Annotated in this window: 383 protein-coding genes, 4 tRNA genes, 41 pseudogenes, 1 CRISPR repeat array and 2 riboswitches (1 of these 431 only partly in view); of the genes and pseudogenes, 208 read left to right on the top strand and 220 right to left on the bottom strand. The window is 40.9% G+C overall.

Annotation, left to right across the window (positions count from 1 at the left end; genetic code table 11):
- The 14 genes and pseudogenes from ANSO36C_RS02105 to ANSO36C_RS02045 all read right to left on the bottom strand — a co-directional run.
- A protein-coding gene (locus ANSO36C_RS02105) for an ABC transporter permease subunit (protein WP_251958175.1) crosses the window boundary here: on the bottom strand, positions 1 to 362 show its start. It extends 1,129 nt beyond the left edge of the window; 362 of the gene's 1,491 nt are visible here — the first part of the coding sequence; it begins with the start codon at positions 360 to 362; the stop codon falls past the left edge of the window.
- 328 nt (positions 363 to 690) lie between these two features.
- Positions 691 to 1,671, bottom strand: coding sequence for a 2-dehydropantoate 2-reductase (locus ANSO36C_RS02100; protein ID WP_251958174.1), 981 nt, complete (start codon positions 1,669 to 1,671; stop codon positions 691 to 693).
- A gap of 23 nt (positions 1,672 to 1,694) precedes the next feature.
- Positions 1,695 to 2,570 carry an inositol monophosphatase family protein gene (locus ANSO36C_RS02095; RefSeq protein WP_251958173.1) on the bottom strand — a complete coding sequence of 292 codons (876 nt, stop codon included), beginning with the start codon at positions 2,568 to 2,570 and terminating at the stop codon, positions 1,695 to 1,697.
- 311 nt (positions 2,571 to 2,881) lie between these two features.
- Entirely contained in the window at positions 2,882 to 3,616 is a 735-nt protein-coding gene (locus tag ANSO36C_RS02090; RefSeq protein ID WP_251960230.1) for a cobalt-precorrin-6A reductase, read from the bottom strand.
- A 2-nt stretch (positions 3,617 to 3,618) separates the two neighbouring features.
- The gene (locus ANSO36C_RS02085) at positions 3,619 to 4,035 is read right to left on the bottom strand and encodes a DUF1636 family protein (RefSeq protein ID WP_251958172.1); all 417 of its coding nucleotides are present in this window, start codon (positions 4,033 to 4,035) and stop codon (positions 3,619 to 3,621) included.
- Positions 4,036 to 4,057: 22 nt separating this feature from the next.
- Positions 4,058 to 4,232, bottom strand: a riboswitch (cobalamin riboswitch).
- 358 nt (positions 4,233 to 4,590) lie between these two features.
- Positions 4,591 to 4,734, bottom strand: a complete 144-nt coding sequence (locus ANSO36C_RS02080; RefSeq protein ID WP_251960229.1) for a hypothetical protein — start codon at positions 4,732 to 4,734, stop codon at positions 4,591 to 4,593.
- A gap of 25 nt (positions 4,735 to 4,759) precedes the next feature.
- A pseudogene (locus ANSO36C_RS02075) lies at positions 4,760 to 5,860 on the bottom strand (reverse transcriptase domain-containing protein).
- A 100-nt stretch (positions 5,861 to 5,960) separates the two neighbouring features.
- Positions 5,961 to 6,314, bottom strand: a complete 354-nt coding sequence (gene avd, locus ANSO36C_RS02070; RefSeq protein WP_251958171.1) for a diversity-generating retroelement protein Avd — start codon at positions 6,312 to 6,314, stop codon at positions 5,961 to 5,963.
- Between the two features lie 103 nt (positions 6,315 to 6,417).
- Complete coding sequence (locus tag ANSO36C_RS02065; protein WP_251958170.1) at positions 6,418 to 8,349, bottom strand: caspase, EACC1-associated type; 1,932 nt, start codon at positions 8,347 to 8,349, stop codon at positions 6,418 to 6,420.
- Positions 8,342 to 8,749 carry a sugar ABC transporter permease gene (locus ANSO36C_RS02060; protein WP_251958169.1) on the bottom strand — a complete coding sequence of 136 codons (408 nt, stop codon included), beginning with the start codon at positions 8,747 to 8,749 and terminating at the stop codon, positions 8,342 to 8,344. The genes ANSO36C_RS02065 and ANSO36C_RS02060 overlap by 8 nt, the downstream gene beginning before the upstream one ends.
- A gap of 586 nt (positions 8,750 to 9,335) precedes the next feature.
- Positions 9,336 to 10,418 carry a GAF domain-containing sensor histidine kinase gene (locus ANSO36C_RS34695; RefSeq protein WP_410174702.1) on the bottom strand — a complete coding sequence of 361 codons (1,083 nt, stop codon included), beginning with the start codon at positions 10,416 to 10,418 and terminating at the stop codon, positions 9,336 to 9,338.
- Positions 10,419 to 10,435: 17 nt separating this feature from the next.
- Entirely contained in the window at positions 10,436 to 11,008 is a 573-nt protein-coding gene (locus ANSO36C_RS34690) for a response regulator (protein WP_410174668.1), read from the bottom strand.
- Positions 11,009 to 11,286: 278 nt separating this feature from the next.
- On the bottom strand, positions 11,287 to 11,760 hold the full coding sequence (locus tag ANSO36C_RS02050; RefSeq protein WP_251958168.1) for a response regulator: 474 nt from the start codon (positions 11,758 to 11,760) through the stop codon (positions 11,287 to 11,289).
- Between the two features lie 52 nt (positions 11,761 to 11,812).
- Complete coding sequence (locus ANSO36C_RS02045) at positions 11,813 to 14,092, bottom strand: ATP-binding protein (protein WP_251958167.1); 2,280 nt, start codon at positions 14,090 to 14,092, stop codon at positions 11,813 to 11,815.
- A gap of 206 nt (positions 14,093 to 14,298) precedes the next feature.
- On the opposite strand from ANSO36C_RS02045, the gene ANSO36C_RS02040 reads away from it, so the two are divergent.
- Positions 14,299 to 14,565 carry a type II toxin-antitoxin system ParD family antitoxin gene (locus tag ANSO36C_RS02040; RefSeq protein ID WP_251958166.1) on the top strand — a complete coding sequence of 89 codons (267 nt, stop codon included), beginning with the start codon at positions 14,299 to 14,301 and terminating at the stop codon, positions 14,563 to 14,565.
- Between the two features lie 173 nt (positions 14,566 to 14,738).
- The gene (locus ANSO36C_RS02035; RefSeq protein ID WP_251958165.1) at positions 14,739 to 14,978 is read left to right on the top strand and encodes a type II toxin-antitoxin system RelE/ParE family toxin; all 240 of its coding nucleotides are present in this window, start codon (positions 14,739 to 14,741) and stop codon (positions 14,976 to 14,978) included.
- A gap of 753 nt (positions 14,979 to 15,731) precedes the next feature.
- On the opposite strand, the gene ANSO36C_RS02030 is transcribed toward ANSO36C_RS02035, so the two are convergent.
- Positions 15,732 to 17,249 carry a M16 family metallopeptidase gene (locus ANSO36C_RS02030; RefSeq protein ID WP_251960228.1) on the bottom strand — a complete coding sequence of 506 codons (1,518 nt, stop codon included), beginning with the start codon at positions 17,247 to 17,249 and terminating at the stop codon, positions 15,732 to 15,734.
- Between the two features lie 111 nt (positions 17,250 to 17,360).
- A complete protein-coding gene (locus tag ANSO36C_RS02025; protein ID WP_251958164.1) occupies positions 17,361 to 19,025 on the bottom strand; it encodes a M16 family metallopeptidase in 1,665 nt (554 codons plus the stop codon).
- A 151-nt stretch (positions 19,026 to 19,176) separates the two neighbouring features.
- On the opposite strand from ANSO36C_RS02025, the gene ANSO36C_RS02020 reads away from it, so the two are divergent.
- The gene (locus ANSO36C_RS02020; protein WP_251958163.1) at positions 19,177 to 19,791 is read left to right on the top strand and encodes a TetR/AcrR family transcriptional regulator; all 615 of its coding nucleotides are present in this window, start codon (positions 19,177 to 19,179) and stop codon (positions 19,789 to 19,791) included.
- A gap of 364 nt (positions 19,792 to 20,155) precedes the next feature.
- On the opposite strand, the gene ANSO36C_RS02015 is transcribed toward ANSO36C_RS02020, so the two are convergent.
- On the bottom strand, positions 20,156 to 20,596 hold the full coding sequence (locus tag ANSO36C_RS02015; RefSeq protein ID WP_251958162.1) for a DUF4332 domain-containing protein: 441 nt from the start codon (positions 20,594 to 20,596) through the stop codon (positions 20,156 to 20,158).
- A gap of 391 nt (positions 20,597 to 20,987) precedes the next feature.
- Here ANSO36C_RS02015 and ANSO36C_RS02010 point away from each other — a divergent pair, with 391 nt between their 5' ends.
- Both ANSO36C_RS02010 and ANSO36C_RS02005 read left to right on the top strand, forming a co-directional pair.
- On the top strand, positions 20,988 to 21,812 hold the full coding sequence (locus ANSO36C_RS02010; protein WP_251958161.1) for a hypothetical protein: 825 nt from the start codon (positions 20,988 to 20,990) through the stop codon (positions 21,810 to 21,812).
- Between the two features lie 253 nt (positions 21,813 to 22,065).
- Complete coding sequence (locus ANSO36C_RS02005; protein WP_251958160.1) at positions 22,066 to 22,530, top strand: DUF29 domain-containing protein; 465 nt, start codon at positions 22,066 to 22,068, stop codon at positions 22,528 to 22,530.
- 8 nt (positions 22,531 to 22,538) lie between these two features.
- Here the strand turns inward: ANSO36C_RS02005 and ANSO36C_RS02000 are convergent, their stop codons facing one another.
- Entirely contained in the window at positions 22,539 to 23,339 is an 801-nt protein-coding gene (locus tag ANSO36C_RS02000; RefSeq protein WP_251960227.1) for a PhzF family phenazine biosynthesis protein, read from the bottom strand.
- A 506-nt stretch (positions 23,340 to 23,845) separates the two neighbouring features.
- A complete protein-coding gene (locus ANSO36C_RS01995; RefSeq protein ID WP_251958159.1) occupies positions 23,846 to 24,274 on the bottom strand; it encodes a hypothetical protein in 429 nt (142 codons plus the stop codon).
- 338 nt (positions 24,275 to 24,612) lie between these two features.
- Between ANSO36C_RS01995 and psbQ the strand changes: the two genes are divergently transcribed.
- The 4 genes from psbQ to hemJ all read left to right on the top strand — a co-directional run bounded on the left by psbQ (position 24,613) and on the right by hemJ (position 28,084).
- Positions 24,613 to 25,080 (top strand): photosystem II protein PsbQ, encoded by a 468-nt coding sequence (gene psbQ / locus ANSO36C_RS01990; RefSeq protein WP_251958158.1) that lies wholly within the window; start codon positions 24,613 to 24,615, stop codon positions 25,078 to 25,080.
- A 101-nt stretch (positions 25,081 to 25,181) separates the two neighbouring features.
- Positions 25,182 to 26,327 (top strand): NAD(P)/FAD-dependent oxidoreductase, encoded by a 1,146-nt coding sequence (locus tag ANSO36C_RS01985; protein ID WP_251958157.1) that lies wholly within the window; start codon positions 25,182 to 25,184, stop codon positions 26,325 to 26,327.
- 158 nt (positions 26,328 to 26,485) lie between these two features.
- On the top strand, positions 26,486 to 27,337 hold the full coding sequence (locus ANSO36C_RS01980; protein WP_251958156.1) for an alpha/beta fold hydrolase: 852 nt from the start codon (positions 26,486 to 26,488) through the stop codon (positions 27,335 to 27,337).
- 165 nt (positions 27,338 to 27,502) lie between these two features.
- Positions 27,503 to 28,084: a protoporphyrinogen oxidase HemJ gene (hemJ, locus tag ANSO36C_RS01975; RefSeq protein WP_251958155.1), complete on the top strand. Its 582-nt coding sequence runs from the start codon at positions 27,503 to 27,505 to the stop codon at positions 28,082 to 28,084.
- Between the two features lie 505 nt (positions 28,085 to 28,589).
- Here hemJ and ANSO36C_RS01970 read toward each other — a convergent pair.
- The 3 genes and pseudogenes from ANSO36C_RS01970 to ANSO36C_RS01960 form a co-directional block, all read right to left on the bottom strand.
- Entirely contained in the window at positions 28,590 to 29,498 is a 909-nt protein-coding gene (locus ANSO36C_RS01970) for a peptidoglycan-binding domain-containing protein (RefSeq protein WP_251958154.1), read from the bottom strand.
- Positions 29,499 to 30,045: 547 nt separating this feature from the next.
- A pseudogene (speB, locus tag ANSO36C_RS01965) lies at positions 30,046 to 31,087 on the bottom strand (agmatinase SpeB).
- A 123-nt stretch (positions 31,088 to 31,210) separates the two neighbouring features.
- Positions 31,211 to 31,513, bottom strand: a complete 303-nt coding sequence (locus ANSO36C_RS01960) for an acylphosphatase (RefSeq protein ID WP_251958153.1) — start codon at positions 31,511 to 31,513, stop codon at positions 31,211 to 31,213.
- Between the two features lie 83 nt (positions 31,514 to 31,596).
- On the opposite strand from ANSO36C_RS01960, the gene ANSO36C_RS01955 reads away from it, so the two are divergent.
- The 3 genes and pseudogenes from ANSO36C_RS01955 to ANSO36C_RS01945 all read left to right on the top strand — a co-directional run bounded on the left by ANSO36C_RS01955 (position 31,597) and on the right by ANSO36C_RS01945 (position 35,336).
- Positions 31,597 to 31,974 carry a DUF1823 family protein gene (locus ANSO36C_RS01955; protein WP_251958152.1) on the top strand — a complete coding sequence of 126 codons (378 nt, stop codon included), beginning with the start codon at positions 31,597 to 31,599 and terminating at the stop codon, positions 31,972 to 31,974.
- A gap of 447 nt (positions 31,975 to 32,421) precedes the next feature.
- Positions 32,422 to 34,079, top strand: a pseudogene (locus ANSO36C_RS01950) (alpha-amylase family glycosyl hydrolase).
- Between the two features lie 198 nt (positions 34,080 to 34,277).
- Positions 34,278 to 35,336 carry a 3-deoxy-7-phosphoheptulonate synthase gene (locus tag ANSO36C_RS01945; protein WP_251958151.1) on the top strand — a complete coding sequence of 353 codons (1,059 nt, stop codon included), beginning with the start codon at positions 34,278 to 34,280 and terminating at the stop codon, positions 35,334 to 35,336.
- A 125-nt stretch (positions 35,337 to 35,461) separates the two neighbouring features.
- On the opposite strand, the gene ANSO36C_RS01940 is transcribed toward ANSO36C_RS01945, so the two are convergent.
- Positions 35,462 to 35,965 (bottom strand): 2TM domain-containing protein, encoded by a 504-nt coding sequence (locus ANSO36C_RS01940; protein WP_251958150.1) that lies wholly within the window; start codon positions 35,963 to 35,965, stop codon positions 35,462 to 35,464.
- A gap of 152 nt (positions 35,966 to 36,117) precedes the next feature.
- The gene (locus ANSO36C_RS01935) at positions 36,118 to 36,927 is read right to left on the bottom strand and encodes a creatininase family protein (protein ID WP_251958149.1); all 810 of its coding nucleotides are present in this window, start codon (positions 36,925 to 36,927) and stop codon (positions 36,118 to 36,120) included.
- A 157-nt stretch (positions 36,928 to 37,084) separates the two neighbouring features.
- Here ANSO36C_RS01935 and ANSO36C_RS01930 point away from each other — a divergent pair, with 157 nt between their 5' ends.
- Positions 37,085 to 37,801 carry an ROK family protein gene (locus ANSO36C_RS01930; protein WP_251958148.1) on the top strand — a complete coding sequence of 239 codons (717 nt, stop codon included), beginning with the start codon at positions 37,085 to 37,087 and terminating at the stop codon, positions 37,799 to 37,801.
- 119 nt (positions 37,802 to 37,920) lie between these two features.
- Positions 37,921 to 38,478, top strand: coding sequence for a peptidoglycan-binding domain-containing protein (locus tag ANSO36C_RS01925; protein ID WP_251958147.1), 558 nt, complete (start codon positions 37,921 to 37,923; stop codon positions 38,476 to 38,478).
- Positions 38,479 to 38,544: 66 nt separating this feature from the next.
- Here ANSO36C_RS01925 and ANSO36C_RS01920 read toward each other — a convergent pair whose 3' ends face one another.
- A complete protein-coding gene (locus ANSO36C_RS01920; protein WP_251958146.1) occupies positions 38,545 to 40,965 on the bottom strand; it encodes a sucrose synthase in 2,421 nt (806 codons plus the stop codon).
- Between the two features lie 356 nt (positions 40,966 to 41,321).
- Between ANSO36C_RS01920 and ANSO36C_RS01915 the strand changes: the two genes are divergently transcribed.
- Entirely contained in the window at positions 41,322 to 41,975 is a 654-nt protein-coding gene (locus ANSO36C_RS01915; protein WP_251958145.1) for a methyltransferase family protein, read from the top strand.
- Positions 41,976 to 42,616: 641 nt separating this feature from the next.
- Here ANSO36C_RS01915 and ANSO36C_RS01910 read toward each other — a convergent pair.
- Positions 42,617 to 42,689: transfer RNA gene (locus ANSO36C_RS01910), tRNA-His, on the bottom strand.
- Between the two features lie 123 nt (positions 42,690 to 42,812).
- On the opposite strand from ANSO36C_RS01910, the gene ANSO36C_RS01905 reads away from it, so the two are divergent.
- The 5 genes from ANSO36C_RS01905 to ANSO36C_RS01885 all read left to right on the top strand — a co-directional run bounded on the left by ANSO36C_RS01905 (position 42,813) and on the right by ANSO36C_RS01885 (position 47,518).
- On the top strand, positions 42,813 to 43,196 hold the full coding sequence (locus ANSO36C_RS01905; protein WP_251960226.1) for a DUF4359 domain-containing protein: 384 nt from the start codon (positions 42,813 to 42,815) through the stop codon (positions 43,194 to 43,196).
- 187 nt (positions 43,197 to 43,383) lie between these two features.
- Complete coding sequence (locus ANSO36C_RS01900) at positions 43,384 to 44,142, top strand: sirohydrochlorin chelatase (protein WP_251958144.1); 759 nt, start codon at positions 43,384 to 43,386, stop codon at positions 44,140 to 44,142.
- Positions 44,143 to 44,344: 202 nt separating this feature from the next.
- Complete coding sequence (locus tag ANSO36C_RS01895; RefSeq protein ID WP_251958143.1) at positions 44,345 to 45,577, top strand: RNA-guided endonuclease InsQ/TnpB family protein; 1,233 nt, start codon at positions 44,345 to 44,347, stop codon at positions 45,575 to 45,577.
- A 12-nt stretch (positions 45,578 to 45,589) separates the two neighbouring features.
- A complete protein-coding gene (gene cobA, locus ANSO36C_RS01890) occupies positions 45,590 to 46,369 on the top strand; it encodes a uroporphyrinogen-III C-methyltransferase (RefSeq protein WP_251958142.1) in 780 nt (259 codons plus the stop codon).
- Between the two features lie 525 nt (positions 46,370 to 46,894).
- Entirely contained in the window at positions 46,895 to 47,518 is a 624-nt protein-coding gene (locus ANSO36C_RS01885; RefSeq protein WP_251958141.1) for a 4Fe-4S single cluster domain-containing protein, read from the top strand.
- A 157-nt stretch (positions 47,519 to 47,675) separates the two neighbouring features.
- Here the strand turns inward: ANSO36C_RS01885 and ANSO36C_RS01880 are convergent, their stop codons facing one another.
- From ANSO36C_RS01880 to ANSO36C_RS01865, 4 genes are read right to left on the bottom strand one after another with little or no spacing between them, the layout of a single operon-like run.
- Positions 47,676 to 48,794, bottom strand: coding sequence for an AAA family ATPase (locus tag ANSO36C_RS01880; RefSeq protein WP_251958140.1), 1,119 nt, complete (start codon positions 48,792 to 48,794; stop codon positions 47,676 to 47,678).
- Between the two features lie 5 nt (positions 48,795 to 48,799).
- Positions 48,800 to 50,671 (bottom strand): WD40 repeat domain-containing protein, encoded by a 1,872-nt coding sequence (locus ANSO36C_RS01875; protein WP_251958139.1) that lies wholly within the window; start codon positions 50,669 to 50,671, stop codon positions 48,800 to 48,802.
- On the bottom strand, positions 50,626 to 51,009 hold the full coding sequence (locus tag ANSO36C_RS01870; RefSeq protein WP_251958138.1) for a hypothetical protein: 384 nt from the start codon (positions 51,007 to 51,009) through the stop codon (positions 50,626 to 50,628). Before ANSO36C_RS01870 ends, ANSO36C_RS01875 begins: the two co-directional genes overlap by 46 nt.
- The gene (locus ANSO36C_RS01865; protein ID WP_251958137.1) at positions 51,002 to 52,624 is read right to left on the bottom strand and encodes an ATP-binding protein; all 1,623 of its coding nucleotides are present in this window, start codon (positions 52,622 to 52,624) and stop codon (positions 51,002 to 51,004) included. Before ANSO36C_RS01865 ends, ANSO36C_RS01870 begins: the two co-directional genes overlap by 8 nt.
- Positions 52,625 to 52,697: 73 nt before the next feature.
- On the opposite strand from ANSO36C_RS01865, the gene ANSO36C_RS01860 reads away from it, so the two are divergent.
- Complete coding sequence (locus ANSO36C_RS01860) at positions 52,698 to 53,000, top strand: hypothetical protein (protein WP_251958136.1); 303 nt, start codon at positions 52,698 to 52,700, stop codon at positions 52,998 to 53,000.
- 353 nt (positions 53,001 to 53,353) lie between these two features.
- On the opposite strand, the gene ANSO36C_RS01855 is transcribed toward ANSO36C_RS01860, so the two are convergent.
- The gene (locus tag ANSO36C_RS01855) at positions 53,354 to 55,357 is read right to left on the bottom strand and encodes a protein phosphatase 2C domain-containing protein (protein ID WP_251958135.1); all 2,004 of its coding nucleotides are present in this window, start codon (positions 55,355 to 55,357) and stop codon (positions 53,354 to 53,356) included.
- A 231-nt stretch (positions 55,358 to 55,588) separates the two neighbouring features.
- On the opposite strand from ANSO36C_RS01855, the gene ANSO36C_RS01850 reads away from it, so the two are divergent.
- The 4 genes from ANSO36C_RS01850 (at position 55,589) to ANSO36C_RS01835 (ending at position 57,950) form a co-directional block, all read left to right on the top strand.
- Entirely contained in the window at positions 55,589 to 56,023 is a 435-nt protein-coding gene (locus ANSO36C_RS01850) for an NfeD family protein (RefSeq protein ID WP_251958134.1), read from the top strand.
- 84 nt (positions 56,024 to 56,107) lie between these two features.
- Complete coding sequence (locus ANSO36C_RS01845) at positions 56,108 to 57,115, top strand: SPFH domain-containing protein (RefSeq protein ID WP_251958133.1); 1,008 nt, start codon at positions 56,108 to 56,110, stop codon at positions 57,113 to 57,115.
- A 126-nt stretch (positions 57,116 to 57,241) separates the two neighbouring features.
- Complete coding sequence (locus tag ANSO36C_RS01840; protein ID WP_251958132.1) at positions 57,242 to 57,589, top strand: DUF433 domain-containing protein; 348 nt, start codon at positions 57,242 to 57,244, stop codon at positions 57,587 to 57,589.
- A 16-nt stretch (positions 57,590 to 57,605) separates the two neighbouring features.
- Positions 57,606 to 57,950 carry a DUF5615 family PIN-like protein gene (locus ANSO36C_RS01835; protein ID WP_251958131.1) on the top strand — a complete coding sequence of 115 codons (345 nt, stop codon included), beginning with the start codon at positions 57,606 to 57,608 and terminating at the stop codon, positions 57,948 to 57,950.
- A 169-nt stretch (positions 57,951 to 58,119) separates the two neighbouring features.
- Here the strand turns inward: ANSO36C_RS01835 and ANSO36C_RS01830 are convergent, their stop codons facing one another.
- Together ANSO36C_RS01830 and ANSO36C_RS01825 are read right to left on the bottom strand one after the other, a co-directional pair.
- Complete coding sequence (locus tag ANSO36C_RS01830) at positions 58,120 to 58,353, bottom strand: type II toxin-antitoxin system Phd/YefM family antitoxin (protein ID WP_251958130.1); 234 nt, start codon at positions 58,351 to 58,353, stop codon at positions 58,120 to 58,122.
- A gap of 121 nt (positions 58,354 to 58,474) precedes the next feature.
- Positions 58,475 to 58,879 (bottom strand): Fur family transcriptional regulator, encoded by a 405-nt coding sequence (locus ANSO36C_RS01825; protein ID WP_251958129.1) that lies wholly within the window; start codon positions 58,877 to 58,879, stop codon positions 58,475 to 58,477.
- Between the two features lie 144 nt (positions 58,880 to 59,023).
- Here ANSO36C_RS01825 and purS point away from each other — a divergent pair, with 144 nt between their 5' ends.
- The 3 genes from purS (at position 59,024) to ANSO36C_RS01810 (ending at position 62,071) form a co-directional block, all read left to right on the top strand.
- Entirely contained in the window at positions 59,024 to 59,302 is a 279-nt protein-coding gene (gene purS, locus ANSO36C_RS01820; protein ID WP_251958128.1) for a phosphoribosylformylglycinamidine synthase subunit PurS, read from the top strand.
- Positions 59,303 to 59,446: 144 nt separating this feature from the next.
- The gene (gene purQ, locus ANSO36C_RS01815; RefSeq protein ID WP_251958127.1) at positions 59,447 to 60,121 is read left to right on the top strand and encodes a phosphoribosylformylglycinamidine synthase subunit PurQ; all 675 of its coding nucleotides are present in this window, start codon (positions 59,447 to 59,449) and stop codon (positions 60,119 to 60,121) included.
- A 381-nt stretch (positions 60,122 to 60,502) separates the two neighbouring features.
- Positions 60,503 to 62,071 (top strand): hypothetical protein, encoded by a 1,569-nt coding sequence (locus ANSO36C_RS01810; RefSeq protein WP_251958126.1) that lies wholly within the window; start codon positions 60,503 to 60,505, stop codon positions 62,069 to 62,071.
- Positions 62,072 to 62,073: 2 nt separating this feature from the next.
- Here ANSO36C_RS01810 and ANSO36C_RS01805 read toward each other — a convergent pair whose 3' ends face one another.
- From ANSO36C_RS01805 to ANSO36C_RS01790, 4 genes are all read right to left on the bottom strand, one after another.
- The gene (locus tag ANSO36C_RS01805) at positions 62,074 to 62,661 is read right to left on the bottom strand and encodes a Uma2 family endonuclease (protein ID WP_251958125.1); all 588 of its coding nucleotides are present in this window, start codon (positions 62,659 to 62,661) and stop codon (positions 62,074 to 62,076) included.
- A gap of 160 nt (positions 62,662 to 62,821) precedes the next feature.
- Positions 62,822 to 64,555: an AIPR family protein gene (locus ANSO36C_RS01800; protein ID WP_251958124.1), complete on the bottom strand. Its 1,734-nt coding sequence runs from the start codon at positions 64,553 to 64,555 to the stop codon at positions 62,822 to 62,824.
- A 252-nt stretch (positions 64,556 to 64,807) separates the two neighbouring features.
- On the bottom strand, positions 64,808 to 65,452 hold the full coding sequence (locus tag ANSO36C_RS01795) for a pentapeptide repeat-containing protein (RefSeq protein ID WP_251958123.1): 645 nt from the start codon (positions 65,450 to 65,452) through the stop codon (positions 64,808 to 64,810).
- Between the two features lie 233 nt (positions 65,453 to 65,685).
- Positions 65,686 to 66,648: an orange carotenoid protein N-terminal domain-containing protein gene (locus ANSO36C_RS01790; RefSeq protein ID WP_251958122.1), complete on the bottom strand. Its 963-nt coding sequence runs from the start codon at positions 66,646 to 66,648 to the stop codon at positions 65,686 to 65,688.
- An 83-nt stretch (positions 66,649 to 66,731) separates the two neighbouring features.
- Between ANSO36C_RS01790 and ANSO36C_RS01785 the strand changes: the two genes are divergently transcribed.
- Both ANSO36C_RS01785 and ANSO36C_RS01780 read left to right on the top strand, forming a co-directional pair.
- The gene (locus ANSO36C_RS01785; protein WP_251958121.1) at positions 66,732 to 66,890 is read left to right on the top strand and encodes a hypothetical protein; all 159 of its coding nucleotides are present in this window, start codon (positions 66,732 to 66,734) and stop codon (positions 66,888 to 66,890) included.
- 646 nt (positions 66,891 to 67,536) lie between these two features.
- A complete protein-coding gene (locus tag ANSO36C_RS01780) occupies positions 67,537 to 67,776 on the top strand; it encodes a hypothetical protein (protein ID WP_251958120.1) in 240 nt (79 codons plus the stop codon).
- A 580-nt stretch (positions 67,777 to 68,356) separates the two neighbouring features.
- Here the strand turns inward: ANSO36C_RS01780 and trpE are convergent.
- From trpE to ANSO36C_RS01755, 5 genes are all read right to left on the bottom strand, one after another.
- On the bottom strand, positions 68,357 to 69,886 hold the full coding sequence (trpE, locus tag ANSO36C_RS01775) for an anthranilate synthase component I (protein WP_251958119.1): 1,530 nt from the start codon (positions 69,884 to 69,886) through the stop codon (positions 68,357 to 68,359).
- 94 nt (positions 69,887 to 69,980) lie between these two features.
- A complete protein-coding gene (locus tag ANSO36C_RS01770; RefSeq protein ID WP_251958118.1) occupies positions 69,981 to 70,406 on the bottom strand; it encodes a photosystem I reaction center subunit II PsaD in 426 nt (141 codons plus the stop codon).
- 178 nt (positions 70,407 to 70,584) lie between these two features.
- Positions 70,585 to 72,594: a DICT sensory domain-containing protein gene (locus tag ANSO36C_RS01765; protein ID WP_251958117.1), complete on the bottom strand. Its 2,010-nt coding sequence runs from the start codon at positions 72,592 to 72,594 to the stop codon at positions 70,585 to 70,587.
- Positions 72,595 to 73,694: 1,100 nt separating this feature from the next.
- Positions 73,695 to 74,024 carry a DUF2973 domain-containing protein gene (locus ANSO36C_RS01760; protein ID WP_251958116.1) on the bottom strand — a complete coding sequence of 110 codons (330 nt, stop codon included), beginning with the start codon at positions 74,022 to 74,024 and terminating at the stop codon, positions 73,695 to 73,697.
- A 302-nt stretch (positions 74,025 to 74,326) separates the two neighbouring features.
- Positions 74,327 to 74,644, bottom strand: a complete 318-nt coding sequence (locus ANSO36C_RS01755) for a DUF2605 domain-containing protein (RefSeq protein ID WP_251958115.1) — start codon at positions 74,642 to 74,644, stop codon at positions 74,327 to 74,329.
- Between the two features lie 572 nt (positions 74,645 to 75,216).
- Between ANSO36C_RS01755 and thrS the strand changes: the two genes are divergently transcribed.
- The gene (gene thrS, locus ANSO36C_RS01750) at positions 75,217 to 77,067 is read left to right on the top strand and encodes a threonine--tRNA ligase (RefSeq protein WP_251958114.1); all 1,851 of its coding nucleotides are present in this window, start codon (positions 75,217 to 75,219) and stop codon (positions 77,065 to 77,067) included.
- Here thrS and ANSO36C_RS33785 read toward each other — a convergent pair.
- On the bottom strand, positions 77,048 to 77,179 hold the full coding sequence (locus tag ANSO36C_RS33785; RefSeq protein WP_267145350.1) for a hypothetical protein: 132 nt from the start codon (positions 77,177 to 77,179) through the stop codon (positions 77,048 to 77,050). The genes thrS and ANSO36C_RS33785 overlap by 20 nt on opposite strands.
- 197 nt (positions 77,180 to 77,376) lie before the next feature.
- Here ANSO36C_RS33785 and ANSO36C_RS01745 point away from each other — a divergent pair, with 197 nt between their 5' ends.
- The 9 genes and pseudogenes from ANSO36C_RS01745 to ANSO36C_RS01715 all read left to right on the top strand — a co-directional run bounded on the left by ANSO36C_RS01745 (position 77,377) and on the right by ANSO36C_RS01715 (position 86,966).
- Positions 77,377 to 77,673: a hypothetical protein gene (locus ANSO36C_RS01745; RefSeq protein WP_251958113.1), complete on the top strand. Its 297-nt coding sequence runs from the start codon at positions 77,377 to 77,379 to the stop codon at positions 77,671 to 77,673.
- Entirely contained in the window at positions 77,645 to 77,806 is a 162-nt protein-coding gene (locus ANSO36C_RS01740) for a hypothetical protein (RefSeq protein ID WP_251958112.1), read from the top strand. Before ANSO36C_RS01745 ends, ANSO36C_RS01740 begins: the two co-directional genes overlap by 29 nt.
- Positions 77,807 to 78,601: 795 nt before the next feature.
- Positions 78,602 to 79,090: a tellurite resistance TerB family protein gene (locus ANSO36C_RS01735; RefSeq protein WP_251958111.1), complete on the top strand. Its 489-nt coding sequence runs from the start codon at positions 78,602 to 78,604 to the stop codon at positions 79,088 to 79,090.
- 302 nt (positions 79,091 to 79,392) lie between these two features.
- A pseudogene (locus tag ANSO36C_RS34685) lies at positions 79,393 to 79,617 on the top strand (Rieske 2Fe-2S domain-containing protein); the annotation flags it as partial.
- Positions 79,609 to 80,728 (top strand): annotated as a pseudogene (locus ANSO36C_RS01730) (aromatic ring-hydroxylating dioxygenase subunit alpha). The pseudogenes ANSO36C_RS34685 and ANSO36C_RS01730, both read left to right, overlap by 9 nt.
- A 69-nt stretch (positions 80,729 to 80,797) precedes the next feature.
- Positions 80,798 to 82,375, top strand: a complete 1,578-nt coding sequence (locus ANSO36C_RS01725; protein WP_251958110.1) for a mechanosensitive ion channel family protein — start codon at positions 80,798 to 80,800, stop codon at positions 82,373 to 82,375.
- A 253-nt stretch (positions 82,376 to 82,628) separates the two neighbouring features.
- Entirely contained in the window at positions 82,629 to 86,108 is a 3,480-nt protein-coding gene (locus ANSO36C_RS01720) for a WD40 domain-containing protein (protein ID WP_251958109.1), read from the top strand.
- Between the two features lie 38 nt (positions 86,109 to 86,146).
- Positions 86,147 to 86,272, top strand: a complete 126-nt coding sequence (locus ANSO36C_RS33780) for a hypothetical protein (RefSeq protein WP_267145349.1) — start codon at positions 86,147 to 86,149, stop codon at positions 86,270 to 86,272.
- Between the two features lie 262 nt (positions 86,273 to 86,534).
- The gene (locus tag ANSO36C_RS01715) at positions 86,535 to 86,966 is read left to right on the top strand and encodes an EamA family transporter (protein WP_251958108.1); all 432 of its coding nucleotides are present in this window, start codon (positions 86,535 to 86,537) and stop codon (positions 86,964 to 86,966) included.
- Positions 86,967 to 87,207: 241 nt separating this feature from the next.
- Here the strand turns inward: ANSO36C_RS01715 and ANSO36C_RS01710 are convergent, their stop codons facing one another.
- A complete protein-coding gene (locus ANSO36C_RS01710) occupies positions 87,208 to 88,464 on the bottom strand; it encodes a damage-control phosphatase ARMT1 family protein (RefSeq protein ID WP_410174667.1) in 1,257 nt (418 codons plus the stop codon).
- A 271-nt stretch (positions 88,465 to 88,735) separates the two neighbouring features.
- A complete protein-coding gene (gene ilvD / locus ANSO36C_RS01705) occupies positions 88,736 to 90,445 on the bottom strand; it encodes a dihydroxy-acid dehydratase (protein WP_251958106.1) in 1,710 nt (569 codons plus the stop codon).
- A gap of 104 nt (positions 90,446 to 90,549) precedes the next feature.
- Here ilvD and ANSO36C_RS01700 point away from each other — a divergent pair, with 104 nt between their 5' ends.
- Both ANSO36C_RS01700 and ANSO36C_RS01695 read left to right on the top strand, forming a co-directional pair.
- A complete protein-coding gene (locus ANSO36C_RS01700) occupies positions 90,550 to 91,452 on the top strand; it encodes a LysR family transcriptional regulator (RefSeq protein ID WP_251958105.1) in 903 nt (300 codons plus the stop codon).
- Between the two features lie 43 nt (positions 91,453 to 91,495).
- Positions 91,496 to 91,660 carry a hypothetical protein gene (locus ANSO36C_RS01695; protein WP_251958104.1) on the top strand — a complete coding sequence of 55 codons (165 nt, stop codon included), beginning with the start codon at positions 91,496 to 91,498 and terminating at the stop codon, positions 91,658 to 91,660.
- Here ANSO36C_RS01695 and ANSO36C_RS01690 read toward each other — a convergent pair.
- The 27 genes and pseudogenes from ANSO36C_RS01690 to ANSO36C_RS01560 form a co-directional block, all read right to left on the bottom strand.
- Positions 91,633 to 93,345 carry a putative bifunctional diguanylate cyclase/phosphodiesterase gene (locus tag ANSO36C_RS01690; protein WP_251958103.1) on the bottom strand — a complete coding sequence of 571 codons (1,713 nt, stop codon included), beginning with the start codon at positions 93,343 to 93,345 and terminating at the stop codon, positions 91,633 to 91,635. The genes ANSO36C_RS01695 and ANSO36C_RS01690 overlap by 28 nt on opposite strands.
- A 670-nt stretch (positions 93,346 to 94,015) precedes the next feature.
- The gene (locus tag ANSO36C_RS01685; protein ID WP_251958102.1) at positions 94,016 to 99,775 is read right to left on the bottom strand and encodes a WD40 domain-containing protein; all 5,760 of its coding nucleotides are present in this window, start codon (positions 99,773 to 99,775) and stop codon (positions 94,016 to 94,018) included.
- 61 nt (positions 99,776 to 99,836) lie between these two features.
- Complete coding sequence (locus tag ANSO36C_RS01680) at positions 99,837 to 100,025, bottom strand: hypothetical protein (RefSeq protein ID WP_251958101.1); 189 nt, start codon at positions 100,023 to 100,025, stop codon at positions 99,837 to 99,839.
- Positions 100,022 to 100,222 (bottom strand): hypothetical protein, encoded by a 201-nt coding sequence (locus tag ANSO36C_RS01675; protein ID WP_251958100.1) that lies wholly within the window; start codon positions 100,220 to 100,222, stop codon positions 100,022 to 100,024. The genes ANSO36C_RS01680 and ANSO36C_RS01675 overlap by 4 nt, the downstream gene beginning before the upstream one ends.
- 30 nt (positions 100,223 to 100,252) lie before the next feature.
- Positions 100,253 to 101,604, bottom strand: a pseudogene (locus tag ANSO36C_RS01670) (ATP-binding protein).
- A gap of 572 nt (positions 101,605 to 102,176) precedes the next feature.
- Positions 102,177 to 103,298: a glycosyltransferase gene (locus ANSO36C_RS01665; protein ID WP_251958099.1), complete on the bottom strand. Its 1,122-nt coding sequence runs from the start codon at positions 103,296 to 103,298 to the stop codon at positions 102,177 to 102,179.
- Positions 103,299 to 103,467: 169 nt separating this feature from the next.
- Positions 103,468 to 104,937 carry an O-antigen ligase domain-containing protein gene (locus ANSO36C_RS01660; protein WP_251958098.1) on the bottom strand — a complete coding sequence of 490 codons (1,470 nt, stop codon included), beginning with the start codon at positions 104,935 to 104,937 and terminating at the stop codon, positions 103,468 to 103,470.
- 69 nt (positions 104,938 to 105,006) lie between these two features.
- Complete coding sequence (locus ANSO36C_RS01655) at positions 105,007 to 105,933, bottom strand: glycosyltransferase family 2 protein (protein WP_251958097.1); 927 nt, start codon at positions 105,931 to 105,933, stop codon at positions 105,007 to 105,009.
- A complete protein-coding gene (locus ANSO36C_RS01650) occupies positions 105,851 to 107,053 on the bottom strand; it encodes a glycosyltransferase family 4 protein (RefSeq protein WP_251958096.1) in 1,203 nt (400 codons plus the stop codon). The genes ANSO36C_RS01655 and ANSO36C_RS01650 overlap by 83 nt, the downstream gene beginning before the upstream one ends.
- Positions 107,054 to 107,341: 288 nt before the next feature.
- Positions 107,342 to 108,334 carry a glycosyltransferase family 2 protein gene (locus tag ANSO36C_RS01645; protein WP_251958095.1) on the bottom strand — a complete coding sequence of 331 codons (993 nt, stop codon included), beginning with the start codon at positions 108,332 to 108,334 and terminating at the stop codon, positions 107,342 to 107,344.
- Between the two features lie 64 nt (positions 108,335 to 108,398).
- Positions 108,399 to 109,601: a glycosyltransferase family 4 protein gene (locus tag ANSO36C_RS01640; protein ID WP_251958094.1), complete on the bottom strand. Its 1,203-nt coding sequence runs from the start codon at positions 109,599 to 109,601 to the stop codon at positions 108,399 to 108,401.
- A gap of 67 nt (positions 109,602 to 109,668) precedes the next feature.
- Entirely contained in the window at positions 109,669 to 110,508 is an 840-nt protein-coding gene (locus tag ANSO36C_RS01635) for a hypothetical protein (protein ID WP_251958093.1), read from the bottom strand.
- A 61-nt stretch (positions 110,509 to 110,569) separates the two neighbouring features.
- Positions 110,570 to 112,411 (bottom strand): heterocyst formation ABC transporter subunit HepA, encoded by a 1,842-nt coding sequence (gene hepA / locus ANSO36C_RS01630; RefSeq protein ID WP_251958092.1) that lies wholly within the window; start codon positions 112,409 to 112,411, stop codon positions 110,570 to 110,572.
- 218 nt (positions 112,412 to 112,629) lie between these two features.
- A complete protein-coding gene (hepC, locus tag ANSO36C_RS01625; protein ID WP_251958091.1) occupies positions 112,630 to 113,358 on the bottom strand; it encodes a heterocyst development glycosyltransferase HepC in 729 nt (242 codons plus the stop codon).
- A gap of 924 nt (positions 113,359 to 114,282) precedes the next feature.
- On the bottom strand, positions 114,283 to 116,508 hold the full coding sequence (locus ANSO36C_RS01620; protein WP_251958090.1) for a GumC family protein: 2,226 nt from the start codon (positions 116,506 to 116,508) through the stop codon (positions 114,283 to 114,285).
- Between the two features lie 107 nt (positions 116,509 to 116,615).
- Entirely contained in the window at positions 116,616 to 117,716 is a 1,101-nt protein-coding gene (locus ANSO36C_RS01615; RefSeq protein ID WP_251958089.1) for a glycosyltransferase, read from the bottom strand.
- Positions 117,717 to 118,004: 288 nt separating this feature from the next.
- Positions 118,005 to 119,318, bottom strand: a complete 1,314-nt coding sequence (locus tag ANSO36C_RS01610) for an NAD(P)H-dependent oxidoreductase (protein WP_251958088.1) — start codon at positions 119,316 to 119,318, stop codon at positions 118,005 to 118,007.
- A 110-nt stretch (positions 119,319 to 119,428) separates the two neighbouring features.
- Positions 119,429 to 120,685 (bottom strand): glycosyltransferase, encoded by a 1,257-nt coding sequence (locus ANSO36C_RS01605; RefSeq protein ID WP_251958087.1) that lies wholly within the window; start codon positions 120,683 to 120,685, stop codon positions 119,429 to 119,431.
- A 56-nt stretch (positions 120,686 to 120,741) separates the two neighbouring features.
- Positions 120,742 to 121,290: a dTDP-4-dehydrorhamnose 3,5-epimerase gene (gene rfbC, locus ANSO36C_RS01600; RefSeq protein WP_251958086.1), complete on the bottom strand. Its 549-nt coding sequence runs from the start codon at positions 121,288 to 121,290 to the stop codon at positions 120,742 to 120,744.
- A gap of 385 nt (positions 121,291 to 121,675) precedes the next feature.
- Positions 121,676 to 122,548 carry a phytanoyl-CoA dioxygenase family protein gene (locus ANSO36C_RS01595; protein ID WP_251958085.1) on the bottom strand — a complete coding sequence of 291 codons (873 nt, stop codon included), beginning with the start codon at positions 122,546 to 122,548 and terminating at the stop codon, positions 121,676 to 121,678.
- A gap of 43 nt (positions 122,549 to 122,591) precedes the next feature.
- Positions 122,592 to 123,599, bottom strand: coding sequence for a glycosyltransferase family 2 protein (locus ANSO36C_RS01590; RefSeq protein WP_251958084.1), 1,008 nt, complete (start codon positions 123,597 to 123,599; stop codon positions 122,592 to 122,594).
- A gap of 359 nt (positions 123,600 to 123,958) precedes the next feature.
- Positions 123,959 to 124,987, bottom strand: coding sequence for an NAD-dependent epimerase/dehydratase family protein (locus ANSO36C_RS01585; RefSeq protein WP_251958083.1), 1,029 nt, complete (start codon positions 124,985 to 124,987; stop codon positions 123,959 to 123,961).
- 436 nt (positions 124,988 to 125,423) lie between these two features.
- Positions 125,424 to 126,638 carry an L-2-hydroxyglutarate oxidase gene (gene lhgO / locus ANSO36C_RS01580; protein ID WP_251958082.1) on the bottom strand — a complete coding sequence of 405 codons (1,215 nt, stop codon included), beginning with the start codon at positions 126,636 to 126,638 and terminating at the stop codon, positions 125,424 to 125,426.
- 145 nt (positions 126,639 to 126,783) lie between these two features.
- On the bottom strand, positions 126,784 to 127,557 hold the full coding sequence (gene rfbF / locus ANSO36C_RS01575; RefSeq protein ID WP_251958081.1) for a glucose-1-phosphate cytidylyltransferase: 774 nt from the start codon (positions 127,555 to 127,557) through the stop codon (positions 126,784 to 126,786).
- A 507-nt stretch (positions 127,558 to 128,064) separates the two neighbouring features.
- Positions 128,065 to 130,234 (bottom strand): annotated as a pseudogene (locus ANSO36C_RS01570) (tetratricopeptide repeat protein).
- A gap of 57 nt (positions 130,235 to 130,291) precedes the next feature.
- Positions 130,292 to 131,074 (bottom strand): PP2C family serine/threonine-protein phosphatase, encoded by a 783-nt coding sequence (locus tag ANSO36C_RS01565; RefSeq protein ID WP_251958080.1) that lies wholly within the window; start codon positions 131,072 to 131,074, stop codon positions 130,292 to 130,294.
- A gap of 49 nt (positions 131,075 to 131,123) precedes the next feature.
- The gene (locus ANSO36C_RS01560) at positions 131,124 to 131,798 is read right to left on the bottom strand and encodes a vWA domain-containing protein (RefSeq protein WP_251958079.1); all 675 of its coding nucleotides are present in this window, start codon (positions 131,796 to 131,798) and stop codon (positions 131,124 to 131,126) included.
- A 732-nt stretch (positions 131,799 to 132,530) separates the two neighbouring features.
- Here ANSO36C_RS01560 and ANSO36C_RS01555 point away from each other — a divergent pair.
- Positions 132,531 to 133,937 carry a response regulator gene (locus ANSO36C_RS01555; protein WP_251958078.1) on the top strand — a complete coding sequence of 469 codons (1,407 nt, stop codon included), beginning with the start codon at positions 132,531 to 132,533 and terminating at the stop codon, positions 133,935 to 133,937.
- Between the two features lie 741 nt (positions 133,938 to 134,678).
- On the opposite strand, the gene ANSO36C_RS01550 is transcribed toward ANSO36C_RS01555, so the two are convergent.
- Positions 134,679 to 134,891: a hypothetical protein gene (locus ANSO36C_RS01550; protein ID WP_251958077.1), complete on the bottom strand. Its 213-nt coding sequence runs from the start codon at positions 134,889 to 134,891 to the stop codon at positions 134,679 to 134,681.
- 65 nt (positions 134,892 to 134,956) lie between these two features.
- Here ANSO36C_RS01550 and ANSO36C_RS01545 point away from each other — a divergent pair, with 65 nt between their 5' ends.
- From ANSO36C_RS01545 to ANSO36C_RS01490, 9 genes and pseudogenes are all read left to right on the top strand, one after another.
- A complete protein-coding gene (locus ANSO36C_RS01545) occupies positions 134,957 to 135,112 on the top strand; it encodes a hypothetical protein (protein ID WP_251958076.1) in 156 nt (51 codons plus the stop codon).
- Positions 135,082 to 135,291: a hypothetical protein gene (locus ANSO36C_RS01540; RefSeq protein ID WP_251958075.1), complete on the top strand. Its 210-nt coding sequence runs from the start codon at positions 135,082 to 135,084 to the stop codon at positions 135,289 to 135,291. The genes ANSO36C_RS01545 and ANSO36C_RS01540 overlap by 31 nt, the downstream gene beginning before the upstream one ends.
- Before the next feature lie 60 nt (positions 135,292 to 135,351).
- Positions 135,352 to 135,588 (top strand): hypothetical protein, encoded by a 237-nt coding sequence (locus ANSO36C_RS01535; protein ID WP_251958074.1) that lies wholly within the window; start codon positions 135,352 to 135,354, stop codon positions 135,586 to 135,588.
- 764 nt (positions 135,589 to 136,352) lie between these two features.
- Positions 136,353 to 138,806: pseudogene (gene pheT, locus ANSO36C_RS34105) on the top strand (phenylalanine--tRNA ligase subunit beta).
- A gap of 392 nt (positions 138,807 to 139,198) precedes the next feature.
- The gene (locus ANSO36C_RS01510) at positions 139,199 to 139,420 is read left to right on the top strand and encodes a hypothetical protein (RefSeq protein WP_251958071.1); all 222 of its coding nucleotides are present in this window, start codon (positions 139,199 to 139,201) and stop codon (positions 139,418 to 139,420) included.
- A 611-nt stretch (positions 139,421 to 140,031) separates the two neighbouring features.
- On the top strand, positions 140,032 to 143,622 hold the full coding sequence (locus ANSO36C_RS01505) for a DUF4912 domain-containing protein (protein WP_251958070.1): 3,591 nt from the start codon (positions 140,032 to 140,034) through the stop codon (positions 143,620 to 143,622).
- Positions 143,623 to 143,905: 283 nt separating this feature from the next.
- Positions 143,906 to 145,936 (top strand): FAD-dependent oxidoreductase, encoded by a 2,031-nt coding sequence (locus ANSO36C_RS01500; protein WP_251958069.1) that lies wholly within the window; start codon positions 143,906 to 143,908, stop codon positions 145,934 to 145,936.
- A 251-nt stretch (positions 145,937 to 146,187) separates the two neighbouring features.
- Positions 146,188 to 146,514, top strand: coding sequence for an ATP-dependent Clp protease adapter ClpS (gene clpS / locus ANSO36C_RS01495; RefSeq protein WP_251960224.1), 327 nt, complete (start codon positions 146,188 to 146,190; stop codon positions 146,512 to 146,514).
- Between the two features lie 5 nt (positions 146,515 to 146,519).
- Positions 146,520 to 146,861, top strand: coding sequence for a DUF2103 domain-containing protein (locus tag ANSO36C_RS01490; RefSeq protein ID WP_251958068.1), 342 nt, complete (start codon positions 146,520 to 146,522; stop codon positions 146,859 to 146,861).
- Between the two features lie 39 nt (positions 146,862 to 146,900).
- Here the strand turns inward: ANSO36C_RS01490 and ANSO36C_RS01485 are convergent, their stop codons facing one another.
- On the bottom strand, positions 146,901 to 147,221 hold the full coding sequence (locus ANSO36C_RS01485) for a hypothetical protein (protein WP_251958067.1): 321 nt from the start codon (positions 147,219 to 147,221) through the stop codon (positions 146,901 to 146,903).
- 1,083 nt (positions 147,222 to 148,304) lie between these two features.
- Here ANSO36C_RS01485 and psb32 point away from each other — a divergent pair.
- Positions 148,305 to 149,045 (top strand): photosystem II repair protein Psb32, encoded by a 741-nt coding sequence (gene psb32, locus ANSO36C_RS01480; protein ID WP_251960223.1) that lies wholly within the window; start codon positions 148,305 to 148,307, stop codon positions 149,043 to 149,045.
- A gap of 91 nt (positions 149,046 to 149,136) precedes the next feature.
- Here the strand turns inward: psb32 and ANSO36C_RS01475 are convergent, their stop codons facing one another.
- A complete protein-coding gene (locus tag ANSO36C_RS01475) occupies positions 149,137 to 149,520 on the bottom strand; it encodes a DUF4346 domain-containing protein (RefSeq protein ID WP_251958066.1) in 384 nt (127 codons plus the stop codon).
- Between the two features lie 184 nt (positions 149,521 to 149,704).
- On the opposite strand from ANSO36C_RS01475, the pseudogene ANSO36C_RS01470 reads away from it, so the two are divergent.
- Both ANSO36C_RS01470 and ANSO36C_RS01465 read left to right on the top strand, forming a co-directional pair.
- Positions 149,705 to 150,022 (top strand): annotated as a pseudogene (locus tag ANSO36C_RS01470) (hypothetical protein); the annotation flags it as partial.
- A 153-nt stretch (positions 150,023 to 150,175) separates the two neighbouring features.
- Complete coding sequence (locus ANSO36C_RS01465) at positions 150,176 to 151,174, top strand: DUF1350 family protein (protein ID WP_251958065.1); 999 nt, start codon at positions 150,176 to 150,178, stop codon at positions 151,172 to 151,174.
- Positions 151,175 to 151,349: 175 nt separating this feature from the next.
- Here the strand turns inward: ANSO36C_RS01465 and ANSO36C_RS01460 are convergent, their stop codons facing one another.
- Positions 151,350 to 153,431 carry a cation:proton antiporter domain-containing protein gene (locus tag ANSO36C_RS01460; RefSeq protein WP_251958064.1) on the bottom strand — a complete coding sequence of 694 codons (2,082 nt, stop codon included), beginning with the start codon at positions 153,429 to 153,431 and terminating at the stop codon, positions 151,350 to 151,352.
- 547 nt (positions 153,432 to 153,978) lie between these two features.
- Between ANSO36C_RS01460 and bchM the strand changes: the two genes are divergently transcribed.
- The 4 genes from bchM (at position 153,979) to ANSO36C_RS01440 (ending at position 157,438) form a co-directional block, all read left to right on the top strand.
- Positions 153,979 to 154,665, top strand: a complete 687-nt coding sequence (gene bchM / locus ANSO36C_RS01455; RefSeq protein ID WP_251958063.1) for a magnesium protoporphyrin IX methyltransferase — start codon at positions 153,979 to 153,981, stop codon at positions 154,663 to 154,665.
- A gap of 280 nt (positions 154,666 to 154,945) precedes the next feature.
- Positions 154,946 to 155,434, top strand: coding sequence for a hypothetical protein (locus ANSO36C_RS01450; RefSeq protein WP_251958062.1), 489 nt, complete (start codon positions 154,946 to 154,948; stop codon positions 155,432 to 155,434).
- Positions 155,435 to 155,526: 92 nt separating this feature from the next.
- Positions 155,527 to 157,014, top strand: a complete 1,488-nt coding sequence (locus ANSO36C_RS01445; protein ID WP_251958061.1) for a CIA30 family protein — start codon at positions 155,527 to 155,529, stop codon at positions 157,012 to 157,014.
- Positions 157,015 to 157,096: 82 nt separating this feature from the next.
- Complete coding sequence (locus tag ANSO36C_RS01440; RefSeq protein WP_251958060.1) at positions 157,097 to 157,438, top strand: type II secretion system protein; 342 nt, start codon at positions 157,097 to 157,099, stop codon at positions 157,436 to 157,438.
- Positions 157,439 to 157,702: 264 nt separating this feature from the next.
- Here the strand turns inward: ANSO36C_RS01440 and ANSO36C_RS01435 are convergent, their stop codons facing one another.
- Positions 157,703 to 157,918, bottom strand: a complete 216-nt coding sequence (locus tag ANSO36C_RS01435; RefSeq protein WP_251958059.1) for a hypothetical protein — start codon at positions 157,916 to 157,918, stop codon at positions 157,703 to 157,705.
- A gap of 216 nt (positions 157,919 to 158,134) precedes the next feature.
- Between ANSO36C_RS01435 and ANSO36C_RS01430 the strand changes: the two genes are divergently transcribed.
- The 3 genes from ANSO36C_RS01430 to ANSO36C_RS01420 all read left to right on the top strand — a co-directional run bounded on the left by ANSO36C_RS01430 (position 158,135) and on the right by ANSO36C_RS01420 (position 160,146).
- Positions 158,135 to 159,064 carry an aminotransferase-like domain-containing protein gene (locus tag ANSO36C_RS01430; RefSeq protein ID WP_251958058.1) on the top strand — a complete coding sequence of 310 codons (930 nt, stop codon included), beginning with the start codon at positions 158,135 to 158,137 and terminating at the stop codon, positions 159,062 to 159,064.
- A gap of 14 nt (positions 159,065 to 159,078) precedes the next feature.
- Positions 159,079 to 159,654, top strand: coding sequence for an aminotransferase class I/II-fold pyridoxal phosphate-dependent enzyme (locus tag ANSO36C_RS01425; protein WP_251958057.1), 576 nt, complete (start codon positions 159,079 to 159,081; stop codon positions 159,652 to 159,654).
- A 135-nt stretch (positions 159,655 to 159,789) separates the two neighbouring features.
- Entirely contained in the window at positions 159,790 to 160,146 is a 357-nt protein-coding gene (locus ANSO36C_RS01420) for a hypothetical protein (RefSeq protein WP_251958056.1), read from the top strand.
- Between the two features lie 95 nt (positions 160,147 to 160,241).
- Here the strand turns inward: ANSO36C_RS01420 and ANSO36C_RS01415 are convergent, their stop codons facing one another.
- The 3 genes from ANSO36C_RS01415 to ANSO36C_RS01405 all read right to left on the bottom strand — a co-directional run bounded on the left by ANSO36C_RS01415 (position 160,242) and on the right by ANSO36C_RS01405 (position 164,018).
- Positions 160,242 to 160,577, bottom strand: a complete 336-nt coding sequence (locus ANSO36C_RS01415; protein WP_251958055.1) for a cupin domain-containing protein — start codon at positions 160,575 to 160,577, stop codon at positions 160,242 to 160,244.
- Complete coding sequence (locus ANSO36C_RS01410; RefSeq protein ID WP_251958054.1) at positions 160,574 to 163,474, bottom strand: glycerol-3-phosphate acyltransferase; 2,901 nt, start codon at positions 163,472 to 163,474, stop codon at positions 160,574 to 160,576. Before ANSO36C_RS01410 ends, ANSO36C_RS01415 begins: the two co-directional genes overlap by 4 nt.
- 367 nt (positions 163,475 to 163,841) lie before the next feature.
- Positions 163,842 to 164,018: a hypothetical protein gene (locus ANSO36C_RS01405; protein ID WP_176727114.1), complete on the bottom strand. Its 177-nt coding sequence runs from the start codon at positions 164,016 to 164,018 to the stop codon at positions 163,842 to 163,844.
- A gap of 303 nt (positions 164,019 to 164,321) precedes the next feature.
- Between ANSO36C_RS01405 and ANSO36C_RS33775 the strand changes: the two genes are divergently transcribed.
- The 3 genes from ANSO36C_RS33775 to ANSO36C_RS01395 are packed head-to-tail and all read left to right on the top strand — an operon-like array spanning position 164,322 to position 165,517.
- The gene (locus ANSO36C_RS33775) at positions 164,322 to 164,444 is read left to right on the top strand and encodes a hypothetical protein (RefSeq protein WP_267145348.1); all 123 of its coding nucleotides are present in this window, start codon (positions 164,322 to 164,324) and stop codon (positions 164,442 to 164,444) included.
- 39 nt (positions 164,445 to 164,483) lie between these two features.
- Positions 164,484 to 164,978 (top strand): DUF4365 domain-containing protein, encoded by a 495-nt coding sequence (locus tag ANSO36C_RS01400; protein WP_251958053.1) that lies wholly within the window; start codon positions 164,484 to 164,486, stop codon positions 164,976 to 164,978.
- Positions 164,975 to 165,517, top strand: a complete 543-nt coding sequence (locus ANSO36C_RS01395; protein ID WP_251958052.1) for a hypothetical protein — start codon at positions 164,975 to 164,977, stop codon at positions 165,515 to 165,517. The genes ANSO36C_RS01400 and ANSO36C_RS01395 overlap by 4 nt, the downstream gene beginning before the upstream one ends.
- Positions 165,518 to 165,631: 114 nt before the next feature.
- On the opposite strand, the gene ANSO36C_RS01390 is transcribed toward ANSO36C_RS01395, so the two are convergent.
- On the bottom strand, positions 165,632 to 165,793 hold the full coding sequence (locus tag ANSO36C_RS01390; protein WP_251958051.1) for a hypothetical protein: 162 nt from the start codon (positions 165,791 to 165,793) through the stop codon (positions 165,632 to 165,634).
- A 170-nt stretch (positions 165,794 to 165,963) separates the two neighbouring features.
- On the opposite strand from ANSO36C_RS01390, the gene ANSO36C_RS01385 reads away from it, so the two are divergent.
- Both ANSO36C_RS01385 and ANSO36C_RS01380 read left to right on the top strand, forming a co-directional pair.
- On the top strand, positions 165,964 to 166,062 hold the full coding sequence (locus ANSO36C_RS01385) for an HNH endonuclease (protein ID WP_251958050.1): 99 nt from the start codon (positions 165,964 to 165,966) through the stop codon (positions 166,060 to 166,062).
- The gene (locus ANSO36C_RS01380) at positions 166,022 to 166,270 is read left to right on the top strand and encodes a hypothetical protein (RefSeq protein WP_251958049.1); all 249 of its coding nucleotides are present in this window, start codon (positions 166,022 to 166,024) and stop codon (positions 166,268 to 166,270) included. Before ANSO36C_RS01385 ends, ANSO36C_RS01380 begins: the two co-directional genes overlap by 41 nt.
- Positions 166,271 to 166,444: 174 nt before the next feature.
- On the opposite strand, the gene ANSO36C_RS01375 is transcribed toward ANSO36C_RS01380, so the two are convergent.
- Positions 166,445 to 167,270, bottom strand: a protein-coding gene (locus ANSO36C_RS01375) for an IS5 family transposase (protein WP_251958048.1) whose coding sequence is annotated in 2 segments (ribosomal slippage) — positions 166,445 to 167,176 and positions 167,178 to 167,270 — 825 coding nt in all. Because the reading frame shifts where the segments join, the coding sequence is not laid out codon by codon here.
- A gap of 390 nt (positions 167,271 to 167,660) precedes the next feature.
- On the opposite strand from ANSO36C_RS01375, the gene ANSO36C_RS01370 reads away from it, so the two are divergent.
- Complete coding sequence (locus ANSO36C_RS01370; RefSeq protein ID WP_251958047.1) at positions 167,661 to 168,272, top strand: exopolysaccharide biosynthesis protein; 612 nt, start codon at positions 167,661 to 167,663, stop codon at positions 168,270 to 168,272.
- A 367-nt stretch (positions 168,273 to 168,639) separates the two neighbouring features.
- Here the strand turns inward: ANSO36C_RS01370 and ANSO36C_RS01365 are convergent, their stop codons facing one another.
- On the bottom strand, positions 168,640 to 169,038 hold the full coding sequence (locus ANSO36C_RS01365) for a hypothetical protein (protein ID WP_251958046.1): 399 nt from the start codon (positions 169,036 to 169,038) through the stop codon (positions 168,640 to 168,642).
- Positions 169,039 to 169,109: 71 nt separating this feature from the next.
- On the opposite strand from ANSO36C_RS01365, the pseudogene ANSO36C_RS34680 reads away from it, so the two are divergent.
- Positions 169,110 to 170,323 (top strand): annotated as a pseudogene (locus tag ANSO36C_RS34680) (ISAzo13 family transposase).
- A gap of 26 nt (positions 170,324 to 170,349) precedes the next feature.
- On the opposite strand, the gene ANSO36C_RS01350 reads toward ANSO36C_RS34680, so the two are convergent.
- Entirely contained in the window at positions 170,350 to 170,907 is a 558-nt protein-coding gene (locus ANSO36C_RS01350) for a class I SAM-dependent methyltransferase (protein ID WP_251958045.1), read from the bottom strand.
- A gap of 26 nt (positions 170,908 to 170,933) precedes the next feature.
- On the opposite strand from ANSO36C_RS01350, the gene ANSO36C_RS01345 reads away from it, so the two are divergent.
- The 5 genes from ANSO36C_RS01345 (at position 170,934) to ANSO36C_RS01325 (ending at position 176,142) form a co-directional block, all read left to right on the top strand.
- Positions 170,934 to 171,089, top strand: coding sequence for a hypothetical protein (locus ANSO36C_RS01345; RefSeq protein WP_251958044.1), 156 nt, complete (start codon positions 170,934 to 170,936; stop codon positions 171,087 to 171,089).
- 438 nt (positions 171,090 to 171,527) lie between these two features.
- Complete coding sequence (gene prfC, locus ANSO36C_RS01340; protein ID WP_251960222.1) at positions 171,528 to 173,144, top strand: peptide chain release factor 3; 1,617 nt, start codon at positions 171,528 to 171,530, stop codon at positions 173,142 to 173,144.
- 219 nt (positions 173,145 to 173,363) lie between these two features.
- Positions 173,364 to 174,251, top strand: coding sequence for an aromatic ring-hydroxylating dioxygenase subunit alpha (locus ANSO36C_RS01335; protein ID WP_251958043.1), 888 nt, complete (start codon positions 173,364 to 173,366; stop codon positions 174,249 to 174,251).
- A 163-nt stretch (positions 174,252 to 174,414) separates the two neighbouring features.
- Positions 174,415 to 174,744 (top strand): hypothetical protein, encoded by a 330-nt coding sequence (locus tag ANSO36C_RS01330; protein WP_251958042.1) that lies wholly within the window; start codon positions 174,415 to 174,417, stop codon positions 174,742 to 174,744.
- Between the two features lie 105 nt (positions 174,745 to 174,849).
- The gene (locus tag ANSO36C_RS01325; protein WP_251958041.1) at positions 174,850 to 176,142 is read left to right on the top strand and encodes a ribulose bisphosphate carboxylase small subunit; all 1,293 of its coding nucleotides are present in this window, start codon (positions 174,850 to 174,852) and stop codon (positions 176,140 to 176,142) included.
- Positions 176,143 to 176,961: 819 nt separating this feature from the next.
- Here the strand turns inward: ANSO36C_RS01325 and ANSO36C_RS01320 are convergent.
- The 3 genes and pseudogenes from ANSO36C_RS01320 to ANSO36C_RS35275 form a co-directional block, all read right to left on the bottom strand.
- Positions 176,962 to 177,903, bottom strand: coding sequence for a YegS/Rv2252/BmrU family lipid kinase (locus tag ANSO36C_RS01320; protein ID WP_251958040.1), 942 nt, complete (start codon positions 177,901 to 177,903; stop codon positions 176,962 to 176,964).
- 273 nt (positions 177,904 to 178,176) lie between these two features.
- Positions 178,177 to 178,581, bottom strand: a complete 405-nt coding sequence (locus tag ANSO36C_RS01315; protein WP_251958039.1) for a methyltransferase domain-containing protein — start codon at positions 178,579 to 178,581, stop codon at positions 178,177 to 178,179.
- Positions 178,582 to 179,192: 611 nt separating this feature from the next.
- Positions 179,193 to 179,342 (bottom strand): annotated as a pseudogene (locus ANSO36C_RS35275) (STAS domain-containing protein); the annotation flags it as partial.
- Between the two features lie 716 nt (positions 179,343 to 180,058).
- On the opposite strand from ANSO36C_RS35275, the gene ANSO36C_RS01305 reads away from it, so the two are divergent.
- The 4 genes from ANSO36C_RS01305 (at position 180,059) to ANSO36C_RS01290 (ending at position 184,020) form a co-directional block, all read left to right on the top strand.
- Positions 180,059 to 181,540, top strand: a complete 1,482-nt coding sequence (locus ANSO36C_RS01305; RefSeq protein ID WP_251958037.1) for a SulP family inorganic anion transporter — start codon at positions 180,059 to 180,061, stop codon at positions 181,538 to 181,540.
- Between the two features lie 7 nt (positions 181,541 to 181,547).
- Positions 181,548 to 182,255 carry a universal stress protein gene (locus tag ANSO36C_RS01300; RefSeq protein WP_323374592.1) on the top strand — a complete coding sequence of 236 codons (708 nt, stop codon included), beginning with the start codon at positions 181,548 to 181,550 and terminating at the stop codon, positions 182,253 to 182,255.
- A 432-nt stretch (positions 182,256 to 182,687) separates the two neighbouring features.
- A complete protein-coding gene (locus tag ANSO36C_RS01295; protein ID WP_251958036.1) occupies positions 182,688 to 183,050 on the top strand; it encodes a hypothetical protein in 363 nt (120 codons plus the stop codon).
- Positions 183,031 to 184,020 carry a proton extrusion protein PcxA gene (locus ANSO36C_RS01290; protein ID WP_251958035.1) on the top strand — a complete coding sequence of 330 codons (990 nt, stop codon included), beginning with the start codon at positions 183,031 to 183,033 and terminating at the stop codon, positions 184,018 to 184,020. The genes ANSO36C_RS01295 and ANSO36C_RS01290 overlap by 20 nt, the downstream gene beginning before the upstream one ends.
- 473 nt (positions 184,021 to 184,493) lie before the next feature.
- Here ANSO36C_RS01290 and ANSO36C_RS34100 read toward each other — a convergent pair whose 3' ends face one another.
- The 5 genes from ANSO36C_RS34100 to ANSO36C_RS01270 all read right to left on the bottom strand — a co-directional run bounded on the left by ANSO36C_RS34100 (position 184,494) and on the right by ANSO36C_RS01270 (position 189,710).
- Positions 184,494 to 185,189 (bottom strand): hypothetical protein, encoded by a 696-nt coding sequence (locus ANSO36C_RS34100; protein ID WP_323374549.1) that lies wholly within the window; start codon positions 185,187 to 185,189, stop codon positions 184,494 to 184,496.
- Entirely contained in the window at positions 185,143 to 185,817 is a 675-nt protein-coding gene (locus ANSO36C_RS34095) for a VanZ family protein (protein ID WP_323374548.1), read from the bottom strand. The genes ANSO36C_RS34100 and ANSO36C_RS34095 overlap by 47 nt, the downstream gene beginning before the upstream one ends.
- Positions 185,818 to 186,423: 606 nt before the next feature.
- The gene (locus tag ANSO36C_RS01280; protein ID WP_251958034.1) at positions 186,424 to 186,768 is read right to left on the bottom strand and encodes a hypothetical protein; all 345 of its coding nucleotides are present in this window, start codon (positions 186,766 to 186,768) and stop codon (positions 186,424 to 186,426) included.
- A gap of 664 nt (positions 186,769 to 187,432) precedes the next feature.
- Positions 187,433 to 188,380, bottom strand: coding sequence for an arsenic resistance protein (locus tag ANSO36C_RS01275; protein ID WP_251958033.1), 948 nt, complete (start codon positions 188,378 to 188,380; stop codon positions 187,433 to 187,435).
- Between the two features lie 49 nt (positions 188,381 to 188,429).
- Positions 188,430 to 189,710, bottom strand: a complete 1,281-nt coding sequence (locus tag ANSO36C_RS01270) for an MFS transporter (RefSeq protein WP_251958032.1) — start codon at positions 189,708 to 189,710, stop codon at positions 188,430 to 188,432.
- 438 nt (positions 189,711 to 190,148) lie between these two features.
- Between ANSO36C_RS01270 and ANSO36C_RS34675 the strand changes: the two are divergent.
- Positions 190,149 to 190,306 (top strand): annotated as a pseudogene (locus ANSO36C_RS34675) (IS4 family transposase); the annotation flags it as partial.
- Here the strand turns inward: ANSO36C_RS34675 and ANSO36C_RS01265 are convergent.
- Positions 190,276 to 190,668 carry a DUF1622 domain-containing protein gene (locus tag ANSO36C_RS01265; RefSeq protein ID WP_251958031.1) on the bottom strand — a complete coding sequence of 131 codons (393 nt, stop codon included), beginning with the start codon at positions 190,666 to 190,668 and terminating at the stop codon, positions 190,276 to 190,278. The pseudogene ANSO36C_RS34675 and the gene ANSO36C_RS01265 overlap by 31 nt on opposite strands.
- A 733-nt stretch (positions 190,669 to 191,401) precedes the next feature.
- Here ANSO36C_RS01265 and ANSO36C_RS01260 point away from each other — a divergent pair.
- On the top strand, positions 191,402 to 191,848 hold the full coding sequence (locus ANSO36C_RS01260) for a DUF4332 domain-containing protein (protein WP_251958030.1): 447 nt from the start codon (positions 191,402 to 191,404) through the stop codon (positions 191,846 to 191,848).
- Between the two features lie 194 nt (positions 191,849 to 192,042).
- Positions 192,043 to 193,530 carry a cation:proton antiporter gene (locus tag ANSO36C_RS01255; RefSeq protein WP_251958029.1) on the top strand — a complete coding sequence of 496 codons (1,488 nt, stop codon included), beginning with the start codon at positions 192,043 to 192,045 and terminating at the stop codon, positions 193,528 to 193,530.
- A 330-nt stretch (positions 193,531 to 193,860) separates the two neighbouring features.
- Here the strand turns inward: ANSO36C_RS01255 and ANSO36C_RS01250 are convergent, their stop codons facing one another.
- The gene (locus ANSO36C_RS01250) at positions 193,861 to 194,403 is read right to left on the bottom strand and encodes a class I SAM-dependent methyltransferase (protein ID WP_251958028.1); all 543 of its coding nucleotides are present in this window, start codon (positions 194,401 to 194,403) and stop codon (positions 193,861 to 193,863) included.
- Positions 194,404 to 194,489: 86 nt separating this feature from the next.
- Here ANSO36C_RS01250 and ANSO36C_RS01245 point away from each other — a divergent pair.
- Positions 194,490 to 195,559, top strand: a protein-coding gene (locus ANSO36C_RS01245; protein ID WP_251958027.1) for an ISKra4 family transposase whose coding sequence is annotated in 2 segments (ribosomal slippage) — positions 194,490 to 194,646 and positions 194,646 to 195,559 — 1,071 coding nt in all. Because the reading frame shifts where the segments join, the coding sequence is not laid out codon by codon here.
- On the opposite strand, the gene ANSO36C_RS01240 is transcribed toward ANSO36C_RS01245, so the two are convergent.
- The 6 genes and pseudogenes from ANSO36C_RS01240 to ANSO36C_RS01215 form a co-directional block, all read right to left on the bottom strand.
- On the bottom strand, positions 195,545 to 195,823 hold the full coding sequence (locus ANSO36C_RS01240) for a hypothetical protein (protein WP_251958026.1): 279 nt from the start codon (positions 195,821 to 195,823) through the stop codon (positions 195,545 to 195,547). The genes ANSO36C_RS01245 and ANSO36C_RS01240 overlap by 15 nt on opposite strands.
- Positions 195,824 to 195,881: 58 nt before the next feature.
- Complete coding sequence (locus ANSO36C_RS01235; RefSeq protein WP_251958025.1) at positions 195,882 to 197,129, bottom strand: cation:proton antiporter; 1,248 nt, start codon at positions 197,127 to 197,129, stop codon at positions 195,882 to 195,884.
- A gap of 240 nt (positions 197,130 to 197,369) precedes the next feature.
- Positions 197,370 to 197,540, bottom strand: a pseudogene (locus ANSO36C_RS01230) (histidine kinase dimerization/phospho-acceptor domain-containing protein); the annotation flags it as partial.
- 38 nt (positions 197,541 to 197,578) lie between these two features.
- Positions 197,579 to 197,755, bottom strand: a complete 177-nt coding sequence (locus ANSO36C_RS01225) for a hypothetical protein (protein WP_251958024.1) — start codon at positions 197,753 to 197,755, stop codon at positions 197,579 to 197,581.
- Between the two features lie 54 nt (positions 197,756 to 197,809).
- Positions 197,810 to 199,381 carry a PP2C family protein-serine/threonine phosphatase gene (locus tag ANSO36C_RS01220; RefSeq protein ID WP_251958023.1) on the bottom strand — a complete coding sequence of 524 codons (1,572 nt, stop codon included), beginning with the start codon at positions 199,379 to 199,381 and terminating at the stop codon, positions 197,810 to 197,812.
- An 846-nt stretch (positions 199,382 to 200,227) separates the two neighbouring features.
- Entirely contained in the window at positions 200,228 to 201,235 is a 1,008-nt protein-coding gene (locus tag ANSO36C_RS01215; protein ID WP_251958022.1) for a hypothetical protein, read from the bottom strand.
- A 99-nt stretch (positions 201,236 to 201,334) separates the two neighbouring features.
- Between ANSO36C_RS01215 and ANSO36C_RS01210 the strand changes: the two genes are divergently transcribed.
- Positions 201,335 to 201,904: a hypothetical protein gene (locus tag ANSO36C_RS01210; protein WP_251958021.1), complete on the top strand. Its 570-nt coding sequence runs from the start codon at positions 201,335 to 201,337 to the stop codon at positions 201,902 to 201,904.
- Here the strand turns inward: ANSO36C_RS01210 and ANSO36C_RS01205 are convergent.
- From ANSO36C_RS01205 to ANSO36C_RS01185, 5 genes are all read right to left on the bottom strand, one after another.
- Positions 201,901 to 203,079, bottom strand: a complete 1,179-nt coding sequence (locus tag ANSO36C_RS01205) for an acyltransferase family protein (RefSeq protein WP_251958020.1) — start codon at positions 203,077 to 203,079, stop codon at positions 201,901 to 201,903. The two genes, ANSO36C_RS01210 and ANSO36C_RS01205, sit on opposite strands and share 4 nt — an antisense overlap.
- Positions 203,080 to 203,176: 97 nt before the next feature.
- Positions 203,177 to 203,887 (bottom strand): acyltransferase, encoded by a 711-nt coding sequence (locus tag ANSO36C_RS01200; RefSeq protein ID WP_251958019.1) that lies wholly within the window; start codon positions 203,885 to 203,887, stop codon positions 203,177 to 203,179.
- Between the two features lie 1,350 nt (positions 203,888 to 205,237).
- Positions 205,238 to 207,235 carry a potassium channel family protein gene (locus tag ANSO36C_RS01195; RefSeq protein ID WP_251958018.1) on the bottom strand — a complete coding sequence of 666 codons (1,998 nt, stop codon included), beginning with the start codon at positions 207,233 to 207,235 and terminating at the stop codon, positions 205,238 to 205,240.
- Between the two features lie 390 nt (positions 207,236 to 207,625).
- Complete coding sequence (locus ANSO36C_RS01190; protein WP_251958017.1) at positions 207,626 to 208,750, bottom strand: hypothetical protein; 1,125 nt, start codon at positions 208,748 to 208,750, stop codon at positions 207,626 to 207,628.
- A gap of 194 nt (positions 208,751 to 208,944) precedes the next feature.
- Positions 208,945 to 209,532, bottom strand: a complete 588-nt coding sequence (locus ANSO36C_RS01185) for a Uma2 family endonuclease (protein ID WP_251958016.1) — start codon at positions 209,530 to 209,532, stop codon at positions 208,945 to 208,947.
- A 151-nt stretch (positions 209,533 to 209,683) separates the two neighbouring features.
- Between ANSO36C_RS01185 and fni the strand changes: the two genes are divergently transcribed.
- The 3 genes from fni (at position 209,684) to ANSO36C_RS01170 (ending at position 213,348) form a co-directional block, all read left to right on the top strand.
- Positions 209,684 to 210,733 carry a type 2 isopentenyl-diphosphate Delta-isomerase gene (gene fni / locus ANSO36C_RS01180; RefSeq protein WP_251958015.1) on the top strand — a complete coding sequence of 350 codons (1,050 nt, stop codon included), beginning with the start codon at positions 209,684 to 209,686 and terminating at the stop codon, positions 210,731 to 210,733.
- A gap of 151 nt (positions 210,734 to 210,884) precedes the next feature.
- Entirely contained in the window at positions 210,885 to 212,720 is a 1,836-nt protein-coding gene (gene sppA / locus ANSO36C_RS01175) for a signal peptide peptidase SppA (protein ID WP_251958014.1), read from the top strand.
- A gap of 388 nt (positions 212,721 to 213,108) precedes the next feature.
- Positions 213,109 to 213,348 (top strand): hypothetical protein, encoded by a 240-nt coding sequence (locus tag ANSO36C_RS01170; RefSeq protein ID WP_251958013.1) that lies wholly within the window; start codon positions 213,109 to 213,111, stop codon positions 213,346 to 213,348.
- A gap of 619 nt (positions 213,349 to 213,967) precedes the next feature.
- On the opposite strand, the gene ANSO36C_RS01165 is transcribed toward ANSO36C_RS01170, so the two are convergent.
- Positions 213,968 to 214,123, bottom strand: a complete 156-nt coding sequence (locus ANSO36C_RS01165) for a hypothetical protein (protein ID WP_251958012.1) — start codon at positions 214,121 to 214,123, stop codon at positions 213,968 to 213,970.
- A gap of 172 nt (positions 214,124 to 214,295) precedes the next feature.
- Between ANSO36C_RS01165 and ANSO36C_RS01160 the strand changes: the two genes are divergently transcribed.
- The 5 genes and pseudogenes from ANSO36C_RS01160 to ANSO36C_RS01135 all read left to right on the top strand — a co-directional run bounded on the left by ANSO36C_RS01160 (position 214,296) and on the right by ANSO36C_RS01135 (position 219,704).
- A complete protein-coding gene (locus ANSO36C_RS01160) occupies positions 214,296 to 215,525 on the top strand; it encodes a zinc-dependent alcohol dehydrogenase (RefSeq protein WP_251958011.1) in 1,230 nt (409 codons plus the stop codon).
- 119 nt (positions 215,526 to 215,644) lie between these two features.
- Positions 215,645 to 216,886 (top strand): annotated as a pseudogene (locus tag ANSO36C_RS01155) (cation:proton antiporter); the annotation flags it as partial.
- A 111-nt stretch (positions 216,887 to 216,997) separates the two neighbouring features.
- Complete coding sequence (locus ANSO36C_RS01150; RefSeq protein WP_251958010.1) at positions 216,998 to 217,789, top strand: alpha/beta fold hydrolase; 792 nt, start codon at positions 216,998 to 217,000, stop codon at positions 217,787 to 217,789.
- 23 nt (positions 217,790 to 217,812) lie between these two features.
- A pseudogene (locus ANSO36C_RS01140) lies at positions 217,813 to 219,454 on the top strand (alpha/beta hydrolase).
- A gap of 91 nt (positions 219,455 to 219,545) precedes the next feature.
- On the top strand, positions 219,546 to 219,704 hold the full coding sequence (locus ANSO36C_RS01135; RefSeq protein WP_251958007.1) for a hypothetical protein: 159 nt from the start codon (positions 219,546 to 219,548) through the stop codon (positions 219,702 to 219,704).
- Between the two features lie 100 nt (positions 219,705 to 219,804).
- On the opposite strand, the gene ANSO36C_RS01130 is transcribed toward ANSO36C_RS01135, so the two are convergent.
- The 12 genes and pseudogenes from ANSO36C_RS01130 to ANSO36C_RS01075 form a co-directional block, all read right to left on the bottom strand.
- Positions 219,805 to 220,041: a DUF1206 domain-containing protein gene (locus ANSO36C_RS01130; protein ID WP_251958006.1), complete on the bottom strand. Its 237-nt coding sequence runs from the start codon at positions 220,039 to 220,041 to the stop codon at positions 219,805 to 219,807.
- 130 nt (positions 220,042 to 220,171) lie between these two features.
- Positions 220,172 to 220,759 carry a DUF1206 domain-containing protein gene (locus ANSO36C_RS01125; RefSeq protein WP_251958005.1) on the bottom strand — a complete coding sequence of 196 codons (588 nt, stop codon included), beginning with the start codon at positions 220,757 to 220,759 and terminating at the stop codon, positions 220,172 to 220,174.
- Between the two features lie 58 nt (positions 220,760 to 220,817).
- Positions 220,818 to 220,955, bottom strand: a complete 138-nt coding sequence (locus ANSO36C_RS01120; RefSeq protein WP_251958004.1) for a hypothetical protein — start codon at positions 220,953 to 220,955, stop codon at positions 220,818 to 220,820.
- 9 nt (positions 220,956 to 220,964) lie between these two features.
- On the bottom strand, positions 220,965 to 221,345 hold the full coding sequence (locus ANSO36C_RS01115) for a peptidoglycan-binding domain-containing protein (protein ID WP_251958003.1): 381 nt from the start codon (positions 221,343 to 221,345) through the stop codon (positions 220,965 to 220,967).
- A gap of 18 nt (positions 221,346 to 221,363) precedes the next feature.
- The gene (locus ANSO36C_RS01110; RefSeq protein ID WP_251958002.1) at positions 221,364 to 221,870 is read right to left on the bottom strand and encodes a PRC-barrel domain-containing protein; all 507 of its coding nucleotides are present in this window, start codon (positions 221,868 to 221,870) and stop codon (positions 221,364 to 221,366) included.
- A 40-nt stretch (positions 221,871 to 221,910) separates the two neighbouring features.
- Positions 221,911 to 222,747, bottom strand: coding sequence for a M48 family metallopeptidase (locus ANSO36C_RS01105; RefSeq protein WP_251958001.1), 837 nt, complete (start codon positions 222,745 to 222,747; stop codon positions 221,911 to 221,913).
- Positions 222,748 to 222,838: 91 nt separating this feature from the next.
- Positions 222,839 to 222,979 (bottom strand): hypothetical protein, encoded by a 141-nt coding sequence (locus ANSO36C_RS01100; RefSeq protein ID WP_251958000.1) that lies wholly within the window; start codon positions 222,977 to 222,979, stop codon positions 222,839 to 222,841.
- A 53-nt stretch (positions 222,980 to 223,032) separates the two neighbouring features.
- On the bottom strand, positions 223,033 to 223,830 hold the full coding sequence (locus tag ANSO36C_RS01095) for a hypothetical protein (protein WP_251957999.1): 798 nt from the start codon (positions 223,828 to 223,830) through the stop codon (positions 223,033 to 223,035).
- Positions 223,831 to 223,900: 70 nt separating this feature from the next.
- Positions 223,901 to 224,705, bottom strand: a pseudogene (locus ANSO36C_RS01090) (hypothetical protein).
- A 179-nt stretch (positions 224,706 to 224,884) separates the two neighbouring features.
- Positions 224,885 to 225,535 (bottom strand): hypothetical protein, encoded by a 651-nt coding sequence (locus ANSO36C_RS01085; RefSeq protein ID WP_251957998.1) that lies wholly within the window; start codon positions 225,533 to 225,535, stop codon positions 224,885 to 224,887.
- Between the two features lie 303 nt (positions 225,536 to 225,838).
- Complete coding sequence (locus tag ANSO36C_RS01080; RefSeq protein ID WP_251957997.1) at positions 225,839 to 226,402, bottom strand: DUF3611 family protein; 564 nt, start codon at positions 226,400 to 226,402, stop codon at positions 225,839 to 225,841.
- Positions 226,403 to 226,794: 392 nt separating this feature from the next.
- The gene (locus tag ANSO36C_RS01075; protein ID WP_251957996.1) at positions 226,795 to 227,166 is read right to left on the bottom strand and encodes a response regulator; all 372 of its coding nucleotides are present in this window, start codon (positions 227,164 to 227,166) and stop codon (positions 226,795 to 226,797) included.
- 192 nt (positions 227,167 to 227,358) lie between these two features.
- Here ANSO36C_RS01075 and ANSO36C_RS01070 point away from each other — a divergent pair, with 192 nt between their 5' ends.
- From ANSO36C_RS01070 to ANSO36C_RS34090, 4 genes are all read left to right on the top strand, one after another.
- Complete coding sequence (locus ANSO36C_RS01070; RefSeq protein WP_251957995.1) at positions 227,359 to 229,491, top strand: ATP-binding response regulator; 2,133 nt, start codon at positions 227,359 to 227,361, stop codon at positions 229,489 to 229,491.
- Between the two features lie 217 nt (positions 229,492 to 229,708).
- Positions 229,709 to 230,341 (top strand): hypothetical protein, encoded by a 633-nt coding sequence (locus ANSO36C_RS01065; RefSeq protein ID WP_251957994.1) that lies wholly within the window; start codon positions 229,709 to 229,711, stop codon positions 230,339 to 230,341.
- Between the two features lie 512 nt (positions 230,342 to 230,853).
- Positions 230,854 to 232,353 carry a response regulator gene (locus ANSO36C_RS01060; protein WP_323374547.1) on the top strand — a complete coding sequence of 500 codons (1,500 nt, stop codon included), beginning with the start codon at positions 230,854 to 230,856 and terminating at the stop codon, positions 232,351 to 232,353.
- Between the two features lie 6 nt (positions 232,354 to 232,359).
- Positions 232,360 to 232,686 carry a response regulator gene (locus ANSO36C_RS34090; RefSeq protein WP_323374591.1) on the top strand — a complete coding sequence of 109 codons (327 nt, stop codon included), beginning with the start codon at positions 232,360 to 232,362 and terminating at the stop codon, positions 232,684 to 232,686.
- A 71-nt stretch (positions 232,687 to 232,757) separates the two neighbouring features.
- Here the strand turns inward: ANSO36C_RS34090 and ANSO36C_RS01055 are convergent, their stop codons facing one another.
- Positions 232,758 to 233,273, bottom strand: a complete 516-nt coding sequence (locus tag ANSO36C_RS01055) for a serine hydrolase domain-containing protein (protein WP_251957993.1) — start codon at positions 233,271 to 233,273, stop codon at positions 232,758 to 232,760.
- Positions 233,274 to 233,333: 60 nt separating this feature from the next.
- Positions 233,334 to 233,495, bottom strand: a complete 162-nt coding sequence (locus ANSO36C_RS01050) for a hypothetical protein (protein ID WP_251957992.1) — start codon at positions 233,493 to 233,495, stop codon at positions 233,334 to 233,336.
- A 198-nt stretch (positions 233,496 to 233,693) separates the two neighbouring features.
- Between ANSO36C_RS01050 and ANSO36C_RS01045 the strand changes: the two genes are divergently transcribed.
- Complete coding sequence (locus tag ANSO36C_RS01045) at positions 233,694 to 234,728, top strand: AI-2E family transporter (RefSeq protein ID WP_251957991.1); 1,035 nt, start codon at positions 233,694 to 233,696, stop codon at positions 234,726 to 234,728.
- A gap of 494 nt (positions 234,729 to 235,222) precedes the next feature.
- On the opposite strand, the gene ANSO36C_RS01040 is transcribed toward ANSO36C_RS01045, so the two are convergent.
- The 6 genes from ANSO36C_RS01040 to ANSO36C_RS01015 form a co-directional block, all read right to left on the bottom strand.
- A complete protein-coding gene (locus tag ANSO36C_RS01040) occupies positions 235,223 to 235,387 on the bottom strand; it encodes a hypothetical protein (RefSeq protein WP_251957990.1) in 165 nt (54 codons plus the stop codon).
- An 8-nt stretch (positions 235,388 to 235,395) separates the two neighbouring features.
- Positions 235,396 to 235,848, bottom strand: a complete 453-nt coding sequence (locus ANSO36C_RS01035) for a hypothetical protein (protein WP_251957989.1) — start codon at positions 235,846 to 235,848, stop codon at positions 235,396 to 235,398.
- Between the two features lie 44 nt (positions 235,849 to 235,892).
- A complete protein-coding gene (locus tag ANSO36C_RS01030; RefSeq protein ID WP_251957988.1) occupies positions 235,893 to 237,242 on the bottom strand; it encodes a DUF2254 domain-containing protein in 1,350 nt (449 codons plus the stop codon).
- Positions 237,239 to 238,246 carry a mechanosensitive ion channel family protein gene (locus ANSO36C_RS01025; RefSeq protein WP_251957987.1) on the bottom strand — a complete coding sequence of 336 codons (1,008 nt, stop codon included), beginning with the start codon at positions 238,244 to 238,246 and terminating at the stop codon, positions 237,239 to 237,241. The genes ANSO36C_RS01030 and ANSO36C_RS01025 overlap by 4 nt, the downstream gene beginning before the upstream one ends.
- A gap of 32 nt (positions 238,247 to 238,278) precedes the next feature.
- Complete coding sequence (locus ANSO36C_RS01020; protein ID WP_251957986.1) at positions 238,279 to 239,094, bottom strand: ion transporter; 816 nt, start codon at positions 239,092 to 239,094, stop codon at positions 238,279 to 238,281.
- An 88-nt stretch (positions 239,095 to 239,182) separates the two neighbouring features.
- The gene (locus ANSO36C_RS01015) at positions 239,183 to 240,466 is read right to left on the bottom strand and encodes a DUF389 domain-containing protein (RefSeq protein WP_251957985.1); all 1,284 of its coding nucleotides are present in this window, start codon (positions 240,464 to 240,466) and stop codon (positions 239,183 to 239,185) included.
- Positions 240,467 to 241,046: 580 nt separating this feature from the next.
- Between ANSO36C_RS01015 and ANSO36C_RS01010 the strand changes: the two genes are divergently transcribed.
- Complete coding sequence (locus ANSO36C_RS01010) at positions 241,047 to 241,961, top strand: S-layer homology domain-containing protein (RefSeq protein ID WP_251957984.1); 915 nt, start codon at positions 241,047 to 241,049, stop codon at positions 241,959 to 241,961.
- Between the two features lie 224 nt (positions 241,962 to 242,185).
- Positions 242,186 to 243,052, top strand: coding sequence for a DUF2382 domain-containing protein (locus tag ANSO36C_RS01005; RefSeq protein WP_251957983.1), 867 nt, complete (start codon positions 242,186 to 242,188; stop codon positions 243,050 to 243,052).
- A 126-nt stretch (positions 243,053 to 243,178) separates the two neighbouring features.
- On the opposite strand, the gene ANSO36C_RS01000 is transcribed toward ANSO36C_RS01005, so the two are convergent.
- The 8 genes and pseudogenes from ANSO36C_RS01000 to ANSO36C_RS00965 form a co-directional block, all read right to left on the bottom strand.
- Positions 243,179 to 243,664 (bottom strand): HAD family hydrolase, encoded by a 486-nt coding sequence (locus ANSO36C_RS01000; RefSeq protein ID WP_251960220.1) that lies wholly within the window; start codon positions 243,662 to 243,664, stop codon positions 243,179 to 243,181.
- Positions 243,640 to 243,951, bottom strand: coding sequence for an HAD family hydrolase (locus ANSO36C_RS00995; protein ID WP_251957982.1), 312 nt, complete (start codon positions 243,949 to 243,951; stop codon positions 243,640 to 243,642). The genes ANSO36C_RS01000 and ANSO36C_RS00995 overlap by 25 nt, the downstream gene beginning before the upstream one ends.
- A 105-nt stretch (positions 243,952 to 244,056) precedes the next feature.
- Positions 244,057 to 245,424, bottom strand: coding sequence for a glycosyltransferase (locus ANSO36C_RS00990; protein WP_410174701.1), 1,368 nt, complete (start codon positions 245,422 to 245,424; stop codon positions 244,057 to 244,059).
- Between the two features lie 860 nt (positions 245,425 to 246,284).
- Complete coding sequence (locus ANSO36C_RS00985; RefSeq protein ID WP_251957980.1) at positions 246,285 to 246,986, bottom strand: response regulator transcription factor; 702 nt, start codon at positions 246,984 to 246,986, stop codon at positions 246,285 to 246,287.
- A 61-nt stretch (positions 246,987 to 247,047) separates the two neighbouring features.
- Positions 247,048 to 247,263, bottom strand: coding sequence for a hypothetical protein (locus tag ANSO36C_RS00980; RefSeq protein ID WP_251960219.1), 216 nt, complete (start codon positions 247,261 to 247,263; stop codon positions 247,048 to 247,050).
- Positions 247,264 to 247,518: 255 nt separating this feature from the next.
- Positions 247,519 to 248,997: pseudogene (locus tag ANSO36C_RS00975) on the bottom strand (alpha-amylase).
- Positions 248,998 to 249,293: 296 nt separating this feature from the next.
- Positions 249,294 to 249,824 (bottom strand): DM13 domain-containing protein, encoded by a 531-nt coding sequence (locus tag ANSO36C_RS00970; protein WP_251957979.1) that lies wholly within the window; start codon positions 249,822 to 249,824, stop codon positions 249,294 to 249,296.
- Between the two features lie 497 nt (positions 249,825 to 250,321).
- Positions 250,322 to 252,609: pseudogene (locus ANSO36C_RS00965) on the bottom strand (IMS domain-containing protein).
- Positions 252,610 to 253,373: 764 nt separating this feature from the next.
- Here ANSO36C_RS00965 and pdhA point away from each other — a divergent pair.
- The 5 genes and pseudogenes from pdhA (at position 253,374) to fba (ending at position 257,676) form a co-directional block, all read left to right on the top strand.
- Positions 253,374 to 254,409 (top strand): annotated as a pseudogene (gene pdhA, locus ANSO36C_RS00960) (pyruvate dehydrogenase (acetyl-transferring) E1 component subunit alpha).
- Positions 254,410 to 254,497: 88 nt separating this feature from the next.
- Positions 254,498 to 255,367: pseudogene (locus tag ANSO36C_RS00955) on the top strand (aldose epimerase family protein).
- 61 nt (positions 255,368 to 255,428) lie between these two features.
- Positions 255,429 to 255,500 (top strand) — tRNA-Lys (locus tag ANSO36C_RS00950).
- Between the two features lie 101 nt (positions 255,501 to 255,601).
- Complete coding sequence (locus ANSO36C_RS00945; protein WP_251957978.1) at positions 255,602 to 256,291, top strand: Uma2 family endonuclease; 690 nt, start codon at positions 255,602 to 255,604, stop codon at positions 256,289 to 256,291.
- A 305-nt stretch (positions 256,292 to 256,596) separates the two neighbouring features.
- Positions 256,597 to 257,676: a class II fructose-bisphosphate aldolase gene (fba, locus tag ANSO36C_RS00940; protein ID WP_094346179.1), complete on the top strand. Its 1,080-nt coding sequence runs from the start codon at positions 256,597 to 256,599 to the stop codon at positions 257,674 to 257,676.
- A 302-nt stretch (positions 257,677 to 257,978) separates the two neighbouring features.
- Here the strand turns inward: fba and ANSO36C_RS00935 are convergent, their stop codons facing one another.
- Entirely contained in the window at positions 257,979 to 258,791 is an 813-nt protein-coding gene (locus tag ANSO36C_RS00935) for a carbon-nitrogen hydrolase family protein (protein ID WP_251957977.1), read from the bottom strand.
- Positions 258,792 to 258,988: 197 nt separating this feature from the next.
- On the opposite strand from ANSO36C_RS00935, the pseudogene ANSO36C_RS00930 reads away from it, so the two are divergent.
- Positions 258,989 to 259,581: pseudogene (locus ANSO36C_RS00930) on the top strand (MarC family protein).
- A 149-nt stretch (positions 259,582 to 259,730) separates the two neighbouring features.
- Here ANSO36C_RS00930 and trxA read toward each other — a convergent pair.
- The 6 genes and pseudogenes from trxA to ANSO36C_RS00905 all read right to left on the bottom strand — a co-directional run bounded on the left by trxA (position 259,731) and on the right by ANSO36C_RS00905 (position 264,320).
- A complete protein-coding gene (gene trxA, locus ANSO36C_RS00925) occupies positions 259,731 to 260,054 on the bottom strand; it encodes a thioredoxin (RefSeq protein ID WP_251957976.1) in 324 nt (107 codons plus the stop codon).
- A gap of 250 nt (positions 260,055 to 260,304) precedes the next feature.
- Positions 260,305 to 260,427 (bottom strand): hypothetical protein, encoded by a 123-nt coding sequence (locus ANSO36C_RS33770; RefSeq protein ID WP_267145347.1) that lies wholly within the window; start codon positions 260,425 to 260,427, stop codon positions 260,305 to 260,307.
- Positions 260,428 to 260,443: 16 nt separating this feature from the next.
- A pseudogene (locus ANSO36C_RS00920) lies at positions 260,444 to 261,605 on the bottom strand (GuaB3 family IMP dehydrogenase-related protein).
- A gap of 608 nt (positions 261,606 to 262,213) precedes the next feature.
- Positions 262,214 to 262,744: a YdcF family protein gene (locus tag ANSO36C_RS00915; protein ID WP_251957975.1), complete on the bottom strand. Its 531-nt coding sequence runs from the start codon at positions 262,742 to 262,744 to the stop codon at positions 262,214 to 262,216.
- Between the two features lie 356 nt (positions 262,745 to 263,100).
- Positions 263,101 to 263,174: transfer RNA gene (locus ANSO36C_RS00910), tRNA-Arg, on the bottom strand.
- A 33-nt stretch (positions 263,175 to 263,207) separates the two neighbouring features.
- Positions 263,208 to 264,320, bottom strand: coding sequence for a tocopherol cyclase family protein (locus ANSO36C_RS00905; protein WP_251960217.1), 1,113 nt, complete (start codon positions 264,318 to 264,320; stop codon positions 263,208 to 263,210).
- A 31-nt stretch (positions 264,321 to 264,351) separates the two neighbouring features.
- Here ANSO36C_RS00905 and ANSO36C_RS00900 point away from each other — a divergent pair, with 31 nt between their 5' ends.
- The 6 genes and pseudogenes from ANSO36C_RS00900 (at position 264,352) to ANSO36C_RS00880 (ending at position 267,598) form a co-directional block, all read left to right on the top strand.
- On the top strand, positions 264,352 to 264,885 hold the full coding sequence (locus ANSO36C_RS00900; protein ID WP_251957974.1) for a J domain-containing protein: 534 nt from the start codon (positions 264,352 to 264,354) through the stop codon (positions 264,883 to 264,885).
- 210 nt (positions 264,886 to 265,095) lie between these two features.
- Positions 265,096 to 265,224 (top strand): J domain-containing protein, encoded by a 129-nt coding sequence (locus ANSO36C_RS00895; protein ID WP_251957973.1) that lies wholly within the window; start codon positions 265,096 to 265,098, stop codon positions 265,222 to 265,224.
- Positions 265,163 to 265,666 carry a tetratricopeptide repeat protein gene (locus ANSO36C_RS34670; RefSeq protein ID WP_410174700.1) on the top strand — a complete coding sequence of 168 codons (504 nt, stop codon included), beginning with the start codon at positions 265,163 to 265,165 and terminating at the stop codon, positions 265,664 to 265,666. Before ANSO36C_RS00895 ends, ANSO36C_RS34670 begins: the two co-directional genes overlap by 62 nt.
- A gap of 12 nt (positions 265,667 to 265,678) precedes the next feature.
- A pseudogene (locus ANSO36C_RS34085) lies at positions 265,679 to 265,741 on the top strand (hypothetical protein); the annotation flags it as partial.
- Between the two features lie 12 nt (positions 265,742 to 265,753).
- Complete coding sequence (locus tag ANSO36C_RS00885; protein ID WP_251957972.1) at positions 265,754 to 266,563, top strand: WD40 repeat domain-containing protein; 810 nt, start codon at positions 265,754 to 265,756, stop codon at positions 266,561 to 266,563.
- A 294-nt stretch (positions 266,564 to 266,857) separates the two neighbouring features.
- Positions 266,858 to 267,598 carry a hypothetical protein gene (locus tag ANSO36C_RS00880; RefSeq protein ID WP_251957971.1) on the top strand — a complete coding sequence of 247 codons (741 nt, stop codon included), beginning with the start codon at positions 266,858 to 266,860 and terminating at the stop codon, positions 267,596 to 267,598.
- Positions 267,599 to 268,116: 518 nt separating this feature from the next.
- Here the strand turns inward: ANSO36C_RS00880 and ANSO36C_RS00875 are convergent.
- Both ANSO36C_RS00875 and ANSO36C_RS00870 read right to left on the bottom strand, forming a co-directional pair.
- Positions 268,117 to 268,951: pseudogene (locus tag ANSO36C_RS00875) on the bottom strand (metallophosphoesterase).
- A gap of 117 nt (positions 268,952 to 269,068) precedes the next feature.
- Entirely contained in the window at positions 269,069 to 269,899 is an 831-nt protein-coding gene (locus tag ANSO36C_RS00870; RefSeq protein WP_251957970.1) for a metallophosphoesterase, read from the bottom strand.
- A gap of 329 nt (positions 269,900 to 270,228) precedes the next feature.
- Here ANSO36C_RS00870 and ANSO36C_RS00865 point away from each other — a divergent pair, with 329 nt between their 5' ends.
- On the top strand, positions 270,229 to 271,398 hold the full coding sequence (locus ANSO36C_RS00865; protein WP_251957969.1) for a DUF262 domain-containing protein: 1,170 nt from the start codon (positions 270,229 to 270,231) through the stop codon (positions 271,396 to 271,398).
- A gap of 6 nt (positions 271,399 to 271,404) precedes the next feature.
- Positions 271,405 to 272,457: an MAE_28990/MAE_18760 family HEPN-like nuclease gene (locus tag ANSO36C_RS00860; protein ID WP_251957968.1), complete on the top strand. Its 1,053-nt coding sequence runs from the start codon at positions 271,405 to 271,407 to the stop codon at positions 272,455 to 272,457.
- A 182-nt stretch (positions 272,458 to 272,639) separates the two neighbouring features.
- Here ANSO36C_RS00860 and ANSO36C_RS00855 read toward each other — a convergent pair.
- Both ANSO36C_RS00855 and ANSO36C_RS00850 read right to left on the bottom strand, forming a co-directional pair.
- Positions 272,640 to 272,738, bottom strand: a pseudogene (locus tag ANSO36C_RS00855) (GlsB/YeaQ/YmgE family stress response membrane protein); the annotation flags it as partial.
- 244 nt (positions 272,739 to 272,982) lie between these two features.
- The gene (locus ANSO36C_RS00850) at positions 272,983 to 273,228 is read right to left on the bottom strand and encodes a hypothetical protein (RefSeq protein ID WP_251957967.1); all 246 of its coding nucleotides are present in this window, start codon (positions 273,226 to 273,228) and stop codon (positions 272,983 to 272,985) included.
- Positions 273,229 to 273,458: 230 nt separating this feature from the next.
- Between ANSO36C_RS00850 and ANSO36C_RS00845 the strand changes: the two genes are divergently transcribed.
- The 6 genes and pseudogenes from ANSO36C_RS00845 to ANSO36C_RS00820 form a co-directional block, all read left to right on the top strand.
- Positions 273,459 to 274,091, top strand: a complete 633-nt coding sequence (locus ANSO36C_RS00845) for a bifunctional 4-hydroxy-2-oxoglutarate aldolase/2-dehydro-3-deoxy-phosphogluconate aldolase (protein WP_251957966.1) — start codon at positions 273,459 to 273,461, stop codon at positions 274,089 to 274,091.
- A 113-nt stretch (positions 274,092 to 274,204) separates the two neighbouring features.
- Entirely contained in the window at positions 274,205 to 274,720 is a 516-nt protein-coding gene (locus ANSO36C_RS00840; RefSeq protein ID WP_251957965.1) for a L,D-transpeptidase, read from the top strand.
- Between the two features lie 496 nt (positions 274,721 to 275,216).
- Positions 275,217 to 275,747 carry a L,D-transpeptidase gene (locus ANSO36C_RS00835; RefSeq protein ID WP_251957964.1) on the top strand — a complete coding sequence of 177 codons (531 nt, stop codon included), beginning with the start codon at positions 275,217 to 275,219 and terminating at the stop codon, positions 275,745 to 275,747.
- A 124-nt stretch (positions 275,748 to 275,871) separates the two neighbouring features.
- Positions 275,872 to 276,437, top strand: a pseudogene (locus ANSO36C_RS00830) (Uma2 family endonuclease).
- A 96-nt stretch (positions 276,438 to 276,533) separates the two neighbouring features.
- Positions 276,534 to 276,824 carry a type II toxin-antitoxin system prevent-host-death family antitoxin gene (locus ANSO36C_RS00825; RefSeq protein ID WP_251957963.1) on the top strand — a complete coding sequence of 97 codons (291 nt, stop codon included), beginning with the start codon at positions 276,534 to 276,536 and terminating at the stop codon, positions 276,822 to 276,824.
- A pseudogene (locus tag ANSO36C_RS00820) lies at positions 276,799 to 277,086 on the top strand (PIN domain-containing protein); the annotation flags it as partial. The gene ANSO36C_RS00825 and the pseudogene ANSO36C_RS00820, both read left to right, overlap by 26 nt.
- Before the next feature lie 93 nt (positions 277,087 to 277,179).
- Here ANSO36C_RS00820 and ANSO36C_RS00815 read toward each other — a convergent pair.
- Positions 277,180 to 278,419: pseudogene (locus tag ANSO36C_RS00815) on the bottom strand (RNA-guided endonuclease InsQ/TnpB family protein).
- 246 nt (positions 278,420 to 278,665) lie between these two features.
- Positions 278,666 to 280,264, bottom strand: coding sequence for an Hsp70 family protein (locus ANSO36C_RS00810; protein ID WP_251957962.1), 1,599 nt, complete (start codon positions 280,262 to 280,264; stop codon positions 278,666 to 278,668).
- Positions 280,265 to 280,338: 74 nt separating this feature from the next.
- Here ANSO36C_RS00810 and ANSO36C_RS00805 point away from each other — a divergent pair, with 74 nt between their 5' ends.
- The 3 genes from ANSO36C_RS00805 to ANSO36C_RS00795 all read left to right on the top strand — a co-directional run bounded on the left by ANSO36C_RS00805 (position 280,339) and on the right by ANSO36C_RS00795 (position 282,240).
- Positions 280,339 to 280,464, top strand: coding sequence for a CBS domain-containing protein (locus ANSO36C_RS00805; protein WP_251957961.1), 126 nt, complete (start codon positions 280,339 to 280,341; stop codon positions 280,462 to 280,464).
- A 15-nt stretch (positions 280,465 to 280,479) separates the two neighbouring features.
- Positions 280,480 to 280,761, top strand: a complete 282-nt coding sequence (locus ANSO36C_RS00800) for a CBS domain-containing protein (RefSeq protein ID WP_251957960.1) — start codon at positions 280,480 to 280,482, stop codon at positions 280,759 to 280,761.
- Between the two features lie 69 nt (positions 280,762 to 280,830).
- Positions 280,831 to 282,240: a serine/threonine-protein kinase gene (locus tag ANSO36C_RS00795; RefSeq protein ID WP_251957959.1), complete on the top strand. Its 1,410-nt coding sequence runs from the start codon at positions 280,831 to 280,833 to the stop codon at positions 282,238 to 282,240.
- 119 nt (positions 282,241 to 282,359) lie between these two features.
- Here the strand turns inward: ANSO36C_RS00795 and ANSO36C_RS00790 are convergent, their stop codons facing one another.
- From ANSO36C_RS00790 to ANSO36C_RS00775, 4 genes are all read right to left on the bottom strand, one after another.
- Positions 282,360 to 282,578, bottom strand: a complete 219-nt coding sequence (locus ANSO36C_RS00790) for a type II toxin-antitoxin system HicA family toxin (protein WP_251957958.1) — start codon at positions 282,576 to 282,578, stop codon at positions 282,360 to 282,362.
- Positions 282,578 to 282,820, bottom strand: a complete 243-nt coding sequence (locus ANSO36C_RS00785) for a type II toxin-antitoxin system HicB family antitoxin (RefSeq protein WP_251957957.1) — start codon at positions 282,818 to 282,820, stop codon at positions 282,578 to 282,580. Before ANSO36C_RS00785 ends, ANSO36C_RS00790 begins: the two co-directional genes overlap by 1 nt.
- A gap of 145 nt (positions 282,821 to 282,965) precedes the next feature.
- A complete protein-coding gene (locus ANSO36C_RS00780; protein WP_251957956.1) occupies positions 282,966 to 283,919 on the bottom strand; it encodes a heme o synthase in 954 nt (317 codons plus the stop codon).
- A 175-nt stretch (positions 283,920 to 284,094) separates the two neighbouring features.
- Positions 284,095 to 285,087 carry a COX15/CtaA family protein gene (locus ANSO36C_RS00775; RefSeq protein WP_251957955.1) on the bottom strand — a complete coding sequence of 331 codons (993 nt, stop codon included), beginning with the start codon at positions 285,085 to 285,087 and terminating at the stop codon, positions 284,095 to 284,097.
- Between the two features lie 511 nt (positions 285,088 to 285,598).
- Here ANSO36C_RS00775 and ANSO36C_RS00770 point away from each other — a divergent pair.
- The 6 genes and pseudogenes from ANSO36C_RS00770 to ANSO36C_RS00745 all read left to right on the top strand — a co-directional run bounded on the left by ANSO36C_RS00770 (position 285,599) and on the right by ANSO36C_RS00745 (position 292,326).
- Positions 285,599 to 286,684: pseudogene (locus ANSO36C_RS00770) on the top strand (cytochrome c oxidase subunit II).
- A gap of 68 nt (positions 286,685 to 286,752) precedes the next feature.
- Positions 286,753 to 288,489: a cytochrome c oxidase subunit I gene (gene ctaD / locus ANSO36C_RS00765; RefSeq protein ID WP_251957954.1), complete on the top strand. Its 1,737-nt coding sequence runs from the start codon at positions 286,753 to 286,755 to the stop codon at positions 288,487 to 288,489.
- A gap of 121 nt (positions 288,490 to 288,610) precedes the next feature.
- Positions 288,611 to 289,236: pseudogene (locus ANSO36C_RS00760) on the top strand (cytochrome c oxidase subunit 3).
- Between the two features lie 615 nt (positions 289,237 to 289,851).
- Positions 289,852 to 290,682, top strand: coding sequence for a serine/threonine-protein kinase (locus ANSO36C_RS00755; protein ID WP_251957953.1), 831 nt, complete (start codon positions 289,852 to 289,854; stop codon positions 290,680 to 290,682).
- A 29-nt stretch (positions 290,683 to 290,711) separates the two neighbouring features.
- On the top strand, positions 290,712 to 291,134 hold the full coding sequence (locus ANSO36C_RS00750; RefSeq protein WP_251957952.1) for a hypothetical protein: 423 nt from the start codon (positions 290,712 to 290,714) through the stop codon (positions 291,132 to 291,134).
- A gap of 115 nt (positions 291,135 to 291,249) precedes the next feature.
- On the top strand, positions 291,250 to 292,326 hold the full coding sequence (locus ANSO36C_RS00745) for a PstS family phosphate ABC transporter substrate-binding protein (protein WP_251957951.1): 1,077 nt from the start codon (positions 291,250 to 291,252) through the stop codon (positions 292,324 to 292,326).
- Positions 292,327 to 292,513: 187 nt separating this feature from the next.
- Here ANSO36C_RS00745 and ANSO36C_RS00740 read toward each other — a convergent pair whose 3' ends face one another.
- Genes ANSO36C_RS00740 through ANSO36C_RS00725 form a run of 4 tightly spaced genes read right to left on the bottom strand, consistent with a single transcriptional unit; the run spans position 292,514 to position 296,415 of the window.
- Entirely contained in the window at positions 292,514 to 292,849 is a 336-nt protein-coding gene (locus ANSO36C_RS00740) for a XisI protein (RefSeq protein ID WP_251957950.1), read from the bottom strand.
- Positions 292,837 to 293,253 carry a XisH family protein gene (locus ANSO36C_RS00735; protein ID WP_251957949.1) on the bottom strand — a complete coding sequence of 139 codons (417 nt, stop codon included), beginning with the start codon at positions 293,251 to 293,253 and terminating at the stop codon, positions 292,837 to 292,839. The genes ANSO36C_RS00740 and ANSO36C_RS00735 overlap by 13 nt, the downstream gene beginning before the upstream one ends.
- Before the next feature lie 50 nt (positions 293,254 to 293,303).
- Positions 293,304 to 295,133 carry a tetratricopeptide repeat protein gene (locus tag ANSO36C_RS00730; protein ID WP_251957948.1) on the bottom strand — a complete coding sequence of 610 codons (1,830 nt, stop codon included), beginning with the start codon at positions 295,131 to 295,133 and terminating at the stop codon, positions 293,304 to 293,306.
- Positions 295,123 to 296,415: an ATP-binding protein gene (locus tag ANSO36C_RS00725; RefSeq protein WP_251957947.1), complete on the bottom strand. Its 1,293-nt coding sequence runs from the start codon at positions 296,413 to 296,415 to the stop codon at positions 295,123 to 295,125. Before ANSO36C_RS00725 ends, ANSO36C_RS00730 begins: the two co-directional genes overlap by 11 nt.
- Positions 296,416 to 297,081: 666 nt before the next feature.
- On the opposite strand from ANSO36C_RS00725, the gene ANSO36C_RS00720 reads away from it, so the two are divergent.
- The 3 genes from ANSO36C_RS00720 to ANSO36C_RS00710 all read left to right on the top strand — a co-directional run bounded on the left by ANSO36C_RS00720 (position 297,082) and on the right by ANSO36C_RS00710 (position 302,555).
- Positions 297,082 to 300,420 (top strand): PAS domain S-box protein, encoded by a 3,339-nt coding sequence (locus ANSO36C_RS00720; protein WP_251957946.1) that lies wholly within the window; start codon positions 297,082 to 297,084, stop codon positions 300,418 to 300,420.
- A gap of 152 nt (positions 300,421 to 300,572) precedes the next feature.
- Positions 300,573 to 301,298, top strand: a complete 726-nt coding sequence (locus ANSO36C_RS00715) for a response regulator transcription factor (protein WP_251957945.1) — start codon at positions 300,573 to 300,575, stop codon at positions 301,296 to 301,298.
- Between the two features lie 165 nt (positions 301,299 to 301,463).
- A complete protein-coding gene (locus ANSO36C_RS00710; protein WP_251957944.1) occupies positions 301,464 to 302,555 on the top strand; it encodes a hybrid sensor histidine kinase/response regulator in 1,092 nt (363 codons plus the stop codon).
- A gap of 367 nt (positions 302,556 to 302,922) precedes the next feature.
- On the opposite strand, the gene ANSO36C_RS00705 is transcribed toward ANSO36C_RS00710, so the two are convergent.
- Entirely contained in the window at positions 302,923 to 303,261 is a 339-nt protein-coding gene (locus tag ANSO36C_RS00705; RefSeq protein ID WP_251957943.1) for a hypothetical protein, read from the bottom strand.
- 200 nt (positions 303,262 to 303,461) lie between these two features.
- The gene (locus ANSO36C_RS00700; protein ID WP_251957942.1) at positions 303,462 to 306,122 is read right to left on the bottom strand and encodes an AAA-type ATPase lid domain-containing protein; all 2,661 of its coding nucleotides are present in this window, start codon (positions 306,120 to 306,122) and stop codon (positions 303,462 to 303,464) included.
- An 86-nt stretch (positions 306,123 to 306,208) separates the two neighbouring features.
- Between ANSO36C_RS00700 and ANSO36C_RS34665 the strand changes: the two are divergent.
- Positions 306,209 to 306,337: pseudogene (locus ANSO36C_RS34665) on the top strand (RNA-guided endonuclease TnpB family protein); the annotation flags it as partial.
- A gap of 645 nt (positions 306,338 to 306,982) precedes the next feature.
- Here the strand turns inward: ANSO36C_RS34665 and ANSO36C_RS00695 are convergent.
- From ANSO36C_RS00695 to ANSO36C_RS00685, 3 genes are all read right to left on the bottom strand, one after another.
- Positions 306,983 to 307,561, bottom strand: coding sequence for a hypothetical protein (locus ANSO36C_RS00695; protein WP_251957941.1), 579 nt, complete (start codon positions 307,559 to 307,561; stop codon positions 306,983 to 306,985).
- 470 nt (positions 307,562 to 308,031) lie between these two features.
- On the bottom strand, positions 308,032 to 309,312 hold the full coding sequence (locus tag ANSO36C_RS00690; RefSeq protein ID WP_251957940.1) for an LbetaH domain-containing protein: 1,281 nt from the start codon (positions 309,310 to 309,312) through the stop codon (positions 308,032 to 308,034).
- 188 nt (positions 309,313 to 309,500) lie between these two features.
- Positions 309,501 to 309,728: a hypothetical protein gene (locus tag ANSO36C_RS00685; RefSeq protein ID WP_251957939.1), complete on the bottom strand. Its 228-nt coding sequence runs from the start codon at positions 309,726 to 309,728 to the stop codon at positions 309,501 to 309,503.
- Positions 309,729 to 310,427: 699 nt separating this feature from the next.
- On the opposite strand from ANSO36C_RS00685, the gene ANSO36C_RS00680 reads away from it, so the two are divergent.
- On the top strand, positions 310,428 to 311,072 hold the full coding sequence (locus tag ANSO36C_RS00680) for a transaldolase family protein (protein ID WP_251957938.1): 645 nt from the start codon (positions 310,428 to 310,430) through the stop codon (positions 311,070 to 311,072).
- Between the two features lie 133 nt (positions 311,073 to 311,205).
- On the opposite strand, the gene ANSO36C_RS00675 is transcribed toward ANSO36C_RS00680, so the two are convergent.
- The 3 genes and pseudogenes from ANSO36C_RS00675 to ANSO36C_RS00665 all read right to left on the bottom strand — a co-directional run bounded on the left by ANSO36C_RS00675 (position 311,206) and on the right by ANSO36C_RS00665 (position 313,561).
- Positions 311,206 to 311,769 carry a Uma2 family endonuclease gene (locus tag ANSO36C_RS00675; RefSeq protein WP_251957937.1) on the bottom strand — a complete coding sequence of 188 codons (564 nt, stop codon included), beginning with the start codon at positions 311,767 to 311,769 and terminating at the stop codon, positions 311,206 to 311,208.
- 264 nt (positions 311,770 to 312,033) lie between these two features.
- A complete protein-coding gene (locus ANSO36C_RS00670; RefSeq protein ID WP_251957936.1) occupies positions 312,034 to 312,888 on the bottom strand; it encodes a cyanophycinase in 855 nt (284 codons plus the stop codon).
- 470 nt (positions 312,889 to 313,358) lie between these two features.
- Positions 313,359 to 313,561, bottom strand: a pseudogene (locus tag ANSO36C_RS00665) (hypothetical protein).
- 313 nt (positions 313,562 to 313,874) lie between these two features.
- On the opposite strand from ANSO36C_RS00665, the pseudogene ANSO36C_RS00660 reads away from it, so the two are divergent.
- The 4 genes and pseudogenes from ANSO36C_RS00660 to ANSO36C_RS00645 all read left to right on the top strand — a co-directional run bounded on the left by ANSO36C_RS00660 (position 313,875) and on the right by ANSO36C_RS00645 (position 318,089).
- A pseudogene (locus ANSO36C_RS00660) lies at positions 313,875 to 315,784 on the top strand (ATP-binding protein).
- 340 nt (positions 315,785 to 316,124) lie between these two features.
- Positions 316,125 to 316,712: a thioredoxin family protein gene (locus ANSO36C_RS00655; RefSeq protein ID WP_251957935.1), complete on the top strand. Its 588-nt coding sequence runs from the start codon at positions 316,125 to 316,127 to the stop codon at positions 316,710 to 316,712.
- A gap of 389 nt (positions 316,713 to 317,101) precedes the next feature.
- Positions 317,102 to 317,278, top strand: a complete 177-nt coding sequence (locus tag ANSO36C_RS00650; RefSeq protein WP_251957934.1) for a hypothetical protein — start codon at positions 317,102 to 317,104, stop codon at positions 317,276 to 317,278.
- A gap of 445 nt (positions 317,279 to 317,723) precedes the next feature.
- On the top strand, positions 317,724 to 318,089 hold the full coding sequence (locus tag ANSO36C_RS00645; RefSeq protein WP_251957933.1) for a hypothetical protein: 366 nt from the start codon (positions 317,724 to 317,726) through the stop codon (positions 318,087 to 318,089).
- 435 nt (positions 318,090 to 318,524) lie between these two features.
- Here the strand turns inward: ANSO36C_RS00645 and ANSO36C_RS00640 are convergent, their stop codons facing one another.
- Entirely contained in the window at positions 318,525 to 318,755 is a 231-nt protein-coding gene (locus ANSO36C_RS00640; RefSeq protein WP_190942320.1) for a DUF6737 family protein, read from the bottom strand.
- A 189-nt stretch (positions 318,756 to 318,944) separates the two neighbouring features.
- Here ANSO36C_RS00640 and ANSO36C_RS00635 point away from each other — a divergent pair, with 189 nt between their 5' ends.
- The 4 genes from ANSO36C_RS00635 to ANSO36C_RS00620 all read left to right on the top strand — a co-directional run bounded on the left by ANSO36C_RS00635 (position 318,945) and on the right by ANSO36C_RS00620 (position 322,068).
- Entirely contained in the window at positions 318,945 to 319,226 is a 282-nt protein-coding gene (locus tag ANSO36C_RS00635; RefSeq protein ID WP_251957932.1) for a peptidoglycan-binding domain-containing protein, read from the top strand.
- Positions 319,227 to 319,287: 61 nt separating this feature from the next.
- Positions 319,288 to 319,725, top strand: a complete 438-nt coding sequence (locus tag ANSO36C_RS00630) for a D-Ala-D-Ala carboxypeptidase family metallohydrolase (protein ID WP_251957931.1) — start codon at positions 319,288 to 319,290, stop codon at positions 319,723 to 319,725.
- A 400-nt stretch (positions 319,726 to 320,125) separates the two neighbouring features.
- Entirely contained in the window at positions 320,126 to 321,442 is a 1,317-nt protein-coding gene (locus tag ANSO36C_RS00625; protein ID WP_251957930.1) for an amino acid permease, read from the top strand.
- Between the two features lie 68 nt (positions 321,443 to 321,510).
- Positions 321,511 to 322,068: an RNA 2'-phosphotransferase gene (locus tag ANSO36C_RS00620; RefSeq protein WP_251957929.1), complete on the top strand. Its 558-nt coding sequence runs from the start codon at positions 321,511 to 321,513 to the stop codon at positions 322,066 to 322,068.
- Positions 322,069 to 322,108: 40 nt separating this feature from the next.
- Here the strand turns inward: ANSO36C_RS00620 and ANSO36C_RS00615 are convergent, their stop codons facing one another.
- The 4 genes and pseudogenes from ANSO36C_RS00615 to ANSO36C_RS00600 all read right to left on the bottom strand — a co-directional run bounded on the left by ANSO36C_RS00615 (position 322,109) and on the right by ANSO36C_RS00600 (position 326,551).
- Positions 322,109 to 323,317 carry a NupC/NupG family nucleoside CNT transporter gene (locus tag ANSO36C_RS00615; protein ID WP_251957928.1) on the bottom strand — a complete coding sequence of 403 codons (1,209 nt, stop codon included), beginning with the start codon at positions 323,315 to 323,317 and terminating at the stop codon, positions 322,109 to 322,111.
- Positions 323,318 to 323,448: 131 nt separating this feature from the next.
- The gene (locus ANSO36C_RS00610; protein ID WP_251957927.1) at positions 323,449 to 323,727 is read right to left on the bottom strand and encodes a hypothetical protein; all 279 of its coding nucleotides are present in this window, start codon (positions 323,725 to 323,727) and stop codon (positions 323,449 to 323,451) included.
- A gap of 205 nt (positions 323,728 to 323,932) precedes the next feature.
- Complete coding sequence (locus ANSO36C_RS00605) at positions 323,933 to 325,066, bottom strand: AlbA family DNA-binding domain-containing protein (protein ID WP_251957926.1); 1,134 nt, start codon at positions 325,064 to 325,066, stop codon at positions 323,933 to 323,935.
- 88 nt (positions 325,067 to 325,154) lie between these two features.
- Positions 325,155 to 326,551, bottom strand: a pseudogene (locus ANSO36C_RS00600) (amidohydrolase).
- A gap of 84 nt (positions 326,552 to 326,635) precedes the next feature.
- Here ANSO36C_RS00600 and ANSO36C_RS00595 point away from each other — a divergent pair.
- The 4 genes from ANSO36C_RS00595 to ANSO36C_RS00580 all read left to right on the top strand — a co-directional run bounded on the left by ANSO36C_RS00595 (position 326,636) and on the right by ANSO36C_RS00580 (position 331,093).
- Positions 326,636 to 327,415, top strand: coding sequence for a cysteine hydrolase family protein (locus ANSO36C_RS00595; protein WP_251957925.1), 780 nt, complete (start codon positions 326,636 to 326,638; stop codon positions 327,413 to 327,415).
- A 226-nt stretch (positions 327,416 to 327,641) separates the two neighbouring features.
- Positions 327,642 to 328,097 carry a cupin domain-containing protein gene (locus tag ANSO36C_RS00590; protein ID WP_251957924.1) on the top strand — a complete coding sequence of 152 codons (456 nt, stop codon included), beginning with the start codon at positions 327,642 to 327,644 and terminating at the stop codon, positions 328,095 to 328,097.
- A 694-nt stretch (positions 328,098 to 328,791) separates the two neighbouring features.
- A complete protein-coding gene (locus tag ANSO36C_RS00585; protein ID WP_251957923.1) occupies positions 328,792 to 330,864 on the top strand; it encodes a PLL family lectin in 2,073 nt (690 codons plus the stop codon).
- 88 nt (positions 330,865 to 330,952) lie between these two features.
- Positions 330,953 to 331,093, top strand: a complete 141-nt coding sequence (locus ANSO36C_RS00580; RefSeq protein WP_251957922.1) for a hypothetical protein — start codon at positions 330,953 to 330,955, stop codon at positions 331,091 to 331,093.
- Between the two features lie 42 nt (positions 331,094 to 331,135).
- Here ANSO36C_RS00580 and ANSO36C_RS00575 read toward each other — a convergent pair whose 3' ends face one another.
- The 6 genes from ANSO36C_RS00575 to ANSO36C_RS00550 form a co-directional block, all read right to left on the bottom strand.
- Positions 331,136 to 332,230, bottom strand: a complete 1,095-nt coding sequence (locus ANSO36C_RS00575; RefSeq protein ID WP_251957921.1) for a 2-aminoethylphosphonate aminotransferase — start codon at positions 332,228 to 332,230, stop codon at positions 331,136 to 331,138.
- A gap of 70 nt (positions 332,231 to 332,300) precedes the next feature.
- Positions 332,301 to 333,767, bottom strand: coding sequence for a phosphonopyruvate decarboxylase (aepY, locus tag ANSO36C_RS00570; RefSeq protein ID WP_251957920.1), 1,467 nt, complete (start codon positions 333,765 to 333,767; stop codon positions 332,301 to 332,303).
- Positions 333,768 to 333,869: 102 nt separating this feature from the next.
- Positions 333,870 to 335,525 carry a phosphoenolpyruvate mutase gene (aepX, locus tag ANSO36C_RS00565; protein ID WP_251957919.1) on the bottom strand — a complete coding sequence of 552 codons (1,656 nt, stop codon included), beginning with the start codon at positions 335,523 to 335,525 and terminating at the stop codon, positions 333,870 to 333,872.
- A 378-nt stretch (positions 335,526 to 335,903) separates the two neighbouring features.
- Entirely contained in the window at positions 335,904 to 336,659 is a 756-nt protein-coding gene (locus tag ANSO36C_RS00560) for a phosphocholine cytidylyltransferase family protein (protein WP_251957918.1), read from the bottom strand.
- A 183-nt stretch (positions 336,660 to 336,842) separates the two neighbouring features.
- On the bottom strand, positions 336,843 to 337,457 hold the full coding sequence (locus ANSO36C_RS00555) for a CDP-alcohol phosphatidyltransferase family protein (RefSeq protein ID WP_251957917.1): 615 nt from the start codon (positions 337,455 to 337,457) through the stop codon (positions 336,843 to 336,845).
- 78 nt (positions 337,458 to 337,535) lie between these two features.
- On the bottom strand, positions 337,536 to 338,360 hold the full coding sequence (locus ANSO36C_RS00550; RefSeq protein ID WP_251960215.1) for an MBL fold metallo-hydrolase: 825 nt from the start codon (positions 338,358 to 338,360) through the stop codon (positions 337,536 to 337,538).
- A 59-nt stretch (positions 338,361 to 338,419) separates the two neighbouring features.
- On the opposite strand from ANSO36C_RS00550, the gene ANSO36C_RS00545 reads away from it, so the two are divergent.
- Positions 338,420 to 338,578: a hypothetical protein gene (locus tag ANSO36C_RS00545; protein WP_251960500.1), complete on the top strand. Its 159-nt coding sequence runs from the start codon at positions 338,420 to 338,422 to the stop codon at positions 338,576 to 338,578.
- Between the two features lie 128 nt (positions 338,579 to 338,706).
- On the opposite strand, the gene ANSO36C_RS00540 is transcribed toward ANSO36C_RS00545, so the two are convergent.
- A complete protein-coding gene (locus ANSO36C_RS00540; RefSeq protein WP_251957916.1) occupies positions 338,707 to 340,362 on the bottom strand; it encodes a B12-binding domain-containing radical SAM protein in 1,656 nt (551 codons plus the stop codon).
- 319 nt (positions 340,363 to 340,681) lie between these two features.
- Between ANSO36C_RS00540 and ANSO36C_RS00535 the strand changes: the two are divergent.
- Positions 340,682 to 342,302, top strand: a pseudogene (locus ANSO36C_RS00535) (cyclic peptide export ABC transporter).
- Positions 342,303 to 342,372: 70 nt separating this feature from the next.
- Here ANSO36C_RS00535 and ANSO36C_RS00530 read toward each other — a convergent pair.
- Positions 342,373 to 343,350 carry a threo-3-hydroxy-L-aspartate ammonia-lyase gene (locus tag ANSO36C_RS00530; protein WP_251957915.1) on the bottom strand — a complete coding sequence of 326 codons (978 nt, stop codon included), beginning with the start codon at positions 343,348 to 343,350 and terminating at the stop codon, positions 342,373 to 342,375.
- Between the two features lie 203 nt (positions 343,351 to 343,553).
- On the opposite strand from ANSO36C_RS00530, the gene ANSO36C_RS00525 reads away from it, so the two are divergent.
- The 6 genes and pseudogenes from ANSO36C_RS00525 to ANSO36C_RS00500 all read left to right on the top strand — a co-directional run bounded on the left by ANSO36C_RS00525 (position 343,554) and on the right by ANSO36C_RS00500 (position 352,146).
- Positions 343,554 to 344,366, top strand: a complete 813-nt coding sequence (locus ANSO36C_RS00525) for an SDR family NAD(P)-dependent oxidoreductase (RefSeq protein ID WP_251957914.1) — start codon at positions 343,554 to 343,556, stop codon at positions 344,364 to 344,366.
- 301 nt (positions 344,367 to 344,667) lie between these two features.
- Positions 344,668 to 344,775, top strand: a riboswitch (guanidine-I (ykkC/yxkD leader).
- Positions 344,776 to 344,876: 101 nt separating this feature from the next.
- Entirely contained in the window at positions 344,877 to 345,632 is a 756-nt protein-coding gene (locus tag ANSO36C_RS00520) for an urea amidolyase associated protein UAAP1 (protein WP_251957913.1), read from the top strand.
- A 67-nt stretch (positions 345,633 to 345,699) separates the two neighbouring features.
- Positions 345,700 to 346,341, top strand: a complete 642-nt coding sequence (locus ANSO36C_RS00515; RefSeq protein ID WP_251957912.1) for an urea amidolyase associated protein UAAP2 — start codon at positions 345,700 to 345,702, stop codon at positions 346,339 to 346,341.
- A gap of 99 nt (positions 346,342 to 346,440) precedes the next feature.
- The gene (locus tag ANSO36C_RS00510; protein ID WP_251957911.1) at positions 346,441 to 346,671 is read left to right on the top strand and encodes a hypothetical protein; all 231 of its coding nucleotides are present in this window, start codon (positions 346,441 to 346,443) and stop codon (positions 346,669 to 346,671) included.
- A 307-nt stretch (positions 346,672 to 346,978) separates the two neighbouring features.
- A pseudogene (uca, locus tag ANSO36C_RS00505) lies at positions 346,979 to 350,577 on the top strand (urea carboxylase).
- Positions 350,578 to 351,093: 516 nt separating this feature from the next.
- A complete protein-coding gene (locus ANSO36C_RS00500) occupies positions 351,094 to 352,146 on the top strand; it encodes a hemerythrin domain-containing protein (RefSeq protein ID WP_251957909.1) in 1,053 nt (350 codons plus the stop codon).
- A gap of 85 nt (positions 352,147 to 352,231) precedes the next feature.
- Here ANSO36C_RS00500 and ANSO36C_RS00495 read toward each other — a convergent pair whose 3' ends face one another.
- From ANSO36C_RS00495 to ANSO36C_RS00415, 17 genes and pseudogenes are all read right to left on the bottom strand, one after another.
- Positions 352,232 to 353,416: a M20 family metallopeptidase gene (locus ANSO36C_RS00495; RefSeq protein WP_251957908.1), complete on the bottom strand. Its 1,185-nt coding sequence runs from the start codon at positions 353,414 to 353,416 to the stop codon at positions 352,232 to 352,234.
- Between the two features lie 227 nt (positions 353,417 to 353,643).
- Positions 353,644 to 354,207 carry a pentapeptide repeat-containing protein gene (locus ANSO36C_RS00490; protein WP_251957907.1) on the bottom strand — a complete coding sequence of 188 codons (564 nt, stop codon included), beginning with the start codon at positions 354,205 to 354,207 and terminating at the stop codon, positions 353,644 to 353,646.
- A 390-nt stretch (positions 354,208 to 354,597) separates the two neighbouring features.
- Positions 354,598 to 354,756 (bottom strand): hypothetical protein, encoded by a 159-nt coding sequence (locus tag ANSO36C_RS00485; RefSeq protein ID WP_251960214.1) that lies wholly within the window; start codon positions 354,754 to 354,756, stop codon positions 354,598 to 354,600.
- Positions 354,757 to 354,911: 155 nt separating this feature from the next.
- Entirely contained in the window at positions 354,912 to 355,160 is a 249-nt protein-coding gene (locus tag ANSO36C_RS00480) for a prevent-host-death family protein (RefSeq protein ID WP_193947779.1), read from the bottom strand.
- Positions 355,161 to 355,254: 94 nt separating this feature from the next.
- On the bottom strand, positions 355,255 to 355,635 hold the full coding sequence (locus tag ANSO36C_RS00475; protein WP_251957906.1) for a type II toxin-antitoxin system VapC family toxin: 381 nt from the start codon (positions 355,633 to 355,635) through the stop codon (positions 355,255 to 355,257).
- Positions 355,636 to 355,689: 54 nt separating this feature from the next.
- Positions 355,690 to 355,947 carry a hypothetical protein gene (locus ANSO36C_RS00470; protein WP_251957905.1) on the bottom strand — a complete coding sequence of 86 codons (258 nt, stop codon included), beginning with the start codon at positions 355,945 to 355,947 and terminating at the stop codon, positions 355,690 to 355,692.
- Between the two features lie 35 nt (positions 355,948 to 355,982).
- Positions 355,983 to 356,165 (bottom strand): hypothetical protein, encoded by a 183-nt coding sequence (locus tag ANSO36C_RS00465; RefSeq protein WP_251957904.1) that lies wholly within the window; start codon positions 356,163 to 356,165, stop codon positions 355,983 to 355,985.
- Between the two features lie 121 nt (positions 356,166 to 356,286).
- A complete protein-coding gene (locus ANSO36C_RS00460; protein WP_251957903.1) occupies positions 356,287 to 358,191 on the bottom strand; it encodes an nSTAND1 domain-containing NTPase in 1,905 nt (634 codons plus the stop codon).
- 13 nt (positions 358,192 to 358,204) lie between these two features.
- On the bottom strand, positions 358,205 to 358,345 hold the full coding sequence (locus tag ANSO36C_RS00455; RefSeq protein ID WP_251957902.1) for a hypothetical protein: 141 nt from the start codon (positions 358,343 to 358,345) through the stop codon (positions 358,205 to 358,207).
- Between the two features lie 351 nt (positions 358,346 to 358,696).
- Positions 358,697 to 359,116, bottom strand: a pseudogene (locus tag ANSO36C_RS00450) (IS1634 family transposase); the annotation flags it as partial.
- Positions 359,110 to 359,364, bottom strand: a pseudogene (locus tag ANSO36C_RS00445) (DUF4277 domain-containing protein); the annotation flags it as partial. The pseudogenes ANSO36C_RS00450 and ANSO36C_RS00445, both read right to left, overlap by 7 nt.
- Positions 359,365 to 359,577: 213 nt before the next feature.
- Positions 359,578 to 359,826, bottom strand: a complete 249-nt coding sequence (locus ANSO36C_RS00440) for a hypothetical protein (protein WP_251957900.1) — start codon at positions 359,824 to 359,826, stop codon at positions 359,578 to 359,580.
- A 173-nt stretch (positions 359,827 to 359,999) separates the two neighbouring features.
- On the bottom strand, positions 360,000 to 361,760 hold the full coding sequence (locus ANSO36C_RS00435; RefSeq protein WP_251957899.1) for a serine/threonine protein kinase: 1,761 nt from the start codon (positions 361,758 to 361,760) through the stop codon (positions 360,000 to 360,002).
- Positions 361,761 to 362,044: 284 nt separating this feature from the next.
- Positions 362,045 to 362,233 (bottom strand): 30S ribosomal protein S21, encoded by a 189-nt coding sequence (rpsU, locus tag ANSO36C_RS00430; protein ID WP_012407716.1) that lies wholly within the window; start codon positions 362,231 to 362,233, stop codon positions 362,045 to 362,047.
- 221 nt (positions 362,234 to 362,454) lie between these two features.
- Positions 362,455 to 362,781: an RNA recognition motif domain-containing protein gene (locus ANSO36C_RS00425; RefSeq protein WP_190943399.1), complete on the bottom strand. Its 327-nt coding sequence runs from the start codon at positions 362,779 to 362,781 to the stop codon at positions 362,455 to 362,457.
- A gap of 658 nt (positions 362,782 to 363,439) precedes the next feature.
- On the bottom strand, positions 363,440 to 365,068 hold the full coding sequence (locus ANSO36C_RS00420; protein ID WP_251957898.1) for a tetratricopeptide repeat protein: 1,629 nt from the start codon (positions 365,066 to 365,068) through the stop codon (positions 363,440 to 363,442).
- A 122-nt stretch (positions 365,069 to 365,190) separates the two neighbouring features.
- Positions 365,191 to 365,814 carry an SMI1/KNR4 family protein gene (locus ANSO36C_RS00415; protein ID WP_251957897.1) on the bottom strand — a complete coding sequence of 208 codons (624 nt, stop codon included), beginning with the start codon at positions 365,812 to 365,814 and terminating at the stop codon, positions 365,191 to 365,193.
- Between the two features lie 564 nt (positions 365,815 to 366,378).
- Between ANSO36C_RS00415 and ANSO36C_RS00410 the strand changes: the two genes are divergently transcribed.
- On the top strand, positions 366,379 to 366,561 hold the full coding sequence (locus ANSO36C_RS00410; RefSeq protein ID WP_251957896.1) for a CsbD family protein: 183 nt from the start codon (positions 366,379 to 366,381) through the stop codon (positions 366,559 to 366,561).
- Positions 366,562 to 366,889: 328 nt separating this feature from the next.
- Here the strand turns inward: ANSO36C_RS00410 and ANSO36C_RS00405 are convergent, their stop codons facing one another.
- A complete protein-coding gene (locus ANSO36C_RS00405; protein ID WP_251957895.1) occupies positions 366,890 to 367,984 on the bottom strand; it encodes a sensor histidine kinase in 1,095 nt (364 codons plus the stop codon).
- Between the two features lie 418 nt (positions 367,985 to 368,402).
- Between ANSO36C_RS00405 and ANSO36C_RS00400 the strand changes: the two genes are divergently transcribed.
- Positions 368,403 to 369,122 carry a response regulator gene (locus ANSO36C_RS00400; protein ID WP_251957894.1) on the top strand — a complete coding sequence of 240 codons (720 nt, stop codon included), beginning with the start codon at positions 368,403 to 368,405 and terminating at the stop codon, positions 369,120 to 369,122.
- 184 nt (positions 369,123 to 369,306) lie between these two features.
- Positions 369,307 to 370,995, top strand: coding sequence for an NAD(P)H-quinone oxidoreductase subunit 4 (locus tag ANSO36C_RS00395; protein WP_251957893.1), 1,689 nt, complete (start codon positions 369,307 to 369,309; stop codon positions 370,993 to 370,995).
- A gap of 115 nt (positions 370,996 to 371,110) precedes the next feature.
- On the opposite strand, the gene ANSO36C_RS00390 is transcribed toward ANSO36C_RS00395, so the two are convergent.
- On the bottom strand, positions 371,111 to 371,350 hold the full coding sequence (locus ANSO36C_RS00390; RefSeq protein ID WP_094342344.1) for a hypothetical protein: 240 nt from the start codon (positions 371,348 to 371,350) through the stop codon (positions 371,111 to 371,113).
- A 54-nt stretch (positions 371,351 to 371,404) separates the two neighbouring features.
- Positions 371,405 to 371,782, bottom strand: coding sequence for a hypothetical protein (locus ANSO36C_RS00385; protein WP_251957892.1), 378 nt, complete (start codon positions 371,780 to 371,782; stop codon positions 371,405 to 371,407).
- A 199-nt stretch (positions 371,783 to 371,981) separates the two neighbouring features.
- Between ANSO36C_RS00385 and thrB the strand changes: the two genes are divergently transcribed.
- The 3 genes from thrB (at position 371,982) to ANSO36C_RS00370 (ending at position 375,392) form a co-directional block, all read left to right on the top strand.
- Positions 371,982 to 372,896 (top strand): homoserine kinase, encoded by a 915-nt coding sequence (thrB, locus tag ANSO36C_RS00380; RefSeq protein ID WP_251957891.1) that lies wholly within the window; start codon positions 371,982 to 371,984, stop codon positions 372,894 to 372,896.
- A gap of 11 nt (positions 372,897 to 372,907) precedes the next feature.
- Positions 372,908 to 373,417, top strand: a complete 510-nt coding sequence (locus ANSO36C_RS00375) for a hypothetical protein (RefSeq protein ID WP_251957890.1) — start codon at positions 372,908 to 372,910, stop codon at positions 373,415 to 373,417.
- A gap of 361 nt (positions 373,418 to 373,778) precedes the next feature.
- Positions 373,779 to 375,392: an NAD(P)H-quinone oxidoreductase subunit 4 gene (locus ANSO36C_RS00370; protein WP_251957889.1), complete on the top strand. Its 1,614-nt coding sequence runs from the start codon at positions 373,779 to 373,781 to the stop codon at positions 375,390 to 375,392.
- 119 nt (positions 375,393 to 375,511) lie between these two features.
- Here the strand turns inward: ANSO36C_RS00370 and ANSO36C_RS00365 are convergent, their stop codons facing one another.
- Positions 375,512 to 375,814: an NAD(P)-binding domain-containing protein gene (locus ANSO36C_RS00365; protein WP_251957888.1), complete on the bottom strand. Its 303-nt coding sequence runs from the start codon at positions 375,812 to 375,814 to the stop codon at positions 375,512 to 375,514.
- Positions 375,815 to 375,960: 146 nt separating this feature from the next.
- Here ANSO36C_RS00365 and ANSO36C_RS00360 point away from each other — a divergent pair, with 146 nt between their 5' ends.
- Positions 375,961 to 376,197: a XisI protein gene (locus tag ANSO36C_RS00360; protein WP_410174665.1), complete on the top strand. Its 237-nt coding sequence runs from the start codon at positions 375,961 to 375,963 to the stop codon at positions 376,195 to 376,197.
- Between the two features lie 14 nt (positions 376,198 to 376,211).
- On the opposite strand, the gene ANSO36C_RS00355 is transcribed toward ANSO36C_RS00360, so the two are convergent.
- From ANSO36C_RS00355 to ANSO36C_RS00345, 3 genes and pseudogenes are all read right to left on the bottom strand, one after another.
- Positions 376,212 to 376,769 (bottom strand): antibiotic biosynthesis monooxygenase, encoded by a 558-nt coding sequence (locus ANSO36C_RS00355; protein ID WP_251957887.1) that lies wholly within the window; start codon positions 376,767 to 376,769, stop codon positions 376,212 to 376,214.
- Positions 376,770 to 376,839: 70 nt separating this feature from the next.
- A pseudogene (locus ANSO36C_RS00350) lies at positions 376,840 to 377,753 on the bottom strand (SMP-30/gluconolactonase/LRE family protein).
- A gap of 6 nt (positions 377,754 to 377,759) precedes the next feature.
- Positions 377,760 to 378,506, bottom strand: a complete 747-nt coding sequence (locus ANSO36C_RS00345; RefSeq protein WP_251957886.1) for an SDR family oxidoreductase — start codon at positions 378,504 to 378,506, stop codon at positions 377,760 to 377,762.
- 198 nt (positions 378,507 to 378,704) lie between these two features.
- Positions 378,705 to 379,904: a CRISPR direct-repeat array (repeat unit 37 nt; unit sequence GTTTCAATCCCTAATAGGGATTTTGATGAATTGCAAT).
- Positions 379,905 to 380,126: 222 nt separating this feature from the next.
- Here ANSO36C_RS00345 and ANSO36C_RS00340 point away from each other — a divergent pair.
- Positions 380,127 to 380,288: a hypothetical protein gene (locus tag ANSO36C_RS00340; RefSeq protein ID WP_251957885.1), complete on the top strand. Its 162-nt coding sequence runs from the start codon at positions 380,127 to 380,129 to the stop codon at positions 380,286 to 380,288.
- A gap of 5 nt (positions 380,289 to 380,293) precedes the next feature.
- Here ANSO36C_RS00340 and ANSO36C_RS00335 read toward each other — a convergent pair whose 3' ends face one another.
- Together ANSO36C_RS00335 and ANSO36C_RS00330 are read right to left on the bottom strand one after the other, a co-directional pair.
- Positions 380,294 to 380,599: a hypothetical protein gene (locus ANSO36C_RS00335; RefSeq protein ID WP_251957884.1), complete on the bottom strand. Its 306-nt coding sequence runs from the start codon at positions 380,597 to 380,599 to the stop codon at positions 380,294 to 380,296.
- A 430-nt stretch (positions 380,600 to 381,029) separates the two neighbouring features.
- Positions 381,030 to 381,869 carry a prephenate/arogenate dehydrogenase gene (locus ANSO36C_RS00330; RefSeq protein ID WP_251960489.1) on the bottom strand — a complete coding sequence of 280 codons (840 nt, stop codon included), beginning with the start codon at positions 381,867 to 381,869 and terminating at the stop codon, positions 381,030 to 381,032.
- Between the two features lie 69 nt (positions 381,870 to 381,938).
- Between ANSO36C_RS00330 and ANSO36C_RS00325 the strand changes: the two genes are divergently transcribed.
- The 4 genes from ANSO36C_RS00325 to ANSO36C_RS00310 all read left to right on the top strand — a co-directional run bounded on the left by ANSO36C_RS00325 (position 381,939) and on the right by ANSO36C_RS00310 (position 386,521).
- Positions 381,939 to 383,525: a pentapeptide repeat-containing protein gene (locus ANSO36C_RS00325; RefSeq protein WP_251960488.1), complete on the top strand. Its 1,587-nt coding sequence runs from the start codon at positions 381,939 to 381,941 to the stop codon at positions 383,523 to 383,525.
- Positions 383,526 to 383,702: 177 nt separating this feature from the next.
- A complete protein-coding gene (locus ANSO36C_RS00320; protein ID WP_251957883.1) occupies positions 383,703 to 384,896 on the top strand; it encodes an RNA-guided endonuclease InsQ/TnpB family protein in 1,194 nt (397 codons plus the stop codon).
- Between the two features lie 67 nt (positions 384,897 to 384,963).
- On the top strand, positions 384,964 to 385,557 hold the full coding sequence (locus tag ANSO36C_RS00315) for a DUF1517 domain-containing protein (RefSeq protein WP_251957882.1): 594 nt from the start codon (positions 384,964 to 384,966) through the stop codon (positions 385,555 to 385,557).
- Between the two features lie 79 nt (positions 385,558 to 385,636).
- Positions 385,637 to 386,521, top strand: a complete 885-nt coding sequence (locus ANSO36C_RS00310) for a hypothetical protein (RefSeq protein ID WP_251957881.1) — start codon at positions 385,637 to 385,639, stop codon at positions 386,519 to 386,521.
- 414 nt (positions 386,522 to 386,935) lie between these two features.
- On the opposite strand, the gene ANSO36C_RS00305 is transcribed toward ANSO36C_RS00310, so the two are convergent.
- Positions 386,936 to 388,333: a cobyrinate a,c-diamide synthase gene (locus ANSO36C_RS00305; RefSeq protein WP_251957880.1), complete on the bottom strand. Its 1,398-nt coding sequence runs from the start codon at positions 388,331 to 388,333 to the stop codon at positions 386,936 to 386,938.
- Positions 388,334 to 388,580: 247 nt separating this feature from the next.
- Here ANSO36C_RS00305 and ANSO36C_RS00300 point away from each other — a divergent pair, with 247 nt between their 5' ends.
- Positions 388,581 to 389,216, top strand: coding sequence for a glutathione S-transferase family protein (locus ANSO36C_RS00300; protein WP_251957879.1), 636 nt, complete (start codon positions 388,581 to 388,583; stop codon positions 389,214 to 389,216).
- A 172-nt stretch (positions 389,217 to 389,388) separates the two neighbouring features.
- Here the strand turns inward: ANSO36C_RS00300 and opcA are convergent, their stop codons facing one another.
- The 4 genes from opcA to fbp all read right to left on the bottom strand — a co-directional run bounded on the left by opcA (position 389,389) and on the right by fbp (position 395,200).
- A complete protein-coding gene (gene opcA / locus ANSO36C_RS00295) occupies positions 389,389 to 390,750 on the bottom strand; it encodes a glucose-6-phosphate dehydrogenase assembly protein OpcA (protein WP_251957878.1) in 1,362 nt (453 codons plus the stop codon).
- Positions 390,751 to 390,933: 183 nt separating this feature from the next.
- The gene (zwf, locus tag ANSO36C_RS00290; protein WP_251960487.1) at positions 390,934 to 392,463 is read right to left on the bottom strand and encodes a glucose-6-phosphate dehydrogenase; all 1,530 of its coding nucleotides are present in this window, start codon (positions 392,461 to 392,463) and stop codon (positions 390,934 to 390,936) included.
- Between the two features lie 165 nt (positions 392,464 to 392,628).
- Complete coding sequence (gene tal / locus ANSO36C_RS00285) at positions 392,629 to 393,774, bottom strand: transaldolase (protein WP_251957877.1); 1,146 nt, start codon at positions 393,772 to 393,774, stop codon at positions 392,629 to 392,631.
- 376 nt (positions 393,775 to 394,150) lie between these two features.
- On the bottom strand, positions 394,151 to 395,200 hold the full coding sequence (fbp, locus tag ANSO36C_RS00280; protein ID WP_251957876.1) for a class 1 fructose-bisphosphatase: 1,050 nt from the start codon (positions 395,198 to 395,200) through the stop codon (positions 394,151 to 394,153).
- A 287-nt stretch (positions 395,201 to 395,487) separates the two neighbouring features.
- Here fbp and ANSO36C_RS00275 point away from each other — a divergent pair.
- Positions 395,488 to 395,559: transfer RNA gene (locus tag ANSO36C_RS00275), tRNA-Val, on the top strand.
- Between the two features lie 77 nt (positions 395,560 to 395,636).
- Here the strand turns inward: ANSO36C_RS00275 and ANSO36C_RS00270 are convergent.
- Positions 395,637 to 397,238 (bottom strand): IS1182 family transposase, encoded by a 1,602-nt coding sequence (locus ANSO36C_RS00270; protein WP_251957875.1) that lies wholly within the window; start codon positions 397,236 to 397,238, stop codon positions 395,637 to 395,639.
- Positions 397,239 to 397,809: 571 nt separating this feature from the next.
- On the opposite strand from ANSO36C_RS00270, the gene ANSO36C_RS00265 reads away from it, so the two are divergent.
- The 3 genes from ANSO36C_RS00265 (at position 397,810) to ANSO36C_RS00255 (ending at position 402,827) form a co-directional block, all read left to right on the top strand.
- Entirely contained in the window at positions 397,810 to 399,786 is a 1,977-nt protein-coding gene (locus ANSO36C_RS00265) for a PAS domain S-box protein (RefSeq protein WP_251957874.1), read from the top strand.
- 18 nt (positions 399,787 to 399,804) lie between these two features.
- Positions 399,805 to 401,316, top strand: a complete 1,512-nt coding sequence (locus ANSO36C_RS00260; RefSeq protein ID WP_251957873.1) for a hybrid sensor histidine kinase/response regulator — start codon at positions 399,805 to 399,807, stop codon at positions 401,314 to 401,316.
- Positions 401,317 to 401,624: 308 nt separating this feature from the next.
- Positions 401,625 to 402,827, top strand: coding sequence for an AAA family ATPase (locus tag ANSO36C_RS00255; RefSeq protein WP_251957872.1), 1,203 nt, complete (start codon positions 401,625 to 401,627; stop codon positions 402,825 to 402,827).
- Positions 402,828 to 402,896: 69 nt separating this feature from the next.
- Here ANSO36C_RS00255 and ANSO36C_RS00250 read toward each other — a convergent pair whose 3' ends face one another.
- From ANSO36C_RS00250 to ANSO36C_RS00235, 4 genes are all read right to left on the bottom strand, one after another.
- Positions 402,897 to 403,829: a response regulator transcription factor gene (locus ANSO36C_RS00250; RefSeq protein WP_251957871.1), complete on the bottom strand. Its 933-nt coding sequence runs from the start codon at positions 403,827 to 403,829 to the stop codon at positions 402,897 to 402,899.
- A 152-nt stretch (positions 403,830 to 403,981) separates the two neighbouring features.
- The gene (locus ANSO36C_RS00245; protein ID WP_410174741.1) at positions 403,982 to 405,694 is read right to left on the bottom strand and encodes a scytonemin biosynthesis sensor histidine kinase; all 1,713 of its coding nucleotides are present in this window, start codon (positions 405,692 to 405,694) and stop codon (positions 403,982 to 403,984) included.
- Between the two features lie 10 nt (positions 405,695 to 405,704).
- Positions 405,705 to 405,950, bottom strand: coding sequence for a PAS domain S-box protein (locus ANSO36C_RS00240; RefSeq protein ID WP_251957869.1), 246 nt, complete (start codon positions 405,948 to 405,950; stop codon positions 405,705 to 405,707).
- A gap of 1,577 nt (positions 405,951 to 407,527) precedes the next feature.
- Positions 407,528 to 407,695: a hypothetical protein gene (locus ANSO36C_RS00235; protein ID WP_251957868.1), complete on the bottom strand. Its 168-nt coding sequence runs from the start codon at positions 407,693 to 407,695 to the stop codon at positions 407,528 to 407,530.
- 172 nt (positions 407,696 to 407,867) lie between these two features.
- Between ANSO36C_RS00235 and scyA the strand changes: the two genes are divergently transcribed.
- The 21 genes and pseudogenes from scyA to aroF all read left to right on the top strand — a co-directional run bounded on the left by scyA (position 407,868) and on the right by aroF (position 430,643).
- Complete coding sequence (scyA, locus tag ANSO36C_RS00230) at positions 407,868 to 409,556, top strand: scytonemin biosynthesis protein ScyA (protein ID WP_410174663.1); 1,689 nt, start codon at positions 407,868 to 407,870, stop codon at positions 409,554 to 409,556.
- A 413-nt stretch (positions 409,557 to 409,969) separates the two neighbouring features.
- Positions 409,970 to 411,032, top strand: a pseudogene (gene scyB / locus ANSO36C_RS00225) (tryptophan dehydrogenase ScyB).
- Between the two features lie 25 nt (positions 411,033 to 411,057).
- A pseudogene (gene scyC, locus ANSO36C_RS00220) lies at positions 411,058 to 412,024 on the top strand (scytonemin biosynthesis cyclase/decarboxylase ScyC).
- A gap of 83 nt (positions 412,025 to 412,107) precedes the next feature.
- Positions 412,108 to 413,037, top strand: coding sequence for a ScyD/ScyE family protein (locus ANSO36C_RS00215; RefSeq protein WP_323374546.1), 930 nt, complete (start codon positions 412,108 to 412,110; stop codon positions 413,035 to 413,037).
- Positions 413,003 to 413,356 carry a ScyD/ScyE family protein gene (locus ANSO36C_RS34080; protein WP_323374545.1) on the top strand — a complete coding sequence of 118 codons (354 nt, stop codon included), beginning with the start codon at positions 413,003 to 413,005 and terminating at the stop codon, positions 413,354 to 413,356. The genes ANSO36C_RS00215 and ANSO36C_RS34080 overlap by 35 nt, the downstream gene beginning before the upstream one ends.
- Before the next feature lie 133 nt (positions 413,357 to 413,489).
- Positions 413,490 to 413,630 (top strand): hypothetical protein, encoded by a 141-nt coding sequence (locus tag ANSO36C_RS00210; RefSeq protein ID WP_251957867.1) that lies wholly within the window; start codon positions 413,490 to 413,492, stop codon positions 413,628 to 413,630.
- A 66-nt stretch (positions 413,631 to 413,696) separates the two neighbouring features.
- On the top strand, positions 413,697 to 414,872 hold the full coding sequence (locus tag ANSO36C_RS00205; protein WP_251957866.1) for a ScyD/ScyE family protein: 1,176 nt from the start codon (positions 413,697 to 413,699) through the stop codon (positions 414,870 to 414,872).
- Between the two features lie 173 nt (positions 414,873 to 415,045).
- Positions 415,046 to 415,858: a scytonemin biosynthesis PEP-CTERM protein ScyF gene (gene scyF, locus ANSO36C_RS00200; protein WP_251957865.1), complete on the top strand. Its 813-nt coding sequence runs from the start codon at positions 415,046 to 415,048 to the stop codon at positions 415,856 to 415,858.
- Positions 415,827 to 416,123: a hypothetical protein gene (locus ANSO36C_RS00195; RefSeq protein WP_251957864.1), complete on the top strand. Its 297-nt coding sequence runs from the start codon at positions 415,827 to 415,829 to the stop codon at positions 416,121 to 416,123. The genes scyF and ANSO36C_RS00195 overlap by 32 nt, the downstream gene beginning before the upstream one ends.
- 324 nt (positions 416,124 to 416,447) lie before the next feature.
- A complete protein-coding gene (locus tag ANSO36C_RS00190) occupies positions 416,448 to 417,737 on the top strand; it encodes a glycosyltransferase family 4 protein (RefSeq protein WP_251957863.1) in 1,290 nt (429 codons plus the stop codon).
- Positions 417,738 to 417,888: 151 nt separating this feature from the next.
- Positions 417,889 to 418,974 carry a bifunctional chorismate mutase/prephenate dehydrogenase gene (tyrA, locus tag ANSO36C_RS00185; protein WP_251957862.1) on the top strand — a complete coding sequence of 362 codons (1,086 nt, stop codon included), beginning with the start codon at positions 417,889 to 417,891 and terminating at the stop codon, positions 418,972 to 418,974.
- 12 nt (positions 418,975 to 418,986) lie between these two features.
- Positions 418,987 to 419,631, top strand: a complete 645-nt coding sequence (locus ANSO36C_RS00180; RefSeq protein ID WP_251957861.1) for a DsbA family oxidoreductase — start codon at positions 418,987 to 418,989, stop codon at positions 419,629 to 419,631.
- Positions 419,628 to 420,836, top strand: a complete 1,209-nt coding sequence (locus tag ANSO36C_RS00175) for a 3-dehydroquinate synthase (RefSeq protein WP_251957860.1) — start codon at positions 419,628 to 419,630, stop codon at positions 420,834 to 420,836. Before ANSO36C_RS00180 ends, ANSO36C_RS00175 begins: the two co-directional genes overlap by 4 nt.
- A 368-nt stretch (positions 420,837 to 421,204) precedes the next feature.
- Positions 421,205 to 423,406, top strand: coding sequence for an anthranilate synthase (locus ANSO36C_RS00170; RefSeq protein WP_251957859.1), 2,202 nt, complete (start codon positions 421,205 to 421,207; stop codon positions 423,404 to 423,406).
- 118 nt (positions 423,407 to 423,524) lie between these two features.
- The gene (gene trpC, locus ANSO36C_RS00165; RefSeq protein WP_251957858.1) at positions 423,525 to 424,352 is read left to right on the top strand and encodes an indole-3-glycerol phosphate synthase TrpC; all 828 of its coding nucleotides are present in this window, start codon (positions 423,525 to 423,527) and stop codon (positions 424,350 to 424,352) included.
- A gap of 373 nt (positions 424,353 to 424,725) precedes the next feature.
- Complete coding sequence (gene trpA / locus ANSO36C_RS00160; protein ID WP_251957857.1) at positions 424,726 to 425,553, top strand: tryptophan synthase subunit alpha; 828 nt, start codon at positions 424,726 to 424,728, stop codon at positions 425,551 to 425,553.
- Between the two features lie 106 nt (positions 425,554 to 425,659).
- A complete protein-coding gene (locus ANSO36C_RS00155; RefSeq protein ID WP_251957856.1) occupies positions 425,660 to 426,658 on the top strand; it encodes a tyrosinase family protein in 999 nt (332 codons plus the stop codon).
- Between the two features lie 74 nt (positions 426,659 to 426,732).
- The gene (locus tag ANSO36C_RS00150; protein WP_251957855.1) at positions 426,733 to 426,906 is read left to right on the top strand and encodes a hypothetical protein; all 174 of its coding nucleotides are present in this window, start codon (positions 426,733 to 426,735) and stop codon (positions 426,904 to 426,906) included.
- A 151-nt stretch (positions 426,907 to 427,057) separates the two neighbouring features.
- On the top strand, positions 427,058 to 428,287 hold the full coding sequence (trpB, locus tag ANSO36C_RS00145) for a tryptophan synthase subunit beta (RefSeq protein ID WP_251957854.1): 1,230 nt from the start codon (positions 427,058 to 427,060) through the stop codon (positions 428,285 to 428,287).
- Positions 428,288 to 428,368: 81 nt separating this feature from the next.
- Entirely contained in the window at positions 428,369 to 429,460 is a 1,092-nt protein-coding gene (trpD, locus tag ANSO36C_RS00140) for an anthranilate phosphoribosyltransferase (RefSeq protein WP_251957853.1), read from the top strand.
- Positions 429,461 to 429,542: 82 nt separating this feature from the next.
- Positions 429,543 to 430,643, top strand: coding sequence for a 3-deoxy-7-phosphoheptulonate synthase (aroF, locus tag ANSO36C_RS00135; RefSeq protein ID WP_251957852.1), 1,101 nt, complete (start codon positions 429,543 to 429,545; stop codon positions 430,641 to 430,643).
- A 286-nt stretch (positions 430,644 to 430,929) separates the two neighbouring features.
- On the opposite strand, the gene ANSO36C_RS00130 is transcribed toward aroF, so the two are convergent.
- Entirely contained in the window at positions 430,930 to 431,349 is a 420-nt protein-coding gene (locus tag ANSO36C_RS00130; protein ID WP_251957851.1) for an allophanate hydrolase-related protein, read from the bottom strand.
- On the bottom strand, positions 431,346 to 432,731 hold the full coding sequence (gene atzF, locus ANSO36C_RS00125) for an allophanate hydrolase (RefSeq protein WP_251957850.1): 1,386 nt from the start codon (positions 432,729 to 432,731) through the stop codon (positions 431,346 to 431,348). Before atzF ends, ANSO36C_RS00130 begins: the two co-directional genes overlap by 4 nt.
- Before the next feature lie 564 nt (positions 432,732 to 433,295).
- On the opposite strand from atzF, the gene ANSO36C_RS34655 reads away from it, so the two are divergent.
- The 9 genes from ANSO36C_RS34655 (at position 433,296) to ANSO36C_RS00085 (ending at position 443,656) form a co-directional block, all read left to right on the top strand.
- The gene (locus ANSO36C_RS34655; protein WP_410174740.1) at positions 433,296 to 433,508 is read left to right on the top strand and encodes a GTP-binding protein; all 213 of its coding nucleotides are present in this window, start codon (positions 433,296 to 433,298) and stop codon (positions 433,506 to 433,508) included.
- A gap of 5 nt (positions 433,509 to 433,513) precedes the next feature.
- On the top strand, positions 433,514 to 435,061 hold the full coding sequence (gene typA, locus ANSO36C_RS00120; protein WP_410174662.1) for a translational GTPase TypA: 1,548 nt from the start codon (positions 433,514 to 433,516) through the stop codon (positions 435,059 to 435,061).
- A gap of 673 nt (positions 435,062 to 435,734) precedes the next feature.
- Positions 435,735 to 436,532: a helix-turn-helix transcriptional regulator gene (locus ANSO36C_RS00115; RefSeq protein ID WP_251957849.1), complete on the top strand. Its 798-nt coding sequence runs from the start codon at positions 435,735 to 435,737 to the stop codon at positions 436,530 to 436,532.
- A 126-nt stretch (positions 436,533 to 436,658) separates the two neighbouring features.
- The gene (locus ANSO36C_RS00110; RefSeq protein WP_251957848.1) at positions 436,659 to 438,278 is read left to right on the top strand and encodes a TonB-dependent receptor plug domain-containing protein; all 1,620 of its coding nucleotides are present in this window, start codon (positions 436,659 to 436,661) and stop codon (positions 438,276 to 438,278) included.
- A gap of 141 nt (positions 438,279 to 438,419) precedes the next feature.
- Complete coding sequence (locus ANSO36C_RS00105) at positions 438,420 to 439,205, top strand: TonB-dependent siderophore receptor (RefSeq protein ID WP_251957847.1); 786 nt, start codon at positions 438,420 to 438,422, stop codon at positions 439,203 to 439,205.
- Positions 439,206 to 439,299: 94 nt separating this feature from the next.
- Entirely contained in the window at positions 439,300 to 439,560 is a 261-nt protein-coding gene (locus ANSO36C_RS00100; protein ID WP_251957846.1) for a hypothetical protein, read from the top strand.
- Between the two features lie 144 nt (positions 439,561 to 439,704).
- Positions 439,705 to 440,418 carry an iron-siderophore ABC transporter substrate-binding protein gene (locus tag ANSO36C_RS00095; protein WP_251957845.1) on the top strand — a complete coding sequence of 238 codons (714 nt, stop codon included), beginning with the start codon at positions 439,705 to 439,707 and terminating at the stop codon, positions 440,416 to 440,418.
- Positions 440,419 to 440,605: 187 nt separating this feature from the next.
- On the top strand, positions 440,606 to 442,411 hold the full coding sequence (locus tag ANSO36C_RS00090) for an ABC transporter ATP-binding protein (RefSeq protein WP_251957844.1): 1,806 nt from the start codon (positions 440,606 to 440,608) through the stop codon (positions 442,409 to 442,411).
- Positions 442,412 to 442,768: 357 nt separating this feature from the next.
- Complete coding sequence (locus tag ANSO36C_RS00085) at positions 442,769 to 443,656, top strand: pirin family protein (RefSeq protein WP_251957843.1); 888 nt, start codon at positions 442,769 to 442,771, stop codon at positions 443,654 to 443,656.
- Positions 443,657 to 443,739: 83 nt separating this feature from the next.
- Here the strand turns inward: ANSO36C_RS00085 and ANSO36C_RS00080 are convergent, their stop codons facing one another.
- Both ANSO36C_RS00080 and ANSO36C_RS00075 read right to left on the bottom strand, forming a co-directional pair.
- Complete coding sequence (locus tag ANSO36C_RS00080) at positions 443,740 to 445,089, bottom strand: MATE family efflux transporter (RefSeq protein WP_251957842.1); 1,350 nt, start codon at positions 445,087 to 445,089, stop codon at positions 443,740 to 443,742.
- Between the two features lie 344 nt (positions 445,090 to 445,433).
- Positions 445,434 to 446,183 carry a TspO/MBR family protein gene (locus tag ANSO36C_RS00075; protein WP_251957841.1) on the bottom strand — a complete coding sequence of 250 codons (750 nt, stop codon included), beginning with the start codon at positions 446,181 to 446,183 and terminating at the stop codon, positions 445,434 to 445,436.
- A gap of 155 nt (positions 446,184 to 446,338) precedes the next feature.
- On the opposite strand from ANSO36C_RS00075, the gene ANSO36C_RS00070 reads away from it, so the two are divergent.
- The 4 genes from ANSO36C_RS00070 to ANSO36C_RS00055 all read left to right on the top strand — a co-directional run bounded on the left by ANSO36C_RS00070 (position 446,339) and on the right by ANSO36C_RS00055 (position 450,370).
- On the top strand, positions 446,339 to 446,956 hold the full coding sequence (locus ANSO36C_RS00070) for a hypothetical protein (protein WP_251957840.1): 618 nt from the start codon (positions 446,339 to 446,341) through the stop codon (positions 446,954 to 446,956).
- A 530-nt stretch (positions 446,957 to 447,486) separates the two neighbouring features.
- Positions 447,487 to 447,783: a hypothetical protein gene (locus tag ANSO36C_RS00065; RefSeq protein WP_251957839.1), complete on the top strand. Its 297-nt coding sequence runs from the start codon at positions 447,487 to 447,489 to the stop codon at positions 447,781 to 447,783.
- 93 nt (positions 447,784 to 447,876) lie between these two features.
- Complete coding sequence (locus ANSO36C_RS00060; RefSeq protein WP_251957838.1) at positions 447,877 to 448,266, top strand: sugar ABC transporter permease; 390 nt, start codon at positions 447,877 to 447,879, stop codon at positions 448,264 to 448,266.
- Between the two features lie 10 nt (positions 448,267 to 448,276).
- Entirely contained in the window at positions 448,277 to 450,370 is a 2,094-nt protein-coding gene (locus ANSO36C_RS00055) for a caspase, EACC1-associated type (RefSeq protein ID WP_251957837.1), read from the top strand.
- A gap of 62 nt (positions 450,371 to 450,432) precedes the next feature.
- Here the strand turns inward: ANSO36C_RS00055 and ANSO36C_RS00050 are convergent, their stop codons facing one another.
- Positions 450,433 to 450,900: a hypothetical protein gene (locus ANSO36C_RS00050; RefSeq protein WP_251957836.1), complete on the bottom strand. Its 468-nt coding sequence runs from the start codon at positions 450,898 to 450,900 to the stop codon at positions 450,433 to 450,435.
- Between the two features lie 92 nt (positions 450,901 to 450,992).
- Positions 450,993 to 451,154: a hypothetical protein gene (locus ANSO36C_RS00045; RefSeq protein ID WP_251957835.1), complete on the bottom strand. Its 162-nt coding sequence runs from the start codon at positions 451,152 to 451,154 to the stop codon at positions 450,993 to 450,995.
- Between the two features lie 255 nt (positions 451,155 to 451,409).
- Between ANSO36C_RS00045 and ANSO36C_RS00040 the strand changes: the two genes are divergently transcribed.
- From ANSO36C_RS00040 to rppA, 4 genes are all read left to right on the top strand, one after another.
- Positions 451,410 to 453,002, top strand: coding sequence for an efflux RND transporter periplasmic adaptor subunit (locus ANSO36C_RS00040; RefSeq protein WP_251960486.1), 1,593 nt, complete (start codon positions 451,410 to 451,412; stop codon positions 453,000 to 453,002).
- Positions 453,003 to 453,106: 104 nt separating this feature from the next.
- A complete protein-coding gene (locus tag ANSO36C_RS00035; protein WP_251957834.1) occupies positions 453,107 to 456,232 on the top strand; it encodes an efflux RND transporter permease subunit in 3,126 nt (1,041 codons plus the stop codon).
- Positions 456,233 to 456,291: 59 nt separating this feature from the next.
- The gene (locus ANSO36C_RS00030; protein ID WP_251957833.1) at positions 456,292 to 456,777 is read left to right on the top strand and encodes a hypothetical protein; all 486 of its coding nucleotides are present in this window, start codon (positions 456,292 to 456,294) and stop codon (positions 456,775 to 456,777) included.
- Positions 456,778 to 456,929: 152 nt separating this feature from the next.
- Complete coding sequence (gene rppA / locus ANSO36C_RS00025) at positions 456,930 to 457,640, top strand: two-component system response regulator RppA (protein WP_251960485.1); 711 nt, start codon at positions 456,930 to 456,932, stop codon at positions 457,638 to 457,640.
- A 56-nt stretch (positions 457,641 to 457,696) separates the two neighbouring features.
- Here the strand turns inward: rppA and ANSO36C_RS00020 are convergent, their stop codons facing one another.
- Positions 457,697 to 458,125: a sunset domain-containing protein gene (locus ANSO36C_RS00020; RefSeq protein WP_251957832.1), complete on the bottom strand. Its 429-nt coding sequence runs from the start codon at positions 458,123 to 458,125 to the stop codon at positions 457,697 to 457,699.
- Positions 458,126 to 458,288: 163 nt separating this feature from the next.
- Between ANSO36C_RS00020 and rppB the strand changes: the two genes are divergently transcribed.
- Entirely contained in the window at positions 458,289 to 459,698 is a 1,410-nt protein-coding gene (gene rppB / locus ANSO36C_RS00010; protein WP_251957830.1) for a two-component system sensor histidine kinase RppB, read from the top strand.
- Between the two features lie 292 nt (positions 459,699 to 459,990).
- On the opposite strand, the gene dnaA is transcribed toward rppB, so the two are convergent.
- Positions 459,991 to 461,373: a chromosomal replication initiator protein DnaA gene (dnaA, locus tag ANSO36C_RS00005; RefSeq protein WP_251957829.1), complete on the bottom strand. Its 1,383-nt coding sequence runs from the start codon at positions 461,371 to 461,373 to the stop codon at positions 459,991 to 459,993.

Below are 461,373 nucleotides of genomic sequence, written 5' to 3'. Positions count from 1 at the left end.
GAAAAATCAATATTTTTCTGACGTTCTGGAGTCGGAGTCATCCCAGCCATTACAAAGTCAGCCCGATTTGCTTGGAGTGCAGGAATTAACCCATTAAAATCAGATTCCATTATTTGAAGTTTAAACCCTAGTTTTTCAGCAAGGGTTTTGGCAATATCTATATCAAAGCCAACAATTTGGCGATCGCCTCCTTTAGTATCATAAAACTCATAAGGAGGATAATCTGGGGAAGTAATCAACGTCAGCGTGTCTTTACCTAAAGATGAGGCAGCTTTGAGAGAATTGCTATGTCCTGTGATGATGCTGATTCCTACTGCTGCTACAACCAGTATCGTTAATAGCCATCCTTTTTTTTTCTTCATAAAATATTCCGCACCTTAAACTGTTACATCAATCGAGCAAATAATACCTGTGATATCATGTCCGCTAAATGGCTATGGTGTACACACAAATCTTCTAAATATTTCTCCACATCTTGTCCTGCAATGCCATTGCATCGACTTGTTATGCCATTGCATCGACTTGTTATGCCATTGCATCGACTTGTTATGCCATTGCATCGACTTGTTATGCCATTGCATTGACTTGTTATGCTATTGCATCGACTTATTATGCTATTGCATCGACTTGACAAGTGGTAATTAATGCATGGTAAAGTCTCCGCTTAATCCCATGAAAACTTCAGAAGTGTCAAATTCTGACTTTAGTCGCTTCCAGCAGCTTAACGCTGGCATAAATAGTATCAATATAAGGTGTGGGAATTTGAGTGAGTTTTCCCAATTCTGCCACCGCGCCAACAATAGCGTCTATCTCGGTAGGGCGTCCGGCTTCAATATCTTGTAGCATTGAGGTTTTATGGGAACCAACGTTTTCTGCGCCATTAATTCGCTGTTCTAAAGTAATGCCAAACTTTATACCTAAAATTTCCGCGATCGCTTGAGTTTCTGTCATCATTTGCCGCGCTAGTTCACGGGTGAGGGGATAGCGGCAAATATCCTCTAGAGTAGCACCAGTTAAAGCACTGATGGGATTAAATGCCACATTTCCCCACAACTTGATCCAAATTTCCGTGCGAATTTGATTGCGGATTGGTGCTTTGAATCCTGCTTGTTTTAAAGTCTGTGCCAATAATTGGATGCGTTCTGTTTTACTGCCATCGATTTCACCAAGAGTAAAGCGATCGCCTTCAATATGCTTAATCACACCTGGTTCAATTATCTCAGTTGCTGGGTAAACAACGCAACCGATGGCACGGTCAGCACCGATACTAGCTTCAATAATGCCATTTGGGTCAACAGATTGAATCCGCGTACCTTCATACTCACTGCTATACTTGCGAAAGTACCACCAAGGAACGCCATTTTGGGCTGTCACCACCATCGTATCCGGGTTGTAGAGTGCAGGAGAAGAGGTGCGAATCGCTGGAACACTGTGAGCCTTTACAGTTAAAATTACTACATCTTGTGGCCCTGCTTCTTGAATATCGCTAGTTGCCAGAAATGGAGTAGCAATTTGACCAGAACCGTCTGCCATAAGCAACTTCAGCCCATTTTTTTGAATTGCCTCCAAATGAGAACCACGAGCAATTAGCGTCACTGTTTCACCTGCTAATGCCAGTTTTGCCCCTAAATATCCACCAATCGCACCCGCGCCAACAATACAAACTTTCATTTTGTCAAATTACTTATTATTTCTTACTCAGCACTTTTGAAGCTTTGCGTCGCTTTCAGCAGGTCTTGATGAACAGATTTTGAGGCAGCTACGAGCAATCCAGGCATACTATAGTTTTCACAAGTATGCAGTGGTGGTAAAGTCGAACCGTCTAGAGTAGTTACAATCCAGCCAGCCTCTTTTGCAATAAAAGCCAGTGCAGCACTATCAAGAAATTTACCCGATTTGATGACTGCTCCACTTAAATCGCCACTGAGAATACCATTGAGACTGGGAATTTCTATATCACTAGAGTAATCAGTCGCTATATCGATGACTTTATATCGATCTTTTAGTGAATCTGCGATCGCATTCATTCCCCATCCCAACAAAATTGCAGGTTTGGCGGATGTTATCTGTAATGGGGCACAAGCTTCTAAGGTCATTTCCAGTGTCCCTTTAAAAGCACCTCCACCTCGAAGGGCATAAAAATAAACGTTTTGGGCAGGAGAAATGGCAATTACTGCTTCAAACTCATCTGAATTTAGAATACTGAGAATAATTTGGTAATTAGAATGTCCATCCATGTAAAATTTCGTGCCATCAATTGGGTCGAGTGTGACTAAATAATCACCTTCTGAACCGAGGTTGGTAGCGCGAAAATACTTGGTGTTGTTAGAACTTTCATATTCTTCACCATAAAAGCGAATATCTGGGAAAGTCCCCAGTAGTACTACTTCTACTAGATTTTGAATAGCCACATCTGCATCAGTCAGTGCAGCACTAAAAAAGTTGCTTTCTTGTCCTTTAGCGGGAAGTGCAGCAATTTTTGGTTGAAGAAAATTAGCGTAGGCTGCTGCTACTTTCAGATGAGGAAGTAAAGTCTCTAAAATGAATCGAGTAGTTGGTGTTGTGGACATGACAGCAAACTCCTTTTAAAAATTAATCTATCGTTGGCAGAGACAATAGAATTCTATCTCTAGACAAAATTACGGTATCAATTTGAATGCAAAAATACCACTGTTGCTATATTACTTTCATCTGTATTGTCTCAAAGAGCCTATAGAAACATCACAATTTTTATCGTCAATTTAGGAGTTTAAAAAGATTTTTCATGGATAATCGTTAGCGCGATCGCCAATCTTCTAGAAGGTTCCCGTGTATTATACGGAAATTGGTACAAGTAGTGATTATTTATTCCACAAGGATAATTCCAGAACGATATAACCTACTAGCACCGCTCAAATAGCCATGCCAAAGCAGCATCAACATTACTAACCTGCTCCCCTGGCGGTATGGCTGGACGATTTACCATCACAACCTTCACGCTTAGTTCTCGCGCGGCAATAATCTTGGGCTTTGTGGCATCGCCACCGCTATTTTTACTCACAATCGTATCAATGTTGTTGTGAATCAAGATTTGCCTTTCATTATTCAAAGTAAATGGCCCGCGATCGCACAATACCATCCCCGGCGGCAGCAAAGCATCATTGCCAGGAGGGTCAATCATCCGCATTAGAAACCAAATTTTATCTAGGTGAGCAAAAGCGGCAAGTTCTTGCCTACCAACTGTCAAAAATACTCGCTGTGCTTGGTTTTGCAGAGATGCTGCTGCGGCTTCAACGCTATCAACTTCAATCCAGCGATCGCCACTGACTTTTTCCCAAGGCGGACGAATTAACATCAGACGGGGTACTCCAACTTCTGCTGCCGCATCTGCCGCATTGAAGGAAATCTGATTAGCAAAAGGATGGGTTGCATCAATTAATAAGTCGATTTGCATAACTCGCAGATAGCTAGCCAATCCAGCCACACCGCCAAAGCCTCCAACCCGTAAATCACCCAACGGTATTGAAGGTTCACGAGTGCGCCCAGCTAGAGACGTAATTACTTCTAACCCTTGGCTAGTCGCAATGGCAGCTAATTCTGCGGCATCTCCCGTCCCACCCAAAATCAAAACGCGCATCATTAAGATAAAGATGGAATCTTTGCCAAAATGCCTTTTTTTAACGCTTCTGGACGCTCTGACCAAGGTAGTAAACCATCTGCTTTAGCATAGTATTGGCTAGCACATTCCAGTACCGCAGATGCACTATCATCAACGGCTAAATCACCAAATAAATATGTTAATTTGCCTTTAGCAGAAAAGGCGACTACACAAGAACGATTACAGGCACTCATGCATTCAACTTCTTGAATTGGGAATTGATCTCGTAAATCCCAATCTTGTGCAAGCTGCTGAAGTTGGTGTAGAAGTTTTTGACCACCACTTTCACCTAAGCGTTTTCCATCTTGCCAAGTACTGGCACAAGTTTTGCAAACAAATAAAGTATGTTCAGCAACACCCAAGGGGCTAGTTGGGGAAATATTTACAGTAGTAGTCATCTGTACCTCGCAGAGATGTGGAATTGATAAATTTATTTCGGCGGGCATCCTGACTTACTCAATTTGGGATTTTCGATTACTTAGTTACTTAACCTCAAATTGGTTCACAGTTGCGGGACAGCGCCGGATTTGCACCGAACTTTCCCCGTTACCTCTGGTAGCTGACTCCCACCAGAACCGATTAACCTTATTAATCATACACTAGGCTCATCTGAGAATACGAAACGTCGTGCGATCGCAATAACTAATATTGATCATTTATCTAGCTAGCGGTAGGTTGGGTTGAGGAAGGAAACCCAACAGTAAGAATTCTTGATTTTGTTGGGTTTTACTAAAGTTCAACCCAACCTACAAATATTTTATTTTTTCAGAGTAATAAAAGACGTAAGGCAGATATTATAAGCAGTCGAAATTACTTTAAAATTAGGTGAATCGGACAACTGTTCGACCTTTACAGCCTACCAGCTATCCGACTCGGTTTTATATTCGGAGATCGTCATCAACCTCACTGGATTAGGCCTGGACTCTTTTTTGGTACGCCCGATGAATTCCCATTCACCAGTTCTGACACAAAAGAGTACTGCCACGAACCAACACAATCCGAAAACCCACGTTGTTGTTACGATTGTCACGCGCGTTATAGTTGCGATACGCCGAGCGGCAATTCCTGGGATTGTTGTTCCACGAACCACCACGCAGCAGCCGATGTCGCCTACCCCATTGTTTACATTAACACAATAGACTCGGAAGTAGAGAATTGACTTACAACATTTTCTAATTGCCAAGTAATAAATATTTGCTGGCGCAACTGCCATGTATTACCATGCTTTAAGTGGGCAACCCAACTCTGCATTGATTCACACATTTTTTCATATTCAATTTTTCTTTGATGATAGTCGCAGAGCATTTTCCGTAATCTTTTTCTTGCCAGACGCAGATTATCACTGCGTACCCTAATCCGGTCTGGTAAAAGGCGAAATCCAACAAAATTAGCGTCCGTGTTTTGGTTCAAACAATTGGCTTTTGATTGGATGCATTTTAACTCTTAAAGCTGCAAGATATTCCTCTATTCTAACTCTGGCGTTTTGCAAAAACACTTTGTCATCTGAAAATAAGGCAAAATCGTCTACATAACGAATATATTGAGATGCTTTGATTTGTTCTTTAACAAAATGGTCAAAGCTATTTAGATATATATTTGCAAAAAATTGGCTGGTTAGATTGCCAATTGGTATACCATGTCTTCTTTCAAGAGGTGTGAGTAAATCATCTCCAATAAAATAATTAAGTACTGGCTCTTGATGATTGCTACTATCAATAATGGTATTGATTAACCAGAGTATATCAGGACATTTAATTTTACGATATATCAGTGATTTCAATATTTCATGGTCGATACTAGGAAAATATTTACGAATATCAGCTTGCAGAACATAACGGCTGGAACGAGCAAATTTAGTAAAGCGATGTAAAGCGCGGTGAGAGCCAAAACCAACACGATTTGCGTAGGAATCGCTGATAAATGTGCGTTCAAATATGGGAAAAATGACGTTACACAGAGCATGATGCACAACTCTGTCACGATAAGGAGCGGCTGAAATTATTCGCAGTTTGGGTTCAAAAATTTGAAATGTGGTGTAGTTTCCAGGACGGTATGTTTTTGAACTGTAATTCTTCTTGCAGTTGAAATAACTCTTGCTCTAGATTGTAATTAAACTCTAAAACATTCTCTCGAAAACGTTTTACCCCGTTGTGCTTGCTGGGCGGCTGATAGCAAATTCTCAAATGCTATAATTTCATTCCAAAGATTTCCATATCGTTTCATTTAAATTAACCCACGCAGGTGGGTTTTGTCTGTGTAGCCGCGATTTCTAATCGCCTGGGTTATTAATAATTTCATTCTAAAGTTGCTGGTGGAATATTTTTTAATTGGAAATACCTGGTTTAATTTTTTGCTGTTTTATCCATCCACCCAAATCAGTGCCAATCTCATTTAAAAGTTTTTGAGCATATTCATAACGTTCTGTCTGAATTAAGTTAAATTCTAAAAGTAAACGAGTTTGATAGCGCAAAATATCTAACTTACTATTCAATAATTCTAAATGGGCTAATTTCTCTTTAGCATACCGTGCTATGATCAGAACATCTAATAAATTGTATAGTTCTGTAATAATCCGATTTCCTAGCAAAAATTTATGATCTCTAGGAAGACGATTTAAAATTGGTACATACCACTTGATTAAATCGTAAGTTTTTTGTATTATTGGTAAATCACTCATCCATACAAAATTAAATAAAAAATTGATCGCGCAGAGCGCGAGACATTAAGAAGGGTGAAGAAATAAAGAGCAGAGTGCTAAAGGGCAATAGTGTAAAGGGCTACTAAGTCCTGCCACGAACCAACACAACCCGAAAACCCACGCTGCCGTTACGATTGACACGCGCGTAATAGCCGCGATACGCCGAGCGGCAAGACCTGGTATCGCTGAGCCAAGAACCACCACGCAGCAGCCGATCTTGATTATTATCAGCTAACCAAGCGCTTCCGTTTTTTGGCGCTCCGTTATAATTTTTGTGCCACTCATCCTGACACCATTCCCATATATTACCATGCATATCAAATAAACCAAAGGGGTTGGCAGGAAATTTCCCTACATCTGTTGTTTCCCCATACTGGACTTGGTAATTCGCTAAATCAGTTGTAATCGTTTCGCCAAAATAAAACGGCGTAGTCGTTCCCGCACGACATGCATATTCCCATTCTGCCTCACTGGGTAAGCGATAGGTTTCTTGAGTCTTTTTAGATAGCCGAGCGCAAAACTCAATTGCATCATCCCAAGAAACCTGTTCAACAGGTCGATTAGCACCTTGAAAATTGGATGGTTCGGGATTTAAATCAATATTAACCTTGGGTAAAGCAGCAACGGCTTTCCATTGGCTCTGAGTTACGGGAAATTTACCCATAAAAAAGGGTTGAATGGTGACGGAGTGCTGTGGACTTTCATCGCTAGTTCTTTCTGGCTCACTCTCTGGTGAACCCATGAGAAATTCACCACCAGGAATTGACACCATTTCCAGAACTACGTCATTACCCAAGCTTTCTCTAAAAAACTTGGCGCGTCCTTTACTGCTGTTGATGGTTTGTCCTTGAGCATCCACCTTCACGATGTCAAACTCAAATTGATTAGGTTCATTTTCTAGAACAGGTTCAGATGGTTTTTGTTGATTAATAAACCTTGCTTCTATTGGTGCTACATCTTCTTCTCTCAAACTTAAAATATCTTGCAAGCGTTTTAAAGCATTGCGCTGTTTCTGACTAGGTGGATACTGTTTGAGTCGAGAAAATGTTTGCTCATAACGTTGCAATTTTTCCTGGCGTTTGCGATAAGGTTCGAGAACCTCAAATTCAATTGCATTAGCGTCATCAACAGATAATTCAAATTTAGGTGATTTTAACTTCTTCCGAAACTCATCCAGATAATCGCGGTTAATATCAGAAATCTCTCCTTCATCGTCAAGAGCAATTATCTCAACTTCCTTACGATACTTTAGTTTAGGATCATCCTTGGGTGACTTCGCCAGAAAAATCGGTTCACCCTTTTTTATGTAATATAACTCTGGCGTCATGTCGGGAGATTCTTCTTGCACTTTGCTTTTGGCAAAGTCATGCAACTCATCCACCGCAATCAAACCATCCCCGTCCTTATCGGCTGTACCTTTCTCAAGCCCTTCTATCAAATATTTAGTGTAAATCGACAAGTTTGAGTCATCAGATTCATAAGCTTTTTGTGTTGAGGTGCAAGCTGTGAGAATTGCTCTTCCCTCACCGCCTAATTGCTTTTGCAAGTCAATATTATCAACACCAATATCTTTGGCTGTAACACCTCTGGCAAAAGCAGCACTAAAGCAGCAATCTAAAATTACTACCTGTCGCTTAGATTTGCTGCTGTTAATTGAGTCGTGTACATATTTGGCGACTATGGCTGTGTATGGGAGCAATTGATTCTGATTTTTTTGAGTTCCGCGAGTCGAAAAGTAAAAGTCGCCATTTTGTAATGTCACGCCATGACCAGAAAAGTAAAGCAACAGCAAGTCATCTTTATCAGAATTAGCATAAAAGTTATAAATTTCTCTTTCCATATCTGGCTTTTGGGGATTTTTTAGCACCGTGACATCCCCTGGAGCAAAACCACCGATTTCGGTGTTTACTAAAACTCGCTCCATCGCTTCAACATCATTTACAGCCTTGGGTAGCGCTGCTAGTCCTGGTTCGTATTCGCTAATCCCGATTAGCAGTGCTATCTTCTTAACCATCGTTGCTGTTTGATTGATTTTTGATAAATTCTTGTGCTTTTTGGAGAGCAAATTCAAACTCTTCGCGGCTGCTGGCTTCTAGGTTGAGTTCTCTACTGCCATCAGCACTGGCTTTAACCAATAGCTTAATTGGTTTGTTGCCGAAGCGATCGCCTAGAAAATTAAACAAAGTTTTAATATTAGCGGCGTTAACTTGTGCATTTAACAACCCCCACACAAAGCCACTGATGCTCTTTGTACCCTTGGGTGCGTTTTCCACTGCAACTAAATCTGCATCTTCTACGCCATCTACTTCTCTTAACTGAGGTAATAAATTTTCTACTTCTGTTTGCAATTCCTCATCGTCTAAACCTAGTTCAGCTAGAGAAATCGTCACCTGAACATTAGATATTGCTGCCATGATGAATCGCTTAAGTATTTTTTGGGTATTTTTTAATGATTGTATCGTTAATTCTGGCTAGTTTAGTAAATATCCGGGGAGCGATACCTGCGGCGGGCTACGCCAACGCATTTGTTATTTCGAGGTTCGCATTTGTTACTTCGGGGTTCGCATTTGTTACTTCAGGGTTCGCATTTGTTACTTCAGGGTTCGCATTTGTTATTTCGGGGTTCGCATTTGTTATTTCGGGGTTCGCATTTGTTATTTCGGGGTTCGCATTTGTTATTTCGGGGTTCGCATTTGTTACTCCGGGGTTCGCATTTGTTACTCCGGGGTTCGCATTTGTTACTCCGGGGTTCGCATTTGTTACTCCGGGGTTCGCATTTGTTACTCCGGGGTTCGCATTTGTTACTCCGGGGTTCGCATTTGCTACTCCGGGGTTCGCATTTGCTATTTCGGAGACTACATTAGAATTAAAATATCTGAAGCTGGGGATATGAAATTGCGATCGCTATATGCTCCTATTAATTCTGATGGTAGTGCGATCGCTGCATAAAATCGGCAGGTTACGTAAAATAATTGGGGATAACTTATTTTTTGCAAGTCGTTAAGTAGATGATGGGGATAGTTGACCAGTTGGGGATATCTTCGGTAAGCTAACTGTAACTTTAGTTCCTTGCCCCACTTCACTAGACAAGGTAATATTGCCACCATGTAACTCCACACAAGCTTTAGCGATCGCTAGCCCCAAACCTGTACCAGGAATTGTGTCAACGTTACTTCCACGACTGAAAGATTGAAATAAATTTTCTTGATCTGCGATCGGGATACCGATTCCCTGATCTTTGATATAAAAGATAACTTCTGATTCTTTGCCAACGAGGTGGAATTCCACAGTACCTCCATCTGGAGAGTACTTAATTGCATTGGACATTAAGTTAATAAAAATCTGCTGCAAAAGTCCGCGATCGCCCCAAAATCCGTGGTTATTTCCTGTAATTTTAAAAATTAATTCGTGGCGATCGCCTGCTGTTTCTCGCTCTTGTTCTATAAGGTCAGAAAAAAATTGTAGCAAATCTAATGCAATTGGTTTAAACTCAGGTTTTCCTAGTTCCAATTGGTTAACCAAAAGCATATCATCCACGAGTTTGGACATATACCTTGTTTTCTGTTCAATGATTCCCAAAAACCTCTGCTGTTTAGACTCGTCTAGTTGCTGGCTATGTTTTACCAAAGTTGATGCAGCAGCAAGAATTGAAGTTAGCGGCGTTCGATATTCATGGGAAACCGTTGCAATAATTTGAGATTTAAATATATTTAGTTGCTTTTCTTTGGCAAGGGCTGCTTGAGTTTGGGCTAGCAATTCTGCCTGTTGGATAGCGATCGCTAATTGCACTGAAACTTCGTTGAGCATCTCTACATCATCAGTTTGCCACTGTCGCTCCCCAGAATTATGGTGAGCAATCAATAAACCCCAAAGTTTGGGGGTTGGGTTCCCATTGTTACTCAGATTAATGGGAACCACCAGACTTGCCTTAGTATTAAATTGCTCTTTTAGGCTGACACAATTACACAAACCTAGCTCATAGATATAAGGAATTGGGGATTGGGAAAACTCTTCCCTAGTTATCAATACTCTGTCTCCTTGTATCCTTGTGCCATTGTCCCCAGCCTCAATGCGATCGCACACTGCTACTGATGAGGCAACTATTTTACCATCTGTATCTGGGCGAACTGATATACCATCACGCGATCGCACTTCAGAAGTTGCTGTACTTCGGCTACAGCTGTATTCAAAATTTGCTCTAAGTTTAGAGACTGGCGAATTCGTAAAGCAGTCGTGGCAATTAGGCGTTGACGCTCTTGAGTTTTGATCAGTTGGGCTTGCAAGGACGATTGTCTAATGGCATTACGGACTGCTAGTTGCAGTACATCTTGTGTCAGATGTTGCTTGACTAAATAATCTAAAGCACCCCGTTTCATTACTTGCACAGCGATCTCTTCATCACCCCGCCCTGTCAACATAATCACTGGCACAGAAGTTTTAAATATCTCCTGCTGCATCTGATCGAAGAGTTCTAACCCACTCATATCAGGTAGGCAAAAATCCAGCAGAATCACATCGCAGGGTACTTTTTGGCACAAAGCAAGTCCTTCTTCTGCACAGTCTGCCTCCAAAATCTGGTAGGACTGGTGCGGATCTTTCAAAAGATATCGACGATAAATTTTCCGATCTGCGGCACTATCATCGATGATAAGTAGCGTCCGTATGTCCAACATAAGGTTGTGAGGATCGGGGAGCCATATAGATCCCTTTTATCCAGATTGGGTTTTTATTGCATAATTCTAAAAATAATATAAAATAAGTATAAATAAAATCTAAATTATTTAGTAAATCTAAAGCAATAGAACTAGTAAAAACAGGAAGATGGGGAAAAAACATCTACCAGAGACAAGCAAACACAGTGACTCAAAGAGGAAAGTGTCGCTGTGCCCTCTGAGCGATCTCTTTTATTATCCTGATATCCCTACTGCCTGATTAACAAAATACAAACAAATTAATCCAAGACGGGCGGCGTATTGGCTTCAAGCCAGTAATCCACAAATGCCTGAATCGTCTTTTTTAATTCCTGAGCATCCATCGGCTTTACCAGATATCCATTTGCACCCTTTTGGTAGCACAATTCAATATCCTTGGGGTTAGATGATGTAGTAAAAACAACGATGGGGATTCCTTTGAAACTATTGTCTTGCTTGAGCCGATCTAAAATATCACGGCCATCAATACCTGGCAAATTCAGATCGAGCAAGATTACAGAAGGTCGTAATGCTACTTTAGAGTTGGGTGGGTCTTCGTCTTTACTGTAGACATCATTTCCCTGTTGAGAGAGAAACTCTAAAACCTCATCTCCATTAGTGCAGCGATGTATAGGGTTCTGGACGGACATACGCTGCATCAGACGTTGCAGAATCCGAAAATCTTCATTGCTGTCCTCAACAACGAGCAGAGGTTCATGAAGTTTTTTTATCATTCGTGGTATTAAAAGAACTTAACAAAAATATATATTTAGCTACTATCTTAAACTATTCCAGCGTAAAATAGAATATCGAGCCAACGCCGACGGTAGATTCAACCCAAACTTTACCGTTATGAAGCTCAACAATCTTCTTAACAATAGCTAGTCCTGCACCGGCTCCACCACCATACTTTTGCTGAGAGTGGAGCCGCTTAAATAATCTAAAGATGGTTGCTAGATGATGCTGTGGAATTCCAATACCGTTATCGCGGATGTAAAAAGTGATTGGGGATTGGGTATGGGCTAATAGTTCTTCTCCCCCTGCCTCTTCTTGAGAAAGGTAGCCAATTTCCATCCATTGCTCTGCCTTATCGTTGTATTTAAAGGCATTGCCAAGCAGATTACTGAAGACTTCATTAACGAGAATTCGGTCACACAAAATTGTTGGTAAAGGCCGAGGAATGCGAATATCTACAAACTGAGAGTCTTGGCGACTAGCACGAAAAACGTCAATTACTTCGTTGAGTAATTTGTTGATGTCAGTTGCTTGCAAGCGCAGTTGCGCTTGTCCTAACTGCGAGAGTCGCAGTAGGGCATCAATCAGAGTTTCCATCCGTACAGATAAGGATACTACTGTTTGCAAACACTCAATTCCGTCATCATCTAATACTTGGGCATAGTCTTCTAACAGCACTGTCGAAAAATTATAAATGCCTCGTAAAGGTTCCTTGAGGTCATGAGAAGCGGCGTAGGCAAAGGATGCTAGTTCTTGGTTGCTGCGCTCTAACTCCAGGTTGATTTTAGCTAATTCATCCGCCTTCGATAGTACAATACCAACGATCGCATTTCTCAGAGCGATCGCACTGTCAAGTTCACAAGCTTTCCAAGGTAGAGAAGTTAATCTAACTGTTTCTTGCCATTGTTCAAAAGATTTTCGCGGAGATAGGGTAATGCTACCATCTGCCTGGGTTTGCATGGATTCGTTGGGATTACCTGCCCAGTGTACTGTTTGGATAACTTCGGGGCGAAACCAAAGAATGTAATAGCGCCGGACTTTAGAAATCCGCAGTAGTAACAAGCCACTAGCTGTATCTTTAAATATGAGCGCTTCTGGGTAAAGCTTGGGCAGAGAATCAGTAGAAAACAAGTTATCACTAACTTGGATATCCGCCCATTCAATTAATGCCTGAACTTGATGAATATTCGGTGCTGTCCCTACAAGGGTAATTTCATTATCCAGACAAACCGCCGCTCCTGAAGCACTAACAAGATCGAGCAACCGGATTTCAGGTTTGATTAAGGCATCGATAAAATTATCTGCTTGGGAAATGGACTCTAGAAACTCAGACTGTAGCGATTTGAGTTTTACTTTATAGTCCCATTCCGAGTGACTAATTTTGTGTGCTAATTCTGAAGACACAATTTGTCCTAAAAATTCGCACATCTTGCGGACTTCGTAAGAAACATACTTTGGTGTTTGATGATGACAGGATATTAATCCCCAAAGCTTCTGCTCTTGCACGAGGGAAATCACCAAAAGAGCATTCACGCCCATATTTTGATGATATTGAGTACAACACTGATCAAAACTTCGTAGCACACAGTAGCTTAAATCAAGCGGCTGATGTGTTGTCGTATTTTCGGTTGGAACTAGTTTAATCGGTTCAACGGTCAAATCGGGGAGAAATCGGAGAAAGCAGCGTGTGTATAACTCCCTAGCCTGGGCTGGAATGTCTGTAGCAGGATAGTGGAGTCCTAAATAAGGTGATAAATCTTCTCGTTTAACTTCTGCAACAACAGAACCCGCTTCCGACTGGTCAAATTGATAGACCATTACCCGATCAAAACCGATGATTTTTTGGACTTCTTTAGCTACCGAATGCAAAAATTCTATCAGGTTTGATGTGCTTTGCATTTTAGCGATCGCTTCACCCGCCAAACTATGAAAGCTTAAGAAACTCAACTCCGATTCAGAGTCCGTCGGTTCTAGCTCCAGAATCACAGCCTCTTCTGTACGATGAGCAATGGCATCAAAGTATTGTTCACCATTTAAAGTGTTTCTTAATACTTTAAACGTATTAGAACTGCCAATTTTTTTCACCAAACACTGCTTGACAATTTCCACTTGCCCAGGGTCAAGTAAATAGCTCAAAGGTTGACCGAGCAAATCTTTTGGCTCTTTGCCCAAATATACTTGAGTATTATTGCTAACTTGTAGGATCTCTAGCTGAGTACTGAGTGCCAGGAGAACGCCATGAGGTTGAATAGAGCCAGTTAGATGAATAGGTTTGCGATCGTGGTTAATCAGGGCAGTAGTTTGGGCTGTAGTATATTCAGACTGGCTCATAACTGAACTTATGTAAAGCTGACTTTTGCAATAGCGCAATTAAATGTCACATTTCTTTAAAAGTATATGCCGAGAAGTATGAGTGCGATCGCATATCATCTGTGCTTGGTTACATTTTTTAGCTCTTTGCAAAAGTTTTCACTAGGAAGCAGCAATAACAAAAACTGTTATTATAATATCTATTCTTGTTATAAAGAAGTAAGTATATGAATATTTCTCTTACTCCTGAGTTGGAAGCCTTCGTGCAAATGCAAGTTGAGTCAGGCTTATACCATTCTCAAAGTGAGGTGATTCGGGAGGGGTTGCGTCTTTTGAAACGCTTTAACGACCATTCCGAGGAATATAAATTGTGGCTCAATGAGCAAATTGCTATTGGTCTTTCTGAGCTTGATAATGCACAAGGTCTTCCCGGAGAAGGTGCGCGGGAGCGCATCCGCAACAAGGCGCAACAATTGCTCAAAAAACCGTTGTGACCCAATACAGTTCAGTTAAGCAATTTTTTCCTTCTCATTCTTCTCTCTGCGTCCTCTGCGCCTTGGCGGTAGCCTGCGGCAAGCCGTTCGCGTAGCGTCTCGTAGAGAAGCGTCTACGTTAAAAAGTTGAATTTGATAACAGAGTTTTAGCCTTAACTGAACCGTATTGCGTTGTGACCAACCCAAAACTGTATATTCTCTCGCCGCAAGCAGAAAACGACCTTGCGGGAATTTATGCTTATATCGCGCGAGATAATCTGGATGCCGCCGAACAGATGCTAGACAAGCTTCTTTGTGCCTGTGAATTACTCACAGACAACCCCAGAATAGGAAAGTATCAGTTACGACCTGACTCCGCTTCCCGTCCGTTTCTGGTTGGTGCAGCCCCGATATTTTCTGATATACCAAGGTGAGAACCCCGTTGAAATCGTGCGTGTACTGGCAGCAAACATGGATATTGCGCGGCAACTCGCCGGAGAATAAACAAACTAATTGTTTTCCAAAAAATTGGGCAGATATGTCAGCACAATTCGCAATTCGCAATTCGCAATTCGCAATTAATGCCCACGGATAAATCCGGGGGCTTGAACCCTGCATTGTTTAAAACTTATCTATCCATAAATGAATTTAGGGGCTTGTACCATCAAGGAAGAATTGGTCAATACAGTTCAGTTAAGCAATTTTTTTCTTCTCTTTCTTCTCTCTGCGTCCTCTGCGCCTCGGCGGTAGCCTGCGGCAAGCCGAAGCGTCTACGTTAAAAAATTGACTTGGATAACAGAGTTTTAACCTTAACTGAACCGTATTGGCAGATATGTTGGGTTTCGTTCCTCAACACAACCTACACTGTTAAAAAAAAACCCCTGGAGTTCCCAGAGGTTTTGGTTCCTGATTTAGTTTCTATTTATTACTCCAATTCGTCCTCAGTCATTTCCCGATAGCAAAGGAAATTATTTGAAAAACCAGATACCTGACTTCTCGAAGAAGTCGAGAATCTAAGCCTTGCGATTTGACTTGTATAAACGTATTCCGAATGGGCTGCTCCCTCTAGTCAAGCCACTGGAGGCGGAGCCTCCGAGAATCGGTTCCCAGCCTGGAGGCTAGGAACCAGTTAGGGCAGGGGCTGTGTCTTAACTTAGTGCTATTCTATTCAGTGTCTACCTATGCAATTAATTCTTAGCCTGTGGCCGTGAACCAGGAATCGTTACATCTATTGGTGTCACCTGTGCCGCTAGCTGCGTCAATGGTGGTTGAATAGCGGCTTGATTCCCCACTACTAGAGTCACAATTTTTTCTGGTTTGAGGTATTCTCGTGCTACCCGTTGGACATCAGCTGCTGTGGTGGCGGCGACGGCTTTTTGATAGCTAAAGAGAAAATCAGCAGGATAGCCGTAATATTCGTATCGCATCAACCGTGATAAGGTTTGGCTGGGGTCTTGAAAGTTGAATACAAAAGAATTGAGTGTAGATTCTTTGGCAAAAGCAAGTTCTTTGGCAGTCACTTTTTGAGTTTGAATGCGCTTGATTTCACTTTGTAAAGCTTTGACAAACTGGACGGTAGCATCCGATCGCGTTTCTCCACCAGCAATAAACATACCAGGATAATCGTAGCGGGGACTCCACTGGCCATAAACAGAGTAAGCTAAACCTTGACGCGATCGCACTTCATTAAATAAGCGTCCGCCAAATCCATTTAACACCCCATTCAATACATCCAGCGCCGCATAATCAGGACTATCGAAGCGTCCGCCTAAATGCCCGATAAGTACACTACTTTGGGTTAGTTGTGGCTGATTTACAAAAAATACTCCACCTGTATTAGCTGGCAAAACCTTTGGTAATGCAGGTTTGGCAATACCTGGGTTACGGTTCCAATCGCCAAATTTAGCTTGAATGAGCGATCGCATTTTCTTAGCATCAAAATCCCCCACAATCCCCAAAATCATATTATTAGGGTGGAAATATTGCTGATAAAACTTGAGCAAATCCTCACGCTTAACCTGATCCACCGTCGCATACTCTACTGTGCGAGCGTAAGGGCTATCTTTCCCATAGATCAATTTCTTAAATTCTCGACTAGCAATACTATCTGGATTGTCATTACGACGGGCAATGCCACCTTTAGCTTGTGTCTTAGCCAAGTCTAGCTTTTCTTGAGCAAATACTGGCGATCGCAGCACCTCAGCAAACAGCCCAAACACTGTTTCTAAATCTTCACTGAGGGCATCAAAGCTAGCACTACCAGAAGCTTCAGCAATACTAACTTCCACAGATGCCGCGCGTTGTTCCAACATCTCGTTGAGTTCATCAGGGGAATGCTGCTTAGTTCCTCCAGTTCGCATCACCGCGCCTGTAAAACCAGCCAACCCAACTTTCTCCAATGGTTCCAAGCGATTTCCTGTCCGCACAAAGGCCGTACCATTCACCAACGGTAACTCGTGATCCTCCATCAAATAGACAACCAAGCCGTTTTGCAGCACAAACCGCTCATACTTGGGTAACTTGATTTCAGGTAGCGGTGGTAGCTGTAACTCCGTGTAATACTTTGCCTCAGCCGTCGCTGCCAGAGAAAAATTACAAGTTAAAAGTAAACACGCAAAAACAGCAACCAAAGCATAAATCAGACCCTTCCTCTTTTGAATTTTCAACCCTATCTGCGTTTTGCCTTTCACCTGATACCTCTGCATATCTTTCTTCCTTTGCGCCCTTTGCGGTTCGTTTTTCATCCTTTGCGGTAGCCTACGGCAAGCCGCTGACGCTCCTTCGTCGCTACCGCTTCGCTAATGCGTCTACGTTTTTCATCCTTCTTTCGACAACAACTTACCAATTGTGCGATTCTCAGCCGTAAACGTCTGCTTTGCCACCCGTTGAATATCAGCCGTTGTCACCGCCGAAATATCATCCAACTGCTTAAACAAATTTCGCCAAGAGCCAGTTTTCACCTCATATTCCAACAATTGTTGAGCCATTCCCATATTTGAATCGAGAGTACGTAACAAACCCGCCCGTGCTTGAGTTTTCACCCGTTCCAAATCAGCCGCCGCGACAGGCTCAGTTTTTAATTTGTCAATTTCTTGGCGCAAAGCCACCCCCACCTCATCAACTGTATGACCAGGAGCCGTGAGAGCATAGAATAACATCAGGTTTGGGTACTTATCTCCAGGAAAACCACTGTAACCTTGAGCATTTAGCGCCAAACGCTGCTTTTCTACCAAAGACTTATACAGCCGAGATGTGCGCCCATCACTTAATAAACTACCGATGATTTCATAGGTTGCATTATCTGGATGAGTAACTGCCGGACGATGATAACCTTCTAAATACCAGGGCTGAGAAGGTAGCTGTAAAGTGACTTCCCGCGTTTGTTTTTGTGGCGGTTCGACTGGGATTTGTTCAACAGCTTTGGTTTTTGCTTTATAGCGGCCAAAATAAGTTTGCGCTAGTTTTTTCACTTCAGCCGGGTTAACATCTCCGACAATAGCGATCGCTAAATTACTTGGTACGTAGTAAGTATCAAAAAACTTTTGCACATCTTCTGGTGTCAGATTGCGGATATCTTGGTCATAACCAATTATTGGACGCCTGTAGGGATGGACTTTGTAAGCAGTATCGATAAATTTTTCCACCATCAATCCAATGGGTGAATTCTCCACCCGCAGCCGTCGTTCTTCTAAAATTACATCTTTCTCTTTATAAAACTCACGACGAATTACAGGATCAAGAAATCGCTCCGATTCCAATGACATCCACAGTTCCAGCTTATTAGCAGGAAAACTGTAAAAATAACGCGTGGCTTCAATTGAAGTATTGGCATTTAAACCCACACCTCCCGCTTGTTCGACAATTTGCCCCAATTCGTTCTGCTTGACTAGCTTGCCTGCTTGCGCTTCTACTTGCTTAAACTCAGTTTCTAACCGAGCAACCTCATCTTTTTTGCCATTAGCTTTCGCTGTTCTAATTTGAGCATCCAACTGCTCTAAAGCTTCTAATAGTGGTTTTTCTTTTTTGTAGTCTTCTGTACCTATACGCGTTGTGCCTTTGAACGCCAAATGTTCGAGAAAGTGAGCTACACCAGTTTTGCCATCTGGCTCATCCACTCCACCGACATTTGCATAAGTAAGAAAAGAAACTACAGGTGCTTGATGTCGTTCCAAGACAATGAATTTTAGACCATTGTCGAGGCGAAACTCCGTTAACTGCTTGATTACTCGATCCAGGTAAGGTTGAATCGAACTTTGAACTGGCGGGGTTTGAGTTTTGGCTTCTTGAGGAGGTGCTGTCTGAGTTTGAGCCAGAGCGACTTCTGGCAGCAATCCCCACGAGAGAATAATCGAAGTCAACAAAGTGATAAATAACCGCCGTAATCTGACAGATGCTTGATCTGACCAATCCAAAATCGTGCGAGTGAGCAAAGTCGAAATCCTCAATCTAAAATTCCCAATTGACCGACTGATATGGTTCATAAGCGAAAATTAAGATAAAGTTACATTAACTAAAAAACAGGATACTTAGCAAAAGAACGTTAATCTGGTATTAAGTTCTCAGTGACTTTTTGTACTTAACGTTAGACAATAATGCTACAAGTGCTGTTCTGGATATTTAACCATAACTATTATGCGAGTTTTTAATTCTTCCCCGCCCTCAGAGGCTCAGACACGCACCCGAATTTTAGAAGCAGCACAACGGTTGTTTGCCTCTAAGGGATTTGACGGCACTACCACCCGCGATTTGGCACAAGCCGCAGGTGTAGCTGAAGGCACTCTTTTTCGTCATTTTCCGAATAAAAAAGCGATTTTGGTGGAAGTAGCTACGAATGGCTGGGTAGAGATTCTCACAGATTTGCTGACAGAATTAAGTGAAATGGGCAGCTATAAAGCCGTAGCTCAGGTGATGCGCCGCCGGATGTGGAATTTCCAAAAAAATGCCGATTTAATGCGCGTTTGTTTTATGGAGGTGCAGTTTCACCCCGATTTACGCGATCGCATCCAGTTAGAAGTCATTACCAAAATGACAGATGTGGGCGAAGCATTTTTTCAAACAGCAATGGATAAAGGCATTTATCGCCAAACTGATGCCAAGCTAGTTGCTAAAGTTTTTTTAGGGATGTTTGCGATCGCAGGTTTTTCTAACAACACCATTATTGAGCCTGATGCTTCTCCCCAACAAATGCAAGAAATGGCAGAAGGACTTGCTGATATCTTCCTTAATGGTGTCTTGGTTAAAGAGTGAGGAGTGATGAGTTTTGAAGAAGAAGTCAGAATTCAGGAGTCAGAATCAAGACGCGACGCTCGAATACTCGCTAACGCTCCGCTATCGCGGACTCGCTAACGCAACTCTTAGAGACGCTACGCGAACGCTATCAGTCGGAGATTCAGACCGCGCAGGAATTGAAGACCACCAAATTTTCAATTTGGTGGGGGTCTTAAACCCGATTATTCAGACGCGACGCTCGAGTACTCGCTAACGCTACGCTATCGCGGACTCGGTAACGCTGCGCTATCCACCAGTCGTACAGAATTCATTCTGAATTCTGACTCCTGACTCCTGAATTCTGTTCGATAAATTTTAACTCCAAACTCTTAACTCCTAACTTTTAAATAATAATTGTTTTCGCTTGCTGACTCCACTGCTGTACTAGCTCAATTGCTGGACACAAATCACGCCGTTGCATTGTTGCTACCTGTAATCGCATAATTTGTCGGTGTAATCTGTGAGTAGGAGTTTCAGCTAACTGTGCTACAGAACCAATACCCGCATGGAGCAATAAACCACAATATTGTATCCCGACGCTAGGAATACGCGCCAAGTCAGCTAAGGCCATCCATTTATTTACATACTGAAGATGAATCTGTAGTTTATTTGCTAACGCTAGTCTTTGCTCTAAAGTCTTTCCTTGTTTGACTAGTGTTACTGTACTAGTAATGCCACAATTGTGCAGTTGCGATTGTTCTTCGTGGCTAAGTCCAGGTAATTGTTCGATTGGCCAATCACGAGATTGCATGAGGATTCTACTATCTTTGTGTTTAGCAGACATTTTTTAAATTAAAATATTAGGCTTCTTTAAATATTGTGACACTCGCTTCTGTAGAAGAGTACGTGCAATACGATTCGGATAAAATTCTCTCGTCTGTAGCTAGCCCTTTTATCCCATTTCACTTAACGCAACCTTCTGCAACTCAATTGCATCAGCTTACAAAAATTAACCCACCGTTTGTTTAACCTTGCCTTATTTAAAACCTCACCCCTAGTCCTAAAGAGGTGAGTGTCGCATCTCACAGGTTTTTTGAGGCAAGTCCAAGCGATTATTCAGGCTGGTTAAGAGTTTCTTTATTGTTTTTATATAAATATTATAAAGTTTGCATAAAGTTTTTGTATATTTATTTTATTTATGCAATAATTTTAAGCTAATTTCATATAACAGCGCTATGAACGATACTTATTTATTAGGACTTGATGATTGTAAAAATATAAGTATTGCAATCCCATTATTTTGTAACTGTGTTTTTTTGGTTGTGTTATTTATAATGTTCTTCTTTGATAATGATGACAGTTATAATTTCGGTGATAAGATAGAAGTGTTTGTATTTTCATTATTATTTTCAATGGGAATAAGTTTTAGTGTATCTATTTCGTTATTTCTATTATCTTATCCTTTATGGAATCTATATTTACAAGAAGGAGGATTATTTAATTTACAGGTTTATTCCAAAGAAATAACACAAGGAACTTTAGGTTTAAGAATAACAAGTTTGTTATTAAGCTTTAGTTATTTACAAAGTTTGTATAATGCTGTAGCAGATAGGATTCCCAAAATTACTACTGAGCTAGTATCTGATTATCCTGATTTAAAAGATATAAAGCCCTTTTCTTCAAATAGTACTATCAAAATTATTATAATAACTCAAAATATTTTTTATGGAGCTATTACTTTATTACTATGGATTTTTATTTTTTCATCAAAGTCTTTAATAGAACTTAGAATAGTTTCATGGGGATTGTTTTTTATAGTAGATGATTGGGCAATTATACATGATAATTTAATAGCCTTAAAAGGTAGGATATTAAGATGGCATAGATTTAGAATTTTGTTTTTTAATGGGTTAATGACTTTTTCTATACTTTCAGCTTGTTTTAGAAAATTAGAGCATGGGTTATTTACAGGTTTAATTTCTTTATTGTTAATTACATTAATATCTATGAACGCGTTAGCATTTTTTAATCTATTTGAATCAACAAATGAATCCAATTAAAAAGAAAATTCCTAAAATTTACATATTATTATTAATAATAAACTCTAGTAAAACCCAGTACCACTTAATTATTAATTGAGAAGTATTAAGGTTGGGGTAAAGTATTTTGTATTTCATGTAAATCAGAACTACCTATATTAATTCTCCTCGCAGAACAGTTACCGCTTGTGCAGCAAGAAAGACGCGATCCCCTCGCGTAGTCCCTGACGTTAAAATGGGTGTAACATCGTCTCCGGTAGATTGCAGGAAGTTTATGACCCCAATTCCCAAAAGCGCAGCCCAGTTATATGAAACAGATTTTGTTGCATGGACAGAAAAAACTGTGCAACTCATTCGTGCTGGACAATTTGGACAAGTAGACTGGGATGCTGTAATTGAGGAGATTGAAAGCTTGGGACGCTCAGATCGGCGGGAGTTGAAAAGCCGTTTGGAAGTATTATTACACCATTTACTCAAGTGGCAATATCAGTCTGGTTTGCGGAGTGGCTCTTGGCAAAATACCATTGATGAGCAACGCAACAAAATTCTAGATTTGCTGCAAGAGAGTCCCAGCCTCAATTCCTATCCAGAAGAAGTTTTAGCCCAGTCCTATCATCGGGGATTAAAAGCTGCTAGTAATGAAACTCAACTACCAATAGATACGTTTCCTGTGGAGTGTCCTTATTCCATTGCTCAAGTTCTTGATGTTGAGTTTTTGCCGGATGCGGTTGATTTTTAATCTTAGCTTTATGGAGTAATTAACTCACCTCGCATCACAGTTACTGCTTGTCCAGAAAGAAAGACGCGATCGCCCCCATCATAATCTACCTTCACCACCCCACCGCGACTTGATGCTTGATAAGCCAAAAACTCATCTTTGTGCAAGCGATCGCGCCAGAACGGAGCAAGGCAACAATGAGCCGCCCCAGTCACTGGGTCTTCATTAATACCTAATCCTGGTGCAAAAAAACGTGAGACGAAATCATATTCGGAATCAGAATTGGCGGTGCTGGTGACGATTAAACCACTAATAGACAACGTTTTTAGGAGTTGGAAATTAGGCTGTACTTGCCGCACTAATTCTTCAGATTCTAATTCCACTAAATAGCCTAACGAATTCTGCAATACAGATTTGTATGGTACACCCAAAACTTGGCTAAGTTCTGGAGGAGCGATCGCGGCTTGGGAGTGATTCACAGGAAAATCTAATTCAATCCACTCACCTTGCAATTTAGCAATCAGCACACCACTTTTGGTATAAAAACGCGCCATTTCATTCGCTGACAGATATCCCTCTGACCACAGTACATGAGCGCTAGCTAAAGTTGCATGACCACAAAGCGGCACTTCTACCATCGGCGTAAACCAACGCAGATTGAAGCCATCATCCTGTTTAACAAGAAAAGCCGTCTCAGATAAATTCATCTCTTGAGCTACATTCTGCATCCAGCCCTCGTCTTGGGGAGCAGGCAAAACACAAACAGCAGCAGAATTACCTGCAAAAGGTGTATTGGTAAAAGCATCAACCTGAGTAATGGTTTGTCCCAGTGAACTACCCCGCCGTAAGACGGACGGGGCTTCCCAATTCATCGGGAATAGCTTCCATAACTTCGTAGTAAAAGACAAGTCTTACATTCCCTCCAAGGGCAGGAGTCTTGGTTCCCAAGACCCAAATTTTTCTCTTGCAACATATACCTATTAGCTTGGTTTTCGCTTGCGGCATTGATGGTCAAGACATTGATTATCTTACCAGAAAATTTTGGGGATTCGTCATACATCCAGAATTTGTTTTTACTGATGTTTTAAATCAATTCCAGATGTAATCCTTATCCCCCGCTCACAATCCCCACCTTATAGGTACATTGTTCGCGTAGCGTCTCGCAGAGAAGGTGGGGACTTCCGCTATACGTTAAAGTCACCTTGAAAGTTAGACAGCAATATTATATTTATCAAGAATGTGTAAAAGATTTATGCCGACTGTTGCCATTATTGGGAAGCGGCGTATTGTTCGTAGAGTAGGACAGATAGATGTTTGCCTCTACCCTTGTGTTATTTTAATCATTTGACTTATTAAAAACTTCTAAAATCTGTCGGCAAATCTGTTTTAACTTCTCCTCAATTTCATTAGAAGGTGAAGATGCGCCGACAATACTCCAATTTTCCACCGTAGAAAGTCGCCATGCTTCGCCGCGATGATCAAATCCAGCTATCTCTACGCCGATCGCACGGCGTGAATTACTGATGGGATCTTGATAAAATCGGATTTGAATTAAGATACTACGACTTCTCCAAGATTTGCTGATACCAGGAAAGTGAAAGCCAATATCTATAGAGTCTGGATCGATTAACTCCCTGGTTTCTGGGTCATTCTTCCAGGGCTTAAGATCAGATTTGGCATCAGGAAACTCGAATTTGAACAAATTAACCACCGTAGCAATGTTGCTGGCGAGTTCAAGGTTCGTTGCCTGTTCAGCTGCATTCACTAAAAAACACTCCTATATTGCGTCGGCATCTTCGGGGATGTGAAGACAGAACAACCGCCAGAAGGCTTATCTTATTGGTGTTTCAGCTTATCAAGACCTTTGAAATTTAGCAACACTAGATTATACTTCGGGAGCAATCATTGTTACTAAACAAATGCCAAAAATCGCTTCGTGTTGAGGCTGGTTAACACCTATTAAGTAATTGTACTTAAAAATCTCTCATTGGAAAAAATATCAAGATTTTCTGCAAAATCCTTGGCTGACAAGGATGATAAATTGCGCTAGCGATCTAAAATGACACTGTGAATCGGTAAACCAAAAGCAATTAAGTTCAATATATGGTGCGTCAACGCTCGATTTTTTCATTTTTCCTAGTACTATTGGCCACATTCCTCATTAGTTGTGGTGGCCCTGGTGTTGCGATCGCACCCCCGACTTACACAGCAGTACAACTTGAAAAAATTCAGGCATACCTTCCTGAAATTCAAGCTGTACGCGATCGCTCAGAGGAATTGACTACTCTGATTAAAAAAGGTGATTGGATCAATGTGCGTAACTTTATACATGGGCCGATAACAGAAGCAAAGCTGAATCTGACTTATATCACTCCCAACCTTCTACCCAAAGACCAACCCACAGCACGTCAAATAACGCGAGATTTTTTTAAAGACCTAGTTAAACTCGATAAAGCTACTAGTGCTAGCAATCCTCTAGTTGCCTTGAATCAATCCCAAGCTGCTTTCGCAGAGATTGACAAATTCCTCCAACTGCTTCCTAAAACCAGTAGCGAAGCAGAGGCAAGTTAAGCGCGAGGTAAGATAGGCAGAGGGAGATAAAGAGGAGTTAACTTGCTCCCCCTGCCTCCCCTGCTTATCCGAACCGTCCCCATCTTCGCTTCAAAATAGCAATGAGTCATGTAGTTATTATTGGTTGTGGTGTAGTTGGGGCTGCGATCGCATACCAACTTAGTCTAGTAAAAGGGTTGAAAATTACAGTTTGCGATCGGCAAGCACCAGCACAAGATTCCACAGGCGCTGCACTTGGCGTTTTGATGGGCGCAATCAGCCAAAAAATCAAAGGCAAGGCTTGGCAGATGCGACAAACTAGCATCCAACGCTATGAAACCTTGATTCCTGAATTAGAAGCTTTAACAGGTCGCAAAATTCCTTTTAATCGTCAGGGAATTCTCATGCTTTTGTCTGATTCCTCCCCTTCTCTAGAGGGGATTTCAGCATGGGAAAAACTCATAGAAATTCGCCACTCTCAAGGCTGGCATTTAGAAATATGGGATACGGCTAAACTTGAGAATATCTGTCCTCAAATTAATCACGAAAAAATTACTGGCGCTGTCTATTCTCCGCAAGACCGCCAAATCGATCCAACAGCCCTGACGTTAGCTTTAGTTGAGGCTGCCCAGCAAAATGGGGTAACTTTCAAATTTGGCGTGACTGTTTTGGATGCCCCAACCTCAACACCTGAATTTTCTTCCCAATTTTGCCATCAACTTGAGACTTCAGAAGGAAAAATAGCGGGTGATTGGTTTGTAATTGCGGCAGGGCTAGGTTCAACACCACTGACGGCAAAATTAAATCAGATGGTTGATATCCGCCCTGTGCTTGGGCAAGCGTTGCAAATGCGTCTGGGGCATGCGTTAGGTAATCCTGACTTCCAGCCAGCGATAACGGGTAACGATGTCCATATTGTTCCTGTGGGTGGTGGAGATTATTGGGTAGGTGCAACAGTGGAATTTCCGAGTAATGGCAATGAGATTCCGCCAAATCAAGAACTGCTGGAATCTGTTAGAGAACAAGCGATCGCATTTTGCCCAGAATTAGCCACAGCAACTATTCTCCGCACTTGGTCGGGGTTACGTCCCCGCCCAGAAGGACGGCCAGCACCAGTTATTGGCAAGTTACCAGGGTTTAATAATGTCCTCCTAGCTACCGGACACTATCGCAACGGCGTTTTACTAGCACCCGCCACAGCTTATGCGATTTGTGAGATGATTACTTTTCAGGGAATGGGGAGTGGGGAGTCGGGAGTAGGGGGATGAGGGAGCAGAGGAAGCAGAGGAAGCAGGGGAGGCAGGGGGAGCAGGGGAAGAAGAACTATTGATTCTTCAGCCATGCCCAATGCCCCATGCCCAATGCCCCATGCCCAATGCCCAATTCCCAATGCCCAATGCCCAATGCCCAATCATAGGAATATAGCGTGTCAATAACAGAACATAAAATCAATGTAGATTCACTGGAATGGTTTTATCGGGAATCTTTACCAATCGGCAGAAGTGACTTAGCGCCTGTGTTGTTGCTACACGGCTTAGTTTCACAAAGTTACAGTTGGCGTCATATTATACCTGCTTTGGCGAATCAAGGTACAAGAGCGATCGCTCCAGATTGGATTGGTTACGGCTTTTCTGCAAAACCAGAAAAACGAGATTTTGCTTACACTCCCGATGCTTTTATTACAGCTTTAGAAGGATTTATTAAAGCGCTAGAACTTGAACATTTTTCTTTAGTTGTACAAGGCTTTTTAGGTTCTGTAGGGCTACAATATGCCTTGCGTCATCCAGAACAAATTGCCAATTTAGTTATTTTAAACACACCAATTTCAACTGCTGCCAAATTACCCTGGAAAATTAAACAAATGGGTTTACCTTTGGCAGGTGAAGTCATGACCCAAGACCCCCTATTAGTTGATCGAACGCTAGAAAGTGGAAGCCGTTATCGCATCGAGGATAAAGATTTAGATATTTATCGAAAACCATTTTTGAAAAGTTCTTCATCTGGTCGGAGTCTCTTGTCAAGTATTCGCAATTTACAACTTGATTCAGCCATGACAGAAATACAATCTGGCTTTAAAGAATGGCAACAACCAATTCTGATTCAATGGGGTATGATTGACCCTTGGCTACCTGTAGACATTGCCGAAACCTTTGCTAATTACGCACCAAATAGCGAATTAATAAAACTTAATAACGTCGGGCATTATCCTCAAGAACACTACCACGAGGCGATTTTAGAAGACCTTCTACCCTTTGTGCGTCGTAAAGATGCTCAATAAAAATGAACCCACAAATAACATAGATAAATTATAAATATTTATCTATGTTAGAAAATAAATTCTGAATTTTTGCTAGATTGATAAATGTTATCCCCGCGTGCATTTGTGAACTTTTTATTACCACTAAAAATGCATCACAACCACAAGTAAAGGAGATTAGAATTCATGGCTTATTCATGGTTTAAAGCTTTTCATATTGTCGGATTTGTCGTTTGGTTTGCTGGTTTGTTCTACCTAGTCCGTCTTTTTATCTATCACGTTGAAGCTGAACAAGAACCTGAACCAGCGCGAACGATCCTGAAAAATCAGTATCAAATTATGGAAAAGCGGCTTTACTATATCATCACTAACCCAGGAATGTTTGTGACGATCGCAATGGCGATCGGTTTAGTAACCACTGAACCGGATATTTTAAAAGAAGGCTGGTTACATATCAAACTGCTGTTTGTGGCTATTTTAATTGGCTATCATCATTACTGCGCTCGGCTGATGAAGAAATTAGCAGTAGATGAATGTGGCTGGAATAGTCAGCAATTACGTGCTTTAAATGAAGCACCCACAGTTATGTTAGTAGCGATCGTATTGCTGGCTGTGTTTAAAAATAATCTACCTACAGATATCGCTGCTTGGGCTATTTTCGCCATGATTATTTTGATGGCAGTCACTATTCAACTTTACGCCAAAAAACGCAGACAAGATAAAGAGAAATTGACGGCACAGATAGGGCAACCACAAGAACAAAGTTAGACAAATTGACACTCCTCGACCTAAAGGTACGAAGATTCTTGGTTCAGCGAGTCCACTTAAATTAGACCCCTTGCGGTATCTAACCCAGAGGTGGTTCTCTCCTCAAGCGTTAACTTTCCGAGTGCCCCTCGGTAGTTGGATGATTCCAAAATTTGTTTGATTGAAATTCTGATCGCCTAGTCCCCATGAAGATTTTACCTATTCCTGGGCAGGAACTAGAACTATGGAATAGAACCCCATATCTTCAATTGTCAAGGTACAGATTGCCGTTAGGCATTTAGGTTTTTATACAGGTTGATTACCGTTCCTGTTAAACGTAATTTTACCAGAACGTGACTAAGGCGTAAACAACCTCAAACCGTTTTCATCCCTTGCCTCAAGTACGTAATACGGCGCGTAGCGCCTGTTACTCAAGGGCTTTCAACGAGTATTTTAGTAAGGTAGCACATCTGTGCTACCTTACTAAACGTTGCATCACAACAACCGCTACCAAGTAACCATTACCTCATTTTGGAAACGTTTTCAGTAAATCATCCCCAGGAATTACGGTAGTGTAAAAAGTATATTTGCGATTAGCGACATAACGGCGGTCTTGTTTAATAATCGCCATAAACTCTCTATGTCCCTCACGAGTACGTCCTACCAAACAACCTGCACTAGCAAGGCGAATATCATTTCGGGGAAAATCAAAGCCGTAGTGTTGATTTACATAAAAATTATCACCTGTATCGAGTTTGTCGCCAGTCCGTTTAAAATCTTTGTTGAAATCTCTGCAAACAGTTATATCTCCAACTTGCACTAATGCTTCATGAGGCTCTGCTGTACCGTGGGTACCGACAGCCCAAGCTTTGTATTGTCCAAACTGAATCCTGGCTGCTCCTTTGGGATTCATCGGATTATACGTGTAGTATTTCCCTGGTTCTGTAGTAGCTTCCCAGTGATCTACGATTTTGGGAACACCATTTACTACTTCAATAACAATCCGCCGATCATTAAATTCATTGGGTGTATCACTGTTGAGATTCCAGTCTGCATTTATACCCTCTATATAAACAATATTATATTCTTTTGGATTGGTGAATACCTGATAATCTTTAGATAGCATGTATTTCACAATCTTACTGGCAATGTCATTACCAAGTTTTAAGGGAGGTTTAGGAAGATCGTCTATTTTGGTTTCAATTAGTTTCTTGGCTGTGACTGCTCCTAAAAAACCATTCTCTTCAGTCTTTGTTAATTCTTGAAATTTTTTCAGAGCTATGACAGTAACAGGCCCAAACTTACCATCGGCTGGAGGTTCTAGCAAACCTAAGCCGATTAACAGTATCTGAATCTGACGAGCTAAGTCTATATCCTCAGCGATCGCATCGAATGCCCATTTTTCCTCTTTTCCCAAAAAATCTTGTAGTTTCATATTGCACCTGTTTTGTTTACCTATAGGTAAGTATAAACATCATGAAAACGATTGATGATGTTTGAAACTATACGCTCATCCAACAAGTTCTGCCAAAACTTTTATATTACTTTATGATTTAACATTGCATAATTACTTTATGACAGTAATTTTACTGAAAGCAAGCTTGATTATAATACTTAACTTTTAACAAATCCTAGTAAGTAAATGGGTGTAAATAAATATAATATGTTCTGTCATTGCGAGTGTTCGCGAAGCGTCTCGTAGAGAAGCGAAGCAATCCCAGAGACTTTGCGATTGCTTCATTTCACTCGCAATGACATCTTATATTTAATCATGCCTACCTACTTAACACAGCATAAGTAGCCCTTGCCCAAGGTACTCTTGGATAATCCATAGATAATTAGCCGCAAGCTGGTTTGCTAGCGCAATGTGTAAACTTGGTTTTTGGCAGTTTGAGGAATTATTCGGGAGTTAGAGATAGACGAGTTGCTGTTGTCATTATCCTGAGTTTAGTATGATTGCTACCCTGCCAAAATTTTATCGTTTATATTTTCTGTTGAGATAAATCCATCAAATTTGCCAGCTTGTAAACTATTCGCGCTCCAACATTACCATCCCACTCAGCATCACCAACTTCGCAGATATCAAAGCCAATAATTTTTCTTCCACTATTGACCAATTCCCGGAACAGACAAAAAGTTTGCTCTAATTCCAACCCACCTGGAACAGGAGTACCTGTACTCGGACAGAGTTTTGGATCTAGACCATCTACATCAAAGCTAATGTAAACATACTCAGGCAAAGAACTAATAATTTCTCGGCATAAATCAATCCAAGTTGTTCCAGAGTAAAGCTTTTGCTTAATAGCTGGGTCGTAATAAGCAATAATACGACTATCAGATTGGTCAATTATTTGCACTTCATCATGACTAATATCACGCAAACCCACTTGCACTAGCTTAGAAATTTGCGGTATTTTCATCGCATTAAACATAATAGACGCATGAGAAAACTCAAATCCCTCATAAGCATCGCGTAAATCTGCGTGGGCATCAATGTGTAAAATGCCATAGTTTGCGTAGTTAGCTGCTAATGCTTGGAAATAACCTAAAGGCGAACTGTGATCTCCACCAAGAACGGCGACTCGCTTACCATCATTAATTGCTTGCTGACAATTTTCAAACAGCCATTTATTAACCTCTTGACCAGCCTGATTAATTTCCGTCAAGACAGGTGTTAAATCTGGTGTATCTGAGATTTGTTTCCCTTGGCCTAATCGCTCGATAATCTGTGCTGCCAAAGTGCGGTAGTATGTGTTTTTCTCTAAAATATCTTGGGAATTTCCACCATGAAAATTCCCTGCTTCCAACCATTAGGGTTATCAAAATCAAACAAATCCAGTTGAGTCGAAGCATCAGAATTCGCTGTGGGCCATTAGCAGTCCCCGCACCATAAGAAACAGTGACTTCCCACGGCACACCAAAGACAATCAGGTTTGCAGACTCGTAATCGCAAGGTAAACCTAAGAGGTTGCCATTTATTTCACCTACGCCGCTGGGATTGTAGTCTTGTAGTTGATTACTCATGAAGTATCTTCTTGATTTACGTGTATAGACAGCACACCGCCTAGTGGACATCTGCATTGTAATCAAAATTTTTTACAGGCGTTATGCTTCAAGAGATGAACAGGAAAAACCGTTGTTAACTTCTTAGTCAACCCGTTTAACTTCAAATCCCCGTAAGCCTTCTGGTACTTCATATTCAACCACAACATCTTTAACCACAGCATCAGGTGGCCCAGAGTAACACCAGCGAACCATGTCATCTACAACCTCTCGCGCCCCTTCAAAAACTGCCTCTACTCGACTTTCGGGGAGATTCCGCACCCAACCAGTTAATCCTAACTGTCTAGCTGTATCCACAGTGGCGTAGCGGTAGCCCACACCTTGGACTCGACCAGAAATTAATACACGGGCGCGGATGATGTTTGATAATGGTGTGGAATTCTGCATAGACTAGTCTAATCTTTACGATTTCCAGTCTACCTAGTTTGTGTATACACAAGCTGTTTTTAATTTTGAATTTTGACTTGCTTATGTCTAACCTACCACCACTTAATACAGAAACAATTTGGGCAATTCTTGAAGAAAAAGTTGATGATGCCACAGTTAACCAGTTGCTATGGCATTATTTAGGCTATCGCTATGATTCCTCAACTGCACTATGGGACACAAGTCAAGTTGCACCAGAATGGCAAAATGAGTACCCACAACCACCAGATTTTATTGAATCTCGCGCCGCAACAGTTAAGTTGACTCGTTCCATTCCCGTTGAAAATAAACAAATGCTAAAACAAAAACTGGGCTTCAAAGGTTACAAAATTGGTGAATTTGGGCCTCGCCAAACTCGTAGGGCAACGGCAGCGAATTGGCTATTAAGTTATTTGCAACAAACTAATACAAATTTTGTGTAAAACTGCACAAAATCAAGCTTGAGACAAGGGACTTCAGCTCCTTGTATTAGAGCTTGTTTGAAAAGTGTTTTGCTGTGACTTTAGGCATTTTTTTTTTTCCCACCTAACCCCTTTTTAAGAGGGCAACCTGAATCAAAGTCCCCCTTTTTAAGGGGGATTTAGGGGGATCTAAAACTTTTGATACCGACAATAGGACTTTTCAAACATTATACAAATTCTTGCAAAAAATAACAGTGACACCCATATAGCAAAGCTGTATTTTAGTCAATCAATAAATGGTATAAAAAGTTAAGAACCAAAAAAATACATATAAGTTTTATAAAATATTTATTAATTCTTCCTGAAGATAGAAGCACTCTTGAGTTAATTATTTCTCTAGAGCGATTTGTAAATTCAATTGAGTATCCGAGAATACTTTTATCAACCCTTGATATTACAAACACTTCTATGGCAAAGCCAATTGAATTTAATTTATTTGCACCTTACAACAAAGGAGCCGCATTAATTGGTTCTTTTTCTGATTGGCAAGAAATTCCAATGGAAAAAGGTGATGATGGTTATTTCCGTACAAGTGTTGAACTAGAAGACGGCGTTTATAAATATAAATTCCGCATCCAGTCAAATTCATGGTTTTTTGAACCAGAACAATGGGTTGATGTTACAGACCCTTATGCAACTGATGTAGATGAACTGAGTGGAAAAGATGATGGTGTTATCCGCATCAAAGATGGCGAAAGGATTACCGATAGATACCTTTGGCAACATGATGATAAGCCTTTACCTGCTGACCACGAATTAGTAATTTATGAATTACATGTCGGTGATTTTTCTGGTGGCGAGGATGATCCTTATGCACGAGGCAAGTACAAACACGTCATTGAAAAGTTAGATTATCTATGCGAACTAGGAATTAACGCTATTGAGTTGATGCCACTTAAAGAATATCCTGGTGATTATAGTTGGGGTTATAATCCCCGCCACTTCTTTGCAGCAGAATCTAGTTATGGTTCGACTGCTGATTTGAAAAAACTGATTGATGAGTGTCATGGCAAAGGTATTCGTGTAATTCTTGACGGTATTTATAACCACTCAGAAGCATCTGCTCCTCTAACACAAATTGACCACGATTATTGGTATCACCACGAGCCTCGTGACCCTGATAATAACTGGGGGCCTGAGTTTAATTATGAACATTATGATGAAAAATTAGATATTCATCCAGCGTGGAAGTTTACTGGTGAGGCAATTCGTTTTTGGATATCAGAATATCATCTTGATGGTATTCGCTTTGATGCAGCACGGCAAATTGCTAACTACGATTTCATGCATTGGATTGTTCAGGAAGCCAAAAAACTGCTGGCGCGAAGCCTTTTTATAACGTTGCTGAACACATTCCTGAAACTACCAGCATTACCAATGTAGATGGGCCAATGGATGGTTGCTGGCATGATAGTTTTTATCACTGCATACTAGAACACATTTGCGGTGATACATTTGATTTAGAGCGTCTCAAAGATGTCATTGACTGCAAGCGCCAAGGCTTCTTGGGTGTTACCAATGTAGTAAATTACCTCACCAACCATGACCATAACCATCTAATGATTGAATTAGGAAACCGTGAGATTTTTAACGAAGAAGCTTTTAGACGGGCTAAATTAGGAATAGCCATTCTAATGACTGCTGTTGGTGTACCTTTGATTTGGATGGGAGAGGAATTTGGTGAGTATAAACCTAAGCAACCTGAATCATCCAAAATCGATTGGACGCTGTTAGGTAATGATTTAAATCGGAGTTTATTTGAATCCTACAAAGGCTTAACTAACCTACGTAAAAGCAATCATGCTCTTTACACAGAAAATATTGATTTTATCCACGAAAATGCAGAGTCAAAAGTATTAGCTTATACTCGTTGGAATAATGAAGGTTCTCGTGTAGTCGTAATAACAAATTTTTCAGAAAATTTCCTAGCTGGCTATCATGTTCCTAACTTTCCTAGCCCTGGTACATGGCATGAATGGACAGGTAATTATGATGTCGAAGCTGGTGATGATGGTATCATAACTGACCTGGGGCCATACGAAGCTAAAGTGTTTGTATGGCAGTAATCATATACACAACCACTGAATCAGTGTTGCAATAGCAAAGAAAAGGGGAAAATATTTTCCCCTTTTTCAGTTATTATATTATTCACACATCGTCTATTCAAAAATTTGTCAAGTAAAAAACAAGATATTTTAAAAGCTCATGGGTTTGTGTTACACTTTTGATTTGAAGTGCGTATATAAAATTGCCAGAGCATCCCCATGCCTAACCAATTATTTAATAGTAATATCGACAACGCTAACATTGAGAACGATCGCATTTTATTAACTCCCAATGAAGTCAAATCAAAATTACCTTTAACAAAATTAGCCGAGCAAAGAGTTTTAGCATATAGGCAGGAAATAGAAAATATCCTGAATTTTCAGGATCGCAGAAAATTTATAGTAGTTGGGCCATGCTCAATCCACGACCCAAAAGCAGCACTCGAATATTCTGAACGGTTGAAAATATTGGCTGAACGAGTCCAGGATAACCTGCTGCTAATTATGCGAGTGTACTTTGAAAAACCAAGAACAACCGTAGGCTGGAAAGGGCTAATTAATGATCCAGATATGGATGATTCTTTCCATGTAGAGAATGGTTTATTAATTGCACGGGATTTATTATTAAAAATTACAGAGTTGGGATTACCTGCTGGTACAGAGGCACTAGATCCAATCATACCTCAATACATTAGTGAACTAATTACGTGGTCTGCTATTGGGGCACGCACGACCGAATCACAAACTCACCGCGAAATGGCAAGTGGGCTTTCGATGCCTGTAGGTTTTAAAAATGGTACTGATGGCAATATTCAAGTAGCTTTGAATGCCCTACAATCAGCTAGAAACCCGCATAATTTCCTGGGAATTAATCAAAACGGACAGGTCAGCGTCTTTCAAACTAAAGGTAATGCTTACGGTCACGTAATTTTAAGGGGCGGTAGTCAGCCTAACTTTGATCCAGCAAATGTGAAACTGGTAGAAGAAAAATTAAAACAGGCAGATTTACCACCAAGAATTGTTATTGACTGTAGCCACGGCAATACTAATAAAGATTATAAATTACAAGGTGCTGTCTTAGAAAACATTATTCAGCAAATAGTAGATGGTAATACATCAATAGTTGGCATGATGCTGGAATCGCATTTGTTTGAAGGTGGTCAACCAATTACTGGTAAACAAGAAGATTTAAAATATGGTATTTCTGTAACTGATAAATGTATTAGCTGGGAAGAAACTGAAAAAATTATTTTGGCTGCTCACGAAAAACTTAAATAACGATCAAAAAGGGTAGCACAACTAGCTGTGCTACCCAGATGCCTCTAAGACTTTAGGTTAAGTGATTTCGTTGAATCAAAGATTTCCATCCATTTATGCCGGATAGTGCCAAACCAGCAAGTATCCTAAGCCTGTAACGCTTTAAACCACTTATTCAAAACTGTACTGATGGTTTTCTTAATTTGATGGTTACGGCTCCATTTCTGGAATGCCATTTCATACTCTTCGCCTTTCATTTGAAAGGTATTCCAGCCATCAAACCCTAGTGGCAATCCGCAGAATAGTAAAATATAGAGCGACCAAGAAATTCCGCCACCAGTGATTAAATCAAGCAGTATAAAAAAGCCATTAAAAATTGTATAATTCCCTAGACGCTTCTGAAATTTTCTAATGCGGTAGGAATCAAAAGCTTTTCGCTGTTGGACTTGACCTTGTTGTACTAACCAATCGCGTTCTGCTAATTTTAAAGACTCAGGTGCAATTTCTAACTCAGCAGCAATTTCTAATATTTGCTCATAAGAAAATTCTTTGTCTTTGTCATCAGCTTGGCGTGCGATCGCTAAGTGGAGAATTTGTTGGACATCTTCTTGGCTATACGAGCGGATGCTTTGAGGTTCAAACGCCGTCATAATTATTTCTCTTATATTACTTTTAATAGAAATTTGCTGCTCGATAGATTTTAAGCAGCTACGCTAGTACTGTTTCCATTATTCCTACATTAGCAAATCTAGATGGTGTCCTGCATACAATGTATTGGATTTTTAACTTTGAATCAAACCTGTTAATCCTTCTCCACTTTTGCTTGTCGATAGGTATAAATATCTTGAATAACTTGTACCCAACCGTTAGCGACAGATTCGAGGATGCGATCGCCTTTTTCTTTCGTTGCGGTTGTGGGGTCGCCAATCACCCCAGTTTTACTGATATCTCGTGTCACCCAAGCTACAGGTAATTTACCCTCCCAACTTAGTAAACTACTTTCTGACTGTTCTGGGGGATACTCTGCAACAGCCTTTTCTAACTTCACTTGTTCTGGTAAAATTGATAACATAATGCTAGTTTCAGCATCTCCAGCGTGCATTCCTAACGCTGCTTCTTTCGGAGTCAATAAATCTTTAGTAATATTAGGCACGCGCCAAGTAAACAACGGGAATACCAAAAAGTCATCATATTTAACATGCAAATCCCGCGCCGCCATTTGCATAACTTGGGGTTGTCCGCCGTGGGAGTTCATTAATACCAGTTTTCTAAACCCAGCACGGTAAATACTTTCTCCCACTTCCATAATGATTGTCGTCAGAGTTGCCGTGCTTAGAGTAATCGTGCCGGGAAAGTGCCAGTGTTCGTTAGATTTGCCATAATAAAGGTTTGGTAAAGCATAAGCGGGAATACTGGCATCCAGCTTTTCCATTGCTTTTCCCAGCACCCCCACACCGATCGCAGCATCTACAATCAACGGTAGATGAGGCCCATGTTGTTCAATTGCCCCTACTGGCTGGATGATTACCACATTTTCCTTATCTGGCATTGATTGGATATCTGTCCAGGTGAGATAGGGAAAAAAGCGTTCTGGTGGAATGAAACTGTGCATATTACTTAAATTTATATTTTAGGGCATGGGGCATTGGTTTTTTCTCCCTCATCTCCCCCGCTACCCTCAATATAAAAACTCTCCAAGCATCCCGATATTATTTAGATGCAGCAGAGCATAATAACGGAAGAATAAGCATTAACAAGGATGTAACTCAATGGTTGAAGAAAATGGATCGATTCGCACCCTATCAGTTGATATTGGCGGTAGTGGCGTTAAGGCTATGGTTTTAGATATTACGGGTAATCCTGTAACTGAAAGAGCGCGTTTAGATACACCTCAACCGGCTACACCAGAGGTTGTAATAAATGCAATTGTTGTGTTAGCTGCGGCTCAAGGTGAATTTCATCGCGTTTCGGTAGGCTTTCCCGGCGTAGTGCGGTGTGGGGTCACAGAAACAGCAGTAAACTTACATCCAGATTGGATCGGATTTGATTTGGAAACAGCATTATTAAAACAATTAAATAAGCCTGTACGGGTGATTAATGATGCAGATATGCAGGGGTTTGGAGCGATCGCAGGTAAAGGTGTAGAATTGGTGATTACTCTGGGTACGGGGTTTGGTTCGGCTTTGTTTGTGGATGGTAAGCTAGTGCCAAATATGGAAATGGGGCATCATCCGTTTCGCAAAGGAGAAACTTTTGAGCAGCAGTTACGGCGTGCAGAGTTAGAAAAAATTGGTGACAAAAGATGGAATAAGCGTTTAGAAAAAGCGATCGCATCTTTGCAACATCTTTTCAATTATGATTACCTTTACATTGGCGGTGGCGAAGCGGTGAAAGTGAATTTACAGTTACCGTTAAATGTAAAACTCATTCCCAATATCACTGGTTTATTAGGCGGTATTGCTTTATGGCGAGAGGAAAAAAGGTAAAAAGTTTTACCGTATCCACAACTAGGCGTACTAAATAATGTCTCTGAAGAGCTACGCCTACGCGCTTTTTATTAAGGTGCATCCCTTTTGAAAATTTCCAAATGAGATAAAAATTAACAATGAATGAAATTGGCCTGATGATGACGGGCGTGTTAACAATCAGACAAGGCTCTGGGGTCAATTTGCCACAGCAGCAATTATTTCAGATGGAAAATGACGAAAACCAGTCAAAACAGAGTCAGTTAGAGATAACTGCTCAAGTTACACCACCTGAATTTATGCAGACAGATGGAATTTATCAAGCTTATCCCTCAGCGATCGCAATAGAGAAAGAACATATACTCAAAAAAATCAGTAAAAAAAATCAGTCCCTAGTTTCTTCTAACTTAGATCAGCCTAAAAAGTATTCTCCATCTAAAGGCAAAGTCCGTGTAAAGGCTACAGGAAAGTTGCAGAAGTTTAGTAACCAAACACCTTTGCCGACTCTTTATTTCGGCGGCTCTGGTGTTGCTGTCAGGATCTTACAACGGTTGTTAGTGTCTAATGGTTATGCCGTTAGAGTAGATGGCGTTTTTGGCGCTTTGACAGAGACTGCTGTCAAAGCCTTTCAAAATCAGCAGAATTTAGGTGCAGATGGAATAGTTGGTCAACTAACCTGGCGGGCGTTGACAATTTAGTCATTTGTCATTGTCCTTAGTCTTTAGCTAATGACAAATGACTAATGACAAATGACAAATGACAAACTAACGGTGCTTATGCTGCTCTAATAGCTGTTGCGCTCTTGGCTTGTAAATTAAATAGAACAAAGCCTCAAGATAACGCAATAAATCTTCTCGATTCTCCTTCGAGGTAAAGTTCCAGAAGCCATAAATCCGTGCTAAAGATAACAGCTTGCTAGTGTGAATTTTCCAAGTATAGGTGCTGTAAACTCGGTCAATTCCTCGCTCGGAAATTTCATTCCAATAGTTAGGATTCTGTTCGCATTTGGTGATAAACTCCACAATTTTCGTGGCTGTCTCGTCTAAATTTGTTGGGTTAATCAAAAAGCCATTAACCTTATCTTGAATAATCTCCAGTGGCCCACCAAACTGTGTGGCAAAAGTCGGTAATCCTGAAACCATCGACTCTAAAATTGTCAAACCAAAAGCTTCAAATAAAGCTGGTTGTACAAAAATTCCTTGATGATCGGCAATGACTCGGTAAATTTCACCAGAATCGGTTTTAGTCAGGCGCACACCTAGCCAACGAATCTTGCCGTGAAGATTGTACTGCTCAATTATTTGGTAGAGTTTGATAATTTCATCACGTTCTTCATTGTCGCCTGATTCTTCGACACGCAATTTCCCCGCCACCAAAATTAAATTGCAATGCTCTTGTAACTCTTTACTTTGACCATAACATTCAGCTAAACCTGTGAGGTTTTTGATGTGGTCAAGACGTGCCATTGAGAAGAGAGGGCGCTTGTTAGGATCGTCGAGTTTGCCAAAGATTTGCGCGGGGTCTTCCAAAGTAAAGAGTGTTTCTGCAAGGCGTTGGCGATCGCTCTCTACTCTGTCTTTAGTTCGGGTGTAGGGGAAGTAATTATTTTCGTTTACTCCAGGCGGTACGACGTTAAATTTGGGACTAAATAATTCAATGCCATTGGTAACATGGTACAACTCCGGCATGGTGAAGCATTTATAAGACTCGTACTGTCCCACACTATCCGGTGTTCCGACAATTTCTTGGTAGGTGCTGCTGACAACAAAATTGGCAGCATTCATTGCAATCAAGTCAGCAGTGAATTGCAATGAAAAATGATATTTCTCCTCTAATTCTTGCCAGTAAAGGTTACTGAACAAGTATTTAGATTTTTCCAAAGCATGGGCAACATTGCATTGGGTAACTTTTAAGCGTCGCGCCAGCAAGAATGCGATTAAATTCCCATCAGTATAGTTGCCAACTATTAAGTCTGGTGTGCCGTGAAATTCTGCCCGTAGTTCTCTTTCAGAATCAATGGCGAAACTTTCGAGATAAGGCCAAAACTCAAACCGGGAAATCCAGTTTTGAGTCATGTTAGGATTAAATTCCCGTAAAGGTACTCGCAAAATCCAGGCATTTTCGGTACCGTGGACTTTTTCTAGCCGTTGATTACAAAGAGTGCCATCACTATTAGGAATCAAGCGGGTGAGAATAATTACCTTTGGCTCGACATTCAATTTCTCTAAACCCGCAAGCAAGACATCTTCTTGTAGCTGCTTCTCTAGGCTCTTTGCTTGGTCAAGGACGTAAACTACCTGACCACCGGTATCGGGACGCCCTAACACTCCCTCTTGCCCAAACCAACCGTGAGCTGACACCAAGACGATTCTAAAAATCATCGGGACACGAGAAATGAAGGCTTCTAAGGTCTGAGGATCGGCAGAATCAATCAATTCATCGAGAATATTTAAAGTTTCTCGCACTCGCCCTGCGGTGTTACCCCAACCCGGTTCAAAACCCATTGACTGCAATTGGAATCGGAATTGTTCGTAGGGTTCATCTTCGGGACGAGTATTAACAAAACTAATAGCTTTCTTAACTTGCTCGGAAAGTTGCTGCTGTGATTGAATGCGATCGTTAAGCAGCAGTTGTACACCGTTGTAGTGGTGCAGGCGCAGAAAATTCAATAAGCTGTCCAGCAATTGTTTGGAATCTTGAAATATTTTGCTGGATAGATAGCGGTTGAGAAATTGTACTCCCTTACCAATATTTTTGGGGTCGCGGATGATTGGAGTGTAGTCATAAAACGGGCCGAAGTCCAATTCTAGCAGGTCGCCCTCGTTGGGATGATATTTGTTCACCAAGCGATCGCGCAAATCCAACAGATCCTGCACCGTCATCGGTTCAATGCTCAAGTCTGATGTCAACCAATAAACTTCTTGGCTGGCAATCTTAGAACGGATGATGAAACAGAAGTTTGAGTCCTCCTGAATAATTTCTTGAGTACAGTAAATCAGTTTACCTAGCTCAGAGGAAGTGTAAAATTCCTCTGGTCTCTGGGACTTTGAGCAATACTCACTATATACATTCAGTATGTCATTCCGTAGCAAATACTTCTTTTCTTGTTGGCGTAATTCACTCAGAAAGGAACGCAAATCACTTTTTTCTTCACTATCTAAGACTGCTTGAAGCAATTCAGACATGGGAACTCCAGTAGATAACGATGTTTGCATTATTGACTTTCAAGGCGAGACAAATAAGCCTCCACCTTTTGTTAGACCGTATATAGACACGAAATAACACAGATAAATTATATTTATCTGTGTATCTACAAGTATCAACTTTTCAGATGGCACTTACAATCATGTTCTACTTTACTTAAAGTATCTATGACTCAGTATTTTTGGATCTAACTAAAGGAATACAATTTTTATTTCTTTTGATATGTGTTAGGAAATCACTGCATAATAATATTGGTTGCGGGCACAATCAATCATGCCCTGAAATGCTTTATTTAATCATAAAGGCACAAAAAAATCTAGAAAACAATATCCAGATTATGAAAGCTAAACATACCATCAATCTCCATAAAGGACTAACATTCTTTTTTGTACTCGGACTTATGTTTGTTTACCAGAATTTCACTCTTGGCGCTTGGGTGTATTTAGCACTTCATGGTACTTATGGCTTTCTGTGGCTACTCAAAGACCAGCTATTTCCAGATAAACAATGGGAGCAATTTGCTTCTATTCCACAGAGCATTTTCGGCTTTATTCTAGTGAGCTTATATTGGATAGCACCCTTTATTCTAATTAGTAGTGGCACAGTACCACCACTACCACTAGTAGCAGTAGCCATTTCCTTGAATATCTTGGGTGTTTTTCTACACTTTGCTAGCGATGCCCAAAAGTACTATACCCTTAAGTATCAGAAGGGATTAATAACAGAAGGATTCTTTGCTCGTTGCCGGAACACAAATTATCTGGGAGAAATATTTATTTATACTGCCTTCGCTATGCTGACTCAACACTGGTTGCCATTCTTGATTCTTGGAGGTTTTATCAGCACGGTATTTATTCCAAATATGCTTAAGAAAGACTCTTCTTTATCTCGTTACTCTGAGTTTGATGACTACAAAAATCGTTCTGGGCTTTTATTCCCGAAACTGTTTTTAATGTCAGATTCTAAGCAACAAGAAAAGACTGTCATTTAAAAAAATTAGCTAGTTAGACAGCATCTGGATTCATAGCAGGAGTAGTCCAAACTCTTACTTATTAAATTTTTTATACTATAGAGGTTCTCGTTTACGTGAGGTACACCCGTAGGGGCACGGCACTGCCCATAGGTGTCAACTTAACGTAAAAGCTATGTCTCGCAAGGAACTGAAGTTCCTTGCGAGACATAGCGAAAGTCATCTGAAGATGACTAAATAATCCGAAAAATCTTTAGTCTACTTTAGTAGACTTTAACTATTAGCCTTGGAATTGATTCCAAGGCGGGTGTGGAGGCAAAGCGAGAAGCTATTTTTAGCTTAAGTTGACACCAATGGGCACTGCTGTGCCCCTACACCTGGCGATATAATGTTGTACCGCATCTGAGTGGGAACCGCTATATCAGGTTCGTAAAAAAGTGGCTTGTCCTCAGACATTGCACATCTACTATTTTCATTTACAAAGTAGATTTGCTTATATACATCAGCTTCCTGATAAGATAATCTAATCAATTATTGTGTATTTGCAACCCTTGCAAATCCATAAACTTGTAGACGATAGATTCTTGCTAAAGTAGAGGTTATGAATATTCACAACCACGACCTATATTTGTATGGGAATATATCACTATTAAATTATGTAGGGCGAACGATGGGAATTGAACCCACGAATGGTGGTACCACAAACCACTGCCTTAACCACTTGGCTACGCTCGCCATTCAACAATTTGAATTATAGCAATAATTTGGCAAGGGATCAAGAGTTTTTTTTAAGGAACGGATTAAGTTGATTTAGAGTCTCTGAAATCTAACAATTACAAGGAATTTTACTTGGCAAACATGAAACCATTGACCATCATCGTATATAGTGGAGCAGCAGCAGGACTCGCCGTCTTGGGTGTGGCAATGGCGAAGACCAATCCCAGTCAAGTTGAGTATGAAGAATATGCAGTGCAACGGCTGACAGAATACTTAAAAACCGATGTGTGCAAAAAAACCACCAATCTTATAGAAAATTTAATCCGTTTTAATTGTGATAAGTTGGTTGACTCGGCTAACCCGCAAATCCAAGAAATTATTGCCAGGACTACAGAAAGGCAAAATTACATTATTTTTAGCATTTACCGTACAGATTTAAAAATAAACTCTTGGATACCTTCTTACAAATTTGAAACGGTGGGAGCTTTTGATCAATTTTATACTTACACTGCGGAGAAAGAGTAAGGAGTAGGGGGAGCAGGGGAAGCAGGGGCTGATAGTCAATTTAATTTTTGGAGTTCCCTATAAAAGTGATTAAAAATACTTCTATTTAGTAATTGATAATAGTTTCAATAATTACCAGAGTACCTATTACACCAGCTTGATATTAAGTAAGATAGATAATTAGTCACTGAGAGTTTAAGCTTTGCCGATGTCATCTGCGTATCTGCTAGTATCTCACGGAAGTCGCGATCGCCGCCCAGAAATTGCTATGCAGCAACTAGCAAAGCTGGTACATAACAAATTGTCAGAAAACCATAACCTATCAAATAGCGAACATTTGGTTGGTATAGCTGCTTTGGAAATGAGTCCTCAGCCTTTACACGAGCAGATTCAACAATTTGCTAACAGCGTTTTTGGCGATGGCGGTCTACGCACACTCTCTCAAAATGAGAATCGCCTAAAAATTGTACCGCTATTTCTGCTGCCGGGAGTCCATGTGATGACAGATATTCCTGCCGAGGTAGCACTAGCACAACAGGCTGTTGGTCAACATATCATCATTGAGGTGCAACCATATTTAGGCTCTCATCCCAATTTAGAGAAATTGCTGGCAAAGCAAACAGCCGCTATAAAAACAGAAGCATGGATTCTCTTAGCTCATGGTAGCCGTCGTCCAGGTTCCCAAGAAACTATCGAAGCAATGGCGGCGAGTTTGGGAGCAGTGACTGCTTATTGGGCTAGCCCTCCAAGTTTAGAATCACGGGTGAAAGAGTTGGTAGATGCTGGTTATAGAGAAATTGCAATCTTGCCATACTTTTTATTTGCTGGTGGAATAACCGATGCGATCGCAGCCTCAATAGAGGAGCTAAAATTACAATTTTCTGCGGTGAATTTCCAATTGGCAGAGCCACTGGGAGCAAGTGCAGAATTAGCCGAGCTAATTTGGGATTTAACTATTACGCCGTAAGTCCCCCACTGAATTTGGTACTTCCGTTTCCAGTGGCGGGATATAAAGCGGTTGATAAGGATTGCATCTAATATTAATTTTTTGCATAGCAAAAAAAATATTAGATGTATGACGAATCAACAATTGTTTTGTTTTAATACTTTACCAGAATATATGAATATATATTTATGGTAAAACAAGTACATCAAGGAGGTGATGTTGAGTGTTACACAAGGTAGTACAAGTCCGTTTATATCCGTCACTGGAACAGCAAATTCAACTAGCTCAAGCTTTTGGCTGCGCTCGTTGGTGGTGGAACTATGCCCTAAATAAGTCAATTGAAACTTATAAGGAGACAGGGAAAGGACTTAGCCGTGCAGCGCTCAACGCATTTCTTCCTACACTCAAAAAGGCAGAAGAGACTGTGTGGTTAGCTGATTGTTATAGCCAAGTTTTACAGGCTACGACACTGAATCTAACTACAGCCTACAAAAACTTTTTTGAAAAACGTGCTGGATTCCCTAAATTCAAATCCAAGCATGGAAAACAGTCTATTCAGTATCCTCAAAACGTCAAGATTGGAGATGGCAGTGTAAAGCTTCCAGGTAATATTGGGATAATCAAAGCAAAAATACATAGACAGATTGAGGGGGAAATCAAGACTGTTACTGTAAGTAAAACACCTTCTGGTAAATACCTTGCATCTATCCTTACTGAGTTAGAAGGTGAAAACCCTACTGTTTCAGAGGGCAAGATTTACGGCATTGATTTAGGGCTGAAACATTTCGCTGTTGTTAATGACGGCGAGAAAATCTCTAAATACGAGAATCCTAAACACCTTGCCAAACACGAAAAAAACCTCAAACGTAAGCAGAAAAAATTAGCACGTAAACAAAAAGGAAGTAAGTCAAGAAATAGATATAGAAAAGTTGTTGCCAAGGTGTACGAGCAAGTTAGTAATTCGCGGCAGGATTTTCTACATAAACTTAGTTATAAGTTGGTCAGCGATAGCCAAGCTGTCATAGTGGAGAATTTTCATGTATTAGGCATGGTACGCAACCATAAATTGGCAAAATCAATATCTGATGTTGGGTGGGGAACATTCACTAACTTCTTAGCCTACAAGCTAGAACGCAGAGGTGGAAAATTAGTTGAAATTGATAGATGGTTCCCCAGTTCAAAACTTTGCTCTAGTTGTTTCTATCAAATAGGTGAGATGCCGTTGGATGTCCGTGAGTGGACTTGTCCTCATTGCAATACTCATCATGACAGGGACGCGAACGCCGCGCAGAATATTAGAGCAGAGGGTATCAGAATGATAAAGGCGGAAGGTTCAGCCGTCTCTGCTGTAGGAGGGAAGGTAAGTCCTGCTCTTGGACGAAAGTCTAAGTTTAGGCACTCCCCCGTGATTACAGAAGCCGACACTGTACTTGGTACTCCAAGTCAGTGTGGGTAGTTCACCAGATAGATGAACCGCACAGAAAAACAGGAGAACAAGTATTTGGGAAAGGTTTATTTAGTTGGTGCGGGGCCAGGAGATCCAGGACTAATTACCCTGAAGGCAAAAAGTTTATTGGAATGTGCAGATGTAGTTATCTATGATGCCTTAGTGAGTCCGCCAATTTTGGCAATGATTAATCCCCAAGCGGAGCAAATTAACGCTGGTAAGCGCAGGGGAAAACATTCGCTGTTCCAGGAAGAAACAACTCAATTGCTGATTGAGAAAGCGCAAGATCATGCAATTGTGGTGCGGTTAAAGGGTGGTGATCCTTTTATTTTTGGTCGCGGTGGCGAAGAGATGGAAGAATTAATCAACGCAGGAATATCAACGGAGGTTGTGCCCGGTATCACTTCGGGAATTGCAGCCGCAGCATACTCAGGTATTCCATTGACTCATCGGCTGTATAGTTCATCAGTTACATTTGTGACTGGTCATGAGGCGGCAGGTAAGTATAGACCGAAAGTGGATTGGAGTGCGATCGCTCACGGTTCTGAAACCATTGTGATTTATATGGGAATTCACAATCTACCTTATATTGTGGAGCAATTAAGTATAGCTGGGTTAAATTTAGAAACACCTATTGCTTTGGTGCGCTGGGGTACACGACCAGAACAAGAAGAATTGATTGGTACTTTAGAGACAATTGTCAAACAGGTAGAAGAAACTGGATTTGGTGCGCCTGCGATCGCAGTTATTGGACAAGTAGTGAATATGCACAGTATTTTGTCTGGTTGTCGTCCAGTTTGATGGTTAGTGCAAAGCTTGTTGTTTTAGATTTATCTAAACAGAATTCAGGAGTCAGGAGTCAGAATTCAGAATAAATTCTGTACGAGTGGCGCATGAATAAACGGGTTTAAAACCCCCACAAAACAAGAAAAGTTGGTGGTCTTAAAGACGCTCGATGACTCGCTAACGCTACGCTATCAGTGGTGGGTCTGAATCCCCCACTGATTTATTCTGACTCCTGAATTCTGACTTCTGAATTCTTCTTCAAAAATAGAGATTCTCTTTTGAATGAGTTACATGGGTAGGGTAGCACAGCTGTGCTACCCTACTTTGTTCATCTGTGGTTAATTGTTTTTTGTACCTTACCTGTGCGGCAACCGCTATAAACAATCCTGAATTCTGTTCGAGAAACAAGATCGCCTACTTCTTATCAGAATACAGCTAGCGAATAGGGCTTTATTAAAAGAGCATATATAACTATTTTCACAGTTATGTAATTACAGATTCGCTATAGTTAACAGACAACGGCTAAATGGAGTTAAAGAGATGGAAATTAAGCCAACTGACCCATCACTAGCACTCATGGAAATTCCCCCTGGTTATCTCAACATTATGGGTTACGTTGATCAGTCAGAAGTTAATGGCCCAGGTTGTCGTGCAGTCATTTGGGTACAAGGTTGTCTTCGTGAGTGTCCTGGTTGCTTTAATACTAACTCTTGGTCATTTGAGGCTAACCAATTAATTGCTGTTGATACCCTTGCCGAGAATATTCTCAGCAATCCCCGCAACACAGGTGTAACGTTCTCCGGTGGAGAACCGTTTTGGCAAGCAACTGCACTTGCATCTTTAGCCCGTCGGCTAAAAGCTGCTGGGTTAAATATTATGTCTTTTACTGGATTCACTCTCAAGCAGCTACAGTCTCAATCGGCGCCGCCAGGTTCCCAAGAATTATTAGAACAACTCGATATTTTGGTTGACGGGCCTTTTGTAGAATCTCTAGCAATTAACTCTCCCGACTCTCCAGTTTCTTCTAGCAATCAACGGGTTCGGGTATTAAACCCGGCTTTTCAAGACCAAATTACTTGGGCTAGCGACCAAATTGAGGTTCATATTCTTAAAGATGGTAGCCGCATTGTTACTGGTTATCAAGGTGGACTAGAACTAACGTAGGTGCTAGGGCGCAGGGCGAGAGGAAGGCGCAAGACCTTGCGCCCCTACAAATCTAGAAATAATTTGGGATAATTTATTTTTTACAAGTCCCTAAGCCTTTGGCGATCGCAAAGTTTGAAGAAATAGGGCTGCCGTAGTAGAGTTATAATGTTTGCGTTTAGATAGTTTGGTTAGACTCACTAGCCAAAGTTTGCTTGCTTAAGAAATCTCGAAAGCTTGAATGGTAAACACTGTAGCTAATTTCTCGATCTATTTGCTGGAGTGTTAAAAACTCACGCCAATTTTCTAGAATTTCTTCAACATCATATTCATCAGCATCAATTGTACTAGCGATCGCTGCGGCTGTCACTGAGTCAATCTGTTGGCGCAGCCTCTCGTAGAGAAGTGCAGTCTGCACTAACACACGCAGCACAGATAATTTCAATTCCCTCTCTTGACTTGGCGCATGAGGGGGAATCATCTTGTGCTTATGCTGCTGATAATACGCCTTTAAAGCAGGGGGGAGTTGTTCTGTTACGATCGCTTCTCTCAGATATGCTGTGCGATGGCTTTGCCCGCCGCAGGCATCGCTCTCAGAGACAACATATAATAATATCTCGCTGAGATACATGAAGTTGTTTTCGCTTTTGGCTATTAGCTGTGCTGTAAGTTCTTCGTCATTGTTGACATATTGCCGAATGTATGCTTGAATATCTTCGTGGTTTTCTTGTGGGTATGCTGCTAAGTCAAGAATTTGAAAAGGTGTTTCAATCAACAAACCGGATTGTTTTCGCAGGTATGGGCGGCGGGTAAGAAGGAAATAAACGCCACGCGGCAGATATCTGGGAAGATACAAGAGATTTGAGCCTTTTGTTTGGTCGGTGTGGTTAACAGCATCTAAGGCATCGATAGCAATAATAAACTTTTGCTGAGGTTCTAGTTTGTCGCTGACTTGCTGAAGCAGGGAATGTAGAGACGTAAAATTTTGCGTCTCTATTTGTGTGCTGATAGTAGTAATAAATTCCTCAGCGCGATTTTTGCCTGGGAGTTGGGCGTTGTAATAGAGAACTTGGGGATTTTCTGTGACGTATTTGGCGAGGATGGCACTTTTGCCGCTACCGGGTGCGCCAATTATGGTAAAGTAACCGCGATCGTAACGCTGGAGAAAGTTGGATATTGCGGTGAAGACGAAGGCGCGACCAACAAAGTTTTGACTTTTTTTGAGAATGACTTGTTGAAATTCTGTTGGGTAAGAGGGGGAATTGATTGGTGTTGGCGGTCGAGGTGAAGTGTTCATACTTTTTAAACATTCTCCAACCGCAAAAAATGCACTCTCCCTGATGACTCCCCTGCCACAACAGTCACCCCATCCGGTGCAATAACACAGCAATAAAATGGAGCCTCTCCTGTAAAAGTGGCAATTTCTTCTCCAGTTTCTAGATTCCAGAGTTTGAGTGTGTTGTCATCTGAAGCAGAAATCACCCGCTTGCCATTGGGGGTAATGGCTACTGCACTTACCCAGCCACTATGACCCTGAAAAGTCCGCTCATCTTTGCCAGTTTCTAGATTCCAGAGTTTGAGTGTCTTGTCATTTGAAGCAGAAATCACCCGCTTGCCATCGCGAGTAATGGCTACTGCTCTTACCCTGTCGCTATGACCCTGAAAAGTCCGCTCATGTTTGCCAGTTTTTAGATTCCAGAGTTTAAGTGTGTTGTCATCTGAAGCAGAAATCACCCGCTTGCCATTGGGAGTGATGGTTACTGTTCTTACCCTGTTACTATGACCCTGGAAAGTCCGCTCATCTTTGCCAGTTTCTAGATTCCGGAGTTTGAGTGTGTTGTCACTTGAAGCAGAAATCACCCGCTTGCCATCGCGAGTAATGGCTACTGCATTTACCGCGTTGCCATGACCCTGAAAAGTCCGCTCATCTTTGCCAGTTTCTAGATTCCAGAGTTTGAGTTTGTTGTCATCTGAAGCAGAAATCATACGCTTGCCATCGCGAGTAATGGCTACTGCATTTACCGCGTTGCTATGACCCTGAAAAGTCCGCTCATCTTTGCCAGTTTCTAGATTCCAGAGTTTGAGTGTGTTGTCATCTGAAGCAGAAATCACCCACTTGCCATCGGGGGTAATGGCTACTGCATTTACCGCGTTGCTATGACCCTGGAAAGTCCGCTTATCTTTGCCAGTTTCTAGATTCCAGAGTTTGAGTGTGTTGTCATCTGAAGCAGAAATCACCCGCTTGCCATCGGGGGTAATGGCTACTGCATTTACCGTGTTGCTATGACCCTGGAAAGTCCGCTCATCTTTGCCAGTTTCTAAATTCCAGAGTTTGAGTGTGTTGTCATCTGAAGCAGAAATCACCCGCTTGCCATCGGGAGTAATGGCTACTGCATTTACCGCGTTGCTATGACCCTGGAAAGTCCGCTCATCTTTGCCAGTTTCTAGATTCCAAAGTTTGAGTGTGTTGTCATCTGAAGGAGAAATCACCCGCTTGCCATCGGGGGTAATGACTACTGCTCTTACCCAGTGACTATGACCCTGGAAAGTCCGCTCATCTTTGCCAGTTTCTAGATTCCAGAGTTTGAGTTTGTTGTCATGTGAAGCAGAAATCACCCACTTGCCATCGGGGGTAATGGCTACTGCTCTTACCCAGTAACTATGACCCTGGAAAGTCCGCTCATCTTTGCCAGTTTCTAGATTCCAGAGTTTGAGTTTGTTGTCATATGAAGCAGAAATCACCCGCTTGCCATCGGGGGTAATAGCTACTGCTCTTACCCAGTAACTACTTTCCTGGAAAGTCGCCTCATCTTTGCCAGTTTCTAGATTCCAGAGTTTGAGTGTGTTGTCATATGAAGCAGAAATCACCCGCTTGCCATCGGGGGTAATGGCTATTGCATTTACTACGCTGCTATGACCCTGAAAAGTCCGCTCATCTTTGCCAGTTTCTAGATTCCAGAGCTTGAGTGTTTTGTCATCTGAAGCAGAAATCACCTGCTTGCCATCGGGGGTGAGAGCTACTGCATTTACCGGGGCGCTATGACCTGTGAGAGTGAGACGTAAACTTCCACCTGGGGAAATTAAGTTAGATGTTAACGGACGCAACCAAGGTACAACTTGCTGCTTTGCTACTTCAAGCATTGCTTGAATTTCCGGTACTTCAAAGTGCTGCATTCGCCCCCACAATTGCCCTGCCAGTTGCATTTTATCTTTTTTAAAATATGCGCTGAAAGTCGCAATGCTTCTTGAATCAATTTTAGAGTTTTTACTTGCTCTGCATTATATTCTGGCTTGTTTAACAGTTCGGAGTTATTAATTAAATCATAATCCTCAATTAGTGACTGCACACCAAAATCAGAATGCTTGACTTTCGCATCAATAAAATCAAAATCAGTCAGTCTCTTGTAAAGTGTTTCCCACTCTCCTATTTTTGCTTTAACACCAGGGTCAATGAGGAAGGTTCGCTGGTTGCTTAAAGATAACTGGGCAAATTTCTCAGCAAAACTACTCATTTTCACCCTTACCTGATTTTAGGATTTTCCCCAATTGGTCATTATAATCAGAAATCAGACGTTGAACCTCTGGCCAATCAATATTATTCTTTTTTTCTCTTTTTAATGTCGGTTGATTACGGAGAAAATCTGCAAAGCTTTGGTGATAAATTGAATAATAATCTTCTTGATTTTCTTTTTGTTTTCTCAAGAATTCCAGCCACTTATTCAAAAGCTCCAAAACATCATATTCATCTCGTTTAGTTATGCGGGCAATAGATTCACAAGAAATAGGTTTACCTACCTCAACCAGTACACAGAGGATAATCGCATTTGTCCGCTTGTCTGGAGTATCCATTTCCATCTGCTTCCAATGCTGTTCATAATAACCCTGAAGTTTCTCAGGCAATTCTTCTAAACTTAAGTCTTGATAATCTCCTTTAGCAATACTTTGCAAAACATAGTACAAGTACATAAAATTGTTTTCACTTTTTCTTGCTACCTGCTCAACAAAATCTAGCTGCTCAATCTTGCGTTGTTGAATCCATGCTTTCAAACTATGACCCTCTGCCTCATAATTGATAGATTTATTAATGTACTCTCTAACATCATTTCGATTTGAGAGTCTATATTCATTCGCTGTTAAATCCAACTGCTGCTCTGGAACTTCTTCAGTTAACAAGCGTTTTTCATTTTGGGCATAGCGTCGCCTCGTTAGCAGAAAATATATTCTTTCTGGCAGATTCTTGGGTAAACTTAAAAGATTTCCTGACCCTGATTGTTCGACTTCATCGAGTGCATCAACCACAATTACCAAACGTTCACCATCTGCAATTTTTTTATTTACTTTCGCCAATAAAGTAGGTAAATTATCATTCTCTGCATTCTCTAACTCATAACAATTAATCAGTTGTTGACGAATACTTTGCAGAAATTGGTCTAGTGTGTTGCGACCATCTGCCCGAATATTAAAGTAGCAGATAGCTTTGTATTTAGATACAGATTGGGCCGCGATCGCACTTTTCCCCATCCCCGCATCCCCAATTACGGTAAAATAACCTTTGGAATGCTTTTTGAGGAAATCATCAAACTCCTTAAATACAAATACCCGTCCGCAAAATACCTTAGTTTTCTCTTCGATTAGTGCCTTAAACTCATCTGGATAAAGCGATTGTTCTAGAGATTGTGGATATTTTTTCAGGCGTTCTTGAAGTTGTACATTAGTTATAACTTCTCCAGGATTGATAGAACGTTTTGCCACACTGACAAAAACCTGATGAAATTTCTGAACCTCAGCTAAATCTATTTTTGTTTTTTGTGCTTCATCTTTTAATGTATTCCATTCCTCATTATTAATAGCCAACGCCTTTGCTGCAAAAGCCTTGGCAAAAGATTTTTTAATCTCTTTATTTCTAAAAAAATTGAGTATATAATCAGCTTTAAATACGCCATACTCTACCAAAGCATAAACATAAACCCCTTCAAAATCTTTAGGAGACTGTATTGAGTCGAGGTTTAAGCTTTTTAAAATTTTAATAATATATTCATTACGTTGAGCCTGTTGTATACCAAAAGAAACAGTAGCAGGTGCAACAGCCTTAATAGCATTAACTACAGATACAGGGTCAATATTCATCTTTTCTATAACAAGAGCAGATTGTAATACCCTTACCTTACCGCATATTTACTTAATACATAATTTCCCAACCTTGCACAAAAAACTCCCCTCTATTAAACCTCTGCGTTCCTACCCCAATACTGCTCGGTTAAAAAAATTTGTAGGTTGGGTTGAACAAAGTGAAACCCAACAAAGCCTTGGAAATGTTGGGTTTCGTTCCTCAAACGCCACTTGCTTCAAGTCGGCAGAGCCGCCCAACGCAGTGGCTCCCCAACCTACGAAATTTAAGCTTTTTGAGCTTAACCGAGCAGTATTGGTTCCTACTCTACGTGAAGGCGTTCGCGTAGCGTCTCGTAAAGAAGCGCCTATGCGTTTAGAAATATTCCCTTTGTAAACACAAAGAGAAACAAAATTTTGTAAAATAGTCTAATATATGATATGAAGTTGCTTATACTGCGATCGCTAACCTAGATTAACCCACTAGCGATCGCTACTTTCTTATTTATAACCCTGAATATTAAAGCCATCCTGACAAACATTACAGCATTCATAAGGAACATTGTAATATTCCTCATCAACATTACAATATCTATTATCAATACTCTAATATTCATCATCAACATTGCAGCATTCATAAGAAACATTGCAATATTCCGCATCAACATCACAATATTCCTTATCAATATTGCAATATTCATCATCAACATTACAATATTTCGCCATAACATATCCCTCAATCCCCAATCTCTACTTTTCAGGCGGACAAAGTTGCTGTACTTTTTGAGGAAATTGCCGACACATTTGCCGGAACCCTTGAGGATTAATTTGCCACCAAGCAAATAATCCCAGACTTGTACCACCCACAAGCAACGCCAACACTCCCCCCAGCATTACCAAACGTTTACCACGATTAGGTTTTGTAATTAAAGTTGGAGGAATTTCAGGGTTTAAAGGTGGTTCCTCTGAAAGCTCCAAATCTAAATCCAAATCAAGCAAAGTTTGCGAACTTTCTGTGAAATAAATTAATTCCTCTTGTTCCTCTTCTTCTATTATTTCTTCTTCTAGTAGTGGTATTTCTTCCTCTTGTATTTCCGCTTCTATAATCTCTTCTGGTAACTCTGGAGTCACAGGTACTAAATATTCTGGAGAAACACGGCAATAAGTGAGAACAACCGATGTATTATCCCGCCCATTTTTTTCGTTTGCCAACTTAATCCAATTGCCGACAGCATCATCAAGTGTAAGTTTACCCGCAAACACCGGAATTGCATAATCTTGCCAAGATTGTTCCACCCAGTTATTATCACTTAAACCATCAGAACACAGTAGCAATATCCCATCTTCTTCGATAATAAATCGCTGAACTTTCAGACGCAAAAATTCTGAATCTCTTGTCCCTAATGCTTGAGTTAAAGCACTAGCATCTGCTCTCAAAAGTGCCGGACGATACAAGCTTTTAGCAAAGCGTACTTCGCGTGTTGCCACATCATCATCTACCGTGAGTAACTGGCAATAATTACGAGTAATCCAATAAGCACGGCTATCGCCAACACTAGCTAAATAAAGTTCATGAGTATTATTTGATTGCCAACCAGTACTCGTCTGTACTCGTTGGGGAACTTGCAGCGCCATAACAATTGTTGTCGCCATGCGCTCTTTGCCTTGGCGATTTTGTTCATTATTACGCGCACAAATGACATTATTTACCACCCGCAAGCTTGCCTCTAATTGTTCTTGTAACAACTCTGGCGCTACAGGTAATGTTTGTTTTGCAACCTCCGCTAGTAAAACCCGAATTTGCAATTTTACAGACTGCACAGCTAATTTACTAGCAACCTCGCCGCCTTCATGTCCACCAATGCCATCACAAACAATCGACAAATAAGGCAATAAAGGTTCATTTAAATCAGTTAAAGCATTGGGATAGCAAGCGTCTTCATTTTGCGCCATAATTGGCCCAATATCTGTAGAACCTGCCACCTTTAAAGTTAATGGCAATTCTGCCGCAGATGCTAATAATAAATTATTGAGTTGAATATTAATAGCCTCTAACTCAATCTCAGTTTCACACATCTGCTGGACAATGTTTTGTAACTCTTTAGCAACTGATGTCTTGGCAGAGGCTACCCAAAACTGCCAACACTCCCCCAGATTTTGTAAACTCAGCTTTTCATTTGTTGGTGTTTGGTAAAGTTCTAACAGTTGCACACACCAACCTTCAACTCTCAAATTATCTACTACCAATAAACTCCGGCTAACTCCCAATTCTGATAGAGGTTTCCAAAGTTGGAGAATCTGCCACAGCCAATAAACTTGTCGTACCGCCGTTGCTTGCTCCCATGCCTCAACAATAGTTGGATAGATATTTCCTGCTTTATCTATCGGCGCATTTTCCAATAAAAGGATATCGGCTGTATCTTCTTCAAGACTACTAGCAAACCCATAAGCCTGGGGCAAATGTAACCGTTCCTGATATAACCGTAGATAAGGAATTACTTCTGTTGGCAATTCTTCAGGTACATCTGGCGGTAATCCCGGTTGAGTATCCAGCCAAATCTGGCGACTAATTACTTCATACCTATCTGCTACCTTTGTGCCGGGTGCGATTTGAGCAGACAATGAGCCAGTAGCCCAAAGATAGCGGTGAACTAAAGGAGTTTGGCAATTGGCGCAAATAGTATCACCCATAGGATTGATGGGGCTATTACAGCGTGGATTTATACAATAAATTATCAGTTGAGTAGAAATCATAAAGGTATAAATTAAAAAACCAATCAACTTATGAACTTCGATTAACTTTAGCTGGCAATGATTTGAAGGCTAGAATAGACTAGATTTGTGTACTGCTAGCTACACTTGGTTACTGAAAATAATCAAAATATTGGTAAAAATACCAAGTTTTGTTTTCTGTAAATAACTTACGTCTGGCTGTATCTAATCGTAGAAATGCATTTACGTCAATGTAGAGACTAGGATGGCGCTATGCCAAGTTTTACCTTAATCTGGCTTCTGGCAGGAGCAGTTTTGTGTTTGATGGAACTGTTCTTACCATCGGCGTTTGTCGCCTTCATGATGGGAATTAGCGCTTTTGTGGTGGCGCTGCTGTCTGGAGTGGGGTTGGGAAATGTATGGTTGCAAGTTTTAATTTGGTTATTACTTTCCACATTATTAATCGTGCTTTCTCGTCGGTTTTTGCAACCACGACGACGCCAATCGAAAATTCAGGATGCAGTTATAGCTGAAACCTTAACAGAAATTCCGCCTGGGAAAACAGGGCGAGTGCTGTATGAGGGAAATTCTTGGCAAGCACGATGTGACGATGACAAATTTACGATATTACCGCATCAAAGAGTTTATGTAGTCAGGAGAGAAGGTACTACTTTGATTGTGATACCCGAAAATTTGTTGAATTCTTAGTCATTGGTCATTAGTTTTTCTTACCCTGCCCTACTTCCTTTACTTTTGAGTTAAATTTGATACTTAAAAATCAGGAGATTTACAATGGAACAGTTTTTTTTACTCGTATTTTTAGCCCTTGGTGGTTCTGCTGTAGTGGGGTCTGTAAAAGTCATTAATCAGGGCAATGAAGCTTTAGTGGAAAGATTGGGTAGCTATAACAAAAAGCTGGAACCAGGGCTGAATTTTTTAATGCCTTTCTTAGATAAAATCGTTTACAGAGAAACCATCCGGGAAAAAGTCTTAGATATTCCTCCCCAAAAATGCATTACCCGCGACAACGTTGGTATTGAGGTGGATGCAGTGTTTTACTGGCGGATTGTGGATATGGAAAAAGCTTGGTATAAGGTAGAGAATCTCCAATCGGCAATGGTGAACATGGTACTGACTCAAATTCGCTCGGAAATGGGGCAATTAGAGTTAGATCAAACCTTTACTGCTCGTTCTCAAATCAATGAACTTCTTTTAAGAGATTTGGACATTGCTACAGATCCTTGGGGTGTGAAAGTGACGCGGGTAGAACTGCGAGATATTATTCCTTCGCAAGCGGTGCGAGAATCAATGGAATTGCAAATGTCGGCAGAACGACGCAAACGGGCAGCAATTTTAAATTCTGAGGGTGAACGCGAAGCTGCGGTTAATAGTGCTAGAGGTAAAGCAGAAGCGCAAATATTGGATGCCGAAGCTCGTCAAAAATCAACAATTCTGCAAGCAGAAGCTGAACAAAAGGCGATCGTTCTCAAAGCTCAAGCCGAACGTCAGCAACAAGTTTTAAAAGCCCAAGCGATCGCAGAATCATCAGAAATTATTGCCCAAAAACTCCAGACGAATCCTAATGCTAATAAAGCAGTTGAAGTTCTGTTTGCCTTGGGTTATCTAGACATGGGCGCGACAATTGGTAAAAGCGATAGCAGCAAGGTGATTTTTATAGATCCGCGCTCAATTCCTGCCGCCTTAGAAGGTATACGTTCTGTTGTTTCAGATAGTCAGGCTAACCCTAACGAATTGTTTTCTAAGCAAATCCCAGGATTAGAAAATAACCGTCCTAGTTAAGAATGGGGAGTGGCATTGGTGTCAACTTAAGTTTAAAACCCTTTTCAAACCTCGTTTCCAGCCTCTGGCTGGAAATGCTGCTCTTTCAAACCCCGTTAAAATATAGTTAATCTTAGAGAGTTTCCAATGACAGCCCAAGAGTTAGAAACACAGTTACTATCCCTAACACCAGCCCAAAAGGTTGAAGCAATTCGCATCTTAACCCAAGGTATTAGTAGCAACAATGATGGAATTACCAAAACCCCTGGTGTAATGGGTGCTGATGCTTGTATTGCCGGAACACGCATTCCTGTTTGGTTATTGGTAAGTTATCGGCGACAAGGTGCTAAAGATGCTGATATTCTAGATCAATATCCTCAACTTAGCGCAGCTAACTTGGTAACAGCATGGCTTTATGCTGAAGCATTCCCTGACGAAATTGATACTACTATTCACGAACAAGAACAAGCTGATGCAATTTTAGATGCTTCTTAAAATATCCTGTTGATGTATGGCAAGGTTGTTAGCAGATGAGCAGTTTCCGCGTAAATCGGTAGAATTATTACGTACTTTTGGACATGATATTATTACCATACAAGAAACAGGTAAAGCCGGAATTTCTGATGATATGGTGTTAGAGTTTGCGATATTAGAAAATCGGGCTGTATTAACTATTAATCGTCGTGATTTTTTCAAATTACATAAGATTAAACCCGACCATACGGGAATAATTGCGTGCAAAAATGATTTAGACTGGAATCGATTAGCAATAAATATTGATGCGGTGATTTCTACAGAATCAACATTAATAGGAAAAGTTATTCGCGTAAATAGATTTCCTTCTACAAGACTATAAACCTTCTGCGATACGTGACGGTAAGCTCGACGCGATAACGCAGAAACGAGTTCAACCTCAACCAACTGACTCAAACCTACTTCAGTTTCATTGAGTAGTAATTGTTCAACTGTATCGCTTAAAGCTTCTGCCTAATACAAAGGAGCTATAACGCTTGTATCTAAATAAATCAACAACGTTGTTCTGTACGTGCATTTAGCACAGTTGTACTCAATGGCTCACCCTTAATCGCAAGAGAATCACGAAATTGTTTCATACTTGCTAATCGTTCTTTTTGTAGCGGAGGAACTAAACGAGCTACAGCTTTATGTTGCTCTAGCAAAATTACTTCTTCTCCCCTAGCTACTCGTTCCAAGAGAGATTTTAAATTCATAGCTGCTTCTTCAACGCTAATTCTCAACACTGCATTACTCCTGTAGTTAAGCTTGAAGATCAAATAAAATGTCCTGTTTACCGAAGAAAGGCAAAAGGCAGGAGGTAGAAGGCAGAAGAAATAAAGTACAACACAATATAAATTGATATGACTATTGACCAATACTAGTAGTTTGATTTACTTGGCATTGACTGCACAATCCAAAAAACTCTAGGGTGTGGTAAAAGACTTTAAACTTATGGTTGGATTCTAACTGGTCTTCTAAATCATGAACTGGGCATTGATTAATCGGAATTGAGACACCACATTGCAAGCAAGTAAGGTGATGTTTATCTTGTTGCGCTAAACTATAGAGGGCTTCACCGTTAGCTAAATTCCGCACTTGTACTATACCTTCGAGCTTTAAAGCATCTAGGGAACGGTAAACTGTTGCTAAACCCATGCTCTGATTGGTGTTGCGTAGTTCTACGTAAATATCCTGGGCGGAAATGCCTTTTTTGATGGTTTTCAGTAGGTTCAAAATACGCTCTTGACTGCGGGTGCGTATGGCTCTCATAGATGATTCTTTAAATATGCCACTGTAGTTGAAGCTGTTAGATAAGCTAATTTATCAATTAACTTTAACCGCTTCGTAATCTTATTTTCACTCAGTTGGAACAGAAAGTTATAGTATAGCGATCGCAGCATTCAGCAAAAGCCCGTGCAAACCAAGTATCTAGCCAAAATTTTCGTAACGCTTCGTCCTTCAGTCCTAGACCCTGCTGGTGTGGCTGTACAATCCGGTCTTGAGCAATTGGGATACGATAACGTTGACCATGTGCGGATTGGCAAGTACATTGAACTCACCATCACCACGACTGACCAGAAAAAAGCGCGTCAAGACCTTGATAACATTTGCGACCAAATGCTATCAAATCCCGTAATTGAAAATTACCGCTTTGAATTAATTGAGGTCGAAACACAAACTGGGGTTTTTTAGGAACTGGGCATTGAGAATTGGGCATAGGGCATGGGGCATAGGGCATTAGTTATTCTTTCTTCCCCCTGCCTCCCCTGCCTCCCCTGCCTCCCCTGCCTCCCCAAGACGCAATTAATCGTGTCTCTACCCACTCATTGACTAATCATGAAATTTGGTGTTGTTGTTTTTCCAGGTTCTAATTGCGATCGCGATGTTGCTTATGTAACTAGAGATTTGCTTTTACAACCAACTCGCATGGTTTGGCATCAAGAAACAGATATTGCTGATTTGGATGTCATTATCATCCCTGGTGGCTTTAGTTACGGGGATTATTTACGCTGTGGTGCGATCGCGCGTTTTTCACCCGTGATGCAACAGGTTGTTGAACACGCCCAAAAGGGTAAGTTTGTCCTCGGTATTTGCAACGGATTTCAGGTATTAACTGAAGCTGGATTATTGCCAGGGGTGTTAACCAGAAATCGAGATTTGCATTTTATCTGCGATCGCGTTCCCGTAAAAGTTGAGCGTACTAATCTTTTATGGACGCAAAATTATACCAGTAGCGAAGTTATCACTTTGCCCATTGCCCACGGAGAGGGAAGATTTTACGCGGATGCAGCCACTCTTGCAAAAATTGAGGATAACGGACAAGTTGTGTTTCGCTATGAAGGAGATAACCCCAACGGTTCACTGAACAATATTGCCGGGATTTGCGATCGTCGGGGCAATGTGTTGGGGATGATGCCGCACCCAGAAAGAGCATCAGACGCGATGCTAGGGGGTAGTGATGGTTTGAGGTTGTTTCAAGGCTTGCTAGAGAAGGTAGCAGCGTTAGTTTAAAGTTGATGCTTGCACCTCTGCTAGCAAACAAAAAGCGTTGCATATTTGCACAATAATTTTGATGATTTTGGGGGATGGGTATTTACCTGTCCCTTAAATTTATATTTAGGTTTTTATGCTAATACCTTTCTATATCTCAATACGGTTCAGTTAAGCATTTCTTTGTTCTCTTTGCGTTCTTTGCGTCCTTTGCGGTTCGTTAAAAAAATTGACTTTGGCAAAGAGTTTTAGCCTTAACTGAACTGTATTGTTCTATATCTGGTATTTCTAAACTTAGTAAAGTATCTACAACTACTATACTATCCAAACCGACTTGATAAATTGCTAATTACACAAACAAAATAAGGCATAGCAAATTTATACAAGCAGGTCGGTTATTTAATGACTATTCCAGACCAAATTAAACAATTTATCACATGGATACAAGGTTTTGACCATCGTATTTTACAAAATGAAGATGATATAAAAGAAAAGTTTATTTTGCCAATGTTTCACTATCTCTATTATCCAGAGAAATGTCATCATGAATACTCTTTGACAACAAATCAATCAGAAAAGTATGGCATAAATTACGAAACCGCTCAGATTTATTTTGCAACAGATGATTTAGGAAAATTTGATTTTGAACCTTCCATAATCCGAGAAGGCTACCGCTTAGTTGTTGTGAAACCGAAAGTAGCGATCGCGTGTAATTTACCCAAAGCTTTAGATGAAGGTAATTGTGAAATAGAATTCAGCAGTATTCTTTTCAGAGGTCTAAAAATCAACTTAAATCATCAAGATATTTTAGGTCAATTAATGACAGGATTACACACCCAACCAGATTGGGGATGTCGTCAGTTTTTGAAACAGTTAGATAAAAATACTTTTACAGTAAAGTTAGGTCAAACAACAGTTATTTTATCGAAGTTAGAAGTAGCAGACTTGTGTTTGTGTGTTGATAAAGTTTGCCAAGAATATAAAAGTTTAATAACTGAATTTGAAAATGCTTTAGAAACATGGGATTTTGAATTAGTAAAATTTTCCGAGATTCGCGGTTTTATTCTTTTTTCTGTAAGAGAAGAATTATGGAAGCTAATGCAGCAGTTTTTTAAAGAATTTGATTATACTAAAGGCAAGTCAGAATGGCATCTATTCGATAGAGAAAATATATCAATTCGAGTAAGTCGAGGAATTCGTGACCATACATTTATATTCCCAAAATTACATAAAGACTTTTCTTTATTCCCCGACTATCAAGTTGACATCATTTACGAGCTAAATAATATAAACTTACAATCTTTTGAAAAAGGTAAATCAACCTTATGGCAGCAAGATATAGGGGTACGGGGAACCTGGACAGCTAGATATACCAAACAGTGGTTATTAGAGAAATACATTCCAAAAATTATTAATTATTACTCAAAAGAGTGCCAATTATCTGAAGCTCAATTGCTAGCCCAAATAACAAATTACACAAGTAATCGTGTGCTGATAAAAGAAATTGATACTATCATAGATTTAGCACCTTATCTTCACGATATTCAATCTTGGCTACATATTTATATAGAAAATATAGCTGCTTCGCTATTGCAATCATATTATCAAGCTTATACCGATTTGGTGCGTAATACTGATTCTTCCATAATAGGCATAGACTATATTATCGGCAATTTATGTAGAATTGAGTGGAAAAGTACACCCGAAGAAATTTCTAACAATTCCACAGACTGGAAAAACTTGACATTCAAATATGCTACGCATTGCTTAGATGAGCAAGTAGCAAGAATAAATAATTGTGAATACGAGACTAGTTTAAATGCAGATATAATAACTCGAACATTTATTTGGATTATAGAAAATGGTAAAATTTCTTTTTCGCAAGCTCAGTTAAATGCTGCTAAACAGGCTTTGCTACCACTTTGGGAACAGAGTCGCTTTGAAATGCGCCATGTGTATCCTAATCGATAAAGCTAGATAATCTGCTGTAAATTTAACACAAATCCAGGTAGTACATTTTCTCCTGATAAACTAACAGGATTGTCTAATATCTCTACATTTTTACCTGGACGATAAATTTCCACTCGCTTGTTTTTCCGGTCAATTAACCAGCCTAATTGAGCGCCATTTTCGATATACTCCTGCATTTTCTCTTGCAATTCTTTCAAAGAATCAGTACGAGAACGCAACTCTACTACAAAATCAGGGCAAATTGGGGCAAATTTTTCTTGTTGTTCCGGGGTTAAAGCATTCCACCGCTCAATTTTTACCCAAGAAACATCAGGAGAACGTTCTGCACCATTAGGTAGAGTAAAGCCACTTGAAGAGTCAAAACCTTTGCCTAATTTAGTCTGTTTATTCCAAATTCCTAACTCAACAACCATATCAAAATTACGGTTGCCAGTATCACTACCTGTAGGTGGCATAATTAATAATTCCCCTGATGCTGTACGCTCAAATCGATAATCGCGGTTTTTCTGACACATTTGGAAAAATTGCTCATCAGTTAAGTCAATTTTCAATTTGAGTGTAGAAGGGAAAGTGGTTGTCGTGGCGTTCATAGGCTATTTTGAGCATCTTACTTTCTAGTGTAGTGCTGTGTGGGGTGCGATCGCATGATGAAATAATGGAGAGCGATCGCTCAAAATCTCATTACTTATCTTGTTTATAATTTTGTATTTTTTGCGGGTTTACGACTTAGTTCTTTCAAAGTATTAAAGTTTAACCTTTGGGAGATATAAAGCTTTTGAAAGATGTAAATGCAGGATTAGGGTTAGTAGCCTGACTTACATAAATAAACGTACTTACTTTACTAGAAACACTTTCAAGTGAATCATTTTCCGACAATATCTCTGATAAATCTTTATCTATAATATTTGCTACATAGGCTAATACAGTAGTTACAATTGGTAGCCATAATGCAATTAAGTCATTAATCGATTTATTGTCAATCCTAGATGCTTCAGGCGTAAAGGCAACTTGTAATGAATCAACCTTTTCACCAATAATTGATTCTAGACACTTTCCTATAATAGCTATCAAAAAACTTTTAAATGTTAAATTTCTAAATAAAGCTATCTGTTTTTCTTCAATGGAAACTAACTGATTATTAATCCTTTTCTTACTTAGTTCTATCTTGTATGCATTTATTGCTTTGGAAAGAGTATGTACTAATAGAATATGCCTTGACTTTTGATCTTTAAATGCTTTTTCATAAGAACTACGACGTTCAAATAGAGAATTCTTACCTCTACTAGCACTTATATAATCACCAGCAAATGCAAGCATTGGTTGGATTACTTGCTCAATACCTAGTTGTATAGAAGACGAGCTGAAGCCCCTTTTCAATGAGTATTCATGACCAAAGTTACTAAATTCCTCAGAGATACGCTTTTGTTCAGCACTATTACTATACTGATCCCAGGTTGTGATTTCATTTTGGGTATTATTATACTTAACTATCTGACTAATTGTAGCTGCGTTTGAGCATTGAATAACGCGGCACAAAACTTTTACTTCTTTTAGATCGTACTTGGTAATATCTACTGAACCAATGGAACCTGTTGTCTGAGCGCCATTAATAATTGAAATACCTTGAAGGGTTGTTGTACTACTACGTTTATTTTCTTCAAATCCGAGTGTAAGAATTGTAATTCCATTGTTATATACCCAGAAATTACTGGAATCATTTTCTGCTGATTGACGAATACCAGTGTTTATCTTTCTACGCTTATTTATACCTAAAAAACCTCGATAATTGGCAGAAAAGAGATCATCTCCATACTTATTGAAAATGTCTCTTAACCAGATTCCAGGAATAGATAATATAGCAGATTTCCAGGATGGGCCTTCTTCAGTAAACTGAACTTTAGTAGGACATTCAATACTATCTTTAACGGCGATAGACGACTCTTGTGCAGAATATAATCGTTCAAGAGCTTCAGTACCTAGCTCACGCGCAACAACATTAATATTAGCATCTTTTGGTAAACTTCTTGAAAGATGAGTTGCAGCAGTATTCAGTTCCTTAGATACATTTATTGATTCTGGAAGATTATGAACATAGAGCAAATCAATCTGCTCGATATCTCCATTATCTAGCGCACTACGGCAGTCATTAATAATGGCTTTTAACTTACTAGGAACTTCATTAACATCTCCTGATATTAGCCAAGCAGATGCTGTGTTTAAATCAGATGCTTTATTTGCAGGCGCACTGTCAACTTTTCTTGAAGAATAATATCCTTGAGCAAAAACAATTCTCTTAGAGTCCCAGTCTAAACGTATAAAATCAATCTTTTTATCATTGCCATCATCTGTAAGACATTCAGTCGCTAATTGTTCAGCGTCTGGGCAGTCTAAATAAAGAGCCATTGACCAAGCCAAATAAGCCTTATCTTCATCGAATTGTTGAATTAATTCTGTATTCGCTTGAAAAGCTTTGATATAATTCATGCTACTAAGTACCCTAGTATTTCAAATCTTACATTTAAATAGTATAGTTTGGAACACTTAACTTAAGTAAAATTAGACCTCATCTGCACCGCCCAAATGCTAAGATTTCAACCACATAGGGCATTTGCAGGACAGACAAAAACAGTATTTTTAGGCAAGAGTGATCGCCCTTTCCAAAATCTTATCTATGCGATCGCTATTCTCCGGTCAACAAAATGAAAGACTAAATTTTTAATTAGACCGCAGCAACGCTCAACCCGCTTCAATTAAGCTTCGTTCAGGTAGGGTGACTCCGTGAAGTAAGCAGTGCTGCAAATCGACTCTAGTCAGGTCTACTTCCGTGAAATCAACGTAACTTAGATCAGTTTTGTACAAAATAGCTTTGGCAAGACTAGCATGACTTAGGTCTGTATTGCTCAACTTTGCGCCAGTCAGGTTTGCACCATTGAGATTTGCCCCAGCCAAAAAAGCACCTGTTAAGTTAGCATAACGCAAATCTGCCCCAGCTAAGTTTGCATTACTGAGGTCGGCATCATGCAAGTCTGCTAAACGTAGGTCTGCTTTCGCTAGGGAAGCCTTATGCAAGTCCACCTTCCTAAGAGTTGCCCGTATCAGATTAGCAGCCTTGAGGTTTGCTAAAATCATATTTGCTCCACTGAAATTGGTTCTCCAGAGAACCGCCGCAGTCAAATTTGCTTCGATCAGGTTTGCTCCCCGCAGGTTGGACTGTGATAAAGTCGCATTAGCTAAGTTAGCTAGATTTAAATTGATTCCAGCTAAACACACCTCGCTGAGGTTAACTAAATGCAGGCTTACTTGAGGAAAATTTCTCTCTCCTGCACAATAGCGTTTGAGAAGTTCATCAGCATCCATACAGCCCGCCTTCCAACTCTCCATTTATCACCTGAAAATACAGTATCTAATCGATAATTGCTGAAAATAGCTCTCATTCGGAGACTTTTAACAACTCAGCACTAACTTTAAAAGTATTTAACAATCTTTTACAATATTGCTAATCGAATTAGTATCGGCATCGCTGCTTTGCTCATCCACGTCTACAGTTATTTTTAGTTAATTAAATCACAGTTTTTCGTAAGGGCACGGCACTGCCGTAACCCTAAAAAAGTGATTTATTTACGTACTAGGTTAAGCAGTTCTTTAGGAGAAGCAAGCAAGTCAATCCCTACAAAGAAGATTTTGCCTTGGGGGTCTAGCAAAAATCGCCATGCAATATTCATCCCCACGCTGGCACCGAACCAAGGGGTTTGAACTTTGCCAGTAACTTTAACTTGAGTATAGCCATCTTCCACTGGCTCAGATATACCGCGCTCTGGGATCATCTTCAGTCCCTGGCATTCTTCACGCATATAAGCACGGATTGCATCTTGACCAATAATCGGTCTTTCAAAAGGAGGTTGTAAAGCGCCTTCAGAGGTAAACAGAGAAACCGCAGCATCAAAGTCATTGGCATTCATGTTGTTGATATAGCCCAGCACCGTAGGATTGTTAACACCCTCGATGGTGACTTTAGTCCGAAACGCTGGTGCAGTGGGAGGAGACACTGGTTCTGAGACTTTTTTGTAACTACCTGGAGCATTCGGGTCAAATCCCATGCTAATTACTGTATTGCGTAGGATGGTGATTTGTTGACCTGAATCAGCATTTCGGATTGCTTGCAATACATCCGCCGCCTTAGAAGAAAGCTTGTAGCCTTCTGGAATAGGAGCAACGATTCCCTGAGCCATCCATTCTCCTAACTGATACCAGAAGCCTAACTTGATGTTCACGGTGAAGGATGCATAAGAACGGCAGATGGGAGTGTCAGCACGGTTAGCCAAATCGTACATGACTTGCGTTTGAGCCTCAAAAGGCATCTGCTTAATTTGTTCGAGTAAGCCTTGTGCGAGGATCATGTTAGCTGCTCCTGGAGCAGCAACCGTAATACTTCTACCCATCTCGGTATAGGCAAACCAAAGTAATGCTAGTTGATCTTCAGCATTGAGCTGAGAGAATGATTCAACAACGGTTGGAACAACGTCAGCAATTAGAGTGCCGGGAAAAATACCTTGAGCTGATTGGATGGTAAAAGACATAACAGAAATTCCAAAAAGAAAATTACAGTTCTATACAAATGTCAAAAATCAACTGTGAAAAAACGCAGGAAAAATGCGTTTAGTTGTTAACAAAGGCACTCAGCAGTGTTTGCATCATCGAACAACCAGATCCTGGACACCGCTTTACCAAAGGCATGGTAATTTCGCTGCCGTTGATTTTGGACATTCGGCAAGGCACATTGCAGGCTCAACTGCATAGTTGTTTAGAAAGCCTTGATTAAGAGTGGTTTAACGCGTTGATGTTGTTTTTGTATCTAGATGTAAAGAAACATAACAATTTCGTTACAAATAAGCAATAGTTCCTCAGTTATAAATTAACAATTTTTGTTTATATAGTTCATAAGATTTACTGAAGTCAGATTAAATGCAATTGGTGCTTTGATCTGTATGCACTTCCAAGAGCATAGGCATAGTCCGCACTTCTCTACGAGACGCTACGCATAGCTTGGCTTGCTTCCCCGGAAGGGTACTGCTGCGCTCAGTGACCGTCGTAGACATCGCACGTTTTTACAGGCATCAAACCTCTATCTATAAACAATCCTTACCAAGCGTTAGTTATACACATGGTCTACTTCTTGCATAAATCCGAAATAGAGCCGCTTACTATAAACGAACCAACCTGGAAAATAAATGACGATTAGCTCACCCTACTTACTTGGTACGGTTCTCACTACTTTTATTCTCATGTCAACTAGTTGCAAAAAATATTTACAATAGTTAATATTAATTTACAAACGGTAAAACAAGAGTAAAAGATCACATCACTAGACACAGTTTGGTTCAACGGCTAACCAGACTTTAGAGAAGACACTTTGATATTTACGAATTTTCTTTACTTGACAAATAAAACAATCTAGAGGCAAACTTATGAAAACTGATTTTGATTATCCCCAAAAAGATTTGATTGGGGCTGTTGTTTTTAGACCTAATTTCAACAAATTTGAGGCTATCAATGCAAATCAAGCCTGGTCATTGTTTTTCAGTATCGGTCAAGACGATAAAGGGTTAGGACAAGAGGTTGAATTCGGCAGATTTTTCACTAACCTTTTAATTGCCATTGGGGTAACTGGAATGCTTTGGGCAATTTACTTCAGCCAATTGGGATAAACAAGTTTGTTCCTTTGTAGTATGTAGTAAATTCAGTGAAGGTCTTGGATTTGAATGCCAAGACTTTTTTCACTTTTCAATATATCTAAAAAAGTCTGTTTAGCTTTGGAAAAAGTTCGATGTTGATTGGATTTATCAAGCTTCCTAATTTATCACGGTATTGTGGATACGTGGGCTTAGAAGTAGCACAAATTGTTTCCCAATATCTTGCAGTTCAAAGTAAAATCTATGTAATTCAAAATAGAAAAATATTGGTATCTCAACTTTTAAAGTCTGGTCTGGATTCTCATACAGCAAATAGAACTGTTACTGTACTTATATCAAGCCCGGTTTTGCAATTAACTAACAAAAATCAGTGATGCAATTAATTGTATGCCAGAGTAACTACTATATAGGTAGAAAAAGAGGCTGGGGATTAGGGAGATGAGGATACACCTACAAAAATTAATTGTTCGTTGCCTGAAAACCTTGTAGAGACGTAGCACCGCTACGTCTCTACATTCATTTTCACTCCTATGTGTAGGGAGATGATGAGAATAATTACTGGCTACTAACTATTGACTAATACCTAATCCCCAATTCAACGCAAACAACGAATCGCTTCTAACATACCTCTAGCTTTATTTAGCGTCTCTTCGTATTCTTTTTCTGGCTCAGAATCAGCCACTAAACCTGCGCCTGCTTGCACGCTTACCGTATTATCATGGACTACCATTGTGCGAATTGCGATCGCAGTATTTAATTGTCCTTCAAAATCATAATATCCATATACACCAGAATAAACACCCCGACGACTAGACTCTAACTCGTAGATAATTTCCATAGCCTTAATCTTGGGTGCGCCGCTTACCGTACCTGCTGGAAAGGAAGCTTTCAGTAAATCCCATGCTGTTTTACCAAGCGCTAATTTACCCACAACATTGCTAACAATGTGCATCACATGGGAGTAGCGTTCAACCACCATTAATTCATCAACTTTGACGCTACCACTTTGACAAACACGCCCCGAATCATTCCGCCCTAAATCTACCAGCATGACGTGTTCGGCAATCTCTTTGGGATCTTGCAGTAAATCTTCAGCGAAGGCTGCATCTTCTTTGGTGGTTTTACCTCTTGGACGTGTCCCGGCAATTGGCCGTACCGTTGCTATCACTCCACCATCTGCATCAGTTTCGGCTTTCACCATTACTTCAGGACTGGAACCGATGATTTGCCAATCTTGAAAGTTAAAGTAAGCCATGTAAGGCGAAGGATTTATCTGACGTAGGGAGCGGTAAAGGGCAAAGGGGTCGCCTGTGTATGTTGTTGATAGTCGCTGAGAAATTACTACTTGAAAAATATCGCCTGCTTTAATATGGTCTTTGGCCTTTTGGACGCTGGCACAAAAATCAGGGCGGGTAAAGTTACTCTGATACTCCTCTGCTGCTTTGCTCCCTTGCTCTTCTACTCCTCTGCTCCCCGGGGGTTTCCATTCCAATCGAGTTTTTTCTGGCGATAGGGGTAAAGATAGCTTTTCGAGCATTTGGGTAACGCGATCGCACGCTTGTTGATATGCTGCTTTCAAATCTACTTTTGGGTCACGTAAATCAGCATAAGCGATCGCCCAAATTTTCCGCTTCACTTGGTCAAAAATTAACAGGTGGTCTACCTGCATCCATAATCCATCAGGGATATTTCGCTCATCTGGTGGATAAATAGGCACACGCGGTTCTATCCAGTGAATTAATTCATAGCCCCAAAACCCAAACAAACCGCCAATTCCTGGTGGTAGCTCTGGTAACTTCACTGGGTGATAAGGTGCTAAACATTCGGCTAAAGCTGTAAAAGGGTCGCCTGGAAAAACGACCTGCGAACCATCACGGTTTTTCTGGGTTGTGCGATCGCCCCTTGCTTCTAAAACCCACACCGGATCGCAACCCACTAAACTATAGCGTCCCAGTTTTTCCCCACCTTCGATCGATTCCAACAAAAAGCTATAGGGCTGACCTGCACAGACTTTATACCAAGCAGATACGGGCGTATCTAGGTCTGCCACCCATTCTTGATATACTGGGATGAAGTTGCCTTGTTGCGCTAGGGTGCAAAACTGGGAGAAATCCGGAAACATCATTATTTTTTAAAATTAATTGGTAATTGGTAATGGGTAATGGGTTTTTAGTTACCAATTACCCATTACTAATTACCCATTAGCTACTAACAGCTAGTTACGGAGCGTCGTAGGTAGTAACACCGCTAAATTTAACTTTAGAGGGACTGGGGTTTTGTCCGATACGACGGTCTACATAACGCACTTTGTCACGACCTGGGTTCACCTTTTCGGGGAAGACACCATCAGCTGGGTGAAGTAAAGTAGTTTCTCCGTTGGGTAAAATCCGGTAAACTTTATAATCTGTGATTTTGAGTTTCCGGAGTTGTTGACCGCCCAAAAAGATGCCATATTCTTTACGAGCTATATACAGCAGGTTTTCACCTTGCCGCATAGTAGCAGCACCACCTGTAGGCAATTCAAAAACTTGCTCTTTCGGGCTAGTCCAAGTAATAGCGTACTTTTCTTCAACTGCTGCTTTTGTCAGCAAGCCACCAGTGCTGCCAGCAAATAGCGGGGTTTGTCCAGAGAGTGTTTCTGCCATAAGTCATTCTCTCAATGTTTTTAGGGAATCCTAACACCGCAACCAGGATCATATTGCGATCGCGTCATAGACTGTAACAGTTTTTAGTCATTTGTCATTAGTCATTAGTCATTGGTCATTGGTCATTGGTCATTTTCCCATGCCCCATGCCCCATGCCCCATGCCCCATGCCTAATCCCTATCTACTCTTAACTTTTGTCCGCTTTTCTTCCTGGGTGTTCTGAACAATCGGGATGGTGAAGTGAAATTGACTACCCTGGTCTTTGCCAGTTGACTTTGCCCAAATTTCCCCACCCCAGCCATTAACAATTTGACGGCAAATTGCTAAACCAAGTCCAGTCCCGCCAGTGGTGCGGCGCAGCGCTCCTTCTTCTTGATAAAAGCGGTCAAAAACTATTTCTAAACGATTTGGTTCAATGCCTCGTCCAGTATCAGCCACAGTCACCTCAACCATTTGACGGCTGTTGTAAATCGCTTTAATGGTGATTTCTCCTTGGGGTGGCGTAAATTTAAAAGCATTGTCCATGAGTTTTGCCAGTACCTCGACTAGCCAATCACCATCAGCTCTAATCAGGGGTAGTCCTTCGGCAATTTGAGTCTTGATTTGCGGCGGCTTTTCCGTTGAGGAACGCGTGCGATTTCGGCTGAGTGCTAAATCCACACACTCTTGTAAGCTGAGGGATTCTGGATGCCATTCCACTCGACCACTTTCTAAGTTGGAAAGTGTGAGGAAATCTTGTACCAGTTTCCGCATCCGCTCTGAGTCGGAAAGAGCAGTGTTGAGCATGATTTGCTGCAACTCTAAGGGCATATCCGGTTCAGTAGCGAGACTTTCTAAGCAGACTTGAATGGTGGATAGGGGGGTACGCAGTTCATGTCCGGTGATGGCTATCAGGTTGCTGCGGGTGCGGTCTAGGGCTTCTAGCTGCTGGTTCAGTTCTTCTAGGTTAGCGTAAGCCTCGGCTTGGATGAGAGCGGCTCCCACTTGGGTAGCGATCGCTTCTACTAAATCCAATTCCCCAGGTTGGCACTCGTGCGGTGGCATCTGGCAATAGTGTAACTCCACAATGCCCAATAATCGCCCCTGATAAAAGACTGGTTCCATCAGCCAAGAACGAATGGCAAACTTTTTGGCGATCATCGAAAGTCCTGGCGATTTGGTAACACGAGGGTCACTCAGGGTATCGCTCACACAAACACCTTCAGCTTGTTCCACTATGTGCCGAAATAGGGAATTTTTTTCTAACTCCCAGGTTTGTCCACTAACAGATAGAACACCGGGAGTCAAAAACTCGTGTTCAATTATGGCTTGGTTATCTGTAGCTTGAGCGCGGTAAATTAAACAGCGACAAGCTTTTAGGTGTTGTCCTAATTCTTGTGCCGCCACTTGGAGAACTTCGTGAGGATCGAGCGATCGCCGAATGGCAGTGCTAATAGAGTTGACTAATCGTTCTTTCCGCGCCTGAACAGCAATGGAACGGTAGGCTTTGTGCAATTTGTATTGACTAGCTTGCAAATAAGTTACTAAGCGCTGCACAAAGGGATCTGTATCAATGTCACAAGCATATTCGTTTACCTGTTCTACTCCAGAATTGTTTCGTGGCTCTCCTATGCCAAACCTTTGACGCGCTTGTTGAATTTTACTTGCTAGTTCTGGTCTGTAAACCAAAATTCTGTCTAACAGCAATTCGGCTGCTTTGAGGCTAACTCCCCTTTCCGATGTCCAAACTCCCTCAAATCTTCGCGCTGTGTCTATATCCAGATTAGGGTTTAGTTCCGGGACTTCCTTGTTTTTGGCAATAGAACCAAGGTTTTCCCGACAAACCAGACAAGTAGCATAATTGTCAGCAATCACGACCAAATGCCACTCTTGACTTAAACCATCATCTGGCTCAAAAGCTACCTTTTCGTAGTGTTCCGAACTGTTGGTGAAATCGGTTTCTGGAGCAGATAATACATATATCTGATTACTCCGCAAAGCAAGTCGCAGGTAGCGATGAGCTTCTTGGCGGTAGAATCGCTCTCGCTGGAAACTAGCAATTACAAGGGGTTGGGCTAAAGTCGCAGCCAAAACTTGATCTTCCATCGCATGGGAGAGCGCCGTTAGTGAAGCTTTAAAATATAGCTGGGGCCGCAAGTACGGTAGGGACTTTAGCAGATCACTCAGCACAGAAGTCGAAATGCTCATGAATTATTGTTAAACGCTCAACCTCGACAAAATCAAAAGTCACAGCTGCATTGTACAAATTCCAAGGGACTCTCAAGTTAAAGAGACAGTTGCAATATGTAAAGAACGCTAAAAAGCGCTTTTCGCCAAAGTAGGCGTAACACTTTGTTACTAACTAGGAGGAGTGTATACAACTTGATTTGTTGATTGACAACCTAACTATGCCCAATATACATTCTCGACCAACTTTGCTATGTGCTTGCACAAGTAAAATATTTCAGAAGTAAGTATTAAAAAGAAATTATTGTATATTTTTAACTGTCGTGTTCACTGATAAACAGGGTTCACTGATTATATTATATAGTCGAGGTGTTGGCGTAGTCGGTTGTAGACATCGCCTACTTTGCCTAAGTTGATTTATACTCTTTAAATAAATTTTCTTACCCAAAAATTATTACTATTATATTTACATAATTTAATCCATGATTAGTGATTAAATTCAATCAATTAATTAATTGTCATAAATTTATCTAATCAGGTATCAAAGATGTTTAAGACAAAATTGTATAATAAAAAAGAACAAATGCATCTCTATACGCAAAAAATCTCTGAATTTCGTATTTTTGCTGAGTATACTATAGCGGTTTTCAATTGCATGGAATACAGACCTAATTCCCAGCCCCTTTCCTACTAGGTTTTGGGAGTAACACTTCCATTGTAAGGAAGAGAATAATGCAAGTGAGTTCAAAACTGTACTGCACCCAAGGGAGAAACGCTAGATATGTCTTGTGTTTTTGAAAGTTTAATAACTAATGAATTATCTCAAAATTCTCAGTTTTCAGCTTTAATTTGCAACTTAACTAAAATATAAAGTTATCAAAATTTACTTACTATAGTATAAAATTGTGGCTTGCATCGCATTAACCGCCACTATAATGGCTCGAAGAAAATCTTCAAGTGTTTTTGGTGAGAGAATTATTTGCTAGTTCCTTACTTGCGCGATCGCTTCTAATTGAAGTATGGTAATAAACTTCTGCTAAAAGTAAAGAATGTTAAGGATGTAAAAACAACAATACTTTACACCCAAACTGCTTACAGACGCGATTAATCGCGTCGCTACATTATGCTTCCTCAGAATTATCTCTCTTATTTCCTGGGGATGCTTCGTAAAGTGCATCGAGATGTTGACGCGCATCTTCAACGTTGATTGAACGCATTACCAAAAGCGGCTCTTTAATTAAATTGCCTGCGCTATCTAATAACTCAGGATGGGGTACAAACTGTTTTTTTGATGAATAATAACCATAGTTACCCTGATTATTTATAGGCGAGGAATTCGTCGGATAAGTTCGATCGCGATCAAAACTGAACATGATCAAGTTACGAATTAAGTTGCCAACAGCTATAAATGCAAGGATTGTAAAAGCAAGAATGTAAAGAAGATGTAACATTAGATTTTCCTCCAGAGTAGCAATTTTTAAAACTTTATTTTGTAACGCTTTGTTTCGCCGATACTATGACTCACAATTAAGACGAATATTTGAAGCACTTTTGGTGCTGTTACATCTATATGAAACTATTTGTCAACCGTTATTTCACTTACGGTAGCATAGGATACATTATCTTGTTAATCTAACAAATGTTAAGAAATTGTTAAGCTTTTTTCACTATCTCTTTAACGACTCGTTGATCATCTTAGGTAGACGCTTCCTCGGCTTGTCGTAAGACATCGATAAGTACTCCCAGGTGCTATTTATATCTCACGCCCTTGACGAAAGCGCATTGCGACATTCCAGCATTCTGTTACTAATTGATGCCAAGGCATTAACGTTGCCATATCAATCCCAACTTGTTTATCAGTAGCAGCAAAGAGCATTTTTGCCGTATTTAGTTCCTTCTGAGCTTGCTTAACCCGCAAGAGTAAGTCAGATTGCTCTTGATGACTCATAAACGATAGTTGCTCAGTTTCGAGTAAATGGCGCGATCGCGTAAACCAATGCTGAAAATCCTCTAGCAGAGGTTCTAAAACTGTTTTCAGCAACTCAGTCCCTGGTAAATTTGAGTCTGGCATAAATGAGAAGCATATTTCAAGCTTGCTTACTAATATTAACGTTATTTACGTTTCTTAATACTTTTATTATTTTTCTCATAATTTGGAGATGTAAAATTTTGTAACAAAAGACACAAATTTATTATATAGTCTTGATATCTGGTTTGTACAGTTCCTTTGGAGAGAAGGCTATAAGTATATATGAAAGGGAGTTGCAATTCATCAGATAATTTAGCGATGTCTACGACGGGCTACGCCTACGCATTGAATCCTGAATTTCACGCTCAGATAAAAAATCAAAAATTTATCTTTATGCCTGATTGAAGAAGGAGTCAGGAGTCAGGAGTCAGAATTCAGCATCTATATAATGGGGGATTCAAACCCGCCACCTAGAAGCGCCGCTAACGAAAGTATATTCACTGGGAGTCTTAAACCTCTTAATTCAGATGCGACGCTATCGCGGACTCGCTATCCTAGGTTGACTCTAAATCATTCTGAATTATTTCTAAAGCTGAAAAAAGCAAAAATCAAAGTCGTTATAGTTGAATAAGCCTACAGATTCAGATAAATCACCTTTTGTAATCACTTCGCCAATGGTTCAGCAGCCAATGTCGCCAAATTCATCAAATCAGTCACAACAGCCAGAACAAGTTGAAAAAATTTATTTACCGCGTACCAGCGAATCGGAGAACTTAAAAAAGATTCGCCACACTGCTTCCCATATAATGGCAATGGCAGTACAAAAGCTGTTTCCCAAGGCACAAGTTACAATCGGCCCTTGGATTGAAAACGGTTTTTACTATGACTTTGACAGTCCAGAACCATTTAGCGAAAATGATCTCAAAGCCATCAAGAAAGAGATGGTAAAGATTATCAATCGCAAGTTGGCGGTTATTCGAGAAGAAGTCAGCCGCGAAGAAGCCGAAAGCCGGATTCAGGCAATTAACGAACCTTACAAGCTAGAAATCCTGTCAGATATTAAAGAGGAACCAATCACGATTTACCACCTGGGGGATGAATGGTGGGATTTGTGTGCCGGGCCTCATCTGGAAAATACCAGTGAATTAAACCCTAAAGCAATTGAACTAGAAAGCGTTGCTGGGGCTTATTGGCGTGGAGATGAAACTAAAGCTCAATTACAACGCATCTACGCCACCGCTTGGGAAAGCCCAGAACAACTCGCTGAATATAAGCGACGCAAAGAAGAAGCACTGCGGCGAGATCACCGGAAACTGGGTAAGGAACTGGGATTATTTATATTTTCTGATCTTGTAGGGCCAGGTTTACCTTTGTGGACACCCAAAGGCACTCTGTTACGGAGTACTTTAGAAGACTTCCTCAAGCAAGAACAATTAAAACGGGGTTATTTATCTGTAGTAACGCCTCACATTGCCAGAGTAGATTTATTTAAAACCTCTGGACATTGGCAGAAATATAAAGAAGATATGTTCCCTTTAATGGCAGACGATCAGGAAGCTGCTGCACAGGAACAGGGCTTTGTCATGAAGCCGATGAACTGCCCTTTTCACATCCAAATATATAAGAGTGAGTTACGCTCTTATCGAGAACTACCGATGCGCTTGGCGGAATTCGGTACTGTTTACCGTTATGAACAATCAGGGGAATTGGGCGGTTTAACGCGGGTACGCGGTTTTACTGTAGATGATTCTCACCTATTCGTCACCCCAGAACAGCTAGATAGTGAATTCCTCAGTGTGGTGGATTTGATTTTGTCGGTGTTTAATAGTCTGCAACTGAAGAACTTTAAAGCTAGGTTGAGTTTCCGCGATCCAGCTAGTGATAAGTACATTGGTTCAGATGAAGTTTGGGACAAAGCCGAAGGTGCAATTCGCCGTGCGGTTGAAACCTTGGGGATGGAACACTTTGAAGGTATTGGAGAAGCGGCTTTTTATGGGCCAAAACTTGACTTTATCTTTAGTGATGCCTTAGAACGGGAATGGCAATTAGGAACTGTGCAGGTAGATTACAACTTGCCAGAACGCTTTGATTTAGAGTACGTTGCCGAAGATGGTGTTCGCAAACGTCCAGTAATGATTCACCGTGCGCCTTTTGGTTCACTGGAACGATTAATTGGGATCTTAATTGAAGAATATGCAGGCGATTTCCCTTTGTGGTTAGCGCCAGTGCAAGCTAGATTACTGCCAGTGGGTGACACACAGCTAGACTTTGCTAAAGATGTGGTGGCGAAGATGCGTGCATTGGGCATCCGTGCAGAAGTTGATACTAGTGGCGATCGCTTGGGTAAACAGATTCGCAATGCAGAGAAAGAAAAAATACCCGTGATGGCTGTGATAGGAGCAAAGGAAGTGGAAACCAACACCTTGAGTATCCGTACCCGCGCCTCTGGGGAATTGGGAGTTATCCCTGTAGATGAGGTGGTGGATAAAATGAAGGATGCGATCGCTAAGTTCGAGAATTTCTAAAATCTAACCGCAGACGCACACTAATTATAATTGGTGTGCGTTTTGTCTGGTAAATCAGATCATCGGCTAGCTGATAGGTTTTGGTAAAGGTGCGATCGTCATGTATTTCCACTTCAAAGATTTATTTTAATTTTAACTTTTCACGGGATTTGGAAGGTCAGAAAGTATCATAGACAACAAAAGTTTTCTCTATCACCGCACCCAAGAAAACTTTTTGAGTTCTTCAATACTGTTAGGATTGATTTAAAGACTTGTGGAATCTGCTCTTCCTAAACAGACTGGACTTGCATAAATTAATGTCAATAATTTTTGACTAACATTATGAACCGCTTTACCTCTATTTTGCTGGCTGGCTTGATAGCATCTGCATCAGCTTTGGCTATTTCTCCAAAAGCTGAGGCTAATACACCAGTGTCTTATCTTGCTGAGTTTGATAGCCACAGCTATCAACGCAACGATGATGGTAATTACGAACGTCATAGTCGTCACTACAGAAATGGTGATTATGACCGCCAGAACGACGTTCGCAACATTCGTGACAATTATCGCCGTTATGACATTGAAAATTATCGCCGTCATGACCGCGATAACAATCGGTCGCTATGAGCGTGATAACAATCGTCGCTATGAACGTGATAACAACCGTCGCTATGAACGTAATAACAACCGTCGCTATGAACGTGATAACAACCGTCGCTATGAACGTGATAACAATCGTCGCTATGAACGCGATATATAACCTTCGCAACATTCGCGACAATAACCATCGCTATGAGCGCGATCGCAACTGGGATCGTGGTTAATCCCTCCGCCTTTATTTATTAAGCTTGGTTCCGGGTGAACTGAGCATTAATTCTACTTGGTGATAGGACAGACAGAATCTCTTTTTCCATATCTGACTTTTCACTCTTATCTAGAAAATCTCGCTTCCATTCCCTAGTAGGAAAGCTTGCTTAGGGTTTATGTGTAGTCTTGGCTTTTCTATATGAAGTGAAAGGTCAGATTTTAATTAAATCAAAAACTTCCCTCAGCCTAGTACTTTGTCTAAGCTAGTTTTGAAGGTTTAGAGTAAGGACTAAAGCCCTGACTACGAACTGGCTTACCCATCAATTTAAACTTGACAGATAGGTAAAACAGTAGAGTCAAGCACACTTGTTAAATAAGAATGCCAAGTCTTACCTAAAGGAATTTAACTAGACGTAAAGTAATAAACGGAGTATTTTTTGTTCCAGAACTAAGACGTAGTTTTCAACAAGAGTGGTTAATAGCTAGCTGTTTGATATCAAGTATTTAGCTATAGTATTTTTTCAGTTTAAAATAATTTTTTGCTAACTTTCTTAACTGTCTTAAGTTTCCTTGCATTTTCGCTTTGATGCTGAGAATATCTAAATGCGTAGATACCAATAGCAGTACATCAGCAGTTATCGAAAGAATTTAACGGTTAAACAGTAAGTAGAAACCTAGACAATAATTCTTTGATTTATAAATTGCATCTGCTAAATGGTAAATTCTCAAAAAAACAAAGAGGTAATATATGAGCAATGTTCAAGAAGTACTACCAGCTTCAGAGTTTCTGAAACAGAACTTAGGTATTTCTGCAATTCCTACTGAAGCATATCTAAACTATGGATATGCATTGCTTGCTATTGCTGGAGCAGACGGAGAGGTTTCAGAAGCCGAATTTAACTGGTTAGTAAATCATCAACGCTTGGCTGGCGCTCCTGAAGAAGTAATAGCGAAATACAAAGCATTTGACTATAAAAATTCTGACTTAGAAACTCTGCTGAGTAAGATTACAGTTGATGTTCCTACTTGGTCGAAATCAAGGTCATTACTGTATCATGCAATTCAAATGGCTCGTGTTGACCATTATGCAACTGAAGAGCGAGAAGCTGTAAAAAAAGCAGCTAAACTGTTAAAGGTTGAAGATGATATTGCACTTGCTCTTGAGAGGTTGATAGAGACAGAAGAAGCAGTAACAGCATTACGCAAGGCGCTACTACAGACTGAGGTTTTAGCATAACCTTCGCAGAAGCCAAAAATTTCTATCTGATAATTTAGGACTTTAGGCAAGTAATCATAGAAAAAGCCATAAAATGAACTGTACCATTGTTCATTTTATGGTTTATTTATCAACTATTAACACTACTATTTTTGGATAAATATTGAGTTTATTAAAAAATAGGTATTGAAGAGGGCTGATATATTTGAGCATTGTCCATATTTTAAATTCTTTAGCATCTGAAAGTATATCTTTTTATTTTGGTGTGTCACTTAATCAACTCAGCCACAGATTTTTCTGTCCCGACATATTAGTTTTTTTATATGAAACCAGAATTCAATTTTTTTCAACATTGGTATCCTCTTTCACCAATCGAAGACTTAGATCCCAAAAAACCAACACCAGTAACACTTTTGGGGCTGCATTTAGTCATCTGGAAACCCAAATCATCTGAAACTTTTCAGGTGTTTTTAGATCAATGTCCCCACCGTCTTGCACCCTTAAGTGAGGGGCGCATTGATGAGAAAACGGGGAATTTAATGTGTAGTTATCATGGTTGGCAATTTGACAAGCAAGGAATTTGTACTCATATTCCCCAAGCGGAAAATCCAGAACTTGTAAGCAAGAATAAAGAAAATCTGTGTGCTGTAGCACTACCAGTCCGTCAGCAACAGGATTTACTCTGGGTTTGGCCAGATGCAAAATCAACTCAACAAGCTAATAATACACCCTTACCTTTGTCACCCAAAATTGATGCAAGCAAAGGCTTTGTTTGGACTTCTTTTGTACGGGATTTAGAGTATGACTGGCAAACTCTTATAGAAAATGTGGCAGATCCGAGCCATGTTCCTTTTTCTCATCATGGCGTGCAGGGCGATCGCGCAAAAGCCAGACCAATTGAGTTTAAAATTGAGCAATCAACACCCGATTTGATTGAAGTGACAACAGTTGGACGTGTTCAAAGAAAAATTACTTTTGAACCACCGTGTCGCTTGGAGTATACTTTCAGTCTTGGCGATGACAGCAAACAGTTTGGATTTGTCAGCTATTGTATACCTGTATCTCCAGGTAAGTCTAGAATTATTATTTTATTTGCCCGTAACTTTGGCCACAACACTCTTTCGTCTGCAACCCCGTTGGTGGGAACACATCAACGATCGCAATCTGGTTATTGATGGAGATATGGTTCTTCTTATGCAGCAAGAGCGTTTTCTGCAACAAAAAAAATATACCCAAAGCTGGAAAACTGCCTATCAGTTACCAACAAGCGCAGACCGTTTAGTAATTGAGTTTAGGAATTGGTTTGATCGCTATTGTCACGGACAACTACCCTGGAAGGAAGTTGGAATCGACGTTTCACAAGTACGAAATATCAATCATCATCGCCAACAAATTCTTGATCGCTACAATCAACACACTAAACATTGTCATAGCTGTAAAGAAGCACTGTTAGTTGTGGAACGCTTGCAAGCAGTACTTTTAATTTACTTTGTTATTACTGTTTGTGCTGTTGCTCTATTTCCTGATGGATTGCGGCTGACTCTGGGTTTACCCTTAATTGCGATCGCACTACTAGGTTTAGGGGCTTACGCTTGGCTGAGATTCTGGCTTCGTCCCAAATTTTACTTTGTGGACTACATCCATGCACACAGACAGTAGCAAATTTCAAGCACTTTGGCAGTAGTTTCCTGCTTAAATTAAATAAATGAAGCAACTGATATTTATAAAATGAATAATATACTAATTATCCTGGGCGAAGTCCTACTTTTAATAATCATTTTTTTGCTGTTGAACTGGCTAATTGGCATAATCTTCAAGCAAGTCGCTAAAGTTTCTTGGTTTCAAGATAGAACTGCAAATATCACTTTTCTACGCCGCAGCATCAGCAAAATTTTAATTTTAATTTGTGTGATTATGTGTGTGGCGGTGGTTGGTGTGAATGGGATGGTGATTTATCGAGGTGGAAACATTCAGGAATTTCAACTTAATCTAATTCGTAGTCTTCCTACCCAATTTTGGATCAATATTTTTACGGCAAGCTTGAAAAGCGTGAGTTTGCTATTGCTAGTTAAATTTAGCATTCCACCGTTAAAGCGGGGTATAGATTGGGTCTGCGATTACGCGAAGCAAGTCGATCAAATAAAAGCTAATGATGATAGTATTGAGGCTTTCTTTAAAGTATTAAAAAGAATTATTGTTCATACCCTTTGGATATCTTCTTTTATCATCTGTGCTAAGTTTCTCTACATCCCAGAAGTCGTTCCCAAATATCTTTACATAGCTTTAAAAATATACATTACAATCACAATCGGTTTACTCATTGTTAAAGCTGTTGCTACCATTGTTGATACTCTCGATGCACTGAGTCTTAAATACTCCAATTCTGACAATCTCCTGCGTTTATACGAGCGTTTACGCCACTTAATTCCCCTCTTCAAAAAATCTTTGGAATACATCCTCTATGTTGGCATAGTAAATCTTGTTGTTCCAGAAATAGAACCTATCGCTTGGATAAGTGCTTATACCCCCAGAATTGTGCAGATTATTGGGGTTTATCTTATTAGCAATGTTTTTATTGAAGTCGTTTATTTTACTCTGGATGAGTTCTACTTAAAAACTACAGATTTAAATGATTCACAGCAACAGAAACGGCTGACACTGATTCCCTTAATGCGGAGTTTCGCCAAATATTTCGTTTACTTTACTGCTGGAGTAACTATACTCAAACTGATTGGTATTGATCCTGCACCGATCTTAGCAGGTGCAGGAATTGTGGGTATAGCAGTTGGTCTTGGGGCGCAAAACCTGATTAATGATGTTGTTTGTGGATTTTTGATTTTGTTTGAAAACTATTACTTGGTTGGTGATTATGTCGAAGCCGGGAAAGTTGAAGAGAGAAATATTGAGGGAATTGTAGAGGCGATTGAACTGCGAACCACTCACGTCCGCCATCCTGATGGTCAATTGCAGATAGTTCGTAATGGTGATATCGGATCAATTATTAACTACTCTAAGCAGTATATATATGCCAGGGTAGAAGTTAGCGTTTCATATAACTCAAATTTAGATCATGTGTATAGAGTAGTTGAGAAGGTAGGACAGCAGTTAAAAGCAGATGAACAGGATGTTCTAGAACCTACCCGCGTAGCTGGACTAGAACACTTTGGTGAGAATAATCTATTGCTGCTGACGCTGACAAAAGTCAAGCCTGGAAAACACCTTCATATTCAGCGTGTTCTCCGCAAGATATTAAAGGATACTTTTAGTCAAGAAGAAATTGAAATTTGTGGTTTTTCTAAGAATTAATACTAGCTATTTTTAGGTATTTTTCATACAACGCAGTTATTATCCCCAAAGGATTTGAAACCCACGGACGTAGGTTTTGTCTGTATAGCCGTGAATTCCATTCGCTAGGGCAAACGTGTTTTTACAAAAGTGAGATGCTCCCGAATTATTACATAAAACTATGCTATGAGATTTACAATATTTACTTTCAATAATTTATCTACAAATTACTAGTTATTATGTTAATGTTTTTATTTGATAATCACACTTAGATATGAGATATCAAGTAGGAGGTAGTCTCCGCAGTGACGACCCCACATACGTTACCCGTCAGGCAGATGAACAAATCTATGTCAGCTTGAAAGCTGGCAATTTCTGTTATGTCTTCAACTCTCGTCAGATGGGCAAGTCATCGTTACTACAACGCACAAGTTATCGTCTTAAGGAAGAAGGGCATAGCTGTGTTTACTTAGATATGACTCGCTTGGGTATTGAAGATACTACACCAGATCAATGGTATAAAGGCATTATTATCAGCTTATTATATAGCTTAAAATTAGCGTCAAAAATTGACTTTCAGCGTTGGTGGGAAATGCAAGCAGGTATTTCCTCGGTGCAAAAGCTACAGCTATTTGTTGAAGATATCTTACTACCAAATATCAAAAATGATTTTCTACGAGACGGCAAAGCCAAACGTATTTTCATATTTATTGATGAAATTGATAGCCTGCTGAGTTTAAGTTTCCCAATTAACGACTTTTTTGCCTGGATTCGTCAGTGTTATAATCTACGGCCACATAACTCAAACTTTGAACGCTTGGGATTTGCACTATTTGGCGTAGCTAGTCCCTCTGACTTGATTGCTGATAAACGCCGCACACCCTTTAACCTTGGTAAAGCAATTGAGTTACAGGGTTTTGAACTGCATGAACCCACGCCCTTGCTTCTAGGATTAGAAGAAGTAGTCAGTCAACCACAAACAATACTGCAAGAAGTTATTTATTGGACAGGCGGACAACCCTTTCTGACACAAAAACTCTGTGATTTAATTACTCAAGTAGCTTTTGAAACTACTAGAGGGAAGATAACTTTACCTCCAGGTATAGAAGCATTATGGGTAGAGCAATTAGTGCGATCGCAGATTATTCAAAATTGGCAGTCACAAGACGAACCCGAACATTTGCGTACTATTCGCGATCGCCTCTTATTCGACGAACAACAGGCAGGGCGGTTGTTGAGTATTTATCAACAGGTGTTGCAAGCAGAAGAGGCTCTTGAGCAGGGGAGCGGGGGAGAAGAGTTTTCCTCTACGCCTCTTAATTCTGTTCCAAGTGATGATAGTCGAGAACAGACACAACTGTTGTTGTCCGGTTTAGTAGAAAGACACAACGGCTATCTCAAAATTAAAAATCCTATCTATCGAAATGTTTTTAATGCCCAATGGGTATTAAGACAACTAGATAATCTCCGTCCCTACTCGCAAACATTCAACGCTTGGGTAGCATCGCGTTACAAAGATGAATCGCGTCTGTTGCGAGGACAAGCTTTAAAAGATACTCAAAATTGGGCACAGGGCAAGAGTCTGAGTGATTTAGATTATCAATTTTTAGCCGCAAGTGTTGAATGCGATCGCAAAGAAGTGCAAATGGCATTGGAGGCAGCACGGGCTAAAGAAGTAGAAGCACGACTCGTACAAGAGAAAAAAACGGCTAAAGAGGTAGAAGCACGACTAGCACAAGAGAAAAAAACGGCTTTATTGCAGAGATATCTCCTAGTTGCAGTAACTATTGGGTTGCTCGTTTCTAGTAGTTTGGGAATAGGAACTTTCATTTTGTATCACCAGACTCGCAACAGTGAAACTCAAGCTAAAAACAGTGAAATTCAAGCGCTTGTATCTTCTTCCGAGGGGCTTTTTGCCTCAAATCGCAGATTAGATGCACTTGTAGAAGCAATCAAAGCAAAAAAAAGACTGCAAAAATTAGGTAAATCAAATACAAATCTTGCTCCTCAAGTGGAAAATGCACTGCAACAAGCAGTTTATGGAGCAGATGAGTACAACCGTTTTTGGGGGCATACAGCAGCTGTTATAGCTGTAGGTGTCAGTCCTGACAGTTCTCTAATTGCCTCAGCAAGTGTAGATCAAACAATCAAACTTTGGCGACCTGATGGTACACTAGTTGCAACTCTCAAAGGTCATGCAGGAACAGTTAGGGCAGTCGATTTTAGCCCTGATGGTCAAATACTTGCCTCAGCCAGTGAAGATGGCACTATTAAACTTTGGCAACTAGATGGCAAGCTGTTAAGAACTCTCAAAGGTCACACAGCTTCGCTCTGGGGAGTTGCATTTAGTCCTGATGGTCAGTTCCTTGCCTCTAGTAGTTTCGACAGAACGGTGAAAATTTGGCAGCGAGACGGTAAGTTGCTAAGGACGTTTCAAGGTTACAAACAGGGGTTTTGGAGAGTAGCTTTTAGTCCTGATGGTAATATCGTTGCTGCCGCAAGTATAGACAAAACAGTAAAACTTTGGCAACGAGACGGTACAGGTTGGCAAAACGCCAAATCTTTACAAACTCTCATTGGTCACGCTAGTTGGGTTGTAGGAGTCGCTTTCAGCCCTGACGGTCAGACCATTGCTTCAGCGAGTGAAGACAAAACTGTGAAACTTTGGCGGCGAGACAACAGTGATGGCAGCTACCGCCAGTATAAAACTCTCAAAGGTCACAGTGCCGGCATTTGGGGAGTAGCATGGAGTCCTGATGGGCAAACTATTGCTTCCGCTAGTCTCGACAAAACGGTTAAACTGTGGAACATTGATGGGACAGAACTGAGAACGCTTAAAGGGCATAGTGCATCCGTTTGGGGAGTCGCTTTTAGTGCAGATAGCAGCTTTATTGCTTCGGCGGGGGCAGAAAACGTTGTCAGACTTTGGCAGAGTGAGAACCCATTCCAAAAGTCTATCGTTGCCCATCAGTCGGGGATTTGGTCAATAGCTATTACCCCCGACAGTTCAACAATCGCTACAGCTAGCCACGAAAACACCGCTAAACTTTGGAGTCGCCAAGGCAAATTACTCAAAACTTTTACTGAATCTAAGAGCGTAGTCTTCGATGTTTCATTTAGTAAAGATAGTAAGTTAATTGCTCTTGCCGCTTACGATGATACAGTAAAACTCAAGACGCGAGACGGAAGTAGTGTTGCTACTTATAAAGTTCCTTTCGGTAAACTCTTAGCAGGAGTATTGAGTCCTAACGGACAAGCGATCGCAATGGCAAATGTTGAGAAAATTATTCATGTATGGGTTAGAGATCGCCCTGTGCCACAGATCCTTAAAGGACATCAGGCGGAAGTTTGGCAAGTCGTATTTAGTCCGGATAGTCGCTTCATTGCTTCAGCCAGTGGTGATAATACCGCTAAACTATGGACACTTGATGGTAAATTGTTGAGAACTTTTGTAGGACACTCAGCAGCAGTATGGAGAGTTGCCTTTAGCCCAGACGGTAAAATGCTAGCGACTGGAAGTGGCGACAATACTGTTAAGCTGTGGACACTGGATGGAAAGTTGCTGAAAACTTTCATTGGTCATAGTGCAGCGATTTGGGGAGTTGCGTTTAGTCCTGATGGGAAAATACTTGCTTCTGGTAGCGTAGATGGTACTGTCAAACTTTGGAAACTTGATGGTACGGAAATAACGACCCTTAGAGGACATACCGCAGCGATTAGGCAAATTGCAATCAGCCCCGACGGAGTTTTCTAGCTTCAGGGGGTGATGACAACACGCTCATTTTTTGGAATTTGCAACGAATTCTCCACCTAGATGCACTGAGTTATGGCTGCAAGTTAGTGCAGGATTATCTAAAAACTAACACAGTAGTTGAGAAAGGCGATCGCTCACTCTGCGATCGCTCTCAGAACTATTAGAAATATTTCTTAATAGAAATAGAGATTGCTTCCTCATCTCCATGAATCGGGATTGCCTACAGCAAATTGCAATCAAACGTGCCACGGATAAAAGTACTGAAAGCAATACTGGGCTTTGTTTTAGGATTCATTTTGTGGTGGGTTTGATCAAAAACTGCTGTAAGTTTTATATTAGACATCTCCGAAAAAGAATGTAGAGAATCCATACAAAGCAATAGTGATACTATTTCTCAATAAATACTGATGTGATCGGGGATATTAAATGTCAGAGAATGAAACGAATGCAATATTTTTTGCTCTATTATCGGCATTTTTTGCAGCCTTGACGACTATATTTGCCAAGATTGGAGTCGAAGCAATTAACTCCAACTTAGCAACCGCAATCCGCACAGTAGTAATTCTAGTCATGGTTTGGGGTTGGGTTTTTGCAAAAGGACAACTAGATACACTATTGACAATTAGCCCCAAAACCTTGCTATTTCTCGTTTTCTCTGGATTATCAACTGGTTTATCTTGGTTATTTTATTTTCGCGCCTTACAAGTTGGGAAAGCTTCTTTAGTAGCACCTTTGGATAAATCGAGTTTGCTTTTGGTGCTAATTTTTTCGCTACTATTTCTTAAGGAACCGCTAACGCTACAAGTGATATTGGGGACTGGCTTAATTTTAACCGGTACACTTGTTTTGATTCGTTGAGAGTCGAATCAAAACAGTGCATCAACTTTTTACTTAATTGGAATGTTTGTAGTTTCTGTGTAGCCCGTCGTAGGGAGTTTAGGAGACTGCTGCAATATGCAATATGCCAGTAATTGATTAGCGATCGCTGAATCAGGTTGGCGTAGGCATCGCTACTCATTCCACTTCATCAGCACCCCTGCGGAAACTTCGCCAACAATTTCTTGATCACAAGCAAACATTTATAAGGCTTTTGGGATTGCTAAGACGCGAACTGAATCACACCCCATTGTCCATTGGTTAACCAAGAATGGTCAGATTTTGCTACTTTCTCAACAACCTCAGATTTTAAACCTACTGCTACTTCTGATTTCAGGGTGCGTAACGCTACTATGGGTACAGGTAAGTAGCAGACTATATCTGCAAAGCTAATAGTAATATCCCAATGGCGATCGCCTAATAACCGACGATAATTCGCATCCCCTTTGACTATAACTAAACTGGCATTAGCTAACTCATTCTTGAGAGAGTTGGGTATTTCCCAAAATGGTAAAGGTGATGTCCAAAAGTAATCTTCAGATAAGACTAAACGCCCTGATGCAATATGCTCCTCCAGTCTTTGAGCCAAAGATATCACTTGTTGATCGCTAGTAGCAGCTAAAAAACTTGTTGTGTCATGTACATCCTTAATCATGGCATCAGAAACGAAAGTAGGATGGGGTTTCAGGTGCAGGTAAACTTGATTAACTAAGTTACTACTTAATAAGAAATCTACTAAGCATAAATCACAGACAAGTTCAAAACCAGCATTGTCTAAGACAAAATCAACGCGACTTCCTTCAGAAATAGTTAACAATTCACTAATTTGGGAGGCATCATTTACTAAAATGTGAGCTAGTTGATTTTGAATATCAAAACGGCTCCGGTCATCCTCGAATGCTGACCACAAACTCAAGTCAACTCGATTTCCCCATAAAGCGAAATATAAGAGTGCAACTAAAGCTTTTTGGTTTGGTTGGGCATCAATTTCAGAATCTTCCAGCCATTTATTCACCTGATTACATAGAAGAGTAGTTGAGTCAAGAGACGCTTCTAAACCCTGATATTTTTGCAATTGGAATGGATCTACACCTTGCCATATACCAGGGCGAAAGTAATCAGTAATTTCTAGAATTAATCGATAAAAATAAGTTTCTGCAAAAAACCAGGGAACGTCTATCCAACGCTGACCCCTGTAAGATTCTAGATATGTATCCCAAGCTGGAAAATCTGCACCAGTATCATTTACCAGAGGTTCTAAATATCCTGCCGACAGTTCTATAGCAAGCCTTTCTAATCTTGTATTAATCTCTGGTGAAAAATTATTTTCAACGATAACTCGACGGGCAATTGCAGGCATTCTTTGAGTGACTGTCAACTCAGTAAAAGAACTGACTTCTGAACCAAACAGTGACGGTGGTAGTGGTAACTTCGGGATTTTGTATGATGAATTGACCACAAATTTCTTTTGCGCTCTCATAATTTATTGTGTACTTTGGCATTCGCTCATCCTATAGTCACCCTTTAAGAGAAAATTGTGTGATGTAATATAGCCAAAACTCAAACTATTTTCTACTAAGTGGTTTTGTTCTTCCTTACTTACAGCGTATTTTAGGTAAATGAAGTACACGGGTAGGGGCATAATAAATAGTTGTGCCCCTACGATTATCTGTACCTCACGCCTGTTGCTATCTGCTGTAATGGTTAAAGGGAGAAGGAGTGTAAAGCTCGGTATAATATGGTCTTACTCCCTACTCGTTAAATAAATCCAAATCTGTGACAGCACCAACACTGCTAGAGGAAACTAACTTCGCATATTTTGCTAAGATGCCTTTTGTATAACGGGGTGGACGGGGTTGCCATTTGGCGCGGCGACTGGCTAACTCTGCATCAGAAATGTTGATTTGTAACAAGCGAGAATTAGCGTCAATAGTGATGCTATCACCTTCTTCAACCAGAGCGATCGCACCACCAACGGCGGCTTCGGGAGCAACGTGTCCGACTACCATCCCGTAAGTACCGCCTGAAAAGCGTCCATCAGTAATCAATCCGACTGCATCACCTAAACCCGCACCAATAAGTGCTGAGGTGGGAGCCAACATTTCCCGCATACCAGGGCCGCCAATCGGGCCTTCGTAGCGGACGATAATTACATCACCGGCTTTAATCTTACTTGCAAGGATGGCATCTAAACATTCTTCCTCGGAGTCAAATACCCGTGCAGTACCAGTAATACTGGGATTTTTCACCCCGGCAATTTTTGCGACTGCTCCCTCTGTAGCGAGATTCCCTTTCAGAATGGCTAAGTGACCTTGGGCATACATCGGGTTATTCCAAGGACGAATCACATCTTGATTGGTGGCTGGTTCATCGGGGACATCTGCTAAAATTTCGGCGATGGTTTTACCTGTGATGGTGATACAGTCACCGTGAAGTAATCCATGTACCAATAGCATTTTCATCACTTGGGGAATACCACCAGCTTGATGTAAGTCTGTAGCGACATATCTACCACTGGGTTTTAAATCACATAAAACAGGGACACGATCGCGGATAGTTTCAAAATCATCTAGATTAAGTTCTACACCAGCTGCACGAGCGATCGCTAGAAAATGTAATACAGCGTTAGTTGAACCACCCACAGCCATAATTACAGAAATAGCATTTTCTATAGATTTGCGCGTGATAATGTGCCGGGGTAACAATTGATTGCGAATTGCTTCTACTAATACCTTGGCTGATTCTTCAGTGCTATCAGCTTTTTCTTCATCTTCCGCGGTCATTGTGGAAGAATAGGGTAAACTCATACCCATCGCTTCAAAAGCCGAGGACATAGTATTGGCTGTGAACATCCCACCGCAAGAACCAGCACCAGGACAAGCGCGGCGTTCTACTTCCATCAGTTCGGTGTCGTCAATTTTACCAGCACTGTATTCACCCACAGCCTCAAAGGAACTCACAACAGTCAAGTCACGACCCTGGTAGTGTCCGGGTTTAATTGTCCCACCGTAAACAAAGATAGCCGGGATATTCATCCGCGCCATTGCAATCATTGCCCCTGGCATATTTTTATCACAGCCACCAATGGCAAGCACACCATCCATACTTTGACCATTACAGACGGTTTCAATGGAGTCAGCAATCACTTCTCGTGAGACTAGGGAATATTTCATCCCCTCAGTTCCCATCGAAATCCCATCGCTAATAGTAATTGTGCCGAACATTTGCGGCATTGCCCCAGCTAGTTTAATGCCAGTTTCAGCTATGAGTGCTAGTTGATTAATCCCCATGTTACAGGGAGTGATGGTGCTGTAAGCATTAGCCACACCCACAATTGCTTTGTTAAAGTCTTCATCCTGAAAACCTACTGCACGCAGCATAGCCCGATTTGGCGATCGCTGCACTCCTTGTGTAACAACTTTACTTCTAAAATTCTCTGACGAAATTGTTTTTTCACCCATTGCTCTAACCTCGCTCAAATCCTTGTACGAGTATGATACGTAGACTTTTTTAAGATGTCCAATATATATTTATTTAAAATTGAGACTTATAAACTATCAAAAATATGGAACTACGACACCTGCGCTACTTTATTGCTGTAGCTGAAGAACTACATTTCACTAAAGCCGCAGAAAGGCTGCATATAGCTCAACCGCCTTTGAGCCAACAAATTCAGCAACTAGAAGCAGAACTAGGAGTAAAACTTTTTGAACGCAAAACTAAGCGACAAGTACAATTAACAGAAGCTGGTAAGGTTTTTTTACAAGAGGCTTATCAACTACTGGTGCAACTAGAAACAGCAGTGGCGTTGACTCAAAAGACTGGAAGAGGTGAAACAGGTCAACTCCGAATCGGATTTACTAGTTTGGTAATTTACGACCTATTACCCTTGATTTTGCGGCAATTTCGTGAGCAATTTCTGGAAGTAGAACTAGTCTTACTAGAGTTAACTACAAGTAAACAGGAGCAAGCACTGAGAGATTCACTAATCCATGTGGGTTTTGCTCATCCACCTTTAGAAGATGACACACTATCTTATAAGTGCATTCACAGCGAAACTTTAGTTGTGGCTTTGTCCTCAACTCATTCATTGGCTCAAAAAGAACACATCTGTGTGCAATCACTCTTAAGTGAACCTTTGATCATGTTTCCCCGCTATCTAGCCCCAGGACTTTATGATCGCATCATGAGTCTTTTTCAGCAGAGAAACTTCAAACCTAACATTACTCAGGAGGCGATTCAAATGCAAACAATTATTGGATTAGTCTCGGCTGGAATGGGTGTGGCGATTACACCATCTTCTCTACAGAATCTTCAAAGGTCTGGTGTAGTTTATCGTCCTATTCTTGAAGAAGTACCTGTAATAGAAACTGCCGTAATCTGGCAGCAAAACAGTTTAACGCCTATTGCAGAGAATTTTTTACAATTTACTCAAAAAGTTATTAGTAAGTTTCAAGAAAGACAATAAGCTCATCTAGTAATTTACATCACTTTCTGAAAAAATTAATTGGATGGAAATCAAAGTTCAAATTCGCAGAAACACCTGGATAGAGAGAATGAACCAACCCACGCTCGCTTATGTGGCAATGTCTCTACCAGATGGAACTCAGGCGGAGCAATTTGCAGCCGCCCGGCTTTGGGGCATCGCTTATGCTGTAATTATTTCCATCTGCTGAGAAATTTTCTGCAACATCGGGGCAATTATATCAGCAGGAACAGGACAACTGAAGTAAAAACCCTGACCTTCATCACATCCCTGCATTCGCAGGTAGTCAAGCTGTTCTTGGGTTTCCACACCTTCTGCCGTGATACTTAACCGTAGGCTCTTTGCTAGGGCAATAATCGCATTAGTGACGGCAGCGCTATCAGGATTAGACATGACATCTTGCACAAATGAGCGATCAATCTTGAGCATATTTACAGGAAAGCGCTTCAAGTAATTCAGGGAGGAATAACCAGTGCCGAAGTCGTCTAAAGCCAACCATATACCCAGTTCTCGTAATTGTTTTAAGGTTTTAACCGATCGCTCAATATCACTCATCAAGAAGCTTTCCGTTACTTCCAGTTCCAGATCAGATGCTTTAAGTCCAGTCTCCTCAAGAATTTGGTTGATCACCTCAACCAGATAAGGTTGTTCAAACTGTCGAGCTGACAGATTCACAGATATCCGAATTGGGGTAAATCCAGCAAGCTGCCAAGCACGGTTTTGAGCGCAAGCAGTTCGCAAAACCCATTCACCAATTGGTACGATCGCACCATTAGCTTCGGCAATGGGAATAAACTTTGCTGGAGCAACCAAGCCTAATGTAGGATGCTGCCAGCGAATCAACGCTTCCATAGCTGTAATGTGTCCACTGTGTAAGTCAATTAAAGGTTGATAATAAACCACCATTTCGTTGCGCTCAAGCGCCCCATGTAATTCATTTTCTAATGTCAGTCGCTCCTGCAACTGAGTATTAATTTCTGGCGAATAGAATTGGTATTGGCTACGTCCTTGCTGCTTCGCCTGGTACAGTGCTATATGAGCCTGTTGCAAGAGTTGATCTACGCTATTGTGATCATTTAGTCCATTAATTGTGATGCCGATGCTGGCGGTGATATGAATCAAGTTGCCTTCTAGAGAAAAGGGTTTGCTTAGGGTATTCAAAAGCACTTGAGATAGCTTAATCAGATTTTCAAAAGAATGAATTTCTATTTGGACAAGAGCAAATTCATCTCCACTCAAATGGGCAAGAATATGTGTTTGTGTTATGCAGGTTGATAACCTCTGGGCAACTGCTCTTAACAACAAATTTATTGCCTCATGCTCCAACCCATGACTTATAGCAGTGAAATCATCAATACTTAGCAAAAAGACAGCTACAAGGCGCTGGTTGTTTTCAGGTTTGGATAGAATTTCATGGAGGCGATCGCAGAATAAATCACGATTGGGTAATCCAGTTAGATCATCATAATTAGTGATGTAGTGAATTAACTCATCTAATTTGTGAAGAGTTTGTGAGGTATCTGCCATTAATGTACCGGCTTCATCAGCAAATTCCGTAGGCAATTCAGGTAGAGTTTTGGTACTTAGATAATTTTGTAATGCAGTTGATGTCAAAATAACTGGTTTGAGGAGGTGGTGTAGCGCGTAGAGAGTCACAGCCGTACCCGCTAATGTAGCTAACAAAGCAATGATCATAACTCGGATCGCCATATCTAAAGAATAGGAGTTTGAGATGACGAAACTCAAAAGTAAGGTCAAAAGCGGTACGTGAGTGCCCAAAAATGCCACCAACATGATTTTAGCGGTGTAACTTTTCTTGAGCCATCGGAAACGAGCTAGGAATGAGTAGAAAAAGAGGTTCTGATTGAGTTTCATAAATTCTGTTCAATAGTTGGCAAATTAGTTCCGAGCTATCCTGACAAAAGAATGTTTTGATTTACAATTCTGTTGAATTAGCTCCTCATGGAACCCAACCCTGATAAGGTTATATATTTATGTTTCCCAATATAGTTTTCTACTTAATATTTATAACGATAAAGTTTTTATAAAACTTATTGCACAAAAAAATCATCATTCAAACGGGAGCATCCCAAATGTGCAAAAACTTTGATCGCCCTCATCCCCTAACCCCTTCTCCCATCTTTGGGAGAAGGGGAACTAGAATTATGTCTCCCCTCTCCCAAAGATGGGAGAGGGACTGGGGGTGAGGGAAAAGATTTAAGCAAAATTGGGATGCTCCCATTCAAACAAGCTTGTATTGATGATTATACTGTCAGTATTTATTAGTTTTCCTTCAGTTTATATCCAGGGTAAGCTCATCTAATTTAGTCTAGGGTGAACTTGACAAATTAATTAAGATAGGCATAAAAAAAGGTGTAAAAAATGCACTTGAATTAAGAGCAAGAATAATGAGAAGACTTCAATGCTGTTGTGCCAAAATTCTCAGGAGTCAAGTTGATGTCACAGGGCTTTGAATGTTTATCTATTTCGTCTATTCCATATTGATACAGAATAAAGAGATAAGAGAATTAAAATGCTCAATTCCCTAATTCTGTAACTTTTTAATCTCTGCATCTGTAAACGGATTCTTCCCCGCCCGTAAATCTTTTACCCAGCGTTGCCGTTGTGCTTTACTATCTTTATCGTCAGTCTGGGCGATGTATGCTTCAAAGTCTTCAATTGCTCCTTGATAGTTGCCTGTAAGCGCCCTCGCCAAGCCACGGCTATCACGATTATTGCCATCTTCAGGTGCAAGTGTAACGGCTTTTTCACAGGCTGGTAATACATCAGCCGCTTGTTTTTGCAGACTACCATCCCAACACAGAGAGTTCCAAGAATCAGCAGTAATTTCAACTTTCGGATCAAGCTTGAGAGCTTCGGTATAAGCCGCTAGCGCTTCCTTAAACTTTTTCTCTTGTAAGCGGCTATTTCCTTCATCAACTAGGTGTTCAACCTTATCTTGATTCGCCAACTCTTTCGCTCTCGCCTGCGAATCAAACTTTAAATTATTATCCCACTGCTGTGCCTTGCGAAACTTTTCAACAGCGCCATTGATATCATCATTTCGCGCTAGCTTCTCACCTTGGATAACTAACACTGTTGCCCCCAACACCAAGCGAGATGGAGTTTGGCATGATTGCAACTCTTCTAACACTTCTGGATGGGCAACCAGGTAATTATTGAGCAAATTGCAAGCACTAAGTAATAAATCATTGAAATCCAAATCCCATAAAATCACGGCCTTGTCACCACTGCCAGAAGCCAGTGTCTTGCCATCGGGGCTGAAGACTACGCTAGTGACCAAACTGCTATGCCCAGCCAGGGTTTTCATGGCTTTGCCTGTGCTGACATCCCAGAGTTTGATCGTCTTGTCTTCACTGCCAGAAGCCAGTGTCTTGCCATTGGGGCTGAATCCGACGCTAATGACAATACTGCTATGCCCAGTCAAGGTTTTCATGACTTTGCCTATGCTGACATCCCAGAGTTTGATCGTCTTGTCTTCACTGCCAGAAGCCAGTGTCTTGCCATCGGGGCTGAATCCGACGCTAATGACTATACTGCTATGCCCAGTCAGGGTTTTCATGACTTTGCCTGTGCTGACATCCCAGAGTTTGATCGTGTTGTCTTCACTGCCAGAAGCCAGTGTCTTGCCATCAGGGCTGAATCCGACGCTATAGACCAAACTGCTATGCCCAGCCAGGGTTTTAATGGCTTTGCCTGTGCTGATATCCCAGAGTTTGATCGTCTTGTCATTACTGCCAGAAGCCAGTGTCTTGCCATCGGGGTTGAAGACTACGCTAGTGACCAAACTGCGCCCAGTCAGGGTTTTCATGGCTTTGCCTGTGCTGATATCCCAGAGTTTGATCGTCTTGTCATTACTGCCAGAAGCCAGTGTCTTGCCATCGGGGCTGAAGACTACGCTAAAGACCAAACTGCTATGCCCAGTCAGGGTTTTCATGCCTTTGCCTGTGCTGACATCCCAGAGTTTGATGGTGTTGTCATCACTGCCAGAAGCCAGTGTCTTGCCATCGGGGCTGAAGACTACGCTAGTGACCAAACTGCGCCCAGTCAGGGTTTTCATGGCTTTGCCTGTGCTGACATCCCAGAGTTTGATCGTCTTGTCATTACTGCTAGAAGCCAGTGTCTTGCCATCGGGGCTGAAGACTACGCTAGTGACCCTACTGCTATGCCCAGTCAGGGTTTTCATGGCTTTGCCTGTGCTGACATCCCAGAGTTTGATCGTCTTGTCATTACTGCCAGAAGCCAGTGTCTTGCCATCGGGGTTGAAGACTACGCTAGTGACCAAGCTGCGCCCAGTCAGGGTTTTCATGGCTTTGCCTGTGCTGACATCCCAGAGTTTGATCGTCTTGTCATTACTGCCAGAAGCCAGTGTCTTGCCATCGGGGCTGAAGACTACGCTAAAGACCCAACTGCTATGCCCAGTCAGGGTTTTCATGACTTTTCCTGTGCTGACATCCCAGAGTTTGATGGTGTTGTCATCACTGCCAGAAGCCAGTGTCTTGCCATCGGGGCTGAAGACTACGCTAGTGACCAAACTGCGCCCAGTCAGGGTTTTCATGGCTTTGCCTGTGCTGACATCCCAGAGTTTGATCGTCTTGTCATTACTGCTAGAAGCCAGTGTCTTGCCATCGGGGCTGAAGACTACGCTAGTGACCCTACTGCTATGCCCAGTCAGGGTTTTCATGGCTTTACCTGTGCTGACATCCCAGAGTTTGATCGTCTTGTCTTCACTGCCAGAAGCCAGTGTCTTGCCATCGGGGCTGAAGACTACGCTAAAGACCCAACTACTATGCCCAGTCAGGGCTTTCATGGCTTTGCCTGTGCTGACATCCCAGAGTTTGATGGTGTTGTCATCACTGCCAGAAGCCAGTGTCTTGCCATCGGGGCTGAAGACTACGCTACTGACCACACTGCTATGCCCTTCTAAGGTATTCGCCTCTACGGCACGATTTTCTTTCCTTTCATTTGGCTTTAAATAAACCGCTTGCTGTAAAGTTGCCACAGTCTGCATTAGGGTATCGCTTCTGTGCTGTGCCCAAAGTGTATGCTTGAGTTTGTTACTTGCCCTTAAAGCTGTTATTAAAGCATCTGGGTATTGTCCAGAGACAGCAAAGGCTTCAGAAGAATTATTGATGGCGTTAATTTGACTAACATTTGCTTCTACTGCCCACTGGAATGTTGCTGCTGCTAAAACAGCAAATCCTAAACCTGCGCTTATGGAACCAAGAAGGGCGCGTTTGAAAACACGATTAAGTTTTACTTCACTCAGCTTTCTTTGTTCTCGTTCTTTTTCCAGTTCCGCCATCACCTGCTTTAACTTCGGTTCCTGTTGCTGGCGGATAAAGGCGGCGATGTAGTCATGTACCAGTTGATAACGGTCTGCCGGGTTTTCTGGTAGCAAAACTACTAAGCCGGATTGGACAAAAATCTCTAACACTAAATCTAATTTGCTGATTTCAGAAGCTTGTTCCGCCCTAGTTTTTGATCCCCCCGCCTGCGGCGACCCCCTTAAAAAGGGGGTTGAAAGAATGAAGCCCCCCTTTTTAAGGGGGGTTGGGGGGATCTCCGAGAAATACGGCACTAAATCGCGTTCCAACTCAGCGCGAGTCTTCAAAGGGCGAGTTCCTTTTTCATCGGTCAGCAAATACAGTAATATGTCTGCTGCTTGCTGATTTTCTTCACCGCAATCATTAACAACTTCATCCAAATAACGCTTAACTAATTCTCCCTTAGTGCCGCGTTGCCGATATTCTGCCAGAGTTGTAATATTCTCCGTTTGCAGTTGCGCCCCCACAACCTGCAACTCAATGGGACGAACTTCACCCAATTCTCCGGCTAAATCTTGCACGAGTTGTTCAATTAAAGCAGGTTCTAAACGAAAACTAGTATTTTCAGTTAAACGCTGAATAATTGACTTTGTATCAGTAGGTGAGAAGTTCCCCAACTTGTAAAGCACATTATTACTGAGAATGTCATTGCCAATAATCTTGAGGCTGGACAAATCATTGCACTCTAGCAAGTAATGAATGTAATCTACCCGCAGCGATAAGATAACTTTCACCGATAGAACATTCAGACACTCTCCCAGAAACTCAAAGAATTGCTTTCTTTGTGCAGGTTCGGTGTAAACAAAGAAAAATTCCTCAAATTGATCGAAAATCAGTACTGTGCGGAGGTTGCGCTGTTCGTTTTTGCGAAGTTGGGAGAGGAGGGAGTGGGGAGTGGGGAGTGGGGAGTGGGGAGTTAGGAGTGAGGAGTGAGGAGTTTGAGTGTTTGAGGTCGGAGTTCCGAGTTCCGAGGTCGGAGTTCCGAGTTCTGAGGTTGAAGTTCCGAGTTCTGAGGTCGGAGTTCCGAGTTCTGAGGTTGAGGTTCCGAGTTCTGAGGTTGAGGTTCCGAGTTCTGAGGTCGGAGTTCCGAGTTCTGAGGTTGAAGTTCCGAGTTCTGAGGTTGAAGTTCCGAGTTCTGAGGTCGAACTTCCGAGTTCTGAGGCTGAACGTTGAGATTCAAACTCTCCCCACTCCCCATTCCCCACTCCCCATTCCCCACTTTTTCCCAAAAGCCTCCCCAATTCTTCCACCCAGTTGGTGTAAACTCGCATTACCACTGGTAAATAATCTTGAGTACCGATCGCTTTATTCTTTAAAGCTGGCACTAGTCCCGCATTCACCAGTGAACTTTTGCCGACACCCGATTGCCCATGAATTACTATCAACTTATAATCAGGGCGACCCATGCGTTCAATTAAACGTTCTACATCCAATAGGCGACCAGATGCAGCAATTTCTGGGGCAATGTTTCCCTGGGGAGAGTTTGAGCGCAATGTCTCGACAAATGCCTGTTTTGTAGCTTCTAACTTACCCGCACCAATAAAAGCCCGCAAACCAAATTGCTGTTCAATGGAACGCCTTTGCTGTTTAATTTTGTATGCTTTGAGATATTCTTTCTGCTCAAAGTAAAGCTGCTGCAAAAACCTGAGAATATCCAAGAAAAGCCTGATATCTTCTAGAGGATTACCCACATCTCTCGCAGTTTCTAGGCTGAGAGTTGCCTGTTTAGTTTGACCTAAATGGTATTGAGAACGACCTAAAATAAACTGATATAAACTCAAATCTTTTGACTTTAAATCTCTTGCGGGAATATCAGATAAAATCCCTGATGTATTTGCTGATTCCAGATTGGGAATCGTAGAAAAAAGCTTTAAGGCTTGCTGAACTAGCTGATTTGCTTTGACCCAGTTTTTTTGAGCTAAAGCTACCTCAGCTAAAAAACCGTAATCTTTGGCTAGTTCTCTTAGTTGGTTATTATTTTGATGGATTACTAAAGCTTGTTCGGAAAGACTCTGCAAGGTTTCCCACTTTTGCAAGTCTCGCAAGATATCACCGAATTTAACTACTGCATTAGCAATTAAATCTGGATTTATGAACTGGTTAATAAAATTTATATACTCTTGAATATAATGCCAAGTTGCTTGCCAATCTGGATGATTAATATCTTGATGTTTAAAAGCTTTTAAATAATAACAAAAGCCGATTTCGCCGAGGATTTTTATCTGGCGTTCTAAATTATTACTTTGCTGCCAAAGCTTATAAGCGTTGTGATAATGCTCTAACGCCGAATCTTTTTGATTATTTATCTGTTTGATAAAACCTAACAAAGATTCTAAATTAGCTTGAATTTCTAAATTATAAGCATCTGGTTCTTTGAGTAAATATTTTTGCGCTGCTTCTAACTCATTTTCCAGTTTGATATATTCATCTACGCTAAATTTTAAGTTATTACTAAACCATTGATTAGCGGTTTCGATGATAAAATCTACTAATTCTTGTGTTGAAATGGCAAAATTTCTCGTAGTTGCCCAACTTTCCAAATCTGGTGCAAGGTGTATTAGTTGCTTGTAGATTTCATCGTCAATCCACAACACTAAGGGAAAAGCAAAATTCTTGCGAAACTCTTCCCGCACCTGATTCGCAGAAGTTAACATTACAGATAAATTCTGCACTGATTCCAAACCCACAACCATCACACAGGCTGGTATCTCTTCGCTGAATTCTTCCTGAATGGTAGTATAAAGAGTTCTATTAGATTGCTGCACTGCCAAGACACGAATTTCGACTTGACAGATTTCTTGCAATCTGGAGATTAAGCGATCGCGCAAGCTAGCATAATTACACCGTGCCAATATCAGCTTAAACTGTCCCACGGAGGATTCGATCGCCCAAGCTAATTGTTTCAGAGAGCGCTCGCTGTTTACATGGTTATCTTTTGGTGGTTGCGAGTCTGTCATAAGTCATAAGCTGACGTAAATCTAGAGTTTAGGAGGCAGAAGAAAGATTAAAGACTACAAATTAAACTTCCTGGCGTTTTAACTCCTGTATCAATACTTGAGTGCGTTTGCTAGCTTCTCTTGCTTGTTGTCTAAAATACTTGGCTTGCTGACGGTCAGTTAAGCATACTTCAGATGCTTTTCTACTAAATTCAACAGCTTGTTTACTGAGTTCTTGAATACGAGTCTTTAACTCTTGGATTGTTTTCATATTTCCTCCTGTTCTGAAATTACAATCTCTAAATTTTCTATCTCTTCATAAAGTCTATCTGCTCTACTAGCTAGTAAGCTAGCGTCCTCAAAATCATTGTTTTCTATGGCTTTATCCGAAGCTGAGTACAATTCTTCTGTGATTTGGTGCAATTGTGCATAAGCTTTTAACAAAACATTTTTGGTTTCTGGTTTCATAATCTAATTATTCATCAGTTCCCTGGTTCCTCACTGCAACTCTCTAGCCTCTGCCAAAACGGGATTAACATCAAACCAAGACTCGCCACCATCCCGATATTCAAACACAAACCGACTGCGGATCAGTTTTTGATATCCGTGGTCATCACTCACCTTTTTCTTTTCTTTGACATGACGTAACAATTGCCACTCATCCTCAGAAATCGGTAACATTATCTCATTCCGCCGAGAACGAATAACTTGCTCTAAGGTTTCACGGGTTAAAGGAAGGCTCATTTCTTCCATAATCCAGGTATTCAGCAGCCTCAGCACATCGCGCACATGACCACCGCTCATTTGAACACAAGCGTTCTAGGCTAGCAGCACTATCAAAAATCTCGGTAACTTTATTTAAAACGCTCCTCTGGTGTCATGTCAGGAAAAGCTCTAGCAAGTACCATCTGCTGCATGAGTGACATTCCCTGTGTATGAACACTGCCATCACACCATTGTACAGGAACCATTGGTAATACTTTGGGGTCTTCTGGAAATCGCTGAGTCAGCATTCCGTAATCGTTGGAAAACTTCAAAGATAAGGGCATGGTGTAGATGAGATGACAATTCAGCTTCGTCAAAAACTCACCTTGGTCAACAAATAAATATTCTTGCTGCGGACGCCCCCAAGGTTTGACACGATTATCTATGCGGTCAAGATTATCGACAATTACCACTAGACCATTTTTACCCTGCTGTTTGAGTTTTGCGATCGCAGGTTCTAATAATTCTTGATTAATCGCTTCTAACAGCTTAGTTTTTTGCGGTGCTAAATACTGATTGAGTTTTTCTCGCAGGGTTGGGTCATTTTTCATCTTGCTAGTGATTTCCCCAATGCCCATAGATAGAGAAAGTTTTTCTTTATCTGCGGATAAACCAACATCACCAAGCACCGGAACCTTAACTTTTGCCCCCGTCACCTCGGAGTTTAAGACTTTCCAAGCACCTTGGAGCAACTCATTAAACTTGTTGGGTGACTCTAGAGTAATTTTATCAAGACTTTGACTTACACGCCGAGCGATCGCTAGCAGCACATCAGCAATATCGACATCGGTCATTTCCAAATCGTCACTGGACTCAAAATAGACGACATGGAAGCCTAATTTTTCCAGTTCTGCCTGTAACCGTAATAGTTCTGTCGATTTCCCACAACCAATATGCCCAGTAAATAGCGTGCAAGTGGGTTCATTGGGTTTAAAAAAGGTAATCTTCTGCTTCAGCTTGCCAAGAATATCCCCGCCTCGGACTGAGGAAAAATCTATGTAATACTTACCATCAGAGCTATTGTTGACAAACAGAGTTCTGCTGGGATCGCTAGCTTGATAAAATTCCCGTAAATCTATGGGCATAACCTGGTAATGCAACTATCTCGTATTGTCTTAACATATCCTTGTTCAAAAGGATAAAGTTATTTACATCTTTGCATCTAGATATTTCGGAAAATTTTTGCTTTTGCTCAAAGGATGGCGAATGGTTCATTAACTCACTTAGTGGCATTCGATATATTTTCAGCATTATGGCGAAAATGCAAGGACACACACATAAGTAGAGACGTTGCAATGCAACGTCTCTACATTAATCCCAATTATTTATGAAGTTGCACAAAATCAACTTTGGTGAGATAACTAGTTCTAAGCAACCTCACAGATAATCTGATACCATTTCTTTGTGAGGCTGCGCCAAATTTTCTTTCTTCCTTTGTGTCCTTTGCGCCCTTTGCGGTTCGTTCCTTATACAATTTGGCGCATCTCTATACAGAATTGGTATGACTTTTCACGGCATCTGAAAAACCTCTCTCTAAATCTCTCTCCTAAAAGGAGAGAGACTTTGAATTTCCGCCTTCCCGCATCGGGAAGGGGGTTAGGTTTTTCGTGGACTTTTCCACATAACGTGAAAAGTCAGCACAGATAATTGCCATAACTTAAGAAACACTTGGTATTGCAGAACGAATTGCATTAATTAAGTTTTGAGCATAGTTCTGCGTTGAAAAATCGAGGGCACGTTGCCTAGCAGCCATTCCTGCACTCTGAGCAAATTCTTGCTCGTCAAGATAGCGGAGAATTGCGATCGCTAATTTATCTGCATCGCCGTAAGGTGTTAATAGTCCATTCATGCCATCGGTAATAATCTCTGTTGGGCCGCCTGCATCGCCAGCAATCACAGGTTTACCCAGGGCCATCGCCTCAATAATCACAATCCCAAAGGGTTCTTTATCTGATGCATGAACAAATACATCCATCGCCTGCACCCACTCTGGAATATTACGCTGTAGTCCAGCCATAATTACCTGCTCTTTCAAGCCTAAAGTGGCAATTTCTGCTTTTAAGAAGTCCTCGTATTCCGGTTCTAAATCGTGCTTACCGCCAACTACCAGACAATGGGCATCGGGATACTTCTGTAAAATTTTGGGCATTGCTTGCACCAGTACGTGCATACCTTTCCATCGTTGCAATCGTCCAACAATTCCAATCAACGGCCTATGTAAAGGTAAGCCCAGTTTCCGCCGTGCTTCTTCACAAGAAGGTAAAGCGTTAGGCTCAAATCGATCTAGTGCGACACCAGGATAAACTAAAGGTGTTGGTCTATGAGGCCAAATTTCTGCCTGTGCTTGCTTACCATCTAGCGAGAGAGTGATAATTGCCTGTGCTGGAATTAAAGTAGCGAGTCGCACCAACCAAGTTTTGTCACTAGGCACTTCTAGTTGATACCACACAGCAGGCAAGCCAGCCAGCATCGCCGCCAAACCTCCAGAGATATGTGTAATCCACATCCAATTGACAATTATATCTGCACGTTCGCGGCGAGCGATCGCAGCTATCTGAAAAACAGCGCCAATAAAACGGTGGATTTGGCGTAAACGTCCACTTTCCACAACTCGCGCATCAATACCAAGAGACTTTACTTCTTCGACCATCGGGCCGTGTTTTAAAAATATCACCAACCACTCAACACCAGCATTACGTCCTTGCTGTAACAAATCCCAAAGCATCATTTCACCACCGCCTCGTTGCTCGGCTAATGGCATTACAATAATTACTTTCATAATTTATATCAGTCCTATTTAAGTTGTAAAATTTATCGAACAGAATTCAGGAGTCAGGAGTCAGAATTCAGAATGAATTCTGTACGACTGGTGGATAGCGCAGCGTTAGCGAGTATTCGAGCGTCGCGTCTTGATTCTGACTCCTGAATTCTGACTTCTGAATTCTTCTTCAACAGATTCTCGACTTCTCTAAGAAGTCGTGGGTGTTGGAGGGCAGCCGAGGATTGGTATAGTACTTATGCCCTGCCATAGCCATAGCTAAAAATCCCCAAAGAATCATACCTGCTACGCTCAACATACCGCTACCGATAATTAATTGTGCAGCAGAACTGATGCCAATGGCACGGGCAGCACTGATAAAGCTATCGAAACGACCTTCACCATAGCCGCTAACACTGATAATTAACAAGATTAATCCACCCATATAAAAGATGGCTCCAAACCAACCAAGGGTGAAAAACATATCTAAAATGCCACTATCAATTACCACGACTTCAATCTGACCAGTTTTTTCGTTGACTTTCCAAATATTTCCTAAGCCGTTACCTAGACCATTAGAGAGAGCTAAACCCAGGTTTCTGTCGTAACTTCCCGATCTATCTTTAAAGCTATTATCGTCTTCAAGATTAGAAAAAGTTTCTAAACGGGCTGCGACAACGCCAGAAATTGGCTCGATAGTTGTCAATGGCACAACACAAATTGCCATAACTACAATTATGGTAATTAAGCGCATTTGAATTCTGGTTTTGACTGAACCTATAATCAAAATTATTCCAAATAACCAGCCCCCCCAATTAGTACGTGCTTGCGTCAACAGGAAGGACAAGTAACCAACAGCCGAAGCTGGAAGAATTAAACTTGCTGAACTAGTAAATAACAATAGCAATCCAGCCTGCATGACAGAACCAAAGGGGCCAACTGAGTGCAATGTACTCCAGACGCGCATCTCAAAAGGTGCAGGGTTTCCAGAACTCGTGAATAATTTTGATTGTATAAGCCAGTATCTATCCCACTCAGGAGCTACTACAAATTGATATATGCCATAAGTTCCTAAAATCAACACACACCAAAGGAATGTTCGCTGAATATTCTGGCGATAACTGGGATAATCTCGCCAGTTACTAAATAAGTGAAAAGCGAAGATAATCGGACTGAGCCAATCTAGTAGACCGCGTGCTACAGGGACAGGTGGGTTGTAAATCAGACCGACTAGAAAGCCATAGAACACTCCAATAAAAGCCAAAACAAACGGCAAACCCCCTTGGCGAGAGGCGCGGGGAAAGTGTCGTAAGAATGTTGCTATGGTTATAAACACCACTAAGTAGGGTGCTATAAGCATTTGACGGGTAGCGTCCCAGCCGACTCGATAGTCAACTAAGCGAGTAGCTAAAGGTGTGAGAAACCAGATCCACCAAGTAAAGCTGATGTAGAGAATGGGATGCCGCAAGTATAAAAATATGGCTACTATTAAAGCTGTAACCGGGTAAATTAGGCGCAAAGCGGCAGTAGCACCAGCAAAATAGCAAACTACAGTTAATAATATAAAACCTGCGATCGCCATCCAACCCTGTAGCGATCGCTCTTCGGGAGAATAGTTTTCTTGTAAAAAACTATTGAAAAGTATCTGTCTAGAATTCATTCAATTTTCGATTTTGGATTTACACATAAAAAATCCCAGATGAAATAATCGATCTGCAATGACAAATGACTAATGACCAATGACAAATTGTTTATATCCTTGCCAACGCCCACGCCACGATGCCAGCAACTTTTTCCCTGCCAACTGCCCTTGGCTAGGTAAAAATCTCAGCCATTGTACTAAACCCAAACTATCGGATGTACCCACGAATACTGCCCAAAATAAAAATACAATCCGGCGAATAAATGGCAAATGTTCTAATAAAGCTAAGGTTTCATTATGGACTAAATTAATAAAGGCAATTTCATTAAAGTTATTTCGCTGATCTTCGTCAAAACGTTGTGCTGGATAATGATCTACAGCAACGTTAGGATCATAAATTATCTTCCAACCAGCCCGCTTTAATGCCAGAGTGAATGCCATTTCAAAATGTACCTGCGCTCCAGTACCACGCATCCGCTCATCAAAGCGCATTTGTCCGATTGCTTGGGTACGAAAACTCATGTTCACGCCCTTGAGAATATCAACTTCGCGGGGTTCTCCCACTCCCAGGTGATGGTTGCCAATCACTCGCCCAAACCACTGTAAGCGCCCGACTAATAGACGAGATTCGTCTTCTAATTTGCTGCCGTGGTGTACCCAATCACGCCCACCAAGACCACCAATGCAACTATCACAGATGAAATGAGCGGCAATGCGCTCTAACCAATCCGGGTGAGGTGCGGCATCATCATCAGTAATAGAAACAATATCACCTTCCACTACTGCTAGTCCGGCGTTGAGGGCTGCTACTACCCCAGGTTCTGCCACTTTCACGGTATGCAATGGCAAATTGTGCGCTGTGTATTGCGCCAGAAATTGCCAAGTTGCTGTATCTGTATCGCGGACAACCACTATCACCTGATCAACGGGTTTAGTTTGTTCCTGTAGCGCCAAAAGGCAGCGTGAGAGGTCTTGTGGACGGCGATAAGTTGGTATGAGAACGGTGTTCCGCATTCTTGCTTAACTCCTCGAATAAATCCACATAAGTTTTTGCCATAGTAGTCCAGCTATATTGTTCTGCTACAGAGCGAGCTGCTTTACCCATCTGTTGCATCAGGGCGGAATCGCTCACCAAAGACATCAACGCCACAGCTAAAGCATCGACATCATCTGAGTCAGGTAAGACAATGCCACATTCTGGTGTCACCAACTCTGCACCTCCGGTAGCTGTGGCAGTAATTACTGGCAGTCCTGAAGAAAGTGCTTCTAACAATACGAGGGTGCAAGCTTCGTATCGGGAAGGAAAAACAAATAAATCTACTGATCGCATAATTTCGGAGATATCAAGTCGATATCCGATAAAATGCACACGTTCAGTTAACCCCAAAGAAGCCGCTAATTGCGGGAAGGGACTACCTTCTACACGACCCACCACCGCCAGATGCAAATCGGGAACTTTCGCCAAGGCGTGCAAGACTGTATCTAAATTCTTTCTGCGTGTGCGGATGTCTCCAGCAAACAGTGCTAGGGTGACGTTCTGCGGTAAACCTAATTTTTGGCGATTGCTTTCACCAGGCGTAAACTCTTCTAAGTCTACGCCATTGACAATTACCCGAATCCGAGAACGCGGTACACCAATGCTGACTAATTCTTGGGCTACCTTTTCCGATACAGCCACAACAACCTTAGCTCTTTGGAAAGCCTGTTTTTCCCAACGCGCATTAAAAGCTGTAAATAGCCACTGGTAAAAGCCATATAAATCACGGCGGTTGCGGGAAATATGAACAGGCGATCGCAACCATGAACTGTGGACAAAATGTACAGCATTTACATCAGCCGCAGTCATGTTAATTGCTCCATTGACTTTAACTAAATCAATGCTAGAGCGATTTTTAAGCAACCAATCTGCACTTTTTTGAGCAAATATTAAATTACGTACAAATTCTGTGGGATAGCTTTTAACTGGAATTGAAATCCAATTAACTTGACTATTTTTTTCCAGTTCTGGTGCGATTTCACTAGCCAATAATGTCAGTTCATAGCCATGACGAATTGCTTCTTGGACAACTTCATAGTTTACCCGTCCCTGACCATCACCTTTTTTAATTTTATGAGTGACAATACAAAGTTTCATATCCTATTTTTCTTAATTTAGATAAACTTATACAAAGGCACTAAATAAGACTCAAAAATCATCTTATTTTTATCAAGTAATACCAATTAACGAAAATCCTGATACACATAGATTTATCGTAGGGGCATGGCATTGCCATGCCCTTCCAGCGTATTTGTATCATTATTAAAGTTAAATGGTATAGGGGAGAAGGTATTGGGCAGTTTAAGAAAGAGGAAAACTGCCCGATGTTCTCTACGATAGCTTGCTTACCCAAAGGAGTACGCGGATTCGCTAGCTATTGCTCTATTATTTAGATGTTTTGATTAACTTACTTGCTAAAAAACGCGGAGTAAAACTAAGACCAAGTGCTGCCACAGTTCGGGGATTAAATTTTTGTTTATTTAACGCCTGCCAAAAATAAGGACGTGCTTCTGCTATTTGTTCACTTCGTAGTAAACCAATTCCTAAAGTGGTATTAGCTTCTAACCATTTCTGTTGAAAATAATTTTTAAACTCCTTTAAATGAGTATCTTCCATAAAGACTTGATAACAAAACATTTCGCTTTTTGCTTTGCGAATTTTTGCCTGTAAATCTCTACCACCACTGAGCATAGTATCAGTTTGGGCATGGGCACGATATTGCGTCAGTCTTTCGGGATGGTAGTAAGCACCATGACCAGATATACAGCAAAGGTAGGTTAAATATAAATCCCACATCCCGTCAACTTCTGAAGGAATACTATCCCAATCTACAAAATCGTTGCGAATCACACAAGCTGCCGCAGTCGGTATGCTTTTATCTATTAACCCAATTTTATAAAAAGGTTGATGAATTCCTTTTGCTAATTTATGCCGCTTGAAAGCGCGTGTATTTTGTTCAGTTCCAATATTATTAATTTTCCCCTGAGCATCTATAATATATTGGTCGCAAAAAGCGATAATTAAATCAGGGTTTGCTTCTAGCGGTGGTATTAACTTTGATAAAAAGTCTTCATTCCAAATATCATCGTCATGGAGACTAGCGCAATATTTACCTCGCGCTATCTTGAAGCCATACTGCTGATTAGCTAACATACCCACATTCTGCTGATGCCGCCAAAATTTGATGCGTGAATCGCCAAAAGATGCGACAAGGGCTTGAATATTTTCTGAACTACAATTATCAGAAATAATAATTTCAATATTCTGATAAGTTTGTTTGATAGCGCTAGTGATCGCTAGCTTGAGATACTCTGGTCTATTATAAGTAGGGATAATAACGCTGACTAAAGGTTGTTGGGATTCTGGAAGTAAAGACATATTTTTCTCTCTTAATTTTTTCTCATTAAAAGATGCACCATTTGATATTTTTCTCAAAGTTACTTTATGTAACTTGAGGAATGCTATATAGCTTTTTAGCTCTAGAAGGAAATTCAGCTATTGCTTTTGCATAAATTGCTTGCAGATTATTTACATGAGCAGCCATTGTAAATTCCTTCATCAATAAAGTATGACCTTGTTCGCCCATGTATCGGCTTTTTTGATAATCTCCATACAACTCATTAATAGCATTAGCCAGCTTTTGGATATTATTACCTGGAACAAGAATACCCGTTTTTCCATCTTGTAAATGTTCGGGAATTCCTCCAACGATGCTACCAATTACAGGTCGATAACGAGCATAAGCTTCTAGAGTTACAAGACCGGCGGGTTCAGGCCAAACGCTAGGGAAAATGACAGCAAAACACTGTTGATAAAGTTTATTTATTTTGTCAGGATCGCACCAACCATGCCAAGTTATTCGGTTCGTCAATCCAAGGGTGTTTGCTAACTTTTCTAAGCGTGGTCGTTCCCAGCCTTCGCCTGCGATATCAAGCTGAATCTGCGGGTCTGTATGTATTAAGGTTTTGAGTAACCATTCTAGACCTTTATCAGAAACAATTCGTCCAGCAAACAAAATTCTATGGTTTTGGTGGACTTCCAAACTTAGAGGTGCAGTTTCTGTTTCTGGTACAGAGATTCCACAGTGTAGTGTTACAGTTTGCTCAGAAGGTACACCATTTTGAATCAATTGTTGCCGGACATATTCGCTATTAGCAACAAAAGTAATTTTTATTTTTTTTAATACATCTAATAATTGATGAGTATTTTGAAGCTCTCTAAGAGTTCTTAATGGTTTACGGCTACCGCATTTATCTACTAACTTACCCCAAGTACATCCTAAGTAAGAAAAGTTGCGATCGCAGATTGTCCGCGACCCTGCTAAATATTTTGTGCCACTAGGACAATATAATGAGTGATTATGAACGCTGAAGACGGTAGGACATTCGCCTGTAAGCTCTAATAGCAAGTCTGGGCTGTGGATGTGTAGCAGTCGAAACTGGCTTTGGTCAACATTCTTAAGCGATTTTATCACGCGATCGCTAACATCAGGCGGTCGATGTTCAAACAGAGAAGCTAAATAAGTTTCCACACCTCCGCTCCCGCCTACCTCAAAATTTGAGCATTGATAAATTAGGTCTTTTTCGAAAGTATTCCTATGCAATAGTTCATCATTTCGCTTGGCATCATTGATTGAGTTAAGCATTAATCACCCTTTTTTACGTTATTACTAATTATATTCCTCATCTAAATAGAGGCTTAATCTCACCAACTTATATGCCAACGTTAAACCATAATTTGTGTCTCACATCACTCACATAATGCCTGAGAGCAATGTTTTTACTTGCAGATTTATCTGAATAGATGAACTGATCTTCTACATTTAGAACATATTTTTTTGTGCATAAAGGCTCACCATGATTGTAGTGCATTGTCAAATGAACCATTGTTTGCTCAGTAAAATAAGTAGGAGCTTCTTGAAGATTTGCTAAACGTTCAATAGCAAAACTCCAGTCAAGTTCATGCCTAAATAATATAAATCCACCATTTACTGGATTTAATTTTTCCGAATCATCATAAATAATTCGTTCATCTAGCGACATAGAACAATCAGGTAGATAAAGAGAATATTTTTCGTCCGACTTACTCAAATTAATTAAGTCAATTCCGCCAGGGAAAAATAAAATATCGGAATCAGTGTAAATCGTAGTCCCATTAATAGGAATTGACATTAATGCCGACAATTTTCTGCCCATTGGATGCAATTGGGCATAATCATGAACACATTGAGGTAAATCCGTTCTTAGGAAGTTTGATAAAAGTATTACCTTAACGCAGGGATGAACGCGGCGGAGTAAATTACAACTAGACTCAGTGTAACTACCATCAGAAACTACAGTGAATGTATCTGGAATGCCGACATGACGAATGAATGAGCGAATACTTGCCACTTGTTCTGGCAGATCGCGTTCACATGATAAAGCATAGACACTTATGGGAACTTGCCGAGTTTGTTTAATCGGGATGTTTACAATTTGAGAAACGGCTGCTTTATATAGAGAGCGATTAAACTTACCCTGAAATTTAGCAGCGTGATAGCCTATATTTACCATTTATTTTTCCTTGTTGAAACTATAAGCAATTGACCAAGATAATGAATTCATAATTTACAAATTATGAATTGTTATATTGCATATTGTGATATTCCCAAAGCTTGCCTTTGAGTTCTAGAAGCTCTTGATATTTCCCTTGTTCTACTATCCGTCCATGTTCTAAAACTACAACTTTATCTGCTTTAGCAATGGTAGAAAGACGGTGAGCGATCGCAATTACTGTTTTTCCCACAGATAGCCTTTCTAATGAATCTTGAATTAATCGCTCAGATACAGAATCTAAGGCGCTAGTTGCTTCATCCAAAATCAAAATTTCTGGGTTCCTTAGCAAAGCACGCGCAATAGCAATTCGCTGTCTTTGTCCTCCAGATAACCTAACACCTCTATCTCCCAATTGGGTGTTAAAGCCTTCAGGCATTTCCAAAATAAATTCCAGTGCATTGGCTAGTTTAGCTGCTTCTTGAATTTCCTCATTAGTGGCTTCTGGAGTACCATAAGCAATATTTTGCCAAACATCAGTATTGAAGATGAAAGTATCCTGACTGACGACAGCTATTTTACGCCGTAGGGAGTTAATTTCAAACTGCCGCACATCTATTTCATCAATGTAAAGATATCCATCTGTAGTATTATAAAATCGGGGAATTAAATCAGCAAGGGTTGTTTTACCAGCACCAGATGCTCCGACTAATGCTGTCATTTTTCCTTTTTCAATAGTTAAGGTAATATTATGCAGCACTAAGTTTTGATTGTCGTAGCCAAAATCTACAGATACTAAGTTTATTGATCTTTTTAAAGAATTAAACTTGATTGTGCCATTTTGAAAATAATCTTTTTCGTCACTCTTTAAGAGTTTTTTGACGTTATCTGCTGAACCATGTAAGGTACTAAGGAATGCTCTTGTGCCATTAATGTCTTGAACAAATGGAATAAAACGAAATAGCACAAAGAAAAATGTTAGTAAAGAAGCAACTTGTAGCGTTCCATTAGTAACTAGGCTAGTGAATGCCAAAATAATCATCCCAACCAATACCGTAGTAGCTACCCCTTCAGCAATTGGCTTGACAATTGTCCAAGTGAAGACAACTTTTGTTGTAGTACTTACTATTTTGTCGCTAGCTTTGTAGAAACGCTGGCGTTCAAATTCTTGAGTACCACAGGTGTGAACAGTGCGAATGCCATTAATGAATTCTACGGCTGTTGATGTAAAATTAGCATTCGCAGTTGTCATGCCAAAACTCGATTCTCTGACTCTGGCATTTAGGTTGGATAATCCTACACCTAAAAGGGTAAATAATAATGCTGAAATTAGTGTCAGTTGCCATGATATCAAAAACATTGATATTAAGTAGACAAGGGTTGTTAATCCCCTAGTCATTAAAAAGGCTCCGCTACTAAAACCTTGTCTAATTCTTTCAATCTCTGTAGTGATTGTGTTAATTAGTTCACCGGAACGGGTTGTAGAAAAATAACTTAGCGATAAAGATTGTAACTGTTCAAAAATTTGTTTGCGTAAGCGATCGCCAAGATTTAGTTGAGATAGCTCAGTATAGACTTGAGAAAAATAATTGAAGGTAGCACGTAACCAAGTACTCAATAAAATCAGTAAAGATACGCGGTAAAGACGATTAATGGCTGATGTCTTAGCTCCCAAAATCCAAATATCAAACCATTCTATTCCTGTTTGGACAGGTTGAGCGTTGGGGCTAGTTAAGCTTTGCAAGAATGAAAGTAAAAAACCAATGCTTATACCCTCAAATGTTGCCGCCAAAATCGAAAATACCACAGCTAAAATTGCAATTTTGCGGAAGTGTTTGAATTCTCGCAATATCAAATAGTTCTCCTGCCATAAGCTAGTAGCTTTGAGCAGATTACTGAGTGGTTGAGGAAGCTGGAAATGCATGGATTTTATCATAATAGTTTGGCAAGGTAGATAAGCTGCTATAGAGCAATACGGTTTAGCTAAGGCTTAACTCTTATTTTTTAATGAATCGCATCGTTAGAGAAGAATGCAAAGGAAGAAAGACTTAACTGAACTATATTGCGCTATAGATGCTACGTAAGCAATTTTGTTTTCGCTCAAGTGTGGTAGATGAAATCATCAATTACCGCACAGATAAATTACAGTGTTTGGCTATCTAGATGTAACAGGTGAGACTGTGCCTCTACTTCCCATGAAGTTGTAATTTCTGGTCGTTGATTTAGCTGTATTGCATCTTCCAAAGTCCAACAAGAAGATCCGGTCAAATTAATGTCACCCTGCAATACATTAAATAACTGGGGCAAATTATCAAGACCGTATTTATGCATCCAACGTCCTAATGGTGTAATGTTGTCCTTTGTCGTTGTGCAAAACTTAATTGCCCGAAAGAGTTTACCCCGTTCTCCAACACGCCAATCACGACAAAAAAGTGATCCTGGTGAGTAAACCTTTACTAACATAATCAATCCCAACATCACTGGACTTACTAACAACAGCAATAGGAAAGCAGCAATCCAATCAATTAATCGCTGCAAGTGTCTCCAGGGTTGGTTAGCGAGTTTATTGCTAGCGGGCATGCTGATGAACATTGGTTTTTGGGCTTCTTCACACGCATCTGCCCAAAATCTCAACAAAGGCTCACCCAATTTCGGATCTATGCTCACCAAAGTTACAGGAGAATGTTGTAAGCATTCTACTAGCGATCGCTTACTATCTAATGAAGGTAGATATGGCTGTTTAACTCGTCCAAGTGGCTTCACCAAAAGCTTACCCCGCCGCCACTGGAGTGTGCAGTACCCACGATTATCTTGGCGTTCCTGGGTTACATCATATAAACTTTGTAGAGTTGGAATTATTGAACTTGTCATAAGTATTTGGGATTATACAGGAGTGAATTATTGAGGAGTTATCAAAGGCTATCAATGCCAAAGACCCAAATCCAAATCTTGTTGTAACTCCAAAAAAGTGGAGAGATTCGTAATTCGTAATTCTTAAGGAGGCAGGAGGACGAAGGCAGGAGGCAGGAGGTAATCCCCATAAATAAATTTAGCGAAAAGTTCTGTAGGCGGGTTTCCCGCCGTAGGAAACTTTTCAAGAGAGGGGCTTTAAACCCGTTTGGCAGAGGGCAAAAAAATATATTTTCTTCCTCCTGCCTGCTGCCTCCTGCCCTCTGCCTTTCTTCGGTAATTCGTAATTATGTTTGATATCATGTATGCCTAATACATTATTATTTAAGCTCTCTGCGTTAGCTTAAATAATAAGTATTTAAACGAACATAATATTAAATGTAGTCTAAACCCCAGCCGGAAACAAAGCTAACTGTGGAGTTAGGGGTTTTAAACCATATACTTAATAATTACGAACAACTTTACTATTAATATTCATGGGTAAATTATGATTTTCCGGGAACTACTGACAGTAGAGAAATGTAGAGGAAAATTACTCATTAATCTATATCTACGTTGAATTACGCTGAGGTGTTCATTGTGTCGATAGATTTGATAAACCAGTCTACTCTTGTCTGCTAACCTTTTTGAAAGTGCTTTAATCTCTAGAATATAAGACTATGTAGAAATAGCGATCGCTCAAATAAATTCTTTATTTATTCTTTAAAGAGCCAGTGATTTCTCTGATAACCCATAAAGATAGCATAAATATACTGAATTTTTCCTGATCACAACAAAATTAAATTTTGATTACAAACGCAAAATCCCCGACTTCCCTAAGAAGTCGGGGATTTACGCCCATTTGAAATGTCTAAAACCTTTACGAATTACGCAAAGCGTTACTAGCTACTTTTCTACAGCTTGACGTAGAGCTAACTGCTCTTGTTTGATATAAGGTACGTAATTACTGCTATTTGATACCCCATTAGCTACAACCCCAATCAGGTTTAACTTACTTAACATAGCTGTCGCTTGAGTAAGTTGACTCCGCGTCACAATACCAATGCTTGCCACCATAACCACACTACGACAAGATGATGCAGTAAGCATGGCATCCACCAAGCCAAGAACTGGGGGAGCATCTATGAGTACCAAATCATAGCTTTGCTCAAATGCTGCCATCAATTCCATCATCCGAGGAGAACTCAATAGATTCGCTGGGTCAGCAGGCTTGGGCCCAGCCGTCAAAATATCGATGTAGGCGGAACCTGAATATTGAAGGCTAATCTGGTTGGGTAAAGTTGCATCACTCGCCAATAGAGTTGAAAGCCCTTGCTCATTGGGAAGATTAAGTTGTTCGTGCAGACTTGGATCGCGTAAGTTGGCATCAATCAGCAGTACCCTTTTGTGTAAACGGGCAGCACTCATTGCCAAACCCAACGCTAAAGCTGATTTACCCTCATCGGCTAAAGCCGAGGTAATCATCAAAGATTTTAAGTTAGTAACAGTATTTAAAAGTTCAATGTTTTTGTAAATCAGATCCAGCGATTCCCAACGCGGTGGAGATTGCAATACCTGAATTGTCCAGGGGGCAAGAACTTCTGGCTTACCAAAAGGCAACTTAATCATTGATTCTTTGGGTTTGGCTGGCGGTAACTTGGGGGTTGTTCCCAATAACGGCATGGCCATTTGCTTCTCTAATTCCGCAGTGGTGTGAACTGCATCATCAGTCGATTCCCGAATAAAGGCAGCAATGCCTCCTAACATTAACCCAACTACAGCACCTAACAGCAAGTTCTGCTGGAGATTGGGGCCTAATTGTGTGCCTTTTTGGGGATCTTCCACAACTTCCCAATTAAATCCACCCTTGGAAAGTTCTTGCCGCAATTGCTGTTCTGCTCTTAAAAGCTGCTCTAATCTTTCACGGCTAAATTGTAACTGCGGTAGCATCCGATTGTAATAAGCCAACAGAGGCGGGAAGCGTTTGATTTCAAAACGCAGTTCGTTTTCTTTCTGAGCCAAAGTTTGATCGCGAGCAGTTAAAGCAACTATATTGGTCTGTGTTTCCACTAACTGACCAGCTAGGCTGAGATCAATTTGGCCAAGCTGTCCTCGTTCGAGGAGAGCATCTCCCGAAGTAATTGCACCAGCAGATTTTTCGCCTAAAGTTCTTCCTACCTCTTGTTGCAATAACTCCTTCTGGCTTTGAAGCTGTTCTTTGAGCTTTTGCACATTCGGAGTTTCATCTGTAAAGCGTAAGCGTTCTTGTGCTAGCGCCAGTTCGCTTTTTTGGATTTCGTTCAGTAAGCCTTGATAGCGAGTAGATTGACTCAGACGAGAAGCAACTAGAGCATTTTGGGGAGAACGGTTAAGTTGTTCTTCTAAAGATTTTTGGCGTGCTAAAGCTTCCCCATACTGGGCACGAGTTGTCTGCCGTTCTTGAGCAATATTGTTCAAAGCTGTCTCAATCGCTCTGGCCTGTGACTCTGGATCAATTAAGTTCTGATTTCTGCGAAATCTTTGTAAATTTGTCTCAGCCGCGTTTACTTCTTCGCTGGCTTTACTTAACTGTTCCCTGATAATTTGCAGACCTTTTTGTAAACGCGAATTCTGTTGTTGTTTATTATATTCCACATAAACTTGTCGAATCGCGCCGAGAACTTTTTGAGTCTTTTCTGGATCTCCAGCAGTGTATTCAACCTGAAATATTTTAGTAGCGACATTATCTTCTTTGCTTCTTAATTGAGTTAAGACCAAAGAAGTTTTAATTTCACTGGAACTTATATCTGGATAATCAGACTGAAGTTTATCAACTGCTTTTTGAATAAGTCCTGAACTTTGCATCAAGTTAAGCTGGGTAGCAGTATCTATGACCACATTAGAGTCAGTAAATTGGTTATCTAACCCAGCACCTTCAGTCTTACCTTGATAGTTAGGCTCTACTAGCAGTTGCATGGAACTTTTATAAGTAGGTTTTGTCTTTAAAGTTACCATACTGGCAATAGCAATAGAACTAATTAATACTGCTAAAAACCAAGGAAATCTCCGCACAAATACGGCAAACATTTGTCCGTAACTTGGTTCACTTTCAGAAACGGGAGTTATTTGAGGATTTAGACTACTTTGAACCACTTTTATTATCCTTGTCTTCAAGACTTACGCTAAGAGATTCTCCGAAGAATACCTATTTTTTGACAAGCCATTAATAGGTATTCTTATAGTGGAAAGAGATTCAGGAATTAAATGAATAATTGATGCACACCACAAGCTTGGTTAATTATTTGCTCAACCTTAGTAAAGAAGGCATTCTCTGAAAAGTTTGCTACTGCGTGATTACGGATGCGATCGTAATCCCAAGAAATGCCGTTGGCTTCTAGTAATGCAATTTGTAGAGATTCGGGTGTTTGCCTTTTGAAAAAGACTCCTGTTTGACCTGGGATTTGCGTATCTAATACTCCACCTGCTCCATAAGCAATGACTGGTGTGCCACTAGCATTAGCCTCTACTGGAACTAAGCCGTAGTCTTCTAGGGCTGCGACAATAATAGACTTGGCTTTGGAAAACAAGTCTTTGCGGGTTCTATCACTTACGTGTCCTAAGAACTCAATATTTTTTAATGCTTTGGATTTTAACCGTGCTTGTTCTGGCCCATCACCAGATATTAATAACCGCCACCCTAACCAATTAAAAGCTTCGACTATTATATCAAGTCGCTTATAACTGATCATCCGGGCGGAGGCCAGATAATATTCATCTTTTATATCTGAGAAAACAAATTTACTCGTATCAATTGGATAGTTCACCATCATTGCCTTTTTGCCATAAATACTTTCAATACGGCGGGCAACAACACTAGAGTTAGCAATGTAAAGGTCAGGTTCCTGTGCATATTTCAGGTCTACCTTTCTCATTACTTGAAATACTTGTTCAATTATAGGAGCAAAATATCTATAGTCTCCGTACTCTCTTAAATAAGTTGCTGTATCCCACAAGAAACGGGTGACGTTATGGCAAAAACAAATGTGGTAAGCATTGGGGTTTTTTCGCACTGCTTTGGCGAAACTGGTGCTACTGCTAATAATTAAATCGTAGTCTTGCAGATCCAAGGCACGAAAGGCGGGAAAATATAGAGGAGCCATCGACCTAAAATATTTTGCTGCCCCTGGAATCTTTTGCAAGAAGGTTGTATTAACTATGCGATCGCCTAGATCAATAGTTTTTTGGGGATCGTACAAAGATGTGAAAATATCTGCTTCGGGATAGCGCTTACAAAGCAGTTCAAACACACGCTCTGCCCCACCTCGCTGGGTTAAATAATCATGGACTAGAGCAATTTTCATGAATTTGACCTAAAGTTTTGATCGGGTTTGTTTAAACGCTCCCCAGCAAGTTACTATCAACAACTTTAGTGTCCCGCAATATAACTTTCTATCCTCTTCACGAAATTCTGGCGACAAATACGTTAGTAAGGGACTTGGAGATCCCCCCAACCCCCCTTAAAAAGGGGGGCTTTTTCTGATTCTTTCACCCCCTTTTTAAGGGGGTCGCCGTAGGCGGGGGGATCTTATCCAAACCGTATTAGGGGCGTACAGCTAATTTATTTGTTGCGAATATTTTTGCAACCGATATTATCCAACTGCGACTAAGATTTTTTCTGGAGCGAAATAAGTGTTTTGCTCGGCTCGTAGTTGGTCGCAAAGTCTGCCTTCAGGTAATTCTATATCCTCATAAGTGAGGACTTGATCCTTAGAAATATCTCGTTTGAGGCGACACCCTTCGGCTAAACCCATTGGTAGAAGATTTTGCTGTTGGACGATATCGGAATTTTCACATTGTCCGTAGGTCATGTAGTAGCCGATGCCATCTAAGGTTTCTCCCGCTTTTAGGTCGATTTTGGCAGTGGTGACAACATCTACTAGCGGGCCTGCTAGGGGAGACATAACGGCATCACCGAAGAGGACAGCACGCGCTACGGACAAGGGAACTTCAAAATGACAGAGGTGATAAGGAGTATAGAAGCTGTAAAGTGGGCCTTCGCCTAATTTATATAAGTTGAGATAGTGCTGTTGCTTGGGGTCGTCGTGAGTGGCAAATACATATACGCCTGGGCCTGGTTTTGCTCCAACTACATAATCGACAATGCCGCCTAGTTCTTTGAGTTGTTCAACATCATATAACTGGGTCATTTCATCGACATGACCGTTGAAGTCATATCCCAACATTCCCCGTTTGGCGACTTTCATGCCTGTGGCATTGGCAACGATCGCTTGCTCAAAGGAAATTTTGGTTCCGTCTGCGAAGCTAGCCACCATGTGGGGCTTTTGACCCCAACGTTTAGCAAATCCTTCCTGGGTGGTGGGATTGCGATAAGGGTCTTGGAGTCCTTTAATGTTACCGCACAATAAGGGAGTTAAACCAATGCTTTTTACAAAGCGATAAAGGTTCATTTGTACCCCTGGCTGGTCGCCATCACAAGCGCTGAGAATGACGCCTGCTTTGTCAGCATAGACTTTCAGGATGGGGCCAATAGTGCCGTCGAGTTCGGCATTCATCATGATCACATGTTTGCAATGAGCGATCGCTTCCATGACGATCTGAGCGCCAAATTCCACTGCACCTGTGACTTCGATTAATGCATCGATGCCCTCGGCTCGACACAGTAACTTAGCGTCTTCTGTGACTGCATACTTACCGTTAGCGATCGCATCTTCTAATTCGCTGACAGTTGCAACAACTTGAATATCTTCAATTCCGGCTTCCGAATAAGCTTGTTTGGCTGCACTAATCTGGCGATTAGAGATAGCAACTAACTCCATTCCTGGCACTGAATTGACAATTTGGTTGGCAATTCCTCGACCCATAAAACCAGCACCAATCATTCCCACTTTGATAGGATTTCCTGCTGCTGCACGGGTTTGTAAGGCGCGATCGATAATAATCATGAACTAAACTCCTTTTTGGAACTGTTGGTTGTGATACAAATTCTCTATAAACTTGCACTTAATAATTTGTTACAACTAAATATTAAGTACATTTTCATAGTTAATTGGTGTTAGCGTAGGCGTAGCCCGCCGGAGGCATCGCTACTAACTAGTTGTTTGCTAGATGTCTGTTTTTTCTGGCTGTGGTTTTCGAGAATTTGCTCTATAGTATTTCGGTAAACTTTAGCAAAGTTCTCTTTAGTATGATTTGCTCTTACATATTTCCACGCCTTCCGAGACATATTTTTCAGGTCTTCTACAGGCAAATTAGAAATTCTTCTAACTGCTGCTTGAATTTCTGCGATCGAAGAATTCTTTAATAGCACACCGTAATCTTCATGCACATCAACACTAGCTTCGTAATTGACTATTGGGATTAATCCTGTATGCATACAAGTGATAACGCTGCCGGCTCCACCTTCTGCTGCTGAAACTAACACAGTACCAATACAATTATTGGTAACTTCCATAAACTCAGGGCTAATAACATCAATCCAACCATAAGTATGGATGTTTGGTGTTTCATAAAGCTCTTGATGAAAAGCTTTTTCAAATTCTGGTTCCTTATTAATTGGCCCACAAACTGTTAAATGGAAATCTGGCATTTGTGCAAATGCTTCTAAAACTAAATCCAGACCTTTGTGAACAAACCCGTGACTAGCAAACCATAAAAAATTCTTTCTTACAGCTTCAAAATCTTTTTGTTCTGGCCAAGGATAGACAGTAGGATTAGAAAGCGGTACACGATAAATCGGTTTATTCGCGTATTTGAAAGTATTGATGGTAAATTCATTACCTAAAGCTATGCCATAATCTGCATATTCAATTCCTAAATTAGGCACTTCATATCGCTGTGGACAGAGAGTAATCCCTCGCCGTTGTTGTAAGTCTAAGTGTCTATGACATTCAGCCGCATTACGAAACACCATATTAGCAATGTCAACGTGGAAAATTTTCACACAATCTCTATTGAGTTTTGGTGCTAGTTCTTGCATCCGATGACGGACATCAATGAAAAATGAATAATGTTTTTCAGGAACAAATTCATCATTGTAGAACTGAATAACATCAACGTTATAACCAATATCCAAAAATGTTTGCACCATCCGCCAAACCTCCCAGTAGCAAGTGTGGTCATGGGGTATGGGCTGACCAACTTTTAACAAGAATGGCTCAATCCGGTAAGAAAAAAGTACATTACCCCTAGAAGGCTGGTTTGGTTTGAGTGAAACAACCTTTAAGCTTTTGATGTAATGAATCCGATTTACTACTTTTTTTAACAACGAATTGATAGAAGTAGTCAGATGGGATAGAGTATTATTTGGCATTTGATACCTCTTGTAATTGTTAAGTTAAACAAAGAGTGGTTGCAACTTTTAAACAGCTATTTTGCTCCAACAGTCATCATTCTCAACAGAGGCCAATTTAAATCTTTTTCGGAAATTTCAGTTGCATCTAGAGGCCAATTAATCTCAAAGAATGGGTCATCATAACGTAAACCTTTTTCATACCCTGGCGTATAAAATTCACCCACTTGATATACAACCTCGGTTTCATCCGTGAGGGCTTGATAGCCATGAGCAAACATTTCTGGAACATACAAAGCGCGGCGATTTTCTGGAGTTAGCTCTACACCAATGTGTGATAAAAAGGTAGGAGATTCTGGACGCATATCAATAATTACGTCATAGATAGCACCTTTAGTACAGCGAATTAATTTCGTTTCTGCTGCTGGCAGAATTTGATAGTGCATTCCCCGGATAGTGCCTTTTTTATAGTTAAAAGACAGGTTACATTGAGCAACTGTTGGCTTTAATCCGTGTGCTGCAAATTCTTGAGCGCAGAAAGACCGAGCGAAAAAACCACGATGGTCAGGCTTTTCTTCTAAGTCAATAATGAATGCGTCTTTTAGTGCGGTTTCGGTGAAAATCATTATGGTTCCTTTGAAATGAATGTTTAGTAAAGAAAATACTTTAGTGTTTGCGCCACATAAGAAACAATTCACAGAGGCGCAGAGAGCGCGGAGAGAGTTTGAAAGATAAGTACTTGGACAGAATTAATTACACAATGTCATTGCGAATGAAGCGAAGCGTAATGAAGCAATCGCAAGGGTTGGGATTGCTTCTCTTCGAGACGCTCCGCGAACGCTCCGCTCGCAATGACTGTAAATATTTTTGTCCAACTACTTATTGTGCAGTTCTAAACCTATAAATTTTGGCGTTGTTGAATTGACGCATGAAATGTTCTTTCTCTGTGTTCTCTGCGCCTCTGCGGTTAATTAAATTAGACACTCGACAAAAGGAGAGTAATCTACGCTTTTAACTTGAAACTTTAACTGCATCAGATGCAGAACGTAACTCTACTCTGGGATAAGTATCATCCCAGTATTGGGTGCAGAGGTCTGGTCTTTCAGGGGGGCTGGCGGTGTAACACAAGAATAGTGCTGAACGGTCTTCTGTGCGGACTGTGCCGTGATGCAAAGTATTTTTTGTATCTACAATAATCACAGTACCTGCTGGGCCTGAGCAGGATTTCCAAGCTGATTTGGGGATGACTGGTTTTACTTGTTCATCATCGATACCCATATAGCCTGATTTATAAAGTTTGTAGTAAAGTTGAAAGTATTTCCAACTAAATAAGGGAGTTAAAGAGCGAGGAATGTATTCAAAAGGTCCAGTTTTTTCCTCGACATTATTTAAGTAAATAAAGATTTTGATAATGCGGCGGTCTTCTGCATCACTATGCCATAGCAGCGTGCCAAACTGATGTTTACTCTTGAAATCTTTGCGTAAATGTACACCATGAAAAGCAACAGGAAGACCAATATAATTTTCGATGATATTGAGAAGTCTTTTCTCTATTCCCCAGGCATAAAATTCTGGTAAACCTGTAACTGTGTAAATTTGTGGCAACCTTTCATCTAGATGATCATTGTTGAGATTTTCCATCTGAGACAATTGATGGTAAGCAGCTTTGAGCAGTTCTGAGCTAGAGTTTAACCCTAAATCTTCTAGTGTTGTGACGTAAACACCATCTTTTTTGAGAGCATTAAGAATATTGCGATCGCGTAGCCCGTCGTAGACGTCGCGTCCTTCCAATGCTGGCAGATTTTTGCTATGCTTCCAACGGGCTAGGTAATATTCAAAGTCAGAAGATAGTGTAAATATTTTGCGTTTGATTGCATTCAACATGGCGTATTTTCCTCTTTTTGATGTATAGTTATCGGGAATTTAGTTATGGCTTATAGCCTTGCACTTCTTGAGTAGATAATTCACTTGATTCTGCTAACTCAAACTCTTTAGAAACCATCACATCAAAAGCACACAAGCTGACTAAAGCCAAAAATGGAACTACTATTTTGATAGCGGACATTGGCCATCTTCTTAAAGCACCTAAGAAAACTTTCAAGCTGACTTTTTTACCGTTCTGCAAAAGCATCCGCCGGCAAAAGTGCTTAGAATATCCATTCTGTTCCAATTTCAAAATCACTTCGGGTATGTGTTTGTATTGCATTAACAGCGCAGATTTTGGTTCTTTCTGCCAATAACTCACACCAACAACACATTCTAAATAAGTCTCTTTAGTGACAATTACACGACCATTAGCAGCACAATACCCGGCTAAATATGCTAAAGATATCCAATTATTCTCAGCATCTTGCCAATTTTGGAGAGCGCGTTTCACTAAATCAGTGCGGTAGATTGTAGCAGTCAGAAAAATAACTGCACCGACACTTTTTGAGAAACAATGTTCAAATATAGCTTTACCATCACCATCACCATTTTCAGCATCTATATCAAACCAGCGATTACCAACAATTGTCGGTGGGTGAACTGATTCACCAGTAATTTGGTTTCGACCAGAAAAGTTGAGGAACAATAATGATAAATCCTCATGTTGCTTGAGCTTACTAATTACATAAGCAATAGTTCTATCTTGAATGGGGTCATCATCACCAATTGTCCAAACGTATTTTGTTTTTGTAGAATTTAGGCAATACATAATGTTTTTGACAATGCCTAAATTTTGATAATTTTTGTTGGATTTGAATGTAATATTGCTAAGTATTAATTGCCATTTTTGAATCACCTTCTGAGTATTGTCTGTTGAACAATTATCAGAAACTAAAATTTCACAATCATGTTCAAAACCTTTAATTGCTTGAACTAGCCATGCTAACTGTTTATCAAGTAACTCAGCACGATTAAATGTAGGAATGGCAATGGTAAGCAATTTATTCATATTAAGTTCAATTCTGTAGTTAAAAAGAATTGGTAGTAGTAGCAGCTTATTAGTTAATAAGTTGCTTTTTTGTCTAATCTTTTTGATTTGATAGCAAATTATTTAGCTGTTCTGTTCTCAGGTAAGGATTGGATAAACGTTTGGTGCAGAGGTTGGCTACCGAAACGACATTTTGCGATCGCCATAAATTACAACTCCCTAATTTGATAGATTAAATAAGTCCAAATAAAGGTTGTTTTCTCGAAAATATTGATGCTATTAGTGTGCAATTGTGGATTTAATCTGTTCGTACTTCGCACTATAATTACAAACATTCGCTCTAATTAAATTATTGGTTTACACACTAATAGCCAATCTAGCTACTTTTTATTCCAGAAGAAATCTTTGTCAATTTGCTCGGTACGAATCAGATACTCTAGCTGTTTTAAACGGGTAAATCCTCTAAACAAGAATGTATCTTCAGCCATGTGTATTTGACTGAATAAATCAAATAGCTGTTGGGCACCAAGTTGGGCATTCCAATCACATTTAAATCCGGGTAAGATTGTGTTGATTTTCTCGAAGGATACCCGATAGCTGCGGTTATCTGCGCCGTTGTCACCAAAAGACAATTTACAATCTGGGAAAACATCAGCAATAATTTCTGCGATTTCTCTAACGCGATAGTTGTTTGCTGTATCTCCAACATTAAAGATTTGGTTATGTACAATGTCCCGTGGTGCTTCCAAGGTGCAGACTATTGCTTTGCAAATATCTAATGCGTGGACTAATGGCCGCCAAGGTGTACCATCACTAATCATTTTGATTTCCTTGCTAGTCCATGCCAACCCTGCTAAGTTGTTTAAAACAATATCAAACCGCATTCTAGGGGAAGCACCAAAGGCTGTAGCATTCCGCATAAAGGTGGGAGAGAAGTCATCGTCAGCGAGTGGTCTAACATCTCTTTCTACGAGAGTTTTGCATTCTGCGTAGGCTGTTTGAGGGTTAATCGCAGATTCTTCTGTGACATCACCTGCGGTAGCAACACCATAGACGCTGCATGAAGACATATATACGAAGCGACGCACACCCATAGTCTTAGCTAGATTAGCTAGACGAACTGAACCTACATGATTAATTTCGTATGTAATATTAGGTGCTAATTGTCCGGCTGGGTCGTTGGAGAGTTCTGCCATGTGAACTATGGCTTCAATACCTTCCAAATCATCCGGGGTGATGTTGCGGATATCTTTGTTGAGGGTTTTGGGTGTCACTCCACTAGGGTTGTATAGCCAACCAACTTTATAGAAGCCGGTATCTAGACCAATAACTTCATGTCCCCGTTCGATTAACAGAGGCGGTAATAATGAACCAAGATAGCCTTCTGTTCCAGTTACTAATATTTTCATTGTGGTTAATTCCTTTGTATTGATGAGTTAAATTAGGGGCGCACAAATATTTGCCCTAAAGGGTGTTGCATTCAAGAGAGAACCGCTATATTTTTCGTTTGTATGCAATAACTCGACCTCACTTCCATTCCTCTCTCCTAAGAGGATAGAGGCTTTGAATCTTAGTTCCATTCCCTTGTAGGGAAGGGGTTGGGGGTTAGGTCATTGGATTAAAACCCAGAAGCGCTATGTATAATTCGGCTAACAGTCATTACATAGTTTGCCGACTAACCCATTGGGTAGCAGCGCTCTAGAGCGGTTCTTGAATTGATGCACTACACTCTTTTCTTGTGGGATATGTGTCTTACCCGTCCCTTGTATTTCCAGGCTGGAAAAGATGCCCACTATACAAGATTCATCCTTTTATTCCGCAGCCCGGAAGTAATAACTATGTTATCTATGCAGTTACTGCACTATCTAGATGCGAGAGTTGGGGAATTTGAGTAACTAAGGCTTTGCCGATTTCTAGAGAAGATGTGGCAGCCGGTGAAGGAGCATTGCAAACATGAATGGAGTTTTGACCAGAAACAATCAAAAAGTCGTCTACAAGCTTGCCATCGTTCATTAAGGCTTGAGCGCGCACTCCTGCATGGGTGGGAACTAAATCTTCTGCTTGGACTTCGGGAATTAGTTTTTGCAAACTTCTGGTGAAGGCTGCTTTGCTAAAGGAACGAATGATTTCTTGGATGCCTTCATCAGCGTGTTTGGCTGCCAATTTCCAAAAACCAGGATAGGTGATGACTTCCAGAAAATCGCGTAAGTCAAAGTCGGTTTTTTTGTAACCTTCGCGTTTGAGTGATAGAACCGCGTTTGGCCCTGCATGGACGCTACCATCAATCATCCGGGTAAAGTGGACACCCAGAAAGGGGAAATCTGGATTGGGTACTGGATAAATTAGTGTTTTGACCAGATAGCGTTTTTCTGGGGTGAGTTCGTAATATTCTCCCCGGAATGGGACAATTTTGGCTTGGGGTTCAACTTGACCTAGTTTGGCGGTGCGATCGCTATGCAATCCAGTACAATTAATTACAAAGCGGGTTTCAAAGCTACCCTTGTTTGTTTGCAGTACCTGATTTTTACCGCTTGGAGAGATTTTCAGAACTTTTGTATTTAGGTGTAAATCCCCACCCTGCTGTTGAATTAGCTGGGCATATTTCAAACAAACTTGCTTGTAATTAACAATACCAGTTGAGAATACCCGAATTCCACCTACGCACCTTACATGAGGTTCAATTTCTTTGACTTCTTCCGGGCTGATTCTCTGGACTTCTATGCCGTTGTCTAAGCCGCGTTGGTAAAGATTTTCTAAGCGTGGTAGTTCTTGTGCTTCAGTTGCGACAATTACCTTACCACAAACTTCATGTTCAATATCATGCTCTTGACAGAACTCTACCATCGAGCGAGAACCATCACGACAAAATTTAGCTTTGAAACTTCCTGGCTTGTAGTAAATACCAGAATGAATTACCCCGCTATTATTCCCCGTTTGGTGAAATGCCCATTGGCTCTCTTTTTCTAGTACTAAAATACGGGCATTGGGATAGCGTTTTCCTAAAGCTAACGCTGTCGAGAGTCCAACTATTCCCCCACCTATAATCGCAAAATCATACATTAGTATTATCGCACTTCAAATTACAGTAAATTTATTTGTCATTTGTCATCGGTCATTAGTCATTTGTTATTTAACTTCTGAATTTTGACTCCTGAATTCTGACTCCTGAATTCTGACTCCTGAATTCTGACTCCTAACTCTCTTCCTACCATACCTTCCAAGGAGCTTGATTAGTTTTCCACAGCCCCTCCAGATAGTTTTTATCACGTAAAGTATCCATTGGTTGCCAAAAACCATCGTGTTTGAAAGCAGATAGCTGTTCCATATCAGCGAGTTTTTCTAATGGCTCTTGCTCCCATACGGTAGAGTCATCAGCGATTAAGTTGATTACTTCTGGTTCTAACACAAAATAACCGCCATTAATCCAAGCTCCATCACCTTCAGGTTTTTCCCGAAAGCTGGTGATTTTAGTTTGCTCATATCCTAAAGAAATAGCACCAAAACGTCCGGCTGGTTGAACGGCTGTCAGTGTTCCTAAGCTATTTTGTTGTTTATGAAACTTAACTAGTTCGGTGATATTAATATTACTTACACCATCACCATAAGTAAAGCAAAAAGTTTCATTACCAAGATGTTCACTGATTCGCTTTAAGCGCCCGCCTGTCATGGTATTATCACCCGTATTTACTAAGGTGACACGCCAGGGTTCAGCATACCCAGAATGCACATTCATCTGGTTAAATCTCATGTCAAAGGTGACATCTGACATGTGTAAAAAGTAGTTAGCAAAATACTCTTTAATTATGTAACCTTTGTAACCACAACAAATGATGAAGTCATTAATGCCGTGGGCAGAGTAAGTTTTCATAATGTGCCAGAGAATTGGCTTACCACCAATTTCAACCATCGGCTTAGGTCTAACACTGGTTTCTTCACTGAGGCGTGTACCAAGACCTCCAGCCAAAATCACCGCTTTCATGCAATTACCTCGGAGATTTGTAGGGATATGATTATTCGACTTTTTCGAGATGAAGAGGATGCACTTGGAAGGAGAGAAATGTATTTCTGATTTCTTTTTCTCCGTCAATAATCTAACTGTAATTTTCGGCATAATTATAAAGGAAAGATAAATTAAAATCTTTTCTATATAAAAGCTCTATGAATATCTATAAACATGAAAATAAATTACTTAATTAAACCTCATCTAAGTTGAGAACCATAGTTTTCGCCCTCACCCTAAATCCCTCTCCCATATATGGGAGAGGGACTTTGAAATTCTAGCTCCCCTTCTCCCATATCTGGGAGAAGGGGTTGGGGGATGAGGGCAAATCCTTTTCATCAGAGAAGAACTACAGGTTTCAAGATAGGTGTGGTTTAAATACAAATATCACCAATAAAATAACTAGGGCTAGCTGTCACTAACCCTAGTTAGGCTTGATTTTGCAATCAAAACCAAGAATATTTCAGTAACAAAAGTTACTGTTTTCTAGTTAGTTTTTTCGACATTACTTGAGCCTTGGAATAAAGGGTCACATTTGTTTTCTATGACTACACACATATTACTGAGTGCTTGCTGATAATTATCCATATCACCTTGCTCAAGAAATATTTTGGCCGATGCCTGTATATCTTCGATAGCTTTCGTCTGATATTTGTTAGATTCACTACCGCCATATTGTGCCAGTTCATAGCGAACCATACCTCGTTTGAGATACACTTTTGCTAGTTTGGGGCTTATGGTTAATGCTTGGTTAAAGTCAGCGATCGCTTGATTATATTCTTGCTCATAATTGCTGCTATATTGAGCAATTTGATAATAGACGACACCTCGCTGAAAGTAAGCTTCTGCTTTGGATATATTAAGTTTTATTGTGTGGGTAAAATCTGCGATCGCTTTTTTGTAATCTTGTCGAGATTCACCGCTATATTTAGCCATTTGGGTGCGAACAATCCCTCGTCTGAGATAAGCTTCAACTTCATTGTTATCCAGAGCGATAGCCCGATTATAGTCTGCGATCGCTAGGTTATACTCTGTATCAGGATCGTTACTATATTCGGCTAGCATATAGCGGGCATTACCGCGATTTACAAGAGCTTTGATTTGATTGGGCTTGATTTTGAGAGCTTGGCTATAATCTGTAACTGCTCCTTCGTAGTCTTTCAGGTTATAGCGGGCATTGACACGATTTACAATTGATCTAGCGTGTGTAGGTTCTTGTTCAATTGCTTCACTAAAAGCTAATAATTGCTTTGTCATAGTCTCGCTCTTTGTAAGCAATGTAACCTTGCTGATAAGAATCAGCGAAGCTGAGTTTGTTATTTGTCTGGGGAGAGTTCAATGCTTGTTGGGTGTAAGCATTTTGGGAAACCAACGGCTGAGTGAATTTAATCATTATGTCCGCATATCCCAACAAACCAAAACCCAGCAAACAACAAATAACCGGGTACAATCTTGACTTTTTGGCAGGTTTATATGATGAACCACTAGGAGTAATTACTGGCTGCCAATAATTACTTAACTGCGGTGATGTGGCTCGCTGTGGAAAACGTGGTGTCTGGGTATACTGTTTTCTTCGTTTGACTCGCGGTTGTAGATGTTCTTTAGCTTCTATAGCCCGATGTGATGGAAAGGGGTCGCGTCCGCCTAATCGCACGGTACGTTCACACCACGGACAGCTACGCATGTGGTTGTTGTAGCGATGCTGGGGATTTGTCGTGCAGGTAATCAGGGAATCTTCGGCTTCAGCTATTGCTGAGAGCCAAGTTTGGGCACTGGGGCGCAGCAGTGGGTTGGTGTGACCATCTTCAAAACAACGAATAAATAGTTCCTGCAAGCTGGGATGGAGAATTTCCCAAGGAGGCGCGATGGGTGTGGGCAGGTATGGTACGTACCGCTTTTCGCTGTAAGTGAAATGACCCGATGCAATGCGTGCTTCGTAGGGTGGTGGCTCAATAGCGCCTTGAAATATCCCCGAAAATGGATGCGTGCCTTCCATCAAGAGTTGAAATACTAGCACCGCTAACCCAAATAAATCGTGAGAGATTTCGCGATCGTGTTGGGCAAAAGTTTTATTCTGTAGTTCTGGTGGGGTAAACTCTGGTTTACCTACTGGGCAACGGTAAACAACATTGCTGTTGGGGTCAAGTACTTGGAAAGAGTCTGTATCTATCAAAGTCACCAGGGCGGTGTCACTGACGAGAATATTTGACTCGTTTACATCACCAATACAATATCCACTAGCGTGCAAAGCAGCAAAAGCTGCCGCTAGGTTACGAGCCGTGCGGAGCAGGTACTGATAGTTGAATAGGGGGCAGTGTTGACGACGGGTTCGGGGGTTATAAAAATCGATGATTGGTCGCATCCCCTGAATGCGTGGCATTAAAAAGCCCAGGATGCTATTTTTGCCATCTGCTGCCCGTAATAAATCCTCTGGCCAAGCGATAGAAATATGCCCCAAACTAGCCGTAGGGTTTTCTGGCGGGTTGGCAAGCATCGCCTGGAGTTTATCAGCATGGGCAGTGGTTGGCTTGTGGTAAATCTTTGCCACCAAGTTGTTATCGGATGGCACTGCATAAACACAAGCTTCACCACCACGCCCCAAACTGACATTGAGGCTGAGAATTTCTTTTTTAGGAGAACAACGTAGTACCTGCATAATGAAATTACCGCTAACGGAAGTTATTGTAAGATGTGAAACCTGTAAATTTATTGCTCACGAGTCGTTGAATGCGGCTATAATGAGTGTCAAATCATCATCAGTGCGTTGCGTAATTCGCTCTGAGCGTAAGAATTTTACTAACTGCTCCTTGGCTACTGTCTTATCCTCGGTATTGGCTACAAATTCAAACAGGGGAAAAAAGAATGGTTTGTGTGGTTCGCCAACAACCATATTCAAAGCCAGCATTTGTAATCCGTCGGTGATGATGCCAACATTTACTATGTCTGTGCGCCATAATCTTATCTGCGCTGTATCTAAGGCAGTAGGCGAAGTTAAAAAAGTAGTTTCGTTGATGTATTCGCCACTGTCAGGTATGGTAAGTGCCAGCAGGTTGCCCATACGATCTTTTGCCACTGCCAAACCATCACCTATTTGCATCACAGCCACAACTTCTGGTGTGGCGACCATCATAATTAAGGTAGTTGCTAAATCTTGAGGCTGTTTGTCACAAGTAGCCGCCTCATCCTCCACAGCTTTTTTGGCTGCTAGTATGGCATCATTTAAGAGCGATCGCACATAATCATCATCATTCAAACTTTTTTGGGTTAGTCCAATAGTTGAAATGTTTTCTATTGCTGTCTCCACAGCAATCATCGCTCCCACTTTCCCAAGGCTCGCAGAACCAGCACCATCTGCTGCTGCTGCCACTAAAACATTATCTGACAATATTTGCCAGTGATGAGCATCCTGACATAATTGATTGTTTTTTAAGTGACCTGTACCACATACAGACGCAGCCACAATCCGCCATTGAGCAATCTGTTTTGATATGTTCATAGATTTTTTTCTAGCAGCCAGGTGTTTAACATCAAGCTGCGATTTTTAATTAAACAGTCCCCCAGCCAATCGGCGGTAGTGCTACCTGTTCATCCACTTGGGAATGAGAAACAGCTGACATACTAGTTGACAACCAGACAAACATCTCGATAAAATTTAGTCCTTTGAGCTTTAAGGGAGTACGCACGGTTATTTGATTTAAACGCGTCATATTCGCATTTTCTACGCCAACCGTAAAAAATGCCACACGTTTACTAGCTTCATCTCCTTGTAGACGTTGGGCTGCTTGATCTACTACTTGCTCTAACTCGCCTTGGGGTTCTCCATCGGTAATCATAAATACCCAAGGACGATAATAAGCAATCCCATTGGCACGATACTGAGATTTCCGCTCTTGAATTATGTCCAAAGCTTTATGAATCCCTGCACCCATCGTAGTCAAGCCCTGTGCTGTCAAAATCGGCGGATTGAATTGATCAGCAGTCACAAAGTCTTGTACTACATTGATATTACTATCAAAAGTGACGATCGCCACTTCCACCCGTCTTGCGGCTAAGGAATTTTTGACTAATTCATCCTTTAAGCTTAATAAACCTTGATTTAAAGCCTCAATCGGATCTCCTTGCATCGACCCAGATGTGTCTAGTAAAAGTACACAAGGACAACGTGGTTCTGGGTTCTCAGCAAATTCTACTACTTCATCAAGTCTTAATGTATCATGCATAACTTTTTGTGTTATGTTAAAGTCCAAAGCTTTATTTCCCTTTGCTCAGAGTATATAATTTCAGTCGTTTAGGCGACTATAGAATATAGTATCTAGTGGTAGATGCTCTAATCTTTATTAAACAAATGATTTTCATGAAGTTCTCTACATATTTAAGAAGAACTTGAGTACAGCTTAGTTTAGCAAAAAAGAGTTTATCAAGACCCAGCATTACCTGTTGTAATGTATCTACCAAAAATTTATATCCATTAAACCTACAGTACAATAAATACGTAAACTTTCCTAGATAAGTTTTTAAAGATTTTATGTAGAAAAACCGTTTCTTTATAGAAAAGTAATTAAGCATAATTAAGCTCATCAACTTTAGAAGTATACCAGCGTAACTGCGCGAATTCGGGATCAAATTTACCTTTTTGAGTGAGTGGGCATAAATAAACGTCATTATTAAGGTCTTCAGCTAAGAGTTGTCGGTAGTTGAGTAGACCTTAAGAAGTAAGCAGCATCTACTGTTAGTCCAGCCATAATCATTGTTTCTTTATTCCATACCCACCTACTTGTTTTTTGAGATAGATTAAGTAGAAAGCACTAAATGTAACAATTCAGTTACAAAAACAATATTTTAAAAAAATAAGTTGTGCGTAGAAAAATATTACAAAAAAGAAAATACTTCATAGCTGATATTTTCAATCTACAAATGTTCGGTTGTTGATTCCGCAAGAAAACTTGAAGAATATGAATCACTCAGGTACATTCACCAAACTACGTCCTCTAAGTTTGCTAAGACAGTTATCCAATTGCTCCGATAGTACTTGTTTACAAGCATCGAGTAACTCAGTTTCTTGGACGATTTACTTAGAACAGGGCAAAATAACTTACGCTACCCATTCAGTAGAACCTTTTGATCGACTAGAACGACATTTGCGTCGTCTTAGCCACCAAATTCCCCTCCTTAGCAGTGAGGTTCGTGTTCAAGTCAGGCTGATGTTTGAACCTGATTCACACAGTCAGTTAATCGAAGATGACAGCAATTCGAGAAATTGCCCTCTAGAGTATCAGGCGATATCTTGGCTTGTGAGTCAACAACATCTACATTCTACACAAGCAGCAGTGCTGGTTCAAGAATTAGTTAAAGAGGTGATTGAATCATTTTTACTCATCAAAGAAGGTACTTATGAATTAGTAGAAATACTTGATAGAATGACAAAAATTTGCAGGCTAGATGTAGAAAAACTTTTAGAACATTGCCAACTAAGATTACAGAATTGGCAAACTTTTATTCCCCAGATTTCTTCTCCATATCAACGTCCCTATCTGTTGATTAAAAACAAACTTGAGAACCAAGATTTACCAGATATCCAGCCAGATTTGGCTAATTGGATGAAGGGTTTTAGCCTGTGTCATCTGGCTGTAATTTTGAATCAAGATGAAATCCAACTGGCTCGCAATTTATATCCTTACATCCTTCAGGGTGCGATTATTTTGCATGAACCCGATCCACCTTATGATAAGTTACCAAGGATTTTTGAAGAGCAATATCTACGATGGGCTACGCCTACGCGTTTATCGAAATTAATTCCCGAATTAGTTGACACTAAAGAAAAACTAAGTACCAGCGTCAACTCTTACCCAGATACTTCTAAAGAGAATATAGCTCCTGTTCAGCAATTACCACAGATTTCTACTCCTTCTAAAGAAAACTTTCAGGAACCAACAATATCAAATAACATAAATCCTGCTTCCCAAAAAGTAATGGCGGCTACTGTAACGGCACAAAAAGTCCATAAAATCGTTTCTGTAGATGATAGCCCGACAATTCTTAAAGAAATTAGCTATTTCTTAGAAAACGAAAATTTTTTTGTAGTGACTATTAACGATCCAGTAAAAGCCGTTTTGTCCATTATAAGGCACAAACCAGACTTAATTTTGCTGGATTTAAATATGCTAGGAATCGATGGTTATGAGTTGTGTCGGATTATACGAAATAATTCTATGTTTCAAAAGACTCCTATTATCTTTGTCACTGGAAATAAAGGGGTTTTAGACAAAGTAAAAGCCAAATTAGTTGGGGCATCTGGATATCTAACTAAACCGTTTACCCGCACCGAATTACTAAAAATAATTTTTATGCATTTGACTTAAATTAGCCACAAAACCTAAAAATTTTGAGCTAGTGAGGAAATGAATACTAATCTGAAAGTTGACGAAAACTTAATTAAGGAAAGCTACTCAAACTTGCTGGTCATCCAACTAGGATTGAAGACACGGCATTGCCGTGTCCCTACGAGTATCTATGTTCATCTGTGGCTAATTAGTTTTTCTGTACCTTACGCACTATATTTCAAAGAGTAATAATTATGGGTTAATTACAGATTGAAATTTTTGAAGTGCTAGAAGGTTGATTCTTACGCCGCTCAATGAGAGCAATGTCAACTGCAAAGTTTAACCAAGAAGTATTGGATTCAAAATGTAATCAACTCAAGTTGGCAAAAAAGCCAATGCCACAATAGACAAGTTTACCAATGCAAAAACTGGCTTCTGTCTGCTACAAAGCTTGCGGGGCTATGGTAGAGAAATCATAATTTGGGTTGTTGTAGCCTGGATTTGACATGGCGGATGTTATAAGGTCAGAACTGCTGAGTAAACTGCTGACATCAGTTCCTATACCTTGGCTAGGCTTACTACTACCTAGCGATATCAGTTCTCCACTAACAGAAAAATTCCAGCCTTCATTACCAATGAGTGTTTTGTTATCACCACTAGCTTCAATCCGGTTTCCAAGGAGATTGCTGTTATTTACGCTGCCAGTGTTGCCAGTACCAAGGATGTCGTTGTTACTACCAGGGAGTCTATTGGCATTACCAAGGATGTCGTTGTTATTGCCTAAGTTCCAGTTACCGTTACCGTTGGTTGTGTTCTCGTTACCAAAGCCCCAGTTGCCATTACCTTCGGTTTTGCCGCCGTCACCGTAGTTCCAGTTACCGTTACCGTTGGTTGTGTTATCACTACCAAAATTCCAGTTACCATTACCGTCGGTTGTGTTGTTACTACCATATAACCAGTTAGCGTTACCTTGGCCACTGTTACCGGTAGCATTTGCACCATCTAATTTTTGAATATCAGATATCCAGTTGTCACTCTTATAAGGTACAGGTTGACCGTTGCCAGTTTCAGGTAGGTTGCTACCACTTTCCTGGGAGGGGGGAGTGTTGCCAAATGGTAAGTTACCAGGGAGATTGCTGCTACCACCAGATGTGTTACGCCAGATGCGCCACCAGCAAAGGGGTTGCCGCTACCACCAGATGCGTTACCGCTAGATGCGCCACCAGCAAAGGGGTTGCCGCTACCACCAGATGTGTTACCGCCAGATGCGCCACCAGCAAAGGGGTTGCCGCTACCACCAGATGCGTTACCGCTAGATGCGCCACCACTAGCAAAGGGGTTGCTACCACCACCTAATGCACTGGTGTCACCGCCAAGGACTCCGATGAGTTGATTGAACGGATTATTAGTATCAGTTAAAGCCCGCTCGTCGAGTGGTCGCTCGTAATTATATTTGTACTTTCCATCTTCACTGGTTGTGGATGAGTTGCCACCACCGATGAAGGAAGCGAAGCCACCAGCACCGCCACCAGCGCCACCACCAGCGCCACCACCAGCGCCACCACCAGCGCCACCGCTACCGCTATCAGCAACACCGGAGCCACCGCTACCACCTAAACTGCTGCCATCGGTGGACTGCCATTTGCCATCACTGAAGAAAAATTTCCGTTACCAGATAAATTGTTGCTAGTACCTTGTGATCCAGCAGTTTGATTGCTATTGTCAGAAGTTGCCATTAGAATGAAGTTCCTATTACTTAAACTGAAATTCCTCTATCAAAAGGAAGATCAAGGACGTGAATGAAAGCATTTTTTGACTTTCATCTTCAATAAAGAAATACTAATAAAAACAGCAATTACTACCTTTAGCAAAACTATACAAAATTAGATTTATCTTTCAAATGAACAAACTTTAGATTAGATTGCTGATTCTTTAGATTCGGTTGTCTATTCTTTTGATATTGTTCAGGTAGATTTCAGGAAATTGCCCGGAAATCCTTATGGTGAATGCTTTAGAAGCAGTATTTGCAGTTATTTTTCGGATTAAACAGGGCAAATTTACCTCTTTGAAGTTCTACAATAAAATGCAATTACACTAAAAAAAAGAATAAAGGTTGCTTTTTTTAGTCTATTAAGTGAAAAAATATTGCTTGGGAGGTCTTATCGAGTTTGAAAGATTCAAGTTCTGCGATCGCTGATGCTATTAACTTCTTTCTTGGCAGAATTTAAAAACTCATGGTGAATAAACGGGCTAGTGTATCTAATTGGGTCAAACATATCTCCCTTGATAGAAGCTAAGACACCAAGAAAAGATTAAAGAGAGAGGTTGTTTTGGCAGTCTAACGTAGTAGGATTGTTCAAGTGAAAGGGTAAGCCTTGCGGGACGAGTAGCCATCGATCGCTTCTTGCACCCTAAAATTAGAACAAAAGACGATTCCTAAAACAAGCACACTCCATGCGTATTTCTCTAAATTGGCTGCGCGAACTAGTAGAGATAAAACTTAGTCCAGAAGAATTAGCCGAAACCCTGACAATGGCGGGGTTTGAGGTTGAAGAGATTGAAGATCGCCGCACTTGGGCCAATGGCGTGGTTATCGGGAAAGTGCTTGAGCGTCAACCCCATCCCAACGCCGATAAATTGAGTGTTTGCCAAGTCGATAATCGGTGCAGGTGAAACTTTAAATATTGTCTGTGGCGCTGCCAATGTGAAGGCAGATATTTACGTGCCAGTAGCAACTACGGGTACTTACTTACCCCAACATCCGATTTAAAAATTAAACCTGCAAAACTGCGTGGTGTCCCATCTCAGGGCATGATTTGTTCTTTAAAGGAACTCGGTTTGCCCACCGATGTCGATGGAATTCATATTTTTACTCAAGAAAATTGACCATTGGGTAGTGATGTGCGGCCGTTGTTGGGTTTAGATGATGTAATTTTAGACCTCACCGCAACTGCCAATCGCGCTGATGCACTGAGTATGGTAGGCGTAGCCAGGGAAGTGGCGGCTTTAACTGGTGGAAAGTTGAGCATTTCTGAACCTGGTGAAGTCTCCATTACCAAAAGTGCCGGAAGTTTAACTTTAAAAATTGCCGATACTCAAGCTTGTCCTGCATACATCGGTACAGTAATTGAACAGGTTAAAATTGCCCCATCTCCCGAATGGTTGCAACAGCGTTTAAGGGCTGCTGGTGTACGTCCTATAAGTAATGTTGTGGATATTACTAATTACGTTTTGTTGGAATGGGGACAACCACTGCAAGCCTTTGATGGCGATCGCATAAAATCTGTTGCAAGTAGTCAAAATTTAACCATCGGCGTTCGCTTCGACCAATAATGGAGAATCCCTCAAAACCCTGGATGGACAAACTCGCACCCTATCAATCCAAAATTTGTTAATTACCGCTAATGAAAGACCCGTTGCACTGGCGGGAGTCATGGGGGGAGAAGAAACGGAAGTCCATGAAGGGACTCAAAGCCTAGTTTTAGAAGCAGCTTTATTTGATTCCGTAGCAATTCGCCGTTCTTCGCGCAGTGTAGGGTTAAGAAGTGAGGCTTCTGGGAGATATGAACGGGGAGTTAACCGGGCTGAGTTGGAAATAGCTAATCGCCGCGCTTTATCTTTAATTAGCGAATTAGCTAGTGGAATTATAGTCCAGCAAGAAATTGCCGACACCCGCCCCGATCCTTCTACCTGGAGTCGTTCGATCGCCCTGCGTTTAGACCGAGTTAATCAGATACTAGGGCCAATCGATTTAGGAGAAGACGCAGGTGAACTCCAAAAACAAGATGTTGAGCGTATCCTGACTGCATTGGGATGTCAATTGGCTCCTTCAGGTGAAGATAGCAACCATCAAACTACATGGTCAGTTTCTGTCCCACCCTATCGTTACCGCGACTTAGAGCGAGAAATTGATTTAATTGAAGAAATTGCCCGTCTCTATGGTTACAACAGATTCTGTGATACTTACCAGAAAAATCGGAAGGTGGTTATCTGCCTTTAGACGAGGAACTGATTCGCAAGTTACGCGCTTTCCTCCGGGCTGAAGGGTTGACAGAATTAATTCACTATTCTTTAGTCAAACCAGGAGAAGACAGAGAGATAGTACTGTCAAATCCTTTGTTTGCGGAATATTCAGCGCTGCGAAACGATTTGCTATCTGGGTTGATTGATGCCTTTCAATACAATTTAGAGCAGGGTAATGGTTCCCTGAACGGCTTTGAAATCGGGCAAATTTTCTGGCGAGAAGAAGACGGTTTGCAAGAAACAGAAGCCTTAGCTGGGATTATAGGAGGCGATCGCACCATTGGCAAATGGTCAAAAAGTGGGCGCGAAGAACCCATCACCTGGTTTGAAGCCAAAGGCATTTTAGAAAGTGTGTTTCGGCAACTTGCCTTGGAGGTAGAATTTCAACCCGATCGCCGCGACGATCGCTTACATCCAGGGCGTACCGCTTCCTTGTGGATTCGGGGTAACAGACTGGGTATTTTTGGCCAACTCCATCCCCAACTGCGACGAGAAAAAGGTTTACCAGATTCCGTTTATGTTTTCCAGTTGGATCTAGATGTGCTTTTAGATTCTCTCGGAGAAGATGAAGTTCTCGTTCCGACATTCCAGCCTTATTCTACCTATCCAGCTAGCGATCGCGACATCGCCTTTTTCGCACCCGTGAAAATCTCAGTTTCCGAAATTCAAAAAGTAATTACCAAAGCGGGTAAAGATTTGCTCGAATCTGTGGAATTATTTGATGAATATCGCGGCGAAAATGTCCCCGAAGGACAGAGGAGTTTAGCATTCCGCTTAATTTATCGGGCTAGCGATCGCACTTTGACTGAGGCAGAAGTCGAACCAGTACACAATAAAGTCCGCGAAGCCTTGGTGGAAAAATTCGGCGTGAACTTGAGAAGTTAGAAGTTATATCATGTCCGGCTGATTACTTACTAAACCCCAAGAACCGCGCCCCGCATTTAATGACGCAAACGATTCCCTCCCCTTGGTAAGGCTACCCTAGTCAAATTACTCCCCTTAATCCCCCCGATGGATTGCTACCGTGTATACACAACTCGAATTACCCCCCTTAATCCCCCCTTGGAAAGGGGGGAAACCGGAAAATCTAGTTCCCTCCCCTTTCCAAGGGGAGGGTTAGGGTGGGGTAAAACCCTGGTTAATCATCTATTTCAGACTTGTGTATACACCGTAGGATGCATTGGGGGGAAAAAGAAATCTAGTTCCCTCCCCAATCCATCCTACGGTGTACGCACAAGTCTTCTAGAGTTGTTGCGTAACGTAGGGAAGGTTAATTCTTGCAGGTCGATGCATTAAAGGTGCAGGTCGATGCATTAAAGCTACAAGTCGATGCATTAAAAGTGCAGGTCGATGCATTAAAGGTGCAGGTCGATGCATTAAAAGTGCAGGTCGATGCATCAAAGGTGCAGGTCGATGCATTAAAGGTACAAGTCGATGCATTAAAGGTGCAAGTCAATGCATTAAAGGTGCAGGTCAAAAAACTTGTGTATACACCGTAGCTTAAAAAGGGGGGCAAAAAGCTTTCAAAGTACGCCTTCTTAAGGGAGCTAGTGCGGTCTTGGGGGTTTCCCCATGAGCAACTGGCGTGGATTTAGGGGGATCTACAACGATTTTGGTTTTCTAGTAAAGATGTGTGTACACCGTAGCCAATCCATTGGGGAGGGTTAGGGTAGGGTAAAAACCCGGTTAATCAGCTATTTCAGACTTGTGTGTAACCGTAGCCTTGGTCAGGGAAGGGGTGTTAAGGACTATTGCAAGAGGTCTATTAGGTGTAGCTACCAACTTGGTATAAGTTGCAATATAAATTAGAACATTTTATAGTAAACAGACTCTGGCAGTTAAAGTATAAATTATCATGCTATAAAAACTATGCCAAAGTATAAAAAAACATAAGTGTGTGAAAGGAATTTAGAACTAAAGATAACTCAGATGTATAATTAGCGCGTCTCCTCCATAATTCCTAAAAAGATCGCGATTAGGATTTGTAGGCTTTCTATTTTTTACTTTAATTAAGGGGCCTATGTGGCAACAAGAAAAAAAAGATACTTCGATAGTTAGACTAGTATTATGGCTTGCCTTAGCTACAACCCCTATGGCAGCAAGTTTACTAGTGTCAGAACCCATCCTGGCACAATCTCAACCTGAAACTCCCTCTTTTTCACTGCCGAAAACAGTGGAGAATGGATCAACACTGCGAATTGACGGTTCCAGTAGCTTGGGTGCTATCAACCAAAGCCTGAAAGCAAGTTTTGAAAAACAGTTTGTCGGTACAAAGGTTGAAGTTGCTGCTAACGGTACTAATACCGCACTGAAAGATTTGCTAGATGGCAAAATCGACATAGTAGCAATGGGGCGTGGGTTGACACCAGCCGAAAAAGCTCAAGGACTAGAGCAAGTTCGCTTGCACCGTGAGAAGATTGCGATCGTGGTTGGTGCAGACAATCCTTTTAAAGGAAGTTTGACCAGTAAGCAATTCGCCCGTATTTTCCGGGGACAAATTACCAATTGGTCGCAACTGGGAGCGCCTTCAGGGAAAATTCGGTTAATCGATCACCCGAACACGAGTGAAACTCGAGACACTTTTCGTGCTTATCCAGCCTTCAAGACTGCTGAATTTGCAACAGGGGCTAATGCTACCCAACTAACTGAGGATAATACCGCAGAAATCATCAAACAATTGGGCAAAGACGGCATCAGCTATGTGTTAGCTAATCAAGTGTCGCAATTGAAAGGTGTGCGAGTTTTACAATTACATCAAGCCTTGCCAGATGATGCTAAATATCCTTTTTCGCAACCTTTAGTTTACGTTTACAAAAAAAATCCCAGCTTAACAACAACCGATTTTCTTGGCTTTACCCTGGCACCCCAAGGGCAGCAAGCTATAGAACAAGCTAGAACTGCTGAAGCAGAGGCGATCGCAGTTAGCGTATCACAATCTACTGTCACACCTTCCCCCAGTGGTCAGACAACAGCAGCTGCGCCTTCTCCTAATGCCACTAATTCTGTATTTGGCGAACAGCCCTTTGTCGCTGCTCCTACTGTACAAAATAGCCCAATTGTCAACAAAGAAACACCATTGTGGTTGCTGCTACCTGTCTTTTTTATGACTATAGCTGGAGCTTTACTATGGTGGGTTTTAGGAAAAAGCCGATCTTCCACTGAAAAAACAGACAACTTACCAGAATCAAATCCTCATCTACCTAATACAGAGGATGCAAACCTGGCACTGTTGAATGGCAGCGCTGATCCCTCCATTAATGGAGTAATGCTTGAGGAGCAGTCAGTGCCGCATTTCCAAGAGCAAGAAACCCCCGATCGCACTCCTTTCAACATCTATGCTCAAACACAATCTGATCTAACCGCGAATGCTACTCATGAGACATCTAATTTAGTACAAGAGACAACTAATGGTACCTCTAACCTTTATCAAGGCTCAACATCGGGCGTAGCTAATGGCTCAGAAAATAATAACGGAGCCGCAGCTTTAACCAATGGTGCGGCTTTAGCAACGGGCATTGGGGCAGCTACCTGGTCTACTTTTACCAACAAAGAAACAGACACAATTGATGAGACAGTCGAGCTAAATAATTATACGCAGACAAACACTCCTGAGTCTGATGAAGTTGCATGGGATATAGAAGCCCCAGCGGCCGTAGTAAATACTTCATATCCTCACCTGACTAATATTTCCGAAGAGTTGTCTGATTATGATGTAGAGCTACCTTCATCTGATGTGACAGCCCCAATCCCAGACTTGCCAGATGTGCCAGAAGTAACATCAAACTTTGGATATTGGGACACAGAAGTTAATGAAGATGAGGTAGATGAGGAACTTCAGGCAGAATTGAACTGGCTAGAAAGTATCACTTCAACTGAAGATACAGCTTCAATAGATGAATTGCCTTTAGATGAGTCTGGCGAAGTAGCAGCCGATGTCGAACCGTCAGTGACACAAATACCCTCACTGTTTGATTTGCCAGAATTACCAGAAGATGAATTGAATGTGGTAGCGGATGCAGCCGAACCCACTCTCGATTTGCCAGAGGCAGAATCTCCAGCAGAGCCGACTGTTGAGGAAAATGTTGCTGAATCCACAGATTTTACTGGTGTTGCGGTAGCAGCAGGCGCAGGGATGGCAGCCTGGGCTACATTGGCATCACAAACTGATACTCCGGTTGACAATGAGCCAATTGCAGCCGAGACAGCTATTGGTTTGGTAGATGCAGATGACGAGAGCAATATTGTTCTCATCCCCCAGACTTATACATCAGCTCATGTTTCTTGGGAGATTTCTGAAGCCAAGAAAGCAGCGCTACGGAAACAAGGCGGCTCTCAATTGGTAGTGTGGATCTATGATGTAACTGGAATTGACTTGAGTTATCAAAGTCCTCACCTGGTTCAGCACTATGAATGTGAGGAGACAGCACACGATCGCTTTGTAGAAATTCCCGTTACCGATCACGATTACGTTGCTGAAATCGGCTATGTCGCTGATGGCGATGGCTGGTTATTCATCGCTCGTTCCCCAATTGTTCGTGTTTTCAGTCCTGTGAATCCAGATCCCGTAGTTGATGATGTGGCAATCGCGGATAAAACAGATATTGACTTGGTAGATGTCCAAGAAGAGATCGCCCAAGAAGAGATCGCCCAAGAACAGAACAGTATTGTCCTCACACCCCGCACTTACCAATGGGCTGAAGCCTCTTGGGAGATTTCTGAAACCAAGAAAGCAGAACTGCAACAACAGGGCGGCTCTCAATTGGTAGTGCGGCTTTATGATGTAACTGAGATAGACCTGAGTTATCAAAGTCCTCAGTTTGTCCAGCAGTATGAATGTGATGAGACAGCACACGATCGCTTTGTCGAAATTCCCATCAGCGATCGCGATTACATAGCTGAGATTGGCTATGTCGCTGATGGCGATTGGTTATTCATCGCCCGTTCTGCGATCGCTCGTGTCTTCAGTCCAGTGCCTCCAGATTCGACAACAGATGCCACAGTTGAAAATGTAGCGTTAATCAGCCAAACAGCTATTGGCTTGGTAGATACCCAAGAAGAGATCGTCCAAGAAGAGATCGCTCAAGAAGAGATCGCTCAAGAAGAGATTGCTCAAGAAGAGATTGCTCAAGAAGAGATCGTCCAAGAAGAGAGCAGTATTGTACTCACACCCCGTACTCCCAAGTGGGCTTATGTCTCTTGGCATATCTCCAACGCTCAGACCGAAGCGCTGCGCCAACAAGGTGGCTCCCAATTGGTAGTGCGGCTGTATGATGTGACTGGGATTGACTTGAGTTACCAAAGTCCGCAACTTGTACAGCAGTATGAATCTGAAGAAGTAGCACGCGATCGCTTTGTGGCTATTCCCGTCAGCGATCGCGATTACATAGTTGAAATTGGCTATCTTGCTGATGGCAATCGTTGGTTACTCATTGCCCGTTCTGCGATCGTTCGCATCTTCAGCCGTCCCCAAGGAGATTTTTGGTTTGTGGCCGATGCTGAGTTGATTATTCACGGAGCAACCCAACCAAATACAACCGTAAATATTAGTGGTCATAACATCAAAACCAAACCCGATGGTACTTTCCACCTACGTCTACCTTTTTCAGATGGTTTAATGGACTATCTCATAACAGTAGCTGCTGATGGAGAATCCACAAGAACTATTCATAAAAAGTTCTCTCAAGAAACTTCCGAAAGCTAACATTACCCTAAGTTATCCCCCATAACCTGAAAAATAAGGTTATGGGGGATTTTGTCTAAGTTGAAAAAGAATATACTATTTTTCTCTGTGTCTCTATGGTTAAAAAGTAGTTTATCTAACCGCAGAGGCACAGAGAACACAGAGACAAAATATTTGAACTGATTAAGTATTGTGTATCGGGAATAATTCAATCCTCAATGCCCAATTTAATAAGCTTGTAATGAGCATTTACTGGATGTTAACGTCTACAAGGTGACACAGGATTTGGAGCGGTTTTTTAACCATGAAGCGTAGAAACAAAGTAGCTTTTAGTTTGACATCGCTGATCAGTCTCAATTTAATATCTAGTTTGGTTGCATTTGATTCTGCGATGGCTACACCACCAAGAACCCCAGATAAAAGCGTTAACTGTGAGATTTTAATTGCAGGAGGTGGACTCTCTGGCGTAGCCGCAGCTTACGAGGGGTTGCTAGCAGGACGAACGGTTTGTCTCACAGAAATTACTGACTGGCTAGGAGGACAAATTTCTTCTCAAGGGACATCTGCGTTAGACGAGCGCCCAACTCAGCGATCTCTCAAATTCTATTCTCGCGGCTATCTGGAATTGCGAAACCGCATTGGGCGCAAATACGGTGAACTTAATCCGGGTGACTGTTGGGTAAGTGACTCCTGCTTTCTTCCGCGTGATGCTCATACAATTTTGGCCCAGATGCTTAAAGATGCCGAAAAGCAGGGCAAAGGAAAGCTGCAATGGTTTCCTAACACTGTAATTAAGGATTTGGAAATTGCTGCTGATGGCAAAATAATTAATAGTGCGATCGCAATTCAGCATCAACCAGCAAAAGGCGCACCACCTCTCAATACTTTGACTTTATCTCAAAGTATTGAAGATTCTTATAGCTACGAAAACTCATCTCGGTTTACTAAAACTATTCTCAGTTTCACCCCCAAAGCAACGAAAGGGGATGCTCCTAAATGGTACGTTGTAGATGCTAGCGAAACCGGGGAAATTATCGCCCTTGCTGATGTTCCTTACCGATTAGGTATTGATGCCCGTTCTTACCTAGAACCATCTTCTTCCAGCACTAACAACGATCCATATTGCCCTCAAGGTTTTACCTACACCTTTGCAATGGAGGCAACCAAGGAACCGCAACCGCAGACGATGCCTCCATTTTATTTACAATACGCGCCATATTTTAGCTATGAATTAACCCGGCTGGCTAACTTTGATTTAGTTTTCACTTATCGGCGCATTTGGAGTCCAAATAAAGGAAAACCAACAAAATTTGGCGGTGTAAGTTTTACTGCCGCGACACCAGGGGATATTTCCATGCAAAACTGGACTTGGGGTAACGACTACCGCCCCGGAACAGCAAGAGATAACCTGATTTACACTCGTCAACAATTACAAGCTACTGGGCAATTAAACCCAGGGGGTTGGAGCGGAGGATTACGAACAGAAACCCTCCGTAAGGCTGAAGAAAATGCCTTATCTTTCTATTACTGGTTGGTAGCTGGGACTACCGATTCTCAACTAGGGGACGGTGTTAAGCAGCAGCAAACAAATAACCGCTTTGTTTCCGGTTTAAATTCGCCAATGGGGACAGCGCATGGTTTATCAAAATATCCCTATATGCGAGAAGGAAGGCGCATCATTGGCCGCCCTAGTTGGGGGCAATCCGCAGGTTTTGGTATCTGGGAAATTGATATTTCTCGGCGAAATTATAATGATGAGTATTACCGCAATACTCTGCCAGCAGATATGTATCGTAGGCTACGAGCAGCAGTTGCAGGTTTGGAAGCAGTATCAGTAATTGAGGGTAAAGTTCCACCAGACAAAGCAATGCGACGGACTCGTTCTACCACCTTCCCCGATGCTGTGGGTATTGGTCACTACGCGATAGATTTCCATCCTTGCATGGTGAATAGTCCTCCAGAAGCCCCTGGTAACACAGAACGTCCAGGCGAAAGACGTGGCGCTGGTCTTGCTTATCCCTTCCAAATTGCTTTAAGGGCGATGATTCCCCAGAAAATTGACAACTTGCTGGTAGGCGGCAAAAGTATTGCTACTAGTCATATTGCTGCTGCCGCTTATCGGGTACACTCCTTTGAATGGTCATCTGGCGCAGCTGCGGGAACAGTTGCTAGTTTTGCGATTAAAAATGCGATCGCACCCTACCAACTAGTCGATGACTTACCCAAACAAGAGCCTCAATTGGAAGCACTCAAACGGCTTTTGCAACAAAATGGCAACCCTACCGCCTTCCCAGATACATCTATTTTTAACGAAAACTGGGATAATTGGAAATAGATTGTCATTGGTCATTTGTCATTTGTCATTGGTCATATCAAGTCCGGTTAATCACTTACGATTACCGAATCTGTGCAAAAATCTCAAAAGCCTTTTCCCCCAGCAAGAACTGCGGTATAAATGATAAGTCTTTACCCGGACACGATATCATTGGTCATTGGTTAAGGACAACCGACAAATGACTACTAAACAATGAACTAAACTAATTATTTGTAGTGTAGTTTTGTAAAATTATCTTGACCAATTGGTTTATGGTTATGACACTTTCAGCAGATGTTTACGGGATGGCCACAGCACCAACTATAGCTCCTGAACGGTCTGATCAAGTTATCCGTAAGACTTATCCGAATTACAAGGTGATTGTATTAAACGATGATTTTAATACATTCCAACACGTGTCTGAATGTTTGATGAAATATATTCCAGGGATGAGTGGCGATCGCGCTTGGGATCTGACTAATCAGGTACACTATGAAGGTCAAGCGATCGTCTGGGTCGGGCCCCAAGAACCTGCGGAACTCTATCACCAGCAGCTGCGCCGAGCAGGTTTGACAATGGCACCTCTAGAAGCAGCTTAATCATCATGGGCAAACCTCCCGCAGATTCCCGCAGCACGGCTTCTCTACGAGACGCTACGCGAACACAAAAAGCTGCCAGATTGGTTTGGAATCACTCAACTCACCTTTCTGGTCTTATCCCCATTTTAGAACGTCTTTGTCAGCACGATGGTATTCAAACCGTTACACCGGGAGTCATTGGGCGGGCAAAAGGTCACTGTCCAAAAATGCAACTGCGCGTCTCAGTACCGATTCGTGGCGGCTATAAAGTCATCGCTCGGCAAGGAAAGACGGTACAAGAAGTGTTTATTTTGACGACTTTACTCCAGGATCAGCTAGAAACAGCATTAGCGATCGCTATGAGATAGTTAACCATGCCCACTTGCCCAATACTCAATTCCCAATAACTATTCTTCAACCCGATGTACTGCAAATTTGTGTAGTGGCAGACTAAGGATGCAAGAAAAAGTTAAGAAATATGACAAAGCTGTAGTTATTCTCAAAGTCATGAGTATGGATTCCCAGTCGGGTAAAACCATTTTCTCGATGCCAAAAGCTACACAGTAAACTAGCCAGTAACTAAAGCTCATTCTAAACAGAACCCGCTCTGTTTCTTCCATATCATTTCTTTGCTGCTTAGTGTCCCACACTAACACCAGTCCAATAATACAAGCGACAAAAGAAACAGCAACTACAAATTCGTGACAAAATATATTTAACGAATGCATTTGTGTTTATTCCCACATTTTTCTGTTGCAATTCAGTCTAAAGGAATATTCCTTATGGAAATACAAATTATTTACAAACCTCAATAGATTGAGGAAAAAAGCATCCACTTCTGAAAGAAATACCAACCAATTGGAAATCGCGGCTAAGTATCCCCTTAATTAGTCCAATCATATCAAGTTCGGCAAATCACTTACGATATGTCATTGCGAATGCAACGAAGTGGAATGAAGCAATCGCAAGGCTTTGGCATTGCTGCGCTTCGTACCCTGCGGGAACGCCAAGGGCGAACGCAATGACATAAGTATTAAGTATTAAGTCGGACATGATATCAAAACTGTGCGTTCGCTCATTTTTGAACAGAAAATTTAATTAATCCTTACAGGGCTTACAATCTAGGCTCCACAGGCAATTCAGGCATTTTTAGCTAAAACAAGGTTTTATCCATTTTTATGGTTTATACCCCTCTGCGCCTTAAATAGATGCTTCTAGAAGCCGAATATAAAGGTAACAAATCTTACTTTGTATTGGCTGCTTACTTAAAAATAGCTCTTTCCCCTTTAAATTAAAGCTTTAATTCAATTTCGAGTTTAAAAATAAGCGAACGCACAGTCAAAAGACATCTTCCTGTTTTTACGATGTAAAACCGTCCCTCTCCAAGTCGGCTAAGGTGTACACACAATTCGTAAACCACTAATACCAATTCACAAAAATCCTGATACACATAGATTTATCGTAGGGGCATGGCAATGCCATGCCCTTACCAGCGTATTTGTATTAAATGGTATAACTTGTGTGAAATGGATCTCTGCTTCACTTACATCCCCTGGTTTAGCAATCGCCTTTAGCAGATGCTCTTAACGTGGTTCAATATAAATCTGCTTACGAATTTTGCTTGACACAATTTAAATTCTAAATACATTACTTGTTTGTATTGGGTCTGCGATCGTTCCAACAGCGATCGCATCATTTATACTTGGATTCAGCAACGCCAGAAAATTTATACTAGAGAAAACCAGGAACGAGGTGATTTTTGCAGCGATTCTGTAGTATTTTTGGTGCAAGTCTGTCTTAAGGTTTACACGATGAAACAGCTCCTCAAACAAGTATTTAGCAGTCAAAAACGTCTCATCCGGCTAATTATACCTTTGGTAACGGTTATTCTAGTAGTAGCCTCGCTGTTTGCTGCACCTGCTTTAGCCACAGGTGTGTATCAAATACCTAGCCTCACAGCAGGGAATGACACCTGGGTTTTAGATCAAGGTGAAGTCATTAGCCGTCTAAATGAAGGTAAAATTAGCAGCGCTTTCGACGATTTGGCAAAGCAAACAAATAAAGAAGTCAGAATTGTGACTGTTCGCCGCCTTGATTATGGTGAAACACCCCAAAGCTTCACCAAACAACTATTTGAAAAATGGTTTCCGACCAAAGAAGCCCAAGCTAATCAAACTTTATTAGTTATTGATACAGTTACCAATGGTACTGCCATTGTTACTGGGGATGAAGTCAAGCCTTTGCTCACAGACTCTATTGCTGAGAGTATAGCTACTGAAACAGTCAGTGTGCCATTACGCAATGGTAACAAATACAATCAGGCATTTATAGATGCAAGCGATCGCCTTGTCACCGTCCTCTCTGGCAAAGCCGATCCAGGGCCACCCCAAATAATTGACACTGTGCAGGTGGAAGGCACTTACAAGAAAGCAGAAGAAACCGACCAAGGTAACGCTACTGCTTGGGTAGTAGGATTGTTAATTGCCGCCACCGTTATCCCAATGGCGACCTACTACATCTATCAGATAAATCAGCCATCATCTGATGGGTAATGGGAGAATCAAGGGTGAAGTTAGGAGTTAGGAGTTGAAATTCATAACTCCTAACTCCTAACTCTTAACTCCTAAATTTTCACTTTTAACTTTAATCCTGAACATACTCTTGTCCTGTGACTAAAGCCAACTCAGCCCGAACAAATTCTCGACCCAAATAAGCTGCATGATTTAATTGGGTTACAGGAGAGGGCTGAGTTTCTTCAAAAATCTTCACGCAAAGTTCTTTCGCCGTCCTCGCGCTAAAAACTGTAGTGTAAGTTCGTTCTACCCTTTCTCGCGCCGGAATTACCTTCCCTGTTTCTGGATCGACAGCTAAACCACGTTCATCAATCACATTTGTAAAATGCTTGGCATAAATTAACCCTGCTTCTCGATCCAAGTAAATAATGAAATATCCACCGGGATCAAGGTCAATATGACGCTGGGAAAGTTTATCATCAATTGCGGCTAAATCTTCAACTATTAAATCCATAAGCATTATAAAAAGAAAATTTCTTTTCTCACCGTTTTACACTCCATATCAAGTGTAATTCGTCCTTAACCTTCTGCTTTGGCATTCTTTAACGGTATTGCGAAACTCCTCACCTCAATTCCTACGGTGTACACGCATCTCTGTGCAAAATCAAAATCTCTCCATCCCAAAATCTTTTAAACCCATTGACAGCGTATATCTGCGTTTTGAGCGCTCAACTGGTATCCCCGGATGTGATCTTGATTATGCCATCTGGGGCGACTACAACACAGAAGAATTTGCGCGGCGAAGGAATTTTAAATGGTTGCTCTATTTACGCCGTGGCGTACTAGTGGTTATTACTTCATCTCTCGCACCCCTCCTACAACCAGGTAGTGAAAATGTCTTTATCGAGTTAGAAGAACTCAATCGTCCTGGTACTGTATGAGAACGCAAACAGCTTAACCGAAGCCCAGACTACAAAATTGACTACGATCGCGAACCCATCCTTCGCGTAGAAATGTAGCAGTGCTACGTCTCTAAAAGGGTTGTGAATAACGTATATTTAATTTCTATAGTTTTGCAAAAATATCTTTTAAAGAATCCGAAAACCAGGAACTTCATTTTGGATATTAATTATACACCTACCAAAATGAGATGCACTCATTGCTAAGTCATGGTAAATGCAAATTTAAAATTGAGATTTAAACCAGTTTCTCATAGTTGGGTTGCTCTACATCCACAGCCTAAAGGGGTAATTCAATTTATTGCAGGGGCTTTCTTTGGTACATTTGGCCCCATGCTTTTTTATCGCTATCTGCTTCAATCTCTATTCGAGCAGGGATATACGATTATTCTTTTGCCGTTTAATTTTACTTTTAACCATTATGTAGAAGCTGGTTTTCTCATGAGAGAGCAGTATGAAATTTTGCCAGAGCTTGTGAAAATGGCAAGTGTTGCAGGATATGATTATGAAGCTTATCTAGATGATAAAAACTTTTCTTGGATTGGACATAGCCTTGGCTGTAAATATATCTCGCTGTTAGAAGGATTTACTGCTCTACCTCCAGAGGCTCAAGATAGAGAGCAGTTTATTCGGAATCTGCTATCTTATACTTCAGATGAATCACAGATCGAAAGTGTTATTGCAGACATTAACATTCTCTTTGATGAACTAACGCGAAAAAGGGCTGAAGTTAAAAAATTAATTTACACTTATGTGCATAAGGATGTCAACATTGATAGTGTCTTCATTAAAGGACAGGTTTCTATCCTATTAGCACCTGCTATTGCTGACACAGGGAGCGCAATTCGTCCGCAGTTCTTGGCGGATATCATCGATAATCTTGGTTGGGGTGTAAAACCAACCGTTGATGAAACCCGAAACTTAATCAAGGATAGTGAGCTATTTAATATCATGGGCTTAGTCTGTTTTAACTCAGACAATATTGCTGAATCAACCTGTGAATGGTTTACCAATATTCTGCAAAAGCCACCTCAAGATTTTCGTAAAAGTTTAGCAGGTGGACATTTAAGACCTCTAGGTATTCAGGTAGGTAAGTATGTTATTAATATTTTTGATAAACCCTTAATTAAATTAGTTCAAGAGCGAAACAAAGCATTTGAGCAGAATGTAATTAAATTGCTTGAGAAACTGAAAGAAAAATCAAATTGAAGAATTCAGAAGTCAGAATTCAGGAGTCAGAATCAAGACGCGACTCGAAAATACTCGCTAACGCTCCGCTATCGCGGACTCGCTCTAAGCGAAGCATCCCGAAGGGTATACGCTGTGCTATCCGCTTTTTCGGTCAGAATTCATTCTGAATTCTGACTTCTTTGTAACTCGCACATTACGAATGCGGCTCTCCCAACAACACAATTGAACACTTCAATTGTTGAATTATCTGCGTTGTCACTTCGCTGACGGCTAATCCTCCGGCTGTGCGATAACGGACGGAACGTAATACTGCTAAATCAAACGCCTCAGCTTCCCTAATTACTACTCTGGCAACGTCATCACCCTTGATTGTTTGGATATTAGTATTCACCTGTAACTGGCTTTTAGCAGCGATATCAGACAATTGGGATACAAATTTTTCTACTCGATTTGGGGGTGATTTGCGATCGTATACGTGTAATAGTACAACTTCCGCCTGATTGACATCGGCCAAAATCTGGGCAAACCTTAAAGCACCGATAGTTTGGCGGGTTAAGTCTCCAACTGGTACAAGAATTCTTTGGATTGTCTTAGGACTGCTTAACAGCCGTGTTACTGCTACCGGACAATGAGAAGACCAGAACACGCTATCAATGACATTACCAAATAAGCGGGCACGCAAACCTTTTGTCTGTGACCAACCCATTACTATTAAACTAGCGTTTTGTTCTCGGCTAGTGCGGCTAATTCCCAAAGCTGCATCATCATCAATCCGAATTGCTGGTGATACTTCCACTTCAAATTCTTGACTGATTTCTTTAGCTAAATTCAATCTTTCCCGGCTTTTGTCGAGTGCTGTTACTAATTGCGGATCATCCATCTGCACATGCGCTCTAGTAATAGCTAATGGTACAATTCTTCCAGATTCATGACTAGCCAGTAGTGCTGCCATTTCTATTAGATAACGCTGCGTTTGAGGGTTATATATTGGTACTAATACAGTAAATGGATATTGTTTTTGCTCTACTTGCTCTCCTTCATTACCTTGCCACCAAGTTATCAAACTATCTGTTTCAAAATCTGCCTGAGAAAGCTGTAGTGAAGAAGCAAATCTTGATGTTATCACTGGGCCCAAAATAGCTGTCACCAGCATGAGGACAATCACACTATTTAAAACACCTTCACTTATTAAGCGTTCACCAGCAGGATTTACTGTTTGATATGCAACTAAGGCTGCTGCGAGTGTGGCTGCTACCTGTGGTAGTGACAATGACCACATCGTCATCAATTCCGCCGTATTATAGCGGTATAACAATTTTGCTAAGAATGCTGCAATAAATTTGCTGCCAATCAAAGCTACTACAATTACCACAGTCAGCCAAACGGAACTAAGAGTTTTTATAAATGCAGGAATATCAATTAATAATCCCATGTCTACAAAGAAACAAGGGATAAATAAAACACTACCAATAAACTCAATTTTTTCTTTGACTGGGCTACGTCCTAAAACGTCGTTGACTGCTAAACCTGCTAAAAAAGCACCAACAATTTTTTCAATTCCAATTACCTGCGCTCCGACAGATGCCAAAAATAACGCTAGTAATATAAACAGAAACTGATTGCTTTGTTCATCCCCAGAGCGGCGAAAAAACTCTTTACCTGCCCAGTCAAAACCAAACAGAACAACAGCAGAGTAAATTGCTAATCCACCTAACAAAGTTGCTAAACTTAAGGCGGAAAATTCTCCTCCATGAATCCCGACACAAATTGCTAATACTAGCAAAGCGCCTGTGTCAGTAAAAATTGTTGCACCAATCGTTACCGTTACAGCTTCATTTGTTACTACTCCCAAACGACTCACAATTGGATATGCCAAAAGGGTGTGAGAGGCCAGTAAAGAACCAATTAATACAGAGGCATTCCAGCTAAAATTGAATAAACGTCCGACAGCAATGCCAGCAAGCAACGGTACTAAAAATGTCAGTATACCAAATCCCATCGAGCGATTTCTAGTTTTACGAAACTGTTCTAAGTCAATTTCTAAACCGGCCACGAACATCAAATAAATCTTGCCGATGTCGGAGAGCAAAGTGATAGTTTCAGACTCATGATTTAACAACTTTAATCCATTTTGTCCTAGTACTACACCTGCCACTAATAAACCTACTAATCCCGGTAGTCGCAGCCGCTCAAATATAGGAGGTACAGTAAAGATTACTGTCAGGAGAATTGTAAATGCAACAATAGGACTATCTGTGAGTGCGTTCAGTGCCATGCGTAATAATAAGCCTAAATAAATAGTAAATGCACAAGAGACATACGAAATATTACTTAGAAACTTGTATATTTTAGTTTTATTGATTACAGACAATTAAATCATTAACAGCATAAATGTTGCGATCGCAATCACGACTCTACCTGAAGATGAGATTATATATCTTTACAGGGTGAAATAGTCATGTAGTTTATATTAAGCAAAAGAATAGATGTTTAAATAAGATAAAATCACTTCAAAAAGTCATGAAATGACAATAATCGATTGAATATAGCGTTTCTAGTTTGAATAATTAGAGGCTTACATTTGTCCTAAGAACCTCCAGAAATTAAATTATTCAATTTTGGGAGCGAAGATGATCGTTCGTTAGATTCTTCCTCCCCTGCAACGCCAGCGCCCCTGCTCACCAAAGCGATAGGTATTTTTTTAGTTGGAAGTCCCCTAACCTCCTTCTCTACACTATATCTAGAAAAATCTGGAAGAGCGCTCCTGTGGGTTCCTATCAATGATAATTTTAAGCATTGGGAACCCCTAAAAATCAAAGTTTATGAACGCAGCCGACGACAAAACTATTGTTCGCGAGTATTTCAATTCCACAGGGTTTGACCGTTGGAAGCGAATCTACGGTGATGGCGAAGTCAACAAAGTCCAACTAGACATCCGCAATGGACACCAGCAAACCGTGGATACGGTTCTTGGCTGGCTGAAGGCTGATAACAATTTACCACAGCTATCCATCTGTGATGCTGGATGTGGTGTTGGTAGTCTCAGCATCCCCCTAGCTGTAGATGGTGCTAAAGTCTATGCCACCGATATTTCGGAAAAAATGGTGGAAGAAGGCAAAGATAGAGCGAAGCAAACTTTGGGAAATGAGGAAAATCCCACTTTTGCTGTGCAGGATTTGGAATCGTTAAGTGGTAATTACCATACTGTTATTTGCTTAGATGTTCTTATCCACTACCCCCAAGAAAAAGCTGATGAGATGATTTCTCATCTCTGTTCTTTGGCACAGTCGCGGATAATTCTCAGTTTTGCGCCGAAAACCTGCGCCCTGAGTATACTCAAGAAAATTGGCAGCTTCTTTCCTGGCCCAAGTAAAGCGACTCGTGCATATTTGCACCGTGAGGCTGATGTGGTGAGAATCTTGGAAAGTAATGGTTTTTCTTTGCAACGACAGGCGATGACAAAGACTCGCTTTTATTTTTCCCGTCTACTGGAAGCAACACGTAATTAAGGTAAAAATCGCAGCAAAATATTATACCTTTGCTGCGATTTGACATTCTCAAGGGTTATGAAAGATGTCGCATTTGGAGCTAAGTTTTGCTTTTGATTGTGGCGTAGCCCGTCGGAGACATCGCCCCGATTTGGAACATGAAGAATTATTATAGCGATCGCAGCGACTCTCAAAAAATAGTGAAAACAACTAATCAGCATTCACCTTTAGGTTGATATACTGGAACCTTTGCGAAAGTAAGGTTAGAATCTCTAACAAAGTTCAAATCTGAAGTGGAACTATGAAAACTGCTGAAAAATTGGCCGCAGGTTGGCTACTGACAATGGGATTCATGTTTGTAATGCTATCAGCAGCAGAGGTATTTAATAAAACGACTACGGAAAAATCAATTACCTTACCCTTAGCTTGGGATGGCTCGGTTGAGTTCTCAACACCATCAACTACCCCTGTAATTGATAATACTGCCGTAGAACGTCTAATTTTTGGCATTCCTACCCTAACATTGGGCGCATGGTTAGCATTAGGATTATACCGTCAAAGTCAGCAGGAGAAAAAGGCGATTAATCAACAAGTTAGCGATCGCCTGCAATCAATTTTTTATCAGATGCTACAAGAAAATCATGGACGCGTAACTGTTTTGGGCTTTGCAATGAAGTCACAAATACCCGCACCGCACGCCAGACAATATTTGGATGAAAAAGCTAAGGACTTCAATGCAAACTTTAAGGTAAACGAAGAAGGGGCTGTATCATATCATTTTGATGTCTAATTCTCAATTGTCCTTTACCGTCTGGGGGCTGGCTTCAAGAAAACATAACTGACTCATTGGGCTAAACTGAAGAAAGTTATGAGGACGCAAATATGACTGATAAAAATCGTTCTCAATGGGACTTAGGCAGGTTTATTGAAACCCTGACTTACTTTGAGGTAATTCCTTTCCTTAACTGGGTACAGCAGTTAATCCAAGGCCGTCCTAAGGATAATGAAGATAGACCCAATGGAGGAGGAAACGTGGGTGTAATTTTAGTAGCTGGTGCAACAGGCGGTGTAGGTAAACGAGTAGTACAGCGATCGCTCGAACGAGGTTATAATGTCCGCGCCCTAGTTCGAGATATTGACAAAGCGCGGTCAATTCTTGGTAATGATATAGATTTAGTAGTTGCGGATATTACGCAACCAGAAACTTTAACTCCTTTAGTTATGGCTGATATCCAAGCTGTAGTTTGTTGTACAGCAGTGCGTGTACAACCAGTTGAGGGAGACACAGCAGATAGAGCCAAATATTATCAAGGTGTTAAATTTTACCAACCAGAAATTGTTGGCGACACCCCCGAAAATGTAGAATATCAAGGTGTCAAAAACTTAGTCCAAGCGGCTGCAAAATACTTACCCCAAGCAAACGAAAAACTAATATTTGATTTCACCAAGCCATCAGCAGAATTAAGAGATAACTGGGGGGCGTTGGATGATGTCGTTATGGGTGGCGTAAGTGCTAGTAATATCCAATTAGTAGAAAATACAGCTTTATTTGCTGGTAATGTCTCCACTGCTAACTCTGGCGGATTTGCTTCTGTCAGAACTAAAAATTTTGATCCACCCTTCGACTTATCTGGTTACAAAGGTGTGAAATTGCGCGTCAAAGGTGACGGTCAGCGTTATAAAATATTTCTGCGGACAGATACAAAATGGGATGGTATTGGCTATAGCTATTCTTTTGACACCGTAGCTAATAGCTGGATAGATATTTATATTCCCTTTGCAGATTTGATTCCGGTATTTCGGGCAAAAGTTGTTAAAGATGCGCCGCCAATTGAGCAGAGTAGAATTTGTTCATTCCAACTGATGTTGAGCAAATTTGAATACGATGGCGCTTTAAATCCCAAATTTTCTCCTGGTGGTTTTGCTTTGCAGTTGGAATCAATTAAAGCTTATGACGGAACAACTTTACCACAATTTATCCTTGTCAGTTCTGCGGGCGTGACTCGTCCCGGTCGTCCTGGCATTAATTTAGATGAAGAACCGCCAGCAGTCAAATTAAACGATCAATTGGGAGGAATTTTGACTTGGAAGTTGAAGGGAGAAGATAGTTTAAGAGAAAGCGGAATTCCATATACGATTATTAGACCTTGCGCTTTAACTGAAGATGTCGGTGGTAAGGAATTAATATTTGAGCAAGGCGATAATATTAGAGGCAAAATCAGCCGTGAGGATGTGGCAGAACTTTGCGTGCAAGCGCTAAAAATAGAAAAAGCGTCTAATGTCACCTTTGAGGTTAAACAGGGAGAAAATACTGTCAACTCTATCGATTGGCAGAGTTTATTTTCTAACTTACAACCAGATAAAAAGTGAAATATCCCCAACAGGTTTTTAGTCTGTAAGCATACCCGCAAAGTCTGGTTAAATCGACTTTTGTCAGAAGTCAGCTATTGATATGAAAAAAATCAAGGTGCTAGTAATCGCCGGGATTTTAGGAACAATTATCTGGGGCAGTTTTTTTGCCAAAATTGCCTCATCACAGCAAGTTGATTCCCGCATCAACAACCTAGAAGCGGACTTAAATCGTGTCGAGTCGCGGTTAAATCAAATAGAGTCTCAACTAGGTAGAACCGGCCAGTCTCCATCCCCAAGGACAACACTTACCCCACGAACGGGTTCTAGAGGCAATTCATCACAGCAAAATCCGATGTTTGATCGGCTGGCAACTTTAGTGATTGAATTGAAGCAACAAGTTAATAAATTAGAGGAGCGAGTTTCTAAGATGGAATCACGCTAAATATTTCACTTGTGTAGAATAAAGTTTTCGTAGGGGCGCACAAATCTGCGTCCCTATGTTGTTGTAGAGAAGTTAAAAGGCAATACGGTTTAAGGCTAAAACTCTGTTATCCAAGTTAATTTTTTAACGTAGACGCTTCGGCTTGCCGCAGGCTACCGCCTTCGCGTAGCGTCTCGTAGAGAAGGCGCAGAGGACGCAGAGAGAAGAAAGAAATGCTTAACTGAACCGTATTGAGTTAAAAGGCAGAATTTAGCAATACCGATTTTATCTGTAGTAACATTTATCAATCCAAATTCGCATTTCTTCTTCAGAACCAAAACAGGCAGAGCGTCCTGTAATTGGATCGTAAGCATGCCAAGAAGAAGTGTTACCACGACGATCTGATTGGTGCCAAACTTGCAAATCAGAACCACTACTCATCCACATAACAAAATATTGCCAATATTTTCGTAAATTTAATAAAACATTAGATTTATTCATAGTGAAAGCACCTGATTAATAGTGAACTATTACTTTTACTTTCACGTAATAATTTTCAACTGAGAAGGTACAATTTTGACAGATTTTATCTAGTACAGTTACGCGCAATCTCAACTGGTATAGTAAAAAAACTCTCAACTGTACTAGGTAAAGTTAGCAAAAATAGTTTATATTGCCAGTATTGATGATTATTTAGTCATTAACGAGTGCGCCAAAATGAAAATTTTGTTAGAACGACAGTCCCACAAGCCGATTTATTTACAAATCCGCGATCGCATCAGTAGTCTAATTAAATCTGGCGCACTCAAAAGTGGCGATCGCTTACCTTCTATCCGCTCTCTGGCAGAGAGTTTACAAGTTAATAAACTCACGATTATTGAAGCATATAACGTTTTAGAAGCAGATGGAATTGTTTCTGCTCGTCAGGGTTCAGGATATTTTGTTAACAGCGTTTCTCTGAAGAGTGCCAACTTAGAATCTACATTTGCCCCAGCCCAAAATGTCATAATTACAAAACCAGGGAAGTGTTCTTTTTATGAGATGTATACTCCCCTAGTGCAAGCACAAACACAGCCAGGAATGATTAATTTTGGGTACGGTTATCCTCGTCCACCAAAAGATATCAACCTCATTGCTAGACGAGCATTAAAACAAGAAGATGCTGATATTTTTTTTCCTCACGAAATGCCTCAAGGACAACTAACTCTGTGCAGACAAATTGCCCAGATGCTAGTACATCAAGGATTAGAGGTTTTTCCAGAAAATTTAATTATTACTAATGGCTCTCAGCAAGGGTTGTCATTAGCGATGAATTATTATGTCCAATCTGGTGATTGGGTGATTGTAGAAGCCCCTACTTATTATGGTGCAATTTCTATTTTAGAAAACTTAGGAGCTAAGATTATTGGCATTCCTATGACTGCGGAGGGAATGAATTTAGATTTATTAGAGAAATATTTACACAGCCACCGCCCAAAATTAATTTATACAATTAGTACTTTTCACAATCCTACGGGATTGACAACAACACAAACTCATCGTCAGCAATTATTAGCCTTAGCTGAAAAATATGAGTGCCCAATTTTGGAAGATAATGCTTACGAAGGAATAAATTTCGATGCTGTACCAGCGCCAATTAAGCTTTAGATAAAAATAATTTGGTGACTTACTTAAGCACTTTTTCTAAAACTTTAATGCCTGGTTTGCGTGTGGGCTATATGGTAGTTACAGGTAAGCATTATCAAGGAATTATTGAGCGAAAGTTGCTTCATGACTTGCACACATCAAGTATTTCGCAAACAATAGTTAGCGAATATCTCGCTTCAGGACATTATCGCCGTCACCTCAGCCGACTTCGCGCAGATAATCTACAAAGTCGCAATACCATGCTGCAAGCTTTGGAGCGTTATTTTCCTGAAGAAATCCGGTGGACAGTTCCCACAGGAGGATTATTTTTATGGGTACAGTTACCAGATGATATTCCGATTGGGACAATTCGTAAGGAAGCCTTTGCACAAAATATTTACCTAGCGTGCGGTTCGGCGTTTTTCCCCGATAAGCAGGGTTATCCAGCAATGCGTTTAACTTTTTGTCTCCCACCAGAGGAGATTGAGCAAGGTATCTCAATTGTGGGTAAGTTGCTGAAAAAGTATATTTCCAGAGGATGCGTAGATACTGCACGACTTGTTACTAGACATCGCATATCTAATTATCAACCGCTTGTTCACAGTTCATAGGGAAATATGAATTTCGCTTGGTGGTTGGTAGTCAAAATTCATAAGTAAAATTATTGTATTCCTGATAGACATTTACTTGCGCGTAAGATTTAATCGGATAATCTGAGCGATCGCAATCCTTTTCTAAGTAACCAAATGAACAAAATTATACTAACCTTCCTTTCTTCTCCTGTACTGATTAGCTCTATTCTCTCTATGGGAGTAATGCTCAATCAAGCACAAGCTATGGAGCCACAACCAGAAGCTAAGACTACAGATAATCTATCTTGTATACGCAATAAACATAAAGTGGGTTTAGTGTGTGCAAGGGCTTCTGTATTGGCTCAAATTCCTAATTATCAGCCGGAAATAGAGTTTTCTCAAGAAGATGCTCCCATGCTGGAGTTCAACGATCAAGAAAGCGATGTGGCAATCAACTTATTTGGCTGCGACTGTGCTGCCTGTATAAATTCTTTACGTCAAATGCGCGGCGCAACACCTTTGGTATATTAAAATGCCAAGAATGTACCTTTGTTTATATCAAATAGCACTCAGTTAAGACATAGCCTTTGCCCTAACTGCTTCCCAGCCTGGAGGCTGGGAACTTTTTATACTCGCAAACCAAAATATGTCAAAATAAGCTCAGTTGAGCCACTATTGACAATTTCATGTACTTCTCCTACTTCTATTGCTACGCAATTTCCCGGTAGTAGTGGGTACTTTTTACCATCAATGTGAATTACGCCCGAACCAGCTTCTACAAAGAATACTTCACACATATCTTGATGCGCGTGTGCTGGTGCGGTTTGTCCGGGCGCAAAACGGGCTTGAGAAAAGTTAGTTAGATGAGGTAAGTCGCCAAAGCGTAGCATTACCTTTTTCTTGATTTCGGGATTGTGAGAAACAGACTCTTCTACTAAGTTTTTCAGAGAAGTGGTAATCATTCTGGTCTTAAATCGTTAGATAGTTCCACAATACCCCTAGACCCATCAATTCGTACCCGTTGACCATCTTGCAAAAGCCATGTAGCACCGTGAACATCCATGACTGCGGGTATTCCATATTCACGAGCAATGATCGCACCGTGAGAAAGCCTTCCACCAGCTTCGGCAATTAATCCCCCAGCCCTCAATAACAATGGCGCCCAACCGGAATCTGTGTAAGGCACTACCAGAATCGTATCTCGGTCAATCTCTGGCACATCTTGTAAATTTCGCAACACTTTTACTCTACCTTCGGCTTGCCCCTGGCTAGCTCCGATACCTTGTAAAATTTGGTCAGAGTAGAGAGGAGAGGGAGCTAAGGGGTGAGGAGGTGTATTGCCGTAAACTAAAAGAGGTACTTGAATAATCTCACTATATTGGAAAAATTGCGATCGCCTCAATTCCACTAACTCAATTAAGCTGAAATCTTCACCCCCAACTAAACGCCGCACTTCATCAAAGTTGAGAAAAAAGATATCTCCTGTTTTGTTGAGTAAACCAGAGTTTAACCAAATCTTCTCTAAAGCCACAAAACTCCAACGCAATTCAGCTAACAGCCGCGAATAAACTTCGGTGACTCGCCCTTTGATATCTACACGCTGTTGCACAAACGAGCGTTTGCGTTTACCAGCAAAGATGCTATTAATTGCGTCTTTAGCGCCTGCTTGTGGTTCGTTACCCTGCATTAACTGCACAAACATCTGCTTGATCATCTGGGGATTTTCCCGCCAGGTGGGGACGGAGATATCGGTTCCCACTTCACTTAAATAGCCGTAATCCTGAAGCAATTCATCAAATGCTTGCAGGATCTTTTCTCCTTCTGGGGTTTGCTTTAATTGCTCAAATACCTGCTGTGGCTCAAACTCAACTAATATTTGCTTGGCATCTGTCGCTATGGCACTGAGCGATCGCAATGCTGCTACTTCTGGGGTTACACTATTATCAATTTGGCCATCTTTTACCCGAAAAATCGCTTGTCTTAAGGCAGCACTCAAGGGAGCTAAAATGCTGTAATACGTTCCTCGATGCAGCAACTCCAGAATAAAATCAATTCTTGCCAGCAGCTTTGATGGTTCCAAGTTATCTGTATCTTCCTGTGCCAATTGCGACAACCCAGGAATGAAGCGTTTCTGATAATCCCGCTTAAAGTCTTTTTCTAAACTTAATTCCCGCTTCAGCAACCTCCCTAATCCCGGCAAATTTTCCCAGGTTGACTGCAAGGACGGTTTACTTAATTTAGCTCCTCTGGTTAAAAATTCCAGACTTTCCGGCGGCAATCCCATGCGGATAAAAATATCTCCTAAGAGGGATGCATTAAAGTAGGCTCTGGAATAATGCAGAGTTGCTGTCTCGGTGAAATCTAGCCCCAAAGCGCGATCGCCTAAAACTAAAGTAAAAAATTCTCCCCAAACTCCACAAGTTAAGGGACGATTAATCGACCATGTTAAAGGGTGAATGACTCCGGGGATCACTTCGGCGGCGATTTTACGTGTCCAGATGGGTAGCAGTGTGGTAATCGGTCGAGATTGCAATACCCAAAGCGTTTGACCGTCATAACTCCACTCGATATCTTGAGGAGTGCCATGATAACGTTTTTCGAGTCGGGAAGCTAAGTATGCAACTTGCTTGATTAATGCTTGTGGTACTCGTCCTTCACCTTCTAATTGTACAGAGTAAGAATTTTCTGTTTCTAGGACAAAAGCGCGATATTGTTCTGGTGTAACTTTTCCCGAAACGACTTGCGTCGGGCTGCCGGGAAGGGCTTCAATGATGATTGCATCACCTTGTTGGGTAATGGGATCGCGACTGAAAGCGACACCAGAATATACACTCTGGACTTGTTGTTGAATCAACACAGCCATTGCTGTATCATTCAAGCCGCGATCGCGCCGATATTGCACAGCATAAGGATGATTGTAGGAAGCTTGAACTTGAGCGATCGCTTGCTGCAATGCCTCTGAGTTAGTAACATTTAAAACTGTTTCATACTGTCCAGCAGCAGAAGCGTGTTCTGAGTCTTCTCCAATAGCGGAGGAACGCACCACCAAGGGGGATAATTCTGATGGCTGAAGAAATGTCAACAGTTCAGGATTCTCGATTGGTGCTAATACCCATCCCTTCGGCACTGAATAACCCCAGCGCTTAATTTGAGATAATGTAGCTGCCTTTTCGCCGACAATGGCAGCATCCAACTCTTCATCTAAAGAAACCACTGTGCGTTGGCGTAGCCCGTCGTAGACATCGCCTCGTAAAAATTCCAACATCGCTTGCGATTCTGTTTGTGCATCTTGGGCTGGTAGGTTCATGTCATCAGGAATTTTGGTGTAAATCCAAAACATTAAACCAGCTAAGGTGACAGAAGCAAGCATCCGGGGAATATCGCTTAGGTGCAAAAGTGCCACAAATAGAGGAAAAAGAAGCAAAACCCCAAATTTGACTACCCGTTTTGATTGGAGAATTGTAAAACTAATACCTGCAAAGAAAGATACAAAGATTGCAACCAATGGATCATGTACGACAAATCCCCAAACAACATTTGTCGTACCTGCCCCTCTGCCTATCCAATATCTACCGATTACCAGAGCGATCAGCGCAACCAATTCCCAAGACGATCCTTCTGGGAAGAAAACGCGGCTGAGTAAAACTGCCGCAACTCCTTTAAAGGCTTCTGACAAGACTGCCAGAATTCCGACAAATTTGCCGCCATGATAAAAGGCAGCCGATACGCTGATGTTTCTTGTGCCAACTTGTGATAACTGTTTCCGCGTCAGCGCGTAAGTTATCCATGCAATCAGGGGTAATCCGCCCAAGAGGGGGCAGACAATTAAAAGAACTAAGACACCCCAAGGTTCAAACATTCTGGATTTTGGATTTTAGATTTAAATTTTCCATCTAAAACCTCAAATCTCAAATCTAAAGTTTTTCTGAAATTTTTGATGGTTATAGAACGTTTTTTTCTCAAAAAGAATTCAGAAGTAGGAGTCAGGATTCAGAATTCAGAATGAATTGGGCATGAACACAGGGGTTTCAAACGATCCAAATCTTAGATTTAGAGGTCTAAAATTAGGTGGTGGTTTAAATCACCAAAAGAAAAGCATTCTGGATTCTGGATTCTGGATTCTGGATTCTGGATTCTGGATTCTTCTTCATTTACTAGTTGCTAAATGGACACTTGGCTACGACGGAAACCGTTTTTACCAGTGCCCTTTTAGGCAACTAATGTTTTTAGTTTAGCGCGTATGCAGCTTGCAGCGCCCAGATTATGAGAGCAGCGATTGATCCCAGAAGCAACACGGTAGAGATAGTGACTACTTTTGGGGAATCTGCACCCTCAAATTTCATAATTCCTCGATTTAAGTCGGACATAGCTTTGTAATCCTCTGTTGTTGGAGCATGAAACATTTGTCCGTTTTGATTGTAGTCCTTCTCTTTGCGGATAATGTTAAATTCCTAATACTATTTTGTTTAAGCTTGGCAATTATTAAATCCCCACAATTACTTACTTCTATAGAGGTATTGGTCTTATTTATACAAAATGAAATGGGCATTGGGCATTGGGCATGGGGCATTGGAAGTTAAACGGTTCACCCTCAGAGGCTCAACTTTGAGCCTAAACTTTCAAGTTATAAAGGACTGTTTAAGCAAGGTGCATCGGTTTCGCTGATAGCGCCTCCTGATGCGAGAGGAGATTTAAAGTCAGCGATTTTGAGTTTAGCAGTCGAACCGATGGAACTTGGGTTTTTGCAGGTTTATCCATTGGTGGAGGCGGTGCAGAGGTATCCGCGAGGGTTTGGCGTGAGGCTACGGGTGCGAGAAACGGTGCAGTGATAATCTGCTGGAAGATAAAGTCTGACCATCCAACATAATATGGATATTAACCAAAAAAAAGAACAATTTGGCATCAGCTATATTAGAGCGATCGCCGCCGTTGCAGGTTATTCTTTATATAGACCAGAAGTTGATAACGACAGTGTAGATTTAGGCATAGTCAGTAGAGGTGGTACAGGTAAAATCCTTTCCCCTAGACTGGAACTACAACTAAAATGTACATCTAGAGGTATTCTGGATGAGAGCTATATTAAATATCCCCTCAATCTCAAAAATTATAACGATTTAAAAATCAATGCCCTTGTCCCTCGGATTTTAGTAGTCGTTTTAGTTTCTGAAAAAATAACAGACTGGATAAAACAAACAGAATCCGAACTGTGTCTAAGAAATTGTGCTTACTGGGTATCCTTGCGCGGAATGCCAGACACCGAAAATACAACCAATGTTACTATTGAAGTACCCCGTAGTAATCAGTTTACGCCAGATGCACTCCAAGCCATCATTCAACGCATTAGTTTTGGAGATTTGCCATGAAAGTTACTATCAAAGATAGTCAAATACTCAAAACTGTTAACCCTGATGTGCTAAAGGCACACTTGCTAGCTAATGGTTGGCATGAAACAGGGCGTATATATAATAATGCCGGGGCAATTTGGCGACTGAAAAAAGATGCCGCCGATGAATATGAAATATTGCTACCTCTCCAACATAATTTAGGAGATTATGCTGAAAGAATAAGCGATATATTAAAAACATTAGAGATAGTAGAAAATCGTGACCAAGTTGATATATTAAGTGAATTTATTACCAACTATCCCAATTTCACCGTACAAGGTGTGGTTATGCAAATTGCCACTCCTCAAATTGATAAACTGAGTGGAGAAATTACTTTAGTATGTACAGTTTTTGATAAGTTGCAAGAAATTAAAACTGAACTAGTAGACTATGATTATATCTTAGCGATTAAAGCCTATCAGGAGCGTTTACCAATTCGCTGCACAGGTGATTTAGTAATAGTTGATAATCGTTTTATACTTAAAAATCCTGAAAATTTGCAGATTGACAAAATTTAACTCCAGCTTATCAATATTTTTAGGTTTTTTCTAACTGAGTTTTGATTCTGAGAGTTGTTAGTAAGGAAAAATGTGCGGTGGAATTAAAGTTAATAGTCGATAGACAAGCATTGATTAGGACAAATCAATAGTTTTGTTTTTATCTTTTTTACTAGTATTAATATCTCCTTGCAAATCAGCTTCCCCAATATGATATCCTCTTTTATCAAAAACTTCTAAGTGAGCGGCTGTACCATAATGTAAATTATCTACATACCAATACATTCCTGTAAGCAATTCACAATAAATACATCTGCCGTCATACTTCCGCGAATTCTTTTGAAATCTTGTAGTATCTCGTAAAATTGTTTGTTCATCTCTTGGAGGTTCAGTAACATCTAAAGAATATTCTAGTAAGCTTAGATTTAGCTGAATATCTCTGCGAATACTGTCACTCTCCAGAATACTTGAGTTCAGACCGTTTTACCATTGACCATATCATGCCGCAGTCTTTGGGTGGCTCTGATGAATTGGATAATTTGGCTGTCTTCTTGTCATCGCTGTAATGAGCGTCACTATAATTTTACAGTAGGTACTGATCCCAACACTCAAAAACAAGTCCCTCTATTTCATCCCCGTCAGCAACAATGGTCTGAGCATTTTATCTGGACAAAAGACGGGACAAAAATTGTAGGTACAACTTCTACAGGGAGAGCTACTAGCTATCGCTTTGACTTCAATGATGAACAGAACTCTTGCATAAATATTTTGTAGTATAATTATGGGTTATTTTAATTTCAGTTTTTGGCAATTAAGATAGTAAGATTCATCAATTTTTTAAATTAAGTATTATCAGGCGACCGTTCACTAAATTTTTTGACATAAAACACTGTTCCAGTTATTAGCTAATAACTGAAGGATTTAATAAATTTTATTTTTTAATCCCATTTATAACGCTAATTCGTGATTATAAATCCCGGCAATTAAATTCGACCTTAAGCCAAAACGTCGGTGACGGTTTCGATATCTATCAGACAAAATTTTAAATATCTTTAGACGACGATTTACGTGTTCAACACTAATTTTTAATCGATTGAGTTCTCGATTATATTTCTTTTGTTCTTTCGTCAACCTTCCACCTTTTGGTTTTTTAATCGGTGTTTCACTCAATTGATGAATTTTATTAATCCCTTGATAGCCTTTATCCGCTATGACTTTAAGTAATTCTCCAAATTTTATTCCACTACTTTTAAATAGTCTAAAATCATGGATTTTCCCCAAACCATGCGTTAAACAGATGATTTGACTAGTTTTTTGGTGGATAACTACCTGCGTTTTTAAAGTATGTTCTCCTTGTTTACCGCTAAAAAATCTTTTTTGCCCAATTTTTGGTCTTTCAATTGGGCTTTCCATCACATCCATCACTACCAAATCTTCTTCAGATGACATTTTCCATAATTGTTTCTTCCCAGGTAGACTAAACTTTCTTGAACTAATTAAAATATTTTCAATTTTGTAAACTGTTCGGCAGACGGCTGATTCTGACAACCCCCAGTCTAATCCAATATGATAATAAGTGCGGTATTCTCTCCAATATTGAATAACCATCAAAACTTGGTCTTCAATAATTAATTTAGGACGACGACCAGATTTCTTTTTCTTTTTTTCATCAGCTTTTACATTCCCCTTCCATTTCCTGAAAGGTTCGACGACTGACTCCGGTAAGTCGTTTAAATTTCCTTAAAGTAAGCTGCTTGGCTCTCCAAAATTTCACTGCTTATTATTGTCCTAATCATAAATTGTCAAACCCCTAATTGTATCACAAAATACTTTTGCAAGAGTTCTAATGGACATATTCAGCTTATTGTTGCATGACCCATTTCTGGATCTTATTTAATCCTCGTTCCTTAGCGGATAGCTAAGGTTTAGCACATTCTGAGTTCTGAATTCTTCTTCAATTTTCTGTGTTATTTAATTCACTTAAAATTAGTGTATTAGTTTTAACCACCGTAAATATAGTATTCCTAAATCATAAATGCGGCTAATACTACTACCAGAAAATCACTAAAATACTGATGCCAAAATATGCAGACACAAAAATATGGATCTGGATTACAGTAAAGTTTGATGAATTATTTGATCAATACCCATTACCTAAAGCGTTATGACCCTAAGATTTTCTCAAGACATAAAGTCATTATTGCAACATTTAGCTGAAAAACCTCTGACTCTGGGTGACGTGATTTCAGAAACCTCAGAACGAGGTTTTAGCTTAGTGATTGCATTGTTGGTGTTACCATTTTTGATACCCACGCCACCAGGGTTAAGCACCCCTCTCGGTACCGCTTGCTTGTTGATGTCAGGACAGATGGCTTTGGGGAGGCGTACACCGTGGCTGCCAAAAAAAATTGCCAGCCTTAAATTCCCTAATTGGTTTGCTCAAACACTGTTAAAAAATTTACAACGTGTGACCAAAGTCTTAGAAAAAATCTCCCGTCCGCGTTTTCAGAAGGTTGCTGAAAATCCATTAACTTGGCGGTTTAATGGGATATGTCTCACCTGGTTGGCAATATTACTAATGTCGCCATATCCTCCTGCTACCAATCCTATTCCTGCTGTGGGAATGTTACTCTTAGCCGTTGCAACTATCGAATCTGACGGCATATTGATGTGCTTAGGCTATGTAGCCACAGTTTTGAATACCTTGTTTTTCGGTTTTGCCTTTTACATTTTATATACTGGGGCTACCTATTTGCTACCTAATCTTTTTCGGTAAACTCATCCCTCTTAGGCATTATTTGATGAAACCATAGTCGAAAATTGGAACTCGCCAAACAGATGTACCTGATTTATAAAAGTTGTAGTACAAAGTATTTAGCTTTACTAGGATAATTCTGAGTATTGACAAAATCTGGCTATGCAAACGAGCAAACAAATACTTAGAACTGAAATTTACTTTTAATTTTTGGTAGTATATCCAGAATTTCTCCAAAAAGTCATAGAAAAGCCTCGGTAAGTTGGAAACGAGCGTGTCTTTAGACCTGAGACTTATCCACCAGCCATCCAACAACTACTATCCAAGTGCTAAGACAGGGGAAAGAACGTGAAGTGCGATCGCATGGAGTGATCTTACTAAAAAGATATTATCGGCGACATATCAAAACTACAGTATGTCCATGTTGCATGGATGGTGATAATGCCTCAGACTGCCTAGCACAAAACTTTGTAAGGAGAGGGAGTTTTAGCAATATCCATGCCGCTTTAATGAATAAATTTTTATCCATTATCCCTGGCTTACGAAATATCAAACGATTTATGTAATGCTTTGCAAGAACCTTTTTATACCATGAACGGTGGTCATTACGAACTGGTTCGTGCCACAATTCTTCAACCGAAAGACCAACATTCATTGCCAAGTTACGAAGTGAGGAATCCGACCAACGTGTAAGGTGATGCGGTGGCATATTTAGACAGTGATTTGTAACTACTGAGAGAAAACTATCTTCTGCTGGCACAGCAATTAATATATAAGGGACTTGCAAGAAAATAAAATACCAGCCATTCTAGAAGAGAAGAAGCGGTGAACTGTCCGCGCCTAGTTTAAATATCTAGAATGGGAATCCCTCAATTCATGCTCACCGACACCATCAAATCGACCTTTAAAGATGCAGCACAGAAACTGACTAGCAATCGCAAACGAGATTTCATGGCAAAAGTTACCGAAGATTACTTCGATAGTTCAGCACGCATTGCAGAAACCGTTATGGGATGGAATCGCCAGAGTGTGCAACTCGGCTTGCATGAAAGGCGGACGGGGATAGTCTGTGTAGAGAATTATCAGGCAAGGGGACGACACAATAGTATTGAGGTATTGCCCAACTTAGAAGCAGATATTCGTTCATTGGTGGATGCTCAAGCTCAAGCCGACCCTAAATTTCAATCGACCTTTCTGTATGCCCGCATTAGTGCCAGAGCAGTAAGAGAAGCATTAGTAAGTGTTCATGGCTATAACGAGAGCGAATTGCCATCTCGTCAAACTTGTGGAGAAATTCTCAATCGCTTAGGGTATCGCCTAAAAAAACACAAAAAACGAAACCCTTGAAAAAGATTCCGCAAACTGATGCCATTTTCGAGAATGTGTTCCGGGAGAATCAGGCATCAGATGAAAACCCCAAATCGTTGCGAGTGTCTATAGATACTAAAGCTAAGGTGAAGATTGGCAACCTTTCTAGAGGCGGTAAAGCTCGGACAATGGAGGCGAAAGCTGCTGATGACCACGATACACAGTGGTCATCAGTCTTAGTTCCCTTTGGCATTCTCAATACACATAATGACCAGCTATCGATTTACTTGGGTCAGTCGGCGGAAACCAGTGATTTTATCGTCGATTGTTTAACCGCTTGGTGGCATGAGAATCAACACAATTACCTGGAACTTGATGAGTGGGTGATTGATCTTGATGGCGGTGCCGCTACTCGCAGTAACCGCACACAATTTATCAAACGCATGGTTGAGTTGTCTTGTGCAATTAATTTAAAAATTCGACTGATTTATTATCCCCCTTACCATAGCAAGTACAATCCAATAGAGCGGTGTTGGGCTGCCTTGGAGAACTATTGGAATGGTGCGATTTTAGATTCTGTTGCCGCCGCAGCACAATGGGCCGCCAATATGACTTGGAAAGGAATTGCTCCCATTGTACATCTGGTTCAAACCACATATCACAAAGGAATCAAGGTTCTCTCGCAAGAGTTAGAACAATACCAACCCCAATGGCAGCGTTCTGAAACATTACCCAAATGGGATATTACTATTGTCCCTGTTTAGCTGGTACTTTATTTTCTTGCAAGTCCCTAACCACCATGCTTAGTTGCCTTGGCGCACGACGCAAAGAATTTTCTAGGTTCAGAGACATGCTCTATTACCTGAAATGAACAAACAACGTCATGCAGTAAATCGGCAGTCTCAGCATACTTTTCGACAGGGCATTTTTTTACGTCCAAGCCAAGTGCCTGTGCCTTGCGGATTGCCTTGTCGTTGAACTCTAACCCAGTGTAAGCTACCGAAGTTGGCAAAAAACTTCTAAAAGCACCATTTCCACAACCTACTTCTAGAACCGATGCCCCCTCTGCAATGAATTGGCTCGCAAATAGGTATTCTGGTTTTTCAGTTTCATCATAATACCAGTCAAATTCCTGCAACTCCTCGTAAAAAACTTCGTCTCCACTTACCCACGGAAAAAAGAAGCGTAGGTCACATGCAAGGCAATGCGTATACTCAATTAACGGAGTGCCAGAAAAAAGTTTACTTACATCAATACCAAGCACACGTTTGTAAAGCTTGATAATATCGCCTGTATTGATAGTTTCAACAGTTTCACATTTGTCTGAATAACATGCTGGACAGTGCATTAGACATCTCCATAAGAATAAATGTTATGGTAAAAGAGCGCCATGATGAGCTTTTTTATACAACAAAGATGAATAAGAGAGTAAATTACATTGAAGAGGCTCTTACTGAAACACAGAAATTAATGTACCAAACTTCCCCATTAATCGGATCACGCGAAGCAGCAACAGATACCAACCCATAAGGAACCTTCAAGCACAAAATTTTACTCCTCCAGACAGATGCCAGTTAGAGCCTATACAAGCTTGCTCCCTCTTAAGTGTAGAAACAGTAACGGAACCTTTTACAAATAGCAACTTCGGTTATATAATTATAAAGATACCTTGTTTGTAATAACTTTTTATCTTTGAGCCGTGAGCTACTGTAGCCTGAGAAAAATTCGCTCCTATGACCTGAGAATTGGCAATCAGTGCCCACCTTAGCATTGCTCTATTAACATGGGTGTCTAGCATGGTAATGCAGTTTCGTCCTTGCTAGCTAGGCATACTCCCGCTACATCTAAGAGTTCACAACTTTAATCGTCAAAGTTGACCAGTAGAGCAATTCTCAAGATTTTAGACTTATGCAAATAGAATTACAGGATGCGATAGGCGTTCGCGGTAGCGTGCCGGAGGCTATAGCCATGCCCTCCGGGCTTATCGCCCCGCAAGAAATAGATCGTCGGCGTAACTTTGCCATCATCTCTCACCCAGATGCAGGTAAAACTACACTTACCGAAAAGCTGCTACTCTACGGAGGAGCAATTCAGCAAGCTGGTTCTGTAAAAGCTCGTCGTTCCCAACGCCACGCAACTTCAGATTGGATGGCAATGGAGCAACAACGGGGTATCTCTATCACCTCAACAGTATTGCAATTCGAGTACCAAGGGTTTCTCCTAAATCTTTTAGATACACCAGGACACCAAGACTTCAGTGAAGATACTTATCGAACTCTAGCAGCTGCGGATAATGCAGTGATGCTTATTGATGCTGCTAAGGGGTTGGAAACCCAAACGCGCAAGCTATTTGAAGTTTGCCGATTGCGTTCTCTGCCTATCTTCACCTTTATTAACAAACTGGATCGTCCCAGTCTGTCGCCTTTAGAACTAATTGATGAAATTGAGCAAGAATTAGGACTTGCGACTTATGCCATCAATTGGCCCATTGGTACAGGCGACCAATTTCGAGGCGTTTTTGACCGTCGCCAGCAGCAAATCCACTTGTTTCAAAAGACAGCTGCTCATGGTAGCAAAAAAGCCGCAGATACTACTATCTCCTTGGGAGATCCGAGAATTGAGTCACTTCTAGAGCCAGAGTTATACTACCAACTCAAAGAGGATATAGAAATTCTTGATGGGGTAGGTTCAACCTTTGACTTAGAAGCAGTGCATCAAGGTAAAATGACCCCGGTGTTTTTTGGCAGTGCCATGAACAACTTTGGTGTGGAGTTGTTTTTAGAGTCGTTTTTGGAATATGGACTCAAACCAACTCCCCACGAAAGTAATAGGGGTGAAATTGCGCCAACCTATCCAGAGTTTTCTGGGTTCGTGTTCAAGTTGCAAGCCAACATGGATCCGAAACACCGCGATCGCATTGCTTTTTTGCGGGTATGCTCTGGTAAGTTTGAGAAAGATATGGTGGTGAATCATGCCCGTACAGGTAAAACTATTCGCCTATCCCATCCCCAGAAATTGTTTGCTCAAGAACGCGATACCGTAGAAGTTGCTTATGCAGGGGATGTAGTGGGGTTAAATAATCCGGGGACATTTGCGATCGGTGATACTGTATATATAGGTGAAAAGCTGGTATACCCCAGTATTCCTTCTTTCTCCCCAGAGTTATTTGCTTACCTAAAGAATGCAGATCCCACCAAGTATAAGAATTTCAACAAAGGGGTGACAGAACTGCAAGAAGAGGGAGCAGTGCAGATATTACACTCCACAGATGAGAGCAAACGTAACCCAATTTTAGCTGCCGTCGGTCAACTTCAGTTTGAAGTGGTACAATTTCGTCTTGTAAATGAGTATGGAGTGGAGACTTACCTTGAGACTCTACCTTATTCAGTAGCGCGATGGGTAACTGGAGGCTGGGATGTTCTCGAAAAAGTAGGTCGTTTGTTCAACACCTTTGTGGTCAAAGACCGTTGGGAGCGTCCGGTATTGTTGTTTAAAAATCAGTGGAATTTAGATCAAATTGTGGGAGAACATCCAGAGTTGGAGTTAAGTCCAATTGCGTTACCACCTACAAGTGAGAAAGGTTAGAAAGAGGGTTTAGTAAGTAAGTTGGTGGGGGAATAAACAAAATTATGTTACGGAACGTAAATAGGCTTAAAACCCTTACCAATGAAAAAGGACAAAGGACAAATGACAGCCCACGCCAGTTCACTTTAATTGCGCCGACCTACTTACAGCTTTGCGTAAGCTCGGAAAATTTTTCAACGCAGCAACTCAAATTACAATTGTTTTCACCCAAATTATCAGATGGCCAAAATACCTTTGTTTTTAAGAAATACTTGGTACTATGCATTACCGAGTAAGCAGCTAAAACCTGGACAAACACTTTCAAAAACCCTCTTAAACGAGTTAATTGTTTTTAGTCGGGATCGCTCAGGCACAGTCTTTGCCAAGGTAAGTGAAACGAAAAGTTATCCCATAAAAGAGGCACAAGGCAATATATGGATTTATATGTCAAATGATGAGACTTCATTAATACTAGAAGACATTCCACGAATCCCTGAATTTGCCGACCAAACTCACCAAGCCATTGAATCTATCCGCTTTCCCTGTGATGTCGATCATGCTGTATTCGGATTGATCGATCCTGCTCATATTGCTTTCGTTCATGAGGCGTGGTGGTGGCGTTCTCCACAAACACTTAAGGAGGTAGTCAAAACTTTTGAACCATCTTTGTACGGCTTTACCATGCGAAAGCATCCACTAGAACAACAAACCTTTTTCTATCGGTTGCTTGGAGGTAATCCACAAATCGAAATCTCATTTAGTTTGCCAGGAATTCGGATTGAAAAGGTGTCTACCGAGAAACATCTAGTCTGTAACTTGACAGCAGTTACTCCCATTTCCGAAACTGAAACCGAGGAAACAACTATGTTCTACACAACTTTACCTTGGTTCCCTATTCTTAAACCATTGTTGCTGTGGTTTGCGCGCAGTTTTCTCAATCAAGATAGAGAAATTTTGCTTAAACAACAAATAGGCTTGAAATATAATTCACCCTTAACTTTAGTTGGAGATGCTGATGCTCAAGCCCGTTGGTACTATAGATTGAAAGCAGAATTTGCTTCTTCTCAAATCGAGCGGCGTTCTTTCGTTAATCCAATTAAAGAAAAGACACTTCGATGGCGTAGTTAGCTCGTTAAATCTAACTTTTAAATTAGCACTGTTAAAAGTCCGTATCTATTAAGAGGATAAGGATTTTCTCAGCAATTCAGTAGTAGAGCCTTTCCGAAGAAAATTGCTCGGATATATCCAAAAAACTGATTGAGATAAACATTAAATAGCCAGTGAGGGAAATATGCAACTCAAATTAGCTGAACTCGCAGACTTTTGTCTTGCAGATATATATGACTTTGCACAAGTGCAGGGTCAAGAAGAAACCAAGCGTATTCACGAAGTTATTTACAAGTTTGGCATTACCGATCCCATAATTACTGAAAAAATTACTCAGCATTTGCAGTCAAAAGGGTGTATTGCGATTGTCGATACCTATACAGGAGGGATTGATGTTCGGATTACTCCCTTTGGGGTTACTACTGTTGAATCAGGTGGCTTGACAGGATTAATTCCTCAATATCGTCAGGAACCGTGGGTATTTCTAGCACCGCAACCATATCTATCCAGATAATCGTTGCTGCGAACTGACAAGATTGTACTCTCAAAAAAACGTCGTTCTGCTAAATCCAAGGAGCGCCCTTTTGTACCCTGTTAAAACCTAGTATCTAATAAATTCATGACCTACTACATTGCTCCTCGCTTTCTCCATAAACTGTCAGTTCACATCACTAAAAATTTTTTGGATCTACCCGGAGTCCGTGTACCTTTAATTCTTGGTATTCACGGGCATAAAGGTGAAGGTAAGTCATTTCAATGCGAACTAGTATTCGACTTGATGGGTGTAGAACCCATTCATGTATCTGCTGGTGAATTAGAAAGTCCAGATGCAGGAGATCCAGCACGGATGATTCGCCTACGATATCGAGAGGCGGCAGATTATATTCGCACCCACGGTAAGATGGCTGTACTAATGATTAACGACTTGGATGCGGGAGCCGGTCGAGTAGATGGGGCTACTCAATATACAGTCAATACTCAATTGATTAACGCCACGTTGATGAACATTGCTGATAACCCGACTAATGTACAGCTACCGGGTAGTTATGACAGCGAACCCTTACCACGTATACCTGTTATTGTTACGGGTAATGATTTTGGCACTCTGTATGCGCCACTCGTAAGGGACGGGCGGATGGATAAATTCTATTGGCAGCCCAATCGGGAAGATAAAATCGGTATTGTCAGTGGTATTTTTGAACCAGATGGAATATCGAAAGCTGAGATTGAGGAATTAGTAGATCGGTTTGCAAAACAGTCAGTTGACTTTTTTGGCGCATTGCGATCGCAAATTTACGATGAACAAATCCTGTCCTTTATCCAAAAAGTTGGGTTTAATCGTGTAGGTTCTCAGGTAGTCAACAGCAAAGAAAAGCCTACCTTCCACAAACCAGATTTCGACCTGTCACATTTGATTGCACAAGGAGAATTGATGGTTAAGGAACAGCGACAACTAGAAGAAATGCGATTAGCTTCTAGGTATAATCGCGCCCTTCATGAATCACAAGCACCAAGAGTGGAAGCATCGATTCCTGCACCTACTGTTACCCCTACACCCGCCCCTAAATCTAGCAACGTTTATACCCATCAGCCAGTTCATAAAACCGAAAACCACCAACACAGTAACGGTAATGGCACAGCAACCAATATAAGTGAAGACCTGCTAGGGCAGTTAAGAAGTATACTCTCTCAAGGCTACAGTATCGGGTTAGAACACGTAGATGCGCGTCGTTTCCGTACAGGTTCTTGGGCTAGTTGTGCAACAGTTCAAACTCAAGATGAAAAAGAGGTGATCGCAGCTTTGGAAGCTTGTTTGTCAGAACATAATAATGAATACGTCCGTCTGTTTGGAATTGATCCAGGTGCAAAACGACGAGTTTTAGAAACCATCATTCAACGACCTGAGCATTGATAATAAACTCCTAGTCATTTACAGCGCTTTTCAAGTAATTTAACTTTTTTAGTAGAAGTCCCACATCTCACTTTTAGGAGTGTGGGGATGCCAGTCGCCTGCGACGGGAAACCCGTCTACAGCGCTGGCTCATGAATACGCGGGAGTGGAGAGATATAGTAATTAATGTATTTTGGCTACGCCAAAATACATTAATTACTATGTCGAACCATGACCTATATTTATTATATTTCTTGAGAGAAATATGGTATTGTACGTAAGTACTGGCATTGCCAGAAAATGCTGGCTGTACACTGAACCTAGACAATCTAGAATATAGGGTTCCATTCAAGAATAGATATTTTTGTATCGCTTCCGTGAATGGGTAAAATTCTAGCGGTACTAAGGTAAGAACATACTTTTTAGTACTTGTTCAAAGTCTGCGGAGGGGCATCTCGTGGACTCAAAACAAAGCTCAGTTAACGTCCGACGGGATACCGGGAGTCTCTGAGAAGCCTACACTGTATTGCTTGCAATCAGTGTAGGAGTATGTCACCTACACCACTCCCTACTCACCATTGCCCGTCTCAGCCGTGGTCTAAATACCTGAAAACTGCTGTAAGAAAAACTTCTCTTGTGGTTGTTCAGAGTCCACAGTCAGCACTAAACAATAACTCGACTGTGGACTTTTTTTTAATCTTTACTGCCTTGACGAAAACCTCTGCAATTGAAATGTGCATTAGCTTTTAATAGAACAAGTTGCAGTAACTTTAGCAGAACAAGGTAATAAGAGTGTAGCTGAATCTTTGCGAATTCGTGCGGCTCAAATTGCGCTTGATATTAGTTGGAAATCATAGAGTTATGTTCCAAATTTGGCTGATTTATAGTAGGCATCAAGATAGTTAAAGCTCTGGGAATACACTCAATCTCTACTGGAGTTGTTCCAATCAAATTGCCATCTAAAACGACTCTTTGTGGTGGTTGTGTTTCAACCCTAATATTTCTTGCCCGTAGATAATTAATATCTTCTCGATTAGTAGAAGTACCAATAAAGCCTGTTCTCAGGAGATGGTAAGCTGCAAACAGAGCATTTGTTCGATTTAAAGAAGTAACAATTGTTATATCTAAAAGACCATCATCTACAATCACTCCCGCAGTCCCATGAGCTAAGAATGATGTTACAGGTGCTGCATTTGCAATTGTCACGGCTGTAGCCTGTAAATTAATTGTTTGGTCTTCAGTTTTAATATAAGTTTGAAAAGGTTTAAAATTATACCAAGATTGTTTCACTCCGGCTAAGATATAAGCCAATTTTCCCAAACGATTTTTAGCTTCTCGATTGGCTTGTTTGATAGTTTCGGCTTCAAATCCAATACCGGCTAACAAGATCATGGGTTTTCCATTGCAGAATGCTGCATCTACCAGATGAGTTGAACCTTGTAAAATTGTCTCACAGGCAGCTTTAATCTCCAAAGGAATACCTAGAGATGTAGCAAAGGCATTGGCAGTTCCCCTGGGAATTATGCCAAGAGGAATTCCTGTTCCAATCAATGCTTCAGCAACAGCCGAGACTGTGCCATCACCTCCCGATGCGATCGCCATTTCTGCACCACGTTTAATAGCTGCATGGGTTAACTGAACCGGATCAACTTCTTTGCTATTAATGGGACAGATATCTAAATTTATTTCCGGTTCCAAAATTGCCCGGATTGCTATCAGTTCTGTTACTGGGTTGCCTTGTCCTGAGAATGCATTGAAAATTAGACAGGCTGAACGAGCCATAAAAGATTTCTTCCTAATTCAAAATCGAAATACTAATAAATTGCAAAGGAAGGGACGTAGGAAACCCACTTAGTAGTGGTTCCTACACAAGAATTTTGTTTTATTTGAGTATGCAAATTAGAGAACTTTCAGCTTGAACAGAATATGCCTACAGGGATCAACGAGATTATATCGAAATTTGCGAGACTCCAAAACCTTTAGTCCAACTTGATCAATCATGTTATTCCAATTTTCCTCAGTTAAAAAGGAATAAGGTAGATTAATACCGTAGGGTTAATTACCGATGTAGTCTGCAAATTTTAAACTGGTGAAATCTTTAGAGCTTTTCCAGTAGTGATCCTTGATTAAAATGTGTTGTCTAGAAACCCGTTTTGCTTCCTCTAACAACCTTCGAGCATTGTCCGCATGATGAAACACATCAATAATCATTACATTATCGAAGTAGTTGTCTTCAGAAGGAAGAGTATAGCCATCGTAATGGACTATTGGAATAAAAGTTTCTGGCTGAACATGGGTATCACAACCAATAATTTGTGGAGCAAGAGAGTTTTTAGATAATTCTTTTTTGATGCTGGCTGCTAAGGAGCCGTTAGAAGTACCCAAATCTAGAATCATCTGGCTTTCTGCAAAATAGGGAGCAAGCATTTGAGTGAGATAGTGGATTCTGATGGGAAACAAAATCTTCTCATTTAAAGACTTAAAATTAGAGTCTGAGAATAGTTTAATTATCCTGACTAGTGAACGATTCAAAAGTAGAATCAGAGATAAACATAATATAATACTCCTTTTTGTCTATCGTGTTGACTCTAGTATTGATCACAAAAGTGAACAGAAAGTGAGAGATATTAAATTTTGCTAGCAGTTTTCTTGAAATAGTTTTATTGAAAGCGACGGGAAACTCCATGCCCAGGTGTCTGTAGAGGGATACCCGCATTTCTCACAAGCTCAAGGCGTTTGATGGAGCAGAAGAGAAGTAATGAGTAATGAGTAATGAGTAAAAACTTCTTACTTCTTATAGTGTCCGGGAATTAAACCTGCAATCCCCAGCTTTTCTAAGCGATTTTTCACCTTTCCTGTTGCCCCAACAACTATCATGCCGCCCTGCATCAATGGCCTCTAAAATCGCATTTTCAAGCGCCAAAGAAGAAGTTATGCCTAGAACACCGATTCATTAACAAAACATAAGGCATATAAACCCTGTTTTAACGTCTTCTACAAGCAAAAATTCCTTGTTTCAGCCGCAATAAACCTAGTTTTTGGTCATGATTTTGAATACTGAATCGGTATTCTAGTACAGTAACTTCACCTAAATCGACAATCAAAACATCATAATTAGCGCTCGCCCGATGTTCTCTCTCAATAGCTTTAGCAACACCGAAAATCATCGGCCCACTGAGATGGAATAGTAAAACTCGCCCATTGGCTAAATCTAAAAGCTTGTAGATATCATAAATATTAAATTTTGTCAGTATTTAAATATGCAATATAGGAGCTTTTTACTTTTTTGGATTGTTTTTTATATTTTTATTGCCAATGTTAAGATTTATGTGATATAGTAGAGGGTGATCGTAAAACTCCCTTCCAACAATTATTGTTAGCCTTTTACTAATTGGTAAAATCAAGTCAGATGTTAAGACCAGAGAAGGTTATAGTCACTATTACACAACGAAACTGTCCACCCTGAAGGTTTAGCTAAATCTTTCAGGATGGAATTGAACGCATCAAGTTTCTAGTGTGGTTTGAAGTGATTAGGTCGGTCTAAATCTGCTTCCAAAATATTCTTAAGCGGTTTTTGTAAAGCAGGAATCGTTTAGAAAGACTTACTTAATTAACTGATTATTGGTGATGAAAGATAGTTTAATTGTGAGAATTTAAACTATTTTTCTTTGAAACCCATACAAACCAGTTAAAAGAACTAGAAGCTTTTAATGACCTAAAATGAAAACTATCCTGGGGTATTTTGACCTTTATTTATTAGCAGAAATCAAGATATAAATCTCACTTGTGAGTTAGAAGTTTTACGTATGGTCATTGAGATTCAAACCATGCAAAGCTTGCTCTGCCTGTGAAACTCTCACCAGACAAAACAATGGGATAGGAACGTGTTCTCTGTGTATTTTCCTGTGTCCTAAATTGAACCAAAGCGGAGGATGATTTGAATACAACAGTTTTGCAGCGAGAGTGGTTATCTAATGTCAAAACAGACATATTATCAGGAGTCTTAGTTGCCTTAGCACTAATTCCCGAAGCGATCGCATTTTCTATTATCGCAGGTGTAGATCCAAAAGTTGGACTATACGCCTCATTCATTATTGCCGTAGTTACAGCCTTTGTCGGTGGAAGACCAGCTTTAATCTCAGCCGCTACAGGTGCAATGGCACTACTGGTAATTAGTTTAGTGAAAAAACACGGGGTTGATTATCTTTTCGCCGCCACAATTTTGACTGGCATCTTCCAGATCATTTTTGCCTGGTTGAAGTTAGGTAGTAAGCTGAAATACGTTCCCCGCGCTGTAATGATTGGCTTTGTCAATGCCCTAGCCGTTCTCATCTTCATGGCACAGTTACCGCAGTTAACAAATGTACCGTGGCAAGTATATCCTATGGTAGCTGGCGGTTTAGCCATCATTTATGTATTACCTCGATTTACCAAAGCCGTACCGTCGCCATTAGTTGCCATTATTGTTCTGACAGCCATTTCTATCATTGGTAAAATTGATGTTCCCACCGTAGGTGATATGGGTGAATTACCTACAACTTTACCCTTTTTCAAACTTCCCCAAATACCACTCAACCTAGAAACACTCCAGATTATCTTTCCCTATGCAGTCACTTTATCAATTGTGGGTTTGCTGGAGTCATTATTAACAGCATCATTAGTTGACGAACTTACAGACACTCCCAGTAATAAAAACACAGAAGCTCAAGGTCAAGGAATTGCCAATATCATTACTGGTTTCTTTGGGGGAATGGCAGGTTGTGCCATGATTGGGCAGTCAGTCATTAACATCAACTCTGGTGGACGCACCCGGCTTTCTACCTTAGTTTCAGGTGTGTTTTTACTGTTTTTAATTCTGGCCTTAGGATTTTGGGTGAAGCAAATCCCCATGGCCTCCCTAGTTGCAGTCATGATTATGGTTGCTATCGGCACTTTTAGCTGGACTTCACTAAAAACTTTACTCCTAGTCCCTAGAAGTGAAACTGCTGTGATGGTGACAACAGTTTTAATCACCGTACTTAGCCATAACTTGGCACTGGGAGTTATTGTGGGCGTGGTGATGAGTACAGTCTTCTTTTCCCGCAAAATTGCCAAAGTAGTCTTTGTTGACAAAGTTCCCAATTCCGACCAAAACCACCGCATATATAACGTTGCAGGACCATTATTCTTTTTATCAATAGAAGAATTCATCGCCGCGTTTGATTTTCAGGAAACCTTGGATTGGGTAAAAATTGATTTAACTAATGCCCATATTTGGGATCAAGCCGCAGTTACAGCCATTGATAAAGTCGTGATTAAATTTCGTCGCAATGGTGTAGAAGTAGAGCTAGTGGGACTCAATGAAGCTAGTGCTACCTTACTCAAAAAATTAGCTCTTCACGACAAATCAACAGGCTTGGACAACTTAGCTAGCCACTAAATTTTCAATTAAGGGCATCACCAATGAAAAAAATCCTTCTCTGCACGATGGTTCCTCCTTTTCTCACAGTAGCTATCAATATGCGGCTTGGTTAGCACCGCGTTTAGGAGCCTCCATCGAAGTCCTTTATGTCAGTGATATTCGCGCCCAAAAATCCGTTTCTACTGGAGATTTTAGCGGTAGTTTAGGTATAGATGCTTCCCGCGAACTTCTAAACCAGTTAGTAGATTTAGAACACGAAAAAGCCAAAATCAACCTTCACAAAGCCCAACTTATCTTGCAAGCAGCAGAACAGTTTTTTGCACAGCAAGGAATAAGCGAAGTGAAACTCACTAATCACACTGGCTTTTTGGTAGATAGTTTCCATGAATTTGAAGCCCAGGCTGATTTAGTGATATTGGGTAAACGCGGTGAAAATGCCGAGTTTGCTTCAGGACATTTGGGTGCAAACGTAGAACGGGTATTGCGTTCTAGCAATAAGCCAAGCTTTGTGACATCACACAATTATCAGCCGATTAACCGCATTCTTTTAGCTAACGATGGCGGTAAGAGTTGCCAAAAAGCGTTGGAGTTTTTAGTTACCTCGCCCGTTTTTAAAGGGTTGGAGTTACATTTGCTGACTGTGGCTAAAAAACCTGGGGATGAAGCAGCACAAGTCTTACTTGCAAACTGCTCAACACCAATTAGCAGCAGGTGGTTTTACGCCAATCTGTAAACTTACACAAGTGTAATCCAGAACAGGAAATAGCCAGCTACGTAGAAGCCCAAAACATCAATTTACTGATTATGGGAGGCCTACGGGCACAACCGTTATCCGTCATTTAGTTATTGGTAGCACCGACAGCACAAATACTGCGAAGTAGTCATATTCCTGTCTTGCTATTCCGGTAATTTTTATGGCGTAGCTTTTCTTGCTGATATAAGAATTTATCGCTAACTTCAAATTTTAGTTGTCAGAGGAAATTAGCGATAAGTTTTAAGGTAAAAAACGCTAAAAAAGCGAATAAATAAAGTCGCAATAATCCATCTGCTGAAAAGATATGCTGTTGGGAAGAATTGTGCATGATTTTTCCGTCCTATTTCACTAAGTCCCAATAATCTTAATTTGATGTAGCTCCTTAATCTCTCAACTTTTGGAGAATTCCTCATGAAAATATCATTACCTCTCAAAATAAAATCTTATTACCGTCTTGCTACCCAATGGTTATTTAGTACTCATAGTAGAGCTTTGGAGCAGGCTTATAGTGCTGCTTTAGGAATTAGAGATATAGAAAATGAATATTTTCATGGAGAAAAAATATCTCCTAACTCTAGTATTAGTAATAATGTATTTGCTTATTTCCAAACTAGTTTAAATAAGCATTTGCAAATTATCCAATTACGATTACTGGAATTTAAGGTTACGAGTTCTATTCTTCCTGAATCCATTACTCATGTTAAAGAAATTACATCACATCAAAGCTTTCATGATTCAAATAAAGTATATCCAGATGAAGAAAACAAATCATGAATCACTGAATGTTCTTGAACAATTAGCCTTCATTGACAAAGTTGTGTCACGATATAAAGATCAATCATCTAGAACATTAGCTGAAACTGACATCCTGAAGGCTGATTCTAATTTAAAAACAGATATGCAAAAATTACCTGCGACCAATTCAGTTGTTCGTCGCAAGTTTTTGCTTAACGAATCTAGTGTGTTACCGAGGTCTATTTTTAGAACAGCTAGAAGAATAGGAAGAGATTTAGATCCGAATTCCGAAGCACAAATTATTCAAGAATTTCAAAAATCTAAAACTCGGACACGAATAGCATTAAGATTTGTTATATTACTCGCTATTGTTCCTTTGCTGACTCAACAATTATCTAAAACATTTGTATTTAGTCCAATTGTGAATCATTTACAGAGTGCAAATAAAATAGAAATATTTTTGAATTATCAGCAAGAAGAAGAATTATTTAAAGAAATTGATTTTTTTGAGAAGAGAATTAGTTTCGAGAAGTTAATTAATGAAGGTTCTACTCCTTCCCAAGAAGAAATAAATAATTCAATTAAAGAAAAATCTTTGGAATTAGCTAAAGAATACAAGGCTAAAAGTGTTGATGCGATCGCAAACATTTTTGCTGATATTGGATCGTTGATTAGTTTTGCATTTGTGGTTGCCAATAGTCAAAAAGAAATTAAAGTTCTTAAATCCTTTTTAGATGAAATTATTTACGGTTTGAGTGATAGTGCTAAAGCTTTTATAATTATTCTATCTACAGACATTTTTGTTGGCTTCCACTCTACTCATGGTTGGGAAGTCTTGCTAGAAGGTATTTTACAGCACTTTGGTTTGCCAGAAAATCGAGATTTGATATATTTATTTATTGCTACATTCCCAGTCATTCTAGATGCAATTTTTAAATATTGGATATTTCGATATCTCAGTCGGATTTCACCTTCAGCAGTAGCTACATATAGAAGTATGAATGAATAGTTTCAATTATTAAAAGCTCAACTATCTTTTGAAGCAATCTGCTAACTATTCAATCAATACAAAGGCATTTATTTCGTAACATCAGCATATCACAGCGTCGTTACAATTTGCAATAAAGGTATCAGATTTTTTAAACCACTGCTTTCAGGCGATGGCGTTCCACCCAGCGTAGCTGATCGCTCTTGCTATTGTATAAATACCTAAACTTACCACAGAGTGCTATGTGTGGCTTACACACTAGGGTACAGCGATCGTGTAACTTTTCGACACATTTAAAATTTCAAAAAGAATCGGATATAGCAAACGATTCATTTTAAAATTGCTTTTTAAGCAACTCTAAAGCCCTTATTCTTAATATCAACATAGTACCACTTGTAAAAAGTATCCCCAGTAAGATATTTGTCAAACTTATACTTTTATGAGTATCAATTACCAAAATGCTTTCTACTATTAGAGAAGGTAATAATATCCCACTAGGAAACAACAGCCTGTAAAAAGTTATTTTTTTTCTGGCGATAATAGTTAGAAATGTTAAGCAAATTCCTAAAGGAATAAAGGTTAGTGCATAGTACAATAGCTTCTGCTCTTTCGGTATTAATTTCAAGTAAATTCAAAGAGTAATAATTTTGTACATTGTCTACATATACCTGGATATTAGCTTTAGAATAAGTGAGAACTATATTATGAGTATTAGTATTTGCAAAAATTCCAGGAATACTTAATTTAATATCTGTAGCATTTTCTCCAGTGAGCGGTGTTCGTATGCGTAAATCCAGATCGTTTTGTTGCTGTCCTAACGTAAAATTGCGGCGCAGAATACCAGATGAAATTGAGATTATACGTGCAGGGCCTATTTGATTTATATCAGCAGTAGCAACAGTAGTAATTATTGTAAATTGAGAGTTTTTACGTATCCTTTTGTTCAATAAGGTTGCAGGAGTTCCCGTTTTTAACCAATAACTAGAACTCAAAGCAACACCTTGACTATCTACAATATGTGATGACTGTCCTTGTGGCAAAAGTTCAGGAAGTTGTCTAGTATTATCCTGAAAGTCTCTTTTATTAGTAAATTGATAAGAAGTTATTAAAGAATCTCCGAAAATCTTCAAATAATCTTGACTATCAAATAATTCGGAAAGCTGATTTTTTGCTAACTGCTCGATCGGCAATGTGTAAATCTGAAATATATCCACGCCAAGGTTTATCACCTGTTGTTTCATTACCAAGCAATAATGGATAGGTTGGAGTCCAATTACTAAGATATATAGTCGCTTTCCAAGGTAAGGTCATTAAAAATGACATTACTATATATGTTAAAAATAATACTGCTATTTTCTTATTCGAGTTACTTAATTTCCAATTATTTACAGAAGATAAGATATATATAAAGCTTTGTGAATGCCATATATAAAAACAAATCATGCCGAAAATTCCACCTAGAGTATTATTGGCAATATCAGCAGGAGTAGGTGAGCGTGATGGCAAAAATATTTGTAAAATTTCAACTGTAAGTGATAAGCCAGCACTGATAATTATCAGTTTAAGAAATTTGTTTATCGGCTTTATCTTTCTGTTCTGCAAGAAAGCAGTATAACTAAACCCTAAAGGTATAAATAGTAAAATATTGTTTACCAAGTCTTCAAAAGAACTTGCATTATCAAAACTCGCAGTAATTGTTTGTATAGAAAAATTATTTACAAGTAAAAAATTGAAGGGATGAAGCGTAGCTATTACTACAGCTAAAATGCTGGCTGTTACTAAATACAAGCTTCTACTGAGGATTAATTTACTCAACATACAAGAAGTTTGTGTAATAATATTGTATAAAAACATAAGTATATATATTATTTGCCATACAGATGAAAGATGATTAAATAACCAATCACATTACCTATAGACAGTTTGCTAGTGATGAACAGTATTTAAAGCTGTTCTTATCCTATTTACTTATCCAGAATAATAGTGAGATACTTTTAAAGTTTTTATAAAGATATCATGAAAATTAAGTTATTTTTGACAGTAGACTTTCTATAGATTAGATAAGTTAAACTCTTAATACAGCATCCTCGGCAATTAAACTGTATTTTCTTCTACAGTTAGATAAATTAGATAAAATCGCTATTTAATAAATATTAGGGAGCAAGTATTTGAGTGAGATAGTGGATTCTAATGGGAAATAAAATCTTCTCGTTTAAAGGCTTATAAGTAGAGTCTGGTAAGAATTTAATTATCCTGCTAGTAAGTGATTCAAAAGGAGAATCAGAGAGAAACATAATACAATACTCCTTTTTGTCTATTCTGTTGACTCTAGTATTAGCCACAAACGTGAATAGAAAGTGACAGATATTAAATTTTGCTAGTAGTTTTGTTTAAATAGTTTTATTTGATGATGGCTTGAATAAATCAGAGCAATGTGCATTTTAAAAAGCGCAACTGCTCGTGACGATACTGGTCAATCACTCCAGTTACACCGCCAGATTCAACAGTCATAATGCCAAATGGGGTAATCTGAATTTGAGCTACATTTCCCATCCGACGAGTTATCACCTTTATGTAACCTTTGGACTGTAAATGTTGAGCAATCTCCTCAATTGTGGAATAGGATATTTCTCCAAATTTTTCTACAATTTTGGGAAAGTATTGAGTTGTGCCGCAATCATAAGGTTGAGTGCGATCGCCCAGGCGCGTATAGCGATCGCAAAGTTCTGTCAGACAAAGCTCGGCAAATTCATCTAATATGAGTTCCATAGTTGCTTTAAGTGCTATAGGAATCCGGTTTGATTACTGAAATTATTTGCGTAGGCTGGGAGTGGGGAGTAGGAAAAAAAACTTTTTGAGTGTACAGAGTTTTTTCAAAAATCAAATATGAGTCCTATACTTGGTATAGTTCAGCAAGTGGAGAGCTTTCTAAAGTACCTGTGAAGTAGCAAAATAGTCCGATGGAAAATGTTGATTACTATCCAATTCTTCAAGCTAGTCTTTTAAAGAATGGATATTGGACAGAATGAGAATCTTAGTTTTTGAAAAACCTAATTAACCTCATGCCTAAATAACGAATAAAGTTAAATAACTTGACTCATAAAAAAGTTTCAAATCGTTATTTTTTGTCTTATTGAACAATCCAACGACATCTGTAGCGATCGCTGAATTGATCGATTACTTCACAGGTAGCCTAGTTTCTATAAATCTTGTTTATGGGGGACTGCCAGCAGCTATAGTTGTATTTGACTGCGATATACTTTTTGCAATTCCTGGCTCAAGGTAGCTGTTAACTTTTTAGCGCCCTTCTGGGAATCATCAATGGATTTCATTGAGATGGTCTGCACGGGCAAATTTAAGTGTTTGAGTGAATGATTGATAGTTTAACACGAGATGGATATTTAATCGAAAACTGCCAATCATACTTTTTGCATCACTTTTGATAACGTAGCCACAGTAACGACTGGGAAACTAAAACCATCACAGGAAGTTCAATCAAAGGCCCGATCACTAAGGCAAGGGCAATTAAGGGACGTTCCCCAAAAGTAGAAGTAGCGATCGCTAAGGCAATGGGTGAATTACGGGCAAGGGTGGTACAGTTAAAGCAAGCAACTTCTTCGTAGCTAAATTTAGCTAAGTGTCCAATTAATTGCCCTAACCAGAAATTAACACCAAAGAAAATCAATACAGGCATCAGCATTTTCAGGAGTAAATCTGGTCGTTGCATCAAAATCTGCCCTTGGGAAGCAAACATAGCCGCGATCGCTATAGCGAGAAATACAGTTTGATTCGCTGCTATCTTCAGCACAATTCGCTGTCCCAGACGATTATTTTTTTGAATCAATTTTTTAGAAATCAACGCTAAAAACAAAGGCAGGGCTAAAACTAATACCACGTTTTCGAGCATAAATAATGTATTGATACTGACCAATTTACCAGCAAATATTAGTAAGTAAATCGGCAATAAAATCACCTGTAAAAGCAAATTCCACGGGAGTAAGGCAGTGGCAAGATTAACATCTCCTTTGGCAATCCTGGTAAAAATAAGATACCAATCCGTACAAGGCGTAACCATCAACATAATCAGTCCTACCCAGAGGTCGGGAGTATCTCTGAGGAAAATTGCTCCTAATCCCCAAGCAAAAAAAGGAGTCCAGAGAAAGTTTATCCCTAGACTCAATCCTGTTACTTTATAATTTTGCAACGCATTACCCAAGCGATTAAGTGGAGTATTCATAAATACTCCATACAGCATTACTATTAAAGCAGGGACAATCAAATAAATAGCATTTTTAGAAAACCAAGTAATTTGTCCTAATGCTAACCCAATAAAAATAGCAGCAATAACTAATAAAGATTGGAATTTTTCAGTCCACTTCAAGTTAGATACCTCCATTTAATGAATCGGCTGGCAAATTTTTTGGTCTAACTTATTTTAGGTGACTGAACTTGTTTTCTGTGCCCATTTCAACCCAAAATGCAGTTAAAGCGATCGCTAAAGGCAATATGATAGAAAATCCCAGAATTGGCGCATAACTACCAAAGTTATCAAATCCTGTAGCAAACAACACCGGGCCAAATGCCGTACCTGCAACAGTGATAGTCGTTGCTAAACCGCTAATTGATCCCAGATGCGATCGCCCAAAATAATAGGCGTAAACCCCAGCTTGAATAACTCCACTCATTCCTTGCATTAGACCAAGCAAACAGCCATAAGCAAGCATTGACTCAGCACCAGTGACTCTCACTGCCATAAGTAAGGCAGCGCATAGCAGTATGAGCATAACACCCAGGAGCAAGCGGGGTGAAATCCTATCGATGAGTATGCCTGTAACAAAATTGGTAGCTGCTGTGACAAAGCCAAAGGGGACAAATACAATAGCAGCGACGGAACGCTCGATCCCTGAAGCTGCCATAATCGAGTAATGATGGAAAATTAACCCCGTTCCTAAAGCAGCTACACAAAAATTTCCCGCAGCAAACAACCAAAAAGTAAAGGTGCGACGTGCTGTAGCTAATGTATAGTTGGCTTCCTCTGGGAGTTGGGTTTGTGTAACCATAACTTTGCTATCTGGTTGTAAACCATAGCGTTCTGGTTGTTCGCGGTAAATCAAAGCGCCGATGGGGAGAATGGTAACTGCAACGACTCCACCAAGAATCATGTACGCTAGTCGCCAACCAAATTGAGCAATGAGAAACTCAATCAATAAGGGAAAAATCGCCACTCCAAAAGCGAAACCAATTCCAGATAAGCTGATGGCTAAACCGCGTCTTCTGACAAACCAGAGATTAATGACATTGATGCTTACTAAGCCCAAAGCTCCTTGTCCCAAGCCGCGAATAGCGATAAAACCTAATCCTAATGTGATGAAACCTTGTACAAATCCCATCCCTACACAGGCGAGGGCAAATAAAAAGGCGATCGCCACTACCGCGTAACGTGGCCCTTTGCGATCAATGAAGCGTCCAATAAATGGCAGAGAAAAAGAGCCTCCCAAAGTCCCCATCATGTACAGCAAGGAAACGGTTGAACGGGTAAGGCCAAGTTCAGCAATGATTTTGTCGAGGAATACAGAAATCCCTACCGTTTGGCCGGGGGTTGTCATCAGCATCCCTAGTGTGCCAGCCATCAAAACCACCCAACCGTAGTAAATAGGAGATGCAGCAATCAAACGACTGTGCTTAACTGGTCTACCTTCATCTATGCTCATAAATCACCCTGGAATAGAACCCTTACTAGGTTATCCTTAGTCAAAGTAACAGCTTTGTTTGACTTCAGGTGGTGGTATGGCTTTTGTTTTAGGAACAAATGATGCTTTCACTACATATTTATTTTGGGCGATCGCTCAATTACCAGCTAGCACCAAAGATCCCAATCAACTGACTTATATCATGTCCGCATAATTAGTTATGATTTCCACAGTCATTGCACCCCACCCCCAGCCCCTCCCCGCCTGCGGGGAGGGGAGACAAAGCATAGCTTTGGCGGGGTGGGGTTCTTGGAGTTTAGTAAGTAATCAAGCGGACATGATATTACATATTTCAAGCGATCGTTTTGGGGTTAGTGCAAGGAATTACAGAGTTTCTACCAGAAACTAATTCTAATCATCTACCAATTCAGTTAAAACGCAAGAGCGACACATCGGTATATCTTTCATCTCAAACTCAATGACATGGGTTTTCGATATGGCAGTGAAATGTTAAAAATGCTTCCTCAAAAGCCTGAGCCTATTTTATTAACGCAAATTTTGCCAAGCTCACTTCTTTAAGGCGTATTCATTCTAGTTCTACAGGCATTGAACCCTGATTACTTAAGATTTTTTTTCGTTTTGCCAAGGCCACATGGCCAGTCAATTCCAGCTCTAGCGTAAAGCTTAGGAATGTACGAATCAGCACAATGATGGACAGCACGCCTATGGTTTCAAAAGTCAAGTTTACAGCAACGGTGTGAATGATGTCGCTGGCCACCAAAAATTCTAATCCTGCCAAAAGTCCACGTCCCAGATTTTGTCTTCCCTCTTTAATGATCGTATTGATCTGCCTTCGTTTGAGCAGACGCACGATAGACATGACTATAGAATAAACTGCAAAGGCAGCAATGATACCGATACCGAATGCTTCAATTATTGCTGAACACCATTCTGCAAAGGGTTTGATAATCTCAACCATAGCAAAGCTCCTTTCAGTTCGTTTTCTAGCTCATTTGAATTGGTGTTTGAAGAATGCTGCCCGTAGATAAGGTTTACTTTCCGTAAGGCTCCACTAAGATTTTTTCATGTTCCTAGCCCATACAATAACAAAACGACTGAGTAGGAAAGACTGAGTTCGGCGATGATTTGGTCGAGAACTTAGATTAGATGAACTATAGCCATAATCACCGCGATCGCCTATCATAGAATTGATAACTTTTGTGAGACACCCCCAAAAATGATGGCAAAACTGCCTTGTGGGGTACTCTTCACCGCCTCTAATTGGCTGTTGCGGGTATTCCCAGCTCTATACTCGAGTAGAATAAATCAGATTACTCCGCCCTGAGTGCTTTGGTGTAGGCAGCAGAAGTCTGCATCTGAAGTGTTCTATGTGGTTTCAAGAATTAATCATCTTCAAGTAGAGACTCATCTCTATTTTCTTGATACGGTATTGGTTTTGGCAATGTGAGTGATGGTAAACTTTGTACCTCTCTACTACAGAACCCTACACGTAGCAAGCTTTAAGTGTAGAGGTAAGGCGATCGCACCATATATGCAGTTAGGCAACACCAACTAAGCCGTTTTAAAGCTTTGGCTGTTCTACAGACATTGATTCAACAAACCACAAGAACATTACTCCCAAAAAAACTATGAGCTGAGATTGCACTCAAGTTTTTGGGTAATTAAACATACACATATTAACTACAACAACAATGGTAAGCACACGCAAAACACCTCAAACTAAGCTGGATCTTCAAAGAAACTGGCAAATTGAATCTTTGCCAGGAATCACCCCTGAAGATTCTCAGAAATTCAAAGACTGTGGTATCGAAACTACATTCCAACTTTTGCAAAAAACCCGTAACGAGTTAGCCAAACAAAACTTAGCTGCTCAAATGCAGATACATATTCAGCATATTCATAAATGGGTTGCATTAGCAGATTTTTCCCGGCTACCATCGGTCGGTTGTGAATATTGTGGCTTGCTGCTTCACGTTGGTATCTGCTCTGTTAATCAACTAGCTCAATTACCAATGCATGACCTCCAAAGGCGAGTTTTACGCTTTCAAGTAACAACGACACAGCAACAACCTCAGCACATATACCGCAACTCTGGGCTGATGGCACAGTGGATTCAAGAAGCACGACAACTGACGTAAGTTAAATAAACATCTGTCCCAATATCCGATTTTTACTGGCAACGGCTGATTGAGTTGATTGATAGTACAAATTCAAATTAATTTATTCCTGCTATGAGCAATGCGTATATACGTGAATATATGTTGCTTTCCATAAAGGAGTAAAAAGAAAGAGAAGGATTTTCGCAGAACACATTAGGATTTTTGCAGAACACATGCAATTTTTAGATGCAGTAAACGTATATTTTCCCCTGCTGGCTAGTACAACAGAAACAGCAGATAGTTCAATGGTACTAGCCGCAGTACTACTGAGTTTAGTTGTAATTTACCTAGCAAGTAAAGTTGGTGGGGAATTATCTAACCGAGTGGGTTTGCCAACTGTCTTAGGTGAACTCTTAGGAGGTGTGATAGTAGGCATCTCAGTTTTGCATCTGTTGGTGTTTCCAGAAGGTGGCACAGACAGTTCTAACTCTCTAGTCATGACTTTTTTGCAAACTACTGCCGGTTTAACTCCCGAAGCAACTCCAGCAGTATTTGAAGCACAGTCAGAGGTCGTTTCTGTTTTGGCAGAACTGGGTGTGATTATTCTGCTATTTGAAATTGGCTTGGAGTCGAACTTAAAAGACCTAATATCGGTTGGTATCCAAGCCTCGATTGTGGCAGTAGTAGGGGTAGTAGTACCCTTTACCGCAGGCACTGTGGGACTAATGACTTTGTTTGGTGTCGGTGCTGTGCCAGCAATTTTCGCTGGGGCAGCTTTAACCGCCACTAGTATTGGTATTACATCCAAAGTGCTGTCAGAACTAGGAAGGCTCAATTCCAAAGAAGGGCAGATTATCCTGGGCGCTGCCGTTATTGACGACGTACTGGGGATCATTGTTTTAGCAGTAGTTGCCAGCCTAGCTAAAGATGGCGTGGTGGATGTCAGTAAAGTGATTTATTTGATTATCAGCGCCACTGGTTTTATTTTGGGAGCAATCCTACTAGGTAATGTTTTCAATAAGTCCTTTGTGGCGATCGCTGATCAACTCAAGACACGCGGCGAGTTGGTGATACCAGCATTTATCTTTGCCTTTGTCATGGCATACTTTGCCTCCATTATTCAGTTAGAAGCAATTTTGGGAGCTTTTGCGGCGGGTTTAGTTCTAGAGGAAACTGATAAGCGCAAAGAACTGCAAAGGCAAGTTGTTCCCATTGCTGATATGCTAGTACCGATTTTCTTTGTGACTGTTGGGGCAAAAACTGACTTGGGAGTATTGAACCCAGCAATCCCCAGCAATCGGGAAGGTCTAATTATGGCAGCTTTCCTGATTGCAGTAGCCATTATTGGTAAAGTGATCACAGGCTTTAGCGTGTTTGGTCAACCGGAAATCAACCGTTTAGCGATCGGTGTGGGGATGATTCCAAGGGGTGAAGTCGGGTTGGTGTTCGCTGGTGTTGGTGCTGCCAGTGGTGTTCTCTCTAAATCACTAGGAGCAGCAATTATCATGATGGTTATTTTCACTACCTTTTTAGCTCCGCCACTGTTACGTTTCGTATTTCCAGATTCAGACAATGTGGTAAAAGACTCAGAAAAACTGATTTTAGACGGTGTAACTGGAACATCGCTGCTCGTAGAACAACCTCAATCAATCGTGGCTGGCGCAAATAATGCTGGCAATCGAGAAGATGCCCCAGATGGGTATAAGTCGTCAAAAATCTGAGGATATTGAGGAACTAGGGAGATGGGGAGGGACAAGCCTGGATTTCTCACCACATCTCATTAATTAAATAAGTAATGAGTAATAAGTAAGATTCTTTACTCATTACTCATTACTTATTACTTCACCCGCGAAGGGAGCAGGGGAGCTTGTGAGAAATGCGGGACAAGGAGAATGAGCAATGCCCCATACCCAATCCCTAGCCTCTGAAAACTTCAATCTCCAAATCTCCGTCCTTGGAGATTGACAATTTGAGTTTTTGTCTAATTACTACTAGCATTCGGAATGTTACCTGTTGCCAGTTTTCCTCTACTTTCCAGTGTTAATCTCTAGCTACCTAATCTTTTGCCCCACAATGATTAATGAGTATGAACCATCCACATCCTCAACTGTGGGGTAAGCAATCAGGTAGGCAAGGTGGCGAACAATTTCTGGAGTATGTAAGCAAGAATAATCTCCGATGCGTTGTCGAATTGCTCGATGGCGTAAAAGCTGAGACTCCCGCTTAAATAAAATGTTTGACCAAGCTTGACCTACTCGATAATTAATTTGAAATCCATTTTTTTCGAGTAAATTAGAGAGCGATTTATAACTAAAAAAATGCTTATGACAAGTATTGGATGGCAATCCAGCTACATCACGAGGTTCATATAAAACATTGGGAACGGAGCAGATCAGAAATCCTCCAGGTTTGAGAATTTGAGAAAATTCCTCTATAACAAAGGCAGGGTTAATTAAATGTTCCAAGGTTTCAAAACTGACAATTGCATCAACAGTTAATTTACACTTATTCGCTAATAATTCAGGTTGATTTAGGTTATGTTGAATTAATTGAGTTTTTACAGGGTTACATTGTTGTTTTGCCTGTTCTAACACTTCAGTATTTCGGGAGCATCCACTTTTGGAAGATATACAGATTTTAGGAGAAAATAACAGACAGAAAGAAGCGTGAACCAGGAATCATGAACCAGGATAAACAAGAACGGCTCAAAGCGTGCTTACAAGAAGTGGCAACATTGTTGTATGAAGAAGCAGACAAAAGTAAGCTAACAGACCTGGAAGGCATAGAAAAAACAGTTCGCAGTCAAATATTAGAACTAGTTAGCCCAGAAATAGCCCTTTTTTTATCGAACAAAAAACTGGAACAAAAGTAGGTAAAACCAGGAAAATTAAAAGCTTGGTGGGGGAACTGACTCTTAAAGCCAAACAGTTACAGAAACTGGGTTTGAAGCCCAGAAGTCGGTTAAGCCCATTACTTCAAAAGTGTTGTTTGAGGCTGTCAGCTAACGAATCATACCAAAAAGCAGAAATTGAAGTTGAGGCATTGACAGGAGTGAAAGTGGGTCACTCAACGCAACAAAAATTAGTACTGTCACAAGATTTTGAATTACCACTTGCAAAACAAGCAGTTTCAGAAGTCAGTGTAGATGGGGGAAAAGTCCGACTCCGGGGTAAACCGAAAGCCGGGTGTCACTGGCGAGACTATAAAACCTTAAGACTACAAGGAATTTACTATAGTGCGTTTTTTGATGACAACCAATCATTAGTTGATTATGTCAATAGCCAGCGTCTGGTTAACCCATTAGTATGCTTGGGGGATGGTCATGATGGCGTGTGGAATTTAGTCAAAGAGTTTGGTAAAACAGAGCATTTTCAGCGTTGGGAAATATTGGATTGGTATCACCTCAAAGAAAATCTCTACAAAATTGGCGGTTCTTTAAAGCGGCTTAAAGTTGCTGAAACTCTTTTGTGGCAAGGTCAAGTCGAAGAAACTAAAGCTTTATTTCATAATCGTCGAGGCAAACAAGTTAAGAACTTCATCGCTTATCTTGAAAAACATCGCTCTCGCATTGTCAACTACAGCTATTACCAGGCTGAACAACTTTGTTCTATTGGTTCTGGTGCAGTCGAGTCTGCTATTAAACAGATTGGAGCTAGGATGAAAATTTCTGGCGCACAATGGAATGTTGATAGTGTTAATCAAATCCTCTCAGTTCGTTGTGCTTATCTCAATGGTTTACTGGCTATTTGAGTATTTCTGCCAAAACTGGATGCTCCCAGTATTTCCATCTACACCAATTACTAAATCAGCAGATTTATCTAACTCTGCTAGTCCATAACCAACACCACAAGCAATATCCGCAATACAGTTCAGCTTAAATTGACGTAGATAGTCTGCTGCAAATAAGTAACGCCCTAAATGCTCAATTTTCACCCATAAATTATGATCCATTTCATCAAATGGATTGATGCAATCATCACCGAAGTTGAGGTCAATGCAAATTTTATTGTGCAATTTTTTCTCCACGTTTAACATAAAATGCTGCTTTTCAATTTTTTAAATTGTGGTTAATTTAAGTTGATTTTATAACAGTTTTTTCGTACCAATTCATCAAGGGAGTTGCACTAATTCCATGTAAAATCACAGACACTACAATTGTTATGTAGGTGATCCAAGTAATTTTATCTGCTAAATCTCCTTGTAAACTCTTACCTAAAGCATAGGAAAGATAGTATAAAGAACCAACTCCTCGCACACCAAACCAACCGTATAACCAACGAGTTGCTGGATGAAACTGGGAGCGAGGAGACTCAGAAAAACCTAACCGAACTGTACTAATCCAAGCACCTAAAGGTCGAATTACAAATATTAGTATCCCAGCAATAAAAAGGGCATCATCACCAAATTTGAGAATAGGTTCAATTCGCAGTAAAGAACCTAAAAGTAGAATAGTTCCTACCTCCATTAATTTTTCTATTTTTTCACTGAATTCTAGTTGAGAAAGCCGCCGTTGAGGATTGGGATAACTACGCTGTACAACTAATCCAGCAACAAATACTGCTAAAAATCCGTAACCATTAATTAGTTCTGTCAGCCCATACGTCAATAAAATAATACTTAGAGCAATAAAATCTTCCATTAACTCATCAACGGGGCGGAATTTATGAAGTCGCTGTTCAATCCACATCACTGCTTTTGCGACTACACTACCCATACCAATACCAGCTGCGATCGCCCAAATTAAATCAACAGCTACCCACTGTTTGAACCAACTTTGCCAATTATCGTTTTCTAACCAGTAAATTCCAAAATAAACAAAGGGAAAAGCTAACGCATCGTTCAAACCTCCTTCCGAAGTTAAGCCAAATCGCAACTCATCTTGATCTCCCATATCTGCTAGTTGAACTTCTGATGCTAATACCGGATCGGTTGGTGCGAGAATTGCACCCAACAGAATAGCGGCTCCCCAATTTAAGTTCAAAAACCAATGACTAATCGCCGCTATAGCAAAGATAGAAATTGGCATGAGAAAACCAATGAGTCGAATTGTGGAATTCCAAGCCCAAAACTTTAGAGGGCGATTCATTTTTAAGCCGCAACTAAATAAAGAAACAATCACCACAAATTCTGTGACGCGCTCTAACACCTGAGTTTGGGGTTGAATTTGAATTAGGTTTAATCCATACTTGCCAAGTAATATCCCTACAATTAAATAAATCAGGGCATAAGAAAGAGGTAATCGCTGAATCCACCCTGAACCTAATGTGACTAAAAGCAGAAGTAAGCCAATTACTAGCAGGTCAAGTATATAAATATTCATAGAAATAATAGATTAGTTTTAGATATTGACTAGTAATAACTCACAATCAATACATGAAAATATTTCTTCTTCAATCCCCATTGTCAAGATAAGCAAAGCGTTTCTTTAGAGATATGCTTTGGCAATACACGGGCGATCGCCTTGACTAACTCTTCTGCCTCAAAGGGTTTTGAAATATGTAGCTGAAACCCGCCACAAGTGCCTGTTTTTGGCTAGACTCACTTGCATAGGCACTTAAAGCGATCGCAATAATCTTGCCCAACCGAGGATAGGATTAAGGGGCGACCTTAACTCATGAGACAACACCGCCAAGAAATCATCTTTAATCCGGTTTGCTGTTTCAGCTGCTTCTCGTGCTGCTCGTTCCTGCTCTAACAATTGTTCGCGCTCTTGTTCTGCGCGTTTACGTTCCATAAATTGACCAATCTGACTGCCAACAGCCGACGTCATTAAGATTTGAGAATAGCAATCACAGCATCAGCTAAGGTAGTCGCCTCAGCCAAAACGCAGGTGACGGCATATTGTGCTGCTAAACGCCGTTCAGCACGTTTGTTGAAACGCAAAGCAGCTTGCCATAAGGTATTGGTAATACCTTCTAAAATGTTAGTAATTTGTCTGCTGACCATTTTGAATTCCCCTTGTTTTGCCTTGTCTCCAACACATCAGTACGGTGTATCTGATTAAGAGACTTGGCAGTAAACCAGGCTTACAGTTACATTGTCATGACCGTTAAGATGATTTGCTAAATCTATTAATCGGCGGCTAGCAACTGTCAAATCAATTTCACCTGCTAAAACTGGTAAAATTTCTGTTTCCCAATATTCTTCAACCCGATTGTTGTCACTCAAACCATCAGAGCAAAGTAAAAAGATGCAATCTTCATCAATTACAAACTGACGAATTCTAGGATGCAAAACTTTTGAAGAACTGACTCCCAGTGCTTGGATTAATTGTGCGCTATTGGAATGAGAAAATGAATCTCGATAAAAGCTCATTCCTAACCTAACCAATCTACACCCCATGTTATCGTCTGTAGTCACTTGATAGCAGCCAGAACGGTTAATCAAGTAAGCACGGCTGTCACCAATATTAGCGATATACATTTTAGGAGGACAAGCTAGTGCCATCACTATAGTCGTGCCCATGCGTTGATAATCTCGACGATGATCTTGATTATTAGATTGGTTGATTAAATCGTTTGCCTTGTAGATACCTTCGTGTAATTTGATGACGAGAGAAGTTGTATTTTCGGATGCAATATTTACCCCTTGCAAGTGTTGAGCGATCGCCTCGACTGCAACAGATGAAGCGACTTCTCCCCCTGCATGACCACCCATACCATCACAAACAATCGTTAAAGGCAGGTTAGAGAAGGTTTCTCTATCTGTAACATAGTAAGTATCTTCATTGGATTGACGAGTCAGTCCTTGATCTGTTTGGGCTGCAACTGTAAAAGTAAATTTATGAGCGATCGCAGACTGTTGCAAGAATTCATCCAATATATTGATTAATTGATCAATTTTCTGAATCTGTCCTTCAATCATTTGCAGGCAAAGCGAACTTAAAGCAGATTTAATCGCATTATTTGCTGTTGGCAACCACTGCTGCCACATCTGTCCTAATTCTGCCAGACTCGGTGTTGCTTCACGATCTTGACGGAGTTCTAGTAGACGAACCAGAGAACTTTCTACTCGGATTAAATTAGGTTGGAGTAGACTAGAACTTACTTTCTGTTCAGCTAGAGGTTGCCAAAGTTGAGCAATTTGCCACAGCCAGTTAATTTGTCGCAAAGCACTTGCACCCTTCCAAGCTAGTTCCAATGGCTGTGCATATCTATGGCTTAACTCTAAATTCTCCTCTGTAGATAAATCACACTTACCAATAGGTGCTTGATCAAGTAGCAGAACTTCTTGATGAGACTGTTTTTCCTCAAGATAGAGAACGCAATAAGGTTGAGGAATATGGGGACAGTAGGGAAATAGTTTAAGATAGGGTTGAACTGAAGCAGGATCAAATATCTGAGCTTCAATGGATTGCTCTGGTCGAGTATCCAGCAAAACTTTTGAACTTTTGACTAAAAATCGATTAAGCAGTAAATCTCCTACATGGTAATTTTCAATTCCCTGTCCTTCTACCCATAAATATTGTTTTACCAACGGAGTTCTGCATTGTTGGCAAAATCTGTGTGTTTCTGAATTGGGATACTTGCAGTTTGGGTTGGGACAGAGAAGAGTTACTGTTGTCGCTTGCATAAAGATTTCCTCTAAAAGATTACTTTTGATTACAGAAATGCAGCTTTGTATTGCACTTAGCATGTGTTTTATTGTGGGGAGGTACGGAGTGCAATACCCAAAAAGGTGATGCTCCAAATGAGTCGCTCAAAGAAAGAGCGATCGCAAACGATTGAAATTAGCAAAATAGACTGTATGAACCGAGTTTGTAATACTAATTCTGGATTCTGAAAGCTTTATCTATTTTTCAACTATGGTGTATGTCAGCAGCGACGATTAATTGAGTAATAGTTTTTACAGATACAGAAGTCATGTGTGTTTTTAATCACCAAACAACCTAGAGAAGGCTTATGTACTTTCTAAAGACTAAATTTCATTTTTGCAACTAATTTCCATTGCATCTCTCCTCAAAATTAGACTTCTGCTGCCTACTTCTGTGGACATTAAGGGGGAGTAATTAGTTTGGTTGGAGCTGGAGATACCCGCGACAGCCCCTTTGAGGCGGTAGAGAGTACCCGACGAGGTAAAATAATCATCTCAGGGGTGATACTCAACTATGTCTCTATCATAGTCCATAGTTACAATTAGTGTAGGAACTTCTCAAGCTTTCACGTTAAATGTCACTTTTCGGTAACGTTTGAGTTTCATCCTAAAGAAAGCATATCAACACGAGTGTACGATAAATCTTTGTCATTGAAACTAAGCAACAGACAATAGAAGTTTGGGGTCGTTTATTGTTATCTTCGTTCTTTGGAATTTCAGTATTTATCGTATTCATTATTTTGCATATCCCATCACTTTGAGGGTAGGGGAGAAATTTTAGACGCCGCTAAATCATCCCGCAAAATTCCAAAATAACTTAATTATTTACTTAGAAGGTGTGTTGACAGAAGACCAGATAGGGAGTTGATTTACCTGTTTAAGCATTAATTCCGCGTATGTCGTACCATCATTTTTAGCAACTTCTCTACCGAAATAGCTCTTTTCTCCCTGATGCTCGTGGGGGCCGCTACTGTAAACTGCATAGCGATCATCACGGCGAGCGCGATTGTAGGGAGAACCTACAGTCCATCGCCATCGGGACGGAAACACTATTCCGCCAATGTTTTCAACCCAGTCTCGCTCTCCCCGAAAATGATAAACGTGCTTTGCGACATCAAAGCCTTCATTACCATCAAATACACCTCCAAAGGAAACCACACTAATTTCCACTGGCAGCCATTTGTCTAAATAGGGAGCTGCACCTAAAGCCACCTGAGCGCCGCCACTTGTACCCATTAAAATTAGCTGAATTGGTTCTTCTGGAGATGTGGGAATTGGTTGCTGTTTCTCCATTTGCTCTACAATTGTCAGAGCGATCGCTTGGTTGTAGATAGGCCCGTAGCGGTTATCGGCGGAAACAGCCATTCTCCAGACATTACGGACTTCTAGTATACGTTCGGTTAATTTTAACCAACCTTCTGCATTCTCGCTCACTTTCCATAGAAATTCAAATACCTGTTGTCCACCAATGTTCTCATTGGCCGCAGAGTAAGGAAAAACACTCCGTACAGTTAAACATTGTGGTTGGTCTTGCTCTAAACGATCTAAAAATGCTTCTTCTCTAGGAGACACCTCATTTTTCTCAGCCCCTACTCCTGGCAAGAAAACAATGTAGCAGCGACTTGCGTTAGAGGTAACATGAGAATTAGTATCTTCTCCATTAATTCGGTTAGCTAACTCTCTGCTTCTTTTTTCTAACTTTTCCGACCCCCTGTCTAACCACCATACAATAGTTCCCACAGGAGCAAAAGTCCCCCAAATTAGTAATAGAAATCCAGTAAACCCAAATAGCTTAAGTCCGCCATTTCGCATCCACAAGAGAAGTTTTGCCAAAAAATTATTCATCCAATTTGTATTGGTTAAGTTGTCATCTACGGATTACTTTTAGCTGACAATATTGTAGTAAGTCACCAATCTGGAGGAAGATTTGTTGTGAGTAACCGAGCATCAACCAATAGGATGAAAAAAGCGCTATGGGATGTATTCATTTTGAAGGGAAATTTTGATGAAGGTAGTTGCAGAATCCCCAACGCAGTAAAAATTGCTCAAGTAATTGTAATTTTGGCAGCGATCGCCCATGCTTCAGGCAGTGTAATTATTCCATTACTGGCTCAGGTGACATTATCACTGCTAATTTTTATATTTGTAATCAGCGCTTTAAGTGTAGTAGCAGGTTACTATTTTTGGACATTTACCATTTGGAAAATCGGACAGCAGTTGCGATTATCTATCCCTACCTATAGAAAACTGCTGATTCCGATTGGCTTTGCTTATAGTCCCCAAATATTCAACTTTTTTACAGTGATTCCGCTTTTGGGAAGACCAATTGAAATTGGACTATCACTCTGGAGTTTGTTAGCAGTAATTGTAGCCTTAAAGGGTTGGTTAAATATCAAATTGACCAAGGCAATTTTAATTTGTTTAAGTGGCTGGATAATTGTACAAATTGCCATTGGAGTCATTCAAATTACACTCCAACGACTGATAATTGAGACTAGTTAGATAAGCTCATCTTTCACCTTGCGCTTCTTTAAGAAATTCGACATAAATGGTCGCTCAAAGAATAAGTAAAACCAATAAGCAATGATCAGTGACAGGACTGTACCTAGTAAATAGGATGCAGCAGCAAACATATCTGGTGAGATTGGCAGGTAAAACAGGAAATAACGCACGAAGACTAAGACTGGCCCATGAGTTAGATAGAGGCTATATGAAAACGTTCCAAGTGCGATCGCCCAAGGATGTTGTAATATCCTTAATGCTAATTGTGGCTCTTTTCCGTTAATGATTGACTTGGTTAAACCAATAAATAAACAAGCAAAGGCAAGTCCAGCAAAACTTTGATTAATCCATATATGCAATCCTAGTTGTCGCCATTCAGTAATAAAGGCAATACAAGTAAAGATAATAGCCAGTCGCCCCCAAGGTAGAGAATTTCTCATAGCTACTAGCTTGGGTTTTTGGGAAAATCCAATATCTGCTGCTGCCATTCCTAAACAGAATATGCCTAAAAGCCAAGGATTGGCTTGTTCAAGAAATCCATTGAACAAATATATGGGTATTAGACCAATTACAAAGGCGATGATGACAACCATCAATAATCCAAAACGCCGCCATATAGGCAACAATAATAGCGGAAACAAAAAGTACATTTGCCATTCTATTGGAATACTCCACATAGGTGAGTTGATAGTTATGTATGTACTCTCGCTAAGATTGTGAACTAATAGCAGGTGAGATAAAACATCAATCAAAGAGAATTTAGGAGAAAATGAGCCTAGTCCGGCTAATTCATTCCATTGAAAACTGGTAAATTGCTCAATAATGAAGACAACTAATCCTATTAGCAGACAGATGAATAAAGCTATGTAGTACGGAGGTAAAATTCGCCGCGATCGCCTCTTGATATAATTAATCAAACTTCCTGGCAAATGACCATTTTCAGAACGTGCTACTGGCAGCATCAAAACATAGCCAGAAAGTACAATAAAACTGACGACACTAAATGCACCATATTTCATAGCCCTCACAAAAAATAACCAGTGCATAGGTAATTGCTCTCCGATTCCTGGTTCAACGTGAACAAGTACAACATACAGAGATGCTAATCCACGTAAGCCATCCAAGTAAGGAAGATGAAGTCTCTTATCAGTAGATTTTTCTGTTATTTTAGTCATTGACTTTATTTCCTACTATGGTTTTACTGATAGATAGATTTACCTCTGGTTAAGGTGTTTAATAATACTCAAATTGTCTGTTTTGTTGCCATTAGTTTTAAGATGACATAGGCAATTCTGTAGACTGGGCAAATTCTTTACCTTCACGCTTTTTGATTACTCGTGCAGGTACACCCACAGCTACCGAAAATGGGGGAATATCTTTAGTGACAACAGCACCAGCACCAATTACACTGCCTCTACCAATGGTGACACCATCTAATACTTTCACCCCATGTCCTAGCCAACAGTCATCCTCAATCACGATTCCTTTACAAGTAATACCTTGGTATTTAATTGGTTCTGTCGGATCTGCAAAGTTGTGGTTATTGGCATACATTGCAGTGTGATCTGCAATTAAACAGTGCTTACCAATTTTGATATTTCCAGGGCCGCTAATACAAACGCTAGGGCCAATAAAAGTATCTTGTCCAATGTGAATAGAAGTGTTGTTTAGTGCCCCAATTAAAACGTTGCGCTCAATAATAACTCCATTTTCTAGATGAATTCTATTGTTTTCGTGTCCTTTTCCATCGATACGAACACCTTTTAAAATATATACTCCATTCCCAATTTCAATAGCATCAGTACTAATAAATTCAACACCGTCTTGAATATAAACTGAGCTACCTATCCGGGAAAAAATAGTGCGATATAGCAGATTACGTAACTTTACGCCGCCAAAAATTGTTGGAATATCGCCTAAAAGAGTGGTCAATAAAAGTTGTTGAAAACGCTTAAGCTTTGAAAAATGTTTCAAGTTATTCATGGCTCTATTCTTCCCAGCTAAATTGTGTTATTGGAAATTTATGGAATCTTGAAATGCCTAAGTAAAAACATCCTGTATTTGAGTCTTTTTATGTACCATCTATATTTATATATCTGCATTTTGAGATTGCATATCCATAAAAAATAAGATGGCTAAAATAAAGTTTTTCAAATGTTTGAAAAACCCAAGGCAAGCTCTAAAGTTAGAAGCTATTGAATACAGGTGTTATTTAATTGTTAGACATAGCTATACAAGAAATGCTGTATCTGTTTACAAACAAATTCTGTAATTACAGTAGTTTGCAATATTCTGAATTCTGCTGTATTCTCGAACAGAATTCAGGAGTCAGAATGGGCTAAACACCCCGCTATCGTTAACATAATGAATTTTGTACGACTGGCAGATAGCGCAGCGCAAAGCCTACGGCATAGCTTTGCTTAGAGCGAGTCCGCGTACTCCTACGGGGAAGCAAGCTACGCGTAGCGTCTTGTAGAGAGCGTCTTGATTCTGACCGGAGGCGGAGCGTCTCCAGATCGGCTCCTGAATTCAGAATAGCTGAATTCTTCTTCAATACGTGTACTAGTTGGAAATTAGACAAAATACTTTTTGATATTCGGAACTGATGAATACTGAAGCTTAATGCTTTGCCACAGCATGAAATACCTAACTCTCTATGTGTATTAGTTAGCAATTTGGCAAGCTCATGTAATTTAGATATTCAATCATCAAATATCAAAGTATTTATTTCAATTCAATTACATCTGTTTACGCTGTTCCGAAATCGGAATCGAATTTACTCACGCCATCAAGATGTAATTGTCAAATTCCTGGTACAATTTTCAAGCAAGCAAAAGCACGTTAAATTAGGGGGGAGTATCTCCAACTTCAGCCATTACATTAAAGTTAACCATTGGAGCAAATAAATAAATATTTCCTCGATTACTATAACGGCTTCCTTGCAGCCTGTTTTGTGAATCTGCTGCTATTATCATCATTACGTACACAGAAAATTTACATCTTCGCTAAAACGCCTTTATAGTGACACAGTTAATGTGCTTTCACCATCCTAAAAGAGACTTACAAAATTATCATCAAGAAACTGTAAAGTTTAAATAAAAAATATAAAGATTTAAAAGTAAACATAAATTTATAATCAGTATTTTTCTTAATAAAGGTATCAATCATACTATCTATCACCCTCTACCAATTAAATATTTGCCAAAAACGACCAAAAAAATTTTGTTTTTTGGCATTTTTATATGCTTTAAGGTTAGCCCCTGGAAAGATTTACACTCACGTTAAACTAGACATCGCTGCTGCACTTAACTAACTATCAAAGTGCTACTCTTTCTAAACATTACGGGCTATATGAGCTAGAACTTGAGATTTACTTAATTCACTTACCAAGCGATAGGCTTGGTGTTTGTACAGGGGGTATTGTAGAGTTTCGGGTAGTTGCTTCATCAAGGTTCTTGCGAGCTGCATATCACAACCACACACCCGCGAAATGACTGCTGCTCCTTCAAAAGCTGCTTGTGCAGATACTGCTTTCTCTACTCGCACTAACCATTGACCGGCTGGAATGCTTCCTCGTTCTACTCTTTGCAATCCTTCAATTGTTCCCAAAACCACTAAGCGATCGCCTACACGAAGCCTCATATCATCAGAGGGCATAAACTTTGCAGGTTGATGATTAGCTTTGGCATGTAAAATTGGCACTAATCCATAGCCGTAAGCAATATCTGCCAGTAATCGTCCGTTGAGGGTGTCGTTTGCTTCAATTTGATATTCAGTCACAAGTATAGTTTGTTTATTTAAACGAAATAGATTAAGGATATTTTCCCCAAAAGCAGCTGCTGCAAATGCTTCAGCTGCAAGTGCATAGACGCCCATAACCCGAGCATAGGGCAGCAGTTGCGCGACATTCTCACTAAAACGTGGGTCGAAAGTACGAATAGCCAAACTGGCTGTGGGGTTAGCGGCGTGAGTTCTCAAGGCAATTTCTAAGTTTACCACCTCATCATCAGTGACAACAATGACGCTTTTGGCGGTGGTTATATTGACTTTATTAAGAGCATTAGTGATATCTCCGATAATTAGCGGCATTTGGGGTAACACTCCTGGTTCCAAGTCAGTGGCGTGAACTCCCACTAATGGTTGCTTGAGTTCAAGCAATAGCTGTGCAACTCGTCGACCGACTCTTCCCAAACCAATTAGTACTATGTGATCTGCTTTTGGCACAGAGGGACGACCCTTGGAAAATTGAAATCTGGCAGCTAGGATACGTTCAGTCATAATGGCATAAAGAATACCGACAAAAACCGTACCTGCCACAGTCAAGCTGATACTGAAGAGATGCAACCACCAAGGAACGGGAAAGGGCAGTTGTATTTGTCCGAACAGGTTATCGTAGCCACCAAGGCTCAGAACTAGGGAAACATTAATGGCATCCTGTAAGGTGATTTTGGGGTATTGCAGCTTGTATAGCACCGTTCCACATAAGAATAATCCGACCATGAAAATGCTGCAAACTATAGCTACACGTTGGGTTTGGCTGTTTTGTTTCCAAAACTGAGTTAGTCTGTTTCGGAGATTTTGCCACTTTAGGATAGTAACAATTGTTTGCCAGAATTGCTTGATACTTTTGGCAGGTCGTGCTGATGGAGGGATAAGGTTTTGGTTGACTTCAATATAGGCGATGGTATCTCCTGACAAAACTTGAGCATTAGGTTCCCATTGGTAGAATATCTTTGGTAGGGGTTTCCCTGCTTTAGCATGGAAGAGAACTCGGCGGTGAGGATTATTAATGTTCTGAAGTGGGTGATAATTGCTCCAAGGATGGGAAACGTCAATTGGTACTCTCACCACACGGACTAAATGATTTTCTAAAGTGAAAAAATCCTTAGTTTCACTGCTTAGAGCAGCGAGTGCAAAACTTTTAGCAGGTAACTGAGTAGCTTCAAAGGCCACAAAATTACCGAGGTTTTCACTGAGTAATTCATTGAGATTTTCTTGGGCTGACCGGATGACTAGGCGTAGATTGGGATTAAGCGATCGCGCTGCAAATGCTGCTGCAATATTCACCCTCTCATCACTGGTAACAATCAGAATTGCCTGACACAGGCCAATCCCGGCTTCTTCCAATACCTTGGGTTGACGACAGTCACCAATCACAAGTTTATCTACTAAATCGGATATGTCAGGAATTTCCCATTTTTGAATGTTTTCGATTTCAATAGCATTTACCTTTGCACCAAATTCTTTCAAGATAGATACACAATACTGCCCCAAATTCCCCAGCCCACAAACTAAGAAAGAATTGATATTTCTTGTTGCATTTTGTCCCATGATAAAAATACTCGTATTTATCTAGTAATCCTAAATGAGTTGTAGTTCTTTAATGTCTAGCTAAATTGCGGAGAAAGTATTAGATTAGCTCGCATAAATCGATAAAAACTAGATTGACAAAGGGGAGCATCCCAATTTTGCAAATTTACCAATTAGAACTAGTCATTGCGAATGGAGCGAAGCGGAATGAAGCAATCGCAAAGTCTAGCGGCTGCGATTGCTTCGCTTCATTTCATTACGCTCGCAATGACAAAATATGTTTTTACACATTTGGGATGCTCCCTGACAAAGCGCTCAATCATTAGTGCCTGTTAAGCTATAGTTTTGCATCAAGTGATATTTATTTTCTGACTACACATACGACAATATCTTTATGAATCGTTTATATTTTTATTCATGAGATGAGAGAGATAAAATTGATTTGAGACTGTCTGGATTCCATACGTAGTTTTTCATATCGCTTGGCCATGATATTTCATCGGTTGTAGCAATTTCTAAAGTGTTGGAACTGAGTTTGTTATATAAGCCCATAAAATCACCAACTTCAATTTGATTTTTCTTAAAAGTCTGGCGAAGAAGTTCGATTGTAAACATCATATTATGGGCTTCAAAGTTGCCTTCAGTAAACAAACGCTGAAATACCAAAAATTTTATATCGTCTCGTTTTTGCTCAATAGCCCTTTGGGGTGTCATTCCAAATTTTTGTGGTAATATATCGCCTTCAATGAAAACCATAATATAATTTGGGCCTGGTATCCATTTTCGATAGCCGTTTCCGAAGGTCAAAACATTGATGAGTTGATTAGTATGCTGCTGCCACTTCTGTTCTTGAATTTGTCGTTCTTTAAAGTCAAACACCCTAGCATGTTCACTGATAAAAATTCTTTTAGCAAGCTTAATAGCTCTAGCCAAGTAAATTGTTCCAAGACTATCACCCGATAAATTAAGAGGTATCGAGTTGTTTACAGAGTAATTAATCAAAATGGCTGCATTTTTAATAACTGGACTACCAGATAAATTTAGATAGTCAATAACTGCATTTATCCAGTCGAGGTATCGGTTAATGAAAGCAATAATTGGACGTTGCTTCAGAAAAGAAGAGTTGTTCATATTGGCGATACCAGTTAAAAGAGTACTAGCATACCTACGGCTCCTTTTTGAAGACTCAGATTTATTTTGTCCCAGCCCAGAGACAAATATTGTAAAAAGTTCGTGCTTATCGTTTTCTGGATAATAGGCAATCTCAGATGCAATCATAGTGATGGGATTAACAGATGATATAACCGAGTCAAAATCAAAAACCTCTTCGCTACCTGGATTTTGGAATTGTCCATCAAACTTTTTATCTGGGAATAGAGCTTCAAGAGGCCAACGCCACCAGGGAGATATAATTTGTGTTGTCTTGTCTAATCTATTCATAAAAGGCTTTCCTAGAATATTGTCCCTGTCGCTTTCTTTCTTGAGTACCAGCTTGGGGAAAATGTTGATAATGAATACATTATCGTTGGTCGTCATCTGTACCGCAAAGTTGATGACGAAGGCAAGAATATTGAAGGTGACAAGGTAGTTTACCGATATCAGGAGGTGGGAGCGATCGCCTTTTGATTAATGGCACTTTGCGGCTTCCCGCAGGGTAGCACCTGGCGTGCGGTTTCTAACCGCCGATTTCACTTGCTTCTCGGTAAGGGTTCAAATCAACCGCAGGCATTTTATTCCTCAATCAACTCAAAATCAACTCGCTCATAAATATCACGCAGGGCAATTTGAAAATCGATAGAATCTAATACTAAAACTGCATCTTCACCTTCATATTCCTTAAAAATCCATTGACCTTCTGCTTGCTTTGCAAATTGTTCCACAGCAAAACTATACTGGTCAATCATAATATATTCTTGAAAACCAGGAATTGAACGATAATATTTAAACTTATCTGTTTTGTCATAATTTTTAGTTGAATTTGATAAAACTTCAACAATTAATAAGGGATTAGTGATAATTGTTTTACCTGTTCCCTCATAAATAGGCTTACCTTTGATGACCATAACATCAGGATAAGTATTAATGCGATAACGAAATATTGATAATTTCACATCGCCTATGTAAATCTCATAATCTTGTCCTTGCACTGTCAGGGGAAATTTTTTGTAAAAATTACCTGCAATGTTGTTGTGGTTAGTTGTTCCTCCTGTCATGGGTATAATTTCTCCGTCTCTGTATTCATTTTTATATTCAGCCTTCTCTTCTAATTCCAAATATTCTTCTGGGGTGTAGTAGCGCTTTTCTGTTTGTAAAACCATATTAATTAACTCACAAAAGGGGAATGGTTCTGTTATCAATAGCGTAACGTACCCGAAAGATAGCGAAAATAAATATTTTTGTTATACAAATACGGTTGCAGACAATGTAACAATAGCGATCGCAAGCCAATACTTTTAGCCATACCCACCAGTGAACGCCCCTACCAACATCTCTGCACAAACTCAGAATCGCAAAGCCGATCACATTCGGATCTGTTTAGAAGAAGATGTTCAGTCTCATCAAATCACCAATGGACTGGAACGTTATCGCTTTACCCATTCTTGCTTACCCGAACTCAACTACAACGATATTAATATCAGTACAACTTTCCTGGGGAAACACCTTGGCGCACCCTTGTTAATTTCTTCCATGACTGGCGGAACAGAACAAGCGGCAATGATTAACCAACGTTTGGCCCAAGTCGCGCAACACTACAAAATTGCGATGGGTGTCGGTTCTCAGCGCGTAGCAGTAGAAAAACCCCAGGTAGCTGATACTTTTGCTGTCCGCAAGTATGCCCCTGATGTTCTGCTATTTGCAAACTTGGGTGCTGTGCAACTTAACTACAAGTACGGCTTAGATGAATGTTTGCGCGTAATTGATATTTTAGAGGCTGATGCCTTGATTTTACACATTAACCCTCTACAAGAGTGCATTCAATCGAAAGGTGATACTAATTTTAAAGGTTTGCTTGACAAGATTTCTAAATTATGTTTTAAATTACCAGTGCCAGTGATTGCGAAGGAAGTTGGTAATGGCATTTCAGCCGCGATCGCCAACCAACTCATTGCCGCCGGAGTAGCAGCAATTGATGTAGCTGGTGCGGGGGGTACTTCTTGGGCAAAGGTAGAAAGTGAACGGGCAGAAAATCCTTTGCAACGTCGTTTAGGGAGAACTTTTGCCGATTGGGGTTTACCGACGGCAGAGTGTATTACAACTGTTAGAGCGATCGCTCCAGATGTGCCCTTAATTGCTTCGGGAGGTTTGCGTCACGGATTGGATATTGCAGCTGCGATCGCCTTGGGAGCAGATATCGCTGGTTTAGCAATGCCTTTTTTGCAAGCAGCAGCAACATCAGAGACAGCAGTTGCCGAACTTGCTGAAGTATTAATCGCCGAAATCACCACAGTCTTATTCTGCACTGGCAACGCCACCTTGTATCAGTTAAAGCACTCTGGTAGTTTACAGCGCATAGAATAAGTAAATAGGTCATTAGTCATTAGTCATTAGTCATTAGTCATTTGTCCTACCCTGCGGGAAGCCGCAGAAGCGTCTATGTCATTTATAAATGCCCAATGCCCAATGCCCAATGCCCCATGCCCCATGCCCCATGCCCAATGACTAATAACTAATGCGTAATTTTATCAAACAAACTTTTGCTAGTTTAGTTGGCACTTTACTAGGACTAATTATTTTCGGTGGTTTAGGAACCGCCGGACTGTTCTTACTGATATTGGCTGCTAGTTCCTCCAAAGATACTGGGCCCTATGTGAAAGATAAGTCAATGCTGGTTTTTGACTTATCGATGAAAATTACTGATAGTGAACCTAGTTCAGGCGAACTGTTTCAAAACACATTATCAGGTGTAGATGACGAAAGGATGGCACTCCGCAAAGTTGTGCAAACCTTGGAAAAGGCGCGACGCGATCGGCGAATTGTTGGGATCTATTTAGATGCAACGAAGACAAGCCAAGCTAGTAGCCTTGGCTACGCCTCCCTTAAAGAAATTCGGAAAGCCCTTGAGGAGTTTCGCGCTGCTGGAAAAAAGATTGTGGCTTATGGCAGTGATTGGAGTGAAAAGGAATATTACCTTAGTTCAGTGGCAGATTCCATTATCCTTAATCCTCTAGGAATGATGGAAGTTAACGGTTTAAGTTCACAACCGATGTTCTTAGCGGGAGCATTGCAGAAATATGGCATTGGTGTTCAAGTCGTGCGGGTAGGGAAATTTAAGGGAGCCGTTGAACCGTTTCTTCTCACTAAATTGAGTCCAGAAAACCGCGAACAAACTCAGAAATTGTTAGATGATGTTTGGGGAGAGTGGCGCACTACTGTGGGCGCAAGTCGGAAACTTGCACCTAATAAATTGCAAGCGATCGCAGATAATCAGGCGCTACTGGAAGCCACAGAAGCCAAAACTAGCGGTTTAGTTGATCAAGTACAATACCCAGATGAAGTGGTAACTGACCTGAAAAAGTTGACAGATACTGATAAAGAAGACAAAACATTCCGACAAATTACCCTGAATAGCTACGCAGAAGTTTCCGGCAAATCTTTGGGTGTAGAACGTAGTTCAAAAAATCAAATTGCCGTTGTTTATGCTGAGGGTGAAATTGTCGATGGTAAAGGAGAAGATGGGCAAGTAGGAGGCGATCGCTTTGCCAAAATCTTCAACAAACTCCGACAAGATAAGGATGTAAAGGCTGTTGTATTACGAATTAATAGTCCCGGTGGTAGCGCTACTGCATCTGAAGTCATGCAGCGAGAAGTGAAATTAACTCGCAAAGCGAAACCAGTTGTAGTCTCAATGGGTGATATCGCCGCTTCTGGTGGTTATTGGATTGCTAGCGACTCAAATCGCATTTTTGCCGAACCAAATACCATTACAGGCTCAATAGGTGTATTTGGGGTGTTGTTCAATGGTGAAAAGCTGGCTAATGATAATGGCATCACCTGGGATTCGGTAAAAACTGGAACCTATGCTGATAGTCAAACAGTTTCGCGTCCGAAATCGCCCCAAGAGTTAGCGCTTTATCAGCGCAGTGTTAACCGAATTTATAATATGTTTCTGAATAAAGTTTCTCAAGGTCGCAAACTCCCAGAACAAAAGGTAGCAGAAATTGCCCAAGGACGGGTTTGGTCGGGTGTAGCAGCGAAGGAAATTGGTTTGGTAGATGAAATTGGTGGTTTAAATAGTGCGATCGCTTATGCTGTCAAAGAGGCGAAACTAGGAGAAGACTGGGAAGTGCAAGAATATCCTCGCACAAGCAGCTTCGGAGAACGCTTTTTTGGGCGTGCAACAGAAGAGGTGCGGACTGCTTTCGGGATTGAGGGGACGCCACTCAAATCAGCCAATCCCCTCACCACTGAATTTCAGAAATTGCAACAAGAAGTAGAGATTCTGCAAAAGATGAACGATCCACAGGGAGTTTACGCCCGCTTGCCTTTCAACTTGAAGATTGAGTAAATGCTTTTCTGAGCATCAGTAGGTAGCAACTCACCGACTACGCCGAGGCTAACGGGTTTCAAACGGAATTTTATGGTGTGTAAAGACTATGTAACGCTACGTCTCTACAAAGGCTATCGACAGGCAACTTATCTTATGCGAACCCTATTAAGTTGCCCTCGTTAGCCCGAAACCAGCTGACATTTGCTGCATACATGTGTAAAGTAGTTGAGAGTGTATTAAAATCTCTAACTTTTGACATAATTTTAGATTTGAAATTTTGCTAAAGCAGACCGATTAAACAGTGGCTTAACTCTAGAAAAATCTAAAATTCTTTATCTAGACTAATTTATTCACATATTTAGCCACTGTAAATTCTAAAATACAAAATTGAGTAAAACATCCATCTATGGCTAGAAAAACACAACGTCTTTTACTGCTAATTGTTTCCTGTAGTATAACTGGTGTAATTTTAGGAGGTACTGCTGGTTGGGCAGAAAGTAGTCTCTGCCTGGGAGACAGCAAAGTTACAAGTGAGTGCCTAACCCAAGATCCGTTCCAAAAAACTATCCAAGGTATGAGTACTGGATTGTTAGCTGGGGCTGGGGCCGCTTTTGGTGCAGTCTGGCAGTTACGGAATGAGGATTGAGCATGAATTACCACTAACCCGAAACTTCGGGTTAGATTAAGTTTCTGGACTAATTAGCCAGTGCCTCCACTTTGAATTTTGCCCAGCATAAAGTCATGTGGGTCAATTATTCTCTCTCATCTCCTCTGTCATAGTTTGTTTGCAAAAAAGGTGAAAGTTCTTTATTTAACTTACCTGCGCGGACAAACTCAGCGTAGGTATCAGCTTCAATTGCCAGTAGTTCCCCTCGCAGTTCTTCGGCGTCTGTGCTTAGTATACCTAAGATAATTTAACTAATTAGCAACTTGGATTACTAGCGATCGCTTCCGACGGAGCGATCGCTATTAACCATGATCCTATTAAAAAGTTTGCTATTGCTTCCAGTTTCTTTGCCTGACATTGCATTGCTATCCACAATTTATCGAACAGAATTCAGGAGTCAGGAGTCAGAAAACAAACATGAATTTTGTACGATTGGCGGATAGCGCAGCGTTAGCGACGCAGGAGCGTCTGAATAACCGGGTTTAGACTCCCACTAAATTGAAAATTTAGTGGTCTTCAAGACGCTCGTGGACTCGCTAACGCTACGCTATCAGTCGCGGGTATGAACCCCCGACTGATAGTGAGTCCGCGTTCGCTTTTAGCGTCTCGTAGAGAGCGTCTTGATTCTGACTCCTGTTAGCGGTAGCGGGGCGTTTAGCCCATTCTGACTTCTGAATTCTTCTTCAACTCCATCTAAAGGACGATAAGAAACTATAGCAATATCGATACCATAATTTTTAAGTGCGTATGTCATGTAGCCCAAAATAAGCTCAATTGTCTGCTGAAGCTATCCATCAAAAAATAATTTGGATACAAGATTTCTTGACTCTATTGCATATATATTTTCTCGTGTTTTTTAGTAGCTAAAAACACAAGCTACTCATTTTTGTCTGAAATGTAAACCTCATGAATTAGGAGTACTCACCATGAAAGCGGTTGTTTTTCACGGAATCGGAGATATTCGATTATATAACGTACCAGAACCAAAAATTAAAGAACTAACTGATGCCATTATTCGGCTGACCTCTAGTGCAATTTGTGGCACGGATTTACACATGATTCGTGGAACATTCACGGGAATGAAACCCGGTACAATTCTGGGACATGAAGGCGTTGGTATTGTTGAAGAGATTGGCTCCAATGTACGGAATTTGAAAATAGGCGATCGCGTTGTCGTTCCCTCGACAATTGCCTGCGGCTACTGTTGTTACTGCCGCACAGGATATCACGCTCAATGTGATAACGCCAATCCCCACGGGCATAACGCCGGGACAGCTTTTTTTGGAGGCCCAGAAGCAGCAGGCCCCTTTGATGGATTGCAGGCGGAATATGCTCGAATTCCTTATGCCAATGCAGGGTTAGTAAAATTACCAAAAGAGGTTACAGACGACCAAGCAATTCTGTTGTCTGACATCTTCCCTACGGCATACTTTGGAGCCGATATTGCAGAGATCACACCAGGGGATACAGTTGCCATATTTGGCTGTGGCCCTGTTGGGCAGTTTGCGATCGTTAGCGCCAGATTATTCGGTGCAGGACGCATCATTGCAGTGGATACAATTCCCTCACGTTTAGAAATGGCGCGTGATTTGGGTGCAGAAATCATTGACTATAATGCCGAAGATCCAATTGAAGCAATCCGCGAACTAACTGGAGGAGTTGGTGTGGATAGAGCGATCGATGCAGTTGGTGTAGATGCTAATGCTCCTGACAGTGGCCCAGCAGCCAAAAAAGCACGACAAGAAGCACAACAATTTCAACAACAGTTACAACAAATTGCCCCTAAAACCAATCCTCAAAACGGCAATTGGCATCCAGGTAATGCTCCTTCTCAAGTATTAGAGTGGGCAGTTCAAGCATTAGCCAAAGCTGGTACACTCTCAATTATTGGAGTTTATCCCCCCACCCATAATTTCTTTCCCATCGGCACAGCAATGAACAAAAATCTCACAATCAACATGGGCAATTGTAATCACCGCAAATATATTCCTACGTTGGTGGATTTGGTTCGTAATGGCACAGTAGACCCCACAAAAGTCTTAACACAGGTCGAGCCGCTAATGTCAGCTATTGATGCATATAAGGCATTTGACCAACGGCAACCAGGTTGGGTGAAGGTAGAATTAGTCCCTGGAGCAGCTTTAGCTAATGTTTAGAGTCTTTGTCAAGGTTGTATTGTGAACTAAGAACTTTTTTGACATCAGCAAGTTACCCTACTTGCTGATGGTTTTTGATTTTAATTATAGGAGGTTGTACAGCACGACTTAAATTTTTTATGGAAGAATCTTTGCCTATTACTATTTTGATAAGTGTAACGGTTGTAGCTGGTATTGCTGCTCAAGTTTTAGCTGGTTATTTTCACATTCCTAGTATTGTCTTGCTACTTCTGTTCGGGATTCTTCTGGGGCGAGATGGTTTTGATTTTTTAGATCCATCATTATTGGGTGTTGGTTTAGAAGTTCTGGTTTCGCTGTTAGTAGCGGTGATTTTATTCGAGGGTGGTTTAAATCTACAGTTAGGAGAGTTAAAAGAAGTTTCTACAAGCCTTCGTAATCTTGTCACTTTGGGAGTACTAATTACCTTAACGGGGGCTGCAATAGCTGCACACTGGCTAAGTGAATTTCCTTGGCCAATTGCTTTTCTATATGCCTCTTTAGTAGTTGTGACAGGCCCAACAGTTATTAATCCCCTCCTCAAGCAAATTAGTGTAGAAAAACAAGTCTCAACACTTTTAGAAGGAGAGGGGGTTTTTATCGATCCAATTGGTGCAATTTTGGCTGTAATCGTGCTTCATTTTGTGTTGAGTGGAAATGTGGAGCCTCTCATTTTAATTAAGGGTCTAGTTTTACGTTTGGGTCTAGGCATAATTATTGGTGTAGGTGGAGGCTGGTTGCTATCCCAACTTCTCAAACAGGATCAATTCTTGTCTCAAGAGTTAAAAAATTTAGTTGTTTTAGCTAGTGTCTGGGGTTTATTTAGTTTGGCACAGGCGCTACGTGGTGAGTCTGGTCTAGTGGTTGCTGTAGTCATGGGGATAGTTTTAAGAGCTAGTAACCTGCCTTCGGAGCTTTTACTACGTGGGTTTAATGAACAGTTAAGTATTTTAGCCAATTCAGTTTTGTTCATTCTATTAGCAGCAGACTTATCAATTGCCAGTATTTTCGCTTTGGGTTGGGGTAGTGTTCTGGCAGTTCTAGCGCTGATGCTGATAATACGTCCTATTAACATTTTAATATCTACCTGGAATCAAGATTTAAACTGGCAACAGCAGTTATTTTTATCTTGGGTTGCTCCCCGTGGAATTGTAGCTGCTTCTTTAGCTTCATTATTTGCAGTTTCACTTACAAAACAGGGTATTAATGGCGGTGATTCAATTAAAGCCTTGGTATTTTTAACAATAATGATGACAGTTTTACTCCAAGGATTGACGGCTGGGTGGGTTGCCAGTTTACTCAATTTACGTTTAACTAGTCAAAGTGAACAGGAGTGTTTGCAAGCAGGTAATAATGATATTAATACGCAAGAAATTGGAAAAATAAGTAGAATTGATTCCGAGTTAATTTAGCCATATTTATATTAGTTATGAATTTAAATAGATATAGCTTCCATTATCAATATTAGTTTAATCATGCCATCTAAAATTCGTAGTCAGCCTTATTTTTTAACTACCCAGTTTTCTAACCCTAATTATCCACTTTTAGTATTTCTACCTGGAATGGATGAGACTGGAAAGGAATTGATGTATATTCAAACAGCAGGTTTAGAAGCTGCTTTTGATGTACGTTGCTTTGTAATTCCTCCTGATGAGCTAACAAGTTGGGATCAAATGACAGAACAAGTAGTATCTTTAACCAAGATAGAACTAGAAAAAGTACCGCGTTCGCCTGTTTATCTTTGCGGTGAATCATTCGGTGGTTGTTTGGCGCTCAAAATATTAGAAAAATATCCTCAACTATTTACCAAGATTATTTTAATTAATTCTGCTTCTTCATTTCATCGAGTCCCTTGGCTAAATTTAGGTTCACTTTTGTTTCCTTACACACCTCAATTCTTTTATAAAATTTCTTCGTTTTTATCTTTGCCTTTTCTAGCTAATTTAAGTCAAATTTCGCCTGCTGCTAGCATTGCTCTTTCAAAATCTACCAGTTCTGCACCAAAAGAAACTGCTAATCAACGACTATCTCTGATGAGAGAATTTAATATTGATGAAAATAAATTATCTCAAATTACTCAACCTGTCTTACTAATTGCTAGTAAAAATGACCGACTTTTGCCTTCAGAAGCAGAGGTTAAACGTTTAAATAATATTTTTTCTAATTCTCAGGTAATAACTTTACCCCATAGCGGTCATGCTTGTTTAGTTGAAAGAGATATTAATCTCTTTCAAATTTTATTATCCGCTAATTTTAGCGTTGCTTAATGTAGTGTTTCAAGTGATATATAATGACTAAACCTATAAAGAAACAAACTGTTTGGCTGAAATTGGCTTTGAGAATTTTTAGTATAGGGTTGCTACCTACATTAACTGCAAATCAGGCTTTAGGTGCAGAGCGGATAAGATTTAATTACGGTGTTTTAGAAAGGTCTATCCCAATTAGTTCACTCGAAACCTATGCTAGAACAGGCAAAGTGGACAATAATTTAGCTGCATATAGAAAGTATCTAGACAAAAACCAACTAGCTCAACTGCGGAAAGTTTTGCTAACTCGCATTCCCCTAAATCAAGTAGAAGTTTCACAGTTCCTTTATACGCCCATTGGCGAACGATTATTACAAAACTTAGGGAAAGTTATTCAGACAGAATCTAACTTATCAGGGTTTTATGCAATTCGTGCAGCACTGATTTGTCAGCCGCAGATCAAAAAGATTTTACGCTTTTAAATGTATTAAGCAAGTTTCCAGCAAGTGCAATTTCAATTAACTTGAACCAGAGTTTGGCAATTGCAGAGGCATTACAAAAATTTAGTCAATCAAACTCAAAATGCAGCTAGCACTAGTTAACCAACAATCCCAACAAGAGGTAATTACAGTTTCTACACTTAATACTGTTCCATTGATGGATTTAGGAAAAAACGGAAGTTTTCGTTTCTTCAAGCAAACTATCACACTTAATGACCTATCGCGTAATCGGACTTTTCCTGCTGATATTTATCTTCCAATTGCTCAAACTCCTCGTCCAATAATTGTCATTTCGCACGGGCTTGGTTCCGACAGAACAAGTTTTGCGTATCTAGCTGAACATCTGGCTTCTTATGGTTTTGTGGTTGCTGTTCCAGAACATCCTGGCAGTAATTCACAACAAATACAAGCATTATTAGCAGGTATAGCAGATAGAGTTACCAATCCTAGAGAACTAATTGACAGACCTTTAGATATTAAATTCTTACTAGATGAACTCACTGGTTTATCAAAGTCTAATTCAACATTTAGGGGACGTTTAAATTTAGAACAAGTTGGTGTAGTAGGACAATCATTTGGTGGATATACGGCATTAGCATTGGCGGGTGCAAAGATTAATTTTGAGCAACTGAAAGCCGACTGTCCAGCTTTGGAAAACACGTTAAATGTTTCGCTTCTACTTCAATGTTTGGCGGTCAATTTACCAAAAGCTCAATACAACTTATCTGACCCCAGGATAAAAGCAGCAATTGCTATTGATCCAGTTGTTAGCAGTATTTTTGGTCAAGCTAGCCTCAGCCAAATCAAAATTCCGGTGATGATTGTATCTGGTAGTTCTGATACTGTTGCTCCAGCTTTAACAGAGCAAATTAAGCCTTTTACTTGGCTAACAACTCCAAACAAGTATTTAGCACTCATCAATGGCGGCACACACTTTTCTACTATTGCAGAATCACCAAATGCCGCCGTACCCGTTCCTACACAGGTAATCGGTTCAAGTCCAGCCTTGGCACGTCGTTATGTTAAAGCTTTGAGTGTTCCATTTTTTGAAACGTATGTTGCCCAACAGTCAAGTTACCTTCCCTACTTGAGTCCAGATTACGTTAATACAATTAGTCAGCAACCACTACCGTTAAGTTTAATAAAATCTTTGACATCTGAACAGCTACAAGAAGCGTTCAAATAAGGATTTTGAAGCTAGGTAAACCTACAGAATGATGAAATAAACACTAAATACTATTAATCTGAAAAAAAAGGGTTAATAATTAGCAATAATTATGAATACAGCAACTCGTAATGAGCCAATTTATGTATTTCACTTAACTCCAGAAATATCACTGATTTGGACTACTTTAGGTTCATTGCTGTTAATATTAGCAGCAGCAGTAGGTTCTCAACTATGGTATTTTTGCAAAAATATTGGTAACTTTGGATAAAATACTAAACTGACCAGGATAATTAGTTATAAAGTTGAGCAATTAATGGCAAAATAACCAGCTTTACAAATGCAGCAAAAATTAGCGATTGCGTTAAAAATTATAAATTAGCAATATGCCGATAGCGAGCCTCTATTCCTGAATAGATGCCATAAGCAATCAAACCCAAACCCACTATACCCAGAAGCCAAAGACCAAAGGGGTGTTGTGTCAGAACTGCTAATGCACCACCCAACCCTCTAGCCTGAGTGCCATCAGATTGAATTGCCGCCAGCATCAAGAAAATGCCGATAATGCCAAAAACAATGCCACGGGCAGCAATGCCAAATCTACCCATACGCACTGACCCAATTTTGCTCAGTTAGACTCATTTGAGAAAGTTTTAAATGGTAACAGAATTTGCCTTTGTACGCTTTATACAGCACTTCCGGCAGCTATGAGGTACATCCTCAAAGCTAAAAGCTATGTTAGGAGAGAGGCAATAAGAAAAGCTGTATTGCATAATAGCGGGAAGCGCTGTAAAGGTAAGAAAGACCAACACTAACTACCATCATCCCTGCCAGTGCTACTAGCCATCGCCCAAGGGGTTGAGCCAAGATATATATTGTCCAATCCTCAGTTGAATCGCTATCGCCAACGACTGAACCCATAATCAGCTTTACAGATGTCAAAGCCAAACCTGTATAACCTAAAGCACTGATAGCATAACCAATGCGTTGGGCAATTCGTTTAACATTAATTGGTTTTCCACTTTTTTCAGGATCAAAAAACGTCTGAACTAAACGCCAAAGTACGTACCCAATAATTCCGAGGGTAACGATACCTAGCAAAAATTTTCCAAAAGGTTGGACAACAATTGCCTTTAACGCACCAGTTGTATTTGTGGTTTTACCACCAGAACCAATGGCTGCTTGAGTTGCTAATAAACCAATAATAAAGTAAACAACACCTTTTGCTGCGTATCCTAATCGTGCTAGTCGCTCAAACCAAGGGAGAGAAGTTATTTCTTTACCTGGTTGTTTAATTGGTTCTAAGGGTGGATTGGGTAGTGTCATACGGCATAGCAACTATTTAGAATTCAGAAAGATGAAACTGCTCTCTACACTATATTTATTAACCTGAAGCGCCGCTTGAGCCAATTATACCAAGCAGTTGCAACGGATAAATAATTGGAAATACACCAAAAAATATGCCAGCGATCGCTGTTCCACCAAAGATTATTTTTGATGGTTGCAGTTCCTTGGGTAACATTTTGATTTGTTAGAAAGCACGACGACGCACGGGTGGTATACTACTGCGTAAAGCTTGCCACGTCAGCGCTCCTACCCTACCATCACCAACCAATCTTTGCGATCGCTGAAAGGTAGCTACTGCTGTAGCAGTTCTAGGGCCATAAATACCATCAATAGCTCCGTTATAAAATCCTAAATATTTCAGGACAGCTTGCACATCTCTCACAGGCTGTCCGCGAGATCCAGGCGTAAGAAAAGGAGCTCTCACAGGAGAGTATTTTGAAAGCCTACCTGTAATTGAGGTTGTCTGCGCCTTAGCAGGTGCAAAACTAAAGGGTAACATCCCCAAAAACAATGCAGAAATTAAGCCCAATGGTAAAATTATTGAGCGCATAAATCGAGTATTCATAAATTTATCATCCTCTGATCAAATTTTTGCTCTGTTTGGATTTCTCCCATTTCTCAGGTTTTCTTCATAGGTTCTGAAGTTGGGATCGTTCAGTTCGTAAAAGTAAGGCTCTAGCGTGTAATTATAAAGAGCAGGAATACCTAACATACCCGGCATTACTGATGGCACTAAAGGTCGGTAAACCCCTCTAACTTTCTCTTCATAATCATTATCGATTGCTAAATCTTCGCTAAATTCAGGTAGATTTTTTACTTGCTCTTTGGTCAGTTTAGGAACAAAAAGATGTTTCTTCTCATAGTCAAGACTAGCTAAACCCACCGGGAGCAATACTTGTTTACCGAAAATCCAAAAGCCTGTATCAATGATGAAATAACGGAAACGTCCATCATTTTCATCAACTAATATGTTGACAACAGAGCCAACCCTGTCATCATCGGCGTAAACATCAAAATTTTTAATGTCATTACCATTAAAAATTTCATCGTTGTAGTTGGGATTGTATTCGTCAAGTTTGTACAAAGCCATGTTTTTTCCTCCTGTAAAAACTGTTTAATCTTATGATTAACTAACTTAAAGGTCGAATTTTTGCCTCATAAGCAGCATTGTTTAAACCGCCACCTCTATAAGCTTTTTGAGAATTAATATCACTTCTTAAGGCGGTAATGCGATCGCTTGTTGCGGGATGAGTACTCAAAAACGTCGGCAGCGATCGCTGTTGGAGTGACTTTTGCATAAAAGCAATCATGGCAGACTGAGCATAACCAGCACGTCCTAAAGTCCTCAGTCCTCTTTGATCGGCTTCAAATTCATCTTGGCGACTATTGGGACGCCGTAATGCCAAATCCACACCAATCTGAACTGCTGTACTACGCTCTAATCCGGCTACTGTAGCAAAACCACGAGCGATCGCTCTTTGTCGCATCTGTTCTATTGAATGCCGACTAGCAATATGACCAATTTCGTGAGCGATAACGCTGGCTAATTGAGCTTCATTATCTGCGGCTTTTAGCAATCCGGTAGTGACATAAACATAGCCTCCCATCGTGGCAAAGGCATTTACACTCTCATCCTGAACTACCTGAAATGTATAAGGAATATCAGGGCGAGTGCTATTTGCTGCCAATTGTTGACCAACTTGGTTGACATAGCGATTCACATTTTGATTGCGATAAAGCTGAATTTCACTATTAACTAACTGTTGATTAATCTGCTTGCCTAGTTGGACTTCTTCTCGATCAGAAATAGTGGATAGCTGAAATATTTGGATTCCTTGATTCAAGAGGTCAAACAATGAAATTGCTTGGCTTCTTTGAGGAGAACCCACACCAATACCAATCGCTACTAAAACTGAGAGAAATAAATACAACCAGCGGCGATAAATAAAAGAGAAAGAATTTGACATAAGCTGATTCAAGTTAACTACGATGTTCAAAATTGGTGAACATTCCCAGCCAGAGAACTTGCTCAAACTTCTCTATATCCAAGCATTGTCCCTAATTAAAAACTTCATTACCGTCCACCGAGACTTGTTGCGGTTCAAACCCGTAGAGGTGCAACTTTACACGCAGCGATCCTAAAAACCGTCGAAGTTTAATTGTTCGTAGGTTGAGAAATGCTTTGTTGAGGATATCCATAAAACCTCACAGAAATTACAGCATTTAAGACAGCTATGACAAACTGAGAATTCCTAAGAAGGATGATATATAGTTTCAGCAACTAAAACAGGTCTGTTGCTATACTCAGCCTCTAACTCTCTTTTTACATTTAGATCCCAGGTAAAATTGTATTCTTTCTCAATTTCAGCAATTACAAAAGGACGAACTTCACCTGTTATCGATACTGTCTGATCCTGATTTATTGCTACTTTGGGCGGTGCTTTTAATAAAACTAACAAATCTTGCCCACCAAACAATTGGTTTTCATCTAGCGTCAGTAAAACCGGACTGCGGATATTGTCCACTTCCCCCGTAACTGCAACTTGACGACGATAATATTGTTCGGGACGTTGTGTTATTTGGCCAGGTTCAGGCGCTAATACAAGGTATCGAGCAATGATTGCAGGTTTATTGATGTAATCTTTGTAATATTCATCCTGCATATTGAGATTAAACTCTTGCTCAATCTTGGGAATTACTAAATTACGAACCTGACCAGTAACTTGAATTTTGATATTTTGGTCAGATGGCAGATTAAAAGGCACACCTGAAGCATTAACAACTACAAGAGGTTCACCACGAAAGAAGCGTGCATCACTAACCGTAAATGAACTCGAACCAACTTTCTGAATTACTCTGCTTTTAATTGTTACAGAGTTACCCATAAATTCGTCAGTGTTCTCAGTAATTTCAGATGTGTTAGTGATAGTTGCCTTTTCGTCAAAAAAGCTACAACTTCTAACTATCAGAGCGATCGCTACCAGGAAAACTAATACCCCTGCTTGACCTAACGCCTGTAAGAAATTTCCCCTTTGAGAATTGTCACTCATTACCTTTATTCTTATTTATCTTGAGGCTATTTATGAAAAATTTTCCTGATAGACAATGCTGTAGAATATTTTATTGTGGAATTGCTGAGGGATATACCTCTGTTGCAACGAATACAGGTTTATTGCTGTATTCTACTTCTAGCTGCTTTTGTAAAGTTAAATCCCATTGCAGGTCATAGTCTCGTTCTAGTTCAGCTAAAACAAACGGACGTAACACACCTGTGACTGCAACTTTCTCACCTTCATTGACAACTCCTTTTGGAGTACCAGCACGGATCACTAACAAGTCTTGCCCACCAAATAATTTGTCTTCGTCTAAGGTGAAGGAATTGGCATTTCTGATATTTTTCCACTTCACCTGTTACGGCTATGTTTTTGCCGTAGTATAGGCTGGGGTTTGTGGTAAGTTCACCTGGTTTAGGAGCAAGTGCAAGCGATTGAGCAATAATTGCGGGTTGGGTTTCGTACTCTTTGTACAAGTTTGGATCTAAGCCCAAGTTGTAATCTCGATTAATATCTGCAATCACAAAGTTACGAACTGGGCCTGTCGCTTGAATTGGTGTATTTGAGTCAGTAGGCAGGGTGAAAGTTTTGCCCGAAGCATTTACAACTAAAATTGGTTGAGCGCTAAAAAATTGCTTATCGGCAATTGTGAAAGTTGACGGCCCCAATTTTCTGACGGGTGTACTTCTAATTGTTACAGTTTTACCAATGAGTTCGTTTGCATTGTCTGCGACTTCTTCTGTAGTCACATTAGTTTCTGGTACTCCGGCTTGTTGATCTAAGTTGTTGGTACAACTTCCAAGCAGCATTGCAGATATTGCTAGAGCAATTGTTCCTTTAGAACTCCATTTAGTTTGCATAAAGTTGATCATTTCAAAATTTCCGTTTGGGTTGACTAGATATCAAGTTCAGATCATGACTTATTATTCAAAAGCTTTTACATCAGTCTTAGTGATAATTTTTTAACTGAACCTGATATTATTGAACGACCATAAAACTTTCGATTTGTTGTAATGAGCGTTTTAAGGCGTTCAACATTTTTGCGGTGATATTAATTCAAAAAGACTTGACCATCTTTTTGAATTCTCAATACACCTTGATTGTCATCGAAATTGGTTGTTTCATCTAACGAGACTGCGAGTGTCCCTTCAGAGGTAGATGTGGGCATAACTTTAAGCAGTCCACCATCTTGACGTACTAAGGTAATACTGATGGGTGTTGGTAAGTTTCGTAAGACAAATTCTTGTCCACCTGCAAGATATCGAGGTTGGGTCTGACCAATTGCTTGATAAGAAATACCAGCGTTAGTGTTATTTTTCAATTTCACATCGACTGTACCTGCTGTTGGTGTGATATTTGCGATCGCACTTTGCCGACTTTCTGGAGCAGGTGGTTGTATAACATTAACATTTGTGCGTCTTCCATTCATAGGATATGCAGGAACCATAATACTCTGGGAACCAGTAGTTCCTTGTTGTCCTCCCAATCTTAAAGTTGCAGCATTTGGTGGACATCCTGCTGGAACCATAACTCGATTATTGTGTGGTTCTTCGTAGAAAATTCTAGGACAAGGATTAAGTTGGGAAATTCGCGGCTGTGCTACTGCTGATTGAGTAATTGCAGAGAACCCGACTAACAAAGTTCCAAACATTGTTCCTAGCAATCCAACTTCTTTTAAAGAAGAATGATTTAACTTGTACATGACTACCTCCTGACGGCTTCATTTTTGCTTGTTATTTGAAAATTCAAATAATGACATCTAGTGAAAAATTAGAGAATACTTTTAGTTAGCCTTTTACTATTTTTGCAATAATCTTTTAGGCTTAGGGAAAGTTGAGCAGCTCAACCAAAGAGGAGAATGAAAACAGACAGTCTGTATTTTTAGGTTATATCTCAATGGTGGAAAAGTAGAGCAGAATTGTAATACATTTAGCAAATAATACTTTAGATATAGGTTAGTACTTCTATAGTAATAGCTAGCAAAATCAAATCAATACTGCACCTATTACTCTTCTAACCAATAGAGTAGACCAAGAGAAGTAATCCCTCCAAAAAAGTGAGCGCCAATCACATTAATATTTGCTAAAATTACAAAAATATCTAAGGAACGAATTACATTTTCTGGTTGATACAATGCGACACCTTGAGGTTGTGCTACTGCTTTACTCAATACGATTATAACGGTCACTTCCGAAGCAATGAAAGCTATTAATAACCCTAGCAAACTCACGAGCAATCCGATTCGCAAATTTTGAATTACGTCTTCCTTCTTGGGATGGTTGTCAGAATTTGGCGTTTGTAAAAGTTTAGCCATTTTTCGATAACGGAAAGCCCAATAGACTCGAAAGCACAGCAATAAAATACCAACAATAGCCAAAAATATGCCAAAGCCTATACCTGAACTGCTTGTCGTAACGTTACGGCTAAAACACGCCAACAATACAGCAATGCCAGAAATACCACCAAGTACTAATTGCACCCAGAAACTAATTCGACTTACTAAACGCAATGTAGCAGCAAATTTTTGTTTGCTTGGTGGATGTGAAAGTGATTCTAAATTATTTATCATATATACTTTACTCCCTAAGTAGATATTTTAAGTAAATCTAGTAAATTAGAGTTTGATTTCAATCTATATGATAAAACTCACCTCACCAATTAATGTATTTACTTCTTGAAGTATTAGTTGCTTTACTGAAAAGAATTTATCTTGACTTCAGAACTAATATTTATTGATTTAGTTATAAATTTAGAGAGTAAAAGTGGAAAACTAGTGGAGGATATGTATTTTCGGAAAAAACTACGACTTAAGAAAGAGACTACCAAAACTATAGATAGACTTTTTTTTAAGCAAATCTATCCTAAAGTGGAGAGACTACAGTAATCCTATCTCTGTCACCTAAATTCCCATCAATAATTTAGGAATAGCTAAACTGGAAACACCAGATTTTGTAATATACTTTAGCTCAAGGCTGCTGCTACTTGAACAGCTAGTTTCTGAGGATTAAATGGTTTACTAATTATGCCTTTGATACCTAGATTACTGAATAGATGTTCGTTATTACTGCGTCCTCTAGCTGTAAGCAAAATTACAGGTATATGTTTAGTTGTTTGATTAGCCTGTAGTTTTTGAAAAGTTGTCAAACCATCCATGTCAGGCATCATTACGTCCAAAAGTATGGCATCGGGTTGAGATGACTGAGCTAAGGATAATCCTTGATTACCTGAAGTAGCAGTCAACACCTCCCAGCCCCCCATTATTTCTAGACAAGTCTGAATCAATTGACGGATGTCATCATCATCATCAATAACTAAGATTTGCTTAGAGGTCATCGTTATCATCTTCCTGTTTTAAATTATTATTACTTAGTGCTTTAATTCTTCCAATGTAATGAGGGGCATTGTTTAAAACTACCATCCTCTTAAGATTAATTTTTAATGGTAAAACTTGAAAGTGGAAAACTAGAGTAGAAGTTTAATAAACAGATGGCATAACCAGAAGTAATAGACCAAAAGTAATAGAAAATGTGGAGATTGACACGATGGGCTTTGCCCCGCCTTCCCTACGGAACGCTCCGGGAACGGCGATTCTCGCAACTACAACGCTACAGCATTGCATTCTTAACGGTTTTACTAGCTTTACTGTTGACACTGCTTCTATGGCAGCTACACAGGCTGAATTCTATTTACCCACTGTTTTTAGCTGCTGTCATGGTTAGTTCCTGGTATGGTGGCTTAAACCCAGGGCTGTTGGCAACTTTTTTGTCTGCTATAGTCTGCGCCTACTTCCTCTTGCCCCCTTTTTATTCTCTGGCTGTTAGTGGGTTCAGTGCGGTGGGGTTGCTTCAGTTTGTGTTAGTAGCATTGTTGATTAGCTTACTTAACTCCGCACTGCGCCAGGCGCGATCGCAAGCTCAAAAAAACGCGCGAGCCGCCCAGGATAATTACGAGTGTTTACGTCAAATTCAAGACAGTCTGCGCCAAAGCGAAGAACGTTATCGATTGCTAATAGAAGGAGTAACTAATTACGCAATTTTTATGTTAGATCCAAACGGTAACTTTACCAGTTGGAATATTGGAGCCGAACGTATTTTAGGCTATCAAGAAGCAGAAATTATTGGTCAACCTTTTGAGCGAATTTTTTCACCAGAAGCAATTGAGCGTGGACAACCACAACAAGTATTAACAAAAGCCGTAACTGAAGGTTTTTTTAAAGAAAATCGTTGGCATCTCCGTAAGGATGGTACATTTTTCTGGGCGCATTGTGTAATCACACCTTTACGAGATGAAAATGGAAATCTGCGCGGATTCTCTAAAATTATGCAAGATATTACTGAGCGCAAACAAGTTGAAGAAGAAAAAGAACAACTGTTGCTACGAGAACAAGCTGCACGTGCCGTTAGCGAAGCGGCACAAAGTGCAGCAGAAGCCGCAAACCGTTCCAAAGACGAATTTTTAGCAATAGTTTCTCATGAATTACGTACCCCCATGACTGCAATTATCGGTTGGGCGGGAATGTTGCAAACGGGTGCGCTAGATGAAGCTAAAGTAACTCTTGCATTGGAGATAATCGAACGCAATGCTAATTTGCAAATGCAACTTATTGAAGACTTACTTGATATTTCGCGGATTGTTAGAGGAGAACTTTCACTCTCTATTGATTTGGTAGATTTAGTAGGAGTAATTACAGACGCGATCGAGGTTGTACAATCACTGGCAGATGCTAAGAGTATTCAAATTGAAACTATACTTGATACTTCAATAGAAAAAATTTCGGGTGATTCAGATCGCTTGCAACAAGTTGTGTTAAATCTACTCACCAATGCAATTAAATTTACACCCAATGATGGACGAATTAAGGTGCGGTTGTCAAAGGAAATAGGGAGTAGGGAGTGGGCTTGCCGTGAGCGTAGCCGAACGGGAGTAGGGAGTGGGGAAGAGTTTTCCCAACCCTCAATTCCTAGCTATGTTCAAATTCAAGTAAGTGATACGGGTAAAGGTATCAGTGCTGACTTTCTACCTCATGTATTTGAGCGCTTTTGCCAAGCAGATAGCAGTCATACTCGGTCAGATAAAGGATTAGGTTTAGGGCTAGCGATCGCCCGTCATGTGGTAGAACTACATGGTGGCACAATCCAAGCCCAAAGCCAAGGAATAGGGCAAGGTGCAACATTTACAGTCAAGTTGCCCATTTTAGAAGAAAGCAGAGAAGAAAGTCTTTCCGCCTCATCTCCCCCATCTCCCTCATCCCCCTCATCCCCCAACCTCTTAACCAACTTGCAAGTGCTGGTTGTAGATGACGAGGCGGATGTGCGGCAGTGGATTACCGCAGTACTCGAAGAGTGTGGAGCGAAAGTTAGTACTTTTAGCTCCACAAGACAGGCACTTAAAGCACTAGAAGAATTACATCCAGATGTGTTAATCAGCGACATTGGGATGCCAGACGAGGATGGCTACGCGCTGATGCGTAAAATCAGAGAAATTGAAGCAGAACAAGGCGGGCGAATTCCTGCTCTTGCACTGACGGGATATGCCAGGGTAGAAGATTACAAGGAGGCATTAGCAGCAGGGTTTCAGCTACATGTTGCGAAACCAGTTAGAGCAGCTGAATTAATTGCCGTTGTTGCCAGCCTGGGTAAAATGTCTGGTAAACTCTGAGCAATTTTGTAAATATTGCTCAAATCCACAAGTTTTCCACTTTTCATAGATAACTTCAAAAGTGTAATTCAAGCGAGAACTGGTGTTATCCATACAGTTAATAAAGTTGGCTGACATCAGCTTGAATCAGTTAGGAAAGTAACAGCAATTTGGTTGCATATTAGATTGCTTTTCAATGCCTGATTCCTTCATGCAAAATTATTTGGAAATTTGAAAAATGAATAGTACATGGTTACAACGATTTTCTGCGTTGTTTATTTTCTCCACAATCACAATGCTTGGAAGTGGATTATCTGCTCAAGCACAAACTGTATCGACATCGACTCCCGGTAAAATTTCAACAACAGCAGCCGATTTGATTCCCCAAGCAACACAACCTGCTTCTAAAACTTCTGCTGAGGTGGCGCAAGTAGATGTTGCTCCAGGTCGAACTACCCGTGGTGGCTCCAGCTATATTGGAGTTGCTGGCAACATTGGTTTAGGCGGTGATTCAGCTATAGGTGAAGGTAGCTTTATGGTAATCAGCAAAATTGGGCTGACGCGTACCTTATCTGTACGTCCATCTGTGGCCATTGAGGACGACCCCGTTATTTTGCTTCCTCTCACCTATGACTTTAACTTTCGGACAGCAGATGCTTTTGAAGATACATTCGCTATAGCACCATACGTTGGGGCTGGCATAGCGATTGAAACTAGTGATGATGCAGACGTTGGCCTGCTTTTATCTGGTGGCGTAGATGTTCCTTTAAATACTAACCTCACGGCAACAGCAGGCGTGAATGCGGCATTTTTAGATGAAACGGATGTCGGGCTGATGATCGGAGTAGGTTACAACTTTACTGGGTTGTAAAAAAGATTGTAATAGCCATTTGGAAAATGATTGCGATAGATGTTTTTTTGAATTGCTGACTGAGACGCGATCGCACTTTAACAAAATCGATGATGTATCACTGGTGCGGCTGTTAGTCAAACGACATCCTACGTAATCATACCATAGCTATTGGTAATTAGATGAACAAAAATATTTATTGTCATTGCGAGCGATCGCAATGACATTGTGTAATTAATTCGGTTTACTTAACTCTTGAGGTAAATAACTGCTCAACTATCGCAAGTTCGTCATGTTTTCGCTCTAGACTGGATCAGTATCGCTCTGTTAATGCTACATTACTACCGGGTTTTCTACTGTCCTGACTTGTAATAGCCTCAAGTAGAAAGTTTTATCAAAATAGGTGAGACCGAGCGAATCTGTTGCTTAAACCTTGCCTTTGATAGATGCCATATAAAACTGAAAAGGGCATAACCTAAGTTATATAAATTTGATTACAGCGCTCAGGGTTGCTTCTACAAGCAAACATTTTCATGAGAATTCTGTTGGTTGAAGACGATGATTTGCTTGCTCAAGCTGTAGCAAGATATCTTACCAAACAAAATTATGTGGTTGATATTGCTGCTGATGGTGAAGCCGGTTGGGAATTGGTTAATGTCTGTAACTATGACCTGATTGTGTTAGATATTGTTCTGCCAAAACTAGATGGCATAAGTCTTTGTCGGCAATTACGGCAGTCAGGTTATCAAATGCTGATTCTGCTTTTAACGGCAAAAGACACTAAAACTGATAAAGTTATCGGTTTAGATGCCGGAGCAGATGATTATGTAGTCAAACCATTTGATTTTCAAGAGTTATCAGCTCGGATTCGTGCTTTATTACGTCGAGGAAATACTTCTTTACCTCCTGTTTTGGAATGGGGAGCCTTGCGTCTCGATCCTAGTACTTGTGAAGTGACTTATGCAGATATTACACTAAATTTAACAGCAAAAGAATTTAGCCTTTTAGACCTTTTTTTACGCAACAACCAGCGCATCTTTAGCCGGAGTGCCATTGTAGATCAACTTTGGAGTGCTGAAAAAGATCCACCTGAAGAAAATACGATTAAATCTCATATTAAAAGTTTACGGCAAAAGCTAAAAGCCGCAGGTGCTAACTATGATTTTATAGAAACTGTCTATGGAATGGGTTATCGTTTAAAAGCTCTAGATGATGAGCAAAGTTGTCAGATACATGAGCCGGAAACAGATTTAAAACAGCAGCAAATTCTACTAACAGCCATTGCTCAAGAGCGGGAAAATTTCAAAGCTAAGGTTGGTTCGCGCATTGCAGTATTGAAACTAGCAGCTGATGCTTTAAGAAAAGGTACACTTGATACTCAAGTGCGGCAAAAAGCAGAGCAAGAAGCTCACAAGCTAGCTGGTTCCTTGGGTAGCTTTGGCTTTCCAAAAGGTTCGTTATTAGCCAACGAGATAGAAGATTTATTTCAAACTCAAAAATTTATTAGCCAAGCTAAATGTTTTTATTTAGATAAGCTCTTGATGGAGTTGCAACGAGAGCTAGAAAAAACCCCGGTTGAACAAACCCAAAATCTACTATTAGTAATTAGTAATGATCAACAAGTAGTTGAGGGATTGATAAAGGAGGCTGAGAATCAGGAACTACAAGTTAAGATTGCTACTAATATCGCCGCCGCCAGAAGTATAATCCCATCTTTAAATCCCGATGTGGTGCTACTCGATCTTGATATTGAGAAAGACAGCTTGAAATTAATAAGAGAATTATCTCAGCAAACACCTACGGTAGGCGAAACGCCAACGCCACAAATACCTGTGTTAGTTTTTACAGAGCGAGATAATTTTAGTGATGCCTGCGGCGGGCTTCGCTTACGCCTAGAAGTTGCACGATCTGGCGGACGTGCTTTTTTACAAAAATCCATGCCTCCTAACGAAATTTTGGAGTCAGTAGCCCATGTTTTACAGCAAACTCGTATTACTAAAGCGAGAATCATGGTTGTAGACGATGATCCATAGACATTAATTGTTATACAACAATTTTTAGAAGCTTTAGGATTTACTCTAAAAACTCTTGAAGATCCACGCTACTTCTGGGATACTCTGACAGAATTTTCTCCAGATTTGCTAATTTTAGATGTGGAAATGCCTCATATCAATGGCATTGAACTTTGTCAGGTAGTACGTAACGATCCGTACTGGAAATTTTTACCAGTACTGTTTCTGGTTGATAATTTATCAGCAGATATTGTTGAGCAACTATTTGCGATCAGAGCCGATGATTGTGTGAGCAAAACTGCTAAGAACTCACAACTAATCACCCGTATATTGAACTGTGTCAAACGAAGATAACTAGTTAGAAACATAGCTTTAGTAAATAAAATAACCAAATATATGAATAACCCACAACAACAGCCAAATCATCAGTTAAAGGCGGCGGGGGTGGCTGGAGAAATGTACTCCGCCCCATATTCAACGGCTGTATTTATTAATATCAGCATCCAAATCAAGCTTTCCCCGTTGTACAACTGCATTGCTGCTGTAGCTGTAAATAACTTGGAAAGGGAAGCTACGCGAAACAAAGGTTTATCTATGACAACTGGTATGTTTTTTTTTACGTTCGCGTAACCATAGCCCTTAGCAAAAAATAGTTTCCCATCTTTAACCACAAAAATGGCTGCACCAGGAACATGAGACTTTGATATTTCTTCATTGATGATTTTGTCTACAAAGCCTTCAAATTCCTGGGGATTACTTAATCCCGGTGCAGTAGGAGATGTGATTACAGGCTGCTTTGGTTCGGTTGGTTGCTGCTGTTGAGGTTCTGAAAGCGGGAATTTGGGTACATTTACATCTCTAGCCAAGCTAGGCAAGCCGGACATCGAAAAAAATAGAATGCCTATCAATGCCCAACAAATGAACTTAATCGGTTTATACATGATGCAAATTTACTAACCCTACTACTTAGATAAGTCTTAGCTGCTGAGGTTCCTACTGTATTACTTCAATAATCCCTGTTCCGGCTCTTCAATACTTTCAGGGCTTTCTTGAAATTGTTTGCTCAAGTTAAAGAATATTGAGCCAATCACGAAGATAGCTAAACTGACAAAAATCAATACGAAGGCACGTATCAATATATTACTGGGGCGTGGTTTTTGCATTTTTATGAGTACAGCCTTCAAGGGTTGCTTATTTCAGATTAGTCTCTTATAAAACACCTAAATTCTGTCCCCAGATAGATATATCGTTGGTCTTGAAAAATCAGTCTTTTAGTGGCTTTTTAAATATAGCGATACAGCTATGTTGAAGTAATTAAACTCAGAAAAATAGCTGTAAATAACAAAAAGTGGGGGCTGCTTGTGCGATTCGGACAATTAATCGGGTTTCTCGCTCTTGTTATATCTCTTTACATTTTGTGGCAAATTCGGCAAATACTTTTGGTGGTATTTGCAGCAGTAGTTTTAGCTACAGTCCTAAATCAACTAGTGAGTTTTTTTCAAAGATTTCGTATCAAGCGAGGAATTGCAGTTGCTATAACAGTTGTTCTTTTATTGGTCATTTTGGTCGGTTTTTTTGTACTGATTGTGCCACGTTTTATTGACCAATTGCAACAATTTGCTAATATTATGCCTATAGGACTAGAACGGTTGCGATCGTGGAATAACTGGTTACAAAATGTAATTCCTGACCAACTATTAGAAAATATTCAGGGGCTTAGGTATCTGACTCAAGGTTTACAAGATTGGTTAAATCGGTTAATAAACAACTTTTTTAGCTTGGTCAGTAACTCGCTTTCTATTATTTTAGCTTTGCTGCTTTTTGTAGCTCTTACCATCATGTTATTAGTCAATCCCTCGCCCTATCGACAGGGATTTATAATGCTATTCCCTGCTTTTTATCGTCGACGAGTTGATGACATTCTAAATAAGTGTGCAGTCTCGTTGACTGGCTGGATAAAAGGCACGCTCCTGACTATGCTGCTCATTGCAACATTGAGCTATATTGGGCTGTTGATTTTAGGAATACCATTGCCATTAGTTAATGCTATTTTGGCAGGATTTTTAGAATTTATCCCAAATTTTGGGCCAACCTTGAGTGTGATTCCGCCTGCACTGCTAGCATTAAGTGGAGAACCTTGGAAAATCGCCGCTGTTATAGCTTTGTATTTCGTAATTCAGCAAGTTGAAAGTTTCGTTATAATGCCTTTAGTTATGAAAAGCCAAGCATCTCTTTTGCCAGCAGTGACTTTAGTAGCAGTAGTCTTTTTTGGGAGCTTTTTTGGTTTTTTAGGTGTATTTCTTGCTATACCTTTAGTAATTGTATTACAAATTTGGGTAAAAGAAGTTTTGGTAGAGGATGTACTTAATAACTGGCAGGAAAATAATCATCGATAATGAATTTTTACTACAATAACTCATTTTCTAATGTGTTATCTGGATACTTGCTTGCGCTCTATCCGATATAAATTACTAAATTTATATCCCTTGGAGGAGTATTTTCTATTTCTTAAAACAGATGCTATTTTATGAAAATTATGATTATCTATAGTTAGATGCAAATATATACAGCAGAATAGCCTACTACAAGGCCACGGCTTACAGGAGTCAGAAGTTAGAATAGCTTTTGCTACGCAACACTATCGGAATGGCAAAGATACCCTTATAAGGTTATAGCAGCATTGATCTTTGTCATTCAAATCTAATTTGTTACTTCACTGAGTTGCAAACTGCTGTAGATAGTAATTAGTAATATTGCAAGGATGTGATCAGGAAATCTAATTATAGTTATCGATGGCAGAAATTACCTATTGTTTCAACCACGCTTTTGTTGGCAGCAACGCTTTTTGCAACTCCTACTTTCGCCAATGATATAAATCAAATTCAAGGTTCTAAATCTTCTGGTTTACAAGAAAGTAGCTATCTATTGTCTCAGTTTGTCCATTAGTTGCATCTGTATGACGATTAGTCCAATTTCGTAACGCCCAAAGGCTAATTAAAGCTGCTAATCCAGCACCGAGAGTGTCCATAACTAAATCAATAATGGTGTCATCCAAGCTTTCAATTACTTGGGTATTAAGAATTTACCAGCAGACCATTCTGTGACTTCCCACAAAGCACCAATAGCAATTCCAAAACTAGTAATTGTCACTAAATACAAAACTGTATGATTCCGAAATATATTCAACATTGAACCATAGACTAAAAAACTAAGTGCTAGGGTAATTGCAGAAGTCGTATAAGCATGAACAATCTCGTCATAGGGGCCTGGCATACCAAATAAATTCCATACCCAACCAGTAGCATTGAGCAATGCAGCTAAGACAAACAAAAAATCAAATAAAGTGGGTAATTTATCATCTCGGATGACAAACACAAAGGATAAAACAAGAAACAATGCAAGACCCAAAGCATTAGACCACTTACCTTGAACTGCTGCGACTATGACAAAAATTGTTAGTACAGCCTGTCCTATCCATGCGATAATTCGATAACCTTTCCAGTTCAGACTTTTCATAATTATTACCTCAAAAATATTAATCTAAAACGCCAATATTCTGATTAATCCCAATCCTTATTATTGTCATCATTATTTAAATTTTTAATGACCTGATAATAACTCTCTTCTACATCTTTGCGGTCTTGTTCTTGTGATAGTCCTTCACGGCTATCTTGTAAAATCATGTCAGCATGATGGCGCAGGCTTGCTTGATATTTAGAATTATTGGTGTAAGTAGCAATTGCAGCTATAGCTTCTAACAAACGAATAGTTACTCCTGCATCCGACTTTCCATACTGCCGAATTTGGTTAAAAGCACGCTCAACCAATCCTTGAAAATCGACTCCTTTGGCAATGAAGCGCAATTTGTTATTTTTATCATAGCGGTAGGGCGAAGGGAAATCTCTTTGAACTAAGTGGCACAGCCCTGCGCTAATTCGGTCAATACAGCGAATTGCAGTAAATGGATCGTTTATTCCAGGGGAAATGGCACGCAGAGCAATTTCTACTAATTGATCGATTGGAAACTCTATATCCTGTTGTTCTGTACGTTCTTTGCCCAAAATAAAAGCATCATTAATTTGTTTGGTAAGTTTTTTATTTACTTTTTTCCCAGGAAAAACCAAGGCTAAATCGCTACCTTGAATTAGAAATTTCCCCGGTCTAACCTTAAGGCGTACTAGCAAATTATGTTTACAAGCAATTTCCATCAATTCTCCATTATCAATTGCTTGTAAATAACCAGTTCCATTCGATCGAATTGGTAAAGCTTCCTCCTCAAAAGACATGGGAATTTCTTCAACTCCTTGTCTATGTTCTGGTTCACCATGCCCAATTTTTTCTGGAAATAGCCGCTTAATTGCTGAATGTAAATCCTCACTAACATTTTGGATTACGTAAGATGCCTGAATTATTGTTGAAGCATGATGGATAAAATAAATTAATACACCAATGCTAATAATTGCCAGTAAAGTGCCGACTGTAACCGAAAGTTGTGGCACATACTGTTCGTATCCATCTCCCTCTCCCTGAATTGTCCGCAGTACGAACAAGCAGTAGATGAACGTACCAATAAATGTGCCTAGTACAATTTGATTACCTGTATCCTGCATAAAGTTACGCAGAAGTCGCGGCCCGAAATTGGAAGCAGCCAACTGAAGTGCCACAATTGTAATTGAAAAAGCTGTAGCAGCAACGCTAATCATCGAACCTGCAACCGATCCTAACAGCGATCGCGCTCCATCTGCTCCACCACCGTAAACCCACCAATAATCAATGTCTACTTTGCCTGTGCGGTCAAGAGAAAGCATTGTGAAAGCTAAAGCAATAGCTAACACCGCCATAACCGCCGGTATGAACCAGTAACTTGAGTGGAGTTGATCCCACAGTTTGCTTATCTTGACATTTCTCATTGTTCGTTGGTTTGAGAATCTACTTTACCGTTGTTATCTTGTGAGGAGTGTGCTTGAGCAAGTAACCTGAGTGAATCGCTGATGCGGCGAGGCTTCGGTACTTCACCTTTACCAGATGGCCAACCTTCACGCTGACGGGAACGGTTTCCATCTGTCTCTTCGGTCTGGTCGTGGAACAGAATTTGTTGAGTTGGGAAGGGCAAATCAATGCCGTTTGCAACGAGCGTTTTCTTAATTGCAGTAATCACTTTATCCCGCGAAATAAGATTATCTGCGCGTCGTGGTGGATGAACCCACCAACGCACACGGATGTTAACAGTGCTTTCGGCAAGTTCCATTACTAGTACATCAGGAACCGGATCTTTTAAAACTTCATTTACACTAAGCATTGCGTCTAGCATTAACTGCTTGGCATGGTCAATGTCATCGCCATAGCCAATGCCGACATCGTATTCTAATCGCCGATTTTCAAAGGCAGTGTTTACAGTTACCGAATTAGTAAACAATTCCGAGTTCGGAATGACAATCCGCCGACCGTCATAAGTTCTGATTGTTGTTGCGCGTGTTTCAATATTTTCGACCGTTCCTTCAAAGCCTTTAAAAACAATTTGGTCATCAATTTGAAAAGGTTCAGTCAGCAGAATTAAAATTCCAGCTAAGAAGTTTTGCAAAATATCGCGGAAAGCAAAACCAATTGCAACACCACTAATTCCCAAAAGTTGTATCAAATCACCGGCTCTAAATGTAGGAATCACAATAGAAAGGGCGATAAACAACCCAATCAAAATTGTTAGCCCTTGTGCTAACCTTCCTAGTACTAGTCCCAGATTTCGCGCAGAACGACGATTACGAGTTAACCGCTTGACCAGTATTTTAATTCTGCTAGCAATAAACAAAAATAAGATGAAGACAATTAATCCTAAGACAATGTTTGGTAGCAAAGCTATGAAACCATTTATCATGCTTTGAATCTTATCCCAAGCTGTCGAGATTTCTGCATTCATAAACTTTCCTCACTAAGTAATTTTTGCTAACGTCAACGCTCAGAATTTTGATGCAATAATTCTTGAATTTCCCCGCGCAATGCTGCGATTTCACTCTGAAGCATTTGAATCGATTTCGCTCCAGCTAACTCTGCTTCGTCATCATCGGCATCACGACCGATAAAAAACGTTGCCAGAGTTGCAGTGACATAACCAAACACGGCAAACGCATATAACGCTAAGAAAAAACAAAGCACCCGACCTTCGGGCGTTTTGGGCGAATAGTCAGAACCCATCGTTGTCATTAGCATTGCTGTCCACCATAAAGCAGTGCCGTAGTTATGCAATCCTGATTCCACAGGAACTTCGTTTTCAAACGCATACATCCCTGCTGATCCTATTAAAGTAACGATCGCAGTTAACGCCACAACATAACCAAACCCTCGACGGCTAATACTTGCTCCTAAAACCCGCATTCCTCGGTTAGCACGAGTCATAACTCGCAACAGTTGTAGCCCTCGCACAACCCGTGCTGTTCTTAATATCCGTACCACCCGTATAATCCGAAAAGTACGCAGCGCTGGTAACACCAAAGAAATAGCTGTTAGCCAGTTGCTTTTGATATAGTCAGGTTTATGAGGAGCGATCGCTAGTTTAAGTAGAAAATCTAATATAAAAATAATCCAAATAGTGATGCTAAAGGCTTCCAGTAAAGAGTTTAATCCCCAGATGATCTCGATGATGAATAGTGCTAGCCATACAAAGCCCAGCACCAGCGTTGGAATTTCTAGCCAATCTTCCAACTGTTGCAAGACTTCATTACGTTCTCTTTCTAGGGCTTGTTTTTCTGAAAGCTTTGAACTACTCATAGTATTAATTCGTAATGACGCTCGTTCCTCTCTACGAGACGCTGCGCGAACGCTACCGCTTCGCTAACGTAATTCGTAATTTTTGGTTTTATTGTTTATTAGCAGGGGTTTCTAGCACGTTGACATCAACTAAAGGTGTCACATTTAAGTCCTGTTTCAATAATTGGGTTTGAATTGATTGGGTGAGGCGATCGCGTATTTCTTCACTAGACGCTGTAACTCCCGGTTGACGCTGTACATAAACAACAGATAGCAGGGTATCCTGCCCTTCAATATTGGATCGTGTAAAGCGCACATTCGACTCGACTAATTTTGCTAAACCAACTTGCTCTACAGTTTTCTGAACTTGGGCGTTAGCACGTTGAGCAAGGCTAGAGCGTTGTAAATTGGGAGAATGAGAAAATTGCCAAGTCAGTAAACCTGCCAATGCTATGACAGTGATCACTAAGGTAGAAAAAAATACCCGTTTTTTACCACGCCCATAGCGAGTTCCTTGAGCAGACAGCCCGAATACTCGGAACAAGAGCGCTGCTGAAAAATTAATCCCGCATAGTTGCAAAAACAGTACGAATAGCTGCGAAATTACCATGTCCCATCTGCCAATTGCACTTGCCATACCCACAATTCCCGCAGGTGGAGCTAAAGAAGCGGCAACTAGCATTCCTGTCGCTGCCCCAGATACTAAACTACTCCGTTCTGATTGAACCAAGTTGAGCGCGCCTGCGGCTCCGGCTGCCAATGGCACAAGCACTGCCACTGCTGAAACCTGACTGCTATCTACCATTAAACTGGTGGGAATTTCTTGCCGTAATATTAGGCTAAGTAGCCAGGTAGTGGCAATGGTGACTGTTAAGGCAGAAAAATACCGTAGAATACTCCGTCCTAAGAGTTTGCGATCGCCCCATGCAGTAGCGATCGCTGTATTCATTGCTGGGCCTGCAAAGGGTGCAATCAGCATCGCCGCCACCAGCAAATAGGCTGTATTGGTATACAAGCCAATCCAGACTACAAAGCCTGCCAGTGCTGCATAACCAAGAAAGCCTCGCCAAGAGCCAACACTTTGCAAACCAGAAAGAAAAATCTCAATCGGACTGCGTTCTTCCACATTTATAACTTGTTGCGGCGCTTCCGATGTAGGGGGTTGCAGAGTCATCACACCAGTTGGTATGAGCGTAATTTGTACTTTGGGCAAGTCTTGCAACTTCTCCAAAACTTTGCCTACTTCTCCATTAGAAACGTGAACAATTACTACATCAATCGGTTCTTCTGCATTTCCTTCTAATCGAGCCAGATTCGTGCCGTTATGAGATTTGGCAATATCGATAACAGCTTTTCCATTTCCCCGTGGTACTTGAATAATGAGTTGACGCATTCTACCCTCCTGCCGCTAACCATCTTGCTTTTTGAGACAATAACTCTACTACCCAAAGAAAGATTTTTTAAAAAATGTATCTCATACTCAATTAACACTTGATTTTTATCCGCAAAATTGGTACATAGTAAAATAACTGATAGTTAAGGTAGCAAAAAAAGTTAGATAAAGAAAATTTCATTAATTTATCGTTTGAGACTTAGATTAAATCTAAATAGTGGAAAAGCCGTGGAGAACTCTGCTATATTTTTATTACTTAGATTTATAGCAGTCCTAAATCATTCGTGAAAATTATATATCTCTTTTTTCTTTCCTTGGCGGTTCGTTTCCTAATTTATATTTTTCACCACTAAAATAAGATTGCTATAGAATTCTTCTATTCACATAAGCCCTTATTAAAACATTAACATTTTTAATATTTTCATTGTTGCGTTATCTATACCTAAAGTAATAAGTATAGTCAGTCTTTAGTAGTATTTTAAGCTGTAAGAGGAACTTCTCCACTAAATCTCCACTATTTGTTAGTAACTATTGAAGTATTAGAAATAATAAATAATTGAGAGAACAGGGGGCACGAATCATGACACAATTAATTAAGTTAGTGTCAGCAGGTATATCTTTACTAACTTTAAATTTAACAGTACTTGCAGTTGGAGCATTAGAAACATCTGCTCAATCTTCCCCTACAACTACCTTTAGCGATGTTCAATCTAATTACTGGGCACAGCCATTTATTCAAGGTTTGGCTGCAAGAAATATTGTAACTGGATATCCTGATGGTACATTTCGACCAGAACAGCCAGTAGACCGAGATGAGTTTGCAGCAATTATTCGTAAAGCTTTTGACCAACCAGCAACTCGCCAGATACAAAGTGGTGCTGTATATAAGGATGTTCCTACAAACTATTGGGCTACTCGTCCCATTGAAGAAGCTTATCAACAAGGATTTATGACAGGTTATCCTGGTGGATACTTTCGTCCCAATCAATCGGTTTCTAAGGTTGAGGCTATAGTTGCTTTAAACAAAGGACTGAATCTAACTACTGGTACATCAGCAGTTAGTGTACCCACAGTCATGCAGAGAGTAGTTCCTCAAAAAACCGCACAAAAACCTGTAAAAAGACGTATTTTTATGCCGTTTGCATTTAGTGCTTTGATGCAGCCTTTATTAATATCACAAGCCCCAGCCGTAGCAGCTAATGCTGTAAACCTTAACCATCCTGCCTCATTTATTATTACTAACACTTACGCAGATGCCAATAATATTCCGCAATATGCAATTGGAGATGTAGCAGCTGCAACTAAAGCAAATATAGTGGTCAACTATCCAAAACCTAAAGTTCTTAATCCAAGTAAACCTGCAACTAGAGGAGAGATTACAGCTTTAGTTTATCAAACTTTAGTTTCCCAAGGAAAGATAGAACCAATTGCTATTAATTTACCTGCCAATCAGTATATTGTTCGTACTCCTGTCAACAAACAAAATGCTCAATAAGTACGAATTCCTCGAAGAGTTTTGCTGATTTCAAGTCTAAAAAATTAGTTGTAAGCCTCTATAATCTTATGCAGAGGTTTACTTTTAGTTTGATTAAGCCTAGTTTTTAAAACCCATTAATTCCAGAGTAATGATTTTTTAGACATTAATATCTTTCTTGAGAAAGAAGGAGTAAAAAATTATATCTTTACAATTGTAAATATAGATGTAGGAGGAAAAAGAATATGGCTTTATATAAACTGGAAGACTTTGCTGGTAACTATGGTGATGCAGATTTTGATAACTATGAAGTTAGAGATTTTGATGTCTATTCAGACATAGATGACGATAAAGTTGGGACTGTCAAACACATCTTGGTAGATGATTCGGGTCATTTCCGCTATTTAGTTGTTGACACAGGTTTTTGGTTCTTTGGTAGACAAGTATTGTTACCAATTGGGCGTTCTCGAATCGGCTATAGCAATCGGCGCGTATATGCTATTGGGTTGACGAAGGAGCAAGTAGAAAGTTTACCAGATTTTAATGATTTGGAACAGATTGATTACGATTATGAGGAACAGGTGCGTGGAGTTTATCGTACTCCAGTAAGACAAGCACCTTTAAGTACCTCAACACCTGTAGATGCTCCACCAGCCTCTAGCGATCGCAATACATATACGTATGAAGATGAACCAAATCTTTACGATATGAATCAGCAGGATCATCAAAATCTGAAACTATACGAAGAACGTTTAGTTGCCAATAAATCTCGTATTAAGACAGGAGAAGTATCTGTTGGCAAACACGTTGAAACTCAGACGGCGAGAGTTGCTGTGCCAGTTGAAAAAGAACGCGTAATCATTGAACGTACTACTCCAAACGAAGCTGGTAGAACTGTATCGCCTACTGAGGCTAACTTCCGTGAAGGAGAAGTTACTCGGATGGACATTTATGAAGAAACCCCTGATATTCAGAAGGAAGCGGTTTTGCGTGAGGAAGTGAAAATTAAGAAAGTAGTTGAACAGGATACAGTTGAAGCCGAAGGTACTGTTCGTCGTGAGGAATTAGACATTAATACCAATGATGAGCGGTTGCATGAGAGAAAAAGCTAAATGACTTTGAATAACTGCCAATGAAATATCCCCGCATTTATATAAGCTAAGTGCGGGGCAATTTTTTACATTCAAATTTAATTTTGAATAGGTTGCGATGACCTCCGGTCGGTCGGAGACCATCGCCTATGGTGGAGCGTAGCCCATCGCCCTCCAACTGTTAGGAAATGGTAAAATATTAAAATAAATCAATCCTTCAAGAATACCCGCAGCACCAGGGTAGTGAGCTAAAAAGTGCCAAGGGTAATGTGTCTTGTAATACCACCATAGAAGTTCCGTTTGGGCATTAGCAACGATAATCCCAGCTGATGGCTGTTGAAATAAACTGATGTCATTTCCAGAACCTCCACAGATAATGGTTGCATCTAATTGCGCTTGCAGCAATTCTTGCAGATATGCAGTTGCTTCACCTTTGTTACTGTTCTTGGGTATGATATCAACGTCTCGCTCATTGCTGAAAATCACCTCAGCCTGCAATCCAGTAAAAGTTAACAAATCCTGCAAATCATGGATAACCTCAAGTGGCGCATCCATATCTAGCCAAAAGCTTAATTTATAGGGGGTTTGTTCGCTGTCGGGTTGAGGTATTAGTGCAGGAAAGTAGCTAGCAATTGTCCAGACTGCATCTCTATCCCAATCTTTTGAGATTTGATTTGACCAATCTTTTCTAAAAGCACACCCTGTTGATAAATTTCAGTACCTAGACTAGCGATTAAATAATCGGGTTTCAAAAGCTGTGCTTTTGTTATCACCCGACGACTAGAAGTATAAGAGCGACCAGTAACATAGACTAAGTAAATCTGATTGCGTATAGCTTCTAGCCTTTGGTTTAAAGCAGTAATAGCTCGATTGTTACCAACCAAGGTATTATCTAATTCAATAACCAAAAGCAGTTTCATATTTGCTTGTTCTCACTAAAACAGTACAGTCTTGATCGGAAATTTTCAAAATATGCAGTTGAGAAAAGCGGCTAGAATGTGATTCTGTAGGGAATATGATTTCATTTAACTGGTTGCCCACTGCACAATACCGTTATCAAAGGAGTCAATCAATTTTTCTAGAGATTTAATTTCACTAGATTTTAAAGCTTTTGACTTTAACAAAGTTTGGATTTGCTTTTCCAAATCTGGAGTTAACTTTTTAGTTCGAATAATTTCTTGAACAAATGTATCAAGTGTTAAAGATTGATAGAGTTCGTGAACTTGGGCAGCAACTCCCTGAGTGCTAAAACGAGACTGAACCCAATTTTGTGCAGCATTGCCATAGCTTTGTTTTAGAGTCGGGTTTTGTAATACGCTATGAATAGCGATCGCCAATGCTGTAGAATCACGAGGAGGAACCAAAAGTCCAGTTTCACCATGCACAACCGTATGCTGCAATCCTCCCACATTACTAGCAATTACAGGCGTTCCTGCTGCCATTGCTTCAATTGCAACTAAGCCAAAAGGTTCGTAGTAACTCGGTACAACGCAGATATCCCCTGCGGCGTAATAAGCAGGTAACAGCGCTTGAGAAATGCGTCCGGTGAAAACTGTAACTGCTTCCAATCCCAGTTCTTTCACCAAAGCTTGAATGCGTAGTTGTTCTTGAAAGTCTGCTCCATCTTCACGGCTACCACCAACTAGATAAAGTTGAAATCCTGAAAGCAAATTGGCGCAAGCTCTTACTAAGATTTCAACTCCCTTGCGGGGGTCAAAACGTCCTACATACAAGATTATCTGAGAATCTGAAGCAATTCCCAACTGTTGGCGAGCAACTTCTTTACTGACAGAACCAAAGTGTTCAGTATTAATTCCGCAGGGAATAACTTTAATACGTCCATGTTGCGAAATTAACTGACGTAAATCTTCCGCTTCTTGAGGGCTGGTGGATATTACATAATCTGCTTGTTCTAAAATTGCCCTCTCCACACAATTACGAATGGCAGTAATCTGCGGCGGATTTTCCATATTACCGTATTTAACTGCCCCTATAGAATGATAGGTATGAACTTGAGGTAGTCCCAATCGAGATTTAAGTTCCAATCCTACCCAAGCAGAAAGCCAATAATTAGTGTGAATCAACGCATAGCTGCGTCCTGTTCGCTTTTGAAAATTCAGCCAAGCTTCTACAAATTCTGGTAAATATTCAAATAAATCGTTTCTAGTAATGAATTCTGCTGGCCCAGCATTTAAACGAATTGTGCGACACCCTGGTGCTAATTCCACAATTTCTTCTTGATTGGGGTGTTCGCGTCGGGTAAACATATCAACCTGACAACCACGTTTTGCTAATGCTAACCCTAATTCTCGCACGTAGACATTTTGACCACCTGCCCCTTCTCTACCAATTTCAGCTGTCGGGTCGCCATGAACTGAAATTAGGGCATAAATGGGTTGAGAATTTGGTGTTTCTGAAGCAGAATTTTCTAGAGACTTAACTAAATTTAAAGAAGCAAAGTATTCATAATCAAAATTCACTAGTACAAAAATTCACAACTAGGTAACTTGGAGGAAAAATTATTTATTAAGTTACCTATCATCGAAAGAAACGTGTAAAAACCTTCTAGGAAAGATAACCGAATGGCTTATACTTAATTCTTTGTTATTTTGAGAGCATTCTGGAAGAGAATCAATTAATAATCGTATTGCTTCATCAATTGATATTTGATGATATACTGCATAAGCTCTAAGCTTGCGATACTCTTTATTGGTAATAACAATATTGGAAATATTTATTGGAAAACGGGGCATAAAAATTTCCTTAAAACTGAAATAAACTTAACAAAATGCTTTCGTTCCAAGATGCTACATTTTAGAAGTTGAAATCTCGGTTAAATATCGGTGAGAAATCGGTTACTCTTGAAGAAGAATTCAGGAGTCAGAATCAAGACGCTCTCTACGAGACGCTGCGCGAACGCGGACTCGCTAACGCTGTGCTATCGAGCATCTTTAAGACCACCAATTGAAAATTTGGTGGGGATTTTAAACCCGTTTATTCAGACGCGACTCGAAAATACTCGCTAACGCTACGCTATCCGCCACTCGTACAGAATTCATACCTGTTTTCTGACTCCTGACTCCTGAATTCTGTTTAGATAAAAATTAAAATTCTCCAAACCAATAGTTAAATTGATTTGAAGAATAATAGTGTTCTAATGTAAAAGAAGAGGTTAATTTCAGTAATGTAATTGAAATATAACAATGAGTTGTGGAGATAAAGGGCAAATATAAGGTAGAAATCGGTTAGTTTTCTAAAGCTGCTTTAAGCGATAGCCCAATCCATGAACTGTCTCAATAAAATCATCGGCAGCACCTATGTCTTTAAGTTTATACCGTAAACTTTTAATGTGAGACTTAACAGTTTCTTCGCTCGGAGGGTCGTCAAGTGACCAAATGCGCTCAATAATTCCGGCTCGACTTAGCACCCGCCGACCGCTAGAAACCATTAGTTCTAAAAGAGCAAATTCTTTAGGTGTTAGATGTAAAGGGTGGTCAGCGTATGTGACTTCATAAGTGCTGGAATTTAAACGCAAACTACCCCAACCAAAATCTGAAGAAGATGTTGCGGCACTATTGCGGCGCAAGAGTGCGCGAACACGGGCCATTAGCTCTGGCATTTCAAAAGGTTTAACCATATAATCATCTGCCCCAGCATCCAACCCGGTAATTTTGTCACCAAGGGTATCGCGTGCTGTTAACATGAGTACAGGTATTGTAATGTTGCGTGATAAACTATGCCTTGATGTAGGCGATCGCAAGCGTTGACAAAAACTTACACCATCTAACTTGGGTAAGGTAATATCTAGCACCACCAAATCATATTCCAGCACTTTGATGCAATCCCATGCTTCCTCTCCATCTTGGGCTATATCTACCACATATTGACGGTCAGTCAGGGCTTCCATCAGCATCTCTGCTAGCTGAACATCATCTTCGACCACCAAAATCCGCATTGTGATAATATTTCTGTATTAAAAAATAGATAATACTATATTTTTTGCTCTTCAGTACTTGTTATGCCAAATTATTAAGAATAGATATAAGGACTATTTTCGATTGCTTGGGTGCTTGTGGTGGACGGTATTGCTCACAGTAGAGCGGTTGGACAGCAAAGGTTTCTCTTTGAGTCAGTTGCTCACACTGCTTACATACAAAGTTAAAAACGCGAGTATGAATTTCCCGCTTGTGCGCTCTAACGGTGTACTCTCGGACTATCGGTCGGCTAATCAATTCCTGAGAGTAAGTTTCTATTCGACTGCTGATACTGTTGGCGAATCTACTATATATTCGTAAATACAAGTATTACTTAAGCTCAAACCTTCAATCTGTTGTTGCATCTTTTAATCGTAATACTTATGTATGTGCTTTTGTAACACTTTCGCCAATAGTATCAGTGTCTATGCGCTCATGAATAGTATTTGTGCAACAAATCTATTCATGAGCGTAGTTAAATTTCGTATCAATCTCTGTAAATTTCGGTATTTTTTATGCTTGAATCCAAACTGATACTGAACCACCTAGACAACGAAATTCACCCCAGCCCAATTCATTGGTATATACAGCTTCTTTGATATGTTCAGTTAAGTCAATAAATTTAGTATTGGGTTTACCAACTTCCATCCATTTAACGCCTTCTGAACCATCACTCATAATCACAGCCATTCCTTGAGGATGATCTTCATCACCTAAGCGTGTCCAACCAATAGTATTCCAATGGTCTAAATAGTTGTATTGTGGCCCATAAGCACAATGTTTACGTGCATAAAGTAACTTATCAATAATCCAACGGTGGGACGGCATAAAAATATTGTAACGATTGCCATCTTTGCCCCAGTCTTCATACTCTGCACCGTAGTAGTCAGCATGAAAGACACAAGGATAGCCTTCTTGTCGTAACAAAATAATGGCGTAAGCTAAGGGTTTAAACCAAGGTTCAACGAACAGATTCCAAAGCTTGTAACGGCTGAGAATCATGATTTTCGACAAATGTCACAGCATGGGTAGGACGTTGTTGCATCATTGTGCCATCCAAAATCCGGCGCATATCATAATTGCCGCCAGATTTGCTGGCTTGATGGAAGTTGTAATGTAGTGGTACGTCAAAAACTGACATTTGCCACCAACAGCATCAACATACCAAAGCAGAGTATTAATATCGTTATACCAATACTCTCCTACCATAAATAAATCTTTACCAGCGTGACGTTCTAGTTCATCTATCCATTGCGGAAAGAACCAAGAGGAAATATGTTTAATAGCATCGATCCGGAAACCATCTACTTTTGTAGTGTCAAGATACCACTTACCCCAGTAGGTAGTTTCACCGCGCACCCACTCATTTTGAAAATCCAGATCGCAACCCATCAAATAGGCAAAGTTGCCTTTTTCTAAGGCTACGTAGTCGTCAAACTTTTTACCTTCTAATAAATAGAGTGTGCTGCGATCGCCACTGTTATATTCGTTATAATCAACAGCATCAAAATGCCACCAATGCCATTCAAAGTTAGAATATTTGCCTTGCCGTCCAGGGAAATTATAATGAGTGTATGTCTTAATCTCTTGTAACCCACCTTTAGGATTGAGCCGATCGTCTTGAGGAAAAGGCGTTGCTTTTGGTGTTTCTACCGCATCACCGCCCATCTTATGATTTAGTACCGCATCTGCATAAACTTGCAGACCATGCGTTTGCAGAGATTTAACCGCATCAAGATACTGCTTACGTGTACCGTATTTCGTCCGAATCGAGCCTTTTTGCTCAAACTCACCTAAATCAAATAAGTCGTAAACACCATATCCCACATCATACGACCCAGCAAAGCCCTTGTAGGCTGGTGGTAGCCACATTGCTGTAAAACCTGCATCTGCTAATTCTGGTGCTGAAGCCTCAACTTTACTCCACAAGTTCCCATCGTTAGGGATGTACCAGTGGAAATATTGCATCATTGTGCCATTAATCTTTGCCATATATCGTTATGCCTGTAAATATCACCTTTGATAAAGCTACAGTGGATATTGCTGGCAATTCGGAATTTTTCATGCGATTTAGTTCCGAAAATCTGGAAGAAATACTTAAGAAAATAGGGAGCAAGAAATAAGTATATATTTTGTAGCTTCGTTGAACTCACGTAGTTAAATTGTAATCCTCCTCGCACATACCCCTCTTCTGTCACTTTCTGGAATTCCCAGTTACTAGGGCAACTTTTCCTTCTAGTTTCATAAAGTTTCTCCTGATGATTGATTTTTAAGTTCTTGGTTAATATTTACTGACTCAAACTGGCAGCGCCAAAAGTAGCATTAAACTTGCGACACCAGATAGCGATGGATTTGTAGTCTGCTAAATTGATGTTTTGCGGAATAGAATATGTTTGAGCGCCACTATATTTTTGCAACGGAGCTAGGATAAAATAATCTCCGTTTTTTAAAGGATATGATGGTGGCTTAGTTGAATTAGTTACGTTATCTGAACGATGTAAAATTACTACTAAATCTGGCCCTGATTCAGAAGTCTTAAATGACTCATCAAGCTCTAGAAATGATTTGCCGTCTTTAGTGGTAATACGAACTTTCCCTTGAGTTGTATGTTCTCCAGAAACAAATGTACCTGAATTCATAGCAGTTGAATCTGGAGATTGTGCTGACTTGGCTAACGGTTTCGCCTGAGTTGAAGACACGGGAACAGAGGCATTCACAGCTATAGGACTTTCATTAGCCTGGTTCTTTGATACTTCGCGGACGCAGCCAACCATGACAAGAGAAGACAAGCCCAGTATTAATAAATATCTTAATTTCATGATTTCAATTCCTCAGTGCATCAATTAGCAATATAGCTCTTGGCTTGAACTTTAAACTGATTATTGCTTAAATAATTCATCTAAGAATTATGAATAGATAAGGATTGATCTCTAAAAAACTAAGATTTTCCTTAGAAACTTCTTACAGATTTCTCAGCAAAATTTAAATTTTTAGGTTACGGGTGATTAAATGTAAAAAAAGATACGGTAAATTGTCAAAAGCTTTATCAAATATGGTTTTGGGATGAGAGTGGTTTTAGTTTACGAGTGTTAAGAAGGAAAACTGGGGTAAAAAAGGAAAATCAAAACTGTTTAAGCTGCTATGCAGCTAAGGGTTTTAATAGTTCCACTTTATCAGAAAAAGCTAGGTTCAAAACCTCGCCCCTGGTGGGCGAAAAAATCCAAGTTTTCTCAAGGTAGGTAAAAACCCCACCCCTTGTGGGTGGCTGAATTAATTGCGAATTGCGAATTGCGAATTGCGAATTGGTTTTATCTGATTAGATTATCTGATTCACAACAGATGTACTCTGAATACGCCATTTACCTCGTTCTCTAATCAAATCATACCGAACTCGCAAATTATCGTTAGAAGACCTTTGAAACTGACCATTTTCATAGAACTGTGCCACTTCCTTAACCGTAGCTTGCACTGCGGCACGATCTGCAAATAAATCAATTTTCTCAACAGATTCTATCTTCAAGCTATGGTCATACTTGCCGTAGCGATTGTCTGACCGATACTGTTGAGCAATCAGCCGCCATTGAGATAAAGCTGAACCAGTTAAAATCTGATCTAAATTATTAATCTCATGATTGGGCCCTAAAGCTGCGGCTTTGATCGAGAACCAAGTCCGAATAACTTCCTCTGCCGTTGCATTTGTTAAAGGCCCATCTGTTGCTTGTGGTTTACCATTTGGATCAGGAATAGATATTGGTGGTTGATTTATCTGTATAAACAACTCTGAACCACGCGGAGTTGACGTAGGAAAAAACAGATTTTTTAACCATCCAAAAGTTGTTGTAACTAACACCCAGAAAACTAATAGACTAACCAAAGAAATAAACACTCTCCATACCAGCCGTGTTTTCCCTTCGATGGTGTTAGCAAAAGTTCGCCGCCGTCGGGGACGACGAGAATGAGGACGATTATCTGGTATACGCTCTCGGCTAGCAGATGGAGTAGGTTTTCTCCGCCGACGCTTTTGGTTATGGCCGGGTGCGACCGTTTTACCTGAACCATTTAAATGCTGATTAGTGCCTCTGCTCATCCGTTCGGCAGCAGGAACATCTGATTTTACACTCTCAGATGAATTCCATATTGGTGGTGAGAAGTTTGAATATTCGGGTGTTTCTGGCAAATCTAGGTCAGGTGTTCTGCTGTTGTTAGATTGCCCTGTAGTCCTAGCTGAATTGTTAAGAAAAGGAGAATTCTTTGTCTTCGCCTGCGGAAAATATTGGGTATTAACTACAGCCCATTCATTAGTTGTTTCTGCATCCGTTGGCAGTGCTTCTAAATAAGCTTGCACCTGTTGATTAGCAAAGTAATCTTTTAGAAAGGCTTGTTGGTTTGCTAAATCTCGAAAATGGGGAAATACTTCGTGTTGCAACCACTGTTCTGCATATAGACACAACCCCGGTAACAAATCTGGAGAGTCTTGAGATTTTTCCCGAATAAAAGCTAAAGCTTCGTATTCTTGACTAAGTTCTAAAACACGAGTTGCTTCTTCAGTTTGTCCCAAGAGTAATGCACATAGCGACTGTTCTAAATGTACATCTTGACGCTTGCCCAGACGCATAAGCATTTGCCTTGCTTGACGAATTAAAGCAGGTTGCCGTTGAGCAAATCCCCGTGCTATCAAGGCATAAACAGCCAAGTAAGTGGCAACAGCAGAATTGCGTTTGCTTTGAGCTTCAAATAACTTGTGCTGTTCCGCGACTGTTAAATGGGTGCGTACTGCTGGATAAATCGCAGAAAGTCATCTATATTTAAACCAGAGTCGTCATTGTTTGTGCCATCAATCCCGCCACGATCTTCTAAGAGATTTTGCAATAATTCCAAGCCTTGGTTTCGTTCGGCAGTCTTTTCTTGAGGTAATGCCAACAACTCCAAAATTCGATATGGTCGCAATTTGTAAAGATCAGCCTGAATTTCTGCCTGTACACTAGAAAACAACCCTTCGCGTACTAGCAGTTCTTGACCAGTTTCTAGGGATATGGCGGCATTTTCATAGTGACCTTGCTGCCACTGTTCACGACCTAATTCTAGACAGGCAAGGGCAACAGTGAGGACAACATCTGGATGTTCAGCACTTTGGTGTATTTCTTCGTCTGCTAAATTATTGCCCTTTCTTGCACTTGTAGCACCATTTTTATTTACCAGGTAGGGACGACCTAGTTTCAATACAAGTTCGTATTCCCCCAACTCTTGCAAAATCAATAAAGCACCAACTAATTCGTCTTGGGTAATATCGATACCTAGACTCTGAATGTCGCTACCCCTTTTGGTGCTTTCTGGACGATTTTCCTTTGCTACTGCGGCAGCAGCAAGGTTATCAGGGTCATAGGCGTGGGCAAGATAGAGATGATCGTAGGTACTGCGTTGTTTTGGATCTGATAAAACCACGTAAGCTTCTTCTATGAGTTGTTTACGAGAAGAAATTGCTGCCTGAGAATACTCACGTCGAGGCAATTGTACAATGCGATCGCTATATGCCTGCCGCAATTGTTCTTCACTTGCCGCTAACGGTAGTCCTAAAATTCGGTAGTAATCTAGCGGAATTCGCACAGCCTACTTCCCCTGCACCGTGATCAACATAATTCACCTAGAGCGTTCCAGGCCTGTAAAACCGTGCCATAACAATGCCGTATAGAATTTACTCTACAAGTGTATATTGCAACAACTTGTTTTGTACCTTCCCGAAATTTTGAGTCACATTCTAGTATTAATTTTTTGCTTTCGCCTAGAAAGGCTCAATTTTTTGTCTTAATTCTTAGTATTTTTGTTTAACACAACTATTATCAGCCTTCGATAGCACAAACCACAACTACCGTTTTTAATTACGGCATAATTGTTGTGGTTGGAAGAATCTATTGATGATTGATTTTTTTGGGACTTTCCCACCAGAAAGTAACAAAAATACTACTATTGGGGATTGACCATGATAACTAGAGGAAAAAATCATATCATAATTAACCTTTAATTACAATTACCTATTTAGGTATATGGATTTTTGCCTCCTTTTTTTAAATTGTTAATGGATATGCAGAAAGCAGTATATCTTGATTGCTAGTCTATGAAGGGGAATAGTGAGAGAAAGACTCAAAACAGCAGATATTGCCGTTAAAGTCAAATCCTCACGGGACATGGACTGAAAAGCTAAAAACTAGCAATTAAAAATTCAGCTATTCCCTAAGACCCTTTTTTGGTGCATAAATAAAGTTTGATTGTTGAGTCATGCAAACGCTAGCCTGTTAAAAGCTGAAGTGTTATCAGACCAACTTATTTAAGACCGTAACTTTTAACTTGTACAACAGGGATACTCAAAAATAATGGTTCAAGAGCGTAACTTTACCCACTTTTAATCCTGCTACTACGCACATTACTAAGGAAGAAGGGTTACGGTTGTATGAGGACATGGTATTAGGGCGCTTGTTTGAAGACAAGTGCGCTGAAATGTACTACAGAGGCAAAATGTTTGGTTTTGTCCATTTGTACAACGGTCAAGAAGCCGTTTGCAGTGGTGTTGTGCAGTCAATGCGACCGGGTGAAGATTACGTTTGTAGTACTTACCGCGACCACGTTCATGCTCTCAGTGCGGGAGTACCAGCAAGAGAGGTAATGGCAGAATTATTTGGCAAGCTACAGGTTTGCAGCAAAGGGCGCGGTGGTTCCATGCACATGTTTTCTGCTGAACATCGCTTGCTGGGTGGCTATGCTTTTGTGGCTGAGGGAATTCCTGTAGCAGCTGGAGCAGCTTTTCAAAGCAAGTACCGCCGCGAAGTCTTAGGAGATAAAAATGCTGACCAAGTAACGGCTTGCTTTTTTGGCGACGGTGCAGCTAATAACGGTCAGTTTTTCGAGACGCTAAATATGGCAGCCCTATGGAAACTGCCCATTCTTTTTGTAGTCGAAAATAATAAGTGGGCCATTGGGATGTCTCACGAACGAGCCACTTCTCAGCCAGAGATTTATAAAAAAGCTAGTGCATTTAACATGGTAGGCGTGGAAGTAGATGGCATGGATGTACTAGCAGTTCGAGCCGTGGCCCAAGAAGCTGTAGCCCGTGCCCGTGCAGGTGAGGGGCCAACATTAATTGAGGCGCTTACTTACCGCTTCCGTGGTCACTCCTTGGCTGACCCAGATGAAATGCGAAGCAAGGCGGAGAAAGAATTTTGGTTCGCCCGTGACCCAATTAAGAAGTTGGCAGCTTATTTGGTGGAGCAAAATTTAGCGGATGAGGGAGAAATCAAAGCCATTGATCGTAAAATTCAGGATGTAATCGACGAAGCGGTTAAGTTCGCCGAAAGCAGCCCCGAACCAGACCCTAGCGAGTTATATCGTTTTGTGTTTGCAGAAGACGAATAACAAAGTTAGGAGTTAGGAGTTAGAAGTTATAAATTGTTAACTCCTAACTCACAACTCCTAACTATCCCTATACCCAGGACTAAAATTTGTGTTTAGCATTGCAGTTCAACAGCAACAATACAAGACCTATATTCTTTCTGATGAAGCCGCTAGTTCTCAATTGGAAGTCGTACCCGAACGCGGCGGTATCATCACCCGTTGGCGCATTCAAGGACAAGAAATTTTCTACCTGGACACTGAACGCTTTACTCATCCTGAGTTGAGTGTCAGGGGTGGGAATCCAATTTTGTTTCCTATTTGTGGCAATCTACCAGATAATACTTACACTCACAACGGGCAGCAATATACTCTCAAACAACACGGTTTTGCCCGTGAATTGCCTTGGAAAGTAAGAGAACAAGAAACTGGAGATAAAGCTAGTCTCACTGTCGTTCTTGATAGCAATGAGCAAACTAAGGCAGTTTATCCTTTTGATTTTCAACTGGCTTTTACCTACAAACTTCAAGGTAATACCTTAGAAGTCCGCCAGCAGTATAAAAACTTGTCATCCACACCAATGCCTTTTTCGGCTGGTTTCCATCCCTACTTTCTGTGTGGTGATAAACTCAGTTAGAGGTTGAAATTCCTTCAAAGCAGTATCAAGATAATCAAACTAAGGAATTTCACTCTTTTGATGGCAATTTTTGACTTTAGCCGTGATGAAATTGATTTTGCTTTTGGACAGCTAACGAGTAAATCGGCCACTGCGATAGATGGCAGCCGGAAGTTAAAACTCACCTTGGATTATGATGATTTCTCTACCTACCTGGTATTTTGGACAGTCAAAGGCAAAGAATTCTACTGTCTAGAACCGTGGAGTGCCACCCGTAATTCTCTCAATACTGGTGATAACTTGACTGTGTTAGCACCAGGAGCTAGCCATACAGCATCTATAAGGTTGACTGCTAATTTTTTCTAAACCCCTTTACAAATCTATAGATGTATATGCTATGATTGCAAAGTTGCGAAATGCAGCGAAAGGGTCGCTAACTCAACGGTAGAGTACTCGGCTTTTAACCGATTAGTTCCGGGTTCGAATCCCGGGCGACCCATAAAATCAACATATTATTAAGTTAAAGAACGCGATCGCAGCATTCAAGAAATTTCTGCAATTCGGTAGGATAGGCATAGACTAATCCCAAGCACCATTATCATGGTAAAAACAATTCCACAGCATTGGACAATTCCCCTTTTGGAAAATGGCGACAAACTCAACCTTTATGAATTTGAGCGTCGCTACAACGCCATGCCTAACTTGAAAAAAGCCGAATTGATTGAGGGAATTGTCTATATGCCTGCTGCCTTGCGTTTTAGAAGTCATGGTCAACCGCATGGTTGGATTCTTACATGGCTCGGTACTTACGAAGTCGCAACACCTGGTGTAGCTTTGGGAGTAGAACCCACTGTGCGCTTAGACTTAGATAACGAACCTCAACCAGATGCTGTACTTCTAATCAATCCAGAAGCGGGTGGTCAAGCAAGGCTGAGTGACGATGATTATATTGAAGGCGCACCAGAGTTAATTGTCGAAATTGCTGCTAGTAGTGTTGCCATCGACCTCCACGCTAAAAAACAAGCCTATCGTCGCAATGGAGTCAAAGAATATATCGTCTGGCAAGTACTCGATCAAAAATTGACTTGGTTCTATTTGGAACAGGGTGAGTATGTAGAGTTGGCTGCTGATAGTAACGGTATTCTGCGAAGTCAAGTTTTTCCAGGGTTGTGGTTGGGGGTTGCAGAATTATTAGCGGGGAATATGCAGTCCGTGTTGGCAGTTTTACAAACAGGTTTGCAATCTCCTGAACACGCAGCATTTGTTGAGAGATTAGCGGCTTTTACCTGATGCGAGCGCTTGTAGATTTGCCAAAATAGTTAGGAGTGCGATCGCTTTCAAATGACCATTTGGGATACTGGGCTACTAGAGCTACTAATTGTAGGGTAACTAAATCTACAGCAATACAGAGCAACTATGGCGCATAGTACAGGAGTATAGAACATATTTATAGTAACTATGGCGTAAACTTTTTCAACATAGATACACGACACTAGTTATAATTTCCTATAAGTTGAAAAAACTCTTAAGATTTAGCGTAATGATTACGCTTCTCTCAGACCGACTAGCTGACAACCACATTAGGAGGACTATCTATGGCGCTTGTACCACTGCGGCTGCTGTTGGATCACGCAGCTGAAAACGGTTACGGCATCCCAGCTTTCAACGTTAACAATTTGGAGCAGATTCAGGCGATCCTGAAGGCTGCTGTAGAGACAGATAGCCCCGTAATTTTGCAAGCTTCACGCGGCGCTCGTGCTTATGCTGGCGAAAACTTCCTCCGCCACCTGATTTTGGCTGCGGTAGAAACCTATCCTCACATTCCCATTGTCATGCACCAAGATCATGGGAATGCTCCTGCTACCTGCTACTCAGCAATCAAGAACAACTTCACCAGCGTGATGATGGATGGTTCTTTAGAAGCTGATGCTAAAACTCCCGCTAGCTTCGAGTACAACGTCAATGTTACCCGCGAAGTTGTAAATGTAGCTCATGCTTTGGGTGTAAGTGTTGAAGGTGAACTCGGTTGTTTGGGTTCTCTAGAAACTGGTGCTGGTGAAGCTGAAGATGGTCACGGCTTTGAAGGTACACTCGACCACTCTCAACTGTTAACCGACCCCGATGAAGCTGTTGACTTTGTAGAAGCAACCCAAGTAGATGCTTTGGCTGTTGCTATCGGCACAAGCCACGGCGCTTACAAGTTTACCCGCAAGCCGACTGGCGAAATTTTGGCAATCAGCCGCATTGAAGAAATTCACCGCCGTTTGCCTAACACCCACTTGGTAATGCACGGTTCATCCTCTGTACCAGAAGATTTGCTTGCACTGATTAACCAGTATGGTGGTGCAATTCCTGAAACCTACGGTGTACCTGTAGAAGAAATCCAAAAAGGTATTAAGAGTGGTGTACGTAAAGTAAACATCGACACCGATAACCGTTTGGCAATTACTGCTGCTGTACGTGAAGCTTTGGCTAAAAAACCAGAGGAGTTTGACCCCCGTCACTTCCTCAAGCCTTCTATTACATACATGCAGAAGGTTTGTGCTGAACGCTATCAGCAATTTGGCACAGCTGGTAACGCAAGCAAGATTAAGCAAATTTCTTTGGAAGATTTTGCTGCTAAGTATGCTAAAGGTGAACTCAACGTTGTCACCAAAGCAGCTGCTAAAGTTTAATTTTGATAACAAATAAATCGGTGCATAGTGCTACTATGCTCCTAAAAACTGAGGATTTGAATGTTGTCAGAAACCGGGTAAACACCCGGTTTTTGTTTTGTAGCAGTTCTTTATTGAATGGAATATACACAGACCTAACCCCCAGCCCCTTCCCTGCAAGGGAAGGGGAGCAAAATTCAAAGCCTTTCTCCTTTTAGGAGAGAGGTTTGGAGAGAGGTCAAAATATTGCTTCCATTCGAGAAGCCCTATATTCATTCATACATAAGCGCGGTATTGCTCTCCGTGTCCCCAATCCCCAATCCCTAGAACACCCGATGTTGTAAAGATGGCATTTGACGGCGGACTTGTTCTAACCTAGTTGGCTTGATTTCTGCGATCGCAATTCCTGGTTTTTCCCCAGCATCGGCTAAAATTACACCCCAGGGGTCGATAATAACGGCATGGCCGTGGGTTAGACGACGGGCGTAGTTATTGCCTGTTTGGGCAGGAGCAATGACGTAGGCGGTATTCTCGATGGCTCTGGCTTGTAATAGTACTTGCCAGTGGTCTTTGCCAGTAAAGGCAGTAAAGGCGGCGGGAATAAAGATAACATCAGCTCCCTTATCTGCGAGATGACGATACAGTTCAGGGAAGCGGACATCATAACAAATGGAAAGCCCTAAATTACCAAGTTTTTCTGAAAAATGGACGGGTGGTAGTTGCGTACCAGCCACAACCGTGCTGGATTCCCGATAGGTGTTGCCATCAGGGACATCAACATCAAATAGGTGTACTTTGTAGTAGCGGGAAAGTTCTTGACCGTTTGGGTCAATGAGTAGAGTGGTGTTATAAACTTTGCCTGTATTGTCTACAGGAAGGGGAAAGCTGCCGCCCAAGATCGTAACTTGAAAGCGTTGGGCCATTTTTTTGAGAAATTTTTCACTTTCAATAGCGATCGCATCACCTTGTGCGAGTTTATCTTTTTCTTCTCCCATATAGGAAAAGTTTTCTGGCAAGCCTACCAATTCAGCACCTTGACGCACGGCAAGCTCTATTAATTCTTCTGCCTGAGCCAAATTTTTGTGTAGATCGGGCACACTTGTCAATTGAATAGCGGCGGCTAAATAAGACTTCATAGATTCAACAACGAACAGTTGATTTATGGAAAAGAGATTATCAAAATATATCGCTACTTCAACATCTCTGGAACTTAATTACAAATGCGCCAGCGTTGCTTTTTTTAACAGACTGGTTTTAATCTTCCTCTGGGTTATAGCAAACTGAGCAAGATAAAGATTAGGTTGTGATCAAACCTTGATAAAAGCTGTCTGCTGTGGATACTTCTATTCTCATTCAAACATTTATCGCTGTGTTTGTCTTGGCTGATGCTGTGGGCAATATACCGATTGTTTTAGTTTTGACTAAGGGGATGATGCCAGACCAAAGAACAAAGTTATAGATAAAGCAATTATCGTTGCGATCGCAGTTCTTTTGCTATTTGCCTTTGCAGGACAAGTAATTTTAAATTACTTGGAAATCAGTATCGGCTCTTTGCGAGTAGCAGGAGGGCTATTGTTGCTGTTAATTGCTTTGAAAATGCTGCGGGGAGAATTAGATCAGCCAATTATTGAAGAAGGACGCGATGTCGCAATTACTCCACTAGCTTTACCACTACTAGCGGGGCCGGGGACTTTGACGACGGTGATGTTGCTGATGTCGAAATCACAGAGTCCGCATATTGCCGTGGCGGTGGGTATCTTAGGGGCAATGCTGATCACTTGGTTGATTTTGCGTTTAGCAAATCTGATTGACCAGTGGATTGGTGCAGAAGGTGGAGTAATTGTGACTCAACTTTTGGGCTTTCTGTTGGCGGCGCTAGCAGTAGAAATTGGTAGTACGGGAATTAGGGAGTTATTTTTGAGCTAGAAAACTCCTAAAAAATACTCTGAAACTGTATACAAATGTAAATAAGTTTGAAAGACGAGAAATTCGCGCCTCTCAAACTTGTTTATAAAAATTAACCTAATGTTAGAACAACATGGATAACTCAAGGGGATTTTATTACCGATTGAGTTTCAAAGATACTTTTCGAGGGTGGAAGCTAATGTACTTTTAGGCACAGCACCGACCACCATGTCCACTTTTTGTCCCTCCTTAAAAATCATTAACGTGGGAATGCTGCGAATGCCGTACTGACTGGCAACATTAGGATTTTCATCCGTGTTGACTTTTACGACCTTTATTTGACCTTTATACTGTTCGGAGATTTCATCAACAACAGGAGCTACCATACGGCATGGTCCGCACCAGGGTGCCCAAAAGTCAACTAAAACGGGTACCTTGCTGTCGAGTACTTCTTGCTTGAAACTAGAATCGGTAACTTGTGCGGCTGTTGACATGCCTAAAACCTTCGCCAATAATATCTGAGCTTGGTGAAAATTCTACCATAGCAAAAACCTCAGCTTGGCAGTGCGAGGGTGTACATTTGCAAAGAAGCTCTAAAATTTATAAATAAACATAAGGAACCGCCCGAACAGTAGTCCGGGCGGAGTGTGGTGTGAGGAGTGAACGGAAACATTCGTCTCCGCTATCTCTATTGTAGGTGAGATATCGGATTTTTCCAGCAATTGTTTAGGGGTCTGGAAAGATTTATTGAAGAATTGGGAATTGGGCATTGGGCATTGGGGATTGGGCATTGGGCATTGGGCATTGGGGATTGGGGATTGGGGATTGCTGAGTTAGGAATTCTCCCATCACTGCCTCATGCCCCATGCCCCATGCCCCAATTCTATTTCCCCATACCCAACTGTTGAGCTTTTTGGTAAACTTTACCCTCGGTTAATAGCGAAGGCGCAATCACAACTTCCACTTGCTGCATTTCTTTAATGTTTTTAGCTCCTAAAGTGCCCATGCTCGTCTTTAAGGCTCCTAAAAGATTGTGAGTGCCATCATCTAGCCCTGCTGGCCCAATGAGTATTTGCTCTAGACTGCCAGTGGTGGCAACACGAATGCGGGTGCCACGGGGCAATACTGGGCTGGGAGTAGCCATACCCCAATGATAACCTCGTCCTGGAGCTTCTGCGGCTCTGGCAAAGGGGGAACCAATCATCACACCATCAGCACCACAGGCGATGCATTTACAAATGTCGCCACCGGTGATTAAACCGCCATCAGCGATGATGGGAATATAGTTGCCAGTTTCCTTGTAGTAATCATCTCGTGCTGCTGCACAATCTGCGATCGCAGTCGCCTGTGGTACACCAACACCCAACACCCCACGAGAAGTACAAGCAGCACCAGGCCCAATTCCCACCAGTACCCCAGCCGCCCAGCTTTTAACAAATTCAAAGTAACTTCATAAGTTACGCAATTCCCCAACACCACGGGGATGGGCATGGAACGGCAAAATTCTGCTAAATCAAGTGGTACTAAAGACTCTGGTGACAGATGTGCAGTAGAAACTACCGTAGCCTGTACAAAAAATAAATCTGCTCCAGCTTTTGCCACCGCCTCACCGTATTTACTTGCACCGGCTGGAGTCGCACTCACCGCCGCAATGCCACCTTGTTGTTTAATTTCCTGAATACGTTGTTCAATTAATTCCGGTTTTATTGGTTCGGCATAGAGTTCTTGCATCAGAGCAACAAATTCATCTTTACCCACAGAGGTAATCCGATCTAATATTGGCTCTGGGTCAGCATAGCGAGTTTGAATCCCCTCTAAGTTGAGGACACTAATGCTCCTAACTGTGACAAACGTACAGCCATGCGAACATCTACTACACCATCCATTGCACTGGCAATTATCGGGATTTCTCGCTCAATATTGCCAATCCGCCATTTAGTATCTGCCAAACTGGGGTCTAGTGTTCTGTTACCGGGGGCTAGAGCAATTTCATCTATTCCGTAAGCTCTGCGAGCTGTTTTTCCCCGCCCAAGTTGAATTTCCACGCTTTAATTTTTCTCAAATCTGTTTAAGCTAGGGTATCAAATTGTGGGAGGACTTGGGGCGTTTTTTTCTGGAACTACAGAGATAGATTTGAGTAGCCCAAGCCGTCGCTTAAATTTCTGGTAGATGTAAAGTTTGTACCAAGGAAACAAATGAGGAAAAGTTGTTAATTGCTTTGAAGGTTAGTGTTACCGAAAAATGGGGTTTAGAGCTACGCACTTCTAAGCTGATGTAGCGCCTAGATTGTATAAACACTCTTTACGGTCGTTGACGGCTAATGGTTATCAGTCATCAGCCTTCACGTAAATGTTCAATTTAAATGCGTAACAGCTTAGGAAGGTTTTGTCTTCATCTTCAGACTTCTAATCAATTCCCTAAGAACGTCAGTTTTTATTCGTCCCACTAATTCGCAATACTCTTTGATGTGTCTATTATTACTGAGTTAATATCAAGATTATTGGCATTAGTTCTCTTAAATTTGTCTGTGTTGACAAAAATGCAAATGCCAATAAATGATACAATTGAAAACCAGAATAGTTTATCTTGTTTCTAATCGATAAACCTTCTGAGTCGGAAAATTTTCAATTCAAAAATCCAAAAGGGGTATGATTTACCGCTTATTCTTAGCGGCATCTACACCAGTGTAGCCAGTTGCTAACCAAATTATGGCTCTAGCTCCATCACGAATAGATTTTTCGATAGATTCAGGCGGTTTTTCTGAAGGGACTGGTACTGGTTTTAAATAAATACCCCTACTACCCAAAATAATTTCGCCGATGACACAAGCCCGGCGCATGTGGAAGTCTGAAGTAATCAAATAAACGCTCTTGATGCCGCGAGCATTTAAATCATCCACCAAGGTGGTAAAATTAGTAACTGTATCTACTGCTTCATAATCAAAGTGTAAACGTTTGGGATCAACACCAGCTTTGGTAAACACTCGTTGGGTGAATGTACGTGGGCTGCCGCCTGTGATCCAAATGGGTATATTTGGATGCTCACGGACGAATTTTGCTGTAAACTTCTCTCGCTCTAAATGTTTCGTTGAACCACCCAACACTACAACTGCTTGCGGCTGTACAAATTGGTTTTGTACTTCTTTGTATCCCCACCAAGTGATTAATGGTAGGACAAAAGCCATAAAACGAAAGATTTACCTGTAAAGAGTAGCTTATTCAAGGCTCAATAACTTTATTTACTCAGTCCAAAATTTTCTCTAAACTAAAAGAAAAACAACAATTGATAGTAGATTAGCAAACTCCTCCGTAATCTGCCCAAATATAAATTTTCTTGATTTCTGCGCTAAAGCGCGATTAAGCGTGTCTGGAGTTTTTTCCTCTAATTGATGGATTATCCTAACCTGTCTCAGACGATTCATCAAAGGGTTCTAGCCACTTTATACAGTGATTCTCGTTTCAATCAGGCACAAACAAGGTGGGTTAGCACATCTGTGTTAACTTACGAATTGCTTATTGCTATATAACTCTCTTGAGACAACGGGACTGGTGCGATTCGAACGCACGACCTGACGCTTAGGAGGCGTCCGCTCTATCCAACTGAGCTACAACCCCAACTGCGAAGCATATATAATTATAGCAGTAGTTTTACCGAGACTGCCAACAATTATCCCAAGAGCCGCCGCCTACTTCTAAACCACAAAGAAGACTTTCTGCTTTGAGGATGATTTTAGATTTACTCCCATTTAATTCTCGTAACTCTAAATTTAGCTTTCCTTGCATGGTGTCCCGGCAACAGTAAATTAAACCTTCTGCTGTGGGCGCACGTAAAGGTGTACCGGGTAGATGGGTGATTCCGGTCAATTCTATTTCGTAATTGGAGTTACTAGCTTTCATTTGCCATCTGCCCCAAGGCTGAATTTCCCACTCTACTTGGGAATTCCAGGGAACGAATTCATAAAACTTGCCTTGATAGTGCAAGCCAATCATCGCCACAGATTCCATCCACCACAGCACACCCCGGTGTCCACCGCCAGCAGTTAATGCTAAGTCGGGTTCGCCTTCAAAGCAATTACAATTTATCCAAAACCATTTTTGGGGAAAAGCACCACCCCAATTTTTCTCACCGTAGGCTGGGGCGTTGGTGAATTCGTAGATTTTGCCATTCCAGTCAATTTTCCCGGTGGCTAGACCGTGAGCCATCAAAATTTGCCATCCAGGTTCAAAAATCTGCAAGAATGACAGCCAGCCTGCTGTTGATTGCTGATTGCTATTTTGATTTCCCCAACCGTATACTGGTTGAATTTCATACTGCCAACGGCAATAATTATTGGTGGCGCGTTCGCCCTTGGCGTTGGCGAAGCCATCGCGAATTATTCCCTGATTTAAGGTGGCAGTAGCTTGATATCCTTCTTGAACATGATGCTCAAATTCTTCTGGGAGAAGGTATAGGGGAGAAACTTGCAAATTAGTTTTACCCCAATGACCTAAACTCAGGACATCTCGACTACCCCAAAATTTGTTTACATCAGGAAAAGTACGACATAAATATTCATCATCCGGGCCGAGGATTTGGGCTGCACCGCCACTGTGAGGTTTCCCGCCGATGGGGTCTTCAATGGAGTACATAAAGGCGAATGTTTGCCCAATTTCCGGTAAGGTAACGCGATAATACCACCCTTCAAAGAAGCGGCGACTACTGCCATCCCAGTGATAGCCAGAATGGGGTGTTTGGAGAGAATTTAAGGGAATAGTTAACATAGATATAGTTGCCATTTTATCAGTATGCGCGATGTCTGACGACAAGCCACAGAAGGGTCTACGCTTCGATATCAATGATGCTTATGAAATTCTTGGATTGAAACCTGGTGCATCTCAAGCACAGGTGAAGCGAACTTATCGTAAACTGGTGAAAATTTGGCATCCCGATCGCTTTATTGATCAAAAGCAAAAGCAGGAAGCTGAGGAAAAAATTAAATTAATCAACGCAGCTTACAACAAGCTCAAATCTGAAAGTCCATCTGAGCCTCCTATTCCTAAGAATCCATCTTCATCTTCGCCTAAAAATCCCCCAAAAATATCTGTCAATCGTTGGGATGCAAAAACTTTCTATACTTTAGGGGTAGAGAATGCTACACAAGGAAGATATGAAGATGCGATCGCAGATTTTACCCACGCAATTCATCTAAATCCTCACTATATTGAGGCGTATAAATATCGTGGGCTAGTTTGCTCACAATTGGGATACGAATATAGAGCCGCTTCAGATTTAAATAAAGCTGCACAAATAGAAGAAGAGTTTAAGAAATCCGGGTGCTGCACGTAGATCGCGATCGGCTAGATATGTATCCCAACCTAGACCTCTGGTAGAAAGATTTTGTCGGGGTATTAAAAAGATATTGCGGCTAAATCGGCGTTGGAGATAAGAAGCGAATATAGTTTAAGACGCTTTAGAGGGCGACACCATACCTTGAGTTAGATACTACTTATACTTGGGAATACTAAGTGTAGTAAGATTTGCTGCTGATTTCTTAGTATGAGCGATCGCCTTGATATAAATCATGTTTACGATATCCTTGGATTAAAACCAGATGCATCTGCCGATCAAGTCAAGCAAGCTTACCGCCAGATGGCTAAGACTTGGCATCCAGATTTGTTTTCTTGAACCGCAGCAAAAGCGAGAAGCAGAAGAAAAAATCAAAGAAATCAATCAAGCTTATGCAAGGCTAAAGTCTTATCAGCCAAGCCAGACAAATCAATCTGCTTCCACTTGCACCAAAATTGATTTCACTCCATCCAATGCTGAAAGTTTCTACAAACTGGGCATGGAGAAAGCTCAAAGAGGAAAATATACTGAAGCAATAGAAGACTTTACCCAAGCAATTCGTCTCAACCCCAAATACTTTGAAGCCTATAAATACCGAGGGCTTGCTTGCTCGAAACTAGGATATGAAAATAGGGCCAAGTCAGATTTAAAAAATGCCAGTGAACTGGAACTGAAACAGAAAAAAGCACCACCCAAACCTACATCGCCACCGTCAAAACCACCAACGCCGCCACCACCACCCAAGCCTGCATCGCCACCGCTAAAACCACCTGAATCATAGTGTCAACCTTCACTGTGGAAATGTGTAAACACTCTTACTCATCTAAACTCGGTTTTTACAACTGCAATCAGTCCAAATGGGCAAACTTTGGCTAGTGGAAGTAGTGACAATACTATCAAGATTTGGCATCTCGACACAGGTAAATTACTACATACTCTCACTAGTCATACAAAATGGGTAAGATGCCTAGCCTTTAGCCCAGATAGCCAAACTCTGGTTAGTGGCAGTGATGACAGCAGCATAATGATTTGGCAACTGTCTACAGGTAAATTACTCAAGACACTCAAAGTACATTCAACCCCAGTTTTTTCTGTAATCATTAGTCCAGATGATCAGACTATCCTGAGTGGCGGTACAGATACTACTATCAAGGTTTCCCATATAGAGATGGGACAATTACTGCAAGTCCTCAAAGGTCATTCTGGCTTAGTTTACTCCCTTGCTATTTGCCCAAAACAACAGATTTTTGTAAGTGGCGGTGCGGATAATACCATTAAGCTGTGGAATTTGAAGAGTAACAAACTGCTGCAAACTCTCAACGGGCATTCAGGTTGGGTGATGTGTGTCGCCATTAGCCCTGATGGACAAATTTTAGCTAGTAGCAGTTATGACCAGACTATCAAGTTATGGAATATCAATACAAGTAAGCTAACTAACACACTTACTGGACATCGCAGCTATGTTTGTGCGATCGCTTTTAGTCCCGATGGTCAGCATCTTGTTAGTGGTAGTGCAGATTGTACTGTGAAGCTATGGGATGTCAATACAGGACAAGAACTTTACACGCTGGATAACCATTCAGATTGGGTTAACTCTGTCGCTTTCAGTCCTGATGGCAAAACTTTGGTTAGCGGTAGCCGAGATATGACCATTAAGCTTTGGCGATGCCATATTTAACAACAAATTAAAAATTTAGAGAATTGAAGCAAATTGCCAGATTTTTTATCAATCCATCAGTTGACAGCTTAAGAACATCCATCATTGGGATACTCTTTCTCTTGATTAAACATTAACTTCCTACAGATATAGCCACTTGCTGATCTCAGAGGTTATGCTGAGAGCTACCAACAGTTGAGTAGCAAATAAAACTCAATATTCATCAGCAACATACCTTTTCCAACTCATTAAAACCTCTGGTTTTTACAAAGCTTTAGTTTGTCAACATTATATCGAGGAGTGAAATCAACAGCTATGTCTATTCCCAATGAACCCGAAAGCAAAAACAGTGAGATCAAGCAAGAATCTTACACTGATGTTAATGGTAATACTCACACTGACTTGACGCGAACCACTGAAACAGTCAAAAACAACGCAGCTAATCCTAACTCTTACACCAACGGTTATGTACAAGGTCGAAATACTGAGCGTGGCAATCAGCAAGCTGATTTAGCCCAGCGTGATGAAAACAATGCTAGTGGTGGTTTGGTGTTAGGTATTATTATTACTTCCCTGCTTAGTTTGGTTATAGGTGGGGTTTGGTACTTCAACCAGCAGAATAACGCAGCTGTTAACACTACTGTGCCAGTCCTGGTTCCTGTACCAAGTAAGAGTAGTCCAACTCCTAGTGCTTCTCCTCAACCACAAACGACGATAATCGAAAGAACCAGGGAAGTAGCTGTACCTGTTCCTGTGCCTGTTTCTGTTCCACAACAGCAGATTATACCTCCAGCTGCACCTCGCCAGCCGGATATTAACATTACTATTCCCCCTCAGCAGCAGCAGCCTGCGGCACAAAAAGCGCCTTCTGCAACGCAGCCAACCCCTAAAGTGACACAAAACCCGACGACTCCAACTAGTAATACTGTTGCGCCAAGTACGAAAAGTGGTAGCTCTAAAACTACCCCACCTCAAGGAGTAGATCAGTCAAACAGTACATCTAATAGCGGTTCTTCTACCGCAGGTGATAGTAGTACAGGCGGTTCTGGTCAATAACGATTCTGAACTTTCAGCCCCCACTTGATAATGTTGGTGTTTACACTAATACATAACAAGTGGGAGATTTTTTAAGGAATATTTCTGAATTGTTTCGATAAATTAATGGTATTCAACTTTAGTAAACGTGTCTTGTAGCTTACCAAAACACAATGCTAGATTAAAAGCAAGGTACAAACAAGTTAAAAGTTAAACAAAAACTTTCAAGTTAGAGCCTGTGCCTCCTGCTCTAATGTTCTTGCGCTCGCTCCTTTGGTTGTGGCATCCATTGAATGTGTTTTTGCCTTAAGTCCAATGAGTTGTTTTGGAGGTTTTAGAACGCACAGTCAGAAAATGCCTACCTAGTTGGAATATAAGGATGTGCAATTCTGAGTAGAGCGATTGCCAATGCTGTCCACCTTAGTTTGAGTTAGTTAATCCTGAATTCTCTAATCTTCAAGAAACCGCCCCAAGCTGCTGACATTTATCCATCGCAGTTTCAGGCGGTTTCTGCTTTGTAATTCAAAAGTTCAAAATTGTTAATCACTAATTAAGGTAATTACAGTCACTTCTGGCGGACAAAATAAACGTCCTGGTTTATAAGTTCCTAAACCACGATTGACATATAGTTGATTTTTTTCTACCTTGTGAAATCCTTGCGCCCACTCCCAATATCGCACTACTTTAGAACAGTCTCCCAAGAAAAATGTTACCCAACGCCGCAATTTTTTGGGAATTTGTTTGAGTAACTTTTTATAATAGAGTACTAGAGGGCCAATGCATGGAATTACGATGTGACCACCGTGGGTATGACCAGATAGTTGCAAATCTACCCGCCATTGTTGCAATATCGTGGCTGTATCTGGGTTATGGGATAAAACAATGCGCGGTGTAACCAAGTCTAGTTGATTCATGACTGGTGCAGGGTAAAATTCCTGTGACCAATAATCAGCTAGCCCAACGAGTGGTAATTCTTTTCCTAGTGGATAAGCGATTTCATTCCAAAGCACATGCACCCCAATGCTAGTTAAGGCCTGTGTAACTTCTGCTTTTGAGTGACTGTAATAGATATCGTGGTTCCCAAGTACGGCATAAATACCACAGCGACTTTGCAGATGTTTGAGTCGATGCACCAATTGGTGAATTGGGGTGGGATCATCAGTTACGTAGTCACCAGTTAATAAAATTAAATCCGGTTCAGCTTCGTTAGTAACTGCGATCGCTTTTTCTAGCATATCTTCCGACAGCCGCAAACCATCGTAGTGAAAATCTGACAATTGCACTAACGTCGCTACCTTGTAAAGATGCAGGAAGCTCTGCAATCTTAACCGTTATTTTATCTACTCTTAAATGTCCCGTAAACAACCAATGCATAAGACAACCGATACTCCTCATACCAGCGCTTACAGCTTACCAAAAATAAAAATGTAACTTGATAAAATGCAATAATTTATGTCATTTACTCCAGATAAAATTAGTTGATTGAATTACCTACTCACTTTGTAGCGTAATTATAGTAACTTCTGGGCGGCAAAATAAACGTCCTGGGAGGTAAGTTCCCAAACCACGATTAACATATAACTGATTTTTTCCTATCCGATGGAAACCCTGCGCCCATTCCCAATGGCTGACTACAGAAACATTTGTTTCCAAAAATGGCACTAAACGGCGTACTTTTCTGGGTATTTTTTCTGCAAGCTTATCGTAAAGCAACACCACAGGGCCAATTCCGGGAATCACTATTTGACCACCGTGAGTATGACCAGATAATTGTAAATCGACTCGCCATGCCTGTAATATCTCCGCAGTATCTGGGTTGTGGGATAAAACAATGCAGGGTGTGTCGGAGTTTAGCTGGTTCATAACGGGTTCAGGGTTGAATTCTTGTGACCAACTATCCGCTAATCCAACAAGTGGCAATTCTTTTCCTAATGGATAAGCAATTTCGTTCCAAAGGACGTGAATTCCAATGCTAGTAAGAGCTGCTGTAACTTCTGCTTTTGCGTGTTTGTAATAGATATCGTGATTGCCAAGAACAGCATAGATACCACTGCGACTTTGCAGATGTTTGAGTCGAAGTACTAGTGGGTGAATCGATGCCGGATCATCGGTTACGTAGTCACCAGTTAATAAAATTAAATCTGGTTCAGCTTCATTAGTAACTGCGATCGCTCTTTCTAGCATATCTTCCGACAGCCGCAAACCATCGTAGTGAAAATCTGACAACTGCACCAGCCTCTTACCTTGTAACGATGCAGCCAACCCTGCAATGTTAACCGTCAATTCCTCTGTACTCAACGGCCCAGATAACAACCAATGCATAAGACGTTCAATAAACTTTAATCATAGCGCTTACAGCTTAACGAAACATTGTCGGTTCATGTACAGCGACCAGTGCAAGTTATTGAAAATTTTACGAAAGCTGTAAGTTATAGCGTATTTATACTCAGCTAAGTTTAATACAACTTTGCCATAAACTGCTTTTAAAGTAGAGTAGATTATCTCCATTACTAACACCCCTAAAGCTATTTATTGAACTAGTATAACAAATATTTAATATGAAGACAATTTTGACGCATCAAGAAGCGCTAGGCTATATTCAGCAGATTTAACTATATTTAATCATGCCGCTCTTGTGGAGGATGTAGTCAATGCAACTTGCACCAACTGAAGAAAAAATGTGGGAAGAATCTCCTTCCAGACACCGTGCCAAAATGTCTGAGATCGAAATCAACGAAAAGTATGAGTCTGGAGAGCAAAGAATACTCACCGAAATGAACCGTGAAAAGCTGCCTAGCTTTGTCGAAGCACTAAAGAAGCCTGGGTATATGGATGTACAACCTTTCTACCAGAGAAGGCTGCGTTGGGATGAAAAGAAGCAATCCAGATTAATAGAGTCGTTTTTGATCAACATTCCTGTTCCTCCAATCGTTCTTTACGAAAAAGAGTTTAATTTTTATGAAGTAATGGATGGTCAACAAAGAATTACTGCCCTTCGGAATTTTTACGAGAACCGTTTAAAATTAACAGGACTTGAACTTTGGCCAGAGCTGAATGGACGTACCTACGCCACTCTCCCGGCAAAAATAAAAGCAGGGATTGATCGTCGCTCTATATCATCTATAGTTTTGATTACAGAGTCAGCATCTAATCCTGAAGAAGCGCTGCTTCTGAAACAGCTTGCATTTGAGCGTCTGAACACTGGAGGCGTTGAATTAAGTCGCCAAGAAGTACGTAACTGTTTATATTATGGTAAATTCAATGAATTATTACTTAATTTGACAACTAATTCTATATTTACAGAGGCGTGGGAAATTCCTATAAATAAACCTGAGGAACTTGTTGAAAATAACCTATACAAAAAGATGGAAGATGCCGAATTAGTACTTCGCTTTTTTGCCTTACGTCATGTAGAAGATTTTCGTAGAGGAATGCAGGGTTTTCTTGACCTATATATGATTAAAAGTATGAAGTTCTCGGATGAAGATATTAAAATTCTCAAAAATATTTTTATTCAAACAATAAATTTAGCTCACGAAATCTATGCAGAAAATTTATTCAAGCCTTTAGATATAGAATCTGATACTTGGAAAGATAAGGCATATAAAGCCTATTACGATGCTGTTATGGTTGGATTTAGTAGACATTTGGCAAATGCACATATTCTAATTGTGCGTAAGTCTAAAGTAATTGAAGATACAAAGAGATTGCTTAGAGAAGATACATCAAAATTATTTACAGGTGGTGAAAGAATCAAAACTGATGTCGAGAATAGAATCAAATTATTCGACAATATGTTGTCCAAAATCATCGCAGAGTAAAAAGCGATGTTTCAGGATCTTTTGATCACAGTAAAAGTAAATATTTCTACTGTACGTGCGATTATCAAAACCAATGATAGACTAAGGCAAATTTCCTTTGGTGCGTCTGCTTTAGTAAAACAAGAATGGAATGAAGATACAGAATTAATTCTTGGCACACTCATACAGGATATCCCCAAGGTAATAGAGTGGCGAGTTTACGATCACTGTGCTGTAGTCACGCGGTTGTACGCCATCTATGAGCGTTTTGTTGAAGACTTAGTTCGTGACTGGTTAGTACTTCTGCCAGGATTGTTTTCGCGTTATTCAGAGCTAGAAGAAACAATACGAAATACTTACCAGATAGGCGTAGGAAGATTATTACTTGATTTGAGGAAAAACAGATATAAACACCTCTCTATTGAAGAAGTTATTCGCGGGTTATTTCATGGAGCTATTGGTGAAAAAGAATATGAGTTATTGCCAGATGCCTTTCTCTTCCATGAACAAAATTTACGTAAAGAAGCCTTAGAGAAAATGTTGACAGAAGCAGGCATACCAAATTCATGGGGCTGGGTAGAAAAACATAGAGCCGTTAAGTATTTTGTACAGGAGATCAGAGGAAATGAAAACACAGCAGAAGGCGAACTCAACGAATTAATTAGCTATCGTAACGACGCAGCACACGGATCTCCCGACGATGTTCTAGCTTCTAATGCACTGTTAGAATTATGTGACTTTGTTGAGACTTTATGTCAAGCACTTACTGAGTTGGTTACTTATAAAGTTATTGAACGTAAAAAATCAATAGGTCAAGCCAAGGAGGTTGGTAGAATTACTGAATGGTTTAAGAAGCATGAGGCTGGAATAGCAAAGGTTGAGGAAACGACTTTATTGGTCGGAAACAGCCTTTTCCTAGTTAGTGAAGGGTCATCTTGCTGCTATTTGGCCACTATTAAGAGTATTCAGATGAATGATATCTCAGTTAATGAAGCAAAAACAACTACGGGAATGGAAGTTGGTTTGAAATTTGATATGGATGCTAAAAAAGGATTGCGTTTATATCAATTATACGTTTGAAATGGGGTGAATTTAATAAATTTTCCTTTAACCAAATTATTTTATTGCAAAATAATCAAAAAAATAACGCCTACCTATAATTAGGGCGACGCTATTTTTTTAATTTAATTCACAGTTAAAAATAGTTAAATGAATTTGCTAAATCTTTCTAGCTCATTGTCCGCAATTTTATTTTTATACAGCTATACAGCACTGCGGTTGGTTAATAAGTTCCACAAGAAAACTGCGACAATTGCACCAAGAACTGCTACTGCAATACCTGGAATGCTGAGACTAGGAGCCTAGCTTTTTTGATCCTTAACCCAATTGAGGTAGATAGTCAATCAAAAAAAAAGCTCCTAGTAGGTCTTCAACTAGGGGCTTATCAAACTATTGCTTGGTATTTGCAGTATATGCATTTTTAATAAGCTCTCTCCTCTACTAGAAGAATTAAGCTGAGTTTTTAGAGACTGTCTCTAAAGTAATGTAAAGGAAGCAAAATCAGGTGATTGAGACGATGGACTACGCAATTTAATGTCTAGCTTTTTATTTTTTATGATCAGTGCCAATAAATGGGAATAGTCTGCGGTAAGACCAATGGATACTTAAGAAAATCAGACTTATCAAGGTCAGCAGCATAACGCCCAGAATCGTTGTATATGCCTTAGTGGGCAGCCAAAATCCATTTGGATCTAGTCGCACAAGCTTCCATAGGCAAGCTATATCGACGCTTTCGGAACCATGAATGGTGATTGGTAAGGATGCTGATGTATTTTGTTGTGTAATTGTCATTTTAATTACTCCTTTAGACCCAAACGCTGAAGCATCTAATTTTAAACTACGGCAAGTCGATAGACTTAATGCTATTTGTATGTAATATCTCATAGCTTGATGCAATAAGCAAGTTTTAAGGGCATTGGGGTTGGGGAGTGGGTATTAGTATTGAAAATTAGGTATTTACTAGAGTGAAAACTATTCTCTAGTCTCAATCCCTAGCTCCCAGTCCCTAATTCCCAGTCAAAATGTCTAATCAAATTTGGTTATCACAGCTGCAAAAACACCGAGCGATCGCAGTTATTCGCGCCTCTAAAATCGAAGTGGGGCAGCAAATGGCAACGGCTGTAGCATCTGGGGGAATGCAGTTAATTGAGATTACCTGGAATAGCGATCGCGCTGGGGAATTAATCAGTCAACTACGTTCGGAATTACCAGCGTGTATCATTGGCACTGGTACGCTATTCAATGTGCAACAGTTGCAAGAAGCGATCGCATCTGGGGCGCAATTCCTCTTCACACCCCACGTTGATCCGGCAATGATTCAAGCAGCACAAGAACAAAATGTGCCTATTATACCCGGAGCGTTAACTCCTACAGAAATTGTTACCGCTTGGAGTCAGGGCGCTAGTTGTGTAAAAGTGTTTCCCGTGCAAGCAGTGGGAGGGGCTGATTATATCAAAAGTTTGCAAGGGCCACTAGGTCAGATTCCCTTAATTCCTACTGGCGGCGTGACTCTGGAAAATGCCAAAGAATTTTTGCAAGCCGGAGCGATCGCTGTCGGTTTGAGCGGGGAATTATTTCCCAAAAAGCTTGTCACAGAGAGAAATTGGGAAGCGATCGCATCTGGGGCAAAAAAGCTGATACAACAGTTAAGTTAACTTAGAATCAAATCATTAAAAGTTCACGTCTATTAAAGTAATAGATAGGGAAATAAAGGTGAAAACTGATAAGTTTCTCAAGACCCCATGATTTGAGTGTGAGTGTATCTAAAATGAAAAAACTAATTTCTCCTGACTGGGTGCGTCGCTTAAAAATACTCCTCACTGGTACAGCACTGTCCGTAAGTGTTTTTACTACTACCGGAACTACTGAAGTTTGGGCGAATTCCAAAAATAAAGTAATTGCACAAACAATCCAGACATTACAAAAATCAGATAAGCGCTGGATTCAAATTGATCTTTCAAAGCAACGGTTAATAGCTTGGGAAGGTGACAGAGTGGTTTATGGAAGTGCTATTTCCTCTGGCAAAAAATCTACTCCCACTCTTGTTGGTACTTTTAATATTCAATCCAAGTTAAAAACTACGCGAATGCGCGGGAATGGCTACGACGTCCCTAACGTTCCTCATGCGATGTTTTACCAAGGCAACTACGGTATTCACGGTGCTTACTGGCATAAAAGGTTTGGTACTCCAGTCAGCCACGGCTGTGTGAATCTCGCACCTAAACATGCTAAATGGCTATTCCAGTGGGCATCCATAGGCACGCCAGTAGTTATCCAGAAATAGTAGGTGAAGCAGCCATAAGGCAATTTAGTTAAAATCATAAATAACAACAAATCAAGACAATTAAGTGATTCCCAGCAAGATTTTATGCTGGGAATCTTCGGAGTCGGAATTACTGAAATTAAAATAAAATATAGAAGAGGACATTCAACAATTTGTCCAAAAAATAAGCGTAAATTCTGACAATTTCTGTGTGAAATCACAAATGCAAATATTAATACGGGGAAACTTTGCATTTAGGCATTTAAATGACAGATTTTTTTAAAGGTTGTCCTTGTTAATTAGTTATTGGTCATTGGTTATTAAGTTAGGAATCATCATTTAACCAAGGACAAAAGACAAATTGGATGCGGATTAACTTAGGACTTATCTTGAGAAGCTTTAGCGGATGAATTGCGTAAATCCTTGACAAGAAGTTAGAAGTCACTTTGGAAATTTGTAGTTTTCCAGAAAATTGCTTCACTTCATCATTTTTGCGTAGTTTAAAAGATGAGGCATTATGCAAACTTGGATTCGCCGTGGTGGGATTCGTTCTTCAGGAACTTTTTGTACAGGCGTAGCGCTGATGGTAATGACTTTATTCTCTTGGTCATCACCGTTAACAGGTACACCAAACTCGACTACGGCAACAGCCACCTCAGTCGATGAAAACAGCCTCGCTGTCAATAATATTAGCCAACCTCGCTGGATTGAAATTGACTTGTCAGAACAACGTTTACGTGCATGGGAAGGTAATAAACTTGTTCATTCATACCGCATTTCTGGAGGTAAACGAGCGACTCCTACACCCATAGGTAGATTTCGGATTAATTCTAAGTATCGTACTCACCGGATGCGAGGCAGAGGCTACAATATTCCTGACGTTCCTTACACAATGTATTTCTACAGAGGATATGCGATTCACGGCGCTTACTGGCACAATCGATTTGGCACTCCAGTAAGTCACGGTTGTGTAAATTTGCCTGTTAAGCAAGCTCGCAATCTTTACAACTGGGCTTCAACAGGAACTTTAGTAGTGGTGCGGAAATAATTCGTAATTAAGAACTGCAATTCTTCCTTTAATGTAATGTATGGACAGGTGTGTTCAGGGAGTTAAGCACCTGTCCATACATATTGCTAAACTAAAAAACACATTTTTGAGGAATTTAGGAGCTATGAGCACCATAATTACTCAACCTCTCACATTGGAAGAGTTTTTTAAAAGCTCCCAGAAACAAAGCCTGCGAGTGAATATATTAACGGTGAGATTATTCCTAAGCCTATGCCTAAAGGGAGACACAGCCGCTTGCAAGGCAAACTCTGTGCTGTTGTTAATGAAGTCACGGAGAATCAAAAGATTGCCTATGCGTTTCCCGAATTACAGTGTAGCTTTGGTGATCGCTCAATTGTACCTGATGTAGCTGTATTTCACTGGGGACACATACCATTCACTGTTGATAATCAAGTACCTGATAATTTTGAACTTCCACCAGACTGGACGATTGAGATTCTTTCGCCAGAACAAAAACCCAACAAAGTAATTGGTAACATTCTTCATTGTCTGAAGTATGGCAGCCGCTTAGGATGGTTTCTTGACCCTGATGATCTGAGTATCTTGGTATTTCTGTCAGAGCAACAGCCAGTGCTACTCCAGGGAGAAGATTTTTTGCCTGTATTACCAGAAATTGAACTTGCACTAACCGTCAATCAAGTTTTTGGATGGTTAAAAATTGGTGGTTAGAAATACACATTCGCCGTTCGGTGTATGCTTTTTCATGAGAATATAGACATTAATTATGTCTAGAATAGACATGATTATGAATAAAAGAGGTTTTAGATGAACTGGAGAATTGCAGAAGCGAAACAGAGATTTTCTGAACTAATTCATGCTGTCAGTAAAGAACCGCAACTCATCTACAACCGAAATCAACTGGTGGCTGTAGTTCTTGAAGCTGAGATGTTTGAAGAATTTTTGACGTGGCGCAAGCAGCGCGAAAAGATGTCTCTAGCTGATTGTTTCAAAGAACTACGTCAGATAGCTGCTCAGGAAGATTATATTCTCGAAGTACCCTCCCGCCAAGACCGTTCTAATCCTTTCGCTGATGCTATCGATGACTTTTCTTTGTGACACTAATATTATCAGCGAATTAGTAAAACTTAAACCTAACTCTGGTGTACTGAAATGGGCAGAAGGAGATTTCTCAATAGTCCTGAGTGCCATCACTGTTGAAGAAATATTTTATGGACTGACATCCAAACCCAACCCTAGAATTCAAATATGGTTTGAGAACTTTTTGGGAAATAACTGTCAAGTATTGCCCATTACCATTGAAATTGCCAAGCGCTCCGGTGAATTGCGAGGTCAACTAAGATTAAGTGGGAAAACACACACCCAAGCAGATATAATGATTGCTGCTACTGCTAAAATTCATCAATTGACCTTATTGACACTCCCCGCTCTAAAGAGACGGGGATTCTTGAATCTAAGACATGACTTGCTCATGCAGGATTACTCCAACAAGAGTAGAGGACTCATCTCCCCAAGCGTTTGCTTGCGTCTAGCGCAAAGGTTCCGGTATGCCCTACCGTACCCAATCCTCGACCAAGGATATTTCTAGCTGCGTTTTCATCCCTATCCATGACACATCCACAACTACAAACGTGTGTTCTCGTTGATAGGGTTTTCTTAACAATTTCACCACAGCTAGAGCATTCTTGGCTACTATATTGCGGATTAACCGCAACTGTTACGCGCTTGAATACTTTTGCGAAGTATTCAAGCCAAATACGGAACTGATACCAAGATGCGTCATTGATAGACTTAGCTAGGCAGTGATTTTTCACCATATTTTTAATCCTCAAATCTTCGTAGGCTATCAAGTCGTTAGACTGAACTACGCACCGTGCTAATTTCACAGCATGGTCTTTACGTTGCCGACTTATTTTGAGGTGGCGATTTCCTAAAATCTGCCTTGCTTTGCCTCTATTCCTTGAACCTTTTACTTTTCTCGAAACTCGACGTTGTGAACGTTTAAGAACTTTTTCACCTTTTCGCAAGAATTTGGGATTTTCTACCATCACCCCGCTTGAATCGGTGTAGTATTCTTTTAGCCCAACATCTAAACCAACTGTGTTGCCAGTAGGTTCAATGTCTTCTGAACGGTCTACGTCAATACAAAATTGAACATACACACCATCTGCACGTTTTACCAACCTCACCCGTTTTATTTGGTTAATTTGGTAGAAATGCAAATCACGAGTTCCTTTAAGTTTTAATCGTCCAATCCCTTTTTTATCACTGAAGTTTATACATTTACGATCATCAGCAAGCTTCCATCCTGATGTCTTGTACTCAACAGAACGACAATCTTTCACAAATTGAGGATATCCCTTTAAACCTGGAATGCCCTTCTTACAAAGTTCTCCGGGGGGAGTATCCCCCCGGCAGACTTTGCGCTTTTTGCAGTTGTCGTAGAATCTAGAGATAGATGACCATGCTCGTTCTGCCGAGGCTTGTCTAGCCATTGAATTAAGTTCATCAGCAAAAGGAAAATTAGCTGCAAGCACCGCGCAGTATTTCTGCAAATCATTTTTACCAGTACCTTTAAAATCCATCCATAGCCGAATACAGCTATTGCGAATGAACTTTGCAGTCCGAATTGCATCATTTATTGCCGATAATTGCGCCGACTTTCCGTAGGCTTTGAACTCAAAAACTAGCATCGCTTTACCTCCTATCTTATACTACCATAACTGGTATAAGATAACTAGATATATTTGTGCCAAAGCATCAATCTTGACGGTGGTTAAAACCACACTGAGTCGTTTTTCATCCCCTACCTAAAGGACAGAATACGGTACTATGTACCTGTTATTTAGGGGCTTTCAAACTTCCCAACATTCCCTGTAACGCGCAACATCCGGGATTTCGATGGCTGCGGTATCCCACTTTTAAATCCTTTTAGTTAATTAACTCAACTGTGCTACAAGTTGATTCTCTAACAGCGTGTCGTTAGTTAACAAGTCTTCAACGGTGATTCGCAAAAAGCGTTGCTCATCAACTTGAAAGAGGATTTTGATGCGATCGCTTCCAGGATATCCGGCTGGTGTCAATTGGGCAATTGTCTTCGCACCTTCTCGATCGTTAAGGGGTTTGACGCTGGTTTCACTATTGTCCATACGGCGAGTAATTAAGCGATCGCCATCAAAATAAACTTCAGTACTACCCGTATCTGCTCCCAATTCTCCCATAATTAATTCAATGCTGGGCTGATTTTCTACAGAAGCGCCTAAGACTAATTCCACTGGCTGACTCATCGGGTATGCTTGTCCAGCTTTAATTAAAGAATGCCATTTGTGACGCTGGTTGCGACGATCCCAGTAGCGGATACCATAACTATGATAGAGAAAGTCTTTGATTTGCACGCCTTGAGCTAACTGTAATGCACCTTGAGCGATCGCTTCAAAAGGACGTTCGCAACGGATTTTTTCTGGCTCAAAATACTGTTTGATCCATGTCTGCACTGCTGGCAATTGCACTGTACCACCAACTAACAAAACTGCATTAATATCTGGAAGTTCTATCCCTTGCCGTCTTGCTTGCTGCAACAGTGTCGTCATCGACTCATCGAGTAACTCAAAAAACGCGTGTTCTTTGAGGATATCGTCAAAAGTATCGCGGTTTAGTTCCAGTTCATAGCTTTCAAATGTCTCATCGTCAAAGTAAACTTCACTTGCTTGGTTTTGGGTTGATAGCTGAATTTTTACCCGTTCTGCCAATCGTGTTGTCAACGGACTTACCGCCAGTTCTTGAGTTTTGGCAAAGTAATCTACTAACCAGTTATCAATATCAGTACCACCCAGATTTTGCCCAGCTTTCGCCAGGACACGGGCAGTTTTGACTTTTTGTTTTGAATCTTCAGCTAGAGACTTATTACCCCATTTGAGGAGAAATCCGAGCGGCTTTGTGGTTGCTTGCACGCTTTGATCCAACCGGACAAGGGATAAATCCAAAGTTCCACCGCCAAAGTCAATCACCAAAAGATTTTCTTGATCTGCCAAACCATAACCCAAGGCGGCGGCTGTGGGTTCATCCAACATCCGCACTTGTTCGACCGGGAGGGCTTGACAAACTGTCCCCAACCAGTGACGATAAGCTTCAAAACTGTCTACGGGTACAGTTAACACCAGAGAATCTAACCCCCCTTCCAAGGGTGCTAGTTCTTCAATTACTTTGGTGAGGAACCATTGACCTATTTGCTCAAAGGTGACAATTTGTCCATCTAGTTCGGGTAAGAAACCTTGGATATCTGCACCGATACCGCGCTTGAAGCTGCGGAAAAATCGAGTTTCCCCTTTGACGTCAAGACCGCGATCGCGTACTTGTTGCCCTACTAAGACTTGATTTTTTGTTGCGTCTTCAACATAAACCAAGCTGGGAATCAGTGGCGGATTGAGACTTTGTTTAATTGACAAGCCTGGTAGAGTAAGGGTTTCTGGCTGTTGGGTTACGGGGTTCCAACGAGCAATGACTGTGTTGCTAGTACCAAAATCGATTGCGATCGCCATATTTTATATTTATTATCTCGCACGAAGAGGCTAAAGCTGCTTTATTTGTGATTATTCTCTATAAGCTACCAAGAATGCAAATCGCACAACTGATGACAGAACACCGGGTTAGTTCCATCATGATTGTGCAACCAGGTGGTAGCCAAACTGAACCTCTGCAAATTCCTGTGGGAATTATCACCGAGCGCGACATTGTGTAATTTCAGGCATTGGGTTTGAACTTAAAAACTTGTCTAGCAGAGGCGGTAATGAGTACACCGATTTTTGCCGTAAAACCTGATGATTCGCTGTGGATGGTACAGCAGATTATGGAACAACGCTTAATCCGCAGGTTGGCGGTGACGGGAAACCAGGGTGAACTATTGGGAATTGTCAAAAAAATCGCCGAACTTTGTGGCGGGCAGTTCTCAATTTCAAGTATTTATCAACAGGAAACAACGGTACATATTACCTTACCCATTAAACCTTATATCACTACGCTAGCAAAAGTAATTTGAGACTGTAGCTGCCACTAGAAGTAAATCTGCTCAAAAATATCAAGGCTCGTGAAACCCAGTAAGCAGAAATTGGGAAAACTGAATATAGACACCATCTGCTTATTCCCAAATATGCTCTACTGTTCTAATTCCAGTTGTTCAAATCCCTTTAATCCTGATGGCAACAAGTTTTGCATTAAGTGTGGACAAACACTCACACCATTATTTAGAAACCGTTTCCGAGTAATACGACTTTTGGGTGAGGGTGGATTTAGCAGAACTTATGAAGCCAGGGACACAGATAAGATAGATGAACCTTGCGTAATTAAGCAATTTGTCCCGCAAGTTCAAGGAACGAATGCACTTGAGAAAGCAACGGAGTTATTTAAGCAAGAGGCGAAGCGTTTGTATGATTTGGGAGAACACCCACAAATTCCCCGTCTGATTGCTTATTTTGAACAGGATAAGCGGCTTTATTTGGTGCAAGAGTTAATTGAGGGACAAAATTTATTACAAGAATTGCAGCAGCAGGGAGCTTTTAGTGAAGAAAAGATAAAACAGCTTTTGGTTGATATATTGCCTATCCTGAAGTTTATCCATGAACGCGGTGTAATTCATCGAGACATCAAGCCAGAAAATATCATGCGCCGCCGTCAGGATGGCAAGTTGATATTAATTGATTTTGGTGTTTCTAAACAAATTACACAAACTTTTCTAGGTGTTGGCACAACAGTAGGAACGCCTGGATATACACCATTAGAGCAAATACGTGGTCAAGTTTTCCCTGCAAGTGACCTTTATAGTTTGGGTGTAACTTGTATTCGGCTATTAACCCAAGTTTTACCAAGTACAGATGGTTCTGATGAACTTTATGATGCGCTCAGGGGTTGCTGGGTTTGGAGAAAATATTTGCCACCAGGTAGAAGTATTACTCCTGACTTTGGGCAAGTTTTAGATAAGTTAATTCAGGATTATATGAAGGAACGCTATCAATCTGCTGATGAGATTATACAAGCTCTTAATTCTGAAAATCTGAATTCATCAGTAGGGATAGACTATACAATTTTGCAAAAGTTACTAGCATCTAGTAAATGGCTAGAAGCTGATCAAGAAACTTGGAAGCTTATGCTTAAAATATCTAGTCGAGAAAAAGAAGATTATCTCAGAGTAGAAGATATCGAAAAGTTTCCCTGTCAAGACCTTTTAACTATTGATCGCTTGTGGGTAAAATACAGTAATGAGCGCTTTGGTTTTAGTATACAGAAGCAAATCTGGGACAGCGTTGGGGGAAAACCTGACTTAGATTTGGAAACCTGGAAATATTTCGGTGAGTCTATAGGATGGCGGATTAAAAATAATTGGAAGCCTTATGCATTTCTATCATTTACATTAACTGCTCCGGCAGGACAATTACCCAGAGCAGTATTGAGTATGAGATTAGATGGAAGAAGAAAAAGACTTTCTGCCCTCACATCAAGACTTGTGAATTGTAAAATTTAGTAGTTAAGGAAAGATTCGCTATGAGTGAAATTCTATTTCTCGTTGAAGATGATCCAGATGGTAGCCTCTGGTGCGATCGCATCAGAGATTATCGTATCATGAGCGATCGCGCATATAATTCATAACGCCTCCCATTCATCTCTGCTGATATTAGCTTGACGTAATATTCTATTTAGTAAGCTTGGGCTGATGTCTCCCTGATGTGGATTGGGAATTGTCAGCTTTAATTCATCTTTTACCATGTATTGATGCTTACCACCTGGGTAAGGCCCATCAAAACCTGCATCTTTTAGATAACGAATCAGATCCCGCCGATTAATTGATCCAAAGGGTGGCATTAGGCGACCTCTTTGGTAAGATTCAGGTCAACATCATTAAGTATTGGTAGAGTATGACCCAAACGCAATCCTAGTACAATCCATCCTTCAAGAGTATCTTGCAAATCCTCCCGGCAAGCTTCTAGCGTTGCAGCGTTTGCCCACACACCTTGACATTCTAGAATTTCGCCGTAGAAAGTTCCATCCTCAAGCAACTCATAAGTTGCTTTGTGCATTGCTGTACGAATGTAATTTGTCAACATTCAGCTTTTTAATCAATTTGGTTATAACTGAAATTTTATTTTTAATCGTAAATCCGCCAAACTCTAATTATTATGTATATTTTTTAAATTTCCGAAAATGCGATCGCGCCCCTTTACCAAACGCGATCGCTAAATTTTCCATCCCCTAACCAATAAAATGCAGATGATTACTCACCGCACTAATCAAATTATGGGTAACGGGAAGACTATCAACTACCATCCCCAGACACAACAGCATCATGTAGGAGATAGAAAAGAGAAACAACTCTTTAGCGACAGCGCGATCCTCTGGATTTTGCAACAAACGCCAAGATTTGTGGATAAATAATCCTCCCAGAATTAGGGCGATCGCAGCATAAAGAATTCCACTCGCGCCCAAGGGATAAAACAATAACACCGTTGCAAATACTGTCACCAGCGTGTAATACCAAATCTGCTTTACAGTTGCCGTAGTACCTTCAATTACAGGTAACATTGGTATCCCAACTTTTGCGTAGTCATCTTTAATCATCAGAGCTAGCGCCCAGAAATGGGGTGGTGTCCACAAAAAGACGATGGCAAAAATCAGCCATGCTGACCAGCTTAATGTCCCCGTGACAGCAGCCCAACCCACCAACGCCGGAATTGCCCCAGCCGCACCACCAACAACGATATTCTGAGGGGTGTGGCGTTTTAGCCAGTGCGTATAAACCAAAATATAAAAGACGATACCAGAGAAGGCTAGCAGCGCGGCTAACAGGTTGGCAAATACTGCTAAGAGTGTAAAGGAAATCGTTGCTAGTGCGATCGCAAAAATTAGAGCATCCCGTGGCTGAACCTTACCCGAAGGCATCGGACGATGGCGCGTTCGCTCCATATCATAATCAATATCGCGATCGTAGATACAGTTAATCGTCTGGGCGCTTGCAGCAGCCAAAGTGCCACCAGTGAGAGTTACTAGCAACAGCAATGGGTCTACTTCTCCCTTAGCAGCAATCCACATACTTCCAGCCGTGGTAATCAAAAGCAACGGAATAATCCGAGGTTTGGTTAGCTGGTAATAACTTTGAACTACCTGGAAAAATGTTTCGTGGTGGCGAGAGACATTAGTCTCAATCATTTTGGCTCTGGTTCCTTATTTTTCAACAACTTATATACAGCCCCCGCGTAAGGTGGCTCTTTCAGGTAAATGAAACACAGATTTTCTGCACCTGCGTGGATCGCAATACTCGCCGTTGCGATCATAATTTAGTGCTGAGTTAGGAGAGATGCGATTAATCGCGTCTGTACAGGAGTTAGGAGTTAGAAATTATTTCTTCCGCTACTCCCCCTGTTCCCTCACTCCATACTCCGCAGTCATTGCTCAACACTGTGATGTTGCGGCTAGTAGCCCAGTCACGCAGTGCGAGAACTGTAAAAGCCACCAAAGTACCCAGCAAAGCAGCTCCTATAGCTTGGTGAGAGACGGTGAGAGGCTCGACTTGGAGGTGTAATTTGAAAGTGGCGAATCCCAACAAGATTTGTAAGGTTAACAACGCACCAGCCATATTTGCCAGTCGCCGCAAGGTTGGATGTAGTGCTGGTGTCCGCCAACAGATAAATACCATTACCAAAGTTGCCAAGGAAGGCGGCACCAAACCAGCAATATGGCTGTACATTACAGTACAAAGTTGAGAACCGCCGAGGCATTGGTGTAGTGCCCAGCGAGAGCCTACCAAAGCACCTAGCAGACTTTGCAGGTAAACCAGAACAGCAGCAGTTAAACCGACCCAAGGCAACTTACCAACGGTTCCATTTCCCTGATAGGGCATGAGTGCCGTGCCGATAATTAGGAGGGTGCTAAAAAATAACAGTGCCGTTCCTAAATGGGCGGTAACGATATCAAACCGCAACAGTTCGGTAACGGTGAGTCCTCCCAAGATGCCTTGGAAGACGATTAAAAATAGGCCAAATGTTGATGCCCAAGGCAGCCATCTGGGTAAGACACGACGATGCCACCAGGATAAGCCGAAGAGTGCGATCGCGCTTATACCAATTAAAGCTGCATCCAATCTGTGAAACCACTCCAAAAACACTTGGAGATTCATTTGCTTGGCTGGCACTAGTTCGCCATAGCATAAGGGCCAGTCTGGGCAAGCAAGTCCAGCATTCATCACGCGGGTGGCGCTGCCTATTGCCATCAAAATTAAGGTGGCTATGCATATTTTCCACACCAAGCGACGAATCATTTCCTTGGGTTTTTGCTGCTGAAGCGCCGCTTCATTTTGTTGTAGGACAAATTCGCTCATGAATGATACCTTCTGCCCGCTCTTGGTGGCTCTCTTAAAATTTTCAATTTTCTTTTAGCGTCCTATCTTCACCCTAGCGTATAGGTTAAGGGTTTATAGATTAGCACTCACTTATACTTTGAATCACTCCAGAAAGGTTTTGCCTGAAGCTTTAGGTATTTTTCAAGATGTGAAAAATTGATTAATCACAATTAATTTAAACATTCTAAATTTTTCCTTAAATTTTCCCACTGATTTTAGAAGAAGGCAGGAGGCAGAGGACTGGAGGAAATAATTATGAATCAAAACTTTAGTTTTGGGTATAAAACCCGGTGGTTCAATCCCATACTTTTAAATGCATTTGGTTTACTCTACCCCCTGCCTCCTGATAGTCACCTTGTACCCAAAATTAGTAAAATAGTTAAAAAACTTAATAAAAAATTCCGACCTTTGTACTCTATGCCTTCCAGCCTAGACTACCTTAGTAAGGGAGCAGCTTTAAGATAACGTAGTAAATTCAATTAAGTAAGCCGTGAAGATTCCAAGTTCAATCTGGACATTACTCATAGGCATCGTGCTAACGCTCGCCAGCTTTTGGTACGGTCAAAATCACGGACTGTTGCCAGCAGCAGCCACGGATGAAGCCGAATTAGTTGATGGTCTGTTCAACGCGATGATGATCATTTCTACAGGTATATTCCTGCTCGTAGAAGGTATTTTAATTTACTCTGCATTTAAATACCGTCGGCGTGCAGGTGACAATCAAGACGGCCCCACCAGTTGAGGGCAATGTACCTCTAGAAATTCTCTGGACGGCGATCCCAGCAATTATCGTTATTGGTATTTCTGTTACAGCTTTGATGTCTATAACGAAATCGGTGGCTTTGATCCCCACGCTATCCATCAAGCGCCGATGATGAATCAGGAGTCAATGGCAATGCGTGGAAGTGCTATGGCAGCAACTTTAAGCGATACTCCTCCTAGCACCGAACGCAACCTCAATCAAGAAAAATCTGATGAGGCAATGCAAGACCCAGCTACCGCAGCAGTTCGTAATGCTGACCAAATTCCCCAACTGCGGAATGCTCCTGGTGTCGGTAGTGTTGCTCCGACAATTGGGGGAACTCCTGATAAAGCAGGCAAACCAGCACAATTACAGGTCAACGTCACTGGTTTACAATATGCCTGGATTTTCACTTATCCTGAAACTGGTATAACTACAGGTGAAATGCACGTCCCCATCGGGCGAGAAGTGGAAATCAATATGACAGCCAACGATGTCATCCATGCCTTTTGGGTGCCAGAGTTCCGCTTGAAACAAGATGCGATCCCCGGTAGGCAAAGCGAGATTCGCTTCACCCCCAAAAAAGCAGGAGATTATGTCCTAATCTGTGCTGAACTTTGTGGCCCCTACCACGGTGCGATGAGAGCAACAGTAGTCGTTGAGCCAGAAGAAGCATTTGAGAAATGGATGCAAGAACAGCTAGTTGCTAGCCGTGAAACATTAAATCAAGCCGTTGCTGTTAACCCTGCGAATCTATCCCCAAATGAATTTCTCGCTCCTTACACCAAGGACATGGGAATTAAGCCAGAAATCCTCCATCAAGTTCACCATTAGTCAATATGTTATTTAGTCAAAATCCAGTGACTAATGACCAATGACTAATGACTAATGACTAACGACTAATGACACAAGCTCAGTTGCAAGAAACTGCCAATATCCCCGCCCTTAGTGAAGAACCAGGGGTTAGAAAATGGCAAGACTTCTTTGGCTTTCAAACCGACCATAAGGTGATTGGGATTCAATACCTAGTCACTTCGTTTATTTTCTACTGCATTGGCGGCGTAATGGCTGACTTGGTTCGCACAGAACTGCGAACTCCAGAAGTAGATTTTGTTACCCCAGAAGTCTACAACAGTCTGTTTACGCTGCACGCCACGATCATGATTTTCTTGTGGATCGTGCCAACCGGCGCAGGGTTTGCTAACTATCTAATTCCCCTGATGATTGGGGCAAAAGATATGGCATTTCCTCGGCTGAATGCTGTTGCCTTTTGGATGATTCCCCCTGCCGGTATATTGCTGATCGCCAGTTTAGCGGTAGGCGATGCACCGGATGCAGGTTGGACTTCGTACCCTCCCCTGAGTTTGGTAACAGGACAAGTGGGGCAAGGCATTTGGATTATGAGTGTCTTGCTGCTGGGTACATCATCTATTTTGGGGGCGATAAATTTCCTGGTGACATTGCTGAAGATGCGTATCCCTGGCATGGGCGTTCATCAAATGCCCTTGTTCTGCTGGGCGATGTTCGCTACTTCGGCGCTAGTTTTGGTATCAACCCCCGTGCTAGCAGCTGGTCTAATTCTGCTGGCTTTTGACTTAATCGCCGGGACAACATTTTTTAACCCAACTGGCGGTGGCGACCCAGTAGTATACCAGCACATGTTCTGGTTTTACTCTCACCCTGCGGTTTACATCATGATTTTGCCCTTCTTTGGGGCAATTTCAGAAATTATCCCCATTCATTCCCGCAAGCCGATTTTTGGCTATAAAGCGATCGCTTATTCGTCTCTTGCAATCAGCTTTTTGGGGCTAATTGTTTGGGCGCACCACATGTTTACCAGTGGTATCCCCGGTTGGTTGCGGATGTTCTTCATGATCACCACCATGATCATTGCCGTACCCACGGGAATTAAAATATTTAGTTGGTTAGCCACCATGTGGGGTGGAAAAATCCAGCTGAACAGTGCGATGTTGTTCGCCATCGGCTTTGTCGGCACTTTTGTAATCGGTGGGATCAGTGGCGTGATGTTGGCATCAGTGCCTTTTGATATTCACGTTCACGATACCTATTTTGTGGTAGCCCACTTGCACTACGTCCTATTTGGCGGTAGCGTACTGGGGATTTTTGCAGCCATTTATCACTGGTTCCCGAAAATGACGGGACGGATGATGAACGAATTTTGGGGTAAGGTTCACTTTGCCTTGACCATTGTGGGTTTAAACATGACCTTTTTACCCATGCACAAGCTGGGTTTAATGGGCATGAATCGCCGTATTGCTCAATATGACCCCAAATTCACAACATTGAACGAAATCTGCACGTATGGTTCTTATATACTGGCAATTTCGACATTCCCCTTCATCATCAATGCCATTTGGAGTTGGTTATACGGCGAGAAAGCTGGTAATAATCCCTGGAGAGCATTGACCTTAGAGTGGATGACGACATCACCACCTGCGATCGAGAATTTTGATCAAACTCCAGTACTAGCTACAGGCCCCTACGACTACGGTTTGGAAAGGGCTAACGAAGATGTACCTTTGTATGATCCCAATCCAGTCTTGTCTGGCGGGCCGAACTCAGTATTAAGAGCAGAACCCGATCCAGCAGTTGCTGCCAATTCCGAAGACCGGAAATAAACTGCAATTGGGGCATTGGATATTGGGCATGGGGCATTGGTTATTTCCCCATTCCCCATTCCCCATTCCCCATTCCCCATTCCCCATTGCCCATTCCCCATTCCCCACTTAATCAAAATCCATGCAAAGTCAAATCATTGACCCAGCTAAAACCGAACTAAATCATCACCACGAGGCGGAAGCGTCCGTCGGTCATCACGAAGAGCATCCAGACCATCGTCTGTTTGGGTTAATTGTCTTTTTGATTGCTGAAGGGATGATTTTTATGGGATTATTCGGAGCCTACTTAGCTTTCCGTGCTACCTTGCCTGTGTGGCCGCCAGCAGGTACTCCAGAGTTAGAACTATTGTTACCTGGAGTCAACACCATCAATCTAATTTCTAGTAGTTTTGTCATGCACAATGCTGATACTGCTATTAAAAAGAACGATACGCGGGGGGCACAAATCTGGTTAGCAATTACGGCGGCGATGGGCGCTATCTTCTTGGTGGGTCAAGTATATGAATATACCCATTTAGAATTTGGTTTAACTACCAATTTATTTGCTAGTTCATTTTACGTTTGACTGGTTTCCACGGATTGCACGTTACCATAGGCGTTTTAGCAATTGTTGCTGTATTGTGGCGATCGCGCGTTCCGGGGCACTACAGTAACGAAAAGCACTTTGGCATTGAAGCAGCCGAAATCTACTGGCACTTCGTTGATGTAATTTGGATTATTCTGTTCGGATTACTGTATCTACTGTGAGTATTAATTATTAGTTGTTCATTCCACGCTGACAACTTAATAGGCCCCCACTAGGGGGCTTTTTTCATTAATAAAATGCAGCCGTTGCAGTTAGCTGCCCTAATATCAGATTATTATTTTATTTGTCGGCTGGCAGCAAAATCTAAATTAAGACTGTTTCTAGAAGATTAAATATCTGGAAAGTTATCTAAAACGTTTTTGATTTTCTATAAATTTTATTCTTAAAAAGAATAAAAACTGGGATGCAATCGGATATTTGTACCTTGAAATGCACTGTTTAAGATTCTGTCAGCAATCAGACCCAAAATTTAACATAAATCTTCTAACTTCTGAAGCTTGTCTTCTGCCAAAAGTAATAAATATGTTTGACTAGTGTTAGATTTACTGAAATAATAAAATTATTGAACTATTCCAGAAATAAATTTTTATATTAAGATACCTATAAAGGTATTAAATGAACACAATCAGGCGGCTAACCATAAACATAAAACTTCTCAAAAGCGTAGGTTGCGTGAGAAGTTGACTGCCTGAAACACCAACAAATCTCGCCGCAGGTATTCATAATCTCACCCAAGCTCTGAATGGTCAACAAATTAACATAGTAGTATACGCCACATGAGCCAGAACCCTCTAGTCAGAAAAACACTCCGAAGCCGCTTTGAAACTGTCAAACTAGTGGGAAGCGAAGAACCTAATGATACTTACTTGTTAGGAAGTGGTATACGTAATAGACATGGATACTCTTTCGCTAGAAAAACACTTCGGAATCGCTTTGAGATTGTCAAACACTTAGGAAGCGGAGGATCTGGTGATACCTACTTAGCCATAGACTTAGATTTACCAGGGCAACCCCATTGCGTCGTTAAACATTTTCACCCAAAAGATCCTAACCCTGCGGTTGTAGCGATCGCTAAAAGCTTATTTGATCGGGAAGCAGAAGTTTTATACCAGTTAGGTAACGACCACGACCAAATTCCTAGATTATTTGCTCATTTTAATGAAAATGGGGATTTTTATTTAGTCCAGGAATTTATTGACGGTCATGCATTGACTCAAGAAATTCTACCAGGTCAGCGTCTTAGCGAGAATACAGTCTTAAATTTATTAAAAGATATTCTGGAAGTTTTAGCCTTCGTCCACCAACACGATATTATTCACCGAGATATTAAGCCTCAAAACTTAATGCGGCGGTACTCTGATCAGAAGATTGTGTTAATTGACTTTGGGAGTATTAAAAAAATTGGTGCTTTAGGAGCAGGCTTAACAATTGCTGTTGGCACTCCTGGCTATATGCCAAGCGAACAAGCTAAGGGAAAACCAAAACTTTGCAGCGATATCTATGCAGTAGGTATGATTTGCATTCAAGCTTTGACAGGTTTAGTACCTGATCAGCTACAAGAAGATCCAATACTGGAGAAGTTCTCTGGCGCGATCAGGCACAGGTAAGCGACGCTCTCGCAGATATTTTAGATACAATGGTTCGCGATCGCTACAACCAGCGTTACCAATCTGCCGCAGAAGCTTTACAAGCGCTGAATTTTCCTTTGGAATTGTCACCATCCTTACAATCTTCTGGCATAAATCAAAAGAGTGATGATAGCTATTTCCTAAATTATAAAAACTTTATTTTGTTGTTGGGAATAGGGCTTGGTGCGACCACGAGCTTGATAGTACTAGTTTTAATCTATACATTTATTAATACAGGTACATCGCCTCCAAACCAACCAATTCAATTAAATAATTTTAGAGAAAAATTGGTTGAGCCACGGTTTACTAGTGTTAATGTCAATAGCCTAGTAGCCAAATCAGTTTCTAACAGAGGAGTCAATAAAAATAATTCCACCATTATAAAGACTACCAGAAAGCAAATTGAGCTTTACTACATGAGAAAGAGTTAATCATTTATCAGCAATCATCAAATTCGCTATTAACTTGCTTATTACATAATTTGTTTTTAACCTAAATTTTTATAGATTCCTGTAGGATAAATAGAATAAACAACATTTTAAAGATATGGACAATACAAATCAAAAAAAAGCTTTAATTAACGGTGAAATCGCCCTTTTTCTGAGAGGTTTGATTATTGGTAAAGTGCTGACACTTATGGTTATTGGCGGGCTGCTTTGGTGGTTACTGAAGCCTAATTTATCGTCTCGCACGAGCGTTAGCTCTTCCTCTAATCAGAATTTAAACGCTCTTTCTAGTAATGCATCAACTTTTCAGACAGTTGCTGATGTCCCGAATGCCTCATTTAACTATGGAGGCAGTACAGCTTGGGCATCTATCCGACAATTGGTAGATTCTCAGATCCAAAGCGATCGCCCGGAATTACAATTACGCTATGTAAACCCTGTTAATGGTAGCCCTGGTTCTAGCTCCGGTATTCGGATGTTGCTTGATGGAAAACTAGACTTTGCTCAGTCTTCCCGTCCCCTCACAGATGAAGAACAAGCTATGGCAAAAGAGCGAGGCTTCACCCTTGAGCAACGTCAGGTGGGTAGGGATGGAGTAGCAGTGGTAGTAAACCCATCACTCAATCTGCCAGGTTTAACTGTTGACCAATTGCAGCAGATTTATTTGGGGAAAATTACTAACTGGAATCAAGTAGGTGGGCCAAATTTACCCATTACACCTTTGTCTCAACGGCCAGAGGACGCAGATACAGTAATATTTCCTAGCAACAGCAACTTAAAGGGGCAAGCACTTGGCTCTAATGTGCAATATGTCTACTCTGCTACAGAGGCAGTACGCCAACTCAGCAAAACTCCTGGTAGTGTCTATTACGCTTCTGCCCGTTCAGTATTACCTCAATGTAGTGTGAAAGCTTTGCCATTGGGTAGCACTTCTGGTCAGCTAATTGCCCCCTACCGCGAACCCTTAGTGTCACCTGAGCAATGTCTACGTCAGCGCAACCAGCTAAATACTCAGGCTATTAAAGATGGTAGTTATCCCTTAATCGCTAACTTGTTTGTGATTATTAAGCAGAATAAAGGTCGGGAACAGCAGATTGGAGATGCATACACCAAGCTTTTATTAACTGATGAAGGGCAAAGGGCAATTGAGCAAGCTGGTTTTGTTGGAGTTCGTTAGTAGATTTGATGATGTTAGCGATGTCTACGACGGGCTACGCCTACGCACTTTCCATTACAGATTATTCAGATACCCGACTTCTTTAAAAGTCGGGTATCTTGGAGAAGCGATGCCTACGGCGGTAAACTACGCACCATTCACTATTCACTATTCATGTATTTATCATCTGAATTGAAAATATTTACATTCACTCGACAGCATAAGAAGTAAATTGACGTTTAAAAGGGGAATGAAACCCAATGACAATATCAGAAGGGGGTACACCTAACTCAACCAATCGTTCAGCAACAGGCTCTTCTGTACCGTTATACTGAATCCATATTTTTCCATTTTGAATATCAAAATGCATGACCGGGCCAAATACCCGCTTATCTCCTTGCCAGCCAACATAAGCTAGTTGATAATGGTCATTTTCATTGTCTAAAATTAATTGTGAATTTACTGTATCGATATTAGATGATATTTGTTGATGTTCGCTCAATACTTGTTTGATAAGTTGTCGATATCGTTCTATTTTATCCATAGTCGGATTTCCTCACATTTGGGATCGTAAATTATCAACTTAACTTGGTAACGATGAAGAGCGCGTTGGACAAAAGAAATTTGAAAAAAGTCTTGATATGTTTCAATAGGAACTGCTAGGTAAAGCGCTCTGTCTGCTTCTTGTTCTTCAATAGCTTGGCAGTAGTTTAGATATTGTCCTAACGCAGTATGAAATTCGCTGATATCTGAATCTGCAATAAAACTTTTAATTTCAACAGCAATTTTCTCTGTATTACGTTCTGCGGCGATGGCATTTTCAGCCGCTAAGTCTATTTGTAGTTTAATTGCTTCACTAATACGAATTGTAAAAGGATCGTGAGTAATTATCCACCCATCTTTAATTAATGCTTTTTTAACCTGTTGATGAAAAACATCTTTAGCCATTTTGCTATTTCTAGATTGGAGTCAGCTTAACCCAAAATAATGTTTTTTCTCTATGTAATGCCTTCTCCAAAGGGGTTGTCGTTCGCGCAGCGTGTCGTAGACAAGACATCGCACTCTCTATTATTCTGCATTGCGGCGGCGAGCTTTTCTAGATTTTGACGAATAGTGACACAACGAAGATGCTCAACACCCCAGACTCGTTCACAAATATCTAAAGCTTGCAAATAAAGCGGTTCTGCTTCGCTGTAACGTCCCGTATCACGATAAATTTCTGCCAAATTATTGAGACTTTCAGCAACATTAGGATGATTTTCTCCCAATAGGTGCTTATCAAGTTCTAAGGCTTTTATACATAAGGGTTCCGCTTCATTGTAACGCCCCTGCTCCCTGTACATAAAACCAAGAGCATAGATAGTATCTGCTAAAAGCGGATGCGCCTTTTGCAATAGACGTTGCTTGAGTTCTAATGATTCCAAAAACAAAGATTCGGCTTCACTGTAGCGTCCTTGAGCGCGGTATATTAAACCTAAATTGTGCAAATCTGTTGCAACATCAGGATTCTCTTCTCCCAAAAATCGTTTATCTAGTTCTATTGCTTGTAGGGACAATGGTTCAGCTTCAGTGTAACGTCCTTGATGATAATAAAGTAGCGCTAAATTATTCAGTATAAGAGCCAAAGAAAGATAATTTTCGCTAACCAAACGTTTTTCGAGTTCTAATGATTGCAGATACAGAGGTTCTGCTTCGTCATAACGTCCTTGCTCATCATATAATAATGCCAAATTATTAAGACTAGCGACAACATCGGCATGGTTTTCTCCTAACAGGCGTTTCCTCAGTTCCAAAGCTTCTTGATATAAAAGTTCCGCTTTAGTATATTGTCCAGTAGATTTGTAGAGTCCTGCCAAATTATTCAGGCTAGTAGCAAAAGCAGGATGGTTCTCTCCTAGCAGGCGTTTCCTCAATTTTAAAGCTTGTTGATATAATGGTTCGGCTTCGCTGTAGTGTCCTGTTGCACGATATATTCCTGCTAAATTGTCGAGGTTAGTAGCTAAGTCTATTTGCGAACCTGATTCATTTTGTAGCTCAATTGCCTTACGCCAATACTTTATTGCTAGTTCTTGTTCTTCTTGATAATTCTGAGACTCACCCCTATCTAATCTGCTGCGGTAAATATCACCTAAGCTTGAATATAAAGTAGCCAATGTAGGATCTTTAGTTCCCTGTTCCTGTTCTACTTTCTCGATTAACCTTTGTAAATCTTGAATGGGTAAGAAAAAGCGATTAGTTTCATTAGTATCTGTACTAGCTAATTCTGTGTCCCTAAAAACAAAGCGTATATTTTCTAATTCTTTACCAGGAATAGCACTTGTCTTTTTAGATTCAAACCGAAATACACCGTTGCGCCAACTCCAAAAATCAGGGGCTTTTTTAATCAGATTGACTAAAATTTGGTTAGTTACCCAAAGCACGATCGCAAACGGAAACTCGCGCAATCCTTCCCTTGTCCATTGCAAGTAACCAAAAAATTTCTCCTGTTCCGATTGCTCATTTCCCAATCTGAGAAAATAAAGTTGTTCAGCACCCGTCACAGTAATTACCGCCGGGTTCTGCTGACGAAGATATTCTTCTTGTTGTACCAGTTGGTTAAGAGCAGCTTTTAGACTTGGTTCCTGACGTGCTAAAGTCTCTCGATATCCACGGAAGGCGGGTTGTAGTTCGGCTTCATACTGGGCAATAATCTCATCACGAAAGCTAGCATCATCACAAACTGCAATTAATAAATTTAATCCCCGCTTTTGAGCTTCAATAGAAACAATTAAATCATCATACGCATCCTGATTTTCTCCTTCATCATCTAATAAATCTTCATTTAACATTAATTGCCCCCTGTCTTCTCAAGCTTTCGATAATAATTGGATGAACATCATACCAAGTTTCATCAGTGCGATATTCTAAAACATACAATCCATGTAATAAATCTAAAAACTCTGGTTGTTTAGGATCATTGGGCATAAATTGTTCATAAACACTCTGCAAAATATCAATATCAGTTTTTCCTAAGCGTATGGAAAAATCATTACGGATTTTATTGATTGCTTGCAGAAAAATTTTATCATCAATGATAACTTTGGCTGAAGGATTTCGTCGAATTGTTCGCAAACATATACGGCAACATTCCTTAGAAATCCGAATTAATTCTCGCAATACGCCACCACTGTAAATTACGATTTTTTCAGCAGTTTCTGCCGCGATTAATTCACTGGGAATCCGCTTTTGTAAAACTTCACCGAGAATCTTTGTTGCTTCCGGGCGAGGTTGGGCATTAAGAAAGCGATTTTTACCTTTATCAAATATTTTTAATACAGGCATTGCTACAACTTGGTCGTTAGTTTCAGTGGCGATTATGGTGCTAATAAATGTTTCTCGAAGCACTGCGATCGGGATGGTGTAAATAATTTGAAAATTAGGTTGACAAAGAGCTTTAATGTTATCTCGATAAATTTCGTTAACTCTGCCTAAGTCAAGTTTATCTAAATCATCAATAATTACTAAAACGTTTTGTTTAGTTGCAGCTTGAATTAGAGCCGCGATTTCGTTAATTCTGGCAACTAAATCTGATAACTTGCGTTCAAACTCTTGCTTGATTTCATCCCGAACGCTAGCATCAGCTTTTAATTTAGAGCTAATCAACTTTAAAAGGTCAAAACCTATACTTACTTCTGCTTGCAAATTGGATTCTTCAGTGCGAGTGCGGGTAGCAAACCACTTATAAAGAGCTTCTTTTGTCGATTGCGGAATATCAACCCGGCGGGCTTCTGCCTCTGTCATTAAATTAACTGCGATCGCAAACAGTATATTAATATGATTAACTGCCGACATTTCAATTTTGTCAGCAATAGAAAACAGAACTACAAAATATTTATCTTGAATTTGTCGGCTAAATTCAGCTAACAAAGTAGACTTACCACATCCTCGATGTCCTGTAAAGACAATTTTGCCATCTCCATTAGGACTATCTTCCACTAATTGGTTTAGGTCTGCAATCAAATCATCACCATATTCGACTCGAAATCTTTCCATTTCGTTCCGTTCCATCAACGGAAACAGTTCGAGATTGCTGTATGCTTCTTGAAAGGAGTTTAATAAATCTTGAGACATTGGAGAGTGCCGTAAACGTGCTAACTATTCATATAATGGCTCATGATTTTTGAAGCACAAGTTCAGGCAATGTCTAGGATAGAGTATGCCTACATAACTTCTCAAATTGCGTTAATAAATAACTACTAGGTGAGTGGTATGTTATGTCTTAAAAAGAGATGTCCTAATACCCAAATTTCAACCGCTAAATAAGTAACAGAGGTCAATAATCAATAAGACTGAATGATAGATTATACATTCGATAATTTAGACTGAATGATAGATTATACAGATAAAATAGTGGAAGCTACTTAACACATAAATAAAATAAAATTTTCAGTTAGAAAAATAAATTTTTAGTGTGCTTTATCTCATCCCCCTCTAACGCGTCAGTTTTTTAGACGCGATTTATCGCATCTCTACATCAGATACAGCACTTCCGGCAGCTATGAGGTACATCCTCAAATCTGAAAGTTTTGATAGGAGAGGACAAGAAGAAAAACTGTATAGTGTATGTAAGTAGGTAGGCATGATTAAATACAAGAGTGTCATTGCGAGTGAAGCGAAGCAATCGCAAAGTCTCTGGGATTGCTTCGCTTCACTCGCAATGACAGAACATATTATATTTATTTACGCCCATTTACTTATCTTTTTTAAAGATTATTTGATTTAAGGCATCTATAGATAATGTTAATTAACTCTCTAAGCTCTGATAATTTACAGCTAACTATCATTCGTCATCCGTTGATTGTTAACTCTGAGACTTTGCTTCCAAACGTAATTGCACTAATCAATGAAGCGCCAGGTAATTATGATAGCTTGCCAATCAAAAATACCAATTATTTGAAGAACTCAAGTAAAGATGTAGATAGCAACACGTCTCAAGCCACCAGTTGCGTTTTAGTTATGGAAAACTCGCAGTTGGTGGGAATAATTACGCAGCGAGATTTAATTAAGCTGACAGCACAAGGAAAAAACATAGAGACTATCAGTGTTGCCCAAGTGATGACAAGGGAGTTAATAACATTAAACTTGAGAGATTTTAAAGATGTTTTTACTGCGTTGCATTTGCTGAGGCAACATCGAATTTGCCATCTGCCTATTATCGGCGAACAAGGAGAATTAATTGGATTAGTTACTCCTACCAGTCTGCTGGCAGTTTCTATTCTCCAAGCCGAACTGTACAATTACACACGAGTTAAACTTGCAGAACGCCAGAGAATTGAGTCAGAACTGCGATTAGAACGTAATTTTGTTTCTACTGTTTTGAATCTAGCAGATGCTCTGGTTATTGTACTAGATTCTCAAGGGAGAATTGTTCGCTTTAATCATACTTGCGAACAAGCAACAGGGTACACATTTGATCAAGTTAAAGGAAAATTTGTTTGGGATGTGTTGCTGTTACCTGAAACAACAGAATGTATCAAAGGTATTTTTCAAAATTTAGCAGAGAGAGAATTCCCTCAACGTTACGAAACTAGTTTAGCTACTAAAGATAACAATCGCCGCTTAATCTCTTGGTCAAATAAGGTCTTACTTAATCGAAATAATCAAGTTGAGTATATCGTTTGTACAGGTATTGACATCACTGAAAGCCGAAAAGTACAGGAGGAACTCAAACAGACTCGCAATTTTTTGCAGTCGATGATTAATAATCTGCCTGTGGCAGTCTTTGTCAAAGATGCCAAGCCAGAAACCTTTGGGACATTTAAGCTCTGGAATCATACCTGCGAAAATATTTTTGGTATCACAGCAGAGCAGGCTATCGGCAAAAAAGATTACGAATTATTTCCAAAAGAACAAGCAGATTTTTTCCATGAAAAAGACCTAGAAACTTTTGCTAGCAGTGTACCTCAAGATATTTCTGAAGAATATATTGATAGCCCCACTTTTGGCAGAAGAATTTTACACACAACTAAAATTCCTTTGTATGACAAAGACCAACAACCCGAATACCTATTGTGTATTTCCGAGGACATTACAGAATACAAACGAGCAGAAAAAAATCTGCAACAAGCAAAAGAGCAATTACAAACCGTTTTAGATGCAGTACCTGGGTTTGTTTCTTGGGTAAATGATGATGGATATTATTTAGGGGTTAATCGTCATTTAGCTGAAAGTTTTAACTTGACTAGCGACGTTTTTGTTGGTCAAGAACTGGGCTTTATGGAAAACAGCCCACAATTTACAGAATTTATGCGGGAATTTTTAGATAGGCAAGACGTAGCAGATTCTAGCATTATTGATGTCAATATAAACGGCAAGACGCTTAATTATCTGCTCGTAGCTCAAAAATACCAACAAAATACAGCTGCTGTTGCAGTGGGAATTGATATTACAAAACGCAAACAAGCTGAAATAGCCTTACAAAGTTTGATAGAAAGTACAGCTTCTACAACTGGATGTGACTTTTTTCCCGCATTAGTTGAGCATATTTCTTCTACTTTAGATGTGCGTAACACTTTGGTAACTGAGTTAATTGATGGGCAAGTTCACACTTTAGGATTTTGGTCTGATGGACAGTTACAACCCAATATTTGCTATGACCCCAAATTAACGCCTTATGAAATTTTGCTTAAGCAAGGATTTTATTACTGTGGTTCGGGAATTCAGCAACTCTTCCCCGCTTCTGAAAGATTAACTGCTATGCAAGCAGAAAGTTTTATGGGAGTTATTTTAAGCAATGATTTTGGTCAACCGATTGGCGCGTTATGTATTGTAGATGAAAAGCCGATACCTGACCACCAAAAATTTGAGGGAATTCTCAAAGTATTTGCAGCTAGAGCATCTGCTGAACTACAACGGCAACGAGCGCAAGAAGCTTTACAAAAGCTCAATCAAGATTTAGAAGTTAGAGTCAAGCAACGCACTTTAGATTTACAAAAAAGTGAGGCAGAGCTTAGGGCTATTTTTCATCAAGCAGCGGTGGGAATTAAACTAGAAACTTTGAATGGTGATTTCCTGAAAGTTAATCAAAATTTCTGTGAAATTTTAGGATACAGTCAAGAAGAAATCCTCAAGAAAAATTTTAGAGATATCACACATTCAGATGATATCCAAGCACATCTAGATAATTTGCAACAATTAATAGCAGGAGAGGTAGAAACATTTTCTATAGAGAAGCGATATTTACATAAAACAGGTAATATAATTTGGGTAAATTTAACGGTTTCTCTAATTCGAGATATTATTGGTAAACCAATTTATATAATTGGGGTAGTTAAAGACATACGCGAACGCAAACAAGCTGAAGAAAATATCTGTAAAGCTTTAGAAAAAGAAAAAGAGCTAAGTGAATTGAAATCTCGCTTCATTTCTATGACCTCCCATGAGTTCCGGACTCCCTTGGCTGTGATCACATCTTCTGCGGGAATATTAAAAACTTTTAGCCATAAACTAGATGAACAACAAAAGCAAAAACATCTCCAGTGCATTCAGACTTATGTTCAACATACTACTCAACTTTTAGATGATATTTTGCTAATTAATAAGGCTGAAGCTGGAAAATTGGCATTTGAACCAACTTCTATTAATTTAGTTGATTTCTGCCGTTCTTTGGTAGAGGAAATCCAACTCAGTTTTCCCAACTATACCCTAGTATTTTGCCACCTTTTCTTAGGGAATTCATCAATAGATAATCACTTTAAGGCTTGTATAGACAAAAAACTTTTGCGACAAATACTGAGTAATTTGCTTTCAAATGCTGTCAAATACTCACCAGAGGGTAGTAATGTTCAAATTGATTTATTAATTCAAGAGAAAAGTGCAGTTTTTCTAATTAAAGATGAAGGTATTGGTATTTTACCAGAGGAACAGGAGAACTTATTCGAACCCTTCTACCGAGCTACTAATGTTGGTAATACGCCAGGAACTGGATTAGGCTTGGCAATAGTTAACAATTGTATAGACCTTCATAAAGGAAGAATCATCTTCGCTAGTCAGGTCGGAGTCGGTACGACATTTAGAGTGGAACTGCCACTAATTACAAGCAATGTCCTCAATGAAAAATATCTAATATGTTATTAGTAAATAATTTTAGGGAATAATAAACTACGGATATTAAAATTTAATGTAGTTTACCAAATTTTCCAGATGGAGAATCTTTTTTAGCAGATATATTTACTTTGTCTATAGATATAATCAAGCTGTCTAGTCAAAATCACTATTCAAATAAGCCAATGAACAAAAAAATATTAGTAATTGAAGATGAAGTTCAAATTTGTTCCAATATTCAACAGATTTTAAGTTTCTCCGATTTTAATGCCATTACTGCAAATGATGGTTTAGAAGGATTACGACTTGCTAAAACAGAAAAACCAGACCTTATACGTTGTGACGTTATGATGCCTGAACTTGACGGTTACGGTGTACTGACAGCCTTACGCCAAGACCCAGTAACTGAATCTATCCCAGTAATTTTTCTGACTGCAAAAGTAGGTCGTGGTGATTTACGTCAAGGTATGGAGTTAGGAGCCGATGATTACCTCACAAAACCTTTCTCTCCAGAAGAACTTTTGAAGACAATTAAGATTAGATTGGCTCGGATAGAAAAACCAACTTTCATCAAACAGCAATATGAACAAGAACATCAACAAAGTGTCAACCTGAAGCAGCAGATAGAGGTAAATTCACAAAAACTGCAAGATAGCCAACGTCTAGCAGAAATATGCAACCAGGTTTTACAAAAACTTTTACAAGATTTAAGCAATCCGCTTTCAAATATCAATATGGCTATTTATATGTTGAAAAAAGCTCAATCAGATGTTGAGCGCGATCGCTACTTGAATATTCTCCAACAAGAGTATGCTAGAGAAATGATGCTTTTGAATGAAATGAAGAATTTACAAGCATTACTAACCCCAGAAAATGCCAAGGTTATGCAAAACTTTAATTTACTGAAGTAAACAATGGATAATATGTCAATACTTCAGTATTAATACTTATAACTTAGATATGATTCTACGGTATTATTGAAAGTTAAATTTTCTGGTTGAGCGAGATAAACTTTATATGGATGCTATATCATCCTAGACTAATAAGACTAATATTTTTATCTTTAATAATCGTCGATGAACACAATTTTAATCATAGAAGACGAACCTCAAGTAAGAGAAAATATTCAGGAAATTTTACAACTTTCCGATTTTGAAACTTTGATAGCTGTAAACGGTAAAATTGGGTTAGAAATTGCTCAATCAAAGTTACCAGATTTAATTATCTGTGACATTATGATGCCTGAATTAGATGGCTACAGTGTGCTGTCTGCTCTGCGTCAAAATGAAGCGACTATCAATATTCCTTTAATATTTGTTACTGCTAAAGCAGAGCGTTCAGATTTTCGTCAGGGGATGGATTTTGGGGCTGATGATTATTTGACTAAACCATTTACTCCTGAAGAACTACTGAGTGCGATCGCTTCTCGTCTTGAAAAACACGCTTTAGTTGAGCGGAAAGCTCAAGCCAAGCTAGACGAACTCAGAATGAATATTGCTCACTCATTACCTCACGAGCTAAATACTCCTTTAAATGGTATTCTCGGTATGTCACAGTTGTTAATAGAAAATTGTGACATGATGTCTGGCTCTGATGAAGTCGAAATTGCAGAATTAATTTACACATCTGCCAATCGCTTGAATGTGTTAGTTCAAAGGTTTTTATTATATAGTAATCTAGAATTAATTGCTAAAGATACTGAAAAACATCGTCAAATCCAAGAAAAAAAAGATAAATGTTTTGCTGAAAAAATTATTCGTGAAGTCGCTATCAAAAAAGCTACAGAAAACTGTAGACAAAAAGATTTAAAGCTAGATATCCAAGAATCTCCAGTACAATTATCAGAAGAGAACTTTAGTATTCTGATTGAAGAATTACTAGAAAATTCTTTTAAATTTTCTTTACCAAGCAACGAAGTTCAAGTTAAGAGTAAGGTAGAAGATAATAAATTTAATTTGTATATAATTGACAATGGTAAAGGAATGACAATTGAAGAGATTGGTAAAATTGGAGCTTTTGTACAATTTAATCGAAAGTTATGGGAACAACAAGGCTCTGGCTTAGGGTTAGCTATTGTTCAGCATATAGTTAAATTATATGGTGGTGAATTTACAATCAATAGCATTCCTCAAAAAGGAACTATTGTAAGTGTTTGTTTACCTTGCTAGTAGCCTGGCAAGTTTAAATTTAGCAGCAATTACAGCAGTTTTCGATCAAACCCACTACAAAATAAATCCTAAAACAAACCCCAGTATTGCTTTCAGTAGTTTTATCTGTGGCACGTTTGATTGCAATTTGCTGTAAGTTCGTAGTCAGAACTTTTACTAACTTACAACAAATCGTCAAAACTAATTTGACAAAGTACTAGAATATACTTGCAAATATCAGTAAAGTAACAATTCAAAATTAATCATCCCCGAACTTTCCAATTAAACTTCGCTATCGCTGATTTAATTAGTTCGGGGAGTGTCAAACCCGAATACTCTCTAACGTAATGAGCTTTCCCCTGCGGCTTAAACTGATCAAGTCACCATATTAGAGTTCAATTAACTTGAAGCCCCAAGGTTTGAGAGCCGCTAGAGCTAGTTCTGTATCTACACCTTCATAAGCCTCCCATTCCAAGGGGTGTTCTTTAGGATGTCCATCGCCGACATTACCTGCAACTTTGATTATCGGACAGTTGGCGATGCGATCGCGCTCTAACCCTTTGGGAATTGCTAGTTGGATTTTGTGACCGACAAACTTCGCTGTACTGTCATTAGCTACAGATTCACGGATTAAACAAATATCACCAGCAGTCCCCCAAGTAGTTTGGTAAATGTGGAGGAACGATATATAGGTTGCTGGTTTGATGGATCTTTTTAGAACGTGCATTATCTGTAATCCTTACACTATGAGTGAAAAATCATATAAGTATTTTCTATCACGTTCGTAGGGAAGAAGAATGTTTTTAACTCACTTTTTGCACTAAGCCCAGGCGATTTATAACGATTCTCATTTGAATGAGGTATACGCGTAATAGGGACGCACAGTTATGCTAACCTACTATGATAATCGCCTTGGGAAATTTTAGCTTACGACACGATTATTGCCCACATACTGAGTCCCAAGCCAATGGCTGCTAAGTGTTGCCAAAGAAGCGATAGCTTCGCTAAACCCTTCAGTGTACGCAGTGGTTGCTTTGCAATTTTTTGCGTTAATAATATAGTCAGCAACACTGAAAAAATTATGGTTGTACCTTGCAAAAAGGCAATCACTGCTGGGTGAGCAACCAATATTGGCAATTGTTCACCACCCAAACCAAAAGTAGCAAAAGTAACAGGTAAAATCCGCCCACCTTCGCTTAAGCCTAAACGCAGATAGTGAGCTAAGTTTCCTCCCAAAACTAATGGTAGATAGCTATATGCAAGTTCTACAAATGAGCGAGGCTTAATCCAATTTTGAGATTTTGCGGAAAGTTTGAGCGCTGGAAGCAAAGGAACAGAACTTTCTAAGACGGATTTTGGATTTTGGATTTTGGATTTTGCTGCTTCGATATAGTTCGCTAACCAGTAAGACACTTGTATCAGTTTGTAGACTGCAAAGGTAAAAGCTGCTGGGATAATTAACACTAAGAATGATAATCCCAAATGTTGCCAAAACTGAGTTAAATCCAGTTGTAACCCTAACCAAGATTGTAACTCCGGCAAGCGATGCAGATATATACCACCCAACAGCAAAAACAATAATGCTACTTCATAGCTGCGGGGTACATGAGTTGTCCACAGTTCAATCGCAGGGGGACGCAAGTTGAATTCAACGGAACGATGGGGACAGGCTTTAAGGCAAGTCATGCACAACACGCAATCTCTGTTATCTTCTAACTGGGCTGGGTGAGAATACAAGGGACATCCATTAGTTTCCATCCCTTCGCCTTTTTGCGGGCCACCTTTATAGCACTGATAAGTGGTGCAACTGGCAGAACAAATACCTTGCTGTGCCCGGAGTTCCGTCATGGAGAGTTTGGCAAATAAACCATTCATCCCCCCAATGGGGCAAAGATAACGACACCAAAACCGCCGTTCAAAAAGAGCGGAGAAAATCATTGCCCCAGCAGTAATTAACAGCAACAAACAAGCACTAAGGTAGGCAGTATTTTCTAAATGCCAGAGTTCTTCCCATAAGAAAATTAGGGTGAACAAACCAAACATGAACCATCCGCCCCATTTTTCAGCTTGCTGTCTCGGCCAGCGCTTGAGTTGTCGAGGCCATAGCCAGAGAGATAACTTTTGGGTAATTTCTCCGTAAATCATGAAGGGACAAACAGAACACCAGATACGTCCCAAAAAGGGAAAGAGAAATAAGAAGAAAGGCCACCACCAAGCCCAAAATAGATTTAATACGAAATTGCGATCGCGCGTTTGTGGGCCAATAAATAATACTGCAACTGCGATCGCAAAAACCGTTGCCGTAAAACCATAGTTAATGCGATCGGGCCACCAAGGACTACGTAAAAACCGCCGCAAACCAGGATAGGCGTTTAACAGATTCACCCGAAATCGTTTTTTCTTAGTTTCGGCTGGCCAGAAAATCTCTTCTGTTAATTCATTGGCTCCCTCTGCTTGCACGATCGCCCTTTCTACCAAATTTTTCAACTCTTTGAGGTTGCCAGGAAAATCATAAGACTGGAGGCGACGCAGAGCTTCTGGGGTGATGCGCGGTTTAGAAATGCCTCTAGCCCGGATGTACAGACTAGTATAATATTCAACCTGTGCCTGAATATCAGCTTTCCGCACCCGTAGCGGTGGTACTTTAATAATGTGGCCAATACAGCGTTCAATTGTCGGCTGAGTTTTTTCGGAAACAATCAGAATTCTAGCTTTACTGGCACGAGGTTGGGGTGCTGCTTCTCCTGAGCGAGTCGCGGGAGTATATGTGCCAGTTGTGAGCAACTGCGTCACCGGAGGTAATAATTCTTTAGGCAATTCTTGGATGTTGTTGAGAACTAAAGTACCTTCTCCCAACCATTCCAAAAGTCCTGGTTTACCGCCAGCGCGACCGAATAAATCTGCACCGCTTGTTTGCAGAATACCGCAATTTACTTTAATAATTGGTTCTCGCCGTTTTGGAGAACCAAAGTGGATGAGGGCTGCTATATTGTCTTTTTCTAACCCTGGTTCTCCGAAAATATCCACAGATTTACGGTCAGCCGCCGCTTCTCGAATTTGTTCGCGCAGCTTTACCGCATAGCGACTTGTACCGACAATTCCGCGTTGCGCTTTGGTGACTAAATATGGTCGCAAAGCTACAGAACGTTCTTGTTCATAGCCAAGTGCAGATGTTGCCTGAGCTAATTCTTGAGCCAATTGACGCGAAAAAGCCTGAGCAATTTCGGGGTATTGGTTAACTAAAGCGCGAAATTTATCACCAGGCACAACCCACAAATGACAATCTGTCACTGTAGTAATTGTGAATGGAGTTAATTGATCCAACAGCAATTCTTTGAGTTCAATCACTGCACCGGGGAGGAATCCACAAGCTAAGGCTGGGTTGGTTTGATTGGTGCTATTGCTTTCGAGTTGACCTTCTACAAGAATATAAAGGGCTTCTGGAGGAGTGCCTTCGCTAACTAAGTCAGTTTCGGCACTCACTACTTTTTCTTCAATTACTTGTGCGATCGCATTTAACACTTCAGGTGAGAGAATTCCTAAACTCGTCCGTTCTTGTAGCCATATAACCGTTTCTGGAGATGTCATACTAATTTCTCCGTGTAGGCTGCTGTATAAGAAGATTATCACTTGAAAGCCACATCAAAATATCTCCGTGTGGCGATGCATGACAACTTATACTTGGATTAACTACGGTGGGGCACACCGGAAGCTACGCTTGGCGAGATTTGCCCTCTTGGGCAGTTGGCACAAGCCTGCTGTCTAACGGCGAGTCAGGGAACCAAGAATCCCCCTCACTTTAGTGCGGGGAGTGTCAAACTCTGATGCATTCTACTTTTAGGTCGACTCGTTAATATTTAGATGCGTTTGCCCTGCTACGGATAGAGATCGCTGCTGCTGTTTTTGATTCCTTCTAATAGCCGCAGCAACTGACCCCGTTCTTAATTGGAGTATTTGCTGAGTCAGCTCGGATTGAGTCAGCAAATGCAATATGGCTGGAGTACAACAAGGACAAAACAATTGTTCAAGGGGAAGCATAACTATTACTGTTTCAGATTTGTATATTGAGTTAGGTATTAATGTTGCCCTAACGACACCAGTATGTGTGACGAACTAATTCAGGGGAATCTTGTCAATTTTCCCGTTTTTCATGATGAGTTTAAAAGCTAAAATTCCACTATTCAACCGAATGGATAGCCAAAGTATTGCAAATCTCATTGATCGATTGCGCTCCCGAATGGCATAAGCCCGCATTTCTCACAAGCTCAAGGCGTTTGATGGAGCAGAAGAGAAGTAATGAGTAATGAGTAAAAACTTCTTACTTCTTACTCATTACTTATTACTTATTACTTCTCCCCGGCACTTGCACAGCCTTTAAGAGGTGTGGTGAGAAATCCGGGATAAGCTATTCTCATCAAAGAAAATCTCCCTGCACGTATATCAATCCTTTATGAAGGGTTATTAGTACTATTCAATTGAGAGGTAGTAGTTGCACCAACTGCCATTACTTGAGACCATTCACTGACGCGGTTGTTATCTAAGACAGCTCGCACTCGATAACCAAGCTGAATTTTATGCAGTAACAAGATTAAATCACGGTTGAGTAATCCTTGTGATTTTTGGTTTTCATTAGATGCAGCTTGTATACGAAAACAGCGATCGCTTTGTCGTTTAAATTTGGGAGACTTGCCTTCCATAAGCACCGTTTGGAGTTCGTATGCTTCAGCTTCCGGATATGCTTCCCAGCAAAGTTGCCAGTAAGTCGACCAGCGAATTAACTGGGCTGGTAATTCCTCGACTTCATCCGACAATGTAGATACAAGTCCGGTGACTGAAGGTTGTATCACTTGAGGCTGACTGGAGGTGATATCAGCAGTTACAGGGTTTATCAATCCTGGTTGCCCAACCTTCTGTGCAGCTATAGATGAACCATCATCAACAATTAGTATCAGCCCGAATATCAAAGTTAACAGCAGCATCAATCGTAGGCATTGTAATTGCACTAACGATAAGATTTTCAGATTCATAAATTATGCAAAAGTTAATTGCTTAGGCACAAGCCAAGAAAAAATATACCAGCCGTTATCGAACAGAATTCAGGAGTCAGGAGTCAGAATTCAGCAATGAATTCTTTCCGACTGGTGGATAGCGACGCGCAAAGCGAGTCTTGTCTGCGACACGCTGTTCGCGAACGAGCGTCTGAATAATCGGCGTTTTTGCACCCCCACCAAATTGAAAATTTGGTGGTCTTCTCTACGAGACGCAAGGGCGAACAATTCCTGCGCGGTCTGAATCTCCGACTGATAGCGAACGCGAATAGCGTCTCCAAGAGTTGCGTTAGCGAGTATTCGAGCGTCGCGTCTTGATTCTGACTCCTGTTAGCGGTAGCTAAGGTTTAGCCCATTCTGACTTCTGAATTCTTCTTCAAAAAAGAGATCCACGCTACACAACGAGTAGCTAAGAACACGGCTGGTATAGGAGTGAAAGCAGTCTCCCCTTACCACTCCACAGGTAGAATGAGGCTGCCGTTGTCAGCATAGATTGTTCGAGAACGGATATGCGTTCTGGGAGCTACTGTAGAGTTGAAGACTGCGCTTCTTTGCCCAATTGCTGATCTGTTGCCAATGCTGGCGCGGAATATAACAGAGTTCGGCCCTAGCCCTACAGCATTACCTATGCTAGTTTCAGGGCCATTAGCAACACCATTGACAACCTGCCTACCGCCATGAACTAGAGCGCGAGGCCCATAACCAACTCTATTACCCAGAGTCAAACTAGTGCTTTCTAATGCGTGAAAAACAACATCGTTTGCCATCCCAGCAATTGACCCAACATTAAAAGGTTCACCCTCATCAGCACGCAGCGAAATTCTATTAGCTAGTTTGTTCTTGAGTCTTGCTAAAGAATCTTGGAAAGTAAGATTACCGATAATGCGGTTACGATAGTTCGGATCACGAGTCGCACTTCCACCTATCTGCGGCAGACCTCCAGAATTAAAGAAGGTGACGGGAGCATAATTAATTCCTGTGACGTTTGTCAAGTCTGCCCTAGCTAAATCTGTGTAACCTTTGGCAAATGTTTCATTGACTTCAATAATGCCTTCCATTAATGCAACGTCGGCTTGTGTTAGGTTGACTACTTTCCCCAAACTACCGCTAGTAGCTTCAAAGTTATTTGTGACGTTTTTACCGGGCAAAACAACTTTCCCGGCAGGCAAGGTAACACCAGGGCCAACCCGCGCCAGAAAGTTGACTACTGTGTTTCTTTCTACAGTTGCACCGTCTATTTCACAGTTGAAAGCGAGAAAAGTCTCTGGAACGGTGTTACTAAACTGAGTATTGGTAACTGTGTCAGTAAAAGGCCCGGTTAAACCTTGAGTACCGATTTTAGCTGCACCTTTAACTACAGCCATGTGTGCCAGGATGACACGCTCGCCAATCTCCACTCCCGTTCCTGAAGCTGTGATTTTCACTTGGTCTTGGGCATTAGAATCTGCTGCAATACTAATAGGAGCATTAGTAGCATCTAACTCAGCAAATGGAGCGACGTAGACTTTTTCGCCCAAAGTAATATTTGTGGGATTGGTGATTGTTGCTGTTGGGTCAACAAAACTAGCTGACTCGGAAGGCGCGGTACTTGGGCATATAGGTAGATTTCCCACAGTTGGATTACACGTTCCCCCAGCAGCTACTGCGGGTTGTATATATATCTGTGTGCTGATGGCAAACGCTAGGATAATTGCAATTAAAGCACTAGAAATTAGGCGAGGTTTGAACATGGAAAGAAAAGTCCTCACGGGTTATGGAATATTTAGCTATGGAATAATCTGCGTTCGAGTAAAAGATATACTCAGGCACTCACTTACAGTGGGCGAAACGCGATCGCAACCGTAGGAAGTACTAAAACAATTACATTGCACTCGTCTGTATTTAGGCTCTTTCTGTGTTTGAGTATGAGAAATGCAGGTTAACCACCCCAATAACCTGCAAATCTGAAGACTACTTGCAAGATAGATGATAATAAGGAGTTCAAAAGTGGAGCTGTAACTATCGTTGTTGCCTCAGCAGCAGCCTCATTGTAGACACTTTCCCAAGCTTCTGGCCCGCTAGTAGATTGTCCATGAACTTGTGTACTAACAGCTAACGTTAAGCCAAATGCAGCTAAACCAACTAGTATTGTGCGACGTTTCAACATTATTTCTTGATACCTAATAGTTCACCAAGTTTATTGGGTAAGGTAAGGCGAAAAGGTATAGGACATACTTAAACTTTTCCCTTTACCTAACCTAATAAGTGTCAAATTTAATCAAGTCCAAATTGCTACATCCAGCAATTAACAAGTTATTGTAATCTTATTTGCTGCTTAATACTAGAGTTTTAGATATTGAAAAAATCTATGGAGATAATAAAAATATTATTAAATTTATAATGGAAAACTGTGTTGGAAACACAATGATTTGATTAAAAAAGTCATCTATCTTAAGAAATAAAATTAGATTAATTACTGCTAGTAAAGGATAATCAGTATAGCTAAAAAATAATATCAACTCTATCTTTGGGGGGATGAATATTTAAGCTGTATACTCAACAGTAGTTTGGAGAAGATATTAGTAGACCGAAAAGTTCTGCGATGCCAACTCTTAGAGAGGCTGACGCTCGTTCGCCTTTGGTGTCTCCCCTTGGGAGAAGACTTGCTACCCCTTTGCTAATGCCAACGGCGGGCGTAGCTATCGATCTTTGATGGATACCTTTTATAGCGATTATTGTCTAGAAAACTGTTTCATGGAAGAAACAAGCGAGTTATTCGCCGAATTATTGAGATTAAGTCCTAATAATGTCACGACTTATGTGCGGGCATTGTACATTAATATCGGGGAATTGATCGGGAAAAATTATGGCAATTTATCTAGACTCGGCGAGCGCATCGGAAGCTGAAGCTGTTAAGCTTTGGGGATGGGTGAAAGGCATTACCACAAATCCTACGCTGTTATCTCAAAGCGATACCCCGCCAGAAACCACGCTTAAAAAACTGCTTGCCTTGACGAATGGCCCCTTATACTATCAACTTGTGGCATCTGATAAAGCTGGGATGTTAGCTGAAGGTAGAAAAGCTTTCGAGATTATTGGTTCACAAACAATTTTGAAAATTCCCGCAACACCATTAGGTTTTGAAGTGGTGGCGTGTTTATCCTCAGAAATTACCTGTTCAGTAACAGCGATTTACAGTGCAGCACAGGCAGCAGTAGCGCGGGAAGCAGGAGCTAAAATTGCCATAGCTTATGTAAATCGAGCTACGCGGTTGTTAGGTGATGGTATTGCTTTGGTGCGAGATATGGCTAGTGTACTCAAAGGCAGTGATACGGAAATATTGGCAGCTAGTATCAAATCGCCAGAAGAAGCAGCTGCTTCATTGCAAGCTGGGGCGCATCATTTGACTTTACCATTGGCAATGTTGCAGGCGATCGCAACTCACGAATTTTCCCAAAAAACTGTTGAAGAATTCGCTAAAGGAGGCGTTGGTTTAAATGGCGTTGTGTAATGGAGGCATGAATTGAGGTCATCTACTGTGCAATGTCCCAATTCTGTAATTTTGAATTCTGACTCTACACAATTTTACTGCAAACCGATGAAACACTTGTGCAAATCGCAATGATTCGGTTTTAACTGTTTCTCTAACTGCTCATTTTTAGCCAACCAAACACAGTCGCAACACTTATGTCCAAGTTTATCCCAGCTAACACTGGCAAACGCTCATCACCCTGCAAAAGTTCTGGTTGTTGATTTGGACGGAAAACCAAAATAGAACGATCTTCTGGGTCTATCAACCAACCTAATTGGCAACCATGATCTAAACAATAGAGAATATTGCCTGTGACTCGATTTGAACTTTGTTCAGGAGAAAGGATTTCAATTGTCCAGTCTGGAGAAAGTAGAAAATCATTGGGTGCTTCCCCATCAGCAGCAAAGGGAATACGTGACCAGTTGAAAACCGCTACATCAGTTACTATTGAGCGGATACCAAAACTACAGCGTAGTTCTGGAAAGGCATAAGCAATATGAAGACTTTGGGCAACATCGTTAATGCTGTTGCATAGCCTTAACTGTAATCGGCTATGCTTCCCTTTTGGCATTGGCTTCTGAATAATCTCACCATTAATGTAAACGCTTGCAGGCTTTGTTTCTGGTAGCTTGAGAAACTCCTCCAGAGTCAGGAATTGGGTAATTACCGTAGACATGGATCAGTCGAGAAAAGCAAAGGGGATATGTTTTAGTCTAGCAGTACCGTAGTTGTAGTAAGCACTTTAGTGATTAAAAAATAACGACTAAAGCCCTTACTACGAATTTGCTTACCCATCAATTTAAACTTGACAAACTTTTAGTCCAGATGGGTAAATACTGGCAAAAGTAAAATTTTGGAAATTTGTTAACCGAACCTTATTGACAGAGGCGAAAGTTGCCACAAAGCATAAAACTTTCAGTTTAAATGCACCTTCTAAAAGTTAGGTATTGATTGAAGCAACTTCTACTGAGCCATTTGCCACAGAGACATTATTTAGAATAGGCTGGCGAGTTTTCAGGTCAAATTTGAAGCCATGTGGCAAAATATGAAGCTTTGCTCCACAAATCGCCAAAGACTCATCCTTCAAAATTTCGCCCATATTGTTATATGTAGCCTCTGATTCATCAACAATCGTAACCGCACCTTCACCAATCACTTCAATTTGGTTATCTGTCACAACCATAGCCGTGTTCTCATCAATACCAAATCCCAAGACAGCAGGTTCTAGTATTAAAGCTGAAATTAATCGTCCCAAGCGTCCACGCTGAGAAAAATGTTGGTCAATTACTACTCCTGGCAAAAATCCCATACCTGGGCCCATTTCAACAGTTTCAATGCGAGGATGTGTCTGAGAGTCACCTTCCACAATCATTTTATCTGGCATCACAGCAGCTCCGGCGCTTGTGCCTGCGATAACTATACCTTCAGAGAAACGTTTGTGAATCGCCTCATCAATTTCGGTATTCTTAAGGATACTGGTAATACGAGCTTGATCTCCTCCAGTAAAAAATACCCCAGTTGCTTTGTTAATAGCTTCTAATGCAGTAGATGAAGATGCATCTTCGCGGGTTTCTGTATCAATTATGCGAGTATTTTCGGCTCCCAGGCGCTCAAACACTCTGATGTAATTTTCTCCCACTTCTCTTGGTAGTTCTGTGGCTGCTGTCATAATTACAATGTACGCTTTCGTACCGCCAGCGCGTCGTACAAACTCACGCAAAATTACGGAATCACCCTCTTTATCTTCGGCTCCACCAATAATTACTAACTGCCGTTTGATATTAGTTTGCACCATGATGTCTCCTGATTTGAATTAATCAATTTCACTAAACCATGACAATTAAAACTATCAAATCATCCCTTTGGTAGATTACTTGATAGAAGTAAGGTTAACATTTGCTTAGACAGATACCCCTACGGGGAAGCAAGCTACGTGTAGCGTCTCCAAGAGTTGCGGCTTGTCGCTAGATATCGCCATTACACCAAAAACTTTCCCAAAAAATTACTCGCTAAATAAAATTTACAACGTCAACTGCCCCTAGATACATTTTCTAGAGGCATTGTTGGCTATGGTACTAATTGCCGCTTTGAGATTTATTGGGCGATCGCAAGTAACTTGGTATTTACTCTAGCTGGCTGCAATTACATATTTGATGGGAATTACAGCACTTCCGGCAGCTATGAGGTACATCCTCAAAGCTAAAAGCTATGTTAGGAGAGAGGCAATAAGAAAAGCTGTATTGCATAATAGCGGGAAGCGCTGTATTAATGAATCCGACTTCTGTAAAGCAAGTTAGTTAAGAAAAAACGTGCTTGTTCTAATGGGAGATGCCTGGGTTTGCCTGGTAAACAATTTGATATTCATTCATATCTTCTCCATCTCCGTGCCCAGAAATCAGCTTTTGGTGAAAAGCTTCCTCAGCAAGTTCTCGAATTTCATCTCTTAGAGCAGCTTGTGTGCTATTCATACTTTGCTGTCTTTTTGATACCCCACATTTATTTATACAATTTTTTAGCTCAGTCTTGCACCTTTCAAAGGTTATATCTTTGATTATTCTGAGGATGAACTTACTGTCATTGATTTCTTACAGAAGAACGGATATCTAATTATGCCTGAGATAGTTGAAAATGCTGAGTAATAGAGTTAGTCTGAGTTCTGATTGGTTTAATTGCAAAGCTATCACTCTCCAAAATTAATGCAATCGATCTTCAATCAATAATTCTGAGTAACCACAACTCAGGCTTTAAAATTTAGGGTGTTTAGCCAAAGGTTCGTAATCAATGGTTCTACAAAAAAGCAGTGAATTAACCCGTATTAATGCTAGAAGAACGGATGTATTCGATATTTTCAACTTCAAGCATTACACTGGGTCTAACCCTTATTTAGATGTAGGGGCGCTAGTATTTGATTTTGCTCTAATTGAGTCTAGAAAGCCTTTACCCATTGAAGATTATATTGCGACCATTAGCGATCGCTATCCAAATCTGAGCAGTCAAACCTACGAATCCCACGCTCATCTATTTGCCAGAGTTGCATCTGAAGTCGGAAACTTGATATGGATTTACACCTTAACCACTGGAGTGTTAAGCCATATCCAAATTGCACGCGGATTAGCATCCAATCACTACATGAACGCACAACTAGAGAGGTAGTTTATTTTGTTTGGGATTGGTTTGAAGCCATTACCCAAGACAAAGACTTCGCCTTTGATGAACAGCTAGTAAGGCTGCAAGATAAATTTCGTGCATCTATTTATGGTGGCCCCACGGTTTACGCCCTATTGCGAACAGCCTACGAGAAAGGTATTCCCGCCTTTTATTTGTGGGAAGAAGGATTAATGCAATACGGTTTTGGCAAAAAACACGTCCGGGGGATAGCAACAACATTTAATTGTGATAGTCATCTAGATTCGGAGTTCACCACTCGCAAAGATGACTGTAAGGCATTCTTAAAAACATTGGGCTTCCCAGTCCCTAAAGGTGATATTGTCTTTTCTGAGAAAGAAGCCTTGACAGCAGCAAGAGAAATTGGCTACCCAATTGCAGTTAAGCCAGTTGTCGGTCACAAAGGAATTGGCGTCACGGCTGATGTGCAAGATTCAAAAGAACTGGTAGCTGCTTATAATCGGGCACTGGCAGCGATTCCCGAAGATCAAGTAACCCGAATAATTGTTGAAAAAAGCATCTCAGGATCAGATTTTCGTTTGTTGTGTGTCAATGGTAGATTTGTTGCCGCCACAGAACGCCGTCCAGCATCGGTTGTTGGTGATGGGTACTTAACGCTTGCAGAATTAATTCGCCAAGAGAACCGCAAACCTGCACGTTTAGACACGCCAACTTCGCCAATGAGTAAAATCCAGATTGATGAAGCGATGGAACTCTATCTAGAAGAACAACGCTTATCATTAGACAGCGTAGTTGAGAAGGGACGCACTGTTTACCTGCGTAAAGTCGCTAATCTTTCAGCCGGAGGTATGAGCATCGATGCAACCCAGACAGTTCATGATGACAATATTATCTTGGCGCAAGATATTGCCCAACACTTCCAACTGACTTGTCTGGGTATTGATGTGATTACCAAAAGTCTTGCCGAATCTTGGAAGTCTAGTAACTTTGCTATCTTGGAAATTAATGCTGCACCAGGTGTTTTAATGCATCTTAAACCTTCCGTTGGTGAAAGCGTTGATGTGCCTTCTTATATTTTAGAAACCTTTTTTGAGTCAGGTACAGATGCCAGGATACCAATTATTACCTTTAATAAAATCTCAGTTGAAGAACTGCAAGCGACGATTGATCATATCCTTTTACAACATCCCAACTTGATAATAGGCGCTGTTTGTCGAGATGCCCTTTTTGTGAATCGCTCGAAAAAAGTATTAAGCAAAGATTACAGCAGCAATGTTCAAACTTTACTGCGTCATCCCAAACTTGATTTGTTGATTGCCGAGTATGCGGAAGACATTTTAGAAGAACAGGGGATATTTTACCAAAAGAGTAATCTCGTAGTTTTGGATAATCCCACCGAAATTGAGATGACTTTAGTGCGAGATGTTTTCGATAGTTCGACTGTGGTGATTAGAAAAGGCAACGATATTTCTATTCGTCGCAAAGGGTTGATTGAAGATTATACTTTGGGTGAAGATGAACCATTTACGCGGGTTTATTTGAAAGAAACCGGGACGATTTTCTAAATTAGGTAATTGGGGATTGGGGACTGGCGAAGAATATATGAGTAAGATTTGGTTACAGTCTTAATCTCCAGTCCCCAGTCCTCAGTTCAAGCTTGCAAAGGTGGAAAAATTAAAGAGCGCTTGGAGGTTGTTTGAAAAGTGCTTTGCTGTAACTTTAAGCACTTTAGATCCCCCCTAACCCCCCTTAAAAAAGGGGGGAACCGGAATCAAAGTCCCCCTTTTGAAGGGGGATTTAGGGGGATCTAAAATTTTTGATACCGACAAGAGGACTTTTCAAACGTCCTCTTGGAGTCAGTTAAACTAAAGAAGAAATTGTTTAATAAATTTTAATGATTTTCTTATGAGTACTGCACCTGTTAACTCTCCCGAAAAACCTGAATCTCCATTCGGAAAGCGTCTAAGAAACTTCTTAATTGTAATGGTAGCGATCGCTCTTAGCATTGCCCTTGTTTTAGGATTGCGAACTGAAACAACCTCAGCAACTCTAGCAAAGTTAAGTGAAACCTCCACACCGTTAGAAGTAGCCATCAGCAACGGCAAACCATCTCTAGTAGAGTTTTATGCTGATTGGTGTACTGTCTGCCAGAAAATGGCGCCAGATATCACTCAACTAGAAACAGAGTATGCTGACAAGATGAATTTTGTCATGCTGAATGTGGATAATACCAAGTGGCTGCCGGAAATGCTGAGATATCGAGTAGATGGGATTCCCCATTTTGTCTTTTTGAGTCAGCAGGGAGAAACCATAGCCCAAGCGATCGGCGATCAACCCCGCACAATTATGGCTAGCAACTTAGAAGCTTTGGTAACTAATTCTTCTCTCCCTTATGCTCAACCTAGCGGCAAAGTTTCCAAATTTTCTGCCCCAGTAGCACCAACGGCTAATCAAGATGACCCCCGCAGTCATGGCAGCCAAGTGGTAAATTAAAATACAGTACATCGGTAGGGGCACAATATGTTGTGCCCCTACGAAAATTATGATGTTTGTAACGAAAATCGTAGTGGTGGTTACTAAACTCGTAACAATGTAACGAAAATTATGATGTTTGTAACAAAAATCGTAGCGGTGGTTACTAAAATCGTCGCAATGTAACGAAAATTATAATGTTTGTAACGAAAATCGTAGTGGTGGTTACTAAACTCGTCGCAATGTAACGAAAATTATGATGTTTGTAACAAAAATCGTAGTGGTGGTTACTAAACTCGTTATTTTAACCAGTAGGGTACGTTAGGTTAAAGCCGTAATCCACTTTGTTCAGCCATCAAGAAGAAACCACGTCGGTTATGCAAACCTGTTAATTCATCAGTGAGTGATGCATGTTTGCGGTTGCGAACTTCCTGAATAAGTTCCATCTGAGCGATCGCAGCGTTAGTCAGTTTTCTGGATGTAGAGACTTAGCACTGCTACGTCTCTACAAGGATTTTGGTATTATGCAAAATCATTTTCATACATGGAATCAGCAACGCCATTTTTTTGCTGAGTCTGTCGATTGATAAGCGATCGCTTAATTTTGCAGCACACTCTGTTTCATCTCTGCACACAAGCGCAGAGATGAACCGATATAAAGAAACTCAAAGCCTGGAAAACCTTGACCTAAGCATTGTCAGTTGTTGTCACAAAATCCCAAATAGTTGCTCAAGCCTCAAGAGTGGTTACAGCAGGAATTAAAATTTATGCAGAAGACATCTCCAGAAATTAAATATTTGCTTGAAAGCAGCGATTGATACAGTTTTAGTAATCGGTTTCAGCTTTGATCCTTGATAGGAAAGTAACATAAGGCGTAGAAAACTTACCAAGCAATTCTGCCGCATGGGTAAATTTTACCCAAACTAAAAATTGTTAATTTTACTCAGAGAAAAATGCATACAGCATTATCAGTGCTGCGTTACCTTTACTGTGCAGAAATGAGATGAAATTACAGTTGTTAGCAAAATAGTAATGGAGAGATTAATGATTACCGAAGAAGACTTAGCCCAACAATTTAACCTTATTATTAAGCAAGCTCACCCAAAAGCATGGAAATTACTACGTCACTGCTATGTAAAAGTGTTAAATTCCCAATCAAAAGGAGCATATATTCCTCATGCCAAATATGTAAAGATTTACTGTCCTGACAGCCTGATTGCTGCTGTAGTAGCAGAAAAGAATTTACTGATAGAAGTAGCAGAATATATGGGGCTAGTTAAAGTTGTTTGTGTGAATGCTACAAATCTGTTAAACGACCCCAAATCGCAGATTAAGAAGGTTTATCCTCAATTGTGGTTAGATTTGATGTGGATTGTTACGCAAAAGCAAGAACTATGAAAACTGAAAACTTTTCTAAAATTATAGATACACTGGAAATTATTCCAGGCAAACCGTTACATCAGCAGTATTAATCGCTAAATAAACCAGGAGTCAGAATTCAGAATTCAGAATTCAGAATATTCTACCCACAAGGGGATATAGTTTTGATTACGAAAAATATTTATTTTAGTTTCGCCCACCAGGGGCGAAAGCGCGTAACCGGACGAAGTACGGTTTTAACTAATATTCAGACGCGACATTCGAGGACTCGCTACCGCTCCGCTATCGCGAACTCGCTTGCCGCCGGCGCTATCACCCACTCGTACAGAATTCATGCTGAATTCTGACTCCTGAGTTCTGAATTCTTCTCATAAACTTTGCTGCTATATCTCTGAACACGGCGGAATAATTTTCTCTACCTGGAGTAATTTCCAGTATTACATCAAGCTTAAACTACTCTTTATACGACTCTAAAATCCCACTGCGAATCATTAATTGCGGCCAAAACAATACAAAAAATACCATCCACGTTCCTATAGGAATAGAGACGAGAACTGTTAACCAGATAGTTTTAAATAGTAACCAGCTACCACCAATCAGTGTTACCCCTGTAAGAACTATAGACCAGGGCTGACACCACCAAGGTTTGTAGTTCCAAGGACTTATGGGCTTTTGTTCAGACATTGGTTTTATTAGTAAAACTCCAAATATTCCCTATAATAGTACCCTTGAGGGTACTATTAAAATTTTATTCCCTAACTAATATGAGTATTAGCAGCAGTTTATTGGTATTACTCGCAATAATCTTTGGTCATTACTAAATAATAAACTGAAGCTTCCAAACTTAAAACTGTAAATATGGGAGATGTTTCAATGTCAACTGTTTTAGGGGAATTTATTAATTTAGCAAAAATTCGGTCTACCAAAACTATAATCAAACTTACCGAATCCGATGTTGACACTATTAAAGAAATTCAGAGCCTACTAAAAAAGAAAGGTCTTTATAAAGGTGAAGTTGATGGTATTATAGGCGATTTAACCCAAAAAGCATTTGCAGAATTCAAAGAGAGTGTTTGGCTAGATTCTCCAGAATTGTTAGGAGCATCCGCAGCTGCTGCATTACTAGAGATAGCAGAGGATCATAAAAGTCACTGAACAAAATGATCGCTCAGAACCTATACCTGAATCAAGTAAAGGTAGTAAGACTGGTAATAGTATGAAGCTACCAAATGGAACTATTGTTTATGAGAATGAATTGATTGTAATTGGTATCCCTTTAACTTGGGGAGAGTTCACAAAGGGATGTACCAGGGTTCCAGAGTCGAACGCGTTGGGTTTGTCCGCCGCAAGCATCGCTAACAATATTATCAAAGCAACAAAAGGTTTTGGTAAAATTCGCGATCAATATGGTAGTGCAATTCAAATTACTTCTGGTTATCGTCCACCCCATATTAATAGACAGCAAGGAGGCGTTCGTGATTCTCAGCATATCCAAGGATTAGCAATCGATCTTGCCCCCCTTGATGGCAACTTGCAGCGTTTATTTCAAGTTTGTCGCGCTTCTGATTGCACGGGACTGGGAAGAGGGATGCATAGAGGTTTCGTGCATTGTGATTGGCGTCCTGGCGATCGCGTAGTTTTTGATTATTCTTAAACAGTATTGTGATGACTTTTTAATATAGCAATCAGATTTGATTTGTGAAAAATTTAAGTATACGTAGCGTGCATTAGCGTAGGCATAACACACGCTACATATCAAAAATTAAATATGAGTCCTATAAACCTCAATACGGTTCAGTTAAGCCATTTATTTAAACTACATCTATAAATATCGGGAAAATGTTTTTTACTAAGTGGTCTATTTAATTAGAAAGTGCTGTAAGTGACATTTGTAATCCAAAAATTATGTTGAGAATGAAGAAGCGATGTCTACGACGGGCTACGCCTACGCTTATTTAACACAAAAATTTAGCTGAAAAAGCAGCAAAATCAAGGTAGCTACCAACAAAATTCACATCTGTTAATATTGTTTGGTTTAGGTACGGATATTCAGTATGGTTCCTATAAAGACTATTCTCAAACACTCAGAGCAAGCCAATCGGTTGTTTTCTCATCTCGAATTTGATGGAAAAAAACTCAATCATCAACCGGGTAGTGTATTGGGAAGTACTGCATTAATTGCAGGAACCACTGTTGGGGCTGGGATTCTCGCTCTACCAGCTGTTACCTTGCCGTCTGGTATTTTACCATCGACATCTGGACTGGTTGCTGTTTGGCTCTACGCTCTAGTTTCGGGGCTATTGGTTGCAGAAGTTACCTTAAACACGATGCGAATACAAGGGCGTTCAAGTATAGGTTTTTTGGGGGTTGTTGAGAAAATCCTTGGTAAACTAGGAGCGCGAATTGCAGGCGGCGCATATTTATTTATGCACTATGCTCTCTTGGTGGCATACATCACCGAAGGTGGAAAGATTTTAGGTTCGGCGGCGGCAAAAGTCTGGGGGATGCAAGTATTGCCTACATGGGCAGGCACAACGACTTTCACGCTCTTATTTGGTGGCATTATGTATCTGGGGCGAGAAAAGTTTATTGAGAAATTAAACAGCGCCTTTGTCGGAATTGTCATCGTTTCCTTCTTGGGGCTATTGTTTTTGGGAGGAAGGCACATTCAAAGTGCCCAACTAGTATTTCAGGATTGGAGTGCCCTTGGTAGTGCTATTTCAGTCATGGCTGTGGCATTGTTTTTCCAAAACGTTGTGCCGTTGGTTGTGACGCAACTCGAAGGAGATGCCCGCAAAATTCGTCAATCCATCTTTATTGGTTCTGTGATTCCTCTAATTATGTTCATGGCGTGGAATGCCGTAATTTTAGGAAGCGTCAATCCCAATATGTTAACTGGTGCATCTGATGGTACAAGTGTTTTTGATCCACTGCAAATTCTCCGAGCAGGTGGCGCGGGGGAATGGTTAGGAGTGCTAGTATCCATTTTTTCAGAGTTTGCGATCGTCACATCATTTATTGGATTTGTCTACGGATTGCTGGATTTGTTCAAAGATATTTTCCTACTTGCACAGCGCGGATTTTCTAACCGTCTACCTCTCTATTCGCTGGTTCTTTTTCCTCCTATGACTCTCGGCACGCTCAACCCCAGTATCTTTTTTACTGCCCTAGATTACACTGGAACATTTAGTATTTCAGTTTTAGGTGGAATTATTCCGGCGTTAATGAGTTGGAAGCAACGTCAAGAGCAAGAAAATTCAGATAGCATAAATCAAGCACTCGTTCCTGGTGGGAAGGTGACACTCATTGTGATAATTGGAGTGGCATTAGCAATGATAGGAAGACAAATTTTGTCAATTTACACAAAGTAAAATCATCAAGAAAAATTATGTGCTACAAAAAACTATAATTGTAGTACAAATATGCTAACCACAATCAAATGAGTGATTCTCGCCTCGTCAAAATCAGCAAATATCTCAGCAAATATCTGCGACACACACCAGATGCAATTGGAATTAAACTTGCTCCTGGTGGTTGGGTTGCTCTTGATGACCTACTTACCGCTTGTGCTACGAACAAATTTCCGATTACCCATGAAGAATTACAGGCAGTAGTTGAATCGAACGAAAAACAACGCTTTTCTTTTGATTCTACAGGTAATCTGATTCGTGCGAATCAAGGACATAGTGTAAAAGTCGATTTACAATTAGAACCTGTTGTTCCCCCAGATAAACTTTATCACGGTACGGGACACAAATCTGTAGAGTCAATTATGCAAACAGGACTTTGCAAAATGTCACGCCACCATGTCCATTTATCGAAGGATATTGCAACAGCACAAACTGTTGGTGCAAGACATGGAAAAGCAGTAGTTTTTGCTGTAAATACTGGGGCAATGCATCAGGCGGGTTACATATTTTATTGTTCTGCTAATGGTGTTTGGTTAGTAGATTATGTGCCACCTGAATATCTAAAATTTAAACTGGGAACTGAGTAAAAAATTATGAGTAAGATTTGCTTGAAAGCTAAATCCTGATTCAAATCAACATTCCAGCAATACAAGCAGTGATGAATCCTGCTAACAATCCGCCAATCATTGACCTTACACCCATACGAGCTAAGTCATGCTGGCGATTAGGTGCTATCCCTGTAATGCCGCCAATGGTAATGCCAATTGAACCTATATTTGCAAAATTACATAATGCGTAAGTCGCAATAGTTACTGCGCGTTGAGAAATTTTACCACTTTCAATTAATGCCTTCAAATCCAAAAAAGCAATAAACTCATTCAAAATTGTTTTTGTACCCAATAAAGCCCCAACTTGCCGACAATCAGCCCAAGGTACGCCCATTAGCCACGCCACCGGAGCCATAATAAAAGACAAAATCCACTGTAATGAGAGTTGCGGTAAAGCCACAAATGCCCCCAACCATGCCAGTAGCGCATTGAGGGCAGCTAATAATCCTAAAAAGGCGATAATCATTACTCCCACATTAACTGCTAGCTTCACGCCGTCAATTGCTCCGGTAGTAGCTGCGTCAATTACATTTACATAATTGGTTTTTACATCAGCTTTTGCCTTTCCAGCCGTCTCTGATACCTCTGTTTCTGGGTAAAGTAATTTTGATACGATTAACGACGTGGGAGCAGTCATAAAGAAAGCAGCAATCAGGTGTTCTGTTGGTATGCCAAAGGAAAGATATGCCCCTAGTACTCCACCCGCAATTGTGGCAAAACCACCCGTCATCACGGCATGAAGTTCTGATTGCGTCATATTCGCTATATATGGTTTAACCATCAGCGCCGACTCTGTGGGCCCCAAAAAGATGTTACCTGCACAGGATAAAGATTCAGAACCCGATGTTTTCATCGTCTTTATCATTACCCACGCCATCACATTTACGACTCGTTGTAAAATGCCGTAGTAATACAAGACGCTAATGAAGGCAGAGAAAAAGATAATTGTGGGCAGCACTTGGAAGGCAAAGAAATGATCCTTAAAATTGTCTCCAAAGACAAATTTGGCACCAACATCAGAAAATGCTAAAAATCCGGTGACAATATCTCCCAGAGATTTAAACACATTCAAACCCCAAGGAGTTTTAAGAATTACTAGCGCAAATGCAAACTCCAGTCCCAAACCCCATGCCACTATTTGCCAACGCACCGCACGACGATTAACAGAGAAGGCGTAGGATATACCGATAAAAACTAAAATTCCCAACGCAGAGATGGCGCGTTCCATGTTTACTCCCGGAAATGTGTTACTAAGGCACTTAGTCACAGAGTATACACAAAAATCCAGTTTTTTTGTGGCTTTTTAGTCAATCACTAGAGTTTTGATGGTTTAAAAAAGAATTTAGCGATCGCACCATGTCAAATTATTGTAGAAAAACATGGAAGCACTCTGGAAGTTAATGTTCTAAAAAACACCGATGCATAACCGTCTCCCCCAGAAACGACTCTCCAATCAACTAAGGTGAGTTCTGGTGATTGCGCCAGGGTAACAATCAGTGAGGTATCAGCTTGGTTATCTATACCAGTGATGCCACCATAACCAGACTCAATGCCAAAATTGCCATCGCAAACACCAATAATTTGCCAGACACAGTGTGCAACAGTAACTATAGGCTCATCTCTTTGTATACCCGACATAACTTCAGCATAGTTGCTCTGGTCAACATACAAATCGTAAGGCTAAGGGTAATGACAATTGGCATAAGGTATTTCCTTTGGAATTCAGCCTCTGCGCGATATTTTAGCAAACACAGCAATCAGTAGCTATCTAAATATTTTGTATCTTTCATCATACTGTTGATCCTAACCAGAAAGTCTTGTTTCATGGAGTGCAACTGACTTGTTAAGTTATATCTTTATGTATTCTCCAATATTCAAATAGATTTTTAACTTTCACCATCTCTATAGGTTTAAAAATAAAGTGCTTATCTTCTCTATCGAGGTCACTTTGAATATACCTACCGATATCTGAATCATGTATGTCATCCAATTTCCTTAAATTATTCGATAGATAATTCTCAAATTCCTTGCGCTCATCATGATTTCTGTATAACAGAAATATACCCTCTGCACTCTGACTTTGAAAGTCTAGTTTGCTATCTGTCATGAAATTTAGAAACGCTCCATTTCTACTTTGAAGCACATAGTACATATACCAAACTTCACGTCTTGATACTCGAACATGACCATTACTAGGTACTGCTAATTGAATCCTCATTTCATCGCAGTACATATAAGACAACGTGAACAATGTTGTAGATAGGTATTTAAATTCTGCTTCTCCTATAAACGAACTTTTATTTATATAGAAATAACTGAATATATCCCTAAACTCTCTTGGCTCTCCGAATTGTATTTGATACTCAGGATTATATTTGTGATAAGCACACTCTTTATTTCCTATATCCTTGTCCCATTCCTCTGGCTTCCATAAGAAATCAACGATTCTATCGCTGGGCTGGACATCCAACCCAAAACGTTCTCGCCACATCATTTCAATTATTCTGATGTCAGCACTTTTGTCAATAGGTGTATTCGTATCAATGTTTCTTGTGTAAATGCTGTTTGCTCTTATTTGCTTGTCCCTATCTCTGTACTCGTCTCTTAAATAGTAAGGTTTAAAGGGTTTCTCAAAGATTATTAAAACATCTATTTCATGGCTTTCTAATTCAAATGTCCTTAATTCGATCTCTGGTCTTATGTCGCCAGCAAACGGCTTTGAGCGCAAAAAATCTATCAAGTCAGTTTGTGACTTTCTATTTTCTTGCTCTACTCCTTTTATTTCACAGCCAGCTTGAGGATCGCTCACTCCAAAGATTAGGTACTTATTTCCCTTATGTAACGAATTAGCGAGACAAAGAATATCGTGAAGCAGTGAAGCCTTATTATCATGATGCTTCTCTTTAAAATCCCAATATTGACCTTCTCGCTTCGTTGCCACTAACTGTTTGATTTCAGCCTGTAGATTGAAATCCATTAAGACTCCGAACTGCAAAGGTGCAGTTTAACACATTAAATAGGGTAATCATAAGGCACAAGGGGATCGAAGCGTATTTATTTGTATTTTACAACCCCATAACCGTGCGATAATGAGCCTCTATTTGCGCGACGGTTTCAGACTTACGCTTTGTCTCCCATTGACTACGATTAAATAATTCTTCTCGCAATTCATCAACATTAATTGTTGTCACTTTGCCATCAGCAACAATTTGCTTGCCATTCACCCAAGCACTATCAACAACATTCGTGGGACGACCTAAAACTAATAAGCCAATAGGATCTGTACGGGGTAATAATGATAAATTGGTGAGGTCATAAAGTACCAAATCGGCTTGTTTACCCACAGTTAAGGAACCGAGTTTATCTGCTATATTTAGTCCCTTTGCACCTCCCAAGGATGCCATTTCTACTGCTTGTCTGGGCGTAATCCAGTTTTGGTAATCTGAGTCTGTAACGTTGTGCAAAATAGAACCCATTTTGATGGCTTCTAACAAATCTTGAGAGTCATTACTAGAAGCACCATCACAACCAAAAGTTACATTTACTCCAGCTTGGCGATATTTTAAAATTGGGGCGATGCCACTGCCTAAACGCAAATTACTTAAGGGATTATGAACAACTGTAGATTGAGTTTCGGCGAGAATGGCGATATCAGCATCATTTAACCAAACGCAATGAGCAAGTGAAGTTTTATTGCTCAATATCCGATTCTTTGCAAATGTTCCACAGCAGTACAACCGTACTTTTCTTGAGCGAGCTTTTCCTGTGCCCTGGTTTCGAGTAAATGGGAGTGACGACAAAGATTATAGCGATCGCTTAACTCAGTACACCCCTGAAATAAAGCATCAGTACACAATTGAATCCCTGTTGGTGCAACTAAAATATTTATACCCTCATCCGGGCGATGAAATTGTCTTACTGCCTCTTCGATGATTTCTAATGTTGCCGCAGTTGAGCGAAAATAAGGTTCATGCTTTTGGGCTGATTCTCCAGACGGAATACCTGCGCTGAGGGATTCATCTTGAATTAAGGGGGCGATAAAAGCACGAATTCCCACTTCTCTGTAAGCGCGAGTAGCAATGGCGATCGTTTCTAACTCAAGTCCGGGAATTAACACTAAGTGATCTACTACACTCGTCCCGCCGGAAAGTAGGGTTTCTACCGCAGTACCCAAGGCGCTGAGATAAACTTGTTCAGGATCGAGGGGGGCAAAATCATACAGTTCTGCCAACCACAATTCTAAAGGGAACGCTGACATGATTCCTCGCTGCCACATCTCGGATGAGTGGGTGTGGGCGTTGAAAAAGCCAGGTAGCAGTAGCTTATTTTTGCCATCAATGGCAGTGCCAATTACTTGGAGATTGGGGGCAATGGCTGCGATTGCACCATCTATAATCTGTACATCTACCGTTGCATAATCATCACTGAAGGCAATCAAAACATTCTGGATAGTGAAATTCACCATATTTAACCTTGATTAAGTAATTGTATTTTCAACTGGATTTCAAGTTACAAAATAGAAAATGGTGTTGGGTATTGGAATTTTATGAATTTACCACTACGGACATTGGGAGTTCCACCAAATGCGTGGACAGTGAATGATGCGATCGCAGATATCACTCGTCCTCAAAAGACTCCACAACCCGTTATTTTATCAACAGAAACTAAAACCCTGCATCTAGACTTGGCAAAAGCTGCTATCCTCGTCATTGATATGCAAAACGACTTCTGTCACCCTGATGGCTGGTTAGCGCATATCGGCGTGGACGTAACTCCAGCGCGTCAACCCATTGAACCTTTGAACAACTTACTTCCCGAACTGCGTGAAGTTGGCGTTCCAGTCATTTGGATAAATTGGGGCAATCGTCCCGACTTGCTCAATATTAGTGCTAGTTCGCGTCACGTTTATAATCCCACAGGGGAAGGTGTGGGATTGGGCGATCCACTGCCAAGCAATGGTGCTAGAGTACTCATGGCAGGTAGTTGGGCCGCAGCAGTAGTAGACGGACTAGAACAGATTCCCGAAGATATTTATGTAGACAAATACCGCATGAGCGGATTTTGGGATACGCCATTAGATAGTATCTTGCGGAATTTGGGAAGGACAACATTATTTTTTGCTGGTGTTAATGCCGATCAATGTGTGTTAACTACTTTATGTGATGCCAACTTCTTAGGATATGACTGCGTATTAGTTAAAGATTGCACCGCTACCACTTCTCCTGAATATTGTTGGCTGGCGACATTGTATAATGTCAAACAATGCTTCGGTTTTGTCACTAACTCCCAAGAGATTTTAACATCGCTGCAAAAGAGTGAGGAGTGAATCAATTTTGGATTTTAGATTTTAGATTGATCCCATGCATTAATGCTTTTTATTCGCTCAATAATTTTAGATTTTTTCTCGAGTTTAAATTTGCTTGCTCTCAGACAATTTTGAATTTTGAATTATTCAATCCAAAATCCAAAATTTAAAATCTAAAATTCTGTGATTCAAGACTTAGATTTTAGGAATTTTCGTACCCATCGATAACTTCAGAGGGGATAAATAAATGTACGCTACTCGTTGTGTAATTCCGGTGATCAAATCTCCCAAAGATTACCAAGTATATCGCATCAGTCCCAACGACTCTAATCGATTAGCAATTATCTTTGATTCAACAAATGCTAATACTTCCTTGACTTGCTGTATTGAAATTTTTGATGTTGGTGGACAAACACCGCCAAATCGCCATCAGTGGGCGGTGGAAATGTTTTTTGTCCTGAAAGGGGAAGCGATCGCTATGTGTGACGGCAAGAGTGCCACGATCAAAGCTGGAGATAGTTTATTAGTGCCTCCTACTGGAACTCATTTGATTAAAAATACTGGTTCTACTCGCTTGTACACATTGACTGTGATGGTTCCCAATGAAGACTTTTCGGAATTGATTCGCAGTGGCATTCCGACGGAGTTAGATGAAGAAGATATGTCCGTGCTGGGGAGATTTAATGCTTTGATGCCCTGTTAAAATAATTCGTAATACAGCAGTTTTGTTTTACATGAAGTACAGAGCTACGAGTTTTGCATTTTCTACTTCACCTCCTTGCAAACTGCTGTATCATTCATTCATTTATTCGTTTCTATATAATTTAGTTATGCTGACGGCAGTCATTAGACTTGTCCAAAATTTTAACTTGCGAAAAAAATGGTAAAATATTTGACTCAGTGTCTACCATTGTCCAAAATTAGTTATGGTTTTTGATTATATCCAAAGAAGATTTGGTCAGATGATGTTTGAAAAGTCGTAAAGTATACTAAAATCCCCACTTCCATTCCTCTCCTCGAAAGGTCAAAAGCCTTTGAAACCGCCATTACCTTGTAGGGAAGGGGGGTTAGGTTTACGAAGCTTTGATGTTAATAAAAATACTTTTCAAACATACTCTTATACCTCAAAACTATCATTAACTATCTCAAACTCTTATAAATACCTTTTCACAAAGAGATCAAAGCTTAGTCTCAAAGCTATAAAAAATCTAGCTTTGGAGTTTCCGGACAAGTCTATTAAGCTGTGTAAAAACCTGCATAATATTTCACCTGCGCATAGATTATAGAGATAGATGCTATGTAGGAACAAGTTAAAACACTACAGCTTTAATTGCATCAAATTAAAACACACATCATAGCCTCCATAACATTAAAATCATAAATAGAAGGAGGGCCTTATGGCTCAACAATTTCTCCTATATACACAAGATTTCCAACAAGCTAAACAAGAAATAGTAGCTCTTGGCGGAAAAGTTACACAGCAGTTCACCGATGTTGTTATTGTTGTCAATCTCCCAGACTCAGTTAACCCTCAAGCTTTACAGCAATCTGCAACTGTTCCGCCTGACTCGCTCGATCCCGTATCACAACTAGCAGTAAATGCCTGGAATCAACTTCAGGCTAAAGGACTAGCTGACGGAGCGCCCAGTGCTACAGAGGGATTAAGTTGGGACACATCGGGGTATTCACCACCTCGTTATAGTGAAAATAATCCTGATGCAATTAATCGATCTGCTACTCTGACAGAAAACCTTCCTGAGGAGTCTACTGGTACGCCCACAAGTCGCTATATGGTCGGATCTATAGCAGTTGGTGTGGTAATTGTTTCAGGAACTCAGGCTGATCTTGCTTTTTCAACTGCGGAACAACAACAGGTGATTCAAGAAGTGCAAGAAGGACTCAATTTCCTTGCAAGTGCTGAACCTCGTGCAAACATTACCTTCGTTTATGATATTCGCCTTGTGACAGTATCTGCGGCTCCCGGTTCTACCGATACCTATGAGAACGCTGAAGCACCTTGGCGTGATGCTGCGCTTCAGCAAATGGGCTTTTCGGCAAATCGTTCAGGCTCAGTTCAATATGTCCAGAATCTGAGAAGTAACAGAGGAACTGATTGGGCTTATGTTGGCTATTTTACTAAATATCCTCTGAAACATTTTGCCTATGCCATTAATGAAAAAGTTTGCATGAACTATTCAAACGATGGATGGGGTTCAGATCAAATTAACAGAGTTTTTGCTCATGAAAGCTGCCACATTTTTGGTGCGGCTGATGAGTATGGAGATTGCTCCTGCGGTGCTAGTTATGGACATCTTGGCATTCCTAACAACAATTGTGTCAAGTGTTCGGGTACACATGTGTCTTGTTTGATGGATGCTAACGTACTAGAGCTTTGCCAATGGAGTCGTGGTCAAATTGGATGGGATGATCGGTTACTCGGATCTTCATGGCAGCGATTTGAGTTAGCTCCAGCAGGTAGTGCATCAACTAATGGTGGCATTACGACTGTATCAAGAATCCCCAACAGCATGGAAGTCTGGTGGGTTGGAGCAGACGGCTCTATCCAAGATGCTTACTGGTACGAGAATGTCGGCTGGCAGCGATTTGAGTTAGCTCCAGCAGGTAGTGCATCAACTAATGGTGGCATTACGACTGTATCAAGAATCCCCAACAGCATGGAAGTCTGGTGGGTTGGGGCAGACGGCTCTATCCAAGATGCTTACTGGTACGAGAATGTCGGCTGGCAGCGATTTGAGTTAGCTCCAGCAGGTAGTGCATCAACTAATGGTGGCATTACGGCTATATCAAGAATCCCCAACAGCATGGAAGTCTGGTGGGTTGGGGCAGACGGCTCTATCCAAGATGCTTACTGGTACGAGAATGTCGGCTGGCAGCGATTTGAGTTAGCTCCAGCAGGTAGTGCATCAACTAATGGTGGCATTACGGCTATATCAAGAATCCCCAACAGCATGGAAGTCTGGTGGGTTGGGGCAGACGGCTCTATCCAAGATGCTTACTGGTATGAGAATGTCGGCTGGCAGCGATTTGAGTTAGCTCCAGCAGGTAGTGCATCAACTAATGGTGGCATTACGGCTATATCAAGAATCCCCAACAGCATGGAAGTTTGGTGGGTTGGGGCAGACGGCTCTATCCAAGATGCTTACTGGTACGAGAATGTCGGCTGGCAGCGATTTGAGTTAGCTCCAGCAGGTAGTGCATCAACTAATGGTGGCATTACGGCTATATCAAGAATCCCCAACAGCATGGAAGTCTGGTGTGTTGGGGCAGACGGCTCTATCCAAGATGCTTACTGGTACGAGAATGTCGGCTGGCAGCGATTTGAGTTAGCTCCAGCAGGTAGTGCATCAACTAATGGTGGCATTACGGCTGTATCAAGAATCCCCAACAGCATGGAAGTCTGGTGGGTTGGGGCAAACAGCTCTATCCAAGATGCTTACTGGTACGAGTAATGCCAAAGGCACTAGCAATTAGTGGTATTACTCAGGACTTATAACTTGAGTAAAATTAGAATTTGGCTTTGGTACAGGGCAGTATTTGATGCAGACAAAACAGAAAAGCGATCGCTGTCAACTTGTTAAAGTGGATATTTATGTAAAAGTTAAAGCGATCGCGGTAGTCTTTGTTTTATGCGGTGCGGGTATTTTTGAATACAATGAAGTGAATTTTTCATTTTGGTAGACGGTCAAAATTTCGTTCTACCATTTTTTTTGACAGGTCTCATTACTGTCTTTTGGAAATAATTTGTTTTACAACAACAATAAAGCGTTCCATGTCAGCGTGGGTAATGGCTCCCATTGTTGATACTCTGAAGATTGATTGAGCTAAATTTCCCTGTCCAGAATAAATTATATAATCTCGTGCTTTCAGTTGGTCGTGAAATTCTTCATAGCTGAAATTATCTGGCAAATAGTAGGCATTCAAAACCACAGATGAACTGCCAAGAGGAAGTAAAGGTTTAATTCCGATTGAGGCTAAACCGTCTCTGACTAAGTTGGCAAGTTGGTTGTAATGGCTATATCTGGCACGCCAACCTCCTGCTTCTGCCATTTCTTGCAAAGCTTCTGTTAAGGCGTAAAATGTCTGTACTGATTGCGTAAAAGGTGTGCCGCCTCGGTCTTGCTGCTGGCAATAAGTTGCTAAATCTAAATATAAGGTGCGGGGAATTGTGTCTACTGATGGCAGTGCATCCCGTTGTAGGATGACAAAGGCCACTCCGGGGACGCCATGCAGACATTTATTCGCTGTCGCAGCGCAAGCGGTAATTCCCCAATCTGCAAAATTTAATTCCTCAGCACCAAAGCTGCTGACTGCATCTACTAATAGTTTGATGCGGCGTTCTTGGCAAATTGGCGCGAGTTCCGCTAAATTATTTAGGCGACCGGTAGTAGTTTCATGATGAACGATCGCAAGGTGGGTGATATCGGCGTTTTCATCTAAAAGCTTGACTAAAGCGTTGATATCTATTTCGGCATTCCAGGGGTGGGAAAGTGTGATGTAATTAATGCCGTGAATTTTAGCGATTTTGGATAGCCGTTCGCCATATACACCGTTTTCAATTACCAGTAATTTCCCATCTGTGGGTACTAAACTGCTAATCATCGCTTCCATCGCGGCGGTTCCAGAACCGGTGAGGAGAACTGCTGCCCAGTCGCTTCCCAGACCGTACACTTGAAGTAGCTGTTCGCGGATTCTGCTTTGAAGTTGAGAAAATTCTACCTCACGATGACACAAATCGGGACGCAACAGGGCATTTCTGACGCGATCGCTCAAATTTACAGGGCCGGGATTTAGTAAAATCATTTTGTCGTTGGGCATTGGGCATGGGGCATTGGGCATTAATAAATTAAGAGTTTGTACTTAGAATTTATTAATTACGAATTACGAATTACGAATTACCAATGTGTTTCATAAAGCGTTGTAAAACTGCCTCCGGGGTGAGGTTGGGTCTGGGTAGTTTTTCTAAAGTTCCGGGACGGATCTTTAAATGAGCAAATTTAGGTCTGGTGTTAGCATCTGCGGTAAATAAGGCATCTAAAAGGGCGGGATCATCTCCGGCTAATGTGACACCATAGCCGCACGCTTCGGCAATTTTGGCAAAGGAAATACCCGCAGAAACGGTGGCTTGTGCGCCTGTGGAATCGTGGACTTCATTATCTAAAAGAATATGGGTCAAGTTAGCACCGCCATAAGTGCCGATGGTTGCAAAATTACCCATTCGCATTAATGCTGCCCCATCGCCATCAATTACTACTACCTTCAGGTCTGGACGTGCTAAGGATAATCCTAACCCCATTGAGGAAGCGCAGCCCATTGAGCCGACCATATAAAGATGATTGGCGCTGTCTTTACTAGCGAAGAGTTCCCGTCCTGTGTATCCGGTGGTGGCAATTACTACAGTGTTTTCTGGATCGGTAAGTTCCACAATCCGAGCTAATGCTTCGCTGCGAGAAATGCGTTGTTCTTTGCGATCGCGAAAAAAGTTTTGCTGAATATAAGCGTTAGCACTATTTTCTCGTTCGGGGATAGAACAACGGGTGAGAGCATGGGGGGCGATCGCTCCTTTACGCATGATTAAAGCATAAGGACGGCGTTCTTGTTGCATGTAGGCTGTGGCTCTTTGCAGAACGGGTTCTATTTCTGCTGCGTCTTTGGGAAAAAATTCCCAAGGTATAGTCATTGTTTCTAGCAATTTCTCTGTGATTTGCCCCATTAATTGATGTTGGGGTTCGTCTTGTAATAGGTAATCGCCTCGCAGGGTACAAATCAGCAGCAGTGGAATCCGAAAGATATAAGTTAGGGAGGTTAACGGGTTAACTGCATTTCCCAAACCAGAGTTTTGCATCATCACTACTGCGGGTTTACCAGCAATTGCTGCTCCAGCTGCGATCGCTACAGCATCTCCCTCATTGGCTGCGGAGATGTATCTAAGTTGAACGTCATTGATGACGTAGTTAATAAAAGGCGTGAGAAAAGAACAGGGTACGCCAGTGTACCACCCAAAGCCAAGATTACGCGCAGCTTCTACAAATTCTTTTGCCTGGATCATAATTAAAACTGGGGAGTGGGGAGTAGGGAGTGGGGAAGGGGGATTGGGGACTGGGGAGTTGAGAGGAAAGATGATTACTTGAGCTTCAGAACTCGGAACTTCAGGCTTTGAACTCGGAACTTCAAGCTTTGAACTCGGAACTTCGACCTCTGAACTTGGAACTTGAGGCTTTGAACTCGGAACTCCAACCTCAGAACTCGGAACTTCAACCTCAGAACTCGGAACTTCGACCTCTGAACTTGGAACTCCAACCTTTGAACTCAAAACTTCAGCCTCAGAACTCGGAACTCCAACCTTTGAACTCAAAACTTCAACCTTACAATTCCAATGCCCCATGCCCAATGCCCAATGCCCCATGCCCAATGCCCCATGCCCAATGCCCAATGCCCAATGCCCAATGCCCCACTCCTATTGTTTTAATTGAAAAGCAAGGTCAAGATCATCTAAAGAATTAACATCTAACCAGTTACCGCGAATATAAAGCACCTTGATCGGTTTGCCTTGCTCGATTAAATAATTGCATAATTCTGGCAAACCCAGACTGTTAAATTCCGGTCGTTTTTGCAACTCATTGAGTGCTTCACTAACCCATTGTCTACCTTGACTCCGCAAGCGCAACATCCCAATCCAGCGGCCGCTAGACTTTCCTAATTGCGTTTGTGTGGTTTTAGAAACATTCAACAGGTTGACATCCTGTCCAAACAGAGAAAGATCGTCTGCAATTGAGCAATAAGCGTAATCAGGTGAACCGCTAACAGACTTGTTGTTGGCTACAGAATCAACTACAGCTACAATTTCTCCGGGACATTCTAATAAGTCTTGCAGGATGTAGCTTCTAAATAGTAAATCCCCGTAAAGCACCAGCATCTCTTCGCCAAAGTTGGCTTGAGCTACGGCTAAAGATGCTAATTCTCCCGTTGTTTCATAATCTGGGTTGCGGATGACTTTAATCCCCGGAACATTGATGGTTTCTGCTTTGTAACCGGCGACAACGGTAATATCATTGATAGCAAGTTTCTTGAATTTATCCACCAATAACCTGAGTAAAGGTTTACCGCCAAGGGGTAACATTACTTTTGGTTTATCTTGCGTCAATCCGGCTAATTCTTGGCCTCTGCTAGCAGCCAGAACGATCGCTTGGGTATTTTGTCGCCCGTTGTTAAAATAGCGTTTTTCAGCTTCTATGAGTTCATCCGCGCCCTGTAGCCGGAAAATTTCTTTTACGGAAGCAATATCATCTTCAATGTTGATTAAAGTTTCGCTGGCTTTCACTTCACGCGCGATCGCTTGCATACTAGCAACAGCAGCTCGAATCAGATGGTTTGCCCAAATGACCAAATTAACTTCAGCTTTGCGAAAAACATCGGTAGGTGTGCTGTAATATTTAGTCGGTATAAACACTAACGGGGAACGACTCGCCCATTCTTTAGCAAAGGCTAGCACTTGATCGGGGCGCGATGATTTACTGTGAATCAAGATCGCGGTTGCTCCGGCGGCATGGTAAGCTTCAGCTCGGCGCAGCGCCTCCGAAAGATCCCAGCCGGCGATCAAAGCTTCGAGTCGGGCAACGATGCAAAAATCTGGATCTGTCTGACTATCTTTACCCGCCTTAATTTTGCCGCAGAATTCATCAATATCAGCTAAAGCTTGGCGACTCCCGTTGATAAAGCTGTTGGTTTTGGGAAAAAGTTTATCTTCAATACAGACTCCAGCAATACCTCGCTGTTCTAATTTTTTAACCAAGCGACGCATATTATTAAAGTTGCCATAACCAGTATCTCCGTCTAATAAAATCGGGATGCTGGTGACATCAGACATGAACTCCAGCATTTCTACAACTTGAGTCCAACTGGCTTCATTATTATCTCGAACGCCATATTGAGCAGAAAGGGCTAATCCACTCGCCCAAATTCCTTTAAATCCAGCCTCTTCTACAATGCGGGCGCTAATGCCATTGTGAGCTTCCATAATGAAGTCGAGTTGAGGCGATTCTAGTAATAACCGCAATTGGGCACATTTATTTAATTTTGCAGAGGTGTCATTGGGTGCAAATATTGGATGCATTTATTCTGCTTTTTTCAACCTATAAATTAAAGAAGAATTCAGAATTTAGGAGTCAGAATTCTGAATCAATTAGTGAGAAATTCAAAACTGCCACTATGTTTTTGACCACTAAATCGGATATTTAATAAACTTTGGGGGTTTAAGTCCCCTGCCTCTATAGGCAGAGGCAGCGCGTTTTGTGTCGGGGTCTAAATCCCCGTCATAAAACGTAATTGCGTTAGCGTAGCGGTAGCGAGTCCGCGAGCGTCATTGCGAATTGCGAATTGCGAATTGCGAATTGGTTTAATGGGTATTTTCAACCCCTTGATTCACCCGCTAGTAGCAAATAATTCATACTGAATTCTGACTCCTGACTCCTGAATTCTTTCAAAGATATTTTCAGAAATTTTCTGCGACTTCTATCTGAGGTAAAATATCGTTTTGAGCGCGTTGAATATCTTGGGGAAAATCGATTTCGAGCCAAGGTAATCCAGTGATGTCTTCGTAACCAAATGTTTCTGGAGTTTCTAATAATAGATCCCGAATTACTTCTTCATAAGGTTCATTCTCGCGTCCGTCTGTAACATATTGTTCTGTGCGAATCGCAAGACGTTGAGCAACAGCACTTCCAAAACGAAAGAATCCCACTGACTCACCGGCAAAATCATAAGCTAAACCAGGAGCTACTTGTTTACGAAACTCCACTAGATAATTATCTCTAACACAAAGCTTCACGGGTTCATCTCCCGGTTCAAAATCCCGATCTAATAAGAAGCTGTTGGGGATATTTGTCTTTACCAATCGTTCGATGATGCGGCGATCGCACAATACATCTGCATCCATTAATAATATGTCATCGCCAGCAACTAAATGCTGACGTACAGTCCAAAGGCTGATTGTACTGCCTTTGGTGTAGTCAGGATTATAAATTGTACTAACCCAACTTTCGGCTCCTAATGCTTTGATTTCATCCTGAATTTTTTGTGCTTGATAACCCACAGCAATCACTACTTCATCAATTTGGTAATGACGGAGATAGTTAAAATGGCGCTCTAGTAGAGATTTGCCGTTAAACTTCAGTAAGCATTTGGGTTGGATTTGCCCGTCTTTACCTAAGCGTCGTCCAACGCCAGCAGCTAAGATAATTGCCTTCATCGTCAAATCACCAACAGAGCTACGACATCAGGAAATCCGGAAATTTCCCTAGTATTTTATAATGACTGTTTTTTGCTCAAGATAATATTTGTTAATTAATTCTTAATCTAATAGCAATTCTTTGTGAAACTGCACAAAAAATACAAAGAGCAAAATGCTTATTCAGCAAATACATAATGCCGTTCATTCTTCCGTCTGGAGAAGTAAGCGATATTTCCAAAAAAACCATATTGCAAAAGCTGGTGCGCCAATTGTAGCTGCGATAAGCAATGGTACTAGTCCCTGCAACAGAGTCACTAGCGGAAACAAATACAGCACATCTTCAATGTCAAATCCAGCAAAATTAGGAGGACGACTGGCATCTTTACCTAGTTTTTGCTCTATCTTATTTTGCCATTGGAAAATGCAAGCAAAAATTGAAGCAACAGATACACCTGATACTAAGCCCATCAGCAATGTCCAATCACCAAGGTAGCTGTTCCTCAGTCCATACCCAATACCCACAAACAAGAGAACGTTAATAGCTGTATCACTAGCTAAATCATATAAGTAACCAAATTTGCTGCTTTTTCCACTTAAACGGGCTAATTCACCGTCTGTGTGATCCAAAAAGTTCGATAACACAAACAGCCCAGCCCCGATGTTAGCCCAGTCTGCACTACCAACTGCCAAGGCTGCTGTGGCTAGCAATCCAGTCAGGAGTCTGAGTGTGGTGAGATGATTGGGGTTTACCCAACTGTCTTTTAGAGGTCGAACTAGCCAGTAAGCAAGTTGAGCATCCCAAGGCTTTGTAGTCATAGATGAACTTGGATTTGATGTGGTCTTTGAATATCTCTAACACTGCAAATTACCACATCCATATAAAGTTATAGATTTTTATTGATGAACTTTCTCGTTTTGAACGCTAGATTGATCAGTGAACGCTTTGAACTCAATAGCATCATGACTACAGAACAGGCGCACGTCCTGATTGCGATCGCTTGATAATGCGCGTAGTCGATCTTGATTGAGCAACCGAGCATTGCGATCCACTTCCATCATCCATTGGTAGGCGCGTAAACCTGGTGTGCAGCGTCTTTTAGCTGAGTCCATCTCGTGCCGATAAAAGTAGGCATCACCTGCGTGTAGAAGCCAACCCTCTGGTGTATCGATGGCGATACCAGCATGACCCCGTGTGTGACCAGCAAGGGGGATGAGGAGAATCTCTGGCGGTAGTCCGTCGAGGTTACGTACTGCTTCAAAACCGAACCAAGGTTCGCCTCCCGCCGAATAATACTTCCAATGCTTAACCTCGTCCCACTGTTCGGGACGAAAGCGCCTTTTAGCAATGAAGCCATGCCGATCCTGGGCGGTTTCCATCTCAGTCTGCATTACGTGGACGGTTGCTTCCGGGAAATCCTCTAGACCACCGGCATGATCGAAATCGAGGTGAGTAAGCACAATATGACGCACATCTCGCGCGGAAAATCCCAACTTCTCAATTTGATCGAGTGCCGTGTATTTTTTATCAAACTCGATGCCATTGAAATGAATGAAGAACGGGCTGAGACGAGAGTAAGGAGACTGAATATCGCGCAGTCCGAAGCCCGTATCAATGAGAACAAGTCCCTGCTGTGTCTCGATGAGCAGACAGTGGCAGACGAGGTGAGCCTTCGGGCCGCGACTGAAGCCATCGAAGAAGGCCCCACCAATTGGACACATACAGCCGCAATTGAGATGATGAATTTGCATGAATCCTCCGTTACGACTTTGACAAATATGTGAGATTGCTGACTGCGCCATTAGCTTTGCTGATGCAGTTAGCCCAGGCGATCGCACCCCGCTTAAAAGGAGTACCAACTGAGGATATTTGCTTGATCTCTAAGTGGAAATTACTTATAATTTCATGGATTGTGGGCTTTCAACCCTTACAATCTTAGGCAGGTAGCAGTGCGATCGCGTCTTTCCAAGGAAGTATCGCTAGTGTATCTTCAAGGTTACTTTTTTACAGTTCTGTATATACCTCTAACAGACTTTTAGCCTCTCAAAACTTATTTTAATTGTTACCTTAACTACGAACTTTCGTAACAATTCTCTGGGAATAAAACGAAGCTGATTCTTCATTTTTGGCGCAATCTTGGGCAAACTTAATTAAATGGTGTCCGACAAGTCCAACGTGAATCAAGTTTTCGATGTTACCTGCTTTTAGTGCTGGCTTGGCCATTTTCCAGAAAGTCTGACGATAGTTACTAAATAAGCCTATTCGCAGCAAAATATTAGCTAAATAAGTTAAACCTTTGCGAATATTAGCCCCAGAAGTGCGAGATGGGCTGTTAGGAACTTCGATGCGATTTGGATAAGTGTGTTCCATGTTGTAGGCAAATCGCTGATATAAAAATTCCGGCTCATAAGCAGTTGTAATGCAGCGCCGCCACATCTCAACAACTTGCTCGTAAGGCATCAAAAATTCAACATTTGATTCGCGGCTTTCATCAAACAGAAGTCGCCCTTCTGCTTCTAATCTCCGCCATAATGGAGTTCTCGGTAATGCATGAAGCAGGTTAATTGTCAACATGGGAATTTGCGATGCCCGCATAAATTCGATAATTCGGTCTGCGGTTTCTGGTGTATCTGTATCTAACCCGATGATGATTCCTGATACTACTTCCATGCCATAACTATTTAAAACCTGAATCGCTTTTAAGATTGGCATACTCAGATTGTGGTCTTTAGAAATCGCATGGAGAGCATTTGGTTCTGGTGTTTCGATGCCGCAAAAGATTGTGCAGAAATAAGCTTCACGCATCATTTCTAGCAGCTTTGGACTTTGAGCTAGGTTGAGCGTTGCTTCACAGGCAAACTGGATTGGGTAGCCATTGCGTTTTTGCCAGTCAATCAGGTGCGGAAGTAACTTCATGGCGGCGCGGCGATCGCCAACAAAGTTATCATCAACAAAATACACTGCCCCCAAATTGCCAGATTGTCGCATTGCATCTAACTCGGCGACTACTTGCTCTGGTGTTTTCATCCGGGGACTGTTGCCATAGAGTTCGGGAATATCGCAAAACTCGCAGTGATAAGGGCAACCGCTAGAAAACTGCACATTTGCCAGGAAATAATTATTAATATTCAGCAAATGATAAGATGGGGTGGGAAACTCTGTTAAGGGTAAACGTTCCTTGGTTTCAAAGCGAATTTGCGCTTGGGGACGTTGAGAGTTTTGGTCTAAATATTCGATCATGCGATCGCTAGCATCTCCCAATTCACCCAAATGTAAAATATCAAATTCAGGGTAATATTCTGGACAACCAGATACTGAGGGGCCACCGACAACGGTAATTTTCCCGGCTCGATGGGCAAGTTCATTAATTTGATTAATCTGTGGTTTCTGGATATGCATTCCACTCACAATCACCACATCAGCCCAGTTATAATCAGCCCGGGTTGCTGATTTGACATTCTCATCAATAAACCGGACTTCCCATTGTTTAGGTAAGTAGGCAGCCACAATTAAAATACCTTGGGGTGGCATAAAAGCCCGGACATTACCCATGAGTGGGTAAGCGTGATGAAAAGTACCAAAGGAGCGGCTGTACTTGGGAAAAATACACAGAATGCGTCGATGGTGCGAAGGAACGTAGCGTGTTCCTTGAGTCACAGGAGCGGTTTTGGAATCGGCCGCTACGTTAATTTGATTCTCTAAAGACTTTAAATTCACAGTCATCGCAAATTTCACCCTGGAAAACTGAGCAGGTAATTTGACAGTTTCTTGACAGAATTAGCTGTAATTTCAACTAGCTTACCAAAGAAAGGCAAGAGGCAGAAGAAATTAGAAATGTATTTTTGCTTAAAGCAAAGTCCTAGCTGTCTTCTGCCTGATTCATCGTGATATTTGAAAGGGTGTTTAACTGGTAAAATATAAAATTTACCCTAGCAATGCAAATTTAATTGGTTGGCAAACAACTATTATGGAAATCGCGCATGGGACATAAAAAGAGAGATTTTCATTTTTTGTTGTATCCAACTGGGTATAGGCATCTGTCATGAATTTGATTTACTTTCTTTTGCGTTCTTCTTGGGGGATGGTAGCGATCGCGATCGCTACTGGATTTTTGAGTGGCGGTAGTAGTGCTGGCTTGATTGCCTTAATTAGCCATGCTGCAAGTAGCGGTAATGCTTCCCGCCTCACATCGATAATTTGGGGTTTTGCGGGGCTGGCAATTGTTGCACTAATTACCAGTATCATTTCTCAAGTGATGCTGATTCGTCTTTCTCAAAATGCAGTCTTGCAATTACGGATGCGTTTGAGTCGCCAGATTCTCGCTTCCGAGTTGAGTCATCTGGAACGCTTAGGGAATTCTCGATTATTGGCAACTTTAACAGAAGATATCCAGGCGGTGGCTAATGCTGTTTATCAGATGCCTTTTATTTTTATTAATTTAGCGATCGTCCTGGGTTGTATAACGTATATAACCTGGCTTTCTTGGTTAGTATTGTTGATGGTTTGTGGGATTTCAGTAGTTGCGATCGCTAGTTGTCAGTGGCTACTCAACAGAGGCGGGAAATTGTTGGCTTTAGCTCGTGAAGATGAAGATCAACTGTTTAAACATTTTCGCACCATTACCGAAGGAGTCAAGGAACTCAAACTAAACTACAAGCGGCGTGAAGACTTTTTAGAAGAGAAATTACAATCAACTGCTAACGAGTTCCGTCATCATAATGTTAATGGTCTAAGCCTTTTTGCCATAACTTCAAGCTGGGGTCAACTCATATTCTTTTTTGCTCTCGGTTTTGTATTGTTCGTGCTGCCTAATCTGCTTACCATCAATCCCGAAACTCTCTCTGGCTACATTTTGACTTTCACTTACTTGGTGTTACCGATGGATAACATCATCAGTAAACTTCCCTTATTAAGCAAAGCCAGCATTGCTTTACAAAAAATCGAATCACTGGGTTTATCTCTAGCTAGTCGAACTGAAATATCCACTGTTCCACCTGCTCTGAAATCTGACTGGCACAGCTTAAAATTTAAACGTGTTACCCACACTTACTACACAGAGCAAGAAGACAATAGCTTTATTTTTGGCCCTATAGATTTGACACTCTATCCTCAAGAATTAGTCTTTATTGTCGGCGGCAATGGTAGCGGTAAATCTACATTAGCTAAATTAATTACTGGACTTTATATCCCAGAAAATGGCGAAATTTGGTTTGATGAAGAGTTTAATTAGCGAAGAGAATCGAGAATGGTATCGCCAGCATTTTTCCGTAGTATTTTCCGACTTTTATTTATTTGAGGAACTTTTAGGATTAAAAAATTCTGACTTGGACGCTCAAGCCAAAAAATATTTAAAACAACTGCAATTAGACCATAAAGTTAAAGTTGAAAATGGGCAACTTTCCACCACTTCTCTTTCTCAAGGACAACGGAAACGGCTAGCTTTGCTCACAGCTTACTTGGAAGATCGACCAATTTATCTATTTGATGAGTGGGCAGCCGATCAAGACCCAGTATTCAAAGAAATATTCTACACTCAACTTCTCCCAGAACTGCGATCGCGCGGTAAAACAGTGCTAGTGATTAGCCACGACGATCACTATTTTCATTTAGCAAACCGAATTATCAAACTTGATTATGGACAAATAGAATACGATAAAACTTAATCTGTCAAGGTATATAGCAATACAGTTCAGTTAAGGCTAAGAACTGATTGTAAAGAAAATCTATAACTTTTCAATTCAATCCCACAGAAAACAATTTACCAACTTGCGCCAAATCTACATTTCCACCACTGATGATGACACCAATCCTCGCCTTTGGTGCTGTCACCACACCTTCGAGTAAGGCTGCTGCTGCGAGTACTCCCGTAGGTTCAACGACAATTTTCAGACGTTCCCACAAGAAAAACATGGTGCGAAGAATTGCTTCTTCTGATACCGTCACCATATCATCGACGTAATCCAGCACTAAGGGGAAAGTAATTTTACCCAGGCTAGGAGTCCGCGCACCATCGGCGATGGTATGAGGATTTTTGACTGTTTGCAGAGTTTTGGTGTGAAAGGAGCGGGTAGCATCGTCGGCAAGTGCTGGTTCTACGCCGATTACTTTACAATTGGGTAAAAGTGCTTTGGCTGCGATCGCACATCCTGAAAGTAATCCGCCACCGCCACAACAAACTAATAGCAAGTCTAATTTACCAACTTCTTGAATCAGTTCTAAAGCAGTTGTACCCTGTCCGGCGACTACATGAGGATGATCGTAAGGGGGAATAAGTGTCAAAGAGCGATCGCTTGCTAATTTTTGGGCTAATTCTTCCCGGTTTGTTTCTTGGCGATTGTATAAAATTATCTCTGCACCATAGCCACGAGTAGCAGTTTGTTTAACAGCAGGTGCATCATCAGGCATGACAATGGTGGTGGAAATATTGAGTAATTGCCCAGCTAAAGCGATCGCTTGGGCATGATTTCCCGATGAATAGGTGAGAACGCCTGTTTGTTTTTGGGCTGCTGATAGTTGGGCTAGGGCATTGTACGCACCTCTAAATTTAAATGCCCCCGTGCGTTGAAAGTTTTCGCACTTAAAGAATACTTGGCTATTGGTGCGATCGTTAAAGGTTCTAGAAGTAAGCACAGGTGTGCGGTGGGCAATCCCCAAAATGCGCTTTTGTGCTGCTTGCAAGTCAGTTATAGTAACAGAATTATGTTGTGGCATTGGTGACAATATTAAATCTTTTTGTTGTTGTTTATATAGATACAGATTTTTATATTTGCGTTTAATATCCTGGATTGAAGCATACTCATTTCAGGTGGATAGCATCATTTATTGTCTGCATAAAAATAGCTACAGCAGACATTATATATTGCTGTAGCTATTTTTATAAAACTTAATTAATTCCAGTTAATCATTTTTATCACATGAATAAAACATCTGAAAGTCGGCAAAAAAGAACTGCTCTAATTACAGGAGCAGCTAGCGGGATAGGGTATCAATTAACCCAAATTTTTGCTCGTCATAATTATAATCTTGTGTTAGTAGATAAAAATGAACAAAAACTTACTGAAATCATAGATGAGTTTCCGCAAAAGTTTGGCATCTCTGTCAAAACTTTTGTTAAGGATTTATCTATCCCAACATCTCCAGAAGAGATTTTCACAGAGCTACAGCAAGAATCGATCAAAATTGATGTGCTGGTTAACAATGCTGGCTTTGGTACTTATGGAGTATTTAACGAAACAGACTTGACTATTGAACTGCAAATGCTTCAGGTAAATATGGTCAGCCTGACTCATTTAACTAAGTTGTTTCTTAAAGATATGGTCGAGCAAAACTATGGAAAAATATTAAATGTAGCCTCAGCAGCGGCTTTTCAACCAGGGCCTCTAATGGCAGTTTATTTTGCGACAAAAGCTTATGTATTATCATTTTCAGAAGCGATCGCTAATGAATTAGAGGGCACAGGTGTCAGCGTAACTGTTCTTTGTCCAGGGCCAACTGCATCAGAATTTCAACAAACTGCTGCAATGGAAGATTCAAAAATTGCTAGCGTTAATAGAATGATGGATACAGAAACCGTCGCTAGAATTGGTTATCGGGGCTTAATGAAAAATAAAACCGTTGTCGTTCCTGGGATGAGAAATAAAATATTGACTGAAAGCATCAGATTTACACCCAGAAATTTAGTAACAAAGGTTGTCAGAAGTATGCATGAACTTAAAAAAAATAGGTAGTTTGATATTTTATACCCTTTCCCAAAAGACCTGATTGACGGATTTTTTAGAATAAAGAATCTGTTAATCGGGTTTTTTTGGATAACAGAACTTACGCAAAATATCTCTTAAACTCTTCCTCCGTGTTCTCTGTGCCTCTGTGGTTCGATTTTTCTTTACCTGTGCGTAAGTCCTAATTACTTTAAGTACCCTTGCGAAAATAACAATGAGCAAACGTGGCGTAAAAATGTTAATCTAAATAACCAAAGCCTCTGTTTATAATATTGTAAAAGTTTTGCAAACTCAAATTGACAACTAAATAAGGATAAGCTTCTAGGGTTCCGATCGCACCAAAGTGTGATGTCTGGTCCAAGAGAAGCAGCCGACTCAGAGCGAGTCGGTCACACGGCGGGAAAAAAGCCCGGGAGAGCCAGACAGCATGACTGTATTGGTAATCTCCTGGGCTTTGTTATTTGAGTCAGTAGTTTTATTCAATTTTTCAACTGACAACCGTAACAGGAGGATTTTATAGTGCAAGCATCTACTCTGCCGAATCTAGAGGCAATTGATCCAAGCCTGATTTTGCTCGATGAAAAGCTGCCTGGTGGCGCGTATTGGCACTACGTCATCAAACGGGGAAATACCCTGCGTGTGACTGATTTGGAAGGATCTCAGGGTGTTTCCATGATTTGCTACAACGCCGATAGCCCAATTGAACGGCTGAACGTAGCAGATACCGCCAAGATTCAGTTCAACGCCTTCGTGAAAAAAGGCATGGTAATTTACTCTGATATGGGACGCATTCTGTTCTCCATCACAGAGGATACCTCCGGCCATCACGATTTAATCTGTGGTTGCAGCAATGCTGCTAGCAATGCTGCCAAATATGGCGAAGGGACTTACAACAAATATGGCGAAAGCGATTACAATAACTCCCGTAATAATTTCCTTAAAGCCTTGGGCAAGCGTGGTTTAACTCGTAAAGACTTAATGCCTAACCTTAATTTATTTAGCCGAGTCGCAGTGCATCCAAATGGAGACTTGGAATATGTTACAGGCAATGAAAAACCAGGCAGTTTTATTGATTTACGGGCGGAAATGAATGTGTTGGTGATTATTTCCAACTGTCCCCATGTGTTACACCCCGATACAGTATACAAGCCTAAGCCAATTCAGCTTACCGTTTGGAAATCATCTGCACCAGCACCGGACGATTTGTGTCGCACTGCAAATGAAGAAGTGATTCGTGGTTTCATTAACACTGATGCATTATTTGCTCAGGATTAGTTGGTAGTTTAGTTTGCGTTGGCAATCTCTGTTTCTTGGCATCTGAAAATAAAAGAGGAATCCCATTATGGTCGCAACATTACCCATCGAACTCGATCCAGCAAGAGCAATTTATGATCAGGAGTTGGCTGCCCGTCAGCCCTGGTCTAAGATCATCAAAAAAGGGCAAATTTTGCGGATTATCGATTTACTAGGCAATCAAGCCGTTGACACACTAATTTACAACGCTGATGATACCTCAGAGCGTTATAGCGCTCCCGATACCATTGTCCGCCAAGGTAATATTTTCATTACTACAGGCACGCAGTTGATTTCCAACGAAGGAAACGTGATGATGACCGTCATTCAGGATCAATGTGGCAAACACGATACGCTGGGCGGGGCGTGTAGCATGGAAAGCAACTCAGTGCGCTATGCGCTGCACAAGAAGCATCTACACGCTTGTGTCGAGAATTACTTGCTGGAACTGAGCAAGTACGAGATGAACAAACGCGATCTCGTCAGCAATGTGAATTTCTACATGAATGTTCCTGTCAACGAAGATGGCACATTGGAAATTGTCGATGGGATTTCCGAAGCCGGGAAGATCATCGATCTACGGGCAGAGATGGATGTGATGGTGTTGATTTCTAACTGTCCGCAAATCAACAACCCATGCAATGCTTACAATCCTACGCCAGTTAGGTTGATTGTTTGGGACGCAGCTTGATGCTTCCACCCCTTCAAGGGATTAAATTATTGTTCCAACCAGAGTGTCCGTAGGGGCACGGCATGCCGTGCCCCTACAAATTTACTCGGAGTTGAGCCTTTGAACTCGGAAGTTGAGCCTTTGAACTCGGAAGTTGAGCCTTGGAACTCGGAAGTTGAGCCTTGGAACTCGGAAGTTGCACCTTTGAACTCGAAAGTTGAGCCTCTGAACTCGGAAGTTGAGCCTCTGAACTCGGAAGTTGCACCTCTGAACTCGGAAGTTGCACCTTTGAACTCGGAAGTTTGCACCTTTGGACTCGGAATTTTCAAAATTATAAAAAAACAAAGATGAATGGTAGAGACTATTTCTGCAAAAATGGGATAATCTCTATGCTTGTTGGTTGCTGGTTCAGTTCTTAGGGACTAGCAAAAAATAAATTATCCCAAATTATTTGTAGGTTTGTAGGAGCGCAAGGCTTTGCGCCTCTTGATGGGATGTTTTTTAACTAAAAGTCTCTTAACAAACTTTGGGGGTTTAAGTCCCCAGCAAGACAGGCAGCCCGTTTTGTGTCGGGGTCTAAATCCCCGTCACAAAACGTAATTGCGAATTGCGAATTGCGAATTGCGAATTGCGAATTGTTTTAATTGATTTAGCGCTGATGTTCAACAAAGTTTTGATTGCTAATCGGGGTGAAATTGCTTGCCGGATTATTCGCACCCTCGATCGCCTCGGTATTGCCTCGGTGCAGTCTACTCCCAAGCCGATGCCCACGCTGCCCATGTTGCAGCAGCTGGGGAAGCCGTCTGTGTTGGAGATGCGACGGCGGCGCAAAGTTATCTTCGGACTGAGGCGATTTTAACGGCAGCACAGGCGACTGGTGCTGAGGCAATTCATCCCGGCTATGGGTTTTTGAGTGAGAATGTGGACTTTGCCGAAGCTTGTGCAAAAGCAGGAATTGTGTTTATTGGGCCTACACCCGATCAACTGCGGCGATTTGGACTCAAACATGAAGCAAGAGCGATCGCCCAAGCTGTTGGAGTGCCACTTGTCCCCGGTAGTTTGTTGTTAGAGAATTTGCAGCAAGTCAAACAGGCAGCAGCAGAAATTGGCTATCCTGTGATGATCAAAAGTACGGCGGGAGGTGGCGGTATTGGTATGCAATTGTGCCGCAGTGAAGATACTTTGGCAGACTTGTTTGCAAATGTCCAACGGTTAAGCCGCAATAACTTTAGTCAGAGTGGAGTATTTTTAGAAAAATACATCGAACGGGCACGACACATTGAAGTGCAAATTTTTGGTGATGGTGAAGGGAACGTAGTTGCCCTCGGTGAACGCGATTGTTCCACGCAACGGCGCAATCAAAAAGTGATTGAAGAAGCCCCTGCACCAAATATTAATGATGCTCTCCGGCAGCGCTTGTATGAGTCTGCTGTTAAACTCGGTGAGGAAATTCGCTATCAGTCGGCTGGTACGGTTGAGTTTATCTACGATGTGGATAGCCAACAGTTCTACTTCTTAGAGGTGAATACCCGCTTACAGGTGGAGCATGGTGTAACAGAAGCTATTACAGGTGTAGATTTAGTAGAATGGATGGTGCGTCAAGCGGCAGGTGAGTCGCTGGAGTTGGCATCATACCAGTATCAACCGCAAGGACATTCGATTCAAGTGCGGGTTTATGCCGAAGATGCCAATAAAAATTTTCAGCCGAGTTCGGGTGAGTTAACTCAAGTGCAGTTTGCTTCTGGTATTCGCTGTGATACTTGGATTGCTACTGGCACAAAAGTGTCACCGTTTTACGATCCATTGTTGGCGAAGGTAATTGTACATGGACACTCAAGAGAGGATGCGATCGCTATTCTTCAAACTGCCCTTGCTCAATCTCGCATCGATGGCATTGAAACCAATCTGGAATACTTGCGCCAAATTATTGCTGATTCGACGTTTGCTGAGGGCAATATTACCACAAAATTTACTAATAGCTTTACTTATCGCCCGAATACAATTGATGTGCTAGTTCCAGGCACGATGACCACTATTCAAGATTATCCGGGACGGATGGGCTATTGGAATATCGGCGTACCACCCTCTGGCCCAATGGATTCTTTAGCGTTTCGGTTGGGCAACCGGATTTTAGGTAATTCAGAATCGGCAGCCGGGTTGGAATGTACCCTATTTGGCCCCGCTTTGCGCTTCAATTGCGATACTGTGATTTGCCTCACAGGAGCGCCGATGAAAGCTACTTTAGATAAACAACCGATTCCCTATTGGACGGCAGTTTCGGTAAAAGCTGGGAGTACGCTACGGTTGGGCAACATTCAGGGTAATGGTTTCCGCACCTATATTTGTGTGCAAGGCGGGTTTGATGTACCCGATTATTTAGGCAGTAAAGCAACTTTTACCTTGGGTGCGTTTGGCGGACATGGCGGCAGAGCCTTACAGGTGGGTGATGTCCTGAAATTGTATCCCTTTGCGTCCCAAGAACCGCAACCCATTTCTCCCGAATTGATTCCCAGCTACTCAAATCATTGGGAAATTGGCGTTTTGTATGGCCCTCATGGTGCGCCGGATTTCTTCACCGATGAAGACATCGAGACTTTTTTCAGTACTCATTGGGAAGTACATTACAACTCGGCGCGAACCGGAATTAGGTTGATTGGGCCAAAACCAACCTGGGCGCGGAAAGATGGCGGTGAAGCGGGGCTACATCCTTCTAATATTCATGACAATGCTTATGCTATTGGTACAATCGATTTCACCGGAGATATGCCGATTATTCTAGGTTTGGATGGGCCGAGTTTGGGAGGCTTTGTCTGTCCTGCTGCGATCGCCGAAGCACAACTCTGGAAAATTGGGCAACTAAAACCTGGCAATACGATTCAATTCCATCGCCTCACCTTTGACCAAGCATTGTACCAAGAATCGCAGTTAGATCGGCAAATCCAAACGCTGCAAGTAGGAGAATCGATGGCTCTAATGGCTGACGGCTCCGAAAATCGCGCGATTGTGGCAGAAATTCCCGCAGATGATCAGCAAACTGCCGTTATTTACCGTCAAGCAAGTGATAAATATTTGCTGGTTGAATACGGTGATTTGGTACTGGATTTGAAGTTGCGTTTCCGGGTGCATGAGTTAATGGTTTATTTGCAAACCAACCCCATTGATGGGATTTTAGAATTAACGCCGGGAATGCGATCGCTACAAATTCACTACGATAGCCGCGTCATTTCCCAATCAAATTTAGTTGCTGCATTACAAAATATCGAATCTCATCTACCAGATATTTCTAACTTAGAAGTGCCGACTCGTATTGTACATTTACCGTTGTCTTGGGATGATGAATCAACTCAACTCGCCATTCAAAAATATATGCAGTCGGTGCGAAAAGATGCACCTTGGTGTCCTAGCAATATTGAATTTATTCGCCGGATTAATGGGCTGGGCAGCATTGCAGAAGTCAAAGAAATTGTTTTTAATGCCAGTTATTTGGTAATGGGTTTAGGTGATGTTTATCTTGGTGCGCCAGTAGCAGTACCCCTCGATCCCCGTCATCGCCTTGTCACTACAAAATATAATCCTGCCCGTACCTGGACTCCTGAGAATGCAGTCGGGATCGGTGGTGCATATCTCTGCGTTTATGGGATGGAGGGGCCGGGTGGCTATCAATTTGTCGGACGCACCGTACAGATGTGGAATCGTTACAAACAAACCACAGATTTTAAAGATGGCAAACCTTGGCTGTTGCGATTCTTCGATCAAATTCGCTTTTATCCAGTTTCTCACGAGGAACTAATGCGCCATCGAGAGGATTTTATTGAAGGCAAGTTCAAACTCAAAATTGAAGAAACCACGTTTAAATTCCGTGAGTATCAAGACTTTTTACAGGAAATTGCCCAAGAAGCGACGACATTCCAAACCCGCCAGCGAATTGCCTTTCGAGAAGAACGCGATCGCTGGACAGCCACAGCCGAAAATGAAAGCAGTGTTGTTGTAACCGATCTTCCGCCAGTAAGTGCAACCATTATTCCCGATGATTGCTACGCCTTGAGCGCTCCAACCACAGCAAACGTCTGGCAGGTATTAATCAAAGTGGGCGATCGCATTACGGAAGACACAAGTGTAATTATTTTGGAAGCAATGAAACAAGAAATGACTCTGTTACCGGATGATCCCGGAACTGTAGTAGAAGTCCTTTGCGAACCAGGGCAACTCGTCACCGCCGGGCAGGTATTAGCGATCATCCGAGGAAAAACTTTGTAGAGACGGCGATTTATCGCGTCTTTTGCCTTAACCGAACCCTATTTCTTGACTCCTACCAAATTATAGATTTGGTAGCAATACGGTTCAGTTAAGGCTAAAACTCTGGTTCCAAAGTCAATTTTTTAACGAACCGCCAAGGCGCAGAGAACGCAGAGAGAAGAAAGAGATGCTTAACTGAACTGTATTGGATTTGGTAGGAGTTTTAAACCCACTTATTCATGTACCAGTGTACAGAATATCCAACTGAATTCTGATTTCTGACTGCTGAATTCTATTTTAAAAAAATGTTTTATAAAGCTAGTACTTATTACTTAAAATATTATCCACCTGGGGATAGAATACAGATTTAAATATTATCTATCTAAAAGTATAAAAACAGAAATTGTAACGAAAGTTTGTGTTTCTCTACCCAGAGTTGTGAGTGCGATCGCTCAAAAGAAAGATGGAATCTCCCTAGTCTCTGTGTCAAGGTTATATCAAGTAATAATTCTGAACACTTTGCCGAGGAGAACACGGATGGTAACTACTTTAGATGATACGAAACGTAATGCTATCGCCGTAAAATTGGCAAGCATTAAAGCACTTCAACAGTTAGTAATTGAAAATGAACAATCGCTTTTGAGAGAAGGACTTGATAGCGAAATTGCTGACCGGATTCGGAATTTCCTTAAAGATGACGAAAAAAACCTTGGTATTTTGGAAACCGCAATTGGTCAGTATGGCATTCAAGCTGAACCCAAGAAAACTGTTACAGAATTCATTGCAAAAGCTCGTGAATTGTTCAAAGGTTCTGAGTTGAGCCTGTATGAAAAAGTATCTCAGCATGAATTGCTGAAACACCAACTCGTAATGGGTGGCTTGATAGTTCACAAGGCTGCTCAAAAAATTGGTGCTGATGTTTTGTTAGCGATCGGGCCTTTGAATACCATTAACTTTGAGAACCGCGCTCACCAAGAACAACTCAAAGGTATTTTGGAAATTCTAGGTGTTCGTGAATTCACAGGACAAGATGCAGATCAAGGGATTTGGGCGCGTGTTCAAGACGCTATGGCCGCAGTCAGTGGTGTAGTAGGTAGCGCTGTCACCCAAACCAGCGACAAAAGCGATCTGAATATCCAAGATGTTATCCGCCTAGATCACAACAAGGTAAATACCTTGTTCACCGAACTACTGCAAAGCGACAATCCACAGAAGATCCAAGAGTACTTCGGTCAAATTTACAAGGATTTAACTGCTCACGCCGAAGCTGAAGAGGAAGTAGTTTATCCAAGAGTACGCCCTTTCTACGGTCAAGATAATACCCAAGAGTTATTTGACGAACAAGCTGAAATGAAGCGTGTTTTAGAGCAAATTAAGGCTATTAGCCCTTCTTCATCTGAATTCAAAAATCAAGTTACACAGCTTATGAATGCTGTTGGCGACCATATTCGTCAAGAAGAAAGCACAATGTTTGCTGCTATTCGTAACAACTTGAGCACCGAGCAAAGTGAGCAACTGGCTACCGAGTTCAAAGCCGCTAAGACCAGAATTCAAGAAAAACTGGGTGTTGTTACCGAATCGAAAGCGTAGAATGCTTTCGGGCTTTCAATATCCGCTAGCTAAAAAAGGTTAGTTAAACAAAAACTCCCAGCGTTTATCTGCTGGGAGTTTTTGTTTACGAATTTTGCTGACAGTATTTATAAGCGGTATACGCCATAGTTACAACGCCGGTGAGAATTGCAGATTCATCAACTTCAAATTGGGGATGGTGTAATGGGTGATTAATAATTCTTTCTTTATAACCGACACCCAAACGAAACATAGAACCGGGGACGTGTTCCAAATACATAGAAAAATCTTCAGCACCAAGAGAGGGTTCGGGTAAGACTTGAACGCGATCGCTACTCCAAGCTTCTTCTGCGGCTGATTGCAACAATTGTGTCAACGCGTAATCATTTTGGACACTGGGTACACCCTGCCGATAATTGACTTGATATTTTGCCCCGTAAGTATGGCAAACACTAGCTACAATATTTTCAATCCAGTTTGGCAGATGGGCACGGGTTTCGGGATGGAGCGATCGCACGGTTCCCAATAACTGCACTTTATCAGCAATTATATTCGGCGCTCTGCCACCATTAATCTTCCCGATGCTCAATACTACAGGGCGCAACGGATTCTGTGTCCGGCTGATGGCTTGTTGCAGTGCAGTAATGGCTTGGCAAGCAATCCAAATTGCATCAATCGCCTCATGAGGACGCGCCCCATGCCCAGATTCTCCCATAATCAGAATTTCTAAGTCATCAGCAGCAGCTGTTAATGCCCCGTAACGCACACCAATAGATCCTGCGGGTATAGAAGGGAAAACATGAACCCCTAATAAAGCCGAGACATTTTCCATTGCCCCATCTTTCACCATCCAGCTTGCCCCTTGAGCAATTTCCTCGGCTGGCTGAAATAAAAATCGCACTTTTCCACCCAACTCCTCAGCCACTTGGGACAGCACCATTGCCGTTCCTAACCCCACAGTGGTGTGGACATCGTGACCGCAGGCGTGCATAATACCATCTGCGCGAGAGGCATATTCCAAATTTGTGCCCTCTTGAATTGGCAAAGCATCCATATCGGTGCGAATTGCCAATAAACGGTCATTTTGGCTAGTGCCTTGGAGTTCTCCAATAACGCCTGTTTTACCAACTCCTTCTTGTACGTGCAGACCACTGGAAGATAAAACACCAGCTACAAAGGCTGCTGTTTGGTACTCCTGACCGCTCAGTTCTGGGTGAGAGTGGATATGACGGCGAATTTCAATTAAACGAGGCGCTAATTTTGTTGCTAAGTCTTTAATACGAGTAAGCATCGATTTAATTAATCTATAGGCTTTTTTCCCATGATAAAGAACTGTTAACAAACAAAATGCTTTTGCTATACAAGGATAGTTAACAACAAGCAAAGGGAGGCAGGGGCAGCAAGGGGAGAAGAATTAATAACTAGTCCTCAATGCCCAATGCCCAATGCCCTATGCCCCATGCCCCATGCCCCATGCCCAATGCCCAATGCCCAATGCCCCATGCCCCATGCCCCAGTTTATTTTGAATAGCAGGTTGTGCCTAAAGTATTTTCGGGTTTGTACTCGTTACATTCTCTGGCATTTTGACGCTCTAACGACCAGCCATAAGGTTTATCGGAGGTGACGACACCATTAGCTAGAGTTGTTAGTCGGAAGTTAGCCCCCCGAAAATTAGTAAACTGCAATTTGGCATCTTTCAAGTTTGCTGCTTCCAAATTGGCGCTGATGAAACCGGCATAAGATAAATCGGCATTTTCCAGAGATGCAGCTTTTAGATTTGCTCCTGTTAAAGAAGCACCACTGAGATTTACTGTATTCAGAATCGCACCTTCTAAATTTGCACCAGTGAGATCGGCATTCGTAAGATTAGCTTGAGACAATGTAGCGCCGCTCAAGTCAGCCCCTCGTAAATTTGCTCCACTGAGATTCAGTTTAGTTAGGTCAGCACCACTTAAATTACACCGGGGACAGGCACTTGTTGACTTCAACTGATCCAAGTCTATCTGACTTAATGCAACAGCCTGCTCTGCAAACCCGAAACAAGCTAACAGGGCGACAGTAGCAACAATCTTAAGTTTCATATTTTTTACTGAATATTTGCAAAAATGACTAGTCACGCATATAGCGTATTGTCATAGTTACATATACGGCTGCTCTAAGGAAGAACAGGGATGAAGCATTCATTAAGAAGGTGTAAAAATACTATAAATTCTAATGGTAAGACTACTCAAACTGAAATATAAGCTATAGAATCAAATCGTAAGGAACTATACCGAACCAATTATAGACTACCAAATATGTGATCCCCCTAGCGCGATAAAAAATGCGACTAGGGGGATCTTGTTTTTGGGCACTTGATTAAAACCATAAACTCTATAGGTTGAGTTGAACCTTCGCGTAGCGTCCCGTAGGGAAGTAAAACCCAACAAATCAGTGAAAATGTTGCATTTCGTTCCTCAAAGTGCGATCGCCTACTCTGCATCAGATTCAATAGGCGCTTGACGACTGTGGCGAATATGAATAATAGCTACAACATCCTTCTCAACCACAAACAATACTCGATATTGTCTACGTTTACCGACGAAGAGTTGACGAATTTCTCGCCCAATCGCTTGTGCTTCGGGCGCTATTGGGCATCGTTTGGGAAACAGGTGCAGGGAGGCAATCTCATCTTGCAGGTCGTAATACTATTGATTAGCAGTTTCAGCATCTAGGTTGTCACACATCTAACGGTAAGTGTTTTCTATATCTTGAAACGCAGTTGGCTGAAGTAAAACCTGATAAGTCATGGGCGAGGGGGAATCTGGAGTCGATGACGCAGTTCTTCTAAGGCTTGAGTAGCGGGAAGTCCTTCACCGCGATCAAACTCGGCTAATCCCTGCCGAAGACTGATGATGGTTTCCAAAGTATCCAGTTCAAGTTCAGCAGATTGAATCGGATGCGCTTTGAGAAATTGCAAAAATTGCAGCACTGGTAGCAAGAGTTCATCGGACGTGTTTGCTAGTTCCTGGAATAAGAGTTCGCGTGTCGTCATGATGCGATCGCCCTTTCTAGAAGTTATTCTCAGTATACCAATCGCACTTTTCCTCGATCAACGCGATCGCAGAGTGACTCTGAAAGAGTATCGTTCATGATGCCAGCACTTCATCTAAAATCACGATAAATAAGTCTGTCGCTGTTCGTAGTTGTCGGTCATTGGTGAGAAACTGGGTACAGCCTAATGTTGTAGCCGTTGCAATATGAATGGCATCGGGTGTTCTCAATGAAGGCGTAATAGCGCGTAGCCTTGCTGCTTCCTTCAAGATGGTCTGACTAATGGGAACTAATTGTATTTGGGGCGATCGCAGTAATCGCTCATAGGCATTAATCAGAAACATATCCGAATTTCTCATAGGCACGACTAGGGTTTCCATCAAAGTCAGTTCACTGCTAAAAACCTCAAGGTTTCCTGCCTGAAGGCTATTCCAGAGAGGATTCAGCAATACCCCATAAGTTTGGGTTCTGTTCAATGGCGTAAATAATTGTTACCGTATCAATGTATATACGGGCAGCGTTGGGAAAAGTTAGTTGTCCCATGCCTCTTTTTCTAGCTGTATATCTCGATTGATTTCCTCTACACTTCTCCCAACAGGGCGTTCTCTATGAATTTCTTCCAGCAATTTCAAAATGGATTGGCTTTCTAGATCAGGTTTCTGTTCTGGTAGCAAGACAATCACCTCAACGGTTTGTCCTACTGAGGTTAAGGCATGATCATTAGGCAAATTAATTTCAATTTTGTTGCCTGGTAAAACTTGAGTTTCAATTCGTAACGCCGATTGCATCAGGTCTTCTCCTGTTTGAAATTGCTCTATATTTATTAATGATGGTGCATATTTTGTTGTGATGCGATCGCAGAGTGACTCTGAAAGAGTCTCGCATTTGGTGAAATAGAATAAGAGCGATCGCCCTTTCTAAAAGTTGTTCTCAGTATACCAATCGCCCCTGAAGTTTCCCCAAAATGCGATCGCCTGTAAAGTTTTAAATGCAGGATATTTTGCAAAATATTAAAATCTATCTATAGTAACTATTCTATAGATTAGTGTTTTATCCTTTTCTAAATTCCACATCTTTTAAATACTTATGAAATCAGAGTTTTAAAAAAGTCGCACACGGCGTTAATCTTATTTACCCCATTCCAACTCACAATCATCAAACCTTCTTTTTTTCTCTTCATACTCCTCCACCGTTTTATAAACTTCTTCCCAATTCAAATTCCTACTTCTTATCAACTGGTAACACATTCTCCCTCTCTCGTGAATTGCGCCTGTCGTCGCTTCTTCTTTAAAGTCCTCTATTTCTTTTGCCGCTTGTTTTTTAACATCCTCTATTTCTTTTGCCGCTGATTTTTGAAGGTACTCTATTTCTTTTTGCTTTTCGGTGATCTGCAATTGAATCAATAGACCCAAAGCTAAAATCAAAATCGAACCCCCTGCCAATAAGTAAACATAAACAGTCTGTTGTCTTACACGTTCTCGCTGTCTTTGTTCCCTATCTCGAAGTTTTTGTTCCTGATCTCGCAGTACTACACTTGTTTGGATATAAAATAGCTCCCCTTCGCTCAAATCTTCTCGACGTTGTTTCAACTTCTCTTCCGCCTCCGCCAACGCTGCACCTCGCAACAATGCCCCTTCTTCATCCCATTTCGTTGCGTCTTCGTTCTCCTGTACCATCTGTTGCCATTGATACATTCCTACTCTTAATCGCTCTTGCCAAGCCCTAAAAACGCGGTTTGTATTCATCCATTCTCGCAGTTCTCCCCAATTGCGAATCAGAGCTTCATGGACTACCTCCACTGTTTCTTGACTGGTAGCATTGCGACTTGTCACCACCAACCGAGCATCAGCTAATTTTTTTACCAAAGCCCAGCTTTGCTCCCCCAATTCTGCTTTCATGGCAACTCGTCGGGTATCTTCTACTCCCTCACCCGGACGCACTAATTGAATAAAAATCCGCCGCACTTTTTCCTTCTCATCATCTGTCAAGTTGCCATATTTCTCATCAGCATGGCGAGCTAACGCACCTTCTACTTGACCAATTTCTTCATAGATTTTGTGAGTTAATTGTTTACCTGTTCGCTTGTTCCACAACTCAGTCAAAGCAAACTCTAGCAAAGGTAAATTTCCAGGTTGGTTTTCCACATCATCCAGAATGCGTTCTACCAGTCCGTCTGCAAATGTCACCCCGAATTTTTGGGCAGGTTTTTCAATGACTTGTGTTAGTTCCTCCCGATTCATTGGCCCCAGTTTCACATCACCATTTTGTAAGACATCAGCAAAGGGACGATAGGAGAGAGCATTTCCCAAAAAATCTGCCCGCATCGTTGTCACCAACACCGTAGCCGATGAAGTCAGGAAAGTAGGAGTTACTAAACTGGCTAATAAGCAGTCGAGAAACTTAAGGCGAATTTCTTGATTGTTACAGAGTGTGTAAATTTCTTCAAATTGGTCAGCAATCAGTAGTACCCGATCGTTAGGGTGATTTTGCTGAATTTTAGCAAAAACATCTAAGAGAATAACAGAACCATCTTGCAAGTAACCAGCCATCTTTCGGGCTTGGGCAATTTGGTCTGTTTGATCTAAATTGGGTGTATAAAGCGGAACAAGAGCTAAAGCTAGAGCATGGAAAGGATCTGAACCAGGACGAAAGTGAGTAAACTGCCAATGACCTGCTTTTTGCAACTTAGGGACTAATCCCGCTAACACCACGGAAGATTTACCGCTTCCTGATGCACCTAGCACGGGAATAAAATTCTTGATTTTAGTTGCACTATAAAGTTCTTCGATAAATATTTCCCGCCCAAAAAAAACATCTGCATCATTGGGGCCAAAATGAAACAACCCCCGATAAGGACAAAGCAGATATTCATCAACAGCGTCTGTAGGATCAGACGGGACTAATCTTGCTTCTTCTCGATAGTAGTAGTTGATTATCTGTACAGGAGCGAAAGTCAAATCACCCCCAACACTATTATCGTTTAAGAGATTTTCTTGTTCTTGAGATGAGTGATTTGGGACTGACTCGCTCATGATCTTGGTATCCTTAACCTTGCTTTTGCACAGTCGGTGCAAAGTTCACATTTCCACCAACGGTATTTCCACTCATGGTGTTGGTTTGAGTTTGATTGATTATTTCCTGTCCCCCAGGTTGTTCTTTCACTTTTTCGAGTAAATCCTGAGCCACTTTAATAATTTCCTGGTCTTGATCAGCACCAGCTTTGGTAATTTTATCTTTTAACCCACATTCCGCACCCTAACTGTCACAAAGGGGTTTTTACTGAATATTTTCTCGACAATGAGAGTAAAAAAATACTTCCCTGGCTCGTATACTCATATTATTTACTTATCCTAAATAATATTTTATTCTCAATAAGAAGCAATAAGTATTGACGTTTAATTAATAGATAAAAATTTATGAATGTTAAACTAATATCTATGTCTAGTTTATGATATACAAATTAAAAGTGATTACAATTTGTGACTATGAATTTTAATTAATAGTCTCTATGACAAATAGATTGTAGATACAGCCTGATTAACATTTATAATAATAACGACAATTCTCTGGCAAAAAACTCAGAATATATTCTGTTTCCAAATTCAAATTAGATATTGATATTTCATTATCAAATTTTACTAAATGTATAGATTGAAAGCGTTGAAATATCCATCGCATAGTCGGATTATTTATAGATTTACCAAGCTGATTTTTAATAGTAGATTCAGATGCCGATAAAGCTTTTCTTATTTGTCTTTGAGCTAAAGTATAAACTAATAGGCATAATCCCATTATCATAGCCATAGCTTCAATTCTTTCTGGAGATTTCAGAAAAATACTATCTGCAAAAAATAAGGGGTCTTTGAGAAATCCAAATCCCCGCTCACAGCTTTGCTGTGCCTTGTATTCGGAAAGCATATCATCATTACTAAGAGATTTTTCATCTAAAATTTTACTCCTTCTCCAATTAGATGTTCACAAGGTTTATCTTTAAAAAACTCTGGGAACATATATAATGGACTGCTTACAAAACCCAGTCCATTTAATATCATTGCTTTAACTACATGTCCCGGACTAATTTTTTCTTGTGCATCTTCACCGACTAATTCATTAATAATATCTACTAAGCCTATGGCATCTATAATCCCTGCAATTATACCCAAATGATCTATGTTCTGAATTTCAATCTCTTGGTGGTTAAACATGGTTATGAAATGAAAGTTACAACAACTGTCATCTTCTCATTTGATGAACATAAAAATTTATTTGTAATGTCAACCGCGTGAGTTTACACTGTAACTTTCACATACACACCTGGAGGCTTTGGCTTAAGTTAATCACACATTAATAGAATAAATTCTTATTAAGGTTTAAAATACAACTTCACCTTATAGTTCATAAGTACTGTTCACCGACAATTAGTTAAGTACTAATGAACTTGTGACAGTTAGGGTGCGGAATGTGGGTTTTAACAAACCTTCCGCTTGCTTGATTTCTTCTGGTTTGGCATCTACCATCGCTTGTCCCAGAACATCGCCCTCAAACTTCTTCTTAATCAAGGCTTTCAAACCCTGATAGGCATCTTTAACTGCTGTTCCTGCGGTATCTTTAGTAGCTGCGATCGCACCAGCACCTAAAGCAGCAATAATCATAGAAATAGGTTCCATAGTTAATCCCCAATTATTTGTATTTAACAGCTAAAATAGCAGGATTTACGCAACTGGCACGTATATCTTCATGTTATCGAAGTCAAGGGTCAAGATTTCGATTTTTTGACTCTTGATAACCTCTACAAAAAAATATGGCACTTAGGCAAGTCCTAAATATAGGAATCCCTCTTTCATCGCCATCCTAAAAAGCGCAATCCAGGGACAATTAGGTAGTAACTTATTCCTAACCAGAAGCTGATAAAGAAGCCTATAGAACCAAAAAAAATCAGAGGTAACTGTAACTCTGACCAAGCTGGTTGACTAGTAAATTGGAAGATGGGAGGTGCTAATCTCAAAATAATCAAAAATGCATAAGCGATCGCACTGCCAAAGGCCGAGAACACAGCGTACACTATATGATGGCTGCGAAGTCCTAAGCTCAAGGTGAGTAGGCAAACTGCTACTAAAATCACTGCCACTAAACCCTCACCACTGTCTTTTGGTGTGATTAATTGCAAAATCAACCAGCCGAAGCCATAGCTAATCATACCCATCAGGGATGCCACTAAAAACCGCCGCCGTTGACCAAAACATCCGGATGCTGTCAGTCCCCAAGCGGTTCCCCACCCGGCTGCAACGAATACCAAAATATCTGCCCCGAAGATGGGTTGAGTATTTGGCACTAATTGGTTTAGTTGACTTCCAAAAAATTCCACAACCTGACGCCCTAAGCTGGTACGATAGGCCAAAATAAAACCAGCGATCGCCCCAAAACAAGCGCCGATACTACTCAGGATTATCGCCCAAATTATCGCCAAACAAGCTCGGAAAATTTTAATGATTGTCTGAGCAATAAAAATAATGGTTTTAGTTACACTTTGGCTAAAGTTAGCCAAAATTTGTTCAATAGCTTGTTTTAGCAGTGTAAATCTCTGGTAAGCTTGGGTTGAAGCTTGCTTAATCTTGTTTCGCTGTTGGGATAACAACCCTGGTGGCGGTAATGGTTGAGAAATCTTCGCCAAACGTTTTTGAATTATAGCTGCATTTGCAGGACGCGATCGCACATCTTCCTGCACCATCTCATCCAGCAAATCTGCTAGCTGCGGGTTAACATTTACCGTAGTTCGCCAGCGCAATTTCCCCGTTTGCTGATCTTCCAACTCTAGCGGGTATTTGCCTGTTAGTAGTTCAATTATCGTTCGACCAAGGGCATAAAAATCGGCACTTGGCCCGACAATACTTCCAGTCACTTGTTCTGGTGGACTGTAGCCAGAAGAAAATAATCGCGTGGAACTAGACTGAGAACGCAGTTTAGAGGCACTAAATTGTTTTGCCCCACCAAAATCAATTAATACCAGGCGATCGCCCTCTATTTGCCCTTGAGGAGGGGTTACAGATGGCGCAGAAGTGCCTAGCATTAAATTAGAAGGTTTGATATCCCGGTGCAGAATCTGACGTTTATGTAATTCCTGTAAAATCTGTATAGCTTGGGTAAACCAGTTTAAAACCAAATCCTCTGGACACCCTTGAGGAAACTTTTTTAATATCTCCTCTAAAGTTTGCCCATTGATTTTTTCCATTATCAGACAAGGCAGTTGGTGTGGTTTAGGATTAAACAGTTGTACGTGAAAATATCCATCGGCATCGACTTGGGGGACACCTGGATGCTGCAAGCTAGATAAAACCGCCGCTTCTTGGGTAAATAATTCCAGCGCCTTTGGTGAATCTTCTACCAACACTTTCAGCACTTTCTCGGTTTGAGTTTTTTCATCCCAAACCGTGTATATTTGAGCAAATCCTCCTGATCCCAAGGGCTGAAATGGAACATAGCGGTCTAACAGCTCTAGCGGTGCGCCACAGCTGTTACAAAATTTGTTTCCCCAAGGTTGAGGATAAGGACGTTGACAATCAGGATTTATGCAGTGAACCGTCCTCTGAGTGATGTGGAACACAACCGCTACAATACAAAGGCTGACTTGATTTTAGCGTTTCTTTAGGTTTCCTGATTTTTAAAATAAGCAAAAGGAAAACCCTCATAAAATCTATGAGGGCATTCATTGATATTTACAGCAGATTTTCAGAAAGGCGATAATACACAAGCTAAGTCTCAAAGCAAGGTAGAAAGCCTGTTTTACTTCTGTTAGCGCAGCCGGGTGTAGCCCATTCTGACCGCAGGCGGAGCGTCTTTGGCTCCGCTCCTGAATTCTGATTCTTGAATTCTGCTGTATGTCAGTTCTTAGTTACGGAAACTTCTCTTACTCTGCCTGTGCTTGGCAACTTCTTTGCGCTTGCGTTTTTCTAGAGGTGTTTCAAAATGACGATGTTTTCTCATGTCTGGAAAAATTCCAGCCTTGGAAACTTCTCGCTTAAATCGTCGTAAGGCTGATTCAATGTGTTCATTGTCGCCTACAATTACTTGGGTCATTATATCTCCTACTAAGTTGACTTCATCAAAGGCGGTGCAGGCATTCAGGAGTGCTGTTAGTGGTAGCGGGGCGTTTAGCCCGTGCTATTTAACTCCATAGACAAGTCTAGGGAATTAAAATAAGGACGGGCACTCAGAACTACTTTGGTAACATTACAAAAAAAAGACAGACTCCTTGTCTGACCTTAAGACTCTAGGTAAATTTTTTTTGTTTCCAAGAGTTAGTAGCGGTTGCGTCCACCGCCGCCGCCGCCGTATCCTCCTCCTCTGTTACCACCACCAAAGGAACCTCTATCACCTCTGTCTTCTTTGGGTTTAGCCTTATTTACTTTCAGGTCACGACCCATCCACTCAGCGCCGTCGAGAGCTTCAATAGCAGCGGTTTCTTCAGCTTCAGTTCCCATTTCCACAAAGGCAAAACCTCGCGGACGACCTGTTTCGCGGTCAGTAGGTACTTGAACTCGTTTTACAGTACCATATTCGGCAAAAATACCACTTAAATCTTCTTGTGTAACGTCATAAGAGAGGTTACCTACATAAATTGACATCGATTATCTCCAAAATCATCACTGTGTAGAGATTTTAATTTCTCTGATAAGTCTGTAAATACTAAAAGGAAAAAGCCTTTCAATACTAAAACCAAAGACATCACTGAATTAATTCTCCTAAATCTAGGATGACATACGAGCCAACTCTCTGCATCCAGTAGATAGTTAATCAGTGACGCGATCGCACTTAAGCGATCGCTCGCCCCTACCTACCCTAAGTACAGCCCACCATAAAAAAGGGTTGGAAGTGGCAGAAGATAAATTCTGTTGGGTGATATAGGAAATCAGGCATAGAGGAGCGTATCTTTGAATATCCGAATTGAACGTTTGACTGCATTAACCGTGAAGCATTACTCCAAAATTTTAATATGAAAGGCAAAGTCAAGCAACAAATAACAATTCAAAATTCAAAATTTTTCGTGTAGCGTCCCTGAAAGAGAAGCCCCTGACATATTACAATACGCTTGGGTTAAGCAAAGCGCAACCCAACAAAGCCCCGAAAATGTTGGGTTTCGTTCCTCAACCCAAGCGTATTGCGCCATATTAGACTTCTTGCAGAAGTGGGTAAAAGGGTAAGGGGGAAGGGGAAAAGGAATGGAATTTGCCCTTTTCCCTGCCTTTTGCAAAAGGTCTATTGCACCCCTTGTGCCTTCTCCACTTAAATTCTGGCTATGTCAAGTTGTGTATCAGCACTTTTCCAAGCTGTTTCTAATTCGGCTTTGACAACTTGAGCAGCGTCATCTTTGCCCAATGCCTGCAAACTTGCCTGCAAGCCAAATAGAGAATGTCCATTATGGGGATACTTTTTCAGGTCAGCACGAAAGACTTTTTCAGCCTCTCTATAGTCACCCTTAGCCAAAAGCACAGCGCCCAAAGATACTCGCGTTGGCAAGTACCAGTCTGGTGGTTCTACGTAATCGAGGGCATCTTCTAGTACAACCGCTTTTTCTAGTAATGGAATGGCAGCTTTATAATCATGCTTTTCTCTAGCAATTTTGGCATCTAGAACTTTTGAGGCAATGTCTAAAATGCGACTGGCGGGACTGAACCCAATGGTTGATTCGGTAGAAATCACCTGTTTGGCGGCTAGTAATGCCCGACTTTCACCTGCTGCATCTTCAAGTTTGCCTGTGGCTGCCATCGCCATACCGCGAGCAAAATGCCAAAGTGCTGTGGTAGTTGGCAATTTAGCATTAGGGACAGGAGTTTTTAAAATGCCATCCCAGTCGCTAAAGCGTATCTGAATCAGCATTTTGCTGCCTAAGAATCCCTCAAGCATTGGTGCATACGGATCAATGGCAGTGGCATTTGCGACTAATTTCTCTGCATATTGGAGAGCATCTTTATATTTTCCTGCCATGCTGCTGGCCACCATGAGAAAATGTATGTTGTGGTTGTAGTACATCATGGCGTAAGTGCCCTGAACTTGATATTTTTTGATGTAAATATCATCTTGAGCGATCGCCTGCTCATTTGCCCGCATTGCCCCTTGATAATCTCCCACACGAAAATAAATATGACTTGGCATGTGTACCAAATGTCCTGCTGCTGGCGCTAATGCTCCGAGTCGGTTGGCACTGATAAGGGCCCGTTCTGGAGAAGGCGAAGCTTCCACGGCATGAATATAGTAATGATTAGCTCCCGTATGATTTGGGTTTCGTTTGAGAACTGATTCTAAAATAGCCACAATTTCTTCTGTATCTGGCTGTGGCTTGCCATCTTTAGTCCAGTGCTGCCAAGGATGCAGATCCATCAAGCTTTCGGCATAAAGCGTCGCCGCATCCAAATCATCAGGATAGCGCTTAACTAAATTTGCCATTGCTTTTGCGTAGTCTGTCGCTAGTTGATACAAGTCGGCATCAGCATCTTGGGAGTAACGCTTTGCTAAGGCGGTAATGTAGTCTCGTTCATCAGCAGATGCTTGGGTAGAAAGTGCCAAAGCTTGCTGTACTGCTTGGTAAGCAGCTAATTCTCGGTTGGGGTCGATTGCTAAGTTAATATTAGGGCCTAGAGCTAGAGCGATACCCCAATATGCGATCGCCAAATGCGGATCAAGTTTAGCAGCGTGTTGAAAAGAACGCACCGCCTCATCATGATTGAAGGCGTAGATTAAATTTAAGCCCTGATCGAAAAACTCTTGCGCTTGGGGATTAGAAGTGGAAACTGGATGGTGGATTGTGCCAACTCCAGATATTAAAGTATAGGGCTGTTTTGGTTGAGCGTAGACATGAAGCGGCTTGTTGTTAGCGATCGCTGCACTAGGAGCGACTAAAGAGAGTATAAGCACCCATATTATAAATAAGTACTTCATTATTCTTTTTCTTCAAACTGTTTTTTTATTAATATTTAAATATCACAGTTTTTCTAAGGAAGCAATTGGGTTATTATCCAACTTCATATTTTTTAAAATCATGAATTATATTTTAGATATATCTCTTTTTCCAGTTCTAGCTTTTCTTGATCTATTCGGATTATCATGTCATCTTCCTCTCCATCTTCATCTGGTATGAGTTGATATAAACCAAACTCACAACACTCTGCAATTACAGATATCATACTGATAAGATTTTTATATATTCTTACTGAATCCTCAAGGCAACCAACATCCCAAAGATAAACTGGAGATGGATCGAGATCGCCAACTACATAAAGCCTTCTTTTAGTCTCATATTCAGCAATAGGAAACCATTTTTGATTCCAATAAGCATCATCATAGTTAGTAGCTTTTCCTATACTTTTGTAAATATAAACTGAATCTTGCAAGGAACAAAAAGAACAAATGACATTGGCTCTTAATTGCTCAGGAAACAAAAAATAGAGTGGTAGATAGCCATTGTTATAGCCAAGATCGGCAGTTCCATTGCGCCATTGATAAAGTTCGTATACTTCTTCGGATAACCTGAATGGTAAATCCTTTGTAATTTCGTCAATCTGCTGGCGAGTTAAACCGGGATTGTAACAATCAAAGAAATCATGATTGGTAGATTTTAACCAATTCAAAATATATTGAAGTTCATCCGTAAGTTCAGACATTTAACTAACCTCATTTAGTGATTAAAGACGAAAGAATTTTGAAGCATCTCATCTCATTTACCCGGAATTGAATACACGGACTCACTAATATTGCACTATCCACCACCAAGCTGAAAGCCCCCACACCCTGTTGAAATATTTACTATAGGACTCCGATTTGATTTCTGAAAACATACTGAGACTGAAAAGCCTAATTCCCTACTCCCTACTCCCCACTCCCCGCCTACGCAGATAATTTCAAAAATCAAATACGATTCCTATATATCCAGTTGCGATAAGCCAAGTTGCGGTTTATCAGCATCACTATCTACCTGAAGTTATAAATTATCTTGTCTTAAGACTGAATAATATAATAATACCTTTCTCTCTTTTGGATATTAGTTAAATTCTCAAGATGAATTTAACCTTTAAATAATTATGTACAACGGATACAAATATTCTTCATAAAAACATCGTCAGATAGAAGAATTAAAACTTGTCTAAAAGTAATCTATAAACATTGCAGCGCTTTTCAAGCAAGCAACAAAAAACTAATCAACATTGACATACTTAGGAACAAAGAATATGAGTATCGAAGATAGAGCAAAAGCTTTTGCTAAAAATGTCGAAGGTAAAGTCCAAGAGGCGGTTGGTGAAGTAACCGGCGATCCTAAAGATAAGGCTGAAGGTAAAGCTAAACAAGCTGAATCACAAGTCCGTCACACTGCTGAGAATATCAAAGATGAAGTTAAAAAGAATTTAGAATAGACTGAACTTTATTTAAGAAGAAGGTGTAAGTAAAATAATTATTTACTGAACCTTCTTCCTTTTTCAAATCTATGATAGCAATCCTAAATCATTTGTGAAAATTATATCTCTTTCTTCTTTCTTGCCTTTGCGCTCTTAGCGTACTTTGCGGTTCGTTTTCAAATTTTATATTTTTCACGAATCAAATAGGACTGCTATGGTAAGTTCACATAAATGTGCATTAGGATTAACTTCAAAAAAGAAGATTAAACATACACAGATAGCGCTAAATTTACTTTAACAAGGCAGAATTTTAGCCCAGATTGGGTTTTCCGATGAATTCCTACTTTTAGTTTTCACCTGCTACAGGTAGACGGATAGTGAATGTACTACCCTTGCCTGGTTCAGATGTTATATCAATTGTGCCTTCATGTGCTTCAATAATGCAGCGAGATAGATATAGTCCCAAACCACTACCAGAACGCTGGTGTTTACCTTGGCGAAATCGCTCGAATAATATTGCCTGGTCTGGTTTAGAAATTCCTGGCCCTGTATCTTGAATATCAATATTCACAGCTACCTGAGTGAGATAACAGTGAATATCTACAGAACCTTTGTCTGTAAACTTGATGGCGTTACCAATGAGATTTGTTAAAACTCGCCGCAGTTCTAGGCGATCGCCCATGACGGTGCTTGGCGTTTCACCTCGATCAATATTTACAGTTAATCCTTTTTCTTCAGCTAAAGGAGTTAATTCTTGCGAAACTTCACCAACTAATTCCTGAATATTGCAGGGAGAAATTTTTAAGGTTTTACAGCCCGCTTCATGACGATAAACTTCTAGCAAGGTATTTACCATTTCCAGCAGGTCTTGATTACTGCCAATCATGGTATCAATTATTTCTTGCAATTGTGGCGAAACATCGCAAAACCTGCCTTCCAGCAATAATTTTAATACGCGGTTGGAGGCTACTAGTGGTATGCGTAAATCGTGAGTAAAACGGGAGACAAAATCTGCCCGCAGGTTAGCCATTTGATCTCGTTCGTCGATACTATGCTTGAGGCGCAAGAGCGATCGCACTCGTGCATGTAATTCATCAGGGTCGAATGGTTTACGAATAAAGTCATCTGCACCAGCATCGAGTCCTTCCACAACACTAGACTCATAGTGAGCCGTGAGCAGCAGAATGGGGATAAATGGCAACGCCGGATTCTGCCGGATGCGTCGAGTAAATTCATACCCATCTATCTCCGGCATCATCACATCTAAGAGAATTAAGTCTGGCGGTGACTCTTCAACCATAGCCAGAGCAATTTTGCTATCTTCCACTAAGCGAATTTCATAGTCCTCATCTTCTAGGACTGCTTCTAACACCAGTAGATTGTCAAAAATATCATCGACAACAAGAATTTTATCTTTTTTGACAGTTTTAGTTAAAGACATGGCTAAATAAAAAAAGAAGTGCTTGGCTATCCCTAGCAAATCTAGTAATAGCTTACTTCACCAACGTTGAGATTATTAAGGATTCACATTTTACTTTAAAGTTTTCTGAATTCAACATATTTTTAAGTAAAAACACTTGCATTTTATTTATTAAATGTATTAATTAACCGTATTTACATCCCCGCCGACAAGCGGACGGGGTTTTACGCACGATCAATAAAAATATTTTATGGTTGAATATTGTTATATCAAAACTCTTGCCTTAGAAAAGCTTACGAGATAAGGTTATTTATGTCTAAAGGTAGATGAAGTTCAGCTAATAATACCAAACGTATTGTTTTGTGTATAAGATCCCGAATAGAAGAACGAGATTATTTTAATCTGTACTTTAGATAAATAAAAGTAAAGTTAAGTGACTATGAGTGAAATCAAGATCCTTGTGATTGAAGATCACAACCTGACAAGAATCGGCTTACGCTCTGCTTTACAAACCCAGCCAGACTTTAACATTGTTGGAGAAGCAGCCAATGCAGCTGACGGCATTAAGCTTCTGAAAAGTCTCAAGCCTGATGTTGCTACTATTGACATCGGTTTGCCTGACATGGATGGTATTGATCTAACACGCACATTTAGACAATATCAAGGAGAGAATGAGGACTATACCACAAAGCTGCTAATTTTGACGATGCAAAATAGCGAACAGGCAGTTTTAGCAGCATTTGCAGCAGGTGCAGATTCTTATTGCATGAAGGATATCGAAACTGAAAGACTAGTTGAGGCTGTGCGAACGACTTATGCAGGTAGCTCATGGATCGATCCTGCGATCGCAGACCTTGTACTACAACAAATACGTCAAGATTTCCCCGATGGCAGCAGAGGGGCATCTGGAAAACGAGTCTTGATTGAAGGTATTGACCCAGATACTGAGAAAAGTATAGTCAGCTATCCTTTAACTCATAGAGAAATGGATGTTTTAGAATTGATTGTCGCTGGCTGTGACAATGCAGAAATTGCTAAAAGGCTCTATTTAACAGTTGGTACTGTAAAAACTCATGTTCGAGGTATTCTCAATAAACTCTGTGTTGCTGACCGGACACAGGCTGCCGTCCGTGCTTTGCGAGCTGGATTAGTACCGTGAGCAACTAAAAATCTTTCTTCCGCAGTCCCCAGTCGCCATTTTCAAGTAAATTGTCTTTGAGTCAAAGCGGTTAACCCGGACAAATACAAATATTTATGGTTAACTGGGATAAATACTTATGAAGAAATTGTTACACAGTTTAGTACAATGACATCATCCCAAATAAGTATTTATTCTCATATACATGATAGCGGATCAATTTCCTTGGCTTACCGCGATTGTCTTGCTGCCACTCGTTGCTTCCCTGCTTATCCCTGTGCTACCTGATAAAGATGGCAAGCGCGTGCGGTGGTATGCACTGGGTGTAGGTATTGCAGACTTTGCCTTGATGTGCTACGCCTTTTGGAAACATTATGATGCCAGCAGTGCTAGTTTTCAAATGGTGGAAAGTTATGCCTGGATGCCTCAGTTGGGTCTTAACTGGGCGGTATCAGTCGATGGACTTTCAGCGCCACTTGTGCTTCTAGCGGGATTTGTCACCACACTCTCGATTTTTTCAGCTTGGCAAGTTGATCACCGCCCTCGCCTCTTCTATTTTTTGATGCTGGTGCTGTATTCTGCACAAGTAGGGGTGTTCGTTGCTAAAGACTTGCTGCTATTTTTCATTATGTGGGAAGTAGAGCTAATCCCTGTCTACCTACTAGTCTGCATTTGGGGCGGGCAAAGGCGACGTTATGCGGCTACGAAATTTTTGTTGTATACCGCAGCAGCTTCTATATTTATTTTAGTGGCAGCCCTGGCAATGGGGCTATACGGCGGCGGTGATATGACATTTGATATAACCGCCCTCGCCAAGAAGGAATATCCCCTGGGACTACAACTGCTACTTTATGCAGGTTTACTGGTTGCATTTGGTGTCAAACTTGCTGTTTTCCCGATGCACACCTGGTTGCCTGATGCTCACGGTGAAGCATCTTCTCCTGTGTCAATGATATTGGCTGGTGTATTGCTGAAGATGGGCGGATACGGATTGATTCGCCTGAATCTTGAGTTACTTCCCGATGCACACATTTACTTTGCACCAGTTTTAGCCATTCTGGGTGTTGTCAACATTATCTATGGTGCATTGAACTCCTTTGCTCAGACGAATATGAAGCGGCGTTTGGCTTATTCGTCGATTTCTCACATGGGGTTTGTGCTGCTTGGGATTGCGTCGTTCACTGATTTGGGAATCAACGGCGCGATGTTGCAGATGATTTCGCATGGTTTGATTGCATCAGTGCTGTTTTTCTTGGCAGGTGTTACTTACGATCGCACCCACACAATGGTAATGAAAGATATGGGCGGTATTGGTCAAGCCATGCCCAAAGTCTTTGCCCTGTTTACAATCTCCGCGATGGCATCCCTAGCACTTCCCGGTATGAGCGGCTTTGCTGGCGAACTCTCGGTATTCGTTGGGATGACAAGCAGTGACGTTTACAGTTCAACTTTCTGCACCGTAACAGTTTTTCTCGCCGCCGTTGGAGTCATTCTCACACCGATTTATTTACTTTCCATGCTGCGAGAGGTATTTTATGGTGACGGTGCAGCACTCATCTGCGACATTAATAATTCAGGTTCAGAAAATCAAGAAGATGAGGGAACAGTTTGTTTTGGTACAGACTGCTTCGTGCCAGAGGATGCAGTTTACGACGATGCTAGACCCCGTGAGGTGTTTATCGCCGCTTGTTTCCTGCTGATGATTATTGGTATTGGTTTTTATCCCAAGATGGCGATGCAGATGTACGACGTGAAGACTGTCGCAGTCAATGCTAATCTTCGCCAGTCTTATGCCATAGTTTCGCAAACCAATCCCCAGATTTATGCTAAGGGTTTCTTGGTTCCGCAAATTTCCGAGGTTGAGGCAGCGCCTGTTTTGGGAACTTTGAAGTAATCTTCTCGAAATCTATTCCTTTTGTGGAAAAGAGCGATCGCTAGGTATCTTTTTGAGGAAGAACAGAGTATTGATAGCCTATCACTGTGGATAGGCTATCAATCCCAAACCGTTCTCAGGATGCCCAAGATGTTTTTTCTGGAAAAGCTCCTTTTTTCCAATTTTGCCAAACCTTTACTGCTGCTCTTTGAAAAAATGCCTGCGAGTTCTGCTCTGGGGTTTCTTGAAGTTCCTTAATTTCTCCACTCAATTTATCTATCCATAAAGAGCCGAGACGATCTTCATGTGGGCCAAAGCGGTAAGTAACGCCGGTCTCATCCTCCTTTTCTTTTAGAATCAATACGTAAAAAGCCATAACAGATTAATGTGGTCTTTAAAAGTTAGATACTTTAGTTTTAACTCATTTGAGTTATGGTGATATTACTGGGGGACTCCAGAAACGACCAGAGCGTTCGGTAGCTTCATGAGCTGTACGGTAGTTAGTATGGAAAATGCCTTCAAACCTCGACTCAAAGTATTCATGTTCCAGTAGTCTCAAATCTTCAGGGTTAAAATTACCTCGCTGTAACCTAATCCAGGCATCTGCTATATCTGGATCAGGACTAAAGCGGTTAAATCCGAGATCGTAATCCAACTGGTGTTCATCATAAAATAAATGTTTTTTGATCCGTCGAATGCGAAACTCTGCCCATCCAGTGTTACGTGCAATCACTGCTACATCGTCAGCATCACGAATAGCATCATACGCCTCAGGAGCATACTCAAGAAAGCGCTTTAAATATTCCATTTATTAAATTAGTTAATATAAATAATCAATATATAATCCGATAATAACATTATTTTCCAATCATTAGGTATAAAAATATATTAATAAAATGTAAACACTCAGATAGGTATGCAAACTACCACAACAGATAATTAGCATCATTAGTAAACAAATCAACCCTTTACATGGGATGCTGGTTGATGATTAGTGAGTTTTACCAATGTCTGTTGTTTCTGCCATCACTGTTACCGTCCCTGCCACAACTGCAAATTTGGGGCCTGGTTTTGATTGCATCGGTGCAGCATTAAAGCTGTACAACGAGTTTAAGTTCACTCGCCTAGAAGAGGGTGGGTTAACTATTCATGTCACCGGTAAGGAAGCTGAACGAGTCCAAACTGATGAGAGCAATCTTCTCTATCAAGCGTTTGTCAAGTTCTATCAGCATATAGAGCAGACACCGCCGAGTGTGAAAATAGAAATTAAATTAGGTGTACCACTGGCGAGGGGTTTGGGTAGTTCCGCGACAGCAATTGTTGGTGGCTTGGTTGCTGGTAATCAACTTGAGGGTGCAACTCTTTCTCAGTCGCAGGTGATGGAGTTAGCGATCGCAATGGAAGGACATCCTGATAATGTAGTTCCAGCCTTGTTGGGAGGATGTCGTCTCGCTGCTACCAGTGGTGCAGCTTGGGAAATTTGTGATGTTCCCTGGCATAAAGATGTTGTACCAGTTATAGCTATTCCTAATTTTGAACTTTCCACTTCCGAGGCGCGGGGCGTTCTCCCGACTGAAGTGAGTCGCGCGGATGCGATTTTCAATACAGCCCATTTGGGCTTATTGTTGCGCGGCTTGGAAACTGGGAACGGACAATGGTTAAAGACAGCTTTGCAAGATAAGTTGCATCAACCCTATCGTAAAGCTTTGATTCCTGGTTATGATGCTCTCAACATCGCAGCCGTTAGTGCTGGTGCTTATGGTATGGTGATTAGTGGTGCGGGGCCAACACTGTTAGCTTTGGCGGATAAACTAAACTCGAAAGCTGTGGAGGCGGCGATGTTAGCCGCTTGGCAAGAAGAAGGAATTACAGCCGAGGTGCGATCGCTTTCTCTCGATACCCAAGGCGCAAAAAGCTTTTAATATTTGATTTTATGGAGCAAATTCAGGCTGAAATGGCGGCGCTTAAATCTCAAATTCAGATTCTCCTAGAAGAACGCGCTGCACTCACTATTAATCATGTAATCTCTGGCGAGAATGATTCACCCCAGGCAATGGTGGAAGCCTATCGCCGTCAAGCTAGGGAAAATGCCCAATTATCAGTTGAACTCCAAGGCATTGATGCGGCGATCGCAGCCTTGGAAGGCCAGATAAAACAAAAACAAGGTAAGTTAGTGCGATCGCAAGTTGCATCAAAAGAACTTATCCTACAGCAAGAACTAGAAGAAGCCAAAGAAGTGGCACAGGTTCATGCTCAACGCATTAATCAATTAGCAAGTGAACTGGCAACAGAAGTTCGCCTCCTTAAAGGTTGTGCCAATGAATTGAGTCCAATGTATTGGCGAATTTATTACAAACCCTTCATTACTGGGTTCAAGACAATCTCCGTTCCTTATGTCCGCTCTGATTTAGAAGTGTGGACAATTGTCAACCGGATTGTTTAATGGTCAGCCCCAAGTACCTTTCCCTTATAGGGAAGGGCTGGGGGGTTAGGTCTATGACTCAACTTAGAAGCGTAGACTAAATAGCCCTGACACTTGGGCTTAACCATAAAATGTAACGCTATTGTAGCGGTGGCTTTAGCTACCGTTTTTTGTTGGCGTTGCAAAACTTTACATTTTATGAGCGGCAAAAATAGATACACCATTTATTCTTATTTATCCTGAAAAATTGAGATTCGATGAGTATATATTCTTGTCAAAAGAAAAAATTTAATATTGTAGATTTCAGAAATGGTTACAAAAGTCAAAATTCCTTAATATAATGTAACTAAAAGCGAAAAAGCAATATTGATTGTCATAAGTGATGAATGCTATTGAATTCCCCTGGCTAACAGCCATAATCCTCTTACCCTTGGTGGCTGCCTTAGCCATCCCCCTGATCCCAGACAAAGAAGGCAGAACTGTGCGGTGGTATGGTTTGGGAGTTGCGATCACTGACTTTGCACTGATGATTTATGCCTTTTGGTATAAGTACGACTTTCAGAGTTCAACACTCCAATTTGTAGAAAACTATCCTTGGATACCGCAATTAGGTTTGCATTGGGCTGTGGGAGTTGATGGTTTATCGATGCCCTTACTGCTTCTAACAGGCTTAATAAATACTCTCGCAATATTCGCGGCTTGGAAAGTTACCACCAAGCCGCGATTATTTTATGGTTTGATGTTAGCGATGTACAGCGCCCAGCTTGGCGTATTTGTCGCCCAAGATTTGCTACTGTTCTTCCTAATGTGGGAAATCGAGTTAGTGCCGGTTTACCTGCTGATTTCCATCTGGGGAGGACAAAACCGCCGTTATGCAGCTACTAAATTCATTCTTTACACCGCCGCCGCATCAATATTTATCTTGATTGCCGGTTTTGCAATGGCCTTCTCTGGAGATACCGTCACCTTCGACATGGCGACTCTAGGAATGAAAGAATACCCCAAAACTTTGGAATTGTTGGTTTATGCAGGTTTCTTGATTGCCTTCGGTGTGAAGTTACCGATTTTCCCATTACACACTTGGCTACCTGATGCCCACGGTGAAGCATCAGCACCCGGTTCGATGATTTTGGCTGGTGTGTTGTTAAAAATGGGTGGTTATGCCCTTATCCGTTTCAATGTGGAAATGTTGCCCAATGCTCATGTGACTTTTGCCCCAGTGCTGGCAATTTTGGGTGTGGTTAACATTGTCTACGGTGCTTGCTGTGCCTTCGCTCAAACCAATCTCAAACGCCGTTTGGCTTACTCTTCAATTGCCCACATGGGATTTGTGCTGATTGGGATTGCCTCTTACACAGAACTGGGTATAAGTGGTGCAGTGTTACAGATGGTTTCCCACGGCTTGATTGCTGCTAGCTTGTTCTTCCTGTCTGGCGTAACTTACGATCGCACCCACACCTTGATGATGGATAAAATGGGCGGTATGGCTAAGGTAATGCCCAAAACCTTTGCTCTGTTCACCATCGGTTCAATGGCTTCTCTCGCCTTACCCGGAATGAGTGGTTTTGTGGGTGAGTTGATGGTATTTCTCGGTATCGCCACCAGTGATGTTTACAGTTCCAGCTTCAAGATTGTAGTCGTGCTGCTGTCAGCAGTTGGCGTGATTTTGACACCGATTTATTTACTGTCGATGCTGCGTCAAGTATTCTACGGTGAACAAAGTAAAGAATTGCACTTGGATGCTGTAATATCTGATGTCAAACCCCGCGAAATATTTATTACCGCTTGTTTGCTGCTACCAATCATCGGAATTGGTTTCTATCCCAAATTAGCAACGCAGACTTATGATGTGAAAGCAGTAGAGTTAGCCGCCCATGCTCGTCAAGTTCTACCAATCGTTGCTCATCAACAACCATCAAGTTTGTACTCGCGGATTTTCTCTGCGCCAACATTGGCTGATTCTCAAGTTGAAAGTTCGATTAACATTTCTGAGTAAATTAACTTCCCATTAAGGGGGCTGCAAGTAAATTCTAAATTATTAGGGCAATAAAGGGGTGGTTACGAAACCACCCCTAAAATTTTGGCATTACTCAATTCAATATATTTCTAGATCGTTCACTTCAAAGTCGAAGCCTGCCGTCCACCTAAGCGTTGTCCTGGCGCTGTAGGCAAGACATTAACAGAGATAGTTGCATAAACGCCCTGTTTTTGACCAATCATGATTAGGCGAATAAAATCTCCCAAGCCTTCTACCAATCGAGCATTACGTAAAACACCAGAATCTACTGCTAAAAATCCGATTTCTTCAGCAAGCTCGATGACTATTTTTCTGGCTTCCTCATCATCTCCTGCAACAAAAACAGAAACTCCATAATTCTTTAGTGGTTCAGGTGCTAATTCAAAGACTTCCTGCGCCATTGTATTAAAAGCTTTTACCACTCGCGCATTCGGTATATCTCTAGCAAGCTTTTCCGCTAGCGATTGTTGCTAGCTTACAGCGAAATCAAAGCCAGCAACGAAGAAGTCGAAGCAGAAGTTATTTTTGATAGAGAACGCGTTGGGCTTTGCCCCGCCGTAGGCATCGCTACCAAGTCGTTCACGCGGGATGGTCAAATAAGCGCCGTGTATATGGCTGTGTTTTGCATCTGGATATTAAAAACGAAAAAATTTGGATTCAACACGATGGTACTGAAGGAGGTATTGCCAATGAACTTATTAATAGAGGCGTACCCAAAAAAGATATCGTTTTAGCTTTTCATTCCCCCTTTAAACGACAATTTACCGAGTTCGCTGTTGGTTAAAGTAATTTCAATTGCTATTTTCGTGATTTAGGATATAGCCAAAAGCTAAAGAAACGGCTAACTCTAGGCATGACAATATATGTCAACAGTAAAACCATTGTAATCGTAACGATCAACGAAATAATTAAGGGAGGTAAACCACGAAGTAAGGGGACTATAAACGTACTCAACAAATTAATTAACACATATACGGCTCCCCAAGTTAGCAATGCTATTTTATAGCGCGGTGGAGTTTTCAGTGGTTGTCCGGGAAGAGAAAACCAAGCTTCTAATCCACAGATTTGTTGAACATCAGGATCGGATTCCACCAAATGCTTACCTTGATTGAGCCAATATTCGCGATCGCGCGATGTCATCCATACCTTTAAATTTTCATAATTGTCAAACCGGAAGATAATCACATATTCATTTCGCACGCCAAGTTGGGGACGAATTACATTTGTCCCCATGTGACCAATATAGGTTCTGGCAACACTAGTAACATTTTTTAACCAAATTTCGTAAGCGTTTTCGCATCCTGGTTTGACAAGTTGTGTAATGACCACGGTTACAAATTGCTCGTCCTGTTCCATCTCCATTAGTTATGTCACCATCAAGTTAACAATTCTGAGTTTTTGTAACCGTAGCATGATTGAGTCATTCTCAAGTTAAGGAATACCCAATTTTTCCAACTTCAAGCCGAACAACATTAGCAGGAACGACACCTGTAGGTGGAGGTAAAAACATTCCACCATTAGTTACAACATAAATCGCGGTGCTATCGCTCTCTGTTTGACCAAAAGCCACGGCTGTGCTGCCAATTACACCTTGCTCGGCTTGAGCAATGATAGTAGTAGTGCGATCGCTTGCAATTCTTACTACACTGTTGTAAATATGCGTTGCTCCATAAAGGTTGCCTTCTACATCAAAGGCAAAGTCATCAATATTAGTCTGCTCAACAAAAATTTCCGGCTCACCTGGTTTATTAGCGGTATCAATGGGAATCCGCAACAGCAACATTTTTTCTGTATTTGAAACGTAGAGGAAATCACCAAAACGCTTCAAGCCATTTGCAGCCGGAAACACGCTCTGCGAATTGCTACGAGCCAGCATTGGATGTTCTAGCCAAATTGAGCCACTGGGTTGAGCAACATCAATCAGCCAGATTGCACCACGATAGGAATCTGCTGTCAAATATTGAGTATCGGAAAGTGGCGTGATGCCATTGAGAAACATTGCGTCTGGCAGTGTCAGCAAGGTTTTCACCGTGCCATCACTTGTAACTAGAGAAACCACGGGTATAGAATCAGCATTCCAGCCTGTTGCCACCCGCCGTTCGCAGTGAAAGCAAGACCACTTACTTTGCCTTCAACAGTGGCATGAATTTGCTGATTGCCATCTGGGGTAATGCGAACAATTTCGCCAACTTCGTGATTGCTTACAAAGATTGTGCCATTTGGTGCGATTGCTAGATTTTCCAAAAAAGTATTAGCTGGGAACGAGGTAATAATTTTAGCAGGTGCTAATTCAATCGGCTTATCTGCGTAAATAGGCGGTAAACCTGCGGAATTTCCCATATTGACCTACCATTGTAATTGAATGGGGCCACCAAACTTTCGCATCTCTGCAAAAAACATTCCTTGCGCTCCTCCATCGGGAAGTGTTGCTAAATAGACAGCAGTTTCGGCTCCTTCTTCTGCTGTGAACGGGGCATTATCTCCCCCCATGTCTGTCTTCATCCAACCTGGAGAATAGGCATTTACAAGAATATTAGTACCTTGGAGTTCCTTGGCGAGAAGCACAGTTAGTCCATTTACTCCCACCTTTGAGAGTCGATAGGAGGGCGCTAAAGGGTAGTAATCAGTGGGAACTGATACCAAAGATGCCATTTCCGTAGAGATATTGACAATACGACCGTAGTTTTGCACCTTCATCAACGGAATTAATGCTTGAGAAATTCTAAGTACTGCTAAAACATTAGTTTCAAAGGTTGATCGCATCGTTTCCAGTTGCACAGTTAGTAAGCTGGACTCCTCCGGCTTCGTTGTGGGATTTACACCTGCATTATTGACCAAAATATCTACTTTGCCGTAAGTTTCATGCAACCACTTGGTAAACTGCTGCACACTTCCATCATTGGTGACATCTAGCGTGTGATAGTCAATATCAAGCCCTTCACTGGATAACTGCTGCTTGGCAGCAATGCCATCTGTTTCATTACGACTCGTCAGAATTACGCGGTTGCCAATTTGGGATAATTGACGAGAAATTGCATATCCTAGCCCTCGGTTACTGCCTGTTACCACAGCAATCCTTTTTTGAGTCGTCATTTTTATGACCTTCAAACTGGTTTTAAGTTTACTGTACTGAGATGTTGGAAATTAAGCAAATTGATTTTAGCAATATCTTTTAGGATTTCTGCATTGACAATAAACATCAAATATGTACATAAGTGTACAGCAATGCTAATATGTGTCAAATTAAGCTCAAATCCTTTTAAACCTCGTTTCCAGCCATTAGAGCAATTTGTTTAAATCTATAATAGGGATTTTGATGAATTGCAATCAAGACTACGCGGACGGCGTAGTAATCATCTATGAAGTTTCAATCCCTAATAGGGATTTTGATGAATTGCAATTTGACTGGCTGGTAGCACCTGGGGACTGTGATAATCTATGTTTCAATCCCTAATAGGGATTTTGATGAATTGCAATCCCCTGGTTCTATAGCTAATTCACAGTATTTTTGGTTTCAATCCCTAATAGGGATTTTGATGAATTGCAATTAGATTTGGTGGTCGTTTTGGTTTGATTCCAGAACGTTTCAATCCCTAATAGGGATTTTGATGAATTGCAATGCTAGATACATTCGTCGTATTACATTTGCTAAAGATGTTTCAATCCCTAATAGGGATTTTGATGAATTGCAATTACCACTGGGAACCTGAAAACTTTTAGAACTATTGTTTCAATCCCTAATAGGGATTTTGATGAATTGCAATATTAGTGACTAGCTGGCGCTGATCTGGCAGAGCGTTTCAGTTTCAATCCCTAATAGGGATTTTGATGAATTGCAATCTGATGGTGGCGTTGGTAAAACCAAATTTCTTTATGTTTCAATCCCTAATAGGGATTTTGATGAATTGCAATCCATGTTTTTTCATTAGATACAAATGAGTGTTGAGCAAGTTTCAATCCCTAATAGGGATTTTGATGAATTGCAATCTGAAAAAAAAGTGAATGCCGATGAAATTTCCCAAGTTTCAATCCCTAATAGGGATTTTGATGAATTGCAATGATAATACCCCTCGAAAAAAAGATGGCATCTTGGATGTTTCAATCCCTAATAGGGATTTTGATGAATTGCAATTATTCTGTTATACCTAATACTGATCCTAACTTTAGTTTCAATCCCTAATAGGGATTTTGATGAATTGCAATTTGACTGTTGAAGAAGTACGATCGCAGTACGCTAGTTTCAATCCCTAATAGGGATTTTGATGAATTGCAATTCGTTAGTGACATCTTCGATGGCATCCTGATTTATGGTTTCAATCCCTAATAGGGATTTTGATGAATTGCAATAGCTAGCTTTTGATTGTTACACAGCCATGATTCAGTTTCAATCCCTAATAGGGATTTTGATGAATTGCAATCAAAAAAAAGATGCCACCTAAGATGGCATCCGAGATGTTTCAATCCCTAATAGGGATTTTGATGAATTGCAATAGCGGAAGCCCGAAAGCCAAGCTGTATTTAGTTTTCAAGGTGCGGTTGCGCGATTCTAGAGCAATCATAGCATTAGAGAATTCCTTTGGAAAGAGTCTCGGTAAAGGTTGAAGGCTGACACCCAGTTTTTGTAAGCATTTCAGAGATTGCGCGGATGACAATTGGGCAATTAGTGGGGTGAAATGCTTGCTGGTGTTGAGGTAGAAGCACTTTTTTCAGGCTGTGGAATTTGTACACCTACCCTTCCGCGCATCTGAGACGGAGAAACTCTGTGAAACGCTACGCGATAACCTAATGGTGATGGGGGGCGCGATCGCTGCCTTCAGAGCCAGAAATCTCAGTCTTTATATGCTTATAGCCTCCCACATCACACGCGGCACTTGATAATGTTAGTCTTGAGACTCCTCAGAGTTCGGTTCCGATTCGGTTTCAAGTTCTACTGTTTCAAGTTCTTCTGTTTCGACTTTGACTGGGGGTTTGACGGGTTTTGGCCCACGCGCTAGGGCAGGATTTCCCGGCTGCCTGTTTTCATCCCCATAGGATGCTTTTTTCCCTTTGTCAGATGAGCGATTATGGGTCGGTTTTGCACTTTTGGGGCTGGATTCAATAGGGGTTACAGAATCCGAATTTTCGGAATTGTTGTCAGTACTTTCTTTAGCCTGACGTTCCGATTTCTTGATTGGGCGTTCTACCATTGTTGATTTTTGTAAATTTATCTGTATATTACATCGGTTTGGTGACTATAAAACTGTTGAGCAGCATTTTTTAAATATTTTCTCAGAAAAGAATTCAGGAGCCAGAATTCAGAATTCAGAATTTAATTTGAGTCCTACTAGGGAATGAATTAAATGGGTTTAAGACTCCCACTAAAATCTTTCATATAGAACAAGCAAAGGAGGAGCAGCGTGCAAAACAATTAGTAGCAGGAAATCTCTCACTTTCTTGTTCTAAATATTGTAGCTTGCTTCCCTTAAGGTATCTGACTTTTGAATTCTTCTTCAACGCGAGAATTATTGAATGGCTCTAAAAAACTGATTTGACAAAAAGGCAGAAAAAAAACTCTATTAACATAACTCATCAAATGCAAAAATGGGCGCGTTATCGATAGTTGAACGCACCCGACAACTATTTGACAAAATTAGGTCTTGCTTGTTGTCTTGATTTAAACTTTTCCTCTAAAACCGCCCAATTTTCTTGCTCAATTAAATTAGTTAACTCATCGAGATTGTGACGATATTGTTGCAGCGATCGCAGCAATGCTTGACGATTATACCGCGCCATCATCACGCCCAACTCTGGATTACCGCCACCCACGCGACTAGTATCCCGAAAACCTGAACTAGCAAACTTTTGGGCTAATTGCAAAACATCGGGGTCAGTTTCACTTAAACAAGCAGCAATCAACGACGAACTGACCATTACAGGTAAATGGGAAATCCAACTAACAGCGCGGTCATGTTGCTCTGGCTGACAATAGTGGATATTCGCTCCGAGCGATCGCACAATTTCTTCTACAGCCATAATTGCACTAGTTGGTGTTGTAGTTATTGGTGTTAATACATAAGGTTTATTGACAAATAAATCTCGCTGTGCAGCTTCTATGCCACTGTCTGTTGTTCCCGCCATTGGATGACCGCCGATAAAATTATCCCAAAGGGGAGAAATATCCTTAACTATCTGTTCTTTTGCCGAACCCACATCAGTCACGACTGTATTAACAGACAAATGAGCGATCAATTGTGCAAATTGGGGCACAATAAGTGCTAGAGGTGTACAAATAAATACAACTTCTGCGGCTGCTAACAGGCTCAGATCAACAGATGCTTTATCAACACAGCCGAGGGTAACTGCCTTTTGACAGGTCGCTTCACGGCGACTGACTCCTAAGAGATGATGTCCTTGCGATCGCAAGTCAAAACCCAAAGAGCCGCCTATCAGTCCCAATCCTAAAATCCCAATATTCATTTTTGATTTTGACATTCCGTTTTTATGACTTTACCAACTATTAAAGTTGGCATCCAAGGGGTAGCATCAATGACTGTAGAGGAATTACTGGAACAATACGCAGCAGGAGTCTTAAACTTTAGTGGTGTTAACCTCGCCGAAGCTAACCTGAGTGGGGCTAAACTCAGTAATATAAATCTTAGCAATGCTAATTTGAGTATAGTTAACCTGAGTGGGGCAAATCTCAGTGAAGCTAACTTGAGCAATGCCAAGCTGAATGTAGCTAGGCTGAGTGGTGCGAATCTATGCGCCGCCATCCTCAACAAAGCCAGTCTTAACGTTGCTAATTTGATTCGCGCGGATCTGAGTCGCGCTCAACTCAGAGGAGCTTCATTTATCCGCGCCGAGTTAGTTCGCGCTGATCTGAGTCGAGCCGACTTGTCGGAAGCTGACCTCACTAGTGCTGATTTGCGAGAGGCGACACTCCGCCAAGCGAATCTCCGTCACACTAACTTGAGTGGGGCTGTCTTGAGAGGTGCTTCTTTAACCGGAGCCAACTTGGAGATGGCTAACTTAAATGCCAGTGACCTCAGTCGTTCTGATCTTAGCGGCGCAAATTTGCGAGATACCGAACTCAGACAAGCCAATCTCAGCCATGCTAACTTGAGCGGAGCAGATTTGAGCGGGGCGAATCTTCGGTGGGCAGATTTGACTGGTGCAAATCTCCGGTGGGCAGATTTGAGCGGCGCAAAATTGAGCGGTGCTGATTTAATTGGCGCAGATTTAAGCAATGCTAATTTAACGAATACCAGTTTAATCCACGCCAATTTAACTCAGGCCAAATTAATTAGGGCGGAATGGATTGGTGCTGACTTAACAGGAGCAACTTTAACTGGGGCAAAGCTTTATGCCACCTCCAGGTTTGGTTTAAAAACCGAAGGTCTGACTTGTGAATGGATTGATCTTAGCCCAGGTGGCGATCGCTCCATTATCCAAAACTTCCATTCTGAAGAATCACGAGATTTTTTTAACGAAACAGCGCCAACAATTCGGATTATTGTTGATGCAGCCCTAGAACACGAAGCCAATTTTGCGATCGCTGGTGCTTACTACCAAATTGCTCAAGAATATCGAGGGCTGAAACAACCCCCAAGCATCGAAAGTGGCCGTCGTCGAACTATTTTTACCTTTCATGTAGATAGCGATGAAGTATTATTTTCCACTGCTTATATTGTGATTTTACCCTTTCTAGATGCGGCATCTACCCAAAAGAATATTTCCAGCCTAGTAGAAATGATTAACAATGAAGTTGTTTCTAACGAAAATTTGCAATTGCTAAAATCGCCCCAGATAGTGAAACAATTAAGTATTCTTCTAGAGCAAGCCATGAGTCAGGCTACAACAATTAAACAAATGAAGAAAAATATCGAAGTAGCCGCAAAGTTAAATTTTTGCAAAGCCCCAACCCAAATAATATTAACGAATTCCAGCGCCCACACTTTGATTATCCATGACCATCCCAACTTTGGAAAAAGATTTATTAATCGCTCTGCTCTCAAAGCTTCAGCTTATGATGATATAGCCAGTGAATCAGCAAAATATATATTACCAACGATAGATATGATTATGGATTTTGTCAAAGGATTTCACCTATTTCCGCAAGGAGGCTCACACTGAAACGGAGTACCGTTTCAGTGTTGAGAGGAATTGCGGGGGAAAAGCGAAACATCCCTTGACCAATACTGAGCGTCAGCGAAGTTAGGGAGAGGGATAGTTGAGCTTTTCCCAAACAAATCTTTGGTACAACACGACTATTTTGAATGTATTATATTCACACGTGATTAGGTCGAAGTCATGGAACAAGTATTGACGCTAGTTTGCAAACTCAACCCCTCTCAAAGACAGGCAGAAGAAATCGAACTGGTACTAAAAGCTTTTGCTGATGCGTGTAACTACGCCAACGAAAAAGTTAAGTCTCAAATAACCAGTAAGATGACTATTCAAAATCTGGTTTATAACGAGATTCGCGCTTTTTTTGGGTTAAGCGCAAATTTAGCTGTTCGTGCTTGTGCCAGAGTTGGAGCTAATCGCAAAACTGCCAAACAAAAAGACAAGCCAGTTAAAACATTTAAGCCAACATCGGCTGATTATGATGCCAGAATTTTCTCATTTAGAGAGAAAGACTGGACTGTTAGCTTAACTCTGACTAATGGCAGAGAACACATCAAAATTGATGCTGGTAATTACCAAAGAGGTAAATTAAAAGGCAGAAAGCCAACATCGGCACAACTATGCAAGCATCGTGATGGTAACTACTATATCCACATCCAAATCAAGGATGAGCCACTAACACTAATCAAATCAACTAATGTAATTGGTGTTGATTTTGGGCGCAGAGACATTGCTGTAACTAGCAATAATGATAAGTGGGATGGAAAGCAAATTAACGATATTAGAGACAGATTTTCTAGAGTGAGAAGTTCTTTCCAAAGGAAAGCCACGAAAGGCACAAGGTCTACTCGCCGCAGAGCAAAACAGACTTTGAAACGGTTGTCGGGGAAGGAGAGAAGATTTCAACAATGGCTAAACCACAACATTAGCAAGTCCATTATTCAGGACGCATTAAAAAATAATGCAGCAGTGGCAATTGAAGACTTAACGGGTATTCGTGAAAGAACTAATCAAAAGCCAAGAAACAAAACAGAGCGTAGGCGTTCAAATTCTTGGTCTTTCTATCAATTAAGGTCTTTTTTGGAATACAAAGGCATCCAATTTGGAGTAGAAGTAATTGCTGTTCCTCCAGCATGGACTAGTCTTACTTGTCATCAATGCCTACATATTGGACTGCGTTCTGATAAGCGTTTCAGATGTACTAATGAGGCTTGTTCTTGGAGTGGTGACGCTGATTTAAACGGAGCAAAGAATATTGCTACTATTGGGGCGAATCTTGTAAACTCGCCCAGAGGCTCGAACTGTTTGTGCTGTAAACTCAGTGTAGATAGTTCAGGGCTACTAAAAGCCTACACTGTACGCGAAGCGTCAGTGTAGGTAGTTTACTATATTATTCATTAGGCATGGGACTAATAACTAATGACAAAAAATTTTGGAGGATAAAATGCGCGATACCTTTAACAGAATCGTTGGTCGAACTCGCTATGTAGTTTTTCGCCTATTTCTGCACTTAGGGGGAGGCGAGGTAGCGCCAATTTTGGGAGTATTAAATAGTGCTGGACGGGATGCGATCGATGCCAATGGTGATTTAGAAGTTTTGGGAGAAGCGTTGGTAGAAATTAGCCAAACCCTGCTGCAATATGATGAATATTGGTTTTCTGCTGCCAACGAAGGCGACGTATTTTGGGATGAAGGCGAGGCGGGAGATTATGTCAACGAATTATTTACTGACTCTGCCCAAAGATATCTCAGTGAACCAGATTATAGATCCGACTCTGAATTGAATGAACCTTTATCTATACCTGTTACCCGCAATGTCATTGTGATGCTAACAGTAGCGTATGAAGGAGAAGTAGCAGATTTGGAAACTGATCTTTCTAACGTTCAGGCACTCAAGGAAGGATTGAAAGCATTGATAAATTTGCATTATAAACATAGATTTAAGGCAATCCAAGTGCATTTTTCGCCAGCCCAATTAGGCGATGAACTCACTAGCGACCAATTGTTGCAATATTACCCAGAATTGATTCCTTTATAATGTGTTGGGTAGTCCGTACTTACTACTCACACTACTCATATCGAGAAATTGTTAAGCTCAGAGATAGGACAATAATCCAATGATCATGACCATAGTACGTAAATTTACAGCCGTTTTTTTAGCTCTGAGTTTGTGTGTGACAACTGTCGCCTGTGGCGGCCAAAACCAGACTAATTCTTCAGCTAAGAACGTTAGCCAAACCTCTACTAACACCAAGCTGAGTGATGGACAGTATCAAATACAACAAGCCACTTATGACGATGCAAGTGGTGAATATAGCCTGTTTTTACTTAACAATAATCCTCCAACCTTTGCAACCGAAAATTTGCAAATGGCACGGTTAACTGATGATGAAATTAAGCAGGGCAAAAAAACCTATCTAAAGGTAGATAAAGGACAACCGATTTTATATCTGACAGAAGATTTTAAAATTGAGTACGTCCACAACGTGACTGAAAATAAAACTAATCCCCAAACAGGACAACAAGAAACGGTTGTAGTTCGTCGAGAAAATAGCTTCTGGGCACCGTTTGCTGGATCTGTGGCTGGTAGCTTGGCTGGTCAGGCGATTGGCAGTATGTTGTTTAGACCCCAGTATTATGTACCCCCTGTTTATCAATCAGGGCAAGGATTAAGTGGCTTTGGCGGATATGGCGGAAGCTATGGCCAAGCAGTTCAAAGCTACCAAAGCCGCTACAATACGCAACCCGCAGCCGTGAGAAATCGCACTGCGTTCCGCAATACAGGGACAATTAGAAGGTCATATCCTGGAAATTCAACTGTACGCAATACACCTCGTAGCACTACAGGTAACAACCGTCCTTCTGGTTCTGGTTTTGGTGGTAGCACGTTGCAACCTTCTGGCAGAGCTACTTCACCGAGACGCAATTCTGGTAGTGGTTTTGGTAGTGGGCGTAGTACAGCGCCCCGCCGTTCTACTGGTTTTGGCAGCAGACGCCGTTAGGAAGTTTCAAAATGAACTTATTAGTTTGTCAAGTTTAAATTGATGAGTAAGCAAGTTCGTAGTAAGGATTTTAGTCCTTATTTTCTAAGCACTAAAGTGCTTACTACAAACTCTCAAAACTAACTTGTACATTCTATTACCTCTAGCTAGCTTATCTGCAAGACGTTGCCCGATCGCTCAAGCTAGAGGTTTATCTAAACAGAATTCAGGAGTCAGGAGTCAGAATTCAGTATGAATTCTGTACGAGTGGTGGATGAATAAACGGATTTAAGACCACCAAATTTTCAATTTGGTGGTCTTAAAGACGCTCGATGACTCGCTAACGCTACGCTATCAGTGGTGGGTCTGAATCCCCCACTGATTTATTCTGACTCCTGAATTCTGACTTCTGAATTCTTCTTCAAACATCCGCCCTCAAAATGCTACTTTCAGACATTCTTGAAGAAACTGCTGGGGAATTTCTCTATTTTGTCCCCAATGCAAATGAACGTAAGAAGCATGGACGTTTGCAGGAAAACCCCATCCCTCGCATCCCATATTTTCTTCACAATCGTAGCGAGAAGTTTTAAATAGGGGCTGAGTGGGAGTTAAGGTTAACTGGGAACGATGAAACTCATGTCCGTAAATAGTTGTACCTGCTTTGACTAATAGATTATCTTGTAAAGCTACTGCCTGACGATAGCCTAAAGTTAAACGCCCACCCATCACCGCAGATGTTGGTAGTACTCCCGTCATTGACCAAGATTTACCTTCAAAATCGATAATTTGCTCACACAAATACATCAATCCCCCGCATTCGGCAATTGTGGGCATTCCTTGAAGAATTGCTGTTTTCACTGCATCACGAACGTTAGTATTTTCTGCTAATTGCTGGGCAAAAACTTCTGGGAAACCTCCGCCAAAATACATTCCCTGCACATCTTTTGGTATTGCAGCATCTTCTAAGGGACTCCAGAAAACCAGTTCTGCGCCAAGTTGTTGCAGCAAATCAAGATTATCTTGGTAATAAAAATTAAAAGCGCGATCGCGGGCTACTGCAATCCTGACTGGGGATGACGGGGGATGAGGCAGATAAGAGGCATGAGGGAGAGGTTCGGATTTTAACAAAGGTAATAAGTGTTGCCAATCGAAGCAGGTATCTCCTAAATCGGCGAGGCGATCAATTAAGGCATTGAGTTCGGGAAGTTCTGCTGTGGGTACTAAACCCAAGTGGCGATCGGGAATTGTGATGTTATCTTGACGGCGCAGTACGCCGAGAATGTTTAATTGTAAGGGTTCTAGAGAATCTTTCAGGAGAGAGAGATGGCGATCGCTCCCCACGCGATTTAATACTACCCCAGCTATTTTAATTCGGGGATCAAAAGACTGGTAGCCGTGAGCGATCGCAGCTACAGAACCAGATAAACGACTACAATCAATCACCAACACCACAGGTAAATCTAAAAGCCGGGCGATGTGTGCAGTACTCGCAAAGTCGGTCATTTGTCCTTTGTCTTTTGCAAATGACAAATGACTATTGACTAATGACGAAACTCCATCAAATAACCCCATTACCCCTTCTACGAGGGCATATTCACTCAGCTGACTATGATGGGCAAAACATTGCTGAACGTAGGCTTCAGAAGTTAATACGGGGTCTAAATTGCGACAAGGAAGACCAGTTACGTGTTGATGAAACATTGGATCAATGTAGTCTGGCCCCACCTTGAAAGATTGCACCAGGCGATCGCGACGGCGTAAAGATGCTAAAAGGGTGAGCGTGACTGTTGTCTTGCCCACCCCACTACGTTCCCCGGCAATGACTAAAGCCATAAATGAAACAAATTAGGTTTTTATGCAGCAACTATTTTGACGGTTGGCTGTGCGTCTATACTCGCTTTTGGCAAAATTAGATGCGCCAGTTTGTGATTTATTTTAAAACCAACTAACTCAAACTTATACCAATTAGAAACAAGAAAACCAACCAATTAGGGGAGTTAAGCTGAAAAAGTCTGTTTAATAATAGAGTTGGAGTTAACCGAGATCGGATAGCAATAAGCTACCAGAAGAAGAACGTTTTATGATAGTTGTGCATCATCTTAACAACTCGCGATCGCAGCGTGTGCTGTGGTTGCTTGAGGAATTAGGTATCGAATACGAGATCAAATTCTATGAACGCGATGCAAAGACGATGCTAGCACCGGAGTCGCTGCGCCAAGTTCATCCGCTTGGCAAATCACCAGTGATCACAGATGCAGACTTCACGGTTGCTGAGTCGGGCGCGATCGTCGAATACCTCGTTAATCGCTACGGTAATGGTCGCTTAGTTCCGGCATCCGATACACCAGAGCATCTGCGCTATACATATTGGTTGCATTATGCTGAAGGCTCTGCAATGCCACCTCTGGTAATGCGACTGATATTGAACAATTTTGGTGCAGGCGAGAGCAGTGTGGTTAGCGGATTCGTCGCGCCCCAGATCAAACTTCACTTTGATTACATAGAAAGTGAACTGCGTAAAAGTACGTGGTTTGCGGGCGAGGAATTTACCGCCGCCGATATCCAAATGAGCTTTCCCTTGGAAGTAGTCGCTAGCCTCCCCGAAGAGGTTGAGAGTCGGCCAAAGCTCAAAGAATTTATCGAGCGCATTCATGCACGATCTGCTTACAAACGCGCCCTTGAGCGTGGAGGCAAATACGAGGTATCCTTTCAGTAACAGAATTTACGCAAAACAAACAATAGTCGAAACCTAGATTTTCAGGCAAGGGCAATTCATATAAACCCAAAGCGTTTGCAAAAATCTATCCAACATCATGAATTGACTGTAGGGGCGTACATCTGTACGCCCCTACCAATGTATTTACCGTATTGGGGTGGTTAGGACTGAATTAATTCGCCAATTTGAAAATTTTTGCTGTCACTCCCAGGCTTTCTTCAAAAAGTGACTCGCGACCCCAGCGTTGCACCTGCTGACTTAGCAAAGCTTCCGCCTTTTGTTCCGAAAGTGAAGTCACCTGTTGAAACAGACCGGCAGATTGAGCGCCACCGTGGGTTTCCATCCGCATACAACCACCAGTTTCTGAGCAGATAACTGTACCACAGTCTGCCTGGAGATTTGTCGAACTGAGGCGCAAGGCAATCAAGTCACCAACAATATCGCCTACATCAGCAACTGGAACTCCTGCTAACTCTGCTTCTACTTGTCGCTGCTCTTGAGCAATAAAACGGATGCGAGTGATGTCATAATCACCGCTTTCCTTTTCATAAGAAACTGGCTGCCATTGCAACCGACTTGCCAGCCAACCCAAAAACAGCAAAGCTTGGGCTGGATTGCCTTTTTCGTAATCAATCGTAACGCGGTCAATTTCTTTGAGGGCGGCGCGACGGTTAGGTGAGTCGTAAGCCTCAGCTGTCAATTCTTGCCATGATGCGAGGCGACGCCAGTTCAAGTCAGCTAAAGGTACACCCGTTTCTACCAACTCTTGTAAGTGAAGTAAATCACTTTCTGGCTCGTTGAAGTTGCAAGAATCTACAATCACATTATTGCAGACTGCTGCTAGGCGCTTAAATAGACCGTTGTTAGGGTCTGGTGTTGCCTTCCACCAGAGAAACTTTGGCAAGCCGCCAATTAACAAGGCCGGAATCATACCACCGATGCGTTCTAAGGCAGCAGCAGTTCCACTGAGAGTGATATATTCGCAGCAGATAAGTGTGCTTGACGATTGCTTTTGGATGGGGCAATAGGCAGAAACTTGAGCCTTAACCCCTTCATCTTCGCCAGCAATGGGAAATAGCGCAATGATGCGGCAGGGGTTGCGGAGAGCGATTTCATCGGCAATTCTGGGGCTGCCACCACTTAACCCAGCAATAGCGTGTTCTCCACCAGTCCCAACTCGCTGACCTTTAGCGAATTCTTCTCGTAATATTGTCAGAGTTTCTTGTGTTGCTGTTCCAGTTTCTGGCAGTTTATGTTTCTTTTGGAATTCCCGCAATGCTGCCACCATCTGTGGCCCTAAAATCCCATCAATTGGGCCGTTGTAAAATCCCAAAGCAGCCAACAAATACTGAGTTTCTTCTGGTTCGTAGACCACTAAAGTAAATGTTGTTGCCCTAGTAGCACTGGGAAGTCCACCGTCCTCGCCAGTAATGCCGTAGCTTTGCCAAATTTGATTGAGTTCGGCATCTATTTCGTTAAGCGAAATATCTTTTGGTGCCTGGAGCGAGAAAATTGTAGAAGTTTGGGTAGGCATAGGAGATTTTGGATTTTGGATTTTGGATTTTGGATTTGAGATTTTGGATTTTGGATTTGAGATTAAGAACTAGTAATTTTGTAATTAGTAATTGGTAATAGTTTTTCATATTCCCTATTACCTATTATCTATTTCCTATTTCACCGCCCCCAATCTAAAATCTAAAATCTAAAATCTAAAATTCTACAGTCTGCGCCAGCGACGGCCATCCTGGTTAATTAAGAGTTCTGCTTGTTCTGGCTCCCAAGTACCGGCTTCGTACTGAGGAATAGTATTAGGATCGGCGGGTGCATCCCAAACGGAAAGGGCTGGTGTTACTACTTGCCAAGCTGCTTCTACTTCATCGGCGCGTGTGAACAATGTTTGATCGCCCATCATACAATCAAGGAATAAGCGATCGTAGGCATCGGATGTTGCTTGGATGCCAAAGGAACCATAACTAAAGTCCATATCAACGGAACGGGTGCGGAATTCTGCCCCCGGCATTTTCACATCAAAACGCAGGGAAATACCTTCATTTGGCTGAATCCGCATCGTCAAAATATTGGCGTTTGTCTGCTGGGCGGCCGATTGGAACATCCGAGATGGAACTTCGCGGAAGTGGATGGCAATCTCACTCACTTTTTTCGGCATCCGCTTTCCGGTACGCAAGTAGAAAGGAACACCTTTCCAGCGCCAGTTGTCTACCAAAAACTTCATCGCTACATAAGTAGGTGTGGTGGAGTTGGGGTCAACGCCTGGTTCTGTCCGATACCCTGGCACTGCTTGACCTTTCATCCAGCCAGCACTGTATTGCCCACGCACTGCTGACCGCGACAGATTGTGAACATCAGCTAAACGAGTAGCTTGGAGTACCTTCACTTTTTCTGTGCGGATGCTATCGGCATCCATTGCGTTTGGTGCTTCCATCGCCGTTAAGCAGTAAAGTTGCATGAGGTGATTTTGCAACATATCCCGCAGTGCGCCGGCGCTTTCATAGTAACCAGCCCGGTCTTCTACGCCTACGGTTTCTGCTACGGTAATTTGTACGTGGTCAACAAATTGACGATTCCACAAGGGTTCAAAAATCGCATTGGCAAAGCGAAACACCAGCAAATTCTGGACTGTTTCTTTACCTAAGTAGTGGTCAATGCGGTATACTTGGTTTTCTTTGCAATATTTCTGTACCACTTGGTTAAGACTTTGGGCAGAAGCCAAATCCCGACCAAAGGGTTTTTCAACTACTAGACGATGTTTGTAGGGATCTTCTAGCATCCCGCCGCTTCCTAGCTGCTTAATCGCTTCAGGAAAGAATGAAGGAGCAACGGAGAGGTAGAACATGCGATTACCTCGCGTGCCCCGTTTTTCGTCTAATTCAGTCAATAAGGTTTTTAGTTTTTTGTAGCTTTCGGGGTTGTCTATATCCCCAGGGCTGTAGAACAGACCTTGTGAGAAGTCTTGCCAAAGTTCCCCTAAATCGACATCAGGATGTGCCTCTTCCATGCCCTTCTGCATTTGTTCGCGGAAGTATTCATGGCTCCATTCTCGACGCGCTACGCCGACAATAGTAGTTTCTGGTGGTATCCGCCGTTCTCGCCGCAGTTTGTAAAGTGCTGGCACTAGTTTGCGCCAGGTGAGATCACCAGAAGCGCCAAAGATAACTATAATCTGGGGTTCGGGCATCCCTTGTTGTTGCAGACCAACGCGCAAGGGATTTTCTAGCAGACTAACCATAGGAATTTTGGGTTTTGGGTTTTGGGTTTTGGATTGGGCATGGGGCATTGGGCATTGGGCATGGAGAAGAGGCAGAGGGGCGGAGTGCTGCTCTTGCAGAGGAGAAAATTCTTCTCCCTTGCTCCCTGCTCCCCTGCTTCTTCCCCACTCCCCACTCCCCAGTCCCTACACTGGTGACAATACCTTGATCTTGTCTTCTAAAGAGTTCATCAAGGACTGGAAGGGCTGAATGAACTTGTCGATACCTTCATCTAATAGTTCATCCATTACGGTATCGAGGTCGATGTTGATGTCGGCATCTTTGAGGTTTTCGATCAGCGTGTAAGCTTTATCTACATCTGTTTCTAAGCGATCGCTTACATTACAATGATCGGCACAAGCTTTTATTGTCGCTGGTGGTACGGTGTTAACAGTATCTCGCCCTATCAACTCTTCGATATACATCACGTCGTTGTAGTGGGGGTCTTTGGTGCTAGTACTAGCCCAAAGTAGCCGTTGTACTGTGGCTCCTTTTTCTGCCAAGGCTTTCCAACGCTCACTTCTAACGATCTTCTTGTATTCCTGGTAGGCTACCTTGGCGTTAGCGATCGCTACTTTCCCCTTAACAGCTCTTAGCTTTGCTTCTACGGAAATATCATCAATGCCTTTTTTCAACTTAGCATCAATTTTGCCATCAACGTTACTATCGATCCGGCTGAGGAAGAAGCTAGCGACTGAAGCAATTTTACTGATGTCTTTACCTTCAGCCAGCCGTTTTTCTAAGCCCCGAATATAAGCCCAAGCTGTGTTTACGTAGCTTTCTACAGAAAACAGCAACGTAATATTAACATTCATTCCCTCGGCTATTACCTGCTCCACTGCTGGCAAACCAGGTTTTGTACCGGGAATTTTAATCATCAGATTTTCCCGACCAATTTCTTGGAAATAGCGCCGAGCTTCGCTGATTGTGGCTTCCGTATCATGGGCGATGGTTGGCGGTACTTCAATACTCACATAACCATCTAGTCTATTCGAGGCTTCATAAACAGGGCGTAATATATCACAAGCATTACGGATATCTGCAAAAACTAGGGATTCGTAAATTTCCTGTATTTGTAAGCCAGCACGAACTCCGGCTTCTATATCAGCATCATAAATGACATTACCTGCGATCGCTTTTTCAAAGATAGCTGGGTTAGAAGTAATCCCAGATATACCTTGATTTTCAACCATGTCTTTGAGTTCACCTGATTGAATAATGTCACGAGTCAAGTTATCCATCCAGATACTTTGACCGTATTGGTTAATTTCTAGTAGATGATTGGTAGACATAGCTAGTTTATTTCACTCCTGTATTGTGATGCTTCTAAGTAAAGTTGGCAAAACGCATCAAATTATTGATGGTTACTTTTGAATTGTGGCGTTGCCAATCACTTATCGCATCGGCCAGCTGAGATAATCCTTAATTGATCTTCAAAAAAGCGCTATTTTGCATCCCCAATCTTAAATCACCATGATTAACGTTTAATTAATGGCAGATGAGAGTACAGCACAGAGAAAATAAGTCACCCTTACAAAACGTCTAAAACCCTTACGTAACAGGAATTACGAATTACGTTAGCGTAGCGGTAGCGAGTCCGCGTACTCTTTCAGAGAAGCAAGCTACGCTTTTAGCGTCTCGTAGAGAGCATCATTACGAATTATCTTCCTAGTGTCCGTTTTGAATAAAAGACTCCACCTTTGCTACATCTTCTTTGCTACCAATAATCAAAGGTGTGCGCTGATGCAGTTTTTTCGGCACAACATCCAAAATATCCATCAGGCCTGTAGTCGCACGACCCCCTGCTTGCTCAATCAAAAAGGCGAGAGGAGCGGTTTCATAAAGCAAGCGCAATTTTCCTTCTGGATTTTGAATTGTGCCTGGGTAGAGAAACACACCACCTTGAACCAAAATTCTGTGGATATCGCTTACCATTGCGCCACTATAACGAGCGCTGTAGCCTTCTGTGCGATGAACGTAGCGGATATATTCTCGAATTGATTCTTCCCACTGCCAGAAGTTACCTTCGTTCACACTGTAAACAGACCCGTGGTTAGGAATGCGAATATTTTCTTCTGTGAGAATAAATTCCCCTAAGCTGGGATCAAGGACAAAGGAATGAACGCCCTTACCTATAGTATAAACCAGCATCGTGCAGGGGCCATACAGGATATATCCAGCAGCGAGTTGCTTACGTCCATTGGTGAGAAGGTCGCTTGCCTTACCATCGCTATCAGTTCCTTCTTGTTGGCGAATGGCAAAAATGGAACCCAAGCTGAGATTATTATCAGTGTTGGATGAGCCATCAATTGGGTCATACAGCAGAGTGTAACGTCCAATGGGGCAATTTTCGGGGATGTAGTAGGGTTTTTCCATTTCCTCAGAAGCGAGGCGACAGACTAAACCGCTTTGCTTAAACACTGAGATAAACACATCATTGGCATAGATATCCATCTTTTTGACGGATTCTCCTTGTACATTCACTTCCCCAGTAAATCCGAGAACGCCTTCCATTAAACCAGCGCGACTCATGCGACGAGCAACCAGTTTGCCGGCAAGGGCGATGCGATTCATTAGCGCACTTAAATCTTGTGCATCTGGCGAAAAACTCTGAAGTTGTTGTAGAACGTGACGAGATAAGGTTGTACAATCACGATCTAGAGCTAAGTCTGTAATTTCGTTGACAGATAAGTCTAAAGATTCTGGCGCTTTAGCCATTTTTATGTTCTCCGCAGCCACAGCTGTTAATTGGGTTTTATTCGTGTATGGCAACTTATAGTTGCTGCTTCTATCTTAGAAAGGTAATTTGATAACTTAGATGCGACTTTAGATAAACTAAAGAATTGACAGTCTCAGGGCTAAACCCACTCGTGCCGCTTCCTTCCCAGGTCTAAAGACACTGAGTTTGCCGCATCCCGCATATCATATAAATCTTCCGTGGCCCGATGTCCAGAGTTAAAGATGCATAGTCAATCTGAGCAAGTTCTGATAAAATAGAAGGTCTTGGGCGATTGGCACAGGGGTAGCGCACATCCTTCACACGGATGGGGTCACTGGTTCAAATCCAGTATCGCCCACTTAAGTAATATAAAAAGTTTCAATTAACCAAATATCCTTCAGCTAGAGCGCCAGTCCAGTAGAAAATATTGACAAATTAATTAGACTGTGATGCAGATAAAATGGAGAATTCTTGTGGTCTAGTGTGGGACATACGAGCGAGGACATGAAGATTGTGAACAACAGCCATTCTTCGGAGGTCAAAAAGGTTTTTGCGTAGTCCAATATAGCGAGATTTGTCTGTTTGCCACTGACCAATATGAGCTAAACTATGCTCAACACTGACACGTTCACGGAGTTTGGCGCGTCCGGCCACAGTAGTTTGGCGCTGACGCAGTTCCACAAGTAAGGATTCATCAGGATGAATGGAAATACTGCGACTATTTTTGCTAGTCGTACATTGAGAACGGATGGGACAAGCATCACATTCATGTTTAGGAAAGTGGACAATACCCCCTTCATGAAATGGTAAAGTGACTCCATTTGGGCAACGAATCAAATGGGTTTCCCAATCAAGAACAAAAGCATTTTTATCAAATAGTTTACCGTTGCGTACTTTCCATGCCTTGCAAATAATAGCCAGATCAGATGTGCGCTGTTTAACCCAATGGCTGGTTAAATATGCACGGTCAATATGTAATTCTTTAATAGTTACGTGTTGTTGTTTTAAATCTGCTTCAATATCTAAAGTTACTGATGCTTCAGGTGCGTTAGCTCTAGTAACACCAACAGCCCTAATCATTTCTAATTCTAAATCCTTGGCAATATGGCGTTTATAACCATCAAACTTTTGACTACGGCTTTTACGTCCATGTCGCATATCCTCATCTTCAATAGAAATACGTCTGTCTTTGGCAACACCATTACGGAGCTTTGGGGAAGCATCTGATTCCTCCTCCACATCTTGTGTCTCAATTTGTCGTGCAATTGCCAGATTTTGATTGACAAGGCTTGTGGTTAAATCGGACAAATCGGTTTTTTGATTAACCAAAAACTCCACTGAGCTCAACGTTTGTAAAATTGTCGATAATGCCACCTTCCTAGATTCTGGGTCATCCCAATCTAAATCTAGAGCCGCTTTCAGGCTGGTTTTAGCGACAATTTCTGCTCCCATATTTGCCGCAAGGCTTTCTAAACTTTCTTGAGTATTTTCAGAGATTATTTCTAATGCTTTTCGCAACGCATGACCTAACAAATTATATGTATCTTCAACTCTTGCTGCGCCCCATAATGGACTTGAATCTAATGCTATTTTTAGGGAATGTGAATTATAACCTCCTCGAATTTTTGCCATTTCAATTGTTTTTTCGATTAACCGTCTGTCCAAAGATTTTGATATTAACAACGCCCTGAATCTTACTAGTGTTCCTTTTCCAAATGGGGCTTTTTCACAATCCAGGCAATCCAAAACTATCTGCCATCTTCTATCCATTTCTATGGCTTCTATTGCCTCGTCATCTGATACTCCTGTATATGCTTGAAGAATAATAAATAGTGCCAATTGTGCTGGTGGTACTGGGCATAATCCCACACTACTATCCTTAAACATCGTTGCTAATTCTAACTGAAAATCTGAGTCAAATAGTTCGTGGCGTATCTGTCTCAAAAATCCGAACAACTTGGCTTTACGTATACGTTTTACTACTTTTTCTTCTGCAAGTGATAATTCAATGGGAGGATTCCAGAATGAGGGACGCATCTTTTATACACTCCTAATACTGCGCTCTTCAATATTAGCCTCTGCAAAAACTGTACTTTTTGTCAATTACTTCTACTGGACTGGCGCTCTAGAGTATGCCATTGCTGAACTGTATTCGTTACTCAGTTTAGTGGCGGCATATAAACTGGCGTTTGAAAACGCGCTCTAGCCTGTAAATATACGTATGGAGCTAGATGAGGCTTAAATTATATCAGCGAAATATTACTGTAATTTTTGAAGGTTTATATATACATAAATAATTCATTTCAGAGGATTTACGGTAACAATAAGCAGAGCGATCGCGGTACTTTAAATTCAATAAATCTTACTATTGTCAGGTTAAAAAACCCAGAAAGTATGACAGGTAAACAATGTAGGAATCCTAATTATTACCCGATCCTAGTCTACAAGTGATACGTTAAAACTCTGAAGAATGCCGAATGTGTTCTGCTTTAGAGTATGAGAAGCCATCTACTAGGCGTATGTGCGCGCGTCTCAGAGGTTTTAGGCTAAAAACCTCTTCCTTCGGACTTCCGGCTTCGCTGAAGACTTAGGCAGTGTATAGGTTTTGATGATGGAACTTTTAAATAATTTTTTCTCTACTAACCAGTTTATCCCCCACGGACATTGCTATCTCTGGAAACCAGGATTAGTTTGGTTGCATTTGGTTTCAGATGTATTAACTGGATTTGCTTATTATTCAATTCCAGTGATGTTGATTTATTTTGTCCGTAAACGACGAGATGTACCTTTCGACTGGATATTTCTCATGTTTGGCACATTCATCGTTGCTTGTGGCACTACCCATTTGATGGATGTTTGGACGCTTTGGCATCCTACCTATTGGCTATCAGGGTTACTCAAAGCTATCACCGCTTTTATCTCCGTATTGACGGCTGTAGAGCTTGTGCCATTAATGCCAAAAGTGCTGGCTCTACCGAGTCCTGCTGAACTAGAGGCTGCAAACTGCCAACTAGCCAGGGAAATTGCTGAACGCATACGGACTGAGGAGGTTTTGAGAGAAAGTGAACAACGCTGGCAATTAGCTTTGCGCGGCAATAATGATGGGATTTGGGACTGGAATGTTAAAACCAATGAAGTTTTCTTCTCACTTCGCTGGAAGGAAATGCTCGGTTACGAAGACTACGAAATTTCTAACCATTTAAATGAATGGATGACAAGAGTGCATCCGAATGATCTTGATTGGGTGAGACAAGTAATTCAAGATCACTTTGCTCAGAAAAAACCATTTTATATTACCGAGTATCGAATTAAATGTAAAGACGGCACTTATAAATGGATTTTAGATCGAGGCCAAGCACTGTGGAATGAAGATGGTAACGTCGTGCGGATGACAGGTACACACAAAGATATGACTGAGCATAAACAAGCAGAGGAGGCACTAAGTAGCCTGCTGGAACAACTAGAAAGCAAGGTTGAAGAACGGACAGAAGAGTTAACAATAATTAATCAATCACTACAGGCAGAAATTACTGAGCGACAGCGAATAGAAGAAGCATTGCGAGAGAGCGAACAGCGATTTCGGGCTGCATTCCATCAAGCTGCTGTTGGCATTGCCCATGTAGCAATAGATGGAAGCTGGTTGTTAGTTAATCAAAAGCTTTGCGATATTCTTGGTTACACACCTGAAGAAGTACAGTTGCTAACTTTTCAAGATATTACTCATCCTGATGATATTAACATCGACCTACAATATGTTGAGAAAATTTTAGCAGATAATATTCAAACTTACTCAATGGAAAAGCGTTATTTCCGCAAAGATAATTCTATCGTTTGGGTTAATCTCACCGTGTCTTTAATGCGCGAACCTACTGGGAAGCCAAAGTATTTTATTTCTGTAGTCGAAGATATTAGCGAACGGCAAGCCGCGCTGTGCGAACGCAAGCAGTGGGAGGAGCAAATTCAAGCATCACTTTTAGAAAAAGAGGTGTTATTAAAAGAAATTTACCATCGGGTCAAAAATAATTTACAGGTTATTTCCAGTTTGCTAAACTTGCAATCTGCCTATATTAAAGATAAAGACGATTTGGTAATATTCCAACAAAGCCAGCAACGGATTGCATCAATAGCTCTAGTTCACGAAAAATTGTATCAGTCTCAAGACTTGGCAAGAATTGATTTTGGTGAATATATTCAAGATTTGGTCGCAAGTTTATTTGCTGCTTATGAAGTGAATGAAGATGCGATCGCTCTAAGAATAAATATCGAGGAGCAAGTTTTTCTAGGTTTGGATACAGCAATTCCTTGTAGCTTAATCATCCATGAGCTTGTGTCTAATTCTTTAAAATATGCATTTACCAGAGATAATAATGGTACGATTAGTATCAAAATTGAAAAAATAATTAATAATAATTTAACATTGATAGTTAGTGATAACGGTATTGGCTTACCAGCAAACTTTGATTTTAAAAAACTAGCATCATTAGGCTGGGAGCTAGTAGATGCTTTAACCCATCAGCTAGCAGGAAATATCAATATTATAGGCGCTACTGGGGTAGAGTGTCAGATAACATTTCCTTTAACATAAATACATAATTAATAAAAAATGACAAACGCGAAAATTTTAGTTGTGGAAGACGAAGCTATTGTTGCCAAAGATTTACAATATCGACTTAGAAAATTTGGTTATAGAGTACCTGCTATCGCTTCTTCAGGAGAAGAAGCGATTAACATAGCAATAGAAATATCCCCAGATTTAGTGCTAATGGATATTAAGCTCAAAGGCTCAATGGATGGGATAGAAGCTGCTCAGGAAATCTATAAACATTTGGATATTCCAGTAATTTATTTGACTGCTTATGCCGACGAGAACACATTAGAACGAGCCAAGATAACTGAGCCGTTTGGCTACCTAATCAAACCTTTTAAAGAAAGAGAACTACAAACAAATATTGAAATAACTTTGACTAAACATGGTTTAGAAAGGGAATTAAAAGTTAATAAAAAATGGCTGGATGCACTTTTGAGAAGTATTGGCGATGGTGTGATTGCTAGTGATTTACAAGATTTGATAACTTTTATGAATCCGGTTGCTGAAAAGTTGACTGGATGGAAACAGCAAGAAGCTTGTGGCAGAAATTCATCAGAAGTATTTAATATTGCCAATGCCAAGACTCATAATCCTATTGGAAGTCCGATTATAAAAGTTCTTCAAGATGGTAGTATCGTTAATCTCCCCGCAGAAACTGTTTTGATTACTAAAGACGGCGCAGAAATACCAATTGATGACAGCGCTGCACCAATTAAAGATGACAAAGATAATATTACAGGCGCTGTACTAGTGTTTCGAGATACTACCGAGCGCAAACGAGCAATTGAGGCGCGTCAAAAGCAAATTGAGCAAGAGCAACTTGTGGTGCAATTGGAGGAGATAAATCAACTCAAAAATGACTTCTTGAATTTAGTTTCTCACGAACTGAGATCGCCTCTGAGTAATATGAAGATGATGATTCAAATAATACAAGCATCTCTGGGTACTGAGGAAGCTCAACGCTATCTAGAATTGATGGAAAGTGAGTGCGATCGCGAGCTAGGATTAATAAATAATTTACTAGATTTACAACGGCTAGAAAGCTCATCCTATCCGATTGTACCTGATGCATTGCTCTTACAACAGTGGTTAAGTTGGGTTATTGAGCCGTTTCAAATCCGTGTTCAAGAACATCAGCAAACTCTACAGCTGAATCTCCCTGCAAATCTTCCACCACTGCTCTCAGATAGTATTATTTTAGAACGAATTTTGGTAGAATTGCTTAATAACGCCTGTAAATACACACCTGCGGGTGGTGAAATTATCTTAAGTGTAAGTCACAATTCCTTAGAAGCGCCTGCAAAAACTATTATTACTATCAGTAATTCAGCAGAAATTCCGGTGACAGACTTACCACGAATCTTTGAGAAATTTTATCGCATCCCCAATGCAGACATCTGGAATCAAGGTGGTTCGGGATTAGGTTTACCTATAGTACAGAAATTAGTTGAACAACTGCAAGCAAACATTCAAGTAGAAAGTAGCAATGGATGGACAAAATTCACTTTTACATTAACTGATTTATAGATTTTTGGTTTCTATTATTTATAAAAATTTAAGTGAAACCCAACAAACCACCAGAAATGTTGGGTTTGGTTCCTTAACCCAAGCTTATTGACTTATGAATTACTTTGTCAAAAAAGTTGACATAGTAGTTTTAATGTATTACAGTATATTACATAAATAATGGGTTAAATTAAAAGACTTCCTAACTAGTACAGTATGGAGAAAATAAACTTACCATTTGTACACAATTAGTTAAATTTACGAAAAAGTTTTTCAAACTCTCCTACTTGCTACAAAATAACTCGATTAACGCTGCATAACTAATAAATATGGATTTTGACTATTTTAGAAGTAATGAAGGTACTCCGACAAATAATAGCCGACAAAGCTTGCTTGCTAGCGGTTGGCGACCGTTTAACCGAGAATTAGACTGGGGGTTTTTGTGGCAAATATTGTACAGTGACTCCCGCGAATTAACTCAAAAAAGTTTGAATTTAGCGAGTAATGTTGCTGATATTTTGGGACGGAATAATTATGCTTGGTGGGCTAATTTATTAAGTGTTGTATCTGAAAATACCCGCTACGAAGTTGAAAAGTTTTGGAATTACATCACGCCAGATCCTCAATCACCAGATCATCGCTACAAAGATGTTTTGAGTACGGAAACGCCCATCGTCCAATTTGTCAGTCGTAGTAGCATTCCCATTGATTATGTTCTTAATCGACTGCAAGAAATTACTGTATTGCGAGTTTTAGGTGTATTGGGTAATCCTGATATTATTACCCAGTATCACTCAGAAAGAGACTTTTATTTTCCTATAGATAGATTTATTAGCTGGGAACGCTTAGACGTTATTAATACTGTTTATGCTTACTGGGCGAAGGATGACGTTTGGTTGCAAATTGATCCTTACGATCGCGGGCGACGACAATATACTTTAATGGCGAAAAATCTCGCGCCACTAATTAACAAAGCAACTTACGACTTAGCAGTGATGCTGAGTGGATATCAAAGTCGTGTTGGCAAGGTGCATAGTCAATTTAACATTCGGACATTTCCCGCAGATATACAAAACTTTACTGATTCTGTACAGCAAGCGATTCTTAATCAAAACCAGTTAGCAGTTGTTGTGCATGGGCAACCAGGTACTGGTAAAACAGTCTGGACACAGGCAGTAGCAAAAGAAATTCTTGTACCTTTAGGGTATGTCATTTTTATTTTAGATCATGATGCGATCGCTAACTTTGTTCCACCGACTTACATAGAGCGTATTTGTATAGTTATTAACGAGGCTGATAATTTAGCGCAAAATCGTGCTTCTGAGGTAGCGCAATACAATAACAAAACCGAACACATTCTCAGTTTGCTGGATGGCACTTTGTATCAGAGTGTAATTGATGACTCTGGTATTCAGATGCAGCAAAGGTTAGTTGTCTTGATGACTTGCAACACCACTGAAAGATTAGATCCAGCCATGTTACGTAAAGGTAGGGTGGATTTAATATATGAGTTTACGCAACTATTTATATGAAGGAGGCAGAAGACAGGAGGAATACTGGTTTTCTTGTTGAACTAGACTACTCTCCATCTCAGTCTTAGCCTAAATAAAAATTGCTGTAAATTTACTTTCAGCAAAGTTGCACCTGTCTTTGCGATACGAGCTGATGTTCTTTGCGCCAAGCCTGGGAGGCAAGCCGTGATGTTGGCGAAACTGGCGGGAGAAATGAGACACATCTTGATAGCCTAATTCTTTCGCTATCTTTTCGACTGTCTGATTATTATTTTGCAGTAAAAAACGAGCTCCCGCCATCCGGCGTTTGACAATCCAGCAGTTTACAGTCTCTCCTGTCTGCCTTGCTACTCGGTTAGTTAGGTAAGCCGGTGAGTAACCAACGGCAACAGCCACATCACACAAAGTAATTCCTCGATGATAATGGGCTTCGATAAAGTCGAAAACTTCTTTCAATTGGGGAATGGACGGAAAGATTGACTTAGAAGGAATCCTGGCATCTCTGTCAGGGGGTTCTCTGTTAAGGGCTTCTTGATCAGAGACTACGGCAACACCTCTAGCGATCGCTGTAGTATTATGATCTGCAAAGGCTGATTTTGAAGCTTTCTCGAATTGCATAGAACATAAGTGTTGGAGAGTCGCTTGCTTTTGTAAGCGAATTGCGATCGCTCTGAGTAATTCGTCTAGTGTAGAAGGTTTAGTAAGATAGTCATCTGCTCCTAATTCCATAGCTTTACGAACATCTGCTTTGCTACTACTACCAGTCAGAAAAATGAAGGGAATAATTGCTGTAGCAGGATCTTGGCGTAGCCTTGCTAAAACGCTATAACCATCCATATCGGGCATCATGATATCGCAAATCACTAAGTTGGGTGTATACTCTTGTGCTTTCTGGATGCCTGCAAGACCATTGTTAGCACCTATTGTATCAAAACCTTTAGCCTTAAGACCTTTTAAATAAAGATCGCGGGTAACGTTATCATCTTCAATGACGAGAATTTTATTTGGCGATTCAGACATCATTTTTTATTCCTATAGATTTTTGCAGAAGCTGATTACTAAACTTTTTGGTGAGTATCTAAATAGGCATAAGATAAATTCCCTCGTTCCGGGAGTTATGATTGTTAGTTAATTAACAACTGTCTGGATTTAAACATTCATAACTCGGAACCAGTTTACTCTGATTTTATTAATGGCAGGATTACCGTAAACGTACTGCTTACACCAAGTTTACTTTCTACAAAAACTTGACCGTGATGTAAATCTACAAGGGTTTTAAGAATCGATAATCCTAGCCCAGTACCAGGTATATGATCAATATTAGTTCCACGGTAAAATGGCTCAAATATTCGTTGTTGATCTGCTAATGGAATGCCGATTCCCATGTCTTTCACCTGGAAAGTTAACTTGTCATTTTGGCAATATAATTTCAACTCAATTGCAATTTCTGAGGGAGAATACTTTCTTGCATTATCCAGCAAATTCTTCAATATAGGCTCTAACAGTTTTTTATCTATACAGGCTGTTATAGACTTATCTTGAGTTACAAAATTGATTGGTTTTTGGCTACCGCTCATCTGCATTTGGGCAACTAAATCATGACAAAACTGAACTAATTCAAGCGGTTTCGGTTCAAAGTTTAATTTTGCTGCTTCTGCCTTAGAGAAGAACAAAATATCATCCAACATCAGGCTCAGTTGTTCGGTGGCTTTTTGAATGTGATCGAGTAATGGTTGTATTTTTTTCTGTGTACGTTTGTCTACCTCTTCCTTAAGTAAACTATTAGAAAATGAAACAATATTTAGCGGAGTTCGGAATTGATGGCAAACCATAGAAAGAAAACGCGCTCTCAGTTCGCTAAGTTGTTTGGCTTGTTCTAGAGCTTGGTTAAGACCTAATTCTGCATATTTATAATCGGTAATATCGATACCTGCAATCATTTCTACTGGGTTTCCCCCAAAATCCAACCCTTCATCAAGCTTGGCAACTGAACAGGCTAGCCAGCGCTCTGTGCCATTTTTTGTTAAAATACTCATCTCCTGGTATTCAAAGTTAGCTGCTTCTTCTTGCTGACGTATCTGCCTGCGTTTTTTGCTTTTAATCAGTCGGCGAAGATCAAAACCCGTTAGCAGTTCCTCTTTTGTGTAGCCAGTGAGTTTCTCTACTGCTGGATTTATGTAGCAAAGTCGCGTGCCTTGAATCAGAAAAGTGCTGGTATCTGTAGTTTCTGCTAAAGTTCGAAATCTAGTTGCGTTCAATCGTAATGCTTCTTCAGTCTGTTTGGATTGAGTAATATCCCAAATACTCCACACTCTACCAATAATTTTGCCTTTGAGCCACTGAGGTTTAGAGTAGTGTGCAAAAACTCTCCCATCTTGCAACTCCAAAATATCATAGCTCTCGAAATCAGATTGGCTCGATACTTCCCAAATCAGGCGATTAAAGGCATCTGGATCTTTGAGTTGATTCTCAAAAAAGGCTTTGCATCGAGGACATTTCTTGGATAATATTAAGGACTCCGGGATCTGCCACATATCAACAAATTTCTGATTCAAGCTCAGAATATCTCCCTCAAAGTTAACTGCAACAATACCAATGCCAGTAGATTCGAGAGTAGAACGAAGCAAAGAAAGAGATGTTTCTAGTTCTACTTCTTTGGCCTTGAGTTGAGAAAATTCCTGTTGCAAATTATCTTTGGCATCCCTTAATTCATCAGTCCACTTTTGCACGCTTAGTTCTACTATTTCATCAGTCTTCTCACGCGCAAAGGCACAGCCAAATTCTATCTCTTTGTATTTGACATAGTTCATGGATATTTCTACTAAAAATATCCGACCTCCTTTTGTCCGGTAGCGAGATTTAAAGGTAACGGAACTCTGTGAGCTAATCTCTGACCAATTACGTAGAGAAAAGTCTACATTCTATATCATGCAACCTCATGGAAAGTAATTCCTCACGGGAATACCCAGTCATTAGGCAAGCCGCATCGTTGACGTAAAGAAATTGCGCGCTTGCTCCTAAACAGAAGGCAGCATCTACAGCGTGATTAATCAGGAAGTGAGCAAAGTTCATCTCTACTTCTGGTTCTATTACCCTTTGATTGTTTGATCTAGTCAATGTAGGTTCGCCAGAATTCATATTCATAGTTGCTCCTGGTAATTAATCAGCGCAATAGTCATTAATGAATTAATAGTCATAATTTACTTAAATTATTGCTGCACTGTCAGGCTGTTAAAAAATCAGATTATTAATTAGTAAAACAGCAAAAATTACCAACGGTGTTAACAAAACTTATCATACCAGTAAATAGAAACTTATTGAACTAATTTTTCCTAAAAAAACTAAATTAATTCAGAGTTTTTTACTGACTTCAATAGCCTTTTATGGCAATAGCGAATTCAGACAAATCAAATTTAGATTAGTCAGTAAAACTTCTTAGATAGGAGTTGAAAACTCTTAATCTATAAGTAGAAAAAATATTTTAAATTTAAACTAGCCCTACAGCAGAACTAAGTATGTTTCACCAACCTAAAATTGCTGGGTTTCGACTGGGGGAAGGTTAAAGTATAAGGATTTTTTATCCTTTAACCTTTCCCGTGTCAAGGGCTTTAGCCAACTACTAGTACAAAACAGTGGAAGTTGTACTACCTTCAACCAGTTGCTTGAGCAACTTGTCTGATTAATTAAGATGTTGGCTGGATTTACGCCATGCTGTCCTAGTGTAGACTCATTTGATTTTTAACATAAATGCGATGTACAGTGCTTGACTTGACCTAAATGAACAAAATTTTACTCAGCATGTTTATTATCTTAATTTATCTTAACTTGCTCTCTCATGTATATAACTATAGAAAAATATGCTTAGTCATCCGTCGTAAGAAGTACATTGAGAGTGAAAATATACGTATATTTTCACGTATAACATAGTGTTTATTTTGTCATAAATAAACACTACATCCTGTATTAAGTACAAAAAAGGCACTTATGTGTAACAAAAACGTTATTTGCTATTATTTAATACTGAACTTTTAGTCATCTTTCAAGACAAATATAGCGATTCTCATTTGAATAAAGTTAATAAACAATGTCTTTATCGTTACAAATAATTGACTCCAAGAGTTTTTGGTGACAAGATAAAGACCGCCAAACTGGTGGACTTCTGCTCATGCTTTAATTCTGATCAAAACTTGTGTAAGTCCCAAAGCAAAAGAATTTGCAAATATATCAAAAGATTTTTTATTGCAACTTTGGTCATATAATGCTTCTGCGATCGCAGCATATCAATCTTTTAAATCGACTAAGCTGGAAATGTCGCAATCACGATTTAAGCGAAAGAATTTACACCTAGATCAAAAGATTTTTCATTGTCAATTAGATTTTTATCATAGCGCTCGTCACAAATTAAAAACCTGCTATGCATATTAAAAAGTAGGTAGGTACTATTAAAAGTAGCTATATTAAGTTTTGTAAAGATTATGAGAAGTGCTTGAATCCAGGTTAGTTGATAGTTTATAGGCGTTTATATGCTTTAGTTTTTCCCTACCAACCTACTTAATTACTCTACCTATCAAGATGAAAACGAAAGATTTGACACCTCAATCAAAAGATTTTTGATTGTACAAGTATCTTCATCTCCCTTATTCTGGTTTCAAGAAGCACAGCCTCAACTGTTGTGTGCATTCGGTAAAAAAATTTTTTGGTACTGCGCTCACAAGCATCTATTAGCAGCGATCGACCATTTCTACAACCGACCAAGTTAGGTCATCGCTGTCATCAACAACAGAGTTGTTTGCCATAAATATTTCTAGCGCTGTGATTGTAAACTGAAAAGTCTTTGTGTAACTTCCTGTAATAATGTGAAACCAATGAGTCAAACTATACTGGTTCAAACTCTCCTCTCATCACCACTGAGCCATACAAGGAATTTCCAGCAAATAGATATGTCGAATCTGTGTCTGACGATACACGTCAGTTTGATGAATCGGAGAAAATGGTGCAATTGAGCCTTTTTTAAACGATGAAGTCGCCCCACCCCTATCAGTTGCCGATGCGATCGCTCAAATGTTGGTAAATTTGGGAGTAAGCTACGCCTTTGGTGTCGCCGGTGGTGCAATGGCGAGCCTTTGGGGTGCGCTATCCAATAGCAATATAGAAGTCTTGAACTTCCGGCATGAAGCAGGAGCTGCATTTGCCGCGACCGAAGCTTACTTTGCTAACAATCGTCCCACTGTAGTTTTTACCACAGCAGGGCCGGGGATCACCAACGCCCTCACCGGATTATTTGCAGCTCGTGGCGAAGGTGCAAAGGTAATTTTGCTATCGGCTTGCACCTCTGCACCGCAACGTGGACGTTGGGCAATTCAAGAAACCAGCACTTATACATTGCCAACTGGAGGGATTTTTACTTCAGGAGCGCTATTTAACTATGCAATCACTATTGAATCTGCGGCTGAACTACCGCAGATTTTCCGCAAACTTGCTTTAGCTATGGCGCAACCAGGCGGATTTGTCGCCCATTTGAGCATTCCCACCGCAGTGCAGACAAGTTTATTTGAGAATATATCCTTGCCTGAACTAGATGTTACTCCGTTTCCGATGACGGCTTCAAAAGAAGCGATCGCTAAATCTGTAGAGTTATTATCATCTGGCCCTTTTGCCATCTGGGTTGGTTTCGGTGCGCGTGACGCAGCAGAGGAAATCCTTGAACTCGCTGAAAGAACTGGAGCAGCCGTCATGTGTTCACCCCGTGGTAAAGGTATCTTCCCCGAAGATCATCCCCAGTTTGTGGGTGTCACAGGTTTAGGCGGTCATGCTTCCGTCTTAACTTATATGGAACAGCAACCTCCACGACGCACACTCGTATTAGGAACCCGCCTTGGTGAACCGACTTCCTTCTGGAGTTCGGCGCTAGTTCCCAAAGAAGGTTTTGTCCATGTAGATATTGATCCCGAAGTGCCAGGTGTAGCCTATCCCCACGTTGAAACTTTCGGAGTTCGGTCTGATATCAAAGCTTTTGTGGAAGAGTTATTGCAGCAATTACCAGATGCTCCTCATTCCACAACTTTGTCGCTACCTCGTCCAGAACGCAAAGCAATTGAACCTGCACCAGATGTAGATTATCCAGTGCGGCCAGAAGTATTGATGGCAGCAATTCAAAAGATCATTGTTGAAGATACCGATGCCGTAGTGATGGCGGAGTGCGGTAACTCGTTTACTTGGTCAACTCATCTACTCCAATTTTCCGAAGCTAATCGTTACCGAGTCAGCACCGGAGTTGGCGCAATGGGTCATGCCGTCACCGGAGTATTGGGTGCAGCGCTGGCGAACAATAGCAAAGCTGTAGGAATTGTTGGCGATGGAGCCATGCTGATGAATAACGAAATCAGCACGGCCGTGAAATACAGAATTCCCGCTATTTGGATTGTACTTAACGATGCGCGTTACAACATGTGCCATCAAGGGATGAAAATTTTGGGATTAAAGGGTGCAGATGCAACACTCCCACCCACAAACTTCGCCATGATTGCTCGTGGTATGGGAGCAGAAGCGATCGTAGTCCTCAGAGAGTCAGATATCGAAGCAGCATTAGAACAAGCGATCGCATCAAATGTTCCCTTTCTGATCGATGTAGTGATTGACGCTGATCGACCAGCACCATCTGGCGCACGTAATAAAAGTTTAGCAGCACAAGGAGTTAAATCAAGTTCGGCTAAAAATCCAGCCAAGCAAGTTTCATTTCCAATGATTTAATTTTAAAAACTGGCAATCGAATGAGATTGTTACAGACATTACTTGCTTCCGGCTCAAAGATTTATTAACGAACCGCCAACGTGTAGCGTCATGTAGAGAAGGACGCTAAGGAAGAGAGTAAAACACGGGAGCATTCCAATCTTTCAAAAATTCACGACACTGATGTAAAAACCCTTTGTAACTCTCTTACCTTTGCGCTCTTTGCGCCCTTTGCGGTTTATTTTTTCACTCTCTTATTCCAGCCAAAAACACACTCAGCAAGCTGGAATTTCAAATGTTTGATTTTTGGACACTAAGAGATTTCTTACTTCACTCAATCTTAATATTCGAGAGTGTTTTTCTGTCTATATCCTTACATTTCGTAATGTTCATTACTTTCTCTAACCAATTCCCACCAATATCGAGAGGTCAAGATGCTGCTATTTGAAACTGTTAGAGAAATGGGTCACGAACAAGTTCTCTTCTGTCATGGTAAAAATCCCGAAATTAAAGCAATTATTGCCATCCATGACACGAGCTTAGGCCCAGCGATGGGAGCGACAAGACTCATGCCTTACGTCAACGAAGAAGCCGCTTTGAAAGATGCGCTTTCGTTTGAGTCGGGGAATGACATATAAAGCTGCTTGCGCCAACATTCCGGCTGGTGGAGGCAAAGCAGTCATTATCGCTAATCCTGAAAATAAAACAGATGATTTGTTGAGAGCTTATGGTCGTTTTGTTGAGAGCTTGAATGGGCGTTTTATTACCGGACAAGATGTCAATATTACCCCTGATGATGTGCGGACAATCAGCCAAGAAACTAGATATGTTGTTGGAGTATCAGAAAAATCTGGTGGCCCCGCTCCCATAACATCTTTAGGAGTTTTTCTCGGAATTAAAGCTGCTGTAGAATCTCGTTGGCAGAGCAAAAGACTTGATGGCATGAAAGTTGCAGTTCAAGGCTTAGGAAATGTAGGCAAAAATCTTTGCCGACACTTACATGAGCATGATGTCAAGCTTTTTGTTAGCGATGTAGATCCAGCCAAGGCAGAAGAAGCAAAACGGCTTTTTGGGGCAACTATTGTCGAGCCAAGCGAAATTTACTCTCTTGATGTAGATATATTTTCTCCTTGCGCTTTAGGAGGAATTCTTAATAGTCATACAATTCCTTTTCTGCAAGCTTCTATTATTGCTGGTGCAGCCAATAATCAATTGGAAAATGAGCAACTACATAGCCAAATGCTTGCAAAGAAAGGAATTCTTTACAGCCCTGATTATGTAATTAATGCTGGAGGGCTAATCAATGTTTATAACGAAATGATTGGTTATGACGAAGAAAAAGCTTTTAAGCAAGTGCATAACATTTATGACACCCTATTAGCAATTTTTGATATTGCTAATCAGCAGGGAGTTACTACTAACGATGCTGCCAAGCGATTAGCAGAAGACCGTATTCAGAACGGTAAACGAAACAAGACTAAAGCGATCGCAGCTTAATTTTTATTATCTTAAGGAGTGAGAAGTGGAAAAAAATACCTTTGCGACATCAGCTTATATTGCTACTTCACCAGAGAGCGCCTTTGACTACCTTTGTAGTTTAAAGAACTTGGATGAATGGACGCTTTATAGCCGGATGAAAGAACAAGTTGACGAAGATACCTGGCTCGGAACTGCATCCGGTTATCACAAAAATCTTTACTATCACGTTAAAAAGTTAGAAAATCCGCTATTTTATGGCATTGAGTGGCACTGCGGATTGGAGTATCAGAAATATTTTCAAGTTTACCCTGTCTTGTTGTTTCCTACAGACTACATCGAGCCAGGTACAGATGAAAAAGGTGTGTATTTTCATTGGTTGAGCTTTGTCGATCCCAAACGGCAAACTCAGATGATTATGCAGGGAATTCATACAGTACATACTTCCGAATGTCGTTCTCTCAAAGTATTTAGAACGCAAGGCAGGTCTGACATCAGCAGCTAAAGGCAGCCACTTTATTGATACAGACACAATTTATGTTGATGCCCCAATTGAAATCGGCATCGAATACTTAAAAGACCTAAACAACATAGATGAGTGGGCGCATTTATTACACCCAGATGGTGATATTACTCCTGAATCAGGTGAATTCAAAGATGAATATGACCAGAAAGTAAAAGTATCTGTACGTGTTCATAGTTTGAGTAAATACTACTTGCTTGAACAAGAACATTTTTATCCAGATTACGACTACTATCAGCGCTCTGTAGCCTTACTCATCCCAACCGCTTATGCATTCGCTGATCCCGAAGCTTCTGGTTTTATTCTGCATCGAATCACATTCTGGAAAACAGACGGAACCGTCACCCACGGCAAACTTCAAATTGAAGACTTTGGCGCTGAAAGCATGAACATCAAACGTTTACTAGAAGCCAAAGCTGGCAACCTCAAATCATTTGATCGAGGAATGAGCTATCTACCAAAAACTCCAGAAGCACTAGTCACCAACTAAAACCTCAGCGCTCCTCTGCGTTTCCCTTTGCGCCCCTCTGCGTTTAAAATCCCCCCTTAATTCCTCAAGATTACCTGCAACACATGAAACAGAAACAACTTACTATTACTTTCCTCACCTTTTGTGTTGCCGCTTTTTCTGGAATCAAAGCTGCCTCAGCTGCATCCTTTTCAGTCATCGCCGATGGTTTATATAACGCCGGAGGTTTGAGCTTTAGCCCTGATGGTAATCTCTATGTTACAGAGGCGGGAATAGGGGGAAGTGGCGCTTGTGTTCCACCGGCAAGCGGTCAAGGCGATTCATTATGCTATGGCACAAGTGGTGCAGTTACCAAAATTGAGAATGGTAAGACCGAGCGCATACTTACAGGACTTCCTTCCTTAGCATTACCAGATGGTACTGGAGCCGCCGGCCCCCGTGACATCAAATTTGATGCTACAGGTAAACCTTATGTTCTGATTGGGTATGGGGCTGATCCAACCTTTCGCGATCGCAATTTAGGTGACACTGACCTCGGTAAAATCATTGCTCCCGATTTTAATACCAGTTCCTGGAAGAGTGTTGCCGATTTAGCTAACTATGAACTCGCCAACAATCCCGATGGTGGTGATGTCGGTAGCAATCCCTTGGGTTTTGCAATAGATGGCAATAAGTTAGTTGCAGTTGATGCAGGTGCAAACAACTTACTCAGTGTTAACACTGATGCTAGTAATTTGCAGTCCATAGTTGCGTTTCCCCAAGACATCTTGACTAATCCAGTTTTTCCACCCTCCGGTACACCATCCAATGAGCCGGCACAAGTGCCATCTCAAGGTGAAGTGGTGCGATCGCAGTTTGCAAGTCAACCAGTACCCTCAAGTGTGACTAAAGGCCATGATGGCGCTTATTACATCAGCCAATTTACTGGTTTTCCCTTCCCGGAAGGTGGGGCAAAAATCTATCGAGTCGGTGCTGATGGCAAGCCAACAGTCTTCGCCGATGGATTTTACCCAACTCACAGACTTGGAATTTGATACTGAGGGCAATTTGTATGCTTTGCAGTACGCCAATCAGTCAGCTTGGAAGGGCGATTTTGATGGTTCTGTCATCAAAATATCTGCTGATGGGACACGCACAACTCTTCTGAGTGGGAATGGATTAGAGTCGCCTAGCGCCTTGACTATTGGTGCTGATAGCGCAGTATACGTCACAAACCGAGGCGATCGCCCTGGAGGTGGACAAGTTCTCAGAATTGAAAATATCAAATCTGTCCCTGAACCGAGTTCTGCTTTAGGCATATTAGCGATCGCTGCTTTTGGCGCTGGTTGCTTGCACAAAAAGAGAAGCTACTAAACCTCCCATAAATGGGTTTGTGGCGCTCAAGTAAAGAGTTTCAAACCAATCCTAAGTTCCTCAAAGACTGGGATTAGTCATCTTTTAATAACCATAAAGTTTTCCACTTATTTAATTCTCAATCTCCAAAGGTATGAAACTCAAATCATTTGCTCTTACATCTCTGACATTTTGTTTTGCTGCTATTTGTGGAACGCCATCTGTACAAGCTGCAACGCTAACGACAGTTGTTGATGGAGTCAGTAATGCACGGGCTGTTAGCTTTGGCCCCTGACGGTACTCTCTACGTAGCAGAGCCAGGTATCGGAGGAAACGGAATTGCCAACCATCTCCGAGTACCTTGTTTCAGCCTATCTGTGCTGGTAATAGTGGTTCACTGGTCAAAGTTGCATCAGATGGAACCACACAGCGTCTATTCAATAACTTTGAATCTATAGCAGAGCAACCTACTGGCAACCAAGGCGCTGGTATTCAAGATATACAATTCGACTCTCAGGGGAATGCTTATCTTCTAACTGGGTTTGCTGGTTATCCAGGAAATCGTGATTTAGAATCACTTAACCTTGGTTCTCAATTCACTATCCCACCACAGCAACTTGCTACTTTCCCGCCATCCACACCCGATAAAGTACTGAATACTCCGCTTTTAGCACAACTTTTCAAAGCTGACTTGAATACCGGAAAGCTGGAAAGTATTTTCGACTTCGGCAAGTATGAAATTACTAATAACCCAGACGGTGGGGATGTAGTTACCAACCCCTTTGATTTGACCGTTAGTGGTGATACTGCTTATGTCGTTGACGGTGGTGGAAACGCCGCTTATAAAATCAAACTTGATGGAAGTGAGTCTGAGGCGATCGCAATTCCCAAGAAAGTCCTTAGTGCCTCGACATTACCACCTTTACCACCAGGACAAGAACTGCCTCCAGGGTTAGTAGAAATGCTTCCAGGAGGAAACATCGCAATTCAAGCAGTACCTACAGGTGGCACGATTGGCCCCGATGGAGCCTTGTACGTTGCCGAATATTCAGGTTTTCCATATCCAGAAAATCAATCGCGGATCTTCCGCATCGGCGAAGATGGGAACCCAGAGGTTTTTCTGGATGGGTTTACACAAATCACAGACTTAACCTTTGATGATCAAGGCAATTTGCTGGTGTTACAGTTCGGCGACGAGTCTCAGTTAAAGGGTGACTTACGGTTCCTTCCCGGTTCTCTGATTAAAGTTGCTCCAGATTTAACTCGCACAATCCTGGTTGCTGCCGGTGAAGGGTTGGAATCGTCTGCTGGAATCGATATTGGCCCTGACGGGCAAATATACGTCACCAAACGCGGTGTTGGCCCAGAACTAGGATCGGTTGTTCGGGTGGATGGTATTGTTACAGAAAGAGTCCCCGAACCTACTTCAATACTTGGCTTACTAGCCCTTGCTAGTGTAGGCGCAACTGGTGCGATCGCCAAGCGCAAACGCCAAGACAAGTTGGGTGAATTGCTACCCAAAGCAGAGATAGTCTAATTCCTCATTACCTGATGTCAGGTAATGGTTAGAGAATAGGCTGCTGCCTCACACAGAAAGTTGCATTTCAAACAGGAGGCAGCAGCCCAAATATTAGGGTTCCCGAACTAGGACTGGGAACGAATATTAGTCTAGGAAAGAGTATACACTCATACAACCAGGACTTCAAACTCATGGGATTAGTCAAAAATTTCTCAATCGGCATTCTCGGTACTGGATTGATGGTCTTGGCAACAGCAGCCCAAGCCAAGGCTGTAACATTAACTTACGACAGAAGTATTGGTAGTCCTGGCTTCGGCCCTGGAGAACTTTTTGTTCCCCAAGGGATAGCGGTGGATAGCCAAGGGAATACCCTCATAGCTAACGGACGCGGTATTAACCCGGCGGATGGTACTCCTAACTTCGACCTTGGTAACAAAATTGAAATATTTAATCCTAGCGGTCAGTATATTGGAGCAATTGGCTCCGGTGGCACAGGGCCTGGGCAGTTTGACGAGCCAACAACTGTAGACTTTAATCCCGTAACAGGGGATTTGTATTCAGGTGATGTTTACAACAACCGCATCAATCAATTCGATTCTCAGGGTAATTTTATTAGATCCTTTGCAAACGGAGATTTTACCCCTCGCGTAAATGATAGGATTTTCTTTGGCCCATCTGGTTTGACATTTGACAAAACTGGCAACGTTTACGTAGGTGATTTTAACGGCGAAAGAATCCTTAAATTCACACCAGACGGACAGCCAATTGGTGTCATTGGTGGCGCTCTTGGCACTGCACCTGGGGAATTCCAAGGCGTAGCAGGTATAAGAATTTCCCCAGTTAGTGGAAATATCTTTGTAGCTGACCAGTATAACAACCGCGTTCAAGTACTCGATCCAACTGGTAATCCTCTGTTGGCATTTGGTTCAGCAGGTAGCGGGCCTGGACAGCTTCTTCAGCCATTGCATCGAAGTGGACGAACAAGAGAATGTTTATGTAGCTGATTCTATCAACAGCCGCGTTCAGGTGTTTGATAAAAACGGTAACTTCTTGACTTCCTACGGTGAACCAGCCCTAGATGCATCAGGCAACCCGGTACCGCCTCCAGCATTAACTGGCTCCTCCTTTTGGCACCCCCTCGACCTTACTCCCGGGAGATTTAACTGGACTGGGTGGCACAAGCCTCAAAGATGGCAAGCTTTATGTGGGCGATTTCTTCAAGGTCGCGTTCAAGTGCTAAACGTAGAGGGTACAACTAAAGTACCTTAACCAAGTTCAGCATTGGGTTTCGTATTGCTCGGACTTGGGGCTGCTACTATCACCTTGCGGAACGTGGGCAACAAAAGACAGTCTTCAGCTTAGAAAAGTAACTGCAAAAACAGTATTAAGTTCTGCTGATGCTTGAGTAACAGTCCTGGTAAGGTGCGTTATGCCAAAGGCATAACGCACCATGTAAATAATTTCGGTAGCGTACTCTCGGCGGTAACACCGGGCAAAAGTTTCAGGTAATTAAATCTGGAACAAGGCAGATAAAAACTGTATAAGACAGTAAAGCCAACATTATAAAAATGCTTTTAGGACATTACATAGTTCATGCAAATTCTGATTTATTCATATAACTATCATCCAGAACCAATCGGCATTGCACCTTTGATGACTGAACTAGCAGAAGGGCTAGTGAAACGAGGGCATCAAGTGCGGGTAATTACAGGTATGCCTAACTATCCTCAGCGTCAGATTTACGATCGCTATCGGGGTAAATTATACGTTACTGAACACAAAAATGGTGTCACCATTCAACGTAGTTACCTGCGGATTAAATCTAAACCTAACCTTATAGATCGCCTACTGCTAGAGTTGAGCTTTGTTTTTACAAGTTTGCCACAAGCTCTCAGGGGCGAGCGACCTGATTTAATTCTCTTAACAGTGCCACCGTTACTAGTCTGCTTACCTGCAACTTTAATAGCTTGGCTATACAACTGCCCAGTAGTACTGAATGTGCAAGATATCCTGCCGGAAGCTGCTGTGCGTGTTGGGCTAATTAAAAATAAGTTAATGATTTCAGCCCTGGAAGCTTTAGAAAAATTTGCCTACCGAACTGCACATAGCATTAGTGTCATTGCCGATGGCTTTGTAGATAATTTAAAAAATAAAGGTGTCCCGGCTAATAAAATTGTCTGTATTCCAAATTGGGTAAATCTAAATTTTATTCGCCCTTTACCGAAGGAGAATAACTCTTGGAGAGCTACTCATCAACTCGATGATAAATTTGTAGTGCTTTATTCAGGTAATATTGCTCTGACGCAAGGTTTGGAGACAGTAATAGAAGCAGCATCTCGCTTGCGTCATCTCAAAGAAATTGTCTTTGTAATTGCGGGTGAATCTCAAGCTCTCAAAAGGTTGCAAAAACATTGTCTTGCTTGTGGTGCAGATAACGTTTTGCTGTTACCATTGCAACCGCGAGAAAAACTACCGCAAATGTTAGCAGCCGCAGATGTCGGGTTGATTGTGCAAAAGAGCAATGTGATTTCCTTCAATATGCCTTCTAAAATACCACTGTTGTTAGCCAGTGGCCGCCCAATAGTGGGTTCAGTTCCCGCCACTGGTACTGCTGCCAAAGCTATCAAAGAAAGTGGTGGCGGCATTATTGTTGAACCGGAGTCAGCAGATGCTTTAGCCGGTGCGGTATTAGATTTATATAATCAGCCGGAATTAGCAGCAAAATTAGGGCGCAAAGGCAGAAAGTTTGCGGTAGAAAACTATTCCTTTGAGCAAGCGCTAAATCGGTATGAAGAGTTATTTGCTGATGTGGTTTCCAAACGGGCGACAACTTTGGATATCTTGCCAGAATTGAGTTCTAAGGAATCACTTGTTGATATTTGAAAATTGGGGATTGGGGACTAGTACCGCAAGGCGGAAGTCAAAAGTTAGAAGTCAAAAGTCAAAAGGAATGCAGCATAAGCGTTTTGTTGAGTTCCGCCGCGCTGTACATGCCCAATTCTAGGTTAAGCGACCTTTATAATATGACTGACTTATGATATTAGATCAGCTTAAAAAAACAGACGAAAGCTTGATTGCCTTACTGAGCGATCGCATATCATTATTAGCAGCATCAGAACAACCTTCTTTAGATGAACAACTGGCTGATGTGGCTCCCCTACTTGCTCAAGCTGGTATTCCTGAGTCTGTTTGGGCAGGTGTAGTAAATAGTTGCCATGCTAGTCTGATTCCTAAATCTGCAACAAATCACATCGCTCCCCGACAAATTACGATCATCGGTGGACGCGGCAGGATGGGAAAATTATTTAAAGAGCAGCTTTCGCTAGTAGGTCACAATGTTAATGTTCTCGAACATGAAGATTGGGAATACGCAGATAAACTGTTGAGTCACACAGAATTAGTATTAGTAAGCGTTCCTATCGAACATACGGTTGATGTTATCAAGCGTGTAGCAAAATATGTCGCCCCAATTACAGCTTTATGTGACATCACAAGTATTAAAACACAGCCAACTCAGGCGATGCTCGAACACCATTGCGGCCCAGTCATGGGTTTACATCCAATGTTTGGGCCAAATATCAAATCGTTTTTAGGACAAAAAGTGATAATTTGTCCAGGTAGAAACGATGATTCATTTCAATGGTTTTTAGATTTTCTTAAAAGTAAAGGTGCTGAGTTAGTCGCTTGCACGCCTGAAGAACACGATCAGATGATGGTGATTGTTCAAGCAACGCAACATTTTTGTAGATTTAGCCTTGGTGTTTTCTTGACACAAGCAAGAATCGATATAGAACAGAGTTTAACAATGTCAACTCCTAATTACCGCCAAGAAATTGACATTGTTAAACGTTTGTTTTCTCAAAATCCTCATTTATGTGTGGATATTATGCTAGCTACAGAAGAAAGGTGTCAGACAATTAGCTTTTTAGCTGATACTTATAGCCGATTGGCGAGACTGGTAGCGAAAAAAGATAGAGACGCATTAATTCAAGAGTTTGAAAACGCTCAAAGCTTCTTTGAAGAGAAAATTAGCAGTTTTATACAGCCTTTAAATGCAGCTGCTAAAACAGCTATCCAACGAGATTTTAAACCACAGATGCACACAAATATTAGCATTTGAGGAACAAAAACTATGCTGATAGACATCTTTCATGATACCGTTTGCCCTTGGTGCAGGATTGGTAAAAAACATTTGTTTGATGCATTAGCACAACGGCAAGAACAAGAGATAAATATTCGATGGCATCCCTTTCTTCTGGACAATACTGTTCCTATTGAAGGTTATGAATTCCGTAGCTTTATGCAAAACAGAAAAGGCATGAAAGCGGAAGAAATGCAACAGATGTTTGATAGCGCCCAACGCGCAGGTGAGGCGGCTGGAGTTAAGCTAGATTTTGATAAAATTAGTTTGGCTGTTAATACTAAGCTTTCTCATCAACTGATTGCACTTGCACCCAGTAATGTAAAAAATGATGTTGTAGAAGCTATTTATAAAGCTTACTTTGAAGATGGCTTGAATATTGGAAATATTGATGTGATTGTTGCCATCGGTACAGCATATCAGATGGATGCTAGCGAATTACGGCTACAATTAAATGATGATGCTGCGGTTGATAAAGTTGTCGCTGAATCAACATTCGCTCGATTAAATGGCATCAATAGTGTTCCGTTCTTTGTGATCAATAACAAAGTCAAGGTAAATGGTTCCTACTCGGTAAAGGCGTTCCTTGAAACTTTGAATCGTGCTGCACTTTTAGATATACCTGCAAAAATATGATAGTTGACATTAAGCAAAAAAGTAAATTCAATCTGCAACCAATTCATCAACGTGTTTCGGTTTCTTTCAACTACGAGGTTTACTTCACGCAAAATTTATTTGAGTTGAAAAATCCCACGTTGGCTCAAGTGATTACAGCAGATGGAGAAACTAAGCCAAAGAAAATATTTGCAGTTGTAGACGCAGGAATATTAAAGTATCAACCTGAATTGGTGAAGCAATTAGTTGCGTATACCAAGTTTTATGCAGAAGTACTAGCGATCGCAGCCGAACCAATGATAATTTCGGGAGGAGAAGCTGCTAAAAACGATCGCAATTTAGTAGATCAAATCCAGCAACAGATTGAAGCAGCTGGATTATGTCGCCACTCCTACATATTAGCGATCGGCGGCGGGGCTGTATTGGATTTAGTGGGATATGCAGCCGCAACTGCTCACCGAGGAATTCGCCTAATTCGAGTGCCGACAACAGTGTTGGCACAAAATGATTCTGGAGTTGGAGTCAAAAACGGCATCAATGCCTTTGGGAAAAAGAACTTTCTCGGCACATTTGCGCCACCTTACGCAGTTATAAATGACTCTGCCTTTCTGACAACCTTAGACGATCGCGATTGGCGTTCTGGAATCGCAGAAGCAATCAAGGTGGCACTAATTAAAGATGCTAGCTTTTTTGATTTTATCCACCGTCACACCCCAGCCTTGGTGTGCCGAGATATGGATAGTATGCAACAGATTATCTATCGTTGCGCTCAGTTGCACTTAGAACATATTGCCAATGGCGGCGATCCTTTTGAAATGGGTTCCTCTCGTCCCCTAGATTTTGGACATTGGGCGGCTCATAAGCTGGAGCATTTGACAAATTATCGCTTGCGTCATGGCGAAGCAGTTGCGATCGGTATTGCTTTGGATAGCACCTATTCCTTTTTAGCAGGATTGCTGGATTATTCAGATTGGCAACAAATATTAAAGACTTTATCGGCATTAGGTTTCGCGTTGTATGTGCCAGAACTAGCCCAGAAGTTATCACAATTGGAAGATCCTGATTGTCTATTTCGGGGTTTAACTGAATTCCGCGAACATTTGGGGGGAGAGTTAACTTTGACGCTGTTACAAGGGATTGGAAAAAGAATTGAGGTTCATGAGGTGGATTTGTTTTTGTACAGGGAAGCAATATCGCTGTTGCAAGAATTTAGGGTGAAGTTTTAAACGCAGAGTGACGCTGAGGGAAGCGCAGAGGAACGCTGAGTTTTTATGAATATACTACTTTTGGGAGAAGCGGAGTATTCTGGATAGCTTTATCAGAGAATTTACTAGAAAAGCAGTATAAAAAGCGAATAAATTGACACCCGATCTAAAAATTATTCAATGTATTATCTGCTTGATATCTAGTATTCTTAGATAAGAAGGAAAAAGTTTTTCATTACATCTTTTAGAAAGAATAGGCGAAAGAAAATATTTTGGCTTGGATTGAAAGTAAGCTGTCTAAGCCTGTTCTAAATTTACAAATAACTACTAATAATGATTAATGGTTATTGATTAATGACTGACTAATAACTATTACAGAGAAATAACTCATGGCTTTTGATTCACGTTCCTACAAAACCCTTGGCGGTGTAAGTATTTCTCGCTCCATCACCGAAGTTCAGATGGACACTGCCCTCGAAGATATTCTCTTCCACTTAAATTCTCAGCGTGGAGGCTTGTTAAGGAGTAGCTACGAATATCCAGGCAGATACAAAAGATGGGCGATCGGATTTGTCAATCCACCTTTAGAGTTGACTACACAAGAGAATGCTTTCACTTTGATAGCGTTAAATGAACGTGGGCAAACACTTTTACCATTCCTCTTAAAGCGTCTATCTCAGTCAGAACAGCTTGAGAAAGTCACCCAAGATAATCATAATATTGTCGGTTTTATTAAACCAACGAAAAAATCATTTACTGAAGAAGAACGCAGTAAGCAACCTTCATCATTTACAGTTGTCCGCGAAATTCTATATACTTTCTCTAGCCAAGAAGACGAACATTTAGGCTTGTATGGTGCTTTTGGTTATGACTTAGTTTTTCAGTTTGAACCAATTACCCAACATCTGGAACGTCCTACAGATCAGCGCGATTTGGTGCTTTATTTGCCAGATGAATTGATCGTTGTTGACTATTATCAGCAACGCGCATTTCGCATACAATATGATTTTGAAACAGCGCACGGCAACACCAAGAATCTTCCAAGAACAGGTGAGTCTGTAGATTATCGCGGTAAACATCTGCAACCGAGTCAAACTGCTGACCATAAAATAGGCGAATATGCGAAAAAAGTTGAGGTTGCACTCGATTATTTCCGCAGAGGCGATTTATTTGAAGTTGTTCCTAGCCAAAATTTTCTTGAGAGCTATGAAGACGAACCCAGCAAACTATTTAACACCTTAAAAGAAATAAATCCTAGTCCTTATGGGTTTATTTTTAATCTAGGTGGAGAATATCTGATAGGTGCATCTCCAGAAATGTTTGTGCGGGTTGAAGGTAGGCGGGTTGAAACTTGTCCAATTAGTGGCACTATTAGCCGGGGACAAGATGCTCTTGATGATGCCGTGCAAATTCGTCAGTTACTCAACTCTCACAAAGATGAAGCTGAGTTGACCATGTGTACTGATGTCGATCGCAATGACAAATCCCGCATCTGCGAACCTGGTTCAGTACAAGTCATTGGTCGTCGTCAAATCGAATTATACAGCCACCTGATACATACAGTAGATCATGTTGAAGGAACACTGCGATCGCAATTTGATGCTTTAGATGCCTTTCTGTCGCATACATGGGCAGTTACAGTCACAGGCGCACCCAAAAGAGCAGCAATAGATTTTCTGGAACGCCACGAAAAGAGCGCTCGACGTTGGTATGGTGGAGCAGTCGGCTATCTAAATTTCAACGGTAATTTAAATACTGGATTAATTCTGCGGACAATCCGCTTAAAAGATTGCATCGCAGAAGTGCGAGCTGGCGCTACAGTCCTTTATGACTCCATACCACAAGCAGAAGAACAAGAAACAATTACCAAAGCTGCTGCTTTATTTGAGACAATTCGCCGTGTTAAGCAAACCACTCAGAAAACTGCTCAATCCAGTTCTATAAAATTAACTAAAATCTTTCCAAGTGCAGCAGATGGCAAACGCATCTTACTAATAGATTACGAAGACTCATTTGTTCATACCTTAGCCAATTACATTCGCCAAACTGGTGCAAATGTCACCACGCTGCGTCATGGTTTCTCCGAATCGCTATTCGATACAGAACGCCCTGACTTAGTTGTTTTATCTCCTGGCCCTGGTAGACCAAGTGATTTTCGGGTTCCCCAGACTGTCGGTGCGCTTCTTCATCGCAAAATTCCTATTTTCGGAGTTTGTCTAGGACTGCAAGGCATTGTTGAAGCTTTTGATGGAGAATTAGGAGTCCTGCACTATCCCCAACATGGTAAATCTTCACGGATTTTTGTCACCGATTCCAATTCTGTTACCTTCAAAAATTTACCACAATCTTTTCCAGTCGGTAGATATCACTCATTGTTTGCCCTACCGCAAAGTTTGCCAAAAGAACTTAAAGTAACAGCGATTTCTGATGACGACGTAATTATGGGCATTGAACATCAAACACTTCCCATCGCCGCCGTTCAGTTTCATCCAGAGTCAATCATGACTTTAGCTGGAGAAGTCGGTCTGGAAATCATTAAAAATGTCGTGCGTGCATATACAACCAAAGAGTCATTAGTCGTTGGTCATTAGTCATTGGGCAATTCAATTTTAGATTTTGGATTGACAATTTTAGATTGAAATTTAATCCAAAATCCAAAATCTAAAATCTAAAATTCTTACTCCCCACTCCCCACTCCCCAAGCAGTTTATGACTAACCAAGTTACCACTTCCCGCCATATTCTTGAAGAAATTGTGTCGCATAAAAGGCAAGAAGTTGCCCAAATGCAGCAAGAACTGCCTTTAGCCTCCTTGCGAAAACAGTTAAATGCAGCCCCGACTGTGCGAAATTTCTTGACTGCTTTACAAGAAAATCCTCACCAACCGAGCTTAATTGCCGAGGTTAAAAAAGCATCGCCTAGCCGGGGGATTATCCGCGCAGATTTTGACCCAGTAGCTGTTGCTCAAGCTTATGAACGGGGTGGTGCAGCTTGTTTATCAGTCCTGACTGACCAAAAGTTCTTTCAAGGTGGTTTTGATAATCTGCGAAGAGTGCGTCAACAAGTTGCATTACCCCTACTGTGCAAGGAGTTCATCATTGACCGCTATCAAATTTATTTAGCACGGACAGCAGGCGCAGATGCAGTATTATTGATTGCTGCCATTTTATCAGATGAAGAACTCCAAGATTTTTTGCGAGTGATTCATGATTTGGGGATGACTGCGCTGGTGGAAGTTCATACCTTGGCGGAACTCGACCGGGTGTTAAAGCTTGAGGACTTACATCTAGTCGGAATCAACAATCGCAATTTAGAAGATTTTACCCTTGATATAAGAACAACACAGCAACTTTTAGCAGAGCGTCAACAACAATTACAAAGTTTGGATATCACCCTCGTTAGCGAGTCTGGACTGTATACACCTGCTGATTTATCTCTTGTGGCTGAGGCTGGAGCGCGTGCAGTTTTGATTGGAGAGTCTTTAGTTAAACAAAGCGATGTAGAGCAAGCTGTACGCAGTCTTTTGAGCCTTTCTTAAACCTATTATCTAATTACTAAAATCTGTAATTAAAAAAAATGAAACTCTGATACTCGCCGACGGAGATAAAAGACTCGTTAACGGAGATAAAAGACTCGCTCACGAGTATCAAAGACTCGTTAACGGAGATAAAAGACTCATTCACGAGTATCAAAGACTCGTTAACGGAGATAAAAGACTCGCTCACGAGTATCAAAGGCTCGTTAACGGAGATAAAAGACTCGCTCACGAGTATCAAAGGCTCGTTAACGGAGATAAAAGACTCGCTCACGAGTATCAAAGGCTCATTAACCAAAAATTTAGCGTGGACATCGCTAATTGGTAAGTGTTAATTATTCCAAAACTATTAACCAATCATTAACTATATTTCAGCATGACTTCTATCTCAGCTTCCTTTCAAACTTTACGCGATCGCCAACAGTGTGCTTTAATCCCCTTTATCACAGCAGGCGATCCTAACTTAGAAACCACCGCCGAAGCATTACGTATTTTAGATCGCAACGGTGCAGACTTTATCGAGTTGGGCATTCCCTACTCCGATCCTCTCGCAGATGGGCCTGTAATTCAAGCAGCAGCAACCCGCGCTTTGCAAAAAGGCACGAAATTAGAACAAGTGCTAGAGATGTTGCACACAGTGATTCCTAGTCTAAAAGCGCCAATAATTCTATTTACTTATTACAACCCTATTTTGCACCGAGGTATTAAGCCATTTTTAGGAAAAATTGCTGCTGCTGGCGTCCAAGGCTTAGTAGTGCCAGACTTACCCTTAGAAGAAGCAGAAGAATTAATCCAAACTGCTGCATCTTACGGAATTGAGGTAATTTTACTCGTAGCTCCTACCAGTTCTCAAGATAGAATTGAAGCGATCGCTCGTCAATCTCAAGGTTTTATCTACCTAGTGAGCGTTACAGGTGTTACAGGTATCCGCGCTCAAATCCAAGACCGCGTAAAGCATTTAATTACAGATTTGCGAAGCGTCACCGATAAACCCATCGGTGTTGGTTTTGGCATCTCCGGGCCAGAACAAGCACATCAAGTAATGGAATGGGGTGCAGACGCGGTGATTGTTGGTAGTGCCTTCGTTAAAAGGTTAGCTGAAGGTAGCTCAACCCAAAGATTGCAAGCTGTCGAACAACTCTGTCAGGAACTTAAAACAGCTATTACTCAAGTATCCCTGCAACAAGTTGGTTCCGCAAAATAAAAAACTCTCTTTTTTCTCTCTCTGCGTTCTCTGCGCCTCTGTGGTTCGACAAAAAATAACAAACCGCAAAGAACGCAAAGGAAGAAATACAAAGGAAATCTTGGCTATGAAATCCCTGCTGAAATCCGTCAAAATACTAATTTATAGCTTACTTCTAGTTAGCGCCTGTGCGATCGCAGTCTTCGCCCATGATCGCATTGACTACAAACAATACAAATACAATTGGGATCACAATGTTGGACAATACGCTCGCCCAGATGTAAGAAAGAACGTAACTGACCTAACATCAGCAGAGAAAACAGCCTTCGTCAAGGCAATCAAAACCTTAAAAACTGTAATCCCCGCAGGAAGCAAGCTCAGTATTTACGACCAATTCGTTGCCATACATATAGGGGCAACACGCTTGATTCATAACCATAAAGGACATTCCAATGGTTCGGTTCAAGAATTGGCTCATGAAAATGCCGCATTTTTCCCTTGGCATCGAGAATATATTCGCAGATTTGAACAAGCACTGCAAGCAGTAGACCCAAATGTTACTCTCCCCTACTGGGATTGGACAGATGCCAAAGCACTTGATGTAATTTTTAACGATGACTTTCTTGGTTCTAACGGTCAAGGAGTAACCATTAAAATTCCCAATCAAGGAAACTTTACAGGTGGCATTGTACCAGGCGCTTTTTCGGCTGCTTATGGCTGGGTTATGAATCCAGCATTAAACATTGACTTAGATACCAACACATCATTAGGTACATCACTTGTCCGCTTTCTAAAACTACCTCCTGCCACCGATTACCCTGTCCCCAAAAAAGATGTTGAGCGTGCCTTGGCTCTTAATGATTATTCTCTATTTCGCCCTGCTTTAGAAGGATTTATCTCTGTAGATGAGCAAGGTAAAGTTACCCCAGGGGGATTTGTACACAACTATATTCATGGTTTAGTTGGTGGGGTACAGATAGACGCAAGTACAAGACCCGTAAAGTTTAAGGGCTTGGGTACTATGAGCAATATACCAAGTTCGCCTTATGACCCAGTGTTTTGGTTGCATCATGCAAACGCAGACCGCCTCTGGGCTGAATGGCAAGAGAACGGTCCATCAAGGTAGCGATTTCTATCCTGCTGATGGTCAGCCTTACGGACACAACCTTAAAGACCTAATGTGGCCTTAGGGATGGCGGTATGTCTACCCCCAAAGCTACGGCATTAGGAGATTTGCTATCCCTATTACCAAATTTTGACTCTAAGGATTTGGTGCGCCCTATAGACGTTTTGAATCACAGGGAATTGGGCTATACCTACGAAACCCGTGAAAAAGAAACGCGAAAAGAATTTTATCTGTGGAATAAGTTCTAATACCATTTTGAATTTTAGATTTTAGATTTTGGATTGGAAACCACTTACTGTATCTGGGTTTTCTCTGTCCATCTGCCGCAATCATTTTTCAGATTGGGATAAAAAGTTAGAACAAAAGTAAAAAATACTTGAACATAAAGGATTTTCAACTGTGGTAAGCATACAAGACATCAAGACTGCAACTGTGCAACCAGATTCTCTAGGCAGATTTGGAAAATTTGGCGGTAAGTACGTCCCCGAAACCTTAATGCCTGCATTAAGTGAATTGGAAGCGGCATTTAATCAATATTGCAACGAGCCGAGTTTCCAAGCAGAACTGCAAAACCTACTGCGCGATTATGTAGGACGACCCAGCCCATTATATTTTGCTGAACGGTTGACAACAAACTACGCTAGACCAGATGGCACAGGGCCACAAATCTATTTAAAGCGCGAAGATTTAAATCATACAGGCGCTCACAAAATTAATAATGCTTTGGCTCAAGTATTACTCGCTAAACGCATGGGCAAAAAACGAGTAATTGCAGAGACAGGCGCAGGACAACACGGCGTAGCAACTGCAACTGTATGTGCTAGGTTTGGTTTGAAATGTGTGATTTACATGGGCGTCCACGATATGGAACGCCAAGCCTTGAACGTGTTCCGCATGAAGTTGATGGGAGCAGAAGTTCGACCAGTAGAAGCAGGTACGGGAACTCTCAAGGATGCAACTTCTGAAGCAATTCGGGATTGGGTGACGAATGTAGAAACAACCCATTACATCCTCGGTTCTGTTGCAGGCCCTCATCCCTACCCAATGATTGTCCGTGACTTCCACGCGATAATTGGTGTAGAAACTCGCGCTCAAGCTCAGGAGAAATGGGGAGGATTACCAGATATTCTACTGGCTTGCGTGGGTGGAGGTTCCAATGCGATCGGTTTGTTTCATGAGTTTATGCGTGAACCTTCGGTGCGCTTAATCGGAGTAGAAGCGGCGGGTGAAGGTGTAGATACAGAAAAACACGCTGCTACCTTGACAAAAGGAAAAATAGGTGTGTTGCACGGTGCAATGAGCTATTTACTGCAAGATGATGATGGTCAAGTCATCGAACCCCATTCAATTAGTGCCGGATTAGATTATCCCGGTGTAGGGCCAGAGCATAGTTATTTAAAGGATCTTGGTCGCGCCGAATATTACAGTGTTACCGATAAACAAGCGTTAGATGCATTCCAAAGGCTTTCGCAACTAGAAGGGATTATCCCAGCCTTAGAAACTGCTCATGCGATCGCATATCTCGAAACCCTTTGTCCTCAACTAGAAGGCAACCCCCGCATCGTCATCAACTGTTCCGGCAGAGGTGACAAAGATGTGCAAACGGTCGCCAAAGTCCTTATTCCTTAGTTTTCTCTTCTTGTCATTAGTCATTTATCCTTCGTGAATGACTAATGACCAATGACTAATGACCAATGACTAACGACAAATATGATAGCTGTAACTAAAACCCCACTTGACAACATCCCCGTCACTTCTGAGTTATACAACTGGCCAGCTTTATTGCAACAGTTGTTTGCTCGGCAATCGTTGACAGTTTCCCAAGCTGCGGATTTGATGCAAGGTTGGCTCACAGATGCCATTCCCGATGTCCTCTCAGGAGCGATTTTAGCCGCAATCCAAGCTAAAGGCGTATCCGCCCAAGAATTAGTCGGGATGGCCAGTGTCTTACAATCCCAATCGCCAGTACCTAGCACCCAGTACCCAGCCCCCCTAATTGACACCTGTGGAACTGGTGGAGATGGTGCTTCAACCTTTAATATTTCCACTGCTGTCGCCTTTGTTGCCGCCGCCGCCGGGGTAAAGGTTGCCAAACATGGCAATCGTTCTGCATCCAGCAAGACTGGTTCGGCTGATGTGCTGGAAGCTTTGGGTATAAATCTCAACGCCACTCCAGAAAAAGTGCAAGCCGCAGTGGGTGAAGTTGGAATCACCTTTTTGTTTGCTCCCGGTTGGCATCCTGCACTAAAGGCGATCGCTACTTTGCGAAAAACTTTGAAAGTAAGGACTGTTTTTAACTTACTCGGCCCGCTAGTAAATCCCATGCGGCCAACAGGGCAAATTATTGGTGTCAACGATCCGCTTTTACTAGAGGAGATTGTGCAAGCTTTATCTCAATTGGGATGTCAGCAAGCGATCGCCCTCCACGGACGGGAACGTTTAGATGAAGCTGGTTTGGCAGATGTCACTGATTTAGCTGTACTCCAAAATAAAAAAGTGCGTTCTCTAACCCTCAATCCTCAAGAACTTGGTTTGAGTTTTGCACCCACTGCGGCGTTATGCGGTGGAGATGTTGAAGAAAATGCCGAAATTTTGAAGGCAGTTTTGCAAGGTAAAGGCACTCAAGCGCAGCAAGATGTCGTCGCTTTAAATACAGCTCTCGCGCTGCAAGTTGGTGAAGCGATTGATGGGGAAACTGATGTTTTAGCAGGTTGTGTTAAAGGTATTGCCCTTGCCAAGGAAATTCTCCAAAGCGGTGCGGCTTGGACAAAACTAGAACAACTTGCTGAATTTTTGCGCTAATTCCCAAGGTAAGGGCACAGCATTGCTGTGCCCCTACGAACGGACTGTATTAAACCCAAAAACTATACGGAAGGAAAAATAGATGATTATCATACTTAAGAGCGGTACACCTGTTGAAGAAATTACTCGCATCAGCCAAGAAGTGAGTGAGACTTGGGGAGTCACGGTAGAAAAAAGCGTTGGCACTCATAAAGTTGTGCTGGGGCTAATTGGTGATACCATTAGCATGGATATATTACAGGTTCAAGAGTTCAGCCCTTGGATTGAGCAAGTATTACGAGTGCAACAACCTTTCAAGCGGGTAAGTCGAGAATTTCGACATGGAGAAGCCAGCGAAGTTGTTGTACCAACACCTAACGGTGATATCTATTTCGGCGAACTTCACCCGATTGTAATCGTAGCTGGGCCTTGTTCTGTTGAAAATGAAGCGATGATTGTCGAAACAGCAAAGCGCGTCAAGGCAGCAGGAGCGCAGTTTCTCCGTGGCGGAGCTTACAAACCCCGCACTTCACCTTATGCGTTTCAAGGTTATGGTGAAAGCGCTTTAGATTTATTAGCAGCAGCACGAGAAGCTACTGGTTTGGGTATCGTCACAGAACTCATGGATGCTGCCGATTTATCAGCAGTGGCGAAAACAGCTGACATCATCCAAATCGGGGCGCGGAATATGCACAACTTTTCGTTGCTCAAAAAGGTAGGCGCTCAAGATAAACCAGTGCTACTCAAGCGGGGGATGTCTGCCACAATTGACGAGTGGCTGATGGCAGCAGAATATATTTTGGCATCTGGAAATCCAAATGTGATTTTGTGTGAACGGGGAATCAGAACCTTTGATGGCAAATATGCTCGGAATACTTTAGATTTATCGGTGCTTCCGGTGTTGCGATCGCTTACCCATTTACCGATTATGATTGATCCCAGTCATGGTACGGGTAGGTCTGAATATGTGCCATCGATGGCAATGGCTGCGATCGCAGCTGGTACAGATTCCTTAATGATTGAAGTTCACCCCAACCCCGCAAAAGCTTTATCCGATGGCCCCCAATCTCTCACCCCTGATAAATTTGACCGCTTAGTTCAAGATATGTCAGTTCTCGGCAAAGTAGTCGATCGCTGGTCTAAACCTGCATATAATCGCGTTGGTGAAACCCAAATTATGCTCACTCCAGAACTCTCAAAGTAGTTCCCCTCTATAGACCAATACGGTTCAGTTAAGGCTAAAACTCTGGTTCCAAAGTCAATTTTTTAACGAACCGCCTTCTCTACGAGAGGCTTTCGCCAACGCGTAGCGTCTCGTAGAGAAGGCGCAGAGAACGCAGAGAGAAGAAAGAGATGCTTAACTGAACTGTATTGCTCTATAGACTTCTTGCATAAGTCGGTAAAAGGGGAAAAGGTTCTGTATTGTCCCCTTCCCCTTTAACCTTTACCCTTTTCCCCCTTGCAAAAAGCACTTTTGCAAGAGGTCTTATCTAGCTAGTCTTACCCGAACTAGCAAGATAATTGCGCCAGCCGCCATACTGGGAAATATCTTGTGCATCGGCAATGACATAAGGTTCACATAAAAATCCTTTAACTGAGGAACCGTCTTCCAAGTCTAAAGTGCCAATCACTAGGGGCGGCGGTACTGCGGCGACAAAAGTACCAAAGCCTTCTGCACTCAGTTGCCATACTTCTACTTCAATACCTACCCCAGAACCATCGAGAACTTTCACTAATCCAGGTTTGGCAGGTTGGGTATTGGCAAGGGCGTAGAAGCGATAGGTGGAGGCGGTTTCGCAGGTTTTCAATAAAGTAGCATGACGCTCTTGCAGTTGATAGTTCAAGGGTTGCCCAGTGAGATGAGCGCCAACAACAGCAAGAGCAATCATATTGGTGGATGCGGTTGTCATGCAGAAATCCTCGCAGCAGTTGTTTTACCAGAAGTATTGCCCATTTGATGGTGATACAAACCACCTAATTGACACAGTGCCACATCTTGAAACGCTTGCCCGATTAAAGTAATGCCAACGGGTAAACCATTGGCACGGAAGCCAGAGGGAAGAGCGATCGCACACAAGTCCATCAAGTTCACGAAATTGGTGTAGTAACCTAGGTTCGTGTTGAGTGCGATCGGCTCGGCTTCTACTTCCGCTTTGGTGTAGATAGTTCCGGTGGTAGGCAATGCCAAAATATTGACTTTTTGCCACTGCTGTGCAGCTTCTTGATTGAGTGCTTCTAGAGCGTAAAAACCCTTGAAAGTATCTACTGCTGTGTAGCGTAAACCATTGCTTATAATTTGGCGCACAACCGGATGAATAGCATCAGCTTGAGTTTCAAAGAACGGTTGAATAGCGGCGAGTCGTTCTGCCACCCAAGCACCAGAGTAGAGCAAATTAGCGGCTTGCTGGAAGGGCTGAAAATCAATTTCAACAGGATTCCCACCGATCGCTTTTAAATGCTGTAATCCTTGTTCATACAAATCTGCTGCGGCTGCATCACCAAAGAACTGCAATTGATCCGCCTTGGGTACTCCAAAGGAAAAAGATGATGGAATTGCTGCCGTTTGTGGTGGAACTTGGCGGGAATAACTATCGCAGATATCAAAGCCACTGGCAACTTGCCAGAGAATTTCAGCATCTTGGCAATTCAATGTGAAAATAGAAACGCAATCGAGGGAACGACAGGCAGGCACTACGCCGGAAGTACTTAATACACCTCTGGTAGGTTTGAGTCCGACAATATTGTTAAATGCTGCTGGGACTCGTCCAGAACCTGCTGTATCAGTTCCTAGTGAAAAGCTTACCAGCCCTGCTGCCACGGCCACGGCGGAACCAGAACTAGAGCCACCAGAAATATAATCTTCATGGAAAACACTGCTACAGGCTCCATAAGGCGATCGCACCCCGACTAACCCCGTGGCAAACTGATCGAGATTGGTTTTACCGATCAAAATTGCCCCAGCTTGAAGCAAGCGATCAACTACCGTTGCCGTTTTTTCGGGGATGTAGCTGTAAGCTGGACAGCCAGCAGTCGTAGGCATTTTTGCCACATCAATGTTATCTTTCACCGCAAAAGGGATGCCATAGAGAGGTAACTCATCGATATTCCTGCCAGCGAGGGATTGAGCTTGAGCGATCGCCTGTGCTTGTGGTAAGAGATGAATCCAGACGGCATCGTTTCCCCGTGCGGCAATCCGGCGATAAACTGACTCAATCACATCCGTTGGTTGCAATTGAGCGGTTCGATAAGCTGTAAGCAGCGATGTAATATCCAGGTGGAGCAAGTCTTTCACACAATTTTAGATTTTAGATTTTTTGACTCTCTGCAATTGCCGTTTTAACACTCAAGCCATTATTTAAAACTCCAAAATGCTGGTGTTAATTGTCGCATAAGCCAGACTGAATTTAAGGAACAAAATATATTTTAGAAGTTTTAACCATACATTTACCTGCTCTTCAACTACCTTTGTTAACCTTTCTAACAACATCGGATAAATAATTTAACCCAAAGCGCACAATTCAGCCTGCATAACTTTCCGTCTCAAGGACTTCCAGAAATTAAATTATTCAATTTTGGGAGCGAAGACGATCGCTAGATTCTTCCTCCCCTGCGCCCCCTGCTTCCCCTGCTCACCAAAGTGATGGGTATTTTTTTAGTTGGAAGTCCCTCAGCAGCGTTTATAAAACTCACCGTAATTGTGACGATTACGCTAGAATTGTTAAAGGTTCTTTACAGAGTTTGCTGATCATCCCCAATTCTGTTAGAAAAGCCTAGCATTCAAATGTAATGTAAATCTCAAAACCCAACTCTAGAGTTCACCAAAAGCTTCTAGGACGCTCCCAATCGCAACGTCGCCATTATCGCCCACGTTGACCACGGTAAAACCACGCTGGTTGACGCACTCCTCAAACAATCCGGCATTTTCCGCGAAGGCGAAGGACGTTCCGGATTGCGTTATGGACTCCAACGCCCTAGAAAGAGAACGGGGTATTACCATCCTTTCCAAAAATACGGCGGTTCGCTACAAGAAACAATAATTAATATTGTTGATACTCCTGGACCACGCTGACTTTGGTGGCGAAGTCGAACGCGCTACTCGGCATGGTTGACGGATGTCTTCTAATTGTCGATGCCAATGAAGGCCCCATACCCCAAACGCGCTTTGTCCTCAAAAAAGCTTTAGAAAAAGGACTGCGCCCCATCGTTATTATCAACAAAATTGATCGTGGACAAACTGACCCCCACGTTGCTGTTGATAAAGTATTGGATCTGTTCTTAGAATTAGGCGCAGATGAAGACCAGTGTGATTTTACCTATCTGTTTGCCTCCGGTATGGCAGGTTTTGCTAAGGAAAGCTTGGAAGCAGAATCGGTAGATATGCAACCCCTGTTTAACGCAATTCTGCAACACGTTCCACCACCAGTAGGCGACAGCAAGAAACCTCTGCAATTGCAAGTTACAACCCTAGATTATTCTGAATATCTGGGACGGATTGTCATTGGCAGAATTCACAACGGTACTATCCGCTCAGGACAACAAGCAGCTTTAGTAACAGAAGACGGCACCATTGTCAAGGGTAAGATTACCAAATTGATGGGCTTTGATGGACTGAAGCGTGTAGAGATGGAAGAAGCAACCGCAGGTTATATTGTCGCGGTGTCTGGTTTCGCTGATGCTTATATTGGGGAAACGATTACTGACCCCAATGACCCACAAGCTTTACCACTAATTAAAGTAGATGAACCAACCTTGCAAATGGCCTTCTGGGTGAATGATTCGCCCTTTGCCGGTCAAGAAGGCAAGTTGGTAACTTCCCGTCAAATACGCGATCGCCTATTCCGCGAACTCGAAACCAACGTTGCTTTGCGTGTCGAAGAAACTGATTCTCCCGATAAATTCCTCGTTTCCGGTCGTGGAGAACTCCACCTGGGTATCTTAATCGAAACCATGCGTCGGGAAGGCTTCGAGTTTCAGGTATCTCAGCCACAGGTAATTTACCGCGAAATCAACGGTCAACCTTGCGAACCTTACGAACTCTTGGTGTTAGACATTCCTGCTGATGGCGTGGGTAGCTGTATTGAACGCCTGGGACAACGCAAAGGCGAAATGCAAGATATGCAACCAGGTAGTGGCGATCGCACCCAACTAGAGTTTGTCATACCCGCCCGTGGTTTGATTGGTTTCCGGGGTGAATTCATGCGGATGACTCGTGGTGAAGGCATCATGAACCACAGCTTCTTAGACTACCGTCAGATCAGTGGCGACATTGAAGCCCGTAATAAAGGCGTTTTAATCTCCTTTGAAGAAGGCGTTTCTACCTTCTACGCCATGAGAAACGCCGAAGATAGAGGAGCATTCTTTATTACTCCCGGCACAAAGGTTTACAGAGGCATGATTGTGGGAGAACACACTCGCTCGCAAGATTTGGAACTAAATATCTGTAAGACCAAGCAGTTGACCAACCACCGCGCTGCTGGTGGCGATGAATTGGTACAACTGCAAGCACCGATAGACATGAGCCTAGAGCGTGCTTTGGAATACATCGCAGCCGATGAACTGGTGGAAGTTACACCCCAATCGATTCGCCTGCGGAAGATGTCGAAGAAGTTGGCGAAACGATAAGTAAAGCAATAACTTAATTAATTTAAAAAGCCCGCAGCTGCGGGCTTTTTAGTTTGTCATTAACCTGAGTTCAGGTTAGACATCTGAAGGTAAAAGCCACTCAACTTGAAGTCAATCAATTCGTAAGTGGCGATGGCGATCGCAAATGCTGTAATTATCATCTGCCAGATGCGTGGAATTTAGCGCCACTACAAGCGACTGTGAACAAGTCGCTTTTCTAACGATGTATTTCATGCAATAATTAAGAATCTTTCTTATTTAATTAAGGGGTTATATAGCTTGCTGGGGTACTTAATGCCAGAGCGATCGCTATGACGTATTACCCCAAAATAAGCTGGCTGGGAGAGGACATAAGCATCCTACAGCATTTTTGCTTTTTGGATAATTCTAAACAGCGCCTCAGCCCCAATCACATATCAGCTTGATAATGACAGTAATTATTATTAAACCATGACAAAAAGTTTTACAGATACAGAGTGGGAAGAACTGTGGCTAGAAAATAAGGCAAAATGGCGCAATTTCCAGTCAATCAAAGGGGGTTGATACTATCCACCAAGGGAAGATTTTAAATATCTCTAATATCTATGAATGCTGGATAAAATTACGTAATGGATTGTCTATCTGTATAAATGAAAGGGAGTTTATTGATGATCTTGTGTGGGTTAAATATAGTTTGGATGAATTTCAATTTGGATTGAGTTTTTTTCTCTCAGGAAAAGTCAGAATTGAACGCCACGGTTTAACTGATGAGACTGACGAATCAGTAGGCAGATATTATTTGGAATGTAACTGCGATATCAAAGAAACGGAGTGGTGGAAAGCCGGTGAGAAGTTTTCACGAATTTATCTGAAAATCGAACCTCAGGAATTTTTTCAAAGTTTTGACGAGGAAGAATTAGAACAAATACCAATTTCCCTGCGCCAAGCTTTAATCGGTGATAAGTTACAGCCTTACTACCACCAAGGAGAAATCACACAGCAAATGTGGACAGTGTTATCTAATATTCTCCAGTGTCCTTATCAAGGCTTGATGAAGCGAATGTATCTGGAAAGTAAGTCGATGGAATTGATTATGCTTCATTTTCAGCAATTTCAAGAGCAGGATGTTCATAATCATAGGTTTCCAGCCAGGGATTTGAGCGATATTGACAAAATTTATCAAGCCAAGGAAATTTTGCTGGGTAATCTAGAAAATCCACCCAGTCTGATAGAGTTAGCACGACAAGTAGGGCTAAATGACTTCAAATTGAAGCGTGGATTCCGTCAAGTTTTTGGGACATCTGCGTTTAAATATTTGCACGACTATCGGCTAGAAAAAGCCAGACAACTTTTAGTATTAGGAGAAATGAAGGTTGAAGAAGTGGCATTTAGGGTAGGTTTTGATAGTCGCAGCTACTTTGCCTTTGCTTTCCGTAAAAAGTTCGGCTTGAATCCTAAACAATACTTTCAGCAGCGCCAAAAATCCGTCTAGCGTTCAAATAAAATCCGTCTAGCGTTCAAATAAAAAATCCGCATCCTTTATTATGCATACACTGCCAGTTTAATTAAGAAAATTTCTTAATACTGTCAAGTAGTGTGAGGGAGTGCGGGTGACTAAATGAAGTTAGATAAATTGTTTCAAAGTCTGCTGCTGACAGGTGCAGTTGTTGTTTTAATCAACATTCCTGCTAGAAGTGAGGATGCTAAACTAAGCGAGATTTCCCATGCAGAATTACTGGTACAGTCGCCAGCATCTTCATCAGATATTGTGCAAGTAACGGGAGTGAAAGCCAATCCTACAGATAAAGGTGTGGAGGTGATTTTACAGACGGCTCAAGGGGAACAACTGCAAATCACAAATCGTAGTGCTGAAAATAACTTTATTGCTGATATTCCTAATGCTCAATTGCGTTTACCCAGTGGCGATGCTTTCATATTTCGTTCCCAAAAACCAGGTGAGGGTATTACTGAGATAACGGTCGCAAATCTGGATGCCAATACTATCCGGTTGACAGTCACAGGTGAGGAGGGATTGCCAACGGTTGAGTTATTTGACGGTGATGAAGGGCTAATTTTTGGCGTGATACCAGCTGTAACTGCGGCGCAAAAACCAGAAACACCGCAACCTCAAGAAAAGCCAACAAGTGAGACACCCCAAGAGGAACCAGCAGCACAGCAGGATGAGCCGATTGAGTTAGTGGTAACGGGTGAGCAAGATGGATATCGCGTACAGGATGCTACAACTGCAACAAAGACAGATACCCCTTTGCGCGATATTCCCCAATCAATTCAGGTAGTGCCGCGAGAGGTGCTGGAAGATAGAAACGTCAGAAGTCTAGCTGAGGCGGTGGAAACCGTCAGTGGCGTAGTTGACGGCGCTGACTACAACGGTTCACCTGCACAAGACTTCATTATCAGAGGATTTGAACAGGGTGGAAGTTTCCGAAATGGCTATCGAGATGTAGATTCTTACAGCTTGACAGGAGTGGGGACGATTGAGCGAGTGGAAGTTTTGAAAGGGCCTGCCTCGGTTCTGTTTGGGGCTGTAGAACCTGGTGGAATCATCAACGTCGTCACCAAACAACCCTTGAGTGAACCCTATTATAAGCTCGAATTTGAGGCGGGGAACCGTGGATTTTATCAGCCCAGTATTGATTTCTCAGGGCCTTTAAACAGTGATAAAACTTTGCTTTATCGGTTAAATGCCAGCTATCAAACTTCAGATGGTTTTCAAGATTTTGTCAACACTAATCTGACTACATTTGCACCTACAATCAGTTGGAAATTGGGTGATAAAACAGACCTGACTTTATACTATGAGTATATTAACTTTAAAGGAACTTTTGAGCAATATACCTCAATTCTTAGCAATAATACCTTTCTGCCTCGGAGCTTCTATCAGGCATATCCTAATAATGCTTTTGTAGATAATACAACCCAAAAGTTTGGCTATACGTTCAGCCACGAGTTTAGTGATAACTGGCAAATTCGTAACAACTTTGCTGTGGTTACGAATAGAAGCTATGAAGAATATACTTTAGCAACAGGGATAGTAAACGATCAGTCCTTACGGCAATTTGCTCAAGATCGTGATTTCACAAGAGACAACTATTTTGGACAGATCGACTTACTTGGAAAGTTTAATACGGGATCAATTTCACACCAAATCTTAATGGGTTTTGATTTCAATCGTAATATTAATACTTTTGCAAGGGTAAGTTCAAAGGGATGTTCCTAATCTAGATATTTTCAATCCCAACTACGACATTGCTGGCTTCAACTATGACCCACGCTCTAGTTCTACCGATCGTTCTCAAACCTACGGGATTTACCTTCAGGGATCAGATTAGCTTTCTAGATAATCTGAAGCTATTGATCGGTGGGCGCTTCGGATTGGATTTCCAGCGAGAATACAGATGACATTACAGGGACTACTACACAAAACCCGGAGAATAGTGCTTTTAGCCCCCGAATCGGCTTGGTATATCAGCCCAGCAAATCTATTTCTCTCTACACCAGCTACAGTCAATCTTTCGTCCCTGTAACTGAAGTAAACCCTGATGGTGAAATATTTGAGCCTACAAGAGGAACACAGTATGAAGCAGGTATTAAAGCTGATTTTCTGGAGGGTAGGCTGTCGGCAACACTGGCAGCCTATCAGATTACCAAGTCAAATATTCTAACTCCCGATCGTGAACGAGCGGAGCCTGATTACTTCATTCAGGTAGGGGAGCAAAGAAGTAGAGGGATTGAGTTAGATGTTACAGGGGAAATTTTGCCCGGTTGGAAAGCGATCGCTTCCTATGCTTACACTAACGCAGAAGTAACTGAAGATAACGATATTCCTGTAGGCAATCGATTAGTGAGTGTGCCAGAAAATCAAGCTAGTCTCTGGACAACCTATGAATTTCAAAATAGCGATTTGAAGGGTTTGGGATTTGGTTTGGGGCTGTTTTATCTGGGTACGCGATCGGGAGATTCAGCTAACTCTTTTGAAATACCCGATTACTTGCGTACCGATGCAGCGATTTACTACCGTAGAAATGGTTTTAAAGCTGGGATCAATATTCGTAATCTATTTGATACAGACTATATTAGAACCTCTGACGATGGTAGAACATTCCTGCGAAGAGGTGCGCCTTTTACAATTTTCGGCTCCATTTAGCTGGGAGTTTTAATTCTCTCTTTTGTAGAGCCTGAATATATTATCAGTCTTCTGAACAACCTGCCAAATATTAGTTAATTCAAAATATTCCACAATGACAAAGAAAGCCATTAGTACAATTATGCGGTTGTTACTTGGTGTTAAAGCTGCTTGTGCTTTGACTTTTACTAAATTTGTTTGGGTTGCCAAGACTGTTTTTTCAAGATTGCGTGTCTTGTGGCAATCCCGACAGGGTAAGAGTAATTACAAATTTTTACCATTCTTTCTGACCATAGTTGTGGTTTTAGCGATCGCAGCCTGTAATACAACACACCTATGGGAACTCACAAGTCAGCGCTTGCACCAAAGCCAATAGAAACAAAAACGGTTAGCCATGCTTTAGGTAAAGTTGAAATTCCACTTCAACCGCAGCGCGTTATTGTGCTAGAAGAAAATGTGGTTCTAGATTCTGTACTGGCACTGGGTATAAAGCCCGTTGGTGTCATGTATTGTGCGAGCTGTGAGGAAAAGTTTCGAGGGTATACCCAGCGACTTACTTGCTGGCGTTCCAGTTGTAGGCAGTATTGGGAGCCAACCTTCCCTAGAGAAAATTATTACTTTAAAACCCGATTTAATTCTGGCGTTAACAAATCGAAAGAAGTCATATAAGCTCCTTTCCAGCATCGCGCCTACAGTACTGATCGATTTTCCTACCATGTACGACTTTAAAAAAAGACTACGATATGTAGCCCAGGTGTTGGGAAAGAGCGATCGCGCCGAAGAACTTCTGACTCAGTATCAAAATCGCATCCAAGAATTGCGGCAGCAATTAGGAAAAGAACTAGAAGCAAAAACAATATCTGTAATTTATCTTGCAGGTTCGGCAGATATTTTCTATAGCTATAGAGGAGACTTTCTACCTTATGGCCAAATCATTAGCGACGCAGGTTTACAACTAATCCAACAAAATCAAAAACAACGCGAGTTAACATTAAGTATTGAAGTTTTACCCAAATACGATGCCGATTTTTTATTTATTATGACCGATTTATTAAAAAGAGATTTTAAACGAGCAAATCCTGAGTTTTTATCTTTCTTGAAAAAGCCTATTTGGTCGAAGCTTAAAGCTGTTCAGAATAAACAGGTATACAACGTAAATTGGAATGTCGGAGGGACTATCGGAGCTAATAGAATAATTGATGACCTCTTCAAATATATAGTAAAAATACCTTAAATCATCACAAAGGGGCGATCGCCTATAAAAGTTTCCCTCAACTATATTCTTTGTATATACTTGCTAAATTTAACTTGAAATTGCCATTTTAGGATAAAAAATTGCCATTTTAGGATAGACTTATGCACGAAAAGATAGTAAAATTTGCTAGGTGAAAAACATAAATTTCCCACTTTTAATCATTACAATGAAATCAAAAGTTAACCTAGTAGCAGATAAACGCTCTCCTCTCCAACGCTTACTCAACTACGGGGACAAATATCGCCCACAAATTTTTCAAGCCACAACCTATTCTGTTATCAATACAATTTTAGATTTAGCACCACCTTGGTTAATCGGTGTTGCTGTAGATATATTAGTCCAACAGCAAGATTCCTTTATAGCTAAATTTGGCATTAAAGAAGTAGTATGGCAATTTGCACTACTTTCACTAATCACTATTATTGTTTGGATATTTGAATCACTTTCTCAGTACGCTTATGATAGACTGTGGCGAAATTTAGCCCAAAATATTCAACATAATTTACGCTTAGATGCCTACAATCATTTACAAGAATTAGAATCAGCTTATTTTGAAGACAGTAGTACAGGCGGTTTGATGTCTATTCTCAGTGATGATATCAACCAACTCGAAGACTTTTTAAATGGGGGAGCCAATGAAATTATCCAAGTTACTACTTCATTTATAATTTTAATTTGCGGTGCATTCCTAATTTTACCTTTAAATATCACCATAGCAGCAATGCTACCAATGCCTTTTATACTCTGGGGTTCTTTAATATATCAAAAACGCCTTGAACCTTGTTATGCTGATGTTAGAGAAAAGGTGAGTTTTTTGAATTCTCGTTTAGCTAATAATATTAGTGGTATTACCACAATTAAAAGTTTCACTGCCGAAAATTATGAAAGTGCGAGACTAGCAACCGAAAGTGAAGCTTATAAAAAAAGTAACGCCAAAGCAATTAAACTTTCTGCTGCTTTTGTACCTGTAATTAGAATGTTGGTTTTAGTTGGATTTACGTCTTTATTATTTCTGGGAGGTATGGCAGCATATTCTCGTAAAATATCGATCGGTAATTACAGTGTTTTACTAGTTTTAGTCCAAAGATTATTGTGGCCATTGGTGTTTTTAGGAGAAACTTTTGACCGATATCAACGGGCGATGGCTTCTACAAAGCGAGTTATGGATTTGTTAGATACTCCCATAGAAATTACTACGGGAGATATGTCTTTAGTTGTTGAACAAGTACAGGGGGAAGTTGAGTTTAAAAATATTACTTTTGCTTATCGAAATAGTAGAACAATAATTAAAGATTTATCCTTATATATTCCTGCTGGAAAAACTATTGCGGTTGTTGGTTCTACTGGTTCAGGTAAAAGCACCTTAGTAAAACTATTGTTACGATTTTATGATGTTTCTAATGGCTCAATTACCATTGATGGAATTGATATTCAAAAGTTAAATTTATCTGACTTGCGTCGCAGTATTGGTCTAGTTAGTCAAGATGTATTTTTATTTCATGGTACAGTGGGAGAAAATATCGCCTACGGTACTTTTGAAGCTACAGATGAAGCAATTATTAATGCAGCAAAAATAGCTGAGGCACACGATTTTATTACGCAACTACCCCAAGGTTATGAAACAATAGTTGGGGAGCGAGGACAAAAGTTATCTGGAGGACAACGCCAACGGATAGCTATTGCTAGAGCAGTTTTGAAAAACCCGCCGATTTTGATTTTGGATGAGGCGACATCTGCTGTGGATAATGAGACGGAAGCAGCAATCCAACGTTCTTTAGATAAGATTACCCAAAATCGGACAACAATTGCGATCGCTCATCGTCTTTCGACAATTCGCCACAGTCATTGTATTTATGTGATGGATCATGGTCAAATTGTCGAGCAGGGTAAGCACGAGGATTTACTACTACTTGATGGTATCTATGCCAGTTTGTGGTGCGTACAGTCTGGGTACTTGGGACTGACGCAGTAATTAGATGTCTTGCATAAATCAAAAATAAAGAACCCCATCCCGCATTTGAGTAAAGCAAGCGCTCATTGGGAAGGGGTTGGGGGTTGCTGCGATCGCTCTAGAAGGGATTTTTTGCCTTTTCGGGTGCATTAATGCCAGGTTTGACACGCAATTTGTGGGATAATATTAGAAATATTTATCATTTATCATTTATCATTTATCATTTATCATTTATCACTCAGCCATTTTTACTTAATTTAAGTAAGGAAAAAATTGCTTAACTGAACTGTATTGGTACTCTTATTGAAAATAATTTTGGAATAATAAAGTAGATATACTGATAATAATTCCAGCATTTACCATCACCCCGCATAACTCATGGCAATCCTTCAACTGATTAAACCCGAAGTTAAAAATCTGGGTGGGTCTTTTGCCCGCCGCTCTTTGCCGTATCCTAATCGCCAAATGGTTGGGCCGTTTATCTTTTTTGATCATCTTGGCCCGTCCGTTATGCCCCCAAATCAAGGCATCGATGTCAGACCACATCCTCATATTAATCTTGCGACGGTGACTTATTTATTTGATGGTGCTTTGATGCATCGTGATAGTTTAGGTACTGTGCAGTTAATCCAAGCAGGTGCAGTAAACTGGATGACAGCTGGAAAAGGAATTGTACATTCAGAACGCTCACCTGATCTTGATCGTCACCAAGAAACTACTATTCATGGCATTCAAACCTGGGTTGCCCTGCCTGTTGAAGAGGAAGAAATCGATCCAAATTTCATTCACTATCCTGCTGAAACCCTTCCTACTTGGGAAGAGAATGGCGCTGTGATCAAACTTATTGCTGGACAAGTGCTGGGCTATACCTCACCTGTGAAAGTTTTCTCACCTATCCTTTATTTAGATGTGGTGTTGTCTGCCAATGCTCACTTCACTATCCCTGCTGATTACTCAGAAAGGGCAGTATACACCGTCACAGAAGGATTGAGGATTAACGACCAACCGATAGAGCAACATCATCTCGCTATCCTAGAGCCAGGTGATGAGGTCAAGGTTTCTGCTACTGCTGCTGCTCGATGTATTGTCATTGGCGGTGAGCCGTTGGGTACACGCTACAAATGGTGGAATTTTGTCTCTAGCCGCTCAGAGCGAATAGAGCAAGCTAAAGCTGATTGGCGCGATCGCCGCTTTGCTAATGTGCCAGATGAAACAGAGTTTATTCCACTACCAGAAGTGGTAACAGAAGCTAATCCTTTTTCGTGAACTATCTACACTTCTACTAATATTGATACGCAGATATAAGTAAATAAGTTACTTAATAGCTACAGATAACTCATCTTTGTTTATCAGTGGCTAATTGTTTTGTTGCTAAACCGCCAAGTCATGATTATTGCAGCGATCGCTAAACCAATAGCCAGTCCCCACCAAAGACCAATAGCTCCAGATCCCGACGAGATTCCCAAAGTATAACCTGTGAATAAACCAACACACCAATAAGCAAAAATACCAATCAACATCGGAATTCGAGTGTCTTTTAGCCCGCGTAATGCTCCCGCCGCAGTAACTTGCACACCGTCAACTATTTGAAAAATTGCTGCCACTCCTAGCAATTTCACTGCGAGGGCAACTACATCTGCATTGTTTGGATCGCTGATGTCAATATAAAGAGCAATAATCGACTTTGGTACTAACCAAAATGTAATGCCTGCTATACCCATTGATATAGCTGCAATGGCAATGCCTACATATCCAGCCAAACGGGTAGCAACTAGGTCATTCTCTCCTACTAATTGCCCAACACGTACTGTTGTTGCTAAAGAAATTCCTAGTGCAATTTGGAATGATATCGAAATTGTTTGTAAAGCAATTTGATGAGCAGCAAGAGCGTTTGTTCCTAATTGTCCTATTAAGAAGGTAACAACTGTGAACAGTCCCACTTCAACCGCAATCAGCCCCCCAATAGGCAATCCAATCTGAAAAATCTCACTAATGATCCGGCGATGCTCTAGGGAAAAAGCTTTTTTAGATAAAGGTCGAAAAATATTGTAAGCTGCAAAGTCAGGCTGATTACATATATAAACTGTTAAAGTAAGAAACATACTCCAAAGTGAGAGCGTGCTTGCCCAACCGATACCTGCTAAACCCAGCGCAGGGAATCCCAGTTTGCCAAACATCAGCATATAGTTAACTGTGATGTTAAGCAGAGTACCCAAAACCACTGTCACCATGACTAATTGCGGTTGCAACAAAGCAGAAAGAAAGCTTTTAAGTACTGCAAAGCCCAAACCAGGAATAAAACCCAGTGCGATCGCTCTTAAATAAATCTCTGCTAGTGCTACTGTGTTAGCATCCTGCCCTAGTAGAAGTAATAAAGTACCTCCATTGTAAAGCAGCAATGTCATTGGTATTCCTAATAACAGAGATATCCCTAGTCCCAGCCGGATAATTGTACCAACTTTTTCTCTATTGCCGGCTCCGTATGCTTGAGCAGCTAAGGGGCTTACGGCAGAAACGATACCAGTAAGGATGAACAGACAAAAATTAAAGGTAATAGCTGCCAAACCTCCAGATGCAATGGTTTGACTTCCCAACCAGCCCATCATTACTGTGTCCACAAAAGCGGTTGCAGATTGAGCCAATTGTGCTGCTGCTAAAGGTATGGCTAACGCAAGACTTTTTTTAGCTTCAGAAAACATAAACCTCATCTAAGTTGAGAACCATAGTTTTCGCCCTCACCCTAAATCCCTCTCCCATATATGGGAGAGGGACTTTGAAATTCTAGCTCCCCTTCTCCCAGATATGGGGGATAGGTTGGGGGATAAGGGCAAATCCTTTTCATCAGAGAAGAACTACAGGTTTCAAGATAGACGTGGTTTATATAGCTTTTTTGGCATTAATTAAGTCTTGGATTTAATATTTTAACAAACTATAAGATTGTTAATTGCTCTACCTTTTTTTATGTATCTTAAATGCGGCACTTAAAAGTCAATTGATATTTTTCCTAGCTTTCATTCCCAGGTAAATATTGAATATTTATTTCTCAGTAGCTATTAATTTTTAAAGGATACAATGGCTCAGATCCATTTAGTTGCCAAATTCTAAATACTAATACAGCAGCTACAGTTAGCCACACACAAGAAAATGATAAAGTCATTCCTGCCACAGAATTAGTTTGCCAATAAACTGCTGTGACTACTAAAGCAGAGAACCAAAGGCCTAAAATAACTACAGGTACAGCAGCACCTAATCTCCGTTCTACAGTAAAAATCGTATTCCAAGTATCCCCTAAAGCCAGATGTACCACAAATAAAATTAAAGGCAGCACTAAAAATTGGTGATTCATTTGCTGCCAAACCAATACAGAAGAAATTACCCGTAAAACGGCAATTATCATCCAAACTATGGGAAATGCTAAAGGTGGAGGAGACCATCTTGGTCTGATTACTTGGTCATAAGTTTGACGAGAGCGGGTATTATCTAAAAGAGAAAAAATTCGTGACCGAATACTTAAGATAGCAAAGAATAATCCAGTAAATAAAGTGCTAAACCAAATGGGAAAAGAAGAATTATTATCAATTAACATTACTAATTTTTCCATTCCCAGCAACACGAGAATCATAACTAGTATTTGTAGGATGGTTCCTAGTGTATAAACTAAAACTGCTCTAATATCTAGTTCTTTTGTATTAGCTATTGATGTATTTGGAGACTGTTGTTGATTAAAATTTTTTACTCCCATCAATGTATTAACAAACTGTTCAACTATTCCAGTCTTATTGGATTGATTCATAATTAAGGGATTGGGCGTAGTTTGTAATTAGTGATAATAAGTCATTATATGGTAGTCTACTGATTAAAAGCAATTTTTGTAGGCTTTTTTAACGTCAGAGTTTATAATTTCCGAACTAATGTAGAGTTTTTCATAATTGATATTGAGGTAAAAACGTGGAATTTCAGAAGTTATTGTATATTTTTACTTTAGGAAAGATTGCTACATTTGCTCTGAGTGTACCTGTATTTGCTCAAATCGCACAGGCTCCTGCCAATGTTTCACAGTCGAGTTGTCGTGCGACTAAAGTAGACACTCCGATTTTTAAAGATCCTTCAACATCATCCAATGCTATCAGAATATTGTCGGCAAAAACAAGGATTAATTTAGCATATATACCAGTTAGTGGAGATAAATTTGTCAGAATTCAATCTCCGACTTCAGGGTTTATTCAAACTGCTGTGCTGAGATATTGTCAGACGAATAGCAACCCTCCAACCCTGTTGAGTAGACCTACTATTGGCAGTGCATGTCGGCGAATTGTACAACCTGAAACTTTACGTCGCCAACCAAGTATAAAAGGAGATTATATTACAACACTTTATCCAGGCGCAATTGTGTATGTGAACTTAGTTACAGGTAATGTAGTTAAGTCATACAAATCTGAAAATTATATTTGGGTAGAAATTGACCTTTCCAGAAGTTTCCCTGGAGAGTTATCCGGTAATGGTTGGATAGCCAATAGAGACTTAGTAAATACTCCTAGATTGAGTAGTCTGGCTTATTGTAGTTAGTAAGTTTTTTTGCTTAATATCTCCATCCGCTTTTTTCGCGCCTTCAACTGTGTAGCGCCATTTTTCCTCTTGAGGAACAGGTTACTCAGCCAATATTGCTTGATTTATAAGAAAAACTTAAGCATCTATTGCAAAAGTATAAGTAGTTGTAGCAATTGTTTAATACTTTGCAGCAAATGCTAGTCCATGTATAAGAAACGTTTAAGCATTTGTTGCAAACATATAAGTAGTTGTAGCAATTGTTTAATACTTTGCAACAAATGCTAGTCCATGTATAAGAAACGTTTAAGCATTTCTTGCAAAGGTATAAGTAGTTGTAGCAATTGTTTAATACTTTGCAACAAATGCTAGTCCATGTATAAGAAACGTTTAAGCATTTCTTGCAAAGGTATAAGTAGTTGTAGCAATTGTTTAATGCTTTCTAACAAATATTGTTCCATGTCTAAGAAACGCTTAAATCATTGCAGCAATTGTTGTAATGAGCTTATAAAATAATTTGCTACTTGAATCTAAAAATAGTCTAAGTAAAATTGACTAAAGTTTTGGAGATGCGATCGCAATGCCTTCATTGGTGTCAACTTAAGCAAAAAACCTTTTCAAATCTCGTTTCCAGCCTAGAGGCTGGAAATGCTGCTCTTGGCGGCTCTGCCGCCAGCAAAGGAGGCGGAGCCTCAACGACGGGCATTCCCAGTCTCCGACTGGGAACGAGGCAAATTTCATCAAAGTCAACAGCCTACCCCCCGCCCCCTGCTCCTTGCCCCCCTGCTTACACCGCAATAGAATATTTTTTTAGTTGGAAGTCCCAAAGGCGGGTTTTGTCTGTGTAGTCGCAATTCTATTCGCCCACCTACTTTATCTATAAACTAAAAAATAGTAGAATCTATCAGAGATATTGTTAATAACCATCGAGATGCTTCATAATGGCAACCACATCTACTGTTCAGGTGACTATTTCCGTAACTGAACTGGGTTTAGACGAAGAGGAGTTGCAAGCAGAAGTACAGAATTTGCTCCCCCAGGTTAAAGAGGTGGATGGAGTAGAAGATGCAGATTTAGTGGCAGTTACAGAAGTCCCCCAAGGTTCCAAAGCTTTAGGGGGTTTCTTGTTGGCCACATTAAAAGCAGTGGGCAATCCATCTCTCATCAAGCCTTTGTTCGAGTTTTTAAGTACTAGACTTACTGGAAAAACTATTGAAATTGAAGTAGAAATCAATGGCAAGAAACTCAAAGTAAAAGCTAGCAATCAGGAAGAGTTTGCATTTGCCAGACGGCAAGCTGAAGATTTTATGAAAAATATCAAAGATATATAAGACAGCTAACATGGCAAAAGTAGCATTACTAATTGGGGTTAGTGAGTATGAGCAGGGGTTAAACCCGCTACCAAGTGCTATCAAAGACGTCGAGGCTATGAGCCAAGTGTTGCTGAACCCAGAAATGGGTAGCTTTGCCAAGGCCGAGGTGCTAAAAAATCCCTTACGGCAGGAAATGGAAGATAAAATTTATGACTTATATAGTATCAATCGTAATCAGGATGATGTCTTGCTGCTGTATTTTTCTGGTCATGGCATAACTGATAGTGGCGGTGAATTTTACTTCTCAACTCGCCAAACCCGTAAAGATCAGCAAGGAAAATTAGTACCAACCTCGGCTGTAGCAGCCAGAGAAGTACATCGTTGGATGAACGCAAGCAAGTCAAAGCGAATGGTTGTAATTTTAGACTGCTGCTTTGGTGCAGCTTTTGCCAAAGGTTTGACAGCTAAAGATAGCGGCACTATCAACCTAGAACAACATTTAGGAGGTGAAGGACGGGCAATTCTTACGGCTTCGACTTCGACACAGTTTGCATTTGAGCAAGAAGGTTTTGAACTTTCAATTTATACTCACTATCTAGTTGAGGGTATTGAGAATGGCGCAGCAGATCAAGACGGGGATGGTTTGATATCGGTGGATGAGTTGCATGGGTATGCCAGCAGCAAAGTTCGAGAAGTATCTCCAACAATGACACCAGAATTTTATCCCGTTAAGCAAGGTTATAGGATTTTTCTGGCAAAGTCGCCCAAAGATGATCCTAAACTGAACTATCGCCAGGAAGTGGAAAGTCGTGTTAAGTCGGGTAAGGGTAAGTTTTCTGTCTTTGCTTTAGAAATACTGGAATCTAAGCGGATTGATTGGGGACTAACTGAAAATGAAGCAAAGGCAATTCGAGAAGAAGTTCTGCAACCATATCGGGAGTATGAGCGTAAACGAGTTCAGTATGAAGCGGCGCTAATTCGTGCAGTCAATGAAGAATATCCTTTTAATGAGGAGGAGTTGGAAGAATATCAACAACATCTAGGACTGAGGGATGAGGATATTGCCTCAATAAAACAGCGAGTGCTTGCGCCAAAACAAGCAGAATATGAGCGCCAGCAGCAGGAAATAGAAAGAATACGCCAACAACAAAGAGCCGAATATCAAAGACAGCAAACCGGATTAAAGGAAAAACCAGAGAGTGAATTATCTAAAAATGTTTTTCAACCGCTATCTTTTTTAGGTATTCAAACTCAGCCGTTTGAGTTCGAGACTGCTACTATAACTGTAAAATCAGGATTGTTTGGCTTAGGAAAAACCTGTGAAATTAACCGCGATCGCACACAAGCGGAGTTTTTCTTAGAAAATTTGGGTTATGGCGTATTTATAGAAATGGTTGCAATTCCTGGTGGGAAATTCTTGATGGGTTCCCCAGAAAGTGAGCCAGAACGACGCGATTCTGAAGGCCCCCAGCACACTGTTACTGTTCAACCTTTTTTTATGGGTAAATTTCCAGTTACACAAAGCCAATGGGCAGTTGTAACGGCGCTGGAAAAGGTAAATATTGATTTAGAAAAGCCCCAACCATCCAAATTCATAGACGCTAATCTTAATCTACCTGTTGAGGGCGTGTCTTGGGATAATGCAATTGAATTTTGTGCCAGATTATCTCACAAGACTGGGAAAATCTATCGCTTGCCTAGTGAGGCAGAGTGGGAATATGCCTGTCGTGCGGGAACTACCACCCCATTTTATTTTGGTGAGACAATTACGACTGACTTAGCAAATTATAACGGTAACTATACTTATGGTGCTGGGACAAAGGGAGAATATCGTGAGCAAACAATAGATGTCGGAAAATTTCCACCAAACTCCTTTGGTTTATCTAATATGCATGGCAATATATGGGAATGGTGTCAAGATGCTTGGCACGAAAATTATAATGGCGCGCCACCAGACGGTAGCCCTTGGATGAGTAGAAATGATAAGCGGCTGCTGCGTGGTGGTTCGTGGCGCAACGATCCGGGGTACTGCCGTTCTGCGGTTCGCAGTTCTTACAAACGTGACAATAGGAGCAACCTTGTGGGTTTCCGGGTTGTGGTTGCTGCTAGTCTCAAGACTTAGTAGCCCTTTACGCTCTTACCCTTTTGCAATCTTAGCTCTTGAGAGTACGAATAACATATTTTTTAAGAGTGGTTTAATTGCTCCAGAAAAAATTCTTCAAAAAACGGGTAAAACTCCCGTGCTAAAAGCTCAAACTTTTCTCCAATGGAATCAGGACGAGTTATTTCATATCCTCTGGCATTGAACCAATTATAATTATTATCTGGTTGATAACGTAGATTAGCCGTACCATCTTTGTAATAGGCTAATAAAGTCAAAGTATTGATTTTGGGGAAAAAATTTACTTGAAAATTCTCCAAAGCATGGTTTTGACTTTTAAAATTTATAGTCAAATTATAATTACCGATTTTTGAGGGCAATAATTTAAACTGGTTTTTAGGCAGAACTAAACCTGCATGAGTACTGCCAATTATCCTTGCCAATAATCGGAATTCCGTCTGAGGAAAGGCTAAAGCTGCAATATTAGCAGCCTCAGTTTGAAAATCTGCTTTGACAGTGTAAAGAAGCCTTTCTAAATCAGTATTAGACATATTTTTACTTTTACAAAAATTTGTATGATGACGCTTATGACTTCAAGGGATATTATTTCAATTCCGTAATACTGTTTCAAATTTTCTTAAAGTTATATGTTGAATGATATTGTCATGTCATTGGCTTGATGAACATAGACTACTACTTGCCCATTCTCATTGGGTTGAAACCTTGTAGGTTCAACATGACGATCAATCAAGCTCTCCACTGACGGTAAATTATGCTGTATTTGAATTGGGTTTTGCAGATCCATTGCTTTTTCTCCATCGCTTTGACCAACAACTCATCTTTGCCACTTTTAACATTATGCTTATGACATCAGCAAATGTTCAAAATTAAAGTTAACAAAGTGGTTTGGAACGTCTACTCTTAATTTCATGCCAATTTCATTTTGAGATGAAAGACTGGGTATAAGGTGCAGAAAAATCCCCAAGACAAAGCTAGTTTTGTTTATCAAAAATTGCGATCGCAATTCCTTTGCACCCATACTTCAGATTTTCTCATAACGATGCCCAACTCTCTGCGTTTCCAACCACTTCTAACCATGCGTTGTGTTTCTGGTACACTTGTCGGCTTACTATTATTGGCAAGCCCAGTAGTAGTTGTAGCTCATACCGGACACGGAGATGAATTTCACCAGGAAAGTGAAACCACTCCAGCAACTAGCTCTATTCAAGTTGACGCTGAAACTGCCCAACGCCTGGGAATAAAAATTGAGCCAGTAAAAAGCCAGCGTTTAGCTATGGGTATAAAAACCACAGGACAAATTGAAACTCTACCTAGCAAACAAGTAGAAGTCACCACACCAATTGCAGGCGCGAAGGTGGTTGAGTTATTGGTAGAACCTGGTGCATTAGTTAAACAAGGTCAACCCGTCGCTATACTATCTAGCCCAGATTTGGTAGAACTACGGGTTAACTCCCAAGAAAAACTGGCTCAAGGACAGGCTGATTTACAACAAGCCTTAGCTGATTTTAAGTTAGCGCAACAAAACCGCGATCGCTATCAACAAATTACCACAGCAGAGATTGCCCAAGCCCAAAGTCAAGTGGCATTTTCCCAAGAAAAGTATGATAAAGATCAAGAATTAGTTGCTCAAGGTGCTTTACCACGGCGTAATGCTCTCGAATCTCAAACTCAACTAGCACAAGCTAAAGCTGAACTTAGCAAAGCCAATAGCCGCCGAGAGGTGATTGAAGCTGAAAATCAACTTAAACGCGCTCAGGCATCTGTTAACGTAGCAAAATCCCGGATCACTCTCAGTAACAGCACGTATGAAACTCGGCTGCAACAACTGGGAATTCGTGGCAATGCCAAAGGATTGGTGACAGTAACATCTTCCATTTCTGGGAAGGTTGCAGATAGAGAAGTTACCCTTGGTCAAACCTTTGAGGATGCAGGTGGTAAATTGATGACGATTGTTAATGATGATCAGGTTTTTGCCACAGCAAATATATATGAAAAAGATTTAGACAAAATTAAAGCAGGACAACAAGTTAGGGTTAAAGTTGCTTCAGTTCCGAATCGGACTTTTACGGGGCGAATTGCGGTAATTAATTCTGTAGTAACAGGCGAGACGCAGGTTGTACCAGTGAAAGCCGAAATCAATAACCCTGGTGGTGTACTCAAACCAGGAATGTTTGCAGACTTGGAAGTTTTGACAAACCAAAGCTCCTCAGCTATCTTGGCGATTAAGAGCGCGGCTGTGGTAGAAGCTAATAATAAAAAAGTTGTCTACATCCAAAATGGCAATACTTATCAACCAGTTGAAGTTACATTAGGTCAAACCTCTGGGGACATGGTTGAGGTCAAAACAGGTTTATTTGAGGGAGATATGATTGTCACCCAACGCGCACCGCAACTTTACGCCCAATCTCTGCGAGGTGGGGGGAAAGTAGAGAAGCAGGGGGCAGGGGAGAAAGAAGTAACTGCTAATCCCTCATCATTACCTTGGTGGGTTGGGCTTGGGGGAGGAACTGTATTAAGCATTGTAGGCTTTATCGGCGGTACTTACTGGGCTAACCGCCGCACTCAATCCCGCCTAAAACCAGAAACACCAATAATCAATCACAACCCCCAATCCTCAGTCCCCCCTCAATAAACCTCCGCGTACCTCCCTTCGGGTTCACCAGTCGCCTGCGGAGGGAAACCCTCCCGCAGCGCTGGTTCACTGCGCTTCCCTTTGCGTCCCTTTGCGTTTAAAATATGCTCAATACCATCCTCAAGTGGTCAATTATCCAACGCTGGATAGTCGTGCTACTCGCAATAGTAGTCACAATTTGGGGTACATATAACCTCACCCAAATGCCCCTAGATGTCTTTCCTGACTTCGCCCCGCCCCAAGTCGAAATTCAAACCGAAGCCCCAGGACTAGCACCAGAAGAAGTTGAAACACTAATTACCTTACCAATTGAAAGCGCCGTTAATGGTACACCAGGAGTAGAAACGGTACGTTCTTCCTCTGCTGTCAGCATCTCCGTTGTCAAAGTCATCTTTAAATGGGGGACTGATGTTTATCAAGCCCGTCAACTAGTAACAGAACGATTACAGCAGGTAATACAAAAATTACCAGAGGGCGTGGAAAATCCCCAAATTTCGCCCATTTCTTCCCCCATTGGCACAGTTCTACAGTACGCCTTCACTGCTGAAACAACCCCACTTATGGAAGTGCGGTGTTTAATTGACAGGGATGTTACCAATAGATTGCTAGCTGTACCGGGGATTTCTCAAGTAATTGTTTATGGTGGTGATATTCGCCAGTATCAGATATTGGTGAATCCAGCGAAATTAAAAGCCTTCAATGTCACCTTAGATGAAGTCACATCTGCGGCTAGAGGAGCTAACGTCAATGCTGCGGGTGGCTTTTTGGTCAATCCAGACCAAGAGTTAATTATTCGTGGCTTGGGGCGCATCGAGTCAATTGAGCAACTGGGTAAATCTGCAATAACGGCACGTAACGGAACGCCTGTACTGTTGCAAGATGTGGCAGATGTCCGCATTGGAGCCGGCTTAAAACGTGGCGATGGCAGTTTGGATGGTAAACCAGCAATTGTGGTGATGGTCAACAAACAGCCGCAGAATGATACTCCCACAGTTACGAAAGCAGTTGAAAATGCGATCGCAGAAATTAAATCTAGCTTACCCCAAGATGTCAAAGTCACAGAAACCTTCCGCCAAGAAAACTTTATTGAAGCTGCGATTGAAAACGTTACCAGTTCTCTGCGCGATGGCATTATCATCGTTTCCATCATCTTGTTGATGTTTTTGATGAACTGGCGCACCGCGATTATTACCCTCAGCGCCATTCCTTTATCAGTCTTGATTGGCATGATGATTCTGGGCTTATTTGGCCAAGGTATCAACACGATGACACTGGGAGGATTAGCTGTTGCCATTGGTTCAGTCGTGGATGACTCAATTGTAGACATGGAAAACTGTTACCGGGGTCTACGCAAGAACCAAGTAGCAAGCAATCCGGTGCATCCCTTTAAGGTTGTTTATGATAGTTCTGTAGAAGTTAGAGTCAGTGTTATTTTCTCAACGATAATTATTGGCGTTGTCTTTGCCCCAATTTTCACTCTTACAGGTGTGGAAGGTCGGATATTTGCGCCAATGGGTGTTGCTTATTTGGTATCAATTTTTGCTTCTACCTTAGTGGCAATGACCTTATCCCCGGCACTTTGTGCGATTTTGCTAGCAAATCGACAACTACCAGCCGATGATACCTGGATAAGTGCTTTATCACAACGAATTTATCGACCTCTGGTCAATTTTTCCATCCGTTTCCCGACAATTATTTTGGCAGTGGCGGGTGCATCTTTAGTAGCATCTTTGGTGATTTTACCGAGTTTGGGAAGGGTATTTTTACCAGAGTTTCAAGAACCATCCTTAGTGAACACAGTTTTGCTTTATCCAGGGAGTTCTCTGGAGGCGACAAACCAAGTCGGATTTGCGTTGGAAGATGCGCTTAAAGACGACAAGCGATTTAAGACAGTGCAATTACGAGCCGGACGCGCGGCTGGTGATGCGGATGCTGGGGGGGTGAATTTGGGACATTTAGATGTGGAATTGAGTCCAGCAGGATTAAAAGATCGAGAAGGGAGTATTGAGAAGCTGCGGCAGGAGTTTGCTAAAATTCCTGGAGTTGCTTCCAACATTGGCGGATTTATCTCGCACCGCATGGATGAGGTATTATCAGGAGTAAGAAGTGCGATCGCAGTTAAAATATTCGGCCCTGATTTAGCAGAATTACGCCACATCGGCTCTGAAGTTCAATCTGCAATGACAGGTATTTCAGGAATTGTGGACTTACAACTCGAACCCCAAGTCCCGATTAAACAGGTGCAAATTCAATTCAATCGGGAAGCCGCAGCCCGTTATGGCTTAACTGTAGGTCAACTCACTGAAATGCTAGAAACCGCACTCAATGGGCGAGTTGTCTCTCAAGTACTCGAAGGACAACAATTATTTGACCTTGTAGTTTGGTTACAACCAGAATCACGCAATAACTTAGATGTAATCCGCAATTTACTAGTAGATACCCCCACAGGGCAAAAAATTCCTTTAGCGCAGCTTGCCAGCATTGATTATGGAACTGGCCCCAACACAATTAATCGGGAAAATGTCTCACGCTTAATTGTCGTTTCTGCTAATGTCTCAGGTCGAGATTTAGGCTCGGCGGTAGAAGAGATTCAAACTAAAGTTAGTCAAGCAATCCAATTACCCACAGGCTACTTTATTCAATACGGCGGTCAGTTTGAATCAGAGCAACGAGCTACGCAAAATCTACTGGTATTTGGAGGACTGGCAATTGTCATCATCGCAGTTTTAATGTACTTCGCAGTTAAATCTGTTACTGCCATGTTGATGATTATGATTAACCTACCTCTGGCGTTAGTAGGGGGTATATTTTCCATTGCTTTGGGAGGTGGGATTATATCTATCGCTTCCTTGGTAGGATTCATTACTCTATTCGGCATAGCAACGCGCAATGGACTGCTGTTAGTAGATAACTACAACAACAAATTGGCGCAGGGAATGCCTTTAAAACAAGTTATTGTTGAAGGTTCAATGGAGCGATTAGTTGCCATTTTGATGACGGCTCTAACTTCAGCTTTAGGAATGATCCCCTTAGTAATTGGTACAGGTGCAGGTAAAGAAATCTTGCAACCACTTGCCATAGTAGTGTTAGGTGGGTTGTTTACTTCTACAGCTTTAACATTATTGGTATTACCCGCATTGTATGCCCTGTTCGGGAAATTATTGATGCCTAAACAAACTCTATCAGATGGAGAGCATAGCACCACTATTGGAGCAGCTTTTGACTGGTAATAAACTCTAATAATTACAACTTTTGACTCAATTATCAATAATTTTCAGGAGCAAAAATAATGAACTCAATAAAATCTGGTTTGATTCTTATTGCAAGTGCAGGACTACTTTTATTAGGAGCTTGTACTAACAGTAATCAAGCAGCTAATACAGAAAATATTCCAGCTAGCTCTAGCTCAAATACTCAGCCCTCAGCTTCACCTATTCCTAAAGTAGAGGGACAGCATGGCAAATCTCATGGAGGTCAAATTGTCGAGACAGGAGCTTACCATTTAGAATTTGTCCCAGTCAAAGAGGCTAATGGCACTCATCTAGATTTATATTTACAAAGAGGAGACAATCACGAGGCAATACCTAATGCCAAAGTTACGGCTCAAATTCAGTTACCTGATGGAACACAAAAGACAGTACCTTTTACTTATGATGTAAAAGGTAAACATTACGCAGGTTTATTAAAAGAAAAAATAAATGGTCAGTATCAGGTGAAAGTTAATGCAGATATTCAAGGGAAAAAAGTAGACGGGCGTTTTAATTTTAATCGGTAACTCGTAGGGTGCGTTAAAAGAATTCGCAATTCGCAATTCGCAATTACGTTTTGCGACGGGGACTTAACCCCCAAAGTTAGTTAAAATAGCTTGAAATATTAGTGCCGACTTACTTAATTACGAATTACGAATTAGTATGACAAGTGAAATTTATGCGAGTGCTATTAGTAGAGGATGAAACAGATTTAGGCGATGCCATTAAGCGAACTCTTACCCAACACAAGTATTTAGTCGATTGGGTACTGGATGGTAATGATGCATGGGCATATTTAGAAAATAGCTGGACACAATATACACTCGCTATTTTCGATTGGATGCTACCAGGAATATCAGGATTAGAATTGTGCAAACAACTACGCTCCCATAAAAATTCTCTGCCTGTGTTGATGCTCACAGCCAAAGACAGCATGGAAGATAAAGTGGCTGGGCTAGATGCAGGTGCAGATGATTATTTAGTAAAGCCATTTGGCATGGCAGAATTATTAGCAAGATTGCGAGCATTGCAGAGGCGATCGCCCCAATTTCAACCCCAGGAATTAACTGTTGGCAATCTAACTTTAGATTACGGCAATAATTTAGTTATTGGTCAGAATGCTGCGGGAAATAAACACGAAATTACTCTAACAAATAAAGAATTCCAGTTACTAGAATATTTTATGAAGCACCCAAACCAAATTGTTACTACAGAACAAATTCGCAATCAGCTTTGGGAAGTAAGTGCAGAACCAGTTAGTAATGTGGTAGCTGCTCAAATGCGGTTACTGCGTCGCAAACTAGCTAATAGTGGTTGCGAAAACATAATTGAAACTTTGCATGGTACGGGATATCGTCTGAATCTTACTGTTGACAGTTCACGTTTTTAAGAAATATTAGGCTTGTCTTAACCACCTTGTTTAAAGCTTACTTTTGGCTGTGGGTGCTACTTTGGTGCTTTACGCCAACCATTTGTCACTGCTTCTGACTCGGTGCAAAACCATCTTTCTCCACGCGCTGGATCAATGACTGTTGATTCATAATCTTCGGCTCCTGGAACATGGTAAACCTTAGCCCTACTATCAATAGAGATGTTACCTTTGATTTTGCATTTAGGTTTAGTTACTAATTTAATTAGAGAAGGAGAGCGACTAGGGCTAAATTCTTGTGAAAGAATCACAATCATGAACATAACCCCAATACCAATAAATTTTGGCAGTAACCTGCGTTTATTGATATTTTGTTTTTTCTGCAAAGTTTGAGATATAACCCCTTCAATAGAGGCATTAGAAGCGCTAACTTTTCCATTTGCTTGAGTTGTTAGCTGGTAAAGAATCGTATCTCCCACTTTCGGACGGCGAGATGCTCCCTTCAATGCACTGATATGAGAAAAATTTCTTTACTTCCATGAGTAGGTTTTATGAAGCCAAAACCCCTATCATCCTTCCATGTTGTTAGTTGACCTTTTTGAAAACCAGGTTTCATGAACAACCCTCATTCTATGTGCCTATTTTTTAGTGTTCCCGTACAAAGGCTAGATGAATCAGAATAAACTATTTCAGCAAACTCGCCTGCGTTTAGCGCTGTGGTATGCGCTTGTCATGGCTTTGATTTTAAGCTTGTGCGGATTTGGCATCTACAGAGCAATTTCCCATGCCCATTGGATGACATTAGACCGAGAACTGGAGTCTGTCGCGGGAACATTGCATGATACTATTGAGTTAAAATTACAAAAACCTGGTCAATTGGAACCAGTAATACAGCAACTTTTACCTAATATTTGTGTAGTTGGTAAAAGTTGTATTCAAGAACAATCAATTTCCAAACGCCATATTTTAAGCGCTATCAATCAAAGCAATTATTATGTTCGTTTTTTCGATAATTCAGGAAGCTTAATTGCGATCGCAGGAACTTATCCAGACGAATTACCTATAATATTTAACAAGGAACTTTGGCAAACCCTTAAAGATAGCAAAGGCAACTTTTATCATCAAATTTCTTTTGTGCTGCACACCCAAGAAAATCTCGATTGGGGTTACATCCAAGTAGGGCGAAGTCTTGCGGATTTTAAAAGTTATTTGGTTGCAGTAAAACTCACTTTAGCAGTGGGATTACCAATTGTAATGGGTTTGGTTGGTTTTGCTAGTTGGTGGTTAGCAGGATTAGCAATGCAGCCAATTTATCGCTCATATAAACAAGTCCAACAATTTACAGCAGATGCCGCACACGAATTGCGAACACCTCTAGCAGCAACCCAAGCGACAGTAGAATCCGCGCTGATGATGTCTCAATTAGATGAAACAGAAGCGCGGGATATTCTACAAACCCTACACCGTCAAAATCAGCGACTCACAACTCTAGTTACAGATTTACTGTTGCTGACTCGCTTGGATCGTCAATCTGTGCCAATGCAACGGGAAATTTGTTGCTTGGATGATATTGTTAATGACTTAATAGAGGAATTTGCAGCCTTAGCGATCGCAGCCGATATTACACTAACATCTTCAACCTGGGTTTCAAATCCTCTAAATATTGTCGGCAATGAAGATCAGCTTTATCGCTTGTTTTCTAATTTAATTGTCAATGCAATTCAATACACCCCATCAGGAGGAAAGGTAACGGTTTCCGTAGACCGCAGTGATCATTATGCCGTGATTCAGGTGCAAGATACAGGCATTGGTATTCCCCAGCCAGAGTTAACACGAATTTTTGACCGCTTCTATCGAGTGAATAGCGATCGCTCCCGTAGCACTGGCGGTTCTGGATTAGGATTAGCGATCGCGCAAGCAATTGTTTTGGCACACCACGGCAGTATAGATGTACAAAGTCAATTCGGTAAAGGTAGCACTTTTACTATTAATTTACCTTTCGATGTCCGCCCACTCGATAGTGTACGCTCTATTTATCCATTTAAAATGCTATATCGTCGCTTGCATCAACAACAGTAAAATTGGTGCTGTTGCAAAAACTTTTAGAAAGAGATTGGTATTTAAACTAATTAAATCTGTGGAAAACTTGTGGAAAAACTCATTTACTTTTCCACAAGGTAATTATACTTAATAAAGTTTTATCAGTGAAATCTTAAGTTTTTCAGAGATTTATCGCTAAAAAGTAAGATTATTTCCAGAATTTAAGTTAAATTTAATCAATTTTTATACCTTACTTAATATTTTTGACTAATTATTCAACCGTCAAGGCTGATTATCAGAGTACTGGTTGTGGAAAACTTAAAATCAGCCTTCAGGATGGTTTTTGGGAACGGCTAGTCATATTTATGCGATCGCTCAGTTGGCGGATTGTTTGTGCTAAAGTGCGATCGCTCTGGTGAAGTTGAGTAATTTTATCGCAACTGTAGATTACCGTTGTATGGTCTTTACCACCAAACTCCTCCCCAATTCTCGGCAAACTCAGGGATGTATGTTGGCGCATGAGATACATTCCTAATTGACGCGCCCAGCTAATCTCTCTTCGTCGTGAGTTACTTTTAAGGTCGTCTATTGAAACATCAAAATTATCCGCCACCACCTTTAAAATTGCTTCTGGGGTAGCTGCCATTTTTTCGTTAGGCGGTTCTAAAACTGGTGTGATATTTTCCACCGTCATCGGCAAGCCCCAAATGGAAATATAAGCCACCGCCCGAATTAAAGCTCCTTCTAATTCTCGAATATTAGAAGTATAGTTAGAAGCGATATACTCAATCACATCGCGGGGAAGACTAATATTTTCATCCTCGGCTTTTTTTTGCAAAATTGCCATTCTCGTTTCTAAATCCGGCTTTTGGATATCTGCGATTAACCCCATAGAAAATCGAGAACAAAGACGTTCTTGCAAGCTAGGAATCTGGTTAGGAGGACGGTCGGAAGCAATGACAACTTGTTTGCCGCCTTCATGTAAAGTATTAAAAGTATAAAAGAATTCTTCTTGAGTATATTCTTTCCCCTCAAGAAACTGAATATCATCAACTAATAAAACATCAGCCGCTCGGTAATGCTCTCGGAAACTCTGCATACTATCCTTACGAATCGCTGTAATTAAATCATTAGTAAACTGCTCAGTAGAAACATAAAATATTTTACAATCAGGACAAATTTTCCAGCGATAATGACCAATAGCTTGCATCAAATGAGTTTTACCCAAGCCTACACCACCGCACAAAAACAAAGGATTAAACTCTTTACCTGGAGATTCTGCAACTGCTAAAGAAGCAGCATGAGCCATACGATTATTAGCACCAACTACAAATCGTGAAAATACATACTTAGAATTTAATTCAGTAGTTTTATGATTGCGATTAGGAATAGGCTCAGAAATACTGCTGGGATTTGGTGATTCCCAAGAAACCTCTCGTTCACTAAAATGAGAAACTTCATCACCTTGAGCAACAGTAATATAAATTCCTACAGGATGACCAAGAATATCTTGTACTACATGAGCAATAGTATTGATGTAATACTTTTGTAGCCAATTACGAGCAAATGGGTTAGGAGCGCGAATAACCAAGCAATTATTTTCTAATCGCTCCGCACTAGCAGTTTTGATCCAAGTTTCAAAGGTAGGTCGGGATAGTTCAAGCTGTAGACGCTCTAGTACCTGACTCCACAGACTTTCTATGGCAATTTCCAT

Origin of the sequence: Nostoc cf. commune SO-36 (assembly GCF_023734775.1) — a bacterium.
GTDB classification, from domain to species: domain Bacteria; phylum Cyanobacteriota; class Cyanobacteriia; order Cyanobacteriales; family Nostocaceae; genus Nostoc; species Nostoc commune_A.
This window is presented reverse-complemented; position numbering and strand designations above follow the sequence as displayed.

Excerpts from the sequence above, each read along its gene's own strand:
- ANSO36C_RS02100 (WP_251958174.1), bottom strand. The coding sequence starts at position 1,671 with ATGAAAGTTTGTATTGTTGGCGCGGGTGCGATTGGTGGATATTTAGGG.
- ANSO36C_RS02095 (WP_251958173.1), bottom strand. The coding sequence starts at position 2,570 with ATGTCCACAACACCAACTACTCGATTCATTTTAGAGACTTTACTTCCT.
- ANSO36C_RS02090 (WP_251960230.1), bottom strand. The coding sequence starts at position 3,616 with ATGCGCGTTTTGATTTTGGGTGGGACGGGAGATGCCGCAGAATTAGCT.
- ANSO36C_RS02085 (WP_251958172.1), bottom strand. The coding sequence starts at position 4,035 with ATGACTACTACTGTAAATATTTCCCCAACTAGCCCCTTGGGTGTTGCT.
- avd (WP_251958171.1), bottom strand. The coding sequence starts at position 6,314 with ATGAGTGATTTACCAATAATACAAAAAACTTACGATTTAATCAAGTGG.
- ANSO36C_RS02065 (WP_251958170.1), bottom strand. The coding sequence starts at position 8,349 with ATGGTTAAGAAGATAGCACTGCTAATCGGGATTAGCGAATACGAACCA.
- ANSO36C_RS02060 (WP_251958169.1), bottom strand. The coding sequence starts at position 8,749 with ATGGCAGCAATATCTAATGTTCAGGTGACGATTTCTCTAGCTGAACTA.
- ANSO36C_RS34690 (WP_410174668.1), bottom strand. The coding sequence starts at position 11,008 with ATGTTGGACATACGGACGCTACTTATCATCGATGATAGTGCCGCAGAT.
- ANSO36C_RS02050 (WP_251958168.1), bottom strand. The coding sequence starts at position 11,760 with ATGATAAAAAAACTTCATGAACCTCTGCTCGTTGTTGAGGACAGCAAT.
- ANSO36C_RS02045 (WP_251958167.1), bottom strand. The coding sequence starts at position 14,092 with ATGAGCCAGTCTGAATATACTACAGCCCAAACTACTGCCCTGATTAAC.
- ANSO36C_RS02040 (WP_251958166.1), top strand. The coding sequence starts at position 14,299 with ATGAATATTTCTCTTACTCCTGAGTTGGAAGCCTTCGTGCAAATGCAA.
- ANSO36C_RS02030 (WP_251960228.1), bottom strand. The coding sequence starts at position 17,249 with ATGCAGAGGTATCAGGTGAAAGGCAAAACGCAGATAGGGTTGAAAATT.
- ANSO36C_RS02025 (WP_251958164.1), bottom strand. The coding sequence starts at position 19,025 with ATGAACCATATCAGTCGGTCAATTGGGAATTTTAGATTGAGGATTTCG.
- ANSO36C_RS02020 (WP_251958163.1), top strand. The coding sequence starts at position 19,177 with ATGCGAGTTTTTAATTCTTCCCCGCCCTCAGAGGCTCAGACACGCACC.
- ANSO36C_RS02015 (WP_251958162.1), bottom strand. The coding sequence starts at position 20,596 with ATGTCTGCTAAACACAAAGATAGTAGAATCCTCATGCAATCTCGTGAT.
- ANSO36C_RS02010 (WP_251958161.1), top strand. The coding sequence starts at position 20,988 with ATGAACGATACTTATTTATTAGGACTTGATGATTGTAAAAATATAAGT.
- ANSO36C_RS02005 (WP_251958160.1), top strand. The coding sequence starts at position 22,066 with ATGACCCCAATTCCCAAAAGCGCAGCCCAGTTATATGAAACAGATTTT.
- psbQ (WP_251958158.1), top strand. The coding sequence starts at position 24,613 with ATGGTGCGTCAACGCTCGATTTTTTCATTTTTCCTAGTACTATTGGCC.
- ANSO36C_RS01985 (WP_251958157.1), top strand. The coding sequence starts at position 25,182 with ATGAGTCATGTAGTTATTATTGGTTGTGGTGTAGTTGGGGCTGCGATC.
- hemJ (WP_251958155.1), top strand. The coding sequence starts at position 27,503 with ATGGCTTATTCATGGTTTAAAGCTTTTCATATTGTCGGATTTGTCGTT.
- ANSO36C_RS01970 (WP_251958154.1), bottom strand. The coding sequence starts at position 29,498 with ATGAAACTACAAGATTTTTTGGGAAAAGAGGAAAAATGGGCATTCGAT.
- ANSO36C_RS01960 (WP_251958153.1), bottom strand. The coding sequence starts at position 31,513 with ATGCAGAATTCCACACCATTATCAAACATCATCCGCGCCCGTGTATTA.
- ANSO36C_RS01955 (WP_251958152.1), top strand. The coding sequence starts at position 31,597 with ATGTCTAACCTACCACCACTTAATACAGAAACAATTTGGGCAATTCTT.
- ANSO36C_RS01945 (WP_251958151.1), top strand. The coding sequence starts at position 34,278 with ATGCCTAACCAATTATTTAATAGTAATATCGACAACGCTAACATTGAG.
- ANSO36C_RS01940 (WP_251958150.1), bottom strand. The coding sequence starts at position 35,965 with ATGACGGCGTTTGAACCTCAAAGCATCCGCTCGTATAGCCAAGAAGAT.
- ANSO36C_RS01935 (WP_251958149.1), bottom strand. The coding sequence starts at position 36,927 with ATGCACAGTTTCATTCCACCAGAACGCTTTTTTCCCTATCTCACCTGG.
- ANSO36C_RS01930 (WP_251958148.1), top strand. The coding sequence starts at position 37,085 with ATGGTTGAAGAAAATGGATCGATTCGCACCCTATCAGTTGATATTGGC.
- ANSO36C_RS01925 (WP_251958147.1), top strand. The coding sequence starts at position 37,921 with ATGAATGAAATTGGCCTGATGATGACGGGCGTGTTAACAATCAGACAA.
- ANSO36C_RS01920 (WP_251958146.1), bottom strand. The coding sequence starts at position 40,965 with ATGTCTGAATTGCTTCAAGCAGTCTTAGATAGTGAAGAAAAAAGTGAT.
- ANSO36C_RS01915 (WP_251958145.1), top strand. The coding sequence starts at position 41,322 with ATGAAAGCTAAACATACCATCAATCTCCATAAAGGACTAACATTCTTT.
- ANSO36C_RS01905 (WP_251960226.1), top strand. The coding sequence starts at position 42,813 with ATGAAACCATTGACCATCATCGTATATAGTGGAGCAGCAGCAGGACTC.
- ANSO36C_RS01900 (WP_251958144.1), top strand. The coding sequence starts at position 43,384 with ATGTCATCTGCGTATCTGCTAGTATCTCACGGAAGTCGCGATCGCCGC.
- cobA (WP_251958142.1), top strand. The coding sequence starts at position 45,590 with ATGAACCGCACAGAAAAACAGGAGAACAAGTATTTGGGAAAGGTTTAT.
- ANSO36C_RS01885 (WP_251958141.1), top strand. The coding sequence starts at position 46,895 with ATGGAAATTAAGCCAACTGACCCATCACTAGCACTCATGGAAATTCCC.
- ANSO36C_RS01880 (WP_251958140.1), bottom strand. The coding sequence starts at position 48,794 with ATGAACACTTCACCTCGACCGCCAACACCAATCAATTCCCCCTCTTAC.
- ANSO36C_RS01875 (WP_251958139.1), bottom strand. The coding sequence starts at position 50,671 with ATGCAGCACTTTGAAGTACCGGAAATTCAAGCAATGCTTGAAGTAGCA.
- ANSO36C_RS01870 (WP_251958138.1), bottom strand. The coding sequence starts at position 51,009 with ATGAGTAGTTTTGCTGAGAAATTTGCCCAGTTATCTTTAAGCAACCAG.
- ANSO36C_RS01865 (WP_251958137.1), bottom strand. The coding sequence starts at position 52,624 with ATGAATATTGACCCTGTATCTGTAGTTAATGCTATTAAGGCTGTTGCA.
- ANSO36C_RS01855 (WP_251958135.1), bottom strand. The coding sequence starts at position 55,357 with ATGATTTCTACTCAACTGATAATTTATTGTATAAATCCACGCTGTAAT.
- ANSO36C_RS01850 (WP_251958134.1), top strand. The coding sequence starts at position 55,589 with ATGCCAAGTTTTACCTTAATCTGGCTTCTGGCAGGAGCAGTTTTGTGT.
- ANSO36C_RS01845 (WP_251958133.1), top strand. The coding sequence starts at position 56,108 with ATGGAACAGTTTTTTTTACTCGTATTTTTAGCCCTTGGTGGTTCTGCT.
- ANSO36C_RS01840 (WP_251958132.1), top strand. The coding sequence starts at position 57,242 with ATGACAGCCCAAGAGTTAGAAACACAGTTACTATCCCTAACACCAGCC.
- ANSO36C_RS01835 (WP_251958131.1), top strand. The coding sequence starts at position 57,606 with ATGGCAAGGTTGTTAGCAGATGAGCAGTTTCCGCGTAAATCGGTAGAA.
- ANSO36C_RS01825 (WP_251958129.1), bottom strand. The coding sequence starts at position 58,879 with ATGAGAGCCATACGCACCCGCAGTCAAGAGCGTATTTTGAACCTACTG.
- purQ (WP_251958127.1), top strand. The coding sequence starts at position 59,447 with ATGAAATTTGGTGTTGTTGTTTTTCCAGGTTCTAATTGCGATCGCGAT.
- ANSO36C_RS01810 (WP_251958126.1), top strand. The coding sequence starts at position 60,503 with ATGACTATTCCAGACCAAATTAAACAATTTATCACATGGATACAAGGT.
- ANSO36C_RS01805 (WP_251958125.1), bottom strand. The coding sequence starts at position 62,661 with ATGAACGCCACGACAACCACTTTCCCTTCTACACTCAAATTGAAAATT.
- ANSO36C_RS01800 (WP_251958124.1), bottom strand. The coding sequence starts at position 64,555 with ATGAATTATATCAAAGCTTTTCAAGCGAATACAGAATTAATTCAACAA.
- ANSO36C_RS01795 (WP_251958123.1), bottom strand. The coding sequence starts at position 65,452 with ATGGAGAGTTGGAAGGCGGGCTGTATGGATGCTGATGAACTTCTCAAA.
- ANSO36C_RS01790 (WP_251958122.1), bottom strand. The coding sequence starts at position 66,648 with ATGTCTTTTACCATCCAATCAGCTCAAGGTATTTTTCCCGGCACTCTA.
- ANSO36C_RS01780 (WP_251958120.1), top strand. The coding sequence starts at position 67,537 with ATGAAAACTGATTTTGATTATCCCCAAAAAGATTTGATTGGGGCTGTT.
- trpE (WP_251958119.1), bottom strand. The coding sequence starts at position 69,886 with ATGATGTTTCCGGATTTCTCCCAGTTTTGCACCCTAGCGCAACAAGGC.
- ANSO36C_RS01770 (WP_251958118.1), bottom strand. The coding sequence starts at position 70,406 with ATGGCAGAAACACTCTCTGGACAAACCCCGCTATTTGCTGGCAGCACT.
- ANSO36C_RS01765 (WP_251958117.1), bottom strand. The coding sequence starts at position 72,594 with ATGAGCATTTCGACTTCTGTGCTGAGTGATCTGCTAAAGTCCCTACCG.
- ANSO36C_RS01760 (WP_251958116.1), bottom strand. The coding sequence starts at position 74,024 with ATGTTACATCTTCTTTACATTCTTGCTTTTACAATCCTTGCATTTATA.
- ANSO36C_RS01755 (WP_251958115.1), bottom strand. The coding sequence starts at position 74,644 with ATGCCAGACTCAAATTTACCAGGGACTGAGTTGCTGAAAACAGTTTTA.
- thrS (WP_251958114.1), top strand. The coding sequence starts at position 75,217 with ATGGTTCAGCAGCCAATGTCGCCAAATTCATCAAATCAGTCACAACAG.
- ANSO36C_RS01740 (WP_251958112.1), top strand. The coding sequence starts at position 77,645 with ATGACCGCGATAACAATCGGTCGCTATGAGCGTGATAACAATCGTCGC.
- ANSO36C_RS01735 (WP_251958111.1), top strand. The coding sequence starts at position 78,602 with ATGAGCAATGTTCAAGAAGTACTACCAGCTTCAGAGTTTCTGAAACAG.
- ANSO36C_RS01725 (WP_251958110.1), top strand. The coding sequence starts at position 80,798 with ATGAATAATATACTAATTATCCTGGGCGAAGTCCTACTTTTAATAATC.
- ANSO36C_RS01720 (WP_251958109.1), top strand. The coding sequence starts at position 82,629 with ATGAGATATCAAGTAGGAGGTAGTCTCCGCAGTGACGACCCCACATAC.
- ANSO36C_RS01715 (WP_251958108.1), top strand. The coding sequence starts at position 86,535 with ATGTCAGAGAATGAAACGAATGCAATATTTTTTGCTCTATTATCGGCA.
- ANSO36C_RS01710 (WP_410174667.1), bottom strand. The coding sequence starts at position 88,464 with ATGAGAGCGCAAAAGAAATTTGTGGTCAATTCATCATACAAAATCCCG.
- ilvD (WP_251958106.1), bottom strand. The coding sequence starts at position 90,445 with ATGGGTGAAAAAACAATTTCGTCAGAGAATTTTAGAAGTAAAGTTGTT.
- ANSO36C_RS01700 (WP_251958105.1), top strand. The coding sequence starts at position 90,550 with ATGGAACTACGACACCTGCGCTACTTTATTGCTGTAGCTGAAGAACTA.
- ANSO36C_RS01695 (WP_251958104.1), top strand. The coding sequence starts at position 91,496 with ATGGAAATCAAAGTTCAAATTCGCAGAAACACCTGGATAGAGAGAATG.
- ANSO36C_RS01690 (WP_251958103.1), bottom strand. The coding sequence starts at position 93,345 with ATGAAACTCAATCAGAACCTCTTTTTCTACTCATTCCTAGCTCGTTTC.
- ANSO36C_RS01685 (WP_251958102.1), bottom strand. The coding sequence starts at position 99,775 with ATGACAGACTCGCAACCACCAAAAGATAACCATGTAAACAGCGAGCGC.
- ANSO36C_RS01680 (WP_251958101.1), bottom strand. The coding sequence starts at position 100,025 with ATGAAAACAATCCAAGAGTTAAAGACTCGTATTCAAGAACTCAGTAAA.
- ANSO36C_RS01675 (WP_251958100.1), bottom strand. The coding sequence starts at position 100,222 with ATGAAACCAGAAACCAAAAATGTTTTGTTAAAAGCTTATGCACAATTG.
- ANSO36C_RS01665 (WP_251958099.1), bottom strand. The coding sequence starts at position 103,298 with ATGAAAGTAATTATTGTAATGCCATTAGCCGAGCAACGAGGCGGTGGT.
- ANSO36C_RS01660 (WP_251958098.1), bottom strand. The coding sequence starts at position 104,937 with ATGAATTCTAGACAGATACTTTTCAATAGTTTTTTACAAGAAAACTAT.
- ANSO36C_RS01655 (WP_251958097.1), bottom strand. The coding sequence starts at position 105,933 with ATGCGGAACACCGTTCTCATACCAACTTATCGCCGTCCACAAGACCTC.
- ANSO36C_RS01650 (WP_251958096.1), bottom strand. The coding sequence starts at position 107,053 with ATGAAACTTTGTATTGTCACTCATAAAATTAAAAAAGGTGATGGTCAG.
- ANSO36C_RS01645 (WP_251958095.1), bottom strand. The coding sequence starts at position 108,334 with ATGTCTTTACTTCCAGAATCCCAACAACCTTTAGTCAGCGTTATTATC.
- ANSO36C_RS01640 (WP_251958094.1), bottom strand. The coding sequence starts at position 109,601 with ATGCTTAACTCAATCAATGATGCCAAGCGAAATGATGAACTATTGCAT.
- ANSO36C_RS01635 (WP_251958093.1), bottom strand. The coding sequence starts at position 110,508 with ATGGTAAATATAGGCTATCACGCTGCTAAATTTCAGGGTAAGTTTAAT.
- hepA (WP_251958092.1), bottom strand. The coding sequence starts at position 112,411 with ATGCATTTCCAGCTTCCTCAACCACTCAGTAATCTGCTCAAAGCTACT.
- hepC (WP_251958091.1), bottom strand. The coding sequence starts at position 113,358 with ATGACAAGTTCAATAATTCCAACTCTACAAAGTTTATATGATGTAACC.
- ANSO36C_RS01615 (WP_251958089.1), bottom strand. The coding sequence starts at position 117,716 with ATGAAAATTGCTCTAGTCCATGATTATTTAACCCAGCGAGGTGGGGCA.
- ANSO36C_RS01610 (WP_251958088.1), bottom strand. The coding sequence starts at position 119,318 with ATGATTATTATCGATCGCGCCTTACAAACCCGTGCAGCAGCAGGAAAT.
- ANSO36C_RS01605 (WP_251958087.1), bottom strand. The coding sequence starts at position 120,685 with ATGCCAAATAATACTCTATCCCATCTGACTACTTCTATCAATTCGTTG.
- rfbC (WP_251958086.1), bottom strand. The coding sequence starts at position 121,290 with ATGATTTTCACCGAAACCGCACTAAAAGACGCATTCATTATTGACTTA.
- ANSO36C_RS01595 (WP_251958085.1), bottom strand. The coding sequence starts at position 122,548 with ATGTTGAATGCAATCAAACGCAAAATATTTACACTATCTTCTGACTTT.
- ANSO36C_RS01590 (WP_251958084.1), bottom strand. The coding sequence starts at position 123,599 with ATGAATAAATTGCTTACCATTGCCATTCCTACATTTAATCGTGCTGAG.
- ANSO36C_RS01585 (WP_251958083.1), bottom strand. The coding sequence starts at position 124,987 with ATGAAAATATTAGTAACTGGAACAGAAGGCTATCTTGGTTCATTATTA.
- lhgO (WP_251958082.1), bottom strand. The coding sequence starts at position 126,638 with ATGTATGATTTTGCGATTATAGGTGGGGGAATAGTTGGACTCTCGACA.
- rfbF (WP_251958081.1), bottom strand. The coding sequence starts at position 127,557 with ATGAAAGCGGTGATTTTGGCTGGAGGTCTTGGTACACGCCTCAGTGAA.
- ANSO36C_RS01565 (WP_251958080.1), bottom strand. The coding sequence starts at position 131,074 with ATGAACATATCAAAACAGATTGCTCAATGGCGGATTGTGGCTGCGTCT.
- ANSO36C_RS01560 (WP_251958079.1), bottom strand. The coding sequence starts at position 131,798 with ATGCATGATACATTAAGACTTGATGAAGTAGTAGAATTTGCTGAGAAC.
- ANSO36C_RS01555 (WP_251958078.1), top strand. The coding sequence starts at position 132,531 with ATGAATCACTCAGGTACATTCACCAAACTACGTCCTCTAAGTTTGCTA.
- ANSO36C_RS01550 (WP_251958077.1), bottom strand. The coding sequence starts at position 134,891 with ATGCTACCGGTAACAGTGGCCAAGGTAACGCTAACTGGTTATATGGTA.
- ANSO36C_RS01500 (WP_251958069.1), top strand. The coding sequence starts at position 143,906 with ATGAAGCGTAGAAACAAAGTAGCTTTTAGTTTGACATCGCTGATCAGT.
- clpS (WP_251960224.1), top strand. The coding sequence starts at position 146,188 with ATGGTTATGACACTTTCAGCAGATGTTTACGGGATGGCCACAGCACCA.
- ANSO36C_RS01490 (WP_251958068.1), top strand. The coding sequence starts at position 146,520 with ATGGGCAAACCTCCCGCAGATTCCCGCAGCACGGCTTCTCTACGAGAC.
- ANSO36C_RS01485 (WP_251958067.1), bottom strand. The coding sequence starts at position 147,221 with ATGCATTCGTTAAATATATTTTGTCACGAATTTGTAGTTGCTGTTTCT.
- psb32 (WP_251960223.1), top strand. The coding sequence starts at position 148,305 with ATGAAACAGCTCCTCAAACAAGTATTTAGCAGTCAAAAACGTCTCATC.
- ANSO36C_RS01475 (WP_251958066.1), bottom strand. The coding sequence starts at position 149,520 with ATGGATTTAATAGTTGAAGATTTAGCCGCAATTGATGATAAACTTTCC.
- ANSO36C_RS01465 (WP_251958065.1), top strand. The coding sequence starts at position 150,176 with ATGGTAAATGCAAATTTAAAATTGAGATTTAAACCAGTTTCTCATAGT.
- ANSO36C_RS01460 (WP_251958064.1), bottom strand. The coding sequence starts at position 153,431 with ATGGCACTGAACGCACTCACAGATAGTCCTATTGTTGCATTTACAATT.
- bchM (WP_251958063.1), top strand. The coding sequence starts at position 153,979 with ATGAACGCAGCCGACGACAAAACTATTGTTCGCGAGTATTTCAATTCC.
- ANSO36C_RS01450 (WP_251958062.1), top strand. The coding sequence starts at position 154,946 with ATGAAAACTGCTGAAAAATTGGCCGCAGGTTGGCTACTGACAATGGGA.
- ANSO36C_RS01445 (WP_251958061.1), top strand. The coding sequence starts at position 155,527 with ATGACTGATAAAAATCGTTCTCAATGGGACTTAGGCAGGTTTATTGAA.
- ANSO36C_RS01440 (WP_251958060.1), top strand. The coding sequence starts at position 157,097 with ATGAAAAAAATCAAGGTGCTAGTAATCGCCGGGATTTTAGGAACAATT.
- ANSO36C_RS01435 (WP_251958059.1), bottom strand. The coding sequence starts at position 157,918 with ATGAATAAATCTAATGTTTTATTAAATTTACGAAAATATTGGCAATAT.
- ANSO36C_RS01430 (WP_251958058.1), top strand. The coding sequence starts at position 158,135 with ATGAAAATTTTGTTAGAACGACAGTCCCACAAGCCGATTTATTTACAA.
- ANSO36C_RS01420 (WP_251958056.1), top strand. The coding sequence starts at position 159,790 with ATGAACAAAATTATACTAACCTTCCTTTCTTCTCCTGTACTGATTAGC.
- ANSO36C_RS01415 (WP_251958055.1), bottom strand. The coding sequence starts at position 160,577 with ATGATTACCACTTCTCTGAAAAACTTAGTAGAAGAGTCTGTTTCTCAC.
- ANSO36C_RS01410 (WP_251958054.1), bottom strand. The coding sequence starts at position 163,474 with ATGTTTGAACCTTGGGGTGTCTTAGTTCTTTTAATTGTCTGCCCCCTC.
- ANSO36C_RS01405 (WP_176727114.1), bottom strand. The coding sequence starts at position 164,018 with ATGTTTCATGCTCCAACAACAGAGGATTACAAAGCTATGTCCGACTTA.
- ANSO36C_RS01400 (WP_251958053.1), top strand. The coding sequence starts at position 164,484 with ATGGATATTAACCAAAAAAAAGAACAATTTGGCATCAGCTATATTAGA.
- ANSO36C_RS01395 (WP_251958052.1), top strand. The coding sequence starts at position 164,975 with ATGAAAGTTACTATCAAAGATAGTCAAATACTCAAAACTGTTAACCCT.
- ANSO36C_RS01380 (WP_251958049.1), top strand. The coding sequence starts at position 166,022 with ATGAATTGGATAATTTGGCTGTCTTCTTGTCATCGCTGTAATGAGCGT.
- ANSO36C_RS01370 (WP_251958047.1), top strand. The coding sequence starts at position 167,661 with ATGACCCTAAGATTTTCTCAAGACATAAAGTCATTATTGCAACATTTA.
- ANSO36C_RS01350 (WP_251958045.1), bottom strand. The coding sequence starts at position 170,907 with ATGCACTGTCCAGCATGTTATTCAGACAAATGTGAAACTGTTGAAACT.
- ANSO36C_RS01345 (WP_251958044.1), top strand. The coding sequence starts at position 170,934 with ATGGTAAAAGAGCGCCATGATGAGCTTTTTTATACAACAAAGATGAAT.
- prfC (WP_251960222.1), top strand. The coding sequence starts at position 171,528 with ATGCCCTCCGGGCTTATCGCCCCGCAAGAAATAGATCGTCGGCGTAAC.
- ANSO36C_RS01335 (WP_251958043.1), top strand. The coding sequence starts at position 173,364 with ATGGCCAAAATACCTTTGTTTTTAAGAAATACTTGGTACTATGCATTA.
- ANSO36C_RS01330 (WP_251958042.1), top strand. The coding sequence starts at position 174,415 with ATGCAACTCAAATTAGCTGAACTCGCAGACTTTTGTCTTGCAGATATA.
- ANSO36C_RS01325 (WP_251958041.1), top strand. The coding sequence starts at position 174,850 with ATGACCTACTACATTGCTCCTCGCTTTCTCCATAAACTGTCAGTTCAC.
- ANSO36C_RS01320 (WP_251958040.1), bottom strand. The coding sequence starts at position 177,903 with ATGGCTCGTTCAGCCTGTCTAATTTTCAATGCATTCTCAGGACAAGGC.
- ANSO36C_RS01295 (WP_251958036.1), top strand. The coding sequence starts at position 182,688 with ATGAAAATATCATTACCTCTCAAAATAAAATCTTATTACCGTCTTGCT.
- ANSO36C_RS01290 (WP_251958035.1), top strand. The coding sequence starts at position 183,031 with ATGAAGAAAACAAATCATGAATCACTGAATGTTCTTGAACAATTAGCC.
- ANSO36C_RS34095 (WP_323374548.1), bottom strand. The coding sequence starts at position 185,817 with ATGTTGAGTAAATTAATCCTCAGTAGAAGCTTGTATTTAGTAACAGCC.
- ANSO36C_RS01280 (WP_251958034.1), bottom strand. The coding sequence starts at position 186,768 with ATGGAACTCATATTAGATGAATTTGCCGAGCTTTGTCTGACAGAACTT.
- ANSO36C_RS01270 (WP_251958032.1), bottom strand. The coding sequence starts at position 189,710 with ATGAGCATAGATGAAGGTAGACCAGTTAAGCACAGTCGTTTGATTGCT.
- ANSO36C_RS01265 (WP_251958031.1), bottom strand. The coding sequence starts at position 190,668 with ATGGTTGAGATTATCAAACCCTTTGCAGAATGGTGTTCAGCAATAATT.
- ANSO36C_RS01260 (WP_251958030.1), top strand. The coding sequence starts at position 191,402 with ATGGTAAGCACACGCAAAACACCTCAAACTAAGCTGGATCTTCAAAGA.
- ANSO36C_RS01255 (WP_251958029.1), top strand. The coding sequence starts at position 192,043 with ATGCAATTTTTAGATGCAGTAAACGTATATTTTCCCCTGCTGGCTAGT.
- ANSO36C_RS01235 (WP_251958025.1), bottom strand. The coding sequence starts at position 197,129 with ATGAATATTTATATACTTGACCTGCTAGTAATTGGCTTACTTCTGCTT.
- ANSO36C_RS01225 (WP_251958024.1), bottom strand. The coding sequence starts at position 197,755 with ATGGTCAGCAGACAAATTACTAACATTTTAGAAGGTATTACCAATACC.
- ANSO36C_RS01220 (WP_251958023.1), bottom strand. The coding sequence starts at position 199,381 with ATGCAAGCGACAACAGTAACTCTTCTCTGTCCCAACCCAAACTGCAAG.
- ANSO36C_RS01205 (WP_251958020.1), bottom strand. The coding sequence starts at position 203,079 with ATGACTAAAATAACAGAAAAATCTACTGATAAGAGACTTCATCTTCCT.
- ANSO36C_RS01200 (WP_251958019.1), bottom strand. The coding sequence starts at position 203,887 with ATGAATAACTTGAAACATTTTTCAAAGCTTAAGCGTTTTCAACAACTT.
- ANSO36C_RS01195 (WP_251958018.1), bottom strand. The coding sequence starts at position 207,235 with ATGGGACAAAATGCAACAAGAAATATCAATTCTTTCTTAGTTTGTGGG.
- ANSO36C_RS01190 (WP_251958017.1), bottom strand. The coding sequence starts at position 208,750 with ATGACGACCAACGATAATGTATTCATTATCAACATTTTCCCCAAGCTG.
- ANSO36C_RS01185 (WP_251958016.1), bottom strand. The coding sequence starts at position 209,532 with ATGGTTTTACAAACAGAAAAGCGCTACTACACCCCAGAAGAATATTTG.
- sppA (WP_251958014.1), top strand. The coding sequence starts at position 210,885 with ATGCGTAATTTTATCAAACAAACTTTTGCTAGTTTAGTTGGCACTTTA.
- ANSO36C_RS01170 (WP_251958013.1), top strand. The coding sequence starts at position 213,109 with ATGGCTAGAAAAACACAACGTCTTTTACTGCTAATTGTTTCCTGTAGT.
- ANSO36C_RS01165 (WP_251958012.1), bottom strand. The coding sequence starts at position 214,123 with ATGACATACGCACTTAAAAATTATGGTATCGATATTGCTATAGTTTCT.
- ANSO36C_RS01160 (WP_251958011.1), top strand. The coding sequence starts at position 214,296 with ATGAAAGCGGTTGTTTTTCACGGAATCGGAGATATTCGATTATATAAC.
- ANSO36C_RS01150 (WP_251958010.1), top strand. The coding sequence starts at position 216,998 with ATGCCATCTAAAATTCGTAGTCAGCCTTATTTTTTAACTACCCAGTTT.
- ANSO36C_RS01135 (WP_251958007.1), top strand. The coding sequence starts at position 219,546 with ATGAATACAGCAACTCGTAATGAGCCAATTTATGTATTTCACTTAACT.
- ANSO36C_RS01130 (WP_251958006.1), bottom strand. The coding sequence starts at position 220,041 with ATGGGTAGATTTGGCATTGCTGCCCGTGGCATTGTTTTTGGCATTATC.
- ANSO36C_RS01125 (WP_251958005.1), bottom strand. The coding sequence starts at position 220,759 with ATGACACTACCCAATCCACCCTTAGAACCAATTAAACAACCAGGTAAA.
- ANSO36C_RS01120 (WP_251958004.1), bottom strand. The coding sequence starts at position 220,955 with ATGTTACCCAAGGAACTGCAACCATCAAAAATAATCTTTGGTGGAACA.
- ANSO36C_RS01115 (WP_251958003.1), bottom strand. The coding sequence starts at position 221,345 with ATGAATACTCGATTTATGCGCTCAATAATTTTACCATTGGGCTTAATT.
- ANSO36C_RS01110 (WP_251958002.1), bottom strand. The coding sequence starts at position 221,870 with ATGGCTTTGTACAAACTTGACGAATACAATCCCAACTACAACGATGAA.
- ANSO36C_RS01105 (WP_251958001.1), bottom strand. The coding sequence starts at position 222,747 with ATGTCAAATTCTTTCTCTTTTATTTATCGCCGCTGGTTGTATTTATTT.
- ANSO36C_RS01100 (WP_251958000.1), bottom strand. The coding sequence starts at position 222,979 with ATGGATATCCTCAACAAAGCATTTCTCAACCTACGAACAATTAAACTT.
- ANSO36C_RS01095 (WP_251957999.1), bottom strand. The coding sequence starts at position 223,830 with ATGAGTGACAATTCTCAAAGGGGAAATTTCTTACAGGCGTTAGGTCAA.
- ANSO36C_RS01085 (WP_251957998.1), bottom strand. The coding sequence starts at position 225,535 with ATGTACAAGTTAAATCATTCTTCTTTAAAAGAAGTTGGATTGCTAGGA.
- ANSO36C_RS01080 (WP_251957997.1), bottom strand. The coding sequence starts at position 226,402 with ATGATAAATAATTTAGAATCACTTTCACATCCACCAAGCAAACAAAAA.
- ANSO36C_RS01075 (WP_251957996.1), bottom strand. The coding sequence starts at position 227,166 with ATGACCTCTAAGCAAATCTTAGTTATTGATGATGATGATGACATCCGT.
- ANSO36C_RS01070 (WP_251957995.1), top strand. The coding sequence starts at position 227,359 with ATGTGGAGATTGACACGATGGGCTTTGCCCCGCCTTCCCTACGGAACG.
- ANSO36C_RS01065 (WP_251957994.1), top strand. The coding sequence starts at position 229,709 with ATGAATAGTACATGGTTACAACGATTTTCTGCGTTGTTTATTTTCTCC.
- ANSO36C_RS01060 (WP_323374547.1), top strand. The coding sequence starts at position 230,854 with ATGAGAATTCTGTTGGTTGAAGACGATGATTTGCTTGCTCAAGCTGTA.
- ANSO36C_RS01055 (WP_251957993.1), bottom strand. The coding sequence starts at position 233,273 with ATGTATAAACCGATTAAGTTCATTTGTTGGGCATTGATAGGCATTCTA.
- ANSO36C_RS01050 (WP_251957992.1), bottom strand. The coding sequence starts at position 233,495 with ATGCAAAAACCACGCCCCAGTAATATATTGATACGTGCCTTCGTATTG.
- ANSO36C_RS01035 (WP_251957989.1), bottom strand. The coding sequence starts at position 235,848 with ATGAAAAGTCTGAACTGGAAAGGTTATCGAATTATCGCATGGATAGGA.
- ANSO36C_RS01030 (WP_251957988.1), bottom strand. The coding sequence starts at position 237,242 with ATGAGAAATGTCAAGATAAGCAAACTGTGGGATCAACTCCACTCAAGT.
- ANSO36C_RS01025 (WP_251957987.1), bottom strand. The coding sequence starts at position 238,246 with ATGAATGCAGAAATCTCGACAGCTTGGGATAAGATTCAAAGCATGATA.
- ANSO36C_RS01020 (WP_251957986.1), bottom strand. The coding sequence starts at position 239,094 with ATGAGTAGTTCAAAGCTTTCAGAAAAACAAGCCCTAGAAAGAGAACGT.
- ANSO36C_RS01015 (WP_251957985.1), bottom strand. The coding sequence starts at position 240,466 with ATGCGTCAACTCATTATTCAAGTACCACGGGGAAATGGAAAAGCTGTT.
- ANSO36C_RS01010 (WP_251957984.1), top strand. The coding sequence starts at position 241,047 with ATGACACAATTAATTAAGTTAGTGTCAGCAGGTATATCTTTACTAACT.
- ANSO36C_RS01005 (WP_251957983.1), top strand. The coding sequence starts at position 242,186 with ATGGCTTTATATAAACTGGAAGACTTTGCTGGTAACTATGGTGATGCA.
- ANSO36C_RS00995 (WP_251957982.1), bottom strand. The coding sequence starts at position 243,951 with ATGAAACTGCTTTTGGTTATTGAATTAGATAATACCTTGGTTGGTAAC.
- ANSO36C_RS00985 (WP_251957980.1), bottom strand. The coding sequence starts at position 246,986 with ATGCGGATTTTGGTGGTCGAAGATGATGTTCAGCTAGCAGAGATGCTG.
- ANSO36C_RS00970 (WP_251957979.1), bottom strand. The coding sequence starts at position 249,824 with ATGAAATTAAGATATTTATTAATACTGGGCTTGTCTTCTCTTGTCATG.
- ANSO36C_RS00945 (WP_251957978.1), top strand. The coding sequence starts at position 255,602 with ATGGTAAAAACAATTCCACAGCATTGGACAATTCCCCTTTTGGAAAAT.
- fba (WP_094346179.1), top strand. The coding sequence starts at position 256,597 with ATGGCGCTTGTACCACTGCGGCTGCTGTTGGATCACGCAGCTGAAAAC.
- ANSO36C_RS00935 (WP_251957977.1), bottom strand. The coding sequence starts at position 258,791 with ATGAAGTCTTATTTAGCCGCCGCTATTCAATTGACAAGTGTGCCCGAT.
- trxA (WP_251957976.1), bottom strand. The coding sequence starts at position 260,054 with ATGTCAACAGCCGCACAAGTTACCGATTCTAGTTTCAAGCAAGAAGTA.
- ANSO36C_RS33770 (WP_267145347.1), bottom strand. The coding sequence starts at position 260,427 with ATGGGGCATGAGGCAGTGATGGGAGAATTCCTAACTCAGCAATCCCCA.
- ANSO36C_RS00915 (WP_251957975.1), bottom strand. The coding sequence starts at position 262,744 with ATGGCTTTTGTCCTACCATTAATCACTTGGTGGGGATACAAAGAAGTA.
- ANSO36C_RS00905 (WP_251960217.1), bottom strand. The coding sequence starts at position 264,320 with ATGTTAACTATTCCCTTAAATTCTCTCCAAACACCCCATTCTGGCTAT.
- ANSO36C_RS00900 (WP_251957974.1), top strand. The coding sequence starts at position 264,352 with ATGTCTGACGACAAGCCACAGAAGGGTCTACGCTTCGATATCAATGAT.
- ANSO36C_RS00895 (WP_251957973.1), top strand. The coding sequence starts at position 265,096 with ATGAGCGATCGCCTTGATATAAATCATGTTTACGATATCCTTGGATTA.
- ANSO36C_RS00880 (WP_251957971.1), top strand. The coding sequence starts at position 266,858 with ATGTCTATTCCCAATGAACCCGAAAGCAAAAACAGTGAGATCAAGCAA.
- ANSO36C_RS00870 (WP_251957970.1), bottom strand. The coding sequence starts at position 269,899 with ATGCATTGGTTGTTATCTGGGCCGTTGAGTACAGAGGAATTGACGGTT.
- ANSO36C_RS00865 (WP_251957969.1), top strand. The coding sequence starts at position 270,229 with ATGCAACTTGCACCAACTGAAGAAAAAATGTGGGAAGAATCTCCTTCC.
- ANSO36C_RS00860 (WP_251957968.1), top strand. The coding sequence starts at position 271,405 with ATGTTTCAGGATCTTTTGATCACAGTAAAAGTAAATATTTCTACTGTA.
- ANSO36C_RS00850 (WP_251957967.1), bottom strand. The coding sequence starts at position 273,228 with ATGACAATTACACAACAAAATACATCAGCATCCTTACCAATCACCATT.
- ANSO36C_RS00845 (WP_251957966.1), top strand. The coding sequence starts at position 273,459 with ATGTCTAATCAAATTTGGTTATCACAGCTGCAAAAACACCGAGCGATC.
- ANSO36C_RS00840 (WP_251957965.1), top strand. The coding sequence starts at position 274,205 with ATGAAAAAACTAATTTCTCCTGACTGGGTGCGTCGCTTAAAAATACTC.
- ANSO36C_RS00835 (WP_251957964.1), top strand. The coding sequence starts at position 275,217 with ATGCAAACTTGGATTCGCCGTGGTGGGATTCGTTCTTCAGGAACTTTT.
- ANSO36C_RS00825 (WP_251957963.1), top strand. The coding sequence starts at position 276,534 with ATGAACTGGAGAATTGCAGAAGCGAAACAGAGATTTTCTGAACTAATT.
- ANSO36C_RS00810 (WP_251957962.1), bottom strand. The coding sequence starts at position 280,264 with ATGGCGATCGCAATCGATTTTGGTACTAGCAACACAGTCATTGCTCGT.
- ANSO36C_RS00805 (WP_251957961.1), top strand. The coding sequence starts at position 280,339 with ATGCAAATCGCACAACTGATGACAGAACACCGGGTTAGTTCCATCATG.
- ANSO36C_RS00790 (WP_251957958.1), bottom strand. The coding sequence starts at position 282,578 with ATGCCACCCTTTGGATCAATTAATCGGCGGGATCTGATTCGTTATCTA.
- ANSO36C_RS00785 (WP_251957957.1), bottom strand. The coding sequence starts at position 282,820 with ATGTTGACAAATTACATTCGTACAGCAATGCACAAAGCAACTTATGAG.
- ANSO36C_RS00780 (WP_251957956.1), bottom strand. The coding sequence starts at position 283,919 with ATGATTGAGACTAATGTCTCTCGCCACCACGAAACATTTTTCCAGGTA.
- ANSO36C_RS00775 (WP_251957955.1), bottom strand. The coding sequence starts at position 285,087 with ATGAGCGAATTTGTCCTACAACAAAATGAAGCGGCGCTTCAGCAGCAA.
- ctaD (WP_251957954.1), top strand. The coding sequence starts at position 286,753 with ATGACACAAGCTCAGTTGCAAGAAACTGCCAATATCCCCGCCCTTAGT.
- ANSO36C_RS00755 (WP_251957953.1), top strand. The coding sequence starts at position 289,852 with ATGAGCCAGAACCCTCTAGTCAGAAAAACACTCCGAAGCCGCTTTGAA.
- ANSO36C_RS00750 (WP_251957952.1), top strand. The coding sequence starts at position 290,712 with ATGGTTCGCGATCGCTACAACCAGCGTTACCAATCTGCCGCAGAAGCT.
- ANSO36C_RS00745 (WP_251957951.1), top strand. The coding sequence starts at position 291,250 with ATGGACAATACAAATCAAAAAAAAGCTTTAATTAACGGTGAAATCGCC.
- ANSO36C_RS00740 (WP_251957950.1), bottom strand. The coding sequence starts at position 292,849 with ATGGATAAAATAGAACGATATCGACAACTTATCAAACAAGTATTGAGC.
- ANSO36C_RS00735 (WP_251957949.1), bottom strand. The coding sequence starts at position 293,253 with ATGGCTAAAGATGTTTTTCATCAACAGGTTAAAAAAGCATTAATTAAA.
- ANSO36C_RS00730 (WP_251957948.1), bottom strand. The coding sequence starts at position 295,133 with ATGTTAAATGAAGATTTATTAGATGATGAAGGAGAAAATCAGGATGCG.
- ANSO36C_RS00725 (WP_251957947.1), bottom strand. The coding sequence starts at position 296,415 with ATGTCTCAAGATTTATTAAACTCCTTTCAAGAAGCATACAGCAATCTC.
- ANSO36C_RS00720 (WP_251957946.1), top strand. The coding sequence starts at position 297,082 with ATGTTAATTAACTCTCTAAGCTCTGATAATTTACAGCTAACTATCATT.
- ANSO36C_RS00715 (WP_251957945.1), top strand. The coding sequence starts at position 300,573 with ATGAACAAAAAAATATTAGTAATTGAAGATGAAGTTCAAATTTGTTCC.
- ANSO36C_RS00710 (WP_251957944.1), top strand. The coding sequence starts at position 301,464 with ATGAACACAATTTTAATCATAGAAGACGAACCTCAAGTAAGAGAAAAT.
- ANSO36C_RS00705 (WP_251957943.1), bottom strand. The coding sequence starts at position 303,261 with ATGCACGTTCTAAAAAGATCCATCAAACCAGCAACCTATATATCGTTC.
- ANSO36C_RS00700 (WP_251957942.1), bottom strand. The coding sequence starts at position 306,122 with ATGACATCTCCAGAAACGGTTATATGGCTACAAGAACGGACGAGTTTA.
- ANSO36C_RS00695 (WP_251957941.1), bottom strand. The coding sequence starts at position 307,561 with ATGAATCTGAAAATCTTATCGTTAGTGCAATTACAATGCCTACGATTG.
- ANSO36C_RS00690 (WP_251957940.1), bottom strand. The coding sequence starts at position 309,312 with ATGTTCAAACCTCGCCTAATTTCTAGTGCTTTAATTGCAATTATCCTA.
- ANSO36C_RS00685 (WP_251957939.1), bottom strand. The coding sequence starts at position 309,728 with ATGTTGAAACGTCGCACAATACTAGTTGGTTTAGCTGCATTTGGCTTA.
- ANSO36C_RS00680 (WP_251957938.1), top strand. The coding sequence starts at position 310,428 with ATGGCAATTTATCTAGACTCGGCGAGCGCATCGGAAGCTGAAGCTGTT.
- ANSO36C_RS00675 (WP_251957937.1), bottom strand. The coding sequence starts at position 311,769 with ATGTCTACGGTAATTACCCAATTCCTGACTCTGGAGGAGTTTCTCAAG.
- ANSO36C_RS00670 (WP_251957936.1), bottom strand. The coding sequence starts at position 312,888 with ATGGTGCAAACTAATATCAAACGGCAGTTAGTAATTATTGGTGGAGCC.
- ANSO36C_RS00655 (WP_251957935.1), top strand. The coding sequence starts at position 316,125 with ATGAGTACTGCACCTGTTAACTCTCCCGAAAAACCTGAATCTCCATTC.
- ANSO36C_RS00650 (WP_251957934.1), top strand. The coding sequence starts at position 317,102 with ATGTTTGCGGTTGCGAACTTCCTGAATAAGTTCCATCTGAGCGATCGC.
- ANSO36C_RS00645 (WP_251957933.1), top strand. The coding sequence starts at position 317,724 with ATGGAGAGATTAATGATTACCGAAGAAGACTTAGCCCAACAATTTAAC.
- ANSO36C_RS00640 (WP_190942320.1), bottom strand. The coding sequence starts at position 318,755 with ATGTCTGAACAAAAGCCCATAAGTCCTTGGAACTACAAACCTTGGTGG.
- ANSO36C_RS00635 (WP_251957932.1), top strand. The coding sequence starts at position 318,945 with ATGTCAACTGTTTTAGGGGAATTTATTAATTTAGCAAAAATTCGGTCT.
- ANSO36C_RS00630 (WP_251957931.1), top strand. The coding sequence starts at position 319,288 with ATGAAGCTACCAAATGGAACTATTGTTTATGAGAATGAATTGATTGTA.
- ANSO36C_RS00625 (WP_251957930.1), top strand. The coding sequence starts at position 320,126 with ATGGTTCCTATAAAGACTATTCTCAAACACTCAGAGCAAGCCAATCGG.
- ANSO36C_RS00620 (WP_251957929.1), top strand. The coding sequence starts at position 321,511 with ATGAGTGATTCTCGCCTCGTCAAAATCAGCAAATATCTCAGCAAATAT.
- ANSO36C_RS00615 (WP_251957928.1), bottom strand. The coding sequence starts at position 323,317 with ATGGAACGCGCCATCTCTGCGTTGGGAATTTTAGTTTTTATCGGTATA.
- ANSO36C_RS00610 (WP_251957927.1), bottom strand. The coding sequence starts at position 323,727 with ATGTCGGGTATACAAAGAGATGAGCCTATAGTTACTGTTGCACACTGT.
- ANSO36C_RS00605 (WP_251957926.1), bottom strand. The coding sequence starts at position 325,066 with ATGGATTTCAATCTACAGGCTGAAATCAAACAGTTAGTGGCAACGAAG.
- ANSO36C_RS00595 (WP_251957925.1), top strand. The coding sequence starts at position 326,636 with ATGAATTTACCACTACGGACATTGGGAGTTCCACCAAATGCGTGGACA.
- ANSO36C_RS00590 (WP_251957924.1), top strand. The coding sequence starts at position 327,642 with ATGTACGCTACTCGTTGTGTAATTCCGGTGATCAAATCTCCCAAAGAT.
- ANSO36C_RS00585 (WP_251957923.1), top strand. The coding sequence starts at position 328,792 with ATGGCTCAACAATTTCTCCTATATACACAAGATTTCCAACAAGCTAAA.
- ANSO36C_RS00580 (WP_251957922.1), top strand. The coding sequence starts at position 330,953 with ATGCAGACAAAACAGAAAAGCGATCGCTGTCAACTTGTTAAAGTGGAT.
- ANSO36C_RS00575 (WP_251957921.1), bottom strand. The coding sequence starts at position 332,230 with ATGCCCAACGACAAAATGATTTTACTAAATCCCGGCCCTGTAAATTTG.
- aepX (WP_251957919.1), bottom strand. The coding sequence starts at position 335,525 with ATGCATCCAATATTTGCACCCAATGACACCTCTGCAAAATTAAATAAA.
- ANSO36C_RS00560 (WP_251957918.1), bottom strand. The coding sequence starts at position 336,659 with ATGAAGGCAATTATCTTAGCTGCTGGCGTTGGACGACGCTTAGGTAAA.
- ANSO36C_RS00555 (WP_251957917.1), bottom strand. The coding sequence starts at position 337,457 with ATGACTACAAAGCCTTGGGATGCTCAACTTGCTTACTGGCTAGTTCGA.
- ANSO36C_RS00550 (WP_251960215.1), bottom strand. The coding sequence starts at position 338,360 with ATGTGTCCAATTGGTGGGGCCTTCTTCGATGGCTTCAGTCGCGGCCCG.
- ANSO36C_RS00540 (WP_251957916.1), bottom strand. The coding sequence starts at position 340,362 with ATGACTGTGAATTTAAAGTCTTTAGAGAATCAAATTAACGTAGCGGCC.
- ANSO36C_RS00530 (WP_251957915.1), bottom strand. The coding sequence starts at position 343,350 with ATGCCACAACATAATTCTGTTACTATAACTGACTTGCAAGCAGCACAA.
- ANSO36C_RS00525 (WP_251957914.1), top strand. The coding sequence starts at position 343,554 with ATGAATAAAACATCTGAAAGTCGGCAAAAAAGAACTGCTCTAATTACA.
- ANSO36C_RS00515 (WP_251957912.1), top strand. The coding sequence starts at position 345,700 with ATGGTCGCAACATTACCCATCGAACTCGATCCAGCAAGAGCAATTTAT.
- ANSO36C_RS00500 (WP_251957909.1), top strand. The coding sequence starts at position 351,094 with ATGGTAACTACTTTAGATGATACGAAACGTAATGCTATCGCCGTAAAA.
- ANSO36C_RS00495 (WP_251957908.1), bottom strand. The coding sequence starts at position 353,416 with ATGCTTACTCGTATTAAAGACTTAGCAACAAAATTAGCGCCTCGTTTA.
- ANSO36C_RS00490 (WP_251957907.1), bottom strand. The coding sequence starts at position 354,207 with ATGAAACTTAAGATTGTTGCTACTGTCGCCCTGTTAGCTTGTTTCGGG.
- ANSO36C_RS00480 (WP_193947779.1), bottom strand. The coding sequence starts at position 355,160 with ATGACGACACGCGAACTCTTATTCCAGGAACTAGCAAACACGTCCGAT.
- ANSO36C_RS00470 (WP_251957905.1), bottom strand. The coding sequence starts at position 355,947 with ATGCAATCGGCGTTACGAATTGAAACTCAAGTTTTACCAGGCAACAAA.
- ANSO36C_RS00460 (WP_251957903.1), bottom strand. The coding sequence starts at position 358,191 with ATGAGCGAGTCAGTCCCAAATCACTCATCTCAAGAACAAGAAAATCTC.
- ANSO36C_RS00440 (WP_251957900.1), bottom strand. The coding sequence starts at position 359,826 with ATGGAACCTATTTCTATGATTATTGCTGCTTTAGGTGCTGGTGCGATC.
- rpsU (WP_012407716.1), bottom strand. The coding sequence starts at position 362,233 with ATGACCCAAGTAATTGTAGGCGACAATGAACACATTGAATCAGCCTTA.
- ANSO36C_RS00425 (WP_190943399.1), bottom strand. The coding sequence starts at position 362,781 with ATGTCAATTTATGTAGGTAACCTCTCTTATGACGTTACACAAGAAGAT.
- ANSO36C_RS00415 (WP_251957897.1), bottom strand. The coding sequence starts at position 365,814 with ATGTCTGAACTTACGGATGAACTTCAATATATTTTGAATTGGTTAAAA.
- ANSO36C_RS00410 (WP_251957896.1), top strand. The coding sequence starts at position 366,379 with ATGAGTATCGAAGATAGAGCAAAAGCTTTTGCTAAAAATGTCGAAGGT.
- ANSO36C_RS00405 (WP_251957895.1), bottom strand. The coding sequence starts at position 367,984 with ATGTCTTTAACTAAAACTGTCAAAAAAGATAAAATTCTTGTTGTCGAT.
- ANSO36C_RS00400 (WP_251957894.1), top strand. The coding sequence starts at position 368,403 with ATGAGTGAAATCAAGATCCTTGTGATTGAAGATCACAACCTGACAAGA.
- ANSO36C_RS00395 (WP_251957893.1), top strand. The coding sequence starts at position 369,307 with ATGATAGCGGATCAATTTCCTTGGCTTACCGCGATTGTCTTGCTGCCA.
- ANSO36C_RS00390 (WP_094342344.1), bottom strand. The coding sequence starts at position 371,350 with ATGGCTTTTTACGTATTGATTCTAAAAGAAAAGGAGGATGAGACCGGC.
- ANSO36C_RS00385 (WP_251957892.1), bottom strand. The coding sequence starts at position 371,782 with ATGGAATATTTAAAGCGCTTTCTTGAGTATGCTCCTGAGGCGTATGAT.
- thrB (WP_251957891.1), top strand. The coding sequence starts at position 371,982 with ATGTCTGTTGTTTCTGCCATCACTGTTACCGTCCCTGCCACAACTGCA.
- ANSO36C_RS00375 (WP_251957890.1), top strand. The coding sequence starts at position 372,908 with ATGGAGCAAATTCAGGCTGAAATGGCGGCGCTTAAATCTCAAATTCAG.
- ANSO36C_RS00370 (WP_251957889.1), top strand. The coding sequence starts at position 373,779 with ATGAATGCTATTGAATTCCCCTGGCTAACAGCCATAATCCTCTTACCC.
- ANSO36C_RS00365 (WP_251957888.1), bottom strand. The coding sequence starts at position 375,814 with ATGGCGCAGGAAGTCTTTGAATTAGCACCTGAACCACTAAAGAATTAT.
- ANSO36C_RS00355 (WP_251957887.1), bottom strand. The coding sequence starts at position 376,769 with ATGGAACAGGACGAGCAATTTGTAACCGTGGTCATTACACAACTTGTC.
- ANSO36C_RS00345 (WP_251957886.1), bottom strand. The coding sequence starts at position 378,506 with ATGACGACTCAAAAAAGGATTGCTGTGGTAACAGGCAGTAACCGAGGG.
- ANSO36C_RS00335 (WP_251957884.1), bottom strand. The coding sequence starts at position 380,599 with ATGGTAGAACGCCCAATCAAGAAATCGGAACGTCAGGCTAAAGAAAGT.
- ANSO36C_RS00330 (WP_251960489.1), bottom strand. The coding sequence starts at position 381,869 with ATGAATATTGGGATTTTAGGATTGGGACTGATAGGCGGCTCTTTGGGT.
- ANSO36C_RS00325 (WP_251960488.1), top strand. The coding sequence starts at position 381,939 with ATGACTGTAGAGGAATTACTGGAACAATACGCAGCAGGAGTCTTAAAC.
- ANSO36C_RS00320 (WP_251957883.1), top strand. The coding sequence starts at position 383,703 with ATGGAACAAGTATTGACGCTAGTTTGCAAACTCAACCCCTCTCAAAGA.
- ANSO36C_RS00315 (WP_251957882.1), top strand. The coding sequence starts at position 384,964 with ATGCGCGATACCTTTAACAGAATCGTTGGTCGAACTCGCTATGTAGTT.
- ANSO36C_RS00310 (WP_251957881.1), top strand. The coding sequence starts at position 385,637 with ATGATCATGACCATAGTACGTAAATTTACAGCCGTTTTTTTAGCTCTG.
- ANSO36C_RS00305 (WP_251957880.1), bottom strand. The coding sequence starts at position 388,333 with ATGGCTTTAGTCATTGCCGGGGAACGTAGTGGGGTGGGCAAGACAACA.
- ANSO36C_RS00300 (WP_251957879.1), top strand. The coding sequence starts at position 388,581 with ATGATAGTTGTGCATCATCTTAACAACTCGCGATCGCAGCGTGTGCTG.
- opcA (WP_251957878.1), bottom strand. The coding sequence starts at position 390,750 with ATGCCTACCCAAACTTCTACAATTTTCTCGCTCCAGGCACCAAAAGAT.
- zwf (WP_251960487.1), bottom strand. The coding sequence starts at position 392,463 with ATGGTTAGTCTGCTAGAAAATCCCTTGCGCGTTGGTCTGCAACAACAA.
- tal (WP_251957877.1), bottom strand. The coding sequence starts at position 393,774 with ATGTCTACCAATCATCTACTAGAAATTAACCAATACGGTCAAAGTATC.
- fbp (WP_251957876.1), bottom strand. The coding sequence starts at position 395,200 with ATGGCTAAAGCGCCAGAATCTTTAGACTTATCTGTCAACGAAATTACA.
- ANSO36C_RS00270 (WP_251957875.1), bottom strand. The coding sequence starts at position 397,238 with ATGCGTCCCTCATTCTGGAATCCTCCCATTGAATTATCACTTGCAGAA.
- ANSO36C_RS00265 (WP_251957874.1), top strand. The coding sequence starts at position 397,810 with ATGATGGAACTTTTAAATAATTTTTTCTCTACTAACCAGTTTATCCCC.
- ANSO36C_RS00260 (WP_251957873.1), top strand. The coding sequence starts at position 399,805 with ATGACAAACGCGAAAATTTTAGTTGTGGAAGACGAAGCTATTGTTGCC.
- ANSO36C_RS00255 (WP_251957872.1), top strand. The coding sequence starts at position 401,625 with ATGGATTTTGACTATTTTAGAAGTAATGAAGGTACTCCGACAAATAAT.
- ANSO36C_RS00250 (WP_251957871.1), bottom strand. The coding sequence starts at position 403,829 with ATGATGTCTGAATCGCCAAATAAAATTCTCGTCATTGAAGATGATAAC.
- ANSO36C_RS00240 (WP_251957869.1), bottom strand. The coding sequence starts at position 405,950 with ATGAATATGAATTCTGGCGAACCTACATTGACTAGATCAAACAATCAA.
- scyA (WP_410174663.1), top strand. The coding sequence starts at position 407,868 with ATGTTGGTAAATTTGGGAGTAAGCTACGCCTTTGGTGTCGCCGGTGGT.
- ANSO36C_RS00215 (WP_323374546.1), top strand. The coding sequence starts at position 412,108 with ATGAAACAGAAACAACTTACTATTACTTTCCTCACCTTTTGTGTTGCC.
- ANSO36C_RS34080 (WP_323374545.1), top strand. The coding sequence starts at position 413,003 with ATGGATTTTACCCAACTCACAGACTTGGAATTTGATACTGAGGGCAAT.
- ANSO36C_RS00210 (WP_251957867.1), top strand. The coding sequence starts at position 413,490 with ATGAAACTCAAATCATTTGCTCTTACATCTCTGACATTTTGTTTTGCT.
- scyF (WP_251957865.1), top strand. The coding sequence starts at position 415,046 with ATGGGATTAGTCAAAAATTTCTCAATCGGCATTCTCGGTACTGGATTG.
- ANSO36C_RS00190 (WP_251957863.1), top strand. The coding sequence starts at position 416,448 with ATGCAAATTCTGATTTATTCATATAACTATCATCCAGAACCAATCGGC.
- tyrA (WP_251957862.1), top strand. The coding sequence starts at position 417,889 with ATGATATTAGATCAGCTTAAAAAAACAGACGAAAGCTTGATTGCCTTA.
- ANSO36C_RS00180 (WP_251957861.1), top strand. The coding sequence starts at position 418,987 with ATGCTGATAGACATCTTTCATGATACCGTTTGCCCTTGGTGCAGGATT.
- ANSO36C_RS00175 (WP_251957860.1), top strand. The coding sequence starts at position 419,628 with ATGATAGTTGACATTAAGCAAAAAAGTAAATTCAATCTGCAACCAATT.
- ANSO36C_RS00170 (WP_251957859.1), top strand. The coding sequence starts at position 421,205 with ATGGCTTTTGATTCACGTTCCTACAAAACCCTTGGCGGTGTAAGTATT.
- trpC (WP_251957858.1), top strand. The coding sequence starts at position 423,525 with ATGACTAACCAAGTTACCACTTCCCGCCATATTCTTGAAGAAATTGTG.
- trpA (WP_251957857.1), top strand. The coding sequence starts at position 424,726 with ATGACTTCTATCTCAGCTTCCTTTCAAACTTTACGCGATCGCCAACAG.
- ANSO36C_RS00155 (WP_251957856.1), top strand. The coding sequence starts at position 425,660 with ATGAAATCCCTGCTGAAATCCGTCAAAATACTAATTTATAGCTTACTT.
- ANSO36C_RS00150 (WP_251957855.1), top strand. The coding sequence starts at position 426,733 with ATGTCTACCCCCAAAGCTACGGCATTAGGAGATTTGCTATCCCTATTA.
- trpD (WP_251957853.1), top strand. The coding sequence starts at position 428,369 with ATGATAGCTGTAACTAAAACCCCACTTGACAACATCCCCGTCACTTCT.
- aroF (WP_251957852.1), top strand. The coding sequence starts at position 429,543 with ATGATTATCATACTTAAGAGCGGTACACCTGTTGAAGAAATTACTCGC.
- ANSO36C_RS00130 (WP_251957851.1), bottom strand. The coding sequence starts at position 431,349 with ATGACAACCGCATCCACCAATATGATTGCTCTTGCTGTTGTTGGCGCT.
- ANSO36C_RS00110 (WP_251957848.1), top strand. The coding sequence starts at position 436,659 with ATGAAGTTAGATAAATTGTTTCAAAGTCTGCTGCTGACAGGTGCAGTT.
- ANSO36C_RS00100 (WP_251957846.1), top strand. The coding sequence starts at position 439,300 with ATGACAAAGAAAGCCATTAGTACAATTATGCGGTTGTTACTTGGTGTT.
- ANSO36C_RS00090 (WP_251957844.1), top strand. The coding sequence starts at position 440,606 with ATGAAATCAAAAGTTAACCTAGTAGCAGATAAACGCTCTCCTCTCCAA.
- ANSO36C_RS00085 (WP_251957843.1), top strand. The coding sequence starts at position 442,769 with ATGGCAATCCTTCAACTGATTAAACCCGAAGTTAAAAATCTGGGTGGG.
- ANSO36C_RS00080 (WP_251957842.1), bottom strand. The coding sequence starts at position 445,089 with ATGTTTTCTGAAGCTAAAAAAAGTCTTGCGTTAGCCATACCTTTAGCA.
- ANSO36C_RS00075 (WP_251957841.1), bottom strand. The coding sequence starts at position 446,183 with ATGAATCAATCCAATAAGACTGGAATAGTTGAACAGTTTGTTAATACA.
- ANSO36C_RS00060 (WP_251957838.1), top strand. The coding sequence starts at position 447,877 with ATGGCAACCACATCTACTGTTCAGGTGACTATTTCCGTAACTGAACTG.
- ANSO36C_RS00055 (WP_251957837.1), top strand. The coding sequence starts at position 448,277 with ATGGCAAAAGTAGCATTACTAATTGGGGTTAGTGAGTATGAGCAGGGG.
- ANSO36C_RS00050 (WP_251957836.1), bottom strand. The coding sequence starts at position 450,900 with ATGTCTAATACTGATTTAGAAAGGCTTCTTTACACTGTCAAAGCAGAT.
- ANSO36C_RS00045 (WP_251957835.1), bottom strand. The coding sequence starts at position 451,154 with ATGGATCTGCAAAACCCAATTCAAATACAGCATAATTTACCGTCAGTG.
- ANSO36C_RS00040 (WP_251960486.1), top strand. The coding sequence starts at position 451,410 with ATGCCCAACTCTCTGCGTTTCCAACCACTTCTAACCATGCGTTGTGTT.
- ANSO36C_RS00035 (WP_251957834.1), top strand. The coding sequence starts at position 453,107 with ATGCTCAATACCATCCTCAAGTGGTCAATTATCCAACGCTGGATAGTC.
- ANSO36C_RS00030 (WP_251957833.1), top strand. The coding sequence starts at position 456,292 with ATGAACTCAATAAAATCTGGTTTGATTCTTATTGCAAGTGCAGGACTA.
- rppA (WP_251960485.1), top strand. The coding sequence starts at position 456,930 with ATGCGAGTGCTATTAGTAGAGGATGAAACAGATTTAGGCGATGCCATT.
- rppB (WP_251957830.1), top strand. The coding sequence starts at position 458,289 with ATGAATCAGAATAAACTATTTCAGCAAACTCGCCTGCGTTTAGCGCTG.
- dnaA (WP_251957829.1), bottom strand. The coding sequence starts at position 461,373 with ATGGAAATTGCCATAGAAAGTCTGTGGAGTCAGGTACTAGAGCGTCTA.